Below are 455443 nucleotides of genomic sequence, written 5' to 3'. Positions count from 1 at the left end.
GGCGAACCACTATGGATCGATTGGCGGCAATGGAAACCTTTGTCAGCGTGCTCGAATCAGGGTCGTTTTCTGCGGCCGCGCGGCGGCTCAACCTCGGCCAGCCAGCCGTATCGAAAACCATCGCACAGCTGGAGGAGCACCTTGGCGTGCGGCTATTGCTGCGTTCTACTCGCGGGCTTACACCCACTGAAGCCGGTACCGCCTACTACGAACGTGCCAAGCGTGCCATCGAGGAGGCCCATGAAGCCGATCTCGCCGCACGCGGTGCGGGCAGTGGGCTGCATGGCACTCTGCGCGTCTGTGCGGCGGTGACCTTCGCGCGTCTGCATGTGGTGCCGCACCTGGGAGCGTTTCTCGATGCGCACCCTGACCTGAATATCGACATCGTCCTGGATGACCGCACCGTCAATCTCGTCGAAGAAGGCATCGATGTCGCCTTGCGCATGGGGACGTTGGTCGACTCAAACCTGGTCGCCCGCAAGATCGGTGAATGTCAGCGGTTGGTACTGGCCACTCCTGCCTACGTACAAGCCCATGGCGCGCCTGCCAATCCTACTGATCTGGCGCACCACCAGGCGGTGATTTTCGCCCAGGCCGGGGGCGGCGAACACTGGGCCTTCAAACAAGGCAGCACGGTGCAGTCGGTGACGGTCAACGGGCGGGTACGGGTCAGCGCGGCTGAGGGTGTGCGCGCGGCGGTGCTGGGGCATCTGGGCGTGGCCTTGACGTCGCAATGGATGTTTGCGGCAGAGTTGGCCAGTGGTGAAGTGGTGCCATTGCTGGAGGAGTGGCAATTGCCGCCACTGGATCTGTGGGCGGTATTCCCCACCGGACGCCTGGCCAGCGCCAAGGCGCGGGCCTTCGTTGACTTCGTCGAGGGGTTGATGAGTCGGCAATAAGCAAGGCCGTCCGAAAGCGGCCTTGCGTGGGCGTTATCAACCGCGTAATGCAGGCAGCAACTCCGTGGGCTCTGGACGCAACGTGTAGTCTGGATTGACCTCCGCATACAGAATGATGCCGTCCTGGCCGATGACGAAGCGGCCCGGCATCGGCAAGGTCCAACTCTGGTCACCATTGATGACCGGCAAGTTGTTGCCCAGGCTCAGATAGAGTTCAACCAGGTAATCCGGCAGCTTGAAACGCAGCCCGAAGGCGGCCGCTACTTCATTGCCGCTGTCGCTGAGGATGGGAAACCCAAGGCCGTTCTCGCGTTGCGATTTACGGCTGTTGGCCTGGGTCTGCGGCGAGATCGCGACCAGGCTGGCACTGCGTTCCTGAAAGGCTGGCAGTGCCTGCTCCAGTGCTCGCAGCTCCATGTTGCAATACGGGCACCACACGCCGCGATAGAAGCTGACCACCAGCGGGCCGCGTGCCAGCAGTTCAGTCGAAGACACCAGGTTGCCGTGAGCATCAGGCAGGCTGAACATCGGTGCCACATCGCCGGCCTTGAGTGCGCGTTCGGCGAGACCACTGGCGATCAGTTCGGCAGTGGCGCGGTGCATCACCGCGTGAACAGGTGCCGGGGCGTTGTAAGGAGGCTTGCCGGCAACGAAGTCGGCCTTGAAAGCGTCCAGTTCGGCTTGAAGGGTCATGAGTGTTTCCTCGATGGTTTGATGTGTCGGGACTCATGATCGCGACGTCGCTGCTCACCGAGTAGAGCGCTGGCCAGCATAGTAAATATGCCCATCAGGAATGCTCTTCAGAACGCCCTCCATCGTAGCTGTTTGGCACGAAGCCTTATTCAGTTGGATTCACGCTCAATCGAAGAGCTTCCCATGTGGATCCCCGTGACCTTTCAACAGGCGAAAACCACCCATAACCCAGCCGCAAAGGCCAGATAGGGGTGGTTTCGTTAATCACCATCAGAACGCGCCGTTAACTCAAACCTCACCCACCAGCTTCGCTCCATTCATCCGACGCTTATAGGCGCTATCCCGACTCGCCAACCAGAAATACAACGGCGACGTCACCACCAACCCCACCACCCAGGACAAGTCCGCTCCATTGATGTGCTCGGAAATCGGGCCCACATACAGCGGTGTATTCATGAACGGAATCTGCACTGCAATCCCCACCGCATACGCCAGCAGCGCCTGTGGGTTGTACTTGCCGTAGATGCCGCCGTCCACGCGGAAGATCGACGCGATGTCGTACTTGCCCTTATGGATCGCATAGAAGTCGATCAGGTTGATCGCCGTCCACGGCACCAGTACCACCAGCAGCACCAGTACCATGTCGACGAAGTGGCCGATGAAGTCTTTCGAGGCGAATACCGCGGCAATCGCACACGCGGCCAGCACCAACGTCGAGATCACGGCGCGGCTTTTCGCGGTGGGTATCCAGCGGTAAGCAAAGGTCTGGATCAGGGTGATGATCGACAGCACCGCGCCGTACAGGTTGAGGGCGTTGTGGCTGATGACGCTGAGCAGGAACAGCACCAGCATCAACGGGCCGATGGCGCCGGTGGCGAGTTTGACGGCGTCCATGGTGTCCATGCCTACCGGGGTGGCGAGCACGGCGACGGCGCCGAAGATGAAGGCCAGGCTGGAGCCCAGAGCGGAGCCCAGGTAGGTGGTCCAGAAGGTGGCGGCCACGGGCACGTCGGCCGGCAGGTAGCGGGAGTAGTCGGACACGTAGGGCGCAAAGGCGATCTGCCACAACGCCGCCAGCGACACGGTGGCGAGCCAGCCGGAGATGTTGAATTCGCCACGGGTCAGAAAGTCTGTGGTCTGTACGTGGGTGAAGATATAGCCAAAGCCCAGCACGATGCCGGCGCCGAGCACCCAGGTGCCGATGCGGTTGAGTACGTGGATGAAGCGATAGCCGATGATGCCGATAATGCCGGACCCCACGGCGCCGATCACGATACCCACCGGTACGGGCACGCTGTCGACCACGCCGTGCAGCGATTTACCCGCCAGCACGATGTTGGAGGCGAAGAAACCGACGTACATGACCCCGGCGATCACCACCACCAGCAGCGCGCCGAGCGAGCCGAACTGGGCGCGGCTCTGGATCATTTGCGGGATGCCCATTTGCGGGCCCTGGGCCGAGTGCAAGGCCATCAACACACCGCCGACCAGGTGACCGACGAGGATGGCGACGATGCCCCACAACAGGTTCAGGTGAAACAGCTGTACGCCGAGTGCACCCGTGACGATCGGCAACGGCGCAATGTTGCCGCCGAACCAGAGGGTGAACAGGTCTCTTACCTTTCCGTGGCGATCTTCCGGGGGCACGTATCCAATCGTGTGTTTTTCGATAAGCGGGGCGGAGGATGTTGCAGTGGTGACCATGATGAGCTCCAAGGCAAGGTGAGTACGTTGACGTACTTCGAAGTGCGCCGCAGGGAGGGCGCTTTCTTTGTTGTTGGAGTGATCATCTGTAATGGGCGCGGGGAGGTAAATTAGTAAGTTTGTTGCTATAGACCTTAAAAAATATAGCTCGCGGCCGATTCTGCTCCGGTATGTTGCATGCACGTGAATCCTTGTAAAAAAGCCGATTTTCACGCACTTGTTTGGGGCGAAATCCCACGTTTTTGGAGATCCTGATGGCTGCTTACAACCTGCGCCAGCTCAGATATTTTGTCACCACGGCCGAGTGCGGCAGCGTCGCCGAGGCATCGCGCAAGCTGTATATCGCGCAGCCGTCGGTTTCCACCGCTATCAAGCAGTTGGAAGACAGCTTTGGCGTGCAACTGTTTATCCGCCATCACGCCCAGGGTGTGTCGCTCACACCCAGCGGCGCGCGGTTTTATCGCAAGGCGCTGGAGCTGTTGAGGGTGGCCCATGAGTTCGAGCAGAACGCCCTGGCGGACAATGATGTGGTGGCGGGGCAGATCGATATCGGGTGTTTTGAGACCGTGGCTCCGTTGTATCTGCCGCGCTTGATCGCCGGCTTCAAGGCGCGCTGGCCGGGGGTGGAAATCCGCATACGCGACGGTGAACAGCAAGAGCTGGTGCAAGCGCTGACGGCGGGCAGTATCGATATGGCGATGCTGTTCGAGCATGACCTGGGCGGCACCATCGAGACGACGCCACTGATGCCGCCGCAACAGCCGTATGCGTTGCTGCCGGCCGATCATCGCTTTGCGCAGCAGGCCAGAGTGTCGTTGGCGGACCTGGTGCTGGAACCGATGATTTTGCTGGATGTGCTGCCCAGCCGGACCTACTTCGTGAGCATCTTTGAAGAACGTGGGCTGACGCCGAATATTGTGTTCAGCTCGCCGTCGATCGAGATGGTACGTGGCATGGTGGGGAGGGGGTTCGGCTTTTCGATCCTGGTGACCAAGCCCTTTACCGAGTACACCTATGACGGGCAGAAGGTGGTGTGCGTGCCGTTGGCGGAAACGGTCACGGGGTCCGGTCTGTCGGCCGTGTGGCTGCGGCGGGCACCGTTGACCAAGCCGGTGCAGTTGTTTGTCGACCACTGCCGCGAAGAACTCGCGCGACTCCTTGGCTGACACGATCGTTCTCGCGCCGGACGCGAGAACGAACAACAGCACAAGCCCTAATGCCAGTCAGTTAAGAAGGAGAAAGCTGGAAAGTAACCTGTGGCGAGGGAGCTTGCTCCCGTTGGGCCGCGAAGCGGCCCCGCTCTTTGTTTACAAAGAATGGGACTGCTGCGCAGTCCAACGGGAGCAAGCTCCCTCGCCACAAATACAGCGTTCATTAGCCTAAGCCCTGACTATCAGCTTTCCGGCGCGTAGTTCCTGATGCCCTCGACGCGCATCCAGTCTTCAAGCAGCTGGTTCGTCTTGTTCACGCTTTCCAGATACTTTGGACTGTAGGTGCCATCGGCTTTGTCGGGATGAAAGTTGAAGCTGAAGGTCTCTGATTTCATCGGTCCATCGCCATAATCCAGGTCGCTCGATTCCGGCTGCCCAATCGTTACTTGGGTGCCATTGCGCCTGGCGGCTTCAGACAGTAGATCGATGACCCTCGGGGAGTCTTTTTCTCCTACGGTGATACGGTTGGATTCCTTGTTCGGCGTATTGGGCCCGGGGGTCAGGCGCAATGCCTCTGGCGCTTGAAGTGTGTGGGGAAACGTAGAGGACTGGATACCGTTCATAATAATACTCATGGATGTTTTGGAATTAATAAGCCGCAAGTTTTATGCACGGTATATGTGCTCGACCGGCAGCCCGAAGTTTTGCGGATTCACGATGTTGAAAGTTGTAATGGGTCAGGACTTTCAGGTAACTGGAAGGTTACTCGGCAGGGGCATAGTTAGTGATGCCCGCACTTCTCATCCTGCCTTCAAACATGCGTATTGCCCTTTCGGTTTTATTGACGTACTCGGGGCTGAAGGTGCCGTCCGTCCGGTCCGGTACGAAACTGAATTTGACCGTATGGTAGGTTCCTTTGCCGCCGCCAAAGTCATCCACGCTGGGCTGATCGGATTCCAGTTTGACCTTGACCCGATTCCAGCTTGCGGCATCGTTAAAAAAATCCATGGCATCAGCATGGTCTTCTTCTTTAACGGTGAACTGAGCGTTAGTCGGTTTGGCATGTGCTTCACTTGAGCGTACAGCACGCACTTGGGTATCTGTATTCAGCCATGGAGCGGTCAGCGAAGATGAAATACTACTCATGATAAGCACCTGTAAGTTGGTCAGGGTATAACCCGTCAAGTTGACTGCCTTCATGGGTGGTTATTAAGTTCTTTCGGTTCCTGTCGAAGACTCAACAAGTGTGGCGGAACATTTCATATTTGAGAGTGGACAAGTTTGTATAGCGAAAGCGCCGTATGGCCCCAACTGAGTCGGCACTATACGGCGCATGGGCCTGTTCAAATGTCAGGCCGCGCAGGGAGGCGGGGCGGGTAGGGACGTGTTCAGTTCAAGCGCGGATCGACTCCAGCATGCGTTGCAGCATGGCGTCGCAGCCCGCCAGTTGCTCCAGGCTCACAAACTCATCCGGCTTATGCCCTTGGTCCATGCTGCCTGGCCCGCACACCACGGTAGGAATACCCACGGCATCAAACAACCCGCCCTCGGTGCCAAACGCCACGGTGCCGAAGTCCTGTGAACCGGAAAATGCGGCAATCAACTCCGCCGCATGGCTGCGCTCATCGGTGACCAACCCGGGATAGGCCGACAACTCGGTGAACCGAATACCACTCTGCGCGCTCACCGCCTGCATCCGCGGCAATACCTGTTGCATGGCATAGGCTTGCAGTTCTTCCGCGACATTGACCGGATCTTGAGAGGGCAGTGCGCGGATCTCAAAATCAAACCGGCAATCGGCCGGTACGATATTCAGTGCCTTGCCACCGCTGATCACACCGGTCTGCACGGTGCTGAAGGGCGGGTCAAACCTTGGGTCCTGGTGCGCCCGCAGGCGTTGCCCGATCCGTCCCAGTTCGCCAATCAAGTCGGCGGCATGCTCGATGGCATTCACGCCATAGGGCGCGTAGGCCGAATGGCACGCCTCGCCACGCACATCGCAACGCATCGCCAGCTTGCCCTTGTGGCCGAGTACCGGTTTGAGCTCAGTCGGTTCGCCGATGATGCACAGCATCGGCTTCACCGGCCGCTGTTCCAGCACCGCCAGCAGCGAACGTACGCCCAGGCAACCGACTTCTTCGTCATACGACAGGGCGATATGCACCGGCCTGCGTAATGGTGTCTCTACCAACGCCGGGACCAGCGCCAGTACGCAAGCGATATAGCCCTTCATGTCGGCGGTACCCCGGCCAAACAGCTTGCCGTCGCGCTCGGTCAGCTGAAAAGGCGGCAGGGTCCAGGGCTGGCCATCCACCGGCACCACGTCGGTGTGGCCCGAGAGCACAATGCCCGGCAGCTCCACCGGGCCGATGCTGGCGAACAGGTTGGCCTTGCTGCGTTCGTCGTTGTAGACCAGCTCACTGGCCACGCCAAAACCGGCCAGGTAATCGCGCACGAACTCGATCAGCTGCAGGTTGGATTCACGGCTGGTGGTGTCGAACCCCACCAGCGTTTGCAGCAGTGCGCGGCTGGTGCTCATCGGTCGTCTCCGGCTACACCGTAGCCGGGCGAGCGATCGGGGGCGAGGGCACGGTCGATGTAGTCCTGTACCTGCGGGCGGTAGGCGTCCCAGAGTTTTTGCAGCTCAACGATGGGCTTTTCATCGGCCCAATCCACCCGCAGATTGATGATGGGCCAGGTCAGTTCACCCACCACCACCAGCGCGGCGGAATGCACCGGGCCGGCTTCGCCACCGGCGGCGATGGCGGCATGCATCGCCGCCAGCAAGCGATCCGCCAACTGACCTTCGCCGTGTTCAAAGGCCCGGACCATTGCCTCGATCACGCTGCGCTCGGCGAGCATATTGCCCGCCGCCACGCATTGCTCGCCCGACACCGCGTTGTGGGTGCCGAGGGTTTCGCTGCCGCTGAAATGCACGCTGCGGCCCAGGTGATCAATCGCCGTCAGTTGCCGGTACTGGCTGTAGCCGTTGCGCGTCAGGGCCTTGTCGATGGCATCGGCAGGCGTGAGGCCCTGTTCCAGCAGGTCGAGCACGTCCGGGCCCAGCGCCGGCAGGGTGATGTTCTGGGTCGACACCGCGCCGACACCGGGCCGCAGCCACGGGCAACGGGCGCCCACTGCGATGCTTGAGGAACTGATGGCGATACCCAACTGGCCGGTGTCCGCACAACGGGCGACGATTGAAAAGGTCATGGCTGCCTCCTTACTCCGGGATAACCGCGATCACGTCAATTTCCATCAGCCACTGCGGCTGACCCAGGGCCGACACCACCAACCCGGTGGAAATCGGGAACACGCCTTTGAGCCACTTGCCGACTTCCTGATACACCGGCTCGCGGTAGCGCGGGTCGATCAGGTAGGTGGTGGTCTTGACGATATGCGACAGGTCGGAACCCGCTTCCTCGAGCAATTGCTTGACGTTGCGCATGGCTTGCTCAGCCTGGGCGCGCGGGTCACCGAGGCCGATCAGGTTGCCCTCGAAATCGGTGCCGACCTGGCCGCGCACGTACACGGTATTGCCGGCGCGTACGGCCTGGCACAGGTCGTTGTCCAGGCTCTGGTTGGGGTAGGTTTCCTTGGTGTTGAACATGCGGATGCGAGTGTGGGTGGGGGCGTGGATAGACATCAGAAAAACTCCGGCAAAAGTGATCAGGCGCTGACAGGGGACTGGCGAACCACCGGGGCGGCTTCGCGGTATTCAAGGTATTGGCGTTGAATGGCGATATGGTCGGCGACGTACTTGGCGTCGTGCCATACCCCCCAGATAAACGACGAGCCCCGGCGCGATTGCCACGGCAAACCGAGGAAGTAGATGCCTGGCTCGCTGGCCACACCGCGCTGGTGCTGCGGCTTGCCGGCGGCGTCGAACGCATCGACCTTCAACCAGCTGTAGTCCACGGCAAATCCGGTGGCCCAGATTATCGACGTGATGCCGGCTTTGGTCAGGTCCAGCTCCAGAATCGGGTGCTTGATGCACTCGGCGTCGGGGAACACGCGACGGGCTTCGGGCTCCTCGGGGAGGTCCAGGCCGTTGCGCTCGATGTAGGCGTCCGCCGCATCCAGCAGGGCCAGGTAGTTCTCATCGCCCCGCGCGAGGTTTTCCACCAGGTTGGGTTGAAAGCTTGCGGTGGTGCCATTGAAGGATTGGGTCAGGCCAACCAGGGTCATGCCTTGCTGGGCCAGCTCGCGGAAGTCGATGGTCTTGCCGCCGTGGGCGCCACTCACGGCAATGGTCACGTGCTCACGGCCCGGCTTCATGGCGGCTTGGTCCCATTCGCCCAACACCCCCAGCCACCAGCAGAAATCGCGGTTGCGATAGGCACGGGGCGGACGGTCGTGGGCGCCCACCGACAGGTACACCTGACGCCCGGAGCGTTGCAATTCATCGGCGATCTGCACCCCGGATGAACCGGCACCCACCACCAGCACGGCGCCTGTCGGCAGTTGTGCAGGGTTGCGGTAGTCGGCGGAATGGATCTGGTGCAGCCCGGTGTCTTTGGGCGCAATCGCCGGAATCACCGGTTTCTGGAATGGCCCGGTCGCCGCCACCACCCGGTTGGCTTCGATCACGCCTTCGCTGGTGTGCACGGTAAAGCCCGGGCGGCCGATATTGCGTACCACAGAGAGCACGTCGACGCCCGTGCGTATCGGTGCATTGAACTTGCGCGCATAGGCTTCGAAGTAGTCCGCAACGCGTTCTTTAGGCGCGAAGCCGTCGGCGGCAACGTCATCGAATTCCAACCCTGGAAAACGGTCATGCCAGGCGGGACCGTTGGCCACCAACGAGTCCCAACGCCCGGTGCGCCAGCGCTCGGCAATACGGCTGCGCTCCAGCACCAGATGCTGCACGCCTTGCTTGCTCAAGTGCTCGCTCATGGCCACGCCTGCCTGACCGGCTCCCACTACCAGCGTGTCTATTTTTGTCAGTGCTTCAGTCATGTGTCTGTCCTTGCGTAATGCAGTTGGATTCAGCTTGGGCATGACTTCAAGGCTAGGGGGAGGGCGGTTTTTAATAAAATATTATTAAGCTGGGAAGTGAGCATAAATATCGGATGCAGCCTGTGGGCGGAGCTCTACCTGGCAGAACGCCTGGAACTCCCGCGAATACTTCACCGCGGCCCGTGACGATACCTTCAGGCTGCGCGGTACTGACGACACGTGAATGCGCACGGTAAACGGCGGCGAGGTATCCGGAGCCCTGGTAATTTCCTTGTGTGCTGGGGAATATAGCGCTGCGAGCAGACAGGGTCGATTAGCACAAATGGGCTAATAGCCGTTTAGGGGCATGGAAGGAGTGTGTACGGTTGGAGATAAAACGAGCCACGCCAGACGACGCCGAGCGCGCGTTTGAGATTCGCCGCGAGGCCATTCGCGGTCAATGCATCGGGGCCTACAGTGCTGAGCAAATGGCCCTATGGACACGCGGCACGGCCGAAGACGGCTACAGCGCGTTGATGGACAAGCCATTTTACCTGGGTTGGGTAAACGGTGAGCCGGTCGCCACCGGCATGCTCGACCTCGATAGAAATGAGTTCGGCGCGCTGTTCGTGCTGCCGGCCTTCACCGGGCGCGGGTACGGCAAGGCGATGCTCGACCATCTGGAGAAAGTGGCACGGGAACTGGCGATTGAAGAAGTGGTGCTGGACTCCACGTTGAACGCGGCAAGCTTCTACCGTGCGTGCGGGTATGTGGGCGAGGAGCAGGCGGTGTATCACTCGCCGTCGGGGTTGACGCTGGCGTGTGTGCCGATGGTGAAGCGGCTGGCTGCGGTTTAAACCCTACGGAATCTCCGCACTTGATTGCCTGACAAGCGAAGGTACCTGTATCCCGCAAAACCGTCGGGTCTGTGTCTATCGCCAACGGCCTCGGCCCGGTAGTTTCATGCCACGCTAACTGACGACCGAGTGTCCCATGGATCTTACCGCTGTCCCGTTTGGCACCACGGATTGGGCTACCCTCGAACCCACAGCCCATCCTGGCGTTACCGGCAATGCCTTATGGCGTACTTGCCATTTCGGCACCACCCGCGTGCGCCTGGTGGAGTACACGCCCGGTTACCTGGCGGATCATTGGTGCTGGAGAGGGCATGTGCTGTTGTGCCTTGAAGGCGAGTTGCACACGGAGCTGGAAGATGGTCGCCGGTTCACTCTGACGGCCGGGATGAGTTATCAGGTGGGCAATGACATGGAGGGGCATCGCTCCTCGACGGCCATTGGCGCCAAACTCTTCATTGTCGACTGAACCTGTAGGAGCGAGCTTGCTCGCTCCTACAGACGGCACTTGCGGCTAACTGACTGGCTTAGGGCAAGCTCCCTCCCACATAGGCTGCATCAGGTCAGTGCATCTTGCTGTGGTCCATATGGCTATGGTCCATCCCATCCAGACCGCGTGTTGCAGCCTTCACTTCGACTTTTTGTTCAACACCCTTGGCGTCCTTGACGGTCAGGGTCAGCGGCACCTGGTCGCCTTCCTTGATCTGGCCGGTGAGGCCCATCAGCATTACGTGGTAGCCGTCCGGGTCGAGCTTGACGGCTTTGCCGGCGGGCAGGGCGACCGAATCCACCGGGCCCATTTTCATCACGTCGTCCTTCATGCTCATCTCATGGATCTGCACGTCCTTGGCCACCGGCGATGCCACGCTGAGCAACTGGCTGTCGCTGTCGGCGGTGATCGTCATGAACGCGCCGCTGGACGGCTGGCCCGGCACCGTGGCACGCACCCAGGCATCGGTCACTTGTACCTGGGCACTGGCGTGGGCGGCCAGGCCCAGCAGGGTGAGGCCGAAGGCAACGCGTTTGAGGTGTTGAACGGCAGTCATTAGCAGACCTCCATGACGGTGAGCAGGTCTTCTGCGCACTCTTTAGCGGTAAGGGATGCCGACAGGCCCAGGCGCAGGTTGCCACGGGTGTCGAAGACGAAACTGGTGGAAGTGTGGGACAGGGTGTAGGTGTCACCGGCGGGGATCTTTTCATAGAAAATCCCGAATTCCTTGGCGGCCACGGCGATTTCTTCCGGGGTGCCGTACAACGCTTCGAAGCTGGGGTCGAAGGCCTTCACGTAGCGATCGAGCAGTTCCGGTGTGTCGCGCTCGGGGTCGAGCGTGATGAACACCACCTGCATGATCTCGCCATCGCGGCCCATCAGCTTCTTGGCCTGGGCAGCGCGCGCCAGCGTGGTGGGGCACACGGCCGGGCATTGGGTGAAACCGAAGAACACCACCGGCATCAGGCCACGGAACGAGCTCAGGGTGACGGTTTCGCCGTCGGTATTCTTGAGCTTGAAAGTGCGGCCCATGATCTTGTCACTGAGGTCCTTGCCGTACTTGAAGTTCAGCTTGGGGCTGTAGTCACAGCCGCCCAGCAGGCTGCCCAGGCCCAAAAGGCCCATGCCGGTCAGCACTTTGCGGCGGGTGAATAACGTACTCATCAACTGTGCGTCCTGTGAAGCGCCTGCATGGCTCTGGATCTACACATCAGGCTTTGAAAGGCTTTGAAACGTAGAAACGAGGAGGGCGCACAGTCTACCAACCCGGGGCTGCCCGCGTAATCTGCGACGTTCTGCCACAGGGGCGCGCCGCGCTTCATCCTTTTGTGGCTTCGGTGGTAGAGTCGCCGCCATGAAATCGAGCCTCCCCGACCGTTCGCTGATCGCCTGGATCCTGTACTTCTGCGTGCTGATGAACGTGTTCGTGTGCGGTTTGGGCCATGGGCAAATGTTGGGCCAGCAGCTCAACGGCATCGGTGGCGCGTTCTGCTCGGTGGACGGTAGCCAGGCGCCACTTTCCGATAAAGGGTTGGGCGTTCCGTCGTCCAGCAACATCTCGAACTACTTTGCTTGCCCGGTGTGCAGCGCGATCACCGTGGCCATCGTGTTTCTTATCGGCCTGGCCTGGTTTCTGAGCCTTCAGCAAACCCCGCGCCCGGCCCACGAGCGACGCAGCAAGGCGCCGCCACGTTATTCCTGGCCCTCGGCCAACCCCCGCGCTTCTCCCGCAGCCTGACGTGTGCCTTGGGCTTCCTGTGATCAGGAGGCGTTCTATCGTCACGACTGTGAGTCCATCTGATGACTTCCCTATTGCCTGCAGGCGCCAGCCGCCTGGTCAGCAAGGCATCCCGTTGCCTGCGTGCGGAACCGGTGTTGCCGCAATACCCGAGTAATTCCCGTTGTTTCGTGCACCTGGATGCGCGCCTGCTGCCTCATTGGCACACCTTGTTCGACATCTGCCCGACGTTGCTCAAGCTCGACCCGCCCGAGGGCTTGAACCTGTTCCGCAGCTTCATGACCTGGGCGTATCACCACCAGCCGCCGTTGGATTGGACCTATCACCTGAATGTGTGCCGCTGGCTGCTGGGTTCCACGTACCGGGCGCAGATCGATGAAGAGCCGATCGAAGCGTTCATGGCGGCAGCGGCGGCCTGTTGGATCCATGTGGACAACAGCCAGGCGCGAGGCATTGTCCTGGGCTGGCAAGGGACGACGGTGTTCGATTGGAAGGGCGCTCCGATCAAAGGCGCGGAGCACCAGGCGTTGCCGGCGCTTGTCGGTGACTTTGCCTGGAGCCCGCTGAATGCGCGGGGTGAATTCAGCGCTTGGCGGCCGGTGCCCTGAGACGGCGACGCGCTGCGGCAGCCGCGCAATTTTTAATGAACCCTTGGAGCGTCTGCTTGACCTAACGCATACGACCTAGGAGGTGAACATGCAAATCGAATACATCTGGATCGGCCTGGCCGTGATTCTGTTGCTCGTGGAGTTGTGGGCGATCAATACCGTGTTGCGCAGTACCGGGGGGTGGGAGAGCAAGGGCTTCTGGCTGGTGATTTTGATATTTGTGCCGCTGTTTGGGCTGATTGCCTGGGCGATGTTCGGGCCAAAACGCGAAATGCCTGACCAACGCAGAAGCTGAAGCAGAACAGGCGCCCTTGAGGCGCCTGCAATCAGCTCATGAGAAGCACCGTTACTGTGGCGAGGGAGCTTGCTCCCGCCGGGTCGCGAAGCGGCCCCAGCTTTTGCTTTGCAAAGAATGGGACTGCTACGCGGTCCAGCGGGAGCAAGCTCCCTCGCCACAGGTCGCTCGCTGTCCGTAGATGAGCGTTATCCAGCAATCGCCTTGGCAATCGCGTCATTGAACGCCGGCAAATCATCGGGCGTGCGCGAGGTAATCAAGGTCCAGCCGTTGGCCTTGCATTCCTTGACCTCGGCGTCGACCCAACCGGCGGCTCCGGCATTTTCCAGGTCGATACGCACGCTTTTATACGAGGTCAGCGTCTTGCCCTTGATCACGCCTGCGTCGATCAATGTCCATGGTCCATGGCAGATCGCTGCCACGGTCTTGCCGGCCTTGACGAAATCGTTGATCAACTTCAACGCACTGGCGTCCTGGCGCAGAGTGTCGGCGTTGACGGTGCCACCCGGGATCACCAGGGCGTCGAAATCGCTGCTCAATACATCCGACAGCTTCACGTCGGACTCCACGGTTTTGTCTTTCTCAGTGTCGCCAACGAACGTCTGCGTGGTGCCGCCTTCGCTGGAACCGTGGGTCACGGTCGCGCCGTAGCCGCGCAAGGCCTCCAGTGGCTTGAGCAGTTCATCGCGCTCGATGCCGGTGTTGGAGGTGATGACCAGAATCTTCTTGCCGTTCAGTTGTGAACTCATGATCGAGAGTCTCCTGTTGGATGGGTTAAAACGTCGATATGGAGAGTTGATCAAAGCAGGGCGCTAAAGGTTTAAATTAATTTGCGCTTATTGGCTGGGTGGTTTGGCGTGGCAGTTTCCTTGAACTATCGAAATGTGTCGGGCTCTGCTGCATAAGTGCTCGCCTTTATTGGGGGCGTTCAAAAAGCCTGGAGACAGACCATGACTGCCGATAAAATCCCTGACCCGATCAGTTCCGAACAAGCCCAGAAGGGTGCGGAAAAACCGGCGAAAGGCCAGACGCTGGAACATCCGAATCCGAAGACCGAAACCATCGACAAAGTGCTCACGCCGACCTCGATCAAGGACAACGAACGTCAGGCCGAGGCTATCAACGAGCAAGCCGACAAGGCCGAGCGCAGGTTGGACAACTAAGCATGGCCAAGTCGATCACGGCTTCCGAACTGGGTATCGATCTTGCGCCCGAAGACGATGCCAGCCTGTTCAAGTGGTTCATTGCCAGCTTCTTGATGGGCAAACGCATCCAGGCACCGATTGCCGCGCAGGCTTACCGGGTGATCGTCGAGCAAGAGGGGCGAGATACCGCGCGCAAATTGCAGCATTGCACCTCCCGCGAATTGGTCACTATGTTGGGGCGTGCCCACTACGTGCGCTATGACGAAACCACCGCGCAGCGGCTATTGGACCTTAGCGCCAAGTTGAACGCCGAGTATGCAGGCAGGATCACGCAAATAAGGGACGCCAGTGGCAACCGTTCGGCTTTCGAAAAACGCTTGGGTGAGTTCGAAGGGGTAGGGCCCAAAACCATAGAGATTTTCATGCGCGATGCCGCCAAGGTGTTGTTTTGACGGCATCCTTGTACCTGGGGTGTGCGGGGTGGAGTCTGCCCCGTGAACACTGGCCGGCGTTTGCAGGCGAGGGCACCCATTTGCAGCGTTATGCATCGCGCTTCAATGCTGTGGAAATCAATAGTTCGTTTTATCGGCCGCATCAGCCAAAGACCTACGAACGCTGGGCACAATCAGTGCCTGCAAGCTTTCGTTTTTCGGTGAAGATGCCCAAACGCATCACCCATGAACTGCGCTTGCAGCGTTGCGAGACGGCCCTGGATGAATTTCTGGAGCAGTGCCTGCAACTGGGTGAAAAGCTCGGCTGCCTGCTGGTTCAGTTGCCTCCCTCACTGAGCTATGACCCGGTCGCGGCGTCGATTTTTTTCACTGCGCTGCGCCAGCGTTTTTCCGGCGCGGTGGTGTTGGAGCCGCGGCATGCCACCTGGCGCGATGCCGAGTCGCTGCTGCTGGATTTGCACATAGGCCGGGTCATTGCCGACCCACCTGTTATCGAGATGGGTGCAGGTTGGCCAGGCGTGCACTATCTGCGTCTGCATGGCTCTCCGCGCATCTACTACAGTGCCTATGGGCCGGAACGCGTGAAAGCGTTCGAGCAAGGGCTGAACCTGTCGGTTATGGCAGGCGTGCCCACGTGGTGCATTTTCGATAACACCGCCAGTGGGCATGCGACGGCCGATGCCTTGTGCCTACTCGACCTCCACTCGCATCACTTCCAAACCTAGCTGTTCATAAGCCTCGACACTCGGCACATGCCACTCGGTAATCAGCGTGTGAATACGGTTGCACGGCGCCACCACAAAGGGTTCCACCGCACCGAGCTTGTCGGCCATGGTCACCGCTACCACATGGGAAGCGCTGTCGAGCAGCGCCTGTTTGACCACCACTTCATCGAAGTGCAGCGAGGTGATGCCTATTTGCGGATGCAGGGCGCAAACGCCAGTGAACAACAGGTCGGCCTTGACGCTCTGGATCAGGCGCACGGCATCGTGGCCGCCAGTGGACAGGGTGGCCGGGTTGAGTTGGCCACCAGCCAGGATCACTTTCACATGGGGATGGTCGGCCAGGGCGATGGCGATCATCGGTGACGGCGTGACCACGGTCAGGCGAATCGAGCGCGGCAGTGCTTGGGCAATCTGCAAGGTGGTCGAGCCGGAATCGAATAGCACGATCTGACCGTCTTCCACACGTTGCGCCGCCAATTGTGCAAGCTGGCGCTTGGCCTCATTGCTCTCGCTGACACGCGTAAAAAAATCTTTGCCGGTGTCCTTGGGCCGGGGCAGGGCGCCACCGTGTACACGCTGCAACAAGCCGGCGGCGGCCAGTTCGCCGAGGTCACGGCGGATGGTGTCCTGGGACACGGCGAAATGCTCGACCAGTTCCGCTGCGGTGACTTTTCCGTCGCGCTCCAATAGCAGCAGGATCTTCTGTTTGCGTAAAGAAGGCAGGTCAATGGCTTGATGATTGTTATGCATGTTTGTGCGTCTTTTTGCTGGTTTGTGCGAGATTATTCCCAGGCCGATGTAAACGCAATGGCTGGTTGCGCGGCCGACGCACGGTTACTCTGCATGCTCAGTTCAGGGAGAGGTGACCTAGATGACGTTGATCACAACCATCGAAGACTTACGGAAGCTGGCGCAAAAACGTGTCCCACGCATGTTCTATGATTACGCCGACTCCGGCTCTTGGACTGAAAGCACCTATCGGGCCAACGAAAGCGATTTTGCCCAGATCAAATTCCGCCAGCGCGTGGCGCGCAATATCGACCAGCGCTCGATCCGCACGACGATGATCGGCCAGGACATGGCCATGCCGGTGGCTCTGGCCCCGACCGGACTGGCGGGCATGCAGCATGCCGACGGCGAGATTCTCACCGCCCGTGCCGCTGCCGCATTCGGCCTGCGCTACACCCTGTCGACCATGAGCATCTGTTCGCTGGAGGACATTGCCGAGCATGTCGGCCAGCCATTCTGGTTCCAGCTGTATGTCATGCGTGATCGCGGGTTTATCGAACAGTTGATCGAGCGTGCCAAGGCTGCCGGTGTGGATGCGCTGGTGCTCACGCTGGACTTGCAGATCCTTGGGCAACGCCACAAGGACTTGGTCAATGGCCTGTCGGCGCCGCCCAGATTGACCCTGCCCAATATCCTCAATATGGCAACCAAGCCGCGTTGGGTCATGGGAATGCTCGGCACTAAGCGTCGGGGTTTTGGCAACATTGTCGGGCACGTAAAAGGCGTGGCGGACATGAGTTCACTGTCGTCATGGACCGCCCAGCAATTCGATCCGCGCCTGAGCTGGGACGACGTGGAGTGGATCAAGCGGTGCTGGGGCGGCAAGTTGATCATCAAGGGCATCCTCGATGTGGACGATGCGCGCCTGGCGGCAGACGCCGGTGCCGATGCGCTGGTGGTGAGTAACCACGGTGGTCGTCAACTTGATGGTGCGCCGTCGAGCATCAGCCAATTGCCGGCGATTGTTGAAGCGGTGGGCAATCGGATTGAAGTGTGGCTCGACGGCGGTATTCGCTCCGGCCAGGATGTGCTCAAGGCGGTCGCGCTCGGTGCCAGGGGCACGATGATCGGCCGCCCGCATCTGTACGGTTTGGGTGCCATGGGGGAGGCGGGCGTGGCCAAGGCCCTCGACATCATCGCCCGCGAGCTGGACGTATCGATGGCACTCTGTGGCTATAACGATATACGCGATGTGAACCGCGAGATTTTGCTGCCTGGAACCTTTCCCGAAGGGAATTACCGAGCAAAAAAATCGTAAAAAAGTAAAAAGAGTTGTCCACGAAAACCGTGGGTATCTCTGTGGATAACTTTGCGAAGACCCGGCTGGGTTGGCGATTTAACCTGCGGTTAATATTTGATCAACTTTCGGCGCGGGCCAGTATGGGCAGGGTTTGCGCTTGACACGCAAGCGCGAATTCAGTGCCGAAATGTGCTTCAAGAGTCGCCATTGGCTGCTGTGGAGTGTGTGACCACCCGGGATGGCGCCTGCGCTTGCATCAGCTTGTCCAGCGCCTGGCCATAACTGCGACCGGCCAGGCTCATGCTGTTGTTGTGGGTGGCGCCGGGCACCAGCAGCAGTCGCTTGGGCTCCCGGGCGGCGTCGAATAATTGCTTGCTGAAACGCGGCGGCACGTACTGGTCGGCAAGGCCGTGAACCACCAGCAGCGGCATGTGGACGTCAGCGATCTTGTCGATGGAGTCGAACTTCTGCGAGAGCAACCAGCGCACCGGCAGTGAGGTGTTGGCCACGGCGGTCGCCGCATCCCCCAGGGACGTGAACGTAGATTCGATCACCAATCCACGCACGGGTATCGGCGTTTGCCGGCTCAGTTCGGCCGCCAGGTCGATCGCCACCGCACCGCCCAGGGAGTGGCCGTAGATCAGGCGTTTGCTTGGGTCGGGCTGCAGCACCTGGAAGCGCTCCCAGGCGATGCGGGCGTCGGCGTATACGCTGGTTTCCGACGGCAGGTCGCCGTGGCTCTGGCCGAAGCCACGATAGTCGATGGCCAGCACCGAATAGCCCAGGGCGTGCAATTGCTCGATGCGAAACAGCTGACCGGTGAGGTTCCAGCGCACGCCGTGCAGGTAGAGGATCGCCGGGGCGTCCTTCTTGTCCGCCGGGTACCACCAGCCGTGAATGTTCTGTCCCGACTTGAGGCTGGCCGGCTTGAGGTCGAACTCCTGCACCGCTTTGGGCAGCCCGGTATACCAGCCGGCGGTACCCGGTTCGATGCGAAACACCAACTCGCGCTCTTTGTGTTGCAGCACGGCACAACCCACCGGCAGGCCGACGATCAACAGCACCATGCACAACAGGGGAAACCAGCGCAGGCCGAGGCGAGACAGAAAACGAGAGGACATGAAGGTTCCAGGACAAAAACGAAGCTGGGGTTTTACCAGATGGCTAACCCGGCAAGGAATTAATTCGACAGCCGTGAGTGGGCATTGCTTGCAAAGTGTTACACCGCGACCACAACCTGAACCCGGTTACGCCCCTGCGCCTTGGCCAGGTACAGCGCCTGGTCAGCCTGTGACAGCAAGTGCGAGAGGTCATGGCCGGCCTCGTCAGTGGTGACAATGCCGATGCTGACACTCAGGAACCCGGGCGCCAACAGATCGAGCCGGGCAAACGCCTGGCGAATCCGCTCGGCGACTTGAAACGCCTGCGCTTCATCGCTGTCAGCCAGCAGGCAGGCAAATTCTTCGCCGCCGATGCGTGCGAACACATCGTCTTTGCGCAATGCGGCCAGGCTCACTTGGCTGAAGGCGATCAGCGCTTGGTCGCCCATGGGGTGGCCGAAGCTGTCGTTCAAACGCTTGAAGTGGTCCAGGTCGCACAGCAGCAGGGCTACGCCCTGGTGTCGACGGGCGCTGTTGGCCAGCAGTTTTTCACCCTTGAGCATAAAAGCGCGACGATTATCGATGCCGGTCAGAGCGTCACTGAGGGCGGCGGCCTTGAAGCGCAACTCGGCACGCTCCTTGACCATCGCCAGGGTGACGTAGGCAATGCCGATGGCATACAGCATCGATTCAAACAATATGAACGAGAAAAACGGCACGCCTTCACCGCCCGGAGCCTGGGCGCTTTTGAGGGGCAGGCCAGGGTCGATGAAGGCGCGGAAACAATAGAAAGTCGTGTGCAACAGGGTCAGCACCAACGCTGGTGTATAGGCGACCTCCAGGCTGTCGCGCCGACGCCACAATTCCATGGCCGACAGCACGCCGTAACTGGCGGCCAGCAGTGAATACAGGGTGACCCGTGCCGACAGCGACCCGTAGAACTGCGGCACCAGGCACATCATCAACCACGCGCCGGCCCCTGCAAAGATGCCGGGCATGCTGGGTTTGCGTTGCGCGAACGTGCGCATGGCGGTCCAGTTCATCGCCGCGCTGAGCAGTAACACCACATTGCCCAGGATCAGCGCGACAAAGTCCATGCCCACGCCACGTACCACGATCAGCCCGGTGCCGAGGGAGGCGAGCAGCAGCATGATGCCCAGGTAACCCAGGGTCGGTTCGCGGCCACGGTTCCAGGCATGCACCGTGAGCAGGCCCATCAGGCCGAACACGAACACGGCGACTATCAGTAGCGTCGGGATGTGCAGCATCATTTCCTTGACCTGGAGAGAGATCCTTCTTGGAGCGCGATTGTAGCGGTATCCGCAGCAAGCCGTGACGTCTGCGCCACCTTGACGTTGGCCGGCGCGCGGGAACATGCTCGCGCTCCCACGTACAGAGGCCCGATCATGGACAACAGCCCCGTTCGCATTACCGCCGAAGAAACCCTCTCGAAAAACTGGTACCTGCTGAAAAAATACAGTTTCGACTTGCGCCGCCAGGACGGCAGTTGGCAAGCCCAGACCCGTGAGGTATATGACCGCGGCAATGGCGCGACCATCCTGTTGTACAACCGTACGCAACGTACGGTGTTGCTGATCCGCCAATTCCGCATGCCCACCTTCGTCAACGACTACCACGGCTATCTGATCGAGGCGGCGGCCGGCTTGCTCGACAACGCCAGCCCCGAAGAACGCATTCGCCTGGAAGCCGAAGAAGAGACCGGCTATCGCGTCGGCCACGTGGAAAAAATCTACTCGGCGTTCATGAGCCCCGGCTCGGTGACTGAGCGCATTCACTTCTTTATCGGCGAATACCAACCGGCAGACCGGGTCGGTACGGGCGGTGGCCTGGAAGAAGAGGGCGAGGACATCGAAGTGCTGGAGCTGGGCTTTGAACAGGTGCTGGCGATGGTGCGCGACGGTGAGATCGTGGATGGCAAGACCATCATGCTGTTGCAGTATCTGGAGTTGCGGATGTTGAAAGAGGGCTGGTGAGCCCTCCCGACTGGTGGTTATTGTCAGAAATTCCCCGCAGGAGTACAAATGTACTCCATGACGACTCTCACTCCCCGCCGTACCGCCATCCTGACTTTCATCCGCGACCGCATCGCGCAGCAAGGTCAGCCCCCCAGCCTCGCCGAGATCGCCGAGGCGTTCGGCTTCGCCTCACGCAGTGTTGCGCGCAAACACGTGGTGGCCCTGACCGAAGCCGGTTTTATCGAGGTCAATGCCAACCAGGCCCGGGGCATTCGCCTGCTCAACCAGCCGGCGCGCGCCGAATGGCTGGATGTACCGGTGCTCGGCCGAGTGGCCGCAGGCATGCCCATCGGCGCCGATGCCGATGTGCACAGCCGCCTGCAACTGGACCCTGCCACCTTTACGAAAACCCCGGATTATTTGCTGCGTGTGCAAGGCGATTCGATGATCGAAGACGGCATTCTCGACGGCGACCTGGTGGGCGTGCGTCGCAGTGCCGAGGCGGTAAATGGGCAAATTGTAGTGGCGCGCCTGGACGGCGAAGTCACCATCAAGCGTTTCGAGCGCAGTGGCGACCGCGTGCGCCTGTTGCCGCGCAACCCCGCGTACCAACCCATCGTGGTCGGGGCCGATCAGGACCTGGCCATTGAAGGGGTGTTCTGCGGCCTGGTGAGGCAAGGCTGATGGGCGCCGTGGTTGCCCTGGATGCGCTGTTCAATGGCGGGCGCGTGTGGAAGGGCCGGCCCGTTGCGCCACCGGCCAGCGTGCACCCCACGGGGTTGGCGACGCTGGATGCGGTGCTGCCGACGGGCGGCTGGCCGGAATCGGCCCTGAGCGAAATCCTGATGGCCAAAGAAGGTATCGGCGAGTTGCAATTGGTGCTGCCGACCCTGGCGCGCTTGTCGGCGGCGGGGGAACGTATTGTGTTGGTCGCGCCGCCTTACACGCCATACCCCCACGCCTGGCAGAACGCCGGGGTGGATGTCCGCCAGCTTTCAGTGATCCGGGCCGAGGAGCGCGATGCGCTGTGGGCGGTGGAGCAATGCCTGCGTTCCGGCAGTTGCGGCGCGGTGTTGTGCTGGCCGCGCAAGGCCGATGATCGAGCATTGCGCCGCTTGCAGGTGGCGGCGGAGACCGGGCAGACCCTGGCCTTTGCCTGGCGCGCCCTGGGCGAGGCGGTCAATGCGTCGCCAGCGGCTTTGCGCCTGGCGGTTGAGGCAAGGCCTGCGCAAGTACGGGTGCTCAAGTGCCGGGGCGGGTTGGCCCATCCGGCGCCGATTGCGTTGGCGGGGCACTGAGGTTGCCATGCGTTGGGTGTCTATTGTCTTTCCGCAATTGGCGCTGGACGGGGTGCTGCGTGCGCACCCCGAGCCAGCCCAACCCCTCGCGCTGCTGGCCGGCACGCCGCAACGCCGTGTGCTGCAAACCGTCAACGCAGCGGCGCGTGCCTTGGGCCTGCGCCCTGGGCAATCCCTGACGGCGGCCCATGCCCTGACCAAGAGCTTTGCCTGCGCCGAGTATGACCCCGCCGAAATCGAGCGTTGGCAACAGTTTCTCGCGGCCTGGGCCTACCGTTTCAGTTCCCAGGTCAGCCTGTACTACCCACGTGCCTTGTTGTTCGAGATCGAGTCGAGCCTGGGGTTGTTTGGGCCGTGGCCGCAGTTCGAAGCGCGTTTGCGCAAGGAGCTGACCGAGTTGGGCTTTCGCCACCGTATCGTTGCCGCGCCCAACCCCGTGGCGGCGCGGGTGTTGGCGAACGTCCACGATGGCCTGGCGGTGGACGACGACGCCTTGAACCAGGCCCTGGCGCCGCTGCCCATCGACCGCGCCGGCCTCGACCCGCAGGCCGCCATCGCGTTGTCACGCATGGGCCTGCGCACACTGGCCCAGGTGCAGGCGTTGCCCCGGCACACCCTGGCGCGGCGTTTTGAGGCGGGCCTGCTCAAGCACCTGGACACACTGATCGGGCAACGGCCCTTGGCCTTGGCGTTCTATCAGCCGCCGGATCAGTTCGAGGCGCGCATCGAGTTGAATTTCGACGTGCAATCCCACCAGGCGCTGCTGTTCCCCTTGCGACGTTTGACCGGCGACCTATCCGCTTTCCTCTGCGGTCGCGACAGCGGGGTGCAGCGCTTTGACCTGCACCTGGAGCACGCCCAGCAGCCCGACAGCGTGATCAAGGTCGGCCTGCTCAGCGCCGAGCGCGAGCCTTCGATGTTGTTCGAATTGGCCCGTGGGCGTCTGGAACAGGTGCAAGTCACCGCGCCGGTACGCGGCGTGCGCCTTGTCGCCCAGGACTTGCCGGTGTTCGTACCGCAGCGCCAGGACCTGTTCGACGACCGTCCGCAACAGACCCTGCCCTGGGAGCAACTGCGCGAACGCCTGCGTGCGCGCCTTGGGGATGACGCGGTGCAGAGTCTGCGCTTTCATGCCGACCATCGTCCCGAATGCGCCTGGCAAGCGGCGGCCGATAAGCACCCATGCCAGCCCCTGGGCACCGTGCATCGCCCCGGTTGGCTGCTGAACGAGCCGACCTTGCTGGCCGAGCAGGGCGTGCAGATCCTCATGGGCCCGGAACGCATCGAGTCCGGCTGGTGGGATGGTGCCGATATCCGTCGCGACTATTACCTGATTCGCACCCGCGCCGGCCAGCAAGGCTGGGCCTATCGTACCGTCGGGGAACACGATGGGCTGTGGTTGCAGGGTTGGTTTGCATGAGTTACGCCGAGCTGCATTGCCTGTCCAACTTCAGTTTCCAGCGTGGCGCCTCCAGTGCGCTGGAGTTGTTCGAACGGGCCAAAGCTCAAGGCTACAGCGCCCTGGCGATCACCGACGAATGCTCGCTGGCAGGTATCGTACGTGCCTGGCAGGCGGCGAAGGCGGTGGAGTTGCCGTTGATTATCGGCAGTGAGGTGCGCATCGAAAACGGTCCGAAACTGGTGCTGCTGGTGGAAGACCTGAGCGGCTACCAGCACCTGTGCCGCTTGATTACCCTGGCTCGCCGTCGGGCCGAAAAGGGCCGTTATCGCCTGCTGCAAGAAGACTTCGAGCAACCGTTGCCGGGCCTTTTGGCCTTGTGGGTGGCCGAAGACAGCGACACCCAGGCTTCGATTCAATGGTTGCGCCACACCTTCGCCGAACGCCTCTGGCTGGCGGTGCACCTGCACTGCGGTCAGGGCGATGCGCGCCATCTGGAGCAACGCCTGCACCTGGCCGCCAGCCTGAATATCAAGGCGGTGGCCTGTGGCGATGTGCATATGCACGTTCGCGGCCGCCGTGCCCTGCAAGACACCATGACCGCTATCCGTCATCACGTGCCGGTGGCCGAGGCCGGCATGCGGCTGCACCCCAATGGCGAGCGGCACTTGCGTGACCTCGGCGCCCTGGCCGCGCTGTACCCCCAAGCGTTGCTCGACGAAACCCGGGCCATTGCACGCCGTTGCACTTTTGACCTGAGCCAGTTGCATTACCACTACCCGCGCGAGCTGGTACCTGAGGGGCATGATGCAACGTCCTGGCTGCATGCCGTGACGCAAGAAGGCATCGCCCGGCGCTGGCCAAAGGGGGTTGATAGCAAGACCTTGCAGCAGATCGACAAGGAATTGGAGGTGATCGGCACCCTCGGTTATGAAAGCTATTTCCTCACGGTCCACGACATCGTGCGCTTCGCCCGCAGCCGTTCGATCCTGTGCCAGGGCCGGGGTTCGGCGGCCAACTCAGCCGTCTGTTTTGCCTTGGGCATTACCGAGATCGACCCAAGCCTGACGGATATGCTGTTCGAGCGCTTCCTGTCCAAGGAGCGCAATGAACCGCCAGATATCGATGTGGACTTCGAGCACGACCGCCGCGAGGAGGTGTTGCAGTACGTGTTCCAACGCTACGGCCGCACGCGCGCGGCGCTGACGGCGGTGGTCAGTTGTTATCACGCGGCCGGCGCGGTGCGCGATGTGGCCAAGGCCTTGGGGCTGCCGCCGGACCAGATCAACGCCCTGGCCGAATGCTGCGGGCGCTGGAGTGACGATGCGCCACCCCTGGAGCGCCTGCGTGAAAGCGGCTTTGACCCGCAAAGCCCGACCCTGCGCCGGGTGCTGGCGTTGACTCAGCAACTGATCGGCTTTCCCCGCCATCTGTCCCAGCACCCCGGCGGCTTCGTGATTTCCGAATACCCGCTGGACACCCTGGTACCGGTGGAAAACGCCGCCATGGCCGAGCGCACCATCATCCAGTGGGACAAGGACGACCTCGATGCTGTCGGCCTGCTCAAGGTGGATATTCTGGCCCTGGGCATGCTCAGTGCAATCCGCCGCTGCTTCGACCTGTTGCATCGCCACCGCGGTATTGACCTGACCTTGGCGACGATCCCCAAGGACGATGCGGCGACCTACGCGATGATCAGCAAGGCCGACACCATCGGCGTGTTCCAGATCGAGTCGCGGGCGCAGATGTCGATGTTGCCGAGGCTCAAGCCAAAGAATTACTACGACTTGGTGATTGAGGTGGCGATTGTGCGGCCTGGGCCGATCCAGGGTGGCATGGTGCATCCTTATCTGCGACGTCGAAACAACGAAGAAGAAGCCACTTACCCTTCGCCGAAATTGAAAAAGGTGCTGGAGCGCACCTTGGGCATTCCACTGTTCCAGGAACAGGTGATGCAGATCGCCATGGTCGCTGCCGACTACAGCCCCGGCGAGGCCGACCAGTTGCGCCGCTCGATGGCTGCCTGGAAACGCCACGGCGGGCTGGAACCGCACCAGAATCGCCTGCGCGACGGCATGCTGAAAAACGGCTACAGCGAAGCCTTCGCCGCGCAGATTTTCGAGCAGATCAAGGGTTTTGGCAGCTATGGTTTCCCAGAGTCCCACGCGGCCAGTTTTGCCCTGCTGACCTATGCCAGTTGCTGGCTCAAATGTCATGAGCCGGCGGCCTTCGCTTGTGCGCTGATCAACAGTTGGCCCATGGGCTTCTACAGCCCGGACCAGATCCTGCAGGATGCCCGGCGCCATCGGTTGCAGATCCGCCCGGTGGATGTGCAGGCCAGCGATTGGGATTGCAGCCTGGAACCTATCGAGGGTGTGCAACCGGCGATTCGCATGGGCTTGCGCATGGTCGCGGGGTTTCGTGAGGAGGATGCGCGCCGTATCGAGGCCGCCCGCCAACGCCAGGCGTTCAGCGATATTGCCGACCTGGACGCACGCGCCGGGCTGGACGCGCGGGCCCAGGCGTTGTTGGCGGATGCCGGAGCCTTGCGCGCGTTGGCCGGTCACCGGCACAAAGCGCGCTGGGAGGTGGCTGGGGTGCATAAGCAACTGGGCCTGTTCGCCGGTTTGCCCAGCCCTGACGAAGCGGTGGTGGAGTTGCCCGCGCCCTCGATCGGCGAAGACCTGCACGCTGATTACGCCACCGTGGGCACCACCCTTGGCCCGCACCCTTTGGCCTTGTTGCGGGATGAGTTGCGCAAACGCCGCTGCCGCAGTTCCCATGAGCTTATGGTGGTCGAGCATGGTCGTAACGTGAGCGTTGCCGGGTTGGTCACGGGGCGGCAGCGACCCGGCACGGCCAGCGGCGTCACCTTCGTCACGCTGGAGGATGAGTTCGGCAACCTCAACGTGGTGGTCTGGCGTGACCTGGCTGAGCGCCAGCGCCAAGCGCTGGTGGGTTCGCGGCTGCTCAAGGTAGACGGGCGCTGGGAAGCGGTAGGTGACGTGCGGCACTTGATTGCCGGGCGTTTGACCGACTTGACGCCGTTGTTGGAGGGGATCAATGTGCGCAGCCGGGATTTTCACTGAAACCGTCGATGTGGGTTGCATTTAGCGCTTGGTGTAAAGGCAGTGAAACGATCTGCCGTTGGCGCGCTCCAAACCTGGTCGATGTTCTTTTTTCGTACTGAGTCAACCCATGCAATTTTTATCCAACCCTCATGGCTGCGACGGCTGGGCCGGTGAAATGGCACGGCGGATTCGCCTGTTTGACTGGTCAACCACCGACCTGGGCCCCATAGACTCTTGGTCCACCAGCCTGGCCTGCACCGTGCAAATGATGTTGGCCTCGCCGGTGCCGATGGTGATGCTGTGGGGGCGGGCGGGGTACATGATCTACAACGACAGCTATTCGGTATTTGCCGGTGGCCGCCATCCGTACCTGCTGGGCACACCCGTGGAGTTGGGTTGGCCGGAAGTCGCTGATTTCAACCGGCAGGTGGTGGCCACCTGCCTGGCGGGCGGGACCTTGTCATTCAACAACAAGGACCTGGTGTTGCTGCGCAATGGCAAACCGGAGACGGTCTGGCTGGACCTGTATTACAGCCCGGTTGCCGGCGATAACCAGCAACCGGCCGGCGTGCTGGCGATTGTGGTGGAGACCACCGAACTGGTGAAGTCCGAGCAGGTGCGCCAGGAACTCACCCACAACCTGGAACAGCGCGTAGCTGCTGAAGTGCAGGCACGCTCCGCCGCCGAGGAGCAACTGCGCCAGTCGCAGAAACTCGAAGCCATTGGTGGCCTGACCGGCGGCGTGGCCCACGACTTCAATAACTTGCTGCAGGTGATCGCCGGCAACCTGCACCTGCTGGCCCGGCATGAGCCGGATAATGCCCATGTGCAACGCCGCGTCAATGCAGCCATTGCCGCCGTAGAGCGCGGCGCCAAGCTGTCGGCGCAACTGCTGGCCTTCGCCCGTCGCCAGCCGTTGTCGCCGGCGGTGTACAACCCACAGCGTATCTACGCCGGCTTGGGCGAATTGCTGCAGCGCGCGCTCGGCGAAACCATCCATATTGATGTGCAGATGCCCCGGGATGCCTGGTTCATCAACGTCGACCGCAACCAGCTGGAAAATGCGCTGCTCAACCTGGCAATCAATGCCCGGGATGCCATGCAAGGCGAGGGCGTGATCCGCATCACCGGCGAGAACATCATCCTCAACCCCGCCGACTGCGCCGGCAAAAGCATCAAGCCCGGCGAGTATGTGCGCCTGGCGGTCAGCGACACCGGCGTGGGCATGCCCCCGGAAGTGCTCAAGCGCGTCTTCGAGCCGTTTTTCACCACCAAGCGCGAAGGCCAGGGCACTGGGCTGGGATTGAGCATGGTGTTCGGCTTCGTGCGCCAAAGCGGTGGCCATGTGGAGATGTGGAGCGAGGAGGGCAAGGGCTCGGTGGTGCAGATGTATTTTCCCCATAGCCTTGAGCCGGAAAGCCTGGATACACACGATGAGCTGGTGCTGCACGACGGCGGCCAGGAGACCATCCTGGTGGTGGAAGACAATGAAGGCGTGCGCCTGACGGTCGTCGAATTGCTCGAGCAATCGGGCTACACCGTGCTGACGGCCGAAGACGGTGACCGGGCGATGCAGGCATTGCAGAGCGGTGTGCAGCCGGACCTGATTTTCACTGACGTGGTGATGCCCGGTCGGGTCAAAAGTACCGACCTGGCCGACTGGGCCAAGGCGCAGCAGCCTCCAGTGCCGGTGCTGTTCACCTCCGGCCACACCCGCGACATTCTCTCCAGCAATCATTTGCTGAGCCCCGACATTCACCTGCTGAGCAAACCCTACAGCCCCGATGCCCTGACGCAACGGGTGCGCACGGTGCTCACCACCCGACAAGGTTGTCCATGACGTCACAGCACAAGACTCCCAGGCTTTTTGCCGAACAGGTTGGCTTCGTCCGGGTGCGTGGCGCTCGCGAACATAACCTGCGCAATGTCGATGTGGACATTCCCCGGGACGCCCTGGTGGTGTTCACGGGCGTATCCGGCTCCGGCAAGTCGTCCCTGGCATTTTCCACGGTGTATGCCGAAGCCCAGCGCCGCTACTTCGAGTCAGTGGCACCGTATGCACGGCGCCTGATTGATCAGGTCGGCGTACCGGATGTGGACAGCATCGAGGGCCTGCCCCCGGCCGTGGCCCTGCAACAGCAACGCGGCACGCCGAGTGCGCGTTCATCGGTGGGCAGCGTGACCACGCTGTCGAGCCTGATCCGCATGTTGTACTCCCGCGCCGGCAGTTACCCGCCCGGGCAGGCAATGCTGTACGCCGAAGATTTTTCGCCGAACCTGCCCCAGGGTGCCTGCCCGCAATGCCACGGCCTGGGCCGCGTGTATGAGGTGACCGAGGCGTTGATGGTGCCCGATCCCTCGCTGACCATCCGCCAGCGTGCGGTAGCGTCCTGGCCGCTGGCGTGGCAGGGCCAGAACCTGCGCGACATCCTGGTGACGCTGGGCTACGACGTCGATATTCCCTGGCGTGACCTGCCGAAAAAACAGCGCGACTGGATTTTGTTCACCGAAGAAACCCCGACCGTACCGGTGTACGCCGGCTTCACCCCCGAACAGACCCGCGATGCCCTCAAGCGCAAGCTGGAGCCGAGCTATCAGGGCACCTTCAGTGGTGCGCGGCGCTACATCCTGCATACCTTCACCCACACCCAAAGCGCGCTGATGAAAAAGCGCGTCTCGCAGTTCATGCAGGGCAGCGCCTGCCCATCGTGCGATGGCAAACGGCTGAACCAGGCGGCGCTGTCGGTGAAGTTTGCCGGGGTGGATATCGGTGAGTTGTCGCAGTTGTCGTTGTCCCGGTTGGCCGAGCTGTTGCGCCCGGTAGCGGCGGGGCAGGACAAGATGAAATTGTCGGTGGAAAAGCGCCTGGCTGCCCAGCGCATCGCCGAGGATCTGCTGGAGCGGGTCAGCACCCTGATCGAATTGGGCCTGGGCTATCTGTCCCTGGAGCGCAGCACGCCGACCCTGTCGTCCGGTGAGTTGCAGCGCCTGCGCCTGGCGACTCAATTGGGTTCGCAGTTGTTCGGTGTGATCTATGTGCTGGATGAGCCCTCGGCCGGCTTGCACCCGGCGGATGGCGAAGCGTTGTTCACCGCATTGGAGCGCTTGAAGGCCGCGGGCAATTCGTTGTTCGTGGTGGAGCACGACCTGGAAACCATGCGCCGCGCCGACTGGTTGATCGACGTAGGCCCGGCGGCCGGCGAACACGGTGGGCAGGTGCTGTACAGCGGGCCGCCTGCCGGTTTGGCCGATGTGCAGGCGTCGCAGACCCGTGAGTATCTGTTCGCCGAACGGCGCGCGCCGAGTCAGCCGCGCCGTGAGCCCAGCGGCTGGTTGAAACTCGAAGGTGTGACACGCAACAACCTCAACGAGCTGGACGTGGATTTCCCCCTGGGCTGCTTCACGGCGGTGACCGGTATTTCCGGCTCGGGTAAATCCAGCCTGGTCAGCCAGGCGCTGCTGGAACTGGTGGGCATGGGCCTGGGCCGCGTGGTGGAAAACGACGAAGAGCCGAGCCTGGAAGATGACACACCGCAAGCGAGCGGCGGCCGCATTGCCGGCGGGCTGGAACACATTCGCCGCCTGGTGCAGGTGGATCAGAAACCCATCGGTCGCACCCCGCGTTCCAACTTGGCGACCTACACCGGGCTGTTCGACAACGTGCGCAAACTCTTCGCTGCCACGCCGGCCGCGAAGAAGCGTCATTACGATGCCGGACAGTTTTCCTTCAACGTCGCCAAGGGCCGCTGCCCGAACTGCGAAGGCGAAGGCTTTGTCAGCGTCGAGTTGTTGTTCATGCCCAGCGTATACGCGCCGTGCCCGACGTGCCATGGCGCACGCTACAACCCGGAGACCCTGGCGATTCAGTGGCAGGGCTTGAACATCGCCCAGGTGCTGGGGCTGACGGTGGAGCAGGCGGTGGACGTGTTTGCCGAGCAGCCAGGGGTGTTGCGTTCCTTGCAGGTGCTGCGGGATATCGGCCTGGGCTATTTGCGCCTGGGCCAGCCGGCGACAGAGTTATCGGGCGGCGAAGCGCAACGCATCAAACTGGCGACCGAGTTGCAACGCAATGCCCGGGGCGCCACCTTGTATGTGCTGGATGAGCCGACCACCGGGCTGCATCCGCGGGATGTCGACCGGTTGCTCAGCCAACTAAATCAGTTGGTGGATGCCGGGCACACAGTGGTTGTGGTGGAACATGAAATGCGCGTGGTGGCCCAGAGTGATTGGGTGATCGATATCGGACCAGGGGCGGGGGATCAAGGCGGGCGCGTGGTGGCTTGCGGTACGCCGCAGAAAGTCGCCAGGAGCAAGACCAGCCGTACCGCACCTTTCCTGGCCTGGGAGCTCGCCTGACATCGCTGTCTATAGGAGCGGTGTTCCTAATGCCAGTCAGTTAAGGGTGAACGCTGTATGTGTGGCGAGGGAGCTTGCTCCCGTTGGGCCGCGAAGCGGCCCCGCTCTTTGTTTACAAAGCATGGGACTGCTGCGCAGTCCAACGGGAGCAAGCTCCCTCGCCACAGGTTACTTTTTAGCCTTTCTCCTTCTTAACTGACTGGCATCAGGCGGTGTCCCGCCCAATTTCAGCGTTGCGCCAGTTGGATCTGCTGCTTGGCCAGTTTCACCACATTCTCAACCGTAAACCCGAACTTCTCCTGCAACTTGGCCAACGGCGCCGAAGCCCCGAAGCTGTTCATCACCACTTTGGCCCCGGTCTGCCCGACATAGCGGTCCCAACCCAGGGGGCCTGCCTGTTCCATCGCTACCCGAGCCTTCACCGCGGGTGGCAACACAGAGTCGCGATAGCGTTGGTCGTGTTCTTCAAAGTTCCCAACTGGGCATTGACACCACCTTTGCGGTACGCCGCAGAAAGTCGCCAGGAACAAGACCAGCCGGACCGCCCCTTCCTGGCCTAGGAACTCGCCTGACGTCGCCGTCTGTAGGAGCGAGCTTGCTCGCGAAAAACCTCAACGATAACGCGGGCCGCCTGAATGAACGCGGCGCCTGTGAGTTTTTCGCGAGCAAGCTCGCGCCTACAAATGGGGCGGTGTCCCTAACGCCAGTCAGTTAGGAGTGAACGCTGTATGTGTGGCGAGGGAGCTTGCTCCCGTTGGGCCGCGAAGCGGCCCCGCTCTTTGTTTACAAAGCATGGGACTGCTGCGCAGTCCAACGGGAGCAAGCTCCCTCGCCACAGGTTACTTTTTAGCCTTTCTTCTTCTTAACTGACTGGCATCAGGCGGTGTCCCGCCCAATTTCAGCGTTGCGCCAGTTGGATCTGCTGCTTGGCCAGTTTCACCACATTCTCAACCGTAAACCCGAACTTCTCCTGCAACTTGGCCAACGGCGCCGAAGCCCCGAAGCTGTTCATCACCACTTTGGCCCCGGTCTGCCCGACATAGCGGTCCCAACCCAGGGGGCCGGCCTGTTCCATCGCTACCCGAGCCTTCACTGCGGGTGGCAGCACAGAGTCGCGATAGCGTTGGTCCTGTTCTTCAAACAGTTCCCAGCTGGGCATTGAAACCACCTGCGCGGCAATGCCTTCGCTTTTCAACTGCTCATAGGCCGCCACCGCAAGGCTGACTTCACTGCCGGTCGCCACTAGCAGGACTTCGGGATGGTCTGCGCCCGCCAGCACATAAGCGCCCTTGGCCGCGCCCGAGGCGCTTGCATACTGCGTACGGTCCAGGGTCGGCAGGGCCTGGCGCGACAGCACCACGCAGCTGGGCCGGTGGGTTTGCGCCAGGGCAACCTTCCACAGTTCCAGGGTTTCATTAGCGTCGCCGGGGCGCAGGGTCAGCAAGCCCGGCGTGGCCCGCAATTGCGTAAGGTGCTCGATGGGCTGGTGCGTCGGCCCGTCCTCGCCCACGCCGATCGAGTCGTGGGTAAACACGAACACCACCGGCAACTCCATGATCGCCGCCAGACGGATCGGCGGTTTCATGTAATCGCTGAACACCAGGAACGTCGAGGTGTAGGGCCGCAGGTACGAGAGCGCCATGCCGTTGGCGATGGCGCCCATGGCGTGTTCACGAATACCAAAATGCAGGTTGCGCCCGCTGTAGTCGTCGGCGCTGAAACGCCCGGCGCCGTCAAAGGTGAGGTTGGTCTTGGTCGAGGGCGACAAATCCGCCGAGCCGCCGAGCAGCCAAGGGATGTGCTGGGCAAAAGCGTTCAGCACCTCGCCGCCCGATGCCCGGCTGGCGACGCCCTTGGCATCCGCCGCGAAGTCCGGCAGGTCAGCCTGCCACTGTGCGGGCATTTCCCCGGCGCGCATGCGTTTGAGTTCGTCGGCCAACTGCGGGTCGAGCTGGGACAGGGTCTGGTTCCATTGGCTGAACAAAGGTTCGGCGCGTTCGAGCAGCGCATCGCGTAACGCCGTGCGCGCTTCATCGGGCACCAGGAAGCTGGAGTCCTGCGGCCAGCCATAGGCGGCCTTGGTCAGGCGGATTTCTTCTTCACCCAATGGTTCGCCATGGGCGGCGGCGGTGTTGTGTTTGTGGGGCGAGCCATAGCCGATCACGCTGTCGACCACGATCAGGGTCGGCGCGCCGGTGTTGGCCTGGAAGGTCGCCAGCGCCGTACTCAGTGCCTGCAGATCATTGGCATCGGTGACGTGCAGGGTGTGCCACCCATACGCCTGGAAGCGCTTGATCACATCCTCGCTGAACGCCAGCTCCGTGTGGCCCTCGATGCTGATGGTGTTGTTGTCGTAGATCCAGCACAGGTTATCCAGCTTCAAGTGCCCGGCCAGCGACGCCGCTTCGCCGCTGATGCCCTCCATCATGTCGCCGTCACCGCACAGGGTGTAGACGTTGTAATCGAACAGCATCTGGCCGTCACGATTGAAGCGCTTGGCCAGCCAGCGTTCGGCCATGGCCATGCCCACGCTGTTGGCGCAGCCCTGGCCGAGCGGGCCGGTGGTGGTTTCCACGCCGGTGGTCATGCGGTATTCGGGGTGCCCTGGGGTCTTGGAGCTCATCTGCCGGAACTGCTTGATATCGTCCAGGCTGATCGCCGGCGCCCCGGAGCGTTGGCCGTGGGCATCGATCTCGACCACACCGGCCAGGTGCAGCAGCGAATACAGCAACATCGACGCATGCCCCACCGACAACACAAACCGGTCACGGTTGGGCCAGTCGGGTTGCTCGGGGTGATAACGCAGGAAGCGACTCCACAAGGTATAGCCCACCGGGGCCAGGCCCATCGGCGTGCCGGGGTGGCCGGAGTTGGCCTTCTGTACAGCGTCCATGGCCAGGGTGCGAATCGTGTTGATGCACTGGGTGTCGACAGCGGTGGCAGCGTGATTCATGAACCGGTCTCCCTCGGGTAGCGATCTAAAGTGGAGGGCAGGGCTTGGCAAAGGTTTGATTGCATCGCCCGTCTTGCGACGAACGGGGCCATATTGATCTCGAGCATGACAAGACCCTGCGCAATGGGCTAGTTTCAAGAGCGTAGGCCATTGATCAACGTGCAGAGGTACGCCATGCCAGTGAAACACGACTTGATTCAGGACTTGGGTAAAAGCAAGGAAGAGGTTCACCAACGTAGGGCGAGCGATAAGCGCCTGGACGTGCTGTTCAGCCAATATGACGTTGCCGACGAGGCGGTGCTGAAAGCGGAATCGGCCAGTGCCAGCGATGAGCAGGTGGAGGTGCTGAAGAAGAAGCGGTTGTTGATCAAAGACGAAATTGCGCAACGGCTGGCGTAGGAACGACGGCAATATTTATTCAGAATTGTCTCAGGGACAGACGGCGTTTTACTGCCTATGATGCCCCCCGTCCTCCCGGCTCTGGGGATTCTTGCAGCGCATGGAATGCGCAGCTGAGCCGGGCGGGCACCCCCCTTTCAATCCAGTAGTGTTTTCAGGCAATCGTCGATGGAACGCTGCTGCGTCGCTTCATAGAGCTTCAATTCATCGATCGTTTCACGCCCCAGCGCCTGTTCGAACTGCGCCCGGTTGGAATTTGCAGCGTAGTGACTTTGCGCCGCGTCCCCCAGGTTCGACTGGAAAATCCCTGCCGCACTCACCGGTAGAAAATCCTCATATACCAACGGTTCCACGGCCACATGGCCGGCTGCGATCAATGCGTCCAGCGCCTGCGGTTGATCGGCGTGGCCGCGGGCCGCCAAGCCCTGTTCGGTGGCGAAGTAGCGAAAATACGCCAGGCCTTGTTCACGCATCTGTGCATGGTCGTCGGGGAACGCCTGGAAGTGCTGCTCCATCAACGCGACATAACGCGCGGCGTTGCCTTCATTGGGGAACGCGCCCAACGCGTCGCGGGCGGCATTCAGCAGCTGGTCGTACAGGGCGCGGCCTTTGGGCGTCAGGGCGACACCGCGTTGTTCGATTTCACCGAAGCGTGCGCTGTGGCTGCCCTGGGCATCGGTGAAGGCGATGGGTTCGTCGAGCGCCTTGAAGCTGGTCTGGCGCAGCAGTATCGGGCAGCGGCGGCGGGGCGGGCCTTCGATTACGGCCTTGGGGGTGATGCCTTTGCCAGGCATGGCGGCCTGCACCTGATCGATATCCAGCGTGCGCGGTGTCAGGTGATTGATGTGCGGGCCTTTGAACGCCACGACATCGGCGATCAGCCGGTGCTGGTCGCTCAATTGCTGGTATTGCGCAGCGGTGACCGTGGCGGTGTGGTGCCAGCGGAAGGTTTCCAGGGCCTGGCGAATAAATTCATCGGCGTCCTGAGCGTTGAGCCCACCGTCCCGTTCAGATTGTTCAATCAACGCCAGGGCGCCTGGGGTGAAGATCGAGCGTTTGGCCAGGGCGCTTTCAGCGAAGGTGCGCAGGTCGAGGTCTTCAATCAGTTCCAGGCGTAGCAGCGAGGTAAAGACGCGGAACGGGCTGGTTTGCAGCGAGCTTTCATGCACGGCGCGAAAGGCGGTGGAATGCACCGGTACACCGGCGGGCGTCAGGTCGTAATAGCCCACAGGTTGCATGCCCATCACTGCAAACAGGCGGCTGATGGTTGCCAATTCTTCGGCAGTGCCCAGGCGAATAGCACCGTGGCGTTCCATGTCCAGGCGGTCGATCTCTGCGGTGCGGCGCAACTGCCGGGCCAGGTCCGAGTCGTTGTTCAGCACCCGGCTGTTGGTCTCGGCCACCAGCGCCATCAACGCGCCGTACAACGGAACTTCATCTCGGTACATGTCCGACATGGCTTTGGAAAAACCTTTGCGGATCTCGTCGGGGCTGACATGCACGGCGCTGGGCATAAAAAAATTCCTGAACACGATGGAGAGGGGCGTGGCCTTTGCCTGGATTTTGTTGGGCTGGGTGCTGGCACGCAAACGAAGAATCTTCAGGACTTCATTCTGCGAATGAATGACGTGACGTAAATATTACAAAAAATGGCATCAGCGAAATTTCATTTTTCGCCGACTTTTCTAACAAATTCTTCACGAGGTGCGCTCGTGGCCTCATGAAACAATCGTCACGTTTGTAGGGATGAAAGCTGTTCTGCACGCCGGATAATTAAAAATAGATTTAGGGGCCATCATTCATGAAAATTTCTACACTGGCGTTATCCATCACCGCCGCGTTGCTGGCACAGCAAGCGAGCGCCGATGATTTTGGTCTTGGCTCTCTGGGTACAGGCAACGGGCACAGTGGCTTCCTTGAAGACAGCCATGCGTCCGTCAGCTCGCGGACCATGTACTACAGCGCCGATAACCGCTCGGGGACCAGCAACGATCTGCGCGAAGCCGCGACATTACTGCGTTTTGACTACAAATCCGGCTACACGCAAGGCACTCTCGGCGTCGGTTTCGACGTGATGGCCTTCGGCGCGTTGCGCCTGGACGGTGGCGATGGCCACGCCGCGGGCCCAGGCCTGGCGGGTAACGGCAACAGCTTTTTCCCAACCAAGAACAACGGTACCGAACCGGCCGACGCCTTCAGTCGTGCCGCGGGCAATGTGAAGTTCCGCATTTCCCAGACCGAGTTGCATGTGGGTGGCGGCTTGGCGCCGGTGTTGCCTATCCTGGTCTCCAACGACAGTCGCGTGGCGCCGCAGACCTTTGACGGCGGTATCCTCACCTCCAACGATATCCCGAACGTGAGCATCACCGCCGGTGAGTTGAACAAGGCCGAGGGGCGGGCGTCGAGCAACTCCACCGGCCTGAGCGTGGCCGGTGGCACGCGTGACAGTGACAGCTTCAAATTCGGCGGGTTTGACTACAAGCCGTTTGGCTCCTCCGATAACGCCATCGCTAAAAACCTGACGTTGCAGTACTACTACGCCAACCTGGAAAACTTCTACAAACAGAACTATTTCGGTCTGGTCCACGTGCTGCCCATTGGCAACGATCAATCGTTCAAGACTGACCTGCGCTATTTCGACAGCAGCAGCGACGGCAAGAACGGTGAGGCCGGCTACGCGTTCAACAACAATGGCGGCTACGCCAGGCACGCCGGCGAAGTGGACAACAAAACCTACAGCGCCGCGTTCACCTACCAGTTGGGCGGCAGCAGCCTGATGCTCGGCCACATTGGCGTGAGCGATGATGGTGGCTTTGTCTGGGTCAACCAGGGCAGCATCGCCGACCCGAACCCACAGGGCGCGGGCGGCAGCGACTTCTACCTGTTCACCGACGCCGTGGTCGGCCAGTTTTCCCGTGCCGGCGAGCAGGTCAACTTCGGTCAGTACTCCTATGACTTCAAGGCCCTCGTGCCTGGCCTGAAAGCGTCCGTGGCTTATCTGGACGGTACTGGCATCAAGTCCAAAGTCGCCGGCGGCGCCGACCAGAAGGAAAACGAAACGGACCTGCGCCTTGACTACGTGGTACAGGAAGGCCCGCTGAAAGGCTTTGGCACCACCTTGCGCACCGGTACTTACCACGGCCACAACACCGGTACCCCGGATCAGGACCAGACGCGGCTGATCTTCAACTATACGTACGCGATCTTCTAAGAACGCGCTGGGAAAACAGAGGCCGCTTGATAAGCGGCCTCTTTTTTTGGCGGTCATAAAACCAGACTTCATGTGCATCCGGGCGCGGCTGGGCTCTACACTGCCCCTCACTGTGTCAGTGATGGAGGATTCAATGACGGCCATGCCCGCACCCCACATCCTTGAAACCCTGGAAGGCCAGCGCCTGGCGACCCCGGATGCCGAGCGTTGGCGCGAATGGGGCCCTTATCTCAGTGAGCGCCAATGGGGCACTGTGCGTGAAGACTACAGCGCCGACGGTGATGCCTGGGCCTACTTTCCCCACGAGCATGCCCGCAGTCGTGCCTATCGCTGGGGCGAAGATGGCCTGGCCGGTTTCAGCGACAAGGCGCAACGCTGGTGCCTGGGCCTGGCCCTGTGGAACGAGCGGGACGCGATCATCAAGGAGCGCCTGTTCGGCCTGAACAATGCCGAGGGCAACCACGGTGAAGACGTCAAGGAACTGTACTTCTTCGTCGACGGCGTGCCGAGCCATGCCTATATGCGCATGCTCTACAAATACCCCCACGGGGCCTTTCCTTACGACGATCTGATCAGCGAAAACGCCCGGCGCGGTTTGGAAGATGCCGAGTACGAAGTGCTCGATACCGGCGTGTTCGAAGACAACCGCTACTGTGACGTCAGTGTCGAATACGCCAAGCACCAATCCGACGATATCTTCATGCGCGTCACGGTACACAACCGTTCGGACCAGCCGACGCACTTGCAGGTGTTGCCCCAGCTCTGGGCGCGCAATGACTGGAGCTGGACCGAGGATGCACCCAAGCCACGACTGACCCTGACCGGTGAGCAGGTGCTGGCTTGTCACCGCGAGCTGCCCGATCGCCACCTCAGCGCCTGGGGCCAGGAGGGCGTGGAATGGTTGTTCTGCGAAAACGAGACCAACTACCCCAAGCTGGATGGGCTGGCGGCCTCGGGGCCGTTCAAGGATGGCATCAACGATTACGTGGTGGGTGCGCTGCAATCGGCGATTCGCCGTGACAGCGGGACCAAAGTCGCGGCGCGATTTGTCCTCGAGTTAGCGGGTCTGGAAAGCAAGGTCCTGTACCTGCGTTTTGCCCCCACCGACGCGCCCGAGGTCAATGCGCGCAAGCTCTTCGAACAGCGTCGTCAGGAGGCTGATGACTTCTATAGGGCCTTGCAGCGCGGCATCGCCGATGAGGATGCGCGTAATGTGCAACGCCAGGCCCTGGCCGGTCTGCTGTGGTCCAAACAGCTCTACTATTTCGACGTGAACCAATGGCTCGACGGTGACCCGGCCCAACCCGCGCCGCCGCCCGAGCGCCTGCATATCCGCAATACTCATTGGCGGCACCTGTCCAACTTCGACATCCTGTCCATGCCCGACACCTGGGAATACCCGTGGTACGCCTCCTGGGACCAAGGCTTCCAGGCGGTGGCGATCGCGCTGATCGACCCTGGGTACGCCAAGCAACAGCTGCTGCTGTTGGTGAAAGACCGCTTCATGCACCCCAACGGCCAATTGCCTGCCTATGAGTGGCGCTTCGACGACGCCAACCCGCCGGTGCACGCATGGGCCAGTTGGCGGGTGTATCAGCAGGAAAAAGCGTTGACCGGCGTGGGCGACATGGACTTTCTCGAGCGGATTTTCCACAAGCTCCTGTTGAATTTTTCCTGGTGGGTCAACCGCAAGGACGCCGAGGGGCGCAACCTGTTCCAGGGTGGATTCCTCGGCCTGGACAACATCGCCTTGTTCGACCGCTCCGCTGCACTGCCGCCGGGTTACCAATTGGACCAGGCCGACGGTACGGCCTGGGTGGCCGCCTATGCCTTGGACCTGATGCGCATCGGTCTGGAGTTGGCCAAGCGCAATGTGGTGTACGTGGACATCGCCGTGAAGTTTTTCGAGCACTTCCTGTATATCGCCGGCGCGATCAACCGCGTCGACGACAGCGCCGAAGGCTTGTGGGATGAGCAGGACCAGTTTTTCTACGACGTGCTGCACCGCCCCGACGGCCAGAACGAACCGGTACGCCTGCGCTCCATCGTCGGCTTGATGCCGCTGTTTGCGGTGCTGGTACTGGAGCAGCGTGAGCATGAAGGCTTGCAAGGTTTGCGCGAGCGCTTGCTGGGGTTCATGAAGCACCGGCCGGACCTGGCCAGGCTGGTGTCACGCTGGAATGAACCGGGGCAGGGCAACCGCTTGTTGCTGGCGTTGTTGCGTGGGGAACGCACCAAGGATCTGTTGCGACGCATGCTCGATGACGCTGAGTTCCTCGCGGCGTTTGGTGTGCGCTCCCTGTCCAAGGCATTTGCCGAACAGCCGCTGGCGCTGAAGATGAATGGCGACACCCTTTGCGCGCGCTACCAGCCCGGCGAATCCGATTCACGCCTTTACGGCGGCAACTCCAATTGGCGCGGGCCGTTGTGGATGCCGGTGAACTACATGTTGATTGAGTCGCTGCGCGAGTTTCATCGCTACTACGCGGATAACTTCTCGGTGGAGTACCCGACGGGAAGTGGTTACCTGTCATCCCTGAATGAAGTAGCCGACAGCCTGAGTCAGCGCCTGACCCGTCTGTTCCTGAAGGATGAAAATGGCCTGCGGCCGTCGATGGCGGGGTATGCGCAGCTGGAGGCAGATCCGGCCAGCCGGGATCTGGTGTTGTTCCATGAGTATTTTCATGGAGAAACGGGGCGGGGGTTGGGCGCATCCCATCAGACGGGATGGAGTGCGTTGGTGGCGTTGCTGCTGCAGCCGAACACCGGCTGAATGTGGGAGGGGGGGCCTCCCACAATAGCGCTTCAGTGCACTCAGGAAGGGAACAGTTCGCTCAGCTTCATGGCCAGCATCATGTCGCCTTCAGTGCGCAGTTTGCCGCCCATGAATGCCTGCATGCCGTCGGTCTCGCCGCTGACGATGCCTTTCATGGTGTCGCCGTCCATGACCAGGGTCACTTGGGCGTCTGGGTTTTCGCCTTCCAGCAGTTCGCAGGTGTTGTTTTTAACCACCAGCGAGAAGTTCTGGGTGTCGTCGATACGGAAACCGAACACCAGGTCCAGGCCGTCGGCGGCAGCTGGGTTGAATTTGGCCTTCATTGCTTCTACGGCTTTAGCTACGTCAGTCATGGTTTCGATCCTTTAGGGTGAGTCCAGTGACCTTGGGGTCACGGTTGGCCGCAGTTCATCGGAAAGTGATGAGCTGCGGCGCCTTCAACAATTGCAAGTGGGTATGACTGTTGAAGGAAGCCAGTGCCACCTCGCGACCGCGGAATTTCAGCTGGTTGAGCGAGGTGTTAACAATTTGCCAGTTCAATTCGAAGGCCTGGGCGGCAGGCATTCGGGTAATCAGGTGGAGCAGGGCGGTGATGGTGCCGCCGGAGGTAAACACGGCGATCTTGTGAGTGTTGTCGGCTGCTTCAAGGATGCGCTGCAGCCCACCCTGGACGCGCTCGACAAATCCCAGCCAGCTTTCCAGCCCCGGTGGGTCGTAGGTGCCGGCCAGCCAACGTTCGATGATCAACGCGAAGATGCGCTGGAATTCACCGCGGTTCTGCGCGGCATTGCGCAGGATGTCGAGGGCGTGGGGTTCGGCGTCGAGAAGATCGGGAAGCAGGGCGCGGATGATTGCGTCGGCGTCGAATTCGTTGAAGGCGCTGTCGATTTCAAGCGCCGGCACCGGCAGGCCGAGGGCGTCGTACTGTTCGAAGGTGGCGCGGGCGGTGTGCTGCTGGCGACGCAGGTCGCCGGCGATGCAGCGGTCGAAGGCCAGGCCCAGGTCGGCCAGGTGACGACCGAGCACTTGAGCTTGTTCCACCCCGACGGGCGACAGGACGTCGTAGTCGTCTGCACCGAAGGAGGCTTGGCCATGTCGAATCAGGTAGATGCTGCCCACGTCCGTTTTCCCGGTACGTTGAAAGTCTGGCGAGGTTATGAGGATGCCTGCGAGCTGTCAATGAAAAAACATACGCTTGTTTTAAAAGTGCGTTAGAGGGCCATTGCTGGCGGTTTGAGCACTGGCCCGAAGGCGGTGCCGTCGGTATGCTGGGGGCATCTGCGCTTGGCGCACATTCAATTAATCGTCCTTGATAATTGTCCTTGAAGGAGCGACATGGATTTTCTGGCTGAATACGCGAGTTTCCTGGCAAAGACCGTCACCCTGGTGGTCGCTATTCTGGTGGTACTGATCAGTTTTGCGGCCCTGCGCAGCAAAGGCCGTCGCAAGTCTGCCGGCCAATTACAGGTCAGCAAACTCAACGATTTCTACAAGGGTTTGCGCGAGCGCCTGGAGTCGAGCGTGCTCGACAAAGACCAGCTCAAGGCCCTGCGCAAATCCGAAAGCAAAACCGAAAAGAAAAACAGCAAGAAAAAGCCCGAGGCCAAGCCGCGGGTGTTTGTGCTGGATTTCGACGGCGATATCAAAGCCTCGGCCACCGAGAGCCTGCGCAATGAAATCACTGCGCTGCTGAGCCTGGCCACGCCCAAGGACGAAGTGGTGCTGCGCCTGGAAAGCGGTGGCGGCATGGTGCACAGCTATGGTCTGGCATCGTCGCAATTGGCGCGTATTCGTCAGGCGGGCGTGCCGTTGACCGTGTGTATCGACAAGGTTGCGGCCAGCGGCGGCTACATGATGGCGTGCATCGGCGAGAAGATCATCAGTGCACCCTTCGCCATCCTGGGCTCCATCGGGGTGGTGGCGCAATTACCCAACGTCAACCGCCTGCTCAAGAAGCACGATATCGACTTTGAAGTGCTGACGGCCGGCGAGTACAAGCGCACCTTGACGGTGTTTGGCGAAAACACCGAAAAGGGTCGCGAGAAGTTCCAGGAAGACCTGGACATTACCCATCAGTTGTTCAAGAACTTCGTTTCGCGTTACCGCCCACAGCTGGCGATTGATGAAGTGGCGACCGGAGAAGTGTGGTTGGGTGTCGCCGCCCTCGACAAGCAACTGGTCGATGAGCTGCAGACCAGTGACGAATACCTGGCTACCAAGGCCAAGACCGCCGAGGTGTTCCATTTGCACTATGCCGAGCGTAAAAGCCTGCAGGAACGTGTGGGCCTGGCGGCCAGCGGCTCGGTAGACCGGGTGCTGCTGACCTGGTGGAACCGGTTGACCCAGCAGCGGTTCTGGTAACGTGTTCTGAGCCTGCAGGCGGTACATTGAGGGGGCAAGTCTGCTCCCTCATTGGGTGGGTGGTGATTGCGTTACAGGGCTGCGAAGCGTCGTCATGGTTGCCGCTGAGCCGCCATTACAGATCTTGTAATAGTTTTGCGTTGTAGGAATTTTGCGCTCCGAATGTACGATTCAAGTCCTTTTGTTATTTCAGGACTTGCATGAACACCCTCTCGGAGCCCCCCAGTCGTCTTTCCCCAAGACAACCGCTGCCGCTGTTCCCGCTGAAGCACCCCGTATTCCGCCTGCTGACCTTGCCCGGTCCATCGACCGCGTCCTGCCGTGCCCGGCTTTCTGAACATGCTCGAGAGACTCTGTAAATGGAATGGTTAGCTGACCCCACGGCCTGGCTCGGCCTGTTGACGTTGATTGTGCTGGAACTGGTGCTGGGTATCGACAACCTGGTGTTTATCGCGATCCTGGCCGACAAGCTGCCGCCGGAGCAACGCGACCGCGCACGGTTGATTGGCCTGTCCCTGGCGTTGCTGATGCGCTTGGGCTTGCTGGCGAGTATTTCCTGGTTGGTGACGCTCACCCAGCCGCTGTTCGAGGTGTTCGGCAAGAGCTTCTCGGGTCGTGACCTGATCATGCTGTTGGGAGGCGTGTTCCTGTTGTTCAAGGCCACCATGGAATTGCACGAACGCCTGGAAGGCCATGTGGCCCAGCGCACGGGCAATGCCGCCTATGCGATGTTCTGGCCGATCGTGGCGCAGATTGTGGTGCTCGACGCGGTGTTCTCCCTCGACGCGGTGATTACCGCCGTGGGCATGGTTGACGAATTGGCCGTGATGATGATCGCGGTGATCGTGTCCATCGGGCTGATGATTGTCGCGAGCAAACCGCTGACCCGCTTCGTCAACACGCACCCCACCGTGATCATGTTGTGCCTGGGCTTCTTGATGATGATTGGGTTTGCCCTGACGGCCGAGGGTTTGGGCTTCCATATTCCGAAAGGTTACCTGTATGCGGCGATCGGTTTCTCGATCCTGATCGAACTGTTCAACCAGATTGCCCGTGCCCGTCGCAAGAAGTCGGCGCAAGGTACGCTGCCGGTTCGTCAGCGTACCGCCCATGCGGTCATGCGCTTGTTGGGTGGCCGCAGCCTGGCCGTAGAAGGCATGGATGACGATGTGGCTGATTTGTTGGGGGAGCCGGACGCTACCCAAGGTCCGTTGTTTGACCGACGCGAGCGCGTGATGATCAGCGGTGTGCTGCAACTGGCCGAGCGGCCGATCCGCACGTTGATGACGCCTCGGGCCAAGGTCGACTGTATCGACCTGGCGGATGATCCCGACACAACGCGCCTGAAATTGATGCATTCGTCCTACTCGCGCTTGCCGTTGATCCGCCACGGTGCTGTGGATGAACCGCTGGGCTTTGTGCACAAGAAGGAGTTGCTCAAAGAATACCTGGCCGGCAACCAACCTGACCTTGAGCACCTGGCACGCCGTGCGATCAACTTGCTGGAGAGTTTTTCGATCCTCAACGCCCTGGAGCAGATGCGTCAGGAATCGACCCACATTGCCTTCGTGATCAACGAATTCGGCGATTTCATGGGGGTGTTGAGCATGACCGACATTCTGGAGTCCATTGCCGGCGAATTGCCCGATGCCAGCGAAATCGAAGGGCCGGACATCGTCGAGGAAGGTGATAGCTTTCGGGCCAATGGCGCGCTGACCCTCAGCCAGGTGCGTCAGCGCACCGGCTTCAATGCCGTGGCGACCGAGGATTATCAGACCCTGGCCGGGCTGATGATGAGCCTGCTCGACCGCTTGCCGGCGGTGGGGGACAGCCTGGAGCATGCAGGCTGGCGCTTGACGGTGGCGGCGGTGGAGGAGCGCCGGGTTACGCAGGTTCGCCTGATACCCCTGGTTGGGCATAGCGGCTGAATATCGCTTCGATGGTTTGCTCCTGGGTTTCCCAGGGGCCAAACCCCTTGACGACTTCCTTGATCTTGCCATCCACATGAGTGACCAGGGTCGGGGTACCCGTCACCTGCTCAAGCCGGGGGGTGGTTGCCGTATCAAGCACCAGGCTCTTCACCCTGCGCTCATACGCTTTGGCGATGGGCTCAAAAAGCTGCACGGCGCTCGAGCACGCCGGGCAAGTCTCTGAGACAAACAGCAGGAACACCGTGCGGTTCGCGGCCAGTACCGATTGATACTCCTCATTACTGCGAATGACGCCTTTAGCGATTCCCATGATGATGTCCCTGTCGGCGGATGGTTTTCGGACCAACGCTAAGCCGAGGGATTTGCCGCGTCTACTGTCAACCTTCACAGGTACCTGCGCCTCACACGTCGCGGTCGCGCTCCAGTCGCTCGCGTTCCTTGCGGGCCTGGCTCGCACATTTGCGGTATTCCTCATTGTCCCGAGAGGCCTTTGCCTTGCGATAGCCGTGGTGGTTCTGGCTGGTGTAGTTGGTGTCGAAGGCTTCCTTGAGTTTTTGCAGTTCTTGCGTGCATTCGTGGCGGTCGCTGGCGGCTGAAACGCTGCCAGCGGCCAGAAAGCTGAGCAGAACCAGAATAAGGCTGAGCTTCATCACTGCGGTCCTTGTGGGGCGGGAATCTGCCAAGGCTAGTCCAGCGCAGGTTTTTTTGCACCGGTGTGGGCGCACTCGAAGGGTGCGCGGTAACACGCTTGTGACGCACTCGGTTGGAGCAATCACTGCGTTGTGGGGCATTGGGTAGCAAGAAGATCCTGGGTGCTGGCGCAACGCCTTCTATCGCTATTCAACCAGCGCTCTGATTTATAAAGGATTTATCCCGATCATAGGTTTCTGTTATCGCGTATGGCACACTTTCTGCTGTCTATTCCGTTGTTACAAACCAAGTTCCGGTATAGCGGAATACACAACCCCTGGAGTGCTTGTCATGCATCACCGACCTTCCGTGTTCAAAGCGTGTGTTTTTCTCTTCGCCGCATCGGCTTCCCTCGCAAGCCAAGTGCAGGCGGCGGACAGCAAGCTCGATGGGGTGCTCAAGCGTGGGCATCTCATCGTGGGTACAGGCAGTACCAATGCGCCGTGGCACTTCCAGGGAGCGGATGGCAAGTTGCAAGGTTTTGATATCGACATCGGCCGCATTGTGGCCAAGGGATTGTTCAACGACCCGAGCAAGGTTGAGTTTGTGGTGCAGTCGTCCGACGCCCGCATTCCCAATCTGCTGACCGACAAGGTCGATATGAGTTGCCAGTTCATCACCGTCACCGCCAGCCGTGCACAACAGGTTGCCTTCACCTTGCCGTACTACCGCGAGGGCGTGGGCCTGCTGTTGCCCAACAACAGCAAGTACAAAGAGATCGAAGACCTACAGGCCGCCGGCGACGGCGTCACCGTCGCCGTGCTGCAAAACGTGTATGCCGAAGAGCTGGTGCACCAGGCACTGCCCAAGGCCAAGGTCGACCAGTACGACAGCGTCGACCTGATGTACCAGGCCGTGAACTCCGGTCGCGCCGATGCCGCCGCCACCGACCAGTCTTCGGTCAAGTACCTGATGGTGCAGAACCCGGGTCGTTATCGCAGCCCGGCCTACGCCTGGAGCCCGCAAACCTATGCGTGCGCCGTCAAGCGTGGCGACCAGGACTGGCTGAACTTCGTCAACACCGCGCTGCATGAGGCCATGACCGGCGTGGAGTTCCCGGCCTACAAAGCCTCGTTCAAGCAGTGGTTCGGCGTAGACCTGCCAGAGCCGGCGATTGGTTTCCCTGTTGAATTCAAGTGATGTGTAAACCGGGGGTGCCGTCCACGGTGCCCCGTTTCAGGTACTGCCGACCATGAACTATCAGTTGAACTTTGCCGCCGTGTGGCGCGACTTCCCCAGCTTGCTGGCGGGACTCGGCCTGGGCCTCGAGCTGGCGCTGCTGTCGATCGCCATCGGCTGCGTGATCGGCCTGATGATGGCGTTTGCCATGCTGTCCCGACACCGTGCGTTGCGTATCTTCGCCTCGGTGTACGTCACGGTGATTCGCAATACGCCGATCCTCGTGCTGATCCTGTTGATCTACTTTGCATTGCCCACGCTCGGGATACGCCTGGATAAAATCCCGTCCTTCATCATCACGCTGTCGTTGTACGCAGGTGCCTACCTCACCGAAGTTTTTCGCGCGGGGTTGTTGAATATTCCCAAAGGCTTGCGTGAAGCCGGGTTGGCTATTGGTCTGGGTGAGTGGCGCATCCGTGCGTACATCACTGTTCCGGTAATGCTGCGTAACGTGCTGCCGGCGCTGTCGAATAACTTCATTTCGCTGTTCAAGGACACCTCGCTCGCCGCCGCCATCGCGGTGCCCGAGCTGACTTACTACGCCCGCAAGATCAACGTCGAAAGCTACCGGGTGATCGAAACCTGGCTGGTCACGACCGCGCTCTACGTGGCGGCCTGTTACCTCATTGCCATGCTGCTCCGTTATCTGGAACAGCGTCTGGCGATCCGTCGTTAAGGAGGTTTCCATGTACGAGTCTCCCAGCTGGTTGCATGAGTTGTGGATCGCCCGGGACACCCTCTGGGCGGGGTTTGAAACCAGCGTGTATTGCTCGGCGCTGGCGATTATTTTCGGCACGCTGATCGGCATCGTCGCCGGGTTGGTCCTGACCTACGGCAAGTTCTGGATGCGTGCGCCGTTTCGTCTGTATGTCGACCTGATCCGCGGTACGCCGGTGTTCGTGCTGGTGCTGGCGTGTTTCTACATGCTGCCGGCCCTCGGCTGGCAAATCACCGCGTTCCAGGCCGGTGCGGTCGGGCTGACGCTGTTTTGCGGCTCTCACGTCTCGGAAATCGTGCGCGGCGCGCTGCAAGCCATTCCTCGTGGGCAACTGGAAGCGGGCAAGGCGATCGGCCTGACGTTCTACCAGTCCCTGGGCTACGTGCTGCTACCTCAGGCGCTGCGCCAGATCCTGCCGACCTGGGTCAATTCCTCCACGGAAATCGTCAAGGCCTCGACCTTGCTGTCGGTGATCGGCGTGGCCGAGTTGCTGCTCAGCACCCAGCAGGTCATCGCACGCACCTTCATGACCCTGGAGTTCTACCTGTTCGCGGGATTTCTGTTCTTTGTCATCAACTACGCCATCGAGTTATTCGGGCGCTACATTGAAAAGCGGGTGGCCTTGCCATGAACCAACCTCAAACCAACCAACCGCTGCTGGACATTCGTGGCCTGCGCAAACAATACGGCCAGGTGGAGGTGCTCAAGGGCGTCGACCTGTCCATGCAGCGCGGTAACGTGGTGACGTTGATCGGCTCCAGCGGTTCGGGCAAGACCACGCTGTTGCGCTGCGTCAACCTGCTGGAAGAGTTCCAGGGCGGGCAGATCACCCTGGACGGCGAGTCCATCGGCTACAGCGAAATCGCCGGCAAGCGTGTGCGCCACCCCGAGCGCGTCATCGCCCGGCACCGTGCGATGACCGGCATGGCGTTCCAGCAATTCAACCTTTTCCCGCACCTGACGGCGTTGCAGAACGTCACCCTTGGCCTGCTCAAGGTCAAGAAGATGGGCAAGGACGAAGCCGTGGCCCTGGCCGAAAAATGGCTGGACCGCGTCGGCCTGCTGGAACGGCGCAACCACTTCCCCGGACAATTGTCGGGCGGCCAGCAGCAGCGGGTGGCGATTGCCCGCGCGATTGCCATGAACCCCAGCCTGATGTTGTTCGATGAAGTCACCTCGGCCCTCGACCCGGAGCTGGTCGGTGAGGTGCTCAGCGTGATCAAGGGCTTGGCGGAAGAGGGCATGACCATGTTGCTGGTCACCCACGAAATGCGCTTCGCCTATGAAGTGTCCGACAAGATCGTATTCATGAACCAGGGCCGCATAGAGGAACAGGGGTCGTCGAAGGACATCTTTGAACGCCCGCAGTCGCCGCGTCTGGCCGAATTTTTGAAGAACATCCGTTTTTAATCAGGAGTTATTTTTATGAGCATTACTCGTTACGGCACCGGCAGCACCGCCGGCGGCGGCCAGCCACGTCCTTTTGCGCGTGCGGTGGAAGCGGACGGCTGGCTCTACGTCTCGGGCCAGGTGCCGGCGGTGGACGGTGAAATCATCACAGGCGGCATCGTCGAACAGACCCGCCAGACGATGCGCAACGTGGTGGCAATTCTTGAGGAGGCCGGTTACGAGCTCAAGGATGTGGTGCGGGTTGGCGTATGGCTGGAAGACCCGCGCGACTTCTGGAGTTTCAACAAGGTATTCGGCGAGTACTTCACCCCGGAACACGCTCCGGCGCGTGCCTGTGTGCAGGCCAACATGATGGTCGACTGCAAGGTCGAGATCGATTGCGTGGCGTACAAGAAAAAAGGCTAAATGCCCCGACTCTAAAGAACACCGTAAATCCAACGTGGGAGGGAGCAAGCCCCCTCCCACGGGGAACTGTGTTGATAGCAACATCTTTATCGGGACCGATTACCGCCATGACCGAAGACACCATCAAACGCCGCGCCAAAGGCCTGGACCGTGCATTCGATATCCTCGATTTTCTCAAGGAAGTCGGCCAGCCCCTGCGTCCGAATGATATTGCCAACGGCATCGGCAGCCCCAAGTCCACCGTCTACGAGTTGGTCGCGTCCTTGCTTGAGCGGCGCATCCTGGAGACCGTGGGCAAGGATGGGCACGTCTACCTGGGTCGCCAGCTGTATTTTCTCGGCCAGGCGCACCTGCGTCATTTTGACCTGACCCGCGAGGCTGACCATGCCTTGCAGGAGATCGTCAGGCAGACCCATGAAACTGCGCAGATGTGCCTGCTCAACGGGCGCAAATACACCGTGGCGCTGATGCGCGAAGGCGAGCGGCATTTTCGTATTTCATCGGATATCGGGGAAAACGCGCCGATTCCATGGACCGCGTCCGGGCGCCTGTTGCTCGGGCACCTGAGCGACCAGCAGATCATCGACTTGATCGACCACGACGACTTCATCCTGCCGGACGGCCAGCGCCTGCCGCTGGAGACGTTCCTGGCACAAATCCGTCAGGCCACCCTCGACGGTTTCTTTTCTTTCGATAGTGTCGCCGACACCTTTACGCACTGCTTTGCCGCCCCGGTCAGGGACGCGCAGGGCGTCAGTATCGCGACGTTGTGCATCGTCGCACCGCGTGCCGATGCCATCACCCATTACAACGACTATCGCCGGGTGCTGATCGAAAGCGCCAACAACCTGGCCCGTCGCATCAACGAATAGGAGCATTTCATGTCTGCCATCAACGCTGTTGAAAAGGGCGCCGCCGCGGTGGGTGCCCACCTGGTCCGTGACGTTAGCCTGCCGGCCCTGGTGCTGCATCGCGACGCCCTGGCGCACAACATCCGCTGGATGCAGGCGTTTGTCAGCAACAGCGGCGCCGAGCTCGCGCCCCATGGCAAAACCAGCATGATGCCCGCGCTGTTCCAGCGCCAGATCGAGGCAGGCGCCTGGGGCATCACCCTGGCCAGCGCCGTGCAAACCCGTGCCGCCTATGCCGGTGGCGTGCGTCGTGTGTTGATGGCCAACCAACTGGTGGGCGCGCCGAACATGGCGCTGATCGCCGACCTGTTGGCCGATAAGGATTTCGACTTCCACTGCATGGTCGATCATCCGGACAGTGTCGCCGACCTGGGCCTGTTCTTCGCCGCGCGCGGTCTGCGCCTGAACGTGATGATCGAGTACGGCGTGGTCGGCGGCCGTTGCGGTTGCCGCAGCGAGCAGCAAGTACGTGACCTGGCCAAGGCGATCAAGGCCCAACCGGCGCTGGCACTAACCGGTATCGAAGGTTACGAAGGCGTGATCCACGGCGAGCACGCTATCAGCGGCATCCGCGAGTTCGCCGGCAGCCTGGTGCGTTTGGCGGTGGACCTGCAGGACAACGGTTTTTTCGACCTGCCCAAGCCTATCGTGACGGCTTCCGGTTCGGCCTGGTACGACCTGATCGCCGAGTCTTTCGAAACCCAGAACGCCGCAGGTCGTTTCCTCAGCGTATTGCGTCCGGGCAGCTATGTGGCCCATGACCACGGCATCTACAAAGAGGCACAGTGCTGCGTGCTCGACCGTCGCAGCGACCTCAACGAAGGCTTGCGTCCGGCCCTGGAAGTCTGGGCTCACGTGCAGTCGTTGCCTGAGCCCGGCTTTGCGGTGATCGCGCTGGGCAAGCGCGACGTGGCCTATGACGCCGGCCTGCCGGTGCCGCTCAAGCGCTACCAGGCCGGTATTTTGCCGGCACAGGGCGATGATGTGAGCGCGTGCAAGGTAACGGCGGTAATGGACCAGCATGCGTTCATGAGCGTGGCACCGGGAGTCGAGTTGCGCATCGGTGACATTATTTCGTTCGGGACTTCGCACCCCTGCCTGACGTTCGACAAGTGGCAGGTCGGCTGCCTGGTGGATGAGCAGTTACAGGTCGTCGAGTCCCTGCAAACCCGTTTCTGAGTGTGAAGCCATGACCCGCCAGACCCCACGTATCGCCCTGATCGGCGAATGCATGATCGAACTGCAACACCGCGCCGACGGCAGCCTGCACCAGAGCTTCGGTGGCGATACCTTGAACACGGCGGTGTACCTGCGCCGCGAGCTGGGCGACACCGGCAGTGTCGACTACGTCACCGCCCTGGGCGATGACAGTTTCAGCGATGCCATGTGTGCCCAATGGGCGCAAGAGGGTGTGGGCCTGGGCATGGTCCAGCGCTTGCCCGGGCGTCTGCCCGGTTTGTACTGCATCCAGACCGACGCCAAGGGCGAGCGTAAATTCCTGTATTGGCGCAACGAAGCCGCCGTGCGTGATTGTTTCACCACGCCGGCGGCCGAGCCGATCCTGGCGGCATTGCCGGGCTACGATGTGGTGTATTTCAGCGGCATCACCCTGGCGGTACTCGGTGAGGTCGGGCGCCGGCACTTGCTGCGAGCCCTGGTCGACACCCGTCGACGCGGTGGCAAGGTGGTCTTCGACAACAACTACCGACCGCGTCTATGGGCCAGTGTCGAGGCGGCGCGCGCGGCGTATCACCAGGTCATGGCCGACGTGGATATCGCCTTGCTGACCGAGGATGACGAACGTGCGTTGTTCGGCTATGCCGACAGTGAGCAGGTGTTCGCCGCGTATCCGACGCTGGCCGAGGTGGTGCTCAAGCGCGGCGCAGATGCGTGTTTGATCCGTTGCGACGGTGAGCGCTTTGCCGTGCCGGCGTTGAAGGTGGAGACGGTGGTGGATACCACGGCCGCGGGGGATTCGTTCAGTGCGGCGTATCTGGCCAGCCGACTCAAGGGTGGTTCGCCTGAGGCGGCGGCCTTGGCTGGGCATCGGTTGGCCAGTCGCGTGATTCAAGTGCCAGGAGCACTGATCCCTGCGTGAGTGGTCAACGTCGGCGGATCAAGAGCCAAACACTCAGTCGCGGTAGAACACCTGTACCAGGTGATACCCGAACTTGCTCTTGATCGGCCCGTGAACCACCTTGACCGGCTTCTTGAAGATCACCGCATCAATCGCTCCGACCATCTGCCCTGGCCGTACTTCGCCCAAGTCACCGCCGCGCTTGCCCGACGGGCAGGTGGAGTACTTCTTGGCCAGCACATCAAACGCTTCGCCCTTGGCAATGCGCTGCTTGAGCTGTTCGGCTTCCTCACTGGTTTTCACCAGGATATGACGGGCTTGGGCTTTCATCTTGTTACCTTGCAACGGTCGAACGTAAGGGCGCGCGATTATGCCTGAACTCAGGCGTCAACGCTGATCATGCTGCGGATTTTCGTGGCCAGCAATTCGATGGAAAAGGGTTTGGCGATCATGTCCATGCCGTCTTCCAGAAAACCCTGGCGCTCGGCGGCTTTTTCGGCATAACCGGTCATGAACAATACGCGCACGCCCGGGCGGTGCTGGCGAGCGATTTCCGCCAGTTGCCGGCCGTTCATGCCCGGCAGGCCGACGTCGGTCACCAGCAGGTCCACGCGCAGGTCCGACTCCAGCAACGGCAGCGCCGTGCGTGCATCGGCTGCCTGATGCGCGGTGTAGCCCAGTTCACCCAGCACGTTGACCACCAGCATACGCACGGCGGGGTCGTCCTCGACCACCACGACGGACTCACCGGCCAATGCCAGCGGGGCTTCGCTCGAGTTGGTGGGCTGGCTGCTTTCCAGCGCGGTGCCATACAGGCGCGGCAGGTACAGGCGCACGCAGGTGCCCTGGCCCGGTTCGCTGTGAATGGTCACGTGGCCGCCGGACTGCTGGGCAAAGCCGTAGATCATCGACAGCCCCAGGCCCGTGCCCTGGCCGATGGGTTTGGTGGTGAAGAACGGGTCGAAGGCTTTGGCGAGGATTTTCGGCGCCATGCCGGTGCCGTTGTCGCACACGCCGAGCATCACGTAGTCACCGGCCTTGACCGGCTCAAGTGTGGTGATATCGGTGCCGTCCAGGTAGCTGTTGGCGGTTTCTATGAGCAATTCACCGCCGTCGGGCATGGCGTCGCGCGCGTTGATCACCAGGTTGAGCAGGGCGTTTTCCAGTTGGCTGGCATCGGTATTGACGGGCCAGATGTCCTTGCCCAATTGCACCTTGAGCGAGATGTGCGCACCTTTGGTACGGCGGAACAGATCTTCCAGGGACGCCACCAACTGGTTGGGATCGATCGGTCGACGGTCCAGCGACTGGCGCCGCGAGAACGCCAGCAAGCGGTGGGTGAGGGCGGCCGCGCGGTGGGCGGAGGACACCGCCGCGTCGGTGAACCGGCCGATTTCGTCGCTGCGCCCGGCGGCGATATAGCGCTGCATCAGGTCCAGGCTGCCGATGATGCCGGTGAGCATATTGTTGAAGTCGTGGGCGATGCCGCCGGTGAGCTGGCCTACCGCTTCCATCTTCTGCGCATGGCGCAGCGCGTCTTCGGCGCGCTCGCGCTCGAACATTTCGTTTTGCAGGCGCTGGTTGGCCTCGGCCAGCGCCTGGGTGCGTTGGGCCACGCGCTCTTCAAGGTTTTCGTTGAGGTGACGCAAAGCCTCTTCGGTGAGGATGCGTTCGGTCTCGTCGATCACAAAGATGTAGAAGCCGTTTACCGAACCGTCATTACTGAAGCGCGGCAGGTACTTCATCAAGGCATGGCGCGGCCGGCCGTCGCGATGGGGGGTGACGGTCAGGAAACTGCACGCCTTGCCCTTGAGCGCTGCGGCGATCTTGTCCGCGCGCCCGGCGTATACATCGTCGCCGAGCACTTCACGAATGCTTTTACCGTAGAGTTCCTGGGGTGTCAGGCCGTACCAGTCGAGGTAGGCACTGTTGTTCAGGCGAAAGCGCTCTTCGTGGTCCACATAGCCGATCAGCACCGGCATGGCGTTGATGATCAGTTGCAGCTCGGTCTGGCTTTGACGCAGTGCCTGTTCGGTGTGCTTGCGTTCGGTCAGGTCCAGTGCGGCACCGAGGAAACGTGCCGGACGGCCCTGATGGTCCTTGTAGCAACGACCCCGGGCAAACACCCAACGTACCTGGCCGTCGGCTTGCAACAAGCGATATTCCTCGGCGTATTCGGTGCCGAAGGTGATGCAGTGCTTGATGCTGCGCGCCACCGTGCCACGGTCTTCGGGGTGTACGCCTTGCAGGTAAGCGCTGATCGGCAACAGGTCGGCGTCTTCCGGGTCGACGCCGTGCAGGTAGGCGAAATGCGCGTCGGCGATAAAACGGTCTTCGCCGATATCCCAATCCCAGGTGCCCACGGCGTCGGTTGCGGCCAGCGCAAGCTGCAGGCGTTGCTCGGTGCTGTGTTGGGCCTTGAGGCTGTCTTCGGAGCGCCGCTGCAGTTCGAGGGCTTTGCTGCGGCGTTCGTTGGTTTCAATGGCGGTGACCAGGATGCCGGCCACCGTGCCGCGCTCGTCGCGTACCGGGCTGTAGGTCAGGTCGAGCCAGATTTCGGTGTCGCGATGGTTGCGCTGCAAGACGAAGCGCTGTTCGCTGAAGGTGCGTGCCTGCCCGCCGAGGACCGCCTCGTAGATCGGTGCGGTGAAGCTCTCGAGCTCCGGCCAGGTTTCATGTGCCGGTCGGCCCAATGCCTGGGGGTGCTTGTCGCCCGCGAGCGCGGCGAAGCCATCATTGTAGAGTTGAGTGAGCTGGCTGCCCCACAGCAGCAGCATCGGCATCGGTGAGTGGATGACGATATCGACGGCGGTGCGCAGACTTTGCGGCCAATTCCTGGCATCACCGAGTGGGCTTTGCGCCCAGTCCAGCCGCGCGATCAAGACTGCTGCTTCGCTGTCGGTGGATGTTCCATTCATGAAAAAGCCCTACGCATAACGCTTTGAAATACGACAAAGCCGATTATCCCGTGAGACAGGAGCGGCTGACTACCCCTCGAAAAATAGCATGCATTGGGCGTTTGTCTTCAAATGAGTGCGTCAGGGCTGAAACCTTTTTTCCTCAGGTCGCCAATTCAGGGCGATCACGAAACTCGTCCAGAGCCTGCGGGTTAGCCAGGGCATCCGTGTTTTTTACCGGCTCCCCGTGAACCACATTGCGCACCGCCAGTTCGACGATCTTGCCGCTGATGGTGCGCGGGATATCGGTGACCGCAAGGATCTTGGCCGGTACGTGGCGTGGCGTAGTGTTGGCGCGGATCACCTGGCGGATCTGCTGTTGCAGGGCATCGTCCAGCTCGACACCGTCATCGAGGCGCACGAACAGCACCACACGCACATCGTCCTGCCAGCGTTGGCCGATAGCCAGGCTTTCCACTACGTGCGGGACTTTTTCCACCTGGCGATAGATCTCGGCAGTGCCGATGCGTACGCCGCCGGGGTTGAGTACCGCGTCAGAGCGCCCATGGATCAGCAGGCTGCCATTGGGGCGTTGCTCGGCATAGTCACCCTGGGCCCACACTCCAGGAAACTGGCTGAAATACGAGGCGCGCAGTTTCTGCTGGTCCGGATCGTTCCACAGCCCGATCGGCATGGCCGGAAAATGCCGGGTGCACACCAGCTCGCCTTTTTCGCCGATCACTGGCCGGCCTTGGTCGTTCCACACTTCGATGGCCATCGCCAGGCTCTTGCACTGCATTTCGCCGCGCCGCACCGGCAGCACCGGGTTGCCGATCACAAAACAGGAGACGATGTCGGTGCCGCCCGACATCGACGCCAGGCACAGCTCGCTTTTGATGTCGCGGTACACGTAGTCGTAGCTGTGGGGTGACAGCGGCGAACCGGTGGAAATCAGCCCCTTGAGGCTGCTCAGGTCATGGCTCAGGCGCGGTTGCAGCCCGGCCTTCTCCAGGGTGGCGAGGAATTTCGGGCTGGTGCCGAACACGCTGATTTTTTCCGCGTCGATCAGGTCGATCAACCGCTCTGGGCCAGGGTGGAACGGCGAGCCGTCATACAGCACGGCGGTGGCGCCAAGGGCCAGTACCGACACCAGCCAGTTCCACATCATCCAGCCGCAGGTGGTGTAGTAGAACAGGCAATCATCCCTGGACAGGTCGGCATGCAGACCGTGCTCCTTGAGGTGGGTGAGCAACACGCCGCCGGTGCCGTGGATGATGCATTTGGGCACGCCTGTGGTGCCGCTGGAATAGAGGATGTACAGCGGGTGATCGAACGGCACGGCGACAAACTCGGGCTCGCCGCCGGGCTGATAGAAGTCGTTCCACAGCGTCACCCTCGCTTGGCTGCGGTAGTCGTCAACGCGCGCCTGAGGCCGTGCGTACGGCACGATGATCAGTTGCTCGAGGGACGGCAGGCGTTCGAGGATTTCATTGAGCTTGGCGCTCTGGTCGATGTCTTTGCCGGCATAGCGGTAACCGGCGCAGGTGATCAACACCTTGGGCTCGATCTGGCCGAACCGGTCGATCACGCCTTGGGTGCCGAAGTCGGGCGACGAACACGACCAGATCGCGCCAAGGCTGGTGGTGGCGAGCATGCCCACCAGGGTTTGCCAGGTGTTGGGCATGCACGCGGCGACGCGGTCGCCCTGGGTCACACCGGCGGCCCGCAGGCTGCGCTGCAAGCCGGCGACATGGCGGGCGAGTTCGGCGTAGGTCAATGCTTCGCGGCGGCCATCTTCGCTGATGGCAACCACGGCGGGGTGCTCGTCGCGGCGGCGCAGCAGGTGCTCGGCGAAGTTCAGGGTGGCGCCGGGGAACCACTGGGCGCTGGGCATCTCGGCGTCTTCGATCAGCGTTGCCACGGGCGGGCTGTGAAACTGTACGTCGAAGTAGCTGACGATGGCCCGCCAGAAATCCGCGCGCTGGTCGATGCTCCATTGGTGCAGGGCCGGGTAGTCGGGCAGCTGCACGCTATAGCGTTGGTTGATGAAGCGCCGGAACTGGTCCATCCGCGTGTTGGCGATGCGTTCGGGGGAGGGCTGCCAGAGAATTTCGGACATCGGCACAGTCTCTCATTCTTGTGTGAATTGGCCAGTCGACATCAATCAAAGGTGGGGGGCTTGCTCCACCCCCATTAGATTTGCATTACTGGGCCAGCCAGCCGCCGTCGATATTCCAGGCGGCGCCACGCACCTGGCTGCCGGCTTCGCTGCAGAGGAACAGCACCAGTTCGCCCAATTGCGGTGGCGTGACGAATTCCAGTGACGGTTGTTTCTCGGCCAGCAGATCATGCTGCGCCTGCTGCGGATCGACGCCCGTAGCCGCGCGGTCGTCAATCTGCTTCTGCACCAGCGGCGTCAGTACCCAGCCCGGGCAGATAGCATTGCAGGTGACATTGCTGGTCGCCGTCTCCAGGCCCACTACCTTGGTCAGGCCGATCACGCCGTGCTTGGCCGCCACATACGCCGCCTTGCCCACTGAGCCGACCTGGCCATGCACCGAGGCGATGTTGACGATGCGCCCCCAGCCCTTGGCCTTCATCCCCGGCAAACTCAGGCGCGTGCTGTGGAACACCGAGGACAGGTTGATCGCGATGATTGAGTCCCAGCGCTCCACCGGGAAGTCTTCCACCGCCGCCACATGCTGGATGCCGGCGTTGTTGACCAGGATATCGACGCCGCCGAACTCGCGCTCGGCATAGGCGAGCATATCGGCGATCTGCGCCGGGTCGCTGACATCGGCCGGGTGGTGGCCGACCTTGCCGCCGAACGCCTGCACCTGGGCGATCACCGCGCTGGCGTCGCCGAAGCCATTGAGGATCAGATTGGCGCCAGCCTCGGCCAGGCTCAGTGCGATGCCCAGGCCAATGCCGCTGGTGGAGCCGGTAACGAGGGCCGTCTTGCCATTCAAAGTCGTCATGAAAACCTCACACAATGCCGGTGGCATAGAAAGTACCGATCACCACGAACACCGCAAGGGTCTTGATGATCGTGATGCCGAAAATGTCCTTGTAGGCTTCGCGGTGGGTCAGCCCGGTGACCGCCAGCAGCGTGATCACCGCGCCGTTGTGGGGCAGGGTGTCCATGCCGCCGCTGGCCATGGCCGCGACCCGGTGCAGCACTTCAAGGGGAATATTGGCCGCGTGGGCCGCCGAAATAAAGCTCTCGGACATTGCCGCCAGGGCGATGCTCATGCCACCGGACGCGGAGCCGGTGATACCGGCCAGCAGCGTCACGGTAATGGCCTCGTTGACCAGCGGGTTGGGGATGCCCTTCAGCCAGTCCGCCAGCACCAGGAAGCCCGGCAGCGAGGCGATCACTGCGCCGAAGCCGTATTCCGATGCGGTGTTCATCGCCGCCAGCAATGCGCCGCTGACCGCGCTTTTGCTGCCCTCGGCGAGCTTGCTTTTGATCGCCGACCAGCCGAAGGCCAGCACCATCAGGATGCCCACCAGCAGCGCCGCCTGCACGGCCCAGATCGCTGTGAGCTTGGCGATTTCGGTGGTCACCGGCGCGCTCATGCCCGGCAGGCTGAGGCTGTGGGTCTTGCCGTACCACTGCGGAATCCAGTGAGTGAACAACAGGTTCATCACGCCCACCAGAATCAGCGGCGACAGTGCGACCCACGGGTTGGGCAGTGTGAGGTTTTCGGCCGTTTCCGGTTCGTTGCGCAACTCGGTGCCGTAACCTTCACCGGCACGCTGCGCCTTGTTGCGCTGGCGCGCCAGGTAGAGCATGCCGGCGCAGAATACGAAAATCGTGCCGATCAAACCCAACCACGGCGCCGCCCATGCGGTGGTGTTGAAAAAGGTGCTGGGGATGATGTTCTGGATCTGCGGCGTACCGGGCAGGGCGTCCATGGTGAACGAGAACGCACCGAGGGCAATGGTCGCCGGAATCAGGCGCTTGGGGATATTGCTCTGGCGAAACATCTCGGCGGCGAACGGGTACACCGCAAACACCACCACAAACAGCGACACGCCGCCGTAGGTGAGCAGGGCACAGACCAGCACGATCACCAGCATGGCCTGGCGCGTGCCGAGCAAGCGGATCGCGGCGGCCACGATGGAACGCGAGAACCCCGACAGTTCGATCAACTTGCCGAACACCGCGCCGAGCAGGAACACCGGAAAATACAGTTTGATGAAGCCGACCATTTTTTCCATGAACACCCCGGTAAAGGCAGGGGCGACGGCGGACGGGTCAGTGAGCAAGACCGCGCCGAGAGCGGCGATGGGGGCAAACAGGATCACGCTGTAGCCACGGTAGGCAGCCAGCATCAGCAGCGCCAAGGCTGCCAGGGCAATGATCACACTCATGGTGTGTCTCCAGATTGTTATTTTTGTGGGGTAATGCTTGGAGTAGGGCTATAGCGAGATATGTGCCAGAAATCTAACTTATTGATATATAAAAGGATTTTTTGATCTCTGAGCGATTGTGCGGGTTTTTGTCTCTGAATTGAGACAGGCTGGGATCCGCTGCGGAAAGAGCTTGCGCCGGTGGCAGTGTTTCAGTCAGCGCCTAAACCGCCTGGTACAGCACGGTCGGGAGAAAAACCGCACTCACAGTACCTTATCTCGTTATTGAGATTTCAGTCTCTATATCGAGACTAGGCGATCCCCAACGCTACTATCTTCTTGTACAACGTCGAGCGCCCAAGCCCCAACCGCCTGGCCGCGTCGACCACATTGCCCTCACACGCTTTCAAGGCGGCCGCGATGACCTGCCGATCGAATCGCTCCCGCGCAGCACTGAACGATTCACCCTCGATGGCTTGAACCGTACTGCGCTCCACCGGGCTGAACGTGCCGATTGCCGCGCGAATGTCCTCGGCATTCAATACCAGGTCATCACTCAACAATGCCGCCCGCTCCAGCACATTGCGCAGCTCGCGGATATTCCCCGGCCACGCGTGTTGCGCCAGCAACCCCAGTGCCTCGGGTTCGAGTTCGTGGCGGCTGAGCAACTCTTCAAGAATCGCCTCGCTCAGCGCCGGGATGTCCTCCAGGCGCTCGCGCAAGGGCGGCACCTGGATCGGCAGCACGTTGAGCCGGTAATACAAATCCGCACGAAATTCGCCGCGCTTGATCGCCGCTTCCAGGTCCAGCGAGGTGGCGGCGATTACCCGTACATCGCTGTGCAGCATCTCGTTGGAGCCGACTGGCTCGTATTCCTTTTCCTGCAGTACCCGCAACAGTTTGCTTTGCAGCGGCAGCGGCATATCGCCGATTTCATCGAGAAACAGCGTGCCGCCCTGAGCGATCTGTAGTTTGCCGGGGCGGCCCTTGCGGTCGGCACCGGTGAACGCGCCGGGCGCGGTACCGAAGAATTCGGCCTCCAGTAAATCCGTGGGAATGGCCGCGCTGTTGATACTGACAAAGGCCTTGTTCGCCCGATTCGAAGCCCCATGAATCGCCTGGGCGAGCAGCTCCTTGCCGGTACCGGTTTCGCCGAGCAGTAACACCGGCGACTCGGCACTTGCACTGCGGCGCGCGCGGCGTTTGACTTCCAGGCTGGCGGCGCTGGTGCCGATAAAGTGGGCGAAGTTGTACTTGCTCTGACGTTTGCGCAGCAGCGAACGGGTAGACGCCAGTTCCTGCTGCATGCTCAGGTAGCGTTCGATCAGTGGCGACAGGTTGCGCAGTTCATCGAACAATGCAAAGCCAATCGCCCCGATCACCGCGCCGGCATCGTCATGGATCGGCAGGCGCATCACCACCAGCGGGCCTTTGGGCGTGTCCTGGATATCCAGCAGAATCGGCAGATCGGTGCGTACCACCTGGCGCAGCAGGCTGTTGGATATGACCTTCTCACACGGCTGGCCGATGGCTTCGTCAGCGCTGTTGAGCCCGAAGCGCTTGGCGTAGCGCTCATTCATCCACACGATATTCGCGTCGCGGTCGACAATCACCGTGCCCTCGCTGGACTGTTCGATGATCTCGAACAGCGACTGGATAGCCAGGCCGCGAACCTGTTGGTAATCCTTGAGGCTGGTGTTCATGCGTGCAGAATCCTGTAGGAGCGAGCGTGCTCGCGAAAAACCGTCAACGATAACGCAACGCTACCAGATACCCCGTGTCGCCTATCTGTTCTTCGCAAGCAAGCTCGTTCCTACAAGGGGATGTGCGCCGCTGCCAGCAGCTCTTTGGTGTACGGATGTTGCGGTGCATCGAACACTTCGTGGCTCGCGCCGCGCTCCACCACTTTGCCGTCCTTGATCACAATCATGTCGTGGGCCATGGCGCGTACCACGGCCAAGTCATGGCTGATAAACAGGTAGGTCAGGCCGTATTTTTCCTGCAACTCGCGCAGCAATGCCACCACCTGCTTCTGCACCGTCCGATCCAGGGCCGAGGTGGGTTCGTCCAGCAGCATCAGCGCAGGCTTGAGCACCAGGGCGCGGGCGATGGCAATGCGTTGGCGCTGGCCACCGGAAAACTCATGGGGGTAACGATGTCGGCTCTCAGGGTCGAGGCCGACATCCTTGAGCACCTGGATCACCTGGGCGTCGCGATCTTCCAGGCTGCACGGTGCGTGTACTTCCAGGCCTTCGCTGATGATCTGCTGCACCGACATGCGCGGGCTGAGGCTGCCGTAGGGGTCCTGGAACACCACCTGCATCTGCTTGCGCCAGGGGCGCATCTGCTGAGGGGTCAACGGGTCGAGGGCTTCACCCTGGAAGCGAATGCTGCCGGTGGAGTCCAGCAGGCGCAGGATCGCCTGGCCCAGAGTGGACTTGCCCGAGCCTGACTCACCGACGATGCCCAGGGTCTTGCCGCGCTGCACGCTGAGGCTGATGCCATCCACTGCGCGCAGGTAGGTCTTGCGTCGGAACAGGCCGCCGCCGAGAGGGAACTGCACGCTCAGGTCGTCCACTTGCAGCACCGTTTCGCGCTCATCACTGCAAAGCGCATCGCCGGCCGGTTCGGCATCCAGCAGCAGACGGCTGTAAGGGTGCCGGGGAGCGTCAAACAAGGTCTGGCAGTCGGCTTGCTCGACAATTTCCCCGGCGCGCATTACACACACCCGTTTGGCAATGCTGCGTACCAGGTTGAGGTCGTGGCTGATCAATAGCAGCGACATGCCCAGGCGTTCCTGCAGGGACTTGAGCAACAGCAGGATCTTGCGTTGCACGGTGACGTCCAGCGCGGTGGTGGGTTCGTCGGCGATCAGCAGTTCCGGTTCACACGCCAGGGCCATGGCAATCATCACCCGCTGGCGCTGGCCGCCGGAGAGCTGGTGCGGGTAGGCCTTGAGCCGTTCCCGGGGCTTTTGGATGCCGACCAGTTCCAGCAATTCGAGGATGCGCGCCTGTGCCGCCTTGCCTCCCAGGCCTTTGTGCAACAGCAGGGTTTCGCCGATCTGCTTTTCGATACTGTGCAACGGGTTGAGGGAGGTCATCGGCTCCTGGAAGATCATTGCGATGCGGTTGCCTCGCAGCTTTTGCAGGGTGGCCGCCGACGCACCGATCAACTCCTGGCCGCGATACTTCACGGAACCTGTGGTATGCGTACCGGCTTCGGGCAGCAGTTGCAGGATCGAATGGGCCGTCACCGACTTGCCCGACCCCGATTCGCCCACCAGCGCCAGGCACTCGCCAGGGCGTACATCCAGGCTCAGGTTGCGCACCACGGTCTGGCCGCTGAAGGCGACGCTGAGGTCGCGGATTTCGATCAGGTTCATATGCAATCACTCATGAACGTGGGTCGAAGGCATCACGTAATGCCTCGCCGATAAATACCAGCAGCGACAAAATCAGCGCCAGGGTGAAAAACGCCGTCAGGCCCAGCCAGGGTGCCTGCAGGTTCTGCTTGCCCTGGGCGATCAGCTCGCCCAGCGACGCACTGCCCGCAGGCATGCCGAAACCGAGGAAGTCCAGGGCGCTCAAGGTGGAAATCGCGCCTGTCAGGATAAATGGCAGGTAGCTCAAGGTCGCGGTCATGGCGTTGGGCAGGATATGCCGGCGAATGATCTTGCCATCGCCCAGCCCCAATGCCCGTGCGGCCTTGACGTACTCCAGGTTGCGCCCGCGCAGGAACTCGGCGCGTACCACGTCCACCAAGGCCAGCCAGGAAAACAGCGCCATGATCCCCAACAGCCACCAGAAATTCGGCTCGACGAAACCCGACAGGATGATCAGCAGGTACAGCACCGGCAGCCCGGACCACACCTCCAGGATGCGCTGGCCGAGCAGGTCGACCCAGCCGCCGTAGAAGCCTTGCAGCGCACCGGCGGCAATGCCGATAGCGGCGCTGATGGCAGTAAGTGCCAGGGCGAACAGGATCGACACCCGTGCGCCGGAGATCACCCGGGCCAGCACATCCCGCGCCTGGTCATCGGTGCCCAGCCAGTTCACCGAAGACGGTGGGCTGGGGGCAGGGCGGGTCAGTTCGTAGTTGGGCGTGTCGTCGCTGAACGGGATCGGCGGGAACAGCATCCAGCCACCGTCCTGCTTGATCAGCTTTTGCACGTAGTCACTGCGGTAGTCGGCCTGGAACGGCAACTGGCCGCCGAACTGCTGTTCGGTGTAGCGCTTGAACACCGGGAAATACAGCGTGTTCTTGTAGCTGAGCACCAGGGGTTTGTCGTTGGCGATCAGCTCACCGCCCAACGTCAGTAAAAACAGTCCGATAAACAACCACAGTGACCACCAGCCGCGACGGTTCTTCTTGAACCGCTCGAAACGCCGACGGGCCACGGGAGATAGATTCAACATCAGGCGTTCCTCGCGGCGAAGTCGATACGCGGGTCCACCAGGGTGTAGCAGAGGTCACCGATGAGTTTTATCAAGAGCCCGAACAGGGTGAAGATAAACAGCGAGCCGAACACCACCGGGTAATCGCGGGACACGGCCGCCTCATAGCTCATGCGGCCGAGGCCGTCGAGGGAGAAAATCACCTCGATCAGCAAGGAGCCTGCGAAGAACACGCTGATGAATGCCTGGGGAATACCCGAGATCACCAGCAGCATGGCGTTGCGGAACACATGGCCGTACAACACGCGGCGTTCGCTCAAACCCTTGGCGCGCGCGGTGACCACGTATTGGCGGGTGATTTCATTGAGGAACGAGTTCTTGGTGAGAATGGTCAACGTGGCAAACCCGCCAATTACCAATGCGGTCACGGGCAGTACCAAGTGCCAGAAGTAATCGGCAATCTTGCCGATGGGGCTCAATTGCGCGAAGTTCTCCGACACCAGCCCGCGCACCGGGAACCAGTTCAACGAGGTGCCACCGGCGAACACCACGATCAGGAACATGGCGAACAGGAAGGCCGGCATCGCATAACCAATGACGATGGCGGTGCTGCTCCACACATCAAAGCTGCTGCCATGGCGCACCGCCTTGCGAATCCCCAGGGGAATCGACACCAGATAGGTGATCAAGGTGGCCCACAGACCGAGCGAAAGCGTGACGGGCATTTTCTCCAGGATCAGGTCGATCACCGTCGAGCCCCGAAAGAAGCTGTTACCGAAGTCCAGCCGTGCGTAGTTCTTGAGCATCAGCCACAGGCGTTCCGGTGCGGGTTTGTCGAAGCCGTACTGTTTTTCGATGTCCTTGATCAGCTTTGGGTCCAGGCCACGGCTGGCACGGGAGCCGCTGCTGATGCTGTCGCCGGACGAGCCGCCGACGGCGCCGCCGCCAATCCCTTGCAGGTGGGCGATGGCCTGTTCCACCGGGCCGCCGGGCGCGGCCTGTACGATCACGAAATTGACCAGCAGGATGATCACCAGCGTCGGGATGATCAGCAGCAGACGCCGCACGATGTAGGCAAACATCAGTGGGTACCTCCGCGTTTTTTCAATTCGGCGTTCATTTGCTCATTGGTCAACGGTGTCGGGCTGATTTCCCACCAGGTTTCCAGGGCTTCATCATTTTTGGCCTCGACGGCAGGTCGGCCGAAACGGTTCCACCAGGCCGCCGAGGTACCGGGCGGGTAGTAGTTGGGAATCCACAGGTAATTCCATTGCAGCACCCGGTCCAGGGCATGGGCGTAGGTGAGCATCCGGGATTGGGTGTCGGCTTTGACCAGGCCCTTGATCAGACTGTCCACGGCGGGGTCCTTAAGCACCATGTAGTTGTTGGCGCCCGGGTCCAGGGCGGCTGCCGAACCGAAGAAGTTGTACAGTTCCATGCCCGGGGACGTGGTGACCGGGAAGCCGGCGACGATCATGTCGTAGTCCCGCGCCATCACCCGGTTCACATACTGCGAGGCGTCGATCCGACGAATGTTCAGGGTGATGCCGATCTGCGCCAGGTTGCGTTTGTACGGCAGCAGCAGGCGCTCCAGTCCGGCCTGGGCGTTGAGGAAGGTAAACTCCAGCGGTTCGCCGTCGGCGTTGACGAGCTTGTCACCGTCTGGTTTCCAGCCGGCTTCCTCCAGCAAGGCCAGCGCTTGCAGCTGTTTGTCGCGGATCATGCCGCTGCCATCGGTGACCGGTGCCTTGAACACCTGGGTGAAGACCTCGTCGGGCACCTGCCCGCGCAACGGTTCGAGAATCGCCAGCTCTTCCTTCGTCGGCAATTGGCTGGCGGCCAATGGGCTGTTGGAGAAGAAACTCTGCTGGCGGATATACATATTGCGCATCATCTGCCGGTTGGCCCATTCGAAATCCCACAGCATCGCCAGGGCCTGGCGTACGCGGCGGTCCTTGAACATCGGCTTTTGCACATTGAACACATAGCCTTGGGCTGGTTGTGGCATCTCCCTGGCCAAATGGGCACGTTGCAGGCGGCCATCGTCCAGTGCCGGCCCGTTGTAGCCGATGGAATAGCCGGTGGCGGAAAACTCGCGGTTGAAGTCATACGCGCCACCGCGCAGCACCTGGCGCGCCACTTCGGTATCACCGAAGTACTCCAGGCTCAGGTGGTCGAAGTTGTACAGGCCGCGGCTGACCGGGAGGTCCTTGCCCCACCAGTCGGGGTCACGGGTAAAGGTGATGGTGCTGCCGGAGTCGATCTTGCTGATGGTGTACGGGCCGCTGCCCAGTGGGGCTTCGTAGCCGCCGCCGTTGGCGAAGTCGCGGCTCTTCCACCAATGTTCGGGGAACACCGGCAGGGTGGCGATATCCAGGGGCAGGGTGCGGTTCTCATTGCTGGAAAAATCGAAGCGCACCTGGCGTTCGCCTTCGACTTCAACGTGCTTGACGTCGGCGAACAGTGTGCGAAAGCGCAGGCTGCCCTGGGTCATCAGCAGGTCGAAGCTGTAGCGCACGTCTTCGGCGGTAATCGGCTTGCCATCGGCAAAGCGTGCCTTGGGGTTGAGGTAGAAACGCAGGGACAAACCGTCATCGGCGCGCTCCATCTTCTCTGCCACCAGGCCATACACCGTATAGGGCTCATCCAGGGAGCGCTGAGCCAGGGGCGCATAGAGCCAGCCGTCGACCTGGGAGACGCCGATGCCTTTGTCGATATACGGCAGCACATGGTCGAAGCGCCCGATCTCGATGGCGGAGCGCCGCAGGCTGCCGCCCTTGGGCGCGTCGGGGTTGGCATAGTCGAAATGGCTGAAGCCGGCGGCATACTTGGCCGGTTCGCCGTACACCGTCAGGTAGGTCTGCGGAGCCGCGATCACGGCGCTACTGGCCAACAGCAGGGCCAGGGAGGTACTGAGCAGTCTGGAAAAAGCCAATCGCATTATCAGCCTTGAACGCCGGGTGAAGAAGAATAGGGATTTGTACGCTAACGGCATCCGTGTCGCCAGTCATCACATGCACAACGGCCCACCAAAAGGCGGGCCGTTGTTCATAGCATCAGCGCGGACGGGATCAGTCCTGGCGGCTGGTGACTTCCAGCAGATGGTAACCGAACTGGGTCTTCACCGGGCCTTGCACGGTGTTGACCGGGGCGCTGAACACGACAGTGTCGAATTCCTTGACCATCTGGCCTGGACCGAACGAACCCAGGTCGCCCCCTTGGCGGCTGGAGGGGCAGCTGGAGTTGGCTTTGGCGATTTCTGCGAAATCAGCGCCGCCTTCGATTTGGGCCTTCAGTTCGTTGCACTTGTCTTCAGTGGACACGAGGATGTGACGGGCGGTGGCTTTGGCCATGGGAGTAACTCCTTGAATGAAAAGGGTGAGCCTACCGGATTCAGGCGGTTATTTCCCGGCAAAGTTCCTGCCGGATGACCCAGTGGTGCCAGGTAATTGTTCAGGCACCTGCCCGTGAACAGTCGTGACCCCCGCGTACAAGTCGCCGAAGGGCACGATAAAGCCGTTCGATCAGCGCTCAGCTCAGAACGATATAGTCGTTTTGCTGGATGATGGGGCGATGCGTACCTTGCACGAGGTGAATATACCGACCGTCCACCAGATCGATGGGCAGGCAGTCGTCGACATCCAGCACACAGTCGGTGTGGGCCTGAGACCAGTGGTTCAGCATCTTCCGTTTGCCTTTGGCCTTTGCCTCCTGCGGGGTGCGCGCCACCACCAGCACGTAGTGATGAGCCTCACCGAAGGTGTCGGCTTCATAGCCGCCGAGGTTGATGAAGTACAAACGGTGCGCATCGGCACGCGGCGCCAGAGGGCTCACTTCCACTTTCCAGCCATCGACACCGTCGACCCCCATCCACGCATCGATATGCACACCTGACGGGCTGCCGAACCAACTGTCGCGCAATTGCGGATAAGTGGCCTGCAGCGTATCCGCCACAGTAAACACCACATCGTGCACTTCGATCCTGGCCCTGGGGTGCTTGCCCCCGAGCATCACTACAAACAGCATTGGAGATCTTCCTGGCAAGTGGACAAAGAGTAACCATACTTCGATTGAACCCTTCTGTCCGCCCAGTGCCACACTGTAGACCCGCGAACTCATCAGGAGATTGTCATGCGTACCATTGATCTGGCTGGCGTTCCTGTGCCGGTCATCGGCCAGGGGACCTGGCGCATGGGCGAAAACCCCGACCAGCATCGTGCCGAAGTCGCGGCGCTGCAATTGGGTATCGACGAGGGCATGACCCTGATCGATACCGCTGAAATGTACGGCGAGGGTGGCGCCGAAATAGTGGTCGGCGAAGCCATCCGCGGCAGGCGTGACCAGGTATTCCTGGTCAGCAAGGTCTACCCCCACAATGCCAGCCACAAGGGCGTTCCGCGTGCCTGTGAAGCCAGCCTCCAACGCCTGGGCACCGACTATATCGATTTGTACCTGTTGCATTGGCGTGGTCAATATCCCCTTGAAGAAACCGTTGAAGCGTTCGAACGCCTGCGTGAGGCCGGCAAGATCGGGCGCTGGGGTGTCTCCAATTTTGATGTCGCCGACCTGCAGGACCTTGCATCTCCCGCCTGTGCGACCAACCAGGTGCTCTACAACATCGAGGAGCGCGGTATCGAGTTCGACTTGCTGCCGTGGTGGCAGCAACACCATTTGCCCTTGATGGCTTACTGTCCGATCGCCCAGGGCGGTGAGCTTTTATCCAGCCCCACGCTCAAGCAGATCGCTCGTCGTCATGAGGTAGCGCCGGCTCAGGTCGCCCTGGCTTGGGTGCTGCGCCAGGACGGCGTGATTGCGATCCCTAAAGCGGTCACGCCCGAACACGTGCGGCTCAATGCCGGTGCCGCGAAACTGGTATTGGATGAACACGACCTGGACGCGATCGATCGCGTATTTGGTGCGCCCAAGCGTAAGCATCCATTGGCCATGGTGTAGCCCTTCAGCGGCAGGAGCGGCGCCTTCCCTGGCAGCCGCTCAAGCCTCATCCGAACTTAGCTGGCCACTGGGCTACGCCAGTCGTCGGCGCCTGAAGTGCCGGCGACCTCATGGGTCCAGACAATCTTGCGATAGGTGAAATACACATCCTCCAGATGGGTGAAATGCGCGTTGTCAGGGTCCTGGCAATTGGGCATGCGCGATTGCACGTCCACGATGGTCGCGCCCTCCAGTTCAATGGTGAAGTAGTGTTCCTGGGTTCCGGCCGACGATGTGCGGAACCATTCAAGCCGGCACGACACTTCCTCGCCTGAGGTCAGTGCGCTGAATAGCAGCGGCGAGGATTTGTCGAAGATCTTGCTGATCATGAGTGGCTTGTGCACCCGTTGTCCTGTCGGCTGGCCCGATTGTGGATCGCGGGGAATGATCACCTGGTGTGCAAATGCCTGCACCAGGATCTGATCCTCATGACCTTCCTGGTAAATGTTGCCTACTGAGTCCTGGGTAAATGTACCTGCCGTAATCAAACCTTGTTTGACGCCGGTAATGGAGAGGTACGCGGGTGTTGGCATGACGGGTTTCCTTGCCTGATTTAAGTAGGTATTCCCGAACGGCACGGTCGCCGGACGGGCAAGTCCCTATAACAAGAAGCGTGCCTGAAGTTGGAAGAGTCAATGAAATAACGGCGCGCGAGACTCAAGTGGGAAGATGTTGGAAAGTTGTGATGAGGATTTGGTGGGTTTTTGCTGTTGGTGTTTGCGCAGATGCGTGCAGTTAGTTGCTCGTTCGGTTTGCGCTGTAAGTATTGAGTCAACCGGGCGGGATGAGGTTTTTTCTACGGTTTGACTGCGCAAATTATTGCACAAGCCTTGTTTTTATTGGGGTGTAGGAAATTCCTTAAGTGACTTTCTGTTGCTTGATGATTGCCTCTGGCATGGCTAGTGTTCGCACACTTCGTTGTTCGTTGAATGTAAGTTAAATGGCATTCTGATACGCACCTTAATGGCGATTAGTTTGTTTTTTCTGTGATGGATAGTTGTGTGCGCACCTAATGGATTATTCAAAGAAGCTTTGCGACTATTACCTTGAGTTGGCGCGGCTACCTTGTTCGCCAAGCGCGTTTGCCGGCAGTGATATGCGGTTTTCGAGCGAGTTCGAGGCGCTGGAAGCGGAGCTGGGCAAGGCGCATTCGATTCATGGTGCGAGCCTGCCGGATTGGCAAAAGGTCAGTGAGCTCAGCGAGCAGTTTTTGCGTGAGCATTCCAAGGACCTGCGAGTGGCCGTCTGGTTGACCTGGGCCCTTCATCAGCGTGATTCATTTGTCGGGTTGCTGGCGGGGCTCGGCTTGTTGCGTCATCTCTGTGAGCAGCACTGGGCAGCGGTTTACCCAGGCAAGCCGCGTACACGCATTGCCGCGTTGGCATGGCTGGTGTTGCGGCTTGAGCAGCTCTTTGCGCAGAACCTCTCGCTTGTGGATCAGCGGCCCTTGTTCCAGGCGTTGCTTGACCATCTCACTCGGCTCGATGAGCTATGGGACCAGCATCTTGGAGCGGATGCACCCTTGTTGTTGCCGGTCCGCAGGCAACTGTCGGAGCGTCTGGCGCATGCCCCCCAACGCGGCGCTGAAGCTGACGGTGCTGTGAGTGTGATTGCCCAGGTCAAGCAGGCGACCGCTCAATTGCTCAAGCCGGAACAAGCGGTGAATAACGAAAAAGACGCGCACAAATTACTACGCGCCCTGCAGGACCAGGCCCGTCCTCTGTGTGCCTGGTGGTTGCGCCAGAGTGCCACTGATGTGCGCGCCTTGCGCCTGAGTCGAACCTTGGCATGGCTGACGCTGATCAACTATCCCGACGCCAATAGTGAGCGCATCACGTCGCTGCGCCCGCTCTCTGCCGACAAGCTCAAGCGTTGTCGGGACCGCCTCGGCCAAGGTCATTACGCTGATCTGCTGCTGGAGCTTGAGGTCAGCCTGGCCGGTGCATTGTTCTGGTTCGACGGGCTGCGTATGGCCTGGGAGTGCCTTGAAGCGTTGCAGGCAGAACCCGCCAAGACCGAGCTGGAAATGAATTTCGCCTTGTTGCTGCAACGCCTGCCGAGCTTGCCCGAATACAGGTTCGACGACGGAACTTCGTTCGCCGACCCGGCCACCTGTGAGTGGATCACCCTGCACGTCATGCGCCACCTGCAAAGGGCCGAGCCACCCAGCGTCATGCCCGATGCGGCAGGCGAATCCTGGGATGCGGCCCTGCAGGCGGTGATGCCGGTGCTGCGCAAGGACGGCCTCAAGGCAGCGGTTGCCGTACTCAAGCAAGGCTTGCAAGCGGCGTACGGCGAACGGGCCCGTTTCCACTGGCAACTTGCACTCGCCAGGTTGTGTATGCGGGCGGGCAAGCACGACCTGGGCAGGATCCAGCTGGAGCAATTGGACCTCGAATTGCAACGCGCCGGGCTCGACCGCTGGGAGCCGCAGTTGGCTCTGCAGGTCGGTCGGCTCCTGTATCGCTGCTATGACCTGTTGCCACAAAGCCACGCCGTGCGCGAAAGCAAGGAACTCACCCATCGCCGGTTGTGCCACTTCGATCTTGACGCAGTACTTGAATGAAGCCCGATCAAAAAGGAGAAACAGCATGGCCAAAGACGGTTCGATAGCACCCAAGGAACGTATCAATATCACCTTCAAACCGGCGGTCGGCGGTGCCCAGGAGGAAGTCGAGCTACCGCTGAAACTACTGGTGCTGGGGGATTTTTCCCAGCGCGAAGACCCGCGCAAACTGGAGGATCGAAAGCCCATCGGCATCGACAAGCACACCCTTGATGAGGTGCTGGCGAAACAGGCGATCAGCTTGACGTTGAGTGTACCCAATCGCCTTCAGGAGGAGGCTGACGTCGAAGCGTTGGCCATCCAGGTCCGGATCAATTCGATGAAGGACTTCAATCCCGCAAACCTCGTCGAGCAAATACCAGCATTGCAAAAGCTCATGGTACTGCGTGAAGCGTTGATGGCACTCAAAGGGCCGTTAGGTAACACCCCTAGTTTTCGCAAAGCCATCGAACAGGCATTGGCCGACGACGACTCCCGTGCCCGCGTTCTGGCCGAGCTCGGGTTGAGCAACCCGGATGCCTGACATTTTCAGTAAAAGGACACTGACCGCATGACGACCACCCAAAGCAACCCGCAGCCGCTGCAAGCCACCGACGCGTGCAGCATCCTCGATAACATCATTGCCCAGACATTGCTGAGCGCCGACGACGAGGCTTACGGCATCGCCAAGCGCGGCGTGTCGGCGTTTATCGAGGAACTGGTCAAACCGCACAACCGTGCAGAGCCGGTCAAGAAGCGCCTGGTCGACCGGATGATTGCCGAGATCGATATCAAGCTCAGCCAACAGATCGATGAGATTCTGCATCACCCGGATTTCCAGGCGCTGGAAGCTTCCTGGAGAGGGCTGCAGTTGCTGGTCGACCGCACCGATTTCCGCGAGAACATCAAGATTGAACTGCTGAATGTCTCGCGTACGGACCTGCTGGATGATTTTGAAGACGCCTCGGAAATTACCCAGTCGGGGTTGTACAAGCATATCTACAGTGCCGAGTACGGCCAGTTCGGTGGTCAGCCGGTGGGTGCGATCATTGGCAACTATTTCCTGTCGCCCAGTGCGCCAGATGTGAAACTCATGCAATACGTTTCCAGTGTTGCGTGCATGGCCCATGCCCCCTTCATCGCGGCTGCCGGACCGGGTTTCTTTGGGCTGGAAAGTTTCACCGGACTGCCCGATCTGAAGGACCTCAGGGATCATTTCGAAGGTCCGCAGTTTGCCAAGTGGCAAAGTTTCCGGCAGAGCGAAGACGCCCGCTACATCGCCCTGACCGTACCGCGCTTTCTGCTGCGAACCCCGTACGATCCCCTGGAGTGCCCGGTCAAAACCTTCGCCTACCAGGAAAACGTGGTCAACAGCCACGAGCACTACCTATGGGGTAATACCGCCTACGCATTTGCTACACGGCTGACCGACAGCTTCGCGCGTTTTCGCTGGTGCCCGAATATCATCGGCCCGCAGAGTGGCGGGGCGGTGGAAGACCTGCCCTTGCATCACTTCCAGAGCATGGGCGGGATCGAAACCAAGATTCCTACCGAGGTCCTGGTTTCGGATCGGCGTGAGTACGAGCTCGCACAAGAAGGTTTCATTGCCCTGACCATGCGCAAGGGCAGTGACAACGCGGCGTTCTTCTCCGCCAGCTCCGTGCAGAAGGCCAAGACCTTCGGCATCAGTGAAGAGGGCAAGACCGCCGAGTTGAACTACCGGCTTGGCACCCAGCTGCCTTACATGATGGTCGTCAACCGCCTGGCCCATTACCTCAAGGTTCTGCAGCGCGAACAACTGGGCGCATGGAAGGAACGCACGGACCTGGAACTGGAGCTCAACAAGTGGATTCGCCAATACGTGGCGGACCAGGAAAACCCCAGTGCCGAGGTGCGTGGTCGTCGGCCATTGCGCGCAGCGCGCATTGTCGTCAGCGATGTCGAGGGCGAGCCGGGCTGGTACCGGGTTAACTTGAGTGTGCGCCCGCACTTCAAGTACATGGGGGCGGACTTCACCTTGTCCCTGGTCGGCAAGCTCGACAAAGAATGAGCAGAGGCCAGGGAATGTCCCACCCCAATAGCCTGTTCGAGCGTCTGGAATGCGCAGGATCGAGCCGATTGTGCCGCGTGGCGTCTGTTGCCGCACATCTGGGAAAAATGCTCAGCACTCGTGCGGGCAGTGTCCAGACACTGCCGGATTATGGTCTGCCTGACCTCAATGATATGCGGCTCAGCCTGCATGAGTCGCTGTCCCGGTCGCGCCTGCTGATCGAACGCTTTATCCGGGTGTACGAGCCGCGGCTGGCGAATGTACACGTCAGGGTGTCACCCCGTGCTCGGGAACCCTTGGCCTTGGCGTTTGCCATCGAGGCCGAGATGGCCATTGACGGTGTCACCCGGCCCGTCGTGTTCCATGCACGCCTGGATGATACCGGACGCGTAGAGGTCGGCGCCGATGGCTTTTAATCGTTATTTTCAGAGCGAACTGAGTGCACTTCGTCAGCTCGGACGGTGTTTTGCCGAGCGTAATCCTGCCTTGGCGCCATTTCTCGCAGAGCCGGGCCAGGACCCGGACGTCGAGCGATTGCTCGAGGGCTTTGCGTTCCTCACCGGCCGTTTGCGCCAGAAGCTGGAAGACGAACTGCCGGAGCTGACGCATTCGTTGATGCATCTGCTGTGGCCCAACTACATGAGGCCCTTGCCGTCGTTCAGTATTCTGCAATTTGACCCGTTGAAACGCGCAGGCCCCAATGTTCATGTAGCGCGGGATACGGCAGTGGAGAGTTCGGCTATCCAGGGCGAGCGCTGCCGATTTCGAACGTGCTACGCCACGGATGTCATGCCGCTGCAACTGAGAGGCCTGGAGTACCTGTGCCACGGCGAGGGCGCATGGTTGGACCTGCGCCTGGACATGAGTGCCGAAGGGCATTTCAGTGACGTGACGTTCGACTCGTTACGGCTGCATCTGGCCGGCGATCGCTATGTGAGCCAAGCGCTTTACCTCAACCTGTTGCGTCACCTAGGGGGCATCCAGCTATTGCTGTTGGATGAGGAGGGGGCGCCGGTCCGGGGCGCTGATGGTCACGCCATGGCTGTGAGGCTCGGCGCAGCGCAGGTGCAACCGGTGGGCTTTTCGCAGGAGCAGGCGCTGATTCCCTATCCGCAGGACACCTTTCGTGGTTACCGCCACTTACAGGAGTATTTTGCGTTTCCCGAGAAGTACCTGTTTGTCGATATCGCAGGGTTGGAGGTATTGAACAGGCTCCCACGAGCGACGCTGGAACAGGTGCACGGCATGGTCATGCGCTTTGAATTACGCACCCAGGCATCCGGGTCCCTGCGGCCCACCCTGGACAACGTAAAGCTGTACTGCACTCCCATCATCAATCTGTTCAAGCAGGATGCGGTCCCTATCCGGTTGGATTGCAAACAGGATGAGTACCTGTTGATGCCGGGGGACTACACACCGGGCAATGCTGCTGTGTTTGCGGTGGACCGGGTCGTTGGCTGGCGTCCTGGCGGGTTGGGGTATCAAACGTATGTACCGTTCGAGTCGTTCGAGCATGACAGCGAGGCCGAGACTCCCGCGACGTCTCCCAGCTACAGCATTCGTCAGCGCTTGTCGGTGCAACACGCCGGGCTCGACACCTGGATGGGATTCGGTCGCCGTCGCGAACAAGGCCATGAAACCGTATCGATCGAACTGACCTGCACTAACGGCAACTTGCCACGGCAGTTACGCGCAGGCGAAATCAATCAGCCCAGTGAGCAGACACCGGAGTCATTGACGTTCCGAAACATCACTGCGCCTACCGCGAGTTTTGCGCCGCCCCTGGACCAGGACTTCCTGTGGAAAGTCATCAGCAACATGTCGCTCAACTATTTGTCGTTGACCGATATCAACGCCTTGAAGGTGATTCTCGAAACCTACGATCTGCCGCGTTACCACGACCGGCAAGCGTTGAAAATCAGCCAGAAGCGACTGGGGGCACTGCGGTCTATCAGCCATGAGGCTGTTGACCGACTGCATCGAGGTTTACCCGTGCGGGGTTTGCGGGTGGACCTGGCCATCGACCCCCAGGGCTTTCTGGGGCAGGGCGACATGTTTGTGTTTGCGTCTGTCCTCAACGAGTTCTTTGCACTTTATGCCAGCCTCAACTCGTACCACGAGTTGCGAGTCATCAGCACACAAGGAGACGTGTATCTATGGCCATCACGGACGGGACAGCAACCCTTGATTTGACCCGGATCTGCCGGGGCATCCGCGAGTACACGCTGTTCCAGGCGGTGCTGCAGGTGATGGAGCGATTGCGCGATGCTCATCCGTTGCTCGATGACGACACGCTGTACGACCAACTGGAGTTCCAGGCCAACCCGGGCCTGGGGTTTGCGGGGCACGACATTGATCGGGTGGAGTTCTTCGTGGAGCACGGGCAACTGCGTGCTCGCCTGCGCCTCAACGTATTGGGGCTGTTCGGTGCAGGGTCGCCGTTACCTGCCTTTTATGCTGAGCAGGCGTTCGGCGAGCAGCCGAATGGTAACCCCACCCGCGACTTCCTTGATCTGTTTCATCACCGCCTGCAACGGCTGATGCTTCCGATCTGGCGTAAATACCGCTATCGGGCGTGTTTCCAGGCGGGTGCCGGTGACGCTTTTTCCGAACATATGTTTGCGCTGATCGGTTTGGGCAGCCGTGCTATCCGCGATGCCACGCAACTCGACTGCAAGCGTTTGCTGCCGTACCTGGGGCTTTTGAGCTTGCGAGCCCACTCGGCCGCATTGATTGAGTCGGTGCTGCGCTACTACTTCAAGCACGACCCCATCGTGGTCGAGCAATGGGTTGAGCGCACGGTAGACGTCGCCTACCCACAGCGCAACGACCTGGGGCGCAGCAACAGCACGCTCGGTTTTGACCTGGTGCTGGGGCACCGGATCGCCGACCGCAGCGGCAAATTCAGGGTGCACATCCTGGCGCTGTGTTGGCAGCGTTTTCACGAGTTCCTGCCCATGGGGCCTGCGTACCAGCCCTTATGTTCGCTGGTGCGCCTGGCCGCGCGCGACCCACTGGAATACGACCTGCGGCTGGTATTGGCGCAAGGGGAGATCCGGGCGTTGCACCTTGGTGAAAGCAATGTCTGCCGCCTGGGGTGGACCAGCTGGCTGGAACCCGAGCGCGCCGATGGTGTGGTCACCCTCACCGGCAATTTTCAGTAGGGACTGATGGTTATGATGAATGTGGACCTGCAACAACTGATCCGCACCCTGACACCCCAGGCACGCCAGGATCTGGAGCGCTCAGCCGAGCGGTGTGTGATGCGCGGCGGCCGTGAAGTGTTAGTGGAAGATTTGCTCCTGGCTTTGCTTGAGCATCCCGACGGGGTCATGGCCAAGGCACTGGCTGATGCCAACGTGCACACCGGTGAGCTGCATGCGGCATTGCAGCCCCGCGCTGAGCAGAGCGCAACCCGTAACCCGGTCTTCGCAGAATTACTGGTGCGCTGGCTGCAGCAGGCGCTGATGGTTGCTCACATTGAGCTGGGGCAGCGTTTCGTGGACCACGGTGCGTTGTTGCTGGCACTCCTGCGCCATCCACTGGACTACGCGGGCAGCGGCTATCACCACCTGTTGAGCCGCCTGGATGCCGATCGGGTACGTGATTTTCTGACGAGCCAGCCTGCTGGAGCCGAGCCAGTGGCAGCCGATTCGTTACTGCAGCGCTTTACCCATGATCTTACCCAACAGGCGCGTGAAGGCCTGATTGATCCGGTGCTGTGCCGCGAAGGGGAAATCCGCCAACTGATCGAAATCCTGGTACGACGGCGCAAGAACAACCCGATGCTGGTGGGAGAGGCCGGGGTGGGGAAAACTGCGATTGTCGAAGGGCTTGCACTGCAGATCGTTGCTTCGCAAGTGCCTGCGGCCCTCAAAGGGGTTCGCGTATTGACCCTGGATATGGGGCTGTTGCTGGCGGGTGCCGGCCTCAAGGGAGAGTTCGAACGGCGCCTCAAAGGCCTCATCGATGAAGTCAATGCGTCGCCTGAGCCGGTGATCCTGTTCATCGACGAAGCTCATACCCTGACCGGTGCCGGAGGCCCGGCGGGCGGTTCGGATGCGGCAAACCTGCTCAAGCCGGCACTGGCTCGGGGAGCGTTGCGTACCATCGCCGCCACCACCTGGTCGGAGTACAAGCAATACATTGAGAAGGATCCGGCGTTGGCGCGGCGCTTCCAGCCCGTGTCGGTCGGTGAGCCCAGTGTCGAGGCGGCGGTGTCGATCCTGCGAGGCCTGGTGCCCGTCTATGAGGAAAGCCATGGGGTTTATGTTCGCGATGATGCCGTCGTTGCCGCGGCGCACCTGAGCGCTCGTTATCTGGTGGGGCGGCAGTTGCCGGACAAGGCTGTGGATGTGCTGGACACGGCCTGTGCCGCGATTCGCACGCGCCAGGCAATGCCGCCTGAGGCGTTACAGGCGCTGTGCACGGAACTGGCCGAAGGCCGGCGCATGGAGCGGGCGTTAAGTCGCGACGCCGACCTCGGATTGCCCGTGGATACCCAGATGTTGCACACCTTGATCCGGCGCCTGGACACCGTTGAGCGACAGCGTCAGGCGTTGGAGCAGCAGTGCGGGCCACCCGCTCAGAACCTTGAGGTGTGCCCGCATCAGGTGGCCCGCGTGATCAGCGGCTGGACCGGTGTTCCCGTCGAGCAATTGGCCCTTGAACCCAATGAAAAAATCCTTGGCTTTGCCGGCGCTCTGCGCAAACGCATCCTGGGACAGGAGCACGCGGTGCAGGCCCTTGACCGCGCCTTACGTGCCGTTGCTGCCGGCCTCAACAAGGCGGAGGCACCCGCAGGCGTGTTTTTGCTGGTGGGACCGAGCGGTGTAGGCAAGACAGAAACGGCACTGGCCCTGGCGGATCTTCTGTATGGCGGCGAGCGTTTTGTCACCACGATCAATATGTCGGAATACCAGGAAAAGCACACGCTCTCGCGTTTGATCGGGGCGCCTGCCGGTTATGTCGGTTACGGCGAGGGCGGGGTGCTGACGGAGGCCGTGCGCCAGCGCCCTTATTCGGTGGTGCTGCTCGACGAGGTGGAGAAAGCCGACCCGGAGGTCTTGAACCTGTTTTACCAGGTCTTCGATAAAGGACGTGCCAACGATGGCGAAGGGAGGGAAATCGATTTTCGCAATACGGTGCTCCTGCTGACGTCCAACCTTGGCAGTGATCGCATCAGTGAGCTGTGTGCAGAGGGGCAACGACCTGAGCCTCAGGCGCTGCAAGACGCTATCTACCCTGTGTTGCGCAATCACTTCAAGCCCGCCTTGTTGGCACGGATGCGTGTCGTGCCGTATTACCCGATCGCAGGCGAAGTGCTGCGTGATGTGGTGAAGCTCAAGCTGGCGAATGTGGGTTCACGGTTGCACCAACGCAAGCTGGCATTCACTTACACACTCGAGTTGGTTGCGCACATGGCCGAGCATTGCGCTGATGGGGACAGCGGTGCGCGATACATCGATCAATGGATTGAGCGTCATTTGCTGCCGCGAATGGTAGACGGTCTTCTCGACGCTACGGCCACGGATGAGCCGTTGTCCCGGGTGCATGCAGGCCTGGATGAAAGTGGCCGGCCAACCTGCGAGCTCAGCCAATGACCGATAACCGCGTTGCACAACTGCCTGATCCGCCGGCCGCTACCGATGCCTTTCTGGATTGCTTCACACGCTTGGGGCTCGACTGTGATGAAACCTCACTGCCCGATGTGTGTGCCGCAGGCGCTGCGCGACTGAGCGGGTGCGAACTCAGCCAGTTGTACCTGCTCGATGAAGTGACGGATCGGCTTGAGCTCATTGCCCAGCATTTGCCCGGGGGCGCGTCGGAGGCCGATACGCTCGAGTGTGCTGATCTGAGAAACCAGCAGTTGCTGCACTACACCTTGAGCCAGAGGCGTGCTCTTGGCTTCGATACGGTGCAAAGCAACCTTTATGACATCGGTTTCTTGCCTGCCTTGGACACACCCTGGTGTTCCGTTTTGAGTGTGCCGCTGTTCAACCGACGTGGAGGCATCACGGGGCTGCTTCTTTGCGCCAGTCAGCGCTGCGCCCAACTGCAAGGCCATGCAACAGCGTTGGGACAACTGGGCAGCTTTGCCTTGAACCAACTGCTGATGCTGCGGCGTATACGACCTGGGCCTGGCGCTACCGTCTCGAGGCGTACTGTGCCGCTGGCTGGAGCGTACGGCTTGATCGGCACCAGCCCGGCAATGGCACAGACCTGCGAGTTGATCAGCAAGGTTCTGCATTCCCCCTACACCGTGCTGCTCTGTGGTGAGACCGGTACCGGCAAGGAAGTGGTCGCCCGTGCCATCCATACAGCCGGGCCGCGTGGCGGCAAAGCCTTCGTGGTGCAGAACTGCGCAGCGTTCCCCGAAGGGCTGTTGGAGAGTGAGTTGTTCGGTTACCGCAAAGGCGCATTCACCGGCGCCGAGCGCAACTATGCCGGGCTGTTCGACGCCGCACACGGCGGTACGTTGTTGCTCGATGAAATCGGCGATATGCCGCTCACATTGCAGGCCAAGCTGCTGCGGGTATTGCAGGAAGGCGAGGTGCGTCCACTGGGCGCCAGTGCGGCCCACAAGGTGGATGTACGCATCATTGCGGCCACCCATCGCGATCTGGCTGCGATGGTTGCCGAGGGTAGTTTTCGTGAAGACCTCTACTACCGGCTCGCTCAGTTCCCTATCCAACTGCCTGCCTTGCGTGAGCGAGACGGCGACGTGCCATTGCTGGCGCGGCATTTCGCGGATAACGCGTGCGCGACGCTGGGTAGGGTGCCGGTGGGTTGGTCGAATGCGGCCCTTGATCAACTGGTGAGTCACCGCTTTCCCGGCAACGTGCGCGAACTCAAGTGCCTGGTCGAGCGCGCCGTGCTGTTGTGTGACGACGATGTGATTCTGCCGACACACCTGTCGCTGCCACCGAGCCCGGCCGTATCGGCTGGCGATGACGTAACGCTGCGCCAGCGCATGGAGCGGGTGGAACGGGTGTTCCTGCTCGATTGCCTGCACAAGAACCGTGGCAATCGAACGCGTACCGCACGGGAGTTGGGCGTTGCCCGACGCACGCTGCTCTACCGACTCGCTCGTTTGAACATCCCCCACGGCGACGCGCGCGAGGAATGCTGAGTGATGTGCTTGAACCTGACCCGGATTAATGCCGCCTTTATCGAAATGAGCCGGCCTGCCTTTTCATTGTGGGAGAAACCGAATGCCTGACCGTCCATGGCAAGCCGTAGTGCTTGTGTTGTGTTTGCTGGGTGGCTGTAACGCCAACTACGTTTTCAATGACTCCGATTATCGACCGCTGGGTGACCCGCAGGCGGCCACCCGTGGCCAGTGAGTGGGAGCCCCTGACTATGCAGCTCGTGCTTGAAGTGTCGGGGGGCGAGGGCAGTACGCCCGTGCCTCTGGCCCGTAAAGTGTTTGACCGTATCGGCGGCGTGATTGGCCGCGGTTCCGGTTGTGACTGGGTGATTCCCGATCCCAGTCGACTGCTGTCCAGCCACCATGGGCTGGTCGGCTACCGTGAGGGCCGCTACTTCCTGACGGATATCAGTCGCAATGGGATTGGCGTAGTGGGCAGCCCTGAGCGCCTGCGCAAAGGGCAGGCGCGGCCAATCGATAACGGCGACGTATTTCAACTGGGGGCGCTGATGATGCGTGCCGGGTTGATGGAATCACAGCGCTGCCCGGACGGGGCGCCGGTCACTGCGGGAGTACCGATTCCCGATGACGCCTTCCTGGCGCTGGACCCCTTGCATACGCTTGACCTGGAGCACCAGCGACATGTCTCCCCGAATGAGCTGCAGGCGTTGAGCGAGCCTGCCGGGGAATCGGGCGCGTGGCAGGAGCGGCACGCGGCCGACAGGGAGTTTCTGGTCACACCCCGACGGGCGGAACCGGTGGTGGAGGCCCCACCGGATGCGCCCGTCGCATCGACGTCACCCATTGATGAGGCTTTTTGGACTCAATTTGCGGCTGCCCTTGGCATGGACTTGGACAACCTTGACGGGGCCGCCCGAGAGGCCCTGGCTATCAAAGTGGCGAATCTTTTTCGCGTGGGGATCGAAGGGCTGCAGAACAATCTGCGCACCCGTTCAGCGCTGAAAAACGAACTGATACCCGCGCTGACCGACACGCTGGCGGAGCGTCAAAACCCCTTGGTGGTGTGTGCTGATCCCCCGGCTGTATTGAACGCGCTGTTGGGCGCGGGAGCGCTGGATCAAAGGGCGGCCGAGGAGGCCATTGTTCAGGTCCATCGAGACTGGCAGATCCATCAGGTGGCTTTGCTGGCGGCGTGTCGCAGTGCATTGCGTCACGCGCATGCCGCTTTCGCCCCCGGCCGCCTGCTGTCGTGCTTCGAGTCCCAGGGCAAGCCGTCCAGGTTCTTCAGCGACGGTGGGTATTGGCGGGCCTACCAGCGCCACTACCAACGTCTTGCCGAGGACGGGCAATTCACCGAGCACCTGCTGGGCCGCGACTTCACCAGGGCTTATGAGGAGCAGGTACGTCTGGCTTCAGCCCTGCACCTCGATTATCCAGGATGATATTCATGCCTCGAACACCCCTCAAATTAATTTTGTGCCTGTTCAGCCTGCTGGCCGGCTGCACCGCGGTGTCACCTTTGTCGACGCTGACCAAATTGGATGTGGTGCTGACGGCCACCGAGCAGGTGAACCCCGACCTGCACGACCGACCCTCGCCGGTGGTGGTACACCTGGTTGAACTGCGTCATGCCGTGGCCTTTGAGAATGCTGACTTCTTCAGCCTGTATAACCACGCCGAGCAGGTGCTGCCCAAGGATTGGGTGAGCAGTGAGGAGGTCGAACTGCGCCCGGGGGACCGGTTGGCCCTTAAGCTGCGTGTTGGGTCGGAAAGTCGTTTCGTCGGTGTGCTGGCGGCGTATCGGGATTTGCCACAGGTGCAGTGGAGGCTGCTGGTCCCCGTTGCACCGCGGCAACTGACCCGTGCCGACCTGGTGCTGGATAAGGCGGGTATCCGTGTTGCAGGCCCGCTTTCCGGCAAGGAGACGCAGTGATATGCAGATTCACAAAGTCATCTGGCAAGAAGGCATGCTGTTACGGCCGCAGCACTTGCAGCACAACGACCGCTATTACCAGCAGCAACTCAACCGCACACGTTTGCTGGGCAGTGACACCTGGGGCTTCCTGACGCTGGAGCTCAATGTGCAATACCTCAACCTGGGCAAACTGGTGATCAATCAAGCCAGTGGCGTTTTACCGGATGGCAGTTTATTCGACCTGAGCACTGCCATGGAGCCTCTGGTGCTGGACGTGCCTGCCAACTCGGGCACGCACGCTGTTTACCTGGCGCTGCCGCTGGCTTCCGGCAATCAGGTTGAAACCCGTCAACCGTCCCAGGGCGACGTCCTGGCGCGCTATCTCAGCTGTGAAGTCGAAGTGGGAGATTCGAACGCCGGGATGGGTTCTGCCTGCCGGATCAACTGCGCACGCCCCGATCTGCGCCTGCTGCTGGGTGATGGTGAAAGTGACAGGGGCTTCGTGAAACTCAAAGTCGCCCAGGTGTTGGCTTCTACGGGCGAAGGCGGTTTGAGCCTGGATATGGATTTCATGCCGGCTTTCATTTTTGTACGGGACTGCGGGTATGTGTCGTCATGCCTCAAGGAGGTCATCAGCCTGCTGGCCAGCCGCGGGAATGCCATTGCTGCGCGGATTTGCGACGGGGGTACGGCTGCTGGAACCCACGTGGGCGACTTCCTGATGCTGCAAGTGATCAATCGCACCGAGCTGGAGTTGCGTCATTACCTGAGCCAGCCTCTGGTCCGCCCTGAAACGGTGTTCCGGGCACTGGTGTCGATGCTGGGTGAGTTATCAACGTTCACCCACGACAGCAAGCGTGCCCACCTGGAGGTGCATTACCAGCACGGTGACCAAGGCAGCAGTTTTCGGGGCTTGATGGTGGGCGTGCGTGCCGCGCTGTCGGTCGTACTCGAACAGCACGCCATCGAGCTGCCGTTGCAGCCACGTCAATATGGGGTACTGGTCTGCCCGGTGAGCGACTTGAAATTGCTGGGTACTGCGACGTTCATCCTGGCAGCGACGGCGCAATGTGATGCAGAAGAGCTACGCAGTCGCCTGCCGGCCCATCTGAAAGTCGGGCCAGTCGAACGCATACGTGAGCTGGTCAACCTGCATCTGGCAGGCATCAAGGTCAGGCCATTGCCTGTGGCACCGCGCCAGATTCCGTTTCATGCCGGCAAGACCTATTTCATGCTCGATATGAGCGTTCAAGATATTGCGCAGTTGGAGCAGTCGGGCGGTTTCGCTTTCCACGCGGGCGGGGAGTTTGCCGGGCTTGAACTCGACTTATGGGCCATCAGGAATTGAGCACTATGGACAGTGAATACCCGCAGGACGAAAAGACCGTCCTGCTTGACCGTGAAGGCCGCGGCCCGGCACAGGGGCCGATCACAGACTTTCCGTCACCGCCGCGTTATGAGCAGTTGGAAGATCGGATGATCTATGCGGGCCATCTGCTGGGTGCACAGCGTTTCAAGGTGGGTCTCAATCCCTTGGTAGCGGCAGCCTGGGAGCTGTTGTCGGAGTTGGTTCAACTCAAGGGCTACTCCGGTCGTGAGCAGTTGGACACGCTCAACGAGCGCTTGTTGGCGGCGGTGACTCAATTCGAAACCCGCGGCTTGCAGAGCGGTATCGAAAGCAGCCAGGTCATGTCGGCGCGCTACGTACTGTGCAGTGTTATTGATGAAGCCGTGGGCACCACCCCATGGGGTGCCAGAAGCGACTGGTCGAAGATGAGCCTGTTGAGCCGTTTTCACCATGAAACCTTTGGTGGCGAAAAGGTGTTTCAACTCCTGGAGCGCTTGTCTCGCGACCCGGTAAAACACCTGGCGATACTGGAGTTGATCTACCTGTGCCTGTGCCTGGGGTTTGAAGGGAAATATCGGGTCATGGAGCGGGGCGGGTTGCAACTCGAAGCCGTGCGCGACGGCCTGTATCGACAGATCCGCCATGTACGAGGTGACCCGCCGGTGGAACCAGGGCTTCCTGCCAGGGACCGGCGGCCACGCCGCAGGCAATTACGCCTGATCCCGGCCTCGTGGTTTGCGGCTTTCACCTTGGCCTGCTTGTTGGTGATGTACACAGGATTTGCCTGGGTCCTTGGCAAAGAGCGGGCGAGTGCGCTGCAACCCCTTCAATTGTCGGCGTCGGGTTTGAACCAGACGCCCCTGTAAACGCTGGGAGCAATGAATGAACGCATTCTTCAAGGGCGCGGGCACTGTGCTGGGCACGGTTTGGGTCTGGAGCCTGTTACTGGTGCTCTGCAGCGCTGCTGTCGTGTGGCGGATCGGACCGTTATTGGCCGTGGACGACCATCGGTTCTGGCAAGGTCCGACGGCCCGACTGGTCACCATCAGTGTCTTTTTTCTACTGTGGGGCGTTGTGATGGCCTTGATGGGCGGGCGCCGAGAAAAGCCTGGGCGCCGCGCACACCGGCAGCCGGTGAAATGGGTAGAGCAGGAGCACCGGCATGTACGAGGTCGGTTCAAGGAAGCCGTTCAGCTGTTGCGGACATCCCGGCGTTACGGCGAGCAGAGCCCGCGTTGGCGACGTGACTTGCCCTGGTATCTGTTGATCGGTGAGCAGGGCAGTGGCAAGACGCAGCTGTTGGCCGCCGCCGGTTTGCCCTTGCCGCTCGATCAGGCAGGCGCGGCGCCGATGAGCCGTGGCGTCCATTGTGACTGGTACTTCGCCGACGAAGGCGTACTTATCGATACGCCGGGGCGCTACCTGACCCAGCCTGACAGTTCTGTCGACGTGACAGGTTGGACGGCACTGTTGAGGATGCTCAAGTGGCGGCGTCGGGCGCGCCCGCTCAACGGCGTCGTGGTAACACTCTCGGTAGACAGGCTGATAAGCGGCAACGAGCATGATCTGGAGCAGCATGCCCGGGATGTGCATTCACGTTTGCAGGAAGTCCTGCAGACGTTGCATGTAGATGTGCCGATCTATCTGGTATTGACCCAGGCTGATCGGCTGCCGGGGTTCGGCGAGTTCTTCGACTCGCCTCTGGGGGAAGGTGCCGATAGCGTGCTTGGCCAGCCACTTGAGCCCGGTAAGGCGGGGGTTGAAGTCGCCCAGGTTCACCAGGCATTCGAGCAGTTGCTGCAACGTTTGAATGACCAGCTGATTGCGCGCCTGCATCAGGAGCGCAATGCCGACCGCCGTGGCCAGATGCTGGGTTTCCCCCAGCAGGTCGCGCGCATGGGCGAGCGCCTTTGTCTGTTCATCGAGCTGGCTTTTTCCGCCCATCGCTATCAGCGCGTCAATGGGTTGCGAGGGTTCTACTTGACCTGCGCCGACAGCAGGCGCAACCAGTTTGTCCAGGGGCTGTTCAACCGGGTGATATTCGCCGAAGCCGACCTCGCCGGTTTGCAGACCCAGGAGCAACAACGCATGCGTCGGCGCCAGGGTTTGCAGGCCCTGGCGGTAGCGCTGGTCATCAGTGGCGCTGGGGCGCTGTGGACGTATAGCTACTCGCTGAACCAGCAACGTCTGGCTCAGGTAGCGGCGCTGGCAACCGCACTTTCGCCCGCCCCGCAGGGTGGCGATGACGCCTTGCATCTGGTGACCTTATTGGATGCTCGCCTGTCGGCAACCCGGGTTTTCCCCGATGTGGCGGACGCCCGCCTGGTCGAGCGAGCAGGCTTGTATCAGGGAGAGTTGAGTCGCCCGTTGCTGGTTCGAGCCTATGAGCAGGCGTTGCAACAGCAACTTCTGGCTCAGGTCACGGCGCAGCTCGAAGAGCAGGTGCGCGCCAGCCTGGGTGACCGGGAACGGTTGCTGGAGAACCTGCGTGCCTACCTGATGCTCAGCCTTCGTGAACGGCGGGATTCCCGCTGGCTGGCGCAACATGTGGCGGGCTATTGGGCCGCACGTTTCGCCGGTAATACATCGCTGCAGGCGCGTTTGAATGAGCATTTGGCGCGTTTGCTTGAACAGCCGTTCACGGCACCGCTCAACGACGAGTTGGTGGCGCAGGCGCGTGAGGAACTGCGAGGTGAGTCGTTGGCGGATGGGGTTTATCGCGTGCTGCGCGAGCAGTCGCGCAACCTCGAACCCCTGCGTCTGGCCGAGGGCAAGGTATTCGCCGCCATCGACCCGCCGATCCCGGGTTTCTATACAAAAAGGTATGTGCAGTATTTCGAGACCCAAGGCCCGCGGTTGGTGAATGCTATCGCCCAGGACAACTGGGTGTTGGGGGAGGGCACTGATCTTGGCGCCATGGATTTAGGTCGATTGATGGTCCAATTGCAGCAACGCTACTTCAGTGAATATGCCGATGTCTGGGCTGCCGCCCTTGGCCGGCTTAGCCTGCGGCCTAGCGATAACCTGCGCCAGGGTGCCGAGCAACTGGCGAGTCTGACATCGGCGCAATCCCCGTTGATCCAACTGCTTCTGCAACTGCGTGAAAATACCCATTTGCTGTCGGGGCATGAGCTTCTGGGCAAAGTCGCCCTGCAAACCGGTGAGCTGGGCCCCTTGACCTCGGCGGCCGCCGCGCAGGCGGTCTTTCCCGACGCGGCGCGTCGTGCGTTGCAACGGCGTTTCGAGCCCTGGCATCAATTGCTCGATGAGCAGCTCAACCCGGGCGCACAGTTGACCCAGGCCTTGCGTTTGCTGGACGAATTGAATCTGCAATTGGCGGCGCTGAGTCGGGACAGTTCACCGGAGCAGGCGGCTTTTCTCAGGGTAAAACGCCGCATGGAAGGGCAACAGGATGTACTGGGCGCTCTGCGTGATGCGGCTGCCCGTTTGCCGCTACCGCTGGCGGGGTGGTTCGAGGGCATCGCCGATGAGCGTTGGCGTCAATTGCTGGAACAGGCCTATGTGCACGTCAACCAACGCTACCAGAGTGATGTGCATCACCTGTATGCCAAGGCGATTCGCCAGCGTTACCCGTTCAATGCCCACGCAACCAGCGATGTCGCCCTCAATGATTTTCATGAGTTCTTCAAGCCCCAGGGCGTTCTGGTGCGTTTTTATGAAAGTTACTTGCGACCTTTCGTCATTGCCGATGGCAACCGCTACAGGTTACGAGGCATGGATGGGCGCAATTTACCGGTCTCGCGCGCACTGCTGGATCAACTGACGAAAGCCCAGGTGATCCGTCGCGGGTTTTTTACTGAAGAACAGGGGGAGCTGGCAGTCCGGTTTACCCTGGCACCCTATAGCCTGAATCAGTCGGTCAGCCGGGCGATCCTGCGGGTGGGCGATAAGCAGTTGGAGTATCGCCACGGGCCGATTCTCCCCATGACATTCCAGTGGCCCACCGATGCGGATAATGGTCGCAGCAGCCTCGTGCTGGAGCGAGGGGTTGAGCAGCGCCCATTGGGTATCGAGAAAAATACCGGGGCCTGGTCGTTGTTCAGGTTGTTTGACTTGCTGCAGAAAGAGCCCGCCAATGGGCGCAACGTCCAGCTCTTCAAGGCGAACCTGGCCGGCTTGCGCGCCAATTACCTGCTGACCAGCCTGTGAGCCGGTGGCTGCGCCCATGGCGCAGTGCCGGGCACTCGCAGCAAGGGCGAGCACGAGCCCGCAATGAAGATGCCTTCCTGGACTGCCCGCAACGAGGCTGCTGGGCAGTGGCGGACGGCATGGGCGGCTATCGCCACGGGGATGTGGCCAGCCAATGGGTGGTCAGCAGCCTGGCTGGGTTATCGGCCCAGGGCGGCCTTGATCGGCGGGTCGGCGCGGTCCGCCAACGTCTGCAAGACGTCAATCAACGGTTGGGTGATGCGCGAGTGGAACCCGTTACGGGCAGCCACGTCACGATGGGCAGCACAGTGGTTGCGCTGTTGCTTGAGAACGGGCGTGCGGCTTGTCTCTGGGCGGGTGACAGTCGCTGTTATCTGTGGCGCCAGCAGAGCCTTTACCTGTTGTCGAGGGACCATTCCCTCCAACAGCGTCTGATGGATGAGCGCCAGTTGAGCCCGATGCAAGCCCGCGCCCACCCTGACGCCAGGGCCTTGACTCGCGCCGTTGGTGCGCGCTCGCCGTTGCATCTTGAAGTGCTGGAACTGAGCACCCGCCCGGGCGATGTATTTTTATTGTGCAGTGACGGCCTTTACCAGGCGCTCAGCCATGGCGACCTGGGGTGTGCGTTGAGCGTGGATGCGCCACAGCACGCGGTGGATCAGTTGTTTGCCAGGGCGTTGCGCCGGCCGACGCAGGATGACCTGACCGCTGTCGTGGTGCGATCTTGAACGCCGTGCCTGATCCTCCCGACCTGCTTTTGGGGCGTTATCACCTTGAGTGTGTGCTGGGCCGGGGAGGGATGGGTGTGGTGCATGGCGCGCGGGACCTGTTGCATGAACAGTTTGGCGAACCCTGTTCCAGGGTTGCGCTCAAGCGGTTGGACGAGTCTTTTTCTCAGTGTCCCGACGCACATCTGTTGTTGTACAGCGAGTTTGCATTGTCCCGCAGCCTGCGTCACGAGCGCGTGGTACGGATGTTTTCGTTCGAGGTCGACACCCACAGCCAAGTCGCGTTCTTCACGATGGAGTGGTTGCAGGGGATGACCCTGGACCGGCTGTTGCTGGAGTGCCCTGATGGTTTGCCCTGGCGGGAGCTGCAACCCTTGGCCATGCAGTTGCTGGATGCGCTGGCCTACACCCATCTGCAAAACATTCTGCATGGCGATGTGAAACCGGCCAATGTCATGGTCGGGGAAGAGGGGGTGTGTTTATTCGATTTTGGTCTGGGTTATGCGCCGGCGTGGGCGAAGGCGGGTTTGCCGACGGTGAATCGCGACCGTTTCAATGCCTGGACGCCCGCGTATGCGGCCCCTGAACTGTTGGCAGGCGGTGCGTTGACCGCCGCTGCCGACGTGTACGGTGTGGCGTGTGTGTTGTATGAATTGGCCCATGGCAAACGTCTTGGTGAGCGTCGTCCCATGGACAAACTGGCCCGCCCCAGGCAACTGCCTGGGTATTGCTGGCCCGCACTACGCTGCGCGTTGGCGGTAGACCCGGAACGCCGTACCGTAACGGCCGCCGAGTTGCGCGAGGTGATTGGCCGCAAGCGGCCTCGTTGGGGTCGGTAGCGTGGGTCAAACGGTCAAGCCATGCAGTTGGCAGTATTCAACCCAGCCCAGGCCGGCCATCTGCGCGACTTCCTTGTGCACTTCGAGGCGCTGGGCCTCGAAGGCTTCGGCGGATTCGGCCGTGAGCTTGAGGGTCAATTCCCAGGCGAACAGGTTCAGGCGCTCAGCCTCCGCTTCGAAGGCTTCATGCAGGCGTTCGGCACGATATTGCGCAAGGGTTTCTCCCCTGGCCTGGGCCGCCAGCGGGTTGAGGCTGTCCAACTGAGTGACCAGTTGTGGCTGTTCGCGCAGGAATCGATCCAGGGCGAGTTGATGCTTATCGCCGGGGGCTGACAAGATGTGCACCTTAATGAGAACGACGCGGCTCGGTATCGGAGGCGTTACGGTTCAGATGACGTCGAGCGCGTTTGTGGGCCTTGCGCTGAATCCAGCTCTGCAATGGCGCCAGCAGGAAAAACATCAGGTAAGCCGCCAGAACCAGGGTCAGGTCTATCCAGGTTTCAGCGACTGGCCCGGTATACAGTTCAATCACGTTCTTGATGATGAACAACAGCGCAACGCTGCACAGCCACAGCACAATGGTGACGAAGATGGGACGCATAGTGTTTGGTGAGCGTTTGTCTTGCATAGTTAAGCCTTCTCCTGAGTACCTGCTTCCGTTCTAGACCGCATCCCTGAGTGGGTAGCCCGGGTTTCACCCTGGCTGCAGCATCCATCAATGCGCAGAAAGCCGCGGATGATACCGACTCAGATCAGCTTAGGGGGCAGGTTACGTCGGAAAGTTCCTATTATTCATCTGCCGATTAGCGTAGCAAGGGGATATCTGCCGCCCAAACCCCCCTGGAAAGTGGCAAAAAGCTTTCGCTCCCGCTATCAGGACGTGTAGCGTTGCAGCGAGTGACAGGCAGAGGGACAGGTCATGGCGCAAACGCTGTTCAAGCTTTTCCTAACTCAGCGCCTGGCGGCCCTGGCCAGTACGGAGTCGTTGCGGGCGATCCGTGAGGGATTGTTGTGGATCCTGCCGTGCCTGTTGGTGTCTGCCGGCTTCCTGATCCTGTCCGAATGCGCCAGTGTGCTGGGGCTCGACCCACAGGTCGTGGGCTTTCTGGCGGGGTTGCATAACCAGATCAGCGCGGTCATCCCACTGCTGGTCGCCGCGTCCATCGGGTATATGCTGGCGATTCAGTATCGCCTACCCCAATTGCCGGTCGCTTTCCTGTGCCTTGCCCACGTGGTCGTGGCCACCTTCGTCCTGCGCGATTATCCCCGGGCTTCGGCCACCTTCGTGCTGTTCATTGCCATTGCGTCACCCTTGATCAACGTGCCCGCCATCGCCTGGTTGCACCGCTTTCGTTGGACGCGCCTGGTCAACGAGGACCTGGTCGGGCACAACCTCAAAGGGACTATCAACATGGTGGTGCCTGGCGCGATCACTGCGCTGTCACTGGTGTTGGTGTTGTCGTCGCTGCTGCAGATTCCCTATGTTATGCAGCTTCAGGGGCCTCAGGTGCTCGATGTGCTGCAGACCCCCTACGGCAGCGGATTGTTCGTGACCTTGATGAATTCGTTGTTGTGGTTTTTCGGCATACACGGTGTCTATGCCATGCAGCCGCTGTTCGATGTACTCGACCAGGCCGTGGTGCTCAACGGCGCATCGCTGGCGGCGGGTGAGCCGAGCCGATACCTGCTCAACAGTGGTTTGCTGGGGTGTTTCGCGTTTATCGGCGGCTCGGGCGCGGCGTTGTGCCTGTTGTTTGCGATCCTGCTGTTTTCCAAGAGCCACACCATGCGGTTGCTGGCGATTGCCAGCTTACCGCTGTCGTTATTCAACGTCAGCGAGGTGCTGTTGTTTGGGTTGCCGATCATCCTCAACCCACGTCTGTTCATCCCGTTCCTGCTGGTGCCGGCGCTCAATGCCATGGTGGCCTTGGCGGTGGTACAGGTGGGCTGGGTGGCGCCGGCGGTGGCCAGCGTGCCGCTTACCGCACCGGTATTGCTCAATGCCTACCTGAGTACCCATGGCGACATAGCCGCGGTGGTGTTGCAACTGGCACTTCTGGGGCTCGGGACCCTGGTGTACGCGCCCTATGTGCGCGCACTGCATCGCCAGTCCAGCGAGAGCGGTACGGTGTACCTCAAGTCCCTGGACATGACCTTTCGCGGTCTCGAAGAAAAAGGCCGCTTGCTGGAACTCGACCCGGTGCTGGCATCCCATCGCAGCGCGGCACGCCAGGCCGTCGAGTTCAGCCGGATTCAGCAGATCAGCGATTACGAGTTCTACCTGGAGTTCCAGCCCCAAATCTCCATCCGTACCGGCCTGTGCACCGGTTGCGAAGCCTTGATGCGCGCCCGGGACAGCCAAGGCACGGTGCATTCACCCTGGGAGTTCCTGCAATGGCTGGCGCAGGCACGGCTCATGCCGGATGTGGATGTATGGGTGGCATCCCTGGCCGTGCGCCAGTACCAGCAGTGGAAGAGGGTTGGCTTTGAATTGCCGATGACCATTAACGTTTCCAGCTCGACCCTGACACACGCCGCCTATGGTGATCGCCTGGTGCAAATCCTTGCACAGGCCCATGGGCGAGTGTCGGTGGAAATTACTGAGGACGCGTTGGTCGGTGATATCCAGGCTACGCGCCAGACCATCCAGAAGCTGCAATCGATCGGAGCCAAGGTCTATCTCGATGACTTTGGCACCGGGTTTTCGGCGTTGAGTTATCTGCACCAGTTTCCCGTGGATTTCATCAAGATCGATCGCAGTTTTGTGGTCGCCCAAAGCGACCCCAAGGGCGCTCAGGTGCTGACCGGTATGTTGCGCTTCTGCGAGGCGCTGAGCCTGGGCGTGGTGGTCGAGGGCGTGGAGACCGCCGAGCAGTTGGCTTTTTTGAATACCGGCACCGAGCTGTTTATCCAGGGCTGGTATTTCAGTAAAGCGCTGCCCGGCGACCGGGTGCCGTACTTCGTGCGCGAACGCGAAGCCTTGGCGCAGGCCTAGGCCGACTCGTAACCGCGCCGGGTGCGATCTATCTCATCGAGCAGGTTATCGATGCCCGCCAGGCGCGCACGATTGTCGTGGTCCCAGGGATGAAAGCCAGGTTTGAAATAATGCAGCCATGGTCGCACCATGCGCGGGAACACCCCTTTGGGGCCATACAGAAACTTGAGCATGCGCCAGAAACCCTTCAGATGCCCGCCCGATGTGCGATCGGCCAGTAGCAGGCGCAGGTGAAAATCAAACACCACCAGCCAGAACAGCGCGGTGGTGGTGAGCATGGTGCCGGTGCGTAGCAGGTAACGCAGCGGGCCGGGCTTGATCACCGTGTTCCACACGTCGAACGCCACCGCCTTGTGTTCGGTTTCCTCAAGGGCATGCCAGTACCACATCTGCTGGTAGCCCTGGAGCGAGTCGCCAAAACGCGACGGGTCGCTCAGCAGAATCTCGGCGAGCATCGCGGTGTAGTGCTCAAGGGCAATGGTCACCGCCAGGTTGAACGAGGGCGGCATGTGTTTTTTTTGCAGATCCAGGATGAACTTGAGACGGCGGTCGAGGGTGTGTGCCGGCAACCCGGCCGCTTGCAGCAGATCGTTGTAGGCCACGTGTTCGCGGCTGTGCATCGCCTCCTGGCCGATAAACCCTTGAATCTCGGCCTTCAGGGCAGGATCGTCAATCTGTGAGCGGTAGTGGCGCACACTGTCCATGAAAAACAGTTCACCCTGGGGAAACAGCAGTGACAAGGCGTTGAAGAAGTGGGTGATGAACGGGCCTTGTTCATGCCAGTTCTTGATGCGCTCGGCGGGCAAGGCAAAGCGGATGTCGCGACGGATCGGCAGCATGGTGCGTTCTCCTGTTCAGTGACGAGGCTCGTCGTTGGTTTCAAATACCGGCGCGCGTGGTTTGGGCGCCATGCGTTTACTGGCAAACACCACCAGCGCTTGATAGGCCGCCGGCAGGCAGCGGGCGAGCAGGTCGAGGAAATAGGCGTCGCGGCCGATCAGCACGCGGCGCTTGTTTTTGCGCACGCCTTGCAGAATCACTTTTGCCGCCTGGTCGGCGTCGGTGATGAACAACTTTTCGAAGTCGGCGCGGGCCTGCTGTTCGCTGTGGATGAGAAACCCGGTCATGTTGGCGTCGATGCGGCTGCTGCGGCAGATATCGGTACGAATGCCGCCGGGGTGTACGCAGGTGGCCGAGACGCCGCAACGCTGCAGGTCGAGTTCCTGGCGCAAGGCTTCGGTGAAGCCGCGCACGGCGAACTTGGAGGCGTTGTAGCCGCTCATGCCGGGCTGGGCGAACAAGCCGAACACGCTGGACGTGTTGATCACATGCCCGTCACCGCTGGCTTTGAGGTGTGGCAGGAACGCCTTGGTGCCGTACACCACGCCCCAGAAGTTGATGTTGAGGATCCATTCCAGGTCGGCGTAATCCACGCCTTCCACGGTGCTCGACAATGCCACTCCGGCATTATTGAAGATCAGGTTGACCTGGGCGTGGTCGGCGACGCAGCGTGCGGCCCATTCCTCCACCGCCTGACGGTCGGATACGTCCAGCACCTGGGTCGTGATCGTTACCGGCGACGAGATCGAGGTCTGGATCAGCGCCAGCGTCTGTTCCAGGCCCTGGCTGTTTTTATCCGCAAGCGCCAAGTGACAGCCTTCCCGCGCCAGGGCCAGGGCCAATGCGCGGCCCATGCCGGATGCCGCACCGGTAATTGCCGCCACGCGGCCGTTGAATGACTTCATGACAAGCTGCCTTCTGCGCTGGAATGGGGCGCCGGAACCGGGGTGGGTGACTGGCTGACCGGCATTGGATGGATGGCGTAATCCTTGAGGGCGAACTGCCGGGTCACCTGTCTGAAACGCCAGGTCGAACCGGGCCACAAGGTGGTGTTCTTGCCGGTGCGCGGGTCGAGGTACCAGCTCTGGCAGCCACCGGTGTTCCAGATGGTGCGCTTGAGCTTGTCCTGCAACTGACGGTTGTAGGCTTCTTCCACGGCGGGTTGGATGTCCACCGTGGCGATGCGATGACGCTGCATCTGTTTGAGCGCATCGAGGATGTAGGTGACCTGGGCCTCGATCATCAGAATCATCGAATTGTGGCCCAGCCCGGTATTGGGGCCGACGATCAGGAACAGGTTCGGGTAGCCCGGCACGGTGGTGCCCTTGTAGGCATGGGCACCGTCACGCCAGGTGTCCATCAGGTCGATCCCGTTGCGGCCGATGATGCAGTCCCGTGGCAACGGATCGGTGGCCTGGAAACCGGTGCCGAAGATCAGGCAATCGGCCGGGTGCTTGATGCCGTCGCTGGTGACGACGCCGTCGGCTTCGATCCGCAGCACGCTGTGGGTCACCACCTCGACATTGCTGCGCGAGAGCGCCGGGTAATAGTCATTGGAGATCAGTACGCGCTTGCAACCGATGGTGTAATCCGGCGTCAGGATTTTGCGCAGGGAAGGGCGGGTGACTTGTTTGTGCAGGTGGCGCAGGGCAATTTTCTGCACCATTTTCATCAGGCGCGGGTGCTGGGCGAAGCCGACCACGCGTCCTTCCAGCGCCCAGTAAAACGCGCCGCGCACCAGCCGCTGAGTGAACGGCAGATGCTTGAACGCCCAGCGCTCAACACGCGAAATGTCGCGGTCCGGTTTGGGCATGATCCACGGTGGCGTGCGTTGGAACAGATCCAGATGAGCCACCTGCGACGCGATCTGCGGAACGAACTGAATGGCACTGGCGCCGGTGCCGATCACCGCCACGCGTTTGCCCCGCAATGAATACTCGTGGTCCCACTGCTGCGAGTGGAAGCGCGTGCCCTTGAAGCTCTCCAGTCCTGGAATATCCGGCAGCGCCGGGCGCGACAAGCCGCCCATGCCCGATATCAGCACCCGTGCGCTGATGTGTCGGCCATTGCTGAAACTGAGCTGCCAGCGTTGCTGCTGTTCATCGAACTCCGCGCGTTGCAGGCCCATGCCAAAACGCAGGAATGGCGCCAGCTCGAAACGCCGGGCGCACTGTTCCAGGTAGGCACGGATCTCCGGCTGCGGGGCGAACTGCCGCGTCCAGTCCGGGTTGGGTGCAAAGGAAAATGAGTACACGTGGGACTGCACGTCGCAGGCGCAGCCGGGGTAATGGTTGTCACGCCAGGTACCGCCGAGGGTCTCGGCTTGCTCGGCAACCAGGAAGTCGGTGATCCCGGCCTCCTTGAGTTTGATCGCCATGCACAGCCCAGCGAAACCTGAGCCGATGATGGCGATGTCGATAGTGTCGCTGCAGGCATTCATAGCTTGTCCTTCGTGGGCATTGGTTGTGCTCCTGTTTTTGTTGTGTGTTTTGGATAGAACACCATTGCAAAGGAAAATTGAATTAATTATTTTAAAAAAGATTTTAAATAATCTACCTGAAAAAATCGCCTACGCTAGGCTCTTGTTGCGCATAGACGACTTGTCTGACGGACGAGTACGGTCTGCATGAAGTCTAGGTCCAGGGTGTGGACGATGGCTGAGGCCTTGACCAATTCCGGTCGGGTCGCCAGCAGCAGGGAAGCAGAGGACCGAGCTATGGCTGTCGAATGGGTTGTCGCTGCGGGTGTGTTTGTAGGTGCAAGTGCGGTGCTATGGGGCTTCAGCGCCTGGATGACGCGGCGTATTGAAGCGGCTGTTCCGATCAACGGGCGCTTCGTGGAGGTCGATGGCGAGCGCTTTCATTATGTAGAGGAAGGCAAAGGCCCACCGCTGGTGATGATCCACGGGCTGATGGGCAGCAGTCGTAACCTGACCTACGCCTTATCCGGCCAGTTGCGCGAGCGTTTTCGGGTGATCACGGTGGATCGTCCGGGATCGGGCTATTCCACCCGACACAGCGGCACTGCGTCGGACCTGCCGGCCCAGGCTCGACAAATCGCCGCGTTCATCAAGACGCTGGACCTGGATAAACCGCTGGTGCTCGGGCACTCCCTGGGCGGTGCGATCTCCCTGGCGCTGGCGCTCGATCATCCCCATGCGGTCTCCGGCCTGATCCTGGTGGCACCGCTGACCCATCCTCAACGTATGTTGCCTCCGGTGTTTCTGTCATTGGCGGTGCGCCCTGCCTGGTTGCGTCGTTGGATGGCGCACACCCTGACCCTGCCCATCGGGCTGCTGACCAAGGGCGCGGTGGTGAAGGGCGTGTTCGCCCCGGACGCCCCGCCGGCGGACTTCGCCACGCGCGGAGGTGGGTTGCTCGGTATGCGTCCCGACAACTTCTACGCCGCCTCCACCGAGATCGGCCGGGTCAACGATGACCTGCCGGAAATGGTCAAGCGCTACCCGCAATTGAGCCTGCCCATTGGGCTGATCTATGGCGCCCGGGACAAGGTGCTCGACTTCCAGAAGCATGGCCAGGCCCTGGCCAGCAAGGTGCCCGGGCTGAAACTGCAGGTGGTGGAAGGGCGTGGCCATATGTTGCCGATCACCGCTACCGAGCGTGTGGTGGCGGTGGTGGAGCAGGTTGCCAAGCGTGTCCGGCCACCGGAAAGCGCCACGGTGCTGCATCCGCCGTTTGCCCTGGCGAGTAAATAATTTTGCAATCGAACCCGCGGTACAGCGGCGTCAATGCCTGCCCTAGACACCTGACCATAGAGCCGAAAAACAGACTGTCCGGTCACGTCGGAAAGGCGCCTAGAAACTAGTTGACGACCTAACGATTCCGCGCTATTTATTTAAAAAAATTATTTCAATGTGTAATTTGAAACAATTTTTGAAATGCCTAAGAGCGAATAAAATAATGAAAAAAACGCCTTTTAACGCATGGTTGGTTTCCCGGAGCTGTCAGCGCCCGGTGAGCCTGTTGGCCGCTGAATTTATCTCCCGGACCTCCGGTCTTGTGCGGAGGTTGCCATGAATCAGTCCCTGGCTGCTCCGAGCGTCTGGACCGATGGCAAGCGCCACCTGTGGTGGCTCGGCATCATGCCGTTGGCAACCCCATTGCTGTCCGGCGCACTGGCCATTACCACTGGCGTACAGCAACTGTGGTGGGTTGGTGTGCTGGTGATCTTCGGCCTGATCCCGTTGATCGACGGTCTGCTCGGTGAAGATGTCAGCAACCCGCCCGAGTCCGCCGTCAGCCACCTTGAATCCCAAAGCTACTACCGCTGGATTGTCTACACCGGTGTGCTGTTCGTCATTGCTTCGGTGGTGATCACCGGTTGGTTGGCCGCGGGGGGCATTGACTGGATCATCCGGGGTGGCCTGTTGCAGGCCGTCGGTAACCTGGACCCGGCGAGTGGGTTGTCCCATGCGGCCAGCTACATCACTGCACGTACACAACTGCATGGCGAGGTCAGCTGGTTCACTTACCTGGGCATGGCCATGTCCACCGGCGCCGCGACCGGGATCGCGATCAACACCGCCCACGAACTGGGGCACAAACCCAACGCCCTGGAAGTCTTCCTCGCCAAAGTCACTCTGGCACCGACGTTCTACGGTCACTTCTACACCGAGCACAACCGTGGCCACCACGTGCGTGTCGCCACGCCTGAAGACCCGGCCAGCTCGCGCCTGGGTGAGAGTTTCTGGGCTTTCCTGCCGCGCTCGGTGTGGTTCAGTGCCCGTTCGGCCTGGAACCTGGAGCGTGAACGCCTGCGTAAACTCGGCCTGCCGGCCTTGCACTGGAAGAACGCGGTACTCAGCGCGTGGATGTACAGCGTGGTGTTGTGGGGGGCGATGATCGTGTGGCTGGGTGCGGCGGTCATTCCATTCCTGATCATCCAGGCCATCTACGGATTCTCGTTGCTCGAAGTGGTGAACTACGTCGAACACTATGGGCTTAAACGCCAGAAGTTGCCCAATGGCCGTTATGAGCGTTGCTCGCCTCGGCACTCGTGGAACAGTAATCGGATTGTCACCAATATCTTTCTGTTCCAATTGCAGCGGCACTCCGATCACCATGCCAACCCGACGCGTAGTTACCAATCGCTGCGTCACTTTGATGAGTCACCGCAACTTCCTTATGGATACGCGAGCATGATTGTCTGGGCCTATGTGCCGTACTTGTGGCGACGTCGCATGGACCATCGGGTATTAAAACATTATGCCGGGGACATCAGCCTGAGCAATCTTCAACCGTCGCAACGCCTGAAGTACCTGGAAAAGTACGGTAACGGTACAACGCCGTTTTGATGTGAATGAATCTGTTGTCGGGTGTACTCGGGATCTGTGTATCGCGCAGGTTCCGATTACCCAAGGTTTGCCGATTGAATGCAAGTGAGTGGTTTGACCCTACAAAAATAAATTCAAGGGAAGGACGTACACCATGCAAGCACCTGCCAAGTTTACCAGCCATATCATTCTGGCCGCCCTGGGCCTGATCGTTTATCACCAGGCCCAGGCTGCCCGTATCGAGCCTGCGGGCAGCGCCTTTACCGCCCAAGGCCCCATCAGTTTTTCCAAGGGCGCCTTGATCAGCGCCGACTGTACCATCAAGGTGGCCGGCAAGGTCGCGGCCGATGGCACTTCCGTGAATGTCGATAAAGTTGAATTCGATGGTGGCCTTAAATGCAGCCGTGTCGAAGCTATCAACTTGCCCTGGATCTTAGTCGCCAAAGACACCCAAAGCGGTTCCATGTCGAAGATTGCCGTGGATGTCCACGCCTTCGGCCTGGGCGGAAAGTGCGGTCCATCGACAGCCGACGGTACTTGGGACAACGCCACCGGTAAGTTGGAAGCGGCCAATGTGCCGATTGGCGAAGACTGCAAGATCAAGGCGGTGTCGATCAAGATGCCGCCCAACTTCAAAGTTGTCGAATAAACAAACCGAAAAAAGATGCAGCGGTAATCGAATTGAAATTTGGCTGGAAAGGGAAGTTCTGCAGTTTCACCGTGACCTCTCGTTCATGGCCATTACCCCTGGCGAACTGACTCGCCATAACATGTGAGGAAAAACAATGAAAAGCTTGAAAACCCTCGTTTGTGCAACTTCTTTTGCAATGTGCTTTGGCGCGGCTTCGATGGCGAGTGCGGCTTCGGTTGCTCCGGACGGTCCGTTCTCCACCAATGCCGGCACCATCGTAGTTAAATCGCCATCTTCCTTCGGGGCTGCGGTGACCTGTGGGATTACCTTTACCGGTAACGTCAGCGGCGGCGTGGCTTCGATCAATGGCGCCACCTTGACCGGCGGCGGCCTCTGCGCCTTGCCGACACTGACCAACCTGCCATGGGTGCTGACTGCTGCAACGGGTACCACCGGCACCGTGACCAACGTTGGCTACAAGATCTCCTCGATCCCTGCCACCAACTGCGGCCCGACCACCATTGCGGTGGCGTGGAACCCAAGCAGCAAGACCCTGTCGGCGGCCAACCAGTCGCTTTCCGGCAACTGCACCGTGGTTTCCCTGAGCGTGGTGGCACCTACGCTGACGGTTAACCCGTAAGTCGTAACTCCTGAGGGCTGATCACCCCGGTACACACGGGCGCCTCGTCAGAGGCGCCTGTTCGGGTATCGATTACCGGCAGGGGCCGGGCGTAGATAATAATAAGGAGTAATGCATGAATAATAAGAAACCACACGCTCAGACGTTACTGGGACTGGCCCTTCTAGGCGGCTTGATGACCACCGCGCCAGTCCAGGCCGGCGGGTTTTCCACGCCTACCTACGGGGCACCTGGTTGGGGGCGTGCATTCGGGGGCGGTTCACTGTTCAAGAACGATCCGAGTGCGGCGTACAACAACCCGGCTGCAATGGCGTTCATCGACTCCACCATTGCGCAGCAGACGGTCGATTACGCGCGGGTCAAGATCAAATACTCCGGCCAGGCTTTTGACCACAACGGCAACCCGGTGACCAATACCCCGGTTTTGGATGATCAAGGTACTTTGGGTGATCCTACCCTCAATACCAACAATGGCGGGCAAGGCGGCTTCACCGCCTGGCTGCCGACCGGTTTCCTGGTCGTTCCCATCGGCGACCGTTTCGCCTTTGGCTTGAGCCAGGTTGTACCCCAGGGGATGAAAACCACCTGGAATGAAAACTCAAAGTTCCGAGATTTCGCGGTCGACACCAAAATCGAAACGGTCGGCCTCACAGGCTCCCTCTCGTTCAAAGTCAATGACGAGTTTTCGGTCGGTGCCGGTGTCATCTATCAGCGCAGCCAAGGCTTCGTGAGCCAGAACGTTGACTTGCTGGCGGCAGCGGATGTCTCTCCCGGGTTGGGAGGCACTGGTTTTCCAACCGGTGTAGGGCATTCATTGATGCGCGTGAAAGTCGATAACAGTTCTGTAGGATGGTTCACCGGCATTGTCTGGAAGCCGACGCTGCAAGACACACTGGGCTTGAACTATCACGCCAAAATCAAAAACAAGATGACCGGTAAATACAACATTTACACGGATGCCATCGGGCGTAACGCGATGACCAACCCGATTGGCCCGAACGGCGAAACACTGGTTGAAATGGCTTATCCGGGCCTCAAGTTGTTCCCGGATGGCGCGAATGCCAGTACTCAACTGGACATTCCGGCGACCGCAGCGGTGGACTGGGTCCACCAATTCAACGACCGCTGGACCATGGGCGTGAGTGTTATGTGGACGGAATGGTCTTCGTTCCAGAACCTGACGCTCAAGTCTGAGGGCTCGACGATTGTCGCCATTCCCTACAACTACAAAAACGCCTGGATGACGTCGATTGGCGGCGACTTCAAAGCCACCGACGAACTCACCCTGCGCGCAGGCGTGGCTTACGACCAGACACCGACACGCAACTCCACGCGTGACCCGCGGATTCCCGACGGTGATCGCTACTTCCTGTCGTTCGGTGCAGGTTATGACATCAAGGCCGTCCCTGGCCTGTCGGTGGACGCCGCGTATTCGCACCAGTTTGTGGAAAAGGTCAACCTGAGAACCAAGAACGTGGATCGCCTCGGCGCGGCCCAGCTGGACGGCCAGGCCGAGTCTTCGGGAGATGTGGTCAGCTTGTCGGCGACTTACAAGTTCTAAGCCGCCCGCAAGACAGCGGTGGAGCAGGGTAGCCAGCGCATCTGGTTACCTGGCTCCACACGGCCATACGTTGCTGACGCGTGCGTTGTACCCCGTTTCACCTTCATATCCCTTTGATCGTTAAGGCTGACTCGCTCAGCCGTGGTTTTTTGCGGCAACGCATTAAATAAAAATTTCAAAACAAAATTTGAATTTATCTTTTCAAGTTTGTAGTGTGGCTTTACGCCGCAGCTCATTTCGATCTGCCAGCGCAACAGCCGTGCCCTGAATCAAGTAGAGGTATCCCCATGGTTATCTGGTTATTGGTGGGTGTCGCAGCAGCGATTGCCCTGGCATATCGACAAGCCGCCGCCGTTCTGTGGCTTGGCGCTGGCCTCGTCTGGCTGGCAATTGGTTACCTGTTCAACGTGGTGGCAGGGTTTGGGGCCACCGTTGCGGCGGTGCTGGTGGTGTTGCCCGCCTTGCTGATGGCCATCAAGCCGCTGCGCCGCAGCTTATTGTCGAGCAAGGCCCTGGAGCTGTTCCGTACGATCATGCCGGCGATGTCCGACACCGAGCGCGCAGCCATCGAGTCCGGCACCGTGTGGTGGGACGCCGAGTTGTTCAGCGGCAAGCCCAATTGGGCGCGCCTGCTCAAAGCCGCGCCGGCCCGGCTCAGTGCCGAAGAACAAGCTTTCCTCGACAACGAGGTCGAAACCCTGTGCGACATCGCCAACGACTGGGAAACCACCCAGATCTGGCAGGACATGTCCCCGGAAGGCTGGCAGTACACCAAGGATGCCGGGTTCCTCGGCATGATCATTCCCAAGCAGTACGGCGGCAAAGGCTTCTCCCACTACGCCCACTCCCAAGTGGTGATGAAGCTATCGACGCGTTGCTCGGCGGCGGCGATTTCGGTGATGGTGCCCAATTCCCTCGGCCCGGCGGAATTGCTGCTGCACTACGGCACCGACGCCCAGCGTAATTACTACTTGCCACGGCTGGCGCGGGGCGAAGACATCCCCTGCTTTGCGCTGACCAGCCCGTATGCGGGCTCCGACGCCGGGGCGATTCCGGATCTGGGGATCGTCTGCAAAGGCGTGCATGAAGGCGAGGAAGTGCTGGGTTTCAAGGTGACCTGGGACAAGCGCTACATCACCCTCGGCCCTATCGCTACAGTGCTCGGCCTGGCGTTTCGCGCCGAAGACCCGGACGGGCTGCTCGGCAAACCGGGTTCGCTGGGCATTACCTGCGCACTGATTCCTACCTCCCATCCGGGCGTGAACAGCGGTCGACGCCACTGGCCACTCAACGCCGTATTCCAGAACGGTCCTACCACCGGCAAGGATGTGTTCATTCCCCTGGAGTGGGTTATCGGCGGGCGCGAGCAGGTCGGCAACGGCTGGCGCATGCTGATGGAATGCCTGGCCGCCGGCCGCGCGATTTCCTTGCCATCGGCCAACGTGGGCTTGGGCAAGGTCGCGGTGCGCGGCACCACCGCCTATGCAGCGATGCGCAAGCAGTTCGGCCTGCCCATCGGCAAGTTCGAAGGCGTGCAGGCACCGTTGGCGCGGATGGCCGGGCATTTGTATGCCTGTGATGCCGTGCGCAAGGTCTCGGTCGCGTCCCTGGATGCCGGCGAGAAGCCGTCGGTCATTTCCGCCATCGCCAAATACCACGTCACCGAACGTGCGCGGATGATTGTCAACGATGGCATGGACATCGTCGCCGGCAAGGGCATCTGCATGGGGCCGAACAACTTCCTGGCCCGCGCCTACCAGCAAAGCCCGATTGCGATCACGGTGGAGGGCGCGAACATCATGACCCGCTGCCTGATCATCTTCGGCCAGGGCCTGATCCGCTGCCATCCCTACGTGTTCCGCGAGATGGAAGCGGCGCACAACCCGGACCGGCGCAAGGCGCTGGAAGACTTCGACAGCGCGATGTTCGGCCATGTGAGCTTTGTACTGGCCAACACCGTACGCGCCGCGGTGCATGCGCTGACGGGTGGGCGACTGATTTCGGCACCGGCCCGGACCGAGCCGGCGCTTGCGTCTTACTACCGTCAGGCCAATCGGCTGTCGGTGGTGCTGGCGTTGATTTCGGACATTTCCATGGGGGTGCTGGGCGGGGCACTCAAGCGCAAGGAAAGCATCACCGGGCGCCTGGGGGATATTCTGTCGCAGCTGTACATCCTGTCCTGCGTGCTCAAGCGCTTCGAGGATGATGACCGGCCCCAGGCCGACCTGCCATTGGTGCATTGGGCGGCCCAGGATGCGTTGCTGCGCGCTCACGAAGCCTTGGCCGAAGTGCTCGATAACTACCCGTCCAAAGTCGCCGCCAGCGTGGTGCGGGGTTTGAGTTTCCCGTTCGGTATCCCCCTGCGTAAACCGTCGGACCGTTTGCTCGCCCAGGTCGCTGACGTGGTGCAGACCCCCGGCGAAACCCGTGACCGCCTGCTGGCTAATTCCTACATTCCTCGGCCGGAAATCGACAAGCTGGCTTATGGCGAGTTGGGCTTCCGTTTGCTGCCGCAGGTCGAGCTGATCGACGCCCGGCTCAAGTCTGCCGTCAAGCAGGGCTTGATCGAGCCGATGCCGATTTCTACCACGGCGTTTACCGGCTGGCGCGTCAAGGCGCGGGCACTGGACCTGATCAGCGACGATGAAGACGCCTTGCTGGGGCGTTATGTGGAGTACGCCGACCACGGCATCCAGGTCGACGACTTCCCGCAGGACTTTGGTTTGCTGGAGGCATTGCAGCAGCGCCAGCAAGCGCTGGAACCCAAGACCAAGCGCCGCACCACCCAAAACGAAGACGCCTCGGTCAACTAGGCGAAGCACGGTCGATGTGGGAGGGGGCAAGCCCCTCCCACAAGGGGCCGGGTTTACAGGGCATGTGAGTGAGTACCTTTATGAGTGACAGCTACCTTTCGTTCGTCAATTCTTCCTGGGGACGGCGTCTGGCCCAGGCCGTCGGCCTGCCGCAACCGTTGCCGCTGCAACGCCATCGCAGCGGCCAGGCAGGCCTGGCCAACCCGGTGATCATCGCCGGGGCAGGGCGCCTGGCCTCACAGGTGCAACAGATCTTCAGCGCCACCGACACGGTCGCCGCCACCCCGGCGACCCTCAAGGCGCCGTCCACACTCAAGGTGCAAGGTGCGGTGTTCGACGCCAGTGGCGTGGTGGATGTTCAGCAACTCGATGAGCTTTACCTGTTCTTCCACGCTAACGCCAAGCGCCTCGGCCAGCACGGTCGCGTCGTGGTGCTCGGCACCGCGCCGGAATATTGCAGCGATTTGCCCCAAGCCATCGCCCAACGTGCCCTGGAAGGGTTGGTGCGTTCACTGGCCAAGGAACTGCGGCGGGCGATCACCGTGCAATTGATTTACGTGGCGCCGGGGGCCGAAGAGGCACTGGACAGCAGCCTGCGTTTCTTCCTCTCGCGCCGCTCGGCCTATGTGTCGGGGCAAGTGGTACGCCTTGAAAAGCCGGTGGAAGGGCACGTCAGCGTCAACTGGGAAACACCTTTCGCCGGTCGCCGTGCCTTGGTCACCGGCGCTTCCCGGGGTATCGGCCTGGCGATTGCCCAAGTGCTGGCCCGCGATGGCGCCCATGTGGTGTGTGTCGACGTGCCCCAGGCCCAGGAAGCACTGCAACAGGCGGCCGCCCGTGTCAACGGATCGGCCTTGCCGCTGGACATTACCGCCACCGATGCCGCCGCGTTACTGCAGGCCCATGCCAGCCAATACGGTGCCTTTGACGTGGTGGTGCACAACGCCGGGATCACCCGCGACAAGACCATCGCCAAGATGACCGAAGCCGCCTGGCGCGAGGTGCTGGCGGTCAATCTGCAAGCCCCGCTGCAACTCAGTGAAGCATTGCTGCAAAGCCAGGGCCTGAACCCGGGCGGGCGGATCGTGTGCGTTTCATCGATATCCGGGATTGCCGGCAACCTGGGGCAAAGCAATTACGCCACCTCCAAGGCAGGAGTCATCGGCCTGGTGCAAGGCCTGGCGGCACGGGCGGCCGCGCAGCAGATCACGGTCAACGCAGTCGCACCCGGGTTCATCGAAACCCAGATGACGGCGAAGATCCCACTGATGATTCGCGAAGCCGGGCGACGCATGAACTCGCTGTCCCAGGGCGGCCAGCCGATTGATGTCGCCGAGACCATCGCCTGGCTGGCACACCCGGCGTCCGGTGGAGTCAACGGCCAAGTCGTACGTGTGTGCGGGCAAAGCCTGCTGGGAGCTTGAGCCATGGACTACGTGACGCAGATCATCGACCCACCGCCGACGCGCACCCAATTGTTGCTGGACGGCGTGCGCGCCCTGCGCAAACCCAAGCTTGATGGCGCCCCGTTGCTGCCCAAGGCACGCTTGGTGCGCTCGGCCGTGGAGCTGTCGGCCAACGGCATTGCCGCCTACGGTCGCGCCTGTGGTTTTCGCCGCGAGCAGGGCGTGCCGCTGTCTTATCCCCACGTGCTGGCGTTTCCCTTGCATTTGATGCTGCTGACTCGGCCGAGCTTCCCGTACCCGGCCAGCGGCATGGTGCACCTGGCTAATCGCATTCGTCAGCATCAGCGGTTGGAGGAAGGCCAGGCCCTGCGCCTGGAAGTGTACTGCGAGCGCTGGGTCGCCCACGCCAAGGGCCAGGCGCTGAGCATCGCCACCCGCGCCTACAGTGCGGGCACCCTGGTGTGGGAGAGCGACAGCCTGTACCTGCGCCGCGACGTGAGCAACCCCGTTGGCGAGCCGTGGGACGACGTGTTGCCGTTGCAGGAAGACGGCCTGTTGCGTACTCAGCGCTGGGTGCTGCCCGCCGACCTGGGCCGACGCTTTGCCAAGGTATCGGGGGACTTCAACCCGATTCACACCTCGGTGATCGGTGCCAGGCTGTTCGGCTTCCGACGCGCCATCGCCCATGGCATGTGGACCCTGGGTCGAGCACTGGCCGCCCAGCAACCTCCCGGTGGCGTGGATCAGGCGCAAGCCCATTGCGATTTCAAGCTGCCGATCTTCCTGCCCGGCCAGGTCGCCCTGTGGAGCCGCCCCGTGACCGGCCCACGCCGTGAGTTCGAAGTGCGCAATTTCGCGGGTGATAAACCCCATATGCGTGGCTTGTTTATCTGGAATGAGACCTGTCGATGAGTGATTACAGCTTCAACCCGGCCCCGACCCGCCGCGTGGCGATTATCGGCGGCAACCGCATTCCGTTCGCCCGCTCCAACACGGTGTATGCCCACGACAGCAATCAGGATCTGCTGGTGGCGGCCCTGCAAGGCCTGGTCGACCGCTATAACCTGCATGGCCGGCGTCTGGGCGAATTCGCCGCGGGGGCGGTGATCAAGCATTCGCGGGACTTCAACCTGGCGCGTGAGTCGCTGCTCTCCACCACGCTTTCGCCTGAAACACCTGCGTACGATGTGCAGCAAGCGTGCGGCACCGGCCTGGAAGCCGCCTTGCTGGTGGCCAATAAAATCGCCCTGGGCCAGATCGAAGCAGGCATTGCCGGGGGCTCCGACACCACCTCCGACGCGCCCATCGGCATCAATGAGTCGTTGCGTCATACCCTGCTCGCGGCCAACCGTGCCAAAAGCATGGGCAACAAGGTCAAGGCGTTGCTGAAGGTACGCCCGTCGATGTTCTTCAAGCCGTTGCTGCCGCGCAATGGTGAGCCGCGCACCGGTTTGTCGATGGGCGAGCACTGCGAAGAAATGGCCAAGCGCTGGCAGATCAAGCGCCTGGCCCAGGATGAGCTGACCCTCACCAGCCATCAGCGGTTGGACGCGGCTTACAAACGTGGCTTTTTCGACGATTTGATCAGCCCCCACCGAGGCCTCACGCGGGACAACAACCTGCGCGCCGACACCAGCCTGGAAAAACTCGCCGGCCTGGCCCCGGCGTATGACCGCCAGAACGGCACCCTCACGGCAGGCAACTCCACGCCATTGACGGACGGTGCTTCGGTGGTGCTGCTGGCCAGTGAAGCCTGGGCGGCCGAGCATGGCCTGCCGGTGCTGGCTTACCTGCGCACCGGCGAGACCGCCGCGGTGGACTTCGTCGATGGCACCGAAGGCTTGTTGATGGCGCCGGCCTATGCCGTGCCACGCATGCTCCAGCGTGAGGGGCTGAGCTTTGCCGACTTTGACTTCTTTGAGATCCACGAAGCCTTTGCCGCCCAGGTGTTGTGCACCCTGAAAGCCTGGGAAGACGCCGATTACTGCCGTGAGCGTCTAGGCTTGGCGGCGCCCCTGGGGCCTATTGATCGCGCCAGGATGAACGTCAACGGCGGCTCGCTGGGCTGCGGCCACCCGTTTGCCGCCACGGGCGGCAGGCAGTTGGCGGCATTGGCCAAAATGATCGATCAGAACGGCGGCGGGCGCGGTTTGATTTCGATTTGCGCGGCGGGCGGGCTGGGCATTACTGCCATCGTCGAAAAGTAGTGCTGTCAAAAACAACAACAAGGAGACTGCCATGAACGCTGTAAGCCTGGAACAAACCGAACGGGTCTGGTTGAACGCTTACCTGCCCGGCGTGCCGGCAGACATCGACGCGGGTATTGAGGACTACCCGTCGCTGCGCGAGGTGTTCCTGGAGCACCTGGAAAAATTCCGCGAACGGGTCGCCTACGTCAGCATCGGCACCGAGATGACCTACGCCGACTGGCAGGTGCAAGGCATCGCGTTTGCCGCGTGGCTGCAGGGCCAGGGCGTGAAGAAGGGCGACCGCGTGGCGTTGATGATGCCCAACTGCCTGCAATATCCGATCTGTCTGTTGGGCACGATCCTGGCCGGTGCGGTGGTGGTCAACGTCAACCCGTTGTACACCTCCCATGAGCTCAAGCATCTGCTCAAGGACAGCGAGGCCGAAACCGTAGTGATCTTCGAAAATTTCGCCCACACCCTGGAAAAGGTCATCGACGGCAGTCGCGTCAAACGCGTGGTGGTGGCGGCCATCGGCGACTTGCTCGGTACTTTTAAGGGCGCGGCGATGAACTTCATCCTGCGCAGCGTGCAGAAGCAGGTGCCGGCCTTCAAGCTGCCGGGGGCGCTGCGTTTCAATCAGGTGCTGCGGCAGGGGCGGGCACAGCAGCATTTTCCGGTGGCGATGGCCCTCGACGACCTGGCCTTCCTGCAGTACACCGGCGGCACGACCGGCGACGCCAAGGGCGTGATGCTCAGCCATCGCAATATCATCGCCAACCTGTTGCAAGCCAAGGCCTGGGTCGGTGACCAGTTGGACCAGAGTCGGCAGGAAACCAACGTCACTTTGCTGCCGCTGTACCACATCTTTTCCCTGACGGTGAACTGCTTGATGTTCATGTGCCTGGGCGGGCGCAACATCCTGATCGCCAACCCGCGGGATGTGAAGCGGGTGCAGATGATTCTGCGCAAAGAGCGTTTCAACGGGATTGCCGGGGTCAACACGCTGTTCAATGGCTTGCTGGAGAACAAGGAGTTCTGCGCACGGGATTTCTCCGCGTTGCGCATGGTGATCGCCGGCGGCATGGCCACTCACACGGCCGTGGCCAAGCGCTGGAAGGAAGTCACCGGGTTGCCGATCATTGAAGGCTACGGCCTCACCGAATGTTCGCCGGTGGTCAGCATCAGCCCCATCGACATTGCGCACATGCGCGAAATGGAGTTCACCGGCAGCATCGGCGTGCCGCTGCCATCGACCTGGGTGCGCTTTATTCGCGAGGACGGCGAGCTCGCCGAGATCGGCGAACAAGGCGAACTGCAAGTGCGTGGCCCGCAGGTGATGCAGGGTTACTGGAAGCGGCCCAAGGAGACCGCCGAGGTGCTGGATGACGAAGGCTGGCTGTCCACCGGCGATATCGGTGTGATGGATGCGCGTGGCTATATCCGCTTGGTCGACCGCAAGAAAGACATGATTCTGGTATCGGGCTTCAACGTATATCCCAATGAAATCGAAGACGTGGTGGCGCTGCACCCGGGCGTAGCCGAGGTAGCGGCCATCGGCGTGGAAGACCCGGTGACAGGGGAAAAGGTGAAGATCATCGTGGTGCGCAAAGACCCGAACCTGACCCAGGAACAGATCCTTGCCCATTGCCGCGAATACCTGACGGGGTACAAGGTGCCAAGGTACGTGGAGTTCCGCAGCATCGAGTTGCCCAAGACCACGGTGGGTAAAGTGCTGCGCCGGGCCTTGCGCTGACTCGAGACCGGCGGTGAGCTGAAAGTGCGAGGGAGCCTGCTCCCTCTACCTTTCAGACCGCGTTCACGCTGACCCAGCGTTCTTCTTTCGCCGCGATACGGATTGCCGTCGCCAGCCGCTCCACCGCCCATGCCGCTTCAAAGTCAGTGCCATCTGCGCCTTGGCCGGCCACGGCCATGATCAACTCTTGCACTTCCAGTGTCTTCAACTCGTTGTAGCCCAACTGGTGACCAGGCGCCGGGCTGAACGCCGCGTAGCCGGGCAGGGCAGGGCCGGCCAGCAAGCGTTGGAAACCGTCCTGGCCGACGCGGAACAGGCGCAGCTCGTTCAAGCGCTCCTGGTCGAATGCCAGGGTACCGAGCGTGCCGCTGATCTCGACACTCAGGTGGTTCTTGTAGCCATGTTTGAGCCAACTGCTGCTGACTGTGCCGCGCGCGCCATTGGCAAACCGCAGCAGTGCATGCACCTGGTCATCCACCGCAATGCCCCTCTGCTCGCCGCTGCCGGAGGCGACAGGGCGCCGGGCGTGCACGGTATGGGTATCGGCACACACGCTGACCACATCGCCCACCAGGTAATGCGCCATTGACAGCAGATGGCTGCCCAGGTCCGCCAGCGCGCCGCCGGCATGGGCGACTTCGCAGCGCCATGACCAGGGGGATGCGGGGTCAGCCATGAAGTCTTCACTGAACTCGCCCTGGAAGCTGATGATGTCGCCGAGCTCGCCCCTGGCGATCATCTGCCGCGCCAGAACGATCATTGGGTTGTGCTGGTAGTTGTAGCCGACCCGTGTCACCACTCCGGCGGTGTTGGCGGCGAGGCGCATGGCGTCGGCTTGTTCCAGGCTGACCGCCAGGGGTTTTTCGCAATACACCGCTTTGCCCGCGGCAATTGCCGCCATGGCCATGGGGTAGTGCAGATGGTTGGGGGTGGTGATGGCCACCACGTCGACCTTGGGATCGTTGATCAACGCTTGCCAGTCACCATGGGCCTGGGCAAACCCCCAGGCGGTGGCGCAGGCCTGGGCGCGTTCGGTGTCGGCGTCGGCCAGGGCGGCCAGCTTGAGGGTGACGGGCAATTCGAAGACCGCCCGGGCATTATTGAATGCCAATGCATGGGCGCGGCCCATGAAACCTGTGCCAATCAAGCCGATTCCGAGTTCACGCATAGCCGTGGTCCTTTGAATTATTGTTTTCGGGAACGGTATTAATGGAATAAAAATTCCTAAAACTCAATATGTGGAATAAAAATTCATTCTCGGACTATTCCTGTGCAGGGTGTAGGACCAATCAACGGAAATGATGGGGCTATATTCAGCGCACGGCCAAATGCTGCCAGTTAACAAAAGATAACGTAGCGCCGATTGTCAGACGATTCGAAAGCCCGATAGGATGGCCCCTGCTTCCTCCAGGCGCTCTAGATTGCAGGTTTCAGCGCCTGGGAAAGCCCCTAACAATAATAAATGGGAGAAGGTCTATGAGTGAGCCTGTCAGGGGTTGGGTTGTTTGCCGCCCACGCGCCGCACGCAAGGTTGCGATGCTGGCCACAGCGCTCTCGTTGCTGGCCGGTGTTGCGTTGTCGGTACCGGTGCTGGCAGCCAGTGACGCCGCCGCACCGCCGGCGTTCGCGATTGAATCCCCCAAGGCCGCCAAGGGCCTGATGATCGATGTGGTCCATGCCGGTTCGCGCCTGGTGGCGGTCGGTGACCGTGGGCACATCCTCTATTCCGATGACCAGGGCAGCACCTGGACTCAAGCCAGAGTTCCCACCCGGCAGTTGCTCACGGCGGTGTTTTTCGTCGATGACAAACATGGCTGGGCGGTGGGCCATGATGCGCAGATTCTTGCCAGTACCGATGGCGGCGCCACCTGGACCCAGCAATACCAGGACCTCAAGCGCGAAGCGCCGCTGCTCGATGTCTGGTTCAAGGATGCCAACCACGGCCTGGCCGTCGGCGCCTACGGGGCGTTGATCGAAACCACCGACGGCGGCAAGACCTGGGAGGACGTCAGCGACCGCCTCGACAACGAAGACCAATATCACCTCAACGCCATCGCCCGGATCAAGGACGCCGGGCTGTTCATTGTTGGCGAGCAGGGCAGCATGTTCCGCTCCAGCGACGACGGCCAGACCTGGGAAAAACTCGAAGGCCCCTATGAGGGCTCGCTGTTTGGCGTGATCGGTACCGCCCAGCCGCAGACTCTGCTGGCCTACGGCCTGCGTGGCAACCTTTACCGTTCCACCGACTTCGGCAGCACCTGGGAGCAGGTGGAGTTGAACGCAACGCGTGGGGCGTTGGAGTTTGGCCTGTCGGGCGCCACGTTGCTCGAGGACGGCACCCTTGTCGTCGTCGGCAACGGCGGCAGCGTGGTGGTCAGCCATGACGACGGCGTGACGTTCAGTGTGTTCAATCGTCCGGACCGCATTTCGCTGTCGTCCGTCACGGCGGCGGGCAATGGCAACCTGATTCTAGCCGGGCAGGGTGGCGTTCGTGTTGCCACGCCGACTGGCGCAGAACTCGTAAAACAATAATAAGGGCGGGTAAAGAATGAGCAGTCATCACAACGATAAAGCGACCCTCCTTGAGCGCCTGATCTTCAACAACCGCCCGGCAGTGATTGTCATCTGCCTGCTGGTGAGTATTTTCCTGTTCTGGCAGGCGACCTTGATTCGCCCCTCCACCAGTTTTGAAAAGATGATTCCCCTCAAGCACCCCTTCATCGAAAAAATGATGGAGCACCGCAATGACCTGGCCAACCTGGGCAACACGGTGCGCATCTCGGTGGAGGCCAAGGACGGTGACATCTTCACCCAGGCCTACATGGAGACCCTGCGCCAGATCAACGACGAGGTGTTCTATATCTCCGGTGTCGACCGTTCGGGCCTCAAGTCGTTATGGAGCCCCAGCGTCCGCTGGACCGAAGTGACCGAAGAAGGCTTCGCCGGTGGTGAGGTGATCCCGCAGAGCTATAACGGCTCGCCGGAGAGCCTCGACCAGTTGCGCAACAACGTGCTCAAGTCCGGCCAGGTCGGACGCCTGGTGGCGAATGATTTCAAGTCGAGCATCGTCGATATTCCGCTGCTGGAGTCCTACCCGGATCCACAGGACCAGGGCAAGTTACTGGCCCTGGACTACCGCAAGTTCTCCCATGAACTCGAAGACAAGATCCGCGACAAGTTCGAAGCGCAGAACCCCAACGTCAAGATCCACATTGTCGGTTTTGCCAAGAAGGTCGGCGACCTGATCGACGGGCTGGTGATGGTCGTGATGTTCTTCGGGATCGCGTTCGTCATCACACTGATTCTGCTGCTGTGGTTCACCCATTGCCTGCGCAGCACCATCGCGGTGTTGAGCACGACACTGGTGGCGGTGGTCTGGCAACTGGGGCTGATGCACTTTTTCGGCTTTGGTCTCGATCCGTACTCGATGCTCGTGCCGTTCCTGATTTTCGCCATTGGTATTTCCCACGGTGTGCAAAAAATCAACGGTATCGCGCTGCAATCCAGTGAGGCCGATAACGCGCTGACGGCAGCACGCCGCACGTTCCGCCAACTGTTCCTGCCGGGGATGATCGCAATTCTCGCTGATGCGGTGGGTTTCATCACGCTGCTGATCATCGACATCGGCGTCATCCGCGAGTTGGCGATCGGCGCTTCGATCGGTGTGGCGGTGATCGTGTTTACCAACCTGATCCTGCTGCCGGTGGCGATCTCCTACGTCGGCATCAGCCAGCGGGCGATCGCCAAGAGCAAGAAAGATGCGCACCGCGAGCATCCGTTCTGGCGCCTGCTGTCCAGATTCGCCAGCGCCAAAGTGGCGCCGGTATCGATTCTGCTTGCATTGATCGCCTTCGGTGGCGGGCTCTGGTACAGCCAGAACCTCAAGATCGGCGACCTCGACCAAGGCGCGCCGGAACTGCGCCCGGATTCGCGCTACAACAAGGACAACAACTTCATCATCAGCAACTACTCCACCAGCTCCGATGTGTTGGTGGTGATGGTCAAGACCAAGGCAGAGGGTTGCTCGCGTTATGAAGCCATGGCGCCCATCGACCAGTTGATGTGGAAGATGCAGAACACCGAGGGTGTGCAGTCGGCGATCTCGCTGGTGACGGTATCCAAGCAGATGATCAAGGGCATGAACGAGGGCAACCTGAAATGGGAAACCCTGTCGCGTAATCCCGACGTGTTGAACAATTCCATCGCCCGGGCTGATGGCCTGTACAACAACAATTGCTCCCTGGCGCCGGTGCTGGTGTTCCTCAACGACCACAAGGCCGAAACCCTCGACCGCGCGGTACATGCGGTGCAGGACTTCGCCAAGGAAAACAACAAGGAGGGTCTGGAGTTCATCCTCGCCGCCGGTAACGCCGGGATCGAGGCGGCCACCAACGAGGTGATCAAGCAGTCGGAACTGACCATCCTGATCCTGGTGTACCTGTGCGTGGCCACCATGTGCATGATCACCTTCCGCTCCTGGGCAGCGACCTTGTGCATCGTGCTGCCGCTGGTGCTGACCTCGGTGCTGGGCAACGCGCTGATGGCGTTCATGGGCATTGGCGTCAAGGTCGCGACCTTGCCCGTGGTGGCGTTGGGCGTGGGGATCGGTGTCGACTACGGCATCTACATCTACAGCCGCCTGGAAAGCTTCCTGCGTGCTGGCTTGCCGCTGCAGGAAGCGTACTACCAGACCCTTAAATCTACCGGCAAAGCCGTCCTGTTCACCGGCCTGTGCCTGGCAATCGGCGTATGCACCTGGATTTTCTCGGCCATCAAGTTCCAGGCCGACATGGGCCTGATGCTCACCTTCATGCTGCTGTGGAACATGTTTGGTGCGCTGTGGCTGCTGCCGGCGCTGGCGCGGTTCCTGATCAAGCCCGAGAAACTGGCGGGCCAGAAGGGCAATTCGTTATTTGCCCACTGAGGTATGGGCGGGTGGGGGTTTGCCTGCCAACCAATCAGGATTGTTTACGCCTGTGGCGAGGGAGCTTGCTCCCGTGGCGGCCTATGAGCCGACCGGAATGTTGGAGTAGACCGAGTACATATCCATTGAAGTGGTAACGGCGGCTTAAGGTTCCGCTCTTACAGCGGCTCACTTTTGGAAAGGCCCAAAAGTAAGCAAAAGGCCTTTGCCCCACCACTCGGCACCTCGCTCAGGCTCGGTGTTCCCGCACACAGGCTTGAATCCGTGGGCCGCCGCCACGCGCCATCCATGGCGCGGGGCGGCTAACCCGGCGTCCTGCCGGGTTACCCACGGATTCAAGCCTGCGTTCGGCCAGCGTGGTTTAATGGGGCGCTTGAGATCAAGATCAAAAGCAGATCAAAAGCAGATCAAAAGCCCAGCAGGCGGTGAGCAGGGCTGCCATGTGTGCAGGCAACTCAGAGCGTGAGAAACAGCTTCTGGTCCAGCGGTGGTTCGATTTTGGCCCGCACGATGCTATTGAAAGGTTGGTTGTTGCGCCCGGCATTCTCCACCAGATCCTTTTGGGTCATGTAGCGCTGCTCGGGCAGTTTCAGGTGCGCGGCACTGTAGGCATTTTGCGCGGTGGTCGTGTTGGGGTAGTGGAAGTGTGCATACCAGAGCACATTGACACTGTTCTTCTCACGGATAGCGTACTCCGTGAGGAAGTCTGCGCCCTTGAGCTTTTTGCCGCGCTTGACGAGGCTGATGTCGACACGCCCATGGGTCCATAAGTAGTCGATGTTTTCCGCTCGGGGTAGCTGGCGCAGGTAGCCGTCACAACGGTGCGTGATCGCGCGCTCGCGCATGGCCTTGGCGGCACTTTTCCATGTTTCGACCAGTGCCTTGGTTTCACTGGCTGCTCCATGGTTGGCCTGAGCGTCCTGTGCGACTTGCTCAAGTTGGTCGGCCTGGGCTTCGAGCATGTCGCTCCAATCGCGAGGGTTGACGGTATCGCGGCGAGCCGGATCATCGAGCTTCTTTTTCTGGAACTGAATGGAGCGCTCGATGCCTGCCTGCTCTGCCATCAGCTTGCGGGCCGTGCCGATGGACGCCGACAGGGGCTTGGGGGACGGCACGGGGGCGGGGCTGACCGGCCTTGCATTGACGATCTGGACCCAGTCGCCCTCAGTCGAGTGCCAGCTGTAACTGGTCAGGGGTTGGCCAGTACGGGAGTCGAGCACATCGATAATCGGGATATCCTGGCCGGGTTGTGCCTCACGTAGCGTGCCCACCAGGGTCTGTTTGTCGCGGGTCTTGAAGACCTTCTTGTTGAGCGATTTGCGCGCCCTGTCGTCACGGCGGGGGGCCACTGGCGGCAAATGCTGTTCTTCGCGCATCAGGTCCGCCAGCTCGACCTGCGCCTGGGCGATCACTTCCTGCAGGCACTCAAGATAGCGCTTGCCGTAGAACGCGCGAACGCTGTCGGGGCCGGTCTCTTGCAAGGCATGCGCATTGTTGAATTCGGCCTGATATTTCTCGATCAGGTTGCTCAACACCGCAATACGCTCCTCGCCGGTGTAGCCCTCGTGTTGCTGCAGCTCGATGTGGGAGTTCGCGGCGGCGTTCAGGTCGGTCTGGTTGAAGCGTTCGCGGAAAAACGCTTCCTCGGGGGAGCGTGGTTCGGTGGTGCGGTCCAGGCTCAACTCCCGAAGGGCGCTGAGGCGTTCCATGGTGGCGGTGAACACCTGATTGGCCGACGGCTGCGGGAATTCCTTGATGAACGCCTCGGCGCGTTTTTTATTGGCCGGGCTGTCGTTCTTCCATTCGTTCAGCAGTTGGTTATACGCGTCGACAGCCTGAATCTGGCGCCCGAGGCGTTCGACGTGGTCAGCCATGTTTTCGATCAGATCGTTATAGGCGTCCGGCTCGTTACGGTGGGTGCGTTCAATCAGCTTTGCGAGCGGCTCACCGGCCTTTGAGTGGGTGAACTGGTCGTTGACGTACAGGTGATCGATTGCACGTGAAAGCAGGGTCGCTGCGATCGCTTTGTACTGGTCCCCACGCTTTTCCCTGAAAAGATTGAAATTCATCGCCGGGTTATCGCTGCTCAATGCCTGAATCGCACGGCGCCTGTGGGCGAGCATCGTGTTGGCGTTTTTCTGATCGTCCTCAAAGCGCATGCGCATCAAGGTCGCCAGGTCTCTGTTCTGCCTCAACTCGCGTTGGTACTGCTCCACGAAGCTGGCCCCGCGATCACCACTGTTTACCAACCCCCACAGGGTCCTCAGGGCTTTGTTCGACTTGCGCAGGGACTCATCGGTTTCGTTCAAGCGTTTGTCACTGGTTTCGATGGTTCCCACCAGCGGTTGCATGAGCGCGACTTGTTCGGCGTACTGTCTGAGCATCGCATCGCTGAGTTCGATATTGCGATCCAGGGTGGCTTTCACCCGTTCGCCAACCCTGGGCATGCCGCCACGGAGTTTGGGGCGCGTATCGAACCGCCATTGCCCCTTGGCGTCGCGAGTCAATGGCGGGCCTGTGAGGGTTTTGTTCTGCTCGTTGATCACAAACGGCCCGTCCAGATCCCTGGCTACGCGAAACCACTGGTTTTCGATGAACGCGTGAAGTTTGTCATCGACGAGGTAAAGGCCCGCCCAGGCGCCACTGCGGATGGCGGTGCTGGCCCCGGCCGGCTTGGGTACGCTGAAAGATTGGAGGTAGGCACGTTGTGAAGGGGTCAAGTCGCGCGGGCTGGAAAAGGAAAAGTCAAAGGTGTGATCGTTTGTGAGCATGCCTTTGACAACCGCTGCGGTGTCTTGCTCGACCAGTGCCTGAGGCACCTGGGATGTATCCCCGGCGGCTCGGCGCAACGGGGATGACACTTCCGGTCGTTGGTTGAAGGGTATATTGCCTACGGGGCGTTCTGGTGGTCGTACAGGCGTGGCATGGCTTAACAACGTGGCCACATTCACCAGCAGGCTCACCATCGCTTTTGCGGGGTCGGGGTTGTCCGGGGCGCTGGCTTGCTTGATGTCGTCCTCGACGCTGGCCATTTGCAGCAGCCAGCCCGCCATGGCGCCGGGGCCGCGCAACACCGGCAGCAGGGTGTTGAACAGCAGCCAGCCCAATTCCTTGTAGGACGCCCAACGACTCTGCGCGTCAGAGGTGGACTGGCTTTGAGCGAGCGTGATGAGGCTTTGGGCATTGGAGTTGAAGAGGTACTGCATCAACTTGCCGTCCCGAAAATCCTTGCGCAGTTTCTCGGCCGCGCCATACCCATCGATTGCCAGGGCCGTCGGAGCGGGTGTGGCAGGCGCATCGAATTCATTGAAGAGGCCGTAGCGCGCAATATGGGGCGTCTTGAATCCGCCGTTGCCATACACCGCCCGTACCTTGCCGCTGGGCAGCCAGGCCAGGATGCTCTGCTGCAGCGGGCCCGGTGCCTGGATCGCGGCGAGCAGCGCATCGCGGCTGGCAAACTCCTGCAAGACCGGCGACAACTGCGGACGGTAGAGCAGGTGGGGGCCGTGTGCGGGGTTTTGCGGTTCTATCAGGAACATATTGGCGACGACGTCCGGTGTTGCGCCGGGTTTGCGCACGAATGCCAAAGGGCGCAGGGTGATCGCTTGACCGTCGACCTCCCGTGGTCCGGTGCCGGGCCGGGTCACGGCCTCCACAAAACGATAACCCGTATGGGTGATGCCGGCTTCGCCCTTTAACTTGAGTTCAAGCGCCTGCATGGTCAGTTGCAGTGGCACTTGCTCAATGAACAGGTGCGCGCGTGCCCTGGCCTCGTCGGTGTCGCTGAGCAGATGTTGATCAAGCAGTGCGGGGTAGTGTTTGCCGATATCGATGGTGGTGATCAGGTCCTTGAGCATCTGCGGCAGTTGGGGGTCTTTGATCAGTTGCCCGCGTACACGGACGTCCATGGCGCCAGAGGGCAGGCCCGCAAGATTTTGCAGGGCCATGTCCACCAGGCTCATCTTCACCGGTTCGATGTAACCGCTGCCCATATTCCCGACCGGGACCTTGAAGGTGACTTCCAGGTCCTTGGCGACGTAGCCCTTGGCTGCCAGATGGGCATTGAGCTGTTGTTCGGCGTAAGTGCGGATATCGGGGATACCCGTGAGGAAGGTGCGACCCTGGTTACGTTGCACGCTGCCGGCCAGCGCCAGGGCCTGGCGTTGGTAGGCGAAGCGTTCGGCGTCGCTGGCCCGGGTGAGCCACGCCGGCAGGTTGCCGCGCTGGGATGACGCTGTGGTACTGAACCAGTAGGCCGTATCGCTGGCCTGGGAAAACAGCTGCTCCAGGTCGGGTGCATGGCTGTTGGCCGGCAGTTGTATCGCGTCCAGGTTTTGCAATTGCCGGTCGAGCATCACGGCTGCCTGGGTGTCGAAAATATTCCCGTCGGGTTCCCTGCGCTTCCAGGTGAGGTGGTCGAACTTGAAGGATTGGTTGAGCTGGCGTCCCCACGCCTGTGCGAAATCCGCCAGGGAGGCGTACGGCGTGACCTTGCCTGCTGCGGTGGTATGCAGCACCAGCGTCTGGCCGCCGACCTCGCGGGTGATCAGCAGGTCCGGGCTCGCCTGGGTGGCCGTTACCCCGGACTGCCGGAGGGTCGTGTCCACGATGAACACGCGTGCGGCCGACTCACCGTAGCGGCGGCTGCGTTCGTTGGCGTCGGGATAGCGGGTGACCTGATCCAGGGTTTCACGCTGGATCGCGCTGAGGCCGGGTTGCTGGAGGCCCGCGATGCGCAGCGTGTCGTTGAGCGTGTCACTGAGCCAGCGCCAGCGGCTGGTGCCCGTGAAGGCCTCTTGCCCCCAGTAATGGCTCAAGGCATCGGCGTAGGCGGCCTTCAGGTTGGGGCGCAGGCTGCGGATCGCCAGTTCCAGGGAATAGCTGTCCAGCGGCGCGGCGCGGTTGCCGGTGGCGTCGACGACTTTCAGGCTGGCCGCTGTGTCGGACTTCACCCATTTGGCGTTTTCGGGGAACAGCAGTTCGCTGCCGTTGGCCATATGTTCAAGCGCCAGGTCCAGCAACGGCGTCAATGTGTATTGCAAGGAATCCGTTGCGATAGGCACGGCCAGAGACGTGTTGGCACTGTCGAAGTTCAACGTGGGGTAGTGCCGGTTCAAGAGCGCGTCCAACTGCCCGGCAACCACCGCGCGTAGCGTAGGGCGCGTGGCAAATTGGTTGGCGACGGCACTTGCCGGCGTGTCGGCAGCCGGGGTGCTCTGTGCATGATTTAGCGACCGGCCTTGCAGGCCCGATGGCGGTCGGATTGAACGCATCGGCCTTGAAGGTGGGGAGGGCGGTGTTACTGTCACAGCCGCTGTCGGCTCATCGGCAGAGGGCAGCGGAGCCCTCGGCAGTGAAACGGAGAAATGATGAGGGCGGGTGTTGATCGACGGCATGCATGCTTCCTTGGCTGGGTGAAAAATAAACCAGAGCCGCGAAAGTACTGTTCTGTCGGCCAGTGAACGGCATAAATGCGTTATTAACTGTTTCCACTGCCCTGCGAGACCGTTGCCAACGCCCCGGTTGGCGTGGGGCGGGCGCGATTGTGTCGACGTATTTGTAGCCTTGCTGCCAGCAAAATCGGCACTGCCCCTGAAACCCTGGGCTATCATTGGCGCTTTCCCGTAAATGATTGACTGCCATGACTGCCGAAACCCTGACCACCGCCCTTGAACATGCCGACATGCTGGAAATTGACGGCTTGCACGCTTTTGATTTCGTGCTGGACGACAACCACCTGCTGATTACCGCGATGGACGGCCGTGCGCAAAAACGCTGGAGCTTCAGCCTGGAGCAGGTACAGGCCGCGACCTTCGATGGCACCTTGCAAAGCTGGACGCTCACGGGTGAGTCGGGCGAACACCGCCTGGTCTGCCTGAGCGCGTTTACCGGCAACAACAACGATGAGGATGAAGCGGATGATGATGCGTAAATTCTGGCCACTGCTGATGGCGGGCAGTGTGGGGGCGATGTCGGTGCAGGCCGCACCGGCCGATACCTATGAACTGTTGGTGGGCAGCTACACCGCCGGTACCAGCGAAGGTATCTATCGGCTGCAATTCGACAGCCGCACCGGCCGGTTCAGCGGCAAGCCGGAACTGGCGGCCAAGACGGCCAACCCGTCCTGGCTGACGATCTCCAAGGACCAGAAGTATCTGTTCGTGGTCAATGAGAACGGTCCTGGTCAGAAAGATCCGGTCGGTCGCGTGAGCAGCTACAGCATCGCCCCGCAGAATCATCAGCTCACCCTGATCAACCAGGTGCAGAGCCTGGGCAATGAGCCGACCCACTCCAGCGTGGCGGCCGATGGACGCTACCTGTTCATCGCCAACTATTCGGTGCTGGCAGACCCGGGCGGCAGCTTGGCGATCCTGCCGGTGGACGCCGCCGGCAAGTTGTCGGCACCGGTGCAATTGAGCGCGCACCCGGCCAGCCGCGTGAACCCCGAGCGCCAGGCGTCCAACCACGTGCATTCGGTGGTGTCGTCGCCGGATGGCAAGTACGTGTTTGTCCAGGACCTGGGGGCGGACCAGGTGTTTGCCTACCGTTACGACCCCAAGGCCAATCACGAACCGCCCCTGACCCCGGCGAACCCGGCATCGGTGCAACTGCCACCGGGCAGTGGTCCACGTCATTTGCTGTTCAGCCCCGATGGCAAGCATGCCTGGTTGACCACGGAAATGAGCGCACAGGTGGCTGTTTTCGATTACAACGATGGCAAGCTCAGCCAGACCCAACTGGTGGATTTCGCCGCCGGGCAACCGGTATCCGACAAGGCCGGTGCTGCGCTGCATGCGTCCAGTGATGGCAAGTTCCTGTACGTGAGCAACCGTGGTACCGCCAACCAGATGCTGGTGTTCAGCGTGGACCCGACTACTGCGCACCTCAAGGAGATCCAGCGCCGTTCGGTGGAAGGCGATCACCCGCGCGAGTTCAGCCTGGACCCGAGCGGCAAGTTCCTGCTGATCGCCAACCAGAAAAGCAACGAGATCGTGGTGGTCGAACGCGACCCCCACACCGGTTTATTGGGCAAAACCGTGCAGAAATTGCCGATCGATGCCCCCAGCGACCTCAAGTTCCTGGTGCGTCAATAAGCCACAGGCCCCGTACGACGGGGCCTGAGCCTTTCTATTAATTCTATTGATAGCGGCTACTGTTTCAAAGCATTTCTAAGGTTCAACCCTCGGGCGTAAGTTTGATTCCAAGGCCTTCCCAGGCCACTCAATCAAACGAACACGAGGGTTACCGCCATGAACTTCAATCTCTTCTCGATCATCGCCGCTTCCGCTGTTTCCGCCACCGTAGCCCTGCCGGCTGCTGCCAGTGTGGAATTGACCGGTAAAAAATCCAGCACCAGTGCCTACACCCAGAAATACCTGCAACAAAGCGCCAACTTCTACGCTGCCCTGGACCACAAGACCTAGCAATAAGCGCGAACTTGCTGTGGCGAGGCAGTTTGCTCCCGCACGACTGCATAGCCGGCACCGGCTTTCAGGGGCGCTTCGCACCCTGTGCAATCAAGCTTGCTCGCCACAGGAAGCCCGCTCCAGGTGATGCGTCAGTGTTTTGCCATCACCGCGATAAACAGCGGTGATTCCAGAAAACGTTGCAACCATTTCTGAAGTCGCTGATACGGCGACCCGGCAAACCACTCCGGGTCCACATGCGCAAACTGGCGCACAAACGGCGCCAGTGCCACGTCGGCCAGGCTCAAATGCTCGGCCAGCAAGTACTCATGCTCCGCCAGCAAGCCTTCCAGCTTGTGCAAAAACACTTCTCCCTCGGCCCGATAATATTCCATCGGGTGCTCCGGATAGCGGTCGGCGTACTTGTATCGATTCAGATGATGTTTGAACAATTGGTCATTCTCGGCAATCAATGCCAGCACCGCGCCGTCGCCTTGCAGCAGCCAGTCATCAGGGTCGCGTTGCGCCAGCGCCCATTGCATGATTTCCAGACTCTCGTCGATCACCTGGCCAGCCACACTCAATACCGGCACCGTGCCCTTGGGTGACAACGCCAGCATCTCGGCTGGTTTGGCCTTGAGGCTCACCTCGATAATCCGCACGTCTACACCGCAATAACGCAGGGCCAGACGCGCCCGCATCGCGTACGGGCAGCGCCGGAACGAATACAACAGCGCCTCGCTCACTTGACCTCCAGGGTGCTCAACCCGTTGCCCTGGCGCTTGACCTGGATCTGCACCGGGATGCGCTCATGCATTTCCTGTACGTGGGAGATCACCGCCACCTTGCGGCCCTGGGCCTGCAAACCGTCCAATGCGTCCATTGCCAATTGCAGCGACTCGGGGTCGAGGCTGCCGAAGCCTTCGTCGATGAACAGCGACTCAATCTTCAAGGTGCTGGATGCCATCGAGGCCAGGCCCAAAGCCAGCGCCAACGACACCAGGAATGTCTCGCCACCGGACAACGAGTGCACCGAGCGCAGTTCATCGCCCATTTCCGTATCCATCACCAACAGCCCCAGCATGCTGCCGCCGCGTTTGAGGCGGTAACGGCGCACCAGCTGGCGCAACTGCACGTTGGCGTGGTGCACCAGCAGGTCGAGGTTGTAGGCCTGGGCGATCTTGCGGAAAGTGTCACCGGTGGCCGAGCCGATCAGCGCATTCAGACGTGCCCAGCGCTGCCATTCGTCGTAGGCCTTGGTAATGTGTTCGGCCAGCGCCTGGTTGGCATCCTGACGTCGCTGGTCTTCGACTTGCCGTGCGCGCAGCGCGTCGCAGTGTTTCTCATCCTCGGCCAGTTGCTGATTGAGGGTCGCCAGGGCGTTGTCCAGTTGCTCGGCTTCCAGGTTACCGTTGTGCTGGGCCTGGTGTTCGGCGAGGCGTTGTTCGCGCTCCTGCAACAGCACCTTGGCCTGCTCGACGGCTTTTTCGCTGTCTTGCAATTGCTGGCGCAGCGCGCTGATTGCGTGGTCGTCAAATGCGAGCAGGCGGGCCAGGCCGTCATCATCCAGTTCGGGATGCCGGGCGCGCCATTCGTCCAGGCGTATGCCGAGGGTGTGTTGCTCGGCGGTCAGTGCCTGTTCGCGTTCCTGCTGGGCCTTGAGGTCGGCGTCCAGCTGGACCAGCGCGTTGCGGATGTCTTGCAACTGCTGGTTGGCATCGGTCTCGTGTTGGCGTGATTGCGCCACCGCCTGATCCAATTGTTGTTGCCATTGTTCGGCGCTTGGGTGCTCGCCCAACAACGCGCTGAGTTTTTCCTGGGCCGCTTGCTGCTGAGCGGCCAGCTCCGTGACCTGCTGATGCAGCATCTGCAGTTGTTGCTCGCGATGCTGCTGATAGGTCTGTTCTTTCTCGATGGCTTGCCGGCGTTCCTGCTGCTCGGCGTGTTCGTCACGCTGATGGCCCAGTTGCTCGAGGCGCTGGCTGACCTGCTGGTCCAACTGCATAAAGGTCGCGGCCGGCTCGCGGCGCAGGTCCTCCAGGGTGGCGGCGGGCAGCAGGTTGGCGAAGGCACTGAGTTCTTCTTCAAGGCGGTCGCGGTCATTGGACAGCTCGCGTTGCTGGTCCGCCAGCAACTGGCGGGCTTGCTGGCTGGCGTCCTGCGCGGCCTGCAGCTGTTGCTGCAGGCGCCCGGCATTCTGTTGCAGGTTGAGCAGGGCGCCCTGGCGTTGTTCATCCTGGCTGATGTTTTGCGTCAGCTGGTTGAGTTGCTGCGCCAGCCAGGTGCTGCGCTGGGCGGCGTCCTGATTGAACAGCGACGCGGACAATGGATGTGCTTCCAGGCTGGATTTCAGCGCGAGTTGTTGCGCCGCCAACTGTTCCTGCTGTTCCAGGAATGCCTTTTGCTGGGCAATCAAGCCGCCCACTTCGCCGCGTAGCTCGGTCAGGGTTTCCTTGAGGCTGTCGACCGCTTTCTGCGCCGTGGCCTCTTCATTTTCGTCATGGCGGCCCAGACTTTGCAGCAGCGCCTCGGGCTGGTGGTACGGATGCTCATGACTGCCGCACACCGGGCACGGCTGATCGTCCTGTAACTGCTCACGCAACTCTTCGACGCTGGCACTGCGGGCCAGGCGCTGGCGTTCCAGCAATTGCTTGGTCACCGTCAGGGTTTGCTCGGCCACCGCCAGTTCAGCCTTGGCTTGCAGGCCGGCCTGGTTCAGCTTTTCTCGCTGCTGTTGGGCCTGGGCAAGCTTCTGCGTCAGCGCATCGCTCTGTTGCTGCAACTGTTGTTGGTTGTCCCACAGGCGCGTGAGGTCTTCGAAGGCGCGCTGCTGCTTGCGATTGTCCTGCAGCAGGCTGGCGAGCAACTGGATCTGTTCGGCCACGGCGTGGGGTTCGGCACCGGCCTCCTGGTACAGCAACGCCAACGCCTCGCGCTGCCGGGTGAACTGCTCGTCGGCGGCGGTGGCGCGCTGCTCCAATTGCGGCAGCTCGGCCTGGCCCTTGTTCAGGCGGTTGCCGATCAGCACCAGTTGCTGCAGGCGGTCGCGGTAAGCGCCCCAGGCATCACTCAGCGGTGCGAGGGCTGTGCTGCTCTCTAGCTCGGTGGCCAGATGTTGCAGGCGCGCGCCCACTTGGGCTTGTTTCTCCAACAAGTCATTGAGTGTGGCCTGGCCCTCGGTGCAGGCGGTTTCCTGCAAGTGCCGGTCTTCGGTGCGCTTGGCCAGGTCTGTGTTCAGGCGGGCGAGGGTGCTCTGCTCTTCGAAGGCCTGGCGCAACAACGGTACAGCGTCGGCCTGGTGTTTCAGGGCGTCGGCCGATGCCGACTGAGCGGCGGCCTGCTGTGTGTGTGCCTGCTCCTGACGGTCACGCAACGCGCTTTGCTGCTCGATGTGCTGCAGAATCTGCGCGGCGAGGGGCGCCAGCAAGGTGCCGAGTTCGGCCTGTCGGGCAAAATGATGGCGCTGCGCTGCCAACTGATCCAGGCGGCTCAAATCCTGGCGTTGCTGGCCCTGCGCATGCCATTGCTGCTCGGCGTGCTGCAACTGTTCGACAGCGGCCTGCCGGCGCTCCTGCCATTCGCGCAGTTCCTTGAGCCAAGTGTGCTGCAACTCCAACTGCTTGAGCTGAGCCTGCCGGGTCTTGAATTGCTGCTGGGCCTCGGCCAGTTGTTCATCGAGTTCCGCCCGCGCTTCGGGGGCCAGCGGCACCACGCCGGTGGCTTGATCCTGCAACTGCTTGTGGGCTTCCCTGGCGTCCTTGGCCTTGTCGAACGCGCGGCGGCCCAGTTGGGTATAGAGCGCGGTGTCGGTGAGCTTTTCCAACAGCTCGCTGCGCTCGTTATCGTTGGCCTTGAGGAACGCACTGAATTCGCTTTGCGCCAGCAACACCGCGCGGGTGAACTGTTCAAAGTTCAGACCGAGGGCTTGTTCCAACTGGGTTTTGTATTCGGTTTTCTGGCTGGCCAGCAGTTGGTCGCTGTCCAGGTCGATCAGGCTCTGCCGACTGTTCTGCAATTTACCGTTGGCCTTGTCGCGGGCGCGATTGGCTTCCCAGCGCGCACGGTAGCGACGGCCGCTGACGCCGACAAAATCCACCTCGGCATAACCACCCCCAGTGCCGCGACGCAGCAGGGTGCGCGGGTCACCGATGGAGATGTCGCTGTCGGCGTCCGGCATCTTGGCCTGGCCGGTGTCACCCAGCCGCGGCACAGCGCCAAACAGCGCCAGGCACAACGCATCGAGCAGCGTGCTTTTACCTGCACCGGTCGGCCCGGTGATCGCGAATAGCCCGGCACTGGCCAGGGGCTCGGCGGTGAAGTCGATTTCAAACGGGCCGGCCAGGGAAGCGAGGTTTTTCAGGCGGATGGCGAGGATCTTCATGGCTGTTCATCCTCCTGTTGCACTTCCTGGAGCAGCACGGCGAAATCCTTCAAGGTCTGTTCATCCACTTCGCTGCCGTAACTGTCCTGCCAGGCGCGGCTGAACAGTTCCTGGGGCGTGAGCTGGTCGAGTTCGACCAGGCGATCCGTATCGCTGTCTTCGCGATTGCCCAGGCCTGCGTATTCGGCGGCGATGCGTACCAGGCGCACGGCTTTGCCCTGCAGGGCGGTTTCGATTTGCTGGCGCAGGTCCGGCTGTGGCTCGTCGAGGCGCACACGTACTTCCAGCCAGGGTTGGCGCTGGGTTTCGGCGAGCAGGTCAATGTCGGGCAAGTCGCTCAGTTGCTTGAGGATATCGGCCAGCGGCGCGGCCTCCAGGCGGTGCAGATCGACCGCGCGGGGGATCAGGCGCGGTTCGACGTTCACCAGTCTTTCACCCTGGAACGTCACGTCGAGAATCTGATGTTTGTAGCCGATTTCGGAAAACGACAGCGGAATCGGCGAGCCGCAATAACGAATGCGCTCCTCGCCATTCACCTGCTGTGGCTTGTGCAGATGACCGAGGGCAACATAACCCACACTGGTATCGAACAGGCTGGCAGGCAGCGCCTCGGCATTGCCGATGATCAGGCTGCGCTCGGAGTCTTCCGACACCGACCCGCCGGCCATATGCGCGTGGCTGATGGCGATCAGCGCCTGGCCCTTTTTGCGTTTGGCCTTGGCCGCAGCGATCAGCCAGTCATGCACTTGGCCGATGCCGCGCAGGTAATCATCACCCAGGTGGGCACCGGTGACTTCCGCGGGACGCAAAAACGGCAGCGCCAGGCACCACGCGGCGATCTTGCCCTTGGCATCCGGCAGGGGAATCAGCAGGCGTTCGGCGTCGAGTTGCCCATCGTCCAGCCACAGCACCCGGCCCAACGCATGGGTGCGCAAGCGGCGCATCAACGGTGCAGGTAATTCGATGCGCGAACCGGAATCGTGGTTGCCGGCAATCATCACTATGGTGAGCCTGGGGTTTTGCTCGTGGGCACTGATGATGAAGTCATACAAGCGCTCCTGGGCTTTGAGCGGCGGGTTGACCGTGTCGAAGATATCGCCGGCGATCAGCAATGCATCCGGCTCATGGGCTTTCAGTTGGCCCAGCAGCCATTCGAGGAAACAGGCGTGTTCGAAGTCGCGTTCCTGGCCGTGGAGGTTCTGGCCCAGGTGCCAGTCGGAGGTATGAAACAGACGCAAGGCGAACTCCGTTGAAAAGATGAAGAGATGAAAAGATGAAAAGGAGGGGGAGTTTACCTGTAAAGCTGTGGGAGGGGGCTGGCTCAAATGCACAGTCAGTAAGGCGCAACGCTGTCACTGTGGCGAGGGAGCTTGCTCCCGTCGGGCAGCGAAGCGGCCCCAGCTTCTGGTTTGAAAAGACTGGGCCTGCTACGCAGTCCAACGGGAGCAAGCTCCCTCGCCACAGGTTACCCGTTACCTGCTCTATCGCTTAACTGACTGACATTAGGGTTTGCTCCCGATCAGTGTGTTTGTGACTGAGACACCGCCATCGGGAGCAAGCTCCCTCGCCACAGGTTACCCGTTGCCTGCTCTATCACTTAACTGACTGATATTAGGGTTTGCTCCCGATCAGCGTGTTTGTGACTGATACACCGTCATCGGGAGCAAGCCTCCCCCACAGGATTACGCGGCGTGCAGGCACTCCAGCGCTCTGTCGGCCAGGGTTTTGGCGTTATCGATCAGGTGCTCGGTGGCGCCCGCCATGTGAGGCTGATCGCTGCTCAGTGCCTGGCGGGTAGCGGCTGCAGTGGCGGCGGCGCAGCGCAACAGGTCGCAGATCTGGACGAGGGCGTCTTCGAAGCTGAGGTCGTGATGGACGGTGAAGGCTGGCGGCAAAGCAGGTTGGAGATAGTGGCTAAGCGCACGTTCAAAGGTTTTGCGGTTGGGGTGGAAGCGGGGTGGGTCGGGGACGATTTTGCTCATGGGTGTAGCTCCTACTAATAAGTGGGGGAGCCATTCTGTTGTCGTTTCCACACGACAGATTGGGTGGCAGCCATACGCGGGGTGGAAATCCGAGTAGTAGGACTCGGCCAGACCGAAGCCTGCCCGCGTACAGCCGCCATTGAGCGTGTTCATACGATCATGACGCCTACTAGTTTCCAGGTTTCCACACCCGATCGCTGATATGCAGCGACGGAGCGAAGGCTAGCCAGTGGAGTGAGCAGGCGCAAGGCCGTGGGATTGTCTAGGAAACGTCCTGCAAATTAAAGGGATATGACTTGCTGGCCTTTGACAACGCGTGTCACTCAGGCGGCGCAGATCGAGTTGCAATAGTCATGTCTATCGACACGTGTGAGAGGGGGCTTGCTCCCGATAGCGCCCTGTCAGTCGGCGTGTTTGTGACTGATACACCGCCATCGGGAGCAAGCCCCCGCCCTAAGCTATTTGGGGTACAGCGGCGGCAAGCTGGTGGTGTCGGTGGCCGGGTCTTGCGTGCGCTCGGTCATCGGGATGGCTTTTACGGCACGCCACAGGTCCTCGCCCAGCCAATACTGGCCGCTTTCGCTGTACAGCGCGCCGTTGAGGCCGTCGAGGGCATCGGACAGCGGAACGAACCGCGCCGCCATGTCGGCCAGGGTTTCCGGCTGTTGCCGCGCCCAGGCATCCAGCGCCTGGCGCGTGGCTTGAGGGTCGTTGGCCTGGGTGGCGCGTTTGAGGTCGTCGAGCAGGGTGCGGGGGCTCGGGCCGGCCTGTGCGGTGCGCTGTACGGCGGGTTGCCGGCGCGCGCGCCACCACAGGCCGAAGCCCAGCAGGGTGGTGCAGGCGAAGAGGAGTGTGCTCAGTTGCCACAGCCACAGGCGGTCATCGTCCGGGGCGGTGATGACGGTTGGCGTGGCGGGTGCGTCCACCACCAGGCTTGGGTTGATCGCCACTTGGAGCGTGCGGGGGGGCAGGCTGGTACGTTCGAGGTGGTCTTCGTGGGTGTTCCACCACACCACTTCCACTGCCGGCAGCTCCAGGGCGCCGGCGCGGGTCGGCACCAGTGCTTCGCGGTCTTCCCGGCTGCCGATCAGGCCGCGGTCGTTGCTCTGGTTGCCGAGTATCGGTTGATCCGGGTAGCGGCGCAGGGCATTGACGTCGGTGCTCGGCAGGGCCGGCAGTTGCGCGCTGGAGAGGCCTTCGGCCTTGATCGTGAGGCTGCGGGTCAGGGAGTCGCCGACTTGCACGTGATCCGGCTCGGGGTTCCAGGCTTCGGTCAGGGTGAGGCTGCGGGCAGGTATCCATGGCGCATCGGCCGGGTACAGCGCCGGCTTGGGCTTGACGGTAAGGGGCAGTTCGGCCGAGCTGACGTGGATCAACTTGCCCGGCTTGGTGCCCTGCAGCGTGTTTTCCTGGGGTGGGCGCGATTCCACCAACGTAGCGCTGAAGGTTTGCGTCGGAATCAGCATGGCACCGCTGTGCTGCGGATAGATCGCGTAACGGGTTTCGATCACGCCATGGCGGATGCTGTTGATGACTTTTTCGTAGGTTCGCGATTCGCCCAGTTGCTCGATACGGGCATCGGGAATCTGCAACGGCGTCAGGCTGCTGTCGTCATACAGCGACACCGAGTGGTACACGCGCACCGTCAACAATACCTGGGCCTGCACGTATACGCTGTTCTGGTCGAGGTTGGCTTCGATGAACACGGGCGCCAGTTCGGCGCTGGTGTTCTGGCTGGCGGTTTCCACCACCTGCAGGCTGATCGGTTGGGTCTTGAGCTCGCCCACTTGCAGGGGGGGAATCACCACCGTGCCGTTTTCCCTGGGCAGCAGGGTAATGATCCAGCGCGTGGTGGCGTGGTTGTCGCCGCCCAGGGTGGTGAGCTGGTTGATCTGGCGCGTGCCGCTGACTTCGAACTGTGCGTCGAGGGACGAAAGGTCGGGTTTGCCGAATTGGGTGACGTCGCTGGACTCCACCGTCAGCTCCACCGTTTCACCGGAATTGACACGGCTGCGATCAACGCTGGCGACCAGGTTCGCCGCCTGGGCGTGGCCTGCCGATAACGCGAGCAGGAGCAGAAGGGTGGTGCGGCGGCTCATCGAGTCTTGTCCTGATGTTGTTGCTGTTCGTACCAGAATTTGCGGCGCAGCAGCTCACCGGGGTTGTCCGGGATCTCGCGCAACCATTGTTCCAAGGCCTGGCGATGTTCGCCGTCAAGGCTGGCATCGGTGGGGCGCAAAGGCGGCGTGGTGGTTTGCTCATCGCCCAGTTCGCTGCCCGGCACCTCGTTGCCGCCGGCTTTCGGTGAAGCGTTCGCCTGGCTATCCGTATTGCCGGCTTCGCCCAGACCCTGGGCGGACTGTTCGCCACCGGTGTTGCTCTGCCCGCTGGCGCCCGGTTGCGCAGTTTGGCCGGGTTGGGTGGTTTCGTCATCCTCGTTTTTGACAGGCTGCGCCGGTTCGGGTTGCGCCTGTTCCTGGATCAGCCGTTCCACCAGTGCCTTGTTTTGCAAGGCCGGTTGCAGGTCGGGCTGCGCCTCAAGGGCCTGTTCGTAGGCGTCGATTGCGGCTTCCAGGGCGCCGGACTTGGCCAGCGCATTACCGCGATTGTAATGAGAGTAGGCGTCATTGCCCTCGGCAAAGCGCTTGATCGCTTCGGCATAGTTGCCGGCTTCGTAAAGCGCCACACCTTGCCACTGCGGGTCTTCAAAGCGCTCGGCGGCTTCGGCCGGGCGTTTTTGCTTGAGCAGGTATTGGCCCTGCTGGTCGGGGCGCAGCCACAGGTCCTGGAGTTCAAAGGCATAGCTTGGTTGCGGGACACCCAGCCACAACAGGGGTAAGCAGAACAACCAGCCGCGACGTCCGGCGCAGGCGGCCAGCAGCAGTAACGGCAGGAGCAGCCAGTAACCCTGGTCGGCCCAGGTGTCGAGGTGCAGCAGTTGGCCGTCGTTGCGCAGGGCCTGTGGGCCATCGAGCAGGCCGAGTTGACGCAGGTCTTTGTCATCCAGGCGCGCGGCGCGGTAGTGGCCACCCATTTCACTGGCGAAGGCCTTGAGGGTCGGGCTGTCGAGGCGCGGCACCAGGATTGCGCCCTGATCGTCCTTGAGGAATTCGCCGCTCTCCTGGGTGACCGGCGTACCTTCGCGGCTGCCGACGCCGAGGATCGACAAGGTCGGCGCCTGTGCACCTTGCAGCAAGAGGCGGATGCCCTGGCGTTCCTGTTTTGAAAGGGATGAGCCCACCAGCAGCAGGCGGCCCTGGCCGAGGCCGGCTTGCTTGAGCAGGACCAGGGCTTTTTCCACCGCCAGATCGGCGCGATGGCCGGGCTCGGGCATGATCGAAGGGCGCAAGGCTTCCAGCAGGTTGCGGCTGGTGCCCAGGTCATCCGACAGCGGCACCAGGGTGTGCGCGCTGCCGGCGTACACCACGATGGCAGTCGGTGCGTTGTCACGCGCCTGCAGTAAGTCATACAGCTTGCGGCGTGCTTGTTCCAGGCGGTTGGGCGGGCTGTCGGTGGCGAGCATCTCCGGGGTCAATTCCAGCAGCACCACCAGCGGGTCGGCCGGTTTCTGGCTGGATTGCTCGACTCTTTGCCAGCTTGGGCCGAGCAAGGCCACTACCGCCAACAGCCAGGCGATGCCCAATACGACCCAGGGCGATTTGCTCTCGCGCCCGCTGCCGCCACTGAGCAACACCGCGTGGAAGGCCGGCGGCAGGATCATCTGCCAGCGCCCGGCGCGCTTTTGCCGGTGCCACAGCTGCCACAGCAACCAGCCGAGCAGCGGCAGCAGCAACAGCCACCAGGGGCGGAACCAGTGCGGCCACAGATCGATCATCGACGCCTCCGCAAACGCAGGCGTTTGAGGCGTTGGCGCCATTCAGGGTGCTGTTGCAGGAAAATGCCTCGGGTCGAGAGTTTATTGAAGGCCCGTTGCAAGGCGTTGTTGGGCCAACGTTCCTGGATCACCAGCAACATGCTCAGGACCAATGCCAGCGCTAATGGCGCGCTGTACAGCGCCTGGGCCGGGCGGGCCTGAGTGGGTTGTTGCGCCACGGGCTCGAGCTGGTCCAGGGTTTGCTTGATCTTCTGCAGCTCCTCGCCGTCGCGGGCGCGGAAGTAGCGACCACCGGTGGCACTGGCGATGGCCTTCAACGCGGGCTCATCCAGGTCCAGGCTCGGGTTGACGCCGAGGACGCCCAGGGAGCCGGTTTGCTCGGGGTCGGCGCCAATGCCGATCGGGTAGATTTTCACGCCTTCTTCGGCCGCCAGGCGTGCGGCGGTCAACGGGTCAATCTGCCCGGCGTTGTTGGCACCGTCGGTGACCAGGATCAGCACACGGCTTTGCGCCGGGCGTTGGCGCAGGCGTTTGAGGGCCAGGCCGATGGCATCACCGATGGCGGTGTTCTTGCCGGCGATGCCGATACGCGCTTCATCCAGCCAGACGCGCACGGTGCGCCGGTCAAAGGTCAGCGGCGCTTGCAGGTAGGCTTGGCTGCCGAACAGGATCAGGCCCACGCGGTCGCCTTCGCGGCTTTCGAGAAAGTCCCCGAGCAAGTGTTGCACCAGGCTCAGGCGGCTGACGTCGTCGTCCTGCCAGTGCATGTCGGGGAAATCCATGGAGCCGGAAACGTCCACCGCCACCAGCAGGTCGCGGCCGCTGGCGGCAATCGGCAATGGTTCACCGAGCCATTCCGGGCGGGCGGCGGCGGTCAACAGCAGTAGCCATAGCACCACGAATGGCGCTTGCTGGCGCCAGCCCGGCAGGTTGACGCGGGCGCGACGTCGGGCCAGGCCTTCAAGATCGGCGAGATAACTGACCTTCAAGGCGGGCTCGCCGCTGTCGGCCACGGGCAGGATAAAGCGCATCACCCACGGCAATGGCAACAGGGCGAAGATCCACGGCCAGGCGAACTCAAACATGTTTGCGAATCCAGGTGTCGACGGCTTGGGTCAGGCCGGCGATGGCCTTGTCGTCGAGTTTGCATTCGGGCTTGTAGGCGCCTTCCACTAATACCATCCAGCGGGTCAGGCCGGCAGCGGGGCAGCGGTTGTCAAGAAATGCCAGCCATTTGCGGCCGTTGAGCGTGTGGCTTTGGCTGTAGGGGTAATCGTTGCGGCACAGGCGTTTGAGCAGCCCGTTGAGCTGCTGCAGCCAGGCCCCGGCCGGGGCGCCATCATAGGGTTTGGGCATCAGGGCCAGTTCTGCGAGCGCGGCAATGCGCAACGGGTCCAGTGGTTGCTCGGCACGGGCCACGGGGCGCTTTGCAGGCAAGAAGCGGCGCAGCCACCACACGCCCCAACCGAGCAGTGGGATCAGCACCAGCAACAGCCACCAACCTGGCGCGGGCGGCCAGAAACCGATGGCTGGCGGTGCGATCAGCGGTTGCAGTTGGTCGAGGCTGCTCATTGCTTTTTAACCGGGCGTTGCGGGTTGAGGTATTCGCGCAGCTGCTCGACCATTTCGCTTTGGGTGCTCAAGGGCATCAGCAACACCCGCAGCTTTTGCGCGAGCAGTTCCCAGCGTGCGATGCGGCTTTCGGCCTGGGCCTTGTAGGCTTGGCGCAGGTCGAAGTTCAGCGTGTCCAGTTCCAGCTGGGCGCCGCGTTCGGCGAAACGCAGCAGCCCGGCGGCGGGCAGGGCATGGTCCAGTGGGTCGGAGATGGGCAGCAGCAGCAGGTCGCAATGGCGTGACAGCAGGCTCAACTGTTGTTCGGCGCCTTCGGTGAGCGCGCGTTCATCGCAGACCACGATCACCAGGCTGCCGGGGCGCAGCACTTCGCGGCCACGGCGTAGCGCCATGCCGAGGGCGTCGGCTTCCGGGCGGCTTTCGGTATTCAGGCTCTGGTTGACCCGTACCAGGCGGTTGAGCAGTTGCAGCAAGCTTTGTTTGCTGCGTCGCGGTTTGATTTCGTAGTGCTCGCTGTCGCCGAAGACCAGCCCGCCCACCCGGTCGTTATGCCCCAGCGCGGCCCAGCCGATCAGACTGGCCGCCTGCGCCGCCAGCACCGACTTGAACATCTGCCCCGAGCCGAAAAACAGCCGGCAGCTTTGCTCCACCATGATAAAGATCGGCCGTTCACGTTCTTCATGGAACAGCTTGGTGTGCGGCTCCTGGGTGCGTGCCGTCACGCGCCAGTCGATGGTGCGCACATCGTCCCCGGCCTGGTACACGCGCACTTGGTCGAAATCGACCCCACGCCCACGCAGCTTGGAGTGGTGCAGGCCGATCAACGGGCTGCGCTGGCTCGGGGTGGAAAACAACTGCACTTCCCGCACGCGATGGCGCATTTCGATCAATTCGCTGAGGGTGACGCGGATGCCATCGCCTGCGTTCATGGGGTTCAAGCGACGGCAACGACGTCGAGAATGCGTTGCACCACACGGTCTTGGTCGACGCCGGCCGCTTCGGCCTCGAACGACAGAATGATGCGATGGCGCAGCACGTCGAACAGCACCGCCTGGATATCTTCCGGGCTCACGAAATCACGGCCGGCCAGCCAAGCGTGGGCACGGGCGCAGCGGTCGAGGGCGATGGAGCCGCGCGGGCTGGCGCCGTAGGCGATCCACTCGGCCATTTCCGGGTCGAACTTGGCCGGCGTGCGTGTGGCCATGACCAGTTGCACCAGGTATTCCTCTACCGCGTCGGCCATGTACAGGCCGAGGATTTCCTTGCGCGCGGCGAAGATCGCTTGCTGGCTGACCCGGCGTTCAGGCTTGGTTTCGCCGTTCAGCGCTTCGCCACGCGCCTGTTGCAGGATACGGCGTTCCACGGCGGCATCCGGGAAGCCGATCTTCACATGCATCAGGAAGCGGTCGAGCTGGGCTTCGGGCAGCGGGTAGGTGCCTTCCTGCTCGATGGGGTTTTGCGTGGCCATCACCAGGAACAGCGGTGACAGGTCGTAGGTGCTGCGCCCGACGCTGACCTGGCGCTCGGCCATGGCCTCGAGCAAGGCGGATTGCACCTTGGCCGGGGCACGGTTGATTTCGTCCGCCAGCACCAGGTTGTGGAAAATCGGCCCTTGCTGGAACACAAAGCTGCCGGTTTCCGGGCGATAGATTTCGGTGCCGGTGATGTCGGCGGGCAACAGGTCGGGCGTGAACTGGATGCGATGGAACTGCGCTTCGATGCCTTCGGCCAGCTCTTTGATCGCTTTGGTCTTGGCCAGGCCCGGCGCACCTTCCACCAGCATATGGCCGTCGGCGAGCAGGGCTATCAGCAAGCGATCAATGAGTTTTTCCTGGCCGAGAATCTGCGTAGAAAGAAAGGTTCGCAGCGCGAGCAGCGCTTCACGATGTTCCATCGATGACGGTTCCTGGAAAGATGAGCCCGGGCGTCGCACAACCACACCGGGGCTTGGGACGCTTACTTTAATGCATCGCGGGGTGCGGCGACTAACGGCGTGACGGGTATTTTTGGCAAAACTTGTAGGATTTTTGTGTTGGTACGCCGTCAATGTGGAGGGAGCTTGCTGGCGATAGCGGTGTGTCAGTCCGTGGGTCATTAACTGACTTGTCATCCTCGCGGGCAAGCACCCCTTCACATTTGAGCGCTGGTGTTCTCAAGCCCGAATGAACGTGCCGGTGCCCTTGAGGATGTTCTGCAGGGTTTCCTCCACCTCGGCCAAGTCCGCTGCGGCGGTGCTGTGGCTGATCTCCAGCTGATCCTTGCCGCCCAGCGCGTCGGCGTCTCCGGCAGCCAGTTCGATCAGCAGCCGGGTGTCGCTCAGCGTGACCTTCAACCCGTCCAGGCTCGAGGGTTCGTAGTCCCAGGTCAGTTCAACTTCTTCCTCGTCCGGGTAGCGCGCGAGCATGAACATTTCGCCATTCTTGCCGTGGCAGCAGAGCATGGCCATGTTGTCTTCTTCTTCGTCGCACGGGGTGGCCATCAAGGCGTCGGTTTTCAGTTGCAGCATGAGGAATCCTGTCTGGGGGAGGACGTAATGCGGGCAATTGTGCCATTGCCGCGAATTTTGTGCTGCATCCTGCGTCAGAGTTAGTGCATGACCTGATGGGCAATATCAGTCACTTTCGGCACTTGCTGTCGGTGAGGCAGCCGGTTTTTTCACGGGATTTTACCGGTTGCCCAAGTTGCAACCGCGAGCCTGCTTACCGATGACCGAATATGTCGCAGCGCTGCAAGCACCGGTCTTCCTACACTCGTTAAGCTGCGCAACGGATGTGCATGAGCCAGGCGCCTGACCTGCCCGTCGTACCGTCACCCGGCAAGGTGCGCATCTTATGGAAGTTGTATGTGACCTGATTGTCTTGTCCAGCTTCACCCACCTGTCACTCTGATTCGTTTATGGTGCTTATATGTAGACCTGCGAACAGAGTCGACGGTCTCCCCGCAAGGGGATAACACGCGACGCTTCCATCAATAACAAGCCCAAGCGGAGTACCACAGATGGCGTTCTTCACCGCAGCCAGCAAGGCCGACTTCCAGCATCAACTGCAAGCGGCACTGGCGCAGCACATCAGTGAACAGGCACTGCCACAAGTGGCGCTGTTCGCTGAACAATTTTTCGGCATCATTTCTCTCGACGAACTGACCCAACGTCGTCTTTCCGACCTGGCCGGTTGCACCCTGTCTGCCTGGCGCCTGCTTGAGCGCTTTGACCATACCCAACCGCAAGTGCGGGTCTACAACCCCGATTACGAGCGTCATGGCTGGCAGTCGACCCACACCGCGGTCGAAGTGCTGCACCATGACCTGCCATTCCTGGTGGACTCGGTCCGTACCGAACTGAACCGCCGTGGCTACAGCATCCACACCCTGCAGACCACCGTGCTCAGTGTGCGCCGTGGTGGCAAGGGCGAGTTGCTGGAAATCCTGCCAAAAGGCACCCAGGGCGAAGGCATCCAGCAAGAATCGCTGATGTACCTAGAAATCGACCGTTGCGCCAATGCTGCCGAACTGAACGTGCTGAGCAAAGAGCTTGAGCAAGTGCTGGGTGAAGTACGCGTGGCCGTGGCCGATTTCGAACCGATGAAAGCCAAGGTCCAGGACCTGCTGGCCGGTATCGACGCCAGCCAATTCAGCATCGACGGCGAAGAGAAAGCCGAGATCAAGAACTTCCTGGAGTGGCTGGTGGGCAACCACTTCACCTTCCTGGGCTATGAAGAATTCGTGGTACGTGACGACAAGGATGGCGGTCATATCGAATATGACGCCAACTCCTTCCTCGGCTTGACCAAGTTGCTGCGCGCCGGCCTGACCGCCGACGACCTGCGCATCGAAGACTATGCCGTGTCTTACCTGCGTGAACCGACCGTGCTGTCGTTCGCCAAGGCCGCACACCCGAGCCGCGTGCACCGCCCGGCCTACCCGGACTACGTGTCGATCCGCGAGATCGACGCGAGCGGCAAGGTCATCAAGGAACACCGCTTCATGGGCCTGTACACCTCTTCGGTGTATGGCGAAAGCGTACGCGTCATCCCTTACATCCGCCGCAAGGTCGCGGAAATCGAACGTCGTTCGGGCTTCCAGGCCAAGGCGCACTTGGGCAAGGAGCTTGCCCAGGTCGTTGAAGTGCTGCCCCGTGATGACCTGTTCCAGACCCCGGTCGACGAACTGTTCAACACCGTGATGTCCATCGTGCAGATCCAGGAACGCAACAAGATCCGCGTGTTCCTGCGCAAAGACCCGTACGGTCGTTTCTGCTACTGCCTGGCTTATGTGCCGCGCGATATCTATTCCACCGAAGTGCGCCAGAAGATCCAGCAAGTGCTGATGGATCGCCTGAAGGCTTCGGACTGCGAGTTCTGGACCTTCTTCTCCGAGTCCGTGCTGGCCCGCGTGCAGTTGATCCTGCGCGTAGACCCGAAAAACCGCATCGACATCGACCCGCTGCAGTTGGAAAAAGAAGTGGTGCAGGCCTGCCGCAGCTGGCAGGACGACTACGCAAGCCTCGTCGTCGAAAGCTTCGGCGAAGCCCACGGCACCAATGTGCTGGCCGACTTCCCGAAAGGCTTCCCGGCCGGTTACCGCGAGCGTTTTGCCGCGCATTCGGCGGTGGTCGACATGCAGCACCTGCTCAGTCTCACCGAAGCCAACCCGCTGGTGATGAGCTTCTACCAGCCGCTGGGCCAGGTCTCCGGCCAGCGCGAGTTGCACTGCAAGCTCTACCACGCCGACACGCCGCTGGCACTGTCCGACGTGCTGCCGATCCTGGAAAACCTCGGCCTGCGCGTGCTGGGTGAATTCCCGTACCGTCTGCGTCACGCCAATGGCCGTGAGTTCTGGATCCATGACTTCGCGTTCATCGCCGCCGAAGGCGTGAACCTGGATATCCAGCAGCTCAACGACACCCTGCAGGACGCGTTCGTGCACATCGTGCATGGCGACGCCGAGAACGATGCGTTCAACCGCCTGGTACTCACCGCCGGCCTGCCATGGCGCGATGTGGCGTTGCTGCGTGCCTACGCCCGTTACCTGAAGCAGATCCGCCTGGGCTTTGACCTGGGTTACATCGCCAGCACCCTGAACAACCACACCGACATCGCCCGCGAGTTGACCCGGTTGTTCAAGACGCGCTTCTACCTGGCGCGCAAGCTCACCGCCGACGACCTGGAAGACAAGCAGCAACGCCTGGAACAAGCGATCCTCACGGCCCTGGACGACGTTCAGGTGCTCAACGAAGACCGTATCCTGCGTCGCTACCTGGACCTGATCAAGGCGACCCTGCGTACCAACTTCTACCAGACCGACGCCAACGGCCAGAACAAGTCGTACTTCAGCTTCAAGTTCGACCCGCGCGCCATTCCCGAGCTGCCAAAGCCGGTGCCGAAGTTTGAAATCTTCGTGTACTCGCCGCGTGTCGAAGGCGTGCACCTGCGCTTCGGCAACGTCGCGCGCGGTGGCCTGCGCTGGTCGGACCGTGAAGAAGACTACCGGACCGAAGTGCTCGGCCTGGTAAAAGCCCAGCAAGTGAAGAACTCGGTGATCGTGCCGGTGGGCGCCAAGGGCGGCTTCCTGCCGCGCCGCCTGCCGTTGGGCGGCACCCGGGACGAGATCGCGGCCGAAGGCATCGCCTGCTACCGCATCTTCATTTCCGGCCTGCTGGACATCACCGACAACCTGAAGGACGGTGCCCTGGTGCCGCCGGTCAACGTCGTGCGTCATGACGACGATGACCCGTACCTGGTAGTTGCTGCGGACAAGGGCACTGCGACCTTCTCCGACATCGCCAACGGTATCGCCATCGACTACGGCTTCTGGCTGGGTGACGCATTCGCCTCCGGTGGTTCGGCCGGTTATGACCACAAGAAAATGGGCATCACCGCCAAGGGCGCGTGGGTCGGCGTACAGCGCCACTTCCGCGAGCGCGGCATCAATGTGCAGGAAGACAGCATCACTGTAGTCGGCGTGGGTGACATGGCCGGTGACGTGTTCGGTAACGGCCTGTTGATGTCCGACAAGCTGCAACTGGTCGCGGCCTTCAACCACCTGCATATCTTCATCGACCCGAACCCGAACCCGGCGACCAGCTTTGTCGAGCGCAAGCGCATGTTCGAGCTGCCGCGTTCGGCCTGGACTGACTACGACACCAGCATCATGTCCGAAGGCGGCGGTATCTTCTCGCGCAGCGCGAAGAGCATCACCATCTCGCCACAGATGAAAGAACGCTTCGATATCTCGGCCGACAAGCTGACCCCGACCGAACTGCTGAACGCCTTGCTCAAGGCACCGGTGGACCTGTTGTGGAACGGCGGTATCGGTACCTACGTCAAGGCCAGCACCGAAAGCCATGCCGATGTAGGCGACAAGGCCAACGACGCGCTGCGTGTGAACGGCAACGAGCTGCGCTGCAAGGTAGTGGGCGAGGGCGGTAACCTCGGCATGACCCAGCTGGGTCGTGTGGAATTCGGCCTCAATGGCGGCGGTTCCAACACTGACTTCATCGACAACGCCGGTGGTGTGGACTGCTCCGACCACGAAGTGAACATCAAGATCCTGCTCAACGAAGTGGTGCAGGCCGGTGACATGACCGACAAGCAACGCAACCAGTTGCTGGCGAGCATGACCGACGAAGTCGGCAACCTGGTGTTGGGCAACAACTACAAGCAGACCCAGGCCCTGTCCCTGGCTGCGCGCCGTGCCTACGAGCGTGCCGCCGAGTACAAGCGCCTGATGAGCGACCTGGAAGGCCGTGGCAAGCTGGACCGCGCCATCGAGTACCTGCCGACCGAGGAGCAGCTCACCGAGCGCGCCGCGAATGGCAAGGGCCTGACCCGTCCGGAACTGTCGGTGCTGATCTCGTACAGCAAGATCGACCTCAAGGAAGCGCTGCTCAAGTCGCTGGTACCGGATGACGAGTACCTGACCCGTGACATGGAGACCGCGTTCCCGCCGAGCCTGGTGGCCAAGTTCTCCGAGGCCATGCGTCGTCACCGTCTGAAGCGCGAGATCGTCAGCACCCAGATCGCCAACGATCTGGTCAACCACATGGGCATCACCTTCGTCCAGCGGCTCAAAGAGTCGACCGGCATGAGCCCGGCGAACGTGGCGGGCGCTTATGTGATCGTGCGTGACATCTTCCACCTCCCGCACTGGTTCCGTCAGATCGAAGCCCTGGACCACCAGGTTTCCGCTGATGTGCAACTGGAGCTGATGGACGAGCTGATGCGCCTGGGCCGTCGCGCTACGCGCTGGTTCCTGCGCAGCCGTCGCAACGAGCAGGACGCCGGCCGCGATACCGCACACTTCGGTCCGCACCTGGCCGCGCTCGGTCTCAAGCTCGACGAACTGCTCGAAGGTCCGACCCGCGAAGGCTGGCAGTCCCGCTACCAGGCTTACACCGACGCCGGCGTACCGGAGCTGTTGGCACGCATGGTTGCAGGCACGACTCACCTGTACACCTTGCTGCCGATCATCGAAGCCGCCGACGTCACTGGGCACGACGCCGCCGAAGTGGCCAAGGCTTACTTTGCCGTCGGCAGCGCCCTGGACTTGCCGTGGTACCTGCAGCAGATCAGCGATCTGCCGGTGGCCAACAACTGGCAGGCCCAGGCTCGCGAAGCCTTCCGCGATGATGTGGACTGGCAGCAACGGGCGATCACCATCTCCGTCCTGCAAATGGCGGATGCGCCTCAAGACATGGAAGCCCGCGTGGCCCTGTGGCTTGAACAGCACAAGGACATGGCTGATCGTTGGGTCGCGATGATGCTGGAAATCCGTGCTGCGGTCGGCACGGACTACGCGATGTACGCCGTGGCCAACCGTGAGTTGCTGGATTTGGCGCTGAGTGGTCAATCGCCGCTTTAAACCTTGATCCGTAACTGAAAACCAAAAATCCCCGCATGGAAACATGCGGGGATTTTTTTGTGGAGCCAACAAACGCTGTGCCCATCGACGACAACCCGACCGAGAACGTATTCCGGTCGTGCGCCTCACTGGGCAGGCTCCGTATGCATACCCAAAGGATGTGCTGACGCGTCGGTCGACCCTAGCTAAGGCGCAGGTTTGCTTGCGCCCATTGTTCTGCGCTGGTCACCGGTAATCCATGTATCGCGTTGTATGTCCTCGCTACCTCCCACGCCACACCTCGGCCCATAGCGAAAACTGCCCGGTATTTTCGTAGGTTGTCGTCAGGTTTTTCTGCAAGGTCTGCCAGCAACTGCTGCACGCTAAGCGCTCGGCGCTCGACTTTCCGTCCGATGACTCGGTCAACCAGGTCCGCCAGGGCACCGTAGGTGAGGGTATCTCCAGCGGTGTAGACGACCTGATTGATAAGGCGCGGACTGTGCAGGACGATGTCGGCGGTGAGCGTGCCGATGTCTTGCGGTGTTGTCACCGTAACCGTATTTCCAAAGCTGCCCAATGCGTTGACTTGTCCGTGGGTCAGGTCAACGACCCCGAAAGTTGGATCGAACAGGAAGCTGGTGAACATGCCGGTGGAAATAATCACCCATTCAGTTCGAGATTGGGCACGTAACAGGTCGCGAACATCCAGTTGCTCGTCGAACAGGTCTTGAGGGCTGCCACGGCCAATCAAGTCGTAGTCAACGCCGAACTGCCATGGAATGTAGCGTTTTACACCCGCCGTGAGCGCGGCTTCAGTCAGCTTGCGCTGAGTGCCACGGCCCGCCGCAAACCCGACGCAACTGATCACCGTATCAAAGCGTCCCAGCACCGCAGCAAGCTCTTCCACGGAGGCATCGGCGATGTCGGCTGTCTCAATGGATACACCCAGTTTCCTGATGGTGTCGATTTCCTGTTGTTTTTCGATGGACGAGCTCTGCACAGTGGCTCGACGCAGCAGTACGCAAATGCTCGCCGATTCGGTTGATCGGGCGGCCAGCCCTTGCAGTACGGCAAGCCCCAGTTCGCCGGCGCCTAATACCAGAATACGTTGTTTGACGTTTGAAATAGCAGCCTGCATGGTAAGCCTCTGTATGACGTACTCAACTTGAAGCCAGGAATCTTGTCATGGACATCGATGCGCAAAAAGTAGGTACATCGGTGATCCCGAGCGGTCTGGATGCTCAGGAGATCGTGCGGCTTTCGCAGGACGCCTGCCGCGCGCTTACCGATGACGAGGATGGTCTCAAGCGCGATATCCTCAGCCATTCCGGTAACCGATGGTCACTGGGTGTGGTGCATGCGCTGGGCGTGACCAGCCCGCTGCGCCACGCACAGATACGTCGCCGATTGCACGGCGTCACTCAGCGCATGCTTACTCGCACGCTGCGTCAGCTGGAGCGCGACGGACTGATCTCGCGCCACGATTTCGGTGAGAAACCCTTGCGTGTCGAATATGCGCTGACCGAACTTGGAATGGGGTTATTGGTGCAGATGATCCCGCTGTGGACGTGGGTGATCGCACAGTCGGAGGGGTTCAATGAGGCGCGCAAGCGTTATGACAACCCGTAGAGGTCGGTTAATGCACCGCATCGCTACGGCGCCCGTCAGTGCGCCAGACGATGAGCCAGATGGTTCAGGTGCTGGGTCAGCAGGTTCACGGCGTGGTCTGCATCGCGTCTTTCAATCGCGTCGGTGATTGCCATGTGTTCCTGCCAGGTGCAGCAGCTGTACGCTTGGCTTTCGTACTGAGCAATGATCAACGAAGTCAACGGCACCAGGCTGTTGAGGAATTGTGCCAACGGAGCATTGCCCGCGATTGCCGCCAATTGCAGGTGAAATTCCCCGGAGAGCCGAATGGCCGGTGCGCGTTGATCACGCTCGATGCATTCGCGCTCCCTGGCAATCAGCTCACGTAATTGGCGCACCTGAGTGGGTGTGGCTTCGGCGCAGGCCAGTTGCACCACCATGCTCTCCGTCATGCGCCGCGCTTCAAGGATTTGCCGGGTTTGTCGGGCATCTGGCGTTGCCACTTGGGCGCGCTGGTTGGGGCGCAGAATGATCACCTGTTGGTGGGACAGTTTTGCCAGGACTCTGCGAATCACACTACGACTCACACCGAAGATCTCGCCCAAACCCTCTTCGGTAAAACGGCTGGCCGGCGCGATGCGTTGTTCCAGGATCGCGTCGAACAGCCGTGGGTAGATATCGTCCGCCGAAGGTTTCTTGCCCGCCACCAGGCGCATGGCGGGCAGGGCGGTGCTGACTGCGTGACGTTGTAATGCGTGAGCGCTCATGGCCTGTCTCCAATAATCAGCTGCCCAGATGGTCGTCCGGGATATTCAGGCGTATGCCCATACGCAGGCCTTCCTGCAGGATGTGCCGGCGCATCTCGGCACTGGCCAGGGCGCTGTTCTTGTTGCGGATGGCGCGCACCACGGCTTCATTTTCCTGCAGGCGCTCGGCCAGATGCTCGGGGGAGTTGCGCAGTACCTGGGCACTCTGCTTGAGGGCATTGCTGGTTTGTTGCACCACGTTCTGGAAGATCGGGTTGGAGGTCAGGGCGAAGAGTTCCTCGTGGAAGTTGAGGTAGGCGTTCATCCCCGCTTCTGCGTCACCGGCGTCGAGGGCTTCGCGCATATCCATCAGGGTCAGTCGCAATTGGCCGACTTCCTTGCTGCTGATGGACTGAGCCACCAGGCCGACAATGAAGGGTTCGAGGGTGTAGCGCAGTTGCAGGATGTCTTCGAGGCTGGCATCGGCCACGGCGTCACTGGCTTGGGGCTCGTTCACGCTGGTTTCGAGCACCACCACGCCCTTGCCCGGCATGGAGCGCACCAGGCCGAGGGTTTCGAGCACAATCACCGCTTCGCGCAGGCTGGGGCGGCTGATGCCCATCTGTTCGGCCAGTTCGCGTTGGCCGGGGAGCATTTCGCCCTGACGCCACTGGCCGCGCTTGAGGGCGGCGCGCAATTTTTCTACCACTGAATTGACGACGGTTGAGGTGCTGATCACGTCGTACGCTCCTTTAAAGGTTGGTGGGGCCGGTCATCCGGCCGGCCCAAAAAATCAGAACTCCTGGTGCGTCGGCAGCACCGGTTTCTTGGTCTGGAAGGCATAACCTTGCTGGCCGTCGAGCACCTTGTTGGCACGCTGGATATCGATGTCTTTTTCCCAGCGGGCGATGGCCACGGTCGCCACGCAGTTGCCGATCAGGTTGGTCAGCGCACGGCCGATGCCCATGAACCAGTCCACCGCCAGTACCAGCACCAGGCCGACCACCGGAATCGCCGGGATGGCGGTAAGCGTCGCGGCCAGAATCACCAGTGCAGACCCCGGAATGCCGTGGGCGCCTTTGGAGGTGATCAACGACACCAGCAGGATGGTCAGCAAGTCGGTCATCGACAGCGGTGTGCCGGTGGCATTGGCGATGAACACAATGGCCAGGGTCAGGTAGATCGAGAAGCCATCAAGGTTGAACGAGTACCCGGTCGGAATCACCAGGCCGACGGTGGAGCTGCCGATGCCCAGGTGTTCGAGTTTACGCATGACCTGTGGCAACACGGCGTCGGAGGAGGCGGTGCCCATCACGATCAGCAGTTCTTCACGCAGGTACTTGAGCAACGGCAGCATGCGCAGGCCGGACAGGCGCATTACCAGGCCAAGCACCACTGCGACAAAGGCGAAGCAGGTCAGGTAGAACAAACCCACCAGGCTGCCCAGGTGTTGCAGCGAATCCAGGCCGTAGGTGCTGGTGGTGAAGGCGATCGCGCCGAACACGCCGATCGGTGCCAGGCGCACGATCATGCCCATGATGCGGAAAATCACATGGCTCAGTTCATTGATCAGCCGTGTGATGCCCGAGGCCGCTTCGCCCACCAGGTTCAGCGCACTGCCGAAGAGCACCGAGAACAGCAGCACTTGCAGCACGTTATTGTCGGCGAAGGCACCGATCACCGAATTGGGGATCAGCTCCATCAAGAACTGGCTGGTACCACGGATGTGCTGGCCTTTGTCGGCCAGTTCATTCAGGCCGGCAGAGGACAGTTGCTCCAAGTGGATATTGGCGCCTTGGCCGATTCCGGTACTGAACGCCATGACCAAGCCGATGACCAAGGCCACGGTGGTGAGCACTTCAAAGTAGATCACCGACTTGAGACCGATTCGCCCGACCTTCTTCAAGTCGCCGGCGCCGGAAATACCGCTGACCACCACGCAGAACACGATCAGGCCGATCAGCATCTTGATCAGCTTGATAAAGCCGTCACCCAAGGGTTTGAGTTGCGAGGAGAATTCGGGAAGGGCCAGGCCACAGATGATGCCGAGCATCAGACCGATCACGACTTGCAGGAAAATCGAACGCGAGCACCATCTGAGCATGGGAGGGATCTCTATTCGGTGCCCTGGTGATTCCAGGGCTTAATTGTTGTGGTATTACCGGTAAGTCCAGTGCGGGGCCAGTCTACGCCGGGTTTTTTTGAAATCACAAGTAAAAATTCGAGGGTTGTCTGGTCCCGGTCTGACCAGTTGGTCGGTGAGGGTGATGCTTGAGCGGTTGGCGGGCTGGAAAATTTTTCGCTTATCATCCGTGCCTCGATTGGAGAGGTGATGGATGGACGAGCCAGGGCTGACCACGGACGCAACAGGGCTGAGCTACTGCACTTGGCGCACCTCGGCGCCGGAGTATCGCCGTTATCATGACCACGAGTGGGGCGTGCCGGTGGCGGATGATATCCAGCTGTACGAGAAAATCTGCCTGGAAGGTTTTCAGGCGGGCATGGCCTGGATCACCATTTTGCGCAAGCGCGAGCAGTTCCGCGCGGCATTCGACGGGTTTGATTTCCGTCGCGTGGCCCAGTATGGCGAAGCCGATATAGAGCGGCTGATGAATGATCCGGGCATCGTGCGTAATCGGGCGAAGATCGTCTCCACGATCAACAATGCACGCCGGGCGTGTGAGCTGGTGGATGAGACCGGCTCGCTGGCGCAATGGTTGTGGGCGTTCGAGCCTTGCCCTGAAGAGCGCCCGGCAGTGGTGGACCTGGCCTACTGGACGGGCAACCCGACCTCGCCGGCTTCGGTGCGATTGTCCAAAGCCCTGAAGAAGCGCGGCTGGACCTTCGTTGGCCCGACCACGATGTATGCGTTGATGCAGGCCATGGGGATGGTCAATGATCACTTGGAAGGCTGTGCCTGCCGACCACAGGTTGAAGACCTGCGCCGTCACTTCAAACGCCCGTGAGTCGCTGATCTGCACCTGTAGGAGCGAGCTTGCTCACGAAAAACCTCAACGATAACGCGTGTTGCCTGAATCAACGCGGCGTGTGTGAGCGCTTCGCGAGCAAGCTCGCTCGTACAGTGAAGGTACGGCGGGGACCTCTAGCTCATTTGGCGCAGAATATCGCGCACGCGGTCCAGCGCAGGGTCGATGTCCAGCAGTTCGATCGCGCCGAACCCGATGGTCAGGCCCTGGCGCATCGGTGCGGTGTGGAAGAACACATCCAAGGGGTATAAACCGACTTCCGCCTCCCGTGCCAGGCGCCTCAGCAACGCGATATCCAGCGGAACCTTGCACAACGCCGCCATATGAAACCCGATCACGCTGGGCACCGCTTCGAACCACGGCGACAGATCCCCCGCCAGGCGCTGCAGGATGCGCTCGCGGCGCCCGGCGTACACCGCGTGGCAGCGACGAATATGCTTGAGCAAATAACCTTCGTTGATGAACTTGGCCAATGCCCATTGCGGCAAGGTTGAGCTGTGCTGGTCGGTCAGTTGCTTGGCCTTGAGCACTGCGCTATGAATCGCCGGCGGCAGCACGGCATAGCCCAGGCGCAGCTCCGGCAGCAGGGATTTCGAGAAGGTCCCGACGTAGGCCACCAATCCTCGCGTGTCCATGCTTTGCAGGGAGTTGGCGGGGCGACCTTCGTAGCGAAAATCGCTGTCGTAGTCGTCTTCGATGATGATCGCGCCCAGCGCGAAGGCGCGAGCCAGCAACGCTTCGCGGCGCGCCAGGCTCATGGGCATGCCCAGGGGAAACTGGTGGGAGGGTGTCACATAGATCAGTCGCGTGCCGTCGGGGATCTTGTCGACCTCGATGCCCTGTGAGTCCACCGGCACGTCGGCAACGCGCGCGCCCATGGCCATGAACAGCTGGCGGGCGGGGCTGTAGCCGGGGTCTTCCATGGCCACGAGTGTGCCGGGTTCCACTACCACGCGGGTGATCAAGTCCAGCGCCTGTTGCGCGCCGTTGGTGACCACGATGTCATCGGCGTGGCATTTCACCCCGCGGGAAAAGGCGATATGCCCTGCGATGGCCTCGCGCAAGGCCGGCAAACCTTCCGGCTGGCTGTAAAAACCGTTGTGTTGTGCGATACGGCGCAATGCATCCTGGGTGCAACGCCGCCATTCATCCTGGGGGAATTGATTGCGTGTGGTCGCACCGCCGATAAATTCATAGCGCAGGGTTCTGTCCGGGGTGGGGTGGTGCATGGGCGAGGGCAACGCAGCCCATTTGCCCAGGTTGGCGGCGCAGGCCAGGTCGGCGGCGGTCTGCACGCGGTCGGGCTGATGCGCCCAGGCGTTGACGAAGGTGCCCCGGCCAATCCTGCCGACCAGCAAACCCTCGTACGTCAACGTGGCGTAGGTGTCGGATACGGTCTTGCGCGATACGCCTAATTGCTCGGCGAGCAGGCGGCTGGGGGGCAGTTGCGCGCCCGCCGAAAGCCGCCCGGCGGCGATGGCTTCGCGCAACTGTTGGTAAAGCTGGGCAGCCAAGTCCTTGCGGCCATTGATGACGAGGTGTAATTCCATGTTTCATCCTGGGACAGATCGATCTGCGCCAAGGTTACTCGCAAATCGATCTGAGCAAACCCAGGCGATGTCAGGACAGAAAGCCACCGTCAACATTCAGCGACACACCCGTGGTGTAGCTCGATGCATCACTGGCCAGGAACAGTACCGCGCCGGCCATCTCGCTGGGATCGGCCACGCGCTTGAGCGGGATCTGCGCCAGGGCCATCTTCAGGATCGAGTCGTTCTTCACCAGCGCCGAGGCGAACTTGGTGTCGGTCAGGCCGGGTAGCAGCGCGTTGCAACGAATGCCGAACGCCGCACATTCCTTGGCGAACACCTTGGTCATGTTGATCACGGCCGCCTTGGTCACCGAGTAGATGCCCTGGAACACGCCGGGGGAAATGCCGTTGATCGAGGCCACGTTGATGATGCTGCCGCCGCCGTTCTCGCGCATCAGCTTGCCGGCTTCCACCGACATGAAGAAATAGCCGCGGATGTTCACGTCGACGGTCTTCTGGAACGCGCCGAGGTCGGTGTCCAGCACGTTGCAGAACTGCGGATTGGTGGCGGCGTTGTTGACCAGGATGTCCAGGCGGCCGAACTGCTCGCGGATGCCGGCGAACACCTGGGTGATCTGCTCCATTTCACCGATATGGCAGGCCACGGCGGTGGCCTTGCCGCCGTCGGCGATGATCGCATCGGCAACGTGCTGGCAGCCTTCCAGCTTACGGCTGGACACGATCACATGGGCACCTTGCTGGGCCAGCAACTTGGCAATGGCCTCGCCGATACCGCGGCTGGCACCGGAAACAAATGCGATTTTGCCATCGAGGTCGAACAGGTTGGTCTTGGACATGGGGTTTCCTTGTTCTAGTAATCAGAGTGCGGATCTGGCGATGACATTCAGGCTCATCTGCTCCAGCAGCGTGTTCATCTGGATGAACTGCGCAAAGCGTTTGTCCTGGGTCTGGCCATGGAAGAAGCGGTAGTAGATCTGCTGCACGATCCCGGCCAGACGGAACAGGCCGTAGGTGTAGTAAAAGTCGAAGTTGTCGATCCGGATGCCGGAACGTTCAGCGTAGTAATCGACAAACTGACGGCGGGTGAGCATGCCGGGGGCGTTGCTCGGCTGGCGGCGCATCAGTTGCACCGGTGCAGGGTCGGCGGCTTCGATCCAGTAGGCGAGGGTGTTGCCCAAGTCCATCAACGGGTCGCCGAGGGTGGTCAGTTCCCAGTCCAGCACGCCGATTATCTGCATGGGGTTGCGCGGGTCCAGGATCACGTTGTCGAAGCGGTAGTCATTGTGGACGATGCTGGACGTCGGGTGGTCGGCCGGCATCTTGTCGTTGAGCCACTGGCGCACCTTCTCCCAGCGGGGGGCGTCCGGGGTCAGGGCTTTTTCGTAGCGCTCGCTCCAGCCGCGAATCTGCCGCGCTACATAGCCCTCGGGCTTGCCCAGGTCGGCCAGGCCACAAGCGGCGTAATCCACTTGATGCAGCTCGACGAACTTGTCGATGAAGCTCTTGCACAAGGCTTCGGTCGTGGTTGCATCCAGGTCCAGTTCGGCCGGCAGGTCGGAGCGCAGGATGATGCCTTTGACCCGCTCCATCACGTAGAACTCGGCGCCTATCACCGATTCATCCGTGCAGTGCACGTAGGCTTTCGGGCAATACGGGAAACCATCTTTCAACTGGTTGAGAATGCGGTACTCGCGGCCCATGTCGTGGGCGGACTTGGCCTTGTGGCCAAACGGCGGGCGGCGCAGTACGAACTCCTGGCCCGGGTATTCCAGCAGGTAAGTCAGGTTGGACGCACCACCGGGGAACTGGCTGATCTTGACCGTGCCGCTCAGCCCCGGAATGTGGGCCTTGAGGTAAGGGTCGATCAGGTTGGCATCCAGTTCTTCGCCTGGGCGGATCTGAGTCGATTGGTCGTTAAGCGCCATGCTTATCCCTTCTGCTTATTTTAAAGGCCGTGGACTATTGGCTAATCTAATGCGCACCGCCGCCCAGCGACAAGGTCGGGGCGGCTTAATAGGTTAGCGTGTTGGATGATGATCAGCGGGCCTGATGTGCTCAAATCACCAGCACTGCACGGCCGCCGGGAGTACAGGACAGGTTGGCACCGATTTCGACTTTTGCCAGGTCGATGCCCAGGCCGGCGAGCAGGTTGTTGACCAGTGGGTCGAGCAATGGGCTGAGCAGGCCGGAAATGACCCCGCTGAGCAGGTTCAGCACGCCGGTCAGCACATCGACTACCAGGCCCAGCACCAGGCCCAGAAGCCCGGTGAGCGTCGGTGTATGGCTGGTCAACCGGATACCCTTGAGGGTGTCGCTCAGGCTGCCGACGACGTTGTTGGCGCTGAAGCTGAAATAGCTCGGCGGTAGCTTGACCTCAGGCGGCGACACATAAACATGCGCGCGGGTGGTCTTGGCGACACTGCTGTCGACCCGCAGGCTCAGGCCGCCGACTGCGTAGGGTTGCCGTGGGTCGCACACGCCTTTGCTGCAGGTCCTGACGCCAAGGTCGAGCAGCGGGAAGTCGTCGACTTTCAGGGTCTCAGTGGACGAGAACAGGTTCTTCGGATCGATCCGGCCCACCATCAGCCTGACTGCCGAAGTGGTGCCTGACACGGAGAGAGACGTGTCGGCAGGCCCGTTGCAGCGATAGTCGGTGACATAACTGCTGCCGCTGGCGGCTTCCAGGGCGATATCGATTTGCGTGCCGGGCACGACGTCCAGTGAGCTGCCCAACAGCAAGCCCACCAGGTCGGTGACGACACCGATCACCTTGGTGAGGCCGTCGATCACCGGCAGCTTCAAGGAAATCCAGGTTCTGACTTGCGCCGTCCGCACGGAAATCGGCTGGGTTGCGATCAGTTGAGGGTTACCGATAGCGGAGATCTGTGCCGGCTCGATGACCCGGGTCTTGACCGTGACATTCAGCAAGCCCAGCACATCCACCGGCAGCTCGACGGCCACTGCGCTGGCCTTGTTCGACAGCTGCACAAACCCCTGGATCAGATTGAACAGTTGCAGGTCCACATTCAGCGCGCTTTTGTCGGTGCCGTTCTGGATCTTGACCAGGTCACCCAGGTGCAGGATTTCCGTACCGGGAGCGATCAGCTTGATGGTTTCCAGGTTATTGATCACCACCTTGACCGCATCGCCGCCCAGCTTGAGCACATCGATGGCCGCCTGGATCAACTGACCGACGGTGGCGTCGGTGTTGAGCAGTTGGTCGTAGTTGCCGGCGCTGACATTCAGGCGTATGGCCAGGGCGTCCAGGTAGCTGAGCAAGCTGATATCGGTGTTTATCAAGCCGTTCCAACCCACCGCGTCGAGCTGCAGCTTGCCGCCCAGCAGGCCGCCGATCAGGCCGTTGAGGGCGGCGGACTGGGTGCTGTCTATCGTCAGCAAGGTGCTGCGCACGGTGAGTGTCGCGACCGGTGGTGAAGGGGCGGCGGCCACGGCGGTAGCGCTCAGCAGTGTGGTCAGGCTAATGGGTTGTGTCGAAAACAGCGTGTGCAGGGCGTGGGCGATGCTGGTGGCGACGCGATGGGTGGCGATCACCTGGATGGCGTCGGCCTTGGTCGGGTCGGCGCTGAAGGTGCGCATAAAGTCCGCGCCGGTGGCCAGGGTACCGCAGGCGGTGGCCAGCGTACGGTCGGCATCGACCGGGAAGTTATTGCGCAGGGCGCTTTGGGTTGCGAATTGCGCGGCGTTGTCATTGGGGGCCAGGCATTTGCCGCCGCGGCTGACGGCTTCCAGCGCCGCGGTGTCGACCACGCGTTGCAGCTTGCGTTTTTCCAGGTACAGGCGGCCGCTGTCGACCACCAATAGCAGAAACAACAGCGCGATCCCCAGCGTGACCGCGCCGATCAAACCGATGGCACCGCGTTGACGGGCCGGGCCGGGTCCGTGGCCAAACATTGTGCGTTCCTTCGCCGGCCATGCACCGACGCCTTGAGCATCCCCGTCAGCAGTGTAGACGGGTTTTACGGCGTGGCTGGCTAATCGCTATTAGTTGCGTGGCGGCAGTGTCACCGGGGTCAGCACGGGGCGACCGGCGAAATATTCCACCAGGTTGTCGGCCACGCGTTGCACGGTGTCATGGGCGGCTTCCGGCGACAGGCCGGCGACATGCGAGGTCAGTACGGTATTGCTCAGGCGCTTGAGGGCGTCGGGCACTTTGGGCTCATCGTCGAACACATCCAGTGCCGCGCCGCCGATACGCCGTTGTTCAAGGGCCGCGACGAGGTCGGCGGTGACTACCACGCTGCCGCGCCCGATGTTCACCAGGTAGCCATTCGGCCCCAGGGCGTCCAGTGCATGGCGATCGATCAGGTGGCGGGTGCTCGCGCCGCCCGGTGTGGCCAGGATCAGGAAGTCCGAGGTGCGCGCCAGTTCCACGGCGGTTGCGCAGTAGGTGTAGTCCACATCATCGCGGGGCTGGCGGTTGTGATAACTCACCTCCATGCCGAAGCCGAGTGAGGCGCGCTTGGCGATCTCCATGCCAACTGCACCCAGCCCGAGAATGCCCAATTGCTTCCCACCCAGGGAAGGGCGCATGACCTTCGGCCATTCGCTGCGCCTTACCGCCGCATCGGTCTGGGGAATGCCGCGCACCAGCGACAGCAGCAACGCCATCGCATGGTCGGCCACCGACGGCGCGTTCACCCCGGCGCCGTTGGTCACCACGATCCCGCGATTGCTCGCCGCCTGCAGGTCCACATGCTCGTAGCCGGCACCGATCACGCAGATGATCTCCAGCAGTGGCAACGCAGCGATTTCCTCGGCGTACAGGCCCAGTGGGCCACGGGTCAGCACTGCCTTGATCTGCCCACCGTGGGTCTTGATCGCCTGGGCGCGTTCGGTGGGCGTCGGCGCCAGGATCACATGGAACTCGCTGTCCTCGATGATGGATAGGTAGTCGTTGATGGTTTCAACCAGGACCAGAACAGTGGTGGACATCGCAAGGCTCTTCCTGAAGGGTTTGAGGGGGCAGTATGCGGGATTTGCACGACAGAACAATTTGTCCGATCAGAAAATCCCGCAGGTGAGGCTTCTAGAACACCACATCCTGTGCCTTGACGCGCTTCACAAACGCGCCCGCCAACGTCGCATTGTGATGCTCAATGATCGCCTCGGCCTTCAATGCCGGGGTGTCCATGCAAGTATGCGCATCCTCCGGCAGCACCACCGAGAAGCCCAGCTCCCCAGCCACCCGGCACGTGGTATCGACACAGAACTGGGTTTTCATGCCCACGATCACCAATTCATTGATCTGCGCCGCTGCAAGGCGCTGCGCCAGGTCGGTGCCGAGAAAGCAGCTCGGGCGGGTTTTATCGAACAGGCAGTCGCGGGCCTGGTCGACATCCAGGCCCGGCCAGAGCTGCCAGAGCGGGCTGCCGGCTGCGATCGGTGAGCCCGCAGGGCCGGTGTGGCGGGCAACGAAGATCGCTGCATTGGCGTTGCGAGCGCGCTGAATCAAGCGGTTGATGGTATCCAGCACACGTTCGCGCTCGAAAGGGCGTTCCGGCCCGTCGTATAAACCGGTTTGCATATCGATGATCAACAGGGCGTTTGCCATGGTCTTGCTCCTTGCAGTTGCCAGATGCCGGGGCAATAAAAAGGCCCCGTCCATTGCTGGCGGGGCCTTGGGTTGTGTTCGGGGGGCTCTACTCGCTCACGCACCCACGGCAACCGCACGCCCCGCCAAAGGCGGTCGTGGTGGTGGTGCGGGTGAGGTGCAACTGGATAACGTTCATTGCTCGATCATGCTGGGAAGGCTGGTTGGCTGTCAATGGAACAATCGAACGCTCTTGCGACTGCCCGCATCGTGCTGCAACCCGCTGAAACCGCCGCTTATGGCTGCATTTGAGCCTCTGCACCGCAACACCGTTCCTCAGCTAAGTCTTTGCTTATTCGAAAGAATCCCGGAGAATCGCGCGCTTGTTATGGCTGGGGCGCTGCCTGTCAGGTATTTCTGACTCGTCTTGGCCGTGTAAATGCGGAGATCCGACCGGATGAATGATCAGGCCAATAGCGTCGATGAACGCTATGCAACGACACCTGCAACCCTCACAAGCTGGAGCCGCCAGGACACCACCTGGATGCTCGGCCTGTTCGGTACCGCCATTGGCGCCGGTACTTTGTTTTTGCCGATCAACGCGGGTCTGGGGGGCTTCTGGCCGCTGGTGATCCTCGCGCTGCTGGCATTCCCGATGACATTCTTTGCCCATCGTGGCCTGACCCGTTTCGTCCTGTCCGGCCGCGACGGCTCCGACATTACCGACGTCGTCGAAGAGCATTTCGGTCTCAAGGCCGGCGCATTGATCACCCTGTTGTACTTCTTCGCAATCTTCCCGATCCTGCTGATCTACAGCGTGGCGCTGACCAATACCGTCAGCAGCTTCATGGAGCATCAGTTGCACATTATGCCGCCGCCTCGGGCGATCCTGGCCTTCGTGCTGATCCTTGGCCTGCTCGCTGTGGTGCGTTGCGGCGAACAAGTGATCGTCAAGGCCATGAGCCTGATGGTTTATCCGTTCATCGTGGCCTTGCTGTTCCTGGCGGTGTACCTGGTCCCGCACTGGACCGGCGGCATCCTGAGTACCGCCAGTGAAGTGCCGGCACCGTCGGCGCTGCTCAACACGCTGTGGTTGGCAATTCCGGTGATGGTGTTCTCGTTCAACCATTCGCCGATCATCTCGGCGTTCGCGGTCGATCAGAAGCGCCAGTACGGCGCCCACGCCGATGAGCGCAGTTCGCAGATCCTGTCCCGCGCGCACCTGTTGATGGTGGCGATGGTGCTGTTCTTCGTGTTCAGCTGCGTGCTGACCTTGTCGCCGGCGCAACTGGCGGAAGCGAAAGCACAGAACCTGTCGATCCTGTCGTACCTGGCCAACCACTTCGATAACCCGACCATCGCCTTCGCTGCGCCGTTGATTGCATTCGTGGCGATTGCCAAGTCGTTCCTGGGCCACTACATCGGTGCCAGCGAAGGTCTCAAGGGCCTGGTGCTCAAGACCGGTCGTCGCCCTGCAGCCAAGTCCCTGGACCGCATGACCGCAGCTTTCATGCTGGTGGTGTGCTGGATCGTCGCCACGCTGAACCCGAGCATTCTCGGCATGATCGAAACGTTGGGTGGGCCGGTGATTGCGTCGATCCTGTTCCTGATGCCGATGTACGCCATTCGCAAGGTGCCGGCCATGGCCAAGTACCGCGGCCAGGCGTCCAATGTATTTGTCACGGCCGTTGGCCTGGTGGCGATTACTGCGTTGATTTACTCGCTGCTGTCCTGACGCCAGGCAGCACCGAACCGAAGCCGATTCGCACAGCGCGAATCGGCTTTTTTTTGCGCTGAATAAACTGGGCAACCAATGAGGGCTAAGCTGTCGGCTTATCGCTTCCTTTTTGGAGTTCTCCATGGCTCGACCGCGTCCGCAACTGGTTACAGGCAAGCTGGAAAAGCTGCACCCCACTCAATTGACGGTCGGCATGGCTGAAGTGGCCACCAAGCGCGAGGCCTGGACCAAGCTCAAGCGTAAAGAGCGCGCTGCCGCTCTCGACAAGCACTGGTTTCCTTGCGTATTGGGGCCGGATGAGCGCTATTACATTACCGACCATCACCACTTCGGGCTGGCCCTGTTGCTGGAAGAGGTCAAGAGCGTGTCGCTGTTGTTGCTCAAGGACTTGTCCTTCGTGGAGCGCAGCACCTTCTGGAATGTCATGGCGTTCAATCAATGGGTACATCCCTACGATGCGCGCGGCCTGCGCCGAAGTTACGAAGCGATTCCCCGCAAGATCACCGACCTTCAGGATGATCCTTACCGCAGCCTGGCGGGCATGTTGCGCACGGCCGGTGGTTACGCCAAAGACGCGACGCCGTTCAGTGAGTTCCTGTGGGCGGACTTCTTTCGCAGCCGCATCGGCAGCGACGTGGTGGCCCAACCGAGCGCCAAGCTGTTGAATAAGGCGATGACCCTGGCACGCACCCAGGAAGCACGTTACCTGCCAGGATGGGTTGGGCCGATTGAAAACTGAAACCGATAGCCTTATTGCTGCCCAGCCCAACCGTACCCAAGACATACTCGCCGGGTTATCCATTGCCGGCCTGCTGCTGCCGGAGGCCGTGGCCTATTCGAGTATCGCCGCGCTGCCACCCCAGACGGGTGTCATTGCCTTGTTTGCCGGGCTGGTGTGCTACGGCTTGTTCGGCACCAACCGTTTCGCGATTGTGTCGGCCACGTCGTCTTCGGCGGCAGTATTAGCCGCAGCCACTGCCAGCCTGGCGGGCGGCGATCCGGCATTGCGGCTGTCCCTGGCGTTCGGTTTGGTGTTGATCGTCGGCGTACTGTTCCTGCTGGCCGGGTTATTCAAGCTGGGCGGCGTGACCTCGTTTATTGCCAAGCCGGTGCTGCGCGGCTTTGCCTTCGGCCTGGCGCTGACCATCATCCTCAAGCAATTGGCCAGTGTGGTGGGCGTGCACCTGAGCGATAACAACCTGATCCGCTTCCTGCCGCAGTTGCTGGAGCAGTTGCCGAGTTGGAACTGGCCGGCTGCGATAGTCGCGGCGCTGGCATTGGCCGTGTTGTGGCTGTGTGCACGAATCCCGCGCCTGCCCGGCGGCTTGTTGGTGGTGGTTCTGGGCATTTTTGCCGGGCAGTTTCTGGACATGCAAGCGCATGGCGTGGCGCTGATCGGTTTGATCGATTTGCGCCTGGAGCTGGGGCATTTCCCGGTCTTGCCGTTCGCCGACTGGCTGCGCCTGGGGGAACTGGCGTTTGCCTTGGTCATGATCCTGTACGCGGAATCCTATGGCTCCATCAGCTCATTCGCCCTTAAGCACGGTGACCGTGTGTACTCCAACCGCGACCTGCTGGCACTGGGGGCGGCCAACCTGGTGTCCGGGTTGTTCCACGGTATGCCGGCCGGTGCCGGGTATTCGGCGACGTCGGCCAATGAGGCGGCGGGTGCCGGCTCACGGCTGGCAGGGATCGTTGCGGCGCTGGTGGTGTTGGTCATCGTGTTGACGGTGCTGCCCTATGTCGCGCTGACGCCCGAGCCGGTGTTGGCCGCTATCGTCATCTACGCGCTGGGGCGTGGCTTGAGCTTGCAGCCCTTGGGGCGTTACTTCCTATGGCGGCGCGACCGTTTGCTGGTGATCTGTGCCGTGGCAGCGGTGCTGGTGCTGGGCGTGCTGGATGGGTTGCTGGTGGCGGTGGCGATCAGCGTGGTGTTGATGCTGCGTCAGATGTCGGCGGCAGATATCCAGGTGCTTGGGCGGTTGGGCGACAGTCATGACTTTGTCGATCGTCAACATCATGCCGATGCCGTAGCCGTGCCGGGCTTGTTGATCGTGCGGCCCGGCGAGGCGCTGTTTTTCGCCAATGCCGAGCGCATCCTGGGGGCGGCTTTGCGCTTGACGCGCCAGTCGCCTGTCGACGCGGTGGTGCTGAGCCTGGAAGAGTCTCCCGACCTTGATGGCACCAGTATCGAAGCGCTGGCAGCGTTTTTCGCGCAGATGCAGGGGGAGGGCAAGCGCCTGGTGCTAGCCCGGGTACGTCATGGGGCCCTGGAAGTATTGCAAGCCTTGCCCGAAGCGTCCCCACCTGGCGTGTTGCTCACGGCCTTGAGCGTGGACGAAGCTGTACGACTGGCACTACAAGCCAAATCCCAGGCATAAAAAAACGCCGCGTACCTTGCGATACGCGGCGTTTTTTATGTCAACACACCTTAGGCTTGAATCACCGGGATGTTGGCGCTTGCTGCGATTTTACGGAACTCGGCGATCTGGTCGAAGTTCAGGTAGCGGTAGACATCACTGGCCATGGTGTCCAGTTTTGCTGCGTAGCCCATGTACTCTTCGACGGTCGGCAGGCGACCCAGGGTAGAGGCCACTGCCGCCAGCTCGGCCGAAGCCAGGTAGACGTTGGCGCCGTCACCCAGACGGTTCGGGAAGTTACGGGTCGACGTCGACACCACGGTCGAATTCGGCTCTACGCGTGCCTGGTTACCCATGCACAGCGAGCAGCCTGGCATTTCCATGCGTGCGCCAGCCTTGCCGTAGATGCCGTAGTAGCCTTCTTCGGTCAGTTGGTGAGCGTCCATCTTGGTCGGCGGCGACAGCCACAGACGGGTTGGCAGCTGACCCTTGACCTGTTCCAGCAGCTTGCCGGCAGCGCGGAAGTGACCGATGTTGGTCATGCACGAACCGATGAACACTTCGTCGATCTTCTCACCGGCAACGCTCGACAGCAGACGGGCATCGTCCGGGTCGTTCGGAGCGCAGAGGATAGGCTCGTTGATGTCGTTCAGGTCGATTTCGATGATCTCGGCGTATTCCGCGTCGGCATCGGCTTCCATCAGCTCAGGGTTGGCAACCCAGGCTTCCATCGCTTGGGCGCGACGTTCCAGGGTGCGAGCATCGCCGTAGCCTTCACCGATCATCCAGCGCAGCAGGGTGATGTTGGAGTTCAGGTACTCGGTGATGGACTCTTTCGACAGCTTGATGGTGCAACCGGCAGCCGAACGTTCGGCCGAGGCGTCGGACAGCTCGAACGCCTGTTCCAGCGTCAGGTCGTTCAGGCCTTCGATCTCCAGGATGCGGCCGGAGAAGGCGTTCTTCTTGCCTTTCTTCTCGACCGTCAGCAAGCCGGACTGGATCGCGTAGTAAGGAATGGCATGAACCAGGTCACGCAGGGTGATGCCAGGTTTCATTTTGCCTTTGAAACGCACCAGGATCGATTCCGGCATGTCCAGCGGCATGACGCCGGTGGCCGCGGCGAACGCAACCAGGCCGGAACCGGCCGGGAACGAGATGCCCATCGGGAAGCGGGTGTGGGAGTCACCACCGGTACCGACGGTGTCCGGCAGCAGCATACGGTTCAGCCAGCTGTGGATGATGCCGTCGCCAGGACGCAGCGACACACCGCCACGGGTCATGATGAAGTCAGGCAGGGTGTGGTGGGTGGTCACGTCGATCGGCTTTGGATAGGCCGCGGTGTGGCAGAAGGACTGCATCACCAGATCGGTCGAGAAGCCCAGGCACGCCAGGTCTTTCAGTTCGTCACGGGTCATAGGACCGGTGGTGTCCTGAGAGCCCACGGTGGTCATCTTCGGCTCGCAGTAGGTGCCGGGACGAACGCCTTTGCCTTCCGGCAGGCCGCAGGCCTTGCCGACCATCTTCTGTGCCAGGGTGAAACCTTTGCCGGTGTCGACAGGTGCTTCAGGCAGCTTGAACAGGTCGGTAGGGCCAAGACCCAGCTCAGCGCGAGCCTTGTCGGTCAGGCCACGGCCGATGATCAGCGGGATACGGCCGCCGGCGCGGACTTCGTCCAACAGCACCGGGGTCTTCATTTCGAAGGTGGCCAGGACTTCGTCGGTACCGTGCTTGCAGACTTTGCCGGCATGCGGGTACAGGTCGATCACGTCGCCCATGTTCATGTTGGACACGTCGAACTCGATCGGCAATGCGCCAGCATCTTCCATGGTGTTGTAGAAGATCGGGGCGATCTTGCTGCCGAAGCAGAAGCCGCCGGCACGCTTGTTCGGTACGTAAGGCACGTCGTCGCCGAAGAACCACAGTACGGAGTTGGTTGCCGACTTACGCGACGAACCGGTGCCGACCACGTCGCCCACATAGGCAATCGGGAAGCCTTGGCCGCGCATTTCTTCGATCTGCTTCATCGGGCCGGTCTTGCCTTGCTCGTCCGGTACGATGCCTTCGCGAGCCATTTTCAGCATGGCCAGGGCGTGCAGCGGGATATCAGGACGGGACCAGGCGTCAGGCGCAGGCGACAGGTCGTCGGTGTTGGTTTCGCCGGTCACCTTGAATACGCGCAGGCTGATCTTGTCGGCCAGGGTAGGGCGGTTGCGGAACCACTCGCCGTCGGCCCAGGACTGGATCACGGCTTTGGCATGTTCGTTGCCGTTCCGGGCTTTCTCGGCCACGTCGTGGAACGCATCGAACATCAGCAGGGTGTGCTTGAGTTGGGCGGCGGCGACAGGAGCCAGTTCGGCGTCGTCCAGCAGCTCAACCAGGGTCACGATGTTGTAGCCGCCTTGCATGGTGCCAAGCAGTTCAACGGCGCGTTTCTTGTCGATCAGGGGAGAAGTGGCTTCGCCCTTGGCCAGGGCGGACAGGAAGCCGGCCTTGACGTAGGCAGCTTCGTCAACACCTGGTGGAATGCGGTTGGTGATCAGGTCAACGAGGAAGGCTTCTTCGCCAGCCGGGGGATTTTTCAGCAGCTCGACCAGGCCTGCGGTTTGTTCGGCGTTAAGCGGCTGGGGAACGATACCCAGTGCTGCACGCTCTTCGATATGTTTGCGGTAGGCTTCAAGCACAGTTATTACCCTCATCAGTGGTCCCACGGGACGCTCATCCAGAAATGGACGGCACGCATGCGCTCGGGGGCTTTTTGAGCCGCAAAGCCAGCGCTGCCGGCATTCCTCACAGAAGCTGCTTTCAAAGTTTTACGCCTGCAGAACGGAGCTGATGAGGGTTGGCGAGGGTTTTGACCTACCGAGTCATTGACCATCGCCAACACCGTTCTGAAGGAACGACTGTGCTCGTGACGCTTTGAAAACAGCTTCCAGCGGATTATTGGCGCCTTACAAGGCCGGATGATTCTACGGTAAAAAAAATCTAAAGGTAAGTTGCCTGGCCAAGTTTGCGGGGTGATCAACCTTAGACAAAGGGCTAACATGGCCCATTGTTTCGCTGAGCTGTGTGCATTGCCCATGTCCAACCCAACCATCAAGACCCCTTGCGTCGGCCTGTGCTCCACGGTCTACGGCGACCTTGTGTGCCGTGGCTGCAAGCGCTTCCACCATGAAGTGATCCAGTGGAATGGCTATGACGAAGAAGAAAAACGTGCGGTCTGGCTCCGGCTTGAACAACTGTTGGTGCAGGTGATGGCCGGTAAAGTGGAGGTCTTCGACCCCAAGACGCTGCGTTGGCAGTTGGAGCAGCGCAAGATTCGCTTCGTGCCGCACCAGTCCGCGTACTGCTGGGCCTACCAGTTGATCGCCCGGGGCGCACGGGTGATTTCCAACCTGGAAGCTTACGGCATGGTGCTGCTGCCGGAATTTCGCGATTGGGCGTTACCGGCGCTGCGTGATGCCATCGATCGTGAGTTCTTTATCCTGTCCGAGGCCCATTACCAGCGCTACATCGCCCCCGGTTTCCTCAGGGATGGCTTTTCTGACTGACAACGGATAACCAAGCCGCTCCCTGTATTGATCTGCATCGTTCAGAAGCTCGGATCAGGGTTTGCTGGCCAGTTCCTGCAACTGATCCATCAGGGTGTCGGGCTTGAGCACCAGCACATCGCTCTCCACCGCATCCAGTATCACCTCGGCCGTATTGCCGATCAGCGCCCCGGAAATCCCGGTGCGCGCCACCGTGCCGATGATCGTCACCGCCGCTTGCCATTTATGGGCCGCAAAGGGGATCAGCACATCCGCCGGGCCTTCTTCGATATGCAGGTGAGAGTCGTCCACATCGAACTCGGCCTGAAACGCCTTGCATTGCTCGCGATAACGCGCCTCGATGGTTTCCTTGAGCTGGAAAGTCGGGTCTGCCGCCGACAACATCGGTGACGGATGGGCGCTGATCACGTGCAATTGCGCCTTGGCCAGGCTGGCGATATCAAAACCATGGTCGATGATCGAATTGTGCAATGAGCGGTGCTCGCCGTCGGTATTGCCGACATCGATTGCCGCCAGGATCACGCCGCCCGTCCACGGCGTAGCCGTCTTGACCAGCAGGACTGCCGTCGGGCAGTAACGCAGCAGCTTCCAGTCGGCGGGCGTCAGCAGGGCTTTTTTCAGCGGGCTGTCGGGGAAATGTTGCTTGATCACCAGCCCACAGCCCTCGGCCTGCTGCACGTCGATGATGGTTTCATGCAGGCTGTCATTCCATGCCTGCTCGGTGGTCACGTTGTAGCCATCCTCCTGTAAACCGGATTTGAGCAGGCTCAGCAGCGCCGAGTGCTCGTGTTTCTTGTCGCACACGAGCAGGTGCAGGTGTGCGCCGGTGACCCCGGCAATCAGCTTGGCACGCTTGAGGGCCAGGCTTTCCGAATGCTCGGGCTCGATGACCACCAGAATGCTGCGGATGGCTTGCATAATCGGGATCTCCAGTAAGAGGGGGCATGAGACAACTATAGTTGCTGCCCGCCAGGCGTCATGTTGATGCACATCAAGCCCCGCGACTGGTGGTCTGCGGCGCGGTCGGTATAATCGGCGGCCTTTTGTGATCCTTTTGCCCGTGAGCCCGATGAACCTGCCCGAAATCCACGAATTCCTCGGCTGCCGCACCCCCGACGCCTGGGTCCAGGCTGCATTGGCCGATCAGGAAACCCTGCTGATCGACCACAAGAACTGCGAATTCAAAGCCGCCAGTACCGCCCTGAGCCTGATCGCCAAGTACCACGGCCACGTTGACTTGATCAATATGATGTCGCGCCTGGCCCGCGAAGAACTGGTGCACCACGAACAAGTCATGCGCCTGATGAAAAAGCGCAAGGTCGAGTTGCGCCAGCTGCACGCCGGCCGTTATGCCTCGGGATTGCGAAAGGTGGTGCGCAGCCATGAGCCGGTCAAACTGGTGGACACCCTGGTGGTCGGTGCCTTTATCGAAGCGCGCAGTTGCGAGCGTTTCGAAGCACTGGTGCCGCATTTGGACGAAGAACTCGGAAAGTTCTACTTCGGCTTGCTGAAAAGCGAAGCGCGGCACTTCCAGGGTTACTTGAAGCTGGCGTATCAGTACGGCGACGCCAAGGATATCGCCCAAGTGATCGAGCGGGTGAGGGCGGCCGAGCAGGAACTGATCGAATCACCCGACGTCGAGTTCCGCTTTCACAGTGGCGTGCCAGCCTGAGGCGATCGCCACGCCGATCAGCGCGGTGATGCCTGCCAATAGCAGGATCACCGTTTGCGTGCCCAAAGGTGCGGCCAGCAGCGCAATCGCCAGCCCTGCCAAGGGTTGCGCCAGGTTGTTGAGCAGCGTGATCACGCCCACCGTCTTGCCGAAGTCCTGTACCGGAATGACCCGCTGGCGGGTGCTGCGCAGGTACACGTTGAACATCTTGTCGAAACCGCTGACCAGCAGGAAACCCACGGCGTACAGCCACACGCTTGGGCTGACGGCCATGATCAGCGCACCGACGCCGATCATCGAATAGGACAGCCCGCCCAGTACCTTCAGCGGCAGCCCGGCCCGTGCCAGGTAAAACAGAATGCCGATCGTCACCAGTGCCCCCAGCGCTTGCAGCAATGCATAAGCATCCTTGCCGGCGGCAAACTGGCCGGTGACCAGTGCCGCGGACGTGGCGAGTGTCACGCCGACGATCAGGTTCACGCCCACCGCCAGGGTGATGATCCGCCTCAATTCCACCCGACTGCGGATATGCCCGAAAGCGATGCGCAACGGTTGCAGCCAGATATCCGCATGTTGTTCGAAGGTTTGCAGGCTTACGGTGCTGGTGCGTTGCCAGACCCGCATGGCCAGGTCCGCCAGCAAAAACAGCCCCGCAACGCCCAGCACCACCCAATGCCAGGTCAGGACCTCTAGAAGCAGCGCCGCCGCCAGTGGGCCCAGCACCAAACCACTCTGGTCGGCGATCTGTGAATAGGAGAGGGTCTTGGTGTAGGTGTAGTGTTTGAAGATATGCGGCATCAGCACTTCCCGCGCCATGATGCCCTGGGTGGTCAACACCCCGCACACCGCCGACAGCAGTACGATCCAGTAGATGCCGTCAAATATGCCATACAGTGTCACTGCCGCCCCGCAGGCCAGTGCCCGGTAAACCTGGCTGATATGCAGGACGCGCACCGCAGGAAACTTGTCGCATACCGCCCCGCACACCGGAAAGGCCAGGTAACGCGGCAATGACTCGACAAAAAATGCGAAACCCGCCCAGGCCACGCTCTGGGTGGTCTGAAACACGATCAAGGGCACGATAAACAACAGGATCTGGTCTGCCAGCCGCGACAGGAACAGTGAAACGAAGAACGCCAGGTAATCCCTGCGCATACAACTCCCTGTGAATGGCGTTAAAGATTGCAGGCTATTTGTTAAAAACTCTTAAAAGCATGAAGCTTCGTTGGGCGGTAATGGCCAGATGCTTCAGTCCAACAGCTTGCCACCTATAATGGCGGCACTTCAATCGGCGTTTGCGCACTGAGAATTTATGGAAAACCTGGGGCTGGGCAAAGTTCTGCTCGTTGAGGACGACGAAAAGCTGGCGGGGCTGATCGCGCATTTTCTGGCGCAGCACGGCTTCGAGGTGCGGGTGGTGCATCGGGGCGATAAGGCCTTGGCGGCATTCCTGGACTTCAAGCCGAAGATCGTCGTGCTCGACCTGATGCTGCCGGGCCAGAGCGGCCTGCATGTGTGTCGCGAGATTCGCAACGTGTCTGACACGCCCATCGTGATCCTCACCGCCAAGGAAGATGACCTGGACCATATTCTGGGCCTGGAGTCCGGTGCGGATGACTATGTGATCAAGCCCATCAAGCCGCCGGTGTTGCTCGCACGTTTGCGTGCCCTGCAGCGCCGACAAGTGCCTGAACCCACCGTACGTGGTTCTCTGGAGTTTGGTCGGCTGTCGATTGACCGCAGTTGCCGGGTGGTCAGCCTGGGGGGTGAGGCCATCGACCTGACGACCATGGAGTTCGAATTGCTGTGGTTGCTGGCCAGCAGTTCGGGAAAGATTCTCTCCCGCGACGACATCCTCAACCGCATGCGTGGCATTGCCTTCGATGGCCTCAACCGCAGCGTCGATGTCTACATCAGCAAACTACGCAGCAAACTCAATGACAACCCCCGGGAACCGGTGTGTATCAAGACCATCTGGGGCAAAGGGTACCTGTTCAACCCTTTCGCGTGGGAGGTTTAGATGCTGCGGTTGTTTCTGCGCCTGTATGTGATCCTGGCGCTCGGTCTGGCGGGGGCGATCTGGCTGGTCAACTACACCCTTGACGAGCTGATGCCTGAAACTAACGAGGTCTATAACCGCGAAGCATTGCGCGGCCCGGCTTATGCTTTGGTGGAACAGCTGCGGACGTTGCAAGGGCCTGCGCGTGAAGCCCGGTTGGCCGAGTTGCAACCGCATTACGGATTGCGCCTGAAGCTGGTCCAGAACGATGCACTGGCATTGAGCGAGCGCGAACAACACCTGCTCGACGCAGGCCAGCTTGTGGTGCGCGGGGACTTTATGGAGTTCATCGCCAGCATCGACGGCGGTCCGCAACTGCTGGAAATCAAGCTGCCGGAAGAACCCAAGTGGCTGTACCTGTGGGCCTATGGTTTTCTGGGCGTCTGCCTGGCCGTGGTCCTGTATTTCTGGGTACGCCCGCACTGGCGTGACCTGGAACATATCCGCTTGGCCGCGCAACGTTTTGGCGATAACCAGCTCGGCTCGCGCATCCTGCTGCCGCGCCGTTCCACCGTGCGCGAATTGGCCGGGCACTTCAACCAGATGGCTGAGCGCATCGAAAGCCTGATCGCCAACCAGCGCGAACTGACCAACGCGGTGTCCCACGAATTGCGTACACCGATTGCACGGTTATCGTTCGAGCTCGATCAACTCAAACAGCAGGCCGACCCGCGCCAGAGCCGTGAGTTGATCAATGACATGTATGCCGACCTGGGCGAGCTGGAGGAAATGGTCTCCGAATTGCTCACCTACGCCAGCCTGGAACGCGGCGCCACACAGGTCACCCGCGAAAGTATCGAGGCCCACAGCTGGCTCGACAGTGTTATTGGCAGCGTAGCCCTCGAAGCTGAAGCGGCAGGCGTGCAGCTGTCGTTGCGTACCTGTGAAGTGGATGTTATCCAGATCGAGCCGCGCTTTATGGCGCGGGCGGTGATCAACCTGCTGCGCAACGCCATTCGTTATGCCGAGCGCCGCGTGGAGGTGTCGCTGGTCAAGTTCGGCACGGGTTACGAAGTGCGGGTCAGTGATGATGGCCCCGGCGTACCGTTGGAGGGCCGGGCGAAGATCTTCGAACCTTTCATGCGCCTGGACTCCAGCCGTGACCGCCGCACCGGTGGCTTCGGCCTGGGCCTGGCGTTGGTGCAGCGGGTCAGCCAATGGCATGGCGGGCAGGTGGAAGTCCTGGATTCGGAATGGGGCGGGGCTTTGTTTCGGATGACGTGGGCGTATGCCGAGTAGCCGCCTTGTGTAGGAGCGAGCAAGCTCGCTCCTACATTTTAATTGGGGGGTCAGAAGGTGTATTCCACCCCAGCCATCACCGATGTCTGCAACCGCCGCTCCACAATCGGGCTCTTGCCTGCCTCATCCGTCAGGTACTGCACATCCAGCAAGGTCGAGAACCGGGTGTGCTCATTGATTGGCAGGCTCCACACCAGGTTCATGCCATTGCTGATATTGCCCGCTCCGGCGTTGTATTCCTTGAAGCGGCTTTGCGCTGCCTGGCCGGTGGTCACGCCGTACCAGGTCTGCAGGTAATGACGGTCGCCGAAGTGGCTGCTGAGGGTGGCGTCGACGGCGCCATAGTGGCCTTTGTAGAGGTTGGTGCCCAGGCTCAGCTCCAGGTGGGTAAAGGCTTTGCCGGTGTCTTTGTGGTCATTTTCCTTGAGGGCATGTTCCAGGGTCGCGCCCACAATCACGCCGCCAAGGTTATAGCTGGCACTCACCCCCAGTTGTGGGCGTGCCTTGATCTCGCCCATGCCTTCCAGGCGTTTGGAACCGGCATGCAAGGTCTGGTTTTTATCTTTACGTGAACCACTGGCACCGACATACGCGCTGAATTTCGCGGCGCTGCCTTCGTAAGGCCAGCCCAGGCCCTTGCCGGTGTCGAGGAAAATGCCCCATGGGCTGATGATCCTGCCGCCCAGGTCCGGTCCGGTCATGCGTTCTTCGCTGCCGCTGTAGCGGGGCTGTATTGCCAGTCTTCGGCAATCGCGCTGTTGGCGGCAGCGAGCAGGCACACCGAGGTAAGGGGCAGGTAGAGTTTGTTTGAGCGCATTGGAGCGTTCTTCCTTGGTTAGAAGCTGAGAGGGGGGCGAGCGGATTGGGTGCGTTTGAAGGAGTAACCCGAAGCGCTGAGTCCATTGACCTGGCGGCTGACCGTGTCGCCCAGGCCGTAGCCATTGCCGGCGAGTACCGCGTGGGCGTTATCGACGGGCAACAGGATGTAGTCGGTCAGCGGCTCGTCGTGCAGTTGGCCGCGAATCACCAGGAAGCCTTCTTCCAGGCGCACACTGATGCCGCTCAGCGGCGCGTTGGGCTCATGGGTGTTGAGCACATGATAGGTGCCAATGGTGTCGGCCCAGGCCAGGGGCAGTGGCGGCGGATCAACGCGTTCACCGATGGCAATGCGTTGCCCATGGCTGCGGGCGGTGAGCATCTGGCGGCCCTGTACTGTCACGACATCAAGCTGTACGCGGCCCAGTTCGCCGAGATCCTTGAGCCAGAAACCCAGCACTTTTTTCTGCGCGCGTAGCCAGCCGTGGTCGTCACGGACCAATTCAAAATCAAAGCCGGCCAGTTCGCCGGACAGGCGATTTTTGTCGTCCTTGATGCGCAGCACACCCCAGGCCGTCGCATAAAACCCGGCCAGACGTTTACGGTCTACGGCCGCCGGCACCTGGCGCAGCTTCAAGCCGTGATTGGGTGACCGGCAGTTGTCGGCGCACACCGGCACGCCGGATTGTGCCTGGAGCATCAGGCGCAGGGCGTCGGTGGACAGCGACACCACCATCTCTTCGGCATTGCTGTCGTTGGCCATGATGATCACCGCCAGTTGCTGGTCGGGCAGCACGGTCAACTGGGCGGCAAAATCGTCGCCGCCGCCGCTATGTTGGTAGGTGCGAATGCCGGGGCCGATCGGCTCGTCACCACACGGCGCCAGAAACCAGCCAAGGCCCATCTGGCAGTCGAAGTCCAGGGCGTTACCGGTGTTCTGCTGGGTGAACATCGTTTCGATGGACGCGCTCCCCAGCACCTGATTGTCTTTGTAGGTGCCTTTGGCGAATAACATCTGCACGTAGTGGCTGAGATCTTTCGGGCTGGTCCACAGCCCTGCGGCCGCCAGGTCACGCACCTGTGCGTCGGTGCTGGCCTGGCCGTCTTCGTAGCCCCTGGCGCGGTAACCCAACTGTGCGCCGGTGCCGACGAAACTGGACTGGTCCATCGCCAAGGGCTTGAGCACGCTGCTCTGGAGCCGTGCCTCGAAACTTTTGCCGGTGCTGCGCTCGATGGCCGCACCGACCAAGGCGTAGCCGAGATTGGAATAGGCCACCTGGGAGCCCGGCGGGTTGCTCAGCCAGACTCCCGACACGCGCATTGGCATCTGGCCCATGGCATAGGTACTGCGTAGGTCGCGCAGGTGTTCGCTGGGCAGGCCTGACTGGTGGCTGAGCAAGCGGCGCAGGGTGATAGCGCGGTCAGCCGCGGCCTGGTCATTGTGAAACCGCGAACGCACGTAAAACTCGCGCAGGGTGTGCTGGATCGGCGCATCCAGCGCCAGGCGCTGCTGCTCGACCAATTGCAAGGCCGCCGTGGCGGTCAGCAGTTTGGAAATGCCCCCGGCGCGAAACGCCGTGTTGGGCGTGACCGGTACACCCTGCGCCTTGTCCGCCATGCCAAAGCCACGGGTCCAGATCAGTTCCTGGCCATTGACCAGGGCAATCGACAATCCGGCCACGTTATCCCGAGCCATGTCCTGCGGAATGCGGGTTTGCAGGTATCGGATGATTGCACCGTAATCACCCTTTTGAATCGGCGGCGGCGCAGACGGCTGCCCATGGCAACCGATACTGCTCAGCAGGCAACCCAGCAAAGGAAGATTGCGCAACGTGCGAAACATGAAGAGCACCCGGATGATAGTTGGATGCTCGAATGGTAGGGCGGTGGTGGGCAACAATCTTTGACAGCTTTGTCGAGAAACTGTCAAAGAGTGTTAACGATCAGCGGCCAGGAAAACTCAAGGCAGAATCAGGGAAGTCCCTTGCTGAAAAAGGGAAGTTTTCCGGCATTTCCAGAGGATATTCAGACTTTAATCTCTGCGCTCTTGTGAAGTCAGGAGCGACACCCGTCATGGATGTTACAAACTGGAGCCATCCGTTCAAGGATCAAAGCCACCCATTGTCGCAGTTGACCCAACTGGCCCATGCCAGCGCCGGTTATTACCCCTTGGGGCGTAATGCCCTGTGGCATGGCGGCGTGCATTTTGACAGCGGCACCGCAGCCCTGCTTGATCAGTCGGCGGTCTATTGCGTGGCGGACGGTGAGGTAGTGGCTTACCGCATCGATGAGCATTTACCCACCACCCCTTACGTGGACGACGACCACTGCGTGGCGAAACCGTTTTCGCGCAACTTTGTGTTGGTTCGCCATCGTCTTCGGCCGCCAGATATCGAAGGCCGTTCACAGACGCCTCCCAGCCTGACCCTCTACAGCCTGTATATGCACCTGCAGGATTGGATGTTTTATCGCGACGACTCAACGCACGTTCGACCCGCCTTCTGGCCTGAAAAGGCAACGGATGGCGTTGTCGTGCTGCAAGCGCCTGTGGCAATCAAGGCTGCCGAGCTGATCGGGCATATCGGGCTGTATCAGTGCGGTGATGCAAAAGTCCCGGAGAAGAAACTGCACCTGGAAATCTTCAGCGGTGATGACGTCGAAGGTTTCATCGATGCCAGCCGGATTTGGGCAGAGCAGTTGCCGGCCAGCGAAAGGACGTGGCTCAAGCTGGTGGCGGGTACTGCCGTCATCCCGCATCAAGAGGGCTTTGGTGTCGCGCAAAGTCCTGTATCTGATGCTCCCGGCCCGGTCAGTGGCGCAGATTTACTCGTTCCCCAAGTGTTGCTCGACAGCTTGCCTGCCGAAAGAAAGATCACGAATGCCTCGGGCAAGGCCTGCAGGTGGTATCGCCTGGATGGGTTGCTCATGGACACCGACAACCATCCGCTCGACGGCTGGGTATGTGAACACGTGGGTGTTACACCCTGGGTCAGCGCCTGGTCGTGGGAGGGCTACGCGATTGTCTACAGTGTCGATTCTTCTCTTGGCGCGCTTGCCGCGTTTTGGCGTGACCTTGGGCGGTTCAGTGAGGCTCAACTTGTACGTTTTGGTCGCGTGGCGGACGAGGGTAACAAGGGCCGTATAAAGAGCCGTCTCTACGACATCATCGACCGCAACCGCGATGGAAAAATCACCGCCACCGAGTTGCAAGCGGCGATTCGCCGGCCGGCTCACGCACAGACGATTTCGCGGTTGATCATTCATACCGAAAGCGAATGGTCCCGGCCGATCAAGTGGGATGGGCTGGATGAGATGCTTGGCCACAGTGGCGCAACGCCGCATTTGAACTGGTTGGCGGAGAAGCAACGGATCAATGCGCTGTGTTGGTGGGAAGAGGTGGCACCGAAGGTTGGGCTGCCTGTGAATGGGGCGGTGTATCACTTTCATCCGGTGGGATTGGTGGGGCAGTTTTGCGCCGCTAATCCCTTGGCAATTACCCCAGCGCAGCTAAAGCAGATATTTCCTTTGGCGGACGACGCCGATATCGATGTTGTGCTCAATGAAATAAACGGTCGATTAGCGGAGTTCAAGTTAGATACCCGGCTTAGGCAGCGGCACTTTTTCGCCCAGATCAAGGGAGAGGTGGGAGCGTCTATGAAAGGGGTGACCGAAAGCTGGGAGTATTCTCCAGGCGTACTGAAGTCATTTAGTGCTTACTATCGCGCACGACCTTTGGAGGCGGAGCAGGATGGGCATTTGAAGGACGCCAGTGGGCGAATTGTTCGTAGGGCAAACCAGAAAGAAATAGGTCGGAAGCACTTTCAGCGATTGAACGGGAACCGAATAGGGCATCCAAGTGATGGGTATAACTTTCGTGGCAGGGGATTGATACAGATTACAGGCCATGAAAAGTATCAAGGGTATATGCGTGATTACAATAAATATTGGGGTGGCGACGCGCCTGATACCGTTAAATATCCGGAGCTCGTTAATTCATCCCTGAATTCAATCAGGAGTGCGATTTGGTTCTGGTTGTACAAAGCTCCCTACTCTGAAGATTATGGGCGTGGAATTCTCGACGTGAATGGTGTCACTCGCATTGTAAATGGGGGCTTAACGGGGCTGGTTGAAAGACAGACTGCGTATGCTCTTGTCGAGAGGGTGCTGAAGTGAATATCAGAAACGGCCTGAATGTTTTTTTGTTGGTTCTTTTGCATTGCTCATCTGTGGCTCAAGGCGAGGAGAGAGGCTTGTGTGCATTGACCGAAACGAAGGTTGCATCATGCGAGACGACAAAAGGAAAGTTGGTATCGATCTGCTCCAGTAAAAATAGGGGTGAGGCCTATTATCGATTTGGTACTCCGTCCGATGTGCAGCTTGAAGTGAAGTTTCATCTTGGGAGGGAGCTGTATCGGTGGTTTGACTTAAGTACATTTATTATGTTTTTTGGTTTTGAAGATAGTGGTTATTCATATGTTTTTGGCGTGCCGCAAGAAACCTTGGGGGCGAGGGCTTATTTGCATGTGAGGAAGGCTGCAAGTGTTTTTTCGTATGAAGATACCTTTATGTGCCACTCCAATTCTTTTGGTGATAAATCGCTTGCGAGTACGGCGATCACTGATGTTGCGGATGAGGTCGTCAGGACAAAAGACGGTCTCGTTTTTCCGCCTCATAGAGGTCACGGCGCAAGGACGTCAGCAACCAACACGCGTCACTCCTCCGTAGTCGCTACAACCCCAACCGCTCATGCCACTGCGCGATAGACTCCTCAGGATATTCATCAAACTGCAAATCCCCTTTGCGCACAGTCACTTCCACCCATGGTGCCTTGGACCCCAGCATCAAGTGCGTGTGTTCCGGTGGTACCGGCAGTGGCGTGTCGATGGCTGAGGCGAATGGGTGGATCAGCTCAGGCCATTCCGGGCTGAACAGCCACAGGGCGCTGCCGCATTGCGAACAGAAATGTCGCTCGGCGGTGCTGGCATGGGCGCGGCTGGCGCCCTCGGGCTTGAGCTTGGCGTGATAGATCGAAATCTGCTTGCGCCCATGTACCTTCAGGCTCCTGGCGTCGGCGCCGAGGTTGATCGCATAGCCACCGCCGCCCTGGGTCTTGCGGCAGATCGAGCAGTAGCAACGCTGGTAGGGATAGGGATGGGCGCTGTTCAAACTGAACGTGACAGCGCCGCAATGGCAGGATCCTTCTAACAGCATGGGAGTCTCCCTTGGCAAGGTGACTCTTGAGCTTAGGCGGTTTTCGGCATCAAGGTAGTGATCAGCGTCCGAATGGTGCCGGGCAGGGCGCCTAGCTCCCGTACCAGAAGGCTGCGTTCGCGAATCGCCCCACGGTTCGTCCGCCACCATTTGCAGGGTGCGGCTGTGCCGAACGGCAGCGGATTAGGGAGTGGCGCCTATACCTGCCTCCACCATCCGGCAGGTCGCTTCGAAGCTCGATACTTGAATGCGCAGCGAAAGTTGTTTACCCAGCCGCACTGGCTGGGAATGTAGCGCGGTCAAAATCGTGGAAGGGCGCACGCCCCTCCCACAGTGGGTTTTCGCCCGGCGTTATTGGTCCAGTGCGGTCAAGATTGCGTGGGCTACTTTTACCCGCTCGGCGTTCGGGTAGTTCTTGTTCGCCAGGATCACCACGCCCATGTCCTTGCTCGGTACATACGCCACGTAGGCACCGAAACCACTGGTGGAGCCGGTTTTATTGAACAGCACGTTGGCCGGCTGGGTCTGCGGCGAACTCAACCATTCAGCCTTGTGGGGCTCCATCGCCATCGGCGTGGAGTTGCCGTCAACCAGTGCCTGCAGTGTGATGGGGTAGGGGTAGTATTCCCAGCCCAGGGCCTGGGTCATGCCGTTCACTGTGTAGTAACCGGTATGAGTCGTGGCGATGGCCTGTTGCAGAGGCTCGCTCAAGGTTTCAGGGTGCATGTTCACCATCACGTAGTGCGCCAGGTCCTGGGTGCTGGTCTTGATGCCGTAGGCTTCGCTGTCCAGGGCGCCGGGACCGACGCGTACAGGTTTTTGCAGCTTGTCATAACCTTGCGCGTATTGGCCCGATTTGTCGGCGCGGACGTTGACGTGGGTGTTCTTCAAGCCCAGTTTGGGCAGCAGGGTTTTTTCCATGGCGACGTTGAAAGGCTGCCCCAGGCTTTGCGCCGTGAGGTAGCCGAACAGGCCGATGCTCGGATTGGAATACAGCCGCTGCGCACCGGGGGCGTAGGTGGGTTTCCAGTGTTGAAAGTAGTTGAGCATGGTTGCGCTGCTGTCGGCTGCATCAGGGAACTGCAGGGGCAAGCCGCCTGGCGTATACGTTGCCAGTTGCAGCAGGCTGATGCGCTCGAAGGCGGTGCCGGCCAGGGCGCTCAGGTGTTCACTGGCCTTGTCCGACAACTTGAGCTTGCCGGTGGCCTGGGCATATCCACCCAGGGTGGCGGTGAAGGTTTTACTCACCGAACCGATTTCAAACAGGGTGTCTTCGGTTACCGGTTTTTGGGTTTCCCTGGAGGCGACGCCGTAGTTGAAGTATTGCACCTGGCCCTTGCTGACGACCGCAACGGACAGCCCGGCGATGCCTTGCTGTTGCATCAGCGGCCCCACGCTGTTGTCGACTACCTTGCGCATGTCCGGCGCCGCCATGCAGGTACCAGCCCCCATCAATAAAGCTGAAATCAGGATTTTTTGTACATTACGATTCATGTTGTTTCGCTTCCTTGTAGATGATCGATACCTGCGCAGGCGTCGCAAATCTAGGTGGATTTTACCGGCCGGGCAAACGATCATATTTCGCACCAGCCATTAGAAAAATTCAGGGCTCAGCATGCTCCGTTCCCATTTGCCCCTTAACGCCCTGCGTGCCTTTGAGGCCTCCGCCCGCCATCTGAGCTTTACGCGCGCGGCCATCGAGCTGTGCGTGACCCAGGCAGCGGTCAGCCACCAGGTGAAAAGCCTGGAGGCGCAACTCAGTGTCACGTTGTTCAAACGCCTGCCACGGGGCCTGATGCTCACCAGCGAAGGCGAAACCCTGTTGCCGGTGCTGCGCGAGTCGTTTGATCGCATCGCTCACACCCTGGGCCAGTTCGAAGGCGGGCATTACCGCGAGGTGCTCACGGTCGGCGCCGTGGGCACCTTTGCGGTGGGGTGGTTGCTGCCGCGGTTGGCGGATTTTCAAAGCCGTTTTCCGTTCATTGATCTGCGCCTGTCCACCAACAACAATCGCGTCGACGTCGCCGCAGAAGGGTTGGACTATGCGATCCGTTTCGGTGCGGGCGCCTGGCATGGCACCGACGCCTGCGAACTGCTGGCGGCGCCGCTGAACGTGCTGTGTGTGCCGCACATTGCCGAGCAGTTGCACGTGCCCGCAGACTTGTTGAAGCACACCTTGTTGCGCTCCTACCGGGCCGATGAATGGACCCAATGGTTCCAGGCGGCCGGGTTGCCCGCCGATACCGTGGTGCCGCGCAGCATCATGTTCGATTCATCATTGGCCATGATGGAAGCGGCGCTGCAGGGCATTGGCGTAGCGCTTGCACCGGCGATGATGTTTTCGCGGCAGTTGGAAAGTGACGTGATCCGCAAGCCGTTCGAAACCGGTATCACCACCGGTAGCTATTGGCTGACGCGCCTGCAATCTCGGGCTGAAACCTCGGCGATGCTCGCGTTCAAGGGCTGGTTGAAAGAGGCGGCGCGGCTGGGCTGATATTTTTATTCTTGAAACAAAATGAAACATTTGTGACGGGCTACCCTCTACCGTATCCCGTACCGAGTGCCTCTATGAAAAGTCCGCGCCCCTCCGACCGTATTCCTCATCTCACGCAATTGCGCAACCTGAAGATGGCCCGTTCCGCCCACGCCTACGTACGTGGCAGTACGGTGCAGTTCTATGAGTGGCTGCACAGCCAGCCTGGTCGGCGCCTGCCTCACGGTCCGGCCATCTGGATCTGCGGCGATTGCCACGCGGGCAACCTGGGGCCCACCGCTGACAGCAAAGGGCGCATCGACATGCATATTCGCGACCTCGACCAGACCGTGGTGGGTAATCCAGCCCACGATATCGTTCGCCTGGCCTTGTCCCTGGCAACCGCCGCCCGTGGTTCGGACCTGCCGGGGGTGACCACCGCTCGCATGCTCGAAGAAATGATGGTGGGCTACGAACAAGCCTTCAAGGATAAACCCGACGAAGCCCCGCCGCGCCCGACCCAGGTCAAGGCAAGCATGCGCAGCGCGGTTGAGCGCACGTGGAAGCACCTGGCCCGTGAGCGTATCGAAAATGCGCGGCCGACTATTCCGTTGGGCAAACACTTCTGGTCGTTGTCGCGCGCGGAAAAGAATGCCCTGCAAACCGTCTGCGCCTCCGATGAAATCCAGCAATTGGTGACCTCACTCAAAGGTCGGCCCAAAGACGCCAAGGTGCAGCTGCTGGATTCGGCCTATTGGGTCAAGGGCTGCAGTTCCCTGGGCTTGTTGCGTTATGCGGCGTTGTTGGGTGTCGGTGACAAGGACGATCAGGAATATTGCCTGATCGATATCAAGGAAGCCGTCGGCGCCGCCGCCCCCCGTGCGTCGCGGGCAAAGATGCCAAGGGATAACGGGCGTCGCGTGGTGGAGGGGGCACGTCAGCTGTCACCCGGCCTGGGTGAGCGCATGGTGGCGACGCGGTTCCTGGATCACGGCTTCTTCATTCGCGAACTGCTGCCCCAGGACATGAAGCTGGAGCTCGACGAATTGAGCGAGACCGACGCCATGCACGCTGCCGGTTACCTGGCCCGCGTCGTCGGGATCGCCCATGCCCGGCAGATGGACCGCGACACACGCAAGGCGTGGATGTCGGTATTGCAGGAGAACCGCTCCAAACAGTTGGATGCACCGTCCTGGTTATGGACCAGCGTGGTGCAACTGGTGGGCAGCCATGAGCAGGGCTATCTCAACCATTGCCGCCGGTATGCGCTGGAGCACTGACCACGACAACGGTGACATTCAAATGCGACGCAGGGTCAGGTGTGGCGAGCAAGCTTGCTTGCGCTGGGGGGCGAAGCGCCCCCATAAAGCCGGAGACTGCTGCGCAGTCGACGGGAGCAAGCTCCCTCGCCACACAAGCCCGCCCACAGGACTCATCACATTCAGGCCAGATACTTGCGGAACCAGCCGAGGGTGCGTTCCCACGCCAGATTCGCCGCCGCGTCGTCGTACCGTGGCGTTGAATCATTGTGAAAGCCATGGTTGGCGCCTTTGTAGATATACGCCTCATAGGTCGTGCCCGCCGCCTTCAATGCCGTTTCATACGCCGGCCACCCTTCATTGATCCGCGTATCCAGCTCGGCGTAATGCAGCATGATCGGTGCCTTGATGCGCGGTACGTCCTTGGCTTCCGGTTGGCGCCCATAGAACGACACCGCCGCGCCCAACTCCGGATAGGCCACCGCTGCCGCATTGGTGACGCCACCGCCGTAACAGAAGCCGGTGATGCCTACCTTGCCGGTACTGGCGTCGTGGTGCATCAACCACTCGATCGCCGCGAAGAAGTCGTTCATCAGCTTTTCGGGGTCGACCTTCTGCTGCAGTTCCACGCCTTTTTCATCGTTGCCCGGGTAGCCGCCCACCGATGTCAGGCCATCCGGAGCCAGGGCGATAAAGCCGGCTTTGGCCAGGCGCCGTGCGACATCTTCGATATACGGGTTGAGGCCACGGTTTTCATGCACCACCACCACGGCCGGCACTTTGCCGCTGGCTTTGGCCGGGCGCACCAGGTAGCCACGCACCGTGCCGTTGCCTTTGGGCGAAGGGTAGGTGATGTAGTCGGCGACGATGTCCGGGTCGGTGAATTTCACCTGCTCGGCCAGCGCGTAGTTGGGACTCAAGGCCGCCAGCAGCGCGGACGCGGTGAGGCCGCCGAAGGTGAACAGCGCGGCGCGGTCGAGAAACTCACGACGGTTGAGCTTGCCATGGGCATAGCCGTCATAGAGTTCCAGCAGTTCAGGGGCGAAGTCTTTCGCGGTGAGACGCGTCATCGGAGCAGTCCTCGGGGAGCGGTGAGGTTCAATGTAGACCAGGATCAGCCTTCGCGGCCATGGGCGGCGGCGGCCAATTGCCCGGTGTCGACGCGCACGAACACCGAGTCGCCGATGGCCGTGAGTACCTCGCCTGCGTACACGTTGCAGACCACGCGGCTTTTACGCCCGACTTCGCCCTCGACCCGCGCGCGCAGAGTCAGTGTCACGCCCATGGGCGTCGGTTTGATGAATTTGATCCCCAGGTTGCCGGTCACGCAGTCGATGCGAGGCAAGGTGCCGGGCTCACGCTGCTCAGCGCGGTAGTGATAGGCCATGGCGGTCCAGTTCGAGTGGCAATCGACCAACATGGCGATCAGGCCGCCGTAGACCAGGTCCGGCCAGCCGGTGTATTGGGCCTGGGGTTGATGTTCGGCGATCAGGTGGATGCCATCGGCATCCCAGCGGCTCTTGATGTGCAGTCCATGCGGGTTGCTGCCACCGCAGCCATAGCAGATGCCTTCCGGCGCGGTGGTGTCCTGAAGAGAAGGGGTGAGCATGCAAAGTCCTTATTGTTCTGAAGGCGGCTACTCTGTTTAGCAGCACAGGGGCAGAATGGGAACCATGCGTCCTTACTTCTTGCGGAGCGTTGCATGAACTGTCGAACTTTCCCCGCCATCCTGCTCGCGCTTGCGCTCAGTGGGTTCTCCAGTGCCCAGGCCGTGGAGTACAGGGACGTCAACCGCACGGCGAGCCAGATCAGCTTCACCTTCCAGCAGTTCGGGCAGCGGGTGTATGGCACCTTCAGTGATTTCGAAGGGACGCTGACATTCGACACGCAAAGGCCCGAGGCGGCCCATGCGTTGCTCAAAATCCAGTTGGCCAGCATCGACGCCGGCAGCCAGGATGCCAACACCCAACTGCAGCAACCCGCCTGGTTCGATACCGCGACCTACCCGGTGGGCGTGTACGAATCCAGCGGTGCCGTTGCCTTGGGCGACAACCGCTACAAGATCAGCAGCCATCTGACGATCAAAGGCATCACGCAACCGGTGGTGATCGATGTATTACTCAAGGAGCAGGGCGGTATCGGCGTGTTCGACGGTGAGTTCGTGCTCAACCGCGCGGATTACAAGATCGGCGAGGGGGAGTGGGCGGGCAACAGCGTGGTGTCCAACGACATCCACATCAAATTCAAGATGGTCGCGCCGCAACGTTAACGCGCGAACCTCTTCGCCCCGGCCACACAGCCGATCACGGCCACCGTCACCAGCACCATGCCCAGGCTGACCTGCTCATGCAGCAAGCCCGCCGCCAGCGCCAGGCCGAAAAACGGTTGCAGCAATTGCAACTGGCCGACAGCGGCGATACCGCCCTGGGCCAGGCCGCGATACCAGAACACAAAACCGATCAACATGCTGAACAACGACACGTAACCCAGGCTCAGCCAGGCGGGCAGGCTGATCCCGTTGAAGCCACGCGGTGCGAGGATCATGCTCAACGGTGCCACCAGCGGCAACGACACCGCCAGCGCCCAGCAGATCACCTGCCAGCCGCCCAGGCTGCGCGACAACTTGGCGCCTTCGGCGTAACCCAGCCCGCACACCAGCACCGCCAGCAACATCAGCAAATCGCCCGCGGGTGCAGCGCTCAGGCCCTGGGCCAAGGCGTAGCCCATCACCAGCACACTGCCCAGAATTGAAAACAGCCAGAACACCGGGCGGGGCCGTTCACCGCCACGCAAGACCCCGAATACGGCGGTGGCCAATGGCAGCAGCCCGATAAACACAATGGAATGCGCGGAGGTGACGTATTGCAGCGCGAGGGCGGTCAGCAGGGGGAAACCGATGACCACGCCAAGCGCGACGATCACCAGCGGCATCCATTGATCGCGTGCAGGGCGTTTCGCCTTGAATAGCCGCAGTAAAAGCAGGCCGAGCAAGCCTGCCAGGGTGGCGCGGATCATGGTTAGAAACACTGGATCAAACGCCATCACCGCCAGGCGTGTAGCGGGCAATGAGCCGCTGAAAATCACCACGCCAATAAAGCCGTTGATCCAACCCTGGGTGCCGGTGTCGAGGGTGCTGAGCCGTGAAGTACGTTCCATGGGGAAATGCCTGAGAAAGAAAAGTTGCGTGCCCGGCATCCTAGAGTTGAAGATTAAGACAATCAAAGAATTGTCATGGATACATCGCCTATGCCGCGCGCCCGCTACAAATCGCTGGTCGACACCTTTGCCGCGCAAATCCGCAGCGGGAAAATGCCGCCTGGCAGCCGACTGCCGACCCACCGACAATTGGCTGCCGAGCATGGCCTGGCCTTGGTCACGGCCAGCCGCGTGTACGCTGAGCTGGAAGCCATGGGCCTGGTCAGCGGTGAAACCGGGCGTGGCACTTTCGTAAGGGAGATCGCGTTACCGCCAGGGCAGGGCAGTGGCCAGATGATCGTCGCCACGGGCATGCTCGACCTCAACTTCAATTACCCCTCGTTGCCTGGCCAGGCTGACCTGTTGCGCACGGCGTTGCGCCAACTGGCCCTGTCGGGCGACCTCGACGCCCTGTTGCGTTATCAGCCCCATGCCGGTCGCCTGCACGAGCGTGCAGCAGTGGCGCGGCATCTGTTGAGCCGAGGGCTGACCGTGGACGCTGAACAGGTGCTGGTGGTCAGCGGTGCCCAGCACGGCCTGGCGGTGAGCATGATGGCATTGCTCAAGCCCGGGGATGTGATCGCCGTGGACGCGCTCACGTATTCGGGATTCAAAGTGCTGGCCGAAACCCTGCACCTGGAAATCGTCGCGATTCCAGTTGGCACCGACGGGCCGGACCTGGCGTTTTTGCAGCGTCTGTGTCGCCAGCGACCGGTGCGCGCGGTGTACAGCATTCCGACGTTGCACAACCCATTGGGCTGGGTGCTGAGCCTGGCGCAGCGCGAGCAACTGATCGAGATCGCCCGTCAGCACAATCTGATGATTATCGAGGACGCGGCCTACGCCTTTCTCGCCGACGACGCGCCATTGCCTCTGGCCGCCCTGGCGCCGGAGCGCACGGTGTACGTCGGTGGTTTTTCCAAGAGTGTTGCCACGGGGCTACGAGTCGGCTTCATCGCTGCGCCGCCCGCCTGGGTAAAAGGACTGGAGCGCAGGATCATGGCCACGACCTGGAACGTACCGGGGGTGATGAGCGCGATTGCCGTGGCCTGGATCGAAGACGGCACCGTGGCGCAGTTGGAGGCGCAAAAACGCCGGGATGCCCGGGCGCGTCAGGCTTTGGCGGCTCAGGTGTTGAGTGGTGTGGACTACATCAGTCACCCATCGTCGTACTTTTTATGGCTACCGCTGGGGGAGGATGCACGCGCTGACCAGATCGCCATGACCTTGCAGCGCGAGCATATCTCAGTGTCCACCGCCGAGCCGTTTGCGGTCTCGGCCTATGTGCCCCACGCGTTGCGTCTGGCACTCGGCTCGGTGGCAATGCCGGCATTGCGCGAAGCCTTGATCAAGGTGCGCAAGGTGGTGGAGTGGTGACCTAGTACTTGTAGGCTTGGCGCCCGATCAGCAGCCACTTGCCGTGCTGTTTCTGCCAGACCTGGAAGTTGTCGATATCGGTTGGCACTTCGACGCCGCTGTTTACCGCCAGGGCATGGAAGTGGTTGCGCACCAGGGCGGTGTCGCCGTCGAGGATGATGGTCTGGTTCTGCATCTCCAGGGTCTTGAATGCGCTGGTGTGGGTTTCCAGGTCGGCGATGAATTGCGCCTTGTTTTGCACTTTGCCGCTGGAGTGGCCATAGGTGAGCTTGTCGGACGTCAGCGCGTGCAACTGCTTGAGGTCCAGGTGGAGCATGGCTTGGGTCAGTTGGTCGACGGCTTGAGCCACCTCTTTTTCAGCGGGGGCAGGCGCAGCTGAGACCGCACCGGAAAACAGGCACAGAAAACCGATCAGTACTTTGATGTTACGCATTGGTGTTTCCTTATTGTTGTGGGGGAGATGATGACTGATGTCGTCGTACAACCATGCCGTAATCAGGTGCTGTAAATAAAGTTAATTTTGTCTTGCTCCGTAAAATAAGCGCTTTATCAGCTTATACGACGTCTCATCATGTCGGCGTATCTTCCCGAAGAACGGGCAGATGGCTATGCTTGCGCGCCTTTTATCTCCCCAAGGAACCCACCCCTCCATGATCGCCGAAGGAATGGTGATGTTGACCCACTACGTAACCCGCCTGACACCCGGCGTGCTGTTATTTGGACTGTGGTTTGCGCTGACGCCCAGGGCGTTGCCCGCGATGCGCATCCTGATTCTGTTGGCGGCGTTCGTGTTGATGCGCGATGTGATGACGCCGTTGCATATGTGGTCGCTCGGCAGCGCAGCGCAGATCGCATTCACCGACAACGCCTTTGTATTGGCAGCGTTGGGTGGGCTTTCAGTGTTGCTGATCATGTGGCTGGCGCGGCTAGCCCCAGAGCTGTGGCGGCTGGTGCGCTGGTTCATCGGCCATCCTGCCATTGGCCTGGCCATTGGCTTGGCGGTGGGGTGTCTGATGGGGGTGCCGCTGCGGGTTTACCAAGGCATCGACGTGTCCGAGATCTACGGCTACTGGGTGTGGCTGCCGGGCATAGTGGTGCTGGCCTTTGGCGGCAATGCGCTGGAAGAGGTGTTGTTTCGTGGTTTCCTGCAGGGCTATCTGGAACAGCAGGTCACGCCGATGCGTGCGGCCTTGATCAGTGGCGTGGCCTTTGCCTTCTGTCATTCCTTTCTGGCCTTGAGCGTCACTGCGCTGGGCTGGCCGGTGTTGCTGTTCACCTTGATCGAAGGGCTGGCCTGCGCGTGGGTGCGTATGCGTTATGGCGTGTTGCCCGCCACGCTCACCCACGGCACGACCATTCTGCTGATAGCCGTGCCCTTGGTTTGAAACACAGTCGAACCTGGAGCGCACCTATGTGGCGAGCAAGCTTGCTCGCCACAACAAACCCTAAATTTTTGACTGTGTTCAGTCTGCCGGCAACGGCGGCGTGCGCGGGGGAATGACGCGGCGGTTGCCGGTGGCTTCAAACGCGCAGGCAAAGCGCAGCAGTTGCGAATCGTCATAAGCGCGCCCGGCAAAGGTCAACCCCACCGGCATGCCGATGTCCGCCATCACGCCCATCGGCACGGTTACGGTGGGCACGCCCAGGTGGCGAATGGCGAGGTTGCCGTTGGCTACCCAGACACCGTTGCTCCAGGCGATATCGGCGCTGGCCTCGTTCACGTCGGCATCTGCCGGGCCTACGTCAGCCACGGTGGGGAACAGCACGGCGTCGAGCCCCAGCTTGTCCATCCAGTCTTCCAGGTCAACCCGTCGGGTCTGCTCCAGGCCGCGCAGCCCGTCGGGCAAGGTGCTGATCTCATTCCACGGTTTGATGCCACGCTCGGCCATGCGCACGTATTCATCCATGCCGGCGGCCAGGTCGTCTTCACGGTTGGGCAGGGTGCCAGGGTCATGGGGGAAGATCTTCGGCCCGTCGACATCCGCCAGGCGATTGAGAGTCGGGTCACCGTTGGCGCGCAGGAAGTCATCGAAGGCCCAGGCCGACAGTTCCCACAATTCATCGTGCAGGAATTCCTTGGACACCAGGCCGCGGGTAAACACGGTCGGCGCACCGGGGCGGTCGCCTTCGCAGTTGGAGACCAGCGGGAAATCCACCTCGATCACCTCGGCACCAGCAGCTTCCAGCGCCTGGCGGGCCGCCTTCCACAGGTCGATCACGCTGGCACGGGTGTTGATCTTTTGCCCGGTCGGCCCGCCGATGCCAGGTTTTTCGCTGGTGCCGGCCTCGGGGTCGGCGTTGATGTACATGTGCGGTACGCCAAAGCGTTTGCCCGTGAGGGACTCGGAAGTCGCTGCCAATTCAGCGTAAGAAACCGGGCGCACCGAGGCCACGCTCGGGATCGGTACCCAGGGTTGCAGGCGCCACAGGTCGCCACGGGTATCGGGGTCTTCGGCGACTACCACATCGAGTACTTCCAACAGGTCGGCCATGATGCGTGCGTACGGCACCACCACGTCCATGGTCGGCGTCAACGGCCAGTTGCCGCGTACTGAAATCACCCCACGGGACGGCGTGTAGGCGCACAGGCCATTGTTGGATGCCGGGCCGCGCCCGCTCGACCAGGTTTCTTCGGCCAGGCCGAATGCGCTGAAGCTGGCAGCTGTCGCGGTGCCGGCGCCGTTGGACGAGCCGGAGGCAAAGGGCGCAGTGAGGTAATCGGCGTTGTAGGGGCTTTCTGCACGGCCATATACGCCGCGTTGCATCCCGCCATTGGCCATCGGCGGCATGTTGGTCTTGCCCAGGCAGATAGCGCCACCGGCCCGCAGGCGTTCGATGGTGAAGGCGTCGCGATGGGCCGTCAGTTCAGCGAAGGCCGGGCTGCCCGAGGCTGCCGTCAGGCCCTTGACCAGGTAGCTGTCCTTGGCGGTGTAGGGGATGCCATCCAATGGCCCCAAGGTTTCGCCTCTCGCCCGGCGCGCATCGGACGCCTGGGCTTCTTCAAGGGCTGCGGGGTTGCGCACCACCACGGCATTCAAGGCCGTAGCGGTCTGCGGGCCGTCATAGGCGTCGATCCGCGCCAGATAAGCCTTGACCAGTTCAACGGCCGTGGTCTGGCCGCTTTCAAGCGCCGCGCGCAATTGGGCAATGGAGACTTCGGTAACTTGCATCACGTTTTTTCGCCGCCTTCAGATGGGAGGTATGGCGGCAGTCTACGGACAGATATTTCACAAGACCAGCGCCACATAATCCGCGTAGGCGCCACGCATCACTTGCCATGTAGCCTCGTCGGCGGGAATCAGATGCTCGATACGCAGCGAGGTCAGGGTGATGTCCTGAGGCATGCCGAAGGTGGTAAAGGTCGACAGGAAGTTCAGCGCGCCACGGGTCGAGCGGATGCGCGTCAGCACCAACGGCGGCATTGACGCGGGAAGTTCTGTGCCGGCCGGCGTTGGTAAGTCTGCCAATAATGTCGCCAAGGCAGGATTGCCCAGTGCTTCGCGGGTTGCCCGCTGCCAGGCCAGGCTGCGGATCTCTTCGGCGTTGATCAGGTGATCGCCCAGGCCGCCCGCTTGCAACAGCGTGGTTAGCAAGTTGATGCCATCGGCCGCATCCGGCTGGATGCCCACCAGTTCAAACAACACGGCGGTACTCGCGTTCGCCGCCAGCACTTCCCACTGGCTGCCCAGCAGAATCGCAGGTGCAGGGTTGTTGGCGTGCAGTACGTGGCTGACCGCTTCGCGAACCGCCGCCATGGCGGGCGATGCAAGTGGGGTGGCGATGTAGCGGGGGGCGTAGCCGGCGGCGAGGAACACGCGGTTGCACTGCTCGAGCGGGGCCTCCAATGCCGTCAGCACAGTATGCAACGTGCCCGGGCTCGGCTTGGCGCGGCCGGTTTCGATGCAACTGAGGTGACGCTGGGAGACGCCCGTGATCAAGGCCAGGTCCAGTTGGCTCAGGCGGGCGTGGCGGCGCAGTTGGCGTAGCAGTTCGCCGGCGGTAACAGTGATGTCCATGGCGTGGTCATGACCTCCGAGGTCATTGCGAGGGCAGTCACCTTATCACTAGGGTAGGCCTCGTTCATTGCAAGGAAGAAACCATGCCCACAAGACCCTATATCGCCCTGGCCACGTTGCTCGGGTTTTCGCTGTACAGCCTGGCGGTGATGTTCACGGCCGAGCAGTCGTTGCTTGCGTTCGGCTGGGAACTGATGACGCGGCCGGACACGGCGCAGGTCGTGATCGACCTGTATCTGATGGCCGTGCTGGCGTGTGTGTGGATGTATCGGGATGCGCGCAAGCGCGGGCGGTCAGTGCTCGGCGTACTGCCCTATTTCGTGCTGACGGCGGTGTTCGTTTCGGTGGGGCCGTTGTTGTATATCGTCGTGAAGGGCTACCAGGATGAGTGAGGTGCTCGCCTCCCGCACGCTAGCAAGCCCCGGTGCGATCCACCAATCGAATGCTGTCACGCCCACCTCGCTTGGTTTCGTAGAGTGCGGTATCACCCAGTTCTATCAATGCCGCGAGGCTGTCCGGCGGCTGGTCGAACAGGTTGGCGCCGATACTCAACGTGATCGGCGCGGGTGTTGTGAAGGACTGCGAGGCGAACTGGTGGAATTGGGCGCGCAGGTTGCTGCCGAGTTCCACGATACGGTCGGTCGAGGTGTCATTGAGCAGGATCACGAACTCATCGCCGCCCAGGCGGGCGGCCAGTGAGCCTTCGGGGCCCACCGTGCGAATCATCTCGCTCAAGGCGATCAGCAGTCGGTCTCCGGCGGTATGGCCGTAGAGGTCGTTGACCAGTTTGAAATTGTCGATATCAATCAGCAACAGAGCGCCCGGTTGCGCAGGTGAGGCCTGGGCAAGCAGGCGCGGCGCGCGCAGGTCGAGGGCGCGGCGGTTGTAGAGAGCGGTCAGTGGGTCGCGGGCGGCGAGGCTGGCGATCTGTTGTTCGCGGCGGTAGCGTTCGGAGCCGGTCATCGACAGCGCAATCAGCATGATCGCCATGGCGCCTTCCACCAGCGAGACCTGGATGATTTCGCCCTTGAAGGCCGTTAGGTCAATGATGGTACCGGGGATCAATACAGACAGCGCCTTGGCTACATAGAACGCGCCGTGGATCAGCAGCACATAACGCAGTTGCACGGCACCGATGCTCAGCGACTTGCCATGGGGGCGCAGCAACGCGCTGGCACACAGGGTGGGCAGCGCCACCAGCAGCGATTGCACGGCCAGCATGGCCTTGGACCAGGGCAGGTCGGCGGGGAGCGTCAGCATGCCGAACCAGACAATGGGCATCAGCAGCCATAACGCTGACAACTGTCGCTGGGTAAAGCGTGCGACGCCGAGCAAAAACAGAAAGTGTGCGGTGACCAGCAGGCCGTTGGCGAACCAGATACCAATCGTCAAGAAGCCGCTGACACGCAGCAGGGCCAGCGTGGAGCCGAGGCTGATGGTGGCGAAACCGGCGCTCCAGAACAACAACGAAGGTTCGCGCACGCTGCGCCATTCAACGGCCAGGTACAGGGCGGCAGCGGCTGCCAGGGCAACGGAGAGTGCCAGAATCGTAGGAGGGTCGAGCGTCATTTCGTGCCGGGTCTGCCTGGGTGTGCGCTAAAGACCGGGATTGTAAGCGCACACGCAGGTTTTTCAGAGCGTTCATCGTGCTGGCGTACTGCCAGCCGATGATCGGCGGGTCAGGCGCCTTTGGTCGACGGCAGCAGTACTGTCAGGATGCCCACCAGCGGCAGGAACGAACACAGTTTGTAGACGTACTCGATGCCGTGGCTGTCGGCGAGCAAGCCGAGCAATGCCGCGCCGATACCGCTGAAGCCGAACATCAGGCCGAAGAAAATCCCGGCGATCATGCCCACATTGCCGGGCACCAGTTCCTGGGCATACACCACGATGGCCGAGAAGGCCGAGGCAATGATAAACCCGATCACGACGCTCAAGACCGCCGTCCAGAACAGGTCGACATAGGGCAGGGCCAGGGTGAAGGGCGCCGCGCCGAGAATGGAGAACCAGATGACTTTCTTGCGCCCGATCTTGTCGCCGATCGGGCCGCCCGCGAAGGTGCCGACGGCCACCGCGCCGAGGAACAGGAACAGGTACATCTGGGAACTGGCGACCGACAGCTGGAATTTTTCGATCAGGTAGAACGTGAAGTAGCTGGTCAGGCTGGTCATGTACCAGTATTTGGAGAACACCAGTATGGCCAGCACCACCAGGGCAAAGGTCACGCGGCCTTTGGACAAACCGTGGGTCGCCTGGGTGCCTTGCTTGAGTTTGAACAGGTTGAGGTGGTGGCGGTACCAGCGGCTCAAGCCGTACAGCACGAGGATCGCGAAGACGGCGAACAGCCCGAACCAGGCGATGTGGGTTTGGCCGTAGGGGATGATGATTGCCGCCGCGAGCAACGGGCCGAAGGCGCTGCCGGTGTTGCCGCCGACCTGGAAGGTCGATTGCGCCAGGCCATAACGGCCGCCCGAGGCCAGGCGAGCGACGCGCGAGGTCTCCGGGTGGAAGGTCGACGAACCGACGCCGACCAGCGCCGCCGCCAGCAGGATCGCCGGGAAGGAGCCGACGAATGCCAGCATCAGAATACCGATCAAGGTGCACACCATGCCCGCCGGCAAGAGCCACGGCTTGGGATGACGGTCGGTGTGATAACCGATCCAGGGTTGCAGCAAGGACGCGGTCAATTGAAAGGTCAGGGTGATCAGGCCCACCTGGGTGAAGCTCAGCCCATAGTTGGCCTTGAGCATCGGGTAGATCGACGGCAGCACGGCCTGGATCAGGTCATTGATCAGGTGCGCGAGGGCGCAGGCACCGAGGACGCGCATGACCAAGGGGCTTATCTGTGGCGCAGTGGTTGCAGCGGCGGGTGACGCGGTCAGTGTCGACATGCAGGCATTCCATACAAGGCAGCGATCCAGGGCTGCCAGTACTTGAGCTGGCTGCCCATTTCAAATTGTTTCGGCGTTTATGCTAGATTCGGCGCAAATGCCTGTCTCGCGAAAATCGGGAGGCAACTATCGCAAAAAGGGCGAAATGATCAAACCATTGGATGAATTTTTGCAGGAGATCGATGAGGGCGACTGGGCTGTCATCAGTTCCGCCACGGATTACCCCGAAAACTGGGTGATCCCCGACCACAGTCACGAAAAGCACCAACTACTCTACGCCATTGAAGGGGTGATGGTGGTGCACTCGGCGCAGAACCAATGGACGGTGCCGTCCAATCGCGGTTTCTGGATGCCCAGCGGGCAAGTGCATTCGCTGCGTTGCGTGGGGACGTTGAAGATGCGCAGCGTATTCGTGCGCCCGGACGCCTTCCCGAATCTGCCCACCGAAACCAAGGCCGTGAGCATTTCACCGCTGCTCAGTGAGCTGATCAAGGCGTCGGTGAGTTTGAAGCCACCTTATGCCGAGGACTCCCGCGATGCGCGGATCATGCACCTGATCCTCGACGAGCTGGCGATTCTGCCGGCGCTGCCGCTGTCGTTGCCGCAGCCCGCCGATGCGCGCATCAATCGCATCTGCCAGGCGTTGCAACAGGACGCGGGCGATGCCTCGACGGTGGCGGATTGGAGTGACCGACTGGACCTCGACCAGAAGACCATCCAGCGCCTGTTCCGCAAGGAAACCGGCCTGACCTTCGGCCAGTGGCGCCAGCAGGCGCGGTTGTTATTGGCGTTGGAGCGCATTGCGGTGGGGGAGAAGATCATTGATGTGGCGATCGAGCTGGGCTACGAAAGCCCGAGCGCCTTTACCAATATGTTCAAGAAACAGTTCGGCAAGACGCCGAGTCAGTTTTTCCGCTAGGGCAGTCGTCCACGGCTGTCAACGAGGCGCGCCGTGCGGCCAGGCAAGCGAGCAGTGCGGCGATACCCAAAGATGCCGCGCTCAGCGCAAAGGTCGCCTGATAGCCCCAGTGATCGAACGCCAGGCCACCGACCGTGGCACCGGCAGTAATCGCCAATTGAATGATTGCGACCATCAAGCCGCCGCCGGCCTCAGCGTCATCGGGCAGCTCGCGCGACAGCCAGGTCCACCAACCCACCGGCGCGGCAGTGGCCACCAGGCCCCAGAAACCCAGCAATACCGTGGTGCCGATGGGGGAACTGCCAAATGCCACCAGCGCCACGGCGATCACGGCCATCAACAGTGGGATGGCGATAAGCGCAGGGTAAAGAGCGTTTTTCAAGAACCGTTCGATCAGGAACGTCCCCGCAAGACCGGCCAGGCCGAGCACCAGCAGCATCAATGACAGGGTGGACACACTCACTTGAGTCACGCTTTCCAAAAACGGACGCAGGTAAGTGAACAGCATGAACTGGCCCATGAAAAATACACTGACAGCGAGCATGCCCAGAGCCACCGAAGCATTTTTGAGTAAGCGCAGCACATTGCCGGAGTGGGTTGCGGCGGGCGTCTTTATCGACGGCAGGCTCACCAGCAGCCATACGCAAGCCACCACGGCAACCGGAACGACACAAAAGAATGCGCCACGCCAACCCATCAGTCCGCCGAGAAAACTGCCCAGTGGTGCCGCGATCACTGTTGCCAATGCGTTACCGCCATTGACGATAGCCAAGGCGCGCGGCACCTGGGCCGATGGCACCAGGCGCATCGCAGTGGCGGCCGACAGCGACCAGAAACCGCCTATGGCCACGCCAATCAGCGCGCGGCCGAACATGAACGCCAGGTAATTTGGCGCCAGCGCAACCACGGTTCCCGACAGGGCCATCAGCAAGGTCAACCCCAGCAACAGGCGTTTGCGATCAACCCGTGCCGCGACAGCCGCGATGACCAGGCTGGTGAGCAAGGCAAACAGCCCGGATACCGAGATGCCCTGGCCGGCCTGACCCTCGGAGATCTGCAGGTCAGCCGCCAACGGGGTCAGCAAGCTCACGGGCATGAATTCAGAGGCCACCAGGGCGAACGCCGCCAGGGACATCGCGAACACCGCAGCCCAACCGTGCGTATGAGTATTATCGGCGGTCACTTCAAGTTGCCTTTGAAGAATGCGGTGAGCTTGGTGAACGGGATCAGATTGACTCGGTCGTACAGATCCACATGGCCGGCACCAGGGATGATCACCAGCTCCTTGGGTTCGGCGGCACGCTGATAGGCATCCTCGCTGAATTCGCGGGAGTGGGCATCAGCGCCGGCGATCAATAACAGTGGGCGCGGAGAGATCGTCTCAATGTCGTTGAACGGGTAGAAGTTCATGAACTTCACGTTGCTGGTCAGCGTCGGCTGCGTCGTGGTTTGCGCCGACGCGCCGGCCGGGGTGAATGCGCCGCGCGGGGTGCGGTAGAAATCGTAGAACTCATCGCCCACCGCATCGCCGCTGAGGGCGTGCGGGGTGCCACCGGTGTAGAGGCTGTCGCCACCCTGGAATTCCACGTAGCGCTGGTTGGCCGCCTGGCGCAGCTGTTGCCGGCGTTGCTCCAGCGTTACGCCGTGTTTGAGGCCATTACGGTTGGCCGCCCCCATGTCGTACATGCTCACGGTGGCGATGGCCTTGAAGCGTGGGTCGATTTTCGCCGCGGCAATGGCGAAGCTGCCACTGCCGCAGATGCCGATCACACCGATGCGTTCACGATCAACCATTGGGCGTGTGCCGAGGAAATCCACCGCGGCGCTGAAGTCTTCAACGTAGAGGTCAGGCAGCACCGCGTTACGTGGCGAGCCTGCGCTTTCACCCCAGAACGACAGGTCCAGAGACAGGGTGACGAAGCCTTGTTCGGCCATTTTGGTCGCGTAGAGATTCGCGCTCTGTTCTTTGACGGCGCCCATTGGGTGACCGACGACAATTGCCGCATTTTTGGAGGCCGGCGCAAGGTTTTTCGGCACGAACAGATTAGCCACGACCGGCATGCCATATTGGTTGTTGAAGGTGACTTTTTCGACGGTCACCTTGTCGCTTTTGTAGAAGTTGTCAGCACCGTTGGACATATCGGCTCCCAGTGAAGAAAAAGACGTCAGCAGCACACTCAGGGCGAGCAAGAGGCTTTTCATGGCGTGTTCCGTGAGAAGGTTTGTCCGGGCATTTTCCCGGTGTCGCCTGTGGTTCTGTAGTGCGTTCCACTGGATTACTTGCCTGATCCTCTGAGTCTTGACGTTTGCCGGGGACGTTCATGAACTGTCCGGGGTAAAGTTCCATGACGAGAGAAAAGAGCCCTTTATGAAGATCAATCAAACGTCTCTGGATAGCTTGATCCACACCATCGCTTCGCAGGTTTCAGCACCGGGTGACTGCCCAACGCCTATCCCGGGCCTGGGCTTTTATCGGCGTGAGCAGCCGGCGCCGCCGGTGGTATGCATGGTCGAGCCAAGCATTGTGCTGGTCGCCCAAGGCGCAAAGCAGTTGTGGGTCGGCGGCGTGGGTTACCCCTACGACACCTCGCGATTTCTGCTGACCTCGCTGGACATTCCGGCCAACTCCGAGGTGCTGGCCGCCAGTGCAGCCCTGCCTTGCCTGGGCCTGACCTTCAAGCTGGACGTGCGGATCCTGGCCGAATTGATCGCTCAGGGTGAGTTGCCGTCGCCCCGAGAAAGGGCAGTGATGAAGGGGGTAGGAATCGGCACTGTCACCGAGGGCCTGCTGATGGCGTTTGCGCGGTTGGTTGCGTTGCTGGATGAGCCCGAGGCGATACCGGTGCTCGCCCCGTTGATTCAACGCGAAATCCACTACCGATTGCTCAAGAGCGATCAGGCCGGGCGTCTGCGCCAGATTTGTTCCGTGGACGGTCAGGGCTATCGCATCGCCAAGGCGATCGACTGGTTGAAGCTCAATTACGACGAACCCTTACGGGTGGATGAATTGGCGGCTCGCGTGCAAATGAGCGCGGCCACGTTTCATCATCATTTCCGCCAGCTCACCGCAATGAGCCCGTTGCAGTATCAGAAGTGGCTGCGCTTGAACGAAGCGCGGCGCTTGATGTTGAACGAGCACCAGGACGTGTCCAGTGCCGCCTTCAAAGTGGGGTATGAAAGCCCTTCACAATTCAGTCGTGAGTACAGCCGACTGTTCGGCGTGCCCCCAAAGCGCGATATGGCCGCGCTACGGGGCAAGCAGGGTGTTACTGTTCGGCCGCCGTTAAGTTAGCGAAGAAAATGCACCCGATCAGCCGCGCAAACAGGCTCAGGGTTTCCGGCAGGTTGGGGTCGTCAAACAGCATCGCCCGCGAGTCCAGGGCACACAGCGCGCCGAACAGGCGGCCGTCCGGCAGGAAAATAGGCGCGCCGGCGTAGCTTTCAATCGCGAATTGCTTGACCACCGGGCGTGCGGCAAAGCGGCCATTCTGGCTGATCTGCGGGATGAACAGCGCCTGGGGGTCGACGCAGAACTCACTGCACAGGGTGGTTTCCAGGTCGAGCACATCATTGACGTGGATACCCATGTCGGCGGTGTCATACGCGGAACAGACCACCCATTCCAGGTCGGCGAATTTAGCGATGCCGGCAAAGCGCATGCCGGTCAGGCGGGTCACCAATTGCAGGATGCTGGTGGTGGCTTCGATCTCGGCAATGGCGGCACGCTCATCGGCGCTGAGTAAGGCGTGTGGTGAGGTGATGCTTGGAATCATGGTTCGGCACTCTGGTTGCGTGGCGGCCAGCGCCGCCACGCCTGTAGCTTAGTTGATACGTGGATGTTGCTCTACCAGGCTCTTGCGCTTGGCTTCCAGTTCGGCGATTTCGGCATCGATGTCTTCGATTTTCTGCTCGATGTTATCGTGATGTTCGCGCAGCAACTCCTTGGCTTCCTCCATGTCCGAGGCTGCCGGCGCGGCGCCGCGCAGTGGACGATTGGCGGTTTCCTTCATGGTCAGGCCGGTGATCAGGCCGACCACGGCAAACAGCATCAGGTAGTAGGCGGGCATGTACAGGTTATCGGTGCTTTCTACCAGCCAGGCCGTGGCGGTAGGGGTGAGGCCGGCGATCAGCACCGAGACGTTGAAGGCACTGGCCAACGCGCTGTAGCGGATATGAGTAGGGAACATGGCGGGCAGGGTCGACGCCATCACGCCGATGTAAAAGTTCAGCACAATGGCCAGGATCAACAGGCCGCCGAAGATCAGGCCGATCTTGCCGCTGGTGATCAGCATGAATGCGGGGATCGCCAGCAACAGCAGGCCGACGCTACCGGCAATGATGAAAGGCTTGCGGCCGATCTTGTCGCTGATAAACCCAATGAACGGCTGTACGAACAGCATGCCGACCATGATCGCGATGATGATCAGCACGCCGCTGTTTTCTTTGTAGTGCAGGTTGTGCGACAGGTAGCTGGGCATGTAGGTGAGCAGCATGTAGTAGGTCACGTTGGTGGCCGCGACGATACCGATGCAGGTCAGCAGGCTGCGCCAGTGTTTGGTCGCGACTTCCTTGAACGACACTTTGGGACCGTGAGTCAGGCCCTGGCGATCGCCTTGCTCGAGTTTGTCCATGTGCTGCTGGAAAGCCGGGGTTTCTTCCAGCGCGTGACGCAGGTACAGGCCGATGATGCCCAGGGGCAGGGCGAGGAAGAACGGCAGGCGCCATCCCCAGGCTTCAAATTGTTCTTCGCCCAACACGCTGGAAATCAACACCACCACACCTGCGCCCAGCACGAAGCCGGCAATCGAACCGAAGTCCAGCCAACTGCCGAGGAACCCGCGTTTGCGGTCGGGGGCGTATTCGGCGACGAAGATCGAGGCACCGGTGTATTCGCCGCCGACCGAGAAGCCCTGGGCCATCTTGCACAGCAGCAACAGGATCGGTGCCCAGATGCCGATGGAGGCGTAACCGGGGATCAGGCCGATGGCAAAAGTACTCAAGGACATGATCACGATGGTTGCGGCGAGCACTTTCTGCCGCCCATATTTGTCGCCCAGCGCACCGAAGAACAGGCCGCCCAGGGGCCGAATCAGGAAGGGCACGGAGAAAGTGGCCAGTGCGGCGATCATTTGTACGCTGGGCGAAGCGTCGGGGAAGAACACTTTACCCAGCACATAGGCGACGAAACCGTAGACGCCGAAGTCGAACCATTCCATGGCGTTGCCCAGGGCAGCGGCGGTGATTGCCTTGCGGACCTTGGTGTCGTCGACGATGGTGATGTCTTTCAATCCGATGGGTTTGACGCTTTTCTTACGTAATTTCATGCGGGCCACTCTAAATCTGAACAGGGGAGGTGCCATCGTTGCGATGGCACCGCTCTGTCAGTTCAGATACAAGCGCATGCGAAATAATTCACCACTGTTTGCGTTTTTTTGCAGATGGATTGAACTTCGTCAGCCTTCAAAGGAGTTATTCAAATGCCTGCCACGCCGTCGCGCCTTATCTACCGTCAGCCACAGCCTGCCGACCTGCAGCGATTATTCGCGATCTTCGGCGACCCGCAGACCAACCTGTTCAATCCGGCGGGCCCGCTGGCCAGCCCGGATGCTGCGCGACGGCTTCTGGATCAATGGCTGGAACAGTGGGCGACGCAAGGCTATGGCTGGTGGGCGATCGCAGAGCGTGCGGCGCCGGACCACATCATCGGCTTTGGCGGAATAGCGCCGCTCAATTACCTGCACGAGCGGCGTATCAACCTGGGTTATCGATTTGCCGTGGAGGCCTGGGGGCAGGGCTATGCCACCGAGGTAGGGCGTGACGCGTTGGCGCTGGCATTTGACAGCCTTGGCCTGAGCGAGGTGTTCGGCCTGGTACGGCCGGATCACGCGGCATCGATTCGAGTGCTGGAAAAGCTCGGGATGCAGCCTTTCGGCCTGCTTGATGATGTGCCGGGTAAGGCCCCGAGCCTGGTGCTACGGGTTTGTCATCCTACAACTGCTGTTGCCTCATAGTTCGGACACCGTCAAACACCCTCGATAAATAGCTGTTCTGACGATTGACAGCGATCAGGCAGCTCGATATAAAAGTCGAGGTTGTACGACGACATATGACGTTACGTGTGTCTTACCTAAAAACAATAAAAAGTGATGCCATGAACTTGAACGAGCCCCTCAACGCCCAGCGCGTTGGCCAGGCGGTAGGCAACTATCGCTGGACCATCTGCGCGATGTTGTTCTTCGCGACTACCGTCAACTACCTCGACCGCCAGGTGCTCAGCTTGCTGGCGCCACAACTGTCGACGCAATTTGGCTGGAGCAACACCGACTACGCCAACATCGCCGCGGTGTTCCAGTTCGTTTATGCGATTTCCATGTTGTTCGCCGGGCGGTTTGTCGACAGGATCGGCACCAAGGCCGCGTATGTCGTGGCGATCGGTATCTGGTCCACCGGCGCGATCATGCACGCGTTCTCATTGCCGATTGGCGCGGGTATCGCAGCGGTCAGCGGTGCTGTAGGCCTGGCGGTGATCCCGGTGTCAATTGCCGGCTTCATGCTGTCACGTGCCGTGTTGGCGATTGGCGAGGCGGGTAATTTCCCGATTGCGATCAAGGCCACCGCCGAGTACTTCCCGAAGAAAGAACGCTCTCTGGCCACCGGTATTTTCAACTCGGGTGCCAATGTGGGGGCGATCCTGGCGCCCATCTGTGTGCCATTGATCGCGGGCTTATGGGGCTGGGAAGCTGCGTTCATCGTGATTGGTGCATTGGGGTTCGTGTGGGTCGCGGCATGGATCGCGCTTTACCAGAAACCCGAGGATCAGAAGCGCCTTTCAGCCGAAGAGTTGGCCTACATCCGCAGTGATCAGACCCTACAGCCCTTCACACCTGTGCCTGCCGGTACAGCGGAGAAAAAAGTCTCCTGGTTCAAGTTGCTGACCTATCGCCAGACCTGGGCGTTCGCCTTCGGTAAATTCATGACCGATGGCGTGTGGTGGTTCTTTCTGTTCTGGCTGCCCACCTACCTGTCGGCGCAGTACGGCATGAAAGGCGCGGACATCGTGATGCCGCTGGCCGTGCTGTACAGCATGACCATGGTCGGCAGTATCGGCGGTGGCTGGTTCCCCAGTTACTTCATGGCGCGTGGCGATGCACCCTACGACGGCCGCATGAAAGCCATGCTGGTGATCGCGCTGTTCCCACTGGTGGTTTTGCTGGCGCAGCCTTTGGGTTACCTGAGTTTCTGGGTGCCGGTGCTGCTGATCGGCGTGGGCGCGTCGGCGCACCAGGCCTGGTCGTGCAATATCTTCACCACCGTGTCCGACATGTTCCCGCAAAAAACCGTGGCGTCCGTGGTGGGTATCGGCGGCATGGCGGGCGGCTTGGGCGGCGTGGTCATGACCAAGATCGGCGGCTGGGTGTTCGACTACTACAAGTCCGTCAATGACATTCACACCGGTTACATGATCATGTTTGCGATCTGTGCGCTGGCGTACCTGGTGGCGTGGAGCGTGATGAAAGCGCTGGTGCCGCGCCACAAGGAAATCACCGACCTGTAAGCGGTGCGGGGCTTGGGTGACCAGGCCCCGGCCTACAGCTCACGCGCCCAGGTCTGGCTGACCAGGGATTTGCCGAAGCTGTGGGTAGGTTCTTCTTCAATCAACGTGAAACCGGCTTTGCGATAGAGCTTGCATGCATCGGTCAGCGCACTCATGGTCCAGAGCACCATGCGCTGGTAGCCGACGTGCCGGGCAAAGCGCAGGCATTCGTCCACCAGGCGCTGGCCGATGCCCATGCCCCGCGCACTGGCGTCCACGTAGAGCATGCGCAGTTTGGCCGTGGTCGCGTCATGGCGTATTACGAACACCGAGCCCACGACCTCACCGTCCTTTTCGGCGATCCAGCAGCGTTCGCACGTCGGATCAAATTCGCGCAAGTACTTTGCGACAATCTCCGCCACCAATGCTTCGAACTCCCAGTTCCAGTTGTATTCGCGGGCATACAGCGCCGCTTGCTGTTGTACCAACCGCCCCATGTCGCCGGGTTGCGGGTCGCGCAGCAGATAGCTTGGCGCACGGCCTTGCAGCAGGGTCTGGATGCGCAGCATGGAGGCGGTCAGTTGCTGTTGTTGCGGTTCGGGCAGGGCTTGCAGCAAGGCGATGACTTCTTGCTGGGTTTTCTGTTCCAGGGGAGCGAGTACGCGACGGCCGAGGTCGCTGAGATGCAGCTGCACTGCGCGCGCATCGGTGGCTGAGCGGACCTTCTGGACCAGCCCTTTTTTTTCCAACCCGGTGATCAGGCGGCTGAGGTAACCGGCGTCCAGGCCAAGCATCTGGCACAGGTCGGCACTGGTCAGGTCGCCTCGGGAGGACAACTCGTACATCACGCGTATTTCAGTAAGGGAGAAGTCGCTTTGCAGCAGGTGTTCCTGCAGCACACCGATCTGGTGCGTATAGAAGCGGTTGAAAGCACGGATGATGCCGGCGCGTTCGCTCAGGATGGTAGACATGATGGCGCTCGAATGGTTGCCTGAGGCAATTATATTGTTGCCTCAGGCAAACATGTCAAAGCCTTTGTCTAGCGGTTGCGGGTCACCCGCCAAACGGTGTTGGCGAGGTCATCGGCGATAATCAGCGCGCCTTTCGGGTCCACGGTCACGCCCACCGGGCGCCCGCGGGTCTTGCCATCGGCGTCGCGAAAGCCTGTCGCGAAGTCGACGGGCTCACCGGAGGGCTTGCCGTTGCTGAACGGAACGAAGATCACCTTGTAGCCCACCGGGTTGTCACGGTTCCAACTGCCATGCTCACCGACAAACACGCCGTCGGCGAATTTCGCACCCATTTCGGGTATCGAGAAATCCACGCCGAGTGCCGCCACGTGCGAACCCAAGCTGTAATCGGGCTTGATCGCCGCGGCGACTTTCGCCGGGTTCTGCGGTTGTGCGCGGTTGTCGACGTTCTGGCCCCAATAACTGTAGGGCCAACCGTAGAAGGCACCTTCGCGCACAGCGGTCAGATAATCCGGCACCAAGTCAGGGCCGAGTTCATCGCGTTCGTTGACCACCGTCCACAATTGCCCCGAGCCCGGCTGGATCGTCAGGGCTGTCGGGTTGCGCAGGCCGGTGGCATACGGCCTGTGCGCGCCGGTGGCGGCATCGATCTGCCAGACCATCGCCCGGTCAATTTCCACTTCCATGCCGCGTTCGGTGATGTTGCTGTTGGAGCCAATGCCGACATAGAGCTGACGGCCGTCGGCACTCACCGCCAGGGATTTGGTCCAGTGGTGGTTGATCTGCGCCGGCAGGTTGATGACGGTGGCGGGCGGGCCACTGGCTTTAGTCTGGCCGTCGACATAGTCGAAGCGCACCAGCGCGTCCTGGTTGGCCACGTAGAGTTTGCCGTCGGCGAAGGCCAGGCCGTAGGGCGCGTTGAGATTGTCGGCGAACACGGTTTTCAGCTCATACGTACCATCACCGTCGGCATCGCGCAGTAGGGTGAGGCGGTTACCCCCCTTGACCTGGGTGTTGCCCTGGGCCTTGATCACGCCGGCGATGACGTCCTTGGGCTTGAGCTTGGCCGCACTGCCGCCACGGCCTTCGGCTACCAGGATGTCGCCGTTGGGCAGCACTAGGGTTTGACGCGGGATGGCGAGATCGGTGGCGATGGCGGTGACGCTGTAGCCTTCGGGCACCTTGGGTTTTTCTGCGCCCCAAGGCGCGGGTTCGGCGATTTTCATGCTGGGCAGCAGGCTGCTTTGCTGTTCCGGCAATTTGGGGTCGGGGCCGTGGGCCTGGGTCTTTTCACCTTCGCCACCGCAGGCGGTCAGCAATAGGGCAGCGCTCAATAGCGTCAGGGTGCTGGAGGTCTTCATTTGGCATCTCCCGAACGCAGATCGGTGAGGCCGACCCAGGTTGCAACCACCGCCAGAAGCGTCACGATGCTCGACAGCACCAGACCGGCGGGCATCATGGCATATGCGTCCTTGGCATGCTGGAAGGCGTTGATCAGGCCCAGTACCCAGGCGGCCAGCAACAACAGGAAGTAAACAGTCGGTCGCCCGGATTTACGCTCCGCCCGAAGCAGGTTGACCAGCGCGAACAACAGCGCAAACCCACTGAATACCAACGCACCGGCAATCAGCCATGAGGCGAAGTTGGCCCACTGAATCTGGTAGGTCTGCCCGTAGGCTATATCGCTGAGCAAAGCGCCCAGAAATAACGGAACGCTGCCGGCAAGCAAGATCGCATGCAGCGGCCCTGGCCTTGTCGCGTAGTGGGCGGGGAGGGTAGTCATGGGGCAGTTGCTCCTTATCGTTCAGCGTTCCTGGATTCAGGGCGCGGTGGCTTTGCCTGAAGGGTTTGCATAGGAAAGGAGCGCAGCGTTTGTAAGAAAGTTCATTGGGGTTTCATGTCGAGATGTTTTCGTACCACTCGGCATACGGCGTATTGGCCACCTGATAACGATTGAAGTCGGGGCTGCCGTCATCCCACCAGACGGGGCCGCGCTCGCCGAGCGCGACTTTGGCGCATTGCACCTGCTGCCGCGCCGCACTCAACTGTTGCGGATCACTCGAGGCCTTGGCCGCTTTGACTGCACGGCGCGCTTCCATCAGCGCGTGGACCAGACGCTGGCGGGTGGCTTCATCCAGCGCCGGGTTGGTGCAGCGCCACAGTTGACCCTTGACCACAAAATAACGTCCGTCCGGCGTGCTAATCATGATGCCAGCGCAACACCCGCAGAACGCCCCACATCATCGACATCACAATCGCCATCCAACCGGCGAACAGACTGAAGAGTGTCATTGCAAGGTTCATAATCACCTCCATTTTGTGTCGTTCCGGTATAGATGACCCCCGACAAAATCGAGGATTCAACTTAATTTGTCGGATGAACCCTTGGCAGGGTTGACCACCTGAGCCCCTATAACCTCTCAGATCATTTACCATCAGGCCGTTCGATGCCCCTCGCATCGGCCATGTCAGTATCCGCTATGAGCATTCAATCGACGTTCAACCTGGAAGAAGGATCTCTACCCATGCCAACCTTGCATTTGCTGTGCGGCAAGATCGCCTCGGGCAAATCAACACTCGCCAAGACCCTGGCCACCCAGCACGCTGCCATTGTGCTCAGCGAAGACCATTGGCTGGCCACGCTCTACCCGGGTGAAATCAGCTCCATTGCCGATTACCTCCGCTGCGCCCAGCGTATTCGCGGCGTGCTGGGGCCATTGGTGATCAATGTGCTGCAGTCAGGCGTCAACGTGGTACTGGACTTCCCTGCCAACACATTGGCCAACCGCGAATGGTTGCTGGGGCTGGCACGCGCAGCCCAGGTCCCGCACTGCCTGCATTACCTGGAACTGGACGATGCCACCTGCCGCGCCCGGCTGCATGCGCGCAACGCCCAGGGTGAACATGACTTCGCCGCCACGGATGCCGAGTTTGACCTGATTACCCGCCACTTCTGTGTGCCGAGTGAGGCTGAAGGGCTGGTGATCGAGAAGCATCACGCATGAGCGAATCTCGGTCCACGGGCGTGGACGCCGAAGGCTTTATCTTTACCGTTTCCCGAGCCCCCGTGCAGCTTGAGTTTCAGCCACTGCTTGAGGATGTCTGCAATGTGCTCTCGCAGCCAGACTTGGGGGTTGATGGGATTTACCTCTATGGGAGTGTCGCGCGCGGCGAGGCGCTCCCAGGTATTTCCGATCTTGATCTCACATTAGTGCTGCGTGAGTCGCCGACTATAGCGATCTTGGAAAGGTTGGAAAGGGTCCGGTGTGACCTGGAACTGCGGCACCCGCAAGTGACCAAGGTAGATTTCGATATCGGCAGTCGCGCAGAGGTACTGGCCGCCGAAAACAGGAATAGCTGGGGCTTCTGGCTCAAGCATCATTGTCGGTGCGTCTGGGGTAATGATCTGGGCGTGCGGTTTGAGCGATTTCGGCCGTCAATGGACGTCGCCCTGGCCATGAATGGAGACTTTGAAGCGGTGCTGACAGCCTACCTTCGACGCATCGCGCGTGCCGACACCGAGCAAGAACGACTTCGCCTGCAACGTGCAGCGTCACGCAAGCTGATCAGAGCCACCCAGATACTGTGTGCAGAAGAGGCATCGGCATGGCCACAAACACTTGAAGAACATGTTGCGCTGTTCGCACGTCAGTATCCGACGATGGTTGTCCAGGTGGCATTCTTCTTGTTTGAAGCCCGGAACCCGAGTGCCGACAGCGAAAAGTTCTCGGCTCGACTTCAAGCTTTTGTAGCCTGGATGGCTTCACAGCAATAGGAAGCAGCAGCTCCCACAGTCAATCTTCGTCGCGGCTAAAAAAGCATCACGCCAGATAGTGCCCTCCGCCGGCTGATCGTCGACCACCCGGCAGAGGAACCCGATAGACGAATGTTCAGGACTTGAATCGCCCCACCAAGCTATTGAGCTCATCCGACAAATTCGACAGGCGCCCGGAATCGTCCTGTGCCGAGTTGGCCAGGCTTTCCACCAGTCGCGCCTCGTCGTAGATCTGCTGGATATGCCGGTTGATCTCCTCGGCCACGCTGTGTTGCTCCTCGGCGGCGGCGGAAATCTGCAGGTTCTGGTCGCGGATCTCGTTCACCGATGTCTGGATACCCTCGAAACTGTCCCGCGCGCTTTCGATGGACGACACGCTGGCCCGTGACAGGTCCAGGCAACTGCTCATTTTCTGTGTGACTTCTTCGGTCTTGCTGCCGAGGGCGCCGAGCAAGTGTTCGATCTCGCCGGTGGAGTCGGACGTGCGCTTGGCCAAGGCACGCACTTCATCCGCCACCACCGCGAATCCTCGGCCTTGATCGCCGGCGCGGGCGGCTTCGATGGCCGCGTTGAGGGCGAGCAGGTTGGTCTGTTCGGCGATGGCGCGAATGGTGCCGAGGATCTGGTTGATGCTGCGGCTGCCGGCTTCCAGTTCGACCATCGCCTGGGAGGACTCGGTCAAGCGGCGACCCAGGCGGTTGACGTTATCAGTGGTCACTTCGATCTGCTGCTTGCCCTCGGCCACCCGCCGATGACCGTTCTCGGCAGATTCCGCCGCGCCGCTGCATGAGCGCGCAACCTCGTTGGCGGTGGCGACCATTTCGTTGAACGCGGTGGACACCAATTCCACCGCTTCACGCTGGCGCCCGGCCGCTTCGTTCATGTTATGCGCCACTTCGCTGTTGACCTTGGAGGCGTCGTGCAAGTTGGTCGAGGCCGCGCCGATATGCTGGATCAACTGACGGATCGCGGCGAGAAACTTGTTGAACCAGCCGGCCAGTTCGGCGGTTTCATCCTTGCCCTGCACCTGCAACTCGTGGCGCAGGTCGCCTTCGCCTTGGGCGATCGACTGCAAGCCGCTGCTGACCTGGCCAATCGGCTTGACGATCACCTTGGAAAACGCCGCGGCGATCAGCCCGAAGATCAGCACCAGCACCGCTACGATCACGGCGGTCAGGTAGGTCATGCGTGTGGCGGCCGCCATCACTTCGTTGTATTCGATCAGCCCTACATAGCGCCAGCCGAGGCCGGGGGAGGTCCAGACGTTGGCCATATAACGCACGCCGTCGATCACCACTTCGGTCGAACCCTGGGGAGTGTCGGCCAGTTGCGCATAGGGTGCGCCGAGGTCCTTGAGCGGCTTGAAGTTGTGCGCTGCATTGCGCGGGTCGACCAGTACCACGCCGTCCTCGATCAGCATCACATAGCCGCTTTCACCCAGCTTGATGCTCTTGAGCAATTCGGTGAGGTTCTTCAGCGACACGCTGACCACGAACACCCCCTTGGCCTTGCCGGCGTTATCCAGCAACGCCCGTGCGGTGCCGACCAGGGCCACGTCATCTTTGTCGTAATAGTAAGCCGGGGTGCGCACGGTCTTGCCGGGGCTGGCCATGGCCGCCTTGTACCAGGGGCGAGTGCGCGGATCGTACTTGGCCAATTGCGGATCATCGGGCCATTTGGCGTAGGTGCCGTCTTCCAGGCCGATGGACAGGATCGCCGCCGCCGGGTGCGTGGCACCAAAGCGCGCGAAGCGGTCGATCACCGCTTGCGCTTCCGCCGGCAGCGGCTGGCTGGGCGCATCGGCGGGCTGGTAATTCTTCAGCGTGTTGACCGATGTGTATACAGGGTCGGCGGCCATTTGATCGACGTTTTGCAGCGTGCCATCGAAGAACTGGCGGATGTTGCCATCGATCTGGCGGATTTCCCGGGTGCTGCCATCGATGAACTGATCCACCGCCTGGGTGCGTGTGTTCATGACTGAAATCACGGCCACCAGACTCACCGGGATGAACGCAACGGAGACGAATGCCAGTACCAGCTTATTTTTTATTTTCATCGAGACGACCATCAGCGGAGAGGGCGGCGCAAATCATCGCGCACCTGACAGGCTTGCGGCGAATTGCTATCACTGTTGTCTCGGCTTGGCGTCGGGAAATCTTTAGGGTTTTTTGTACACAATACAAATGGCTGATTGTTCTGTATCCAATCGGTGCTCATCACACAGCGACGCTCCTGCTCGCTGAACTCCTGCCCGTACTCCATGGCGCGAAGCAGCGCCAACCCCGCCGAGGGTCGGCGTGGCCGGTGCGGCTCTGCAGTGGGGGAGTGAAACTTCATTCAATCAAGGTGCGCGGACTTCAAGCCAAGCCGGTTGAATATGAGCCCTGCCGAGCTTCAGCCAGGCTGCGATGCTCGCATTGACTCAATGCCATCGACTCCGGCTGCGAATCTGTCGGCGCTTACTCCTCCTTGCTGCAATCACGCGGCGTGATGCCTTTCTCTTTCGCGTACTGGGCCGCGGAGACTTCGATGATCGGGCGCAGCAGCGCGCGGTCAGCCTGCACCCAGTCACTGATCAGGTTCCAGCGTTGGCCGTCCCACTGCTGAAAGCGCACGGCGCCGCCGCCTTCGTGGTCGGCGCAGGACAGTTTCAGCGGTTGCACCAAGCCCTCGGCACCCAGCGCCTGCAAACGTGCATCGTCGAGGTTCAGGTGTTCGAAGCCCCAACGCACTTGCTCACCGGTCAGCGGTTTCTGGCCGTATTTTTCCTGGGCCAGGCGCAACGCTTCGACGTTCAGAATGCCGTTGACCACACCCAGGTTGTAATACACGGTGCCAAAGCGTTTGGGGTCGGCCAGGTTGCCCTTGCCGGCGTCGACCACGCTTGCCTTGATGCCTTGCAGCACCGGGAAATCGGTGCCCGAAGGGTGGGTGGTGATCGAGATAAAGCCCTTGGCCGCAGCGCCGGCCGGCACCACGTCTTCTTCTGAGTTGCTCCAGATATTGCCGATAATGTGATCCGCCGGGTAACCGACTTTTTGCGCGGATTTGAGCGCCACCGGGTTCATCACGCCCCAGCCCCGCAGGATCACCCAATCCGGCTTGAGCCGACGAATGTTCAGCCACTGCGATTGTTGTTCGTTGCCGGGATGCGGCACTTCAAGCAAGGTCAGTTCGAAGCCGGCGTTTTTCGCCAGGGTTTCGAGTACGCCGTTGGTTTCCTTACCGTAGGGCGAGCCGTGGTAGAGCACGGCGATTTTCTTGCCCTTGAGCTTGTCGGCGCCGCCTTCGCGTTGGCCGATGTAGTTGATGATCGCCGACACTTCCGAGTAAGGGTTGAGCTGCAGCGGGAACACGTAGGGGAACACACTGCCGTCGGTGGAGTCGGTGCGCCCGTGGTTGATGGTGATCAGTGGCAGCTTATCGGCGGTAGAGCGTTCCAGCGTGGCGTAGGCGATGCCCACCGACAGCGGGTTGGTAGCAGCGGCCGGCGCGCCGTTGAGGCCGCCTTTGAGACGCTCATAGCATTCGACGCCTTTTTCTACCACGTACTCGGTCTCGCATTCGCTCCAGGTCAGCTTGACGCCGTTCACGCCACCCTTTGAGTTGATGTATTGCAGGTAGTCGATGAAACCCCCGAAGAAGCCTGTGCCGCCGGCGGCATAAGGTCCGACCCGATAGCTCTGCAAGGGGAAGTATTGTTCGTTGGCAGCCTGGGCGCCGGCGGCGAACCCGACGGTCATCAAGGCCAGGCCCAATGCCAGGCGGCGCAGCGATAAGCGGTGTGTCATGAAGGCAATTCCTCGGGGGGTTATTGAGTTCAGTAACGCAATGGCCAAACCCTGGCCCGTTGACGAAAGCGCTGCCATAAGCGGGCGAGCCCCTCCGGTTCCTTGATCAGAAAGGCGACGATCAGCGCGCCGAACAGCATTTTCTGGATGTTTTCCAACTGGCCGGCATCCATCAGTCCTGAGGGCAGCAGCCCGAAAAGATTGCCCAGCAGGATGGGGAACAGCACGATGAACGCAGCGCCCAGGAAGTTGCCGAGCACACTGCCGAGGCCGCCGATAATGATGATGAACAGCACCTGGAACGAACGGCTCAGGTCAAAGCCGTGGGGCTCCACGGTGCCAAGGTAGGCGAACGCCCACAGCGAGCCGGCGACACCGAGGTAGAAGCCGCTGATGGCAAACGCCAAGAGCTTGGCCTTCAACAGGCGAATGCCGATGACGGCGGCGGCAGTGTCCATGTCGCGTACCGCCATCCAGTTGCGACCCAGTTCGCTGCGCACCAGGTTTTTGCCGAGCCAGAACAGCGCCACCACTACCGTCAGGGTCAACAGGTAGCGACCCCGGGGGGAGCTGAAGTCCAGTCCGGCAATCAGTAGCGGTGGTGAGGTAATGACCCCGGAGGCGTTGCCGTTGGTAAACCAACTGAAGCGCGTGAGCACCCACTCCACCACGAATTGCGCCGCCAGCGTCGCCACCAGCAGGTAAAAACCCTTGATGCGCAGGCTGGGCAAACCGAACAGCACCGCCACGAGCGCGGCGATCACACCGCCCAGGGCAAAACTCACCAGCAGCGGCAGGCCGGGTACGCGCAGTTGCAGGTTGTAGGCGGCAAACGCTCCCACCGCCATGAACGCCGCCGAGCCCAGTGAGAGTTGCCCGGCATAACCGGTCAGCAGGTTAAGCCCCAGGCCCGCCAGGGATAACACCAGCAGCGGCACCAGGATCGCGCTGAACCAATAGTCGTTGCCCAGCCAGGGCACGGCTAAAAAGGCGAAGCCCAGCAGCAGCCGCAGCGCGACGCGATCCTGGCGCAAGCGAAAGGTGCGGCGCTCCGTCGCGTAGGAGGTACTGAATTGACCGGTTTCTTGATACAGCATGCAGGTTTCCTTAAAAGGCGATCAGACCCGTTCGATGGCGCCCTCGCCGAACAACCCGGCCGGGCGCACCAGCAAAAACAGCAAGGCAAGGACGTAGGGCACCCAGTTTTCAATGCCGCTGCCGATGACGGGGCCGAGGTAAATCTCGGCGATCTTCTCCACCGCGCCGATGATCAAACCGCCGACAATCGCACCGCCAATTGACGAGAACCCGCCGATGATCAGCACCGGCAACGCCTTGAGCACGATCAGCGACAGCGAGAACTGCACCCCCAATCGCGCGCCCCAGAGCAACCCCGCCACCAGCCCGACAAAGCCTGCCACCGCCCACACCAACGCCCAGATGCGCGGCAGGCGAGTACCTATCGCCATGGACGCCAGCGGGTCGTCGGCGACCGCGCGCAACGAAAGGCCCACCCGCGTCTTGTTGAACAGCAGCGACAGCACGATCACCAGCACGGCGGCGGTGCCGGCGGCAAACAGGTCGAATTGCGACAGCAGCATGCCGCGAATTTCCAGCGGCTCATCGGCGATGCCCAGATCCAGGCCATGCACCTGCGCGCCCCATAGGAACTGGGCGAAACCTTCGATCATGTAGGACAGCCCGAGGGTCGCCATGAACAGGATGATCGGCGGACGATTGACCAGCGGCCGCAACACCACTTTTTCGATCAACAACGCCAGCACCACCATGCTCGCCAGCGTTACCAAGAAGGCCACTGCGAAAGGGAAGCCGCGCTCCAGCAGGCTGACGAAGGTCAGCGCGGCGAACAGCACCATGGCGCCCTGGGCAAAATTGAACACGCCCGACGCCTTGTAGATCAGCACAAAACCAATCGCCACCAGGGAATACATCACGCCGGCCAGCAAGCCGCCGATCAGCACCTCAAAGAAAAATTCCATGTTCAGGTTCCCAGGTAGGCTGCGATGACATCGGGGTTGGCGCGTACTTGCGCCGGGGTGCCGTCGCCGATCTTGCGGCCGTAGTCGAGCACCACTACGTGGTCACACAAGCCCATGACCACGCCGATATCGTGCTCGATCAACACCACGGTGGTACCGAACTCACGGTTGATGTCGCGGATGAACTGGCTCATCTGCGCCTTCTCCTGGGCGTTCATGCCGGCCATGGGTTCGTCGAGCAGCAACAGGGTGGGTTCGGATGCCAGGGCGCGGGCCAGTTCGACACGCTTTTGCAAGCCATAGGGCAGGGTGCCTGCCGGCACATGGCGCCAGGGATGTATCTGTAAAAAGGCGATCACCTTTTCCGCATGCAGGCGGTGCGCGTCATCCTCGCTCGGTGCGCGACCCAGGCGTAGCATGTGCTCGAACCAACTGCCGCGGCGCTTGAGGTTGCGCCCGGTGAGTACGTTGTCGAGCACGCTCATGCCCTTGAACAGCGCGATGTTCTGGAAGGTGCGCGCGATACCGCCCTCGGCCGCCTGGTGCGCACGCATGCGCCGACGGGTCTGGCCGGCATAGTGGATGCTGCCGCTCTGGGGGTGATAGACCCCGTTGATTACGTTGAGCAATGAGCTTTTACCCGCGCCGTTGGGGCCGATCAGCCCACAGATGTCGCCAGCTCTTACGTCGAAGCTGATGGAGGTGATGGCCTTGATGCCCTTGAACGACAGGGAGATGTCATCGAGCCGCAGTAATACCGGTTCAGTGGGTGTGTGCATGGAGGGCTCGTCAGACCGATTGGGGCAGCAAGTGGTCGGTGGATGCCTGGCGGGAGGAAGGTTCCTGCCAGTTGCCGGGGTGAATGCCGAGCGCGCCAAAGAAGGCTGCGCTTTGCGGGCTCAGCGCCGGCCCGATCAGCAAGGGCACACGCAGGCGGCTCATGCCCAGCACATCAAGCAAGGGCCGACGTATCAGCCAGTGCCCCAGCCAGCGGCGCACGCGCGACGGCGTGGGCTGCATGCCCCAGTGGTACAAGCGGTGCGCGAATGTGCCTGGCAGCGGCAGGCGCTCGCGTATTGATTGCTCCAGGCGCGCATACGATTCACGAGTGCCCAGCACCAGGGTCGGGCCGAGTTCTCGGCGGTCGGTGTCGCGGGTGGCCAGCGTCTCTGGGAAGTTCAGGCGAAAGCCTGCATGCAGCCAGGGTGCAAGCAGGTAACGCGCTTGACCGCTCGCGGCGAACACCCGTGCCGCGAGGGCTTCTTCGTCGCCGCTCAATTGTTCTCGAGTCACCAGCGTGCGTGCGCCGGTCAGCAATTGAGCATGGCTCAACTGCACGGTGGTTTCGGCGTGGAACACGAAGGCGGGGGCGGTGGTTTCAAGGGCGCAAGCCGGCGCAGGGGTGTCGGTGCCCAAGTCAGCATAGGCGATCACGTCGGCAAATTGAGGGTGATTCAGGCCGCGTCCGTCCAGGTACAGCGCCACACCGCGTTCATGGAGTTGTTGCAGTGCTTCCAGGTTTTCCGCCAGCACGAAGCCTGGCTTGAGGTCCGCCAGCAGCGCGCGGTTGTCGCAGTGCGGATCCAGCAAGGTGACGCTGCCGCCCAACCACTGCGCGGCCAATGTCAGCGAGAGTGCTTCGGGACGCGCCTGGCTGATGGTCAGCAGGTTGTCGTGGCGGCCAAAGCCAAGCGAGTACAGGGCAGCGGCGAGGCCGCTGACGTCGTGCGCCAGTTCGCTCCAACTGCGCTCGTGCCAGATACCCAGGCGTTTGTAACGCAATGCGATCGCCGACCCACGGGTGTGGGCTTGGTGTAACAGCGCCTGGGGCAATGTCTGGGGCATGGGTGCATCCTTCGGAGGTATACGAAGGCGTTTGCACGCGCCATGCCATAAGAATAAAAGCTTCTATTTCAATGGGATACGGTTGCTCTGGCGGGAGAGGGCGAGTATTGATTCAGCACAAGCTGTCCAAGCACTGTTGTTGCGCGAACACCCCGGTCAGTCGTTATCTTGTATGGCACGTACCGAATCGTCCTTGATGTCCTCGGCAAACTTGCGCATCAGCCGCACCAGATTGTCGAAATCGCCTTCGTCCCACGTGGAAAAGATCGACATGCCAATCCTCTCCCGCGCCTCGTCCACGCGGTCGGTCATGACCTTGCCTTTCGCGGTGATGACCGACTCTCGCACCCGGCGATCAAGCTTGCTCTCCTGGCGCAAGATCAGGCCGAGGCTTTCCAGCTTCGCCACTTGACGACTGACCGTGGTGTAGTCGCGGCCTACACGGTCGGCCAGTTCGACCACGCCAATCGGACCCAGCCGCTCCACCAGCACCAGCAGCGGAAACAGGGCGCGATCCAGGGCAATACCGGCTTCACGGACCATCGCTTCATCGCGTTGCGGGCGATTCATCACCCCCACGATCTCAACCAGCGAGCCATGCAGATCGCGCAGTTGGGCGGATATATGTGCTTTTTGCACATTTTTAATTGACACGGTGTTGGCCTCTCTTAATATGTGCGTATTGCACATATAGGTGATCCAGTATGAAAACGCAATTCGCTGTCGATGTACTGATTTGTGGTGCCGGCGCCGCCGGCCTGACCTTGGCGATCGACCTGGCGAGAAGGGGTATCGACTTCCGCCTGATCGAAAAAAACCATCAGCCTTTCCACGGTTCGCGTGGCAAGGGTATCCAGCCCAGGTCCCAGGAAGTCTTCGAAGACCTGGGGATTCTCGACCGTTTGGTGGCTGTGGGTGGAGTCTATCCGACTGACCGACGCTATCGCGACGACGGCAGCTACAGCGATGCCGAATTCACCCCACCACAGACCCCGACGCCGGCCGAGCCCTATCAGCACCCGTTGATGGTGCCGCAGTTTTTGACGGAACAGGTGATGCGCGAGCGCCTGCTGGAACTGGGCCATCAGCCTGAGTTTGGCTGTGAGCTGATCGGGTTTGAACAGGACGCCGAGGGCGTCTGTGCGCGCTTGGTCGGCAAGGGTGGCGAAGAAAGTATCCGTGCACGTTGGCTGGTGGGGGCTGATGGCGGTCGCAGCTTTGTCCGGCATGCCCTGGATATCGGCTTCCCCGGCAAGACCCTCGGTGTACGCGCGCTGGTAGCGGATGTGATGCTTAGTGGCCTCACGCGTGATGCCTGGCACCGCTTTGGCGAAGGCGATATGCAACGCCAGATTGCGATATGCCCGCTGGCCGGTACCGACCTATTCCAGCTGCAGGGGCCGATCCCGCCTGATGTCGACATCGACTTCAGCGCCGAAGGGCTCACGGCCATCGTTGCCGAGCGCACCGGTCGTGCGGATATCCAGGTGAGTTCCGTGTCCTGGGCGTCGGCCTATACCATGAATGCCCGCTTGGCCGATCGATATCGCGCAGGGCGGGTGCTGCTGATGGGCGACGCCGCCCACATCCATCCGCCCACTGGTGGCCAGGGCCTGAACACCAGCGTGCAGGACGCCTATAACCTCGGCTGGAAGCTGGCGGCGGTGGTGCGGGGCGCGCCTGAGGGCTTGCTCGACACCTATGAGGAGGAGCGCCGGCCTGTCGCCGCCTCCGTGCTTGGCCTGTCGACGAAATTGCTCGGAGCGATGAAAAACGGCGACCTGCGCCGGGGCAGGGAAGTGCATCAACTGGATATCGGCTACCCGCAGTCCTCGCTGGCGTTGGAACACCCCGTGCGCAGCGGCGTTACGGCGGGCGACCGAGCGCCGGATGCGCCGATACGGGATGCGGATGGCCAGCGCCTGCGCCTGTTCAAGCTGTTTCAGGGGACGCACTGGACGTTGCTCGGCTATGGCGTGACGCGCGGGAGGGTAAAGCCAGGGCCCGGTATGCATGTGCATGTGTTTGGACCGGAGGGCGAGGTCAACGACGACCAGGACCATGTTCAACGTGCCTATGAACTGGCTAACGGCGATTGGGTGCTGGTGCGTCCTGACGGGTACATCGGGGCGATGGTTGCGTCAGAGCATCTGGAGAAGCTGGAGGCTTACCTGTTGCAGGTGGGCCTCCAGTCCGTCATGTCGGAATAAGCCCTGCGTCCTGATAGCTCTGAATGAGTTCATCGTACAAGCCAATATCAACGCGCGTGCGAGCAATCAATTGCGCGCCGGCGATGGCGGTGTAGATGGCACGGGCGCGTCGCTCGTTGTCCGCTGCGTCGCCGTTGCCGATTTCCGTGAGCACCTCGGTGAGCCAAGCCACGTTGACATCGGCAAACGCGAGTACCTCTTTCTTCACCTCTTCGGGCAGGTCCTGGTACTCGGCCGCCATGAAACTGGACAAGCACAAGCGATTGCCGCTTTCGAGCGATTGGCGAAAGATGCTCGGGTAGATCCGCATGCATTGCAGCGGGTCGGGGTTTTGCGCGCGTATGGCCTCGAGGGCGCCGGCAGTGTCTTGCCAATAACGCTTGGCCACGGCTGCGCCGAGGTCTGCCTTACTGGGGAAGTGGTAATAGATACTCGCGTTCTTGATGCCCACCGCTTCGCCGATGCTGCGGAAATTGATGCCGCTGTAACCGTAATGCTGGGCGGCGACTTTGGCCGCTTCCAGAATGGCTTCCCGCGCATTTTCGCTCACGTATAGGTTCCTCGGTTCGTAGGAAGAGGGGAGGATTCTACGCTGAAATTTTTTTACCTGCCAACTGGCAGGTAGAGGTTGACAGTTCGAAACAGAGCTTCTAATTTCTACCTACCACTTGACAGGTAGGCGAGCGAATCATGACCACTCAGCAGCACCATTCCGACGCATCCCACACGCCGATGATGAAAATTTATGATTGGTACAGCGGCCCCTATCCGGCGCGGGTGCGAATTGCACTGGCCGAGAAGGGCCTGCTGCCCAACGTAGAGTTCGTATCGGTCAACCTTTGGAACGGCGAGCACAAGCAGCCCGCGTTTCTCGCCCTCAACTACTCCGGGACCTTGCCCGTGCTGCAACTGGGCGACGGCACGCTCATCGCCGAATGCACGGCAATCACCCAATACCTGGATACCCTCGACGGCAACCCGGTGTTGACCGGCAGAACACCGACCGAGCAAGGTCTGATTCACATGATGACCAAGCGCGCGGAAATCGAGTTTATGGATGCCGTGAGTGTGTACTTCCACCACGCAACCCCAGGGCTCGGGCCGGACGTCGAGCTCTACCAGAATGCTGAATGGGGCCTGCGCATGCGCGACAAGGCTGTACGAGGCATGCGCTACTTCGACGGTGTGCTGAAAAATCGGCCCTATGTCGCGGGTAAGGAATTTTCCATGGCCGACATCGCTTTGCTCGGCGCAATGATCTTCGCCGCGCTGGTGGAACTGCCGGTACCGGCTGAATGTGAGGCACTCCACAGGTGGCACGCCAAGGTGAACGAGCGGGCCAGTGTCCAGGCATGGCGAGCGATGGTGGCGCAGGCGCGTTAGAGGCAATGGCTTGCAGAGCTGCGAGTGAAGGCGTCTCTGCAAGCGCAGGCTTTATCCGCGCCTGACGCATAACGACGCATAACGGTTCAGCTCAGCAACGAGCCAGGATTTCGTCGGTCTCCGTGACCCTTGCATAGTCCATCGCAAGGTTGCTCAGCGACAACGCGTGCACATCTTCGGCCGGCCACAGGCGCCCGGACAAATCGGTTTGGTCGAAGGTGTAGCAAGCGTCGGAAACCACCGTCACCTCAAAACCCAGGTTGCCGCCTGAGCGTGCCGTGGCCTCGACCGAGTTATTGGTGATCACGCCGACGATCACCAGTTGCCGGATCGAGCGCGCATGCAGCCAGCGCTCCAGGCCCGTGGCGGTGAAGGCATCCGGGACGTTCTTCTCCACCACATGTTCGTGCGCAAGGGGTTGCAGCGCGGGCTGGAACTCGCACCCCGGCTGGCCCGGCCAGAATACCGAGTCGGGCGCGCGGGAAATATGCCGGATGTGTACGACCGGGCGACTCGATTGCCGCCACGCCTTGAGCAATTGCTGCATCTGCACTTCAGCGCTTGGGTTATTGCGTCGCCCCAGCTTCGACTGGTTCATGCCTTGCTGCATATCGATGATCAGCAGTGCGGCGTTGGTGGCGATGGGGGGCATGGCACATTCCTTTGCTGGTGTGGGTTGAGACCTGTCAGCACAACCTGTGCGTCCAGACGGCGATTTATTTCTGGTACTTCTCAAAGCGGATATCACCTTCTGGTAAATCCTCCACGGGCAGCCAACCGAGGCTTCGATAGAAGCCACTCGCACGGCTGGCCCCCGCTGTTTCCAGCCAGATCGTCTGATGGTGTTGAAATAAGAAAGCCTCTGCTTTATCCATCAGCTTGCGCCCCAGTCCGTGCCCCTCGAATTCGGGTAGAACGAAAGCGGCAAACACACATCCGTCCTCGCTATCAGCCATCGAAAAACCTGCAGGGGTGCCATCGACCTCGGCGACCCAAGCGCATGGAGCTTCTAGAATTGCCTGCCGTACAGTTTCGGGAGTAATCCCCCTATCCGCCAGCTGATCACGGGATAAGTGATTTTCGTGAACGCTGGTTCGAATATCAAAAATGCTCTCGATGTCGGCCACATTGGCGAGCCTGATTGTTTTTTCCATGGCGTACTCCTTTATATGCCTAGCTCTCGATTGCCCCAGCGTCGATTCCCACAGACGCGCGTCCTTTCGCCCAGCGTTTATAATCGGCGGGCGTCATTCCCGTCAGCTGTATGAAGGCTCGGCGGAATGAGGTGTCCTCGTTGTAGCCACAGTTGAGCGCTACTTGTTTAACGCTGGCGCCGGGTACCTGTAGAAGAACACAGGCGGTTTCTATTCTCACGCGTGTGATCAGTTCCTTGGGCGACTCATTTGTCAGGTTCTTGAACCTTCGATGTAGCGTGCGCTCGCTCACGTTCAAGGCCTTGGCGAGGTCTACGGCGGTCAATCCAGGCTTGCCGTGTCGGATGATTTGCTCCGTTTCCAGCAGCAGTGGATCGGCATTGTTGATGAAGCCTCGAGGTGCGTACACCGACTGGGGCAATGGCAAGCTATCCGTCACTGACATATCAGCGGTTAATTTCGCGACGTCCCTCCCGGCGAGAGTGCCGATCACATACAGCGCCAGATCAACCCAGGATAAAGGTCCTCCGGTAGTCACGACGCGATCTTGAGCCTCCACCGCGGAACCCCATGTCGGCAGGGCCTTGGGGAATGCTGTTTGAACACATGGTGAAGCCACCACGTTGTCGTACAGCGCCGGCTGTTCAATAGGCCAGCCTCTCCCAGTACAAACGTACCTGCGCAAGCTGCTCCGACAAGTACACCCTGTTGATGATGGGCGTTGATCCACCGCGCGGCTGGCGCGAGGGATGCAGAGCTGGGCGGCAGTCGATCCGGCCCCAGTGCCATCCCCGTTACGAGCACCGCATCGCACGGATCTGCGTCGTCAAATGCGGCATCCACTGGGATCAGCCGGCCTTGAGCATCCCGCTGCGCCTTGCCATCCGCACTGACTATGACGGTTTCGAACTCAGTGAAGCCGCTGTGCTTCAAGACGGATGACAAGCCTGCCGGGGGCGATCTCAATGCCTGATTGGTCATCCAGAACAGATCAGCCAAGCCGGTGATGGCTGACATCAGGCTGCCTTCTACGGCAATGATCGCAATGCGCATGGTAAATCCTGCCTGATGATCGAGATGGCGAATTTTGCATGAAGTATGGCCGGTTTGGTACCTCACGGTTTTGGCAGGTCACGCCTAGACTGGCGGCACAAATTGCAGAGACGCTCAGCATGACGATGCCATCCCCCATCAATGTTCCCCGCGAAAATGCACGTCGGCGCAGCCCCCTCAGGTGGTTAGCTCGACTCACCGTCTTATTGGGGTTATCCGTGTTGGTCTCTGGAGGCAGCGCAATGGCGGCGGCACCCTTACATTCCGTACGCAACATTGTGCTGGTACATGGTGCGTTCGCCGATGGCTCGAGTTGGTCGCCGGTGATCGAGCGACTGACTGCGATGGGCTATCACGTGACTGCCGTGCAGAACCCGATGACCTCATTGAGCGATGATGTGCTCGCCACCGAACGGGTCCTTCGCCGGCAACACGGTGACGTGCTGTTGGTGGGGCATTCGTGGGCCGGCGCGGTGATCACACAGGCAGGCAACGCCAGTCATGTCAAAGGTCTGGTTTATCTGTCCGCGCTTGTGCCGGACAGCGGCGAGTCTGCGGCTGATCTGCTGGAACGGTTGAGGGCGCCGATGACGGGCCTCGCCCCTGACGCCGATGGGCTGGTCTGGTTGGACGATCCTGCGCAGTTTCATCACGTCATGGCGGCGGACCTGTCGGCGAAGAAGGCCCGCTTGCTGACCGCTGTGCAGCAACCGATTGCCGCCGCCTGTTTTGCCGGAAAGATCGAGCATGCGGCGTGGCACGACAAGCCAAGCTGGTACTTGCTGACCACTGACGACCATGCTTTGGCCCTGCCGGTACAACAGGCCATCGCGCATCAAATTGGCGCCACGACCGTCTCCATCCGCTCCAGCCACTTGTCGCTGGTTTCTCATCCCGATGTTGTCGCCAGACTTATCGATCGCGCGGCCCGCGAATCGGGACGATGACGCCCGCTTTATAGCGCTTTTGAACGCCATGATTTCTTATACCGAGGGCAGCAAGCATGAACGTACTGCATATAGATTCCAGCATCATGGGCAGCGACTCCATCACCCGTGACCTCAGCGCAGCCATCGTTGCGCGCATTCAGGCCATTCACCCCGATACCCAGGTGCAGTATCGCGACCTTGCCAATGATGAGGTGCGGCATCTGAGCGGTTCGATTGCCGCCGGATTCCGGCAAACCGGGATCAGTGATTTTCCGGCAGCCACTTTGCTCGAGCATCAACTGTCGGAGACCCTGGTCACCGAGTTCCTGGCGAGCGATGTGCTGATCATCGGTGCCCCCATGTACAACTTCAGTGTTTCAAGCCAATTAAAAGCCTGGCTGGACCGAATTGCGCAGGTGGGACGCACATTCAAATACACCGAACACGGGCCTGTCGGCTTGGCCGGCGGCAAGCGCGTGATCGTTGTTTCGGCGCGTGGAGGTTTCTACGCCGATGGTCCCTTTCAAAAAATGGATTTCCAGGAAAGCTATCTAAAGGCGTTCTTTGGCTTCCTGGGCATTACCGATATCGAGTTCGTTCGTGCCGAAGGTGCCTCCAAAGGCGAGCAGAGCCGCGATAAAGGCGTAGCGCTCGCCAGAAGTGCGATTCCGGATGCCGTGGCACGCCTGTCGGCAGCCGCTTTATAACCTTTGCCCCGAGGAAATGAACGTATGCTTTATGCAATCACGCTGACTTATAGCCGTCCCGCCGAACAGATTCGAGAGCATCTGGACGCGCACAAAGATTGGCTGGTGAAACACATCAAGTCCGCCAATGTACTCTGTGCCGGCCCGCTGACAGATGAGAGTGGTGGATTCATTCTTGCCCATGCCCAGCAGCTGGCGGACATCCAGGAAATGATGGCGCAAGACCCATTTGTTGCGCATCGACTGGTCACGCTCGACATCGTGGAATCAGATCCGGCGATTCGTTCGGCCGATTTCCCGGCCCATTGGGCTGTCGGTGCGAAGTCTGTATGAAACAGCCATGACGGTGTCGGGCCAAGGGTAGGGGGGGACAGTGCCGAGTGCGCCTCGGGCGATTCCACCTCAACAGGAATCAGCGGGGCGCATTGGCAGGGTCGAGCGCAATCACGTAGGCACGGAACATATCCGCCATGCCGTCAGCGTAAACCGCGATTTCTTCGTCAGTCCGGGGGCTGCCGGAAAAGTCCTTGCCCACCGACTTGAGCGTGGCCAGGATCAACTCGCACGCCAGCGTGCGTGTTTGCGTGCTTACCCGAGGCAATAATTCCAGCATGAACGCCTCGAAAGTCTGCTGGCCCGCTGCTCGCACCTCCTGGGCTTCCGGCGCATCGCGATAGAGCGGTGCCGCATCATTCAGCGCGATCCGCATCTGTGCTTCTTCGCACTCCGACTGGATGAAGGCATGCACTAGGGTGCGCAAGCGATCCAGCGGTGCCTCATCGTACCTTTGCAGAATGCCGCATAGCATCTGGGTGGTCTGCCGCCACTCATCACTTTGCAACCTGAACAGAATCGCCGCCTTGTTCGGGAAGTACTGGTACACCGAGCCCACACTTACGCCGGCCTTTTCCGCCACCCGCGCGGTGGTGAAACGGGTGACGCCTTCCTTGGCCAAAACCTGAATAGCAGCCTGCAGGATCGCCGCCACCAGTTCGGTGGAGCGCGCCTGTTGCGGTTGTTTGCGCGAGGAAATACGCGGGGTCTGGCGGGTGGTCATGGGGGGCTCCGGGCGCAGGGCCAATGCGAATAGCGAAGGCGATGAATCACTCGCATACTTTTAATGCGACGAATTAGTCGCATCCTAGTCCCAACCTGACGGAAAGCAACCATGACGATCCTGACCACCGCGCCCTTGGCGCCATTGATCGAACGCCTCTACACACAAGCCAATGCCGCTACCAGCCCTGTGGTCGACAGCGTCTCGCGCGAAGAGCGTGACCGACTGATGCACAGTAAAACCGAATACCTGGCGCTCTACACGATGCTCAAGGACCTGTGGCTGCCGGTCTCCCGCGACACCGGCAACCTGCTCTACATGCTCGCCCGAAGCAGCCGGGCGCGCGCCATTGTCGAGTTCGGGACCTCGTTCGGCCTGTCCACCCTGTTCCTGGCTGCCGCCTTACGTGACAACGGCGGCGGCGTGCTGATCGGCAGCGAGTTCGAACCGTCGAAGATCGCCCTGGCGCGGGAGCATTTCATTGAAGGCGGGGTGAGTGACCTGATCGAGATTCGCGAAGGCGATGCGCTGGTGACCCTGGCCACAGGCTTGCCGGAAAGCGTCGACCTGTTGCTGCTCGATGGCGCCAAGTCGTTGTATGGCGATGTGCTGGGCCTGGTGGAAAAACACTTGCGGCCAGGTGCCTTGGTGGTGGCCGACAACACCGACTATTGCCCGCAATACCTGGCGCACGTGCGCTCGCCGGATAACGGTTATCTGTCGGTGCCGTTTGCCGATGACATCGAACTGTCGATCCGCCTGCGCTGACCCTCAGCGCTTGCTGAATGCCAGGCGCGCGGCAAACAGCACAAAGATCAGTCCGGTGGTGCGGTCCATCCACCGGATCACCTTTTCCCGGCGCAGGAAACCGGACAATGGCTGAGTCGCGCCAATCAGCACCAGCGACCACACCAGGCCCAGTGCCACATGGATACTCACCAGGCCGAAGGTCCAGGCAACCAGTGAATGGCCCTGGGGGATGAACTGCGGCAGGAACGACACGTAGAAAATTCCTACTTTGGGGTTCAGGGCATTCCCCAGCATGCCCTTGAGAAACCAATTGCCACTGGCCTTGCGGTCGGCCTGTTCCGGCGCCAGGGAACGGCGCGGGCGCAGCAGCATGTTCATGCCCAGCCAGGCCAGATACGCGGCGCCGCAGTACTTGAGCAGGGTATAAGCCACTTCCGATACCGCAATCAACGCGCCCAGCCCAAACGCCACGGCCGCGCCCCACAGCAGGCAACCGGCATTGATGCCCAGGGTGGCCTGCAGCGCCTGGCGCTTACCTTCCACCGTGGCCGTGCGCAACACCAGTGCGGTATCAAGCCCGGGCGTGAGCGTGAGCAGGGTGGCGGCGAAGGTGAACGCAAGCAGGTTATCGGCGATGGACATGGGCGGATGCCTCGGCAGGAATTGGGTAGGACGTTAACCGATCGGCAGGCCATTGGGAAAACCCGGAGACTTCCCGGCGAAAATCCTCATAATAGCGGCCATTTTGTTTAGCTCGTTATTCTGGTGTGCCCCCATGGAAATTAAGGTCAACTTTCTCGACAACCTCCGGCTTGAAGCCAAGTTCGATGACTTCACGGTGATTGCCGACCAGCCGATTCGCTACAAAGGCGACGGTTCGGCACCGGGGCCATTCGATTATTTCCTGGCATCGTCGGCGTTGTGTGCGGCCTACTTCGTCAAGCTGTACTGCCAGACGCGCAACATTCCCACCGACAATATCCGCTTGTCGCAGAACAACATCGTCGACCCGGAAAACCGTTACAACCAGATCTTCAAGATCCAGGTCGAGTTGCCGGCGGATATTTCCGACAAGGACCGCCAGGGCATCCTGCGCTCCATCGACCGCTGCACCGTAAAAAAAGTGGTGCAGGCCGGCCCTGAGTTCGTTATCGAAGAAGTGGAAAACCTCGATGCCGACGCCCAGGCGCTGTTGATGCCCGGTTCCACTGGCGAGACCGGTACCTACATTGCCGGCAAAGACCTGCCGCTGGAACAGACCATCGCCAACATGTCCGGCATTCTGGCCGGCCTGGGCATGAAGATTGAAATCGCATCGTGGCGCAATATCGTGCCCAACGTGTGGTCGCTGCACATCCGCGATGCGCATTCGCCGATGTGCTTCACCAACGGCAAGGGCGCGACCAAAGAGGGCGCCTTGGCGTCGGCGTTGGGCGAGTTCATCGAGCGGCTCAACTGCAACTTCTTCTACAACGATCAGTTCTGGGGTGAGGAACTGGCCAACGCGCCATTCGTGCATTACCCGGATGAGCGCTGGTTCCAACCGGGCAGCAAGGATGAGCTGCCGCCGGAAATCCTCGACGCCTACTGCCTGAAGATCTACAACCGCGAGGGCGAGCTGCGTGGTTCGCATCTGTTCGACACCAACTCGGGCAATGAAGAACGCGGCATTGTTTCGCTGCCATTCGTGCGCCAGTCCGACGGTGAAGTGGTGTACTTCCCGTCCAACCTGATCGAAAACCTCTACCTCAGCAACGGCATGAGCGCGGGCAACACCTTGGCTGAAGCCCAGGTCCAGTGCCTGTCGGAAATCTTCGAACGCGCGGTGAAGCGCGAAATCATCGAAGGCGAGTTTGCCTTGCCGGACGTGCCTGCCGAGGTGCTGGCCAAATACCCAAGCATCCTGGCGGGTATTCAGGGGCTGGAAGCCCAGGGGTTCCCGGTGCTGGTCAAGGACGCTTCCCTGGGCGGTGAATTCCCGGTGATGTGCGTGACCCTGATGAACCCACGCACCGGCGGCGTATTCGCCTCCTTCGGCGCGCACCCAAGCCTGGAAGTGGCGCTGGAGCGCAGCCTGACCGAGCTGCTGCAAGGTCGCAGCTTCGAAGGCTTGAACGATCTGCCGCAGCCGACGTTCGAAGGCCAGGCGGTGACCGAGCCGAACAACTTCGTCGAGCACTTCATCGACTCCAGCGGCGTGGTGTCGTGGCGCTTCTTCAGCGCGCAGTCGGATTATGAATTCGTCGAATGGGACTTCTCGGGCCAAGGCGAAGACTCCAACGTCCAGGAAGCCGCGACCTTGTTCGGTATCCTCGAAGGTATGGGCAAAGAGTCGTATATGGCGGTGTACGAACATATCGGCGCCACCGCGTGCCGTATCCTCGTGCCGGACTACTCGGAAATCTACCCGGTGGACGATCTGATCTGGGACAACACCAACAAGGCGCTGTTCTTCCGCGCCGACATCCTCAACCTGCACAGCCTCAGCGAAGAAGAGTTGCGGGCGTTGCTCGAGCGCCTGATAGACAGCGAGCTGGACGACTACACTGACATCACCACCCTGATCGGCATCGAGTTCGATGACAACACCGTCTGGGGCCAACTGACCATCCTGGAGTTGAAGCTACTGATCTTCCTGGCCCTGCAGCAATATGAAGAGGCCAAGGAGTGCGTGGAAATGTTCCTCCAGTACAACGACAACACCGTCGAACGTGGCCTGTTTTACCAGGCGATGAATGCGGTGCTGGAGATGGAACTGGATGACGACCTGGACCTGGCCGATTACGAAGCCAACTTCCGCCGGATGTTCGGTAACGAGCGTATGGACGCGGTGATTGGCTCGGTCAACGGCACCGTACGGTTCCATGGCTTGACGCCGACCAGCATGAAGCTGGAAGGGTTGGACCGGCATCTGCGCTTGATCGACAGCTACAAGAAGTTGCATGCGGCACGGGCCAGCATCACGGCGGCGCGTTGATAGGCACCTGATGCACAAGGGGCAATGTGGGAGCGGGCTTGCCGCTCCCACATCAGCTCCCCCTCTGCGTCAGATACGGGCCAGGGCCTGAGCCAGATCCGCGCGTAAATCCTCTACATCTTCAACCCCCACCGATAGCCGCACCAACCCATCCCCAATCCCCAACTGCGCCCGCGTGGCGGCCGGAATACTCGCGTGGGTCATGATCGCCGGGTGTTCGATCAGGCTTTCCACACCCCCCAGGCTTTCCGCCAGGGCGAAGATACTGACGTTTTCCAGGAAGCGTGTGGCACCGGCCAGGTCGCTGTTAAGGTCCACTGAAATCATCCCGCCAAACCCGCGCATCTGCCGGCGGGCCAACTCGTGTTGTGGGTGAGACGCCAACCCCGGGTAATACACGCGTGACACTTGCGGCTGTTGCTCCAGCCAGGTGGCCAGTTCCAACGCATTGCTGCAATGGCGCTCCATGCGCAGCGCCAGGGTTTTCACGCCGCGCAGCGTCAGGAAGGCATCGAAGGGGCCGGCGATGGCGCCGACCGAGTTCTGCAGAAAGCCCAGGCGCTCCGCCAATTCGAGGTTATGGCCGACAACGGCGATGCCGCCGATAACGTCGGAGTGGCCATTGAGGTACTTGGTGGTGGAGTGCACCACGATGTCGAAACCCAGCTCCAGTGGGCGCTGGATCCATGGGCTGGCGAAGGTGTTATCGGCTACGCAGATGATCCCGCGGTCCCGGCAGATACGGGCGATCGCACTGAGATCGGTGAGGCTCAGCAACGGGTTGCTCGGCGTCTCGACCCACACCATGCGCGTGTTCGCCTGCAACGCTGCCTCAAAGGCCGACACATTGCTCAGGTCGACGTAGCTGAATGTGTGCCCGGCACTGCGCTGGCGCACTTTATCGAACAGGCGAAAGGTGCCGCCGTACAAGTCGTTCCCGGAGACGATATGCGCGCCGGCATCCAGCAATTCCAACACGGTCGAGATAGCCGCCAGCCCGGATGCAAAGGCAAATGCCTGACTGCCGCCTTCCAGGTCCGCGACGCAGCGCTCCAGGGCAAACCGCGTGGGGTTGTGGGAGCGCCCGTAATCGAAGCCTTTGTGCACGCCGGGGCTGCTTTGCAGGTACGTGGAGTTGGCGTAGATCGGCGGCATCAACGCGCCGGTAGTCGGGTCGGGGGATTGCCCGGCATGGATCACGCGGGTAGCGAAAGCGCTTCTATCGGACTGACTCATGCAAGGGATCTCCGTAGGTGGTTAAGCAGGTCGACGCGAGTGATCAGGCCGTGAAAGCCCGAATCGTCGGCAATAATGGCAACCAGGCCACGATCCAGCTCCGCCTGCAGTTCCGCCAGGCTGGCACTGGGGGCCAGGGTGTGCAACGTGGTGGTCATGGCGCTGGCGACGATCATTTTGAAATCCGCGGCGTCGTGGTGCAGCCCCAGCAGGATGTCGGACTCGTCGATCACCCCGACCAGTTCCTTGCCGTCCACCAGTACCGGCAGTTGCGATACATCGGCCAGGCGCATGCGCTGGAACGCGGTGAGCAAGGTGTCATCGGGGCTGACGCTGATCACCCGGCCGTCTTCGAAGCGGCGGGCGATCAGGTCGCGCAGGTCGCCGTAGTGCTTGTATTGCAACAAGCCTGCGTCCTTCATCCATTGGTCGTTGTAGATCTTCGACAGGTAGCGCGTGCCGGTGTCGCACACGAACGTGACCACACGCTTGGGCTGGGTCTGCTCGCGGCAATAGCGCAGGGCGGCGGCGAGCAGGGTGCCGGTCGAAGACCCACCGAGAATACCTTCAGCCTTGAGCAGTTGGCGGGCGTGGTCGAAGCTTTCTTCATCGCTGATGGAGTAGGCGTGGCGCACGCTGGAGAGGTCGGCGATCGACGGCACGAAGTCTTCGCCGATGCCTTCCACGGCCCAGGAACCGGGGGTTTCCAACTGGCCGCTGCGGCTGTACTCGGCCATCACCGAGCCCACGGGGTCGGCAAGCACCATCTCCAGTTCAGGCTGCACGCGCTGGAAGAAGCGGGTCAGGCCGGTGAGGGTACCGGCCGAGCCGACACCTACCACAATGGCGTCGACATCGTGTTGGGTCTGTGCCCAGATTTCCGGCGCGGTACTGGTTTCGTGGGCCAAGGGGTTGGCCGGGTTGTTGAACTGGTCGGCGAAAAACGAACCGGGAATGTCCTTGGCCAGGCGTGCGGCCACGTCCTGGTAATACTCGGGGTGGCCCTTGCCCACATCGGAGCGGGTGATGTGCACTTCGGCCCCCATGGCCTTCAGGTGCAAGACCTTTTCGGTGGACATCTTGTCGGGTACCACCAGCACCACGCGGTAACCCTTGGCCCGGCCCACCAGCGCGAGGCCCAGGCCGGTGTTGCCGGCCGTGGCTTCGACAATCGTGCCACCGGGGCGCAGGCGACCGTCGCGCTCGGCGGCGTCGATCATGGCCAGGCCGATACGGTCCTTGATCGAACCACCGGGGTTCTGCGATTCCAGTTTGAGAAACAGCGTGCACGGGCCAGTATCGAAGCGGCTGACCCGCACCAACGGCGTGTTGCCGATCAGTTCAAGTACGGCGGGGCGGGGTTGTATGGGCATGTGGTCACCTGGGTACTGAAGGAGCCTGGGGCGGAGCACAGCAAAATGCACAACATGGCATGGAACATAGGCCGGTATCGAGCGGGTCGCAACCGGCCGGTCGGATGGATGTCTTTTTTTGGCGCATGGGCAAATACTCGACCGTTCGATCAGCGCTGTAGCAGCGCCTGCCAGCGCGCCACCACCGCTTGGCTGGCCTGCTGCATCGGCGCGCGCAATTGGCTGCCGATCACGCCGTCCAACGCCAGCGCCGCCTTTACCGGCGCCGGGTTGGGTTCCATGAACATCGTCTCGATCAATGGTCGCAAGCGAAAAAACGTCGCCCGCGCTTCGGCCAGCCGGTTATCCCGTACCTGTTGCCACAGCGCGACAAACTGCTCTGTCTGCACATGCGCCGAGGCGGCAATCGCACCGCTGGCGCCCAGGCACAGCGCGTTGAATATCTGGATGTCCTCGCCGCACAACACGTCCACCTCGCCGCTGGCCAGCAGCGCCAGGGTGTTGCTCAGGTTGCCGCCACAGTCCTTGACTGCCTGGATACGCGCATGGGCGACGATATTCAGCAACGTGGCCTGCTCAAAGGTCGCCCCGGTGCGATAAGGAATGTCGTAGAGAATGACCGGCACGCTGGAGGCATCCGCCACCGTACGGAAAAAATCTTCAAGGCCCGCCTGGGAGGGGCGGATGTAGCTCGGCGCGGGCACCAGCAGGCCGGCCACCGGGCGCTTGAGGATTTCGCTCTGGAACTGCAGTAATTCGACCTGGTTATTCCCCGCCAGGCCCATCACCACGCGGTGCGGCGGGACCCACTGCAGCACGGCATCCAGCACGGCCAGTTGCTCGTGGCGGGACAGCGCTGCGGCTTCGCCGGTGGTGGTGCACACCATGATCCCGGCCACGTGTTTTTCCAGCAGGTGGCCGAGCAGTCGATGCAGGCCGATAAAGTCGATTGCGCCGTCCTGGAACGGCGTGACCACGGGAACCCAGATACCCTGAAACGCTGACATGCACTTTCTCCTGATGATTGACCGCTTGAGTCACCGTCAGAAGGGCATGGGGAATTGTGCAAAGGGGGAGTGGGTCCGCGCTCAAGTCCTGTCAGCTCATCTGACGGGACAGCGCGCCCCGGTCACATGAGCGACTGTTTCTTCGATTTGAGGGCGTGCGCTACGCAACCTTGCGCCTTGGCAATCAAGCCAATGACGGTGAGGTCAGCGGAAAACGTAGCAGACATGAGCAGGCACACCCTGGATAAGGCCTTCATCTTCAGGGGATGTGACGGAATGTGTCAACCCCGGCGCAAACGTCCCCTCTCACTCAGAGCGATCAACCCCGGCCACGGCGGCTTCGATGGTGGCCACGTCGATCTTGGTCATGGTCATCATGGCGTCAAAGGCGCGCTTGGCTGTAGCCGGGTCGGGATGGCTGATCGCCGCGCTCAACACACGAGGGGTGATCTGCCACGACACGCCCCACTTGTCCTTGCACCAGCCACAGGCACTGGCCTGACCGCCGTTATCGATAATGGCGTGCCAATAGCGGTCGGTTTCAGCCTGGTCGTCCGTCGCTACCTGAAAGGAAAACGCGTTCGTATGCGGGAATGCCGGGCCGCCATTGAGACCCAGGCAGGGGATGCCCATCACCGTGAATTCGACGGTCAACACATCGCCTTGTTTGCCCGAAGGGTAGTCGCCCGGCGCCAGGTGCACGGCATCGACGCGGCTGTCGGGAAAGGTCGCGGCGTAGAAGGTCGCCGCCTCCAAGGCGACGCCGTCGTACCAGAGGCATAGCGTGTTTTTGTTGTGCATGTCAGCTCTCCACCGGGTTGATAGGTGCGTGGAGTCTAGACGACGCGGGCCATCACACCTGCCGTTCGATCGCCGCCTTGTCGATCACTGACCAGACGTGCGCAAATTTCCCGTCGATGGCTTCGTAAAATACGTTTTCATCAAAGACAACCCGCTTGCCATTGATCGGTAACCCTAAAAACTCCCCACGGGGGCTGACGTCGAAATTCAGTCGGCTGGCAATCGTGGGCGGGTCGACCACCAGCAGTTGGATGCGAAACACCAGGTCGGGAATTTCGCGAAAGTCTCGCTCCAGCATCGCGCGATAACCTGCGAGCCCCACGAGGGTCGCGTTGTAGGTGACATCGGCGTGAACGAAATCACCAAGGTGTGCCCAATCCTGACGATTGAGGCAGTCGATATAGCCGTGGTAAAGATCGGCGAGTTCTGTTTGGGTCATCGAGTGTTTCCTCTTGAAGGTGTAGGCCCATCTCGATTGCACACGTCCTGAAGCCTGGCATCGGGTTCATTTTGTGGAGGTCTCGAGTTTTTACGAGACGTTGACTTTGCTCTTCCGAGCTACGACGGTAATTGGGACAACGCATGAATCACATCCTGCGCCATTTTTTCCGCACTGCTCAACCCATCCACTCTGACAACCGGGACGGTTCGCTTCGACAGCCACACCTCATGCAACGCCCTGTTGCGGCCCGAAAAGGTCGGGTCGTCATACCGCGAAGCCCATTCCTTGAAGGCCACATGGATCTCATGCATGTCGCCGCCTGGCGCGATCCGATCTCCATAGCGCTGTGTTTCACGTGCGACCAATCGTTCAAGGCGAACGGGGGTTGGCGTTGCAATAAATACAATCAGCTCGGCGTGGTTGATCAGTGAATCTCCCCACTCCATGCAAGAGCCGGTCAGTACCCAATTATCCTCACCGAAGCGTTGCTGGATCAGAACCACGCGCTCGTTGGGCGGGCGTTTGGTGGTAAACGGAGGGTCGGTGGGCAGCCAATAGAAGTCATCGACATCAAGATGGCGAAGGCTGAGCAAAGAGGCGAGGGTACGACCCAGTGTTGTCACGCCTGCACATGACGCGCCTGTGATATAGATCCGCAACTTTTTCCTCCATGAATAAAACGGGTTGCGCGCGATACGTCAGAGGGCCGGTATAGCGCTCGGGTGAGGTACAGGTTGTTGTCCTTTACCTCGCCCCGATTGTGAACTCCCGCACGTTGTCATGCCCTGCGTGCTGTCAACAACACCGTCGCCGCTGCCGACAACAACCCGGCGCAGCAACGATTGAAGATCCGCTTGCCCCGTGGCTCGGCGAACCAGCGGCGCATATGCAGGCCCATATAGGCGTATGTGCTGATGGCGATCCACTCCAACCCCAGGAACATGACACCCAGCAGCGCGAACTGTGGCGTGACAGGTTGGCCGGGCACCACGAACTGCGGTAGGAAGGCAGTGAAAATCAGGATGGCTTTCGGGTTCGCTGAGCGCTTCCTGATGCCTCGCTATGCGTCGTCTGCTGGCCTGTGCTAGGGCTGGGGAGGCCGCTTTCACCGAAAGCGGTCCTTCTTGAGTGAGTACTTCGCTACTCAGCTATCGAATGGGGTTGGTGGCACTTTATCAAAAACCGTTGATAAACGGCTTATACGAATCATCAGCGATTGGAGAGTTCAAGACCTTCGCCCAACTGTATAATTTCGTTCGTCCATGCAATAACAAGGCACAAGCCAAGATTTTCAATGCCCCATTTACGGCGTTCGTCCCCGGCATAGCCACCATAAATTTGGTTGATTCGCTCTTCATAGAAACTTTCAAAGTCTCCATAAGCTGTACTTTCTAGATGAATGCTTAGATCTATATCTGATCCGCACCTTTTTTTTATAAAGCGCAGAAGCCCTTTGTTTTCAATTGCTGTATGTACTTCGGAAATAGTGATGTCGTTATATTTTCCAGAATCAATCAGGCTGTTGATATGCAAGATTAGTAACGTCAGTGCTGTAACTTTCATATGATCTCCGTGATAAGTATGAGTTGTATAACTAGAGCGCGACCAACTCGGCGATTTTTTTCGCAACCACTGCCATTGAGTCTTCTAAAGTGTCCAGACCGCTTCGGGAGGCGAGTAAGGGGCTGACGTTGCGGAGAGCTTCATACGTTGTGTTGTGTACGATGGGAACGAGCTGATTACCCGCCAGGAGTGCCGAAAGCTCTTTGTCGGCCACGCTCTCTTTTGGGAGGCGGGCCAAAAGCGCGGGGGTCACCAATACAAGCCCAATTCGCGAATTCGCTAAGCCCTTGTCGATAGCACGCATCATTGGAACGCCAAGGCCTAGGTCTTTTTCGCTGAACCAAACTTTGACACCGGCTGCCACTAGCAGCTCGTGCAGCTCCTTGGCTGGACCCAGCCGATCGTCCCATGCATGGCACAGGAATACATCACGTAGATCGGGCTGAGCGGCTGCTCGTGTCTCAATGGTTTGGCGGATTGGCGTGAGGGACTGCACTTGGGCAGACGTGTAAAAAACGGACGAACCGGCTTTCGACCAGCGAGGCTTTGAACCGCCGTTAGATGTACTACCACTACTACCACCACTGTTGGCATGGCTACTTCCGCTTGTGCTCGGTGAGGAGTACGAGCGGAAGCTGCTGCGATAGCGGCATGCAGGGCATGCAGCGGCTGCTGCTGATGAGCTATGTCCGCGTACTGGTGCTGTGCATCTAGACATGTCGTGATCCTTCCATTGGTCATTCCCATTGCGACATACGGATGTAAGTCCGACCGAACGATAGCCTAGTGCCACGACTAAAGCGAAGAGCAAATCCAGGGCAAATTAATATGCCTTCAGAAGTGGAGCCAAAGCTCTGCCTGTGTAACGGACTAACTGAAAGCAGCCAATCAGAATATTTTACATTGCCCATCATGGGGGTTGCCGCTAGCCAGCTTGAGTCTCAGTCGCGAAGTGGCCGCTTTCGACCCGCCCTTCGCTACTGGCAGTCATCGGCTAGAAGCAGTCGTTCATAGGAGGAACACACAGCTTTCGCGAAATCAATCCAGCTTTAATCAGCCCAGCCCATTTGCAGATATGTACCGCATAGATCAGACTTGCTCGCCCATCCACTTTCCGCATTCCGAAATGTCTGACATATGGCCAAACCCCACCTTGCCCGGCGTCATGCTAAGACGGTGGCGTCAGTTACACCGGGTCAAACAGTCTGATGCGGCGGAGTTATTCAGCGTCACCCAATCGACCATCTCACGTTGGGAGAGTGGCGCACTGGCGTTGGATCCCCTCGCACACATAAAGCTTGAGAAATTATTGGCCGCTCGCCTTTCTACAGCCGCAGATCAAGCGCTGGGCCGAATGGTGCGTGAAAGCTCGCGTCCCGTTCATCTCATTTGCGATTTGACGCACCGTTTGCTTGCCTGCTCACCTTCGCGAGCAGCCCAGTTCGCGACTCCTGTCAGCGAGCTGTTGGGACGCTCACTATGGCGCTTCGCGACACCAAATATCCTTAGCAAGGAAGTTGCCCTAGATAAATTGGGTTGGCGGGAAGCTTTCGCACCACCTGCACTGGAATTTCTAACAGGTAACAATGATTCGCCCATCGTTCCGATTAGCCAAAGCCTATGTCGTTGGACACGTATCGCTCTTTCGGACGGAACAACGGCACGCCTGGTTGAGTCGCTCTGACTGCGTAGTCATGCATATTTTATGCGTGGACGCTGAGCGCCTTGAGATTTAGTCTGGTCTGAACAAGGTGAGCAATACTTTGCTCGCCGAATGAATCAGGGGTGTTCATGGACATCGGAAAAATCAAAGGGCGCCTTGAGTTTCTACGCGAGACGGAAAAGCTCAAGGATGTACTCAGAAGCGCACACACTTCTTCAGGGCGTACGGAAAGCACGGCAGAGCATAGCTGGCGTCTTTGCCTGATGGCCGTTGTCTTCAGCGATTATCTGACGGGACTCGATAAGCTGAAAATGCTCAAGATGTGTCTTATCCACGACTTGGGAGAGGCCATCAGCGGAGACATTCCCGCCGTCAATAAAAATTCGTTTCCCAATAAGAGCGAGCAAGAGAGACGCGATCTCGTGCTCTTGACCAGAGCCCTGGATGAATCTTTAAGAACCGAGATATTGGCACTTTGGGATGACTACGAAAGTGCTTTGTCGCCCGAGGCAGTAGCCGTCAAGGCGCTAGACAAGCTGGAAACAATGCTCCAGCACAATCAGGGCAAGAACCCACCTGACTTCGATTACGAATTCAATCTTGCCTATGGCAAAAAATACACAGATGCCGCCCCTCTCTTCGAGACGCTTCGTAATATCATTGACCAGGAAACCAAAGAGAACATGCGTGCAAAACCGAAGTGAATCAGCAGCAACCTTGCTGGGCATGCGTTTCAACTGACTTTGCACACCGAACACCGGGGACTCTTGCTAGGGTGTTCGTGGAGCGTCCGATTCTGGCCGAACGCTGCCAGTCAGGAATGGCAGCTAATCGCCGGAAGCAGCGCGTCAGAATAATTCATATTCCCCATCGTTCGGCTTGCCCGCGGCCACCAGAAACTCCTGCCGTGCCAACGCCCACAAACCCACCTTGGCCGTATTCGCCTGCGCGTGCACCTGTGGATTTGCCCGCCACAGTTGGAACGCCAGATAAAACAGATACGCCGCCCCTAGAATCTTGATGGCGTAGAACAACACCTCCGAGGTTTGCAGCACCACCGCCAGGCCGGCAGAGGCGAGGGCGATCATGCCGGCGAAGGCCAGCAGGCGGCCGATGCCGGCGAGGCAGGAGGTGCGGTAGCCGTAGCGCGTGGCGTTGCTGACGGAGAGCAGGTTGTTGGGGCCTGGGGCCATGTTCAAGGCAAAGCAGGCCGGGAGGAAGAGAGTGAGGGTGGCGAGGTCCATGTGAACTCCGGTGACTACTCGGGCAGGGGGGCTCACAAAGGTAAGAGATAGGCAGGCGCTACAGCAACTGGTGAGTTCAATCCTGCAGGACCGGCCTTGGTGAGGAGCCGCTGACCGATCCTCTTCGGACATTCGAATCAAGGGCTGGCTCTGGTAGGTCAATTTGCGCTTTCGTTCTGTTCGGCCTGCTGGGCGAACCATTGCATGATCAGCGAGCACGCTGGATGAGAGGCGGCGGAAGGTTGTGGGCAGAGCGAATAGACCCCTCGGGTCTTCAAGGGGTGGCCGAACGGGATGAGTAGCACGCCGCGTTCTATCGATTCTTCTGCCAGGGTTATGTCGGTCATGGCTACCCCCAGACCTCGCGCGGCGGCATCGAGCGCCAACTCATCGAGGTTGAAGGGGATATGTCTGTAGTCTTCCAGCGATTTACCATTATTGGCTGCCAGCCAGTCAATCCAGGCCTGCTTGTCGGCGGAACGATGGAGCAGAGGGTAGCGCACAAGATCGTCTACTGATTCCAGCGGATGGGTTGAGTTAGCCAGACCGGGGGCGCACACCGGAACCAGCGCTTCCTCGAACAAGGTCAAGCAGGATGGATCACCCGACGGCTCGGGCAGATAGAGGATGTAGGCGTCGCTGTCGCTGGCCGGCTCGACGACCTCGGTCGCGACGGTTTCGATCGATAGGGAAATGTCCGGGTGACGCCGGTAGAAGTCGCTCAACTTCGGCAGCAACCAGCGGACCGCCAGCGACACATGCATACGGATGCGGAACGGGCGCTTTTGTGGTGCGAGGCGGTCTTCGAGGGTTTTCAGCTGTACGAGGATATGCCGCGCACTGGCGAGCACCAGCTCGCCCTCCGGGGTCAGTCGTAGGCTGCGACTGTTGCGGACGAACATCGACGCGCCGAAGTGACTCTCCAATTGCTGAATCTTCCGGCTCACGGCGCTTTGGGTCAGGCAGAGCGTGTGCGCCGCTTGCGTGAAGCTGCCGCAGTCCGCAACTTCGACCAGCGCCTGCAAGCCTTGCAGCGAAGGCACGTGACGTATTTTATCCATGCGTTTTAAGAATACCTGGATGATTTAATAACGTTGGTTGTCACCATAAAGACCCATTAGATTCTAGCCATAGCTGCTGCCATCTGAAACTAATCATGCGAATTTTACATGCGCGTAGTGAGCAGGCGGGCTGGCGGAATGACAGTCGATGAGGTGATGCATGGAAAACGTATGTGGCTGGATTGCGCAGGCCGGGGAGTCACCGGTTCGCGATCCTCTGAGCGGGAAGCAGCAGGCCGATTGGCTGGTCATCGGCGCCGGCATAACCGGGCTGAGTGCCGCTCACTCAATCGCCGAACTGCATCCCCAGGCGCGCATCGTGGTGGTCGATCGGCAGCGGGCCGCGCAAGGGGCCTCGGCGCGCAATTCCGGGTTCGTCGTGGGCCATGAACATCCGACCACACCTGAATTGCAAGGCAACGATGGGTTTGCCGGTTTTCAGGTGGACACCACGATCTCCCGTGCCGCCAGCGACGAAGTCCGCAAGCGCATTGCCCGTCATGGCATCGAATGCGATTTGCGCGAGTCAGGCTATTTCTTTGCCGTCAGCGATCCGCGCAAGTTGACCGATGTCGAGGCCAAATTGCAGACGCTGCACGCTGTGGGGGCCTCCGCGCAATTTCTGCAAGGTAAGCAACTGATCGAGAAACTGGGAACCCCGCATTACCAGGCCGCGATCTGGTGCGGCAATGGCAACGCGCTGCTGCAACCGGCGAAATACGTGAAGGGTTTGCTCGATGCGCTGCCGGATACGGTGACGCTTTTCGAAAACACCGAGATCACTGGCCTGGAGCGTCTGGGCAACGGCCGCATTCGCGCCAACGGACGCGATGGCAACATTGAAGCCAAGCAGGTTCTGATCTGCCTGAACGCCTTCATCTCCCGCGCCGGTGTCAGCGACAGCGGCACTTTCGCGATGGAACTCAGCGCCAGTCTGACGCGACCACTCAGCGACGAGGAGTTTCAAGCCATCGGCGCGGTAGAGCCCTGGGGCGTGCTGTCCACCCGGCCACTGGGGGCCACGGTGCGATTGACCCCGGATCGTCGGGTGATGATCCGCAACACCGCGGAATATCGCTCGAACGACTTGTCCCGCGCTGAGTTGGCCGTGCGCCGTCAACACCATGTACTGGGTTTGCAACGACGTTTTCCGATGTTGGGCGAACAGGACATCCAATACACCTGGACCGGGCATCTCAGCGCTTCACGTTCCGGGCAACCGTATTTTGCCAAGGTCGAGGAGGGCGTGTTTGCCGTCGCCGGCTGCAATGGCTCCGGTGTGGCGCGCGGCACGTTGTGGGGCCGCCTGCTGGTGGAACTCGCATCCGGCGCCGATTCGCCAATTTTGCAATCAGTCATCGAACGGGCCCAGCCCGGCTGGCTCCCGCCCAAGCCGTTCCTCGACATCGGTGCCATGCTGCGCATGCGCGTGGAGGCGGCCCGAGCCCGATCAGAAGTCTGAAAACCAGCTAACAACCACAATAAAAGCACTTCATAACGAAGGTGATTGAACATGCGCGTCAATACAGTTTCCCTGGTAGCACTTCTCTCGACGTTTTGCGCGGGCGCTTACGCTGAAGAAACCGTCAATATTTCCAACTGGAACGGCTACATCGCCGACGACACCCTGGCCAACTTCACCCAGGAAACGGGGATCAAGGCGACTTACGACATCCACGACAGCAACGAAGTGCTGGAGTCGAAATTGATGACGGGCAACACTGGTTATGACGTGGTCAGCCCGTCGAACCATTTCCTGTCGCGCCTGATCAAGGCCGGGGCGATCCAGAAACTCGACAAGAGCCGATTGCCTAACTGGAAAAACCTCGACCCGGCGTTGATGAAAAAACTTGAAGTCAATGACCCCGGCAACCAGTACGGCTATCCGTATATGTGGGGCACCGCAGGCATCGGCTACAACGTCGAGAAAATCAAGGCGATCTTCGGCAGCACCGACGTCACCCATTCCTGGAGCCTGTTTTTCGACGAGAAAAACATCAAGAAACTCAGTGAATGCGGCGTGGCGATTATCGACAACCCGACGCAGGTCTTGCCGATTACCCTTAACTACCTCGGGCTGCCTCATCACAGCCATGAGCCGGAGGATTACAAGAAAGCCGAGCAGGCGCTGCTGAAGATCCGGCCGTACGTCCAGTACTTCCACGCCTCCAAGTACATCAGCGATTTGGCTAACGGCAACGTCTGCGCGGTGATCGGTTTCAACGGTGACATCGTGCAGGCCGCTTCCAGCGCCAAGGAAGCCAAGAACGGGATCGACATTGCCTATTCGATCCCGGACGAAGGCTCCACCCTGTGGTTTGACATGGTGGTGATGCCCAAGAGCGCACCCCACGAGAAGAACGGCTACACCTACATGAACTACCTGCTGACGCCGCAAGTGATTGCCAACATCAGCAACAGCATCCACTACGCCAACCCCAACGCCGCAGCGGATGCCTATGTGGTGCCGGCGGTGAAGCAGGACCTGGCGATTTACCCACCGAAGACGGTCATGGACAAGTTGTTCACCGTAGAGGATCTACCCGCGTCCATCGCGCGGTTGACCACTCGCCTGTGGACCAAGCTGAAAACCAATACATAACCACCTTTACTCCCTCTCTGGGTTGCGTCGCCTTGGCGCGACTCAAAGTCAGAGGGGGCGCTCTAAATACCTGCATTGGCCAGCAGGAAAGCACACACTTCGCTTAGAGCGACGGTTGTGCGAAGAGGCCCATCCGAACCTGGCGTATTAGTGTTTCTGCCGGTTAAGCCTTGAAGATGAAGTCCCGATCACTTCAGGCAATGCAGGCTAAGGTTTATACCGATGGTGCTTCTATCGTCGAGCGCTTTTGGCCGATGCTGTCATCTCTCCTTCCTGATGGGCGGGCATACTGAGGCTAATCACCACCTCAAGCACCCAGTGTCCGAACAAGGAGTTCATCAATGATTCGCAAGGCGTTACCGGCCGACGCAAAGGCCATTGCCCAGGTGCATATCAGCAGTTGGCAAGAGGCGTACCTCGACCTGATGCCTGCCGAATACTTGATCTCGTTGCAAGCCACGCTGGCTCAGCGTGAGGCGTCTTGGACCCGCTCGATTGAATCGGGCGAGTCGAACGTATGGGTTGCTGAGCAGGACAGGCAAATCGTCGGTTGGATATCGGTCGGTGCCAGCCGTGACGAAGATGCCGATCAGGAACATGTGGGTGAGGTCATGGCCATCTACGTGTTAGCGGAGTGTTGGCACACGGGCGTCGGGCTTGCCTTGTGGAAAGCCGGCCAGCAGTACTTGGTGGAGCAGGGTTATCAGCGTTTAACCCTTTGGGTCTTGGCCGGTAACGAAAGAGCCATCCGATTTTATCGACGGGCAGGATGTGTTGAGGAAACGGGGAGTGAGCGCAGTCTTCAGAGGGGCGGTACCGCGCTGGTAGAAGTGAGGTACAGGTTGTCCTTGCGCCCGTTGTGAGCGTTGGCTGCATCGTGCAGTGTCATCAGGGAGTGAATATGTTCGAAGGTTTCCAGCTCGAAATGATTGAGTTGCCGGAGACTACGTTACGCGTACGTTTCGGTGGCTCGGGCCCGCCATTATTATTGCTTCATGGCCACCCCCCGTACGCATACGACGTGGCATAAGGTTGCACCGCTGCTCGCAAGCTCCTTTACGGTGGTCTGCCCTGATTTAAGGGGGTTCGGCAAGTCCGCTAAGCCAGCGGATCCGCATGACTACGAGGCGTTTTCAAAGAGAGCAAAAGGGCGCGACTGCGTGGCTCTCATGGACACCCTTGGGTTTGATAAATTTTACTTGGCAGGACATGACCGCGGCAGTTATTCAGCCTTTCGCACAGCGCTCGATCATCCGTCACGTATCCTAAAGCTTGCGATCCTGGATGGCGTACCCATTCTCGATGCGCTTGAACGATGTGATGCGCGGTTCGCGTCGAAATGGTGGCACTGGTTTTTCTATGCCCAGCGCGACATGCCAGAAAGGGCAATCCTTTCAGACCCAAAAGCTTGGTATGGCGGCAGCGCAGAGGCTATGGGCCAGGAAAACTATGATGATTTTCAGGCCGCGATTCACGATCCCGACACAGTAGTTGGGATGCTCGGTGACTATCGGGCCGGCATTGCACTGGATCACTTACATGATAGAGAGGACCGCCAGTCTGGTCTCAAGCTTCAATGCCCACTCCACGTTCTCTGGTCGCTAAAGGATGATCTCGAGGCCCTTTACGGTGACGTACTTTCCGTTTGGGAGCCATGGGCCGAACAGAAGGTTACTGGCGAAGGAATTGACAGCGGCCATCACATGGCTGAAGAAGCCCCAATCGAGTTGGCTCGTGCACTTAAGGCTTTCTTCACCGAGGAAACATGATGCTTGTTTCTGGCCGAGGGTGTGTAAAAACGTTTTCAGCGCAGCATGCATCCGAAGCCAGACTGAGGTTGGCGTTTCTACGCACAATCTGTATCTGCTCACTTGCCCATAAATTTCAGATTTAACGTAGATGCGCCACTTCAATTTTAGCGAAGCGTTTTACACACTCTGGGCCAAAAGCAGTCATTAGATTGGGGCCTAATTGTTCTCACCCAATCGCATTTTGGCCTGTTTTAGCTTGACCTGTTCAGGCTCAAGTTCGTTGATGACCCACATTTCCAATGCCTCTCGAATCGATCCCCCCAGAACTCTGTTGCACTACCCCCATCAACTGCGGCGGAATGCATAGCATGGCGAACGGGTCTTCACGGCGACACTCAGGCCAGGCACCTGGCCCCTTCCTTGCCTGGGCCTATTCGTGGCTCTTCTGCAGTTGCGTCAAGGGGGAGACCGTACGGAAGGTACCATCGAGATCTTTGACACAGAAATCGCGGGGAAGGGGGCGCTCATTGGTAATACCGTCTTCGGCCTTTAGCTCTCGTGCGCCGATGATGCAGCCCCCACTGAAAGTGCTGGCTTGCACGTATTCAAGCTCTAGCTCGTAATTATGGCCTGCCTCAGGAATGAAGCGAATCGGCTTCGGCCAGCAGGAATACTGGCTTCCGCCTGCAGCAAAGAATGCCAAGAGGGGCGTGCCGGCGGGCACTACGACTTCGTCGTACTGTTTCAGCGTGCTGTTGATGGCGATCGACTTCTTGCTGCTGGGCATGCCAATAAGCATGTTGCGCTTGTCGGAATCCCGCCACGGATACAGCCCCGGCGTATCGACGTGGGGATTCTTCTGACCCAGTTGGTCTGCCGATTGGGTCTTAAGGGCTCCGTAGAAGCTTTCGCATGAATGGCCACTGATGTATGCGGCATGGGTTGTGTCGCCGGTGATGAAACGGATCCGTGCGGTTGTTGCCGGATCGTAGTTCGCGGCCTGGATGTGATCTTGGACGTTGGATTTGGAACTCGCGCAGCCTACGATGAGGAGCGCGAAGCAGAGTGGGGAGGTTACTTTCAAAACAGAAAAGCGGTGTTCAATTTTAATAAATCTCAAAAAATCCATATAAAAACTTCCTTAATACTTGCTACGCGAAGATTCTTTCTTACGCCGGCTGTTAGCTTGAATCCGCCCTTCACGCCAGTCTACTCCGTCCAGTTCCATTGTAGGTTGATGCCTTCCAAATGGCTTAGTCAACGGCGCCGTCAGCCATTGACCCGCGTCCGAATCAACCTCCTCAAGCATTACTTGAGCCCCATTCAAATCAAGGTATGCAAATCCATCTTCTGGGCGTTGATAAGCTACGTTGAAGCCCAAGCAAGAAACCCAAAAAGCTAAGCTGCTCTCCAGGTTGGTTACCATTAACTCCGGAACCAGTTGGTTACGTTGGATCATGAGATGACTTCCATTTCACACGGCACACTTTGCAGGTTGGCGGGCTCTGAACTTATGACTTCGAAGCCGAGACAGGGTCGTGGCGAACAGGATGATGCACGGTCGGGCGGGAATTATCGAGTCTGCCCCGCATCAGTCCATGACTGAACACGGGGCTCGATCTCGCAATCCGGCAGCTCAGTAGAGCCGATCTACTCCCTGACGATACGGCTACGCACTCAGGCGTGCCGTCACTTCATTCAACTGCCCTGACAGCCCGTGAAGGTTGAGGCTTGCCGCTTCGGTGCGCTGCATGTTGTCCAGGTTGGTGCTGGCAATTGAGGTGATTTCGGTGAGGTTGCGCGAGATGTCTTCGGCCACCGAGGTTTGCTCTTCGGCGGCGGTGGCAATCTGGCGGTTCATGTCGCGAATGGCTTCCACGGCATGGGTGATGCGCTCGAGCATGGCGCCGGCCTCATTCACTTGCGCGACACTTTCTTCACTGCGCGACTGGCCGCTTTCAATCGCCTGAGCTGCGTCCACCGCGCCGGTTTGCACGGTCTGGATGATCTGGTTGATCTCGATGATCGACGCCGCGGTACGCTGGGCCAGGCTGCGCACTTCGTCGGCCACGACCGCAAAGCCGCGTCCGGCTTCACCGGCACGGGCCGCTTCGATCGCCGCGTTCAGCGCCAGCAAATTGGTCTGCTCGGCGATGCCGCGAATCACCTCCAGCACCTTGCCGATGCGGCCACTGTCGGTTTCCAGGCGACGGATGACTGTAGCGGTGTTGGCGATCTCGCCACGCATTTGGGTGATGGTGTGAATAGTGCCCCGCATGACTTTTTCGCCCTGTTGCGCGGACTGGTCGGCATCATCGGCGGCGCGTGCGGCATCGGCTGCGTGACGAGCTACTTCCTGGGCAGTGGCGGACATTTCGTTCATCGCCGTAGCCACCTGATCGGTACGGTTGAACTGCTCGTTGGTACCGCTGGCCATGAGGCCGGCGATGGCGTTTAACTCACTACTGGCGCTGTCCAGATCCTTGGCGCTGCGCTGCAGGCGGTTGAAGGTTTCGGCGAGAAAGTCGCGCAAGGTGTTGGCGGCCATGGCCAGTTTGCCCAACTCATCTTCACGGCTGTTGGCCACGCGTTCGGCGAATTTGCCTTGGCTCAGTTGCGCCACGTAGTCGATCAGCTTGCGGATGGGGTCAACCAGGTTGCGGTTGATCAACCAAAGGCTGAACAGACCGATCAACAGACCCGAGGCGAGCATCACGATGATCCCCAGCATCACCGTGCGTTGGGCAGCAGCGCTGATCAGCGTCGACTGCTCGGTGCCCTGCTTGCGCAGTTCGCCGACCAGTTCGCTCATCTGATCGCTGGTGGCGCGATCCACTCCTTTGACGGCAGCGTCGCCGGCGGTAGGGTCTGCACCGGCGGCGATATAGGCATCGCGACCTTTCTGGTAAGCGCTGCCCAACTGACGGTGTTCTTCACGCAGGCGTTCAATACGGGTCTTGAGTTGACCGTCCAGGCCTTTCTGGCTGGCCAATTCGCCGAGGATCCCCTGTACGTCGCGCTGACGGTCTTCGAACTGCTTCCAATATTTATCCAGATCTGCCGGCTGCTTGCCCCGCAGCAATACGTTTTTCCATTCCTGAACCTGCACCTTGAATTGCAGGTTGGCCTCATCGATCAACTGCGACGTATGCAGCGGACCTTCGATCAGGTTGGCGTAGTTTTGTACGCCGCTGGACAGGAAATGAAAGCATGCCAAAGCAATCAGCAACATTGCCAACAGGCTGCCGCTCAGCAACGTGAGGATTTGGGTTCTCAGGGATTTTTGCAGCATCGGATGATACTCATGACAGGAATGAAATACGCCTGGTTTGGCGTGAAAGACGTCCAAACTTCCTTGTCTGCGGTTCTGGCTCGTGGCCGGAGCCGCGCAAGCTAACACCTGCGTCATCGGCGCGCCAGAGCGGTTCTTTAGGAGAGCCCGACCGTCGGTGTCTTATCAGCTCTCGGTTATCTTTCGTCCTATAGATATCCTGTGGTTTGAGTTGCAGTGAGCGCAGGTTCTGGCCGATTGCAGACCTTCGTGAGAGGCAGCAATCGGCCAAATGAGAACAGTCACTGGAGGCTGCACCCCACCGAGAGTGAGAGGCGCGTTTTCTTTTAAAACAAGAGGGTTCCGGTCGAGGTTCGGAGTGGTGCTGATTCGGTCTTACTCCGGTAGCCTGGCGATTACCTTGATCTCGAAGTCGAAGCCGGACAGCCAGGTCACGCCGATGGCCGTTGCTGTCGAGTAGGGCGCTTCGCCCCAGTATTCAGCCGCTACCGCCCAGATAGTTTCGAATTTCAAGTCGGGGTCGACCATGAAGATGGTCGTGTCGACCACATCGTCGAAACTGCTACCGGCCTCTGCCAGTATCGCGTTGAGGTTGGCGAAGGCCAGGCGAACCTGTGCCGCGAGGTCCGGCTCGGCCGAGCCATCCTTGCGGCTGCCGACCTGGCCGGACACGAACAGAAAGCCATTGGAGCGAATCGCCGGCGAGTAGCGGTGCAGTTCGTACAGTGCATGGCGGTCAGGCGGGGAAACGACATCACGTTTACGGGTCATGGCAGAGCTCCTTCAGGGCCATCGCGGCCCGCTATTTAAGATGGAGCCACTGTAAAAAGGCCGCCGGCCTGGATAAACGAGCAACTCTGGTCATGATTGTTTGTAGAATCCAAACTATCCCGACCTACTGAGGCGTGAAATGGACCGTTTCGATGCGATGCAGGCCTTCGTCCGAGTGGTGGAAACCGGCAGCTTCACCAAGGCGGCAGCCACCCTGCACATGAGCAAGACCAGCGTGACGCAACTGGTCCAGCAACTGGAGGCGAGGCTGCGCGTGCGCCTGCTCAACCGCACCACACGCAAGGTCAACATCACTGCCGATGGCGCGGCCTACTACGAGCGCGTCATCCGGCTGCTGGCCGATATGGACGATGCCGAGACCAGCTTGTCCAGCGCCTCGATTGCACCACGCGGCCGATTGCGGGTGGACGTGCCCAGCCCGCTGGCGCGCATGGTATTGATACCCGCTTTGCCAGGGTTCTACGCACGCTACCCGGAAATCCAGCTGACCATGGGCGTGAGCGATCGCATCATCGACATCATTGGCGAAAACATCGACTGCGTAGTACGTGGCGGCGAGATCACCGATCAGTCCCTGGTGGCAAGGCATGTGGGCGACCTCAAGGTCGGCATCTATGCCGCGCCGGACTACCTGCAGCGCTTCGGTAAGCCGGCGCATCCACGTGAGCTGGATGATGGCAGGCACAGTACTGTCGGCTTTCTCTGGTCGCGCACAGGCAAAGCCTTGCCCTACACGATGCAGCGGGGTGATGAGATCATCGAGGTCCAAGGCCGCCCGCTGTTGATTATCGACGATGGCAATGCATACCTTGCCGCAGGACTGGCCGGCCTGGGCGTGCTTTGGCTACCGCAGTACATGGCCAAACCGCACTTGGCCAGCGGCGAGCTGCTGCCGCTGTTTGAGGAATGGCACATGGAACCGATGCCGATGTATCTGGCATTCCCACCCAACCGTCATGTCAGCACCAAGGTGCGGGTATTTATCGACTGGGTAATAGAATTGATGGCTGAACATGCACCTGTGGTTGGGATAGGGTGATGCTGGAGGGGCTTTCGGCCAAGAGTTGCACCGATGCGTGCTTACACGAACGTTGGAATGTAAACCTTCGCCAATGACGGCCCAACGCATTTTGGATTCATTACAAAGCGCTCGGTTATTTGGCAGCGCTGAACTCGATTACGGATCTCTGCGTTGCGAGCCTATCCATGTGCGTGCCTCGACAGTCTGCTGCTGGCCGTAAGTGGCCCGTCACAAATGGCGGCTAATGGGTGTGAGTTTGATCTTTAAACGCAATAGAAGGTCTAGATCGGCCCGCCGGCTATCCGCGACCATTCCTGCGACAGTCGTTTCCGCATGAAGCCTATGTGGTGAGGCAGGACGTCACAATGTCTTCAAGCATGCCCACCAGTTCAGGATCCATGTAGCGGTAATCATCTGGAATATCGAGAGAGTGGAACCGTTTGTGTTCAAGAAGGCGGGCGTATTCAGCCTGAAGACGATTAAGGTGTTTGCGTTCCATGACAAAGATCACATCAGCCCAGCGAATATCCGCTGGGCTGATAGGTTTACGTGCATTTGGACTGGTTCCTGCTGAACGGGCATTAAAGCCGGGACGACGGCGCCAGATCGCTTCCGCAGTAGGACTACGCCATTGGTTACGGCTACAGACGAACAGGAGGTTAGTCACTCTTGATCCAGTAGTTGACGGGTTGTGCGAATGGGATAGCTCATCCCGAGTTGATGTGCTCTGTACAGTTTGGCTGCGCGGGTGTACATCAGTTTCCAATGCTTTTCTGGCTTGCACTCCAGCGGACGAACCGTATTGTCGCCTCTGCATTTAAGGGCCTGCATACGTCTCCAGGCGCGAGTTCTTTTCATCGTTATATCCTCGTGAGTACCGGGTTCAGCAGCCGCAGTAATACGAGTTGGAAATATAGTAAACGTGAATCGATGCAGGGGCTAGATAGGTTGAGCGCTTGATACTAGCAGCAGCTAATGACTGTAGGCAGTCTCAGCGCCAAACGGCCGACTTCTGCCGGTGCCGAAAGGCTGCTCTGGGTCGATAGCAGCGCTTCATTACAGGCTACTACCGGCCAAAAGCGGTCATTGCGGATGCGTATATGATACAGGGGCGATTCTAATAGCATTTATTGTATACGTCGAAAAAAGTGCTACTATTCAGCCATTATGGCAATGTCAGAAAATCAAGCTGTTAAGCAGATTGTTTTCAGGGTAAAAATGGATTCATCTAGCAAGATCCAGAAAAGTTTGATTTGTATGAGCAGAATTGTCGAATGGCAGCGCGAACACCTGAAGAGAATCTCTATTGGATCAGTTCTGTTAAATTCGTGAAATCAAATAATTTTCCACATTGATGGATGCGCACTCGTGAATGAAATAGTAGATTCTCTTGCTATAAATATAGAAGTTCAGACAGAAAGCTATCTTTTTAATGGTCATAAGCCTTCGGTTACTATTGCTTCCGGTTTAACGGTCTTAGTTGGGCCGAACGGTGCAGGTAAAACCCAAGTGCTTCGCGGGTTAAGATCTGAGCTTTCAAATCATCTTTCTAACTGTACTGCATCTAAGGTCCGTTATCTATCAGCTGGGCGGGCTAGCCCCCTAGAGCGATTCCGAGCCAAATCTGATAACCCTCATAACACCGATAATAGTCCAACCTATGTTGGGAATGCAGCTTACGGATCAATTTGGTACGACTTCGAAAGCCTTACAGGCGACTATTTAGTGCTCGAACAAAGAGCCGACCTCCGTCTTAAAGTTCAAGCTCGCCTACAAGCATTTCTGTCAAGGTCCATTCAGCTAACTTGGGGGCAAAGTGGATTAGAAATTCGTATTGTGCCAAATAGTGGAGCTACGTACCTGGCAAATAATGAAGCGAGTGGTATTCTTCAGCTTGCCCCCCTCTTGGCAGCCATCTATAACGAAGAAGTTGGCGCACTATTAATCGATGAGCCAGAAATCTCCTTGCATCCACAGTATCAGGCCTTTGTTATGCAGGAGCTACAATCCGTAGCAGGTAACCCGTTAACTGAGCCAGGTAAAAAACTCGTTATAATTGCCACGCACTCACCTAATATGCTGGCACTGCGCTCTGCCTCTGACCTTCCAAGCATGGTGTTCTTTAACGACCAAAATACGCCTCCAATACAAATCGCGATTGGCTCTGGCGTGCTAAATAATGTGAAGTTAAAAGCACTAATTTCACGACTGACCGCAACTCATCGCTTAGCTTTTTTTGCTAGAAATGTTCTGTTGGTCGAAGGACCTAGTGATGAAATAATTACCAGTCAATTAGCTAGAGCATTACAGCACCCTCTATTAGCGGCAAATACTCAGATAGTGCCTGTTATCGGGAAGCCTGAATTCGTCGATGCAATAAAATTGTTCGAGTTGATGGGGAAGCGTGTCTTTGTTTTAGCAGATTTGGACGCGCTAACGGATTCAAATGTTCTAGTAAACAAGTTTAGCACAAGGCCTGAGGCCAAAGATGCTGCACTAGCCGTAGGTCATAACACCCTCGTTGAGCTTGATTACGCAATCCGGTCGAAGTTTTCCGGTATAGTACAAAGTCATTGGAACGCTATACAAACACGAGTGAGCTCACATCCTTATTGGGTGCAGTTTGGAGAGGGTGAACGAACTGATCAAGTTCGCCGGCGGGTGACATTGGCATTTTTAATGAGTAATGGAGGTGAAGAGTTAGATGCCCTCATAGGCTCATCTGACTTTGTTGCTATAAAAAAACGCTTTGCAGTATTATTTGAAGCCTTGGAAGACGCAGGATGCTTCATTTTGCAAAAAGGTACAGTAGAAGATTATTACAGAAGCACAAACAAGAATATATCAAAAATTGATGCAGCAGCTTTGGAGGCCGAATCATTCGAGGAGGCATCATTCTGCAAGCTTAAAACAAATTATTCCGATATCGTAAGAGCGATAAAAGCCGCAGCACCAATCCAACCAGTTGATGAAAACCTATTTTTACGGGAGCGACTGGGTGGAGTACTAGGGGCGATTTTTCAATTCATGGAGACTGGTACACCTTCATCAGAATTGAACTCTCGGGCTAGAAGCTCCCACGCAGAAGTCAGCATCTTTAACTTGGAGAATTGTTCAAGCTTGGACGAGCTGAGGGTCCGTGTTTCTATAAATTCACCTTTATTTCAACGAGATACATTTCCATTTGAGGTCTCTATCAATGAAAACCTCACCAAGGTAATCAGAGCTAAACTACCAGCCTTATCGTAATCTGCAGTGATCTGCGCTTTTGTATTTTCATAAAAGAAGACTATCGAGGTAACCTCGGCGATAGTATTTGAAAAATAGACGTAGCACAGATCACTGGATTAATCATGACAAAGACAAAGTCCTACTATTTCCCTGTACTATTCTTGATGCCTGGTTTCGAAGAGTCTGAAATTAATATTGGTCATTTCACTTTGTCGACACGAAAGTGGAGAACATCGACCTTCGATCTAGCCACGCTGGCTACGAAACATAAACTGCACCTGCCTTACCAGGCAATGGATATATTTCTCGGACATTGTAATCTTGAAATTTGCATCTCAAATGTAGAAACAATTGAGGAGGCACAACAGAAATTTCGAGCAATACAGATTGCCTTATATAAGACTGGCATATCACCTTTTCTTTCACCCCTCATATCTACGCATTCGATAAACTCGTATTCCGGAATCAATACTCGTGATAGCGGGTTGAGCCTAGATATGCTCCCTGGTGCGTTGCGGACCGGACTTAAATCCAATCAAGATATTGTAGAAGTGTGGCCTTTAGAGCTTTCTTTCGACTGTCAGACGATCAACGAAAAGCGCAGTGTGTCGATTGAATCATTCTATGTGGCAGGAAAATTCGTTGCGGAATGGTTACGTATTACGGCGAGCACTCCCTCTTTACTCGCACTAGAGTCCGCAATGATTGAGGCGCCTAAGCTGTCATCAAGAGCGCAATCTATCTTGCACATTTGGACTGCTCTTGAATCTATTTTTCCATTAGTTACTACCGAAGTTTCGTTCCGGATGGCGCTTTACATGGCGCAATTGAATTCCATCGGGACAGACCGACGTGGATATCACAGTCGAGTGAAAAGGGCTTACAACATGCGTAGCAAGATAGCCCATGGGGCAAAATTCAATCCGGAATTTTCAGATTGGATGGAAGCTTGGCGCCTTGTCACAGATACGGTTACTGCCATCGTCAGACGTGGTCGATTGCCCAATGAGGAGCAGTTGCTTGACGAGTTGCTTGCTTGAGCCCTAAATAGTCTTTTTGCTGAATATTCGAGGCGCTAATGTCAAGCTGGTCAGGTATCTCACTCGATGGGATGGCGATTCTTGAGACTCAAAATTACTTCCACGAATGGTATTTTCGCAAATCCGAACGCGTAATTGAAAGTTTCGGAGCGCATGAGCTTGAGCATGAGTCTCACTTGCCTCCTGACGCAATACTAAGCACCTACAAGTACGAAATGCCAATAGAGACCCTTCGCAGAAGGCTGGATCTAGCAGGCTACAACTATGCAGCATTAGAGCAAGAGTTCAAAGAACAGCATATTCAGCTTATGTCAGACCTAGATGATATGTTAGAGCTTGCTCCGAGCCGAGTAGAGCCTTTTTATGATGCAGTCAAAAATTCTAACTTGAAAAAATGGCTCAGCTGCTTAAAAATAATAAAAGAAAATGGGCGAAGCTTAAAAAATATTGAGCTGATAAAGATTGACAAAGAATTACAAAAGCTTTTGCAATTCATGCTGGGGGCCGACTTGTACTTCACAAACTATCCAACATGTGGAGATTTTGATTTTCCTTGTAGGACAGAGGAAGGTTATGCAGTTGCGCTCTTAGAAATAACGCCGGAAAATACATATTGCGTCTTGGATGTAACAGAACTCGTTGAAGGAGGGTGGACTGAAGCATTTGATGACCTGATTGAATACCATCGAGATTTTACCCGATTCTATGATGTATTTTCTGGTTCATTAAACGACATCCAAAGCTTAAAAGCTCTTGCACCTCACAATGAAACATTGGCGAGACTTCTATATGCTGCAACCATAACAGCTATGGAAACCTATCTCTCTGACACGTTAAAAAAGCAAGTATTAAATAGAGAGGCCATTAAAAGGCGTTTCATAAAGAATCATGATTTCTTCAAAAAAGAAAAATTTACACTTTCTGAAATATATGAAAAATCGGCTTTGATAAATGAGATGATTGTTTCTGAGATAGACAAGATGAGCTTTCATAACTTGTCTCGTATCCCAGCGCTATACAGCTCTGTGCTTGCAACAAATTTCCCTAGCAGCCGTCTGTCAGAACTTAAAATGGCGATAGATAATCGTCACGATATTGTTCACAGAAATGGCAAGGATACAACGAACAAACCTCTAAAAATTCTTATGGACGATGTGAGTGCTTTGATTGTTCTGATTGATGAAACAGTAAGATACATTGATAAGCAAATTAAGGATGGATTACTTGATTATGACTAAATGAGCTTAACGGTTGATTGGCCGCTTCTGGCCGATTTCAGCCTCTGGCCAACGGCGGCATTGGGTGAGCCAGACCCAATTCACTACTGCACGCCAATATCCTGATTGTGGGTGGACGAGCTTCAGCGATGGCTTTGGCCGCCACTCCCTACACCAATTGACTATTGAGACGAGGCGTGATGGCATCTGGCCGCCCCCCCCCTGAGCCTGAACCATGCCTGAAGCCTTCTATAAGTACATGACCTACAGCACTGCTAACATTGTGCTAGAAAACCAGACTGTTCGTTGGAGTACTCCGGCGACCTTGAACGATCCCTACGATATTCAGTTTGACCTGCGTATCAATTTTGACCGAAACAAAGTACTTCGAGATACTTTAGAAAAACTTTGGAAGGTACATATCGGCGAACTTCGGGGAGATCCTGAAAATAAAATGTCAGCTGCATTTGACCTCATGCGACCATATCTTAAAGACATACCCAAGAAAGTATTTATGCACAACATGGAGCGTGGAGTGCGGGAGTCATTTGCAGTCATGGACAAAAATATTCATCAAACGTATCGCGCCACAAGAGACCAACTCTCCACGACTAAAATTTTATACTTAACTGATTCGCCTATTAACCAGCTAATGTGCGCATATTATGCCGACAGCAACAGAGGTGCGGTACTCCGCTTTCAAGATGAGCCTGGAGCAGACAGTCCATATAAAACAGCCAAGGAGATGTCTTACATGAAAGACATACCCATGCTCTTTGAAGAGGATGAGCTTTCTGACTTTTTATCAGGACTAATCACCTTCGACCAAGCTAAACGAATCAATACTTTAATCTATACAAAATCTGATGCATGGAAACATGAAAGCGAGTGGAGGATATTTTCAGGTGACGGACGAAATAAAAATGCTCCCCATGAAGATATAAAATTTGGAGCTAAAGAGCTTACAGGCGTTGTCCTGGGCTGCCGCATGCCGCTTGACCAACGAGCAGCTTTATCACTGTCAGTCAAGCGCCTCTACCCCCATGCAGAGATTCTTCAGGCGACTCCAGCTGACCACTCCTTTCAGCTTGAGATTTCTCCTTACATTGACGCGTAAGATGGCGCCATAGATAGGTATTCGAACCCATTCTAGGATCATTAGGGACCGCTTAAGGCCATAAAATACGGGCTACTTAGCTCAGTCATCTGATTCTTTGTGGCCAACAGAGGCCTTTGATCTGGCCTACATTTGCCCTGAACCGCGTCCAATACTCACTCGCACCCTTCCACTACCAATAAGATCCGCTTTCGGCCAAAAGCGAGCCTGATTTTAGCCATGGCTAAGGCACCATCTATTAGGGATAAAATACGTTATCGTTAATTTAGTAAGGAGCTGTCATGGGCACGACCAAACCGTTTGGAGTCCGCGATAACTGGGTCTTGGTCGATTCCATGGTGGACACCTATTGTGAAATCGCGGAGGAGGCATTCGGATCTTTTTTGTTCGATAAGGGCAATCCGGTCCCTAGGCAAGAATGGCCCAGCGATTCGACAGCCTACGACGACCAGATAATGTGGCAGCCATAAAAACTATCGTCTTCTCCGCGATGGCCTTGGAAGCTGCGGCGTTTGAATTTGCCACCCTCCAACTGGGAGAGCGCCTAGCAAAAGATTATCTGGATAAGCTGGATGTGGTGGGTAAATGGCTTGTCGTCCCACGCCTGGTCTGTGGTCGATCGCTGAATGAGGACGGCCCCGCCATCAACGGGCTGAAAGGCCTGGTTAAGGCACGTAACGCTTTGGTGCATCACAAATCCAAAGAATGGAACGGCAAGCATGCGCATATGGATGCGATGGATGCCCAGAGAAAACAGTTCGAACAAGTCCAGGTCCCTAACGCATTCAAAACGCTGATCCTGCTCTCGTTGGAGTTGAATGCGGTGCTTGAGACCGATGGGCCGCTCCCACCTTTTGAGGATGGTTGGGTCCACGCCACCCCACGCAATTCGCTGGTAGAGCAAGTGGTGCATCGGTGCCGCGAGGTTCATCGGAATAACTGGCGAGGGGGTTGAGGTGACGCGACTTATCACCCAGCAGGAGCGCCGCCTAACTGCGGCAGAGTTCCAGCAACTGGCCGAAGTACTGGTGGATATCGAGTGGTTCGTCAATTTCGAAATTAGGACCGACGGCTTTCGGCCAAGAGCAGACAACCAACTACACTTTATTGAAGATCTCGCTGCAGGCAATGTTTGACCCTAGCTCCGTATCTTGTTAAGCAGAATAAGTAGTTTCCTTTTTTGAATCAACGGACGGAATATTCATGACGCAAGAGAAGCACGGAATCCAAATCTTTGATCAGAAGGGAGGCCCTGTCCTAGAAATTGGACCGCATCTCGTTCGAGAGAGTTCTGAGTTTGCTGCGAAAATAGGCATAATCGCCGCATCATGGGCACAGGCAGAGGTTAATTTGAATTGCCTATTCGCAGTCCTACTAGATACAACTCCGGACGAGGCCGCGAATCAGCTCAAAAAATACAGAACCGCAGCGAGAGCGGCAGATGGAGCAAGGAAGCTCGCTGCGGAATACCTGACAGGAGCAGAGCTTGAGTCCATCACAAAAGCTCTGAACCAACTCGATTTGGTACGGTTACGACGTAATCGAGTGCAGCATGACGTATGGGCTAAGAAAGGTGACGACAATCAAACAATGTTTGCCATTCACTCGGATCAATACCTCGCTTTCACTACCAACGTAGTAGCGGCAACAGAGTTAGCGATCCCTGAAGGCGAAAAAAGTGAGAGGATCATAAATCTAGCGAACGAGTTCGCGGCAACAATAAAAAAAGGCCACACCATTAGAGACCTTCAAGAAATTGACCAAGAGTTGAACCTTGCAAGCAAGTCTCTCATGGAGGCGATGTTCTTTCGTATATCCCAGCGTTTGAAGGAAAAAGGTGCTGCGCTGAGTCAGCGTTAAATGCTCGACGACAGTCCGCTTCTGGCCGGTTGCGGCCTGTCATTAAGGGCAGCCACCGACCCATTGCAACCGTTCAGCATGTGGCTAAAATCGACCAAGAATAGACTGCCACCCATAAGTGAAAACTGATGTTTACCTGCCCATGCTGCGGATATGCAGTCTTCGAGGAACACCCAGGGTCATACGACATTTGCCCAATTTGCTTCTGGGAGGATGACGTGTTCCAACTCTATTACCCTCACCAGGTGGATGGACCGAATAGATGTAGTTTGATCGAGGCGCAGGTCAATTTCGTCCAATTCGGTGCCTGCGAGCGAACCATGTTGAAGAATGTGCGGATGGTTAGCGATAGCGATATGCGGGATGGTGAGTGGTTCCCACTCTGGACTCGCCGAGTCGCCATTCCAGATCCCGACTCCGACAACCAGCATCCTCAACACATGAAGTCGAAGTACGACCTCTACTATTGGCTGCGGACCTAGCAGCGCAAATTGGCGTACTAAGTCCAAATTGGTCAGAAGCAGTCTATTCCAAACGGCTGCTTTTGGCCGGTTAGCGACGGCCTGACTTCGACCGTCGCTATGCATGATCAAACCTCAGTCTGTTCCGCCATCTCCAGTGCGTCATCAACTTCAATCCCCAGATATCGAACAGTGCTCTCCAGCTTTGTATGGCCGAGCAGCAACTGAACAGCCCGTAGGTTATTCGTTCTGCGATAGATTAGTGATGCCTTCGTACGTCTCATTGTGTGAGTGCCATACATGGCTGGATCAAGGCCTACGGCTTTCACCCAGCCTTTGACGATACGAGCGTATTGACGAGTGGATAGATGGTCTGAGGTATGCAGCCGGCCAGGAAAAAGGCAGTCCTCGCTGCGTAGTTGTGCCTGATGTATCCAGGCCACGAGAGCTGACCGTGTTTGCTCAGTGATCTCAAACTGCACTGGCCGCTGCGTTTTCTGCTGCATAACCATGGCCCGTGATGATACGTGCTCGCCATGGGCGACATCGCGCACGCGGAGCTTGGTTAAGTCGCAGGCTCGAAGCTTACTGTCGATGGCCAGATCGAAGAGGGCCAGATCTCGGGTTCTTTCCGCAATTTGAAGTCTTACTCGGATGGCCCAGATATCTCTCAGTCGGAGTGGGGCTTTCTGCCCGACTAGTTTTCCTTTGTTCCAGGGCTGACAGCTGCGGGTAGCGATGATGTTCATGACAAGTCCTCCACGTGTGAAAAGACAAGGATGGCTAGTCAGAGCGACGGTCGCTCACCGGCCAAGAGTAGTCTCTTAGAGGGGGCTAAGAAGCCAGGGGGAAATTAAGTGTAGGAAATTTCTCACGCGCCCTTGAACTTTAATGAGCAACAGTTGTTCATAGGGGAGTTGCCTGTCAGAGGCAATTCTCGCAGATCACGTGCCGTTCTGGTGCATGCTGCACCCGCAGGAAGATTTCACAGGGATGCGAAATGAAAGTATGTCTTCGGCCTACGGAGTACTTGGCCCGTTTCGGTACGTTGTATTTGCCTGTTAGAAAACTGTCACCGTCTCCTCATTTGGTGGCCGTATTGTTGTTCGGTTTGATCAGCAGTTTCGGCGTGCAGGCCGCTGACCCTCCCGCACCTGCCCAACAGTTGCTATTGCAGCAGGACCGCGAGCGAGCTTTGCGCGAGCAACTTGAGCCGTCGCCGGATGCGCGCCTTGAGGCGCCGCCCTCATCCTCCGCCGGGGTTTTGCTCGAGAAGCGCGAATCCCCCTGTTTCCTGATTCGTCAGGTCGTCTTGAACGGCGAGTTGGCTGAAGATTTTCAATGGGCACTGCGCAGCGCCGATCCCAAAAATGATCCGGCCACCGGTCAATGTCTGGGTGCCCGAGGCATCAACCTGACGATGAAGCGAATCCAGAATGCAATCATCGAGCGCGGGTTTGTCACGACACGCGTGCTTGCACCGCCTCAGGATTTAAACAGCGGTGTGCTGCAACTGACCCTGATTCCGGGGCGCATTCATTCCATCCGCTTCGCCGAAGGCACCTCTCCCCGAGCCAATGCCTGGAACGCGGTGCCTGCCAAAACAGGTGACCTGCTGAACCTGCGTGATCTTGAGCAAGCGTTGGAAAACTTCAAACGCGTGCCCACGGCTGAGGCGGATATCCAAATCGCCGCGGCCCAGGGGATGGACGCAAAGCCGGGCGACAGTGACTTGGTTATCGCGTGGAAACAGGCACTTCCCGTGCGTTTGAGCGTGTCGGTAGATGATTCGGGAACCGACGCCACAGGTAAATACCTGGGTTCGGCTTCGGTGTCGTTGGACAACCTGCTGAGCCTGAACGATTTGTTCTACGCCAGCTTCAACCACGACTTGGGCGGGGGGGACGCGGGTAATCGTGGTTCCAAGGGCCATACCTTGCACTACTCTGTCCCCTACGGTTATTGGCTGTTTGGCGTCACGTCCAACGAGTATGACTATCACCAGACGGTCGCTGGGGCCAACCAGACTTACAAGTACACCGGAGAAAGCAAAAACAATGAGATCAGCGCGTCTCGCTTGCTGTATCGCGATGCCGTGCGCAAAACCACGCTCAAGCTCAGTGGCTGGACGCGCACTTCGCAAAACTATATCGACGATACCGAGATCGAAATTCAGCGCCGACGCATGGCAGGCTGGGCGCTGGGGCTGAGTCATCGGGAGTTCATCGGTACCGCCACGCTCGATCTGGGCACCAGCTATCGCCGGGGCACAGGTGCGCGCAACGCAATCGCTGCGCCTGAGGAGGCGTTTGACGAAGGGACCTCGCGTTCGCAGATCATCAACGCCGACGCGCAATTTTCCGTACCGTTTGGCCTTGCCACGCAGCGCTTGCGTTACACCGCGGCCTGGCGTGCGCAGTGGAACCGCACGGCGTTGGTGCCGCAGGATCGTTTCTCGATCGGCGGGCGCTACAGCGTGCGCGGGTTTGACGGTGAAAACATTTTGTCGGCCGACCGTGGTTGGCTGGTGCGTAACGACCTCGGCCTGGCGCTGGGCAACTCCGGGCAGGAAACCTACCTGGGTGTTGACTACGGCAAGGTGGGCGGGCCTTCAAGCCAATACCTCATTGGTGATCATCTGGCCGGGTACGTGGTGGGGTTGCGCGGTGGCTACCGGCAAGTGTCTTACGACGTGTTTGTCGGTCAACCGATCAGCAAACCCAAAGGCTTCGAGACTGCCAGTACCACGGCAGGTTTCAGCCTGACGTGGTCGATGTGAGGATTTGCCATGCAACTCGATAATCTTGAGCTGATCGCGCCGGCGTTCAGCGAAAAGCCATGGAACGAGGCCCAGGCACTGGGTGCCGCCGTATGGCTGTGGATGCACTCGGCGAGCCATCGCGATGTGCCGCTGCACGCCCTGAACGCGCTGCTGTTGCCAGCTATTGCCAACCGCCAGTTCATCATCGGCTACGAATCGGGGCGCCCGGTGTTTTACGCCGCCTGGTGTTGGTTCAGCGTCGAGGCCGAGCAGCGCTACCTGCAAAACCCGGCCATCAGCCTGCCCGCACCCGACTGGAACAGCGGCGAACGCTTGTGGTTCCTGGACTGGGTCGCGCCGTTTGGCCACAGCGCACGCCTCGCACGCTTGGTACAGCGCCATTTATTTGCCGACAGCCGCTTCAGCGCGCTTTACCACCGGGGCGATGAGCGCGGGTTGCGAATCAAGCGCTTTCAAGGTGCCGGCCTGGCGCGCACGTCGCCGCCTATTCCAGCGATTGCTCGCCATCCGTAGTGCTCGTCACGTTTTTACGCTTTTCAAGACACAGGGATCGTCATGAACAAAAACCTCTACAGGATCGTTTTCAATAAAGCCCGTGGCCTGCTGATGGTAGTGGCCGAAAACGTGTTGGGGAGCAAAAAAGCCTCAGGTCGTGGCGCAGCCGTTGCCCCAGTGGTCTTGAGCGCTGAATTGACCTTGCGCCCCCTGCGGTTTGCATTGATGGCGGCACTGGGCTTGATCACGCTGGCTTCACCCCTGGCCTGGGGCGACATCGTCGCCGACCGTGGCGCCCCCGTCGGCCAGCAGCCGGTGATCATCAATGCTGCCAATGGTGTGCCCCAAGTCAACATTCAGGCCCCGAGTGCGGCAGGGGTGTCACGTAACACCTACAGCCAGTTCGACGTTAATGCCCAAGGCGCGATCCTCAACAATGCGCGCACCAATACCCAAACTCAGCTGGGTGGCTGGATCGAGGGCAATGCGCATTTGGCCGGCGGTACGGCGCGGGTGATCCTTAATGAGGTCAACAGCAGCAACCCCAGCCAATTGCGTGGTTACATCGAAGTCGCCGGTGACCGAGCCCAGGTGGTGATCGCCAACCCGTCGGGCATCGCCTGTGATGGCTGTGGTTTTATCAACGCCAACCGTGCCACCTTGACCAGCGGCAGTGCGCAGATGCAGGACGGCCAATTGCAAGGCTACCGCGTTGAAAGCGGCAAGGTGGTTATCTCCGGCAAGGGCCTGGACGCATCGCAGACCGACTTTACCGATGTCATCGCACGCTCGGTCGAGGTCAATGCCGGTATCTGGGCCAAGGACCTGCGGGTGACCAGTGGCGCCAACCAGGTCAATGCCGACAATACCCAGGCGACGGCCATCAACGGTACCGGCGACAAGCCCCAGGTCGCGATCGATGTGGCGCAATTGGGCGGCATGTACGCCGGTAAAATCAAGCTGGTGGGCACCGAAGCCGGGCTGGGCGTGCGTAATGCCGGGCAAATCGGTTCAAGTGCCGGCGACGTGGTCATCAGCGCCGACGGCCGCCTGGGCAACAGCGGGCAAATCAGCAGCAGCCAGAACCTGCAGGTGCACAGCCAGTTGGGCATCGACAACAGCGGCTCGCTGTACAGCAAGGGCGCTGCGACGTTGACCAGTGGTGGCGATATCAACAACCAGGGTGTAGTCGCGGCGCAGCAGGACTTGGCGCTGACGGCACGTACCATTAACAACGCCAGCAAATCTGTGCTGGGGGCCGGCGTGGCGGCCGACGGCAAGGTCAGCGGCAATGGTGCGCTGCACGTCAGTGCCAGCCAGACCCTCAAGCATCAAGGTTCGGCCATTGCCGCTGGCGATCTGCGCCTGGACGCGGCGAGCCTCGACCTCAAGGCGAGTGAGACGGCCGGGCGCAATGTCACGCTCACTGCCCGCGCGGGTGGCGCTGACTTGAGCGGTGCGGCATTGGATGCCACGGCAACGTTGAACACGTCGGTACAGCAGGCGCTGACCACCGACAACGCCAAGGTCAATGCTGAAGGCATTCAACTGGCGGCCGGCAGCCTGTCCAACCATCAAGGTGAAATCGTACAGGTGGGCAAGGGCACCACCGTGATCGACGTAACCGGCAGCCTCGATAATGCCGGCGGGCGCATTGCCAGTAACGCGACCGACGTGAGCCTGTCGGGTGCGGCCCTGTCCAATGCCAAGGGCCGGATCGAACACGCCGGAGCGGGCACCTTGACCCTTCAGGGCCAGTCGCTCACGGGGGCCCAAGGCAGCCTGCAGAGCAATGGTCTACTGCAAGTCACCGTCGCCGACGCGGTACTGGACGGCGCCACCACTGTGGCCCGGCAGATTCAAATCGACGCCAACCAACTGTCCAACCGCCAGGGCAACATCCTGCAGACCGGCGCGGGCACGTTGCGCATCAACACCCAGGGCCTGCTGGACAACACCGGCGCCACAGTGGCCAGTGACAGTGATATCAGCCTGACGGCTGATCGCTTGCTCAATCAAGGCGGCACGGTTCAGGCGGCGGTGGCCGGTAACCTCAAGGTCGCCGCGCATACTCTGTTGGACAACAGTGCAGGCACCCTGGCCGCCGCCAAGGGCGCACAGTTGAGTACCGGGCAGTTGCTCAACGCGCAAGGCAAAATCACAGCAGGCGACAGCCTCACGCTGTCCGGCGCGCAGGTGAACAATGACCACGGCACGCTGGCGGCCATTGGTTCACTCAGTGTCAGCGCCAACGCACTGAGTAACCGGCAGGGCACCGTGGGTTCGGTCGGCGGGCCGCTGGTGCTGACGGTGAGCCAGGGCGCGTTTGATAACATCGGCGGTGTGGTGCAGGCCCAGCAAGGCGTGACGATTAGCAGCCTGGGCCTGAATAACGACGATGGGTTGATCAGTGGCGCGGCCCTGTTGCTCGACAGTGCCGGGCAAGGCCTGTCAAACCAGCGCGGCGCCATCATCGGCAGCGGCACCGTGGACCTGCGCAGTGGTGAGCTGAAGAACCAGGCCGGGCTTATCCAGGGTAACGGTGCGATCACACTCGACACCCATGGGCAAACGTTGACCAACACCGATTCGGGCAGTGCCAATGGCATCCTCGGGCAGGCCGATATCACGCTGCGCACCGGCAACCTGAATAACAGCGCCGGCTTTATCGGCAGCAAAGGCGACGTGGCGATCCATGCCGCGCAGGTCGATAACCTCGACGCCGGTGTACTCAGCAGTGAAAAGAGCCTGCTGTTGACGGCGGGCGGCCTGAGCAATCGCGGTGGACAGTTGCAGAGCCTGGGTAACGCGCGGCTGGACATCGGCAGCGGTCACCTCGATAACGTCGGCGGTCTGCTGCGTGCCGGGGGCACCTTGACGGTCGATGCAGGGCAGTTGGATAACCAGCAGACCCAAGGGAGCAACCAGGGCGTGGAGGGGCAGTCGCTGGCCCTGAACCTGGCGCAGTTGCTTAATCGCTCGGGCGCCCTGCGTGCCGACCAGTTGCTGAGCGTCAACACTACTGGGCAGTTGGATAACAGCGCGGGCCTGATCTCGTCGAGCAAGCAAGTGTCGATCCGCGCCGACCAGGCGCTGCTCAACAGTGCCGGCACAGTGATCGCCGGAGAGCGGCTCGGCCTGAACAGCGCCAGCCTCAGTGGCGATGGCCGCGTGTTGAGCCTGGGCGATATCAGCCTCAACCTGGCTTCGGGGTTGGTCAATACCGGCAAAGTGCAAGCCAACGGTAATCTTGAGCTGAGCCTGCAAGGCACGCTCGACAACCAGGGTGGCGTTCAGGCCGGCAAGCAGTTGCGGGTATCGAGCGATGGGGTTGAAAACCGCGCCAATGGCGAGATCAGTGCCGCGCAAGTGACCCTCGATGTGGGGGATACCCTGAACAACCGTGGCGTGATCGATGCCCAGATCAACCGGATCAATACCCAGGTGCTCAACAACCTTGGCAGCGGCCGTATTTATGGTGATCACGTATCCATTGCGGCGGTGCAATTGACCAATGATGTGGAAGATGCCCGCGCGGCCGTGATCGCCGCGCGCGAACGCCTGGACATTGGCGTCGGGACGCTGGTCAACCGGGAGCACGCCATGCTTTTCAGCGCCGGTGACCTGTTGATCGGCGGCGCGCTGGATGCCCAGGGCCAGGCCACCGGCCAGGCCGGGCTGGTGCGTAACGCCAGCGCAAGCATCGAAGCACTTGGTGGGCTGAGCCTCAACAGTGCCGAGTTGCGCAATACCAACGAGCACTTCAGCACGCAAGTGGTGGAGGTCAGCCGCGAAGGCGTTCAGGAGTTCCAGCACACCGGCTCTGCCAATCGCTATCGCCCGGATCAGATCTCACTCTACAACGACGAAGTCAGCCACTTGGTCAGCCCCGAGGGCGTGTCCGATAACTACAACCGCTACGACTACACCCGCACCACCACTCAAACCCAGATCCTCACCTCGGATCCGGGTGAAATCCTTTCCGGCGGCTCAATGCTGTTGACTGCCAATTCGGTGTTGAACGACAAGAGCCAAATCATCGCCGGCGGCACGTTGGTGGGCACTATCGGACAGCTCAACAACACCGAAGTCACCGGGCAGCAGACGGTGACGGACAGTGGCACGTTCAGCCATTTGTATCGTATCCATCGCAAGGGCCGTGACCGTCAGGGCCGTTCGACAGCCGCCTACAACCCGGCCGCCAGCGTCACGGATATTTTCCTGCGGCCAACCCAGTACCTGCAAAACACCACCCATACCGGCAGCGGTTTGCAACTTGGCACGCGCCTGACCAGCAGCGTCGATCAGGCTGCCGGCGGTGCCAGTGCGGCCAAGGTCAATGTGGGCGATGGCCGAGCGCCTGGCCCGGTGCTGGAAGTGGCGGCGTTGCAAGCGACGGCGGCGGGAGGCGTGGGTGAGTCAATCCGTACCGGCGGGCTTAATGTGCAGGTGCCGGACAACAGCCTGTTCCACCTCAACCCCCAGGCCAACCCCAACTATCTGGTGGAGAGCGACCCACGGTTCACCAGTTATCGTTCCTGGCTGTCTTCCAGCTACATGCTGGACCGGCTGCAACTGGATCCGGGCCTGACCCTTACGCGGCTGGGTGATGGTTTCTATGAGCAAAAACTGATCCGCGAACAGATTGCCCAACTCACCGGCAGACGCTTCCTCGACGGCTACGCCAATGATGAAACCCAGTACCGCGCGTTGCTCGACAGTGCGCTGACCTACGCCGGCAAGTGGAACCTGGTGCCGGGTGTGGCGCTCAGCCCTGAGCAAATGGCCCAGTTGACCAGCGATGTCGTCTGGCTGGTCAAGAAGGACGTGACCCTTGCCGACGGCAGCGTGACCCAGGCGTTGGTGCCGCAGGTGTATGTGCGGGTGCGCGACGGCGACCTGGACGGCTCCGGTGCACTGATGGCGGGCAACGTCGTCGACCTCAAGCTACAAGGCGACCTGGTTAACCGCGGCACGATCGCCGGGCGCAGTGTGCTGGCGATTTCCGCCGACAACCTGCAGAACTTGGGCGGGCGCCTGTCCGGTGGCGAGGTGGAGGTAAAAGCCCGCACTGACTTGAACAACCTCGGCGGGTTGATCGATGCCACCACGCGCTTGAGTACGGTTGCCGGTCGCGATATCAACCTGGTGTCCACCACGCGCAACACCGAAAGTGCCCAGGGCACCGCCACGGGTGTTTCGCGGGTTGCCGGGTTGTTTGTCTCCGATGCCAAGGGCGAACTGGTGGTGAACGCGGCGCGCGATATCAACCTGAGTGCGGCGCAGATCGTCAGTTCCGGCAAGGACGGCAAGACCACGGTGGTTGCTGGCCACGATATCAACCTGGGCACGGTGACCCAGAGCCGTGAACAAAGCGTGCAATGGAACGCCAGTAACTGGCGCAAGGACGCGAGCCGCACCGATGTCGGCAGCGTTATCCAGGGTGAGGGCGAGGTACGCCTGATCGCGGACAATGACCTCAATGCCCGAGGCGCCAAGGTCGTCAGCGAGCAGGGCGGGGTCACCGTTTCGACAGGCCGCGACGTCAATTTAAGCACCAGCCAGAGCTACAACTTTGTCGACGAGGCCCATAAGGTCACCGGCAGTAACAGCCTGTTCTCTAGCAAGACCACCACAACCCGCGACACCGTGAGTGAAACCCGCGCCCAGGCCACCACCCTCAGTGGCGAGACCGCGTGGGTCAAGGCCGACAATGACTTGAATGTGCGCGGCAGTAACGTGGTCTCCACCAGTGGCACCACCCTGGTGGCCGGGCACGATGTGAATGTGGTGGCCGCCACCGACCAGCTCAGCGAACAGCACTTCAAGCAGGTCAAGCAGAGCGGGCTGTTCAGCGGTGGCGCCATCGCGGTGACCATCGGCAGCCAGCAGCGCAGCGACCAAAACCGTACCGACAGTGAAACGGCGGCGGCCAGCACCATCGGCGCCACCGATGGCAACGTGAGTATCCTGGCCGGCAATGCCTACCGTCAGGTCGGCAGCCAAGTGACGGCGCCCAAGGGCGATGTGAACATTGCCGCGCGCTTGGTCGATATCCTTGAGGCTCGTGACCAGCAGCACATCACCCAGGAGACCAAGTTCAAGCAAGGCGGCCTCACGATTACCGTGACCAACCCGGTGATCGAAGCCGTGCAGACCGCCCAGCGCATGAAAACCGCGTCCGACCGCACCGATGATGGCCGCCTCAAAACCCTGGCGCTGGTCAATACCCTGATGGGGGCGGGCAACGGCTATATCCAGTATGACAAGGACCCGTCCATGGCCGGCGGCATCAATATCAGCATTTCGGCCGGCACCAGCAAGAAGGAAAGTAAAACCGAGCAGACCTCCAATTCGGCCGCCAGCTCGTCGGTGTTGGCCGGTGGTGATGTCAACATTACCGCGGCCGGCGCCGGCAAGAACAGCAATCTGACCGTACAGGGCAGCCAGATCACCGCCGGCCATGACGTTAACCTCAAGGCCGACGGCGCTATTGCCTTGCTGGCCGCGCAAAACACGGTGCAACAGCGCACGACCGAAAAGGGCAGCAACGCCAGCCTCGGGATCGGTATTGCCATCGGCAGCGAGACCACCGGCATCAGCTTTAACGCCGGGGCGTCCCAGAGCCGTGGCAAGGCCGATGGCGATGATGTGGTCTGGAGCAATACCCATGTGGACGCCGGTAATAAGGTCTCGCTCGATTCCGGTGGCGATACCCGACTCAAGGGCGCAGTGGTGAGCGGCAAGCAAGTCACGGCCGATGTGGGCGGTGATTTCAGCGTCGAAAGCCTGCAGGACACCAGTACCTACAAGGCCAAACAGACTAGCCTGGGCGTGGGCGTGAGTATTTGCGTGCCGCCATTCTGCATCGGCTCATCGAGCTTCACGTTGAGTCAGAACAAAGGCATTCAGAAATCCAACTTTGAAAGCGTCACTGAGCAGAGCGGCATTCGGGCCGGTGACGGTGGTTTTGATATCCGCGTCAAGGGCAACACCCACTTGGTGGGCGGCGTGATCGCCAGCAACGACAAGGCGATTGCCGATGGCAAGAACAGCTTGAGTACCGGCTCATTGACCACCGCTGACCTGCACAACAGCGCCAAAGCCAGCGCCGACAGCAGCGGGCTCACCCTCAGCAGCGACTTTGTCGGCCAGGGCATGTACGGCGCCAGCAAGGCCTTGTTCAGCAACTACCTGGATGCAGGCAAGGCTTCGGACTCGTCCGAGGGCAACACGCGGAGCGCGGTGAGTGCCGGCAATATTCTCATTACCGATGCTTACCGCCAGCAGCAATTGACCGGCCGTGATGCCAGCCAGACCGTGGCCAGCCTTAACCGTGACACCGCCCATTCCCATGTCGGCGCCGGGCGTCAGGACCTGGACAAACTGCAGCGTACCGCCGAGGCGGAGCAGTCGATCAAGAATGAGGCCTATCGCCAAGGGGTGCAGTTTACCGATGATGCGTACCAGACCATGTTTAGAAAACCCGACCAGATGTTTGTGCTGGACATGGATGAGCAAGGCAATGTCAAAGACGGCCCGGACGATAAACCCTTATTCCGAGAGGTGGTGGGCGCCGAGCGGGATAACCTGCAAGCCGACGCTAACAACGTCGTTAACGTGGCCCTCAATGGTATTTTCAACGACGCAAAAGCCGCGGCGAAATACGCCGCTCAACACCGAGACCCCGATGCTACCGGGCCCCAATATTTCCTATGGTTTCCGACGGCGGGTAATGCCATGTCGGAACTGCTGGTGGCCGGCTATCAGAAGGCAATGGACAACGACTTCTGGGGCTTGACCAATTACACCGCCGCCACCCGGGAGCTACAGATAAAGTACGGTGCCACCGGTTTGCACCTGACCGAGCACAGTCGCGGCACCATGACCGGCGGCAACTCGCGAGATTCCATTGCCAATCTACCGGATGCCCAAGGCATGCTTAGAAAAACCACGGTGTATGACTTTGGCGGTGCATTCAATGTCTATCGCGCCGATGAACAGCTGGCCTATTTGCAAAATCGCGCAGCCGTCACCGACCCCGTCGAACGGGCGAACCTGGTCCTCAAGTACGAGGTCCATAACTACGACCCGGTAGGTACGTGGTTCATCATGGGCAATAACCCAGGCACCGGCGGGGTGATACCCCAGGGCAGTAGCCTGTTCAAAGAGCTTATCAACGTATTGAAGGGCGAGACGACAATGCACAGCTGTTACGCCTATGGCCCAAATGCCTGCACACGATACTGGCCCGAGGGTCGGCCCGTGCTGGTGCCGGTGAGCCCGCGCAAATAAGGAAATTCAGGATGCAGCTTAAACGTCTGGCGTTAATTGTTTTGATTGCACCTTTTGTCAGCGCTTGCTTTAGCAAGCCCTTCCAGCCCCCCACGGCCGATGCCGACTTGTGGGAGAAGCCCGGCGCCAGCCACCAGGATGTGGTTGCGTCCATGTTGGCGTGTGGTGAAAAGAATGGTTCCGGCATTGATCCCAAGGCCAGCTTCCAGGAGATGGCCCAGCGATTTGTGTGCATGAAGCGCGCGGGCTACACCCGGCGTGACGGTTTCGATATCTGTGCATTGCACCCCAAGGAGCCGTTGAAGGCCTGCGAGTCGGCGCAATGAAACCACAAAAAAACCGCCTTCTTTTTGAGGGCTCGTCACTCAACACGATAGGGACATCACCTGTGAAATATGCAATCTGCGCCACCTTGGCGCTGTTACTGAGCGGCTGTCTGACCATGTCGGGTGAATACACCGTGACGGCTCAGGACGCCTCCGGCGCCCCGTTAACCAAGCTTGGCACCTTCACCGCCGAGGGCCATAACATCTACCCCATACGCAATGCGTTCTGCCTCAATGCGCCGGGGGCGACGGTAATCATTCGCGATGCCCGCACCGGCGAGGAACTGCGCAGCGAAAGCCCTTATCACTGCCGTTAAGCCTCAAAAAAAGGATTTCCATGAGAGCGTTTCTGATCGCAGGCCTGGCCCTGGCCGTGAGTGGCTGCGGCAATATTTCCAATATCCGTGCTTACAATACGGCCTATGTTGAACCCACATCCGGGGATACCGCACGCTTGCGTGTGATCACCAATGGCATGGCGCGCGGCGTGCCGGGCCGTGACTGCATCGACTGGCGTGTGCCTGGCGCCGGGGTGATGGCCGTGTCCGAGTCCGGCTTTGCGGGGCAGAATAATGGTCGCAGCCTGGGCATGCCCGAGAGCAACCGCCGGGTGGAGGCGCAAGGCTCCGCGCGTAGCGAACTGAAGGTGCCGGCGAACAAGCCTTTTGCCATGAACTTCCAGAGTGAGGGTTATGTTTCTGGCGGCAATTCCTATAGCTGCAGGCAAAGCTTTCACTTCACCCCCAAGGCCGGGCAAGATTACGAACTGATCCTGCTGGACGGTGGCCAGTGCCTGGTCGCGTTGCAGCGCTTAAACCCAGCTGGAAAACCTGAAAACGAGCCTGTTGAGAAGGCAGGGCTGTGTAGAGCATTGGATGCCTTTTAGCTTAGCGTATTCAGAATTCCAGCGATAGGTGGCTATCCGGACATTGCGGATAGTTCAAACCTAAACGTGAGCCGAATCAATGCGCATCGGGGGCGTGGCCTTTAGCCGACTTGACATACCAGGCGTATCCAAGAGGCAGAGAAGTGAGCCAGCTTGCACTTGCGTAGGAGGCAAGCTGGGCGAAACCAGAACCGAGTTGGTCGTCCGCTTTTGGCCGACTGCCGCCCTTCGCCAAGGGCAGCAATTCTATCAATTGCCTCGACGCATCAATGGTAACGCCCCCTCATATTCGTCATACCACTGCTGCTTCAATCGTTCTGGAACGCCAGGCAGAGGCCAACACCATCAGCAACCCGAGAGCAGCCATCGCCGCTCCGGCCAGAGAAATCGCCGGATAACCCAGGCCAGCTTTGATCACCGCTCCGCCCAGCGCTGCGCCAATCGCGTTGCCAAAATTGAAGGCGCCAATGTTCACCGCAGAGGCAAGATTGGGCGCGTCCTTCGCTGCTTCCATGACGCGCATCTGCAGCGGCGGCACCAGTGCGAAACTGGCTATACCCCATACCAGGATGGTCAGAGCAGCCGGCACCGGCCAACGCATCAGCAGGGCGAACGCCAGCAAGACGAGAATCAGAACACTTAGCGAGACGATCAAGGTGCGATCTATCGAGCGGTCGGCGGCCTTGCCGCCCCACACATTGCCCAGCGTCAACCCCACACCAAAAAGTACCAGCATCGCGGTGATGTAGGCGGTGGAACTATGGGTCTCGCTGCTGAGGATCGGCGCGATGTAAGTGAACACTGTAAACATTGCGCTAGATCCGACTACGGTCAGGGCCAACGCACTCAGCACTGGACCACGCCCCAGTACCCGAATTTCAGCCATTACACCGGCGCTTTGCGGCGTCTTCAGGTTAGGCAAGGCGAACCACAACGCGGCCATGGTCACCACGCCGAGGCCGGTAATTCCCCAGAAAGCTGTGCGCCAACCTAACAGTTCACCAAACCAGGCGGCCAGCGGTACACCGCCAATGGTCGCCAGGGTCAGGCCCATGAACATCGCCGCAACCGCTCCGGCACGTTTCTCCGGGGCAACCACGCTAGCGGCGACGATGGAGCCAACGCCAAAAAATGCACCATGGTTCAGTGAGGTCACCACCCTGGCGACCATGAGGCTGTAGTAATCGGTGGCCAGGGCTGACATCAGATTTCCCAGGGTGAAAATTGCCATGAGCCCGATCAGCAGATAGCGCCGTGGAATCCTGCCAGTGGTCAGGGTCATCAGAGGTGCGCCGAGCAATACGCCCAGCGCGTAAGCACTGACCAGCAGACCGGCTGCGGGAATGGAAACGCCCAGATCCGCAGCTATACCCGGCAACATGCCCATGGGGGCGAATTCTGTAACGCCGATACCGAAGGCACCGATGGCGAGCGCGACAAGTGGTGGATTGATACGCATGAGAGGCTCCTTATCTGTGCCGCTAATGCTACGATCCAGTCGTATCAGGCAGTAGATAGCGTTTTTGGCAATCACCTTTGCGTAAGGGGCACAAGTGGATTTCAACGGAAGGTCAGGTGAAATGAGCGTGTTCACCACCGTGGCGCAGGAAGGCAGCCTGTCGGCCGCCGCGCGTGCACTGGGGCTGACACCCTCGGCGGTCAGCCGGATCATCGCGCGTACGGAGCAACGTCTTGGCACCCGCCTGCTGTTGCGCACCACTCGGGCGATCACCTTCACTGCCGAGGGAGAAGCGTTCCTCCGAGGCGCTCGGCGTATCCTGGCCGACATGGACGAGGTCGAAGAAGCCATCGCTGACCAAGGTGTACCCAGGGGGCGATTGCGGGTCAGTGCCGCCCTTGGCCATGGACGGCTGGCCATCGTTCCGTTGGTCGCAGCATTCAGCGCCCGTTACCCGAACATTGTCATCGACCTCACCCTCAGCGATGAAGTGGTCGACATTCTCGGCGGGCAGGCCGACGTTGCGGTCCGCTTTGGCCATCTGCCCGACAGCCCGCTGACCGCACGCAGGATCGGCGACACCGGCCAGGTAGTACTGGCATCGCCCGAGTATCTGCAGCGGCACGGCACCCCCCAGGAACCGGAAGACCTGTTACAGCACAACTGCCTGCGCTTCAACTTCCGGCGCGCCGAACCCAACTGGCCGTTCATCCGGGATGGAAAAAAGTTTTCCCTAAAGGTTAGCGGCAACATCGAATGCAGCAGTGGCGAAGCGCTGGCACAACTCGCGCGAGAAGGTGCCGGCATTGCACGTATCGGTGAGTTCAGCGTGAGCGCGGATCTGCAGCGCGGCTTGCTGATTCCGCTATTGGAAGCCTGCAACCCCGGGGATCGGGAACCGATTCATGCGGTGTTCGTCGGTGGCGCAACAATGCCGGTGCGGGTGCGATTGTTCGTGGATTTCTTGCTGGAACACCACCAGATGTTAGGAGGCGTAAGCTAATATTTCCGGATATTCGTGATGTTGAAATGACCAAAACATTTTCGGGTGCACTATCAATAGGTGGTTTGTCTGCTGGAACAATCTTGAGCTCTGGCATTGATCGGGCATCCGCACGTTTTAAATGGGCATCGTGAAAGACCGGTAGCGACCTGTCAGAACGTCATATATTCCCCCTCATCAGAGACAAACAGCCGCGCGTGGGCTTCATGGACTACACAGGGTTGCCTCGGTCGCCAGCCCACACTAGCTTTAAAGCCAACTTCAAGGTCAACCGTGCTGTGGGAGTGGGACATGAGAATAGGTGAACTGGCGAAACTCACCGGCTTGGCGCCTTCACGCATCCGCTTTTATGAAGCGAGCGGCCTGATCACGTCGGTCGGGCGCAAAGCCAACGGTTACCGGGATTATGCCCCTGATACCGAGTGGGTATTGCAACTCATCACCGGCGCACAGGGCGCCGGATTTTCACTGGAGGAAATCCGCAAATTGCTGCCGTCGAATGCCGGCGGTTGGCAGCATGACGAGTTGTTGACCGGGCTCAAGCGCAAGGTTGAAGAAATCGAAGTGCTGCAGCAGCGGTTGGCCCAGAACAAAGCACAACTGTTGCTGGTGATCGCGGGCGTCGAGGGCAAGCCAGAGGGCGTGGCCTGTGCCGAGAACACCCAGTTGCTCCTGCATCGTCTGCGCGAAGAGGGTGGGGCGGCGGTTTCAGCTCGCACGGAGAAATAACACCTCAAAAAACGGTTGACCTTAAAGTTGACTTCAATCTTATGGTGGTTCCACCCCAACTGAGGACCATCCCCATGAACTTGTTCCACCCCCTGATACTGCCCAACGGTTCGACCCTCAAGAACCGCATTGCCAAAGCGGCCATGGAAGAAAACATGGCGGACGCCCACCAGGCGCCTTCCGCAGACCTGATGCGTCTCTACCAGGCATGGGCTGATGGCGGTGCGGGGCTGATCATTACCGGCAATGTGATGGTCGACGGTCGCGCCATGACCGGCCCAGGTGGTGTGGTGCTGCAGGATGACCTGCAATTGGCCAAGTTCAAGCGCTGGGCACAGGTGAGCCGTTCCGGCGGCGCTCAGGTCTGGTTGCAGATCAACCATCCCGGCCGGCAGATGCAGGCCAACCTTGGGCAAAAGACCTGGGCGCCCTCGGCCGTTGCGTTGAGCCTGGGCAACCTGTCCAAGCGTTTCGCCACGCCTTACGCCATGACGCCCAGCGTGATCCAGGACGTGATTCAACGCTTCGCGCGCTCCGCTCGCCTGGGCGAGCAGGCCGGTTTCACGGGCGTGGAAATCCATGCCGCCCATGGTTATCTGCTGAGCCAGTTTTTGTCGCCGCTGACTAACCAGCGCACGGACGAGTGGGGCGGTTCCCTGGAAAATCGCGCGCGTCTGCTTGTGGAAGTCGTCAAGGCAGTCAGGGCCGTGGTGTCGAAGGACTTCGCGGTCGCCGTCAAACTGAACTCGGCTGACTTCCAGCGCGGCGGCTTTACCGCCGATGACGCCAAACGTGTGGTGACACTGCTCAACGACCTGGGCGTGGACATGGTGGAATTGTCCGGCGGCAGTTACGAAGCCCCCGCCATGCAAGGCCAGGCGCGTGATGGCCGGACCCTGGCGCGTGAGGCCTATTTCCTCGAATTTGCCCGTGATATCCAAACGGTTGCCAAGATGCCCGTGATGGTCACCGGTGGCGTGCGTCGGCGCCCTGTCGCTGAAAGCGTGGTGCAAAGCGGAGTGGACATGGTGGGCATGGGCACCGCGTTGGCCATCGATCCGCATCTGCCCCGTGACTGGCTGCAAGGCAAAGACAATGCCCCGCAATTACCGCCGATTACATGGAAAAACAAAACCATCGCGTCCCTGGCTAACATGGCGGTGGTCAAGTTCCAACTGCGCAAACTCAGCCTCGATAAGCGGCCCGACCCGAGCGTGTCACCGCTGCGTGCGTTGCTCCAGCAACAACTCGGGGAAGCCTGTCGTACCCGCCAGTATCGGCGCTGGATCAGTAAGCAAACGGCCTGAGTCGATCCAGGGGAGGGTGATTGAGGCGTGTGCCGACCACCTCAACCTGCGGCCATTGCATCACAGATGATCAGCGTCGATCACTGCCTTGGCGAAAGCCTGCGGCGCTTCCTGAGGTAAGTTGTGACCGATGCCACCATTGACCTGGCGGAACTGGTATTTGCCGGTGAAGCGCTTGGCGTAGTCCTCCGGTTGCGGATGCGGTGCGCCGTTGGCGTCGCCTTCCAAGGTGATGGTCGGTACGCCAATGGACGGTGACTGGGCGAGTTGCTGCTCCAGCGCGCTGTATTGCGCCTCTCCCTGCACCAACCCCAGGCGCCAGCGGTAGTTGAACACGGTGATGGCGACGTGGTCGGGGTTGTCCAGGCCCTTGGCACTGCGGTTGAAGGTGGCGTCGTCGAACTGCCATTGGGGTGAGGCGGTTTGCCAGATCAGCTTGGCGAAGTCGTGGGTGTTTTTCTGATAGCCCGCGCTGCCGCGTTCGGTGGCGAAGTAGAACTGGTACCACCATTGCAACTCGGCCTTGGGCGGCAGTGGGTTCTTGCCGCTGGCCTGGTTGCCGATCAGGTAACCACTGACCGACACCAGTGCCTTGACCCGCTCCGGCCACAGCGCCGAGACGATATCCGCCGAACGTGCGCCCCAGTCATAACCCCCAAGCACCGCTTGCTGGATTTTCAACGCATCCATGAAGTCGATCACATCCTGGGCCAGCGCGGCAGGTTCGCCGTTGCGCAAGGTTTTATCCGACAGAAAACGCGTGTCGCCATAACCACGGGCGTAGGGGATCAACACGCGATAACCCTTGGCTGCAAGCAGCGGGGCGACATTGGCGTAGCTGTCGATATCGTAGGGCCAGCCATGCAGCAGAATCACCACCTTGCCGTTGGCCGGGCCGACTTCGGCGTAAGCCACATCCAGCAGGCCGGCCTTGATGTGTTTGAGCGCGCCAAAGCTGCTGTGGCTGATGGCGGGCGGGGTGTTTATTTCCGGCATTTCGGCGTTGGCCACGCCAATGGCTCCGAGTGGCGACAGCGCTAAGGCCAGGAACAGTGAGCGGCGGTTCAACTGAGTGTGCATGGCGAGCCTCCTACGGCTTGATGGTTGCCTGGCTCTCAGTTGAACGCGTGGCTGTATCGGGCCTGTGTCCTGAATGCGCCGCAAGTCGAGGGTTATGTATCGCAGTGGCTGGCGTACACACTGCGATACAAAGCCGCAGCTAACGATCAACCGGGCTCGGGGGCATTCCCGAATGGCGGCTGCGGTATAGCCGAGTGGCTCACTAGACAAACACAATCTCGTACGGCTCGCGCATCCGCTCCAGCAGCTCTTGGGCCAGCATTGGTGCCAGGCCAATTTGCGGGTCGCCGGCCAACTGGCTGGCGTAGGCGTGGGCGGCGTGCAGTTTGCGCGCCACGCTCCAGCTGTCCAGGCGCACCTTGCGCGCGCGCTGCCAGGGAATCACCGCGCCCTCACGCGCCGGGCAATGCCAGGCCCAGATGGGCAGTTCATACAACTGCGCGCCCACCAGGCTGCACGCTTTGGCGCTGGCACGGCCGACGGCGTCGTGGTCCGCGTTGCCGTCGTTGCACCAAGTGGTCAATACCACGTCGCCGGGTTGCAGGTAGCGGGCGATGAATTGGCTCATCGGCTGTTCGCGTGCAGGCAGCGCATTATCGAGGAAGCCGCCGCGAATCCATTTCAGGCTGTGCAACGGCATGCCCAGGCGGCGCAGGGCTTCGACGCTTTCCTGGGGCCGCACCACACTCAGGCGCTTGGCCGGCCATACGTTGGAGCCGGGATGGCTGGCGCTGCCATCGGTGATGGAGATCAATTGCAGAGGGTGTTCGCGGGTGCTGAGCAGTTGCAGCAAACCACCACAGGCCAGGACTTCATCGCCGGGGTGAGGCGCAATCACCACCACGCGTGCGCCGGGCGGCACCAGTGAGGTCAGAGCGATGATGGGGATTTGCGCCAGCTGCGGCGCGCTGTTCCAGATTTGTGCGGGGCCGCGGCGGCCTTCGCTTAGGGAGGCAGGCTTCATTGGGGAAGTACGTCCTTGTCGGTTGATGCGGGGTCGTGCCCTGTCGATGGGACGACTCTCTTTTATTCATCTCAGGCTCCTGCGCTGAGTGCGCAGCGTTCCAACCCTGGAACGCTGTGCAAGGCGTTATGAGCATAGACAAGGATTTATCGCTTTCACATTTTGAAATGTCGTTTTTTTACGAAAACTGCAGCAGGCTTTTCAAATAGTCACCGAACCCGCCCTGGGCACGACAATCCAGGCGTGCGCTGGTGATCACCTGCGGCGAATGGCTCCAGGCGATGGAGGCGCCGCAGCGTTCGAGGTTGCGCACCAGTTGTACATCCTCATGGCACGCCAGCGGTTCGAAGCCGCCGGCTCGTACATAGGCATCGGCACTCACGCCCAGGTTGGCACCGTGGATATGCCGATGGCCGTCCCGGGCTTCGTACGCCTGGTGATAGCGAATCTGCGCCGCCGGGTCGAACCCTTCACTCCAGGCGTCCACGGTGACCGTACCGCACACCGCATCGACCCCCAGCGCCAACTGCGCCACCAACCAATCGGGGGCGACGCGGCTGTCGGCGTCCGTGCAGGATATCCACCGTGCACCTTGATTGAGCAAGTGCCGTGCACCTACGCGGCGTACCTGCCCGACATTGCGCGCCTGCACTTCCAGGCTCTGCACCTGATACGCCTGGGCAATCGCCGCGCTGGCGTCGGTGCAACTGTCGAGCACCACCAGGATCTGTACCGCTTCGCCGAGCAAGCCCGGGTGACTGGCCGCAATCATCGCCGCCTTCAAGCATTCGCCCAACAGCGCTTCTTCGTTATGTACCGGGATCAAAATGCCAATCATCGCAGGCCCTCTTGGCTTGCTACCGAGGTGCCATCGCGGCTCCACAGGTCGAGTAGAAAATCATCTTCGTGATGCTGTACCACGTGGTGCATGCCCAGTCGCTGCTGGAGCAGGGCGTGCACTTGTTCGGCGGTCTGCGGGCATTCGTCGATACGGGGTCGCCAGTGGCAGGCAAGCAGTTGGCCGTTGGGTGCCAGTGAAGCGAGGGCGCAGTCGATCAGGCGGCCGAGATCATCCGCGTCCAGGTAGTAGCCCAACTCGCTCAGCACGACCAATTCGAACTGGCCGGTCGGCCATTGTTCGGGCAGGCGACTTTGCTGCACCTGGGCATGGGCAAACGCCGACAGGCGCGTTTTGGCCAGGGCCACGGCCATCGCTGAGGTGTCGCAACACAACAGCTGATCGCAGCGTGTTGCCAGCTCGGCGCTCAATTCGCCGTTGGCGCAGCCGGGCTCGAAGATTGAGGTGTAGTGTGCCCGTGTGAGCACGGCCAGGGTCAGGGCCCGCTTGCGCTGCTCATACCAGCGTTGGCGAAAAGCCCACGGATCGTCGTTATCGGCAAACAACTGGTCGAAATACGGGGTTGCCACGCTCATACAAACACCACCTCAAAAGGCTGCAGCAGGCGCTCCACCACATACGGCGCCAGCACCGGGCCGAGGCCGATCTGCGGGTCGCCCTCCAATTGGCTGGCGAAGGCGTGGATAGCGTGCCGCTTGCGCGCCACGGTTTCGGGGCTCAAGAGCACTTTGCGGGCACGCTCCCAGGGTACTTGACTGTCTTCAGGCGTTGCCCAGTGCCAGGTCCACACCGGCAACTCGAACAGGCTTGCACCGACGGCCTGGGCCGCTTGCGCGCTGGCACGGCCGACCGCTTCATGATCGCAATGGCCGTCTTCGCGCCAGGTGGTAAACACCACATCGGTGGGCTTGAGGTAGCGCTGGATGAACGTCGCCAATTGCGCTTCACGCGCCGCGACCTGGCTGTCGGCAAACCCTGCGCGCAGCCATTTCAAACTGTGCAATGGCAGGCCAAGGCGGTGCAGGGCCTGGGCCGATTCCTGCGGGCGCACCACGCTCAGGCGTTCCACCGGCCAGCGGCGCGAGCCAGGATGACTGGCGCTGCCGTCGGTGACGGAGATCAGTTGAATGGGCCGGCCCAATTTGGCCAGTCCCTGCATCAGGCCGCCACACCCCAGCACTTCATCGTCAGGGTGAGGCGCGATAATCACGGCGCGATGGCCTTCAGGCACCAACTGCTCGACGCTGATAACCGGCAACTCAGCCAGCCGCGTCGATGCCTGCCAGTGATGCAATGGCGTGCCTTGGCCGACAATTGGATTGGGCTTCATAACCGCCACCTCCCTGAGGGTTCGCCTGCGACTTGCGCACCCAGGGCGGCCAGGTCGCGTTCGGCATGACTTTGACGCACGTACACCGGCAGATCTGCGATCAGCTGGGCGAAGTGCGGGTCCTTGCAATAAGGCCCGGCACCCACGGCCCGGCCCACATGGTGGATCACCTGTTCAACAGTGTCCTCGATGCAGGCTCGCGTCTGCTGAGCCAGCAGTCGCGCATCGGCGGTCGGCTGGCGGTCGATCTGTTCGGCACTGGCGCGCAGTACACAAGCGGCGCTGTTCAAGGCGCTGTCGACTGCACCGAGATGGGCGAGGGCATGGGGCTCCGGATGTTTTGCGCACTGCTCACGCAGCACCTCGCCCAGGCGCTGTGCGGCGCCATACCAACAGGCGGCGATGCCGATCCCGCCTTGCCAGAAGCCCGGGCGCGAGAGGTAATCGCCGGGGCCACCGACCGGGAGGCCCCGGGCTTCGCTGAAAACGATTTCGACACTGCCGGTGGCGGCCATACCCACCGCGTTCCAACCTTCATCAGTCACCGTGATGCCGGGCTGATCCATTGCCACGGCGACCAATTGCTGACGATCCTCCTCATCCCAGGCGGTGAGTAACCCGTGGCTGACCACGGCCGCACCGGAGCACCAGGCCTTGCGTCCGTCGATCAGCAAACGGTGGCCATCGCGCCGCACCCGCACTTTCGCGTTGGGTGGCTCGGCGGCCCACATACCCCAGGTGCTACCCAAGGGCGGCGCGGGGCTGTGCAGTTCGGCAATGATCGCCAAGGCATCGGTATGCCCTTCGAACAACTTGCACAGGCGCAAGTCGTGTCCCGCCACCTGTGCCAGGCAGCTGAAACGCGTCAACGTCTCGCCGCCGCCGGGCAACGGCAACTGGTCCAGACCTTCCTCCTGAAGCGCCCTCAGCGCCTGGCCGAGGGCCTGCGCATCCGCATAGCCCCGGTAGCCCTGAAGGAAGTGATGCAACGCCATGTCACACCTCGCTTTCGCGCTGCAGTTCGAACAGCAGCAGTGAACGCCCCGTCACGGCGTACTCGTGATCGAAATCAAAGCGCTCCTGGCCACGCACAGCGATTTGGTTGGTATCGAGCAGGCACGTCCAGCATTCACCTTCAGGCACCGGCGGCAGGCGGAAATTGACCATGTCGTGGTGCGCGTTGACGACCAGCAGCAAGGTTGCGTCGGCACCTGGGCGGCGAATCCCGGTTTCCTGGGCGCGGCCATCCATCAGCATGCCCAGGCAGCGACCATGGCTGTCTTGCCATTGTTCAGTGCTCATTTCATTGCCATCAGGCGCCAGCCAGGTGACGTCTTTCACGCCGATGTCTTCGTTGTAATCGCCCACCAGGAAGCGGCCCCGGCGCAGGATAGGGTAGGCCAGGCGCAACTTGATCAGGCGCTTGACGAATTTGAGCAGGGATTTACCGTCCTCATCCAGGTCCCAGTTGACCCAGCCGATTTCACTGTCCTGGCAATAGGCGTTGTTGTTGCCGTGCTGGGTGCGCGCAAACTCGTCGCCGGCGACGATCATCGGCGTGCCTTGGGCGAGGAGCAGGGTGGCGAAGAAGTTACGCATCTGGCGCAGGCGCAGTGCGTTGATTTCCGGGTCTTCGGTGGGGCCTTCGACGCCGTGGTTCCACGACAGGTTGTTGTTGCTGCCGTCCTGGTTGTTTTCGTCGTTGGCTTCGTTGTGCTTGTCGTTGTAGGACACCAGGTCATGCAGGGTGAAACCGTCGTGGGCGGTAATGAAGTTCACCGAGCTGTACGGCCGGCGACCCCGGTGGTTGAACATCTCACCAGAGGCGGTCATGCGTCCGGCGAAATCCGCCAGCTGGCCGTCATCGCCTTTCCAGAACGCGCGCACGGTATCGCGGAAGCGGTCGTTCCACTCTACCCAGCCCGGTGGGAAGTTGCCCACTTGATAACCGCCAGGGCCGCAGTCCCATGGTTCGGCGATCAGTTTCAACTGGCGCAGCACCGGGTCCTGACGGCAGGCGACCAGGAAGCTGTGGCGTTCGTCGAAGCCGTCGCGGTAGCGCCCGAGGATCGTCGCCAAATCGAAGCGGAAACCGTCGACGTGCATCTCGTTGGCCCAGTAACGCAGGGAGTCAGTGACCATTTGCAGCACGCACGGGTGGCTCAGGTCGAGGGTGTTGCCGGTGCCGGAGTCGTTGATGTAGAAACGCTTGTCATCGGGCATCAGCCGGTAGTAGGAGGCGTTGTCGATACCGCGCATAGACAGGGTCGGGCCGCGCTCGTTGCCTTCGGCGGTGTGGTTGTAGACCACGTCGAGGATCACTTCGAGCTTCTGCTCGTGCAGGTGCGCGACCATCTCCTTGAATTCCGCGATCTTGCCGCTGGCCAAGTAGCGCGGGTCGGGGGCAAAGAACGCGATGCTGTTATAGCCCCAATAGTTGGTCATGCCTTTTTGCAGCAAATGCTGGTCGTTGACGAAGGCATGCACGGGTAGCAACTCGACCGACGACACGCCCAATTGGCGGATGTGCTTGAGCACATCATCTTCCATCAGGCCGGCGCAGGTGCCGCGAAGCGATTCGCTCACCGAAGGGTGGCGCATGCTGATACCGCGCAGGTGGGTCTCGTAGATGATCGTGCGGTCCCAAGGCACGCGCACCGGTTGGTCGTTGCCCCAGGTGTGCGCCGGGTCGATGACCTTGCACTTGGGCACGAAGGGTGCACTGTCGCGTTCGTCGAAGCTGAGGTCGTCGTCGGGGTGGCCGATGGTGTAGCCGAACAGGGCTTCGGACCATTTGAGCTCGCCGACCAATTGTTTGGCATAGGGGTCGATCAGCAGCTTGTTGTGGTTGAAACGATGACCGTTGGCAGGGTCATAAGGGCCGTACACACGGTAGCCGTAGACCAGCCCGGGATGGGCGTCGGGCAGGTAGCCGTGGAAGATCTCGTCGGTGTATTCGGGCAGCTCGATACGCTCAAGCTCTACCTCGCCCGAGTCGTCGAACAGGCACAATTCCACCTTGGTGGCGTTGGCCGAGAACAGCGCGAAGTTGACGCCCAGACCGTCCCAGGTGGCACCCAGGGGGAAGGGCAAGCCTTCACGAACTCGCGACGGCTCATTGCCCGGCGTCGATGGGGTCTTTTGGGATTTGCTCATTCAATGTTGCTCCTGCAAGGGTCTTTTTTCGGGCCGAACGAAACCGTGCCGACGAAGGTTCAGCTGAGAAATTTGAAAGTGAGGTCACCTCCTGCCGTTGCGCCGGCAGAAGGCTTATGGCGTTACAGCGGTTACGGCTTGGGCTTTTTCGGCGCTGCTGGTTTTTTTGCCGGCGGCGGGGTCGGCTTGCTCGCAGCCGCGGGTTTGGCTTTTGCCGCCGGCGGCTTGGGCGCAGCCTTTGGCTTGGCGGCCGGTTTAGGCTTGCTTGGGGTCAGCGCTTCGGCTTCCGCCAACTTGCGAGCCATCTCCCAGTGACGCGCGTCTTCGCCGTGAGGCTTGCCTTCAGATTCCCAGATCTGATGCGCCAGTTCGCGTATGCGTTTGTCTTCAGTACTCATCACAATGCTCCTCGCAGAAATTTTTCAGCTTTCTTGATCATCAGGATTGATAAAGACATTGACCGGGAATCCCCCCAGGGCAGTGCTGATCAACAGCTCCTTGTTTGGTGTGACTACGCCCGTTTGAAAAAGTCCCTTCCAGTTTTGCGTTGTGCCGGTAAACGGTAATTTCACTCGCGTATCGCCCCAAACCTGCGCAGGGATGTGAGGCAGATCACTGTTTTCAAGCAGCCGATGGGACCAGCGTGGCACCACCACCAGCACGGTTTTGCCTTGGTGTTCGCGGTAGAACGCCACTACATGCTCGGCGTAGGTACCGCACACTTCCAACGGCGTGTAGTCGCCCTGGCTGAACACTTCGGGTTGGGCCTTGCGCAAGGCCAGTACCTGGGCAATCAACGCTTGTTTGATACGCCCATCGCGCCAGTTGGACAAGCTTTCGATGATGTCCGGTGGTGCTTGCAGCGCCCGTTGCCGTGCGCTGAAATCCACCGGGCGACGGTTGTCCGGGTCCACCAGGCTGAAGTCCCAGAACTCATCGCCCTGATACAGATCCGGTACCCCCGGCACGGTAAGCCGAAGCAAGGTTTGCGCCAGGCCATTCAAAGCACCGGCCGGCGCTATTCTCTGCGCGGCCGCAGCCAGCGCCGTGCGCAACGGTTGACCTTCAGGGGTGAGCAGCAGGCGCGACAGGAAGGCTTCAACACCTTTCTCGTAGGCATCGTTCGGCGCGCTCCAACTGCTCTGCAACTTGGCCTCGCGCAGGGCTTTCTGTTGCCACTGCCAGAGCCGTTGCCGGTAGCCCTCAAGGTCAGGGTTGGCGTCCAGCGGCCAACTGCCCAGCAGCACCTGATAGAGGATCAGTTCATCGCCGGCCGAGGGGCAGTTGCCATCCTCCCGCAATGGCGCGGCCAGGCTGCGCCACTGCTCCACCTGCTCGGCGTACCACGGCGCGCACTCACTGATCACCGCCAGGCGCGCTCGGCTGTCTTCACCGCGTTTATGGTCATGGGTGGCGGTGGCCAGCAGGTTATCGGGAAAGGCCTGCAAACGTTGCTGGTTGACGGCATGGAAGTCGGCCAGTGAGGCGCTGAACTGCTCGGTGCTGAAGCCAACGTCGTTACGCGAGAGCAACACTGCCGAACGATAAAACGCGGTGTCTTCCACAGCCTTGGCCGCTGCCGGCGAGGTCAGTTGCTGGAAGCGCACGCACGCATGTTTGAGCATCTTGCGCTCGCGGCCGCGCGGGCGATTGCGCCATGGCTGGCCGCCCAACCAGGCTTCCAGGTGATCAAGTACGGGCCAATCGCCTTCACTCAGGATGCCGCGCGCGCCGGACAAGGCTTGCTGGAATACACGGTCATCTTCCGGGCTGCGGCCCTGGGCGCTGATGTAAGTGCGGTACACCGGGAAATGCACGATCAGCGCCTGCAGCGCACGGCGGATCGCGCCCAGCGTCAGGTCTCGCGTCATCACATCGTCCCGGGCTACCTGCAGCAACGCCTGGGCGACGCTTTCAAAGTCTCCGGCCAAGGAGCCGTTGAGAATCTGCTGGCGTGCCAGCCACGCCTCTTCGATGAAGGCTGAAGGGCGCTCGCTGTGGCGCGTCCACAACTGTGCCAGCGCTTCGAAACCCTGCGGGTCGTGTTGCAGCAGCGACAGCTGGTTCATGAATTCGTAGCCGGTGGTACCGTCTACCTGCCAGTCCTGGCGCAGGGTTTCCCCTTCGCCAAGGATTTTTTCCACGAAGATCGGCACATGCCGCCCGGGCGCCAGCGCGTCTACGCGACGGCGCAATTTGCGGCAGTAGCCACGTGGGTCGGCCAGACCGTCGACATGGTCGATGCGCAAGCCATCCACCAGACCCGCGCTGATCAGTTCGAAGATCTTCGCATGGGTGGCTTCGAACACGGCGCTGCGCTCGACACGCAGGCCGCCCAGTTCGTTGACGTCGAAGAAGCGCCGCCAGTTGATGTCGTCGGCGGCTGTACGCCAGCTGGCCAGGCGGTAAGTCTGCTGTTCAAGCAACGAGTGAAGTTGCTTGAAGCCCTCGGGTGTGCGGCCGTCGAAGGCTCCGAGCCGCTGTTCGATGGCCGGCAAGACTTCGGTTGCCCGCTCGGCAAGCACTTGCTTGAGCCCGGCCGCTTCGCCGTAGGCATCGTCCTGATAGGCGAGGGCACTGAAACGGTCGGCCAGCGGCTTGAGTGATTCATCGGTGCCGAGAATCACGCCATAGTCCCGCGGGCAGATCGGGAAGCGATGCTCGTAATGCTCGACATAGAACGCGCCGCGTTCCGCGTCGAAGTGCAGCGTCAGCGTGCCGCTTTGCAAGGCTTCGCCGTAGTCGCTGCCGAGAAAGGGCATCAGCAGTTGGCCCTTGAGCAGCGGATCGGGGGAGTGCCACTGGATATCGAAGAATTCGCTATAGGGGCTCAAGCGGCCCCATTCCAGCAGGTCCAGCCACCAAGGGTTGTCGGCGCCGCCTACGGCCATGTGGTTGGAGACGATATCCAGGATCAGCCCCATCCCATGCTCACGCAGGGCGGCAACGAGGCGGTGCAGGGCCGGCTCGCCGCCCAGTTCGGGGTTGATGCGGGTGGGGTCGACCACGTCGTAGCCGTGCATCGAGCCGGCGCGGGCGCAGAGCAATGGCGAGGCGTACAGGTGACTGATGCCCAGGCGGGCGAAGTAAGGCACCAGCGGCACCGCATCATCCAGGGTGAAACCTTTATGAAATTGCAGGCGTTGGGTGGCGCGTAGAGACAGTTCTTTCATCGGTCACGCTCGTAGGCCTGATTACGCGCCACGGCCAGCAGCTCGAGGCGGCGGGCGGCGCCCGCGTTGTCGAGCAGGCTGGACGCTTCACCCGGAAGGCGGCGGCGCCAATTGGGGTGGGTGTCGGTGGTGCCGGGCAGGTTGGCTTGTTCTTCCACGCCCAGCGCGTCTTCCAGGGGCAGCAGCACCAACGGCGCACGGGTGTGGCCCAGGTAGCGCACGCTGGCGTCGATCATATGGTCGGTGTCATTGCGGATCTCATCGACGAAGTTCTGCGGGTCCTGGCTCAGGGCCTGACGCAATGCCTGGCGTTCGCGCAGGCGGTGTTCGCTCCACTGCTCGACAGTGGGGGCGTCGATCAGGCCCAGTTGGATATTCCATTCGATGTCGCGGCTGTGCCACCAACCATTGAGGGTGGGCAAATCGTGGGTGCTGGTGGTCGCGAGGGCGTTATCCGGCCAGTCCAGAATCGGTTTGAATTGGCCCTCGTGATTTTGTTCGAACAAGAGCACGCGCATGCCGAGAATCGAGCGGCCGATGAGTTTTTCGCGCAGGCCGTCGGGCACGGTGCCCAGATCCTCGCCAAGGACGATGGCCTGGTGGCGGTGGGACTCCAGGGCCAACAGGCGCAGCATGTCATCCACCGGGTAATACAGATAAGCGCCTTCACGCGGTGACGCGCCGTTGGGGATCACCCACAGGCGCTGCAGGCCCATCACATGGTCGATGCGCAAGCCGCCGGCATGCGCGAAATTGGCGCGCAGCATCTCGATAAAGGCCCGGAAGCCGTTGCGTTTGAGGCCCTCCGGTGAGAACGCCGAGATGCCCCACGCCTGGCCCGAGCGATTGAGAATGTCCGGTGGTGCCCCCACGGTGAGGTCGGCCAGCAGTTCATCCTGACGGCTCCACGCCTGGCTGCCGCCGCCATCGGCGCCCACCGCCAGGTCAGCGATCAGGCCGACACCCATGCCGCTGCCCCGGGCGGCTTGCTGCGCACGCTCCAGGCTGCGGGCGATCAGCCATTGGCAGAAGGCGAAATAGCCGATCTCATCGTGGTGTTCCTCGGCGAACTGCGCCAGGGCAGGGCTTTGCGGCGTGCGCCAGTCCTGCGGCCAGTGGCGCCAGTCGAGGTCTTCGCCGACGGCGGCGCGCACCGCTTGTACGGCTTCGAAGCGGCAGTGATTTTCCAGTGCCTCGCCGCCGGACTGGCGGAAACTGAGGAAGTCGGCATGCTGCGGATGCTCGCCCTGGCGAAAGTCTTCATACAGCGTGCGCAGTAAACGTTGCTTGGCCCTGGCGGCGGCGGGCCAGTCGATCAAGGGCAGTTGTTCAAGGGCGTGCAGCTCGTCCGCCAGCCCGGCGGCCTCGATGGCGTTGCGCACTTCACGTTCGCCCAGGATGCACGCCGGCGAGGCATACAGGCTGTTGAGAAACAGGCGGCTGGACGGTGAGTAAGGGCTGTAGCGTTCGGGGTCGGCGCTGAACATGGCGTGCATCGGGCTGATCGCCAGGGCATCGGCACCGCGCTCGGCGGCGGAACGCGCCAGGTGCTCCAGGGCCAGGGTGTCACCGAAGCCGCCATCGCCGAGGCGCCGCAGGCCATACAGTTGGGCGCTCAGGCCCCAGGCGCGGGCAGGGCGGCTGTCGACCGCCTCGGCCACGCTGTAGCAGTGGGTGGGCGCCACCGCCAGGGTGAAGGTCTGGTCGTCGATGTGTACAGAGTGGTAGCCCAACGCGATGATGCCTGGCAGCACGGCGTTACCGTCGAGGCGCAATTCCAGGGTTTCACCCTGTTCCAGGCTGACGCGGCAGGCAGTGTCCGGGGCAAAGTAGCGCGCCAGGTCCAGGCCCTCACCGGAGTCGATGGTCATGAGTGGAGGCAGGTGCTTGTCTTGTTGCACTTGCTCAAGCGCCAGCAGGCTGGCGTCGATCTCGGCATCGGTGTCGGCCGGGTGGCCAAGGCCTTTGAGCACGGCGCGCAAGGCGTCGGGTTTGACATTTTGCTGGCGGCCGTTGGCGTCGATCCAATCGACGGCCAGGCCTGTGCGGCTGGCGAGGATTTCCAGGTTCGCTTCGCTCAAGGGTGCTCTCCAACAGGGGTAAGGAAGACGCGTGCGCTGAAGGGCGCCAGTTGCGCGCCCTGATCGGCCGGCGTTTGGAAAAGACAGGCATGCGGCGCCGCGTGCGCAAGGGGCTCGGCGCTCAGGTTGAGGTCGATTTGCAGCAGGCTGCCGTCGCCCAGTCGCCAACGGGCGCTGACGGCACCCTCTGCCAGCACCCGCGCGCCCAGGGCCACGCAGCCGGGCAAGCGGGGCACGATATGTTGGTGACGGAGGCTCAGCAGTTGGCGGTAGAGCTGAGTGTGTTCGTTCTCGGTAAACGAAGGTATCGAGCGCTGGAAGGTTGCCAGGGCGTTGGGGTCGGGGATCTGCTCACGCTGTTCGGGATCATTGAAGGCGGCGAAGTCGGCAAACTCATTGCGCCGGCCCTCGCGCACCGCCTCGGCCAGCTCACCGTGATGATCGGTGAAAAACAGGAAGGGTTCTTCGGCAGCCACCTCATCGCCCATGAACACCAGGGGAATCATCGGTGACAGCAGCAACAGCGTGGTGGCGGCTTTCAGGGCCTGGGGCGTGCACAGTTGATGCAGGCGCTCACCCAGAGCGCGATTACCGATCTGGTCATGATTCTGCAGAAACAGCACGAAAGCGCTTGGCGGCAAATGGCCGCTGGGCTCGCCGCGGGACTTGTCATGCCGCGTGGGCTGCCCCTGGTAGATAAAACCTTCGCTCAGGCAGCGCGCCAACTTGGCGGTGGTGTCTGCGGCGAAGTCGCTGTAATAGGCGTCGGTTTCGCCGGTGAGCAGCACATGCAGGGCGTTGTGGCCGTCGTCGTTCCATTGGGCATCGAAATCTTGCTCAAGCAGGTTGGCCTGATTGTGCTCGTTTTCAAGTACCAGCCACACCTGTCGGCCAAGGTCGACCTGCTCGCGTACACGCTGTGCCAAGGCTCGCAGGAACCCGGGGTTGTCGATGGCGTGCACGGCATCCAGGCGCAAGCCGTCGAAGCGATATTCCAGCAGCCACATCAGCGCGTTATCGAGGAAGAAGTCCTGTACTTCCCGACGATCGAAGTCAATGCCCGCGCCCCATGGCGTGTGCACATCCTCTTGAAAGAATGCCTTGGCGTATTGGCCCAGGTAATTGCCGTCGGGGCCGAAGTGGTTGTAGACCACGTCGAGGATCACCGCCAGGCCGTGTTCATGGGCGCTGTCGATCAGGTGCTTGAGTTGTTCGGGGGTGCCATAGGAGGACTGCGGTGCATAGGGCAGTACCCCGTCGTAGCCCCAATTGCGCTCACCCGGGAATTGCGCCACGGGCATCAGCTCAATCGCAGTGAAGCCCAGTTCAGCCAGGCGTGGCAGGTGTTTTTCAATGGCGGCGTAGCCACCCAGCGCACCGACGTGCAGCTCGTAGATCACGGCCTCATGCCATGGTCGACCTTGCCATTGGCTGTTCTGCCAGGGATAGGCGAGCGGGTCGACGACCACGCTCCAACCGTGGACATCCGAGGCTTGAGCCCTGGACGCCGGGTCGGGGACATCGGCTTCACCGTCGACGTTGTAGCGGTAGCAAGTGCCCGCCGGGCACTTGGCTTCTACTTCGAACCAGCCGTCTGCCTGGGGCAGCATGGGGATGGATTTTCCGTCTTTGAATTCAACACTGACATAAAATGCGTCTGGCGCCCACAAGGCAAACTGCGTGTGTTGCGCGTCCAGCATGATTGCGCCGTGGGGCCAGGTTTCCAGAGTCCATGACGGCATCTGTGGATACCTCCCTTGATTATTTAGCCGATTTCCCCAAGGACTTGGCCACGAGTTGTTCGTACAGTTCGGCGTAGGGTTCTACCGCCTGGCACCAGTTGAACGGTTGGGTCATGGCACGGCTGCGCATGGCGTTGAGCAAACCGGGGAAGGCAAAGACCTTGAAGGCGCGGGTAAGGGCGGCCTTGTAGCTGTCCACCGTGGATTCATTGAACAGGAAGCCGGTTACGCCATCTTCGATGGTGTCGGCCAGGCCGCCGGTATTACGCGCCACCGGCAGTGAGCCGAAGCGCTGGGCGTACATCTGGCTCAGGCCGCAGGGTTCATAACGGGACGGCATCAGCAGGAAATCGCTGCCGGCGAACATGCGGCGGGCGTCGGTTTCGTTAAAGCCGATACGCACGCCTACCTGGCCGGGAAACCGCAGGGCCAGTTCGCGCATGGCCTGTTCTTCCTCCGGCTCACCCCGCCCGATAATCGCTATCTGGCCGCCATTTTCAACGATAAAGCTGGCAACGGCCTCGGTCAGGTCCAGGCCTTTTTGATAGACCAGGCGTGAGACCACGGCGAACAACGGGCCGGTGGAGTCGTGCAGGCCGAACAGTTCGCGCACGTGCGCGGCGTTGATGGCCTTGCCTTCCCAGTCGCCAATATTGAAGTTGTGGGTCAGGTGGGGATCGGTGGAGGTTTCCCAGCTTTCATCGATGCCGTTGGGAATGCCACTGAGCAAGCCTTGTTGGGTCTTGCTGGCTAAAAAGCCATCCAGGCCGCAACCGAATTCGGGGGTGGTGATTTCCTGGGCGTAGGTGGCACTCACCGTGGTGATATGGCTGGAGTAGGCCATGCCCGCCTTGAGGAACGACATCTTGCCGTAGAACTCCATGCCTTCCTGTTGCAAGGCATGGGGCGGAATGCCCAACTCCGGAGTGGAGGCCAAGCTGACGACGCCCTGATAAGCGAGGTTATGAATGGTGAACAGGGTAGGCGTGCGTGAACCGCGCCAGTGCATATAGGCCGGCGCCAGGCCCGCCGGCCAGTCGTGGGCGTGCACCAGGTCAGGGCACCAGTGGATTTGCGCGAGGTTGGCGGCGATGTCGGCGGCAGCCAGGCCCAGGCGGGCGAAGCGGATATGGTTGTCCGGCCAGTCACGGCCATTATTGGCGCCGTATGGCGTGCCTTCACGCTCGTAGAGCTCGGGGCAGATCAGCACGTAGATGACCAGCCCGTCCTTGAGGTCCATGCGCCCGATCTTGCATGGCGGCAGTGCGGCGTGGCCACCCAGCTCGCCGATGATATGGATCGGGTTGTCGCTCTCCATCACCTGCGGATAACCCGGGATCAACACCCGCACGTCGTGCAAATGCGCCATGGCGCGGGGCAGGGCAGCGGACACGTCACCCAGGCCACCGGTTTTCACCAGGTCGGCGAATTCTGAGGTAACAAACAATACTTTTTTTCGATTGGGATTCTGACTCACCACCGGCCGCACGGTGTTGATGTCAACCAAGGAGCTCGCCCCGCCGACTGGCTGACTAACACGTTCTCCCTGAATACTTGAAACGGCACTGATCATAGTTCTCTCCACGTGTTGGGTCGCCTGGTGGCCCGCTGCCACTAGCTTCGATGACCGCATCCTGCGGCCACGCGCACAAGCGCTGTACAAATCTGGCAAGGCTTATGCCAGTTGCGCGGTTGGCAGAAATAGATTGGATGGGCGGGCATCGGGGTGTTATCCACTTTGCTCGCCGTACCTTAAAACTTGACCAGTGGCCGAGTTGGAAAGTTTAGATTTTTTGCGGGGTTTTTGTTTTGGAACGGACCCATCGGTTCTGAGTCTAGGACAGATCCCAGAGCCTGTAGGGTTTCCAGGAAGATTTTGTAGGACAAAAAACTTGTAACCACAAATGCGCAGGTTATGAGCAAGGAGGGGAGCAGGCTTGCGTTGCGCTGGAGTACGCCCCTATACGGTCGCCTGCTTCAAGGTGATGCGGGATTTGGGGGCGCTACACGCCCCAGTACTGGGCAAACCCGCTCACCGGTTTGGTGCGCACAGCGTCAGCCCAGCGCGCGGATGGGGGTTCCGGCAGCCCATGCCTGCACATCTTCGATCATCTGTTGATAGAACTGCCGGTAATTCTGCTCGCTCACATAGCCGATATGGGGCGTGGCCAATACGTTCGGCAGGTGGCGGAACGGATGGTCCACCGGTAGTGGCTCTTCGCCGTACACATCCAGTGCCGCCCCGGCCAGTCGGCCACTTTCCAGCGCGGCTACCAGCGCCTGCTCATCCACAATCGGCCCGCGTGCGGTGTTCACCAGGCGTGCGCTCGGCTTCATCCAACTCAGAGCCTCGGCGTCGACCAGGCCGCGGCTGCGGTCACTGAGTACCAAGTGAACGGTGAGGATATCCGCTTGTTCAAACAGCGCCTGCTTGCTGACCCAGGTCACGCCGCACTGCGCGACCCTTTCCTGGGTAAGGTTTTCACTCCAGGCGATGACGCGCATACCGAACACCTGGGCAAACTGCGCGACTTTCTGACCAATGCTGCCCAGGCCGAGAATACCCAGGGTCTTGCCATGCAAGTCACCGCCCAGGCCGACTTGCCAGCCGCCGGCGCGCAGCGAGTTGGCTTCGGCCAGCAGGTTGCGCGTGCTGGCCATGATCAACGCCCAGGTCAATTCCGGCGCCGCCTGTTTATAGCTGTCGGTGCCGCACACCTGAATGCCCAGGGCCTTGGCGGCGGGAATGTCGATAGCGGCATTGCGCATGCCGCCGGTCACCAGCAGCTTGAGATTGGGCAGGCCCTGCAGCAGCGCCTTATCGAAGAGGGAGCGCTCACGCATCACGCAGATCACTTCAAAGCCCTTCAAACGCTCGACCATGGTGGCAGTGTCCGCCGGGTAATCGTGGAGGAAGTGCACCTGCCCAACCGACGACAGCACCGACCAATCCACCACGTCACTGGCCACATTCTGCCAATCATCAATGACTGCTATCTGTAACGACATTCACCGTGCCTCGATCAAGTGGGATTAAAGGGCGCTCAAACCCTGTAACAGCGCTACGTGAAATTGGGCCGGCTCCTCCATTTGCGGTGCATGCCCCAGCCCGGGGAATTCCACCAGGGTCGCGTGGGGAATCAACTTGGCCACCTGCTTGCCCAACACGGCGTAATTGCCGATCTTCGCCTTGACCGGCGGGGGCGCAAGGTCCTTGCCGATCGCGGTGGTATCGGCGGTGCCGATCAGCAGCAGGGTAGGCATCTGCAAGTCTTTGAACTCGTAGTACACCGGCTGGGTGAAGATCATGTCGTAAATCAACGCCGAGTTCCATGCGACCTGGGTATGCCCCGGGCCTTTATTGAGGCCGGCGAGCATATCCACCCAGCGGTCGTATTCAGGTTTCCAGCGGCCGACGTAATAGGTGTCCAGCTCGTACTTGCGAATACCCTCCGCGCTGAGTTTCAACTCGCGCTCATACCATTGGTCGACACTGCGATAGGGCACGCCCAGTGCCTTCCAATCTTCCAGGCCGATGGGGTTGACCAAGGCCAGTTGTTCGGTTTGCGCCGGGTAGAGCAATGCGTAGCGGGTTGCCAGCATGCCCCCGGTGGAGTGGCCGAGGATAGTGGCTTTTTGAATGCCCAGCTTTTCCAGCAACTGGTGGGTGTTGATTGCCAATTGCTGGAAACTGTACTGGTAGTGATCGGGCTTGCTGGAGGTGCAGAAGCCGATCTGGTCCGGCGCGATCACCCGGTAGCCGGCGTCGCTCAGGGCCTTGATCGAACCTTCCCACGTGGCGCCGCAGAAGTTCTTGCCGTGCATCAATACCACGCTGCGCCCGTTGGCGCGGCCTTTGGCCGGTATGTCCATGTAGCCCATTTGCAGGTTTTTGCCTTGGGACTGGAAGTTGAAATGTTCTACCGGGTATGGGTAGTCGAAGCCTTGCAACTCAGGCCCGTAGGTGGCGGCAAACACCGGGGTGGCAGCAAGCGTGAGCAGGCCGGTAATGCAAACAGCGCGGACGAGAGGCATGAGACGGGCTCCGGATACGATGCCCGGATGCTGTTTGGAGGGGATTAAGTGGGGATTAACACCCACTGCAAGGTCAGCGCTGCGAGCACGCCGTAGCGTATGCCTTTGGCCAGTGTCACCAGGAGCAGGAAGCGCCACAGCGACTCGCGCATGACGCCCGCGACCAAGGTCAGCGGGTCACCGATAATCGGCACCCAACTGAGCAGCAGCGTCCAATGCCCCCAACGCTCGTAGTGGCTGCGCGCTTTGTCCAGTTGTTGGGTGCTGACGGGAAACCAGCGCCGCGCCTTGAAGTGTTCAACCCAGCGGCCCAACCACCAGTTCACCACCGAGCCCAGTACGTTGCCCAAGGTGGCAATGCCCAGCACCAGCCACAGGCTGTAGTGCCCGCTGAGCAGCAGCCCGACCAATACCGCTTCGGACTGCAAAGGCAATAGGGTCGCAGCGCCAAAGGCCGCCAGGAACAACCCCAGGTAACCCGCGATCATCGTGCTGGGTAATCAGCCACTACCACATCGTTGCCGTCCCGGGTCAGGCCGATTACTTGATAGGCTTCGCTGTGACCGTCGACTTCCATGCCCGGTGAGCCCAGGGGCATGCCGGGTGCGGCGATGCCAAGCAGGTCGTCACGTTTGCGCAGGGCCAGCACCTGTTCGGCGGGCACATGGCCTTCGACGAACTTGCCGTCGATCACGGCGGTGTGGCACGAGCCCAGGCGCGGTGCCACGCCCAGGCGTTGTTTGACGGCACTCATGTCCGCTTCGACGTGGTCGTTGACCTTGAAGCCGTTGCTTTGCAGATGGCTGATCCACTGTTTGCAGCACCCGCACTGAGCGTCACGGTGCACGTCAATCGAGATCAGATCGGCCGCCTGGGCCAGGGTGGGGGTGAACAGGGCTGCAAGCAGGGCCAAGCGCAACGGGGTTTTCATTGAGGTGCCGTCCAATACCGGGTGATGAGCCGCGCATTCTCCCTGCTTTTTCTGTTGGGACGTCGTTGTAATGTTTCTAAATTATACGAAGGACGGATCTTCCAGTCGGTGCTTGAGCCGGTCGAGCGCAGTGGCCGACAACTGGATCATGCGCTCACGCAAGCTGGTCAACTGCAATTCGGTTTCATAGGTCAACACGCGCTTGAACAGCGTGCCGCCTTGGTGGGGCATCAGGAAATAGTGAATGGAGCCGTCAACCGCCAGAGACGTGAACACGGTCTTGAACTCACTGGGCGCACGCGCGACCTGTACGCGATAACTCAAGGGGACGCGCACGCCCAACAGGTCGATGATTTCAGTGAAACGGGCGCCCGCAGGCAGTGAACCGGTGATGCCGGTGTCGGCGCTGAGTGAGGTGGGGTGCCATTCGTGCCAGCGATCCGGCTGGGTGACGTAGTCGTAAACAAGGTCGATGGGGGCGTGAATGAAACGTTCCTGACTGATCAACTCCAAGCGGACCGAATGCTCAGCAGCGTGCATGACACACCTCCTGTGTGGCGGGAATTTGCACTAGGAGTTGTCAGAATAGTCCCACTCCCGCGCATTGCACGGGAGTGTTCCAGTGATTTTTCAACGCACCTTGAAGCGACTCATCAAGGCAATCACCTGGCCATTAGCGTCCAGCAGGCTCTGGGTATTGCTTTGGGTGGCATGCCCGCTCTGCACCAGCTCTTCGACCATTTGTCGGATCTGCACCATGCTGCGGTTGATCTCCTCGGTCACCGCGCTCTGCTGTTCGGCGGCGGTGGCAATCTGGGTGCTGAGGTTGTTGATGTGGCTGACCGAACCGGCCATCTCATCCAGGCCCGTGTTGACTCGCGCCGTAGCGTCCGCTGCCGATTGGCAACTGGCCTGGGTGTTTTCCATGGCGGCCACCGACGAACTCACACCACTGGTCAGGCGCGCCAGCATTTCGTTGATCTGCGAGGTGCTGGCCTGGGTACGGGCCGCCAGTGCGCGAACCTCATCGGCGACGACCGCAAACCCACGGCCTTGCTCTCCGGCACGTGCTGCTTCAATGGCGGCGTTGAGGGCCAGCAGGTTGGTCTGGCCGGCAATCGCGCCGATCACGCCGAGGGTTTCGGTGATGCGCGCAGCGTCCTGGCGCATGTTCTCCACCGTATGGGTGGCGCTGGCGACTTCGTCGATCAAGGCGCTGACGCTACTGGACGCTTCGCCCACTACCACACGGGAGTGGTCGGCGTGCTCGTTGGCGCGCCGGGTGAACGACGCGGTTTCAGCGGCGCTTTGCGCGACGGTGTCGGCGGTGGAACTCATTTCGGTGATGGCCGTGACGGTCTGGTCGGTCTCGCTGGCATGCCGCATCAGGATCTGATTGGTGTGGGCCGAGGTTTGCTGCAACCGCTCGAGGCTCGACGACATGGCGCCGGTGGCCTGGGTCACTTCGCCGATCATGTTCTGCAGGTAGACGATAAAGCGGTTCACCGAATGGCCGATGGCGCCCAGTTCGTCTTCGGCGCGGATGGTGATACGCCGCGTCAGGTCGGCATCCCCGGCGGACAAGGCGTCGATGTTGGTTTTCAGCGTCTTCATGCGTTGCACCAGTTGACGAATGGCGTACACGGCCATCAGCACCAGCAGCAACACCATTGGAATCTGCAGCAGGGCGAGGCTGCTGAGGACGTCATCGCGCTGTGCGGTAATCAACGAAGTCGGCAGGGCGGTGGCGAGGAACCACGGCGTGCCCTCGATGGGGCGCAGGTAGAACGTGCTGGCCACGCCCTGGTTGTCGAACTCACTGCGTTGCAGCGCCTGGTCGCGGTGGGCGAGGGCCTTGCTGACCTGGGCGGCGAACGCCGACGTACCGGCCAGTTCACTGATGTTTTTCAACACCACCGGGCTGCTGATGCGCGAACTGTTGCTGATGATCTTGCCGTCGCCTTCGACAATCAGCATCTGCCCGCCGATGTCTTTTTCCTTGTTGGCCACCAGGTCATTGAAGAAACCCAGCGTCACATCAATCGTGGAGACGCCATAGGCGGCACCGTCACGCTGGATCGCCATGGCGCAGTTGGTGCGCGGTTCCTGGCTGGCGTCGTCCTTGTAGGCCGCTGCCCAGGCGCACAGGCCACGGGGCGCGGCGAGGCCGCCTTTGTACCAGCTCTGGTCGTAATAGTTGGGCGCCGCATCACTGTTCCAGAAGGTGTTGACCGCCAGCTTGCCCGAGGCGTCGCGGTGCCAGAACGTGCTGTGTTTATTGCGCCCGGGGGTGCGCTGGTTGGGCAACGGCCAGATACCGCCACCGAATACCTTCAACTCGCCGTATTGGTCCACCAGGCCAGGCAGCACCTTATCAATGGCGTCGCTGTCGAGCAGGGGAATGGTTTGGGTGATGCTGCGTTGCTGGGCTTGAACTTTGTTCAGCTCGCCCTGAATCTGTACGGCCACTTCATTGATGCGGTTGAGTACCACCTGTTCTTCGGTTTGACGCAGCTTGGGCGCGACCAACTGGCCGATACCCACGACCGTCAACACAAATAACACCAGGACGAACAGCACCAGGAACAGGGTATAGCGGGCTTGGATGGAGCGCAGTGGAGGCATGGGGTCGTCCTTACGAAGCGTTATTGTCGACGCGGCTTTATTGGAGCTTCGTAGGGCTATCGGCTTGGAATCACGGAGCTTTAGGTACGCCCGTGCAAGAAAGTGGGAGCGCCGGCTTGCGGCGCTCCCGAGTGAGGCGGGTCAGATATCGAGCATGGCCATGACGTCTTCGGGGTAACGCAGACCCGCGGTGGCATCGGCCGGGAAAATGGCATTCAACGCGTCACGCTCAGCCTGGCTCAGCACGACGGAAACCGCCGCCACATTCTCTTCCAAGTATTTGCGCTGCTTGGTACCGGGAATCGGAATGATGAAATCACCCTGCGCCAACACCCATGCCAGCGCCAATTGCCCGGCCGTCACACCTTTGTCCGCCGCCAGCCTCTGTACCTGCTCGACCAGCAGCAGGTTTTTCGCAAAGTTCTTGTTCTGGAAGCGGGGATTGGAACGACGGTAATCATCGGCGGCGAAGTCGTCCGGGCTTTTCAGGGCGCCGGTGAGGAACCCCCGACCGAGTGGGCTGTACGGCACAAAGGCAATGCCCAGTCGGCGGCAGGTGTCGAGGCAGCCGTTGTCTTCCTGGTCTCGGCTCCACAGTGAGTATTCGCTTTGCAGGGCGCTGATGGGGTGCACCTTATGGGCACGCTCCAGGGTGGCGGCGCTGGCTTCGCTCAGGCCCAGGTAACGGACTTTGCCCTGTTTTACCAACTCGGCCATGGCGCCGACGGTTTCTTCGATGGCCACGTCCGGGTCGATGCGGTGCTGGTAGTACAGGTCCAGGGTTTCAATGCCCAGCCGCTTCAATGTGCCGTTGATGGCGTTACGGATGTATTCGGGACGGCCATTCACACCGCGCAGCGCAGGGTTGGCCGGGTCACGTACGATGCCGAATTTGCTGGCCAGGAACACCTGGTCGCGTTTGCCGGCGATGGCGTTGCCGATCAATTGCTCGTTGGTGTGCGGGCCGTACATGTCGGCGGTATCGAGGAAGTTGACGCCCAGCTCCAGGGCGCGATGCAGGGTGGCGATTGCTTCCCGGGTGTCGGTGCCGGTCGTGTAGAAATCGGTCATGCCCATGCAGCCGAGGCCGATGGCGCTGACAGTGGGACCGTTTTTGCCGAGTTGACGAGTGTGCATGGGTTCAGCTCCTGGTTGGGGAAGGTCTCCATTGTTATCCTCGACAAAACCAAGATAAACCCGCTAAAAGCACTATCACTATTCGTTAAATCTAAATAATCAAAGAGGGGCGGGCATTGGATCGTTTCAATGCGATGCGCGTGTTTACACGGATTGTGGAACTGGGCGGGTTCGCCAAGGCGGCCGACAGCCTGCAACTGCCACGGGCCTCAGTGACCATCCTGATCAAACAGTTGGAAGCCCACTTGGGCGTGCAGCTGTTGCAACGCACCACGCGCCAGGTCAGTCCGACCTTGGACGGTGCAGCGTATTACCAGCGCTGTGTGCAGTTGCTGGCAGACCTGGAAGAAACCGAGGCGGTGTTTTCCACCCGGCGCCAGAACCCTCGCGGCACCTTGAGCATCGATATGCCGTCGGGTATTGGGCGTTGCATCGTGATTCCTGCGTTGCCGGGCTTTACCTCACGTTACCCGCAGATCGAACTGGAGATCGGCCTCAACGACCGCCCGGTGGACCTGATCCGCGAAGGCGTGGATTGCGTGCTGCGCGGCGGCGCGGCTCTGGATGAGTCGCTGGTGGCGCGGCCGTTGGCGATGCTCGATCAGTTGACCTTGGCCAGCCCGGATTACCTTGAACGCAGGGGCGTCCCGCAGTGCATTGATGACTTGGCCGACCATCAGATGGTCGAGTATGTCTCGAGCAGCAGCGGTAAACGCTTTGGCCTGGAATTCCAGATCGGCGACGAACTGCGCCCGATCAACCTGGCCAAGACCGTTGCAGTCAACAGCGCCGACGGTTATTTCGCCGCCTGCGAGGCAGGTTACGGACTGATCCAGGCGCCGTATTATCATGCGATACGTTCACTGGCGCAGGGCTCGCTGGTAGAAGTGCTACCGCAGTTGGCCGTGCCGCCGATGGCCTTGACGGCGTTGTACCCGCCGCACCGCCAGTTGTCGCTGCGGGTGCGGGTGTTTGTCGACTGGCTGGTTGAACTGTGCGCTCGCCCGGGTAATGGGTTGCGGCGCTAGGCTTGAGCCCGTCGATAGGCGCCGGGCTGCTGGCCGGTGACTTTATGAAAGGCCCGGGTAAACGCGGCGACCGACTGATACCCCACCGCCAGCGATACGTCGGCCACCGTCTGGTCCTGCTTGAACAACTGGCAGGCATGGCGCATGCGCATCATCAGCAGCACGTGCCCCGGCGACTGCCCGCATAACTCGTTGAAACGCTTGAAGAACGCCGAGCGCGACAGCCCGGTGCAGGCGGCCATGCTTTCCAGGGTCCAGGGATCTGCCGGGCGGGCGATCAACTGTTCCAGCAAATCGGCAAACGCCGGCTGCCGGCCCAGCGCGGCCAGGCCGCCGAGATCGGTGTTGTCGATGACTTGCTGACGCAGCACGTACAGGAACAACAGGTGGCACAAACGTTCGAGCAAGGCGCCAGAGGGGGCCGGGGTGCGCTGGCATTCTTGCAGGATCAGCTCGAACAGATTGCGCGCGGCGGTCAGCGACGGGTCACCGGCGCGCAGGATGATCCAGGCGGGCAGGGAGTCGACAATCATGGCCGACAAGCCGGATTGGAAATGGAAGAAACCGCATACCAACCCCACACCGTCGTTGGCCGTGCTGTCCAGCGGCAGCATCGGCCGACGTGGGCAGTCCTGCGCGCCGGCGGCCGTGGCTTCACCCGAGAGCCGATAGGCCAGGTCACGCAGGAGAAACACCGCGTCGCCATTATTCAGGTGTTGGGGCGTGGGGTCGTCTTCGATGTGCAGCCAGCACTCACCTTGCACAATCAAATGGAAACTTGCGCTGGCCAGCCCGTGTGTACTCGCATGCCAGTCACCGCAATAGCGACCGACATGGAACAGGCTGGTATCGAGTTCGAGGCTGTCTAATAACCAATCGACAAGTGCACTGGACGAATTCATCTAAGGTAAAGACTCTAGAGCAAGTAATCGCTACTTTAGCCTATTGAGCCGATTTTTTATAACCAACAGACTGGTCACATGAACCCATCAGGAGACCACTCCATGTCCCGTGTACCCTTGTTGACCCCCGACACCGCGCCGGAAGCCGCCAGGCCTTTCCTCGAAAACGCACAGAAAGCCTCGGGTTTCATCCCTAATCTGCTCGCGGTATTGGCCAATGCGCCTGCTGCTCTGGAAACCTACATCACGGTGTCCGGCCTCAACGCCAAGGCTGAACTGAGTCTGGCCGACCGTGAAGTGGTGCAACTGATTGCGGCCACCACCCACGGGTGCGATTTTTGCGTCGCAGGCCATACCGCCGTGGCGCGCAACAAGGCCAAGTTACCTGAAGAGGTGATCGACGCATTGCGCCAGCGCGGTGAGCTGCCCAACGCCCGCTATGAGACACTCGCCGCGTTTACCCGCGAAGTGATCGCCAACCGTGGGGATGTCAGCGATGCCGGTTTTGAGGCGTTCCTCGCTGCGGGTTATACGCAAGGCCAGGCGCTGGAGGTTATTTTGGGGGTCAGCCTGGCCACCCTGTGCAATTTCGCCAACGTGTTTGCCCGGACGCCACTGAACCCCGAGCTGGCGCAATACCGCTGGGAACAACCGGCAAGCTGAATTTGGCGATGGCCCACCTGCTGTAAAAGGAGAGACATACATGCTTGACCCAATCTTGAGCCGTTGGCTCGATGTTCAAGCGCAGGCCCTGGATGTGGGCAGTTGCGATCCACAGGAAGTGCTGCCGCGGCTGGCACAGGCCGATGTGTTACGTATCGGTGTGCCGAAGCACCTCGGCGGCCTGGGCGGAGATGTGGCCGGCGCGGTGGAAATGATCGCCAATATCGCCAGCCATTCCCTGGCGGCGGCGTTTGTCTGCTGGGGCCAGCGCTCCTTTATCGAATACTTGCTGCAAAGCCCGAATGAACGGCTGCGTGAGCAACTGATGCCGGACCTGCTCAGCGGCAAGCTGGCCGGGGCCACCGGGTTGTCGAATGCGATGAAGTTTCTGTCGGGCATCGAGGCGCTGCAGATCAGCGCCGAACCGACCGATGACGGCTGGACCCTCAACGGCCGCCTGCATTGGGTGACCAACCTGCGCAAGAACGGCTTTGTCGCGGCGGCGGCCATCGAGCACGCCCAGGGTGGTACGCCGTTTATCCTGGCGATCCCCGATTCCGTGCACGGTTTGCAGCGGTCCCGGGACCTGGATCTGTTGGGCCTGCAATCGAGCAACACGGCTGCCCTGGGCCTGGAAGGCGTAGTGCTGAGTCGTGATTGGTTGCTGCATGAGGACGCGCGCAAGTTCCTGCCGGCGGTACGCCCGGCGTTCCTGGGGCTGCAATGCGGCATGTCCATCGGCCTGGCCCGTCGCTCGCTGGCAGAGGTGGCCCACCACCTGGGCGCCAGCCGCACCGTATTGCGCGACGAGTTGGAAGCACTGCGGGTGACCCTGGATCATCTGGTCACCGAGCTCAAGAATGGCTTGCTCGCCGGGCGTTTTGCCGCAGAGCCGGTGCCGCTGTTCAAGCTGCGCATCGCCCTCGCCGAAACCGCCGCCAGTGCCGTGCAGCTTGAGTTGCAGGCAAGCGGCGGCAAAGCTTATCTCACCGCTCACGGCAGTGGGTTCGCCCGGCGCTGGCGAGAGTCGGCCTTTGTGCCGATCGTGACCCCAAGCCTGGTGCAACTGCGCACCGAGCTGCACCGTCAGGCCAACCTGTGAGCCAGGCGGTACTCAGTGCCCGAGGCATCTGCCTGGGGTACGCCGGTGGCCCGGTGCTGCAAGGTTTTGACCTGCAATTGCAACCCGGCGAAGTGGTCTCGATCCTTGGCCCCAGCGGTGTCGGCAAGTCCAGCCTGCTGCGGGTGCTCGCCGGTTTGCAGACGCCCCAGGGCGGCAGTGTCAACGTGCTGGGCGAGCCGTTGAACGGTCCGCACCCGCGGGTGGCGGTGGCTTTTCAAGACCCCAGCTTGTTGCCATGGCTGAACCTGGAGAAGAACGTCGCCTTTGGGCTGGATTTTGACCGTCAGCCACGGTTGAGCCAGGAACAGCGGCGCCAGCGGGTGGACCATGCCGTTGCCGCCGTCGGCCTGCAGCACGCGCGCCAGCAGTTTCCGGCACAGCTGTCCGGCGGCATGGCGCAGCGGACGGCACTGGCCCGCTGCCTGGCGCGCCAACCGCAAGTCTTGCTGCTGGATGAGCCGTTCGGTGCCCTGGACGAAGTAACCCGCGCCGATATGCAGCACCTGTTGCTCAAGGTCAACCGCGAGCAAGGGTCGGCGGCAGTATTGATCACTCACGATATCGACGAAGCGCTGCTGCTGTCCGACCGCATCCTGCTACTGGGTAACCGCCCGGCGCGGACGTTGGGTGAATGGCACATCGACCTGCCGCAACCTCGGGAAGAGCAGGTGGAGGCCATCGGTGCGTTGCGTATCGACATTCTGAAAACCCTACGGCAGGCGAGCCGCCCTCAACCCAACCCCCTTGAACCTCTGGAGCTGAACCATGTGTCTGGATGACCTGACCCACTCGCGCCGTGACTTTCTCAAACTGTCGGCGGTGCTCAGCGCCGCCGGCGCCTTGCCACTGCTGAGCAGCCTGCAAGCCCGCGCCGCCAGCGAGCCGGACGCACCGGTGCGCATCGGCTACCTGCCGATCACCGACGCGACGCCGCTGTTGGTCGCGCATAACAATGGCCTGTTCGAAGCCGAGGGCATCAAGGCCGAGCGCCCGGTACTGCTGCGCAGTTGGGCGCAGGTGATCGAGGCGTTCATTTCCGGGCAGGTCAACGTGATTCACCTGTTGTCGCCGATGACCGTATGGGCGCGCTACGGCAGTAAAGTGCCGGCCAAGGTGGTGGCCTGGAACCACGTGGGTGGCTCCGGGCTGACCGTGGCCCCCGGTATTACCGACGTGAAGCAATTGGGCGGCAAGTCGGTGGCGATTCCATTCTGGTACTCGATCCACAACGTGGTAGTGCAGCAGTTGTTCCGCGACAACGGCCTGACCCCCGTGGCTCGCGCGGCGGGCAGTGCAATCGCCGCCAACGAGGTCAACCTGATCGTCCTGCCGCCTTCCGACATGCCTCCGGCCCTGGCCAGCAAGCGTATCGACGGTTACATCGTGGCCGAACCGTTCAATGCCCTGGCGGAAACCCTCAAGGTAGGCCGCGTGCAGCGCTTTACCGGTGATGTGTGGCGCAACCACGCGTGCTGCGTGGTGTTCATGCACGAGCATGATCTGGCCAACCGTCCGGAGTGGTCGCAGAAGGTGGTGAACGCCATCGTCAAGGCCCAGGTGTGGACCCGCGACAATCGCGAAGAGGCAGTGAAGTTGCTGTCCAAGGACGGCCCGAACCGTTACACGCCCCACGCTGAACCGGTCCTGAGCAAAGTCCTGGCACCGCAGGCCGCCGACCGAGCCGCCTACGTGGCCGACGGTGCGATCCGGCACGCCAATTGGGACGAGCACCGTATCGACTTTCAGCCTTACCCGTTCCCCAGCTACACCGAGGAGCTGGTGCGCCGCCTTAAGGACACCCTGATCGAAGGCGACAAGACATTCCTCGCCAACCTCGACCCGGCGTTCGTCGCCAAGGACCTGGTGGATGACCGCTTCGTGCGCAACGCCATCGAGGCTGTCGGCGGCATGAAGACGTTCGGTTTGCCGGATGGTTTTGAACGGCACGAGGAGATCGGCGTTTGAACAACCGCAGAATCCCGGGCTGGTTGCTCGGGTTGAGTGGCTTGGCAGGTTTGCTGGTGCTGTGGTGGCTGGGCGTCAAGGTGTTTGGCGAGGCCGACGGGTTGTCGGCGCGCTTCTCCCTGGCGGCTACCTTCAGCAGCCTGTGGGAGCTGCTGGGGCGTGGTGATCTGTACCTGCACATTGCGGTGAGCCTCAAGCGTATCTTCGTGGGTTTGTTCCTGGCGCTGTTGGTGGGGGTACCGCTGGGCTTGCTGGTGGGCAGTTCGCGTAACCTGGAGGCCGCGACGACGCCGACGTTTCAGTTTCTGCGGATGATCTCACCGCTGTCATGGATGCCCATCGTGGTGATGCTGATGGGCGTCGGGGATCAACCGATCTACTTCTTGCTGGCCTTCGCCGCCGTGTGGCCGATCATGCTCAATACCGCTGCCGGCGTACGGCAGTTGGACCCGCGCTGGTTGCAGTTGAGCAAAAGTTTGAGCGCCACGCGCTGGGAGACGTTGCGCCGGGTGATCATTCCCGGGGTGGTGGGGCATGTGTTGACTGGCGTGCGCCTGGCCATCGGGATCTTGTGGATCGTGCTGGTGCCGTGCGAAATGCTCGGGGTCAGTGCCGGGTTGGGGTACTACATCCTCGACACCCGCGATCGGTTGGCGTATTCGGAGTTGATGGCGATGGTGGTGCTGATCGGGCTATTGGGCTTTGCGCTGGATGCGTTTGCACGGTGGCTGCATCAGCGCTGGGTGCATGCGCGCTGATGCCGTAGGAACCGAAGGCCCGGGAGGCTCCCGGGCCTGGGGTTGAACTAGGGTTTTATGTAGATCTGGAAGTCGCCTGGAATGTCCCCGGCTTTCAAGGGCTTCATGGGATCGGGCAACTGCCGGGTGTCTTTGCGGCCGATGGATTTTGCGACGCCCGGGTTGTCAAACACCCCGATGCCGATGGCGCCCGTCAACTCGGCCAGGCCCGGAACGCCCTCGGCGGTGTTCATATGCGAGGCACCCACCAGCGCGATCCATTTTTCCGTGCCCGAGTTTGCCTGGATCACCTCCGAGGCGTGGTAGTTGAATTCCTGGAGGCGTTGCACCGAGCCAAAACCCGCCGTCGTCGGGCCATACAACGCCTTTACGTCCTTGTGTCGGGTCAGGTAATAGTGGTCGAGAGGCAGCACCTCAATGCCTCTGCTTTCGAACAGCTTTTTCAGCGCCTCGAATGTCGGGCCTGTGCGGGGCCGGTTTTTCCCGAGCATCCCGATACCGTCGTCCACCAGGCCATAGGGCGGCAAATCGATCAGGCCTTCGAAATACACCTTTTTGACGTTTTGGCTGACGAGCGTATCAACCTGCTGCGCGAGCAATCTGAAACTGGCCATCTGATCGTGCTTCTCTCCAAACACGATCCCATCTGCGGCTTGCAGAGACCGGGAAATCAGCTCGGGTATTTCGACATCTCCCGTGAGGGGCGGCATCGTCGGGCGTGGTACCGGATTACGCGCTATCTCGTCATAAAATTCGAACATGTCATCCACGAATTTTTTAATGGTTTCATCCTTTCCATCACCGCGAATGAAATGCCCGGCCTCAAGTTTTCCTTTCGTGGCTTCCGGGTAGCTGCCTTCGGGCAACTCCTTGCGGGTGATCCTTGGGCGTTGGCGCAGACCATTCTGATGGTAGGGATGCACCCGATGAGTGCCTGGCGTGTGGGTGTTGGGGCTCGGCGCCAGCGTCTGCAAGGCGGAGAAGTCCTCGAGGGGAGAGCCGTAGGGCTGCATCCTGTGCGCATCGAAGGCATACCATTTACCGTTGAACAACACGGCGCTGCCTTCGACGGTGTGCCCGCCCGCTTTAAACGTGCCGTTTGCCGCTGCATCAAAGTAATTGCCGGCTTCCATCAAATCCAACGGCGTAGCAGTGCCGCGCAGTTTCTTAATGCCCTGCACCGCACTGCTCATCCCGCAGGTGAGCAGCTTTCCAGCACCCACCCAGAGGTCGCCGGTACCGCTCAACGGGTTGAGTTCACCCAAGGTCGCAGCGCCGAAGATTTTTCCGAGCTTGAGCAGTTGGTTGGCGGCCGAGCCGGTATTCTTCAACGCCTTGATCGTTTTGGCGCCGGCCCCGAGCCCCGCCGTGATGAGCGCAAAAATATCCAGCGTGAGGTCGAGGGCACCTGCACCGTAGTTGCCGTCACGGAAGTTGACGATGGCTGACCTGAGCGGGATAAGGTCAAGCAGAAAATCGGCGAGCGCTGCTTGCTGCCCTCGCTCTTTGTCATAAGAAGTGATGCCCCGAGCCTGCTGCTCAAGGCCGAGCGCTTCGACGTAGACGTTGGCGATGTGTCGGGTGCGTTCGCTTGCGAAGCTTTTGGGGACATTGGCGCTTATCCGTGCCTCCTGAAGCGCCAGCGTATGCTTGTCCTGCGGCTGGACCCGTTCGGTCTTATAGAGGGTGTTGCTGATTCTGGTGCTGTCGAGGTCTTTGAGATTGGGCCGCTTTGACAGCAAGCCCTTTTCCGGATCCAGCGCATAAAGATGGTTTTGTTTGTTGCGCGTGACTTTTATCAGCAGGCGGTTTTTTTGAGCCGTCAGTTCGGGCGCATCGAGAAGCCCCAGGCCGATTTTGTAAGTACCTTCCTTGTAAAACTCGATCTCTCCCTGCTCAAGGTTTTCCCGGTCCTCCAGCGGCAGGTTGGCGATCAGGTAGCTGACCAGCGTCTGGTGCATTTGCTTATGCGAGTCCAGGGCTGATTTGAAGTCATTCACTGTGTTTGCGTCTGCGCTCTGGCTGAACGTATTGAGGCGCTTGAGTGGAACGTCTTTATCAAAGGTTTGCCAGGCTTCGCCATGGGGCAGTGTGTGGCCCTCCATGATGATATCGAGCATTGAACGTGCGCCTGGGTTGAACTCGCGGTCCTTGATCGACAGCACCCGTTTCTCAAAGACGTCGTCCGCCACCTGCGGAAATTGCGCCTTGAGCGTGGCCAGGGCCATGGCCTTGCGGCTGGGCAGCGCGTCTCCCAGGCGGCTGGAGGCAATCCTCAGCACGCTCTGCTGATCGTTGAAGGCCGTTTGCGCACGGGCTATGTCTTCGCTGTCGTAGCGGTCGTCGTGTCGCTTTGGCAGGTGACCATTGCACACCGCCCAGTCGATCAGCACGGTCAGTAGCGTCGCTTCGTCGGGCGCGGTCTCCGACGATTCGGCATCAATCATGACCTGTGCGTAGGTTTTGTTGCGGACCGTGCCGGGGGCTTGAGCTTCCTGTGTGGCCACGTTGATGCAAAAGTTTGCCCAGGCCTGGCTGCCGTAGACCACCTGAGGGGGGATGTCCTTGACCAGGAACTGCGGCGCCTTGGTTGCCAGTAACACGCGGGCCGCCAACGCGCCCCGGCCTTTTGCCGTCCTGGCTTGCTGCTCCAGATAGCTGGACAGTTGGTCGACCACTTCCGCTGCGGATTTGCCCCAGTGACGCTCGCTCGCAAGGTCGAAATTGGCCACTTTGTTTCGATGGGGCGCGCTGATCGATTCGGGATCAAGGCCAATATGGATGGCCGCCAGCACGTAGTCGGCCACACTGGTATCGGTCGCTATGCCCTCAACCCGTGCCTGTATGGCAGTGCCTAAGGCCTCTGCCTGGGGAGCCTTGAGCAGTGTTTCCAGCGCCTTGTCCGGATCGGCTGATTCGGCGGCGGATAACGGCTGTACGTTCATCAGGTAATCCAGCGCCCCGGCACGCCCAAGCCGCGTGAAGCCGGGCAGGTTAGGGATATTGTCGGCCACCAGGGTTTCAATGGCGCGTTGCTGTTCGATACTCGGCGGAACCGGCCAGGACAAGGCGCCGCCGAGATTGCCCAGTGGCTGCATGTCGCGCCGACCCGCGAGGGAGGTCAGGCGGCTATCGATCGTTGGGCGTTCAAGTGGTTCTGGACTGGAAATAATCGTTAGCGCAGGGGGAGGGGATGTCTGGCCTGTGACGGATTGCTGGGGCGGCAATGCAGGCGGGGAAATCGACGAAGGGCGTGTGAGCATCAGCGTTAGCACCTGTTTTCGTACCGGAAAGATGCGCCTTGCACAGCTCTGTTCCTGTGAGCGGGCACTCTTTTGAGGTGTTGAAAACAGGTGCTCGGGTTCCAGCTTGCGGCGGGTGAGAGTGTAAGAACCGATCTCACGGCGGGTCAGCGATGGACAGACTCCGCGCCGCCGCCATCCAAGGGCTTACAGGTTCAATCCGGGCTGATGGGAGCCAAACGTTTACATCGCCTGTAACATAGGACCTTGCCGACCCTCCCATTCACTCCCGTCAGCGGGGTGTGCCTGGCATGCTCGGCGCTACAACGTGGATACATTCTCAAGGTTCAGGAACCCGTCATGACCCAGAAGCAACGTTTGAAATATTCCATTCTGATTTCCCTGATCGTACTGGCGACGATGTTTGGCTTGTCTCACCTGCAGAACACCGGGGTTATCAGCGAGAAAACCTTCCAGTACATCGCCATTGCCGTGGCAGTGATCGTGGTGATCATCAACGGCATCATGCGCCGCAAGGTCAAGCCTAATTTCTGATCTGGCCTGATCCGGGACGCGCGACTCAAGCGCGGCCGTCGAGCACTTTGGCAGCCTCTTCATGGAGGCTGTAGCTTTTATCGGCATTGAGGGTGATCACGCCCTCGCTGCACAGGCGCTTGAGCACCTCACGCACGCTGAGAAACGACAACGGAATGCCCAGCTCGAGTAAATGGCTGTGCACGCCACGTACCCCCAGGGTGCGCTGGTTGTCTGCAGCCGTGAGCAGGGCGTCGATGACTTTCAATCGGATCAGGCTGGTGCGCAGGCCGAAGCACTTGAGCAAATGGCGAATACGCTGGTTGCCTTGCTGTTCGGGTGATTTGCCAAGCGCTTGGGTGCCTGCGCCGAAATTGGCGTCGGCAGCCAGTGAGTGTCCGTCCGTGGGCCGTAGCGAGTTGTACATGCAAAAACTCCTTATCAGCGCCTGATCAGGAAAAATGATGGCGCTCTTAGTCAATAAGACGAACGAGCGAGGTAAATCATGAAGCGGCAGATGTAGAAAATTTGTCGGTATCACGTTTGTCACAGGTCAAGCGCCGCGGATAACCCGCGCCCTGGCTAAATTGTCCGCGGTGGTATGCGTCTTACGGTGGGGCCTTCGGCCTTGCGATCGGGAATGAGCCCGCGTGTGAAGTTGTTCAATTTGACTGTGGAGCTTGCGTGATTATTTCCAACGGGTGGGCCAGGGTGTGCCTGGCAGGGGCATTGCTGGGGTTGAGTCTGGCCGCATCGGCGCGGGAGCCGGTGGCGCAGGCCTCGGCGGAAATCCGCCGTACCACATACGGCGTGCCGCACATTCGCGCCAATGACGAGCGTGGCTTGGGCTATGGCATCGGGTATGCCTACGCCCAGGACAACCTGTGTTTATTGGCCAATGAAGTGGTCACCGTAAACGGCGAGCGCGCCAGGTTCTTCGGCCCGGAGCAGGTGACGCTGGAAGAGCGCAACAACCTTGCCAGCGATATGTTTTTCACCTGGCTCAACACCCCTGAGGCGGTTGGCGCTTTCTGGAAGGCGCAAAGCCCGCAGATGCAGCAACGCATGCAAGGTTATGTGGCGGGCTACAACCGCTATCTGAAAGAGCAGGGCGCGCCGGCCCAGTGTCAGGCCGCCTGGGTTCGACCACTGGTGGTGGATGACCTGGTCAAGCTGACACGCCGGCTGCTGGTGGAAGGTGGTGTCGGCCAATTCGCCGAAGCCCTGGTTGGCGCCGCGCCACCTCAAGCCACGGCTCGCGTGCAACCGGACACAAACGCCTTTGAACTGGCCGCTACCCATCAACAGCGCTTCAACCTGGAGCGGGGCAGCAATGCGGTGGCTGTTGGTCGTGACCGTTCGTTCAATGGCCGTGGAATGCTGCTGGCCAACCCTCATTTCCCTTGGGTGGGTGGCATGCGCTTTTATGAGATGCACCTGACCATTCCAGGCCAGCTGGACGTGATGGGCGCGGCACTGCCAGGCTTGCCGGTGATCAATATCGGCTTCAACCAGCACGTGGCCTGGACGCATACGGTCGACACCTCCAAGCACTTCACCCTGTATCGCCTGACGCTCGACCCGAAGGATTCCACGCGGTACCTGCTCGACGGTAAATCCATCCCCTTGGATAAAACGACGCTGACGGTGCAGGTCAAACAGCCCGACGGCGCGCTCAAGGCGCAGACGCATACGGTCTACAGTTCGCAGTTCGGCCCCGTGGTGCAATGGCCCGGCAAGCTGGACTGGGACAACCGCTACGCCTTCAGTCTGCGCGATGCCAACCTGGGCAATGACCGCGTGTTGCAGCAGTGGTACGCGATGAACCGTGCCGCCAGCCTCAAGGAACTGCAGACCTCCGTGCAGACCCTGCAAGGTATTCCGTGGGTCAACACCCTGGCCACAGACGACCAGGGCCAGAGCCTGTACATGAACCTGTCGGTGGTGCCCAACGTCAGCGCCGCCAAACTCAAACAGTGCAGCGACCCGCGGGCCGGCCTGCAAATGATCATGCTCGACGGCGCACACAGCGCCTGCGCCTGGGACGTCGACCCGCGCGCGGCGCAGCCCGGCATCTTCCCGGCCGAGCAGCTGCCGCAACTGCAACGCAGCGACTACGTGCAGCATTCCAATGACTCGGCGTGGCTGGCCAACCCCAAGGCGCCGTTGACGGGGTTCTCGCCGGTGATCAGCCAGGACAACATCGGCCTCGGTCCACGTGCCCGTTTCGCCGTGCAGCGCCTGCAGGCCCTGGAGAAACAACCAATCAGCGTGACCGACCTGCAAAACATGGTCATGGACAACGAGGTGTACCTCGCCAGCCAAGTGATGCCCGACCTGCTCGAATTCTGTGCCAAGCACCTCGGCGCCGACGCGGCCGCCTTGCAGCCACTGTGCACCAGCCTGCAAAGCTGGGACCAGCGCGCCAACCTCGACAGCGGCCTGGGCCTGGTGCACTTCATCAACCTGGTGGAGCACTTGCAGCAAATCCCGGATGCCTGGCGCGTCGCCTTCGACCCGGCCCAGCCGCTGACCACGCCACGCGGCCTGGCCATCGACCGCGCGCCGGTGGCCAAGGCGTTGCGCGAAGCCATGCTTGCATCGACACAAGACGTGAGCAAACTCGGGTTAAGCCGCTGGGGCGACATCCAGGTGTCCGGCCAGATCCCGATGCACGGCGGCCCACAACAACTGGGCATCTACAACGCCATGCAAAGCGTGCCGCGTGCCGACGGCAAACGCGAAGTCATCAGCGGCACCAGCTACCTGCAAATAGTCACCTTCGACGATAAAGGCCCCCAGGCCCTGGGCATGCTGGCGTTCTCCGAATCCAGCGACCCTGCGTCACCACACGCCAAGGACCAGACCCAAGCTTTCTCCGATAAAAAACTGCGCCCACTGCCGTTTACCGATGCCCAGATCAAGGCCGACCCGCAGTACCGCGAGCAACGCATCAAGGAGTAAGCCAGACCCGCAACCCCTTGATGCCAATGCGAAATATTTTTGAAATCAAGGGGTTGCAGGCAAAAGCAAATGAGTACATAATGGCGCCCATCGAACGCAACGAAGTATTAAAAACTTCAATGTATTCAATGAGTTAGAGTAGAGGCAGGCTGTTATAGCCCACTCAAGTTTTTATGCGATGAATGTCAGTAGTTAGGGCATTGATTGTTTGAGGCCGAGTAGCAAAATGGTTATGCAGCGGATTGCAAATCCGCCTACGCCGGTTCGATTCCGACCTCGGCCTCCACTCTTGAAAACCCCGTAGATTAGCGTCTACGGGGTTTTTTATTGCCTGCGTGAAAAGGGGCGCGTACCAAAACTTTCAGGTAGGCGTACCAAAACTTTTCTATTTTGTTGGGTTAGCGATAGCACCGACGCGGACGTAAATCTTCTTCGTGGTCTCCTGCTTTAAGTGTCCATGGGGACGGCTGGCTTCGCCCACGACGCCGATTCCGCCAGTCGCCTTGGTGGAGGCCACGAGATTATTCATGGTCAGATGATTGGCTTCATGGCCATGGCGATCGCAGCATTGATAACCGACGCACTCACAACCGCGATCCGTGCCTTTGCCATGGGTCAGATTCAATATCTGATCCACCGCTTCTTTTTCGAGCGCGTTGACGGGCGTTGCGCCCATCTGGGCAGCCAGCTTCAAGCGATCAGGGTGATTGTCGAGTCACCATGTCGCCGGTAGAGCAGGGGCCGGGAATCACAGACGCAGCGACATACGTGGTTCCGGTTTCTTTCGAGTTTCGAGCAGATACCGGCTCATAGCTGGTTTGTTAGTACCCACCGACCCTAAATCCGCGATATTGCCTATGCGGCTATAATCTGTTCTTTTTTCCAGGGACCGGCGGATGAAAAGTCTGGAAGACCTGATAGACAGTCGAGACCCCGCGCTACCCCTCATTGAAAAAATGTTGGGAGCTGCCAGCTTGGGTTATCAGTTGCTCCCTCCGTCCACTGATAGAGCTCGTGTTCTTTCCGGCCTGCAGATTACAACTAGATCTGCGCTGGGGGCGATAGCCTACGAGACTGGTGGTCTACTCATTGATCACGGCTGGCTACGCCTGATCGGCTCCGGCCATCCGCAATTGTCACGAAATCTTGTTGATTGGAACACGGGCCGCGGCGATGGTTATTTACTGGTCGCCGACGATGCTGCTGGAGGGTTCTTCTCCATCAACGGCGGCGGTCTGGGCGTTGATGTAGGAGCGATGTATTACTGGGCACCCGATACATTACGGTGGGAGCAACTGGATATTGGTTATACCGACTTTATTGGGTGGGCCTTGAGCGATCGGCTCGCTACTTTTTACGATGGCCTGCGCTGGGATGGTTGGCGTCATGACCTGCAGGGAATGAGAGCAGATCAGTGTTTTTCATTCTTTCCTTTTCTCTGGACTAGTGAAGGCTCAATCGACAAAAGCAGCCGCACGCTGATCGATGTTAGTGAGCAGTTTGAGATAAACGTCGAGTTAGCTTCCAAACTCGACAGGCCAGATTGATGGACAAATTGAAACACCTGCGTCCTTCGCTCAGCGAGTGCTACTCATACGTAGAACATTCAGTTTCCGGGATGTTGCCTTACGAAGAATAGCCAGTCCGCTGTATCGGCATCCACCGGTCCTACGGTTTACCAATGAACCCGCCTCTGTGCGGGTTTTGTTATTTCTGAGAAGAGGAAACACCCATGCAAATGCCCAACGGCGCCACTCTCGAGGTCGCGTCCATCTACGGCACGGCGATCCCATTCACCGGGCATGACTCGTGCGCCTATCTAAAGGATATTCTCACGCGCTTGCCGACGCAGCAGGCCAGTGATATTTCCGAGTTGCTACCGCACAAATGGACGTTAGCGTAATCAAAAAGCTTAACCGCTAGGCGGCAAGCTCAACGTAGCTAGATTCCCCACCTCCAGTCGCGCCCGACAACCAACCCCATACGAACATCAGAGTGGTACGTCCTGCGTGATCAACGCCTACCGTGCCACGAGACCAGCCAGCAAGAATCTCACCATCCGTAGTTAAGCAATGATAAAGAAGCTCAATGGTATCGGGGCCAGTCACGCGTCCGACTTGATGACCCATGCGGATCCGGCCGCCTTGATAAGTACCCCAAATGGAATCTTCTTCGACATAGTAGTGAAATACTGTGCCGGCACCGGATAGCCCGTGGGCGTTACCCGCTACCGTAAATCGGCGATTGTTCAAACGCTCCTTGATTTGAGCAAGGGGGATTTCCATAAGATGTCGGGTCCTTTTAGTCGAAGTGTTCCATTACAGCCTTCGTTGATCTTAAGCCATTTTTCGTGCTTGATGAGAGGTCTACTTGCCTATCCCTAGAGTTGCAATTCACGACGATAAAATGCGAGATGTGTTCACTTTCCGCTTACTTTTATTGCCCAACGGCAAGTGCGGGAGTTCCGAAACTACTTCATTTTTGCGACTGGGCGACTGCTCCGATAAGGCGATAATCCCGCTTGCAGGTTCTATGTAAGATTTCGCAACACTCCAGCGCTCCTGCTCGGAAAACCGAACGAGGCAGGTGATGTCCGACTGCTATCGGTAAAAATACGAGGCCGCCCGAGCGGGCATTGGGTCTACACTCAGCCAACTCCTCGCACGACCTCAAAATGCCGGTTTAGGCGTGCGTTTATCTTGCCAGCGCAGGATAACGCCCGTACTCATCAAAGCTGACAGAGTGAACCATGAAACAAAATATTCTTCTTGTGGCCGTCTGTGCTGCACTGATCCAAGGCTGTGCCGCCACTTCCAAAAGCCATGAAGAATCGCCTTCCATGCCTACTACTACCTCAGCTGCTTTAGCCCAGCCAGCATTAGCCGCTTACTACTGGAACCTGGTCTCGGCTACTGACGCTTCGGGCAAACCGCTCGCTGCTATGAACAAAGGTATCGAGCGCAAGTTGCGCGTTTCCTTCAGCGACAAGAACCTGAATATCAGTGGTGGTTGCAATGGCCAGTTCGGCGCCTATCACTACCAGGACGGGATTTTAAAGGTGCAGCCACTGGCCTCTACGCTAATGGCCTGCGACAAGAGTCTGATGGACCTTGACGCCCAGGTAGGTCGATTCTTCAAGGATGATCTGCGCGTCGTCATCACCGGGGATAAAACAGAGCCTATGCTGCAACTGACTGCAGCGGACGGTTCGGTGCTCAAGCTGCAGGGCGAGGCTACTCCGGAGACGCGCTACGGTAGCAAGGGTGAGGTCAAGTTCCTGGAGGTAGCGCCCAAGACCGTCAAGTGCAGCCATCCGATGATCCCTGACTATCAATGTTTACAAGTGCGCGAGCGTCGCTATGACGACGCCGGCCTGCAGCGTCCGACCCAGGACACATGGCATCCGCTGTATCAGCCTATCGAAGGCTTCGAGCATCATGATGGAGTGCGTACCGTGTTGCGGGTAAAGGAATACGAATGGAAGAATCCGCCAGCCGACGCCCCGTCGAAGGTTTATGTGTTAGATCTGGTGGTTGAGCAGGACGCGTCTGGCACCCTTAAGTAAACGAAACACGACGCTGGCCGGTATACACCAGCAAATGGTGTGTACCGCTGTTTCAGCGTGACACCACAGAGAAAGCCGAATACGGCCTTTGATGATTGTCTGCGTCTGCGCCGGTTCGATTCCGACCTCTGCCTCCCCTGTCTAAAGCCCCACAACCATCAGGTTGCGGGTTTTTTTGTGCCTGCGGATTTTATCCGGTGCGGCAATCGGAACGGTCCCCAGACACCGAAATCTTTGGCCCTCCAACCAACGCTGACTCGGTGTGTAAAAATTTTTTTCTGCGATCTTGAAATTTTTTTTGGCGTACATAAATTTTTATCACGCGACGCCGAATGCGGGTCGCGCACTTAATCACTTGGATTTAATCAGGAGATTTCGAGATGGCTACTACCCTTTCGCTGGCCCCATTGTTCCGTCAATCCGTGGGCTTCGATCGCTTCAATGACCTGTTTGAGTCGGCGCTGCGCAGCGAGGCTCCAAACACCTATCCGCCTCATAACGTGGAAAAGCACGGTGATGATGAATATCGCATTGTCATTGCTGTAGCCGGACTCACTGAAGCGGATCTGGATATTCAGGTCGAGAAGGGCGTCTTGACAGTCGTGGGTGACAAGCGCGAAACCGAGAAAGAAGTCACCTATCTGCACCAGGGCATTGCGCAACGGGCATTCCGGTTGTCGTTCCGCCTGGCGGATCATATCGAGGTGCGCGCCGCCTCGATGAACAACGGGCTATTAAGCATTGACTTGTTGCGTGTGGTGCCTGAAGAGGCCAAGCCTAAACGCATCACGATTGGTGGCGGTAAAGATACCGACCTGCGTGAGGTAAGTGTGCAGTAAGTAAGCGGTAATGAAAAAGGCGCTCTCAGGAGCGCCTTTTTTTTGTGTTTGTGGCTTCGCAACGATGAAGCGTCACGGGTTCCTGAGACCCTCTGTTTCCAAAGCTATGTACCGGTCAACCGCGCATCACGCCAGGCTTTGTATCCTGGCCGCCCGATTGATGCGTTCGTTGATAAACAGCGCGCTACCGCTCAGGACAATGAAGCTGATGGCCAGCGTCATTTGAAGGTCATAACGACTGAGATTGACCAGGCACTGATCAACCCGCCGCCGATGAAAATAATCGTATTACCTGCCGAAGCCGAAGCCCCGGCGTTGTCCGGGAACAGCTCCATCGCTCTGGATGTCGCGGCGGGCCGCGTGATGGTCGTGCCCGCCGTGCAGATCATCATGGGCACCAGCACGGTCAGTGGCGTCAGGCCGTAGAGGTTTGCCAACAGCATCATCGTCAGCCCCGCGAGGAAAATAAGGCACAAGCCGGTGTTTATTTGCGTTGCCGATTCCAGGCGTTTGTTGAGTACACCAGCGAGCACGCCGCCCATGACGTAAGCCGCACCATAGAGCAGCAACATCAGCGAGAACTCGTAGCTGCTCATGTGCAACTGTTCAATGAATACCAGGGGCGAGACCACGATAAACGAGAAATGGCAGGCAAACACAATGGCGCAGATCAGCCAATACGCGATGAAATTGAAGTGGCGACACAACTGCCCGTAGGTCTTGAAGATATTGAGGTTCGCCCCCGCATTCAGGGCTGGCGGGTTGCGCAGCGACACACTGGCCTTGATAAACACCACGATGGCAATCGCGGCGAACACATAAAAGCTGCCCTGCCAGTCCAGCCAATGCTGCAGCACGGTGCCCACCAGCGGCGAGATCGAAATGAAGATCCCGCTGGCCGTCACCATCAGGATGCGCAACCGGTCACGCTCCTTGCCCACGAACAGGTCCTGCACCAGCGCCTGGGACAATACAAAACAGCCGCAACCTATCGCCTGGGTGACGCGAAATATCAGAAAGGCAGCATAGTCCTTGGCCCAGACGCAGCCCAAGGCGCCCACCACCGAAACGGCCATGCCGCCCAGCAGCAGATTCTTGCGACCAAGTGCGTCAGACAAGGGGCCGATCAGCAATTGCGAGAGCGAGATGCCGATAGCGAACACGCTGACGGACAATGCAATGTCCGATGGTGTGGTGCTGAAGTGCGCTGACAGCGCTGGGAACGAGGGCAGGAGCACGTCGATCGGGAATACGCCCAGCATGACCATGGTCATGAGCAGTGCGACGGCGGCGACTTTGGTTGCCCGGCTAGTGCGATCGGTTATCTCAGGCATCAATCAGTCCCTCCATGCTGAACAATTCCCTGTACGCTCGCTGCTCAAAAAAACCGGCGCGTTTCATAGCCTGCAGCGTCGCCGTGGCACCGGAGCGAGCACGTCAGGCGCGGGCCTCGGGTGCCAAGACGCGCTAGATTGTTCTGCCTCGGCTGCACAAATGCCAGTGCTGGCCAGGCGATAAAACGGGTCAGGCGGGAGGAATACAGCGCATCCAGTTCAAGCTGAGTGTGATCTTTGTAGTTCCAGATAACGGTAAACGGCCCCAATCGGCATAACTTAACCCATGCGTGATTTTTTTTGCGCCCCTTCCAAGCGTTACAGTCGCGCCAAAAAGGAGGAACGGCATACGGTTCCGCCCGCTGCCGCAGTTCCTCAACACCGCCAAAGTGTATTCCTGGATCCATCCTTAGCTGTACGGGGCGCCAGGGGCGCAAACCCACTACTGTCGCAGGCATACACATCGCCAGGATGCCGCGCCATGTTCATTTCCACCAGCCTGCTGTCAGCCTTTGTGCTGTTCGCTTTCGTGTCTTCGATTACCCCTGGCCCCAACAACACCATGTTGCTGGCGTCGGGGGTGAACTTCGGGTTTCGCCGGTCGATGCCCCACGCCCTGGGGATCAGCGTCGGCTTCATGGTGTTGGTGATTTCGGTCGGGCTGGGCCTGGGCGAAGTGTTCAAGTTGTTCCCATGGGCCTACACGCTGTTGCGCTATGCGGGCGCGACCTACTTGCTGTACCTGGCCTGGAAGATTGCGACCTCCGCCGGCATGTCCGACAGCAGCGACGAGCAGGGCAAACCCATGACGTTCCTGGCGGCAGCGGTGTTTCAATGGGTCAACCCCAAGGCGTGGATCATGGCGTTGGGCGCAATCACTACCTATACGCCAGCTGAGGGCTATGTCACCAATGTGCTGGTGATCGCCCTGGTGTTTGCCGTGGTCAACTTGCCCAGCGTGTGCCTCTGGGTGGGCTGTGGCAGCGGCTTGCGCAATGTGTTGCGCGAGCCGCGCTGGTTGCGGTTGTTCAACGGGGTGATGGCTGCGTTGTTGGTGGTGTCGTTGTATCCGATGCTCGCGGGCAGCTGAACGGCATTAAACCGGCGATATGGTCGCCAGCATGCCGATGCCGATGGTCAGCACCAGAAAACCGAACAGGAAAAGTGCCATCTTGGTCATAACGCCTCCGAAGGGAAGGGAACGGCAGGCACCTGCCTGCCAGGCTCGACAAGGGTGTCGGGAGTGAGGCAATTGTCCGCCCGAGGCAGATTTCGATACAGACGCAGATGGTAAAGAAAAAACCGTATCAGATGAGGCCGCGTCTGCACGGGCGCGGGCTTGGGAGCGGGTGGTGTTTATCAAGCTCAGCACCGCATGCCACGTTTTCGCCGCTTTGCTGCACCAATCCTCTAAGATGTCGCCCACAGCATTCGACAATAAAAAGTGGGCCGAGCCTCGATGGAAAGACGTCAGTTCAGCGGTGGCATGAAAGGCAAGAACCTGCGCTACCTCAATGATTCCTCCCAACAGCCGTCGCCGCGCACCCGCGTCGGCTTTTTGTTGCTTGAGCACTTCTCCCTGCCTGCATTCACCCAGGCGCTCGATACCCTGATCACCGCCAACCTGTTGCGGCCCGAGCTGTTTTCCACGCGTACTTTCGGCTTCAGCGACGCCGAGGTTATCAGCGACCTGGGCCTGGTGATCCGCCCCGATGCGCCCCTGCAATCTTCGGCATTGCAGGATCTGGATCTATTGGTGATCTGTGGCGGTTTCCGTACCGAGCTCAAAGCGGGCGATGAGTTGATACAGCTGCTGCATGCCGCCGACGAACAAGGCATTGGGCTCGCCGGCCTGTGGAACGGCGCCTGGTTCCTGGGGCGTGCGGGGCTGCTGGACGGTTATCGCTGCGCCATTCACCCGGAACATCGCCCGGCGCTGGCGGAGGTCTCCAAGGCGGCCCAGGTCACGAGCGAGCCCTACGTGATCGACCGCGACCGTCTGACCGCCTCCAGCCCATCGGGCGCCTTCCATATGGCGCTCGACTGGATCAAGAGCCTGCACGGCAAGGCCTTGGTCGAAGGGATCGAAGACATCCTGGCGTTCGAAGAGTCGCGCTATCGCCGGATCAAACCCACGGAGAACGTCTGCGTCAGCGCGCCGTTGCGCGAAGTGGTGAAACTGATGGACGCCAACCTGGAGGAACCTCTCGAACTGGACCAACTGGCGGTGTATGCCGGGCGTTCCCGACGCCAGCTTGAGCGCTTGTTCAAGGAGCAGTTGGGCACCACACCGCAACGCTATTACATGGAGTTGCGGGTGACGGAGGCGCGGCGTCTGTTGCAGCACACCGAGTTGTCACAAGTGGATGTGCTGGTGGCGTGCGGGTTTGTGTCGCCGAGTCATTTCAGCAAGTGCTACAGCGCCTACTTTGGGTACAGGCCGTCGAAAGAGAAGCGGCTGGTCAAGTAGCCAGCCGCTGCGAGTGACGCTTCAAAAACGTTCCAGCCGGTACGGGGCGAGTTCCGGCAAAGGGGGCTGCGCGGTACCGGTTACGAGCAACTGAGCAACCATTTGCGCTGTGACGGCCGCCTGCGTCAGCCCCAGATGCTGATGGCCGAACGCGAGCAGTACCTTGCCGTTGCAGACACGATCAATGATCGGCAAGGAATCGGGCAGGGACGGCCGAAAGCCCATCCAGGGCGTGGCGTCCTGCGTACTCAGGTCCTGCCGAAACAAGCCCTGGCTCAAGCGATGCAATTGCCAGGCGCGCTGCATATTCGCCGGTCGATCCAGCCCGGCGAACTCCACGGTACCGGCCAGGCGCAAGCCACCGGCCATGGGCGTCATGATGAACTTGCGTTCAAAGGACGTCACTGCGAAGGGCAGGCGGTCCCGCTCGTGGGGCAGCATCAGGTGATAGCCACGTTCGGTGTCCAGCGGGACTTTTTTACCGGTCAGTGCAGCGGTGAGCCGGGCCGAATGTGCACCGCAGGCGATCAGTGCCTGGTGTGCCGTAACTACGCCCTGGTCGGTCATCAGTGAAACACCATCGCCCTCGATACGCCCATCCATGACGCGCTGCTTGAGGAACTGCACACCTTGAGCCTTGGCGGCCTTGACCAGCTCGCCGACCACCTGAAAGGGGTCGAGAAAATGGCCTGTGCCGGGGAAAAACAGCGCACCGCGGATGTCGTCGCTCAATTGCGGCGCCGCCTGGCGTACCGCGTCGCCTGACCAGAACTGCACCGCCACGTTCTGCTGCTGCATGCGCTCGCGCAACGCCTCAATCGCCGCATGGGACTCGGCGCGCTCATACACCAGCAGCGAGCCGTCTTCACGCAGCAGGTGTGGTTGCCCGATCGAATGCAACAAGCGCTGCCATGCCCCCAGGCTGGCCTCATTGAGCGCACGAATGCCCGCCACCGTACGCCGGTAGCGGGCCGGGCGCAGGTTCAACAGCAGGCGCACAAACCAGGGCAGGGCGCGGGGCAGGTATTTCCAGTCCAGGCGCAATGGGCCCATGGGGTCCACCAGCATCGCCGGCAGACGCTTGAGGATCGACACATCGGCAATCGGAAACACCTGCTCGGTCGCCAGGTGCCCGGCATTGCCATAGGAGGCACCCATGCCCGGCTCCTGTGGGTCGAGGACCACTACGCGGCGGCCCTGACGCGCCAGTTGCAGGGCGCAGGCGACGCCGATAATGCCGGCGCCGACGACGGCGATATCGGCCGTGTTGGAAGCGGACATGGCCTACACCTCTCTCTGGCCGTCGAGCAGGCGCCGCAGCTGCAGCGGATTGGCCCGCTCAAGCGCGCGGGGCAGCAGGCTGTCCGGAAAGTCCTGATAGCACACCGGGCGCAGGAAACGCAGGATCGCCGCCGTGCCCACCGAAGTGCTGCGCGCGTCGGAGGTCGCCGGGAATGGGCCGCCGTGGACCATGGCGTCGCAGACCTCCACGCCGGTTGGCCAGCCGTTGACCAATAGGCGCCCGGCTTTGCGTTCAAGCACCGGCAGCAAGGCTTTGGCGCTTGTCAGGTCGGCTTCATCCAGGTGCAGGGTGGCGGTGAGCTGGCCTTCCAGATGCTCGCACACCTGGCGCACTTGCTCGTCGTCGGCGCACACCACCAGCAGCGAGGCGGCCCCGAATACTTCCACTTGCAGCTGCTCGTTGGCTAGAAAGGCGTCGGCCTGGGTGATGAACAGATGCGCCTGGCCTTGGTTCGGGCCTGTGGGCGCCAAACCTTGTGCGGCGATCTGTGCGTGTTCCGCCAGTGCAGTCACGCCGGTTGCATAGGCGTTGAAAATACCGGATGTGAGCATGGTCTGGGCTGCGCATTCCTGAAGCTGCGCGCTTGCCGCACCGACGAAGCGATCCAGCGCGTCGCCGGCAGTGGCAATCACCAAGCCTGGGTTGGTACAAAACTGCCCGGCACCCTGGGTCAACGAGGTCACAAACCCTTGAGCCAATGCGGACGCGCGGGCTTGCAGTGCCGCAGGAAACAGCAGCACCGGGTTGATCGAACTCATCTCGGCGTATACCGGGATCGGCTCCGGCCGCGCCTGCGTCGCCTGGGTCAAGGCGAGACCGCCGCTGCGCGAACCGGTAAAGCCGACGGCCTTGATTCGCGCATCGGTGACCAGGGCGATACCCACTTCACGCCCCGAACCGTACAGCAGTGAAAACACGCCCGGGGGCAAACCACAGGCGTTTACCGCCTGGGCCACCGCACGTCCGACCAGCTCGCTGGTGCCGGGATGGGCGCCGTGTGCCTTGACGATCACCGGGCATCCCGCCGCCAGGGCCGAGGCGGTGTCGCCGCCGGCCACGGAAAATGCCAGCGGGAAATTACTCGCGCCGAAGACCGCCACCGGTCCGAGCGGCACATGGCGTTGACGCAGGTCCGCCCGGGGCAGCGGTTGTCGTGCAGGCTGGGCAGTGTCCACCCGCACGTCGAGCCATTCACCGGCACGCACGGTGCGTGCGAAGGTGCGCAATTGCCCGCAGGTACGGCCGCGCTCGCCTTGGATGCGCAGAGGCGGCAGGCCGGTTTCGGCCACGGCGCGTTCGATCAATGCATCGCCGAGCGCCTCGATGTGGTCGGCAATGCTTTCGAGAAACGTGGCGCGAGCCTCCAGGGAGGTTTCGCGATACGTGTCGAACGCTGCCCATGCCAGGGCGCAGGCCTGTTCGACGTGTTCGCCACTGCCGCCGTGGTAGGCGGGTTCCAGTGGCGTATGGGTGGCGGGATTGATGGCCCGGATCGCTTCGCGATTGCCGGAAACGGCGTGCTGACCGATCAGCATACTGCCCGTCAGAGTCATGGAGTCGTCCTGCGAATAGAGGGGTTGGCCGCCGTGGCCGTCACGGCGGCGCGTAAAGGTCAGGCGACGTTCTGTTCGGCCGACCAGTTGGCGTACCACTGGCGGAACAGTGCGTACTGGTTTTCGGCATAACGACGCTGGGCGTCGCTGAGCACGTCGGTTTCATTGAAGTGCAGGGCGTATTGCCGGTCGCCGTTGAGCACCATCAAGTGCTTGTAATACAGCACCAGGTCGCAGCCTTCGTCGAAGGAGGACAACACGGCCAGCGCCGCTTCCAGTTCACGGGCCTGGCGTCGGGCCTTGGCATCGCCCTTGGCGGCCTGCTTGCTCAAGGCGACCAGTTGCAGCACTTCCCGGGGCAGGGCGTTGCCGATACCCGTGATGGCGCCGGTGGCGTTGCAGTTGACGAAACCGTGGACCACCTGGGTATCGACGCCCACCATCAGGGTGACGTCATCGTCCTTGGAGGTGATGTTTTCCGCCGCATAACGCAGGTCGGCGCCACCGCCGAACTCCTTGAAGCCGATCAGGTTCGGGTGTTCGCGGCGCAGTTCGAAGAACAGGTCGGCACGCGTGGCGAAACCGTAGTAAGGGCTGTTGTAGATCACGGCCGGCAGGTTGGGCGCCGCCTTGAGAATCGCCGCGAAGTGGGCCTTTTGCGCGGTGGCGCTGGCGCCACGCGACAGCACGCGGGGAATCACCATCAAGCCATGGGCGCCGACCTTGGCCGCATGGGCCGCGTGGGCCACCGCTTCACGGCTGTTCACCGCACCGGTGCCGACAATGGTCGGTACGCCGGCAGCCACCAGGCGTGCCACGCCTTCCTGGCGTTCGGCTTCGGTGAGCAACGGCCAGTCGCCCATGGAGCCGCAATACACCACGGCGCTCATGCCGATATCGATCAGTTCGCGGCCTTTGGCAACCAGCGCATCGAAGTCCGGCTTGCGGTCCGGGGTGCACGGGGTCATCAGTGCGGGGATACAACCGGTGAAGATGTTGTCGCTCATTGTTTTAGCTCCGTTCAGTTGAAGAGGTGAGGGCTCAGATGCCCCAGGCGAAAGGGTCCTGCGCGTCGATCAGCAAGGTGCTGTCGGCGGTCATATAGGCGCGGCCGGTAATGAAGGGGCGTACGTGTTCGCCGTCCCATTCATAACGGCCTTCGAATTGGCTGCCGGTGATGCTGGCTTGCACCCAGGTTTCACCCACGGCGAGTTTTCCATCGGTGGCCAGGCAGGCGAGCTTGGCGCTGGTGCCTGTGCCGCAAGGCGAACGGTCGTAAGCGCCGCCGGGGCACATGACGAAGTTGCGGCTGTGCGCCTGGGCGTCGTCGGCGAACAGTTCGATATGGTCGATCACTGCACCGTCTGCGCCGCAAATGCCGTGGGTCTGCAGGGCTTTGAGCATCGCCCGGGTGTAGTCGCCCAGGGCGTCGACGTTATCCATCCGCAGCGTATGGCCGTGGTCCGACACCAGGAAAAACCAGTTACCGCCCCAGGCAATGTCGCCGTGCACGACGCCATAGCCTGGCACCTCCACGGGCACGCCCTGGCGATAGCGATAGGCGGGCACATTGCGCAGGGTCACGGCGCCGTCTGCATGCAGTGTGGCGGCGACCGGGCCGACCGGCGTATCGATGTTGTGCACTCCGGGCGCGATATGGCCCAGGTAGTGCAGCGAGGCCACCAGGCCGATGGTGCCGTGGCCGCACATGCCGAGGTAGCCGGCGTTATTGAAGAAGATCACCCCGCACGTCGCGCCGGGAGTGATCGGCTCGCAATACAACGCACCGACCAGCACGTCGTTGCCACGGGGCTCCAGCAGGCAGGCGCGACGCCATTGATCGTGATGGGTACGCAGGTATTCAAGTTTTTCGGCAAGGGTATTGCCGACCAGCTCAGGAAAACCGTCCATGACCAGGCGCGTAGGTTCGCCGCCGGTATGGGAGTCGATAACGTGCAGCTGTTTCATGGCAAGCTCCATCAATGGGTAGCCGGGGACAGTGGGGCGCTGTAGTGCGTATCGCTGACGGCTTCGCTTTCGTCGTCGTCGTTTTCCAGGCGTACAAGATGCGCAGGCACACCGGTAGCGGCACCCCAGTAATAAATACCCAAGGCGCAGGCCGCGACGACCACCGTGTCGAATGGATGGCTGATCGCACCGATGCCACCGAAGCTGCCGAGCTTGGAGAGCAGGATGGTCAGCGCATAGAAACCGATCAGCCACGCCGACGAACGCACTTGCTGCCGGATGTTCAGGTGCGCGGTCGGCACCCAGCGTGCGCACAGCAGGTACACCACGAACATCAGGATTTGCAGGCCAAGCAGCCAGGACACCGTGCTCCAGCCGGACCAGTACACGATCAGCGCGGCAATGATGAATGACAGCGGGCCGAGTACCGCCATGCCCTTGACGCGGAACGGGCGCACCAGGCGCGGGGCGTTGCGGCGCAGGGCGGCAACGGTTACCGGGGCCACCGCGTAACTGAGGATCAGGGCGGCGGAGACTACGTTGATCAGTGCTTCCCAGGACGGAAATGGCAGGGTCCAGAACACCGACAGGCCGAAGGTCAGCCACAGCGCCGGGCGCGGGATGCCGGACTTTTCATCGATGCGCGTGAACACCTTGAAGAAGGTCCCGGTCTGTGCCCAGCCATACACCACGCGCGGGGTGGCGTTCATGTAGATATTGCCGCAGCCGCTGGGGGAGATCACCGCGTCGGCCACCACCAGGTACGCCAGCCAACCCACGCCCAGTGCCAGGGCGATGTCGCGATAAGGCAGCGCCAGCTGTTTGCTGATCCCGGCCCAGCCGTCGGCGAGCATGTGCGTCGGTACACCACCGAGGAACGCGGTTTGCAGCAATACGTAGATCGCGGTGGAGAGCAATACGGAAAGGATCAGCGCAATCGGAATCGTGCGTTGCGGGTTTTTTACTTCACTGGCCACCGAGATGATCGGCGTGAGCCCCAGGTACGCAAAAATCACACCGCCGGCCGACACGGCCATTTCAATCCCCGAAAGGCCAAAGGGCGCGAAGCCATGTACCTGGAAATTTTCCGGTTTGAAGAAGGTAAACAGCACGCCGATCACCAGCAACGGCACGATGAACTTGAACACGCTCACCAGGTTATTGGCGATGGCGAAGGTCTTCACGCTGCGGTAGTTGAGGAGGAAGAACAGGCACAGCAGAGCAAACTGCACCAGCCAGCCGAGGGCGGTCGGGTCGCTGGAATTGGCCTTGGTCAGCTCGGGAAACCATGCCGCCGCATATTGGCGCGAGGCGACCACTTCAATCGCCACCAGGCTGGAAAACGCAATCAGCGTGATAAAACCCATCAAGTAGCCGAGCAACGGGCCGTGGGAGTACACGGGGTAACGCACCACACCACCGGCACGGGGCAACGCGGCGCCCAGTTCGCAGTACACAATACCCAGCAGCAGCACCGCGAAACCACCCAGCAACCAGGAGAAAATCCCTGCGGGACCGGCGATTGCAGACACATGGCTGGCCGCAAACAACCAGCCCGAACCGAAGATGGCACCCAGCCCGATAAAGGTGAGGTCCATCAGTGAAAGTTGTTTCTTGAACTTGCCTTGAGCAGACATGGCGGCGCCTTCTTGTGAGTTATTGGATAGGCATGCAGTGGCGCTATCCTGAACGCATCACGCGGGCGACGATTGATGTTTTGCGCAGATGTGGATGACGAATTCGGCACAATTTGTCGCGCTCGACAGGACCCCGGGCATGGGGCACTCTGCTCGAAAAACTGGAGTTTCGCCTATGTTGCACTCCGCGTTTGCGAGCCTGTGCCTGGGGCACGAGGCCAATGGGCCGGAAAGCATCGAGCAGTTGTTGAGCGGCGTGGCGCAGCTGTTGCCAATGCTGGATGTGATCCCCAATGCCGCGATTTTCATCAAGGATGTCGACGCCCGTTACGTACTCGCCAACCACACGCTGGTGCAGCGCTGCGGCCTCAAGCAGCTGCAACCGCTGCTGGGCAAGACCAGCGCCGAAGTCTTCCCTGCGCAACTCGGGCCGGGCTATACCGAACAGGACCGGCGTGTGCTGGAGGAGGGCTTGGTGCTGGAGGACCAGCTGGAATTGCACCTCTACGGCACCCGCGAACCGGGTTGGTGCCTGACCCATAAATGGCCGTTGTACGACCAGGAAGGGCGAGTCATCGGTTTGGCCGGGATTTCCGTCGACCTGCAATCGGCCAGCGAAACCCACCCTGCCTATCAACGCCTGGCGGCCGTGGACGAGTACATCCGCCAGCATTTCAACCGCCGCGTCACCTTGGGCGAGCTGACGCGTATCGCCGGGATTTCCGTGGCGCAACTGGAACGCTACTGCAAGCGTGTATTCCATCTGACGCCACGGCAGATGATCCAGAAAGTACGCCTGGAGCATGCCCATCGGTTATTGCACAGCGAATTACCGATCACTGAAGTTGCGCTGCAATGCGGCTATACCGACCACAGCGCATTCACTCGCCAATTCAAGGCGTCGACCGGGTTCACCCCACGCCAATATCGGCAGCTGCAATAGTTGCCGCCATCGCAATGCAACGAATGGCCGCCATTGACCCTCCTATGCTTACCAATACCCTTTCCACCACACAGGTATCAGGCTTATGACGGCGGCAGACAACGATCATGTGAACTGGCTGGTTGAGCAATCGATGCTGCATGCGGCGCGGCAGCGGGCCAGGCTCTATTCGGGGCAGGGACGCTTGTGGCAGCAGCCCTACGCGCAGACCCGGCCCCGTGATGCGTCCGCGTTGTCGTCTGTATGGTTTACCGCGTACCCGGCTTCGATTGTGACCCGCGAAGGCGGCACGGTGCTGGAGGCGTTGGGGGACGAAAGCCTGTGGCACGCGCTGTCGAAGATCGGCATTCAGGGCGTTCACAACGGGCCGTTGAAAAAGTCCGGCGGGCTTTCGGGTACCCGGCACACGCCGACCATCGATGGCAATTTCGACCGCATCAGCTTCGAAATCGATCCGCAACTGGGCACCGATGCACAGTTGCAGGCATTGACGCGCATGGCGGCGGCGCACAACGCGGTGGTGATTGACGACGTCATCCCATCGCACACCGGCAAGGGCGCGGATTTTCGCCTGGCCGAAATGGCCTATGAAGACTATCCCGGTCTTTACCACATGGTGGAAATACGCGAAGAAGACTGGCCCTTGCTGCCTGAAGTCGCCGAAGGGCGCGATGCGCAGAACCTCAGCCCGGCGCAGGTCGACGCATTGCGCGACAAGCACTACATCGTCGGCCAACTGCAACGCGTGATCTTCTTCGAACCGGGGGTTAAGGAAACCGACTGGAGCGCAACGCCCGTGGTGCAGGGCGTGGACGGCAAGCCGCGGCGCTGGGTGTACCTGCATTACTTCAAGGAGGGGCAGCCGTCCCTCAACTGGCTGGACCCTTCGTTCGCCGCGCAACAAATGATCATTGGTGACGCCTTGCACGCCATCGATGTGATGGGCTCCAAGATCCTGCGCCTGGACGCCAACGGCTTCCTGGGGGTGGAGCGCAGGCTCGATGGCACGGCCTGGTCGGAAAGCCATCCGCTGGCCGTCACCGGCAACCAGTTGCTGGGCGGTGCGATTCGCAAGGCGGGCGGGTTCAGCTTCCAGGAACTGAACCTGACCGTGGACGATATTGCCGCCATGTCCCACGGCGGTGCGGACCTGTCCTATGACTTCATCACCCGGCCGGCCTACCAGCATGCTTTGCTGATGGGGGACACGGAGTTTTTGCGCCTGATGCTGCGCGAGATGCACAGCCAGGGCATTGACCCCGGCTCGCTGATCCACGCGTTACAGAACCACGATGAACTGACCCTGGAACTGGTGCATTTCTGGACCCTGCATGCCCATGACACTTACCTCTATCAAGGCCAGACCTTTCCCGGCAACATCCTGCGCGAACACATCCGCGAGCAGATGTACGAGCGCCTGGCCGGTGAGCAGGCGCCGTATAACCTCAAGTTCGTGACGAATGGGGTGTCCTGTACCACGGCAAGCATCATCACTGCCGCCCTGGGTATTCGTGATCTGGAGGCGATCACAGCTGCCGATATCAGGCAGATCCGCCAGCTACACCTGTTGTTGGTGATGTATAACGCGATGCAACCTGGGGTGTTCGCCTTGTCAGGCTGGGACCTGGTGGGTGCGTTGCCATTGGCGGCGCAGCAGGTGGCGCATCTGATGACGGATGGCGACACCCGCTGGATCCATCGCGGTGCCTACGACCTGGTGGACCTGAACCCGGACGCTGAGTTGTCGGCCGGGCACATGCCGCGCGCGCGAACCTTGTACGGCAACCTGAACGAGCAGTTGCAGGATCCGGAATCGTTTGCGTCGCAACTGCAAAAGATCCTTGCGGTGCGCCGTGCCTATGACATCGCGGCCAGCCGGCAGATCCTGGTGCCGGATGTCGAGCACCCAGGCTTGCTGGTGATGGTCCACGAACTGCCGGCGGGGAAGGGCACGCAAATTACGGCACTCAACTTCGGTGCCACGCCGATTACCGAAACCCTGCACCTGCCCAATATCGCGCCGGGCCCGGTGGTAGACATCATCAACGAGCGGGTCGAGGGCGACCTCACCGCCGAGGGTGAATTCACCCTCACGCTGGATGCCTACGAGGGCCTGGCGCTGCGGGTGGTCAGCCATACACCGATGCTTTGAGTGCCGAAGCGCTGAGCGATTGGTTTATTGAACAGGGGGCGACTCGTTGATGAGTCGCCCCTTGTTTATTGTGCTTTCAGCCCCGCCAGAAACGCTGTGTGTTGCAGTGGCTGGGAAAACATCGGCAGCGTGTAGCTTTCGGCTGCGTGCTGTTGTTCTGCGCTGAATGTCGCGGTGCAATCGGTCAGGGTGACCACGTCGTAGCCTTTTTCATAACCCGAGCGCACCGTGCCTTCGACGCAGCAATTGGTCAGGAATCCCGCGACCACCAGGTTCTGGATGCCGTTGTTGCGCAGCACCAGGTCCAGGCCGGTGCTGGCGAACGCGTCCAACCCACGCTTGCCCTCAACCAGGATATCACCGGGTTCGCGGCTCAAGGCATCAGTGATCTGCGCGCCCCAGGCACCGGCACGGAAGGCGCCTGCGTCTACGACGCCTTTGAGAATCCCGTAGGAGCGCAAGGTCAGCTCAGGGTAGCTGTCGGCAAACTGGATCGGCATGTGGATGATGGTCACGCCGAGCTTGCGCGCCTGTTCAATGGTTGCGGCGGTGTTGGCCAGCATGTTGGATGCGTGCATCACGTCTTTCACGGCGTCGTGGAAGACGCCACCGGGCGTAGTGAAATCGTTCTGGTATTCGATCAGGACAATTGCCGTGCTGTGGGCGTGCATGGTGCGTCTCCTGGCGTTGGAGGGGAGGGTGCGGTTAATCGTAGGCGATAGGTAGCGTTGCCGCTGCCTTTGGCAACGTTATTGGCGGACAGTTGTTCCCGACGTATCGGCACCCATTCATCTGGCATCGTGGAAAATGATACCGAGGGTTCGGCGTTCGCCACGATGAAGCCGGCTTACCCCGTGGCGAACCGTCACCCGGCAAAACCCCCGGGCCGAACGCGCCGGACGGCTGTTCACCGCGAAAATGACTGCCTGGCCTTGCTCTAGCGGGATGACCTCAACCTCGCCTGGCCGGTTGGCGCGGGTCTGGGTGAGGACGAACTCGCCCCCTTCGAAATCCAGCCCCGGCTGATCCAGCAGGAACACCACCTGAAAAGGAAACACCTGCTCGCCATACAGGTCTTGGTGAAGGCAGGTGTAGTCATTTTCCCGGTAGCGCAGCATCAACGGTGTGGGCCTGCATTGGCCGGCCTGATGACAAACGGCTTTGAACGCGCGGTGAGTCTCGGGGAACCGTTGACCCGTCTTCAATGCCGAGTGCCAGCGGTTGGCGATGGGCGCAAGGTGGCTGTACAACCGGGTTCGCAGGTCTTCGACGAGGGCTGGCAGGGAATAACGGAAATACTGGTATTCACCTCGGCCGAAGGCGTGGCGCTCCATGATGATGCGGCTGCGAAAGCAGTCGGTATCGGCGTACAGCGCCGCCAAGTCCTGGCATGTCTGGCGGGTGAGCAAGGTCGGCAGTCGCGCAAACCCGCTGGTCATCAGTGACGCTTCAATCACCTGCCAATCCAGGTCTGCCAGGTCGGCCCCACAGACGAGAGGGCTTTCGAGCATCAGGTCATTTTGGGTTTTCATGATGTTTCCATTGTTGATATTCGGCAGGCATACAGATGGCGCAAGGGCGATAGCCCGCGGCGATCGCGCTGGGTTCGTCGAGGAAGAACACGCGATTTTTCACATAGCCGCCACGCGCGATTGCTAGCAGCGCCGCTCGGCAATCGAGCTTGCCGTAACGTTTGCCCTGCCGATGGCCGCCCAGCGTTCCCGGTTGGCTACTGGGGCAGGGATGGCCTACTGGGCTCAATAGCATCCAGACACGCCGGTCATCCATGGACCCGCTCCGCTGCACAGTGAAAGTTCAGGAAAAACCCAAGCCGCTCGCCGCTTCTTACCCGGCTGATAGCGCGTTTCATCGTGACGCGGTAGTAGCCCTTGCTGCCTTTGAAAGGCCGTTGCGCCGTGGTGGTGATGGCGATATCCCCCAGGCGCAGGGGCACCACCATCGGGCGTGACTGCATCCTCGGCCGCTGCTCGACCAGCACAAGCTCGCCGCCGGTGAAGTCCTGCCCTGGAGCGGACAGCAACGCGACCAGCTGAAACGGAAAGCCCTGTTCGTCAGCTATATCCTGCCCAAGCTCCAGGTACTCGCCTTCACCCAGGCACAACAGTTGCGAGGGTTCCTCCCGTCGGCCGGCGCAGAGTTGCAACGGGAACGTGTATGGCCGTTCGCCGATCAGGTTCCAGTGGTTTGCGATCTGCGCCAGGGGCGCATAAAACCCGTGCCTGAGGCGGTTCAGCAGCGCAGGGTGGTGTTCGCGCTTCCAGTCGGGCGGGCTGAGGAATCCAGGCAGCACGACAAAGCCTTCCTGGTCGAGTGCCACGCGGATACTGTGCCAATCAAGGGTGTCGATTCGGTGCATGCCGGCTCCAGTCATTCGACGGCAGTTACACGTGTCGCTGCCGAGAAAACAGAGTAGGGCGCCCCTTGATAGCAAAAACTCCGGTTCTTGCGATGGAAGTTCAAGCGCTGTTTAATCAGCCACATCTCGTGCCCCGCCTGGGCACGGTCAGATCCTGGAGAGCATGGATGCAATCGCTGCCTGTCGCTTCGCCAATCGTTGGCGCGTCACTTGAGCTGCGCCCACTGGCGCCAGGGGATTTTGAGGCGCTGTATCACGTCGCGTCCGACCCTTTGATCTGGGCTCAGCACCCCAGCCCTACGCGTTACCAGGAAGCGGTCTTTCGCGAATGGTTCAAAGACGCACTGATGTCGGACAGTGTGCTGGTGGTGATCGACCGTTCCAGCAACCAGGTAGTCGGCAGCTCGCGTTATTACGAATTCAACGAGAAGGCACGCGAGGTCGCGATCGGCTACACCTTTCTGGCCCGCGAAAAATGGGGCGGTGGGGCGAACGGGGAACTCAAGCGCCTGATGCTCAGGCATGCCTTCCAGTGGGTCGACACGGTCTGGTTTCATATCGCGGCGCAGAATATTCGTTCGCAACGCGCCATGGAGAAAATCGGCGGGAAGTTCTCCCACTCGTCAATCATACAACTGGCCAACGGCACGCAGGAAAATTTCTTTTATAAAGTCGAGCGCGCCACGTTTGAGCATCGGGAGTCGGTGACCGATACCTGAGCTCAGGTTGGGCTTGGCTGCTCCGCCAGTGCCAGTACCTGCTCGCGGAAAACACTCACGATCGGGCGCAGGTCCACCCGGTGCCACGCGGCCCACAACCGTACGCAGGGCCTGAACCAGTCCAGCTCACGCAACACCACCGTCGGGCCTGCGCTGCTGGCCAGGCTGCTTTGCACCATGGCCAGGCCGAGTCCGGCGGACACCAGCCCGAGTACGCTCAATGGGTCGGTCGCCTCCAGCGACAAGCGCGGGACGAAACCGGCGTCTGCGCATCGGGCGATGAAGTCGTCGCGTTTATTGATCTGGTCGGGCTGGCTCCCGGTGATGATCCATTCCTGTTCATGCAGGTCGGCGGGGGTGAGTTCGGCCTTGGCCGCCAGCGGGTGTTCGGCTGGAATCGCCAGCAGCATGGGGTCGTTCAGCACGGGGAGAGCGAGCAGGTCAGGGTCGTTTTCGGGCGCAGGCTCGCAGACCAGGGCGATGTCCAGGCTGCGTTGGCGCAGGCCCTCGAACTGCTCGCGTGGGGTCATGTTGTAGAGCGCAATGTGGATCTGTGAGCGCTCGGCGCGGATTGCCCGCACGGCGCCTGGCAACACGCCGGCATGGATGGCGTGATTGACGTAGCCGATGCACAGGCCGCCTTCCTCGCCACGCCCCAGGCGCTTGCCCAGGGACTCCAGGCGTTCGGCGTGCTTGAGCAGCCCGCGGGCTTCGGACAGGAAGGTGCGCCCATCGGCGGTGAGGAATAGCCGCTGGTTGCGTCGTTCGAACAAGGCCAGGCCAAGGTGATCTTCGAGCTGGGCGATTTGCCGGCTCAGGGGCGATTGGGATATGTGCAGTTGTTCCGCTGCGCGGCCGACATTTTCGCATTCGGCGACGGCGACAAAATAGCGCAGCTGACGTAGATCTTGCATGGTACCTCCTGGGAATTGCCTTACCTTTTACTCGGGTGTTCCAGGCTTGACCAGCCGTCGCGTGCAAAGGGGCCGCCTTCGCTCAAGGCGTCGGCGACCCTGTCAATGGCGTGACTTCAAGCAGCTGGCACAGGCGCCAGAGCGCTGATCAGTCCTTGTTGGCGCAAAGCGTTCCAGAACGCGGCGGGAATCCGCGCACTCAGTGCTGCGTGGTCCTCGTTGGCGTGCAGCGGTCGCGTGGCCCCGGGGATCGCCGCGACCACGGCCGGGTGGGCCAGGGCAAACTGCAGGGCTGCGGCCTTGACGTCGACGCCGTGGGCGCGAGCGACTTCACGTATGCGCTCAAGCTTGTCCAGCACCGGCTGGGTCGCCTTCTGGTATTCGAAGTGTTCGCCACCGGCAGTCACACCCGAGCTGTACGGGCCGCCCACGACGATGCCGACACCTTGCTCCAGCGCTTGCGGCATCACGCGTTGCAGGGCGCGGTCGTGGTCCAGCAGCGAGTAACGGCCCGCCAGCAAGAACCCATCGGGTTGCGGTTCGTTCAGGTCCAGGGTCAACTCGATCGGCTCGACACGGTTTACACCCAGGCCCCAGGCCTTGATCACGCCTTCTTCACGCAGGCGAGTCAGCACGCGGAACGCGCCTTTGCGTGCGGTCTCGAAGCGCTCCAGCCACTCGTCACCATAGAAGTCCTGGGCGATGTCATGAATCCAGACAATATCCAGGTGATCGGTTTTCAGGCGGCGCAAGCTGTCCTCAATCGAGCGCAAGGTAGCGTCGGCGCTGTAGTCATCGACGATACGGTTGCGGTTGCCGTATTCGAACAGGCCGCTCTTTTCGCCCAGTTCACGGCTACCCGGGTCTTCCAGTTCATCGAGGAGGATCCGGCCGACTTTGCTGCTCAGCACATATTCGTCGCGAGGGCGGCCCATCAAGGCCTCACCCAACCGCGATTCGGAAAGGCCGGCACCGTAGAACGGTGCAGTGTCGAAATAACGGACGCCGTTGTTCCAGGCCGCATCGACCGTGGCTTGCACCTCGGCCTGTGGCACGTTGCGGAACATATTGCCCAGTGGCGCGGTGCCGAAACCCAGCGGGTTGGCGATAAGGGATTTGAGGCTCATCGGTATTTATCCTGGCAGGGGGAGCGTGTAATCACTCCGATGGCGGCCATGCTAAGGCGCGCCTCCCAAGACCGTCCAAGTCATAATTAGACAGACTTGAGACCTTTCGTGCACAAGCCTCTTCCGGCAACCGGCTCAAGCTTGATCTCGATCAGGTGATCGCACCGGTTCTGGCTCTACCCTGGCGTCTCCATCAAAGGCCAGGGAAGGCTGAATGAATGCCACTGGCCGCGCATTCTCAAGGAAGAGTCCGTCATGCGGTCAATGAAGATCATCTTGTTGTCATCGGCGTTCAACGGTTTGACCCAGCGTGCCTGGCTGGACCTGCGTCAATCGGGTTATGACCCCAGCGTGGTGGTGTTCACGGATGAAGCCACGGTGTGCCGGCAAATTGAGGAGTCGGCGGCGGATCTCGTGATCTGTCCCTTCCTCAAGGACCGGGTACCGCGCCAGCTATGGAGCAACCCGGATCGACCGATTGTGATCATTCATCCGGGTATCGTCGGTGATCGCGGCGCCAGTGCGTTGGACTGGGCTATCACGCAGCAGGTCAGCCGCTGGGGCGTCACGGCGCTGCAGGCGGTGGAAGAAATGGACGCGGGGCCGATCTGGTCGACGTTTGAATTCGATATGCCCAGCGATGTGCGCAAATCCGAGTTGTACAACGGTGCGGTAAGTGACGCGGCGATCTATTGCATTCGCGACGTGGTGGAAAAATTCGCCGGCGGTTTCGTGCCCACGCCGCTCGATTACACGCAACCCAATGTCGTCGGGCGTTTGCAGCCGAATATGAAACAGATCGACCGCTCTTTCAGCTGGCACGATTGCGCGCGGTTCATCAAGCGCAGCATCGATGCCGCCGACGGGCAGCCTGGCGTGCTGGCGAGTCTCGCAGGTGGGCAATATTACCTGTACGACGCACATCTGGATTCGCGCTGCGGCCTGCCGGGGGAGATTCTTGCGGTTCAGGACGACGCGGTGCTGGTTGCCGCCGGCGACCGAAGCGTGTGGATCGGTTCACTCAAGCGCAAGGCCCAGCCAGGGGAGGAAACCTTCAAGTTACCGGCACGCCACGTGTTGGCCGGGCAGTTGATGGATGTTCCGGTGCTGGACAGTTCAATCGCCGGCCAGGATTGCAATGAGTTGGCCTATCAACCGATTCGCTACCGTGAGTTCGATCATGTTGGCGAACTGACCTTCGAGTTCTACAACGGTGCCATGAGCACCGAACAGTGCGGGCGGCTGGTCGCTGCGCTGCGTTGGGCCAAGGCGCGCGATACACGGGTGCTGTTGATCAAGGGCGGGCGCGGGAGTTTTTCCAACGGCGTGCACCTTAATGTCATCCAGGCCGCGCCTGTGCCGGGGCTGGAGGCCTGGGCCAATATCCAGGCGATCGACGATGTTTGCCGGGAGTTGCTGACGTCCCGGCAACTGGTGGTCAGTGGCCTGACCGGCAGTGCCGGTGCGGGCGGTGTGATGCTGGCGCTGGCGGCCGACATCGTGTTCGCTCGTGCGGGTGTTGTGTTGAACCCTCATTACAAAACCATGGGCCTGTACGGTTCCGAGTACTGGACGTACAGCCTGCCTCGCGCGGTCGGCAGTGAACAGGCGCACACACTTACCGAAGAATGCCTGCCGATCAACGCCGTTCAGGCGCGGCAATGCGGGATGGTGCAGGAGATCGGCCCACGCTGCCCGAGGGAGTTCGGCGCCTGGTTGCTGCAAGAGGCCAAGCGTGCGTTGACTGATGGAAAATACGCTGCTTATCGCGCGCGCAAGGCCGCTATGGATTTCGAACAGATTGAGCTTTGCCGTCACCACGAGTTGGCCCAGATGGAGTTGGACATGGTGCACAACCGCCAGCAGTTTGCGCAGAAGTGCAGCAACTTTGTGTTCAAGCGCAAGAGCTGCCAGACACCGCAGCGTTTGATTGCGCCCTGGGCAGTGACGCGTGAGAGCGTCCTGGTTGCCTGATGGGGTGTAAGACCCGGCCTCGTGTAGTGAGGCCGGGTTGAATAGCGTTGTAAAAGGGAATTTGGGTCGGACGGCGGGGTCATACGATCTCCAATGTTGCTTGGAGGCACGCGATGCCACACAAGACCCTTCGGGTAGACGACAACGTTTCCGCAGATATTTCCAATCATCCAAAAGATATATTTTTTGCTGCCGTCGAAACGACTCGTATGCCGATGATCGTCACCGATCCGAATGCACCGGACAACCCGATCATTTTCGCCAACCAGGCGTTTCTGCAAATGACCGGTTACGCGCATGAGGAGATTGTCGGGAAAAACTGCCGCTTTCTTCAAGGCGCCGAGACTGATCCAGAGGTTGTGAACTCCCTCAGGGACGCTATAAAAAACAAGCAGGAATTCTCGACGGAAATTCTCAACTATAAGAAAGACGGAAGCAGTTTCTGGAATGCGCTTTTCATCTCTCCTATTCAAAATGAAAAAGGCGAGTTGATCTATTTTTTTGCATCGCAGTTAGACATCAGCCGTCGTCGTGACGCTGAGGAAGGCCTGAGGCAGGCTCAGAAGATGGAAGCGCTGGGCCAACTGACAGGTGGCATTGCGCATGACTTCAACAATCTGCTGCAAGTGATCGGCGGCTACGTAGACTTGATTGGCAACGCCGTCGAAAAGCCTGAGCCGAGCTTGGAGCGAATCAAGAGAAGCGCGTTCCATGCCAAGTCTGCAGTGGAAAAAGCCAGCACGCTTACAAAGCAACTGTTGGCGTTTTCCCGCAAGCAGAAGCTACAGGGACGGGTTTTGAATTTAAATGCGCTCGTGCATTCGGTAGAGCCTTTAATGGAACGCACATTCGGCAGTGCAGTTAAAGTCGAGTCTGATCTGGACGAGTCGCTGAAAAACTGCCGGATTGATCCCTCTCAGGCAGAAATGGCGCTGCTCAACATTTTCATTAATGCCCGGGATGCGTTGATCGGCCGCAATGATCCAAAGGTTTTCGTTGAGACGCGGAATGTCGTGATCAAAGACCTGGCGACTTCCTATGATGGTTTGCTGCCTGGCTCCTACGTGAGCTTATCTGTCACCGACAATGGTATCGGCATGCCCCCGGCTATCCGTGATCGAGTGATGGACCCTTTCTTTACCACCAAAGATGAGGGCAAGGGATCGGGCTTGGGTCTATCGATGGTGTATGGATTTGCCAAACAGTCTGGTGGGGCCGCGCGGATCTACTCGGAGGAGGGGATTGGCACAACACTTCGTTTGTACTTTCCAGTGGACAGCGCCTCTGTCTCTCCCGATGAACTCAGGCTGAAATCCGACAACCAGGATGGCTCCGAGAGGGTACTCATTGTTGAGGATCGGCCGGACGTGGCAGAGCTCGCGAAGATGGTGCTTGAGGATTATGGGTACACCACTGAAATATCGCTCAATGCACGCGAAGCGCTGAAGCGATATGAAGCGGGTGAAAAGTACGACCTCCTGTTCACCGACCTGATCATGCCCGGAGGGATGAATGGGGTAATGTTGGCAAGAGAGGTCAGGCGGCGAATGCCCAGTACCAAGGTGTTGCTGACCACTGGGTACGCAGAGAACTCCATCGAGCGTACAGACGTCGGCGGATCGGAGTTCGAGGTGATCTCCAAGCCGTATCTGCCACATGACCTCGCCCGTAAAGTCAGGCAGATCCTCGATTCTCCCGGGGGCGTTTGATGTGCCGTCTGGAATGGCTGCAGTCGCGTAGATCTAACCGAAACGGGCAGGTGCTTGTGCTTTCGACCCCGCCAGCGCCTACTTTGTATGAGTGGCCTGTGGTCGCATTGCTTCTATCGGTTGACGTCGTTTGAGGAGGTCCTGTGTCCACTTCCACGCTGACTTCGCGCATCTTCAGCAAGCCCCGTCATACGACGCATTATGTGGAGTCGGGACCTGCCGATGGGCCTCTGATGATGTTTCTGCATGGGTGGCCGGAGCTCTGTCTGGTCTGGCGTGCGCAGATGGAAGCGTTTGCCGCCCGGGGCTGGCACTGTGTTGCTCCTGACATGCGTGGCTATGGTCGCTCTTCCGCGCCGGCAGACGTCAATGCCTACACCATTGAAAACATCGTCGCAGACATGGTTGAACTTCATGACCATCTCGGCGGGATGCCTGCAATCTGGGTCGGGCACGATTGGGGCAGCGTTGTGGCGGGTGAACTGGTCGCTCATGCACCTCAGCGAAGCCGTGGTGTTGTGCTGGTTTCGGTCCCGTACTTCCCCTCCATGAACGCATTGCCCACGCTCGTCCCGCTCGTTGATCGAGCAATCTACCCGGCGGATCAGTATCCAGACGGGCAATGGGACTATTACCGCTACTACAACACGCACTTTGCGTCTGCCGTCGCTGATCTTGATGCGGGCAAGGCGGATTCGCTGGCATCGATTTATCGACGAGGCGATCCTGCGAGTGTCACCAGGGTTGCTGCAAATGCCGAAGTGACCCGCAGAGGAGGGCGATTTGGCGAAGCGCATCGGGCTCCACCCACCCGGCCAGACCTCGCGCTGTGGCCCGAGGCAGACTTCGCCGCACTGGTGCGGGCGTTTGAGGAACACGGCTTCCGCGCGCCTTGCGCATGGTACTTGAACGACGCTGCCAATATCGATTACGCCCACCGTGCGCCCAATGGCGGCCGCCTGTCCGTGCCCGTGCTGTTTGTGAACGGCGATTACGACCCGATGAACACGATCAAGGGCAATCAGTTGGGCGACCCGATGCGTGCGGCCTGCGCAGATCTGACCGTGAAGAGCTTGCCTGGCGGCCATTGGCTACCGGTGGAATGCAAGGAAGAGCTGGTTGAAGCCATCAGTGCCTGGCTACCGAGAGTGGTGCAGACAGCGATTCAGGGGGAGGGGGCGTAGCGGTGTTGGATGGTGTTCGTCGGAGGAAGCCGTGGGCGGGAATTGCGGAACAGGTATCAGAATTGCGGAACAAAAAAGATAAGGGCCTGCATGAAGTTTATCATGCAAGCCCTTGATATCTATGGTGCCCGAACCCGGAATCGAACCGGGACGCCCTTACGAGCGGGGGATTTTAAGTCCCATGCGTCTACCAGTTTCGCCATTCGGGCGGTAGCGCGGTGTAGCAGGGTTGGGAATATATAGAGCCTGGCGCATTGGTGCAAGGTTCTTACTTAAAAGCCGGGTTAAAAAAGCTTGTGAGATCAGTAGTCTACAAAGATCGATGCGGCACTTTCCGAGGGTTTTGGAGTGGCGGGAACAAGATTCTGAAAGCGCAGTCATAGCGATATGCCATCCCGGCATTCTGGAAAGGAATCAGTTAATGTTCAATGCGCGTAAGCCTTCTTGGATCAGTGTGGCAAGTGTCATGGGGTTGCTAGCGGTGGGTGGCATAGGTGCAGCGCAGGCGGGGGATGGCTTTGAATGGAGTGGATTTGGCTCCTCGCCGAGTGACAGGCTTGCCACCAGTTCTGCAGGGGCCGGTCAGGAGCAGGTATTGGCGGCGAGCAATTTTACGGTGAGCGATATCGAGCGCCTGCAGAGTGATCAGAAAAACCAGGAGGAAGAGCTTCAGCGTTTGAAAAGCAAGCTGGACGAACAGGCGCGCTATTTTGAAGATTTCAAGCGTAAGGATGGTTCCAGCTCCAGTGACAGCCAGTTGTCTGATTTGAAGCGAACTGTCGCGGATCAGAAGAGCACCATCGACAAGCTCAGGAGCGAAGTGGAGGAATTGAAGCGCAACTCCAGCTCCAATTCAAGCTCCAGCGAGCTGTCGCGGCTCAAGAGCGACGCCAGCGATCAGAAGCGTAGCCTTGAAGATCAGAAGCGCACTCTCGACGACCTGAAACGCACAGTCGACAACCTGGCCAGTAAAGTGAAGTGATACTTGCCGGACCCTGCGGCAGTCGCCGGCGATGTGCGGCTTGGCATTGCCGGCGAGGCAGGGCTCGGTTTTCTCATCGCCCGCTTCACGCTACCCTGTGGCGTCAACAATCATAAAAAGGAATGCATGATGAGCGTCGAAAACCAGCCACTGGAGGGCAGTTGCCGCTGTAACCGGGTGCGCTTCAGTGTCAGCTTGCCCGAGGTGATCACCATGGCCTGCCATTGCAGCGGTTGCCAGAAAATGACCGCCAGCGCGTTTTCCCTAAGCGCCTTGATTCCCGCCAGCGGATTCACCGTGACCCAAGGCTGCCCGGTTGTCGGTGGGCTGCATGGTGTGGACCGCCACTATTACTGCCCCCATTGCATGAGCTGGCTCTTTACACGCCCCCACGGCATCGACGAGTTCGTCAACGTGCGCGCCACGTTGCTGGATAACGCGGCGGGTTACGTACCTTTTATGGAAACCTGGACCAGCGAAAAACTTCCCTGGGCCTCCACGCCCGCGGTCGAGAGCTTTGCACAATTGCCGCAGCCCCAGGACTTCCCCCGCTTGTTGCAGGCTTACGCCGAGTTCGTTTCAGTCAATCAGCGCCAATAGATCCGTATCGCCGACGTCCACGCCGGCCTGGGTCAGCAGCGTGGTTGCCTGGCCCCGATGATGGGTCTGGTGATTGAAAAAGTGCAGCAGCAAGCTGAAGAACGGCTTGTCGGCAGGCATGCCGCGCATGTTGTGGTACTGCAGGCGATGGTCCAGGTCAGGCTCACACAACGTGTTGGCCCAATCGATGATCAGTTGATCCAGCCAGGCGCGTCGGGCCGAAAGCTCACGGATATCGGCGAACGCCAGTTGCTTGAGGTTGGTGGGTGTTGCGATCGCACTCAAGGGCGCCAACGCGGCAAAGCCTGCCGGGTGCAGGGCAAAGCGCTTGAGCCAGACCGTATCGCCCAGTGCAAGGTGATTCAGGGTGCCGAGGATCGAGCCGAAAAACGCTTGCCGATCCGCGCTTAACGCGGCGTCTGTCAATTGGCCGGCAGCGGCATAGACCTTCTGGTTCATCCACTGGTTGTAGCTCGCCATCAGTGCAATGTGCTCGATACGGTTCACCGGTTTTCTCCTTCAACGGCGCGATGGCGCCATCATAAGGCGTACCTGCTCGGCGGTCTTGGTATTCCGGCACGGGAGGGCTATGGTTGTTGGACCCCAATATCGCGCCCTGGGAGGGCGACATCATGAACACCAGCGATCTACTGGAACAACTGCTGCGCGCGGGACAGCAAAACGGCAGCGCTTCAAGCGGTGGCCTGGGCGGGTTGCTCGGTGGGTTACTCAACGGCACGGGTAATGCTGCTTCGGCGGGTGGCGGGTTGGGCGGATTGCTTGGCGGTCTCGGTGGTTTGTTGGGCGGTGCTCCTGCGGGCAACGCAACGCAGCAGCGTTCCGGTGGGGTGAACTACGCGGCCCTGGCGTCGTTGGGGATGGCGGCGTTCCAGGCGTATCAGGCTTGGCAGCGCCAACAGGCCACTGCGCCGCAACAGGCGATCCAGACCGTCGACCAACTCGACGGGGCGGATGCCGAAGCCCATAGCCACGCCGTGTTGCGCGCGCTGATCGCGGCAGCCAAGGCCGACGGCAAGATCGATGAGCAGGAGCGGCAGATGATCTCCGCCGAGATAGGCCGTCATACGGATGACCCTCAACTGCAACAATGGCTCGACGCCGAAGTCGCCAAGCCATTGAATGCCGTAGATTTTGCCGAATATGCCGGTGACCCGGCACTGGCGTCGGAGATCTATCTGGCCAGCGTGATGCTGGTCAACGATCAACAAGACGCCGAGCGCAATTACCTGGATGAGCTGGCAGCGCAGTTGCAAATCGACCCGCAGTTGCAACTGCACTTGGAACAGCAGGCCAAGGCTTAAAAACGCACGGTGGCGCCGGTGGTCAACCATGAGTTGTGATCACCGGTGAGGTTTTGCCCAACCACCAGGTCTATCTCGACCAGCTCACCCACGTGAAAGCGTGGCCCGGCCTGCCAGGCCTGGTCGCCACCCTCCTGGCCGTAGCGTTCAGCGATCAGCGTGAGCGCATTGGCTACCTGGTATTCGAAGCCTGTGCCCCATGTCAGCCGGTGACGCTGTTCGCCGCCGTTATAGGCATGGGTCCAGCCGCCATTGACGTTCAAGCGCAGCGCTTCAACGGGTTGCCAGGTCAGTGGCACGTTGAAGTCGGCGCCGTCGAAGGCGTGGCTGCGGTCGAGTGCAAAGTGGCTGGTGGCGGAAACGGCCAGTTGCAATCCCAGATCTTGCCGTGACCACACTTGCGCTTTGACCTGCGGGCTGACCTGCGTTTCGGCATCTCCCGCATCGCTGGCGCGGGAAAGCGCCGCACTCCATTGCACCGCAGGCAGTGCGCTGAATGTGCAGGCCGGATTCAGGGTTTCGTTATGAATGTTGCCTTGGTGCCGATTGGCGGTGTACCAGGCATCGACATTGCACGTTCCCGGATCGTTCACCGCGCCGTCGTCGACCACGTAGGCACCACCGGCTGCCTGGGCTTTGGAAAACAGCGCGATGAGCAAAACAAGGCCCAGGGTTGCGCCAATGAAGATCAGGTTGCGTTGCAATGCGCGGCGCTTGGCCGGCGGTAACAGCAATAGCGTATGACGAGCCCCCCGATAGTGGCGTGCGCGATATTTGGCAAACCCATCAGGACGATGAGGGGTGTGTTTTTTGTGCATGATGCACCTCGCTTGAATTCAGCTTTCTACGGTCAGCACCGAAATGCCGCTGGCTTTGGCCTGGCAGACCAGTTCCGAGGTGTCGTCACCGCCCGGCAGGGCGATGACCACGTCGGGCCGGCTGTCGGTCAGCATGAAATGATTGCGTTGGCGTTCCGCCTGTTTGCCATGGCGTTGCCAGTTGGGCGGGTAACGCACCACGTCGATGCCGATTTCCCGCGCCCACTCCTCGATGTCACTGCCGAGGAACTGGTTGCCGCCGTGAATCAATACCTGCATCGGGCGCAGGCGGTGGTAAGCGTCCAGCACTTGGCGGGACTTTTTGGTGTCGGCGTAATGACGACCTGCACAGATCAAGACGCGCATGTTCGAATCCTTGTGAGGCGCGGTGGCGACCGGGCGGTCGCCACCGTTTAAATGGCGGGAGCGATCAGTACCACTGCTTGAAGCGGCGGATGTAGATCGTTTTCATCAGTTGGGCCACGCAGCAGTAGGCGAGCAGGGTGCCGACCAGCCATGGGAAGTACGCCAGCGGCAGCGGTTCCAGGCCCACCAGGGTGCCCAGCGGCGAGAACGGCACGTAGATCCCCAGGGCGATCACCACGCAGGTCATCATCAGCACCGGCCAGGCCGCCGTGCTCTGGAAGAACGGAATCTTGCGAGTGCGCAACATATGCACCACCAGGGTTTGCGAGAGCAGCCCCTCGATGAACCAGCCGGACTGGAACAGGGTCTGCATTTCCACACTGTTGGCGCTGAACACGTACCACATCAGGGCAAAGGTGGTGATGTCGAAGATCGACGAGGTCGGCCCGATCCAGATCATGAAGCGGCCGATGTTTTTCGCATCCCACTTGCGAGGTTTGGCCAGGTATTCCTTGTCCATCTTGTCCCACGGCAGGGCCAACTGAGAGATGTCGTACATCAGGTTTTGCAACAGCAGGTGGATCGCCAGCATCGGCATGAACGGAATGAACGCACTGGCCACCAGCACCGAGAACACGTTGCCGAAGTTGGAGCTGGCGGTCATGTTCAGGTACTTCATGATATTGCCGAAGGTTTCGCGGCCCTTGAGCACACCTTCTTCCAGCACCATCAGGCTCTTTTCCAAGAGGATGATGTCGGCCGATTCCTTGGCGATATCGGTGGCGGTGTCGACCGAAATACCCACGTCGGCATCGCGCAGCGCCGGCGCATCGTTGATACCGTCACCCAGGAAGCCCACGGTGTGGCCGTTGGCTTGCAGGGCCTTGAGAACCCGGGATTTCTGCAGCGGCGTCAGCTTGGCAAACACCGTGCGTTCTTCCACGCGGCGCAGCAGGGTGGCGTCGTCCATCGCTTCGATTTCCACGCCCAGCAGCGGCTGGCCGGGTTCGAGGCCGACCTGGCGGCAGATCTTGGCGGTCACCACGGCGTTGTCGCCAGTCAGCACTTTTACGGCCACGCCAATTTCTTGCAGTGCGGCAATTGCCGGGCCTGCGGTTTCCTTCGGTGGATCAAGGAAGGTCAGGAAACCCTGGATCACCAGGTTGCGTTCGTCGGTGGTGGTGTACTGCTGGCGCGCCAGGGATTTGGGGATGTTGCGAGTCGCCAGCACCAGTACGCGGAAGCCGTCCTCGTTGTAATCGTTGGCCAGCGCCAGCAGCTCTTCGCGGCGACGGTCATCGAGTGGCACGGCATCGCTGCCTTCCATCACATGGGTGGAAATGCTCAGCATCTCTTCCACGGCGCCCTTGCACACCAGCAACTGGTCGCCGGCGGCATCCTTGACCACGATCGACAGACGACGGCGTACAAAGTCGAAGGGCAATTCATCCACTTTGCTGTAGGCAAACGGCACCTGGAACTTGGGGTTCTGCTCGGCGAACTGCACCACGGCCTGGTCCATCAGGTTCTTCATGCCGCTCTGGTGAAAACTGTTGAGCCAGGCCAGGGACAGCACCGCGTCGTCACGTTGGCCAAAGGCGTTGACGTGGTGTTCGAGGATGATTTTGTCCTGGGTCAGGGTGCCGGTCTTGTCGGTGCACAGCACGTCCATCGAACCGAAGTTCTGGATTGCATTCAGGCGCTTGACCACCACTTTGCGCTTGGCCATGGCCGTGGCGCCTTTGGCCAGGTTGGCGCTGACGATCATCGGCAGCATTTCCGGGGTGAGGCCGACGGCAACCGCCAAGGCAAACAGGAACGCGTCGCCCCAATCGCCTTTGGAGAAACCGTTGAGCAGGAACACGATCGGCACCATCACCAGCATGAAGCGGATCAGCAGCCAGCTGACGCTGTTCACCCCACGGTCGAAGGCCGTTTGCACGCGGGAGCCGACAATCGCTTTGGCCAGGGAACCGAAGTACGTTCGCGGCCCGGTTGCGACCACCACGGCCTTGGCGCGGCCGCTGACGACGTTGGTGCCCATGAAGCAGATGTTTGGCAGGTCCAGCAGGTTCCCCTGATCGGCCGCCAACGAGGACGCTGACTTCTGCGCCACATCCCCCAGGGTGTCGTATTTCTCCACCGGCAACGCTTCACCGGTCAACACCGCCTGGCTGATAAACAGGTCGCGGGATTCGATCAGGCGAATATCTGCCGGGATCATGTCGCCGGCCGACAACTGCACGATATCGCCGGCCACCAGCTCGCGCATCGGCACTTCGCGCAGGGTGGGCTGGGCGCCCACTTGCTCGCGGCGCAGCACGGTGGCGGTGGTGCGTACCATCGCCTTGAGCGCTTCGGCGGACTTGGCCGAGCGGTGCTCCTGCCAGAAGCGCAGCAGGCTGCTGAGCAATACCATGGTCATAATAATGATGACCTTGGTCGGGTCGGCTTCTTCGCCGGCCTGCATCGGTAACCAGCAGTCGGTGACAAAGCTGATGCCGCCCAGGGTCAGCAGTACATAGATGAAAGGGTTGTTCAGTGCCTGCAGGAACTGGACGATGGCGTGAGGCGGCTTGTCATGGGCCACCTCGTTGTAGCCTTCGCGCTGTAGACGTGCCGAGGCATCCAGTTCGGTCAGGCCATCCTGGGTTGCCCGTACATTGGCGAGGGTGGCCGACAGGCCGTTCTGGGCTTCGCGGGCGGCACGCATCGACAGTTTGGTGTCGGTTGCGGTGCCATTTTTCTTGTGCAGAGGCGTGTTTTTTACGGCGCTCATTGTCTGTACTCCTGTCGCCAATTCTCGACAAAACATACCCGGTACTTACCTGATTGCAGGCGAGCGAAAGCATGCCGAGCCGCGGACTTCGCGATCGGTTTAAATAAAGTGCTTGATAACTTTTAGAGGGCCCGCTTAGTGCGCGTTAATTAACTAACGCGCAGCGGGCTACTACTGGACTTGTTCATAAAGAACTCCAGACGGTTAATCGGGAAAGTTGTGGTTTCCAGCAGGCTCAGGCTGCGCGAGCACTCACATAGAGGCTAAGCATCAGGCTCGCTTGAACGAGGCTGGAAACGCTCCGTCTCTGCGGGTCTTGAGGGTCGGCGTGATCCCAGTGCTGGACCAATTGGCCAGTGGTTGGGCAGACACGCCAATGCGCCAGCATCGGAGCCGGGCGTACAGGGGAGGAGGAGGGAGCAGCAAAGGCCGAACGAGCAGCCGGGAAACCTGCGGGCACGCGGCATAGCTTGGCGCGCAGGGCCGAGGCCAGCGAGCGGATATCAGGCAAAACAAAGGGTTGAAGGGTCATAACACACCTCGGGACCGGACGGGCGACCGGCGAGGCAGTTACGGTGGAGCATCAAGCTCTAGCGCAGCTTACCGGACCGGGGAGGCGAGTCCTGTCATATTCTGGGTTTGGCGTCCGATGCCCGCAGAGGCGGTGCTCGGACAGCGACTAGATACTGTGTCCATTGGCTTCTTTTGTGAGGTTTAAAAAAGGCCCCAGTTGCGGGCAGGGGCAATCTACTCAGCCAGTTACAAAATGTCAACGCATGATTAATTAAATGACCCGGCGTTCAGAGTTTATTCAGATAAGAGGCATGGGGAAGTTGCGACATATATAACTTCATACGCCAAGTGCGGCGAGGTAGGCGAGATACAACAGTACCAACCCGCAGGCGCCATAACTGAAGCGTTGCAGGCGCGTCGATGCGTTCTTGCGCAACAGGCTGACCAGCGTAGCCACCACAAAGCACGACAGCACCGAGGCCAGCATGAAACCGGCAAAAAACATCAGGGTCTGCCCAAAAGTGGGTGTGGCGCCGACGATCCCGGACAGTGCACTGCCAAGGGCGCCCCAATACACAATGTTCTTCGGGTTGGCCAGGGAGATGGCGGCGCCTACCGCCAGCGCATTCTGCCCGGAGCGAGCTGGCGCAGCTTGCGCTTGCGGCAGGTGCCAGGCGTCCATCAGGCCGCGCACACCCAGCCAGGCCAGGTACAGCGCGCAGAGCACGGTCAGCGGTACGCGCACAGCATCATGCTGGATCAGCACGGCGATATCGGTCAGGCCGATCACAGCCCACACGGCATCGCCTACCAAAGAGCCGAACTGAACGAGCAGGGCCGGAGTGAAACCCTGGAGCAAACCCCGGCGCAACGTCTCTGCGAGCACTGCGCCGGGTGAGAGGCAAAACACAAAACCGAATACCAGTGCGTAAAAAAAGATCGTCAACATGCCTGATGCCAGTCAGCTAAGAAGGAGAAAGGCTAAAAAGTAACCTGTGGCGAGGGAGCTAGCTCCCGTTGGACTGCGCAGCAGTCCCATGCTTTGTAAGCAAAGAGCGGGGCCGCTTCGCGGCCCAACGGGAGCAAGCTCCCTCGCCACACATACAGCGTTTACCCTTAACTGACTGGCGTTAGTCAACATGCCTGCTTTCCATTGAGCGATGGCAGGCAGTATGCAAGCGGATGGAAACTATCGTCTTGGACCAGATTGCGATTTCAGCGCTGCAACAGGTTTTGATAGCGGCCGGGGGTGATACCGTAGGCGGCGCGGAAATGCCGATTGAGGTGGCTCTGGTCGGCAAAACCCAGGTCCTGGGCCACTTCACAGGGTTGCAGCCCCATGCGCAGCAGACCTTTGGCGCGCCGGGTGCGAAGTTGCATGGCCCATTGTCGCGGACTAAGGCCTGTCTCTTTCTGGAACACGCGCAAGAGATGAAATCTGGACAGTCCCAACTCATCGCCAAGGTGTTCCAGAGGCAGCGTCTGATGAAGTTGCGCAGCGAGCAACTCCTGTGCGCGGCTGATCATGCGTTTCCCTGCCGGTGCACTTCCTGGGAGGCGCACACCGCTGCAACCCACCACCTCGCCAAGCAGTAGTACCAGCGCTTCTTCATTGAGTTCACGGACCAAGGCATCGCGACTCAATGCGCCTTTCACCGTCGTCGCGAGGCGTTGCGCCAGCTCCGGTTGAAAACACAGTGCACGATCAAACTCCAGCTGTGCCAGGCCCAGGTCGGTGGCCAATTGATCGGCCATGGCGTACACACTGACAAACTGCCAGGGAGCGCCCTCAGCAGCGCCACCGCCCTGAATCTGGCCCGGGTTGTACAGGGTGATGCTGCCCGGGCCTGCCTGGAACTCGCGGCGGTCGAGCCACACGTTCTCTTCGCCGATCAGGTTCACGCCGATCACGCATTCATCGTGACTGTGACGGGCGAAGGACAGGCCGGTGCAGCTGGTACTGGTGAGTTCGTAGTTGCCCAGCCAGGCGTGTTGCATCGCGTTCATCGGGTCAGCTCTGCAGTTGGGTGGCCTTAGCATACGTAGCTGACCCAGGCTGCGAAAGTATTCAGACACTCAGGCGCAGGGCGAGGGCGGCCAGGGTGATCAGCAGCACCGGCAGGGTCAGCACGATCCCGACCTTGAAGTAATAACCCCAGGTAATGGTGATGCCTTTGCGTGCCAGGATATGCAGCCATAACAACGTGGCCAGGCTGCCGATAGGCGTGATTTTCGGGCCCAGGTCGCTGCCGATCACGTTGGCGTAGATCATCGCGTCCTTGATCACTCCCACCGCGTGGCTGGATTCGATGGACAGCGCACCGATCAACACCGTCGGCAAGTTGTTCATGACCGACGACAGCAGCGCGGTGAGCACGCCGGTGCCCATCGCCGCGCCCCACACACCGTAGGTGGCGAAGCTGTCCAGCCAGGTCGCCAGGTAGGTGGTAAGGCCGGCATTGCGCAGCCCGTAGACCACCAGGTACATGCCCAGGGAAAAAATCACGATCTGCCAGGGGGCTTCTTTGAGCACCTTGCGCGTGGAGATCTTGTGGCCTTTGGCAGCGATGACCAGCAGAAGCACGGCGCATGCGGCGGAAATCGCACTAATGGGAATGCCCAGTGGCTCCAGGGCAAAGCAACCGATCAGCAAAATACCGAGTACCCACCACCCGGCGCGAAAGGTCGCACGATCGTGGACGGCTTTTGCCGGGTCTTCCAGGTCGGCCGGGTCGTAGGCCTGTGGAATATCGCGCCGGAAGAACCACAGCAGCACCGCCAGCGTCGCCGCGACGCTGACCAGGTTCACTGGCACCATGACGGCGGCGTATGCGTTGAAGCCGATCTTGAAGTAATCCGCCGAGACGATGTTCACCAGGTTCGACACCACCAGCGGCAGGCTGGCCGTGTCCGCGATAAACCCGGCGCCGATGACGAAGGCAAGGGTCGCCGCCGGAGAAAAACGCAACGCCAGCAGCATCGACATCACGATAGGCGTGAGGATCAGTGCCGCGCCGTCGTTGGCAAACAGCGCCGATACGAGCGCACCGAGCAGCACCATATAGGCAAACAACCGCCGCCCGCGCCCACGGCCCCAGCGCGCCACGTGCAGTGCTGTCCAGGCAAAGAAACCGGCCTCGTCGAGCAACAGGCTGATGATGATCAGTGCCACAAACGTACCGGTGGCGTTCCAGATGATGTGCCACACCACCGGGATGTCCGCCAGGCTGATCACCCCGCAGGCCAGGGCCAGGATCGCGCCCATTGTAGCGCTCCAGCCGACGCCCAGACCTTTGGGCTGCCAGATGACCAGAACGATGGTGAAGAGAAAGATCGCAACGGCGACAAGCATGAATAAAAGCTCCGATGGCTCAGCAGCAGGTGCCGGCCTGTTGTGGTATTTGGCCTATTGTATCCAGGCGCCGTGCGTTGCTGTGCAACCATGGCGGTTTGTAATCCAAGGCATGGATCAGTTCGCGTGGGGAAAAGTTCGCCGTCGCGCAGGAACAATTACGCCAACAGCGCCTGGGGCGTGTCAGGCAAGTGCTTGAACAGGGCGGCAGATGCGGTCTGGCGTGACCAGGGGCTTAAAAAACAGGCGCGTTCAGACCGACAGCTATTCCCTGTGCAAGGTCAAACCCTGAAACCATTGACGTGGATCAAATCCACCGCAATCGACCACAAGTGTTTGAAATTAAAATGAAACATGAATGTCCTAAAGTGCCTGCCCATTGCTGATGAAGGAAGATCCCGCGTGACCCGTGCCACTCGTAACCTGCGCAAGACCCTCGATTCCGTCGCGGACAATAACGAAACCGCGGCGTTTGACCTGATGCGTGCCGTCGAAAAACTCGGCGATGAGGTGCTGCGCCAACGCCTGCTCAATACGATTCACCGGCTCAACCAGGACGCCTATGAACTGCGCGAAGCGCGGGACTCGGTAGAGCAGGTGTCGGTGAAGCTCGCCTGAGCAAGATCGTTCAAGACAACCCCTGTGTGACGCTGGCATGCTTGTCGGATGTTTGTCGATGAGCCCTTTCCATGCCTGCCGCCTTACCTCATTACGCCTTCGCCCGCGGTGCAATCGCCGTTATTCCTTTATCCCTGGCCTGTGCGCCGTGGGGGCTGCTCGCCGGCTCCATGGCAATCGACGCGCAGTTCACGCCGCTGCAAGCGCAGGGTTTGTCCGCTATTGTCTTCGCCGGTGCCGCACAACTGGTGGCGATCGGTATGGTCAAGAGCGGCGCGAGCCTGATTTCTATCGTCCTGACCACGCTGCTGCTGACGTCCCAGCACTTGCTGTATGGCATGCACATGCGCCCGACACTGTCCTCGCTCAACACCCGCTGGCGCATCAGCCTGGGGTTCCTGCTGACCGATGAATTCTTCGCCCTGGTCAACCACTATGACCGTGAGACGTTCAACCGCTGGTACGCCCTGGGCGTCGGCCTGACGTTTTATATCGCCTGGAACCTCTTTACCCTGGCCGGCATCGTGCTGGGCAAAAGTATTCCCGGGCTTGATCAACTGGGCTTGGAGTTTTCCATTGCGGCCACCTTCATTGCCTTGATCACGCCGGTGGTGCGCGATGTGCCGACGGTGGTGTGTGTGGCGATTTCCCTGTTGTGCTCGGTATGGCTGAGCTTTTTGCATTGGGAGTCGGCCGTGGTGGTGTCCGGCTTGTTGGGGATGAGTGCAGGCTATGCGTGCAAGCGGCTGGGAGTGGGACAAGCATGATCTACATCATGATAGTGACCATGGGCCTGGTGGTATTTCTCAACCGCTACCTGTTTATCGAGCCGCGCCTGCCGGTGCGCCTTAACCGCGGCGCCCGGGAGTTCCTGGGGTTTGCGGTGCCGGGCATGCTAACGGCCATTTGTGGGCCGATCATTTTTCTGGCGGATCATCGGCTCAACCTGAGCCCGACCAACCCTTACCTGCTCGCGGGTGTCTGCGCGGTGGCGCTGATGTTCTGGACGCGCAGCGTGCTGATTACGGTGCTGCTGAGCATGGCGCTGTTCTATCTGTTCCGCTGGTTCTTCTGACGCACAAGTAAAAAAAGCCCGCGGGAGGGCGGGCCGAAGGGAGACTTCTTAAAAATGAGCCTGGTCACTATAAACGGCGCATTTTGCTTTTACCGTGAAACAAAGTTCATGCGCGCGTCAGTTAAGCCTGCGGCGATGGTACAGTCGCGGTTTTTCCAAGGAGGCGATGGCATGCGTAACGTAGTAATGGGCGTCATGATGGTGGCGGCGCTGTCCGGTTGCGCGGGCGCGAAGATGAAAGAAGCGCGTGCAGGTCAGCCCTATAAGACCCTGGCGTCGGACAAGGCCCCACTGGTGGTTGCCCAATGCGTGCAGTTCGGCTGGCAGGACGAGGCGGTGTTCGGCGTTGACGCCGGTGGCTTCAAGGAACCGCTGGAGTCGGGTGGTTTCACGGTGTACACCACCGATGGCGCCTATTTCGTAGATGTGCGCGCTGCGGGTGCCGGCTCCACCGTCAACTACTATGCCGCCCAGGATTCGATGCCTGCCAAGCGTCGCCAGGCCGCGCTCGCGACCTGTCTGTAATCCCCTGCCTTAGCATTATTCGGAAATGCCCGGCGCGACAGCCGCCGAGCATTGGCTTATGATTCATCCGCTCGCTCGACGTGATGGCTCTTTACCGGTACACGGATGTCGAGGCCGAAACGTCGAGCGAGCTCCTCTTCCCGCTATCGCGGCATATAGCCCAGGTGCCAGCGCCGCGGAATCTTCAGCGATACCAGACCCAGCAATGCCGCCAATGCGCCACTGACCAGCAGCGCCTTCAGCCCCCACTGATGTTCCAATACGGCGCCAATCACCGCTCCCACAAACATCCCGGCCCACGGGATCAACTGTACCCGCCACCCGTTGCGTCGTTCGCCCAGCAGCCAGCGCCCCAGCCCACGGCCAAAGCGTGACAGCGCTCCCGTTACATACGTCAGCCCGACGGGCAGGCCATTGACCTCTTCTACCGCCGCGTTGAGCATGCCCATGGCGATGATCGCCGCCAGTAACGCCGGTAGCGTCTCGGCGAAAGGCCACAAGCCGGCACTGCTCAACAGAGCGGCGATGCACAACAACAAGGGCATGGCGTGCCGGCGGCTGAGGCGGCTGACCACGACACCCAAAGCGTTGCCGATGACGAACGTCACGACCAACAACAACAGGCGTCCGGTCAAGCCAAGGTCACCGGCGCCCATTGCCACGGCCAGACGCGTGGTGTTGCCGCTCATGAACGACACAAAATCCCCGCTGGCCATGAAACCGACAGCATCGGTCATGCCTGCCAGCACCGAAAGACTGGCCACCAGCATCAAGCCGATCCGACCACGCCAACGTTGGCGATGGGCGTGTGCGGCATTGGCGTACGTGCCGCGGGACGAAGGCAGCATGGGGCAGGCTCCTCGGTGAGATTATTCGGCCATTACCGTAAGAGGCTTTGCGGGTTGGTGCAATGCTCTCAGGTACATTCCAGTCGCCAGCCCGCCGAATGCCAATCCAACCGATGCGTTGGCCGGAGCGCCTGCACAAAGGCCTCGTCATGGGACACCACGACCATGGCTCCGGTAAATCCCTGCAGCGCGTGTTCAAAGGCGAGTACGGACTCCAGGTCCAGATGGTTGGTGGGCTCGTCGAGCAATAACAGTTGCGCCGGGATTTTGCGCCACAAGGCAATCGCCATGGCGGCTTTCAATCGCTCGCCGCCACTTAACTGGCCGGTGGGCTGGGTGACGCGCAGCGCATCCAGTTGCAGCAGGGCCAGGCGCGTGCGCAGTTCGGCTTCGGCCAGGGGCGTGTCGAGCAGGTTGAGTTGTTCGACGATGGAGCGTCGGTCGTCCAGCAGCGCCAGATGCTGGTCGATATACGCGCTGGTGACGTGCACCGCACATTCGCCGGCGCTCGCCCGCCAGTGCCCCGCAAGCACCTTGAGCAACGTGGATTTGCCGCAGCCGTTCGGCCCCCGCACCGCCACGCGTACAGGCCCCATCAGGTTCAGCGTGATGCAAGTGGAGGGTTGGCGCGGATCGAGCCACGGCAATTGGGCCTGTTCCATCGTAATGACCTGGCGGCCATTGGGTAGCTTTGAACCGGGCAGGGCGAGCAGGGTGGGCGTGTCGCCCACCACGCGTGCGTAGGCCTGGCACACCTGCTGGTCAAGTTGGTTCTTTTCGGCGCGGTGGGCGCTGCGCACGGTGCTGACGATTTCCGTGGCGGCACCTTTCCAGCGTGCCTTGGTGAACCGGTCGACGTTGGCGGTTTCTGCCTGTTTGCGTGAGCGGGCGGCATTGCGTTGCAGGCTGTCATGAGCCTTTTGCAGGCGTTTGCGTTCGCGGCTGCGTTCAAGCCTGGCGTGCTCCAGCGCTGCAACCGCCGCGTGTTGTTCGGTGTCGCGTTGCAGGCGGTAGGCATCGTAGTTACCGCCATACACGCGCATGCCCAGCGGCGAAAGCTCGACGATGCGCGCCAAGGTGTTGAGCAACTGTCGATCATGGCTGACAACTACCAGGCCGCCGCGCCACTCGTCGAGGGTTCGCAGCAGCCATTCACGGCCCAGGCTATCGAGGTGGTTGGTGGGTTCATCCAATACCAGCAGATCCGGCGCCGCCAACATGGCGCCGATCACAGCAACCCGGGCCAGTTGCCCGCCACTCAGTTGATCGGCCGGCGTATCGAAGCTGAGCGCCTGCAGGCCCGCCGCATCCAGTGCCGCGCGCAGGCGTTCGGCGAGGTCCCAGCGCTCGTCGATCACGTCGAAGTCATCGGCACGGGCCTCGCCCGAGGCCATACGTTCAAGCGCCGCCAGGGCTTGGGCAGTGCGGGTGAGTTGGGCAATGCTCTCGCCCGGTTGCACGCTCAGGGTCTGCGCGACATACGCCACACGTGCGTTACCGTCGAGTGTGCCGCCGGAAGGTTTGAGCACACCGGCGATCAACTTGGCCAGGATGCTTTTGCCACGGCCGTTACGCCCGACAATCCCGGTCGGCGTGTGATCGATGGAGAGATTGATGTCCTCCAGCAAGGTATCGCCATTGGCGAACTGGAAAGACAGGTGTTGCAAGGAAACGAGTACGGGCAGCCGGTTGACGTCAGTCATCAGCACCTCCAAAAAAATGTCGAACAGGCCAACAAGCGCGCCAGGCGGCTCGTTGCAGGTACATTTTGGAAGGCTTAGTTGTTCACGTCGGCGGTCATCCGTCAGTCAGAAAGAGGCGCAAAGGCTAACCCGGCTTGGTGTTCGTGGGCAAGTCGGCGGCCAACTGCTCAAGGAACATGGCCAGGGCGACCTCTTCGGCCTTGAGGCCTTTGCGCACCCGTGGCTTGGGCAGTTTGGACAACTCGCCCAGGCTGAAATGCTCCAGTACCGCCGGGTGGATGTAACACTTGCGGCACACCGCCGGCGTGTTGCCCAGTTGCTTGGCCACACTCTTGACCATGCTCACTACATGCCGCTTGGCATCGGATTCGGGCTGCCATTCAAGATCGCGCAGCACGGCGAGTGCGAGCGCGGTGCCGGCCCAGGTGCGATAGTCCTTGGCGGTAAAGTCGGCACCGGTGAGGCTGTGCAGGTACGCGTTGACGTCGTGGGAACTGACGGTATGGCGCTCACCGTCGGCATCCAGATACTGAAACAGGTTTTGCCCCGGCAGCTCCATACAACGCTTGACCACCGTGGCCAGGCGCTTGTCCTTGACGCTGATTTGATGCTCGACACCGCTTTTGCCACGAAACTGGAACTGGATTTCGCTGCCCTTGATGTCCACATGACGGTTACGCAAGGTGGTCAGCCCATAGGACTTGTTGTCCCGTGCGTACTGCGTGTTGCCCACCCGGATCAGTGTGGCGTCCAGCAACATGACCACCGTGGCCAGGACTTTCTCGCGGGTAAAACCGGGTTCGGCGATTTGTGCTTCCAATTGCTTGCGCAGTTTGGGCAGGGCTTTACCGAATTCTTGCAGTCGAGAATATTTGTCGCTGTCACGCACTTCGCGCCAGCGTGGATGGTAACGGTATTGCTTGCGGCCACGCGCATCACGCCCTGTAGCCTGCAGGTGACCTTGCGGGTCGGCGCAGATCCACACGTCGGTGTAGGCCGGCGGTACGGCGAGCGCGTTCAGGCGTTTGATCTCGTCGGGGTCCTTGATGCGTTCGCCTTTCGCATCGAAATACTGGAATTTGCCGCGCAGTGTCTTCCGGCGGATGCCGGGTTGGCTGTCGTCAACGTAATGCAGGTCGCGGGGGAGATCGGCGGGCAGCGCAGAGTCGGGCATGGTGCAGGTTCCTTGGCAACAGATCAGGCCGGTATGTCTGATTGACCGCGGCCCTCTGCGGTGGTGCCAAAAAGTTGCTCAGGCCAACACCGCCACCGCCTTGATCTGTGCCCACAGTGTCTGGCCGGGGTGCAGTTGCAACTGGTCGCGGGAGAATCGCGTGATGCGCGCCAGCAACGGCGTACCACCGGCATCCAGGCGCACCAGCATATGGGCGCTGTTATCCGCCGAAATATCCTGGGTGACCGTCACCGGCAAGCGGTTGAGGATACTGCTGTGCTCTTCGACCTGCAGGCTGAGGCTCACGTCCCGCGCCTGCACCTTGATACGCAGCTGTTTGCCCAGTGCCAGCGGTGCATGGGCCACGCGCATGGACAGGGTGCTGTCGGGCAGTTGCAGGGTGAGCAACTGGTAGTGCGCGTCATAGGCGCTGACGGCGCCATTGATGACCACGCCGGCGTCATCGCCCAAGGCCATGGGCAAATCGAGTCGTGCCAGGGTTTCACCGATGGGGCCGCTGGCCAGGGCCTTGCCGTCGCTGAGCAGCACGAGGTGGTCAGCCAACCGCGCGACTTCATCCTGGGCATGGCTGACGTACAGCAGCGGGATGTCCAGTTCATCGTGCAGGCGTTCGAGGTACGGCAGGATTTCACTTTTGCGCTGGCTGTCCAGGGCGGCCAGCGGCTCATCCATCAACAACAACCCGGGGCTGGTCAGCAACGCGCGGGCGATACCGATGCGCTGGCGTTCGCCCCCGGACAAGTGTAGCGGGTGACGATCAAGCAGATGACCGATACCCAGCAGTTCGGTGGCATGGGCCATATCCACCCGACGCTGTGCACGTGGAATGCGCTTGAGGCCGAACTCCAGGTTGGCGCGCACTGATAAATGCGGGAACAGGCTGGCCTCTTGGAACACATAACCCACGGCGCGTTTATGCGGTGGCACAAACACTCCATTGCGGCTGTCTTGCCAGACTTCGTCGTTGATGCGGATAAACCCGTCGCCGGCCCGCTCCAGTCCGGCGATGCAGCGCAGGCAGGTGGTCTTGCCGGAACCGGAATGCCCGTACAACGCGGTCACACCACGGCCAGGCAGGTGCAGGTCCACATCCAGGGCAAAACCCGAATAGTTCAGTTGCAGGCGTACATCCATCATCGCGGTCAGCTCCAACCTATCTTGGTTTTACGGCTGGAGTAGAGCGCCAGCAATACCAGGAATGCGAACACCACCATGGAGCCCGCCAGCCAATGGGCCTGGGCGTATTCCATGGCTTCGACATGGTCGTAGATTTGTACCGAAACCACACGGGTTTTGTCGGGGATATTGCCGCCGATCATCAACACCACGCCAAATTCACCGACTGTGTGGGCAAAGCCGAGAATCGACGCGGTGATAAAGCCCGGGCGCGCCAGCGGCAGGATGACCGTGAAGAAGGTGTCCCACGGATTGGCCCGCAAGGTCGCGGCCACTTCCAATGGCCGCGTGCCGATCGCCGAGAAAGCGTTTTGCAATGGCTGCACCACGAACGGCATGGAATAGATCACCGAACCGATCACCAGGCCGGCGAAGCTGAAGGTCAGGGTGCCAAGCCCCAGCCATTGGGTGAACTGGCCGAAATAGCCGTTCGGTCCCATGGTCAACAGCAGGTAAAAGCCGATCACCGTCGGCGGCAGCACCAACGGCAGTGCCACAACGGCCCCAATGGGACCGCGCCACCAGGATCGGGTACGCGACAGCCACAGCGCAATCGGCGTGCCGATGACCAGCAGGATCACGGTGGTCAGGGACGCCAGTTCGATGGTCAACCAGATCGCGGAAAAATCGGCGCTCGACAGCGGCATTCAGTTCGCCAGCTCGTAACCGTAGGACTTGATCACCGCAGCCGCTTTCGGGCTTTTGAGGTATTCGACCAAGGCTTTGGCAGCGGCGCTGTCTTTGCCTTTGTTCAGAATCACGGCGTCTTGTTTGATCGGGTCATGCAGGGATGCCGGGACGATCCACGCCGAACCGCTGGTGACTTTGCCGTCTTTGTAGATCTGCGACAGCGCCACGAAGCCCAGCTCGGCGTTGCCGGTAGACACGAACTGGTAGGCTTGGGTGATGTTCTGGCCTTCGACGATCTTGTCCTTGACCTTGTCGGTCAAGCCTTCCCTGGCCAGTACTTGCGTGGCGGCCAGGCCGTAGGGGGCGGCTTTCGGGTTGGCGATGGACAGGTGCTTGAATTCATTCTTCTTCAGCACATCGCCTTTGGCGTCCACGTAGCCTTCTTTGGCCGACCACAGGGCCAGGGTGCCGACAGCGTAGGTGAAGCGCGAACCCTTGACGGTTTCGCCTTCGGTTTCAAGTTTTTGCGGGGTGGTGTCGTCGGCGCTCAGGAACACTTCGAACGGCGCGCCGTTCTTGATCTGCGTGTAGAACTGGCCGGTGGCGCCGTAGGCTGCGACCAGTTTATGGCCGGTGTCTTTCTCGAAGTCGGCGGCGATCGCCTGGATCGGTGCGGTGAAGTTGGCGGCAACCGCCACTTGCACGTCGTCGGCGTGAGCCGTGCTGAAAACCACGGCGGCGATAAGGGGGGCCAGGCGAGAGGCGCGGATCATCATGAAGCAGCTCCTTGGTTGTACGGCTTACTAGAGATAGAAGGCTTTAGCGCTATGTACGGGAATATATAGCGGTTGGCCATTGCCGGTACAGCGCAAAGTTGCCTCAGGTGTCAGTGCCTCTGGAGTTTGGCCAGCGCCTTCTCGGCCAATTCGCGCGTCAGCTCATAGGTGGACATATCTTTGCCCAAGCGCAACGCCTGGCCAGACCACAAGTTGCTGAAACCCGCTTCATCCTTCGCCTTGAGCGGCATCAAGGCGCCGCCGGCCCGGGGGAACGCCGGAGCCGCCGGGTTGATCGCCCCAAGCTCGCGCATCACCCGGTTGACAATGCCGCGCGCCGGGCGGCCGGTGAACAGGTTGGTCAGCGCCGTTTCGCTGGCCTGGGCATTACGCAGCGCATGGTGATGGGAGGCGGTGACGTTGGCTTCGGGGGTGAACAGATACGCAGTGCCAATCTGCACCGCCGAAGCGCCAAGCGCGAACGCCGCTGCAATACCACGCGCATCAGCGATGCCTCCGGCGGCAATCACCGGCACGTTGACGGCGTCGACCACCTGCGGCACCAGGGCCATCAGGCCGATCTGGGTATTGAGGTCGCTGCTGAGAAACAGCCCTCGGTGCCCACCGGCTTCAATGCCCATGGCAATGATCGCGTCGCAGCCGTGCTGTTCCAGCCATATCGCTTCCTCAACGGTAGTGGCCGAAGACAGCACCTTGGCACCCGTGGCTTTTACGCGATCAAGCAAAGACTTTTCCGGCAGTCCGAAGTGGAAGCTGACCACTTCCGGGCGGAACTCTTCGACCACTTTGCATGCCGCCTCATTGAAAGGCGCACGATTGGATTCAGGGGTGGGCGCCTCAAAATCGGCGCCCAATTCACGGTAGTAAGGCTCCAGCAACTCCTTCCAGTGGCGATCACGCGCTTCATCGGCCGCAGGCGGCTGATGGCAGAAGAAATTGACGTTGATGGGGCGCGAGCCGGCCTGGCGAAGGGTGGTCAAGGCTTCGCGCAATTGTTCGATAGTCAGTGCGGCAGCGGGCATCGAGCCCAGCGCGCCTGCCTGGCTGGCGGCGATGACCATTGCGGTGGTGGTACCCACGGCCATCGGGGCTTGAATGATGGGCACGTCGATGCCCAGCAGGTCGAGAATGCGGGTATCTGGCCAGGTGCTCATGGGTAGGTCTCCAGCGTTGATGAGGCTTTACGCTGTTTTAGCAGGGCGCCTGGCACCCGGCCAGTCTGTTTTATTCACTGGACGTCAGCGAAATTTCATGAAGGGTGAGCATCCGTCATACAACCTGTGGTTTTATGCGCAAACCGCAAGCTTGAAAAGGAGAGGGCTGTGCAAACGATCAAGGAACAACGGGTGGGGGCAATCAGGGTGTCCGGGTTGAGCGTTCGGACACGCAATGCCGATGAGATGCAGCCCACCAGCGCGAAAATCGGGCCGATGTGGCAACGGTTTTTTGAGGAGGGGCTTTACCAGGCCATTCCGGGTAAGCAAGCGGAGTCGCCGGTTTACGGGGTGTACAGCGGTTATGAGTCCGATGCGCAGGGGCTGTTCAATGTCACCGCCGGGGTCGCGACCCATGCACCTGCCCAAGGGTTCGAAAGCATGGTGATCGAGCCGGGGCGTTACCTGGTGTTCGAGGCCAATGGGCCGATGCCGGATGCAATCATCCAGGCCTGGCAACGGGTCTGGGCCTACTTCGAGCAGCCGGGCGTGGAGTCTCGTGCGTTTGTGACTGACTTCGAGGTCTACCAGGCGGACGAGCAGGCGCTGATTTACATCGGTATCCATTAAGGCGTGGTTTCCCGTTCCAGCAGCTGCCGCTTGCGCTCTACGCCCCAGCGGTAGCCCGACAGCTCGCCATTGCTGCGCACCACGCGGTGGCAAGGAATGGCCACCGCGAGGTGGTTGGCGCCACAGGCCTGGGCCACCGCACGAAAAGACTGGGGGGCGCCGATCCGCTCGGCAATTTGCGCATAGCTGGCGGTGGTGCCCACCGGGATTTCGCGCAGTGCTTGCCACACCCGCTCCTGGAAGGCGGTGCCGCGCAAGTCCAGAGGCAGATCCAAGCCCAATGCCGGCGCTTCGATGAAGCCCACGACTTGGGCGATCAATTGTTCAAAATCACGATCCGCCCCGACGAGTTCGGCCTTGGGGAATTGGTCCTGCAGATCGCGAACCAGTTTGTCCGGGTCGTCACCCAATAAAATGGCGCACACCCCTCGCTGGCTCTGCGCCACCAGCACCGCGCCCAGTGAGCATTGGCCGACGGCAAAGCGAATGGTGCTATTGGTGCCACCGGCTTTGAAATCGCGCGGCTTCATGCCGAGCAGTTGATCGGCTGACTCGTAAAACCGGCTGCTGGAATTAAAGCCTGCGTCATACAGCGCATCGGTTACCGAGTGAGGCCCTTGCAGGCCGTTGCGGACTTTGCGTGAGCGCAACGCACTGGCATAACCCTTGGGTGTCAGGCCGGTGACCGCCTTGAATACGCGATGAAAATGGAAGGCGCTCAACCCGGCCTGGCGGGCAAGCACTTCAAGGCTGGGTGGCGTTTCGGCCTGTTCGATCTGCCGGCATGCGGCGGCGACAAGTTGCCCATGGTGGGCCGCCAATTGGGTCTGGTCAGCGGATGCGCGTTTGCTGGGGCGGTAACCGGCGGCTTCGGCGAGGGCGGGGCTGTCGAAGAATTCGATATTTTCCGGGCGCGGGAGACGCGAGGCGCTGCTGGGGCGGCAGTACACCCCCGTCGTTTTCACGCCGTAGACAAACAGCGTGTCAGCCTTGGCATCGCGGGCAACAATGGCCGCCCAGCGAGGGTCTTGTTCGTTGTTCATGACCTGCACTCTTGACGATTCACCGGCAGCTTAGCGGCGTAGCCCCACCTCGACACTCTCAAACTTGCGGTCAAATCAGCCGGCGGTGCGAAAGGTCAGGTTGATACGTTGCGGGCCCATGACAGGGTGCACACCGTCTTTGATCGGCATCACCCCGTGAAAGCGCAAACGATCGACGCCGCCCCATACCACCACGTCGCCGTGGAATAGCGAGACTTTTTGCGTCTTGTCGCTGCGTTCATGGCCGCCGAACAGAAAAATCGCCGGCAGCCCGAGGGACACCGAGACGACAGGGGCGCTGTAGTGGCGCTCGTTCTTGTCCTGATGCAGGGACATCTTAGCCCCTGGCACATACCGATTGATCAGGCAGGCATCCGGTGCGAAGTCGTGGAAGCCGGCCTCGAGCGCCGCCATTGCGGCCAGTTCGCGCAAGAGCTCGGGCATTGCCGGCCAGGGGGTTTGAGTGCGTGGGTCAACGGGACTGTAGCGGTAGCCGGCCCTGTCGGTGGTCCAGCCCAGCTCGCCGCAACTGCTCAATGCCGCCGACATGGTAAAGCCGCCGGGCGTGACCATTTTTCGAAACGGCGACTGCGCCAGTATCCGACGCAGTTCAGGCAGCAGACGATCAATCCAGGGCAGGGCATAGCCCTTGAGCACATAAGACTCTGCGCCAATTTGTTCGCGTCCCTTGGGCTGTTGCAGGGCGTCATCGGCGAACAGGTCGGCAGTCATGGCTTACAACGCCTTGCTCACGTTGATGTCGGTGATGACATCGCTGGCATCATGGATTTTCGCCAGGGCTTGCTTGGCTTCTTCCACGCTGTTGCTGTGCAGTTGCGCGAACTCGAAGCGACGTTCGCCGTTGAGCTTGTACTTGATGACGTATTTGGTCGTGGTGGTCACAGCTTTTTCCTGTCGGGTATCCGGATCAGCTCAGTTTGGAGCTGGTGCGACGAACGATGCGAATCTTGTGGGACAGCGCCGGTTTACGGGTAACGCTGATTGCGCGGCGTGTGACCACATCCAGGGTGATGTTCCAGAACCCGGTGCTGGGCGCCGTGATTTTCGCCGGGAATGTGTCGAAAGCACCGCCATGGTAGGTGTGGCGGCCGCCATTTTTGAAGCTGCGGAAATTGGCGTCGCTCATGAGGCGGATGTTGCAGGTCTGCGAGCATTCGATGACGACAATGTCTCCCTCGTTGAGGTGCTCGCGCTGGTGAATGAATTTCATGGGTGTCTCCAGAAGGGCTTTTTCTGAAAAATCAGAATGATACGTAGGTTAAGATAGAGTTTATCAGCCCCAGCGCGTTTATTATCGGGCCGTCGTCGACGACTTCGACAATTTAAAACAGTTATTTACCGAATTTTTAGGGATAAATCCTACTCTGGCGGGAGAAAATTCCTATATCCGCTGTCGTAGGGTCTTTATCGGAGGTTTAAGTATGAAGTGGAGTGTGTGGGTTCTGGCCTTGGCGTTAGGTGGGTGTGCTTCGGTTGCAGATATCAAGCAGACCCCGCCCACCCTGGTTGTCATTTCAGGCAAAAAACCGCCGGAATATGCCGCCTGCGTAGTGCGCAAACTGGCTGCCACTCGCCGGCCGCCGCAGATTGAACCGCATAAGGACGGCGTGCAGGTGATAGTGCCGCAGAAATTCTCGTCCGATCCTTCGGCGATCTTCGAGATTGAAGAGCGCTCCAGCGGTAGCAGTATCAAGCTCTATGAGAGCATGTCCAATGTGCCGATCCGCCCGGGCGATATCAAGAAAGCCGGGGAGGATTGCATCTCCGGCTGAGCCGCCGCTTATCCAGACACTTGAACCCGATAGAGAAGCCTGACGTTGCCGTTGCAGCGTCAGGCTTTTTTTTGCGTCGCAGTCGGGTGTTGTCGCAGGAGGATCATTACCCTACTATTTGTAGGCTTATGCGTTTAAACGCTAAGCATATAACTATATGGATGGATCCGTGATGATGTCTCTGGAACGAGTGTTGATGGGCGGCGCGTTGTTACTGCTGCTGGGCAATGCCCACGCGCTGGATGGGAAAAAGATATTCGCAGAAGGCGGTTCACCGCCGGGTGCGATGCCCTGTGCGGCGTGCCATGGCGCCGACGGGCTGGGTATTGCGGCCGCAGGTTTCCCCCGGTTGGCGGGTTTGCCGGCGGAGTATGTGCGTAAACAGCTGGCCGATTTCAGCAGCGGCGCGCGCAGCAATCCGGTGATGCAGCCGTTGGCAAAAGCCCTGGACGAGGCACAGATCGCAGCCGTGAGCCAAGCCGTCGCCGCGATGCCTTTTACTGCGCCCGCAACGGTGCATCGCAGCGCAATGCCCGTTGATGCGGTGCAGAAACTTGCTCTGCAAGGCGCCTGGGAGCGGCAGGTTCCCGCTTGCGTCAGTTGTCATGGGCCAGCCGGTGTAGGGGTAGGCGATGCTTTCCCGCCTTTGGCCGGTCAACCTGCTGCGTACCTGGCGGCACAATTGATGGCATGGCAGTCCGGTAGCCGTCGTAATGATTCCAATGATCTGATGGGGCATGTCGCGAAGGCCCTCACCCCCGAGGAAGTGCAGGGCGTTGCCCGGTATTTCGCCTCGTTGAGCCCGGAGGCCAAGCCATGAAACCCATCCTTTTTGCAGGTTTGCTGCTGGCAGTGCCTGCGTATGGCGCTCCGATCGCCATGGAAGACCAATCCCAATTGCAGTCACCGGCTGCGCACCCAGCCGTTGCCCGGTTTCAACCGCCCCAGGAAAGCGAGTTGCCGGACAATGCCTACGGCAAGATGGTCAGGCAGGGCTACGCACTGTTTGTCGATACCAAACGCCTGGCACCGCAATACGTCGGCAATGGGCTCAATTGCAGCAACTGCCATCTGGATCAGGGCCGTCTGGCGAATTCGGCACCGCTGTGGGCCGCTTACCCGATGTACCCGGCCTATCGAAAAAAGAACGACAAGGTCAATACGTTCGCTGAGCGCCTGCAGGGCTGCTTTCAGTTCAGCATGAACGGTGGCCTGCCGCCTGCGGCCGATAGCCCGGAAATCACGGCGCTCTCTGTGTACGCCTATTGGCTGGCCAGCAAAGCGCCCTTGGGCGTTGAACTGCCGGGGCGCGGCTACCCGGACGTGGCGCAACCGGCCAACGGTTACAACGTGGCCCATGGCGCAGAGGTTTACAACGCGCAATGTGCGACATGCCACGGCGCCGAAGGACAGGGACAGAAGGTCGGAGACAGTTTTGTCATGCCGCCGCTATGGGGTAAGGACTCCTACAACTGGGGGGCCGGGATGCATCGAATCAATACGGCTGCGTCCTTCATCAAGCACAATATGCCGCTGGGCCAGGCCGGCAGCCTGAGTGACCAACAGGCCTGGGATGTGGCGGCGTACGTAAACAGCCACGAGCGCCCGCAGGATCCGCGACTGGTGGAGGGCTCGATAGAGAAAACCCGGCAGAAGTTTCACGCCAATGACGGCGTCAATCTTTACGGTCAAACGGTAAACGGCGTGCTGATCGGGCAGGGCATCCGTTAAACTGACGGGTAATCAATGCAAGAATGCCGCGCATACCGTTGGGTCTGCGCGGCACCTGTCTTTTCTGGAAAGCCCGTTATGAAGCGTGAACACGTCAAGGCCCGCCATGCCGAGGGTCAGATTTCGGCCACCCATGTTATCCAGAACCCAGCCGACCTGGGGGAGTGGATCGTTTTCTTCAAGAAAAGCGGCGGTCGCAGTTACTTCCTGGTCGATGAACAGGATGAAGTCGAGTCATTCCCGCGGCTGGATGACCTGATCGAGCTATTGCGCGGTTTGGGGATCAAGTTCGCCGAAGTCCATTTGTAGTCGTGCCGCTTACTTGCACACTACGACCACGCTGCGGTTTTTGAAGTTGCCCACGTCTTTGCCCAGTGTCTTGTCGCTTTCCTTCAAGGAAGGCGTGCCTTCAGTGCCGACGATGCGGTAACCGGTGCCTGCGCAGGAGGCGTCGGCTTTTTCATAGCAACTGGCCCATGAGTTGGCCTCGCCCGAACAATCGATGGTCAAGCCTTGTTCGCCGTTTTTCAGGTAGGTGTCGGAGGTGGTCGTGCAGCCGGCCAGCGCCAGTACCGCAATCAGTGCCAGGAGTTTGTTCATAGTGGGGTCGTCGTCGAGGGGGTTGGAGGCGCGCTGACACTGTCGTGGGGCGTCGGCAGCAGATTATAGCTAACTGCCACCTAGGTACAGACAAACAAAAAAAGCCCCGTTCAACGGGGCTCTCTATGGGCTTTCCATGCAGGCTATGCAGGAAGCGGCTTACTTGCCCTTCGGCTTTTTACTCGACGCGTGACCTGCCTCATCCACAAACACTTCGGCGACCATGATCGCTTCACGCTCGGTCGCAAAGGTACCGGCGACGCTGTCTCCGTGGAAGTTGATCAAGTGCCAGCCGTCTGCTCGCTGGGTGATCAGGTAGCCGTTAACGCCTTTTGGTTCTGACATCTATCCATCTCGTGTTCTGGTTCAAGTGGGCCATCATAGCGCCAAATGCCGCCGTCCAGCGCAAGTTGTTGCAGGTCAGTGCCCGGCGTCGAAAAGCGTGCTAAAAAGATTGCAGCGCCTTGAAGAATGGGCGCATCGACTTTTTTAGCGCATGTTGGCGAAGCTCTTCGTAGGATCAGTGGAACTTACGCCGACATTTTTTCTCTTAGTTGACATCGCAACGCCAGCAGGACCCATTGTAAGGTGGCTGCGGCCTGATTAGACTGCGCCGAATTCCGTACGCACAGCCCTTTGTAAGGACTCATATGATCAAGAAATGCTTGTTCCCAGCAGCCGGTTACGGCACTCGCTTCTTGCCAGCGACCAAAGCCATGCCCAAAGAGATGCTGCCGGTGGTGAACAAGCCACTGATTCAGTACGGCGTCGAAGAAGCACTGGATGCTGGCCTGAACGAAATCTCCATCGTGACCGGCCGTGGTAAGCGCGCGCTGGAAGACCACTTCGACATCAGCTACGAGCTGGAAAACCAGATCAAGGGCACCGACAAGGAAAAATACCTGGTTGGTATCCGCAAGCTGCTCGACGAGTGCTCGTTCTCCTACACCCGTCAAACCCAGATGAAAGGCTTGGGTCACGCAATCCTGACCGGTCGCCCGCTGATCGGTGACGAGCCGTTCGCCGTGGTATTGGCGGATGACCTGTGTGTGAACCTGGAAGGCGACGGCGTACTGACCCAGATGGTCAAGCTGTACCAGAAATACCGTTGCACCATCGTTGCGGTCATGGAAGTGAACCCGACCGAAACCAACAAGTACGGCGTAATCGCCGGCGACGATATCGGTGATGGCCTGATCCGCGTACGTGACATGGTTGAAAAGCCGGCGCCGGAAGATGCCCCATCGAACCTGGCAATTATCGGTCGCTATATCCTGACTCCGGATATTTTCAAGCTGATCGAAGAAACCGAGCCGGGCAAGGGTGGCGAGATCCAGATCACCGACGCCCTGTTGAAGCAAGCCAAAGACGGTTGCGTCATCGCCTACAAATTCAAAGGCCAGCGTTTCGACTGCGGTGGTGCAGAGGGCTACATCGAAGCCACCAACTTCTGCTATGAGCACTTCTACAAAACTGGCAAGGCTTACTGATCAGTACGAGCCGGTCCGTTTCAAGAGAAAGCCACCTCCGGGTGGCTTTTTCGTTTTTCAGCCCCATCTAAATCGGTATGCTGATGTCCTGCCGAGGAGAGTGAAATGGCCTACGATTTTGACCTGTATGTAATTGGCGCCGGTTCCGGCGGCGTTCGCGCAGCACGTTTTGCTGCGGGCTTTGGCGCCAAAGTGGCCGTAGCGGAGAGTCGCTACCTGGGCGGTACGTGCGTGAATGTCGGCTGTGTGCCGAAAAAGCTGTTGGTATACGGCGCACATTTCGCCGAAGACTTTGAACAGGCCAGTGGTTTCGGCTGGTCGTTGGGTGAAGCGAACTTTGATTGGGCGACCTTGATCGCCAACAAGGATCGCGAGATCAACCGCCTCAATGGCATCTACCGCAACCTGCTGGTCAACAGTGGCGTGACGCTGCATGAAGGGCATGCGCGTTTGGTTGATCCGCATCAGGTGGAGATCAATGGCGAGCGCTTCACCGCCAGGCACATCCTGATTGCCACGGGCGGCTGGCCGCAGATTCCGGACATTCCCGGGCGTGAACACGCCATCGGCTCCAATGAAGCATTTTTCCTCAAGGCGTTACCCAAGCGCGTGCTGGTGGTGGGCGGGGGTTATATCGCCGTTGAGTTCGCGGGCATCTTCCATGGCTTGGGCGCCCAAACTACGCTGCTGTACCGTGGCGACCTGTTCTTGCGGGGGTTTGATGGTGCGGTGCGCAAGCATCTGCAGGAAGAGCTGACCAAGCGTGGCCTGGATCTGCAATTCAATGCCGATATCGAGCGTATCGACAAGCAAGCCGATGGCAGCCTGAAGGCCACCCTGAAAGACGGTCGCGTATTGGAAGCCGATTGCGTGTTCTACGCCACCGGCCGGCGCCCGATGCTGGACAACCTGGGGTTGGAAAATACCGGCGTTCAGTTGGACGAGCGTGGTTTCGTTGCGGTTGACGACCTGTACCAGACCGCTGAGCCGTCGATTCTGGCCATTGGCGATGTGATTGGTCGCGTGCAGTTGACGCCGGTTGCTTTGGCCGAAGGTATGGCGGTGGCGCGTCGTCTGTTCAAGCCTGAGCAGTACCGTCCGGTGGATTACGCGATGATCCCGACAGCGGTATTCAGCCTGCCGAATATCGGCACCGTCGGCCTGACCGAAGAAGACGCGAAGAAGAGCGGCCACAAGGTGCAGATCTTCGAAAGCCGCTTCCGGCCGATGAAGTTGACGCTCACCGATTGTCAGGAGAAAACCTTGATGAAGCTGGTAGTCGACGCCGACACCGACAAAGTCCTGGGTTGCCACATGGTGGGGCCGGACGCCGGCGAAATCGTCCAGGGCCTGGCGGTTGCGCTCAAGGCGGGCGCGACCAAGCAACATTTTGACGAAACCATCGGCGTGCATCCCACGGCGGCGGAAGAGTTCGTCACCATGCGCACGCCTGTGGCGGACTGATCAGGCGTCGGGCGTTGCCTGGGGTGCCGCTGCAATGGCGGCTGCCGACTGCAACGCCTCAATGCTGGCCTGGGCCTTGATAAGGTCCAGTTCCAGGGTTTTGATGGCGTGCTGACATTCGCCGAGCGCTTGCTGGCTTGACTGGCTTTCAAGCAGCGCAACCCGCAGGCGCTCTTGAAGCAGGGTGCGTTCGCTTTCGATCAGGCTGAGCTGTTCGCTCAGTTTGAGCTGCCGGGCCTGCTCCTTACGGGTTTGCTCCTGCTGCGCGGCCAGCTCCTTCGTCGTGACCCGGTGCTCGATCAGCAGGCGTTCATTGTCGCGATGCAGTTGAGTGATTTCATCCTGGCGCACCAAGGCGCTTTGCTGGGCCTGGCGCAGTTCTGCCTGGAGCTGCTGCAACTGGCCTTCATGGCGTCGCTGTTCCTGCTCGCGTTGTTCCTTGACCGCATTACGGTAGTGCTCCAGGGCGTCCCGTGCGTGCAGGTGCTTGTCCTCCAATGAACGGATCTGTTCGTCCTTATCGTTGATCCTCAACTCATAGTCGTTGCACGCCTGGCTGAGGCCCGCATTGCGGGTTTGCTCGGTCTGCAGGCTGGTGCGCGCGGTTTGCAGGGCTGCGCTTTCTTCGGCCAGGGCAGCGCCCTGGATATCGAATTGCTGCTTGAGCTGGCTGTGCGCTTCTTCAAGCGTTTGCAGCTGAGTGAGCAGGGCGGCTTTGTGCTGTTCGAATTGTGCCAAGGCCAGGTCGATAGGCTCTTGGGCTTTCTCTTTAAGGCGTTGTGCCAGGCGAGCGACCAGTTCGCTAAGTTCGTCATCAAGCGGCGCCTCAGTAATGGTCAGGCGACTTTCGCTCTCATCGAGTTCTTTCAAATAGCGATGAATAGTGGTTTTCGAGCCGGTGTTGCCCATTTCGATGCGCACGGCATCGATGCTGGGGTTTTCGCCACGGGCCAGGATGGCCAGGCGTGCCGTTTGAACAACTGCTTTGTTTATGCCGCCACGAGCCATGGGGTCTCCGTCGATTTGATAATGTGGTACATAGTATGTATATACATACTATATCACGGAAGAATTTCTGTTTAAATTCATGATTTAACAGATGGGATATTGGCGTATTATCCCGTGTGAAAGCCGTTTTGATCCCTGAAACGCGCCACCGCTGTACGAATGGACCCTTCATGAGCGATCTGGATCGTTACCTCAGTGCTGCGACCCGCGATAACACGCGGCGCAGTTATCGCGCCGCCATCGAGCACTTCGAAGTCAGTTGGGGCGGGTTCCTGCCTGCCACCAGTGACAGCGTCGCCCGCTACCTGGTGGCCCATGCCGGCGTGCTGGCGATCAATACCTTGAAGCTGCGCCTCTCGGCACTGGCGCAGTGGCATACCAGCCAGGGTTTTGCGGACCCTACAAAAGCGCCTGTGGTGCGCAAGGTGCTCAAAGGCATCCGCGCGGTGCACCCCGCGCGGGAAAAGCAGGCCGAGCCGTTGCAACTCAAACATCTCGAACAGGTGATCGCCGCTCTTGAGGCCGAGGCGAAGTGTGCAAGCGACGCCCAGGACATGCCGCGTTTACTGCGCGCCAAACGCGACACGGCGCTGATCCTGTTGGGGTTCTGGCGGGGATTTCGCAGCGATGAATTGTGCCGCCTGGAAATCCAGCACGTGCACGCTGTGCCGGGGGCGGGCATCAGCCTGTATCTGCCGCGTAGCAAGAGTGACCGGGATAACCTTGGCAAGACCTATCAGACACCGGCGCTGCTGCGCCTGTGCCCAGTGCAGGCCTACAGTGAATGGCTAAGCGCCTCGGCCCTGGTGGCCGGCCCGGTGTTTCGCGGCATCGACCGCTGGGGCAACCTGGCAGAGGAGGGGCTGCACCCTAACAGTGTGATTCCTTTGCTGCGCCAGGCCCTGGAGCGTGCGGGTATTGCCGCTGACGCCTATACCAGCCACTCCTTGCGCCGGGGCTTTGCGACATGGGCCCATCGCAGTGGTTGGGATTTGAAGTCACTGATGAGCTACGTCGGCTGGAGCGACATGAAATCGGCCATGCGCTATGTTGAGGCGACGCCCTTTCTCGTCATGACCTTGGCAACGTCACCGCTGCTTTGAGATTTCTTCTATTAATACAGTCAGCTGATAGGGAAAACCAATCGTCAGCATCAGGTTTGCCAATGAGCCATCGAACGAGAGAGTGGGTAGGATTCACTTCATCAACTTCTTAACCCCTGACGGAGAGTCAACGATGCCTATCATCAACAGCCAAGTAAAACCGTTCAAAGCCACCGCATTCAAAAACGGCAGCTTCGTAGATGTGACCGACGCTGACCTGAAAGGCAAATGGTCGGTAGTCTTCTTCTACCCAGCCGACTTCACCTTCGTTTGCCCGACCGAACTGGAAGACCTGGCCGACAACTACGCCGAATTCCAGAAGCTGGGCGTTGAAATCTACAGCGTGTCCACCGACACCCACTTTGCCCACGCTGCCTGGCACAACACTTCGCCAGCCATCGGCAAAATCCAGTACACCATGATCGGCGACCCAACCCTGACCATCTCCCGTAACTTCGACGTACTGATCGAAGAAGCCGGCCTGGCGGACCGCGGGACTTTCGTGATCAACCCGGAAGGCCAGATCAAGATCGTCGAACTGAACGACGGTGGTGTTGGCCGTGACGCTTCCGAGCTGCTGCGCAAAATCAAGGCTGCCCAATACGTAGCAGCCCACCCAGGTGAAGTGTGCCCAGCCAAGTGGAAAGAAGGCGAGGCCACCCTGGCTCCGTCCCTGGACCTGGTCGGCAAGATCTAAGTCTGTGAAGTATCAAGGGCGGGTATCCGCACCTACTCAGTAAGCTGCAACCGCCCCTCAAAACGCCCGGGCGAGATTCGCTCGGGCGTTTTTTTGTCTGCAATAAACCGAATTAATAGGAAATCGCCCGTATGTTGGACGCCAATCTTAAAGCTCAGTTGAAGTCATACCTAGAACGGGTCACCCAGCCGATCGAGATCGTCGCCTCCCTCGACGACGGCGCGAAATCCCAGGAAATGCTTGCTCTTTTGCAGGACGTAACCAGCCTCACTACGCTGATTACCCTGAACACCGATGGCAATGATGCGCGCAAGCCGTCGTTCTCCATCAACCGCCCGGGTGCCGAGATCAGCCTGCGTTTTGCCGGCATCCCCATGGGCCATGAATTTACTTCGCTGGTGCTGGCCCTGCTGCAAGTCGGTGGCCACCCGTCGAAGGCCAGTGTCGAAGTGATCGAACAGATTCGTGCACTGAAAGGCGAATTCAGCTTCGAGACTTACTTTTCGTTGTCGTGCCAGAACTGCCCGGACGTGGTCCAGGCGCTGAACTTGATGGCCGTGCTCAACCCGAACATCCGCCATGTCGCCATCGACGGTGCGCTGTTCCAGGCCGAAGTCGATGAGCGCCAGATCATGGCGGTGCCGAGTGTCTACCTCAATGGCGTGAACTTCGGCCAGGGCCGCATGGGCCTGGAAGAGATCCTGGCCAAGCTCGACACCAGCGGCGCCGAAAAAGCCGCCGAGAAAATCAGTGCCAAAGACGCGTTTGATGTATTGGTGGTCGGCGGTGGCCCAGCCGGTTCATCGGCCGCCATCTACGCTGCACGTAAGGGCATCCGTACGGGTGTGGCCGCCGAACGCTTCGGCGGGCAGGTGCTGGACACCATGTCCATCGAGAACTTCATCTCGGTGCAGGAAACCGAAGGGCCGAAACTGGCCAGCGCTCTGGAAGCTCACGTGCGTCAGTACGACGTGGATATCATGAACCTGCAACGTGCCAGCGGCTTGATCCCGGCGAAAAATGCCGGTGAGCTGCACGAAATCCGTTTCGAGAGCGGTGCGACCCTCAAGTCCAAAACCGTGATTCTGGCCACCGGTGCGCGCTGGCGCGAAATGGGTGTGCCGGGCGAGCAGGAATACAAGGCCAAGGGCGTATGTTTTTGCCCGCACTGCGATGGCCCGCTGTTCAAAGGCAAGCGCGTGGCAGTGATCGGCGGCGGTAACTCCGGCGTTGAAGCCGCCATCGATCTGGCCGGCATCGTCAGCCATGTCACCCTGCTTGAGTTCGACAGCAAGCTGCGCGCCGACGCCGTGTTGCAGCGCAAGCTCTACAGCCTGCCGAACGTCGACGTGATCACCAGTGCACTGACCAGCGAAGTCAAAGGTGATGGCCAGAAAGTCACCGGCCTTGCGTACAAGGATCGCGACAGCGGTGAGTTCAAGACCATCGACCTGGAAGGTATCTTTGTACAGATCGGTCTGTTGCCCAATACCGACTGGCTCAAAGGCACTGTGGAGCTGACACCGCGTGGCGAGATCATCGTCGATGCGCGTGGTGAGACGTCACTGCCGGGCGTGTTCGCTGCCGGTGACGTGACCACCGTGCCGTACAAGCAGATCGTGATTGCGGTGGGCGAGGGCGCCAAGGCTTCGCTGAGTGCGTTCGATCATCTGATCCGTACCTCCGCTCCGGCCTGAGCCCGGGCGCGCCAATGAAAAAACCCATGATCACTCATGGGTTTTTTTATGCATGAAACCTTACAGCGGCGCGGGTTGGATAATCTCGACCCAGTAGGCATCCGGGTCTTTGATGAAGGCCAGGCTCTTCATGCGACCGTCGCTCAGGCGCTTTTGGAAATCGCAACCCAAGGCTTCAAAACGCTCGCAGGCCGCGACGATATCCGGCACCGAGATGCAGATATGGCCAAAGCCGCGTGGGTCGGTGTTGCCGTTGTGGTACGCAAAATCCGCGTCGTTTTCGGTGCCGTGGTTATGGGTCAGTTCCAGGATGCCGGGAATCGACTTCATCCACTGGGTGCGCTCAGCCGCGTCAGCGGGGATCTGAGCCTTGTCCACCAGGGCCAGGAAGTACAGGCTGAATTCGGCTTCAGGAAAATCGCGTTTTTCAACCAGGGAGAAGCCCAGGATGCGGGTGTAGAAATCCAGCGACTTGGTGATGTCTTTGACCCGCAGCATCGTGTGGTTGAACACGAAGTTGGAAGTGGCGGTGTCAGGTTGGGCGGTGACGCCTGGGAAAGTGTTCAGTTCGTGCAGGCTCATGGGCCCTCCAGAAAAAAATGGGGCAAACTCGACTAATGCCAGTCAGTTAAGGAGGAGCATAGTCACTGTGACGAGGGCGCTTGCTCCCGTTGGACTGCGTAGCAGGCCCAGTCTTTTCAAGCCCAAAGCTGGGGCCGCTTCGCGACCCAGCGGGAGCAAGCTCCCTCGCCACGGGTTACTGGTTGTCCGCTCTATCGCTTAACTGACTCGCAGTAGGCAAACTCGACTCCCGTTTGAGGTCAGAGGAGCCGAGCGGTTCCTTGGCTTGCGGCAAGCATCCATGCAGCCGGCCCATGATACGCAAGCGGTGCCTGCTGCGCCAAATGAAAAAGCCCGTGCGGGCCTTGCGACACGCAGGGCTGAGGCTCAGACTTCAACGCTTGAATCCTGGGTACTTCCTGCAATGATCGAGTTTCGTAAAACGCTGTTGGGCTCTGTGTGTTTTGTGTTGTGCAGCCCGTGGGCCTTGGCGGCTGATCCCGAGATACATTGGCCCAGTGGCTGGCAGGTCGAGGAGGTGGTGCCTGACGGCACAGCACCGACAAGCACCTCGGCTGTAACGCGGCAGCGAGCGATCAAGAATGATGAAAATGGCTCAACCTTGATGGTGATGGAGTTGACCGCTACGCCGATAGAAGCGGGCCATAAAGTTAATCTTCAAGGCGTGCTGCTGGAAATGCGCAAGTCCATCCAAAAAGACTTTGCTCAAGGCGGATATCAAAGCGTGTGCAGCAAGATGCACCCGGCAACACTGAGCCGCCTGGAGGCACTGGAGACTACTTGCGTGATTACCGAGAACGGGCGCCACGTACTCTCACAAACTTTGGTCGGTGCTGTAGATGTTGATAAGGCGTATGTTTTTTCATTCGCCGGTCAAGCGCAGGTGTACGAAGCGAGCAAGGAGGAGGTCAATTCGGTGCGTGCCAGCCTGAAACTTTAAGCATGCCGCACGCTCGACTGTGAACAAAATGAAATGTTAGTTAAGTTCGTTTTCGAACGGTTAAGCAAAAAAAAGCCCCGCATAAGCGGGGCTCTTTGTTAGAACAGTTCAATCAGCCGCGAAGCCAGGAGTCTACAGTGGCGGCGCCGTACTGTTCCTTCCAGGCTTTAAGGCCGCGGTGGTTGCCGCCTTTGGTTTCGATCAGCTCACCGGTGTGCGGGTTGTGGTAAACCTTGACCACACGTGCGCGGCGCTGTTTAGGGGCAGCGGCAGCAGTGGAAGCGCCTTTGCCGAATTTCGGATCGAGGATGGCGATGATATCGCGCAGGCCTTTGCCGTAAGTTTTCATCAGCCCTTGAAGCTTTTCTTCGAATTCGATTTCTTTCTTCAGGCCAGCATCGTTCTTCAGGGATTCCAGCTGGGCGAGCTGCTCTTGAAGGGCTTTTTCTGCTGCGCGAAATTCGGCGAGTCTGGACAAAATATGTACTCCACTAGTGTATTTGGCTGATATCAACTGAAGATAACGCTATAAGCCAAGAGCGTTGAGCGACTCAAGAAACAAGCCTTCCTGCGAGTTCGGCACAGGCAGGAAAAATTGTAGTAGTTAATTCATCACGAGTAAATCATGTCTTTGGGTTAAATAACATTGTTTCACTCTGGTGCTAGATGGCTAATCAATGGCTGCCCATGGATTTAATGAATTCTTCGCCGGGTAATGGTCTTCCGAACAGGTAGCCTTGCAGGAAGTCCACACCTTGCGCGGCCAGGTATTCACATTGCTCGGTCGTTTCCACGCCTTCGGCAACGATACCCAAGTCGAGCTTGGCGGAAAGTTCGATGATGCTGTCGAGAATGTGTCGGGAGAGTGCATCCTGGCCAATCATTGCAACGAAGCTCTGGTCAATCTTCAAGTAGTCGACATTGAAGTTGCGCAAATAGCCCAGGCTGGAATGGCCGGTGCCGAAGTCGTCAATGGCGATCATCACCCCCATGTCATGCAGGGCTTCAAACAAGCGGCGAGTGATGTCGCTGGGCTGGATCAACTCACGCTCGGTCAATTCCAGCACAAGCGTGACCTGACCGGGCGCAAACGCAGCGAGGAACGTGCGGCAGTCCTCCACCAGCGCCAGGTCCTCACAATGACGGGCTGTGATATTCACCCCGATATGAAAGCCCGGGGCGAAGCGGCCGGCATGGGGCGCCAGTTGTTCGGCGGTCTGGCGCATCAACGTGCGGGTCATCGGCACAATCAGGCCGGAATGCTCGGCCAGGGGAATAAACAAGTCGGGCCGCACCAGGCCCTCTTTCGGGTGCTGCCAGCGCATCAGTACTTCGCAACCTGCCCATTCAAGGCTGTCGCCGCGTACGACGGGTTGGAAATACGGAACGAACTCGTCGGCATCCAGTGCGCGCTGAAGTTCCTGGGTCGGGGCCGAGGAGCGTTTTTGCAACCAGTGCGCGAGGAGGCCGGCCAGTACGCCGAAAAACACCACCAGGCTGAACACCGCCGGGTAACGGTCTTGCATATAGCGCAGGACTTCGCCGGCGGGCATGCCGACTTCCACACTGTAGAGATACCGCTGGGAAGCCAGGTGCTGATGGGCCACCGCAAAGGTGGGTGGCGGCGTGTCGTGGACACTGCCGTCGGCGGCCAGCCAGTTAGGCCCGACCTGCAGAATCAGCCCTGCGTAGCGGCTGATCAGGCGCAAGGCGTTGGTCAGGTGATAGCCGTCGATGGAGGCAAAGGCCCCTTTGTCGCCGTCTGTAAGGCGGTACACCAGCAGGGCGGTGTCCGGGGTGACCGGGTTGCCATTCATCAACCAAAGCCGCCCTGCGACGTAGTCCTCGGGGTTGACCGGCGACTGGTAATCGCCCCCAAACAGCGAGCTGCAATAAATGCTGCGCTGGAAGGACAAGGTGGTCGCCCGCACAAAGGGTCGACGCGTGACTTGTTCACGTAATGCCAATTTAACGCCGTTATCACACGGCTGGCCGGCCAATGGCAGCAGGGCCCGCGCGGCCAGGTCGGTATTGTCGAGCATCAGGTCGAACTGGCGCACCGCTTCCTGGGCGGTCTGTTCGGTGCTTTTCTGCAGGGTGCGTTCGGCCTGCCAATAAAGAATCGGCACCCCCAGCAAGATGGGGAGCAGTGCGCTGAGGCCGCTGATCAAATATCGGGTGGTTCTATTTCGTGGACCTTTGGCGGTCAGGGGCATAGGGATGGCCGGTAACAGAGTGATAAGGCATTCACTGCCGAGGATAGATGGCAACTCAGGTGGACGCTTGCAGGACCTGAATAAAAACTGCAGCGCTATAACGTATTCCTGGCCCATTCGATAAAAGCCAGCGTCGCCGGTGACGACTGGCGTTGGTCCAGCACGGCCAGGCCGATTTCCCGCGGGACGCGGGGAGTGAGTGGGCGGGCCACATAGCGACTGTCGGTGGCCAGGGGCAGGGACGCCTCTGCAACAACGCTCACGCCGTCCCCACGGCCTACGGCATCCAACGTGCTGATCAGTTGCGAGCAACGAAAACGCACGTTCGGGCTCAGCTTCGCGCTGCTGAACAGGTGTGAGACCAGTTCGGTCGAGCCGGCCTCGGTCAGGACAAAAGGGTCACTGCACAATTGCTCCAGGCTGACGGCCTGGCACTTGGCAAGATGATGCTCGGCTGGCAGCAACGCCACCATCTGATCCTGCATCAATGCGAAAGTATCGAAGCGTTCCAGGGGCAATACCACGAATCCGACGTCGATCCGCCGTTCATCCAGCCATTGGATCACTTGCCGGTCCGGGCCTTCGTGGATATGCACCTCGATGCCCGGATGAGCCGCGCGATAACCTTGCAGGATTTTCGGTAGCAATTGCATCGATGACGTCGGCCCGAATGAGCCGATACGCAGGGTGCCGGTGCGCATGCCCCGCGCGTCGGCGGCTTCCTGGCGCAGCGTGTTGGCCAGCCCGAGCATCGCGCGAGCCCGTCCAAGCAGTTGCTGGCCAATGTCGCTTAATACCACCTCGGCCTGATGCCGGTGTAACAACTCGACGCCCAATTCCTGCTCCAGTGACCGAATCGCATGGGACACAGCCGACTGGCTGATCCCCAGGCGATGGGCTGCGCTGGTGAACCCTTGAAGTTCGGCGACCAGGGAAAATATCTCAAGCTGGGTGAGGGTCATGAGCGTTTACTCATTTTACGATGACTGATCATTAGCCGAAGAATACGCCTATCCATGCACTTGATGAGCTTGAACGCGTATGAATGATCGCCTGACCTACCTGAAACTGGTTGCCGTGACTGTCATTTGGGGCGGCACCTTTGTCGCGGGGCGATACCTGGCAGCCGGCGTTGATCCGCTGTTGGCTGCGAGCCTGCGCTTTATGCTGGCGAGCGTGGCGTTGCTGGGTTTTCTCGCCATAGCGCGCATTCCGCTGGCACGCCCCAGCCTCAGGCAGCTGATGCGCCTGACTGCGTTGGGCTTTTTCGGTATCTATTTCTATAACCTCTGCTTCTTCTATGGTTTGCATTACATCAACGCTTCCCGTGCCTCATTGATCGTCGCCCTGAATCCGGCGGTGATCGGCCTGGCGGCCTGGCTGTTGTTCAAGGAGCGTGTGAATGCCCCGGGAATTCTGCTGTGCCTGGGCGGCGCGGGGCTGGTAATTGTCAGCCGCAACCCGAACTTGCTGCAGGGCGCGACCCATGCCTGGCTGGGTGATGTTCTGGTCTTTGGCTGTGTGGTGGGGTGGGGCGTGTACTCATTATGTTCACGCAGCCTCAGTCAGAGCCTGGGGCCATTGCAGACCGTTACGTGGTCGATCCTGCTGGGCACTGTGATGCTGATCGCGACGAGTGTGCTGACAGGCGCCTTCACGACGGGAGGGCTCGCAGCGATCCAGCCTCTGCAATGGCTCAGCTTGGTCTACCTCGGTGTATTGGGTTCGGCCCTGGCCTACGTTGGCTATTACGATGGCATTCGTCGGATTGGCGCCACGCGGTCCGGCGCCTTTATCGCGCTTAACCCGCTGACTGCCGTGGTCAGCGGCGCACTGCTGCTCGACGAGCGCCTGACGCCGGCGATGTATGCAGGGGCCGGGTTGATTCTGCTGGGTATCTACCTGTGCAATAAACCCCTTGCAACCACCAAGGCATAGGGATTTGATAAGGAATAGGACAAAACTGGTTACGCTGTGTAGAATCGATTTACGCATACAAGAATATGGACTTGCGCTCACGCAAGCCTCAGCCGTCAGAGACTGATGTACCCATGAAGCTACTCGGCTCCCCCCTCATCTTCGGTGACTTCCTCGCCCGCAGCGTGCGAGGCCTCTCTTGTGCGCCGCCCTCGCACCTCATCCTTGCCGGCAATTGAAATCCGCTCGACCACAAGAATGATGATGAGGCGCCAAATCATGGCAGATCTATACGAAAACCCAATGGGCCTGATGGGCTTTGAATTTATCGAATTCGCATCGCCGACCCCAGGCACCCTGGAGCCGATCTTCGAGATCATGGGCTTCAGCAAAGTCGCGACCCACCGCTCCAAGAACGTGCACCTGTACCGTCAGGGCGAGATCAACCTGATCCTCAACAACGAACCCGACAGCCTTGCATCCTATTTCGCGGCCGAACACGGCCCGTCGGTCTGCGGCATGGCGTTCCGCGTCAAGGACTCGCAAAAAGCCTACAACCGTGCACTGGAGCTGGGTGCCCAGCCGATCCACATCGAAACCGGCCCGATGGAACTGAACCTGCCTGCCATCAAGGGCATCGGCGGCGCACCGCTGTACCTGATCGACCGTTTCGGTGAAGGCAGCTCGATCTATGACATCGACTTCGTGTACCTCGAAGGCGTGGACCGCAACCCGCAAGGCGCGGGCTTGAAGGTCATCGACCACCTGACCCATAACGTCTATCGCGGGCGCATGGTCTACTGGGCCAACTTCTACGAGAAGCTGTTCAACTTCCGTGAAGCCCGCTACTTCGATATCAAGGGCGAATACACCGGGCTGACGTCCAAGGCCATGAGCGCTCCGGACGGCATGATCCGCATCCCGCTGAACGAAGAGTCCTCCAAGGGCGCCGGCCAGATCGAAGAGTTCCTGATGCAGTTCAACGGCGAGGGCATCCAGCACGTGGCGTTCCTCACCGACGACCTGGTCAAGACCTGGGACGCGTTGAAAAAGATCGGCATGCGTTTCATGACCGCACCGCCGGACACCTACTACGAAATGCTCGAAGGTCGCCTGCCGAATCATGGCGAGCCGGTCGACCAGTTGCAGGCGCGCGGCATCCTGCTGGACGGTTCGTCGATCGAAGGCGACAAGCGCCTGCTGCTGCAGATCTTCTCGGAAACCCTGATGGGCCCGGTGTTCTTCGAATTCATCCAGCGCAAGGGTGATGACGGATTCGGTGAGGGCAACTTCAAGGCACTGTTCGAGTCGATCGAGCGCGACCAAGTGCGTCGGGGCGTGTTGACGGCGGACTGATTACTCACTCGTAACCCTTGAAAGCCCGGCAGGGAGCGTTCTCTGCCGGGCTTTTTCGTGCGCGTGTACTCGGCAATGGCCGGCTGCGGCAACGGAACTGGCTGCATTTCAAAGTCCACAAAGATGGCCGTGACGCTGGCAAAAGTTCGCGTCCCATGTACAGAAATCTTTATCCGGTGAAGAGGTTTTCTGATGAATATTGCAGCGTTGTCTGGTTACCTTTCGATGCCCCCAGCCACTTCCACACCGCCTGGCCCGCCCCCTGGCACCACCGGTAAAACGCACCCCAGTGATCAGGCCCGTCGTCGGTTCATTGATGAGGCCGATGAAGCATTCCGCGATGACGTCCTGAGTGTCGAAGGGAAGAGACTCGTGGATGCGCTTGTGCATCCAGGCAAGCGCGGGGCACCCGGTGTGCAGGTTTCCACGTTTGCAATCGACGGCATTCAAGCCAATGACATTGTGATGATCAAGCGCGTGCCCGCCACGGCTGAAGGTCCCAATTTCATGCTGTATGTGCCGCAGGAAGGCCAGTATGCATTCCACGAATTCAAAGACCGCGAGGGCCTGACGGGCTGGATTAAAACCGTGGCCAGCGATCCCCAGTTGCTGGAGAGCTTTGTGCGGCATTTCTCCAACGAAAGGGCTCCCCGGCAGATGGAACGGGTCAGGCAGAAGCTGATTGCATTCGCCGATAACGATACCAATGCAGTGGTGGGCAGTTTCGTTCAGGTAAAGGGCGATATCTTCACGTATTTAAGTGAAGCCGGTGCAGTGCCACCTGCGCCTGTCAATGGTTTGACCGGTACTCACGTTCATAAGCTGGAGCCGGACGGCGACGCGACTTACATAGGGACGCGAGCCGATGGCCAGAAGGTCATCTACACGTACGATGCCTATGGAAACCTGCATGGCGCGGCCCGGGACGGTTTCTACTTCACGAAAAACGGTTTGAACAATAACGAGCCGCTTCAATTGATATCGTTCGATCAATACCGCCAGACGGTGACGAGTGTTGCGCTCGACAACGTGGGTGCCAATGACCTGAATGGGCTCTACGAAGAGTTTCTCCGACAACTCAGAAACCCAGGCAATGGCCTTGGAAAGGCGCTGGTAGCCCTGGGTGTTTCCGAGGATGTGGCGCATGCCCTTGAAACCCACCTGACCAATCCTGGAAGTGGGCCCACCGTTGCGCTGAACAAAGGTAACCGGCTCGGCAAGTTATTCGGCGTTGCCCAGGAAACGATGGATGCGGCGCTGAAAACCATCGGTGATCAAGCACAGAGCCGGCTCCCGTACTACGGCAGTGCTCGAACACTACTGACAGGGTTGGCTGATGTGATTGAGTCGATAGCCCCCGTGCGCCCGGCCGGCACCGCCGTCAAAATCGCTTGAGCCCGCAGCGATAGACATCGCAAGAGGGGCGGGATGCCCCGATAACCTGCGGCCACCACGGCCACCATTCAGGCTCTGCGCTGACGCACAAGATGCTTGAACCCTTCGTACACCAGGACCATCACCGCCAACCAGATCGGGATATAGGTCAACCATTGCCCGCCCTTGATCCCTTCACCCAGCAGTAACGCCACCCCCAGCAGCAATACCGGCTCCACGTAGCTGAGCAGCCCGAACAGACTGAATGCCAACAAGCGACTGGCAATGATATAGCTCACCAGTGCCGAGGCACTGATCAAACCCAGGATGGGAATCAACGCATACAGCTTCGGTTGGCTGTCCAGCACGCCAAAACCCTGGTCGCCACTTTGCACGAACCACCAGGCCACCGGCAGCATCAGTGCCATATCCAACCACAGGCCGCCCAGATGATCCGTGGTCAGGTACTTGCGCACCACGAAATACACCGGATAGCCGATGATCACCACCAGCGTCGCCCAGGAAAACCCGCCCGCCTGATACAACTCGTTCAGCACGCCAAGGGCCGCGAACACCACAGCGATCTGCTGCAGGCGCGACAGGTGTTCGCCATACACCAGGCGCCCGGTCAGTACCATGGTCAGCGGCAGCAGGAAGTACCCCACCGAAACGTCCAGGCTGCGCCCATTCAGCGGCGCCCACATGAACAGCCACAACTGCACACCCAGCAACGCCGACGACAACAGTACGCCGCCTATCAGGCGCGGTTTGGCCGCCAACATGCGAACCACGTCCCAGACGCGGCGCCATTCGCCACTGACGATCATGAACACCGTCATACAGGGCGCGGTCAGCAACATGCGCCAGCCGAAAATCTCCAGGCCACTCAAGGGCGTCAGCAGCGATGTGAAGTAATACATCACGGCAAACAGCGCCGAAGCCAAGACCGATAACGCAACACCTTTAGACACGCCGTCCTCGCGAAAACAGATTGATACAAAGAGGCGGAGATTATGGTGCTTTTGGGCCAGGGCGTGCGCTGTTTTGGCGCGTTTTATGGATTTTTTCTCGTGCTACCTGTGGGCGCGGGCTTGTTGTGGCGAACAAGCCCGCTCCTGAACGACGTGATGATCAAGAACGTGCCCTGCGACCTGCCACAAAATGGCTCACGTCGTTGAATCCCGGCGTGGATGAATGCCCGGGCGTCACCAGCGAATCGATAAACGCCTCATCTTGCGCTGTGATCTCCACGCCCAGCGCTCCGGTGTAGGCATCCCACTGGGCCTCGGTGCGCGGCCCGACAATTGCCGAGCTCACCACCGAACTGTTCAGCACCCAGGCGATCGCGAACTCGACCATCCCCACGCCACGGCCCTGGGTGTATTGCTGAATCTGTTGGGCAATGCGCAACGACTCTACGCGCCATTCGGTTTCCAGAATGCGCTTGTCCTGGCGTGCCGCACGGCTGCCGGCTTCGGGGGTTACATCCGGTGCGTACTTGCCACTGAGCACACCACGGGCCAGCGGGCTGTAGGGCACCACACCCAAGCCATAGGCAGCGGCTGCGGTGAGCTGCTCGACCTCGGCCTGGCGGTTGACGATGTTGTACAGCGGCTGGCTGATGATCGGTTTGTCCACGCCCAGGCGTTCGGCCACGCGAATCACCTCGGCAATGCGCCAGCCACGGTAGTTGGACAGGCCCCAGTAGCGGATCTTGCCCTGGCGGATCAGGTCGCCCATGGCCGACACCGTGGCGTCCAATGGCGTGTCGTGGTCTTCACGGTGCAAGTAGTAGATATCCAGATAGTCGGTGTCCAGACGTGACAGGCTGGCTTCCACCGCATTGAAAATACGTTTGCGGCTCAAGCCACTGCGGTTGGGCAAACCCTCTGCCGGGCCGATGCCGACTTTCGACGCCACCACCCAATCCTGGCGGTTGCGCGCAATGGCCTCACCCACGATCTCTTCGGAGCGCCCGCCGGTATAGACGTCAGCCGTGTCGATAAAGTTGATGCCCTGGTCCCAGGCTTTGTCGATGATGCGCAGCGAGTCTTCAGTGCTGGTCTGCTCACCAAACATCATAGTGCCGAGCGTCAGCGCGCTGACCTTCAAGCCGGACTGGCCCAATGTGCGGTAAATCATGGAAAGCTCCTCGTGGCGTTCAAACGTAGTCCCTGCAATACCAGACTGAGCCGCTCTGGAACAAGCCCTGCACCGTTTTCTTCACGCACCCAGCAACGTCTGGCAGCGTTGCTGCAAAAAACGATGCAGCACTTTCACCCGTTCCGACACTTGCAGGCGATGGGGGCACATCAGGTTGAACGGGGTGGGCTCGCCTTGCCAATCGGTGAGCAGCGGTACCAGCCGGCCCGCTTTGATATCGCGAGCGATGTCCAGGCTGGCCTTATACGCAATACCGTGGCCGGCCAACGCCCAGCGCCTTACGATTTCACCGTCGTCACTGAGGTAGTCACCCGTGACCTCGACTTCCTGAAGGTGTGTGCCCTGGCGAAAATACCACGTGCTGTTGGCCTGCCCACGGCGCATGTACCGCAGCGTACTGTGCTGCGCCAAATCCGTCGGCCTGTTCGGTGTGCCATGACGTGCGAGGTAGTCGGGGCTGGCGCAGGCGATGCGCCGATGGCCCGGGACTACCGGCAGCGCCACCAGGCTTGAGTCCCTGGGGACGCCAAAGCGCAGGGCAATGTCGACGGTGTCGCGGAACAGGTCGGCGTTGCTGTCGTTGAGCAGCAGTTGCAGACGGATGTTGGGGTGCTCCACCTTGAATTCATCCAACCAGCCCAGCAGCACGTTACGCCCGAAATCCGAGGGCGCCGCCAGCTGCAGCAAGCCGCTGAGGCTTTGGCCCTGCTGCTTGATGGCGTGTTCGCCTTCCGACAGTGCTTCAAGCGCGACCCTTACGCTGTCCAGATAGCGTCGACCTTCCTCGGTCAAGCGCATGCTGCGGGTGGAGCGTGCGAGCAACCTGACGCCGAGTCGGGTTTCCAGGCGCTTGAGGGCGATACTCGCAGCGGCCGGCGTGAGGCCCAGGCCACGGGCGGCGGCCGATAAGCTGCCGCTATCGGCGGTGCGCACAAAAACTTCAAGGTCCAGCGTCGAGCTCATCTGTAAAAATCCTTTAAAGATCTTGTCGTTTTACCGGGATTTTTCGCTGATTGCCAAGCTGGGAAGATGAACGCTCACTTTCTGACCTGGATGTTTCTCAATGAACGCTTCCCTCAACGGTAAAACAGTCATCGTGATCGGTGGCAGCAGCGGTATCGGTGCAGCAGTGGCCAAGGCCGCCGCCGCCCGTGGTGCACAGGTGGTGTTGGCCGGGCGTCGGCTGACATCCGGTGTAGAAGACGGCCTGCGCAGCGAACCCGTCGACGTCACCGACACCGCTTCCTTGCAGCGTCTGTTCGAAACCGTAGGCCGCTTTGATCACCTGGTGTATACGTCCGGCCCGTCGGTGCGTGCCAAGCCACTCATCGAGACGGATTTGATCGAGGCCCAGGAAAATTTCAACGTGAAACTCTGGGGCGCTTTGCGTGCGATCCAACAGGCGCTGCCGTATCTGGATCAGCACGGCACCATCAGCCTGACTTCGGGCCAACTGGGCCGCAAATTGGCGCCCGGCCAGTTCATCAAGACCGGCATCAATGCCGCGACCGAGGCGCTGGGCAAGCAGTTGGCCAAAGAGCTGGCGCCGCGCCGGGTCAATGTGGTCAGCCCGGGGGTGATCGATACACCGGCTTATGCCGGGTTGGCAGAAGAACAGCGCCTGGCGATGTTCGCCAAGGCGGGCGCGGGCTTACCGGTTGGGCGGGTAGGGCAGGCTGAAGAAGTGGCGGCGGGGTATGTGCTGGCCATGGAGAATGGCTTTATGACCGGAGCTATCATCGACATTGACGGCGGTGGCTTGTTATAGGCCTGGGCAGGCTTGGGTGTAGAACGCATTTGTGATTCAGCCAGGCCGCCCTCGGGCAACCTGCTGATGAGTGGCCTCCACGCGCGGGTGCGCGTGGAAGCAACAACGCGGTCAGGTCCGCAGGCTTCGCGTCATGCGCAGCGCCAGCAGGCTGCCGGCGACGATCACCGCTGCCAGCAGGTACAACGCGATATCCGTGGACCCGGTTGCATCCTTCACAAAACCGACGATGTACGGGCTCAGGAAGCCGGCCATCTGGCCCATGGAGTTGATCAGCGCCAGGCCGCCCGCGGCCGCACCGACACTGAGCATTGCCGTGGGCACCGGCCAGAACATCGGCAGGCCGGTGAGGGCGCCCATGGTGGCGATCGTCAGGCCAAGAATCGCCATGGCAGGCGTGGTGGCGAAATTCACCGCAATCAGCAGGCCTGCCGCGCCCATCAACATCGGCACCACCAAGTGCCAGCGCCGCTCTTTACGCAAATCGGCGGAACGACCCACCACCAGCATAAACACCGCCGCCAGCAGATACGGGATAGCGCTGAGCCAGCCGATCACCAGGTTATCGCTGAAACCCAGGTTCTTGATGATCGACGGCAGCCAGAAGTTGATCGCGTAGACGCCGCTCTGGATGCAGAAGTAGATCAGGCCGAACGCCCAGATCGCCGGGTTCCTGAACACTTCGGCCAATGAGTCGCTGGTGGTTTTCGGTTTGTTCGCCAAATCGGTCGCCTGGTCGGCTTCCAGTACGGCGCGCTCGTGGGGCTTGAGCCACTTGGCGTTGGCGAAGTTGTCGCTGAGCAGGAAGTAGGCGAGGGCGCCCAGTATCACGGTGGGGATGCCCTGCAACAGGAACATCCACTGCCAGCCTGCCAGGCCGCCCTGGCCGGCCGCGAAGTGGTTGAGAATCCAGCCGGAGAACGGGCTGCCGAGCAAACCGGACACCGGGATCGCCGACATGAACAACGCCATGATGCGCCCGCGGCGGAAGGTCGGGAACCACTGCGAAAGGTACAGCACCACGCCCGGGAAGAAACCGGCCTCAGCGGCACCGGTAAACAGGCGCAGCGTGTAGAAATGCGTCGGCGTCGTGACGAACAGCAGGCAGGTGGACAACGTGCCCCACACGATCATCATCAGCGCAATCCAGCGCCGTGGGCCGAACCGGGTCAGTGCCAGGTTGCTCGGTACGCCGCACAACACGTAGCCGATAAAGAAGATCCCGGCACCAAGGCCGTACACGGTTTCGCTGAACTTCAACGCATCGAGCATCTGCAGTTTGGCAAAGCCAACGTTTACCCGGTCGAGGTAATTGAACAAATAACAGATAAAGATGAAGGGGATCAGGCGCAGGGTAATGCGCTGATAGATGGCGTTTTTATCGTCATCGGTGGCCAGTGTGGCAGCGGCGCTCTGTGACATGAGGGTTCTCTCTTTATTATGATTTTTCGCGATGCGAGGGTAACGTTGATCGCCCAACCAGTCTCGGTGACAGGATGGGCTACTGTCTTTGTGCCTGCGCACAGTCAAGCGTCCTTTGCGCTGTGCCGCTGAACAACCCGCTTTTCAGGAAAATAGCCCCATGTTCGAGCTGGATCATGACTTGGCGCAGGATATTGTCGATCGCACCATGGCCATCCTGCCCTATAACGTCAACGTTATGGACAGCCAGGGCCTGATCCTTGGCAGCGGCGAGCCGGAGCGCATCAATACCCGCCATGAAGGCGCACAGCTGGTGCTGGCCAATGGTCGGGTGGTGGAAATCGACGGCCAGACCGCCAAGCACCTCAAAGGCGTGCAACCGGGCATCAACCTGCCGTTGCTGCATGATCAACGCCTGATCGGTGTGCTGGGGATCACCGGCGAACCCGAAGGGCTGCGCACCTACGCCGAACTGGTGCGCATGACCGCTGAAATGCTGGTGAGCCATCGACACCAGCAGGCCGAACAGCAATGGCGCCGCCAGCGATGTGACGATCTGCTCGCCTTGCTGCTGGCCGACAGCGGCGACTCACCGCGACTGGTGGACGAAGCCCTGCAGTTGGGCCTCAAGCCGCAGATGGCACGTACGCCGTACCTGTTCGAGCTGGGTCCGGGGCAATCGGCCGAAGCGTTGAGTGCCTGGCTGAGCAGCCGCTACCCGGACAGTTGGTGTGTCAGCTCGGCGCAGTTCTCCCTGTTGTGGTGTCGCCCGGCGTCGGTGCCGGTGGATAATCCACGCCTGCTGGAAAAACTCGATGGCTTGGGTTGGAACATCCTTCGTGTGGCCGTAGGCGGGCAGGCCGATGGCTTGGCCGGGCTGCGTCGTTGCTACCGTCGTGTCAGCGATTTGCTGGCCTACGGTCGGGATGTATTGCCCCAGTCGCGCCTGCTGACCCTCAACCGTTATCGCCTGCCGGTGATGCTCTGGCGGCATCGCAACGACGATGCGCTGGACGAATTGCTCAACCCGTTGCGCAAAGTACTGGCCAAGGACAGCAATGGCCAGTTGCTCGCGACCTTGCGCAGTTGGTGCGAACACGACGGCCAAAGCCAGGCGTGCGCTGATGCCCTGGGCATCCATCGCAACAGCTTGCGTTATCGCATGGAGCGTATCGCCGAACTCAGCGGCGTCGACCCACTGACCCTGGACGGCATGCTCGCTCTCTACCTGGGCGTACAGCTGTTGCCACAGGCTTTGTCGGAATGAACAACAAACCTCACTCACACTTGTGCATCGGACCGGCGTCATCCCCGCAGGCAACTGGCAGCATGGGCGTTATAAAAACCGGAGAAAGCCCATGAAAATCATCATCGCCCCCGACTCGTTCAAGGACAGCCTGAGCGCTGAAGGCGTTGCCCGGGCGATTGCCGAAGGGCTCGCCCACGTCTGGCCGGATGCGCAACTGGTCCAATGCCCGATGGCGGATGGGGGTGAAGGTACGGTGGACGCGGTACTCGCCGCGTGCAACGGCGAACTGCGTCGCCAACCGGTGCATGGCCCACTGGGCGGCACCGTAGAGGCGCGCTGGGGCTGGTTGGCCGACAGCCGCACCGCGATTATCGAAATGGCTGAAGCGAGCGGCCTGCAGTTGGTCCCCCCGGGACAGCGTGATGCATGCTCCAGCAGCACCTACGGCACTGGAGAGTTGATCCGTGCCGCCCTGGACCTCGACGCCCAGCGCATCATCCTGGCCATTGGCGGCAGCGCCACCAACGATGGCGGCGCCGGCGCCATGCAAGCCCTTGGCGTGCAACTGTTCGATAGCAACGGCCAGCCATTGCCTGCCGGTGGCCTGGCGCTGGCGGGGCTGGCGCGTATCGACCTGGAACAGTTGGACCCTCGCCTGGCGCGCGTGCGTTTTGACATCGCTGCAGACGTGAATAACCCCCTGTGCGGTCCCCAGGGGGCGTCCGCCATTTTCGGCCCGCAAAAAGGTGCCACCCCCGAACAGGTCCAACAGCTTGATGCAGCCCTCGGCCACTTCGCCGACCACTGCGCCAAGGTCCTGCCCAAGGATGTGCGCGACGAACCCGGCAGCGGCGCAGCCGGCGGGTTGGGTTTTGCCGCCAAGGCGTTTCTCGGCGCGCAATTTCGTGCCGGTGTGGACGTAGTGGCTGAGCTGGTTGGCCTGGACGATGCCGTCCGCGGTGCCGACCTGGTCATGACCGGCGAGGGCCGTTTCGACGCCCAGACCCTGCGCGGTAAGACCCCCTTCGGCGTGGCACGCATCGCCCAACGGCATCAGGTGCCGGTAATCGTGATCGCAGGCACCCTGGGCGACGGCTATGAACAGATGTACGCCCATGGCGTGGCGGCGGCGTTCGCCTTGCCGAACGGGCCGATGAGCCTGGAACGTGCCTGCAGCGAAGCGCCGCGCTTGTTACGCGAGCGCGCGGCAGATATCGCACGGGTGTGGCGAACCGCTTCCGGCCGCTGACGCCATGCAGTGAACATGGGACAATCCGCGCCTTTCAGACACGGAGAGTCCCCCATGCTGCGCCCCGCAATCCTGGCCCTGTCGTTGGCCGGCGCCACGTCCCAAGCCTTTGCCCAGCCCCCCGCCGAAACCGTGCCCTTGCTACGGGAAATCAAGAACTGGGTCATCGGTTGCGACAACCTGCGCAATTGTCATGCCCTCAGCGCGCCCAGCGGAGTCGATGAGGAGGACTACAGCGCTCTGACCCTGCATATCTGGCACCAGGCTGGCCCGCAGGCGTCGCTGCGTTTGCGTTTTGATTATCGTGGCGAGGCCGTGGACCTTTCTACGTTGCTGTTGGATGGTCAACCGTTGGGCCTGGAGCTGACGCAGGCGTTGCATGTGGAGCTGGACGATCAGGGCGGTGATGACCAGGTACAGTCCTACGGTGTGCTCGAAGAAGCACCGGCTCGCCTGTGGTTGCAGCGTTTGCGCAATGGTCAGCGTTTGCAGGTGCCGGGCGATAAAAGCGCACAGGTGTCACTCCAAGGCCTGAGTGCTTCGCTGCTGTTGATGGATGCGGTGCAAGGACGCCTGGATAACGTCACGGCACTGGCGCGGCCAGGCAAAGGGGCCGCCAGCCAGGTGCCGGCGCGCATGCCCGTGCCGGTCTTGCTCAAGTTCCCGGCTGCGCCGCCGCTGACCGCCGAAGAACAGAACGCCCTGGCGGCCGCTGCCTTGAAAGCCATCACGGACACGGACACCGAAATGGCGCCGCAGGCCGAAGTCGGCGCGCTGAGTGCAACTCAAGCCATGAGCGTGGTGCGTTACGACTGCGCCGCCTACAACTGCGAATACGAGGTCACCCGTCGTGAGCGTCAGGCCCCTTATGGCGAAACCCCACTGACCATCCAACCGTTGCCGTTGGACGGCGCTGCGCTGCAAGGCTCGGTTGGGTATGACGAAGCCACTGGTACCTTGAGTTATTTCTACAAACAGCGGGGGATCGGCGATTGCGGCGCCGCAGGCGTCTGGGTGTATGACGGCAAGGCCTTCCAACTGCGTGAATTCCAGATGATGCCGCGCTGCACCGGGGTGGGTCCGGGCGATTGGCCGGCGCTGTGGTCGACAGTTCCAGCGCCCTAGCCAGTGGGCGCGGTTGGCCTCTACACTGGCCTGCCACTTGTCTTTCAAAGGATGAAACACAATGCACGCACCTGAACCTCATATCGTCATCCAGCGCTTTACCGAAGCCCATCTTGAGGGCGTCACGGCGCTCTATAACGACCCGGCCGTTTGCCGTCAGGTGCTGCAAATGCCTTTCCAATCGGTGGAGGCTTGGCGCAAGCGTCTGGTGATGGACAACGAACGGCGGCTGCAATTGGTGGCGATGCATGGCGGTGAAGTCATCGGCAATCTGGGGATGGAGCAGAATGCCCGCGTTCGCCAGAGCCACATCGCGGGGTTGGGCATGGGGGTCGCTACCGCGTGGCAGGGCAAGGGCGTGGGTTCCAGGCTATTGAGCGCTGCGTTGGAAGTGGCTGACAACTGGATGAACCTGCGCCGCGTCGAATTGACGGTCTATGCCGACAACGAAGCCGCGCACGCGCTGTATCGTAAGTTCGGCTTCGAGGTTGAAGGCCGTCTGCGCGATTACGGCGTGCGCGATGGTGGTTTTGTCGACGCGCTGAGCATGGCGCGCATACGCACGCCGGCTTAGTCGTGCAAAGCAAACGCCACCGCAGCCCGCGCATGCAGCTCGGTGGTGTCCAGCAGCGGCAGGTCGCTGTGTTCGGGCTGGATCAGCAGGCAGATCTCGGTACAGCCCAGGATGACTGCCTGGGCACCCCGCACGGCGAGGTTGTCGATCACCCGCTGGTAGACCTGGCGCGACGCTTCGCTGATCACACCCACGCACAACTCTTCGTAAATGATCCGGTGCACGGCCTTGCGTTCGTCCGCATCCGGCACCAGCACAGTCAAGCCTTGGGCAGCCAGGCGTGACTTGAGAAAATCCTGCTCCATGGTGAATGCCGTGCCCAGCAGACCTACCGTCAGGGTGCCTGCTTCACGTGCTGCGGCTGCGGTGGCGTCGGCGATATGCAGGAATGGAATCGACACCGCCGCCTCGATACGTGGCGCTACCAAATGCATGGTATTGGTACACAGCACCACGCAATCGGCACCCCCGGCCTGCAGGCGGCGCGCCGCGTCTTCCAGGATCAGCGCGGTGTCATCCCAACGCCCGGCATGCTGGGCGCGTTCCACCGGGCCGAAGTCCACGCTGTACATCAACAGCTGCGCCGAGCGCAGTGGGCCGAGCTGGTCGCGCACGCGCTGGTTGATGATGCGGTAATACTCGGCGCTGGACTCCCAGCTCATGCCGCCGATAAGGCCGATGGTACGCATGCGATGCTCCTGACAAGGACTGTCGCTTCACCTTACCCACCGGCCGTGGATTAGTCATACCCAGTTGCCCGCGAAATGACCGGTGCAGTTTCACCGCTCACCCAGGTGATACGCAAAGGCACCGGCAAGCCCCTGTCCAATGAATCACAGGTAATGAAGGCTGATGATGTGAAAAGCGTCGTCGATGGTTGGGCCTCGGATCTGCGTCAATCCTACGCCAGGCCCAGACACTGATAGTTCTGTGCAGGTAGGAGCGAGCAAGCCCGCTCCTATGCAAAAGCTACTTGAGCGGCGTCAACGGTGGGAGCTGCCATTGGCCGTTAGCCACCTCGGGCTTGGGCAGGTAAATCCGCAGCACGGCATAAAACGGGCCGGGCGGCGCCGGCAGCCAGTTGCTTTGTTCGGCTTTCGGCGGCTCGTGGTGTTGCAGCGCCAGGGTCAGGCCACCATCGGCGTCGAGCTTGAAGTTGGGCAGCATCCGCGAATTGAGCAGGTAGCGTTTCTTGTGGTTGGGCACCAGCAGTTTGGTTTTGGCCTCGTACATCGTCAGCGACCAGAACGCGTCGGCCGGCGGCAACTGGTCCTTGGCGAAATGCACGGTGTAGCTGTGGCGCGCACCGTTGGCGGGCTTGCCCTCGCTGTCAACGGAGTAGGTCAGGTAAGCGGCTTCGTCGGGCGAGTTGCCGAACATGTGCAGGTTGGCACCGGCATAGCGATAAAGGTAGTTGTTCTTCAGGCGATCACGGCTGCCGAACAGGTCGCCGTGGGAGACCTGGTGGGTGTCGATCTTGTCTTTCTTGAAGGCAGCGAACTCCGCCTTGCCATCGGCGATCCCGTCTTCCAGGGCTTTACGCTGCTCGGCGGTCAGTTGATTGACCTTGAACGGTGCGCCCGGCGCGATGCCGATCTTGGCAAAACGGGCCAGCAGGTCTTTTTCGCTGTCCTGAGGGGAGGCGAAGCTGAGCATGAAGTTCAGGTAACGGAACAACTGCGGGCCTTCGGTCATGGTCGCCATTGGCTTGGGCCATTCGATCTTCGCGACTTTGGCCGGCGCGGGTTGCTTCACGTAGCCGCTCAGCGGTTGCACTTTATAGCCGCTCTGGATCTGCTTGACCTTGCCCAGGTCTTTTTCATCGAACAACTGCGTGCGGTAGAGGGCGTAGGCGATGTTGCTTTCGCTGTAGATCACGCGATCAATGTCGACCGGTTGCTGACCTTTCCAGTCCGGCCCGGCGATCATGAAGTGACCACCATTGTTGCCGGTGCTGCGGGTGCCCAGGTAGGCGATGTTCTGCGTGTAGAGGTCGATCAACTGCACCGAGTAGTAACGGTTGTCTTCGATCTTGGGCAGGGTCAGTACCTGGGGTTCTTTGCGCAAGTCCATCCATACGAAGGAGTAGGGCGTATCCGGGTTCGGAGTGGGTATCGCAGTGTCCTTGGGGGTGACGACCTGGGCGGTGTTGCCGATATGGTTGAACGGGGCCTTGAAATTGGCGCCACCTTTATCAACGGCCTGGGTGTAGAGCGTTTTGTACATTTCTACCACCGGGTAGCCGTACAAGTAGGCTTCCTTGGCGATGGCACGGGCTTCAGTCGGAGTTGCCGTGAAGTCGGCCCAGGCACCGGTGCTCATCAATATCGAGAGGCTCGCCAACAGCAGGCGCGTCGGTTTTCCAATCATGTTGTTGCGTCCTTCCTGAGTGCTTTTTAAAGGGCGTGAGATTAAAACGCTGAGTTTCCAGTTTTATTCGCCGAACGTCACGTTAATCCCAGCAAACAGGTGAACTATTGGGGTGGTAACGGTACGGCGCAGTTGTGCAGGGTAGCAGACGGCGCCAGGCCCGCAGGCTTGCCGTGCCTGTTTGCCCTGATGCAGGGCAAACCACTGTCTTGGTGTACTGCGTCGCGAAGAAAGGGTTACGCGTCGGGCAACATCGATTTGACTTTGTCGCGCAATTGATCGATCGAGAACGGTTTGCCGATCACTTGCATCCCAGCGGGTACATCAATGTTTTCGGCATAACCACTGGCAAAGAGGATGGGCAGGGTGGGGCGCAATTGACGCACCTGGGTCGCCAGTTCCTTGCCGTCCATGTCGGGCAGGCCGACATCGGTCATCATCAGGTGGATGGTTTGGTCGGTGTTGACCACTGCCAACGCTTCGGCGGCGTCAGCGGCCTCCAGTACATGGAACTCCAACTCTTCAAGCACATCGACGATCAGCATGCGCACGATGGCGTCATCTTCGACTACAAGGATGGTGGAGGCAGGGGACGGCATAGTGAACATTCCTGAAAGTAAAGGTACAGAGGTCAGGCAGGGCTGAGTCAACTCAACTAATGAGTAGTCACGCGGCCAGCAAGTTCCGAAAAACTTACTGGCCGCATGATGTCAGGCGCGCAGAATGCCCCGGTACGTCATGGTTTACAACGCAACACTGGAGAGATCTCTCACCACATCCGGGTTAATGCCGGGTCGATTATTCACATGGCCGGGCTCAAATATGCTGATGCTGTAGGCTCGCTTGCCCAGAAGCGTCCGGCGCGTGTTGCGCAGCGCCGCAGATTGGCCACTGTTGAGCAATTCCTCCATGCCTCTTTCCATCGACGTCAAGTTGGTGAATTTGACCAGGCCGGCGTTGGGGTCGAAAAAAAACCACTCCGGCTTACCGTTTTTGATTCGGACCCCAGCCAGCATCGCATGGTCCACGGTACCGATCCTGATCGTCGTCGAGGTTCCAGACGCGAGCATTTTATCGATGATTTCGTCGTATCCGACTTCCACCTGCCCGCCGAAATGGAATGAACTCGGCTTTTTTACAGTGTCCTGGAGGTTGCGCAAATGCATTCTGAATGGTGCATTGGCGGCACTCGCAGGGTCTTCGGTGACCTTGAGCAAATTCTTCACAAGCTGCTCCTCGGTACCCTGATGAAGCGCCAGCGCCATGGCATAGGAAATGCCGGCGCACTCCCCGACAGAGGGCAAGTCAACGTATGCGTTGTAATGCGCCTGTGAAAAGGGCAGCACCGACACACCAGGCCCCATCACATCATGAAGGAGTAACGCGCTGGTGTATTCACCGTCCCTGACATAGGCACGCTTCAATTCCCGGCTCAGAATACCGATCTCGTGCGGCATGCGTCCGGGCGCCTCAGCCAGTTTCCTGAGTTGTGAGCTGCCCATTCCATCCCGATACCCAGGCAACTCCTCCAGGCGTCCGGTCAAATACCCTAGTTTGTAGGCAGGGTAATTCTCCGTTTTCGTCGCGTTAACGATGTTGTTGTACAGCTTTAAATAAGCAGGTTCGCTGGTCACCCCGGTCAAGCCACGAAGCTCAGGCGCTCCGCGTGGGGAAAAGCCATCGATGGGCATGCCATAGGGTTTATTGGCAACAGGATCATATTTATACCAACGATCATTTTTCAGGACTGCGACCCCTTCGGTCTCTATCCCGCTCACCTTGTAAGTGCCGATCAATGTCGGCCCATGCTCCTTGCTGGCAGCCTTTAACAAGTCATAGCCACCGGCTGCGCCCCTCACGTGGTTGAGCCACTCGACGCCCTTCGAGAACCCACTGCCGACTAAGCGGGTAGCACCCAGCGCCGCATCACCCAGCCCCCCTAAAGGATTGAGTGAGCTGAAGGTCGCCATTCCGATCACCTTGACCGCGCGTGCCAGCTTGGTGGCGGTTGAAGTGGCGGTGCCGGCGATCTTGATCACCTTGCCGGCGGTGCCCACGCCGGCGGTCACGATGCCGAACAAGTCCAGGCCCAGGTCGAGCAAACCCTCGCCGATATTACCTTTGCGAAAGTTATTGAACGCCGCACGAAAGGGGATCAGGTCCAGGATGGCCTCGCTGACCGCCTCGCCGCGCCTGCGGTTGTTGTCGGCGGTTGTAAGGCCGCGGGCCTGTTGTTTGATCGCATCGTCATCCAGGTCGACATGCTGCACGAAGGCGTCGGCGATAAGGCCGGTGCGCCCTGAGTTGAAGCTGTCAGGGGGAGATTGGTCCGGGCGCTTTTGTTCGTCACGACGGACGGCGTCGTCGCCTTTGGGGGTAAAGGCTTTTGTTTCGTGCACAACATTGGCGGCGCGGCGACTCTGAGCGCTTGCCCGCGACGGCCCGACCGGTTCTATCGTGCCTTTGTTGAAGCTGATCGCATAGGCTTTGGTCACCCCGTCACGCTCGACTTTGACCAGCAGTTGCTCATTTTTGGGGTGTGGCGTGGACCCGGTGAACCCTGGCCCCAAGGTGCGTGAATGCTCCTGGAAGAAGCTGATCTTGCCGTATTCGAGATCTTCGCGGACAGCCAGGGGCGCCTGGCTGATCAGGTGTTTGACGTAGGTGTTGATGGCGGCCTTTTTATCTTTGACGGTGCTGGCGAACTGCGACTCGAAGGCCTTGGCCACCCCAAACCGAGGGTTGGCGTTCAAGGCCGCCAACGGCACGCGCGCGTCGTCGCAGGTGAATGCCAGATCAGCGTCCGGCAAATCCATCATGGCGACGTCCAGCATCGAGTGCGGCCCGACCTCCACGGTTCGATAGCCAACGCCGCCGTCGGGTGTGGTTTCCTTGCGGCTGATGTGAATCAGCTTCTCTTCAAACAGGGCCTGTTGCTCGGGAAAGCGTTTTTTCAGCTCGGCCAACGCCATCGCTTTACGCGACGGAATGTCTGCATCCAAGGCGTGTGTGGCGGTGCCAATCAGCGTTCTACGGGCATTGAACTCACGGAGCAGGGCAGTGAGTTCATCGAGGCTATAGCGTTGATCGTCCTTCCTGGCCAGCACCCCGTTGGCCACGCCCCAATCCACTAGGACTTCGCGTTGCACGCGTTCGGTCACGGCGGGGTCCGCCAGACTGGCGTTGCGAGCCGCCAGCATGACTTCGGCGAACGTCATGTTCGCGACCTTGCCGGGCGTTTGCGCTTCGATGGTGGCCGCCGCCACCGACAGGTTGACCCACGCCAGGCTGCCATAGGTGACGCTGGCCGGGATGTCCTTGATCAGCAAGGCCGGTGCGCGGCCCGCCAGTAAGACATGCGCAGCGACGCCGGCCATGGCGGCGCTGGTCTTTCCCTGGGCGATCAGATGCTGTTTAAGACCATCAACCACCGTGGACAGCGGCTTGCCCCAGTGCTTGTCACTGGCCAGATCGAAGCCGGCGAGCGTGTTGCGACGCGGCGCGATGATGGACTCCGGGTCCAGTTGCAAGGTCAAGGCGGCGAGCAGGTAGTCCATCGTGCTGCTGTCGGTGGCGACACCCTGCATGGTTTTCTGCAGTGTTTCGCCGAGCAATTGCCCTTCGGGCGAACTGATCAGCGCTTCCAGCGCTTTGACCGGATCGTTGAGTACACCTGCGGGGAGCGGCGTGCGCAGACGCAAAAACCCCAGCAACAGGCCCTTGGTCTGCATCACTTGCGGTTGTTGGCCGTGGGGGTCGACATGGCTCATGGTGATGAGCCGAACGCGGCGTTGCTCATCCGCGCTCAGCGGCACCGGCCAGGACAGCGCGCCGCCCAGATTGCCCAAGGGGTGCACTTGGCCACGGTCGATGACTGCATCCGAGAGACCGTTGAGCGCGAAATGGCTGTCAGGCAAGGGTAAGCCGAGGCTGCCGATAAAATCCTCGAGGGTGGCCTGGCGACCGCCGTCGTGGGGGTAGCGCGAGTCAGGATCAATCGCCATCGAGGTGGTTTTCAGCGCCGCCACTATCATCGGCGCCGTGGCGTCTGCGCCCAGTCGCCTGGCCAACTGGCTCAGCGCATCGCCCAGGGTGAGAAGGTTTTGTTTATCGGCGAGGTCTGTCTTGAGGTTGGGCTTTATCCCGACTGCCGCGTTGCCGGGTATGGGCGCCGGCGTATTGTCAGGTACAGGTGTGGGAAGCGTCGGGGTTGCGCGTGACAGACGTTGAACGGAGGTTGTCATCTAGGAGCACCTTTATGGGAATGAAGTTGCGCCTTTGCGGTGGAGCCTCCCTGTTCTCAAGGCGCTTACCTGGGTGGAATGGCGGAGCGTCGACGTTCCCGTACCGAGTGCGAAGAAGTGTGAAGAGAAGTAAGACGAACGCCGCATGCACAGGGCGACGGCCTGACTTTTCCAAAAGCTGCGTCGTCCTTTTCGTCGTTGTGCGGTAGAAAAATGGCGTTCATGGGCAAGTTTGGGGCAAACTCCCGTTTTTTCCGCACTTGGCCAAGGCATGCCCATGACACCTGCGTCGTCCATCGATGAAAAGAGCTTTCGTAACCTCCTGAGCCGAAACGTTGCGCTGCCTTTAGCTGTGGGCGTGCTCAGTGCGGTGTTCTTCGTGTGTCTGATCACTTATTTGTTATCAGTCATTCGATGGGTGGAACACACCGACCGGGTCATCAATAACCTTAACGAGGCCTCCAAACTCACCGTTGATCTGGAAACCGGCATGCGTGGCTTTCTGATCACCGGCGACGAGCATTTCCTCGACCCTTATGAAGTGGCCAAGCCACGCATCGTTGCCGACCTGCGCAACCTCCAGGACCTGGTGTCGGACAACCCGCAACAGGTGGACCGTCTCAAGCGTCTTGAGGCGTTGCAGATCGAGTGGAACCAATACGCTCAGTCGATGATTGAAATGCAGCGCACCAGCGGTGACTTTCGCGGTGCGGTGAAGGCGGGTCGGGGAAAACGCCTGACCGATGAGATTCGCAAGGAGTACGACGACGCGGTGGCTATGGAGCAGCAGTTCCGTATCACCCGTAATGAAGACGTCACCCGTACTACGGTGATCAGTGTCTCTCTGTATCTGCTCTTTGTTCTCGGCCTGAGCGCGTTCCTGGCGTATATCGGCCGTAAAAATCTTGTTGCTCTATCAAAGAGTTACAACGCAACCCTCGAGTCGCAGCATAAGATCGCGCGCCGCCTCGAACAGCAAGCCTGGCTGCGCAATGGCCAGACCGAACTGGCTGAACAAGTACTCGGCCAACTGACCCTGAATATGCTGGGACGCAACATCCTGCAGTTCTTTGCCCAGTACACCGGGGTTGCGGTCGCCGCACTGTACGTGCGCGAAGAGCACGGCGGCCTCAAGCGTGTGGCCACCTATGGCTTTTCTCGTGAACAGGAAGAGCAGGAGCAATCGATCTACAGCGACGAAGGCATCGTTGGGCAGGCCGCCCAGCTGGATCGCCTGATTCGCCTGGACGATGTGCCGGTGGACTACTTCAAGGTCAACTCCGGTCTTGGCCAGGGGCCCGCCCGTAGCGTGCTGGTGGTGCCGACCAGTAATGACGACCGCGTCAACGGCGTGATCGAACTGGGCTTCCTGCGCTCGCTGGAAGAACGTGACATCGAGTTGCTGGAACTGATCGCCGACAATATCGGCACGTCCATCGAAGCCGCCCGCTACCGCCAGCGCTTGCAGGAGGTGCTGGCGGAGACTCAGCAGCTCAATGAAGAACTGCAAGTGCAGCAGGAAGAGCTCAAGACCGCCAACGAAGAGTTGGAGGAGCAGTCACGTATCCTCAAGGAATCCCAAGCCCACCTGGAAACCCAGCAGGCCGAGCTTGAGCAGACCAACGAACAGTTGGCCGAACAGACCCAGACGCTCGCCGAGCAGCGCGACGCCATGGACCGCAAGAACATCGAGCTCAACCAGGCGCAGGTGGAACTCGAAGACCGCGCCCAGGAGCTGCAGCGCTCCAGCCGCTACAAGTCCGAATTCCTCGCCAACATGTCTCACGAACTGCGCACGCCGCTGAACAGCTCGTTGATCCTGGCCAAGTTGCTGGCCGAGAACCCCCAGGAAAACCTCAGCGCCGAACAGGTCAAATTTGCCGAATCGATCTATTCGGCGGGCAATGACCTGCTCAACTTGATCAACGACATCCTGGACATTTCCAAGGTGGAAGCCGGCAAGCTTGAAGTGCGCCCCGAGAGCTCCAGCGTTGCTCGCTTGGTGGATGGCCTGCGTGGGATGTTTGAACCACTGGCGGCTGATCGAAAGTTGGGCTTTCAGGCGCAGATACTTGAAGGCGCGCCGGCCCTGCTGTTCACCGACCGCCAGCGTTTGGAGCAAATCCTCAAAAACCTGCTGTCCAACGCGATCAAGTTCACCGAACAGGGTGATGTGAGCCTGTCGGTTTCCCAGGCGCCGGGGGAGGGCATTGCCTTCACCGTGCGCGACTCCGGCATCGGTATCGCCCCTGACCAGCAGGAAAGTATCTTCGAAGCCTTCCGCCAGGCAGACGGCACCACCAACCGTCGTTACGGCGGTACCGGCCTGGGCCTTTCGATTTCCCGCGACCTGGCTACCTTGCTTGGCGGTTATATCAGTGTGACCAGTGAGCCCGGCAAGGGCAGCGTGTTCACCCTGGTCCTGCCGGAACAGTACGTGGAACGCACGCCAGACAGTCCGCCGATCGAGCCCCTGCGCCAAGCCGTGCCGGCGCCTGCACCTGTGCCGGTACCGGTCAGGGTGTCCCCTCTGCCGGTGGTCGATGCCGAACAGATTCCGCGCTTCGCCGATGATCGCGACAAAGCCCCGTTTGCCACGCGGTGCATTCTGGTGGTGGAAGATGAGCCGAATTTTGCGCGTATCCTGTTCGACCTGGCCCATGAGCTGGGCTACCACTGCCTGGTGGCCCACGGTGCGGACGAAGGCTACAGCCTGGCCGAGGAATTCACGCCGGACGCGATCCTGCTGGATATGCGCCTGCCGGACCATTCCGGGCTGACGGTGCTGCAGCGCCTAAAGGAACATGCCAACACCCGCCACATCCCGGTGCATGTGATTTCCGTGGAAGACCGTGTTGAGGCTGCCATGCACATGGGGGCCATCGGTTATGCAGTCAAACCCACGACGCGCGAAGAGCTCAAGGATGTCTTCGCACGCCTGGAAGCCAAGCTGACCCAGAAGGTCAAGCGTGTGTTGCTGGTGGAAGACGACGATCTGCAGCGCGACAGCATTGCCCGCCTGATTGGCGACGATGACATCGAGATCACCGATGTCGGCTACGCCCAGGCGGCACTGGACCTGCTGCGCACCAACATCTACGACTGCATGATCATCGACCTTAAACTCCCTGACATGCACGGCAACGAGTTGCTCAAACGCATGGCCACCGAAGACATCTGCTCGTTCCCGCCGGTGATCGTCTACACCGGGCGTAACCTGACGCGCGATGAAGAAGCCGAACTGCGCAAATACTCGCGTTCGATCATCATCAAGGGCGCGCGCTCCCCTGAGCGTCTGCTGGATGAAGTCACACTCTTTCTGCACAAAGTCGAATCCCAGCTGTCCCATGATCGCCAGAAGATGCTCAAGACCGCCCGCAGCCGCGACAAGGTCTTCGAGGGGCGCAAAATCCTGCTGGTGGACGATGATGTGCGCAACATCTTCGCTCTGACCAGCGCCCTGGAACACAAGGGCGCAGTGGTGGTGATCGGGCGTAACGGCCGTGAGGCCATCGACAAGCTCAATGAAGTCGAGGATATCGACCTGGTGCTGATGGACGTGATGATGCCGGAGATGGATGGTTACGAGGCCACCGCGCTGATCCGCCAGGACCCGCGCTGGAAGAAGCTGCCAATCATTGCGGTAACGGCCAAGGCGATGAAGGACGACCAGGAGCGCTGCCTTGCAGCCGGTTCCAACGATTACCTGGCCAAGCCGATCGACCTGGATCGCCTGTTCTCACTGATTCGCGTGTGGCTACCCAAGATGGAACGCATTTAAGTGGAGCACAGTTTTTTGGACAAAAGCAGCGAGATTGAGCTGCGCCTGCTGATCGAGGCGATTTACCTCAAATACAGCTACGACTTTCGCGATTACTCCGGCGCGTCGGTCAAACGCCGCGTGGCCCATGCTATGCGCCAGTTCGACTGCGCAACTATTTCGGCGTTGCAGGAGCGGGTGTTGCACGACCCTGCGGCGTTCATGCAGTTGTTGCAGTTCCTGACGATCCCGGTGAGCGAGATGTTTCGCGACCCGTCACACTTTCTGGCGATCCGCCAGGAAGTGGTGCCGCTGCTCAAAACCTACCCGTCGATCAAGATCTGGATCGCCGGGTGCAGCACGGGGGAGGAGGTGTACTCCATGGCGATCCTGCTGCGTGAGGAGGGTTTGCTGGAGCGCACCATCATCTATGCAACCGATATCAACCCAGCCTCCCTGGATAAAGCCAAGCAGGGCATTTTCTCCCTGGAGAATGTACGCGCTTATACGGCGAACTATCAGCAGGCCGGTGGGCAACGTTCATTTGCCGACTACTACACTGCGGCTTACGATTACGCGATTTTCGATAAAACCCTGCGCGAGAACGTGACCTTTGCCGATCACAGTTTGGCGACCGATAGTGTATTCTCAGAAACACAATTAATTTCATGTCGCAACGTGCTGATTTACTTCAATAAAAAATTGCAGGATCGAGCGTTTGGATTGTTTCATGAGTCGCTGTGTCATCGCGGCTTCCTGGTGCTGGGCAGCAAGGAAACCCTGGACTTTTCCGCCTACAGCAAGCAATTCGAGCCGTTGGTCAAGCAAGAGCGGATCTACCGGAAATCATGAACGACGCTGCCGCCAACCCGATTCACGGGATTGAAGCCATCGTCGTCGGCGCCTCCGCCGGCGGTGTGGAGGCGTTGTTGCATATTTTTGGCGAATTACCCGCGGGTTTCGGCCTGCCGATCATCGCCGTGCTGCACCTGCCGGATGAGCGTCGCAGCCAATTGGCCGAGGTGTTTGCGCGACGCCTGCGCATCCCCGTACGTGAAGGGCGGGACAAGGAAATGATCCAGCCTGGCACGTTGTATTTCGCCGGGCCCGGCTACCACCTGTCCGTGGAACAGGACCGGAGCCTGTCACTGAGCCAGGAAGACCGTGTGTTCCACTCCCGGCCGGCCATCGATTACTTGTTTTCCTCGGCCGCCGACGCCTATGGCAAGGGCCTGCTGGCGATTCTCCTGACCGGCGCCAATCAGGATGGCGCGCTGGGGCTGGCCCACGTCAAGCGGTCGGGCGGCACCACCGTGGTACAGGACCCCACGGAAGCCCGGATTGCCGTGATGCCCCTGGCGGCCCTGTCACTGCATACACCTGACCATATTCTTACTTTGAGCCACATAAGCTCATTGCTGGCTACCCTGGAAAAATCCTCATGTTAAGTACTGTCCAGGCCAAACTGCTGATCGTTGATGATCTGCCGGAAAACCTGCTGGCCCTCGAAGCGCTGATCAAGCGTGAGGACCGTCAGGTCTTCAAGGCCTTGAACGCCGACCAGGCGTTGTCCCTGCTGCTGGAACACGAGTTCGCCCTGGCGATTCTCGACGTACAGATGCCCGGCATGAATGGCTTCGAGCTGGCTGAAATGATGCGCGGCACCGAGAAGACCAAGAACATCCCAATTGTGTTCGTCAGCGCCGCCGGCCGTGAACTCAACTATGCCTTCACGGGCTATGAAAGCGGCGCGGTGGACTTCTTGCACAAGCCGCTGGATATCCATGCGGTGAAGAGCAAGGTCAACGTATTCGTCGACCTGTATCGCCAGAGCAAGGCCATGAAGCTGCAAGTCGAAGCCCTGGAACAGAGCCGACGGGAACAGGAGCTGCTGCTGGCGCGCCTGCAGGCCACTCAGGCGGAGTTGGAGCAGGCGGTGCGCATGCGTGATGACTTCATGTCGATCGTCGCTCACGAAGTGCGTACGCCCCTCAATGGGCTGATCCTGGAAACCCAGCTGCGCAAGATGCACCTGGCTCGGGAGAATGCCGATGCGTTCACCCTGGACAAGATGCACGCCATGGTCGACCGCGACGAGCGGCAAATCAAAAGCCTGATTCGCCTGATCGAAGACATGCTCGACGTGTCGCGTATCCGTACCGGCAAACTCTCGATTCGACCGGCACGCTTCGACCTGGCCCGGCTGGTGGGCGACCTGGTGGAAAACTTCGCACCGCAGGTCGCGGCAGCCGGCTCGACATTGCAATGGGTGAGTGAAGGGCCCGTCGAGGGCAACTGGGATGAGTTCCGCATTGAACAGGTGGTCACCAATCTGTTGACCAACGCCCTGCGCTACGGGGCCAAGAGCCCGGTAGAGGTGCGGGTGTACACCGAGCATGGCGAGGCGCGGGTAGAAGTGCGCGACCATGGCATCGGTATCAGCGAAGAGAATCAGAAACGTATTTTCCAGCAGTTCGAGCGCGTCTCGGCCAGCCAGGTGGCCGCCGGCCTCGGCCTGGGATTATTCATTTCCGAGCAGATCGTTGCGGCGCACGGCGGTGCCATCGAAGTGGAAAGCCGGATAGGCGAGGGCGCCTTGTTTCGCGTCTGCCTGCCATTGGCAGCGCCGGCATGAAATCAATCGTCACCTCGACGCAACCTCTGCGTGACCCCATGGTCGTAACTGCAGCAATTGACCGGACAAAGGCTTCCCATGAGTGAAGATGCGCAAGATGTCGTTCTGATCGTCGAGGACGACGAATCCATTATGTTCGTACTGGGTGAATACCTGGGCGGGCTGGGCTATCGGGTCTTGAAAGCGACCGATGGCGAGCAGGCTTTCGAGATCCTCGCGACCAAGCCGCACCTGGACCTGATGGTGACCGATTACCGACTGCCGGGCGGGATTTCCGGGGTGCAGATCGCCGAGCCCGCCATCAAGCTGCGCCCTGAGCTGAAAGTGATCTTTATCAGCGGCTACCCGCAGGAAATACGCGACTGCAACAGCCCGATCACGCGTAACGCACCGATCCTGGCCAAGCCGTTCGACCTCGATACCCTGCAGGAACACATCCAGCAGTTGCTGGCTTGATAAAAGGGTACGTCGCGTAGACCCCATCCTGTTTCCAGGCAGGAGCCGCCTCACAACCAGCCCCAATAAGCGCTGCCCGTGATGACCGTCCTGTCGTCGCGGGCTCAGCCGCGACTTACTCCTGGGGCCGAATGTTGATCATCTCGCGCACCTTCGCCGTCAGCATGTCGAACGTGAACGGCTTGGTGATCAATTGCATCCCGGGATCGAGAAACCCGCCACGCACCGCCGCATGCTCGGCATACCCGGTAATGAACAGCACCTTGAGCCCCGGCCTGATCTGTCGACCGATCTCGGCCAACTGCCGGCCGTTCATGCCCGGTAAACCGACGTCGCTGATCATCAAGTCGATGCGTTGGTCCGACTCAATGATCGGCAGGACACTGGGGGCATCCCCCGCTTCAACAAAGGCGTAGCCCAGTTCTTTGAGCACCGTGCTGACCAGCACACGTACGGCCGGGTCGTCCTCGACAATCAATACGGTTTCTTCCGCGCCGGCAACCGGCAGCAGAGCAGGGTCGGATGCCTCGGCCTGAGTGATTTCACCGAGGAATCGGGGCAGGAACAAACTCACGGTCGTGCCTTTATCCACCTCGCTGTGAATCGTCACATGGCCGTGGGATTGGCGGGCAAAACCGTAAATCATCGACAAACCCAGGCCGGTGCCCTGGCCGATGGGTTTGGTCGTGAAAAACGGGTCAAACACCCGGTTAATCAGGCCCTCCGGGATACCACAGCCCGTGTCGCTGACGCTCAACTCCACATAGTCACCGGGTTCCAAGGTGCCGTATGCGGCGGTAAACACGCTGTCGAGGTGGCGATTGGTGGTTTCCACCACTAGCCTGCCGCCCGCTGGCATGGCATCCCGCGCATTGATCACCAGGTTGAGCAGGGCACTTTCCAATTGGTTGGGGTCGGCTTCCGCGGTCCACAAGTCGGCGGACAGGCGCATGTCCAGGACGATGCTTTCGTTAATGCTGCGTTTAAGTAACTCCCCCATCGAACTCACCAACTGGTTGATGTCGACGGGTTTGGCGTCCAGCGATTGGCGGCGGGAAAAGGCCAGCAGGCGGTGAGTCAGGCTGGCCGCGCGGTTGGCTGAGGTGACACCCAGATCGATCAGGCTGTCGAGGTCATCCAGCTTGCCCCGGGAAACGCGCCTGCGCAGCATCTCGAGGCTGCCGATGATGCCGGTGAGCATGTTGTTGAAGTCGTGGGCGATACCGCCCGTCAATTGGCCCACCGCTTCCATTTTTTGCGACTGCCGCAGGGCGTCTTCGTTATGGCGCAACTGAGCCGTGCGCTCTTCCACTTGCTGTTCGAGGGACTCCAGGGTGATTTGCAGGCGCCGCTCGCTCGCACTCAACTCGATCAGCCGGTCGCGCGCCTCATATTACCGTCGCCGGCCGCGCAAGGCTGCGCTGACCAGGCTGATCAAGGTCACCGGATGGAAAGGCCGTTCCAGGAACGTCACGTTGCCCAACAGCGCACTCAAGTGCGCTGAGCCATTGCGCTCGGTGCCGCCGTGGCGGGTCATCAGCACAATGGGTAAATCGGACCAGGACGGTTGCTGGGCGAGATAGTCGACCAATGGGTCCAGCTCGACCCCGCGCAGCGCTTCGGCGGCGATAATCAACAGCCCGGCGCCTTGCTCCAATTCCTCGCACAGGGCGCCCAGGCTGCCGGCAATAATGCCGCCGTAGTTGGCCTCGTTGAGCATCTGCAAGGCCAATGCACTATCCCGACCCAGTGGCGCCAGAATGATCGCGCGCTCTGAGACCGGTGAAGAATCTGTCACTGGCCCTTATCCTCAAGCAGCGGACCGGCTGTGCCGACATAAGTGGGGATACCACGCAGCACGCCCTGGAAATTGTCCAAGGGGGCGCCAATAGTCATGCCCTCTTTGCTGATGCGGTACTCGCGGATGGTCGACTCATGGGCGCCGGTCCTTTTCTTGATGACCGAGATAGCACGACGAACCCTGCCGATGGCTTCGAAGTAACGCAGCAAAATAACGGTATCGGCCAGGTAGGTAATATCCACCGGCGCCTGCATGTCCCCGACCAGGCCGTGTTGTGCGACGGTCATGAACGTTGCCGCGCCTCGACGATTGAGGTACAGCAACAACTCGTGCATGTGCAGGATCAGCGCGTTCTCTTCCGGCATTGCTGCTTCGTAGCCGTTCAGACTGTCGATCACCACCGTTTTGATGCCACGTTCGTCCACGCAACGCCGTACGCGATGGGAGAACTCGCCAGGCGTGAGTTCAGCGGCGTCCACCTGCTCAATCAACAGATTGCCGGTGGCTTGCAGCGCTTCAAGGTCAATGTCCAACTGCCGCATGCGTTCGAACAGCAGCCCCAGCTCCTCATCGAAGATAAACAGCGCCGCCTTCTCGCCCCGGGCCACCGCCGCCGTGGCGAAAACAAATGAGATCAGCGATTTGCCCGTGCCGGAGGGGCCGAGAATCAGGGTGCTTGAGCCGGTTTCAATACCACCGCCCAGCAATGCATCGAGTTCTTTGATGTTGCTGGTCAAGGTTTGACGTACATAACCGGCGCGGTGCTCGGCAGCGATCAGCCTGGGGAATACATGCACACCGTCCTGCAGGATGGTGAAATCATGAAAACCGCCGCGATACTTCTGCCCACGGTATTTAATCACCCGGACGCGTCGGCGTTCGGCACCATAGTTCGGGTTGAGTTCTTCCAGGCGGATAACCCCGTGGGCCACGCTGTGCACGGTTTTGTCCAATGCCTCGGTGGTCAGGTCGTCGAGCAGCAAGACCGTAGTGTCAAAGTGCACGAAGTAATGTTTGATCGCCAGAATCTGTCGGCGATAGCGCAGCGAGCTTTGAGCCAGCAGGCGGATCTCCGACAGGCTGTCGATCACCACCCGCGAGGGTTTGACGCGCTCGACCACCTCGAAGATCTGCCGCGTAGCCTCGCCCAGTTCAAGGTCCGAGGAGTACAGCAGGCTCTGCTGTTGTTCGGCATTGAGCAGGCTTTCCGGCGGCGTCAGTTCGAAGATATGGATATTGTCATCCAGCTGCCAACCATGGGATTCGGCACCCTGGCGCAATTCACGCTCGGTTTCGGAAAGGGTGATATACAGCGAACGCTCGCCTTGTTTTGCACCGGCCTGCAGGAACTGCAGTGCAACGGTGGTTTTTCCTGTGCCCGGTTCACCTTCCAGCAGGAACAGGTGGCTGCGCGAAAGACCGCCGGCGAGAATGTCATCAAGACCTTCGATGCCAGTGGCCGCCTTTTCACTGAACAGCGCGTTGGATGTAGACAAGGATTGCCCTCAGGTCACGTACAAGTAAGTGCGCGCTGCTTTGAGCGTGCGATATTTACTTGACCGTCGCGGGCCTGTGGCGGTTCAACGGTTTGAAGTATTTGTGGACGTAGTCGCTGTTTTTACACATTTTTGTTGCCAGGTCAGAGGCCTTGCTGTAGCGCCGGATCGTCCGGGTTCTGCTGTTCGAGCTGTGCCAGCAGCACCTGGACGTTTTGCAACTGGCCACTTTCCTTCCAGTAGTTGACCAGCAACACCCGCGCCTTACGGTTGGCGGGGTGACGCTGAACGATCTCCTCCAACTGTCGCTGGGCCGCCTCGAGTTCCTCCTGGGCGTGCAGGGTGGTGGCCAGGTCGTAGCGGTAATCCTGATTGTCCGGTTCTAGCTCCACCGCCTTGGATAAGCCGAGCAGGGCATAAGGGCGCTCACCATGGTGCAACAGCCACATGCCCAGGGCGTGTTGCAAGTAGGCTGACTCCGGGTGCTCGGCCAATTGTCGCGCCAGCAACTGGCGGGACTCATCGGTTTTGCCTTGCTTGTCCAGCAACTCGATCTGCGCCACCACGGCTTGCAGATTGTCCGGCTGCAGGCGCATGGCCTGTTCCAGGGCATTCTGCGCTTCCGGCAGCAGGGCGCTGTGGATGTACAGACGCGCCAGTTGAATCCAGGCTTCGGCCGTTTCGGGCTGAGTCTTGAGGTGTTTCACGAATTCGTCGAGCACTTGCTGCAGTGGGCCGAAGTACAGGCCCAGGGTGTCCGGCGACAGGCCGAGCAAGGCGTTCGCGGCGGCAAAACGTACGCTCTGTTCCGGGTCTTCGAGTACCGGGCCCAGCAGCAATGTGCGCTGGCCGGTGGGCACCAGACCGACGATGCTGTGAATCGCCGCTTCGCGTACCAGCGGCGATTCATTGGCCAGGTCCTTGTCGGCGAGCTTCAGCGCCTGGGGGCTGGGGTAGTTGGGCAGTTCGACGTGCAGGGCGGCACGGCGTTCGGGTGAGAGGTCGGGGCGCCCCAATTGTTGGTACAACACGCGCGCGGCCCCGGGTTCACCGTTGTGCGCCTGTTTCAGCGCTTTGCCATAGCCATGGGCAATCGCAGGCGGCACGGCGACCTGAGTGGTGCGGGAGAAATACCAGGTGATCGACACAATCAACAACAGGGCGCACAGGCCGACGATGGAGTAACGGCGTGACTTTGACATGCAGGCGTCCGGGCAGCTATTGCAAAGCCATCAGCTTCGGTCAGACCAAGGCGGGTGTCAAACCCGCATCAGGTCAACACATAGTCAACCGGCTCCAGGGCCGGCGGTAAGTCGGTTTCGCCCAGCGCGGCAAGGATCTCGCGCTCCAGGGTGCGTACGAGCGCATTGCACGGCAGGTCGTTTTCGTCGAAGCCAAAAGGATCTTCGAGGTCGTCACCGATTTCATCGAGGCCGAAGAAGGTGTAGCTGACGATGGCAGTGAACACCGGTGTGAGCCATCCCAGCGGTTCGGCCATGGCGAACGGCAGCAGAATGCAGAAGAGGTAGATGGTGCGGTGCAACAACAGCGTGTAAGGGAAGGGCAGCGGTGTGTGTTTGATCCGCTCGCAGGATGCCTGGACCTGGCTCAACCCGACCAGGCGTGTCTCCAACTGGGTGTAGCGCCAGTCGCTGATCACGCCACGCCGGGCCAGCTCGGAAAAACCTGAGCCGAGGCTTTGCAGCACGCTGTCGGGAGCGTTGGGGTGGTTGGCGTCCACACGCATCCAGGGCTGTATCGCCTGGGCTTCATCTTCACGACGCAAACGCGCCACAAGCCCATGGGCAAAACCACACGCGCCACGCAAGAGGTCGGCCCGCTCCGGCCTGTCACCCAGCACCTGGGTTTCGCGGATCAGCGAGCGCACCTCAATGATCATTTGCCCAAGCTGCTTGCGGCCTTCCCACCAACGGTCATAGCAGGCGTTGTTGCGAAAGCTCATGAAGATCGACAGCGATAGCCCCAGCAGCGTGAAGGGCGTGGCATTGACCTTGGAGAAGTACGCGGGGTGCAGGGTTTCCACCAGCACGATCACGGAGGCCAGCAGGGTCACCAACAGGCTGCGCAGAGCAATGCGCTTGGCAATCGAGCCTTTGAGGGAAAACAGGATACCCAGCAGATTGGGTTTGGAACGCACGATCATCGCGGCAAGACTTCTTCGGCGGCGCAGGCGCTCAGGTTAGAAGCCGCGCGCAAAGACGTCCAATCACTTGGGCCGACCGGCTGATCAGCGGGATCAATCATTGGCCAAACCAGTCAGCTAGGTTGATGGCTTTGACCATTGCTGCTGCGCGGCTCTGGAGTGACTATTCCGGGGTCGCTTGATCCACTTTAAGGAAGCAATAATGCAGATTGAAAACAAGGTATTCCTGGTCAGTGGCGGCGCCTCGGGACTCGGTGCGGCCACCGCTGAGATGCTGGTCGCGGCCGGCGCCAAGGTGATGCTGGTCGACCTGAACGCCGATGCAGTCGCCGCCAAGGCCCGACAACTGGGGGATAACGCCCGTTGCGCCGTGGCGGATATCAGCCAGGAAGACGCTGCTCAATCCGCCGTGCAGGCTGCCGTCGCAGCGTTTGGCCAGTTGCATGGGCTGGTGAACTGCGCCGGCGTGGTTCGCGGCGAGAAAATCCTCGGCAAGAACGGCCCCCACGGGTTGGCCAGTTTTGCCCAGGTGATCAACGTCAACCTGATCGGCAGCTTCAACCTGCTGCGCCTGGCTGCTGCGGCCATGGCTGAAACCGAGGCGAATGCCGAGGGTGAGCGCGGGGTGATCATCAACACGGCCTCGGTGGCCGCCTTTGACGGGCAGATCGGCCAGGCGGCGTATTCTGCCTCCAAAGGCGCCATCGCCAGCCTGACCTTGCCCGCCGCCCGCGAGTTGGCACGCTTCGGCATTCGGGTCATGACCATTGCCCCGGGTATTTTCGAAACCCCCATGATGGCCGGCATGACCCCGGAAGTCCGCGACTCCCTGGCCGCCGGCGTGCCATTCCCGCCGCGCCTGGGCAAACCGGCCGAATACGCGGCCCTGGTACGTCACATCATTGAAAACAGCATGCTCAACGGCGAGGTGATCCGTCTCGACGGTGCCTTGCGCATGGCTGCCAAGTAAGGAGTATTCCCATGACTGATCCGATTGTCATTGTCAGTGCCGTGCGTACGCCCATGGGCGGTTTCCAGGGCGACCTCAAAGGCCTGACCGCGCCACAACTGGGCAGCGCCGCAATTCGAGCCGCCGTCGAGCGTGCCGGGATTGCCAGCGATGCAGTGGATGAAGTGCTGTTCGGCTGCGTGCTGCCGGCCGGTCTCGGCCAGGCACCCGCGCGCCAGGCCGCGCTGGGGGCCGGGTTGGACAAGGCCACCCGCTGCACCACCCTCAACAAAATGTGCGGCTCGGGCATGGAAGCAACCATTCTCGCCCACGATTCGCTGGTGGCCGGCAGCGTCGATGTAGTAATCGCTGGCGGCATGGAAAGCATGTCCAACGCGCCCTACCTGCTGGACCGTGCACGCAGTGGCTACCGCATGGGGCACGGCAAGGTGCTCGACCACATGTTCCTCGATGGCCTGGAAGACGCGTATGACAAAGGCCGTCTGATGGGCACCTTTGCCGAGGACTGCGCCGAGCACAACGGTTTTACCCGGGAAACCCAGGATGCCTTTGCCATCGCCTCGCTGACCCGTGCCCAGGAAGCGATCACCCGTGGCAACTTCGTCGCCGAGATCGTCCCGGTGCAGGTCACCGTGGGCAAAGAACAGAAAACCATCCTGCATGACGAACAACCGCCCAAAGCCAAACTGGACAAGATTTCCAGCCTGAAACCGGCGTTCCGCGAGGGCGGCACGGTCACGGCAGCCAACTCCAGTTCGATTTCCGATGGCGCGGCGGCCTTGCTGCTGATGCGTCAGTCCGAAGCCCACAAGCGTGGCCTCAAGCCGCTGGCCGTGATTCATGGGCATGCGGCGTTTGCCGATGAGCCGGGATTGTTTCCAGTGGCGCCGGTGGGGGCTATTCGCAAGCTGATGAGCAAGACCGGTTGGAACCTGGCGGATGTCGACCTGTTCGAGATCAACGAAGCCTTTGCGGTGGTCAGCCTGGTCACCATGAGTCAGCTGGAAATCCCCCACAGCAAGGTCAACATCCACGGCGGCGCCTGCGCCCTGGGGCACCCGATCGGCGCGTCCGGCGCGCGGATCCTGGTGACCCTGCTCTCGGCGCTGCGCCAGAACGGGCTCAAGCGCGGTGTTGCCGCCATCTGTATCGGCGGTGGTGAAGCCACGGCCATGGCCGTCGAATGCCTGATGTGAGGACGCTATATGCTGCCCAATGAAGAACACGTACAAATCAGCGACGCGGCCCGGCAATTTGCCCAGGAACGCTTGAAACCCTTCGCCGCCGAGTGGGACCGCGAACACCGTTTTCCCAAGCAGGCCATCGGCGAAATGGCCGAGCTGGGGTTTTTCGGCATGCTGGTGCCGGAGCAGTGGGGCGGTTGCGACACGGGCTACCTCGCTTATGCGATGGCCCTGGAAGAAATTGCCGCCGGTGACGGTGCCTGCTCGACCATCATGAGCGTGCACAACTCGGTGGGCTGCGTGCCGATTCTCACGTTCGGCAACGACCAGCAGAAAGAGCAATTCCTCAAACCGCTGGCCAGCGGCGCCATGCTCGGCGCCTTCGCATTGACCGAACCCCAGGCCGGCTCCGACGCCAGCAGCCTGAAAACCCGCGCGCGCCTTGAAGGCGATCATTACGTGCTCAACGGCTGCAAACAGTTCATTACCTCCGGGCAGAACGCCGGCATCGTGATCGTGTTTGCGGTCACCGACCCGGCCGCCGGTAAGCGCGGGATCAGCGCATTCATCGTGCCGACCGATTCACCGGGCTACACGGTCGCGCGGGTCGAAGACAAACTCGGCCAGCACGCCTCCGACACCTGCCAGATCCTGTTCGAAGACGTGAAGGTTCCGGTGGGCAACCGTCTGGGCGAGGAGGGCGAAGGCTACAAGATCGCCCTGGCCAACCTCGAAGGTGGCCGGGTGGGCATCGCCTCGCAATCGGTGGGCATGGCCCGTGCTGCGTTTGAAGCGGCACGCGACTATGCGCGTGAACGCGAAAGCTTTGGCAAAGCGCTGATTGAGCATCAGGCCGTGGCGTTCCGTCTGGCCGACATGGCCACGCAAATCGCTGTGGCCCGGCAGATGGTGCATTACGCCGCCGCCCTGCGCGACAGTGGCAAGCCGGCGTTGGTGGAAGCTTCCATGGCCAAGCTGTTTGCCTCGGAAATGGCCGAAAAAGTCTGCTCGGCCGCCTTGCAAACCTTGGGCGGTTACGGTTACCTGAGCGACTTCCCCCTGGAGCGGATCTACCGCGATGTGCGGGTCTGCCAGATCTACGAAGGCACCAGCGATATTCAACGCATGGTCATCTCACGCAATCTTTAAGGAGCCGATACATGAGTTACGAAACCCTCTTGCTCGAAACCCAGGGCCGCGTCGGGCTGATTACCCTCAATCGCCCGCAAGCCCTGAACGCCTTGAACGCGCAGCTGGTCCGCGAATTGAACCAGGCGCTGGATGGCCTGGAAGCCGACCCGAACATTGGTTGCATCGTGTTGACCGGTTCGAAAAAAGCCTTCGCCGCCGGTGCCGATATCAAGGAAATGGCCGAGCTGACCTACCCGCAGATCTACCTGGACGACCTGTTCAGCGACAGCGACCGCGTGGCCAACCGCCGCAAGCCGATCATCGCCGCGGTTAACGGCTTCGCCCTCGGCGGCGGCTGCGAGCTGGCGTTGATGTGCGACTTTATCCTCGCCGGTGACGGCGCCAAGTTCGGCCAACCGGAAATCAACCTCGGCGTGCTGCCCGGCATGGGCGGCACTCAGCGCCTGACCCGTGCGGTGGGTAAGGCCAAGGCAATGGAAATGTGCCTGACCGGACGTTTCATCGATGCCGTCGAAGCGGAGCGTTGCGGGATCGTGGCACGTGTGGTGCCGGCCGATGAGCTGTTGGAAGAAGCACTGAAAGTAGCGGCGCTGATTGCCGGCAAATCGGTGCCGATCAGCATGATGGTCAAGGAAAGTGTGAACCGTGCGTTTGAAGTGAGCCTGTCCGAAGGCGTGCGCTTCGAGCGCCGCGTCTTCCATGCGGCGTTCGCGACGCAGGATCAGAAGGAAGGCATGGCCGCGTTTGTGGGCAAGCGTGCGCCGGAGTTCAAGGACAAGTAATACGGTTTTCCCTGAGGAAACCCTAGCGAAGTGTGGGAGCGGGCAAGCCCGTTCCCACTGTTTTGTGTGTGTCGGTTAGAGCAGGTAGTTCTTCAGTTCCCGTGCAATCACCATCCGCTGAATCTCGCTGGTGCCTTCATAAATCTGCGTGATCCGCGCATCCCGGTAGTAACGCTCCACCGGGTAATCTTCTAGATAGCCATACCCGCCGTGTATCTGCATCGCCGAGGAGCAGACCTTTTCCGCCATTTCCGAGGCAAACAGCTTGGCTTGCGAGGCTTCCGACAGACAGGGCCTGCCGGCACTGCGCAGGCGTGCGGCATGCAGGATCAGCAAGCGAGCGGCATTGAGTTGGGTCTGCATATCGGCCAGCAGGTTGGCCACGCTCTGGTGCTCGATGATCGCTTTGTTGAATTGCACACGATCGCGGGCATAGGCCAGCGCCGCCTCAAATGCGGCACGGGCGATACCTAGGGCTTGGGCGGCAATACCGATACGGCCGCCTTCGAGATTGGACAGCGCAATGGCCAGGCCCTTACCGCGCTCACCCAGCAGGTTGGCCTCGGGCACGGTGCACTGGTTGAGCGTCACGGCACAGGTGTCCGAGGCGCGAATGCCCATCTTGTGCTCGGTGCGGTCGACGACAAAGCCGGGCGTATCGGTGGGCACCAGGAACGCCGAAATACCTTTCTTGCCCAGGTCCGGGTCGGTCACTGCAAAGACAATGGCCAACTGGGCACGCTTGCCATTGCTGACAAACTGCTTGGCGCCGGTGATCACCCACTGACCGTCGCGCAATTCAGCACGGGTGCGCAGGTTATGGGCTTCGGAACCGGCCTGCGGCTCGGTCAGGCAGAAGCAGCCAATCGCCTGGCCGCTGGCAAGGGCAGGCAGCCACGTCTGTTTCTGTGCTTGTGTGCCGAAGTTGAGGATTGGCCCGCAACCCACTGAATTATGGATACTCATCAGTGCGCCCGTGGCGCCATCGCCGGCGGAGATTTCCTCCACCGCCAGGGCATAGGCGACGTAGTCGACATAGGTGCCGCCCCATTCTTCCGGGACCACCATGCCCAGCAGGCCCAATTCGCCCATCTTCGCCACCAGCGTGTCGTCGATCCAGCCGGCTTTCTCCCATGCCTGCGCATGCGGGGCGATTTCACCACGGGCGAAGTCGCGGGCCATGTCGCGGATCATCACTTGTTCTTCAGTGTATTCAAGATCTTGCATGGCTTATCTCGCAACTTGCATGAAGTGGTGGAAAAAGCTCTCGACGTGGCGGCTGTCCAGGTCGTGGAGTGTCGCAGGGTTCCAGCGAGGGGCCTTGTCTTTGTCGATGATCAGGGCGCGCACGCCTTCGATCAGGTCGCCTCGTTCGAACCACTGTCGATCCAGGTGCAACTCCAGTGCAAAGCACTGTTCCAGCGGCAGATGACGACCACGGCGCAGCATTTGCAGGGTGACGGCCATCGCCAGCGGCGAACGGGTTTGCATCAGGTTGGCGGTGGTCAGCGCCCACTCGTGGCTATCGGCGACGGTCACGGCTTGCAGTTGCTCGACAATGCTGGGTATGTCCGGCAATGCGAAAAAATGGTCGATGGCGGGGCGCAAGGCCGCCAGTGGCGGATCGGGCAATTGCTGTACCGCGAGCTTGGCAAGTACGCCTTGCAGATCCTTGAGCGGGGAGTCGTGCCATTTCAGGTTATCGAGCTGCTGGTCCAGTTCGGCCAGCCTGGCGCTGTCGAGGTGCCAGTCGGCCAAGCCGCAATACAGGGCGTCGGCTGCGCGGATCTGGATCCCGGTGACGCCGAGGTAAACCCCCAGTTCACCGGGAATACGCGACAGGAAATAGCTGCCACCCACGTCCGGGAAGTAACCGATGGCCACCTCGGGCATCGCCAGGCGGCTGCGTTCGGTGACTACGCGCAGGTCCGCGCCTTGCACCAGGCCCATGCCGCCGCCCAGGACGTAGCCGTCCATAAGCGCGAGCACGGGTTTGCGGTAGCGGTGGATAGCCAGGTCGAGGGCGTATTCCTCGACGAAGAAGTCTTCGTGCAGGGTGTCGCCGCTCTTGAAGCTGTCATACAGGGAGCGGATGTCGCCCCCGGCGCAGAAAGCTTTTTCGCCCGCACCGCGCAGTACCACGGCGAATACCTGCGGGTCATCGGCCCATGCCTGCAATTGCGACGTCAGGCGCCGCACCATGTTCAGGGTAATGGCATTCAAGCCTTCGGGGCGATTGAGGGTGAGGTGACCAATGTGGTTGCGGACCTCGATCACTACCTCCTCCTGAAGACCATCAGCGCTGCATGCTTCGGATGAAACCTGAGCAGTCATCTCTAACTCCCTGCTTTTATTGTTCTTTATCAAGATATTCGCGGGCGAATCATCTCGTGATCGTACCAGTGCAAATTTGCCCAGTACAACCCGGAATCCTGCAGGTCGTTTTTGCATTTATGCAGCAGCGATCACCCCGGGCGATTGGCGAGGACTTCGCCGATACTGCGCCGTCGTGCATGGCTCTGGGCCGCGTGAATCAGTTGTTCGAGCTCAGTGGGTTCAACGTCGTAAAACTGCTCCATTTCGGCCAGGGCGAGCTTCAGGTCTGCCGCGCTGATCATGGGGTCGATCACTTGGGCAGCGCTGCTCGCCACCGCTATGGGCGACTCGGCCAACCCTTTGGGATAACGCGTACGGGTGGCATTGTTGTAGGCCAGTGCGCACGCCAGCAGCGCGCCCGCGCCGAGCAAGACGGCCCCCAGTTCCTGCCAGCCGAGGGCGATGGAGGCCGGGTCAGCCAGTACCAGCGTCATCGCCAGGCCACCGGCGGGTGGGTGCAGGCAACGCAGCCAGCAGATCAGCACAACGGTCATGCCCGCCGCGAGGCAGGCACTGCCCAACGTACGCCCCAATACGCGGGCCACCAGTAGCGCTACGACAGCGGCACACAGGTAACTGCCGATGATTGACCATGGCTGGGCCAGCGCCCCCGACGATACGGCAAACAACAGCACGGCGGAGGCGCCCAGCGGCCCCAGCAGATGCAAGGCGACTTCCATGCCAAACACCTGGGCGCACATCCACACGCTGAGCAGCGTGCCCAAGGCCATGCCGATAGCGGCGCGACTCCATTCAGCGGGTCGGGTATTGATTGCAGCGGGTAACCAGCGAGCGAGCATTTAAAATGGGTCCGTAAACAGCGGGCGAAAAAAAAGGCCTGCCTGGTTTTCAGGAAAAGCCTTCGGAACGTTCCAGAACGTGGGGGGAGGAACCTGCGCAGTTTGCCTGCCTTGATACAATGACGCCAATGCATATTGATGAAGGTTGAGTGCAGAATTAATGCAGTCAAAGCACCTCGTCGTAACGGATCGAGGGCGCTTTGTACCCGGCCGGGGTACCGGTGCCGCCCAACACGCGGCGGTAAGCTTCTTCGTTGAACAAGCGCTTTTGCAGGTCCTCCCGCAACACCGGGTCGTCGGCCAACGGCCCTTTCAACGCCACCAGCGCATCACGCAGCCCCATCAGCCGGTCCAGCCTCGGTACCGGTATATGCAATAGATCCTCTCGCACGGCATTGCCCTCTCATTGAGTACGCCACTGTGTGTCGAGTGGCCTACAGCGTCCTTGTTGTTATACCGGGCGTTAAGACCCGTCTGCCGGGATGGCGGGGTAGTAGATAGTTATGCACTTGGCAAGCGAGTCTACATTTGGGACCCAGCCGCCGGAAGGGACAGTGCCCCGGCCGTTACGCAAAGCACCGTAGGTGTTTTCTTGGTGGGCATAATGAAAAACGCCCACTCCTCAGGGAGTGGGCGTTGTTTCTTACGGGACCTTTGGAAACGTCATCAAGGCGGCGACGTTTTTGCCAGATGCAGCAGCACATAGGGGTTCTTGTCGAATGCCCCAATGAAGGTCGGTGTGATCGAGCGCAGGCGTGGTTCCGTCAAGCTTTCGAAGTCCGCCTGGCTCATCACTAACCAGGCGGGTGCCTGGATCAATGCCAGTTCCGCAGGCAGCTGGGTAAACAACGGCACCTTGTCACAATCAAAGTTGACCATGAACTTGATGGCCTTGGCGTCTTTACCCAAGCCATGCAATACCAGCGGAGCCGGCTGCTCCAGGATCCGGGCTTTGGCCGCAAGGGTGAAGCTGCGCGTGTCATAGAGCGAACGCTCCAATGGCTCGACCACCACAATGTAGGTCGTCCAAATGGCCAGCACCGCAGCCAGCGCCGGACCGAACGGACGCAGGCGAGCCTTGGCCAACGTCACCAGTGCCAACACCTGGAGCACACCCAGTACCGTGAAGATCGGGCCCAGGCTGTCCAGCTCCGCCGGGTAACGCTTGCGTGCAACCACCAGGCCGATGGCCAACAGCGCCGGCAACAGCGTCCAGATGCCCAGCATCAAACCGCGCAACCCGGCGAAGAGTCGTCCTTGAGTCACCTGGAAAGGGTACGCGGCGATGATGGCCGCCATCGGCAACATCGGCAGGATATAACGTGCTTTTTTGGCTTGCGGTACCGACAGCCCGAGCATTACCAGCAAACCTGCCGCCGCGCAGTAGAGCACCAGCTTCAACGCCGGGTCAGGAGCTCGACGACCTCCGGCCACGATGGCCAACAGCACCAGCAGCGCTACCGGGTAAGCCAGCGCGTAGTTGCCCATGGAACTGGTGAAGTAATACAGCACGCCGCTGGAACCTTCGGTGCCATCCATGCGGCCGAGGAACTGCATGCGAATGACGTCCTGCATGAACACTTCGCCGCCGCTGAGCTTGGCCAGCAGCAACAACAGCCCCACACAGGCGCCTAGCAGTGCCAGTGCGAACAGGCCAAAGCTGAACAGTTGCCGCCATTGGCGGTTGATCAGGTAATAGCTGCACAGCACGCCGGTAGGGATCACCAGGCCGATCGGCCCGCGAATGGCAAAACCGAGGATCAGCAGCGGAAACACCCAATACAGGCGTTTCGCGGCGCCGAAATGGTCATGGGCGTACCCCAGGTAGAACACCGCCAGTGCGACAGCGGCGAGCATCTGGTCCAGGGAGACCGCACGGGTTTCGCTGATAAACGTGCTGCTGAGCAGCAACATTGCAATGCTCAGCACACCCCATCGCGTGGAGTAGGGGGCTGTCAGACGAAACACCAGGATGACAATCAATGCCGAGGCGACGGCCGTCGGCAGCCATGCGCTGAGGCTGGTGACCTGGCCCAGCGGCAAGGACAACAGCCAGGTCAGCAGGGTCGAGGTCGCCAGGTAATCGGCATACGGCTGGCCGTAGGTCGTGGGGAAAAAGCTCGGCCCATGGCGCAGCATTTCCTGGGCAAACACTACAAAGCGCGAGTCGAAACCGATGATCGCCTGGTGCCAATTGCCGGCGAGGAACAGCACCAGTGCCAAGAGCCCAAGCCCCAGCGACTGGTAACGGATCGTTGCATTCAGCAGGGGCGGTTGAGCTTTGTTCACGTATCAGCCTTCCTTGGCCTGTGGGACCCAGTTTTGCTGGGGAATCGGCAACTCGCAGGAGTCACCCCGGCCCATTGGGAAATATTTGAAGCCTTTGCGGGCCAGGCGCTCACCGTCGTACAGGTTGCGACCGTCGAAAATCACCGGGTTTTTCAGGCGCTGCTGGATCAGATCGAAGTCCGGCGCCTTGAACTGCTGCCATTCGGTGCAGACGATCAGGGCCTCGGCGCCGCTCAAGGCGGATTCCGGGGTACCCAGGAGGGTCAGGCGTGATTCATCGCCATAAATGCGCTGGGTTTCCTGCATGGCTTCCGGGTCGAATGCTCGCACATTGGCGCCGGCGGCCCAGAGGGCTTCCATCAGTACGCGGCTTGGAGCATCGCGCATGTCATCGGTGTTGGGCTTGAACGCCAGGCCCCACAACGCGAAGGTCTTGCCCTTCAGTTCGCCCTTGAAGTAAGCGTTGATACGCTCGAACAGCTTGCTCTTCTGGCGCTGGTTGATGGCTTCCACCGCTTCAAGCAGGTCGCTGGAGCAGTTGGCTTCCTTGGCGCTGTGGATCAGGGCGCGCATATCCTTGGGGAAGCACGAACCGCCGTAGCCGCAGCCCGGGTAGATGAAGTGGTAACCAATGCGCGAGTCGGCACCAATCCCCAAACGCACCGCTTCGATGTCGGCGCCCAGGTGTTCGGCCAGTTCGGCGATCTGGTTGATGAAGCTGATCTTGGTGGCCAGCATGCAGTTGGCGGCGTACTTGGTCAGTTCGGCGCTGCGCAGGTCCATGAAGATGATGCGGTCGTGGTTGCGGTTGAACGGCGCGTACAGGTCGCGCATCACTTCACGCACTTCTTCGCGTTCGCAGCCAATGATGATGCGGTCCGGGCGGCGGCAGTCGGCAACGGCCGAGCCTTCCTTGAGGAATTCCGGGTTGGAGACGATATCGAACTCCAGGTGGCGGCCGGCAATGCGCAGGTTCTTCTCGATATGCGCGCGCAGCGTGTCGCCGGTGCCGACCGGCACAGTGGACTTCTCCACCAGGATCACCGGCTCCACACGATGGCGGGAAACCGCGTCGCCTACCGACAGTACATATTTCAGGTCAGCCGAACCGTCTTCGTCCGAAGGCGTGCCTACGGCGATGAACAGCACTTCACCGTGTTCAACGGCCAGTTTTTCATCATAGGTAAAGTGCAGGCGGCCGCTTTCCAGGTTTTCCTTGACCATGGCTGCCAGGCCCGGTTCAAAGATCGTCACGTGGCCTTTCTGGAGCGATTCGACCTTGCTCTTGTCAACGTCCATGCAGATGACATCGTGACCGACTTCGGCCAAAACGGTGGCTTGCACCAGACCGACGTAACCACTACCAAATACACTGATTTTCATGAGGCATTCCTGGGACTTATGCTGCTAGCACGACGAGAGTTGATGACCAGTACACCGAGGATGACCAACGCCACCCCCAGGGTTTTTGAAAGCGAAAAATGTTCGTTGAACACCGGCAGGCTGGCGGCCAATAAGTACACCAGTGCATAACTGATACTGAGCAACGAATAGGCGCGGCCCAAGGGCAGGTCTTTGAGTGCCCCGAGCCAGCAGAGCATCGATAGCGCGTAGGCGATGATCGCCAGGATCACCACACCCAGGGCGCCAAGGTCGATAGCGTTGTGGTTGAAGGCAGCCAGCCATTCAGTGGGCAGCGGCAGGCGTGTCATGCTCCAGCGCATGCCCAACTGGGCAGCGCTGACCAGGCCGACGCTCCCCAGGGCCAGGGCAAAACCACGCGCCTGGCTCATACCTGGCGCCCCAGCAATACAACGCCGGCGATGACCAGCGCGACCCCCAGCCAGTGACGGCCATCGATATGTTCGTGAAACACAAAGTGAGCCATCAGCGTGACCAGAACGAAGTTCAGGCTGAGCATGGGGTAGGCGATACCGACTTCCAGGCGTTGCAGAACCAGCAGCCACACCAGCAAACCCAGGCCCAGGCAAAACAGCGCCGACCACAACCACGGTGAGCGCAGTTTCAGTGCCCAACCCTCTGGCTGATCGCGCCAGCTTTCGACGGCAAACTTTTGCGAGACCTGGCCCATGCAGGTGAGCAGACAGGCGCTCAGCAATAGAAGCAGTGTGATCATTGCGGGACCTGAGGGAAGATCATGATCATGATATTGCCTTGTTCGTAGCGCTTGCCGTCTTTGGGCAGCAGCTCGACTTCGGCGACTTCGTCTTCACCCTTGACCCGCATTACCACGCCCACGGCGCCTTGCTTGCGCGCATCACTCATCCATTGCTGGACTTGGGTGGGGTCGATCTTGCGATAGGCGGTGTCCGGGTAGGCAAGGCCGTATTTCACTTCACCCACCGTGTTGTAGAGGGTGACTTGCGGGCGGGCCAGGCGCCAGGACAAGGCCGAGGCCGCGCCCAGGTCATTGCTCAGCAATGCGGTGGTCGGTTGCAGTTCCTGCAGGTGATCGATGATGAACTGGTCCGGCGTCTTGTTGTAAACCACCGAATGCGGCAACGCAGCCGGGACCAGCGCCACCAGCAGCCAGCTGCCGACGACGGGGGCAGCCCACAGCGTCAAAGGCCGTACGGCTTGCAACAGGTTCACGACGATCCAACCGAACAGGAAGGTAAACACCAGCACCAGGCTGAGGGTTTCCTGCCCGGGTTCATACACCGGTTTTTTCAATTGGAACCAGCTGATCGCCAGCAAGGCCACAAAACCGATGACCAGGTTCAACCCACCGTTGATGCGCAATGCACGCGCCTTGCCTGCGGCAAGTTTGTCGCTCAGGGTCGACCCCATCAACAGCGCCAGCGGTAACAGGCACGGCATGATGTAGGACGGCAGCTTGCCCTTGGCCAGGCTGAAGAATGCCAGGGGCATCAACAGCCACAACAGCAGGAATGCAGTCTTTGGCAGGCGCTTTTCCACCCAGGCCTGTTTGACCGTGGACGGCAGCAGGGCGATCCAGGGCAGCGAGAACGCGACCATCAAGGGCAGGTAATACCAGAACGGTTCTGCATGTTGCGCATCTTCACCGGCAAAACGCTGGATATGTTCATGCCAGAAGAAGAAGCTCCAGTAGTCGGGCTCCTGCAGATGCACGGCCAATGCCCACGGCACGCTGACGGCAATGGCCACGACCACGGCCACGACGCCGTAACCCAGCAATTGGCCCATGCGTTTCTGCCAAATGGCGTAGGGCAGGGCGATCAGCACCGGCAGTAACCACGCCAGGAAGCCCTTGGTCATGAAGCCCATGCCGCAGGCGACACCGAGCAAGGCCCAGGCCCCCATGCGGCCAGCGCGAGTGGTGCTGTCGAAGCAGAACCAGAGCGCAGCGCCTGTCAGGTTGACCCAGAAGGTGAACTGCGGGTCCAGGTTGGCATAACCGCCGAGCAGAGCCACGCTGACGAAGCTCATGTACAGCACGGTGCTGACCAGGCTTTTCTGCGGGTCGTTCCACAGCCGACGCGAGACCAGATACACCAGCAGGATGCTCAGCCCGGTACTCAAGGCTGAAGCAAAACGCACGCCGAACAGGTTCTGACCGAAAATCGCCTGGCCCAGCGCGATCATCCAGTAACCGGCGGCAGGTTTTTCGAAGTAGCGAATGCCCATGAAGTGCGGCGAAGCCCATTTGCCGGTCAGCAGCATTTCCTGGCTGATCTGTGCATAGCGGGTTTCATCGGGAATCCACAGGCCGTGGGTGGCCAGCGGTAACAGGTAAAACACGCCAAACGCCAACAGGAGCAGGGGCAATGCCCAGCGCCGGATCATGCCTGCTGCACTCCGAGCCAGCCTTCTCGGCCGCTCAACGCACCGCGCACCAGGTGTTGCTGGGGCAGGGTGGTCACATCCGCAGGCAACAGGTCGCCCAGAGGTTTGAAGTCGATGCCGCGCTGCTCGGCTTGGGCGAGCAACTGGCGGAAATCATCAGCCATCAGAATCCCTTCTACCTCTGCATGGATCGTGTAGACATTCAGTTTCGACGGGGAAAACCGGTCAAGAATGAAACTGTTGAAATCTTTGGCAGCCACTACCGGCCCGACGACTTCGTCGAAGGTCGGCAGGTCTACCGGAATTTGTGGGGTGCCCGCGCTGCCATCGGCCAAGGTCGGTCGAAACAGGCTGGTGCCCCGGCAATCGCTGTTGTAGCGGAAGTTGAAGCTTTGTTTGGCTTGCACCACGCGTTCATCGGCACGCCAGCCGGCAGCCGCTGAACAATCGACGCGCTCGCCCAGGATGTCGCTCAGGGTATCGACGCCACGGCGGATCTGTTCGACCAGCTGTGCATCGCTCCAACGCCCGGTATTGGCCTGCCAGCCGTGGTGATCCCACGCATGCAGGCCGACTTCATGGCCGGCGGCCTTGGCCTGGCGCATCAGATGCCCCAGGTCACGCCCGATCGGCTTGCCCGGCCAGGCGGTGCCGGCGAGCAGGATATCCCAGCCATACAACCCGGCAGCATTGGAGCGCAGCATCTTCCACAGGAATTGCGGACGGATGAGGCGCCACAAGTGGCGCCCCATGTTGTCCGGTCCAACGCTGAAGAAGAACGTCGCTTTTACCCCGGCTTCATCCAGGGATTCGAGCAACCGCGGCACACCTTCACGGGTGCCACGGTAGGTGTCGACGTCAATGCGAAGACCTGCCTGCATTACTTTTTGTCCGCGATTTCGAGCATGGCTTCACGCAGGAAGAAGTCCAGGGTGTTGCCGATGGTTTCGCTCATTTCCACGGTCGGCTCCCAGTTCAGCAGGCGCTTGGCGTTTTCGATGCTTGGCTTGCGGTGTGCCACGTCCTGGTAACCGGTACCGTAGAACGCCTTGCTCTCTACGTCGCGGAAACCGGCGAACGGGGGGAAGTTGCCACGCAGCGGGTGAGCTTCGAACTGACGCAGCAGCTCTTCGCCCAACTGACGGATGCTGGCTTCGTTTTCCGGGTTGCCGATGTTGACGATCTGGCCGTCGCAGACACCATTTTCGTTATCAATGATGCGTGCCAGGGCTTCGATGCCGTCAGCGATGTCAGTGAAGCAACGCTTCTGCTCGCCACCGTCGAACAGACGGATCGGGGTGCCTTCCACCAGGTTCAGGATCAGCTGGGTGATGGCACGGGAGCTGCCGATACGGGCCGAGTCCAGGCGGTCCAGGCGCGGGCCCATCCAGTTGAACGGACGGAACAGGGTGAACTTCAGGCCTTTGTCGCCGTAGGCCCAGATCACGCGGTCCAGCAGTTGCTTGGAGACCGAGTAGATCCAGCGCTGCTTGTTGACCGGACCTACCACAAGGTTCGAGGTGTCTTCGTCGAAGTACTGGTCCTGGCACATGCCATAGACTTCGGAGGTCGACGGGAAGATCACGCGCTTGTTGTACTTGACGCAGTAGCGAACCAGTTTCAGGTTCTCTTCGAAGTCCAGTTCGAATACGCGCAGCGGGTTGCGGGTGTATTCGATCGGCGTGGCGATGGCCACCAGCGGCAGTACCACGTCGCACTTCTTGATGTGGTATTCGATCCACTCGGAGTGAATGCTGATGTCACCTTCCACATAGTGGAAGTTCGGGTGGCTGCGCAGGCGCTCGATGGCGTCGGAACCGATGTCCAGGCCGTAGATTTCGTAACGGTCGTCACGCAGCAGGCGCTCGGACAGGTGGTTACCGATGAAACCGTTCACACCCAGGATCAGAACGCGGGTACGGCGTGGCTTGCGGCCGGACTCGGCGCCGCGCAGCACGGAACCGTCCACCAGGCCCAATTCGTCAGCCAGGGAAGGGCCGGCCAGGTACAGGCCGTTTTCGTTGCGCTGGCCGAACTTGACCACCAGGGAGTCTTCACCACAGGCGATGCGCAGCGGGTTGACGCTGATCACACGGCCTGGCGCCAGGCCTTCATTGCCCTTGACCACGTCGGCTTGCCAAACGATCAGTTTGTGCTCGCCCACGGCACAGAAGGCGCCCGGATAAGGTTGAGTGACGGCGCGAACCAGGTTGAACAGTTCTTCAGCCGGCTTTTTCCAGTCCAGCTTGCCATCGGCAGCGGTGCGGCGGCCGAAGTAGGTGGCCTGGCTTTCGTCCTGGGCGGTTTCGGTCAATTTGCCCTGGGCCAGTTGTGGCAGGGCGTCGCGCAGCAGGTTGGTGGCCGCTTCACGCAGTTTGGCGTGCAGGGTCAGGCCTGTATCGGTGCGGTCGATGACGACTTTCTGCTGAGCCAGGATCGCGCCGGCATCGGCGCGCTTGACCATGCGGTGCAGGGTCACGCCGGTTTCGGTTTCGCCGTTTACCAGCACCCAGTTGGCCGGGGCGCGGCCACGGTATTTAGGCAGCAGCGAACCGTGCAGGTTGAACGCGCCTTTGCTGGCGGTGGCCAGCAGCGGCTCGCTCAGCAGGTTGCGGTAGTAGAAGGAAAAGATGAAGTCCGGGTTCAGCTTGGCGATGCGCTCGATCCACAGAGGGTGGTTGGCGTCTTCCGGAGCGTGTACCGGAATGCCATTGCGTGCGCAGAGCTGGGCGACGGAACCGTAGAAATTGTTTTCCTTGGGGTCGTCGGCATGGGTGAACACGGCAGCAATGTCATAGCCGGCGGTCAGCAGGGCTTCAATGCCTGCACAGCCAATATCGTGGTAAGCGAAGACAACAGCTTTTGAATTCATGACGAAACCTGATCGGAAGGAGAAGTGGAAGTGTGAGAAGTTGCCAGGCCGTCGACCACGACGACCGGAGCAGGTGCTGCGGGTTGGTTGCGCAACACTTTTTCGATAAAGAACCGTGGGCGGGCACGGACGTCACTGTACATGCGTCCCAGGTATTCGCCCAAGAGGCCCATGCCGATGAATTGACCACCGGTGAACACGAACAGCACGGCGAACAGCACGAACATGCCTGAACCGGCCCATTCGGCACCGAACACCAGGCGCAGGAAGATCAACGCGAAGGCAAACAGCATACCCAGTGCCGCCAGGCTGAAGCCGACGATGGACAGCAGGCGCAACGGCGTGGTGGTCATGCAGGTCAGCAGGTCGAACATCAGGCTGATCAAGCGCATGGCGCTGTATTTTGACTCGCCATGCTCACGCTCGGCGTGGTGCACCAGGATTTCCGTGGTGTGGCGGGCAAAGCCGTTGGCCAGGATCGGGATGAAGGTGCTGCGCTCGCGGCAGGCCAGCATCGCGTCGACGATGGTGCGGCGATAGGCGCGCAGCATGCAGCCGTAGTCGGTCATGGCCACGCCGGTGGAGCGTTGCACGGCCAGATTGATCAGGCGCGAAGGCCAGCGGCGGAAGGCCGAGTCCTGGCGGTTGTTGCGCACGGTCGCGACCACGTCGTAGCCGAGGGCGGCCTGCTCTACCAGGCGCGGGATTTCTTCCGGCGGGTTCTGCAGGTCGGCGTCGAGGGTAATCACCACATCGCCACGGCACTGCTCGAAGCCGGCCATGATTGCCGCGTGCTGGCCGTAGTTACGGTTGAGGATTACCGCAACCACGTTGCTGCCGTCTTCAGCGGCGGCGTCTTCCAGCAATTGGGCCGAACTGTCACGACTACCGTCATCCACCAGGATGATTTCGTATTTATAGGCCAGTTGCTTGCAAGCTGCCGTCGTGCGACGCAGCAATTCAGGCAAGCTGTCTTCTTCGTTGTAGACCGGGATAACGATCGACACGAGATCAATAGGGTAGGGTTTCAAAGATTCAAGACCTCGGGGCTAGAGCAATTGGAGCGTGAAAACAGCAGTAATCCGGACTGATGCACAGCGGGCAGATTAGACGTAGCGTGGGGTTGCGGCATTCATTTGACTTTCCTGAAGACGGGCGCGAGTTTCTTCCATGAGCTAGCAGAGTAAAGACGAAATATATGAAAGGTAAAGCCGAATCAACAGGTTAGTCGGGAAAAACGCGGTTTTTTCTCAAGTCCTGCGCCAAGGTTAAGCGGAAAAATGTTCAACGAATATGAAAGGCATATGAAAAACTCGTTTTTTTCACAAATAGACAGCCATGGTTCAGCTAAGTAGCTGACAGGCCAAGGGATAGGTTCCCAAGGCAATCGCTTGGCGATTTTAACCGACATTCAAGAATCTTCTCTGCATTGGCCCTCAAGTGCCGGTAAAGTAAGCCATCTCTTGCCAGGGTACTCGGATGAATAGCGTGCAGCTCTTTAGCGGCCGGTTGCGGCCCGCCTTGATGGGATCATTGATGGGGTTATTGATGAGCGTGGCCGGTGTCACAACCGTGCGCGCCGACGACGGCGTCACGCTTACCACGATCGACCAGGCGCCGGAAGGCGTCGAGGTCCGTGGCAAACAGGTCGCCGCTTATACCTGGGACGACCGTCAGGGTAAAAACCTGCTGGTACTCGCCGAACAGGTCAGCGAGCGGGACGATGACGGTACTCAGTCGGCCTTTGTCTACGCCGCCCAGTATTTGCTGGACGGCAGCCACCCCAAACGGGTCTGGATGCTCTACGACGATGTACAGCATTGCGAGTTCGATGCCGGACTGCGGTTTGACATGGCTGCGACCAAAGTCACCGACCTGGCGGGTGACGGCGTCACCCAGGCCACGGTGGGCTATTCGCGTACCTGCACCAGCGATGTCAGCCCCCGTGAATTCAAGCTGATCATGCATGCGGGTAAATCCCGCAAATACCGTTTGCGCGGCGTCGATCGCGTGGGCGCGAGCTGGTGGGACGAGGAGGCCGGTGCGCTGCGCGGCATGCCGCTGCCCAAGGATTGCAGCGTCGCCGCACAACAGGCGCTGGTGAGCCAATACAAGGAGCAGGGCACCGAACTGCCGCTGCCGGGCTGTTACAGCGACGAGAAGGACTTCGACAAGGCGCCGGACAGTTACCTGGCATTCATGCGCCAGCATTGGTTTGCCCTGATGCAGGCCCAAGATGCCGATTGGAGCCAGTCACAGACCCAACCCCAGGACCCGGTCGAGGACGAACAATAGCCGTGCTTTTGTGCCAGGGCTGATCCTGCGTTAGACTCAGCCCTTGCCAATTCACTAAATACCTTTATCAATCAATTGGTTGCTAGAGGTATTTAATTCAAAGGCTAAACTGTTTTGACTGAGTCTATCCGCAACCCGTTGACCCTCTACCTCACCCGCCTGGCCCCCTCCAGCCAATTGACCATGCGTTACGTGCTGCAGGATGCCGCCGACCGTCTCGGTTTCGAAGATATCAACCTCGAAGAGATTGACTGGCACCTGCTGCAACCGGAACACGTGATCGCCCTGGTCGCGGCATTGCGCGAGGACGGCTATGCGCCGAACACCTCATCGCTGTATGTGAATGCAGTGCGGGGGGTGATGAACGAAGCCTGGCGCATGAGCTTGATCAGCCAGGACCACCTACTCAAGATGCGCTCGGTCAAGGCCGCATCCGGCACGCGCCTGGGCCAGGGCCGCAACCTGCGCCGTACGCTGATCCGCGAACTGATGGAAGTCTGCGCCGCCGACCCTCGCCCCCAGGGCCTGCGTGACGCCGCGGTCATCGGCATTCTGTATGGCTCAGGCATGCGTAAGTCGGAATCGGTCAACCTTGATCTGGCCCAGGTTGATTTCGGCGAACGTAGCTTGCGCGTGACCGGCAAAGGCAATAAGGAACTCATCAAGTACGCGCCGGACTGGGCCTTCGCCAAGTTGCAAGCGTGGCTGGCGTTTCGGCGCGAGCAACTCAAGGAAGGGGAAGAGGACGATGCATTTCTGTTCAACCGCATTCGCCGGGGCAGCCATATCACCCGGGAGCGCATTACCAAACATGCGATTTATTACATCGCCCGCCAGCGGGGCGAGCAGGTGGGTGTGAAGATCATGCCCCATGATTTCAGGCGATCCTTCATTACCCGTGTGATTGAAGAACATGACCTGTCGATCGCACAGAAACTGGCGCACCACACCAATATCCAGACCACGGCCAGTTATGACATGCGCGACGACAACGAACGGCGCCGGGCAGTGGATCGCTTCGATCTGTAGTTCGGGTCAACTGTGGGGGCAGGCGTCACCGACGCGAATGTAGTCCAGTTCATGGCGCACACCCTGGTTATCGACGTAGACCACATGCCCCTTGATCGGGCCGCAAGGGGTTGTCGCCGCGCGCGTGCTGCGCACGGCCTTGGCGATATCCAGATCCTGCCAATAATCGTCGGCCTGGTTGACCGGCGTGTTGACGCTCGGGCCGGGTTCACCCTGGGCAGCGGCGAAGGTGCTGAACAGGCTCAGCACGGCAATCAGCAAGTAACGCATGGCGACCTCCAACCCCATCGGGAGTGGTTTGACTAGGTCGCCATTCTATAAACCCTGGTCCCACGGGCTGAACGGATTCCGGCCGATAGCGGATATCAGTGAAAACGATGTCAAGACCGTGCGCTTGCCAGGTGCGACGGCAGGCGGCGCAAGGTCCACAAGGTGACAAGCAGCGCAGCTGCCGCACAGAGTGCGATGCCGACCAACATGGGCGCTGGTGTGTGATCGGCAAACACGCCGACCAGCGCCATACACACCGCGCCGGTGATCATCTGGATGGCCCCCAGCAGCGCCGATGCGGAGCCTGCTACCGCGCCATGATCCTCGAGCGACAATACCCCGGCAGCCGGCAACAGCAGCCCGAGGAAACCGAAGCCGATAAACAACAGGCTCATCATCAAGACCAGGTTACTGCTCCAGGCCGTGGTCACCGCCAGCAAACCCAACACGCCGGCCACTGCGATCACTGACCAGCGAATCAGCGGCGCCAGCCCAAAACGTGCGCTCAGACGTGCCGTGAGTTGGCTCATCGTAAAGAACGAAGCGGCATTGAGGGCAAAGCACAGGCTGAATTGCGTCGGTGTCAGGCCGAAATACTCGATGTACACGAACGGTGCGCTGCCGATGAACACGAAGAAGGTGGCCAGGCCAAAACCACTGACCAGCGACAAACCGATGAATACCGGATCGCGCAATAACGCCCCATAGCTACCGATGGCATTGCCCAGGGTTCTGCCCAGGCGGCGTTCGGCCGGATGGGTTTCGGGCAACTGCACGATGGTCATCACCAGGCACAACAGCGAGACGACGGCCAGCACGGCAAATACTTCGCGCCAACTCCAGAGCGAGATCACCACGCTACCGGCCAAGGGCGCCAGGATCGGCGAAACACTCATGACCAGCATCAGCAACGCCATCAAGCGTGCGGCCTCATGGCCGGTATACAGGTCACGGACAATCGCCCGGGGAATCACCATCCCGGCGCACGCGCCAAAGGCCTGCAAGGCACGAAAGCCAATCAGCACTTCGATAGTGGGGGCCAGCGCACAGCCGACACTGGCCACGGCAAAGATCGCCAAGCCTGCATAAATGGGCGGTTTGCGCCCGAATACATCACTGATCGGCCCATAGAACAACTGGCACACGCCGATGATGACGAAGAACACAGTCAGGCTCATCTGCACCGCCGCAGGCGAAGCATGCAGGCTGGCACCCAATGTGGGCAGGGCGGGCAAGTAGCTGTCGATGGCGAACGGGCCGATGGCGGTGATCAACCCCAGCAACAAAGCGAGGTGGGCAAGACTACGGGGCATGTGCAGTTCCAGGCGAAGCGGAGGCCGGTCAGCTTAAAGGAACCGTGCAGATCCGCAAACTTAGTCTTCACTGACGACAAACGCTGCCGATAACGTGGTCAGTGACGTTAGTGCAGTTGCCTGAGGGGATATCAGCATGACGATCAAATTACGCTTGGTGCTATTGATTGCGACCGGATTGCTCACTGCGTTGATCATGAGCCTGGCCGGTTACCTGGGGAATACGCGCATGGCCGGGGCCGTGCAGGACAGCGAAATGAGCATGACGGTGCTGCGTAACCACATGGAAGCCGACATGATGCATGACGCACTGCGCGCCGACGTTTTGGCGGCCATGCTGGTGGGCCTGGGGAAAAGCGCCAGCACCCCGGCCGAAGTCAATACCTCGCTCAAGGAGCATGCCGAACACTTTCGGCAAGTGTTGAGCGACAACCTCAAGTTGCCGTTGGACGACGGGCTCAGGACGAACCTGGAAAAAATCAAACCCACCCTGGATACCTATATCAGCGCCGGCGAGCGCATCGTCGCGCTGGCGTTGGAAAACCCAGAGGCCGCACGCGCAGAACTGGCGACATTCAATGGCATCTTCAGCCAGCTCGAAGAACAGATGGCGACGCTGAGCGAGCAGATCGAACACAATACCCAACAAGCCAGCGTCGGTACGCGTCAGACCATCCGTAACGCCAACTTCACCCTGGCGGTGGTGTTGATCGCCAGCCTGTTGCTGCTATTGGCCCAGGGCCGTTGGGTTGCCTTGAGCATCATGGCGCCCTTGCGCACGGCCAGTCGCATTGCCGCAAGCATCGCTCAAGGCAACCTGAGCGAGCCGATCGTCGAACCCAACCGCAAGGACGAAGCCAGCTCATTGATTCGCAGCCTGGCGACCATGCAGCAGGACTTGCGCCGCATGATCGAAGTGGTGCGCAGCAACGCCCATGGCGTCAACGGCATGAGTGAGCAGCTGAGCCAGGGCTGCCATGAAGTAGCCGGCAGCAGCCAGCAACAAAGCTCCGCCGCCAGCGCCATGGCCGCCGCAGCCAGTGAAATGACCGCCAGCATCGAGGAGATCACCCGGCATGCCGAACGCGCCTTGGACATGGCCAATCAGGCGCAGGCCTTGGCCAAAGACGGCGGCCAGGTGATTCATCAGGTGGTGACTGATATGGACAGCATTGCGCGTTCCGCGCAGCAGTCGGCCCAGGTCATTCGTACGCTGGACAAGGAGTCCGAAGCGATCTACAGCATCATCCAGGTGATCAAGGGGATTGCCGATCAAACCAACCTGTTGGCCCTGAACGCTGCCATCGAAGCCGCTCGCGCGGGAGAGCAGGGGCGCGGTTTTGCTGTGGTCGCCGATGAAGTGCGCAGCCTCGCCGGGCGTACCAGTGCGTCAACCCAGGAAATTGCCAGCATGGTCGGGCGAATCCAGCAAAGCACCCGGGAAGCGGTGACGAGTATGGAGGAGGGTGTCGCTCAGGTGGATAAAGGCATGGCCGTCACCGCCGATGTCGAACGGGCCATCCGCGAGATTCTCCAGGCAACGCTGAACACCACTGAATTGGTGACGGATATCTCCCGCACCATCGGTGAACAGAGCCTGGCCAGCAATGAAATTGCGCATCAGGTGGAGATGATCGCCGGCATGTCGCAAACCAACAGCCGGGTGATCGGTGAAACCGCTTCGACGACGGACGAGTTGTCCAGCCTGGCGGGCAAGCTGTCGCAGTCGGTGGACCGGTTCCGGCTGTAATCACCTGCCCCGGCAAAACCGAGCCAGAGGCGGCGCTACTTGAGACCGATGCGTTTGCGCATCTGAGCGGTGATGGTCTGCTTTGTTCCAGGCATATCCGCCCACGGGTCAACGTCGAGGTTTTCCAGGCGTTGATGAACGTTGTGGATGTTCCAGGCGTTAGCGCCTTTGATCTCTTTGAGTTCATCTCTGAAGATCGGCACGGAAACCGGCAAACCCTCGCGGGTACGTGGCGAATAGGCGCAAATGGTGGTTGCGCCCAGGCCATTGCGCAGGTAGTCGATGAAAATCCGTCCCACCCGGTTCTTGGGACCGGAAACCGCCGAGAACCGATCGGGAAGCAGGTTGGCTATATGCCTGACAATCGCGTGGCTAAAGCTCTTTACCGCCTCCCAGTCGGCTTTCGGCGTCAATGGCACAACAATGTGGATGCCCTTGCCGCCGCTGGTTTTCAGGAAAGATTTAAGCCCCAGTTCGTCCAGTACCGTTAATGTCAGTTGGGTTGCCTCCACCATGCTTTTCCATGGCAGTGCAGGATCGGGGTCGAGGTCGAGAATAAATCGATCAGGGCGATGCAGGTCCTTGGCAACGGCATTCCAGGTATGCAGTTCAATGGTGCTCATCTGGATGGCGCCTATCAGCGCCTCTATGTTGTTGATCAACATCACAGGATGGCCGGTCTCTGCTTTACCGATGATTTCGATGCCGGGGATGGCCAGACGCTGCGCGTTCTTTTGAAAGAACAGCTCTGCGCCGATTCCGTCGGGAGCGCGCACCAGCGCGACCGGACGATTGAGTAACTGCGGTAGCAACCAGTCAGAGACGCCGATGCAGTAATCCGCCAGGTCACGTTTGGTCGCGCCGCTGCTCGGGTCAATCACCCGTTGCGGATGGGTGAGTCGGATCGTGGTGGAGCCGTCGTCGCTGCCTTTACCTTTGGCCTTCGCCGCAGATGGCGGTTTTTTTTCGGGCTTTTTCGCGATGTCGGGGCTATGGGCGGGGCGTTCTTCAATGATCGACTTTGCGGGTTTATCGTTGCGTAGCCCCTGGAATACGGCTTGTCTCACGGAGCCTTCTTTTGTGATTTCGGCAAAGGCAACCTCTGCCAGAAGCGAAGGCTTCAACCAGTGCACGTCCTTGGCCTCGAAACCCGTGGGCGGGTTTACCACGGCAGGCTTCCTGGTTTCGAGGGGGGTTAACTGTTCGTAGATCGTCTTGAGGGTTACCTGGTTGAAGCCGGTGCCGACTTTCCCGGCGTATTTGAGCTGGCCGCTGTCCACGTCGTGCAGGCCCAGGAGCAGCGCGCCGAACTTACTGCGCGAACCTTTCGGCTCTGTATAGCCGACGACGACGAATTCCTGGCGACGTTTACATTTGAGCTTGATCCAGTCGCCGCTGCGACGGGACACGTAGGCACTGCCAACGCGTTTACCAATGAGTCCCTCCATTTGCATCTGGCATGCGCTGTCCAGCAGTGCCTGCGGCGTTTCGGCGAAGTCCTGCGAATACCTCAGTGCCTCATCTTCATTGCTCTCCAGCACTCTGGACAAGGCTTCCCGGCGTTGTCCGACCGGCACCTCGCGTAAATCCATGCCGTCGAGAAAGGGCATGTCGAAGAGGTGGTAAACAATGTTGCCGTCGCGGCCCAGCTCAAAAGCATTCTGGAGTGCCTGAAAATCAGGAATGCCTTGCTCATTGGCAACCACGATTTCGCCGTCCAGCCATGCGGACGTCAAGGCGAGGCCGGCAATGGCCTGCGCCTGGCGAGGAAGCTTGTGCGTCCAATCATGGCCATTGCGGGTAAACAAGCGCACCTTGCCCTTATCCACCCGGGCCATGATGCGGTAGCCGTCGAACTTGACTTCATATCGCCAATCACCCTCAGGGGCCGAATCCACCAGCGTGGCCAGTTCCGGCTTCAGGCTTTCCGGCAGCGCGGAGGGTTGGGCATTGGTCAGCTGAGGCTTTCCCGACCTGGCAGGGGATGCGGGGGGCTTCTCGGCAGGGTTGGGCACTGCCGATTTTCCCGAGCGTTTCTTCTGCACGGCTGTGCGCTTGCGCGACAGGCTGGATGAGACCTCGATCCATGTCGGAGCGTGGTCGCTGGGGTGCTCTTCGCCCCGGACCCATGCATCCACGCCGGCATTCTTCAGGTGAGGAGCCAGCACCGGGTTCAGCAGAAGGTGGTCAATGCGCAACCCTGAATTCTTCTGCCAGTGCTGACGGAAATAATCCCAGTAGGTGTACACGCGCTCTTCCGGATACAGATGCCTCACCGAGTCGATCCAACCTTGGTCCAGCAGCCTGTGAAAGCACTCGCGGCTTTCCGGCTGCAGGAGCGCATCCTTGAGCCATGAGCGCGTGTTATAGATATCCAGGTCGGTGGGCACCACGTTGTAGTCACCCGCGAGGACGACCGGGTGTTCGCTGGCCTGTAGTGTTTCGGCATGCGCGATCAATTGCTCGAACCACTTGAGCTTGTAATCGAATTTGGGGCCGGGCTGCGGGTTTCCATTGGGCAGATACAGGCAGCCGACAATCACGCCATGCACCGCCGCTTCGAGGTACCGCGACTGCGGATCGTCCTGCGCGCCGGGCAAGCCTTTATGAATCAGAAGAGGCTCGGAATCGCGCGCGAGAATGGCCACGCCGTTCCATGCAGACTGGCCGTGATGCAACGAGCCATAGCCGGCCGCCTCAAGCTCGCCGGCGGGGAACGCCTTGTCCTGCGCCTTCAGTTCCTGCAGGCAAACGATGTCCGGCCGCTCTTTTTCGAGCCATTGCAGAAGGTTTGGAAGTCGCGCGCCAATGCCGTTGATGTTGAACGTGGCGATTTTGAGGTTCTGCATGGCGTCCTTCTTCCTTTGTTCACATGGCTTCTAATCCGAGTGCGCGCAAGTGCCGTGAGTTCACAATCACTCCAGGTCAGGTGGAAGCGGTGACGTCGTCGAAAACAGCGGAGAAATTTTGAACAACGCCCAGATGCCCCTGTCATTTTTCATGTACAACTCACCTGGCTTCGTTGAATACAGTGACGTTGCAGGTGCATTCAGGCGGCGCTGCAACCGCGCCGTTTGCGTTGATATGTGCATATGCCGAGGGGGGCGGAATGACCATAGCTGCTTCAACTGTCCAGTTCCTGAAATCCAACCGTTTGGTGATTACCACCGCTGAATCCTGTACGGCCGGAAAAATTATCACGCTGCTTTCAGAGGTCGAGGGCAGTGGCTCGTTTATAGACAGCGGCTACATTGTCTACTCGCCTGAAGCGAAGCAGCGGCTGTTGAAGGTGCGTGCATACACGATCGAAACGTTCAACTTGACCAGCTGCGAGGTCGCCAGGGAAATGGCCCAGGGTGCGTTGTGCGATAGCGCGGCCGATGTCGCCGTTGCCACCACCGGCATTCTGGGGCCAGATGACGTAGAGGGTATTCCCGCCGGGACTGTCTGTTTTGCCTGGGGTTATCGTACCTCTCGGGGCCTTCGCCTATTCAGCAGAAAAGAGCGTTTTACTGGCTCGCGTGAGCAGGTGCAGATGTACGCTGCAGAACACGCTTTGAAATGTCTTCCCCATTTCTACGAGCGTGCATTGGCAGGGGAGAGCGGTTGAGGAAGGCGATTATCAGCGTATTCATAGTCTTAGTTTCACAGTGCAAGGACCGGCTGGACATTTTTTCTATTTGCGCTCCAGCTACTTGGCCAAGGCGTGCTCTATTTGCACCTGTGCGCGAATAAATCTGCGTTTTTTATGAGTCGTGCCGTTCGTCGGTCATAAGTAAAAGAAAACAAACCATTACCGTGCTTTTAACTTCTTAATACTGAGTCTGTTAACTCCTGCAGTCTCAAGGTAACTCCTGATTTGCCCGTACTGAGTACGGGCTTTTTTTTTGGTTTTATATAAACACCGAATCGCTGTGTTTATTCAGGCGGGGGTGGCATATAGGGTTGTGCGATAAATGGAATACTTCCAGACGGGCGCCACTTTACATTTTCAAGGCCGAAGCGTTCAGCGAGCGGTTTGCTTATTCGTTTGATCTTGTCGTTGCGGGAACGGGGGATGATGCCAATGCCTGCATCGCAGCAGGCCCAGTGCCATGCTTCTTCATTGGACATGGCTTCGCTTCTTATTATGAAAGACCTGGGAACTTGATGAAGTTCATACTCGATAATGTATAAAGAGTTTTTCATGTGAGCTCCTTCTGAATGTTGTCATCACCTCAGAAAGTGTCCGGGTTTGAAGCCGCTCTCCTTCACACCTCTTGAGAGTGATGGGGTTTCCTCGTCCAATTTTTATTTTTCGCAGGCATCTGATGTTCCCTGGCTAGGAGTGAATGAAACTGCATGCACACTCCGCCTGGATGACGGGTGATTCGATCGCATGGATCAGGCCGCTGGCCATCGCCTGGTGTGGATCAAGAATGCGCGGCGCGGCGATCAAGTATTTTTCGGTGTCCAGTTTCTCGACGGCCTGTGTGGTTCGTTGCGCAACGATGCGCGCGTACAACTGCAAGTCATAGTCGAGGCTCATGGCGTATTCCGACATGCGCGAATGATCGACGGCACCCTGTACATGCCAATGAAACGGATGAAACAGGAACTTGCTGTGCTCGCACGCCGTCCTGCGTTCGCCCGCCAGGAAAATAATGTTGCCCATGGACTCCACGGTGCCCAGGTTGTGCGTATGCACCGGAATCGGAAGTGCGAGTAAAAAGTTGTACATCGTGAAGCCATAACTGCATTCACCGCCCATGGTCGCGATGTTCACGATCAGGCCGGTGGCGTTCTGCTGGACAGCCAATGAGGACTTTTCGATAAGCTGGCTGCAGGTCGAGGCGTTGACCGGGCCGGTGAAGTGGATGACATGTAAAGGCATAAGGCACCTCTGACACGGGTGATCGGATGTTCAGGACATATGGCTGCCGGTCAATGAACAGCGGTGCTAGCTCGTTCGTTCGCAAACGGGAGGCGTCTGCTCGGGCCGGATGGTCGCTTCGGCGTTCTCGACCGTTTCCATTCGTTCATAACAGGAGCGGGCTTTTGGCAATGTCTTAGCAGCGCCTGCCGGTGGGGTGTCACTGGCGGTCGTAGAGCTGGGAGCGTGTCGCTGAGGTTCGAGTGCAGCGCGCATGGTGGGTTCTCCGGCTGAAAGGAAGGGGCAGCAGAAGCTGCCCCCTGTTGGATCACTTACGACTTGCGCCCTCCGCCATGGCTGTTCTGGCCACCTTTACGGCCGGCCTCGGAAGCCTTTTCGCGATCATTGGCAAAATTGCCGCCAGACGACTGACCGCCTTTCTTGCCGGCTTCAGAAGCTTTTTGTTGATCGTTGGCGAAATTTCCAGGGTTCTTATTGCTGGTAGTCATGATAGATCTCCACAATGAGTTGTCGTTTCGCTAGTTGCACATTCGTGCAGCGAACACCTATTCGGATAAGCCCAATTTGCTAATCGTTTTGAGAAGTTTCTGAAATGCCGATAAACGGTAAAACCCATGGTTAAACTTGTACAAAACCATTTGAAAAACGCCGCTTCGTATAACTTTGCCCCGCCGGTGATGCTGAAGTAGTGGCATGGCGCCGCTTCGCTTAGTGCGTGAGGCAGCGCTTAAAAATAATGAACCCTGCGAGTCTATGCATGACCTAACAGTGCATAACCCGGAGGTGCACCCATGCAAACTACTTACTTTTGGATAGGTTTGGCCGTTGTCCTCATATTGCTCGATCTGTGGATCATCAACAGCGTCTGGCGAAGCGATAACAGGTCGGGGCAAAAGGCAGGCTGGACTGCAATAGTTGTGCTGTTGCCGTTTTTAGGCGCAGCCATATGGGCTATTGCCGGCCCGCGCGGTGTCACCAAGGGGCCATCTTCGCCCGAACACAGCAAGGGTTAGCAGGGTCACGTGCTTCACAAGCGTCTGAAGCAGGCGCGATTGATTGGACGAAGACGACATTCTTGCAGCATCCCGATCCGCCCAGGGCATTGTTGAAATCTGCCGGATCAAATTCGCGACTCTTGAGCGCAATGGAAAAATTTCAATCATTCCCTATGAGTCAGCCGAGGAGGCCATGCCTATGAAAACGCAATCCACCAGCCAACCTGCAACAACGGAGACCCCTGCGCAGTTGCCGGAAAAAGACATTGGCCAGGGACTCACCGACGACGAGCGAGTGTCCAGAGAAGATGAAGGCGATATGAATGCGGACGGGGAAGGCGCGCGGGTGACACCGGGCCCGGAAGACGAGAAACGTTTGAAGCCCTGACCGTACGCCCTTGGTCAGACCTTGGCGCACGCCGATGGAATTATTTGAGCCAGGATCGGCTCTCTCGTTATAGAGGCGCTAAAAAGCGTTGCGTAACGGGTGTTGGCAGTCGCCGAGGCCTGAAAAAACTTGTAGATGGAGCCTGCCATGACTGTCTTTCAAACCCTGCAAAGTGCTTCTCAGTGGCAGCATGAAGGGCCGTTGCGTAGCCAGTACCAGCGCCTGCTCGCCGATTGGGACGCCGGGTCCGCGCAAGCGGCAGCGGAGTTTCTGCAGGCGCAGCTGGATCACGTCGGCGCCGCGGACGACAGCGCATTGCCCATGTCGCCCGACCAACTGATGAACTGGGTAGAACTCAACTGCACCGCCGTTGCCCAGGAATATGCGCAGTACTTGCAAGACCGGCAGCAAGGCGGCGGCCGCCGGTATTTCCAGAACAAAGCTCACGCCCTGTACTTCCTGCAGTGCGTGGCGCCGACCAAACAGGTGGATGGTGCCTGGCTCTACGGTGTGCTCGCGCACTGGCGGGACTACCGCTACGACGGACTTTTGACCACTTACCTGGAAGAGCTCGGCGATGGCGAGCCGACGCAGAACCACGTCGCGATATACCAACGTCTGTTGGCCGAACAAGGCTGCGACGGTGATTTCGGCTGGCAGGATCAGCATTTTCACCAGGGTGCCATCCAGTTGGCACTCGGCCAGAGCGGCGCGTCGCACATGCCGGAGATCCTTGGCTACAACCTCGGTTATGAGCAGTTGCCATTGCACTTGCTGATCTGCGCCTACGAGCTCAAGGAACTGGGGATCGACCCCTATTATTTCAGCCTCCATGTGACCATCGACAACGCCAGCAGCGGCCATGCCCGCCGGGCCGTGCAAGCGGTCCTGGCCTTGATGCCGAACGGAATGGACGCAACCGAGTATTGGCAACGGGTACGCCGCGGTTATCAGTTGAACGACCTTGGACAGGGCACCACGGCGGCGATCCAGGCGTTCGACCTGGAAGAAGAAGTGGTGGCCATGCTTGAACGCAAGCGGCCGTTCGCCCAGCACATGCATTCGGACTACTGCCGCTTCGACGGCAAGAGTGTCAACCAATGGCTGGCGCAGCCGGGGCAGATCCGCAGTTTTTTGCAGGCCCTTGAGGACAAGGGTTGGATCAAGCGACACCAGGCGCCCGAGGACAGTCGTTTCTGGCAACTGATCGAAGGCCCGGGCGCCGCCATGTTCGGCGTGTTCAGCGGCTATGAAAAACAACTGCTGCGGGACTGGATAGCAGGCGATTGGCGCGATGTAAAAAGTAGTGCACGGGCACGTCCAGTGCGGCCGGTGTCGTCAGGCGCGAACGAGCATACGCCGGATGACCCTGAAACCTGCGCGTTGCGCGACGCACTGGCACAACACGATGGTGAGCAGCAGTTGGCCCTGTTGCTGCCGTGGCTTGGCCCTCACCGCCATCATCGTCCCGCCGGCTTGTTTGCGACCCGTCGTTTTATCGAATTGCGCGCAGGTCTGCGCTGACCGACAAGGAACCCCGACCATGCTCGAATCGCTGCTGTGTTCAACGCCCCCCGTGATATCGGCCCAATCGCAAGCCGACCGCGCGCTGCTGCACCTGGGCCGGCGCCTGCAGGCGCAAGGCTATCGCTTCATCACGCCCACGCCACTGACCCACCAGCGGGTCATTGCCCGCTGGGATAACGCAGCGGCCAGCGACATGCGTGGGATTTTCGGTTGGTCGCGGCCCTTCGACACGCAGGTGTTCGAAGCTGCCGAACGGGAGGAACTGCAGCAGGCCGGAATCATCGTCAAGGCCCACGACCGCTGGCACAGCACGGTGCGCTGGTCGACCCTGGGGCCCTTGCTGCTGGCGCATTCGGCGTTTCCTACCGAGGAGGCTGATTCGGTGTTTTTCGGCCCCGACACCTACCGTTTTGCCAGTGTGATAGAAGGCTGCCTGCGCCAACGCTTCGCGCCGATACGCCGCGCCGTGGACATCGGCTGCGGGTCGGGCGCCGCTGCCTTGCTGGTGGCGCGTGCGCGTCCCGACGCCGAGGTGCTCGCGGTGGACATCAACCCCAAGGCGCTGCGCCTGAGTGCGGTCAATGCCGAACTGGCCGGGGCACCGAACGTCAGCGTTTACCACAGCGATGTGCTCGACAGCGTCGACGGTTGCTTTGACCTGATCCTCGCCAATCCGCCCTATATGAAAGACAGCCAGCAGCGTTCCTATCGCCACGGCGGCGGTGAGCTGGGCGAAGCGCTGTCGCTGCGTATCCTGCGTGAAGCGCTGCCGCGCCTGGAGCGCGACGGCACCTTACTGCTTTACACCGGGGTCGCCATGGTTGAGGGGCGCGACGTGTTTCTTGAGGCAGCCCGCGCCTTGCTGACCAGCGACGCTTTTGGCTGGACCTACCAGGAGCTGGACCCCGATGTCTTTGGCGAAGAACTGGAACAGCCGGGCTATGAGCACGTCGAACGCATCGCCGCGGTGGCGCTTACTGTTACCCGCCTGAGTTGATCGCTCATGGATCGCGCACAGCGCTTCGGCATCGAAGAAGAATATTTCATCACCGATCTGCGCACGCGGCGCATGCTCGCCGAGCCGTCGGCGCATGTGCTTGCGGCATGCCGCGAGGCCATTGGCGAGGGCTTCTCCTATGAGATGTTCCAGGGCCAGATCGAAGTGGCGTCGCCGGTGTTTGACAGCTCCGATGAAGCCGCCACTTACCTTGGCCGGGTCCGTCGCGAATTGAGCCAGGCGTTGGCCGGGCACGGGCTGGGTTTTATATGCAGCGGCGCGCACCCGTTGGCCGATTGGCAAGCGCAACGCGCGACGCCCCAGGCGCATTTCCAGCGCTTGTTCGATGAGTTCCAGATCGTTGCGCAGCGCAGCGTACTCAGTGGGCTGCATGTTCACGCAGAAATCCCGGTGGGGGTCGATCGGATCGCCGTGCTGAACGAGGTGTTGCCCTGGTTGCCCATGCTGCTGGCCCTCAGCGTTTCATCGCCGTTGTGGCAGGGCCAATCCAGTGGCTATTGCAGTTATCGGCAGGTGCTGTGTGACGAGTGGCCACGCATGGGTATTCCTGAATATCTAGCGGACGAACCGGGCTTTGAGCGATACCTGAGTCTGTTGAGACATAGCGGGGCATTGGCCAGTGACGCGAATATCTGGTGGGGTTGCCGACCCTCGTTGAGCTACCCGACGCTGGAGTTGCGCATGACCGATGCATGCCCGCGATTGAGCGACGCGCTGGCCCTGGCCGGGCTGTTCCGCGTGATGATCAAACACGCCTGCCAGATGCCGGCACCCGGCAGCCAATACAGTGTTGAACGGCACTGGCTGCTTAAGGAAAACCGCATTCAAGCGAGGCGCTGGGGCCGTGCCGGGCGCTTTGTGCTGGCACCGGACACAGAGCCCGTAACGCTTGAACAATGGTTGGTGCTGGCGCAGCAGCAATTGGGTGAAACCGCCCGTGCGCTGGGCGAGGAGGGCGTGTTCGCCCAGGCACGGCAAATGCTGCGCGACGGCAGCAGCGCTGAGCGTCAGCTACGCGCCTTTGGTGCACAGGCGTCGTCTGCCCTGGTAGGTCGGCAAGCGGTGGCTGACCTGTTGCTGGAAGAAAGCCGTAACGCCTGATGAGAGTACGGCCTGATCGGCGATCAAGGCTTTTCGCCATGCCTGTTTTTGCCCGCCCTGCACCCGCGTTGTTATCCGATTTATGCAAATCCGTCTGAACTTCCCCGTCCCGCGGACCCTCGCAAAGATAATCACATCCGGAGGAAATACGATGAACAGCTATCCAAAACCACCCTTCAAACCTCAACAGCAGCCCGTGCCCGGCGACCAGGGCAAGATGGACCCGATGCCCGATTGTGGTGAACAGACCTACAAAGGCTCGGGCCGCATGGCCAATAAAATTGCGTTGATCACGGGGGCCGACAGCGGCATCGGCCGCGCAGTGGCCATAGCCTTTGCGCGCGAAGGCGCGGATGTGGCGGTCTCGTATCTGGATGAACATGAAGACGCCAAGGAAACCGCACGCTGGGTCGAGGCAGCGGGGCGTCAATGCCTGCTGTTGCCCGGCGACCTGGGCAACGCGGATCAGTGCACCGCGATCGTCAACGACACGGTGGAGAAGTTCGGGCGCATCGATGTACTGGTCAACAACGCAGCTTTCCAGATGACCTATAAAACCCTGGAAGACATCCCTGACGAAGACTGGGTGAAGACGTTCAACGTCAACGTCACCGCGATGTTCCGCATCTGCAAGGCCGCGCTGCCGCACATGGCCGAGGGCAGTTCGATCATCAATACCAGTTCGGTCAATTCCGACGCGCCCAACCCCAGTTTGTTGCCCTATGCGGCGACCAAAGGCGCGATTGCCAACTTCACCGCGGGCCTGGCGCAGATGCTCGGCGAGCGCGGTATCCGCGTTAACAGCGTCGCCCCGGGGCCTATCTGGACGCCGTTGATCGTATCGACGATGACGGAGGACTCTGTAAAAAATTTCGGTGGCAGCACGCCGCTGGGACGCCCCGGCCAGCCGGTCGAAGTGGCGCCCATCTACGTGCTGCTGGCTTCGGATGAGGGCAGCTATATCTCCGGCGAACGCTACGGCGTGACGGGTGGCAAACCGATTCTTTGAGTCAAGCGAGGCAACCGATGACGACGACAGTAGGTGACTTCCTGGTTGAACGGCTCAGCCAATGGGGCGTAACCCGAATTTTTGGTTACCCGGGCGACGGTATCAATGGCGTATTCGGCGCGTTGAGCCGGGCGCAGGGCAAGATCGAATTCATCCAGGCACGTCATGAAGAAATGGCCGCGTTCATGGCGTCGGCCCACGCCAAATTCACCGGCGAGCTGGGCGTGTGCATCGCGACCTCCGGGCCAGGTGCTTCACACCTGATCACCGGGCTGTATGACGCGCGCTTGGACCACATGCCGGTGCTGGCGATTGTCGGGCAGCAGGCACGGGCGGCACTCGGCGGCCATTACCAGCAGGAGCTGGATCTGGTCTCGATGTTCAAGGATGTGGCGGGAGCATTCGTGCAGCAGGCTTCGGTGCCCTCCCAGGTGCGTCACTTGGTGGACCGAGCCGTTCGTACGGCGGTGGGCGAGCGCCGAGTGACGGCGATTATCCTGCCCAACGATTTGCAGGAGGCGGCCTACGAGCCGCCTGCCAGGGCGCATGGCACGCTGCATTCAGGGGTCGGTTATACCAAGCCTCGGGTGGTTCCTTATGCGGCTGACCTGCAGCGCGCAGCCGATGTGCTGAATGCCGGGGAGAAGGTCGCGATTCTCGTCGGCGCGGGGGCGTTGGCGGCCACCGACGAGGTCATCGCCATTGCCGAAGCGCTGGGCGCCGGTGTTGCCAAGGCGTTGCTCGGCAAAGCGGTATTGCCCGACGATCTGCCCTGGGTCACGGGGAGTATCGGCCTGTTGGGCACCGAGCCCAGCTATAAGTTGATGACTGAGTGCGACACCTTGCTGATGATCGGCTCGGGCTTTCCCTATGCCGAGTTCCTGCCCAAGGAAGGCCAGGCCCGTGGCGTGCAGATCGACCTGCAACCCGACATGTTGAGCCTGCGCTATCCCATGGAGGTGAACCTGGTCGGTGACGCCGCGGAGACGCTGTCGGCGCTGTTACCGCTGCTTACCTACAAGACCCGGCGCAAATGGCGCGGGAAGGTCGAGGGTTGGCGCGCGAGCTGGGAGAAAACCCTGGAAAAACGCGCCCTGGTCAAGGCCAAGCCGATCAACCCGCAACGGGTGGTGTATGAACTGTCGCCACGCTTGCCCGATGGCGCCATCATCACCAGCGATTCCGGTTCCTGTGCCAACTGGTTCGCGCGTGATTTGAAGATCCGCCGTGGTATGCAGTGCTCGTTGTCCGGCGGCCTGGCCTCCATGGGCGCGGCCGTGCCCTATGCCATTGCCGCCAAGTTCGCGCATCCGCAGAACACCGTGATCGCATTGGTGGGTGATGGCGCGATGCAGATGAACAACATGGCCGAGCTGATCACCGTCGCCAAATACTGGCGTCAGTGGCAAAGCCCGAAATGGATCTGCGCGGTGTTCAACAATGAAGACCTGAACCAGGTCACCTGGGAGCAGCGCGTCATGGAAGGCGACCCCAAGTTCGAGGCTTCGCAGAATATCCCCGATGTGCCGTATCACCTGTTTGCGATTTCACTGGGTTTGAAGGGGATTTTCGTCGACCACGAGGACGACGTGGCGGCTGCCTGGGAGCAGGCGCTGGCATCCGAGGTGCCGGTGCTGATCGAATTCAAGACCGATCCGAACGTGCCGCCACTGCCACCGCATATCAAGTTGGAGCAAGCGAAGAAATTCGCCACCACCTTACTCAAGGGCGACCCGGATGAGGCCGGTGTCATCGTCCAGGCCGCCAAGCAAGTGTTGGCCGGCGTACTGGCGGGGAGCGCAAAAAAATAAGACACGGCTGCGGCGCTCCGCAACCTGGCGGGCGCCGTCGGCACAGTTGTTCATGGACCTGTATCTCATCGCCACGGCGCTGCAGGGTGATGCTGGCGTTTATCCTGGGTGAGTCGGCGACGCGCTGAGCCGCACCGGTACCGATTTGGCGGCAGGCACCTTGCTGCGTTCGGCATGGTGCCAGAGCGGCACCAGTGGATTACATTCAGGGTAGTACGCGGCGGCGCAGCCTTCGGGAATGTCGTAGGCGATGATTTCGAAGGGGCCGACCTGGCGCTTGACGTCCGGCTCGATGGCCGTGGTCAACATCACGTGCTCACCGACCGCAAAACCCAGGCGCACGATGTCGTTGCAGTGCATGAAGATTACTTCGCGGGTGCCGCTGACCCCGCGAAAACGGTCGTCATAGCCATAGATGGTGGTGTTGAACTGATCGTTGCTGCGCAGCGTCATCAGTTGCAGGACATCCCGTGCCGGTTGCGCAAGGTTCACGTCGTCATCTTCGGCCAGGGTTGTGGGCTTGACGAAAAGGGCTTTGCCGCTCGGCGTCAGCCACTTGCGCTGCGCGGCGGCAATCGGACGATGGAAGCCGCCAGGCTCGGCCATGCGGGTCTCCATATCGTGGAATATCTGCGGATAGATCTGCCCGATGGCTGCCCGAACCTTGGCATAGTCGGTGCTCCAGGCATGCCAGTCGATCGTGCAGGCAGGGGAGAGGGTGGCCATTGCCAGCCCGGCGACGATGCTGGCTTCGGCGCGCACCTGTGGGCCGACGGGTTCACTGCTGCCACGCCAACTGTGGATGCAACCGGTGCTGTCTTCGGTGGTATAGGCTTGCGCCACTCCGTCCTGTCGGTCGATTTCGATACGCCCCAGGCTCGGCAGCAGCCACAGGTGACGCGCAGGCAGCAGATGGGTGCGGTTGAGCTTGGTAGCGATCTGTACGTTCAAGTGCAACCCTTGCCACGCGGGCTCCATGCGCGAGGTGTCGGGAATCGCGCGCAGGAAGTTGCCACCCAGGCCGATAAAACCGCGTACCTGACCGCTGAGAATGCCCTCGCATGCATCCACCGTGCACAAGCCCTTTTGCTCGGGCACCTTGAACCCGAAGTGCTGTTCGATCAGGTCCACCGGAACTTTTTTCGGGTCTTCGGTGATACCCACGGTGCGTTGCCCCTGCACATTGGAGTGGCCGCGCACCGGGCAGATCCCGGCGCCCGGCTTGCCGATATTGCCGCGCAGCAACATCAGGTTCACCAGCATCTGCACGTTGGCCACGCCGTGTCGATGCTGGGTGAGCCCCATCCCGTACACGAACATCACGCGTCGGCTGTGGGCATACACGGTCGCGGCCGCTTCCAGTGCGCCGCGCGTCAGCCCGCTCTGGTGCTCCAGTTGCGTCCAGTCACAGCTGCGCACATACGTGGTGAAGGCTTCGAAGCCCTCGGTGTGATTGGCGATGAAGTCGTAGTCGAGGACCGCCGGGGTGCCTTGTTCAGTGGCGCGGTCATCCATTTCCAGCAGCGCCTTGGCAATACCGGCGATGGCCGCCGTGTCACCGCCAATGGACACCTGATGGTACTGGGTGCTGATCAACGTTGAGCCGGGCGTGAGCATTTCACTGGGTGACTGCGGATTGACGAAACGCTCCAGGCCGCGCTCACGCAGGGGGTTGAAGGTGATAATGGGCACATCGCGCCGACGCGCGTCCTGCAGCTGATGCAGCATGCGCGGGCTGTTGCTGCCGACGTTCTGGCCAAAGAAAAACAGGCAGTCGGTGTGCTCGAAGTCTTCCAGGGTCACAGTGCCCACCGGCACGCCAATGCTTTCCTGCAACCCCACCGAGGTGCTCTCGTGGCACATGTTGGAACTGTCGGGCAGGTTGTTGGTGCCGTAGGCGCGCGCGAACAACTGATACATGAAGGAGGTCTCCAGTGAGGCCCGCCCGGAGGCATAGAACACTACGCTGTCGGGGTCCATGGCCTTGAGCTGCGCGCCGATTTCCCGGTAGGCGTCCTCCCACGAGGTTTCCCGATAATGGTCGGTGGCGGGGTCGTAGCGCAGCGGGTGGGTCAGGCGGCCATGTTGTTCCAGCGCATAATCGGACCAGGTACGCAACGCGCCGAGGCTGTGCTCGGCGAAGAACGACGGGTCTGTTTTCAACGAGGTCAGTTCCCAGGCGGTGGCCTTGGCGCCGTTCTCGCAAAACTCCAGTGCATGGGGTTTTCCGGGCTTGGCCCAGGCGCAACTTACACAGGCAAACCCGTCCGGCTTGTTTTGCTTGAACAGCGCAGCGGGCGCCTTGGCCAGTGCCTGTTCCCGCCATAGGATCTGCATCACCGACTTGGCCGATCCCCAACCGCCGGACGCATTGGTGTAGGGCTGGTAATGGCTCTTGGGATAGATAAGCATCGGGCGCTCCCGGGCATTGGCTGGATACAGTTGGGACGGGCGGGGCGATGCAAAGGTTCGAGTAGATTGCTGGATGGGCGATGCCGTCTGTCTGCGTGGCTCGACATCAACTGGGACGACTGAGCGCAGCGACACATCAGCACATCAGCGGACCCGACAGTCGAGCGTGTTTGGGAGACGGATGTCGATCAAGGAGGCGTCGCTCCCCGGCGGGCCTTCAAACGACCCTGAGTCAGGGGCGTGACAGTCAGCTGACCGCCAGCCCCGTTCCCGGCAGGACGACGGTTATTTTCGCATCGTACGATGGATGCGCATCCACTCTCGATACGCCGCAGTGCGTTGCGCATCCGCGAGCTTCTTGGCTTCGGTGAAGCGCGCCCATGTCTGCGCATCACCGCTGTAGGACTCAATGATTTTGTACGCTAGCGCATCCAGTCGATCGGCTTCGAAAAACATCTGGTTGTTGCGCGCGACTTGGTCATCTCGCTCTTGTGTTGTTGTGTAACCAAGTGTCTGGCTGTGGATCATGTCAAGCCCTCCGCCCACTGAATCTGCGCCGCACTGCTCCAGCGTACCTGGGTTATGCCGTATTTTTCCGCCATGGGTTTGGAGACACGCTTGAGGGCTTGTCGACCAAATTTGGGGATAATGGCTACCCCTGCATCGCAACTGGCCCAATGCCAAGCCTCGGCATTGTTCATCTGCGACGCTCGCACGATGAATGATTTCGGCTCGCCGTGAAGCTGATACTCGATAGTGAATAGATCGTTGTGTTTCATGAGGACTCCCTATGCTCATGAAGTACAGATATTTGACGTCAAAAAAAATTCAAAGTAATTGTTCGACAATTCGATAGGTGAGCGCGGGCGCTCACGCCACCTCAATCATCCACCGTGAACGCTACCCAACCGGGCGCATCCACAGGTCGCTCGATCTCGACGATGACACCGCTGACAGACGAGCCGTCGGGCAGGTTGACGGTGACAAAGTTGGGATGGCCCGGCCAATCCAATGGGGTATCGAAGTTCAAACGTGCAATGGTCGGCTTGCCACTGCTGGTCATCCGGATCTCGACTGACTCATTCAGGCGCTCATCAGAGGGCGTACCCAAATGGCGCGAAGCCGTAATCACGCTGGCAGTACCTTGGAAGTCGTAAGACATGCTGGGTTACCTCATGTAAGGGGGCCGTTGCTCCCGAGTTCGTATGTTGCGATAGAGAAGGGCGGGCCCGTGATCGTTCAATCCAAATGAGCGAGTGGTGCGGTCGATTGGCGTTTGGTTGCAGGCGTTATCGGTTTGCGGGGCGCCCCGACATCCGCTTGAACACTGATGGGTTTGAACGGTCGTCTTTAGCGTGGCGTTGACAGCGCACTCACTTATCCGCGAAGGAGGGGAGTCATCCCATGCAAAACACCGAAAATCCATCTTCGGCATTACTCACCCAGCTACTGCGTGCACGCGGGCCGGGTGGCCAGGAAGACGAAGTCCGTGCCATTTGCCTGGAGAGCCTGCAACCTCTGTGTGACGAGGTCTGGGTTGATCCAGCGGGGAATGTCGTCGGTTTGATCAAGGGCAAACAGAGCGATGGCAACCGTGGCCGTGCAGTTAAAGTCATGGCGCATATGGATGAGATCGCCATGGTGGTCAAGCGTGTCGAAACCGATGGCACGCTGCGGGTGACGGCGCTCGGTGGGGCGAACCCCGTCAACTTTGGTATGTGCCCCGTGGATATCCTGGGCGATGCGCACATCATCCCGGGTGTGCTGTCATTCGGCTCAATGCACGTCACTAAAAATACGGCGCAAGGGGCTGACGTGCTGGCGGGCAACGTGCACTGGAACGACGTGCATGTAATCACCCGTTGTACGGTCGAGGCATTGCGCAAGCAGGGCGTTCGACCTGGAAGCCGTGTGGTGTTGAGCCGTCATTGGCGCGAGCCATTCCGGGTCGGGGACGCGATTGCCGCGCACTTCCTGGATGACCGCGCACCTATCGCCGCCGTATTGCACGCCGCCCAGCTCCTTCAACCGCGCCGGCATGCGCTTGCCGGCGATATCTACCTGGTATTTACCACGCTTGAAGAGGAATGCAATGCGGGCGCCATGTACGCCGCAGCGACACTGCCTGGCGATACCACCATCGCTGTAGAAGTGGGGCCCATCATGGAGGAATACGGCACACGCCTGGGCGTTGATCCGATCATTAACACGGGGGACCAAAAGGGCTATTACACCCGATCCGTCGTGACGGACCTGGCAGCTGCCGCCGAGCGGTGCGGCTACAGCCCTCAATATGCATTGTTGGTGGATTTTGCTTCGGACGCGAGTGCCGTGATGAGTAACGGGACTTCCGCCCAAGCCGGCTGTGTGGCCATCCCGACGGAAAATACCCACGGTTATGAACTGATCGTGGAGGGCGCGATTGAGGCATGCGCGGCGACACTGGTGGAGTTTCTGGCAAACGCGTGAAAGGGGTCACTGGCCTGCGGTGTCGATGTCCAACAGCAGGTCGCCGTCGGGCATCAGCTCAGCGTGTTGCACAACGCCACGGTAGGCGCTGCCGTCCCATTCGAAAGCAATCCTGTGGGCATGTTTCAGCTGCTCCGGCCATGGCGGCGTGAGACGTAGTTGGACGCTGGGGGCTTTGCTGACCATCTGCGCCATGCATTCGCTGGTGAGTGCATTGACCCCGAACAGCGTGTCCAGCAGGTATTCAATTTTGATTGGTTGTGGAGTTGCGTTAATAACGTTCGGCATAGAGGTTCCTCGTTTATCAACTGTACAGATGAAAGCAGGGAAGGCTGCCCAGATACTGAACAGAGATATCCAGGGACGGATAATTCAGTTTTTTGCAATTATGAAGTCATTGTAAAAGGTACCGCTCGTCAGTCATGACGCGATTTTCTTGAACATACGATTTGCTCTTTCAGACAGATTAAACATGTGCTGGCGAAACTTCTTTCGTCTTGCCACTGGGAGAACATAATGAAAGCCATCGTTTACAAAGGCACCGATCTTGGTTATGAGTGCGTCGGTTACCAATGCTGCGACCGCCATGGCCATGAAGCCAACCACCTCACCATGAATAATCTCGTGGCCTCCACCAAGGCGACTGGCGGAATCGGCGTCGTCGGCGTGTTCGTGCCGCAGGACCCAGGTGCAAAAAACGAGCTGGCGAAGGAGGGCAAGATGGCCTTCGATTTCGGCGCATTCTGGTTCAAGGGGCAGCAGATCCGAACCGGGCAGGCCAATGTCAAAGCCTACAATCGTCGCTTGGCCGAGCTCATCCATCACGGACGCGCCAAGCCCTCCCAGATTATCTCTCACCGCCTCAAACTCGCTGAAGGCCCAGACGCCTACAAGCATTTCGACGCGCGGGACGAAGGCTGGACGAAGGTTGTACTCAAGCCTGCAGCTTGAAAACGAACGGTTAACTACTGCGGGCCTGCTACCTCAAGGTGTTGTTTTTACAAGGAGGAGGGTGGGGGCTGCGGGCCGCACGGTGTGAGGTGTGAATGCTTCATCACCGTGACGGTGGCAATTTATATAGCTTACCGACAATCAGGAGAACGATTATGAAAAGGTTCTATATGTGCTTGGGCTTGTGCAGTGTATTCATGCTTCATGGATGCTTTGATAATGCCGATAATGCTACGAAGAACAATTCCAGTGGAACCAAGTCTTCTGTGCAGATGCAGGAGGGTAAGGCCGACGAGAGTAAGTAATAGTGGTGTGGGGTTGTATTATTGATTAACTCAACTAAATGGTTGTTTAGTTGAGTTATTACTGCAGTTTATTTCTTTTGAGAAGTAGCGATGTTCAAGCCTCAGCTGAAGCGTGTTCATTCCGTGCAGCTTTCCAAACGGATTTTGCAGCATCTGCGTTCATGATCGCGATTCCTATACCTACTATCAAATCCGGCCAGCCAGAGAACCATTGAAAGGTCACAAGGCCTGCAATGATGATTGCGACATTGGCAAATGCATCGTTTCGAGCAGACAGAAAAGCGGCTCTGCTTAGGCTGCCACTGTGATGACGAAATTTGACCAGTAAAAAAGCGCAGCTCACGTTTATGGTCAACGCGCCAAGGCCTGTAATAGACAGAAGCCACGGATCGGGAGGTGTTGGAGCATTAAATTTCTGCCACGCAGTCCAGAACAGAGCAAGAGCAGGAATCAGGAGAACGCCAGCTAAGACCATGCCTATTCGGGCTCTATTACGTAGTGACCAGCCAAGCGCGCCGAAGATTAAAAAGTTTATTGCGGCATCTTCCAAAAAGTCGACACTATCAGCAAATAATGAAACTGAGCCTATACGTTGGGCAACGCCAAACTCCACAAAAAAATAGGCCAGATTTGCTAGCCCGACTATGGCTACGGCACGGCGTAGACCTGTGATGCTGGTATGAGATGGTGAAGCATTCATTTTTGCCTGGTTCTCGGATGAGCTGAGACGTTGTTCCGCACAAATAGCCGCCAAGCAGTTTGACAGTCAGTCTGTGAAAAATCTGCGGATGCCCGGCGAGCACTCCGTTCAAATTTGAGGCGCTATCGGTCAGAGGTGGAGTTTCTCGCAGGCGTTTTTTTCACGAATGGATTTTCCCTGGAGCATGTTATGACAGAGCCGATTTATGATTATGACCCAGCTGACTCGCTGGTTGATTCAGAAGGCATGGCAGTCTTTTTGGCTGACGCTTACGACACAGGTGACGCGGCTTACATTGACGAAGCGATGGTCGTTGTCTAACGCGCCAAAATCCGTATCAATGCAGATGAAGAAGCGCAGCGGCCATCATCCTATTCGCGAGAAATTCGGCCTGGCCAGCCTGATCATCTGGTGAAAAGCATCAAGCAAGAGCCCCACAAGGAGATTGTCTAGGTTCGCATAATGTATATTATGTTAAAAGAGGTGCTCAGCCGTCTACGTGCTTCTCTGAATTGACTCTGCGTTCACTGAGGTTGCGGCAGCTGTCGGGCGTCGTTTTAACAGCTATCTTGTGTTCGTGTGCGCCCCAATGAGCACCGCTATCGTCGCCTACAGAAGAACAAGTTGAATTTTCCCGTTTGAAAAAGGTGGCTTTTTAAAAACCTGCTACATTCGAGTGTGAGACGGATGCTCACATACATTAGGAAGGTACAGGGATGACCAATTTCGACGCGGCCGCAGGCATTAGCGTGACGGAGCTCAACACCTTGTTGGGCGAGTATTACAAGAACGCTCCTAGCACCAACGACCCATTCAAGGGTAGCCTGCCCAAGACCCTGCCGAACCTCGGAGCTGTGACGCTGACTTGGGATGTCGGTGCTGCGCCTAGCCTTATTTTTGGTCCTCCCACCCTGGATATCTGGAATGCCGCGCTTGCGCCGAACGGCAAAGCCAATGGCGCCCAGAGCATCCCTTTGCCCAGTTTGCCGATGGTCCAGCTCACCTTGCCGACGCTGACGGCCAGCTACACGCTGGGTAGTGCGCCCTCCGTAGGCGGTACTGCCCCGAGCGTGGTGGTCTATGCAACGCTCACCTTTAATCCGGGAACACTGGCACTCGACCTGGTAGCGGTGTCATTGGACGAGAGTCGTTTCTCCACGTGGGACAAAGCCATATTCAACCTGATGCTGTTGCCACAAATTTTCGCCTCTGCGAATCAGGCGCTGGCAATCGTGCACCTGCCCAGTCTCGATTGGAAAGGTGTGACGCTCAATCCTATACAGCTGCAGTTGACTACAAGTTATTTGCTCGGCGCGACGACGCTTACCAGCAACACCAGTGCGCTTGATATTGAAGGAGTTACCTGGCCCACCGATGACGTGTTCGTGATCGCCAGCAATACGTTACTCAACACGGCAATGGCTACCTTCTTGCAGCCTTACCAGGGGCATCCATTCTCCGATAGCGGCGACTTCAAAAAATTGGCCGATTGGAGCTACAGCGGTTCGATTTCCTCGCTATCGGCCACAGTCAAGCAGGTGGCCCCATTGACCATCAATGCGCAACTGAGCGCTTCGCTCAATGCGAAGGCCACCCTCACCGCGGCAGGCATGGCCCTGGCAGCGGCAGGTTGTGCCATCGGTGCGGCCCTGCTGTAACCCTCAAAATCCTTGCCGGAGCAACGCGCATGTCGAGCATGTTTGATTACGATGTCTCTATCAGCCCATCGCCTGCCGAAATCGACCTGACCGTGGCAGTCGATGGCGTCGCCATCAGCGCGACTATAACGTCGGTGCCTTCACTGACCTTTAAATTGACGCCGACTGGAAACCTGGTCCAGAAGATCCTGTCCGCAGTCGCATATCCCATTGCGACTCTCATTGCGTCAGAGGTCAAGGACAAACCCAAGGACGCGTTGCAAGGGAAAGTCGAGCCCATCGGCTCTGTGCCCAACTACGATACCAATGGTATCCGCATCGCCCCCAGCGCCCTGACCTTTGGTAGCGTCAGCATTGGCAACACCCCGATGCTGAAAATCGTCGCAAAGCTGGCGATCACCACTCCAACCCCCTCTTCCAGCATCTGATCTGCCTACGAGAGCACTCATCGCATGCCTACTATCGACGACTTCCTGCCGAAATTGACGGCGGCCTCCGGCCCGGCCTCCTTGACCGCTACCCTGCCCCGGCAATTTTCGGTATCGGCTTGCGGCCCCTATCCGCTGGCCACTCACGTGGACATTCCCGGCAATGCCAACGGCGGCGAATTATTACTGGCATTCAGCGACATATCCGTGTCGCCAGTGAAGTTGGTATCCATCGTTCCCGACCGTGACGCCAGTCGTATCGTGGTGACCCTGGCGCCGATGCAACTAAGCGGAACCTATGACCTGTTCGGCCTGGAAAGTGCGAGGGTGCAATTGGATACCGGCGGGTTGATGGCGCCGCTGACCAGTTTTGCCATTGGTGCGGGTACTGCTGATGATACCGATCCACCGACTATCACCGAGAAACAGTATGACCAGCTGCAGCAAGCCAACGATCAGCGCACCCAATTGAATCAGACTGCAAACGGTCGCTCGCTGCTGGATACATTCAACCAGCACAACGACGTCTATACCGAGATTTTCAATACCAATTCGCAATTGCGCACGGCCTGGATAAGGGGTGGTGCCACCGCAGAGATGTCCGACTACACGTCGCTAGCGCTGGATACACCGGGTATGCCGGTAAATCCGCAGGACAAGCTATTCGGTACTCAGCAGTGGTCCTACAACAGAAATGCTTTCACGCAGAAGCTTCATGTCTATTACGCTTGTCAAACGCCCTACCCCGATGCCGCGCTGGCCGCGTTGAGCTTTCAGGCACAAGTTTCGACCAACACTCAAAACACGCAGCAGACGGTGGTGCCGATGACCGCAGCTTCTGTTTACGACACCGTCAATACAGCCCCACCCGTGAGTCAGGCAAATCTCCTGTCGCAGACCCAGAGCCTGAGGGAGGCGCTGTCGCGGATTGCCGACAATAGCCATGACGATACCGATCTGGATCTATGTGTCCAGCACGGTTTTATCATGGACGCCGACACAATAGTGCGTGTGCAAGCCATCTATGCCGAATCATTGCGTCTGCATGATCCCAAGCGCCGCTTGCCTCTGCATAGCGGACCATTCTCCAGTTCGCTCGCCGAAAGCCGCTTCGTCTTCACCCTCAGCGAGCAGCCTGATGGCGCGCTGACGCTCAAGTTACAACGCAGCAGTTTGAGCGTACCGACACTGGACCTTGACAGGGCGCAGTGGCAGGGCCAGGCCGGTGAGGTCGCGCGTTCGCGCCTGGGCAACGCCAACTTCATCCGAGGCATCCTCGAAGACCGCATTGCCAGCCAACTGACTCGCGTACTGCGAACGCTGGCCAGCCAGGAGGCATGATGTCGGCAAGCAATTCCATTGCCGCTGTCATCCCGCAGCGGCCGATAGCATCGTCGGCATCAGTGTACGCGCGCATCAGCGAAGAACTACTGGCCGAAGACCTCGTGCGCTTCCGGCAAGAAGTTGAGCTGGCGTTGCAACCACAGGCGCCCTATCTCACCGACGTTGAACGGCAAATGTTTGCCGGCGGGAAAAAGATACGTCCGTTGGTCATGCTGCTGTCGGCACGGCTAATCGCGCAGGACGGGGCTCTGCCCGACAAGGTCTACAAAGGCGCGGCATCGCTGGAGATGCTGCATGTGGCCACCTTGATCCATGACGACATCGTCGACGAAGCGCAATTGCGACGCGGGCTGCCATCGGTGTCGGCGGCTCGCGGTAGCAAGACCGCACTACTGATCGGCGATCTGCAATTCGTACAGGCACTGCGCGGGTTTGCCACGGCGGTGGATACCGAGCGCGACATGACCTTGGTGCGGTTGGTGCTGGATACCGCGTTCGATATCTGCCGGGGCGAGTTGGACGAATTGGATCGGACCCTGCCCGATGATCACGATGCACGCCTGGCACGCTATTACCAAACCATCGACCGCAAGACCGCGGTCTTGTTTCGTCTGGCCTGCCAGGGGGGTATCGATCTGGCAGGCGGGCGCAGCCGTGACGCGCGCCGCGGCGGCTTCTTCGGCCGCGCCCTGGGTCGCGCGTTCCAGATCATGGACGATGTGCTCGATGTGGTGGAGTACGAAAGTTCGGCGGGCAAGCAGTCAGGTATCGACCTGTCACTGGGGCGACTGTCGCTGCCGCTGGTCTATGCGATGGAGACGCTGGGCCCGACACATGCGATCAGCAAATCACTGCGCGAAGGCACGCCATTGAGTGGTCATCTGTTGGGCGATGCATTGGACGACTTGCGTGATTGCGGCTGTATCGACAAGGCCTACGCGGCCGCCCGGCGCGAAGCCTTGCAGGCGTTGTTCTATCTCGAGCCATTTCCTCCAGGCCGATATCGCGATGCTCTGGAGGAATTGACGCTACACGTCGTTGATCGGCCATTGAACGGCTGAAACCGCACCTAACGGAGCACCTATGAGCACTTTGATGAGCTTTTTTCTCGACACCCTGCAACCGTGCCTCAACGACCCGGCCAATGCCAAGTTGTGGCTGCCCAGGCAACTGGCGCAGATGAAGGGGAGCGATGGCCATCTGGTGCTGCCGCTGCATGCCGACCAGCAGGATCTGGGCTATCTGACCGGCGACAACGGCAGCTATATCGCCGAGCAGTTTGCCGAGAATTGGTCCATCGTGAACCAGCAAGATTGCGTGCCCGATCCTAACAAGCAGTATCCGCACCTGAGCCTGTCAGCAATACAGGTGGACGGCTTGCAAAACATCTTCGTCAATCCGTCGGCCTCCACACTCACGGGCCAAGGCTACTCCATCAGCCTGCCATTGCTGTTCAATTACTATAACGCCTCCTCAGGGCAGAAAGACTTGCCGCAGCTTACGATGTCCGGCAACTATCACATCGACCAGTCCCTCCTGATCGGGGACGCTCCCAACACCTCGACCACTGACATCATCGGCACCGGTGCATTCAGTGTCGTGTTCAGCGAAAGCATGTTGAACGCGCAGGCCAGCTTGACCATCGAAGGCAGCGCCGCAATGCGTTCGCTGGCCATCGCGGTGAGCGAACTGCAAGTTACCGGCGTGCAGGGCGGTCCGGTGAAACTGAACTTCACACAGCTCACTCTGGATGGCGACTTTACGGGCAAAGATCAGTTAATTGAAACGATCAAGGACGCGCTCAACGATCCCGAAGGCCAGGCAGCAATGGTCGGCACGTTAAGCAACATGTTGAATTCGCCCTCCAACCTGCAAAGCGTCAACAACATGCTCGGCACACAGACCGAGAGCCTCATGTCCAGTGTGTTCGGACCACTCCCTGCCCAGGGCATGCCCGGTGACGACAGTGGCCAGGACGCGGCCTCACCCGTGGACCTGTTCCTGTTCGATCGCATGCGCGTGGCGTTGAACGAAGCGGACAGTAACTGGTATCTCCCGTGGCAGCTTGCGTCCTCGTCGGATCCGGTGCTGGAGCCTTATTCCAACCCTCAGGTCAATGTACCCGATCAGACGCTCGGGGGCCTGAAGTACACCAACATTCAGTTGACTAACCTGACGCTCACGGGCGGTTCAAACGCTCAAGCCCCGCTGGCGGCGGTCACGCTCAGCACACCGCGGATCGCCGCCACGCTCAATTTCGGCGGGCTGGCGCAAGGGCCGGTGCGTCAGCTCGATCGGCCAGGTCCGCCGGTAAGGCAGCCTGTTCCGCCGGCGCCGCCGCTTAAAGTGAACGCCGGGTTCTCGCTGACCCAGCAAGGCATCAAGCCCGTCCCACTGGTGGGCACCCTGACCGCGACCCTGGTCAACTTGCAGAGCGCCCTGACGATCACCCCATCAGGCGCCGACGTGAATGACTTGACGCTCACGATCAGCGATATCAGCGCACGTCTGGACAGCGCCCAGATAGGTGTGTCGGTGACTCTGACGCCTCACGACGCCGCACTTGAACAGATCATCGGCAGATTGTTCCAGAAACCCGAAGTCCAGTCGCAGATTGCCAACGCGTTGAACAACGCGCTCAGCGCTCAGGCGCCGCAACTGTCCGAAGAGTTCAGCCAAATCGCGCGTAAAGCCATCCTCAACCAACTCAACAGCTAGGGGAACACCATGTCTGACAGTCAACTCGTCCAACTGCTGGAAAACATGCTATTGACGCCCTCTTCCGACTTCTACCTGTCCAAGATTCTCTACAACGCGGACGGTAGTGCCCTGGACCCACGTACCATCGCCGCAGTGGATCTGGGCTCGTTCTCGCTCGAAGGGGTTCCAATCGACATCGTTATCAAGAAACTGAATATTCGCGGGTTGAGCAACAGCCAGGTGAAGTTCGATAGTGGAACCAACCCCGAGATCGTCGTCGACGGCAGCACGGTGACCTTCCATGCCAAACAGCCCAACACGCAGGACGGGTATCAACGGCCCGCCACCGTACCCAACCAGATTCTGGCCAATGGCGAGCTGCATGTCACGCTGGACCACAGCGACATGCCGCCTGGCACCATCAGCCTGACCATCAACCATGTCGATGATTTGACCGGTGTCTTCAGTGCTACCGAGGCGGTGGATGGACAGCTCGATACAACAGTCGTCAACTTCAGCTCGTTATCAATCAATCCGGTCATCGGTAACGGCAACCTGACGATCGTCGTCGACCTGGACACGGTCTTCAAGGCCACCATCAACCAGTTGCTCAATGAGGACGCCAACCAGAAGAAGATCATCGACGCGCTCAACAGCGAGATCTCCAATCCCGATCTGCTCGCCAGCCTGTCGCAGATCGCCACCCAAGAGGCCCGCAAGGCCTTGGCCAATATCTGATCGACAAGGAGTCTCGACCATGTCCACCGACTTCATCGCGGGTCTTTCGCAATCGCTGTTGAACAATGCCAGCGAATCCATTTTTCCCACTGTAGGGCCAAAGCTGGGCGACACCACAAGCATCCCCGAAATAAACGCCAGCTTGACCTGGAGCGTGTCAGCACCACCGAAATTCGCTTTAGCCGCCAGCGGTAGCGGCCAGACCTTCCTGGTCAGCATGCCAGTGGACCTGACGGTGACAGTGACCGGCCAGGATCCCACCAGTAGCACGGTTGGCGCCAATGCCAGCGCACGGGCAACGATAAATGGCAACGGTGTGGTGCGTTTGTCGGTTACCGATATCAGCTTTGTCACAAACGATCCATTCGTGCTCGGGGTCCTGAACGCCAAGAAGAGTGATATCGCCAGCAAGGTGGACAGCCTGATATCCGCTATCTCCATACCGTTGGGGCCCATCAACGGTATCACTTTTGCCGGATACGCCCTGCTGATCGAAGGCGGGAATGCCTATGCGGCAGGCGGACTGAGCTCGCCGGTCGCGATCAGCCAGAAGCAGCCCCCGGCGGATGGCGGCTTCAACCTGGTACTCACCGAACCGCTGATCCAGCAGGTTGTCGCCAATCTGTGGTGGAGCACAGTACAAAAGACCTACTCGGCCAGCGGTGCTGTCGTACACCTGAACAGTTACAGCGCTTCGGTCAATAACGGCAATCTGACGCTGACGCTCAATCTGAGCGGTGAGTACAGCTTGGGCCCGGCAGACTGGGATATCTCCATCAGTCCGGTCACCGCGACGCTGCAAGTGGTGGTGGATGCACAACGCAACATCCGTATAAGCGGAGGCAATGTTTCCCGCCCCTCGGTCAGCATCACCCCATCCAATTTCTGGGCGTGGATGGCGACGTTGGGCGGCGGTGTAATTTCCGCCATCACCCTGGCCATCCTCAATGATGTAGTCGAAGGTCAGATTCAGGAAACGATCCAGGGACAGTTGACTCAGAGCCTGCTGCAAATCCCTGATCTAAGCGGCAACTTCGAAGGCATTACCCTTAAGGTGTCGCCGCAGAATCTGAACATCACGGGCGTAGGCAATCAGATCCTGCTGACAGGCACCGCCAGCGTCACCGCCTACTGAGCGATGTTCCGGCGGTGCCTGCGCAGGCACCGCCGGGATACCGTAATCGCCATCACATGGAGTGGACGCCCATGCCCGAAATCGCCGATTACATGTCATGGAATATCGAAAGCCTGTCATCGAAGAAGTGCGCCAAGGACGTCTTTCGCAACGTCAACGTTGCGGCCTGGATAGCCGTGCTGATTGACGAGATGCAGGCCAGTGTCATCGGTGTCATGGAAGTAACGCTGGGCACAGGCGAACAGGCCGTGCAAGTACTGGCCCAGGCCATCAACGATCGCAAGAAGCTTGTAGGCTCAGGCAGTAAGTGGAAGTACGACGTGTCGCAGCGAAATATTGAAGTGGCCCATACTTTCGCCCGGCGCGCCGACAAGTATGCGTTGCTTTGGGACGACGCAAACATCAGCGTCAGCAATATGGCCGTCGCCGCCAGCACCAAGGTGATCTTCGCTGACCGAAATCCACTGTTCTGGAACATGCAGGCCAGAACCGCTGGCAAACCCAAGGAGCTCAACTGCCTGCTCTGGCACGCCCCACAACCCAAGTATCACAAGAAAGATGCGACCATCAAGCTGCTAGCAGATCTGACCACCGAGATCGAGATCAACAACGGCAACGCGACCTTTTTGATCTCTGGCGACTTCAACTACGACACTGCCAAAGCGGCTACCTATGCGCCTCTGACCAACCTGAAGTTCTCCGGCGTATTCGATGGTGAAAAAACCACCCTTACCTCCTTGAAGTCGTTCGTCAATGACATCGCCAATCGCGAAAAAATGATACAGCAAGGCGATGTTGACGACGCCTTCCTGGCAAGCGCCTACGACAACATATTCATCCGTGGCATCACCTCCAATTGGGAGCTCAAGGTCTGTGTTCCCAACGTCATCCTCCAGGAAATCATGTACAGCTTCACCTTCATGACTGTCACCCGCATGCAACTGCAACTGGCAATGAAGAATGCCAAGATCATCAGCGACCACATGCCTATCGTAATGACTCTCGAAGAATAACCGCAGCGAACTTCGCTCTCTGATGAAGAAATGGCCATGGATATCCAAACGCTTCGCGAGAACCTCAAGATAGGACATGACGGGAAGACAACCATCGTGGCCGACACGGTGAGCACGGCGAAATTCGCCAGCTTTTACGGGAGCATTTTCGACAATCAACCACTGACAATTTCCAATGCGAGCCCTGGTCCCGACGACGGCGGCAATACGGTGCAGCGGGTCGGCACCGCCTCGCTTTTTCGCCGAGTGGATAACGCCCCGGTGACGGCCACCTTTGTGCTCGATCCGCAAAGCGGCGACGTCAGCGTCCGGCTGATGTTCACCTTGATTGGCGCGGGACAAAACTGGAAATTCTCCGACAGCTTCCCGGATTTGCCGGTCAGCTTCGACTTCAGTTCCAGCGTGACCGATCCGCAGACTTCGGCGTTGGATGACCTCGCACTGACCTCGGCGTGGTTCTATGCACTGACCGATGCCATTGCTGTTGATATCGATTTGGGCACCAGCACAGTGCCGGTGTCGTTGGACGCGGGGTTAGGCTTTGCCGGCATCGTTGAACTCAAAGGCATACTGCTGGCGTTGGAGAGTCTGCTGGACGTCCACGATAGCTTCGCGATCGGTGGCAACATTATCGAACCCACCGTGCAGGTGCCTCCGCTGCGCGACAGCGTCAACAATTTCCCATGGATAGAACACAAATCGCCACCGGGCATCAGCCTGTTCACCGATCTTGGACTGGAACTATCCATTTCCGACAAGCTTGCGCTTACCCAGACGATCTTCTCTATCTACAGCCCATTGAGCGCGCAATGGTGGACGGCCAACCCCAGCTACGAGCCATTCATGGCGATCAGTGGCGCGTTGACCATACCCAGTGCCGGTCTGACCATCGAGCTGTCATCGAAGATTCCCAAGGGCACTCGCAAGCTGGTCATCACCGGAGAATTCAGCGGTTTCAGCTTGAACAATCTGGCAGACCTGCTGGACTTGGCGGGCATCGCGACGTTGATCGACTACCTGCCCAAGTCGCTGCAAGACGCCCTGCATGACGCCGGCAAAATGCAGTTGCTGGATGCTGCGATCGCACTGACGGGGTCGGCCACCGGCCTTAGCACCGACTACGTCTACTTGACCGTTGGTATCCCGGACGCCCAGTGGAAACTGTTGGACGATGAGTTTTTGCTCGAATCCATATCCGTCGAGTTCTATGTCACCACGCCCTTTGCCACTCCAGCACCTGGCGCTTCGATAGATGCATCGTTCCTGATCGGCAAAGCCGCCCAGGTTCACGTTAGTGCCGGTTATCCGGACTTCTTTATTGCCGGCGAACTGGAAGATTCGGTGACACTGCCGCTGCAGGCGCTGGTCACGCAGTACCTGCCGGCGATCCAGCCTCCGACGGACCTGACCATCGACAAGTTGTCAGTCAACATCGATGCCCAGGCCGGCTACAACTTCTATACCGAGATGGCCAAATCCCCTGGGTGGGTGATTCCACTGGGGCCGCACAGTTTGACCATCGAGGACATTCAATTCGGCTTGTCGAAGGGGACCGGATCAAGCGGCAAGACCTCGGCTCAGTTTGCCGGCGGGCTGGTCTTCGATGAAAGCCTGACGCTGGCCATGTCCTATGACCCCACTCAGGGGCTGGCGTTGCGTGGTGCCCTCCCCCAAGTCACGTTGAACGGACTGATCGGCTGGTTATGCAACGCCGAAGACATACTGCCCAGCGGGCTCGGCGACTTGCCGTTCACCGACTCGACCCTGTTGATCACCAAGACCGAAGACCAATTCAAGCTCTCGTTCGGGACCCAGGTCGCAAACGCCGGCTCACTGGCCTTCGAGCTCTTGGACCAACAGGGTACCTGGGGCTTCGCCCTGGGCCTGGACCTGTCCCTGTGCAAACTGTCGGCGCTACCCGGACTTTCGTCTATCCAGGCATTCCTGGATATCTTTCCTATCTCCGGCGAGCAGGTGGTGATCATTTCCACGCTGAAGAAGTCCGATTTCACCTTCCCTGCGCTGGACCTGTTCCAAAATCCGCAGATCAAATCGAAGCAAATCACTATTCCAGCCTGGTCGGGCGGACTGCAAAAAGGTTTCTACTTTTACGCACAAACTCAATTGAATCAAAACAAGATCCTGCAGAATCTGGCCAAAATGCTGTCCATTTCGCAAGACACAAGCCTGGATGCCGGAGTCTTTATCGGTACCGATGCCGGCACCAACGCACGGCTCTTCGCTAATATCAGCACGGTAATCAATCAGTCGGTGATGCTGAGCGGCGCCTTGGGCGTGCAGATGCAGGCTGAAGAGGTTGAGTTCTATTTGACCGCCACCGCTCGCACCACCATCGAGTCGCAATCGGTGCGCTTTGATGTCAGCTTGGCAGTGGTGGAAAACGGAGCATTCGTATCGGGCGACATGGTGGTGGAAGGCGGTAAAAGCACCATCGACTTTTCGGTATTCAAGCTGAAGGCATTGGCATTCGAGCTTGGCATTTCCTTCGAAGGTGAACCCTCGATCGGATTTGCCGCCGAACTGGATATCGCCGACATCGACAGCTCCTTGGCGGTGTTCATCGATACCGTGCAACCTAGTCAATCCATGGTCGCCGGCGCCATCAGCAACC

Annotated in this window: 401 protein-coding genes, 2 tRNA genes and 15 pseudogenes (1 of these 418 running past the window's edge); 199 read left to right on the top strand and 219 right to left on the bottom strand. The window is 60.1% G+C overall.

Annotated elements, in window-relative coordinates; all coding sequences use genetic code 11:
• The first annotated feature begins 11 nt into the window (after positions 1-11).
• Complete coding sequence (locus M5B97_RS02310; RefSeq protein WP_123718699.1) at positions 12-899, top strand: LysR family transcriptional regulator; 888 nt, start codon at positions 12-14, stop codon at positions 897-899.
• Between the two features lie 36 nt (positions 900-935).
• Here M5B97_RS02310 and M5B97_RS02305 read toward each other — a convergent pair whose 3' ends face one another.
• Together M5B97_RS02305 and M5B97_RS02300 are read right to left on the bottom strand one after the other, a co-directional pair.
• Entirely contained in the window at positions 936-1592 is a 657-nt protein-coding gene (locus M5B97_RS02305; protein ID WP_248730618.1) for a peroxiredoxin-like family protein, read from the bottom strand.
• Positions 1593-1880: 288 nt separating this feature from the next.
• Entirely contained in the window at positions 1881-3296 is a 1416-nt protein-coding gene (locus M5B97_RS02300; RefSeq protein ID WP_123718697.1) for a cytosine permease, read from the bottom strand.
• A gap of 254 nt (positions 3297-3550) precedes the next feature.
• On the opposite strand from M5B97_RS02300, the gene M5B97_RS02295 reads away from it, so the two are divergent.
• Positions 3551-4462, top strand: a complete 912-nt coding sequence (locus M5B97_RS02295) for a LysR family transcriptional regulator (RefSeq protein WP_123718696.1) — start codon at positions 3551-3553, stop codon at positions 4460-4462.
• Positions 4463-4689: 227 nt separating this feature from the next.
• Here M5B97_RS02295 and M5B97_RS02290 read toward each other — a convergent pair whose 3' ends face one another.
• From M5B97_RS02290 to M5B97_RS02260, 7 genes and pseudogenes are all read right to left on the bottom strand, one after another.
• Positions 4690-5070, bottom strand: coding sequence for a hypothetical protein (locus M5B97_RS02290; RefSeq protein ID WP_248730617.1), 381 nt, complete (start codon positions 5068-5070; stop codon positions 4690-4692).
• Positions 5071-5209: 139 nt separating this feature from the next.
• Complete coding sequence (locus M5B97_RS02285) at positions 5210-5593, bottom strand: hypothetical protein (RefSeq protein WP_248730616.1); 384 nt, start codon at positions 5591-5593, stop codon at positions 5210-5212.
• Between the two features lie 247 nt (positions 5594-5840).
• Positions 5841-6986 (bottom strand): acetylornithine deacetylase, encoded by a 1146-nt coding sequence (gene argE, locus M5B97_RS02280; RefSeq protein WP_248730615.1) that lies wholly within the window; start codon positions 6984-6986, stop codon positions 5841-5843.
• Entirely contained in the window at positions 6983-7660 is a 678-nt protein-coding gene (locus tag M5B97_RS02275) for a DUF1028 domain-containing protein (RefSeq protein ID WP_123718692.1), read from the bottom strand. Before M5B97_RS02275 ends, argE begins: the two co-directional genes overlap by 4 nt.
• Before the next feature lie 10 nt (positions 7661-7670).
• A complete protein-coding gene (locus M5B97_RS02270; RefSeq protein WP_134657563.1) occupies positions 7671-8093 on the bottom strand; it encodes a RidA family protein in 423 nt (140 codons plus the stop codon).
• Between the two features lie 23 nt (positions 8094-8116).
• Positions 8117-9406, bottom strand: coding sequence for an NAD(P)/FAD-dependent oxidoreductase (locus tag M5B97_RS02265; protein ID WP_248730614.1), 1290 nt, complete (start codon positions 9404-9406; stop codon positions 8117-8119).
• A gap of 162 nt (positions 9407-9568) precedes the next feature.
• Positions 9569-9682 (bottom strand): annotated as a pseudogene (locus tag M5B97_RS02260) (DNA-binding response regulator); the annotation flags it as partial.
• An 89-nt stretch (positions 9683-9771) separates the two neighbouring features.
• Between M5B97_RS02260 and M5B97_RS02255 the strand changes: the two are divergent.
• Positions 9772-10242 (top strand): GNAT family N-acetyltransferase, encoded by a 471-nt coding sequence (locus M5B97_RS02255; RefSeq protein ID WP_248730613.1) that lies wholly within the window; start codon positions 9772-9774, stop codon positions 10240-10242.
• A 136-nt stretch (positions 10243-10378) separates the two neighbouring features.
• Positions 10379-10708, top strand: a complete 330-nt coding sequence (locus tag M5B97_RS02250; protein WP_123718685.1) for a DHCW motif cupin fold protein — start codon at positions 10379-10381, stop codon at positions 10706-10708.
• A gap of 94 nt (positions 10709-10802) precedes the next feature.
• Here the strand turns inward: M5B97_RS02250 and M5B97_RS02245 are convergent, their stop codons facing one another.
• Together M5B97_RS02245 and M5B97_RS02240 are read right to left on the bottom strand one after the other, a co-directional pair.
• Entirely contained in the window at positions 10803-11285 is a 483-nt protein-coding gene (locus M5B97_RS02245) for a copper chaperone PCu(A)C (RefSeq protein WP_123718684.1), read from the bottom strand.
• A complete protein-coding gene (locus tag M5B97_RS02240) occupies positions 11285-11893 on the bottom strand; it encodes an SCO family protein (RefSeq protein WP_053255622.1) in 609 nt (202 codons plus the stop codon). Before M5B97_RS02240 ends, M5B97_RS02245 begins: the two co-directional genes overlap by 1 nt.
• 190 nt (positions 11894-12083) lie before the next feature.
• Here M5B97_RS02240 and M5B97_RS02235 point away from each other — a divergent pair, with 190 nt between their 5' ends.
• The 3 genes from M5B97_RS02235 (at position 12084) to M5B97_RS02225 (ending at position 13370) form a co-directional block, all read left to right on the top strand.
• Positions 12084-12467 (top strand): DUF2946 domain-containing protein, encoded by a 384-nt coding sequence (locus tag M5B97_RS02235; protein ID WP_248730612.1) that lies wholly within the window; start codon positions 12084-12086, stop codon positions 12465-12467.
• 62 nt (positions 12468-12529) lie between these two features.
• Entirely contained in the window at positions 12530-13075 is a 546-nt protein-coding gene (locus tag M5B97_RS02230) for a putative natural product biosynthesis protein (RefSeq protein ID WP_248730611.1), read from the top strand.
• Between the two features lie 88 nt (positions 13076-13163).
• Positions 13164-13370 carry a PLDc N-terminal domain-containing protein gene (locus M5B97_RS02225; protein ID WP_134657553.1) on the top strand — a complete coding sequence of 69 codons (207 nt, stop codon included), beginning with the start codon at positions 13164-13166 and terminating at the stop codon, positions 13368-13370.
• A gap of 188 nt (positions 13371-13558) precedes the next feature.
• Here M5B97_RS02225 and M5B97_RS02220 read toward each other — a convergent pair whose 3' ends face one another.
• Complete coding sequence (locus tag M5B97_RS02220) at positions 13559-14119, bottom strand: type 1 glutamine amidotransferase domain-containing protein (RefSeq protein WP_123718680.1); 561 nt, start codon at positions 14117-14119, stop codon at positions 13559-13561.
• A gap of 201 nt (positions 14120-14320) precedes the next feature.
• Here M5B97_RS02220 and M5B97_RS02215 point away from each other — a divergent pair, with 201 nt between their 5' ends.
• The 3 genes from M5B97_RS02215 to M5B97_RS02205 are packed head-to-tail and all read left to right on the top strand — an operon-like array spanning position 14321 to position 15692.
• A complete protein-coding gene (locus M5B97_RS02215) occupies positions 14321-14533 on the top strand; it encodes a hypothetical protein (RefSeq protein WP_123718679.1) in 213 nt (70 codons plus the stop codon).
• 2 nt (positions 14534-14535) lie between these two features.
• Positions 14536-14967: a DNA methylase gene (locus M5B97_RS02210; RefSeq protein WP_134657551.1), complete on the top strand. Its 432-nt coding sequence runs from the start codon at positions 14536-14538 to the stop codon at positions 14965-14967.
• Complete coding sequence (locus tag M5B97_RS02205) at positions 14964-15692, top strand: DUF72 domain-containing protein (protein WP_248730610.1); 729 nt, start codon at positions 14964-14966, stop codon at positions 15690-15692. The genes M5B97_RS02210 and M5B97_RS02205 overlap by 4 nt, the downstream gene beginning before the upstream one ends.
• Here the strand turns inward: M5B97_RS02205 and M5B97_RS02200 are convergent.
• On the bottom strand, positions 15657-16442 hold the full coding sequence (locus M5B97_RS02200; protein ID WP_123718676.1) for a DeoR/GlpR family DNA-binding transcription regulator: 786 nt from the start codon (positions 16440-16442) through the stop codon (positions 15657-15659). The two genes, M5B97_RS02205 and M5B97_RS02200, sit on opposite strands and share 36 nt — an antisense overlap.
• A 121-nt stretch (positions 16443-16563) precedes the next feature.
• Here M5B97_RS02200 and M5B97_RS02195 point away from each other — a divergent pair, with 121 nt between their 5' ends.
• Positions 16564-17739: an alpha-hydroxy acid oxidase gene (locus M5B97_RS02195; RefSeq protein WP_248730609.1), complete on the top strand. Its 1176-nt coding sequence runs from the start codon at positions 16564-16566 to the stop codon at positions 17737-17739.
• Positions 17740-17915: 176 nt separating this feature from the next.
• On the opposite strand, the gene M5B97_RS02190 is transcribed toward M5B97_RS02195, so the two are convergent.
• Together M5B97_RS02190 and M5B97_RS02185 are read right to left on the bottom strand one after the other, a co-directional pair.
• Positions 17916-18842: an alpha/beta hydrolase gene (locus M5B97_RS02190; RefSeq protein ID WP_248730608.1), complete on the bottom strand. Its 927-nt coding sequence runs from the start codon at positions 18840-18842 to the stop codon at positions 17916-17918.
• A 98-nt stretch (positions 18843-18940) separates the two neighbouring features.
• Entirely contained in the window at positions 18941-20092 is a 1152-nt protein-coding gene (locus M5B97_RS02185) for a GGDEF domain-containing protein (protein ID WP_248730607.1), read from the bottom strand.
• 135 nt (positions 20093-20227) lie between these two features.
• Between M5B97_RS02185 and M5B97_RS02180 the strand changes: the two genes are divergently transcribed.
• The 7 genes from M5B97_RS02180 to uvrA all read left to right on the top strand — a co-directional run bounded on the left by M5B97_RS02180 (position 20228) and on the right by uvrA (position 30921).
• On the top strand, positions 20228-20815 hold the full coding sequence (locus M5B97_RS02180) for an NUDIX domain-containing protein (RefSeq protein ID WP_248730606.1): 588 nt from the start codon (positions 20228-20230) through the stop codon (positions 20813-20815).
• Positions 20816-20863: 48 nt separating this feature from the next.
• Positions 20864-21481 (top strand): transcriptional repressor LexA, encoded by a 618-nt coding sequence (lexA, locus tag M5B97_RS02175; RefSeq protein WP_123718671.1) that lies wholly within the window; start codon positions 20864-20866, stop codon positions 21479-21481.
• Positions 21481-22095 (top strand): translesion DNA synthesis-associated protein ImuA, encoded by a 615-nt coding sequence (imuA, locus tag M5B97_RS02170; protein ID WP_123718670.1) that lies wholly within the window; start codon positions 21481-21483, stop codon positions 22093-22095. The genes lexA and imuA overlap by 1 nt, the downstream gene beginning before the upstream one ends.
• A 7-nt stretch (positions 22096-22102) precedes the next feature.
• On the top strand, positions 22103-23515 hold the full coding sequence (locus M5B97_RS02165; protein WP_248730605.1) for a DNA polymerase Y family protein: 1413 nt from the start codon (positions 22103-22105) through the stop codon (positions 23513-23515).
• A complete protein-coding gene (locus M5B97_RS02160; protein WP_248730604.1) occupies positions 23512-26583 on the top strand; it encodes an error-prone DNA polymerase in 3072 nt (1023 codons plus the stop codon). Before M5B97_RS02165 ends, M5B97_RS02160 begins: the two co-directional genes overlap by 4 nt.
• Before the next feature lie 109 nt (positions 26584-26692).
• Positions 26693-28405 (top strand): ATP-binding protein, encoded by a 1713-nt coding sequence (locus tag M5B97_RS02155; protein WP_248730603.1) that lies wholly within the window; start codon positions 26693-26695, stop codon positions 28403-28405.
• Positions 28402-30921 (top strand): excinuclease ABC subunit UvrA, encoded by a 2520-nt coding sequence (gene uvrA, locus M5B97_RS02150; RefSeq protein ID WP_248730602.1) that lies wholly within the window; start codon positions 28402-28404, stop codon positions 30919-30921. The genes M5B97_RS02155 and uvrA overlap by 4 nt, the downstream gene beginning before the upstream one ends.
• Positions 30922-31148: 227 nt before the next feature.
• On the opposite strand, the pseudogene M5B97_RS02145 reads toward uvrA, so the two are convergent.
• Together M5B97_RS02145 and tkt are read right to left on the bottom strand one after the other, a co-directional pair.
• Positions 31149-31422 (bottom strand): annotated as a pseudogene (locus M5B97_RS02145) (transketolase); the annotation flags it as partial.
• Between the two features lie 397 nt (positions 31423-31819).
• Positions 31820-33874: a transketolase gene (tkt, locus tag M5B97_RS02140; RefSeq protein WP_248730601.1), complete on the bottom strand. Its 2055-nt coding sequence runs from the start codon at positions 33872-33874 to the stop codon at positions 31820-31822.
• A 174-nt stretch (positions 33875-34048) separates the two neighbouring features.
• Here tkt and M5B97_RS02135 point away from each other — a divergent pair, with 174 nt between their 5' ends.
• Positions 34049-34273: a YdcH family protein gene (locus tag M5B97_RS02135; RefSeq protein WP_123718771.1), complete on the top strand. Its 225-nt coding sequence runs from the start codon at positions 34049-34051 to the stop codon at positions 34271-34273.
• Between the two features lie 137 nt (positions 34274-34410).
• Here M5B97_RS02135 and M5B97_RS02130 read toward each other — a convergent pair whose 3' ends face one another.
• Positions 34411-35787: a VOC family protein gene (locus tag M5B97_RS02130; RefSeq protein ID WP_248730600.1), complete on the bottom strand. Its 1377-nt coding sequence runs from the start codon at positions 35785-35787 to the stop codon at positions 34411-34413.
• Positions 35788-36074: 287 nt separating this feature from the next.
• Between M5B97_RS02130 and M5B97_RS02125 the strand changes: the two genes are divergently transcribed.
• Both M5B97_RS02125 and M5B97_RS02120 read left to right on the top strand, forming a co-directional pair.
• Positions 36075-37484 carry an OprD family outer membrane porin gene (locus M5B97_RS02125; RefSeq protein WP_123718663.1) on the top strand — a complete coding sequence of 470 codons (1410 nt, stop codon included), beginning with the start codon at positions 36075-36077 and terminating at the stop codon, positions 37482-37484.
• Between the two features lie 133 nt (positions 37485-37617).
• Positions 37618-40257, top strand: coding sequence for a glucosidase (locus M5B97_RS02120; RefSeq protein ID WP_248730599.1), 2640 nt, complete (start codon positions 37618-37620; stop codon positions 40255-40257).
• 41 nt (positions 40258-40298) lie between these two features.
• Here M5B97_RS02120 and M5B97_RS02115 read toward each other — a convergent pair whose 3' ends face one another.
• A complete protein-coding gene (locus tag M5B97_RS02115; RefSeq protein ID WP_027608648.1) occupies positions 40299-40613 on the bottom strand; it encodes an SCP2 sterol-binding domain-containing protein in 315 nt (104 codons plus the stop codon).
• A gap of 55 nt (positions 40614-40668) precedes the next feature.
• Entirely contained in the window at positions 40669-41379 is a 711-nt protein-coding gene (locus tag M5B97_RS02110) for a histidine phosphatase family protein (RefSeq protein ID WP_248730598.1), read from the bottom strand.
• 216 nt (positions 41380-41595) lie between these two features.
• On the opposite strand from M5B97_RS02110, the gene sohB reads away from it, so the two are divergent.
• Together sohB and M5B97_RS02100 are read left to right on the top strand one after the other, a co-directional pair.
• Positions 41596-42621, top strand: coding sequence for a protease SohB (gene sohB, locus M5B97_RS02105; protein WP_123718660.1), 1026 nt, complete (start codon positions 41596-41598; stop codon positions 42619-42621).
• A 359-nt stretch (positions 42622-42980) separates the two neighbouring features.
• Complete coding sequence (locus tag M5B97_RS02100) at positions 42981-44549, top strand: TerC family protein (protein ID WP_248730597.1); 1569 nt, start codon at positions 42981-42983, stop codon at positions 44547-44549.
• On the opposite strand, the gene M5B97_RS02095 is transcribed toward M5B97_RS02100, so the two are convergent.
• A complete protein-coding gene (locus M5B97_RS02095) occupies positions 44506-44862 on the bottom strand; it encodes a thioredoxin family protein (protein WP_248730596.1) in 357 nt (118 codons plus the stop codon). The two genes, M5B97_RS02100 and M5B97_RS02095, sit on opposite strands and share 44 nt — an antisense overlap.
• A 91-nt stretch (positions 44863-44953) precedes the next feature.
• Positions 44954-45202: a hypothetical protein gene (locus M5B97_RS02090; RefSeq protein ID WP_123718658.1), complete on the bottom strand. Its 249-nt coding sequence runs from the start codon at positions 45200-45202 to the stop codon at positions 44954-44956.
• Between the two features lie 331 nt (positions 45203-45533).
• Here M5B97_RS02090 and M5B97_RS02085 point away from each other — a divergent pair, with 331 nt between their 5' ends.
• From M5B97_RS02085 to M5B97_RS02050, 8 genes are all read left to right on the top strand, one after another.
• A complete protein-coding gene (locus M5B97_RS02085; RefSeq protein ID WP_248730595.1) occupies positions 45534-46382 on the top strand; it encodes a transporter substrate-binding domain-containing protein in 849 nt (282 codons plus the stop codon).
• A 52-nt stretch (positions 46383-46434) separates the two neighbouring features.
• Positions 46435-47097 carry an amino acid ABC transporter permease gene (locus M5B97_RS02080; RefSeq protein WP_123718656.1) on the top strand — a complete coding sequence of 221 codons (663 nt, stop codon included), beginning with the start codon at positions 46435-46437 and terminating at the stop codon, positions 47095-47097.
• 10 nt (positions 47098-47107) lie between these two features.
• The gene (locus tag M5B97_RS02075; protein ID WP_248730594.1) at positions 47108-47770 is read left to right on the top strand and encodes an amino acid ABC transporter permease; all 663 of its coding nucleotides are present in this window, start codon (positions 47108-47110) and stop codon (positions 47768-47770) included.
• Positions 47767-48549 (top strand): amino acid ABC transporter ATP-binding protein, encoded by a 783-nt coding sequence (locus M5B97_RS02070; protein ID WP_248730593.1) that lies wholly within the window; start codon positions 47767-47769, stop codon positions 48547-48549. Before M5B97_RS02075 ends, M5B97_RS02070 begins: the two co-directional genes overlap by 4 nt.
• A gap of 15 nt (positions 48550-48564) precedes the next feature.
• On the top strand, positions 48565-48954 hold the full coding sequence (locus M5B97_RS02065) for a RidA family protein (protein ID WP_123718653.1): 390 nt from the start codon (positions 48565-48567) through the stop codon (positions 48952-48954).
• A 107-nt stretch (positions 48955-49061) separates the two neighbouring features.
• The gene (locus M5B97_RS02060) at positions 49062-49826 is read left to right on the top strand and encodes an IclR family transcriptional regulator (protein ID WP_134657533.1); all 765 of its coding nucleotides are present in this window, start codon (positions 49062-49064) and stop codon (positions 49824-49826) included.
• Positions 49827-49835: 9 nt separating this feature from the next.
• Complete coding sequence (locus M5B97_RS02055) at positions 49836-51044, top strand: amino acid deaminase (protein WP_248730592.1); 1209 nt, start codon at positions 49836-49838, stop codon at positions 51042-51044.
• Between the two features lie 10 nt (positions 51045-51054).
• Positions 51055-51963 carry a sugar kinase gene (locus M5B97_RS02050; RefSeq protein WP_248730591.1) on the top strand — a complete coding sequence of 303 codons (909 nt, stop codon included), beginning with the start codon at positions 51055-51057 and terminating at the stop codon, positions 51961-51963.
• A gap of 33 nt (positions 51964-51996) precedes the next feature.
• Here M5B97_RS02050 and M5B97_RS02045 read toward each other — a convergent pair whose 3' ends face one another.
• The 12 genes from M5B97_RS02045 to M5B97_RS01990 all read right to left on the bottom strand — a co-directional run bounded on the left by M5B97_RS02045 (position 51997) and on the right by M5B97_RS01990 (position 67618).
• A complete protein-coding gene (locus M5B97_RS02045) occupies positions 51997-52272 on the bottom strand; it encodes a peptidylprolyl isomerase (RefSeq protein ID WP_003174397.1) in 276 nt (91 codons plus the stop codon).
• A 50-nt stretch (positions 52273-52322) separates the two neighbouring features.
• A complete protein-coding gene (locus M5B97_RS02040; RefSeq protein ID WP_248730590.1) occupies positions 52323-54860 on the bottom strand; it encodes a PAS domain-containing sensor histidine kinase in 2538 nt (845 codons plus the stop codon).
• Positions 54861-55002: 142 nt separating this feature from the next.
• Positions 55003-56958, bottom strand: a complete 1956-nt coding sequence (locus M5B97_RS02035) for an acetoacetate--CoA ligase (protein ID WP_248730589.1) — start codon at positions 56956-56958, stop codon at positions 55003-55005.
• Positions 56959-57043: 85 nt separating this feature from the next.
• Entirely contained in the window at positions 57044-57817 is a 774-nt protein-coding gene (locus tag M5B97_RS02030) for a 3-hydroxybutyrate dehydrogenase (RefSeq protein ID WP_248730588.1), read from the bottom strand.
• 7 nt (positions 57818-57824) lie between these two features.
• On the bottom strand, positions 57825-59216 hold the full coding sequence (locus M5B97_RS02025; protein WP_123718646.1) for a GntP family permease: 1392 nt from the start codon (positions 59214-59216) through the stop codon (positions 57825-57827).
• 290 nt (positions 59217-59506) lie between these two features.
• On the bottom strand, positions 59507-60898 hold the full coding sequence (locus M5B97_RS02020; RefSeq protein WP_248730587.1) for a sigma 54-interacting transcriptional regulator: 1392 nt from the start codon (positions 60896-60898) through the stop codon (positions 59507-59509).
• Positions 60899-61008: 110 nt separating this feature from the next.
• Positions 61009-62580: an ABC transporter ATP-binding protein gene (locus M5B97_RS02015; protein ID WP_248730586.1), complete on the bottom strand. Its 1572-nt coding sequence runs from the start codon at positions 62578-62580 to the stop codon at positions 61009-61011.
• Positions 62581-62590: 10 nt separating this feature from the next.
• On the bottom strand, positions 62591-63613 hold the full coding sequence (locus M5B97_RS02010; protein ID WP_248730585.1) for an ABC transporter permease: 1023 nt from the start codon (positions 63611-63613) through the stop codon (positions 62591-62593).
• Complete coding sequence (locus tag M5B97_RS02005) at positions 63613-64674, bottom strand: microcin C ABC transporter permease YejB (protein ID WP_248730584.1); 1062 nt, start codon at positions 64672-64674, stop codon at positions 63613-63615. Before M5B97_RS02005 ends, M5B97_RS02010 begins: the two co-directional genes overlap by 1 nt.
• The gene (locus M5B97_RS02000) at positions 64674-66533 is read right to left on the bottom strand and encodes an extracellular solute-binding protein (protein ID WP_248730583.1); all 1860 of its coding nucleotides are present in this window, start codon (positions 66531-66533) and stop codon (positions 64674-64676) included. The genes M5B97_RS02005 and M5B97_RS02000 overlap by 1 nt, the downstream gene beginning before the upstream one ends.
• Positions 66534-66663: 130 nt before the next feature.
• A complete protein-coding gene (locus tag M5B97_RS01995) occupies positions 66664-66945 on the bottom strand; it encodes a peptidylprolyl isomerase (RefSeq protein WP_005788801.1) in 282 nt (93 codons plus the stop codon).
• Between the two features lie 178 nt (positions 66946-67123).
• Positions 67124-67618, bottom strand: a complete 495-nt coding sequence (locus M5B97_RS01990) for a DUF1543 domain-containing protein (protein WP_123718642.1) — start codon at positions 67616-67618, stop codon at positions 67124-67126.
• A gap of 105 nt (positions 67619-67723) precedes the next feature.
• Between M5B97_RS01990 and M5B97_RS01985 the strand changes: the two genes are divergently transcribed.
• Positions 67724-68545 carry an aldo/keto reductase gene (locus M5B97_RS01985; RefSeq protein WP_248730582.1) on the top strand — a complete coding sequence of 274 codons (822 nt, stop codon included), beginning with the start codon at positions 67724-67726 and terminating at the stop codon, positions 68543-68545.
• 56 nt (positions 68546-68601) lie between these two features.
• On the opposite strand, the gene M5B97_RS01980 is transcribed toward M5B97_RS01985, so the two are convergent.
• Positions 68602-69117, bottom strand: coding sequence for an Hcp family type VI secretion system effector (locus M5B97_RS01980; RefSeq protein WP_123718641.1), 516 nt, complete (start codon positions 69115-69117; stop codon positions 68602-68604).
• A 479-nt stretch (positions 69118-69596) separates the two neighbouring features.
• On the opposite strand from M5B97_RS01980, the gene tssA reads away from it, so the two are divergent.
• The 16 genes from tssA to M5B97_RS01900 all read left to right on the top strand — a co-directional run bounded on the left by tssA (position 69597) and on the right by M5B97_RS01900 (position 89290).
• Positions 69597-71150, top strand: coding sequence for a type VI secretion system protein TssA (tssA, locus tag M5B97_RS01975; RefSeq protein WP_248730581.1), 1554 nt, complete (start codon positions 69597-69599; stop codon positions 71148-71150).
• Between the two features lie 25 nt (positions 71151-71175).
• Positions 71176-71673: a type VI secretion system contractile sheath small subunit gene (gene tssB / locus M5B97_RS01970; RefSeq protein WP_123718639.1), complete on the top strand. Its 498-nt coding sequence runs from the start codon at positions 71176-71178 to the stop codon at positions 71671-71673.
• 27 nt (positions 71674-71700) lie between these two features.
• Positions 71701-73179, top strand: a complete 1479-nt coding sequence (gene tssC, locus M5B97_RS01965; RefSeq protein WP_248730580.1) for a type VI secretion system contractile sheath large subunit — start codon at positions 71701-71703, stop codon at positions 73177-73179.
• A gap of 14 nt (positions 73180-73193) precedes the next feature.
• Positions 73194-73595 carry a type VI secretion system baseplate subunit TssE gene (tssE, locus tag M5B97_RS01960; RefSeq protein WP_248730579.1) on the top strand — a complete coding sequence of 134 codons (402 nt, stop codon included), beginning with the start codon at positions 73194-73196 and terminating at the stop codon, positions 73593-73595.
• Positions 73585-75372, top strand: a complete 1788-nt coding sequence (gene tssF / locus M5B97_RS01955; protein ID WP_248730578.1) for a type VI secretion system baseplate subunit TssF — start codon at positions 73585-73587, stop codon at positions 75370-75372. The genes tssE and tssF overlap by 11 nt, the downstream gene beginning before the upstream one ends.
• On the top strand, positions 75336-76343 hold the full coding sequence (gene tssG, locus M5B97_RS01950) for a type VI secretion system baseplate subunit TssG (RefSeq protein WP_248730577.1): 1008 nt from the start codon (positions 75336-75338) through the stop codon (positions 76341-76343). The genes tssF and tssG overlap by 37 nt, the downstream gene beginning before the upstream one ends.
• Positions 76344-76355: 12 nt before the next feature.
• The gene (locus M5B97_RS01945) at positions 76356-78782 is read left to right on the top strand and encodes an AAA family ATPase (RefSeq protein WP_248730656.1); all 2427 of its coding nucleotides are present in this window, start codon (positions 76356-76358) and stop codon (positions 78780-78782) included.
• A complete protein-coding gene (locus M5B97_RS01940) occupies positions 78779-80311 on the top strand; it encodes a sigma 54-interacting transcriptional regulator (RefSeq protein ID WP_248730576.1) in 1533 nt (510 codons plus the stop codon). Before M5B97_RS01945 ends, M5B97_RS01940 begins: the two co-directional genes overlap by 4 nt.
• Positions 80312-80393: 82 nt before the next feature.
• Complete coding sequence (locus tag M5B97_RS01935) at positions 80394-80525, top strand: type VI secretion protein (protein ID WP_248730575.1); 132 nt, start codon at positions 80394-80396, stop codon at positions 80523-80525.
• A 16-nt stretch (positions 80526-80541) separates the two neighbouring features.
• Entirely contained in the window at positions 80542-81732 is a 1191-nt protein-coding gene (tagH, locus tag M5B97_RS01930) for a type VI secretion system-associated FHA domain protein TagH (protein WP_248730574.1), read from the top strand.
• A 5-nt stretch (positions 81733-81737) separates the two neighbouring features.
• On the top strand, positions 81738-82223 hold the full coding sequence (tssJ, locus tag M5B97_RS01925) for a type VI secretion system lipoprotein TssJ (RefSeq protein WP_248730573.1): 486 nt from the start codon (positions 81738-81740) through the stop codon (positions 82221-82223).
• Between the two features lies 1 nt (position 82224).
• On the top strand, positions 82225-83553 hold the full coding sequence (gene tssK / locus M5B97_RS01920; protein WP_248730572.1) for a type VI secretion system baseplate subunit TssK: 1329 nt from the start codon (positions 82225-82227) through the stop codon (positions 83551-83553).
• A 5-nt stretch (positions 83554-83558) separates the two neighbouring features.
• Positions 83559-84419, top strand: coding sequence for a type IVB secretion system protein IcmH/DotU (gene icmH / locus M5B97_RS01915; protein WP_248730571.1), 861 nt, complete (start codon positions 83559-83561; stop codon positions 84417-84419).
• A 16-nt stretch (positions 84420-84435) separates the two neighbouring features.
• Positions 84436-87723: a type VI secretion system membrane subunit TssM gene (tssM, locus tag M5B97_RS01910; protein WP_248730570.1), complete on the top strand. Its 3288-nt coding sequence runs from the start codon at positions 84436-84438 to the stop codon at positions 87721-87723.
• Complete coding sequence (locus M5B97_RS01905) at positions 87720-88451, top strand: PP2C family serine/threonine-protein phosphatase (protein ID WP_248730569.1); 732 nt, start codon at positions 87720-87722, stop codon at positions 88449-88451. The genes tssM and M5B97_RS01905 overlap by 4 nt, the downstream gene beginning before the upstream one ends.
• Entirely contained in the window at positions 88448-89290 is an 843-nt protein-coding gene (locus M5B97_RS01900; RefSeq protein WP_248730568.1) for a serine/threonine-protein kinase, read from the top strand. The genes M5B97_RS01905 and M5B97_RS01900 overlap by 4 nt, the downstream gene beginning before the upstream one ends.
• A gap of 6 nt (positions 89291-89296) precedes the next feature.
• On the opposite strand, the gene M5B97_RS01895 is transcribed toward M5B97_RS01900, so the two are convergent.
• Positions 89297-89626 carry a DUF6388 family protein gene (locus M5B97_RS01895; protein WP_248730567.1) on the bottom strand — a complete coding sequence of 110 codons (330 nt, stop codon included), beginning with the start codon at positions 89624-89626 and terminating at the stop codon, positions 89297-89299.
• A gap of 10 nt (positions 89627-89636) precedes the next feature.
• Positions 89637-89918, bottom strand: coding sequence for a hypothetical protein (locus M5B97_RS01890; RefSeq protein WP_123718624.1), 282 nt, complete (start codon positions 89916-89918; stop codon positions 89637-89639).
• Between the two features lie 291 nt (positions 89919-90209).
• Between M5B97_RS01890 and M5B97_RS01885 the strand changes: the two genes are divergently transcribed.
• Positions 90210-92285 carry an EAL domain-containing protein gene (locus M5B97_RS01885; RefSeq protein WP_248730566.1) on the top strand — a complete coding sequence of 692 codons (2076 nt, stop codon included), beginning with the start codon at positions 90210-90212 and terminating at the stop codon, positions 92283-92285.
• Here M5B97_RS01885 and M5B97_RS01880 read toward each other — a convergent pair.
• Genes M5B97_RS01880 through M5B97_RS01870 form a run of 3 tightly spaced genes read right to left on the bottom strand, consistent with a single transcriptional unit; the run spans position 92282 to position 95565 of the window.
• A complete protein-coding gene (locus M5B97_RS01880) occupies positions 92282-93124 on the bottom strand; it encodes a metal-dependent hydrolase (protein ID WP_248730565.1) in 843 nt (280 codons plus the stop codon). The two genes, M5B97_RS01885 and M5B97_RS01880, sit on opposite strands and share 4 nt — an antisense overlap.
• 15 nt (positions 93125-93139) lie before the next feature.
• Entirely contained in the window at positions 93140-94030 is an 891-nt protein-coding gene (locus tag M5B97_RS01875) for an SDR family NAD(P)-dependent oxidoreductase (protein ID WP_123718621.1), read from the bottom strand.
• Entirely contained in the window at positions 94027-95565 is a 1539-nt protein-coding gene (locus M5B97_RS01870) for an NAD(P)/FAD-dependent oxidoreductase (protein WP_248730564.1), read from the bottom strand. Before M5B97_RS01870 ends, M5B97_RS01875 begins: the two co-directional genes overlap by 4 nt.
• Before the next feature lie 276 nt (positions 95566-95841).
• Between M5B97_RS01870 and M5B97_RS01865 the strand changes: the two genes are divergently transcribed.
• The 10 genes from M5B97_RS01865 to M5B97_RS01820 all read left to right on the top strand — a co-directional run bounded on the left by M5B97_RS01865 (position 95842) and on the right by M5B97_RS01820 (position 109411).
• Entirely contained in the window at positions 95842-96840 is a 999-nt protein-coding gene (locus M5B97_RS01865; protein ID WP_177421570.1) for an alpha/beta hydrolase, read from the top strand.
• Between the two features lie 318 nt (positions 96841-97158).
• Positions 97159-98439 (top strand): alkane 1-monooxygenase, encoded by a 1281-nt coding sequence (locus tag M5B97_RS01860; protein ID WP_123718618.1) that lies wholly within the window; start codon positions 97159-97161, stop codon positions 98437-98439.
• A 133-nt stretch (positions 98440-98572) separates the two neighbouring features.
• Positions 98573-99067: an alkane oxidation protein activator PraA gene (praA, locus tag M5B97_RS01855; RefSeq protein WP_248730563.1), complete on the top strand. Its 495-nt coding sequence runs from the start codon at positions 98573-98575 to the stop codon at positions 99065-99067.
• 136 nt (positions 99068-99203) lie between these two features.
• Positions 99204-99689, top strand: a complete 486-nt coding sequence (gene praB / locus M5B97_RS01850) for an alkane oxidation protein activator PraB (protein ID WP_248730562.1) — start codon at positions 99204-99206, stop codon at positions 99687-99689.
• A 115-nt stretch (positions 99690-99804) separates the two neighbouring features.
• Positions 99805-101250: an outer membrane protein transport protein gene (locus tag M5B97_RS01845; protein WP_248730561.1), complete on the top strand. Its 1446-nt coding sequence runs from the start codon at positions 99805-99807 to the stop codon at positions 101248-101250.
• Between the two features lie 287 nt (positions 101251-101537).
• Positions 101538-104063 carry an acyl-CoA dehydrogenase gene (locus tag M5B97_RS01840; RefSeq protein ID WP_248730560.1) on the top strand — a complete coding sequence of 842 codons (2526 nt, stop codon included), beginning with the start codon at positions 101538-101540 and terminating at the stop codon, positions 104061-104063.
• A gap of 80 nt (positions 104064-104143) precedes the next feature.
• Positions 104144-105487, top strand: a complete 1344-nt coding sequence (locus tag M5B97_RS01835; protein WP_248730559.1) for a 3-oxoacyl-ACP reductase — start codon at positions 104144-104146, stop codon at positions 105485-105487.
• A gap of 3 nt (positions 105488-105490) precedes the next feature.
• Positions 105491-106381, top strand: a complete 891-nt coding sequence (locus M5B97_RS01830) for a MaoC/PaaZ C-terminal domain-containing protein (protein ID WP_248730558.1) — start codon at positions 105491-105493, stop codon at positions 106379-106381.
• Positions 106378-107676: an acetyl-CoA C-acetyltransferase gene (locus M5B97_RS01825; RefSeq protein WP_248730557.1), complete on the top strand. Its 1299-nt coding sequence runs from the start codon at positions 106378-106380 to the stop codon at positions 107674-107676. Before M5B97_RS01830 ends, M5B97_RS01825 begins: the two co-directional genes overlap by 4 nt.
• Positions 107677-107707: 31 nt before the next feature.
• Positions 107708-109411, top strand: a complete 1704-nt coding sequence (locus M5B97_RS01820; RefSeq protein WP_134657500.1) for an AMP-binding protein — start codon at positions 107708-107710, stop codon at positions 109409-109411.
• A 52-nt stretch (positions 109412-109463) separates the two neighbouring features.
• Here the strand turns inward: M5B97_RS01820 and M5B97_RS01815 are convergent, their stop codons facing one another.
• Positions 109464-110579, bottom strand: coding sequence for a Gfo/Idh/MocA family oxidoreductase (locus M5B97_RS01815; RefSeq protein WP_248730556.1), 1116 nt, complete (start codon positions 110577-110579; stop codon positions 109464-109466).
• Positions 110580-110887: 308 nt separating this feature from the next.
• Here M5B97_RS01815 and M5B97_RS01810 point away from each other — a divergent pair, with 308 nt between their 5' ends.
• Entirely contained in the window at positions 110888-111943 is a 1056-nt protein-coding gene (locus M5B97_RS01810; protein WP_123718610.1) for a YCF48-related protein, read from the top strand.
• 16 nt (positions 111944-111959) lie between these two features.
• Entirely contained in the window at positions 111960-114335 is a 2376-nt protein-coding gene (locus tag M5B97_RS01805) for an RND family transporter (RefSeq protein ID WP_248730555.1), read from the top strand.
• A gap of 455 nt (positions 114336-114790) precedes the next feature.
• Here M5B97_RS01805 and M5B97_RS01800 read toward each other — a convergent pair whose 3' ends face one another.
• Positions 114791-119608 (bottom strand): DUF6543 domain-containing protein, encoded by a 4818-nt coding sequence (locus M5B97_RS01800; RefSeq protein ID WP_248730554.1) that lies wholly within the window; start codon positions 119606-119608, stop codon positions 114791-114793.
• A gap of 368 nt (positions 119609-119976) precedes the next feature.
• Here M5B97_RS01800 and M5B97_RS01795 point away from each other — a divergent pair, with 368 nt between their 5' ends.
• From M5B97_RS01795 to M5B97_RS01785, 3 genes are all read left to right on the top strand, one after another.
• The gene (locus tag M5B97_RS01795) at positions 119977-120267 is read left to right on the top strand and encodes a DUF5629 family protein (RefSeq protein WP_123718608.1); all 291 of its coding nucleotides are present in this window, start codon (positions 119977-119979) and stop codon (positions 120265-120267) included.
• Positions 120254-121429: a lactonase family protein gene (locus M5B97_RS01790; RefSeq protein WP_248730553.1), complete on the top strand. Its 1176-nt coding sequence runs from the start codon at positions 120254-120256 to the stop codon at positions 121427-121429. The genes M5B97_RS01795 and M5B97_RS01790 overlap by 14 nt, the downstream gene beginning before the upstream one ends.
• A gap of 156 nt (positions 121430-121585) precedes the next feature.
• Positions 121586-121759: a hypothetical protein gene (locus tag M5B97_RS01785; RefSeq protein ID WP_248730552.1), complete on the top strand. Its 174-nt coding sequence runs from the start codon at positions 121586-121588 to the stop codon at positions 121757-121759.
• A gap of 134 nt (positions 121760-121893) precedes the next feature.
• Here M5B97_RS01785 and M5B97_RS01780 read toward each other — a convergent pair whose 3' ends face one another.
• The 11 genes from M5B97_RS01780 to M5B97_RS01730 form a co-directional block, all read right to left on the bottom strand.
• Positions 121894-122487 (bottom strand): glutathione S-transferase, encoded by a 594-nt coding sequence (locus tag M5B97_RS01780; protein ID WP_248730551.1) that lies wholly within the window; start codon positions 122485-122487, stop codon positions 121894-121896.
• Entirely contained in the window at positions 122484-126122 is a 3639-nt protein-coding gene (locus M5B97_RS01775) for an AAA family ATPase (RefSeq protein WP_248730550.1), read from the bottom strand. Before M5B97_RS01775 ends, M5B97_RS01780 begins: the two co-directional genes overlap by 4 nt.
• Positions 126119-127360 carry an exonuclease SbcCD subunit D C-terminal domain-containing protein gene (locus tag M5B97_RS01770; protein WP_248730549.1) on the bottom strand — a complete coding sequence of 414 codons (1242 nt, stop codon included), beginning with the start codon at positions 127358-127360 and terminating at the stop codon, positions 126119-126121. Before M5B97_RS01770 ends, M5B97_RS01775 begins: the two co-directional genes overlap by 4 nt.
• Positions 127361-127804: 444 nt before the next feature.
• Entirely contained in the window at positions 127805-128104 is a 300-nt protein-coding gene (locus M5B97_RS01765) for a hypothetical protein (RefSeq protein WP_248730548.1), read from the bottom strand.
• Positions 128105-128562: 458 nt separating this feature from the next.
• Complete coding sequence (locus M5B97_RS01760) at positions 128563-130203, bottom strand: BatD family protein (protein ID WP_248730547.1); 1641 nt, start codon at positions 130201-130203, stop codon at positions 128563-128565.
• Positions 130200-131939, bottom strand: coding sequence for a tetratricopeptide repeat protein (locus M5B97_RS01755; RefSeq protein WP_248730546.1), 1740 nt, complete (start codon positions 131937-131939; stop codon positions 130200-130202). The genes M5B97_RS01760 and M5B97_RS01755 overlap by 4 nt, the downstream gene beginning before the upstream one ends.
• A complete protein-coding gene (locus M5B97_RS01750) occupies positions 131936-133024 on the bottom strand; it encodes a VWA domain-containing protein (RefSeq protein WP_123718601.1) in 1089 nt (362 codons plus the stop codon). Before M5B97_RS01750 ends, M5B97_RS01755 begins: the two co-directional genes overlap by 4 nt.
• Positions 133017-133511 carry a DUF4381 domain-containing protein gene (locus M5B97_RS01745; RefSeq protein ID WP_248730545.1) on the bottom strand — a complete coding sequence of 165 codons (495 nt, stop codon included), beginning with the start codon at positions 133509-133511 and terminating at the stop codon, positions 133017-133019. The genes M5B97_RS01750 and M5B97_RS01745 overlap by 8 nt, the downstream gene beginning before the upstream one ends.
• A complete protein-coding gene (locus tag M5B97_RS01740; RefSeq protein WP_123718599.1) occupies positions 133508-134440 on the bottom strand; it encodes a DUF58 domain-containing protein in 933 nt (310 codons plus the stop codon). Before M5B97_RS01740 ends, M5B97_RS01745 begins: the two co-directional genes overlap by 4 nt.
• 5 nt (positions 134441-134445) lie before the next feature.
• The gene (locus tag M5B97_RS01735) at positions 134446-135405 is read right to left on the bottom strand and encodes a MoxR family ATPase (RefSeq protein WP_123718598.1); all 960 of its coding nucleotides are present in this window, start codon (positions 135403-135405) and stop codon (positions 134446-134448) included.
• Between the two features lie 258 nt (positions 135406-135663).
• Entirely contained in the window at positions 135664-136017 is a 354-nt protein-coding gene (locus M5B97_RS01730) for a hypothetical protein (protein ID WP_248730544.1), read from the bottom strand.
• Positions 136018-136508: 491 nt separating this feature from the next.
• Here M5B97_RS01730 and M5B97_RS01725 point away from each other — a divergent pair, with 491 nt between their 5' ends.
• Entirely contained in the window at positions 136509-141368 is a 4860-nt protein-coding gene (locus M5B97_RS01725; RefSeq protein ID WP_134657487.1) for an NAD-glutamate dehydrogenase, read from the top strand.
• A gap of 181 nt (positions 141369-141549) precedes the next feature.
• Here M5B97_RS01725 and M5B97_RS01720 read toward each other — a convergent pair whose 3' ends face one another.
• A complete protein-coding gene (locus tag M5B97_RS01720) occupies positions 141550-142485 on the bottom strand; it encodes an aromatic alcohol reductase (RefSeq protein WP_123718596.1) in 936 nt (311 codons plus the stop codon).
• 47 nt (positions 142486-142532) lie between these two features.
• Between M5B97_RS01720 and M5B97_RS01715 the strand changes: the two genes are divergently transcribed.
• Positions 142533-142976, top strand: a complete 444-nt coding sequence (locus M5B97_RS01715; protein WP_123718595.1) for a helix-turn-helix domain-containing protein — start codon at positions 142533-142535, stop codon at positions 142974-142976.
• Positions 142977-143011: 35 nt separating this feature from the next.
• On the opposite strand, the gene M5B97_RS01710 is transcribed toward M5B97_RS01715, so the two are convergent.
• From M5B97_RS01710 to M5B97_RS01700, 3 genes are read right to left on the bottom strand one after another with little or no spacing between them, the layout of a single operon-like run.
• Entirely contained in the window at positions 143012-143701 is a 690-nt protein-coding gene (locus tag M5B97_RS01710) for a GntR family transcriptional regulator (protein WP_248730543.1), read from the bottom strand.
• Between the two features lie 16 nt (positions 143702-143717).
• Positions 143718-144419 (bottom strand): FadR/GntR family transcriptional regulator, encoded by a 702-nt coding sequence (locus M5B97_RS01705; protein WP_248730542.1) that lies wholly within the window; start codon positions 144417-144419, stop codon positions 143718-143720.
• A 54-nt stretch (positions 144420-144473) separates the two neighbouring features.
• Entirely contained in the window at positions 144474-145799 is a 1326-nt protein-coding gene (locus M5B97_RS01700; RefSeq protein ID WP_248730655.1) for a C4-dicarboxylate transporter DctA, read from the bottom strand.
• A 217-nt stretch (positions 145800-146016) separates the two neighbouring features.
• On the opposite strand from M5B97_RS01700, the gene M5B97_RS01695 reads away from it, so the two are divergent.
• Positions 146017-146646 carry a DNA-3-methyladenine glycosylase I gene (locus M5B97_RS01695; protein WP_248730541.1) on the top strand — a complete coding sequence of 210 codons (630 nt, stop codon included), beginning with the start codon at positions 146017-146019 and terminating at the stop codon, positions 146644-146646.
• A 137-nt stretch (positions 146647-146783) separates the two neighbouring features.
• Here M5B97_RS01695 and M5B97_RS01690 read toward each other — a convergent pair whose 3' ends face one another.
• The 6 genes from M5B97_RS01690 to M5B97_RS01665 all read right to left on the bottom strand — a co-directional run bounded on the left by M5B97_RS01690 (position 146784) and on the right by M5B97_RS01665 (position 153791).
• Positions 146784-148217, bottom strand: a complete 1434-nt coding sequence (locus M5B97_RS01690; RefSeq protein ID WP_248730540.1) for a PLP-dependent aminotransferase family protein — start codon at positions 148215-148217, stop codon at positions 146784-146786.
• Positions 148218-148287: 70 nt separating this feature from the next.
• Complete coding sequence (locus M5B97_RS01685) at positions 148288-149055, bottom strand: SDR family oxidoreductase (RefSeq protein ID WP_016971825.1); 768 nt, start codon at positions 149053-149055, stop codon at positions 148288-148290.
• Positions 149056-149076: 21 nt separating this feature from the next.
• Complete coding sequence (locus tag M5B97_RS01680; RefSeq protein ID WP_248730539.1) at positions 149077-150144, bottom strand: phosphotransferase family protein; 1068 nt, start codon at positions 150142-150144, stop codon at positions 149077-149079.
• A gap of 130 nt (positions 150145-150274) precedes the next feature.
• Positions 150275-152131, bottom strand: coding sequence for a pilus assembly protein TadG-related protein (locus M5B97_RS01675; protein WP_248730538.1), 1857 nt, complete (start codon positions 152129-152131; stop codon positions 150275-150277).
• A gap of 90 nt (positions 152132-152221) precedes the next feature.
• Positions 152222-153172, bottom strand: a complete 951-nt coding sequence (locus tag M5B97_RS01670) for a 2-hydroxyacid dehydrogenase (protein ID WP_248730537.1) — start codon at positions 153170-153172, stop codon at positions 152222-152224.
• A 94-nt stretch (positions 153173-153266) separates the two neighbouring features.
• Positions 153267-153791: a cysteine hydrolase family protein gene (locus M5B97_RS01665; RefSeq protein WP_248730536.1), complete on the bottom strand. Its 525-nt coding sequence runs from the start codon at positions 153789-153791 to the stop codon at positions 153267-153269.
• A gap of 436 nt (positions 153792-154227) precedes the next feature.
• On the opposite strand from M5B97_RS01665, the gene M5B97_RS01660 reads away from it, so the two are divergent.
• The 3 genes from M5B97_RS01660 to M5B97_RS01650 all read left to right on the top strand — a co-directional run bounded on the left by M5B97_RS01660 (position 154228) and on the right by M5B97_RS01650 (position 157889).
• On the top strand, positions 154228-155505 hold the full coding sequence (locus tag M5B97_RS01660; protein WP_248730535.1) for a serine/threonine transporter: 1278 nt from the start codon (positions 154228-154230) through the stop codon (positions 155503-155505).
• A gap of 124 nt (positions 155506-155629) precedes the next feature.
• A complete protein-coding gene (locus M5B97_RS01655; protein ID WP_134657477.1) occupies positions 155630-156247 on the top strand; it encodes a ParB-like protein in 618 nt (205 codons plus the stop codon).
• Entirely contained in the window at positions 156237-157889 is a 1653-nt protein-coding gene (locus tag M5B97_RS01650; protein WP_248730534.1) for a SulP family inorganic anion transporter, read from the top strand. Before M5B97_RS01655 ends, M5B97_RS01650 begins: the two co-directional genes overlap by 11 nt.
• A 50-nt stretch (positions 157890-157939) precedes the next feature.
• On the opposite strand, the gene acnB is transcribed toward M5B97_RS01650, so the two are convergent.
• Complete coding sequence (gene acnB / locus M5B97_RS01645; RefSeq protein WP_123718584.1) at positions 157940-160549, bottom strand: bifunctional aconitate hydratase 2/2-methylisocitrate dehydratase; 2610 nt, start codon at positions 160547-160549, stop codon at positions 157940-157942.
• 396 nt (positions 160550-160945) lie between these two features.
• Here acnB and M5B97_RS01640 point away from each other — a divergent pair, with 396 nt between their 5' ends.
• Positions 160946-161416 (top strand): DUF1289 domain-containing protein, encoded by a 471-nt coding sequence (locus tag M5B97_RS01640; RefSeq protein WP_248730533.1) that lies wholly within the window; start codon positions 160946-160948, stop codon positions 161414-161416.
• 54 nt (positions 161417-161470) lie between these two features.
• On the opposite strand, the gene M5B97_RS01635 is transcribed toward M5B97_RS01640, so the two are convergent.
• Positions 161471-162334 (bottom strand): universal stress protein, encoded by an 864-nt coding sequence (locus tag M5B97_RS01635; protein ID WP_123718583.1) that lies wholly within the window; start codon positions 162332-162334, stop codon positions 161471-161473.
• Positions 162335-162485: 151 nt separating this feature from the next.
• Between M5B97_RS01635 and miaE the strand changes: the two genes are divergently transcribed.
• Positions 162486-163088, top strand: a complete 603-nt coding sequence (gene miaE, locus M5B97_RS01630) for a tRNA isopentenyl-2-thiomethyl-A-37 hydroxylase MiaE (RefSeq protein WP_123718581.1) — start codon at positions 162486-162488, stop codon at positions 163086-163088.
• Here miaE and M5B97_RS01625 read toward each other — a convergent pair.
• Complete coding sequence (locus tag M5B97_RS01625) at positions 163044-164243, bottom strand: MFS transporter (RefSeq protein WP_248730532.1); 1200 nt, start codon at positions 164241-164243, stop codon at positions 163044-163046. The genes miaE and M5B97_RS01625 overlap by 45 nt on opposite strands.
• Before the next feature lie 157 nt (positions 164244-164400).
• Here M5B97_RS01625 and M5B97_RS01620 point away from each other — a divergent pair, with 157 nt between their 5' ends.
• Both M5B97_RS01620 and M5B97_RS01615 read left to right on the top strand, forming a co-directional pair.
• Positions 164401-165108, top strand: a complete 708-nt coding sequence (locus tag M5B97_RS01620) for a winged helix-turn-helix domain-containing protein (RefSeq protein WP_123718579.1) — start codon at positions 164401-164403, stop codon at positions 165106-165108.
• Complete coding sequence (locus tag M5B97_RS01615; RefSeq protein ID WP_123718578.1) at positions 165109-166386, top strand: ATP-binding protein; 1278 nt, start codon at positions 165109-165111, stop codon at positions 166384-166386.
• 50 nt (positions 166387-166436) lie between these two features.
• Here M5B97_RS01615 and M5B97_RS01610 read toward each other — a convergent pair.
• Both M5B97_RS01610 and M5B97_RS01605 read right to left on the bottom strand, forming a co-directional pair.
• Positions 166437-167203: pseudogene (locus M5B97_RS01610) on the bottom strand (MipA/OmpV family protein).
• An 18-nt stretch (positions 167204-167221) separates the two neighbouring features.
• Positions 167222-169045, bottom strand: coding sequence for a serine hydrolase domain-containing protein (locus M5B97_RS01605; RefSeq protein WP_248730531.1), 1824 nt, complete (start codon positions 169043-169045; stop codon positions 167222-167224).
• 230 nt (positions 169046-169275) lie between these two features.
• Between M5B97_RS01605 and M5B97_RS01600 the strand changes: the two genes are divergently transcribed.
• Together M5B97_RS01600 and M5B97_RS01595 are read left to right on the top strand one after the other, a co-directional pair.
• Positions 169276-171375, top strand: coding sequence for a hypothetical protein (locus M5B97_RS01600; protein ID WP_248730530.1), 2100 nt, complete (start codon positions 169276-169278; stop codon positions 171373-171375).
• A complete protein-coding gene (locus M5B97_RS01595; RefSeq protein ID WP_248730529.1) occupies positions 171372-171965 on the top strand; it encodes a hypothetical protein in 594 nt (197 codons plus the stop codon). Before M5B97_RS01600 ends, M5B97_RS01595 begins: the two co-directional genes overlap by 4 nt.
• Here M5B97_RS01595 and M5B97_RS01590 read toward each other — a convergent pair.
• The 3 genes and pseudogenes from M5B97_RS01590 to ampC all read right to left on the bottom strand — a co-directional run bounded on the left by M5B97_RS01590 (position 171931) and on the right by ampC (position 173907).
• Positions 171931-172413, bottom strand: coding sequence for a GFA family protein (locus M5B97_RS01590; RefSeq protein WP_248730528.1), 483 nt, complete (start codon positions 172411-172413; stop codon positions 171931-171933). The two genes, M5B97_RS01595 and M5B97_RS01590, sit on opposite strands and share 35 nt — an antisense overlap.
• Positions 172414-172445: 32 nt before the next feature.
• Positions 172446-172725 (bottom strand): annotated as a pseudogene (locus tag M5B97_RS01585) (LysR family transcriptional regulator); the annotation flags it as partial.
• A gap of 39 nt (positions 172726-172764) precedes the next feature.
• Entirely contained in the window at positions 172765-173907 is a 1143-nt protein-coding gene (gene ampC / locus M5B97_RS01580; RefSeq protein WP_248730527.1) for a class C beta-lactamase, read from the bottom strand.
• A 121-nt stretch (positions 173908-174028) separates the two neighbouring features.
• Here ampC and M5B97_RS01575 point away from each other — a divergent pair, with 121 nt between their 5' ends.
• Positions 174029-174907 carry a LysR family transcriptional regulator gene (locus M5B97_RS01575; protein ID WP_248730526.1) on the top strand — a complete coding sequence of 293 codons (879 nt, stop codon included), beginning with the start codon at positions 174029-174031 and terminating at the stop codon, positions 174905-174907.
• Positions 174908-174981: 74 nt separating this feature from the next.
• Positions 174982-176166, top strand: coding sequence for a DUF2252 domain-containing protein (locus M5B97_RS01570; RefSeq protein ID WP_248730525.1), 1185 nt, complete (start codon positions 174982-174984; stop codon positions 176164-176166).
• Positions 176167-176327: 161 nt separating this feature from the next.
• Here M5B97_RS01570 and yghX read toward each other — a convergent pair whose 3' ends face one another.
• Together yghX and M5B97_RS01560 are read right to left on the bottom strand one after the other, a co-directional pair.
• Positions 176328-177215 (bottom strand): YghX family hydrolase, encoded by an 888-nt coding sequence (gene yghX, locus M5B97_RS01565; protein WP_123718571.1) that lies wholly within the window; start codon positions 177213-177215, stop codon positions 176328-176330.
• 44 nt (positions 177216-177259) lie between these two features.
• Positions 177260-177754, bottom strand: a complete 495-nt coding sequence (locus M5B97_RS01560; protein ID WP_123718570.1) for a PaaI family thioesterase — start codon at positions 177752-177754, stop codon at positions 177260-177262.
• A gap of 93 nt (positions 177755-177847) precedes the next feature.
• On the opposite strand from M5B97_RS01560, the gene M5B97_RS01555 reads away from it, so the two are divergent.
• Positions 177848-178414, top strand: a complete 567-nt coding sequence (locus M5B97_RS01555) for a YceI family protein (protein ID WP_248730524.1) — start codon at positions 177848-177850, stop codon at positions 178412-178414.
• On the opposite strand, the gene M5B97_RS01550 is transcribed toward M5B97_RS01555, so the two are convergent.
• Positions 178411-179301: a DMT family transporter gene (locus M5B97_RS01550; protein ID WP_248730523.1), complete on the bottom strand. Its 891-nt coding sequence runs from the start codon at positions 179299-179301 to the stop codon at positions 178411-178413. The two genes, M5B97_RS01555 and M5B97_RS01550, sit on opposite strands and share 4 nt — an antisense overlap.
• 90 nt (positions 179302-179391) lie before the next feature.
• Here M5B97_RS01550 and M5B97_RS01545 point away from each other — a divergent pair, with 90 nt between their 5' ends.
• The gene (locus M5B97_RS01545) at positions 179392-180717 is read left to right on the top strand and encodes a PLP-dependent aminotransferase family protein (protein ID WP_248730654.1); all 1326 of its coding nucleotides are present in this window, start codon (positions 179392-179394) and stop codon (positions 180715-180717) included.
• A gap of 1 nt (position 180718) precedes the next feature.
• On the opposite strand, the gene M5B97_RS01540 is transcribed toward M5B97_RS01545, so the two are convergent.
• Positions 180719-181150 (bottom strand): nuclear transport factor 2 family protein, encoded by a 432-nt coding sequence (locus tag M5B97_RS01540; RefSeq protein WP_248730522.1) that lies wholly within the window; start codon positions 181148-181150, stop codon positions 180719-180721.
• A 217-nt stretch (positions 181151-181367) separates the two neighbouring features.
• Here M5B97_RS01540 and M5B97_RS01535 point away from each other — a divergent pair, with 217 nt between their 5' ends.
• Positions 181368-182102 (top strand): CPBP family intramembrane glutamic endopeptidase, encoded by a 735-nt coding sequence (locus tag M5B97_RS01535; RefSeq protein ID WP_248730521.1) that lies wholly within the window; start codon positions 181368-181370, stop codon positions 182100-182102.
• Positions 182103-182180: 78 nt separating this feature from the next.
• Here M5B97_RS01535 and M5B97_RS01530 read toward each other — a convergent pair whose 3' ends face one another.
• Positions 182181-183890, bottom strand: a complete 1710-nt coding sequence (locus tag M5B97_RS01530) for an amidase (RefSeq protein WP_248730520.1) — start codon at positions 183888-183890, stop codon at positions 182181-182183.
• A 54-nt stretch (positions 183891-183944) separates the two neighbouring features.
• Positions 183945-184733, bottom strand: coding sequence for a helix-turn-helix domain-containing protein (locus M5B97_RS01525; RefSeq protein ID WP_248730519.1), 789 nt, complete (start codon positions 184731-184733; stop codon positions 183945-183947).
• A gap of 83 nt (positions 184734-184816) precedes the next feature.
• Here M5B97_RS01525 and M5B97_RS01520 point away from each other — a divergent pair, with 83 nt between their 5' ends.
• A complete protein-coding gene (locus M5B97_RS01520) occupies positions 184817-185125 on the top strand; it encodes a DUF2834 domain-containing protein (RefSeq protein WP_123718563.1) in 309 nt (102 codons plus the stop codon).
• Between the two features lie 19 nt (positions 185126-185144).
• On the opposite strand, the gene M5B97_RS01515 is transcribed toward M5B97_RS01520, so the two are convergent.
• Positions 185145-186302, bottom strand: coding sequence for a GGDEF domain-containing protein (locus M5B97_RS01515; protein ID WP_248730518.1), 1158 nt, complete (start codon positions 186300-186302; stop codon positions 185145-185147).
• A gap of 110 nt (positions 186303-186412) precedes the next feature.
• Entirely contained in the window at positions 186413-187624 is a 1212-nt protein-coding gene (locus tag M5B97_RS01510; protein WP_123718561.1) for an MFS transporter, read from the bottom strand.
• Between the two features lie 97 nt (positions 187625-187721).
• On the opposite strand from M5B97_RS01510, the gene M5B97_RS01505 reads away from it, so the two are divergent.
• The gene (locus M5B97_RS01505; RefSeq protein ID WP_123718560.1) at positions 187722-188543 is read left to right on the top strand and encodes a helix-turn-helix transcriptional regulator; all 822 of its coding nucleotides are present in this window, start codon (positions 187722-187724) and stop codon (positions 188541-188543) included.
• Here M5B97_RS01505 and M5B97_RS01500 read toward each other — a convergent pair.
• Positions 188500-189678 carry an MFS transporter gene (locus tag M5B97_RS01500; protein ID WP_248730653.1) on the bottom strand — a complete coding sequence of 393 codons (1179 nt, stop codon included), beginning with the start codon at positions 189676-189678 and terminating at the stop codon, positions 188500-188502. The genes M5B97_RS01505 and M5B97_RS01500 overlap by 44 nt on opposite strands.
• 44 nt (positions 189679-189722) lie before the next feature.
• The gene (locus tag M5B97_RS01495; protein ID WP_248730517.1) at positions 189723-190745 is read right to left on the bottom strand and encodes an alpha/beta hydrolase; all 1023 of its coding nucleotides are present in this window, start codon (positions 190743-190745) and stop codon (positions 189723-189725) included.
• A gap of 166 nt (positions 190746-190911) precedes the next feature.
• Between M5B97_RS01495 and M5B97_RS01490 the strand changes: the two genes are divergently transcribed.
• Positions 190912-191835: an AraC family transcriptional regulator gene (locus tag M5B97_RS01490; RefSeq protein WP_248730516.1), complete on the top strand. Its 924-nt coding sequence runs from the start codon at positions 190912-190914 to the stop codon at positions 191833-191835.
• Here the strand turns inward: M5B97_RS01490 and M5B97_RS01485 are convergent.
• Entirely contained in the window at positions 191810-192316 is a 507-nt protein-coding gene (locus tag M5B97_RS01485; protein ID WP_248730515.1) for a GAF domain-containing protein, read from the bottom strand. The genes M5B97_RS01490 and M5B97_RS01485 overlap by 26 nt on opposite strands.
• A gap of 48 nt (positions 192317-192364) precedes the next feature.
• Positions 192365-193867 carry a glycine betaine/L-proline transporter ProP gene (proP, locus tag M5B97_RS01480; protein WP_123718556.1) on the bottom strand — a complete coding sequence of 501 codons (1503 nt, stop codon included), beginning with the start codon at positions 193865-193867 and terminating at the stop codon, positions 192365-192367.
• 153 nt (positions 193868-194020) lie between these two features.
• On the opposite strand from proP, the gene M5B97_RS01475 reads away from it, so the two are divergent.
• Together M5B97_RS01475 and M5B97_RS01470 are read left to right on the top strand one after the other, a co-directional pair.
• On the top strand, positions 194021-194554 hold the full coding sequence (locus M5B97_RS01475; protein WP_248730514.1) for a GNAT family N-acetyltransferase: 534 nt from the start codon (positions 194021-194023) through the stop codon (positions 194552-194554).
• Positions 194555-194694: 140 nt separating this feature from the next.
• Complete coding sequence (locus M5B97_RS01470) at positions 194695-196098, top strand: MFS transporter (RefSeq protein ID WP_248730513.1); 1404 nt, start codon at positions 194695-194697, stop codon at positions 196096-196098.
• A 32-nt stretch (positions 196099-196130) separates the two neighbouring features.
• Here the strand turns inward: M5B97_RS01470 and M5B97_RS01465 are convergent, their stop codons facing one another.
• From M5B97_RS01465 to M5B97_RS01450, 4 genes are all read right to left on the bottom strand, one after another.
• Complete coding sequence (locus M5B97_RS01465) at positions 196131-197048, bottom strand: bifunctional helix-turn-helix transcriptional regulator/GNAT family N-acetyltransferase (protein ID WP_248730512.1); 918 nt, start codon at positions 197046-197048, stop codon at positions 196131-196133.
• Between the two features lie 68 nt (positions 197049-197116).
• Positions 197117-198409 carry a sorbosone dehydrogenase family protein gene (locus tag M5B97_RS01460; RefSeq protein WP_248730511.1) on the bottom strand — a complete coding sequence of 431 codons (1293 nt, stop codon included), beginning with the start codon at positions 198407-198409 and terminating at the stop codon, positions 197117-197119.
• On the bottom strand, positions 198406-198831 hold the full coding sequence (locus tag M5B97_RS01455; protein ID WP_123718551.1) for a DUF2231 domain-containing protein: 426 nt from the start codon (positions 198829-198831) through the stop codon (positions 198406-198408). The genes M5B97_RS01460 and M5B97_RS01455 overlap by 4 nt, the downstream gene beginning before the upstream one ends.
• 112 nt (positions 198832-198943) lie before the next feature.
• The gene (locus M5B97_RS01450; RefSeq protein WP_248730652.1) at positions 198944-199258 is read right to left on the bottom strand and encodes a hypothetical protein; all 315 of its coding nucleotides are present in this window, start codon (positions 199256-199258) and stop codon (positions 198944-198946) included.
• A 315-nt stretch (positions 199259-199573) separates the two neighbouring features.
• On the opposite strand from M5B97_RS01450, the gene M5B97_RS01445 reads away from it, so the two are divergent.
• Together M5B97_RS01445 and M5B97_RS01440 are read left to right on the top strand one after the other, a co-directional pair.
• Positions 199574-200053, top strand: coding sequence for an ATP-binding protein (locus M5B97_RS01445; protein ID WP_248730510.1), 480 nt, complete (start codon positions 199574-199576; stop codon positions 200051-200053).
• On the top strand, positions 200050-200823 hold the full coding sequence (locus M5B97_RS01440) for a nucleotidyltransferase domain-containing protein (protein ID WP_248730509.1): 774 nt from the start codon (positions 200050-200052) through the stop codon (positions 200821-200823). Before M5B97_RS01445 ends, M5B97_RS01440 begins: the two co-directional genes overlap by 4 nt.
• 115 nt (positions 200824-200938) lie before the next feature.
• Here M5B97_RS01440 and M5B97_RS01435 read toward each other — a convergent pair whose 3' ends face one another.
• From M5B97_RS01435 to M5B97_RS01405, 7 genes are all read right to left on the bottom strand, one after another.
• The gene (locus tag M5B97_RS01435) at positions 200939-202879 is read right to left on the bottom strand and encodes a methyl-accepting chemotaxis protein (protein ID WP_248730508.1); all 1941 of its coding nucleotides are present in this window, start codon (positions 202877-202879) and stop codon (positions 200939-200941) included.
• A gap of 403 nt (positions 202880-203282) precedes the next feature.
• The gene (locus M5B97_RS01430) at positions 203283-204614 is read right to left on the bottom strand and encodes an ABC transporter substrate-binding protein (RefSeq protein WP_248730507.1); all 1332 of its coding nucleotides are present in this window, start codon (positions 204612-204614) and stop codon (positions 203283-203285) included.
• Positions 204615-204643: 29 nt separating this feature from the next.
• On the bottom strand, positions 204644-205711 hold the full coding sequence (locus M5B97_RS01425) for a branched-chain amino acid ABC transporter permease (RefSeq protein ID WP_248730506.1): 1068 nt from the start codon (positions 205709-205711) through the stop codon (positions 204644-204646).
• Between the two features lie 21 nt (positions 205712-205732).
• Positions 205733-206614, bottom strand: a complete 882-nt coding sequence (locus M5B97_RS01420; protein WP_248730505.1) for a branched-chain amino acid ABC transporter permease — start codon at positions 206612-206614, stop codon at positions 205733-205735.
• Positions 206615-206616: 2 nt separating this feature from the next.
• Positions 206617-207393: an ABC transporter ATP-binding protein gene (locus M5B97_RS01415; RefSeq protein WP_248730504.1), complete on the bottom strand. Its 777-nt coding sequence runs from the start codon at positions 207391-207393 to the stop codon at positions 206617-206619.
• Positions 207394-207403: 10 nt separating this feature from the next.
• Positions 207404-208459 carry an AMP-binding protein gene (locus M5B97_RS01410; protein ID WP_248730503.1) on the bottom strand — a complete coding sequence of 352 codons (1056 nt, stop codon included), beginning with the start codon at positions 208457-208459 and terminating at the stop codon, positions 207404-207406.
• 156 nt (positions 208460-208615) lie between these two features.
• On the bottom strand, positions 208616-209113 hold the full coding sequence (locus M5B97_RS01405; RefSeq protein ID WP_248730502.1) for a MarR family winged helix-turn-helix transcriptional regulator: 498 nt from the start codon (positions 209111-209113) through the stop codon (positions 208616-208618).
• A 50-nt stretch (positions 209114-209163) separates the two neighbouring features.
• On the opposite strand from M5B97_RS01405, the gene M5B97_RS01400 reads away from it, so the two are divergent.
• Complete coding sequence (locus tag M5B97_RS01400) at positions 209164-210669, top strand: FAD-dependent oxidoreductase (protein ID WP_248730501.1); 1506 nt, start codon at positions 209164-209166, stop codon at positions 210667-210669.
• Here the strand turns inward: M5B97_RS01400 and M5B97_RS01395 are convergent.
• The gene (locus M5B97_RS01395; protein WP_248730500.1) at positions 210656-211219 is read right to left on the bottom strand and encodes a TetR/AcrR family transcriptional regulator; all 564 of its coding nucleotides are present in this window, start codon (positions 211217-211219) and stop codon (positions 210656-210658) included. The two genes, M5B97_RS01400 and M5B97_RS01395, sit on opposite strands and share 14 nt — an antisense overlap.
• Positions 211220-211359: 140 nt before the next feature.
• Between M5B97_RS01395 and M5B97_RS01390 the strand changes: the two genes are divergently transcribed.
• Positions 211360-212052 carry a glutathione S-transferase gene (locus M5B97_RS01390; RefSeq protein ID WP_248730499.1) on the top strand — a complete coding sequence of 231 codons (693 nt, stop codon included), beginning with the start codon at positions 211360-211362 and terminating at the stop codon, positions 212050-212052.
• A 91-nt stretch (positions 212053-212143) separates the two neighbouring features.
• Here M5B97_RS01390 and M5B97_RS01385 read toward each other — a convergent pair whose 3' ends face one another.
• The 4 genes from M5B97_RS01385 to M5B97_RS01370 form a co-directional block, all read right to left on the bottom strand.
• Positions 212144-212704, bottom strand: coding sequence for a cysteine hydrolase family protein (locus M5B97_RS01385; protein ID WP_248730498.1), 561 nt, complete (start codon positions 212702-212704; stop codon positions 212144-212146).
• 64 nt (positions 212705-212768) lie between these two features.
• Entirely contained in the window at positions 212769-213206 is a 438-nt protein-coding gene (locus tag M5B97_RS01380; RefSeq protein WP_248730497.1) for a GNAT family N-acetyltransferase, read from the bottom strand.
• Between the two features lie 19 nt (positions 213207-213225).
• Entirely contained in the window at positions 213226-213744 is a 519-nt protein-coding gene (locus M5B97_RS01375; protein ID WP_248730496.1) for a helix-turn-helix transcriptional regulator, read from the bottom strand.
• On the bottom strand, positions 213741-214259 hold the full coding sequence (locus tag M5B97_RS01370) for a DJ-1/PfpI family protein (protein ID WP_248730495.1): 519 nt from the start codon (positions 214257-214259) through the stop codon (positions 213741-213743). The genes M5B97_RS01375 and M5B97_RS01370 overlap by 4 nt, the downstream gene beginning before the upstream one ends.
• Before the next feature lie 242 nt (positions 214260-214501).
• Here M5B97_RS01370 and M5B97_RS01365 point away from each other — a divergent pair, with 242 nt between their 5' ends.
• The 3 genes from M5B97_RS01365 to M5B97_RS01355 are packed head-to-tail and all read left to right on the top strand — an operon-like array spanning position 214502 to position 216228.
• The gene (locus tag M5B97_RS01365) at positions 214502-215206 is read left to right on the top strand and encodes an alpha/beta hydrolase (RefSeq protein ID WP_248730494.1); all 705 of its coding nucleotides are present in this window, start codon (positions 214502-214504) and stop codon (positions 215204-215206) included.
• A gap of 56 nt (positions 215207-215262) precedes the next feature.
• Positions 215263-215895 carry an NAD(P)H-dependent oxidoreductase gene (locus tag M5B97_RS01360; RefSeq protein WP_248730493.1) on the top strand — a complete coding sequence of 211 codons (633 nt, stop codon included), beginning with the start codon at positions 215263-215265 and terminating at the stop codon, positions 215893-215895.
• Between the two features lie 24 nt (positions 215896-215919).
• Positions 215920-216228, top strand: a complete 309-nt coding sequence (locus tag M5B97_RS01355; protein ID WP_248730492.1) for a YciI family protein — start codon at positions 215920-215922, stop codon at positions 216226-216228.
• Between the two features lie 79 nt (positions 216229-216307).
• Here the strand turns inward: M5B97_RS01355 and M5B97_RS01350 are convergent, their stop codons facing one another.
• Complete coding sequence (locus M5B97_RS01350; protein WP_248730491.1) at positions 216308-216952, bottom strand: TetR family transcriptional regulator; 645 nt, start codon at positions 216950-216952, stop codon at positions 216308-216310.
• A gap of 111 nt (positions 216953-217063) precedes the next feature.
• On the opposite strand from M5B97_RS01350, the gene M5B97_RS01345 reads away from it, so the two are divergent.
• Positions 217064-217720: a class I SAM-dependent methyltransferase gene (locus tag M5B97_RS01345; protein WP_123718535.1), complete on the top strand. Its 657-nt coding sequence runs from the start codon at positions 217064-217066 to the stop codon at positions 217718-217720.
• A 3-nt stretch (positions 217721-217723) separates the two neighbouring features.
• On the opposite strand, the gene M5B97_RS01340 is transcribed toward M5B97_RS01345, so the two are convergent.
• Positions 217724-218344, bottom strand: coding sequence for a LysE family translocator (locus tag M5B97_RS01340; RefSeq protein WP_248730490.1), 621 nt, complete (start codon positions 218342-218344; stop codon positions 217724-217726).
• Between the two features lie 133 nt (positions 218345-218477).
• On the opposite strand from M5B97_RS01340, the gene M5B97_RS01335 reads away from it, so the two are divergent.
• A complete protein-coding gene (locus M5B97_RS01335) occupies positions 218478-220679 on the top strand; it encodes an OsmC domain/YcaO domain-containing protein (protein ID WP_248730489.1) in 2202 nt (733 codons plus the stop codon).
• Positions 220680-220748: 69 nt separating this feature from the next.
• Here M5B97_RS01335 and M5B97_RS01330 read toward each other — a convergent pair whose 3' ends face one another.
• From M5B97_RS01330 to M5B97_RS01290, 9 genes and pseudogenes are all read right to left on the bottom strand, one after another.
• The gene (locus M5B97_RS01330) at positions 220749-221915 is read right to left on the bottom strand and encodes a cystathionine gamma-synthase (protein ID WP_248730488.1); all 1167 of its coding nucleotides are present in this window, start codon (positions 221913-221915) and stop codon (positions 220749-220751) included.
• Positions 221912-223288: a cystathionine beta-synthase gene (locus tag M5B97_RS01325; protein ID WP_134657426.1), complete on the bottom strand. Its 1377-nt coding sequence runs from the start codon at positions 223286-223288 to the stop codon at positions 221912-221914. The genes M5B97_RS01330 and M5B97_RS01325 overlap by 4 nt, the downstream gene beginning before the upstream one ends.
• Before the next feature lie 149 nt (positions 223289-223437).
• On the bottom strand, positions 223438-224295 hold the full coding sequence (dapA, locus tag M5B97_RS01320) for a 4-hydroxy-tetrahydrodipicolinate synthase (protein ID WP_248730487.1): 858 nt from the start codon (positions 224293-224295) through the stop codon (positions 223438-223440).
• A 306-nt stretch (positions 224296-224601) separates the two neighbouring features.
• Positions 224602-225096 carry a VOC family protein gene (locus M5B97_RS01315; RefSeq protein WP_248730486.1) on the bottom strand — a complete coding sequence of 165 codons (495 nt, stop codon included), beginning with the start codon at positions 225094-225096 and terminating at the stop codon, positions 224602-224604.
• Positions 225097-225148: 52 nt separating this feature from the next.
• The gene (locus M5B97_RS01310) at positions 225149-225535 is read right to left on the bottom strand and encodes an ester cyclase (RefSeq protein ID WP_248730485.1); all 387 of its coding nucleotides are present in this window, start codon (positions 225533-225535) and stop codon (positions 225149-225151) included.
• A gap of 119 nt (positions 225536-225654) precedes the next feature.
• On the bottom strand, positions 225655-226197 hold the full coding sequence (locus M5B97_RS01305; RefSeq protein WP_248730484.1) for an adenylate kinase: 543 nt from the start codon (positions 226195-226197) through the stop codon (positions 225655-225657).
• Between the two features lie 119 nt (positions 226198-226316).
• Positions 226317-226574: pseudogene (locus M5B97_RS01300) on the bottom strand (LysE family translocator); the annotation flags it as partial.
• Between the two features lie 173 nt (positions 226575-226747).
• Positions 226748-227101 (bottom strand): hypothetical protein, encoded by a 354-nt coding sequence (locus M5B97_RS01295; RefSeq protein ID WP_123718526.1) that lies wholly within the window; start codon positions 227099-227101, stop codon positions 226748-226750.
• 31 nt (positions 227102-227132) lie between these two features.
• Positions 227133-227819, bottom strand: coding sequence for a toll/interleukin-1 receptor domain-containing protein (locus M5B97_RS01290; protein ID WP_248730483.1), 687 nt, complete (start codon positions 227817-227819; stop codon positions 227133-227135).
• Positions 227820-228227: 408 nt separating this feature from the next.
• Between M5B97_RS01290 and M5B97_RS01285 the strand changes: the two genes are divergently transcribed.
• Positions 228228-228785 carry a helix-turn-helix transcriptional regulator gene (locus M5B97_RS01285; protein ID WP_248730482.1) on the top strand — a complete coding sequence of 186 codons (558 nt, stop codon included), beginning with the start codon at positions 228228-228230 and terminating at the stop codon, positions 228783-228785.
• A 107-nt stretch (positions 228786-228892) separates the two neighbouring features.
• A complete protein-coding gene (locus tag M5B97_RS01280; protein ID WP_248730481.1) occupies positions 228893-229468 on the top strand; it encodes an HD domain-containing protein in 576 nt (191 codons plus the stop codon).
• A 171-nt stretch (positions 229469-229639) separates the two neighbouring features.
• Here the strand turns inward: M5B97_RS01280 and M5B97_RS01275 are convergent.
• Positions 229640-230008, bottom strand: a pseudogene (locus M5B97_RS01275) (LysE family translocator); the annotation flags it as partial.
• Between the two features lie 158 nt (positions 230009-230166).
• Positions 230167-231069 (bottom strand): LysR substrate-binding domain-containing protein, encoded by a 903-nt coding sequence (locus tag M5B97_RS01270; RefSeq protein WP_248730480.1) that lies wholly within the window; start codon positions 231067-231069, stop codon positions 230167-230169.
• A gap of 160 nt (positions 231070-231229) precedes the next feature.
• Between M5B97_RS01270 and M5B97_RS01265 the strand changes: the two genes are divergently transcribed.
• The 4 genes from M5B97_RS01265 to M5B97_RS01250 all read left to right on the top strand — a co-directional run bounded on the left by M5B97_RS01265 (position 231230) and on the right by M5B97_RS01250 (position 235440).
• Positions 231230-232531, top strand: coding sequence for an FAD-dependent oxidoreductase (locus M5B97_RS01265; RefSeq protein ID WP_248730479.1), 1302 nt, complete (start codon positions 231230-231232; stop codon positions 232529-232531).
• Positions 232532-232582: 51 nt separating this feature from the next.
• A complete protein-coding gene (locus M5B97_RS01260) occupies positions 232583-233671 on the top strand; it encodes a polyamine ABC transporter substrate-binding protein (RefSeq protein ID WP_248730478.1) in 1089 nt (362 codons plus the stop codon).
• A gap of 341 nt (positions 233672-234012) precedes the next feature.
• Positions 234013-234534 (top strand): GNAT family N-acetyltransferase, encoded by a 522-nt coding sequence (locus M5B97_RS01255; RefSeq protein WP_248730477.1) that lies wholly within the window; start codon positions 234013-234015, stop codon positions 234532-234534.
• A gap of 132 nt (positions 234535-234666) precedes the next feature.
• Positions 234667-235440, top strand: a complete 774-nt coding sequence (locus tag M5B97_RS01250; protein WP_248730476.1) for an alpha/beta hydrolase — start codon at positions 234667-234669, stop codon at positions 235438-235440.
• Positions 235441-235852: 412 nt separating this feature from the next.
• Here the strand turns inward: M5B97_RS01250 and M5B97_RS01240 are convergent, their stop codons facing one another.
• The 4 genes and pseudogenes from M5B97_RS01240 to M5B97_RS01225 form a co-directional block, all read right to left on the bottom strand.
• Positions 235853-236551, bottom strand: coding sequence for a hypothetical protein (locus tag M5B97_RS01240; RefSeq protein WP_248730475.1), 699 nt, complete (start codon positions 236549-236551; stop codon positions 235853-235855).
• A 111-nt stretch (positions 236552-236662) separates the two neighbouring features.
• A pseudogene (locus M5B97_RS01235) lies at positions 236663-236881 on the bottom strand (VOC family protein); the annotation flags it as partial.
• A gap of 210 nt (positions 236882-237091) precedes the next feature.
• A complete protein-coding gene (locus tag M5B97_RS01230) occupies positions 237092-238714 on the bottom strand; it encodes a methyl-accepting chemotaxis protein (RefSeq protein WP_248730474.1) in 1623 nt (540 codons plus the stop codon).
• Between the two features lie 375 nt (positions 238715-239089).
• Positions 239090-239485, bottom strand: a complete 396-nt coding sequence (locus tag M5B97_RS01225; protein WP_248730473.1) for a RidA family protein — start codon at positions 239483-239485, stop codon at positions 239090-239092.
• A gap of 139 nt (positions 239486-239624) precedes the next feature.
• On the opposite strand from M5B97_RS01225, the gene M5B97_RS01220 reads away from it, so the two are divergent.
• Positions 239625-240545 carry a LysR family transcriptional regulator gene (locus M5B97_RS01220; protein ID WP_248730472.1) on the top strand — a complete coding sequence of 307 codons (921 nt, stop codon included), beginning with the start codon at positions 239625-239627 and terminating at the stop codon, positions 240543-240545.
• A gap of 322 nt (positions 240546-240867) precedes the next feature.
• Here the strand turns inward: M5B97_RS01220 and M5B97_RS01215 are convergent, their stop codons facing one another.
• Complete coding sequence (locus M5B97_RS01215; RefSeq protein WP_248730471.1) at positions 240868-241194, bottom strand: phosphotyrosine protein phosphatase; 327 nt, start codon at positions 241192-241194, stop codon at positions 240868-240870.
• Positions 241195-241895: 701 nt separating this feature from the next.
• On the opposite strand from M5B97_RS01215, the gene M5B97_RS01205 reads away from it, so the two are divergent.
• The 8 genes from M5B97_RS01205 (at position 241896) to M5B97_RS01170 (ending at position 249474) form a co-directional block, all read left to right on the top strand.
• The gene (locus M5B97_RS01205; RefSeq protein WP_248730470.1) at positions 241896-243776 is read left to right on the top strand and encodes an AAA family ATPase; all 1881 of its coding nucleotides are present in this window, start codon (positions 241896-241898) and stop codon (positions 243774-243776) included.
• Between the two features lie 104 nt (positions 243777-243880).
• Positions 243881-244798 carry a HEPN domain-containing protein gene (locus M5B97_RS01200; RefSeq protein ID WP_248730469.1) on the top strand — a complete coding sequence of 306 codons (918 nt, stop codon included), beginning with the start codon at positions 243881-243883 and terminating at the stop codon, positions 244796-244798.
• 38 nt (positions 244799-244836) lie between these two features.
• Entirely contained in the window at positions 244837-246036 is a 1200-nt protein-coding gene (locus M5B97_RS01195; protein ID WP_248730468.1) for a HEPN/Toprim-associated domain-containing protein, read from the top strand.
• A gap of 214 nt (positions 246037-246250) precedes the next feature.
• Complete coding sequence (locus tag M5B97_RS01190; RefSeq protein WP_248730467.1) at positions 246251-247132, top strand: DUF2971 domain-containing protein; 882 nt, start codon at positions 246251-246253, stop codon at positions 247130-247132.
• A gap of 418 nt (positions 247133-247550) precedes the next feature.
• Complete coding sequence (locus M5B97_RS01185; RefSeq protein WP_248730466.1) at positions 247551-248087, top strand: hypothetical protein; 537 nt, start codon at positions 247551-247553, stop codon at positions 248085-248087.
• A 1-nt stretch (position 248088) separates the two neighbouring features.
• Positions 248089-248268 (top strand): hypothetical protein, encoded by a 180-nt coding sequence (locus M5B97_RS01180; protein WP_248730465.1) that lies wholly within the window; start codon positions 248089-248091, stop codon positions 248266-248268.
• Positions 248269-248335: 67 nt separating this feature from the next.
• Complete coding sequence (locus tag M5B97_RS01175) at positions 248336-248992, top strand: hypothetical protein (protein ID WP_248730464.1); 657 nt, start codon at positions 248336-248338, stop codon at positions 248990-248992.
• A 128-nt stretch (positions 248993-249120) separates the two neighbouring features.
• The gene (locus M5B97_RS01170) at positions 249121-249474 is read left to right on the top strand and encodes a CPCC family cysteine-rich protein (protein ID WP_124386820.1); all 354 of its coding nucleotides are present in this window, start codon (positions 249121-249123) and stop codon (positions 249472-249474) included.
• Between the two features lie 107 nt (positions 249475-249581).
• Here the strand turns inward: M5B97_RS01170 and M5B97_RS01165 are convergent, their stop codons facing one another.
• Positions 249582-250202 carry a tyrosine-type recombinase/integrase gene (locus M5B97_RS01165; protein ID WP_248730463.1) on the bottom strand — a complete coding sequence of 207 codons (621 nt, stop codon included), beginning with the start codon at positions 250200-250202 and terminating at the stop codon, positions 249582-249584.
• A gap of 251 nt (positions 250203-250453) precedes the next feature.
• Between M5B97_RS01165 and M5B97_RS01160 the strand changes: the two genes are divergently transcribed.
• The 6 genes from M5B97_RS01160 to M5B97_RS01135 all read left to right on the top strand — a co-directional run bounded on the left by M5B97_RS01160 (position 250454) and on the right by M5B97_RS01135 (position 262237).
• Positions 250454-252232: a ShlB/FhaC/HecB family hemolysin secretion/activation protein gene (locus tag M5B97_RS01160; protein WP_248730462.1), complete on the top strand. Its 1779-nt coding sequence runs from the start codon at positions 250454-250456 to the stop codon at positions 252230-252232.
• 9 nt (positions 252233-252241) lie between these two features.
• A complete protein-coding gene (locus tag M5B97_RS01155) occupies positions 252242-252748 on the top strand; it encodes a toxin-activating lysine-acyltransferase (RefSeq protein WP_134657404.1) in 507 nt (168 codons plus the stop codon).
• A gap of 42 nt (positions 252749-252790) precedes the next feature.
• Entirely contained in the window at positions 252791-261025 is an 8235-nt protein-coding gene (locus M5B97_RS01150; RefSeq protein ID WP_248730461.1) for a hemagglutinin repeat-containing protein, read from the top strand.
• 11 nt (positions 261026-261036) lie between these two features.
• On the top strand, positions 261037-261351 hold the full coding sequence (locus M5B97_RS01145) for a hypothetical protein (protein ID WP_123718010.1): 315 nt from the start codon (positions 261037-261039) through the stop codon (positions 261349-261351).
• A 62-nt stretch (positions 261352-261413) separates the two neighbouring features.
• The gene (locus M5B97_RS01140) at positions 261414-261668 is read left to right on the top strand and encodes a hypothetical protein (RefSeq protein WP_123718011.1); all 255 of its coding nucleotides are present in this window, start codon (positions 261414-261416) and stop codon (positions 261666-261668) included.
• A 20-nt stretch (positions 261669-261688) separates the two neighbouring features.
• On the top strand, positions 261689-262237 hold the full coding sequence (locus tag M5B97_RS01135; RefSeq protein WP_123718012.1) for a hypothetical protein: 549 nt from the start codon (positions 261689-261691) through the stop codon (positions 262235-262237).
• 292 nt (positions 262238-262529) lie between these two features.
• On the opposite strand, the gene M5B97_RS01130 is transcribed toward M5B97_RS01135, so the two are convergent.
• Complete coding sequence (locus M5B97_RS01130) at positions 262530-263696, bottom strand: MFS transporter (protein WP_248730460.1); 1167 nt, start codon at positions 263694-263696, stop codon at positions 262530-262532.
• 94 nt (positions 263697-263790) lie between these two features.
• Between M5B97_RS01130 and M5B97_RS01125 the strand changes: the two genes are divergently transcribed.
• From M5B97_RS01125 to M5B97_RS01115, 3 genes are all read left to right on the top strand, one after another.
• Positions 263791-264699 (top strand): LysR substrate-binding domain-containing protein, encoded by a 909-nt coding sequence (locus tag M5B97_RS01125; RefSeq protein ID WP_248730459.1) that lies wholly within the window; start codon positions 263791-263793, stop codon positions 264697-264699.
• Positions 264700-264990: 291 nt separating this feature from the next.
• On the top strand, positions 264991-265428 hold the full coding sequence (locus M5B97_RS01120) for a MerR family transcriptional regulator (RefSeq protein WP_248730458.1): 438 nt from the start codon (positions 264991-264993) through the stop codon (positions 265426-265428).
• 74 nt (positions 265429-265502) lie between these two features.
• Positions 265503-266735, top strand: a complete 1233-nt coding sequence (locus tag M5B97_RS01115) for an NADH:flavin oxidoreductase/NADH oxidase family protein (protein ID WP_248730457.1) — start codon at positions 265503-265505, stop codon at positions 266733-266735.
• A 60-nt stretch (positions 266736-266795) separates the two neighbouring features.
• Here the strand turns inward: M5B97_RS01115 and M5B97_RS01110 are convergent, their stop codons facing one another.
• From M5B97_RS01110 to M5B97_RS01020, 19 genes are all read right to left on the bottom strand, one after another.
• Positions 266796-267815: an alpha/beta hydrolase gene (locus M5B97_RS01110; protein WP_134657398.1), complete on the bottom strand. Its 1020-nt coding sequence runs from the start codon at positions 267813-267815 to the stop codon at positions 266796-266798.
• Between the two features lie 202 nt (positions 267816-268017).
• Complete coding sequence (locus M5B97_RS01105; protein ID WP_248730456.1) at positions 268018-268779, bottom strand: PIG-L family deacetylase; 762 nt, start codon at positions 268777-268779, stop codon at positions 268018-268020.
• A gap of 178 nt (positions 268780-268957) precedes the next feature.
• Positions 268958-269617 (bottom strand): glycosyltransferase, encoded by a 660-nt coding sequence (locus tag M5B97_RS01100; RefSeq protein WP_248730455.1) that lies wholly within the window; start codon positions 269615-269617, stop codon positions 268958-268960.
• Positions 269614-270213, bottom strand: a complete 600-nt coding sequence (locus tag M5B97_RS01095; protein WP_248730454.1) for an SAM-dependent methyltransferase — start codon at positions 270211-270213, stop codon at positions 269614-269616. The genes M5B97_RS01100 and M5B97_RS01095 overlap by 4 nt, the downstream gene beginning before the upstream one ends.
• On the bottom strand, positions 270210-270968 hold the full coding sequence (locus tag M5B97_RS01090; RefSeq protein WP_134657394.1) for a PIG-L family deacetylase: 759 nt from the start codon (positions 270966-270968) through the stop codon (positions 270210-270212). The genes M5B97_RS01095 and M5B97_RS01090 overlap by 4 nt, the downstream gene beginning before the upstream one ends.
• Positions 270965-271963, bottom strand: a complete 999-nt coding sequence (locus M5B97_RS01085) for an acyl-CoA/acyl-ACP dehydrogenase (protein ID WP_248730453.1) — start codon at positions 271961-271963, stop codon at positions 270965-270967. Before M5B97_RS01085 ends, M5B97_RS01090 begins: the two co-directional genes overlap by 4 nt.
• Position 271964: 1 nt before the next feature.
• Entirely contained in the window at positions 271965-274124 is a 2160-nt protein-coding gene (glgX, locus tag M5B97_RS01080) for a glycogen debranching protein GlgX (RefSeq protein WP_248730452.1), read from the bottom strand.
• Between the two features lie 131 nt (positions 274125-274255).
• Complete coding sequence (locus M5B97_RS01075) at positions 274256-274522, bottom strand: DUF2934 domain-containing protein (RefSeq protein WP_123718510.1); 267 nt, start codon at positions 274520-274522, stop codon at positions 274256-274258.
• Positions 274523-274546: 24 nt separating this feature from the next.
• Entirely contained in the window at positions 274547-277297 is a 2751-nt protein-coding gene (locus tag M5B97_RS01070; protein WP_248730451.1) for a malto-oligosyltrehalose synthase, read from the bottom strand.
• Positions 277294-279378 carry a 4-alpha-glucanotransferase gene (gene malQ, locus M5B97_RS01065; protein WP_248730450.1) on the bottom strand — a complete coding sequence of 695 codons (2085 nt, stop codon included), beginning with the start codon at positions 279376-279378 and terminating at the stop codon, positions 277294-277296. Before malQ ends, M5B97_RS01070 begins: the two co-directional genes overlap by 4 nt.
• The gene (gene treZ, locus M5B97_RS01060; protein ID WP_248730449.1) at positions 279375-281120 is read right to left on the bottom strand and encodes a malto-oligosyltrehalose trehalohydrolase; all 1746 of its coding nucleotides are present in this window, start codon (positions 281118-281120) and stop codon (positions 279375-279377) included. The genes malQ and treZ overlap by 4 nt, the downstream gene beginning before the upstream one ends.
• A 19-nt stretch (positions 281121-281139) precedes the next feature.
• On the bottom strand, positions 281140-282693 hold the full coding sequence (glgA, locus tag M5B97_RS01055) for a glycogen synthase GlgA (RefSeq protein ID WP_248730448.1): 1554 nt from the start codon (positions 282691-282693) through the stop codon (positions 281140-281142).
• 482 nt (positions 282694-283175) lie between these two features.
• Positions 283176-284129 (bottom strand): D-2-hydroxyacid dehydrogenase family protein, encoded by a 954-nt coding sequence (locus tag M5B97_RS01050; protein WP_248730447.1) that lies wholly within the window; start codon positions 284127-284129, stop codon positions 283176-283178.
• A 24-nt stretch (positions 284130-284153) separates the two neighbouring features.
• Positions 284154-285155: an alpha/beta hydrolase gene (locus M5B97_RS01045; RefSeq protein WP_248730446.1), complete on the bottom strand. Its 1002-nt coding sequence runs from the start codon at positions 285153-285155 to the stop codon at positions 284154-284156.
• A gap of 44 nt (positions 285156-285199) precedes the next feature.
• Positions 285200-285643: a YqaA family protein gene (locus tag M5B97_RS01040; RefSeq protein ID WP_248730445.1), complete on the bottom strand. Its 444-nt coding sequence runs from the start codon at positions 285641-285643 to the stop codon at positions 285200-285202.
• Positions 285640-286086: a DUF411 domain-containing protein gene (locus tag M5B97_RS01035; RefSeq protein WP_248730444.1), complete on the bottom strand. Its 447-nt coding sequence runs from the start codon at positions 286084-286086 to the stop codon at positions 285640-285642. The genes M5B97_RS01040 and M5B97_RS01035 overlap by 4 nt, the downstream gene beginning before the upstream one ends.
• A gap of 81 nt (positions 286087-286167) precedes the next feature.
• Entirely contained in the window at positions 286168-286626 is a 459-nt protein-coding gene (locus tag M5B97_RS01030; RefSeq protein WP_248730443.1) for an SRPBCC family protein, read from the bottom strand.
• A gap of 90 nt (positions 286627-286716) precedes the next feature.
• Entirely contained in the window at positions 286717-288711 is a 1995-nt protein-coding gene (locus M5B97_RS01025; RefSeq protein ID WP_248730442.1) for a methyl-accepting chemotaxis protein, read from the bottom strand.
• A 141-nt stretch (positions 288712-288852) separates the two neighbouring features.
• Positions 288853-289848, bottom strand: a complete 996-nt coding sequence (locus tag M5B97_RS01020) for an aldo/keto reductase (protein ID WP_248730441.1) — start codon at positions 289846-289848, stop codon at positions 288853-288855.
• A 116-nt stretch (positions 289849-289964) separates the two neighbouring features.
• Between M5B97_RS01020 and M5B97_RS01015 the strand changes: the two genes are divergently transcribed.
• A complete protein-coding gene (locus tag M5B97_RS01015) occupies positions 289965-290876 on the top strand; it encodes a LysR family transcriptional regulator (RefSeq protein WP_123718499.1) in 912 nt (303 codons plus the stop codon).
• Here the strand turns inward: M5B97_RS01015 and M5B97_RS01010 are convergent.
• Positions 290873-291778, bottom strand: a complete 906-nt coding sequence (locus M5B97_RS01010; protein WP_248730440.1) for an AraC family transcriptional regulator — start codon at positions 291776-291778, stop codon at positions 290873-290875. The genes M5B97_RS01015 and M5B97_RS01010 overlap by 4 nt on opposite strands.
• Before the next feature lie 102 nt (positions 291779-291880).
• Here M5B97_RS01010 and M5B97_RS01005 point away from each other — a divergent pair, with 102 nt between their 5' ends.
• From M5B97_RS01005 to M5B97_RS00985, 5 genes are read left to right on the top strand one after another with little or no spacing between them, the layout of a single operon-like run.
• Positions 291881-292441: a carboxymuconolactone decarboxylase family protein gene (locus M5B97_RS01005; RefSeq protein ID WP_248730439.1), complete on the top strand. Its 561-nt coding sequence runs from the start codon at positions 291881-291883 to the stop codon at positions 292439-292441.
• 40 nt (positions 292442-292481) lie between these two features.
• Positions 292482-293543: an acyl-CoA dehydrogenase family protein gene (locus M5B97_RS01000; protein ID WP_134657378.1), complete on the top strand. Its 1062-nt coding sequence runs from the start codon at positions 292482-292484 to the stop codon at positions 293541-293543.
• Positions 293540-294343 carry an ABC transporter ATP-binding protein gene (locus M5B97_RS00995; RefSeq protein ID WP_134657377.1) on the top strand — a complete coding sequence of 268 codons (804 nt, stop codon included), beginning with the start codon at positions 293540-293542 and terminating at the stop codon, positions 294341-294343. Before M5B97_RS01000 ends, M5B97_RS00995 begins: the two co-directional genes overlap by 4 nt.
• Positions 294330-295529, top strand: coding sequence for an ABC transporter substrate-binding protein (locus M5B97_RS00990; RefSeq protein WP_123718494.1), 1200 nt, complete (start codon positions 294330-294332; stop codon positions 295527-295529). Before M5B97_RS00995 ends, M5B97_RS00990 begins: the two co-directional genes overlap by 14 nt.
• A complete protein-coding gene (locus M5B97_RS00985) occupies positions 295526-296287 on the top strand; it encodes an ABC transporter permease (RefSeq protein ID WP_248730438.1) in 762 nt (253 codons plus the stop codon). Before M5B97_RS00990 ends, M5B97_RS00985 begins: the two co-directional genes overlap by 4 nt.
• Positions 296288-296334: 47 nt before the next feature.
• Here M5B97_RS00985 and M5B97_RS00980 read toward each other — a convergent pair whose 3' ends face one another.
• Positions 296335-299385: a membrane-targeted effector domain-containing toxin gene (locus M5B97_RS00980; RefSeq protein ID WP_248730437.1), complete on the bottom strand. Its 3051-nt coding sequence runs from the start codon at positions 299383-299385 to the stop codon at positions 296335-296337.
• A 504-nt stretch (positions 299386-299889) separates the two neighbouring features.
• Here M5B97_RS00980 and M5B97_RS00975 point away from each other — a divergent pair.
• A complete protein-coding gene (locus M5B97_RS00975; protein WP_123718492.1) occupies positions 299890-300084 on the top strand; it encodes a hypothetical protein in 195 nt (64 codons plus the stop codon).
• Between the two features lie 25 nt (positions 300085-300109).
• Here M5B97_RS00975 and M5B97_RS00970 read toward each other — a convergent pair whose 3' ends face one another.
• Positions 300110-300490, bottom strand: coding sequence for a fe2+ zn2+ uptake regulation protein (locus tag M5B97_RS00970; protein WP_248730436.1), 381 nt, complete (start codon positions 300488-300490; stop codon positions 300110-300112).
• A gap of 257 nt (positions 300491-300747) precedes the next feature.
• On the opposite strand from M5B97_RS00970, the gene M5B97_RS00965 reads away from it, so the two are divergent.
• Positions 300748-303027 carry an acylase gene (locus M5B97_RS00965; protein WP_248730435.1) on the top strand — a complete coding sequence of 760 codons (2280 nt, stop codon included), beginning with the start codon at positions 300748-300750 and terminating at the stop codon, positions 303025-303027.
• A 212-nt stretch (positions 303028-303239) separates the two neighbouring features.
• Positions 303240-303313, top strand: a tRNA-Cys gene (locus M5B97_RS00960).
• A 189-nt stretch (positions 303314-303502) separates the two neighbouring features.
• Here the strand turns inward: M5B97_RS00960 and M5B97_RS00955 are convergent.
• A pseudogene (locus M5B97_RS00955) lies at positions 303503-303742 on the bottom strand (aldehyde dehydrogenase); the annotation flags it as partial.
• A 181-nt stretch (positions 303743-303923) separates the two neighbouring features.
• Here M5B97_RS00955 and M5B97_RS00950 point away from each other — a divergent pair.
• Both M5B97_RS00950 and M5B97_RS00945 read left to right on the top strand, forming a co-directional pair.
• Positions 303924-304574 carry a DUF2625 domain-containing protein gene (locus M5B97_RS00950; RefSeq protein WP_248730434.1) on the top strand — a complete coding sequence of 217 codons (651 nt, stop codon included), beginning with the start codon at positions 303924-303926 and terminating at the stop codon, positions 304572-304574.
• A gap of 251 nt (positions 304575-304825) precedes the next feature.
• Positions 304826-304930 (top strand): annotated as a pseudogene (locus M5B97_RS00945) (transposase domain-containing protein); the annotation flags it as partial.
• 16 nt (positions 304931-304946) lie between these two features.
• Here M5B97_RS00945 and M5B97_RS00940 read toward each other — a convergent pair.
• Positions 304947-305312 (bottom strand): hypothetical protein, encoded by a 366-nt coding sequence (locus tag M5B97_RS00940; RefSeq protein WP_248730433.1) that lies wholly within the window; start codon positions 305310-305312, stop codon positions 304947-304949.
• A 464-nt stretch (positions 305313-305776) separates the two neighbouring features.
• Here M5B97_RS00940 and M5B97_RS00935 point away from each other — a divergent pair, with 464 nt between their 5' ends.
• Positions 305777-306592 (top strand): META and DUF4377 domain-containing protein, encoded by an 816-nt coding sequence (locus tag M5B97_RS00935; RefSeq protein WP_248730432.1) that lies wholly within the window; start codon positions 305777-305779, stop codon positions 306590-306592.
• Positions 306593-306972: 380 nt separating this feature from the next.
• Positions 306973-307431, top strand: coding sequence for an Hsp20 family protein (locus M5B97_RS00930; RefSeq protein WP_123718483.1), 459 nt, complete (start codon positions 306973-306975; stop codon positions 307429-307431).
• A 126-nt stretch (positions 307432-307557) separates the two neighbouring features.
• Here M5B97_RS00930 and M5B97_RS00925 read toward each other — a convergent pair.
• Positions 307558-308765 (bottom strand): annotated as a pseudogene (locus M5B97_RS00925) (MFS transporter).
• Positions 308758-308868, bottom strand: a pseudogene (locus tag M5B97_RS00920) (diiron oxygenase); the annotation flags it as partial. The pseudogenes M5B97_RS00925 and M5B97_RS00920, both read right to left, overlap by 8 nt.
• 378 nt (positions 308869-309246) lie before the next feature.
• Between M5B97_RS00920 and M5B97_RS00915 the strand changes: the two are divergent.
• On the top strand, positions 309247-309855 hold the full coding sequence (locus M5B97_RS00915; RefSeq protein ID WP_248730431.1) for a LysE family translocator: 609 nt from the start codon (positions 309247-309249) through the stop codon (positions 309853-309855).
• A 369-nt stretch (positions 309856-310224) separates the two neighbouring features.
• A complete protein-coding gene (locus tag M5B97_RS00910; RefSeq protein ID WP_248730430.1) occupies positions 310225-311235 on the top strand; it encodes a GlxA family transcriptional regulator in 1011 nt (336 codons plus the stop codon).
• A gap of 21 nt (positions 311236-311256) precedes the next feature.
• Here M5B97_RS00910 and M5B97_RS00905 read toward each other — a convergent pair whose 3' ends face one another.
• From M5B97_RS00905 to M5B97_RS00885, 5 genes are read right to left on the bottom strand one after another with little or no spacing between them, the layout of a single operon-like run.
• Complete coding sequence (locus M5B97_RS00905; RefSeq protein WP_248730429.1) at positions 311257-312516, bottom strand: FAD-dependent oxidoreductase; 1260 nt, start codon at positions 312514-312516, stop codon at positions 311257-311259.
• A gap of 3 nt (positions 312517-312519) precedes the next feature.
• Entirely contained in the window at positions 312520-314091 is a 1572-nt protein-coding gene (locus tag M5B97_RS00900; protein WP_248730428.1) for an aldehyde dehydrogenase (NADP(+)), read from the bottom strand.
• A gap of 59 nt (positions 314092-314150) precedes the next feature.
• Complete coding sequence (locus M5B97_RS00895; RefSeq protein WP_123718477.1) at positions 314151-315098, bottom strand: dihydrodipicolinate synthase family protein; 948 nt, start codon at positions 315096-315098, stop codon at positions 314151-314153.
• A gap of 34 nt (positions 315099-315132) precedes the next feature.
• Positions 315133-316059 (bottom strand): 4-hydroxyproline epimerase, encoded by a 927-nt coding sequence (locus tag M5B97_RS00890; protein ID WP_248730427.1) that lies wholly within the window; start codon positions 316057-316059, stop codon positions 315133-315135.
• Between the two features lie 11 nt (positions 316060-316070).
• Entirely contained in the window at positions 316071-317696 is a 1626-nt protein-coding gene (locus M5B97_RS00885; RefSeq protein WP_248730426.1) for an APC family permease, read from the bottom strand.
• A gap of 175 nt (positions 317697-317871) precedes the next feature.
• On the opposite strand from M5B97_RS00885, the gene M5B97_RS00880 reads away from it, so the two are divergent.
• Both M5B97_RS00880 and treS read left to right on the top strand, forming a co-directional pair.
• Positions 317872-318639: an AraC family transcriptional regulator gene (locus M5B97_RS00880; RefSeq protein WP_248730425.1), complete on the top strand. Its 768-nt coding sequence runs from the start codon at positions 317872-317874 to the stop codon at positions 318637-318639.
• A gap of 85 nt (positions 318640-318724) precedes the next feature.
• Positions 318725-320791 carry a maltose alpha-D-glucosyltransferase gene (gene treS, locus M5B97_RS00875; RefSeq protein ID WP_248730424.1) on the top strand — a complete coding sequence of 689 codons (2067 nt, stop codon included), beginning with the start codon at positions 318725-318727 and terminating at the stop codon, positions 320789-320791.
• Positions 320792-320856: 65 nt separating this feature from the next.
• Here the strand turns inward: treS and M5B97_RS00870 are convergent, their stop codons facing one another.
• The 4 genes from M5B97_RS00870 to M5B97_RS00855 all read right to left on the bottom strand — a co-directional run bounded on the left by M5B97_RS00870 (position 320857) and on the right by M5B97_RS00855 (position 323168).
• A complete protein-coding gene (locus M5B97_RS00870; RefSeq protein WP_248730423.1) occupies positions 320857-321462 on the bottom strand; it encodes a cysteine hydrolase in 606 nt (201 codons plus the stop codon).
• 117 nt (positions 321463-321579) lie between these two features.
• A complete protein-coding gene (locus M5B97_RS00865; RefSeq protein WP_248730422.1) occupies positions 321580-322323 on the bottom strand; it encodes a 2OG-Fe(II) oxygenase in 744 nt (247 codons plus the stop codon).
• Entirely contained in the window at positions 322307-322579 is a 273-nt protein-coding gene (locus tag M5B97_RS00860; protein ID WP_248730421.1) for an Ada metal-binding domain-containing protein, read from the bottom strand. Before M5B97_RS00860 ends, M5B97_RS00865 begins: the two co-directional genes overlap by 17 nt.
• A complete protein-coding gene (locus M5B97_RS00855) occupies positions 322572-323168 on the bottom strand; it encodes a 2OG-Fe(II) oxygenase (RefSeq protein WP_248730420.1) in 597 nt (198 codons plus the stop codon). Before M5B97_RS00855 ends, M5B97_RS00860 begins: the two co-directional genes overlap by 8 nt.
• A gap of 167 nt (positions 323169-323335) precedes the next feature.
• Between M5B97_RS00855 and M5B97_RS00850 the strand changes: the two genes are divergently transcribed.
• Positions 323336-323887: a GNAT family N-acetyltransferase gene (locus tag M5B97_RS00850; protein WP_248730419.1), complete on the top strand. Its 552-nt coding sequence runs from the start codon at positions 323336-323338 to the stop codon at positions 323885-323887.
• Positions 323888-323889: 2 nt separating this feature from the next.
• Here M5B97_RS00850 and M5B97_RS00845 read toward each other — a convergent pair whose 3' ends face one another.
• Complete coding sequence (locus M5B97_RS00845) at positions 323890-324801, bottom strand: LysR substrate-binding domain-containing protein (protein ID WP_248730418.1); 912 nt, start codon at positions 324799-324801, stop codon at positions 323890-323892.
• Between the two features lie 116 nt (positions 324802-324917).
• Complete coding sequence (locus tag M5B97_RS00840) at positions 324918-325928, bottom strand: aldo/keto reductase (protein WP_248730417.1); 1011 nt, start codon at positions 325926-325928, stop codon at positions 324918-324920.
• Positions 325929-326183: 255 nt separating this feature from the next.
• Here M5B97_RS00840 and M5B97_RS00835 point away from each other — a divergent pair, with 255 nt between their 5' ends.
• The 3 genes from M5B97_RS00835 (at position 326184) to M5B97_RS00825 (ending at position 330795) form a co-directional block, all read left to right on the top strand.
• Positions 326184-327902, top strand: a complete 1719-nt coding sequence (locus M5B97_RS00835) for a hydrogenase maturation protein (protein WP_248730416.1) — start codon at positions 326184-326186, stop codon at positions 327900-327902.
• A gap of 113 nt (positions 327903-328015) precedes the next feature.
• Positions 328016-329611: a histidine kinase famiy protein gene (locus tag M5B97_RS00830; RefSeq protein ID WP_248730415.1), complete on the top strand. Its 1596-nt coding sequence runs from the start codon at positions 328016-328018 to the stop codon at positions 329609-329611.
• Positions 329612-329754: 143 nt separating this feature from the next.
• Positions 329755-330795 (top strand): alpha/beta hydrolase, encoded by a 1041-nt coding sequence (locus tag M5B97_RS00825; protein WP_248730414.1) that lies wholly within the window; start codon positions 329755-329757, stop codon positions 330793-330795.
• A 122-nt stretch (positions 330796-330917) separates the two neighbouring features.
• Here M5B97_RS00825 and M5B97_RS00820 read toward each other — a convergent pair.
• Positions 330918-331004, bottom strand: a tRNA-Leu gene (locus M5B97_RS00820).
• A 212-nt stretch (positions 331005-331216) separates the two neighbouring features.
• On the opposite strand from M5B97_RS00820, the gene M5B97_RS00815 reads away from it, so the two are divergent.
• Positions 331217-331777 (top strand): hypothetical protein, encoded by a 561-nt coding sequence (locus M5B97_RS00815; RefSeq protein WP_248730413.1) that lies wholly within the window; start codon positions 331217-331219, stop codon positions 331775-331777.
• A 129-nt stretch (positions 331778-331906) separates the two neighbouring features.
• Positions 331907-332377, top strand: a complete 471-nt coding sequence (locus M5B97_RS00810) for a GFA family protein (RefSeq protein ID WP_248730412.1) — start codon at positions 331907-331909, stop codon at positions 332375-332377.
• Here M5B97_RS00810 and M5B97_RS00805 read toward each other — a convergent pair.
• Positions 332357-332884, bottom strand: coding sequence for a DinB family protein (locus M5B97_RS00805; RefSeq protein ID WP_248730411.1), 528 nt, complete (start codon positions 332882-332884; stop codon positions 332357-332359). The two genes, M5B97_RS00810 and M5B97_RS00805, sit on opposite strands and share 21 nt — an antisense overlap.
• Positions 332885-333009: 125 nt before the next feature.
• Between M5B97_RS00805 and M5B97_RS00800 the strand changes: the two genes are divergently transcribed.
• On the top strand, positions 333010-333699 hold the full coding sequence (locus tag M5B97_RS00800; RefSeq protein ID WP_248730410.1) for a tellurite resistance TerB family protein: 690 nt from the start codon (positions 333010-333012) through the stop codon (positions 333697-333699).
• On the opposite strand, the gene M5B97_RS00795 is transcribed toward M5B97_RS00800, so the two are convergent.
• The 7 genes from M5B97_RS00795 to M5B97_RS00765 form a co-directional block, all read right to left on the bottom strand.
• Entirely contained in the window at positions 333696-334517 is an 822-nt protein-coding gene (locus M5B97_RS00795; protein ID WP_248730409.1) for a hypothetical protein, read from the bottom strand. The genes M5B97_RS00800 and M5B97_RS00795 overlap by 4 nt on opposite strands.
• An 18-nt stretch (positions 334518-334535) precedes the next feature.
• Complete coding sequence (locus M5B97_RS00790; protein WP_123718460.1) at positions 334536-334883, bottom strand: DUF2493 domain-containing protein; 348 nt, start codon at positions 334881-334883, stop codon at positions 334536-334538.
• 64 nt (positions 334884-334947) lie between these two features.
• Positions 334948-337662 carry a magnesium-translocating P-type ATPase gene (gene mgtA / locus M5B97_RS00785; protein ID WP_248730408.1) on the bottom strand — a complete coding sequence of 905 codons (2715 nt, stop codon included), beginning with the start codon at positions 337660-337662 and terminating at the stop codon, positions 334948-334950.
• A 235-nt stretch (positions 337663-337897) separates the two neighbouring features.
• Positions 337898-338194, bottom strand: a complete 297-nt coding sequence (locus M5B97_RS00780; protein ID WP_123718458.1) for a hypothetical protein — start codon at positions 338192-338194, stop codon at positions 337898-337900.
• A 318-nt stretch (positions 338195-338512) separates the two neighbouring features.
• Positions 338513-339124, bottom strand: a complete 612-nt coding sequence (locus M5B97_RS00775; RefSeq protein WP_248730407.1) for a LysE family transporter — start codon at positions 339122-339124, stop codon at positions 338513-338515.
• Positions 339125-339390: 266 nt separating this feature from the next.
• Positions 339391-340182 (bottom strand): AraC family transcriptional regulator, encoded by a 792-nt coding sequence (locus M5B97_RS00770; protein ID WP_248730406.1) that lies wholly within the window; start codon positions 340180-340182, stop codon positions 339391-339393.
• Positions 340183-340243: 61 nt separating this feature from the next.
• Positions 340244-341527 carry an arsenic transporter gene (locus M5B97_RS00765; protein ID WP_248730405.1) on the bottom strand — a complete coding sequence of 428 codons (1284 nt, stop codon included), beginning with the start codon at positions 341525-341527 and terminating at the stop codon, positions 340244-340246.
• Positions 341528-341929: 402 nt separating this feature from the next.
• Here M5B97_RS00765 and M5B97_RS00760 point away from each other — a divergent pair, with 402 nt between their 5' ends.
• The 4 genes from M5B97_RS00760 to M5B97_RS00745 all read left to right on the top strand — a co-directional run bounded on the left by M5B97_RS00760 (position 341930) and on the right by M5B97_RS00745 (position 343745).
• The gene (locus M5B97_RS00760) at positions 341930-342145 is read left to right on the top strand and encodes a hypothetical protein (protein WP_078742613.1); all 216 of its coding nucleotides are present in this window, start codon (positions 341930-341932) and stop codon (positions 342143-342145) included.
• A 71-nt stretch (positions 342146-342216) separates the two neighbouring features.
• Positions 342217-342912 (top strand): AzlC family ABC transporter permease, encoded by a 696-nt coding sequence (locus M5B97_RS00755; protein WP_123718454.1) that lies wholly within the window; start codon positions 342217-342219, stop codon positions 342910-342912.
• A complete protein-coding gene (locus M5B97_RS00750; RefSeq protein ID WP_248730404.1) occupies positions 342909-343220 on the top strand; it encodes an AzlD domain-containing protein in 312 nt (103 codons plus the stop codon). Before M5B97_RS00755 ends, M5B97_RS00750 begins: the two co-directional genes overlap by 4 nt.
• A gap of 171 nt (positions 343221-343391) precedes the next feature.
• A complete protein-coding gene (locus M5B97_RS00745; RefSeq protein WP_123718452.1) occupies positions 343392-343745 on the top strand; it encodes a hypothetical protein in 354 nt (117 codons plus the stop codon).
• A 143-nt stretch (positions 343746-343888) separates the two neighbouring features.
• Here the strand turns inward: M5B97_RS00745 and M5B97_RS00740 are convergent, their stop codons facing one another.
• From M5B97_RS00740 to M5B97_RS00710, 7 genes are all read right to left on the bottom strand, one after another.
• Positions 343889-344593 (bottom strand): YoaK family protein, encoded by a 705-nt coding sequence (locus M5B97_RS00740; protein ID WP_248730403.1) that lies wholly within the window; start codon positions 344591-344593, stop codon positions 343889-343891.
• Between the two features lie 68 nt (positions 344594-344661).
• Positions 344662-346296: an ABC-F family ATP-binding cassette domain-containing protein gene (locus M5B97_RS00735; RefSeq protein ID WP_248730402.1), complete on the bottom strand. Its 1635-nt coding sequence runs from the start codon at positions 346294-346296 to the stop codon at positions 344662-344664.
• A gap of 124 nt (positions 346297-346420) precedes the next feature.
• Positions 346421-347470, bottom strand: a complete 1050-nt coding sequence (locus M5B97_RS00730; RefSeq protein ID WP_123718449.1) for a DNA topoisomerase IB — start codon at positions 347468-347470, stop codon at positions 346421-346423.
• Positions 347471-347548: 78 nt separating this feature from the next.
• Positions 347549-348628 (bottom strand): molybdenum ABC transporter ATP-binding protein, encoded by a 1080-nt coding sequence (gene modC / locus M5B97_RS00725; protein WP_248730401.1) that lies wholly within the window; start codon positions 348626-348628, stop codon positions 347549-347551.
• A gap of 5 nt (positions 348629-348633) precedes the next feature.
• Positions 348634-349314: a molybdate ABC transporter permease subunit gene (gene modB / locus M5B97_RS00720; RefSeq protein ID WP_248730400.1), complete on the bottom strand. Its 681-nt coding sequence runs from the start codon at positions 349312-349314 to the stop codon at positions 348634-348636.
• Positions 349315-350070, bottom strand: a complete 756-nt coding sequence (gene modA, locus M5B97_RS00715) for a molybdate ABC transporter substrate-binding protein (RefSeq protein ID WP_248730651.1) — start codon at positions 350068-350070, stop codon at positions 349315-349317.
• Between the two features lie 113 nt (positions 350071-350183).
• The gene (locus tag M5B97_RS00710; RefSeq protein WP_248730399.1) at positions 350184-351248 is read right to left on the bottom strand and encodes a nitronate monooxygenase; all 1065 of its coding nucleotides are present in this window, start codon (positions 351246-351248) and stop codon (positions 350184-350186) included.
• A 168-nt stretch (positions 351249-351416) separates the two neighbouring features.
• Here M5B97_RS00710 and M5B97_RS00705 point away from each other — a divergent pair, with 168 nt between their 5' ends.
• Positions 351417-351878, top strand: a complete 462-nt coding sequence (locus M5B97_RS00705) for a GyrI-like domain-containing protein (RefSeq protein WP_248730398.1) — start codon at positions 351417-351419, stop codon at positions 351876-351878.
• Here the strand turns inward: M5B97_RS00705 and ada are convergent.
• From ada to M5B97_RS00685, 4 genes are all read right to left on the bottom strand, one after another.
• A complete protein-coding gene (gene ada, locus M5B97_RS00700) occupies positions 351875-352921 on the bottom strand; it encodes a bifunctional DNA-binding transcriptional regulator/O6-methylguanine-DNA methyltransferase Ada (protein WP_248730397.1) in 1047 nt (348 codons plus the stop codon). The genes M5B97_RS00705 and ada overlap by 4 nt on opposite strands.
• Before the next feature lie 75 nt (positions 352922-352996).
• Complete coding sequence (alkB, locus tag M5B97_RS00695) at positions 352997-353653, bottom strand: DNA oxidative demethylase AlkB (protein ID WP_248730396.1); 657 nt, start codon at positions 353651-353653, stop codon at positions 352997-352999.
• 3 nt (positions 353654-353656) lie between these two features.
• Entirely contained in the window at positions 353657-353824 is a 168-nt protein-coding gene (locus tag M5B97_RS00690) for a hypothetical protein (protein WP_167659622.1), read from the bottom strand.
• Positions 353825-353849: 25 nt separating this feature from the next.
• A complete protein-coding gene (locus M5B97_RS00685) occupies positions 353850-354152 on the bottom strand; it encodes a DUF1883 domain-containing protein (protein ID WP_034105160.1) in 303 nt (100 codons plus the stop codon).
• Between the two features lie 211 nt (positions 354153-354363).
• Between M5B97_RS00685 and M5B97_RS00680 the strand changes: the two genes are divergently transcribed.
• From M5B97_RS00680 to M5B97_RS00665, 4 genes are all read left to right on the top strand, one after another.
• A complete protein-coding gene (locus M5B97_RS00680; RefSeq protein ID WP_134657289.1) occupies positions 354364-354714 on the top strand; it encodes a hypothetical protein in 351 nt (116 codons plus the stop codon).
• Positions 354715-354886: 172 nt separating this feature from the next.
• Complete coding sequence (locus M5B97_RS00675) at positions 354887-355534, top strand: c-type cytochrome (protein WP_248730395.1); 648 nt, start codon at positions 354887-354889, stop codon at positions 355532-355534.
• Positions 355535-355593: 59 nt separating this feature from the next.
• On the top strand, positions 355594-356445 hold the full coding sequence (locus tag M5B97_RS00670; RefSeq protein ID WP_248730650.1) for a c-type cytochrome: 852 nt from the start codon (positions 355594-355596) through the stop codon (positions 356443-356445).
• A 78-nt stretch (positions 356446-356523) separates the two neighbouring features.
• Positions 356524-356754 carry a hypothetical protein gene (locus tag M5B97_RS00665; RefSeq protein WP_134657286.1) on the top strand — a complete coding sequence of 77 codons (231 nt, stop codon included), beginning with the start codon at positions 356524-356526 and terminating at the stop codon, positions 356752-356754.
• A gap of 9 nt (positions 356755-356763) precedes the next feature.
• Here M5B97_RS00665 and M5B97_RS00660 read toward each other — a convergent pair whose 3' ends face one another.
• Positions 356764-357045: a hypothetical protein gene (locus tag M5B97_RS00660; protein ID WP_123718437.1), complete on the bottom strand. Its 282-nt coding sequence runs from the start codon at positions 357043-357045 to the stop codon at positions 356764-356766.
• Between the two features lie 159 nt (positions 357046-357204).
• Entirely contained in the window at positions 357205-357390 is a 186-nt protein-coding gene (locus M5B97_RS00655) for a hypothetical protein (RefSeq protein WP_123718436.1), read from the bottom strand.
• Positions 357391-357695: 305 nt separating this feature from the next.
• Here M5B97_RS00655 and galU point away from each other — a divergent pair, with 305 nt between their 5' ends.
• Both galU and gorA read left to right on the top strand, forming a co-directional pair.
• Positions 357696-358535, top strand: coding sequence for a UTP--glucose-1-phosphate uridylyltransferase GalU (gene galU, locus M5B97_RS00650; protein WP_003173830.1), 840 nt, complete (start codon positions 357696-357698; stop codon positions 358533-358535).
• A gap of 105 nt (positions 358536-358640) precedes the next feature.
• Positions 358641-359999: a glutathione-disulfide reductase gene (gorA, locus tag M5B97_RS00645; RefSeq protein WP_248730394.1), complete on the top strand. Its 1359-nt coding sequence runs from the start codon at positions 358641-358643 to the stop codon at positions 359997-359999.
• On the opposite strand, the gene M5B97_RS00640 is transcribed toward gorA, so the two are convergent.
• Entirely contained in the window at positions 360000-361007 is a 1008-nt protein-coding gene (locus tag M5B97_RS00640) for a DNA-binding protein (RefSeq protein ID WP_248730393.1), read from the bottom strand.
• A 170-nt stretch (positions 361008-361177) separates the two neighbouring features.
• Here M5B97_RS00640 and M5B97_RS00635 point away from each other — a divergent pair, with 170 nt between their 5' ends.
• The 3 genes from M5B97_RS00635 (at position 361178) to ahpF (ending at position 364504) form a co-directional block, all read left to right on the top strand.
• Positions 361178-362110: a site-specific integrase gene (locus tag M5B97_RS00635; RefSeq protein WP_248730392.1), complete on the top strand. Its 933-nt coding sequence runs from the start codon at positions 361178-361180 to the stop codon at positions 362108-362110.
• A 133-nt stretch (positions 362111-362243) separates the two neighbouring features.
• Complete coding sequence (gene ahpC / locus M5B97_RS00630) at positions 362244-362807, top strand: alkyl hydroperoxide reductase subunit C (protein WP_003191303.1); 564 nt, start codon at positions 362244-362246, stop codon at positions 362805-362807.
• Positions 362808-362938: 131 nt separating this feature from the next.
• The gene (gene ahpF, locus M5B97_RS00625) at positions 362939-364504 is read left to right on the top strand and encodes an alkyl hydroperoxide reductase subunit F (RefSeq protein ID WP_248730391.1); all 1566 of its coding nucleotides are present in this window, start codon (positions 362939-362941) and stop codon (positions 364502-364504) included.
• Between the two features lie 60 nt (positions 364505-364564).
• On the opposite strand, the gene gloA is transcribed toward ahpF, so the two are convergent.
• On the bottom strand, positions 364565-365086 hold the full coding sequence (gene gloA, locus M5B97_RS00620; RefSeq protein WP_123718432.1) for a lactoylglutathione lyase: 522 nt from the start codon (positions 365084-365086) through the stop codon (positions 364565-364567).
• 403 nt (positions 365087-365489) lie between these two features.
• On the opposite strand from gloA, the gene M5B97_RS00615 reads away from it, so the two are divergent.
• Complete coding sequence (locus tag M5B97_RS00615; protein ID WP_248730649.1) at positions 365490-366026, top strand: DUF4946 domain-containing protein; 537 nt, start codon at positions 365490-365492, stop codon at positions 366024-366026.
• A gap of 112 nt (positions 366027-366138) precedes the next feature.
• On the opposite strand, the gene M5B97_RS00610 is transcribed toward M5B97_RS00615, so the two are convergent.
• The 3 genes from M5B97_RS00610 to M5B97_RS00600 form a co-directional block, all read right to left on the bottom strand.
• Positions 366139-366504 carry a histone-like nucleoid-structuring protein, MvaT/MvaU family gene (locus tag M5B97_RS00610; RefSeq protein WP_248730390.1) on the bottom strand — a complete coding sequence of 122 codons (366 nt, stop codon included), beginning with the start codon at positions 366502-366504 and terminating at the stop codon, positions 366139-366141.
• 196 nt (positions 366505-366700) lie between these two features.
• Positions 366701-368242 (bottom strand): EAL domain-containing protein, encoded by a 1542-nt coding sequence (locus tag M5B97_RS00605; RefSeq protein ID WP_248730389.1) that lies wholly within the window; start codon positions 368240-368242, stop codon positions 366701-366703.
• A gap of 95 nt (positions 368243-368337) precedes the next feature.
• Positions 368338-369204: a LysR family transcriptional regulator gene (locus tag M5B97_RS00600; protein ID WP_248730388.1), complete on the bottom strand. Its 867-nt coding sequence runs from the start codon at positions 369202-369204 to the stop codon at positions 368338-368340.
• A gap of 79 nt (positions 369205-369283) precedes the next feature.
• On the opposite strand from M5B97_RS00600, the gene M5B97_RS00595 reads away from it, so the two are divergent.
• The 3 genes from M5B97_RS00595 (at position 369284) to M5B97_RS00585 (ending at position 372910) form a co-directional block, all read left to right on the top strand.
• Positions 369284-370180 carry a DMT family transporter gene (locus tag M5B97_RS00595; protein ID WP_248730387.1) on the top strand — a complete coding sequence of 299 codons (897 nt, stop codon included), beginning with the start codon at positions 369284-369286 and terminating at the stop codon, positions 370178-370180.
• Between the two features lie 258 nt (positions 370181-370438).
• Positions 370439-371515: a 4-hydroxyphenylpyruvate dioxygenase gene (gene hppD, locus M5B97_RS00590; protein ID WP_123718760.1), complete on the top strand. Its 1077-nt coding sequence runs from the start codon at positions 370439-370441 to the stop codon at positions 371513-371515.
• Between the two features lie 192 nt (positions 371516-371707).
• On the top strand, positions 371708-372910 hold the full coding sequence (locus M5B97_RS00585; protein WP_248730386.1) for a DUF6543 domain-containing protein: 1203 nt from the start codon (positions 371708-371710) through the stop codon (positions 372908-372910).
• A gap of 68 nt (positions 372911-372978) precedes the next feature.
• Here M5B97_RS00585 and rarD read toward each other — a convergent pair whose 3' ends face one another.
• The 3 genes from rarD to M5B97_RS00570 all read right to left on the bottom strand — a co-directional run bounded on the left by rarD (position 372979) and on the right by M5B97_RS00570 (position 376015).
• Positions 372979-373860: an EamA family transporter RarD gene (rarD, locus tag M5B97_RS00580; protein ID WP_134657278.1), complete on the bottom strand. Its 882-nt coding sequence runs from the start codon at positions 373858-373860 to the stop codon at positions 372979-372981.
• 160 nt (positions 373861-374020) lie between these two features.
• Positions 374021-375031, bottom strand: coding sequence for an aldo/keto reductase (locus M5B97_RS00575; protein WP_123718425.1), 1011 nt, complete (start codon positions 375029-375031; stop codon positions 374021-374023).
• Between the two features lie 81 nt (positions 375032-375112).
• Positions 375113-376015, bottom strand: a complete 903-nt coding sequence (locus M5B97_RS00570; protein WP_123718424.1) for a LysR family transcriptional regulator — start codon at positions 376013-376015, stop codon at positions 375113-375115.
• 100 nt (positions 376016-376115) lie between these two features.
• Between M5B97_RS00570 and M5B97_RS00565 the strand changes: the two genes are divergently transcribed.
• Positions 376116-376820: an SDR family oxidoreductase gene (locus tag M5B97_RS00565; RefSeq protein ID WP_248730385.1), complete on the top strand. Its 705-nt coding sequence runs from the start codon at positions 376116-376118 to the stop codon at positions 376818-376820.
• Between the two features lie 111 nt (positions 376821-376931).
• On the opposite strand, the gene M5B97_RS00560 is transcribed toward M5B97_RS00565, so the two are convergent.
• Entirely contained in the window at positions 376932-378242 is a 1311-nt protein-coding gene (locus M5B97_RS00560) for an MFS transporter (RefSeq protein ID WP_248730384.1), read from the bottom strand.
• A 160-nt stretch (positions 378243-378402) separates the two neighbouring features.
• Between M5B97_RS00560 and M5B97_RS00555 the strand changes: the two genes are divergently transcribed.
• The 4 genes from M5B97_RS00555 to M5B97_RS00540 all read left to right on the top strand — a co-directional run bounded on the left by M5B97_RS00555 (position 378403) and on the right by M5B97_RS00540 (position 382439).
• Positions 378403-379509, top strand: a complete 1107-nt coding sequence (locus tag M5B97_RS00555) for a sugar diacid recognition domain-containing protein (protein WP_248730383.1) — start codon at positions 378403-378405, stop codon at positions 379507-379509.
• Positions 379510-379600: 91 nt separating this feature from the next.
• Positions 379601-380740, top strand: a complete 1140-nt coding sequence (locus M5B97_RS00550; protein WP_134657273.1) for a glycerate kinase — start codon at positions 379601-379603, stop codon at positions 380738-380740.
• A gap of 54 nt (positions 380741-380794) precedes the next feature.
• Positions 380795-381865, top strand: a complete 1071-nt coding sequence (locus M5B97_RS00545) for a DUF1176 domain-containing protein (protein WP_248730382.1) — start codon at positions 380795-380797, stop codon at positions 381863-381865.
• Positions 381866-381926: 61 nt separating this feature from the next.
• Positions 381927-382439, top strand: a complete 513-nt coding sequence (locus M5B97_RS00540) for a GNAT family N-acetyltransferase (RefSeq protein ID WP_123718418.1) — start codon at positions 381927-381929, stop codon at positions 382437-382439.
• Here M5B97_RS00540 and M5B97_RS00535 read toward each other — a convergent pair.
• The gene (locus M5B97_RS00535; RefSeq protein WP_248730381.1) at positions 382436-383128 is read right to left on the bottom strand and encodes an aspartate/glutamate racemase family protein; all 693 of its coding nucleotides are present in this window, start codon (positions 383126-383128) and stop codon (positions 382436-382438) included. The two genes, M5B97_RS00540 and M5B97_RS00535, sit on opposite strands and share 4 nt — an antisense overlap.
• A gap of 96 nt (positions 383129-383224) precedes the next feature.
• On the opposite strand from M5B97_RS00535, the pseudogene M5B97_RS00530 reads away from it, so the two are divergent.
• Positions 383225-383362: pseudogene (locus M5B97_RS00530) on the top strand (DUF3313 domain-containing protein); the annotation flags it as partial.
• 46 nt (positions 383363-383408) lie between these two features.
• Here the strand turns inward: M5B97_RS00530 and M5B97_RS00525 are convergent.
• The 3 genes from M5B97_RS00525 to M5B97_RS00515 all read right to left on the bottom strand — a co-directional run bounded on the left by M5B97_RS00525 (position 383409) and on the right by M5B97_RS00515 (position 388837).
• A complete protein-coding gene (locus M5B97_RS00525; protein ID WP_248730380.1) occupies positions 383409-384809 on the bottom strand; it encodes a DUF1254 domain-containing protein in 1401 nt (466 codons plus the stop codon).
• A 236-nt stretch (positions 384810-385045) separates the two neighbouring features.
• Positions 385046-385408, bottom strand: coding sequence for a response regulator (locus M5B97_RS00520; RefSeq protein ID WP_123718416.1), 363 nt, complete (start codon positions 385406-385408; stop codon positions 385046-385048).
• Between the two features lie 144 nt (positions 385409-385552).
• Positions 385553-388837: a hypothetical protein gene (locus M5B97_RS00515; protein WP_248730379.1), complete on the bottom strand. Its 3285-nt coding sequence runs from the start codon at positions 388835-388837 to the stop codon at positions 385553-385555.
• Between the two features lie 493 nt (positions 388838-389330).
• Between M5B97_RS00515 and M5B97_RS00510 the strand changes: the two genes are divergently transcribed.
• The 5 genes from M5B97_RS00510 (at position 389331) to M5B97_RS00490 (ending at position 395904) form a co-directional block, all read left to right on the top strand.
• On the top strand, positions 389331-392834 hold the full coding sequence (locus M5B97_RS00510; protein ID WP_248730378.1) for a response regulator: 3504 nt from the start codon (positions 389331-389333) through the stop codon (positions 392832-392834).
• Positions 392835-393665: a protein-glutamate O-methyltransferase CheR gene (locus tag M5B97_RS00505; RefSeq protein WP_177421572.1), complete on the top strand. Its 831-nt coding sequence runs from the start codon at positions 392835-392837 to the stop codon at positions 393663-393665.
• Positions 393662-394261, top strand: a complete 600-nt coding sequence (locus tag M5B97_RS00500) for a chemotaxis protein CheB (protein ID WP_248730377.1) — start codon at positions 393662-393664, stop codon at positions 394259-394261. The genes M5B97_RS00505 and M5B97_RS00500 overlap by 4 nt, the downstream gene beginning before the upstream one ends.
• On the top strand, positions 394255-395448 hold the full coding sequence (locus M5B97_RS00495; RefSeq protein WP_248730376.1) for a hybrid sensor histidine kinase/response regulator: 1194 nt from the start codon (positions 394255-394257) through the stop codon (positions 395446-395448). Before M5B97_RS00500 ends, M5B97_RS00495 begins: the two co-directional genes overlap by 7 nt.
• A gap of 78 nt (positions 395449-395526) precedes the next feature.
• Positions 395527-395904, top strand: a complete 378-nt coding sequence (locus tag M5B97_RS00490) for a response regulator (RefSeq protein WP_123718411.1) — start codon at positions 395527-395529, stop codon at positions 395902-395904.
• Positions 395905-396019: 115 nt separating this feature from the next.
• Here the strand turns inward: M5B97_RS00490 and M5B97_RS00485 are convergent.
• The 4 genes and pseudogenes from M5B97_RS00485 to M5B97_RS00470 all read right to left on the bottom strand — a co-directional run bounded on the left by M5B97_RS00485 (position 396020) and on the right by M5B97_RS00470 (position 401365).
• Positions 396020-397702 (bottom strand): annotated as a pseudogene (locus M5B97_RS00485) (ATP-binding protein).
• Positions 397699-399201 carry an ATPase domain-containing protein gene (locus M5B97_RS00480; protein WP_248730375.1) on the bottom strand — a complete coding sequence of 501 codons (1503 nt, stop codon included), beginning with the start codon at positions 399199-399201 and terminating at the stop codon, positions 397699-397701. Before M5B97_RS00480 ends, M5B97_RS00485 begins: the two are co-directional and overlap by 4 nt.
• Positions 399202-399344: 143 nt before the next feature.
• Entirely contained in the window at positions 399345-400403 is a 1059-nt protein-coding gene (locus M5B97_RS00475) for a tetratricopeptide repeat protein (protein WP_248730374.1), read from the bottom strand.
• Between the two features lie 68 nt (positions 400404-400471).
• Complete coding sequence (locus M5B97_RS00470) at positions 400472-401365, bottom strand: bestrophin family protein (protein ID WP_248730373.1); 894 nt, start codon at positions 401363-401365, stop codon at positions 400472-400474.
• Positions 401366-401567: 202 nt separating this feature from the next.
• On the opposite strand from M5B97_RS00470, the gene M5B97_RS00465 reads away from it, so the two are divergent.
• Genes M5B97_RS00465 through M5B97_RS00450 form a run of 4 tightly spaced genes read left to right on the top strand, consistent with a single transcriptional unit; the run spans position 401568 to position 405453 of the window.
• Positions 401568-402335 (top strand): SDR family NAD(P)-dependent oxidoreductase, encoded by a 768-nt coding sequence (locus tag M5B97_RS00465; RefSeq protein WP_123718406.1) that lies wholly within the window; start codon positions 401568-401570, stop codon positions 402333-402335.
• Positions 402336-402346: 11 nt separating this feature from the next.
• Positions 402347-403531 (top strand): acetyl-CoA C-acyltransferase, encoded by a 1185-nt coding sequence (locus M5B97_RS00460; protein WP_248730372.1) that lies wholly within the window; start codon positions 402347-402349, stop codon positions 403529-403531.
• A gap of 9 nt (positions 403532-403540) precedes the next feature.
• A complete protein-coding gene (locus tag M5B97_RS00455; RefSeq protein ID WP_134657260.1) occupies positions 403541-404668 on the top strand; it encodes an acyl-CoA dehydrogenase in 1128 nt (375 codons plus the stop codon).
• 11 nt (positions 404669-404679) lie between these two features.
• Positions 404680-405453, top strand: coding sequence for an enoyl-CoA hydratase (locus M5B97_RS00450; protein WP_134657259.1), 774 nt, complete (start codon positions 404680-404682; stop codon positions 405451-405453).
• A gap of 75 nt (positions 405454-405528) precedes the next feature.
• On the opposite strand, the gene M5B97_RS00445 is transcribed toward M5B97_RS00450, so the two are convergent.
• From M5B97_RS00445 to arnC, 12 genes are all read right to left on the bottom strand, one after another.
• Positions 405529-406680, bottom strand: a complete 1152-nt coding sequence (locus tag M5B97_RS00445; RefSeq protein WP_134657258.1) for an acyl-CoA dehydrogenase family protein — start codon at positions 406678-406680, stop codon at positions 405529-405531.
• A gap of 3 nt (positions 406681-406683) precedes the next feature.
• Positions 406684-407787 carry an enoyl-CoA hydratase/isomerase family protein gene (locus tag M5B97_RS00440; protein ID WP_248730371.1) on the bottom strand — a complete coding sequence of 368 codons (1104 nt, stop codon included), beginning with the start codon at positions 407785-407787 and terminating at the stop codon, positions 406684-406686.
• A 131-nt stretch (positions 407788-407918) separates the two neighbouring features.
• Positions 407919-408629, bottom strand: a complete 711-nt coding sequence (locus M5B97_RS00435) for an HPP family protein (protein WP_248730370.1) — start codon at positions 408627-408629, stop codon at positions 407919-407921.
• A gap of 166 nt (positions 408630-408795) precedes the next feature.
• The gene (locus M5B97_RS00430) at positions 408796-408984 is read right to left on the bottom strand and encodes a hypothetical protein (RefSeq protein WP_256657084.1); all 189 of its coding nucleotides are present in this window, start codon (positions 408982-408984) and stop codon (positions 408796-408798) included.
• Between the two features lie 311 nt (positions 408985-409295).
• Positions 409296-410918, bottom strand: a complete 1623-nt coding sequence (locus M5B97_RS00425; RefSeq protein WP_248730369.1) for a glycosyltransferase family 39 protein — start codon at positions 410916-410918, stop codon at positions 409296-409298.
• A 3-nt stretch (positions 410919-410921) separates the two neighbouring features.
• The gene (locus tag M5B97_RS00420; RefSeq protein ID WP_123718397.1) at positions 410922-412301 is read right to left on the bottom strand and encodes a UDP-glucose/GDP-mannose dehydrogenase family protein; all 1380 of its coding nucleotides are present in this window, start codon (positions 412299-412301) and stop codon (positions 410922-410924) included.
• Complete coding sequence (gene arnF / locus M5B97_RS00415; protein ID WP_248730368.1) at positions 412298-412711, bottom strand: 4-amino-4-deoxy-L-arabinose-phosphoundecaprenol flippase subunit ArnF; 414 nt, start codon at positions 412709-412711, stop codon at positions 412298-412300. The genes M5B97_RS00420 and arnF overlap by 4 nt, the downstream gene beginning before the upstream one ends.
• Positions 412708-413055 carry a 4-amino-4-deoxy-L-arabinose-phosphoundecaprenol flippase subunit ArnE gene (arnE, locus tag M5B97_RS00410; RefSeq protein ID WP_248730367.1) on the bottom strand — a complete coding sequence of 116 codons (348 nt, stop codon included), beginning with the start codon at positions 413053-413055 and terminating at the stop codon, positions 412708-412710. The genes arnF and arnE overlap by 4 nt, the downstream gene beginning before the upstream one ends.
• Positions 413052-414707: a lipid IV(A) 4-amino-4-deoxy-L-arabinosyltransferase gene (gene arnT / locus M5B97_RS00405; protein WP_248730366.1), complete on the bottom strand. Its 1656-nt coding sequence runs from the start codon at positions 414705-414707 to the stop codon at positions 413052-413054. Before arnT ends, arnE begins: the two co-directional genes overlap by 4 nt.
• On the bottom strand, positions 414704-415588 hold the full coding sequence (arnD, locus tag M5B97_RS00400) for a 4-deoxy-4-formamido-L-arabinose-phosphoundecaprenol deformylase (protein ID WP_123718393.1): 885 nt from the start codon (positions 415586-415588) through the stop codon (positions 414704-414706). The genes arnT and arnD overlap by 4 nt, the downstream gene beginning before the upstream one ends.
• Complete coding sequence (gene arnA, locus M5B97_RS00395; RefSeq protein WP_123718392.1) at positions 415588-417579, bottom strand: bifunctional UDP-4-amino-4-deoxy-L-arabinose formyltransferase/UDP-glucuronic acid oxidase ArnA; 1992 nt, start codon at positions 417577-417579, stop codon at positions 415588-415590. The genes arnD and arnA overlap by 1 nt, the downstream gene beginning before the upstream one ends.
• Positions 417576-418610: an undecaprenyl-phosphate 4-deoxy-4-formamido-L-arabinose transferase gene (arnC, locus tag M5B97_RS00390; RefSeq protein WP_161548040.1), complete on the bottom strand. Its 1035-nt coding sequence runs from the start codon at positions 418608-418610 to the stop codon at positions 417576-417578. Before arnC ends, arnA begins: the two co-directional genes overlap by 4 nt.
• Positions 418611-419058: 448 nt before the next feature.
• Here arnC and M5B97_RS00385 point away from each other — a divergent pair, with 448 nt between their 5' ends.
• Positions 419059-419874, top strand: a complete 816-nt coding sequence (locus tag M5B97_RS00385) for a M949_RS01915 family surface polysaccharide biosynthesis protein (protein ID WP_248730365.1) — start codon at positions 419059-419061, stop codon at positions 419872-419874.
• Between the two features lie 114 nt (positions 419875-419988).
• The gene (locus M5B97_RS00380; RefSeq protein WP_123718389.1) at positions 419989-420903 is read left to right on the top strand and encodes a tyrosine-type recombinase/integrase; all 915 of its coding nucleotides are present in this window, start codon (positions 419989-419991) and stop codon (positions 420901-420903) included.
• Between the two features lie 6 nt (positions 420904-420909).
• Here M5B97_RS00380 and M5B97_RS00375 read toward each other — a convergent pair whose 3' ends face one another.
• A complete protein-coding gene (locus M5B97_RS00375) occupies positions 420910-421173 on the bottom strand; it encodes a DUF2790 domain-containing protein (RefSeq protein WP_248730364.1) in 264 nt (87 codons plus the stop codon).
• Between the two features lie 110 nt (positions 421174-421283).
• The gene (locus tag M5B97_RS00370) at positions 421284-422486 is read right to left on the bottom strand and encodes a multidrug effflux MFS transporter (RefSeq protein ID WP_248730363.1); all 1203 of its coding nucleotides are present in this window, start codon (positions 422484-422486) and stop codon (positions 421284-421286) included.
• Positions 422487-422622: 136 nt separating this feature from the next.
• Here M5B97_RS00370 and M5B97_RS00365 point away from each other — a divergent pair, with 136 nt between their 5' ends.
• On the top strand, positions 422623-424236 hold the full coding sequence (locus M5B97_RS00365; RefSeq protein WP_248730362.1) for a methyl-accepting chemotaxis protein: 1614 nt from the start codon (positions 422623-422625) through the stop codon (positions 424234-424236).
• Between the two features lie 35 nt (positions 424237-424271).
• On the opposite strand, the gene ligD is transcribed toward M5B97_RS00365, so the two are convergent.
• On the bottom strand, positions 424272-427085 hold the full coding sequence (gene ligD, locus M5B97_RS00360; RefSeq protein ID WP_248730361.1) for a DNA ligase D: 2814 nt from the start codon (positions 427083-427085) through the stop codon (positions 424272-424274).
• Positions 427086-427345: 260 nt separating this feature from the next.
• Between ligD and M5B97_RS00355 the strand changes: the two genes are divergently transcribed.
• Positions 427346-427846, top strand: a complete 501-nt coding sequence (locus M5B97_RS00355; RefSeq protein WP_248730360.1) for a CinA family protein — start codon at positions 427346-427348, stop codon at positions 427844-427846.
• A gap of 308 nt (positions 427847-428154) precedes the next feature.
• On the opposite strand, the gene M5B97_RS00350 is transcribed toward M5B97_RS00355, so the two are convergent.
• From M5B97_RS00350 to M5B97_RS00340, 3 genes are all read right to left on the bottom strand, one after another.
• Positions 428155-428424, bottom strand: a complete 270-nt coding sequence (locus M5B97_RS00350) for a DUF6555 family protein (protein ID WP_134657246.1) — start codon at positions 428422-428424, stop codon at positions 428155-428157.
• 133 nt (positions 428425-428557) lie between these two features.
• Positions 428558-429109 carry an ATP-dependent Clp protease proteolytic subunit gene (locus M5B97_RS00345; RefSeq protein ID WP_248730359.1) on the bottom strand — a complete coding sequence of 184 codons (552 nt, stop codon included), beginning with the start codon at positions 429107-429109 and terminating at the stop codon, positions 428558-428560.
• Positions 429110-429420: 311 nt separating this feature from the next.
• Positions 429421-429597, bottom strand: coding sequence for a general stress protein (locus tag M5B97_RS00340; RefSeq protein WP_123718382.1), 177 nt, complete (start codon positions 429595-429597; stop codon positions 429421-429423).
• Positions 429598-429900: 303 nt separating this feature from the next.
• Between M5B97_RS00340 and M5B97_RS00335 the strand changes: the two genes are divergently transcribed.
• The 7 genes and pseudogenes from M5B97_RS00335 (at position 429901) to M5B97_RS00305 (ending at position 436958) form a co-directional block, all read left to right on the top strand.
• On the top strand, positions 429901-430122 hold the full coding sequence (locus M5B97_RS00335; RefSeq protein WP_123718381.1) for a PLD nuclease N-terminal domain-containing protein: 222 nt from the start codon (positions 429901-429903) through the stop codon (positions 430120-430122).
• 3 nt (positions 430123-430125) lie between these two features.
• Positions 430126-430282 (top strand): annotated as a pseudogene (locus M5B97_RS27700) (YetF domain-containing protein); the annotation flags it as partial.
• Between the two features lie 357 nt (positions 430283-430639).
• On the top strand, positions 430640-432016 hold the full coding sequence (locus M5B97_RS00325; protein WP_248730357.1) for an iron-containing redox enzyme family protein: 1377 nt from the start codon (positions 430640-430642) through the stop codon (positions 432014-432016).
• A gap of 55 nt (positions 432017-432071) precedes the next feature.
• On the top strand, positions 432072-433016 hold the full coding sequence (locus M5B97_RS00320) for a class I SAM-dependent methyltransferase (RefSeq protein WP_177421580.1): 945 nt from the start codon (positions 432072-432074) through the stop codon (positions 433014-433016).
• A 6-nt stretch (positions 433017-433022) separates the two neighbouring features.
• A complete protein-coding gene (locus M5B97_RS00315; RefSeq protein WP_248730356.1) occupies positions 433023-434138 on the top strand; it encodes a carboxylate-amine ligase in 1116 nt (371 codons plus the stop codon).
• Positions 434139-434289: 151 nt separating this feature from the next.
• Positions 434290-435147 (top strand): SDR family oxidoreductase, encoded by an 858-nt coding sequence (locus M5B97_RS00310; RefSeq protein ID WP_134657239.1) that lies wholly within the window; start codon positions 434290-434292, stop codon positions 435145-435147.
• Positions 435148-435164: 17 nt separating this feature from the next.
• On the top strand, positions 435165-436958 hold the full coding sequence (locus M5B97_RS00305) for a thiamine pyrophosphate-requiring protein (protein WP_123718375.1): 1794 nt from the start codon (positions 435165-435167) through the stop codon (positions 436956-436958).
• 99 nt (positions 436959-437057) lie between these two features.
• On the opposite strand, the gene M5B97_RS00300 is transcribed toward M5B97_RS00305, so the two are convergent.
• The 4 genes from M5B97_RS00300 to M5B97_RS00285 all read right to left on the bottom strand — a co-directional run bounded on the left by M5B97_RS00300 (position 437058) and on the right by M5B97_RS00285 (position 440532).
• Positions 437058-439370, bottom strand: coding sequence for an FdhF/YdeP family oxidoreductase (locus M5B97_RS00300; RefSeq protein ID WP_248730355.1), 2313 nt, complete (start codon positions 439368-439370; stop codon positions 437058-437060).
• Between the two features lie 285 nt (positions 439371-439655).
• The gene (locus tag M5B97_RS00295) at positions 439656-439895 is read right to left on the bottom strand and encodes a hypothetical protein (RefSeq protein WP_123718756.1); all 240 of its coding nucleotides are present in this window, start codon (positions 439893-439895) and stop codon (positions 439656-439658) included.
• On the bottom strand, positions 439895-440149 hold the full coding sequence (locus M5B97_RS00290) for a DUF6555 family protein (RefSeq protein WP_248730354.1): 255 nt from the start codon (positions 440147-440149) through the stop codon (positions 439895-439897). Before M5B97_RS00290 ends, M5B97_RS00295 begins: the two co-directional genes overlap by 1 nt.
• Positions 440150-440250: 101 nt before the next feature.
• The gene (locus M5B97_RS00285; protein ID WP_123718372.1) at positions 440251-440532 is read right to left on the bottom strand and encodes a hypothetical protein; all 282 of its coding nucleotides are present in this window, start codon (positions 440530-440532) and stop codon (positions 440251-440253) included.
• Between the two features lie 242 nt (positions 440533-440774).
• On the opposite strand from M5B97_RS00285, the gene M5B97_RS00280 reads away from it, so the two are divergent.
• Complete coding sequence (locus M5B97_RS00280) at positions 440775-441839, top strand: M42 family peptidase (protein ID WP_248730353.1); 1065 nt, start codon at positions 440775-440777, stop codon at positions 441837-441839.
• A gap of 6 nt (positions 441840-441845) precedes the next feature.
• Here M5B97_RS00280 and M5B97_RS00275 read toward each other — a convergent pair whose 3' ends face one another.
• Positions 441846-442127: a hypothetical protein gene (locus tag M5B97_RS00275; RefSeq protein WP_248730352.1), complete on the bottom strand. Its 282-nt coding sequence runs from the start codon at positions 442125-442127 to the stop codon at positions 441846-441848.
• A gap of 246 nt (positions 442128-442373) precedes the next feature.
• Here M5B97_RS00275 and M5B97_RS00270 point away from each other — a divergent pair.
• A pseudogene (locus tag M5B97_RS00270) lies at positions 442374-442790 on the top strand (aldehyde dehydrogenase); the annotation flags it as partial.
• Between the two features lie 399 nt (positions 442791-443189).
• Here M5B97_RS00270 and M5B97_RS00265 read toward each other — a convergent pair.
• A complete protein-coding gene (locus tag M5B97_RS00265) occupies positions 443190-443795 on the bottom strand; it encodes a cation diffusion facilitator family transporter (protein ID WP_248730351.1) in 606 nt (201 codons plus the stop codon).
• A 205-nt stretch (positions 443796-444000) separates the two neighbouring features.
• Here M5B97_RS00265 and M5B97_RS00260 point away from each other — a divergent pair, with 205 nt between their 5' ends.
• From M5B97_RS00260 to M5B97_RS00215, 10 genes are all read left to right on the top strand, one after another.
• Positions 444001-444210, top strand: a complete 210-nt coding sequence (locus tag M5B97_RS00260; RefSeq protein ID WP_248730350.1) for a hypothetical protein — start codon at positions 444001-444003, stop codon at positions 444208-444210.
• A 301-nt stretch (positions 444211-444511) separates the two neighbouring features.
• Entirely contained in the window at positions 444512-445453 is a 942-nt protein-coding gene (locus tag M5B97_RS00255; RefSeq protein WP_248730349.1) for a hypothetical protein, read from the top strand.
• A 29-nt stretch (positions 445454-445482) separates the two neighbouring features.
• A complete protein-coding gene (locus tag M5B97_RS00250; RefSeq protein WP_103494130.1) occupies positions 445483-445881 on the top strand; it encodes a hypothetical protein in 399 nt (132 codons plus the stop codon).
• Positions 445882-445905: 24 nt separating this feature from the next.
• Complete coding sequence (locus M5B97_RS00245; protein ID WP_134657232.1) at positions 445906-447222, top strand: hypothetical protein; 1317 nt, start codon at positions 445906-445908, stop codon at positions 447220-447222.
• On the top strand, positions 447222-448286 hold the full coding sequence (locus M5B97_RS00240; RefSeq protein WP_103494128.1) for a polyprenyl synthetase family protein: 1065 nt from the start codon (positions 447222-447224) through the stop codon (positions 448284-448286). The genes M5B97_RS00245 and M5B97_RS00240 overlap by 1 nt, the downstream gene beginning before the upstream one ends.
• 22 nt (positions 448287-448308) lie before the next feature.
• Complete coding sequence (locus M5B97_RS00235) at positions 448309-449943, top strand: hypothetical protein (protein ID WP_248730348.1); 1635 nt, start codon at positions 448309-448311, stop codon at positions 449941-449943.
• Positions 449944-449952: 9 nt separating this feature from the next.
• On the top strand, positions 449953-450663 hold the full coding sequence (locus M5B97_RS00230; protein WP_103494126.1) for a hypothetical protein: 711 nt from the start codon (positions 449953-449955) through the stop codon (positions 450661-450663).
• Between the two features lie 19 nt (positions 450664-450682).
• Positions 450683-451798 carry a hypothetical protein gene (locus tag M5B97_RS00225; RefSeq protein WP_103494125.1) on the top strand — a complete coding sequence of 372 codons (1116 nt, stop codon included), beginning with the start codon at positions 450683-450685 and terminating at the stop codon, positions 451796-451798.
• 71 nt (positions 451799-451869) lie between these two features.
• On the top strand, positions 451870-452811 hold the full coding sequence (locus M5B97_RS00220; RefSeq protein WP_134657230.1) for a hypothetical protein: 942 nt from the start codon (positions 451870-451872) through the stop codon (positions 452809-452811).
• 36 nt (positions 452812-452847) lie between these two features.
• Positions 452848-455443 carry the 5' portion of a hypothetical protein gene (locus M5B97_RS00215; RefSeq protein WP_248730347.1) on the top strand. 1313 nt of this gene lie beyond the right edge of the window, so only the first 2596 of its 3909 coding nucleotides appear in the window; the start codon lies at positions 452848-452850; the stop codon falls past the right edge of the window.

This window comes from Pseudomonas sp. MWU13-2517 (genome assembly GCF_023242545.1).
Lineage (GTDB): Bacteria > Pseudomonadota > Gammaproteobacteria > Pseudomonadales > Pseudomonadaceae > Aquipseudomonas.
This window is presented reverse-complemented; position numbering and strand designations above follow the sequence as displayed.

What these genes read in the sequence shown, in the direction of transcription:
- M5B97_RS02310 (WP_123718699.1), top strand. Translation starts at nt 12, where the DNA reads ATGGATCGATTGGCGGCAATGGAAACCTTTGTCAGCGTGCTCGAATCA.
- M5B97_RS02305 (WP_248730618.1), bottom strand. Translation starts at nt 1,592, where the DNA reads ATGACCCTTCAAGCCGAACTGGACGCTTTCAAGGCCGACTTCGTTGCC.
- M5B97_RS02300 (WP_123718697.1), bottom strand. Translation starts at nt 3,296, where the DNA reads ATGGTCACCACTGCAACATCCTCCGCCCCGCTTATCGAAAAACACACG.
- M5B97_RS02295 (WP_123718696.1), top strand. Translation starts at nt 3,551, where the DNA reads ATGGCTGCTTACAACCTGCGCCAGCTCAGATATTTTGTCACCACGGCC.
- M5B97_RS02290 (WP_248730617.1), bottom strand. Translation starts at nt 5,070, where the DNA reads ATGAACGGTATCCAGTCCTCTACGTTTCCCCACACACTTCAAGCGCCA.
- M5B97_RS02285 (WP_248730616.1), bottom strand. Translation starts at nt 5,593, where the DNA reads ATGAGTAGTATTTCATCTTCGCTGACCGCTCCATGGCTGAATACAGAT.
- argE (WP_248730615.1), bottom strand. Translation starts at nt 6,986, where the DNA reads ATGAGCACCAGCCGCGCACTGCTGCAAACGCTGGTGGGGTTCGACACC.
- M5B97_RS02275 (WP_123718692.1), bottom strand. Translation starts at nt 7,660, where the DNA reads ATGACCTTTTCAATCGTCGCCCGTTGTGCGGACACCGGCCAGTTGGGT.
- M5B97_RS02270 (WP_134657563.1), bottom strand. Translation starts at nt 8,093, where the DNA reads ATGTCTATCCACGCCCCCACCCACACTCGCATCCGCATGTTCAACACC.
- M5B97_RS02265 (WP_248730614.1), bottom strand. Translation starts at nt 9,406, where the DNA reads ATGACTGAAGCACTGACAAAAATAGACACGCTGGTAGTGGGAGCCGGT.
- M5B97_RS02250 (WP_123718685.1), top strand. Translation starts at nt 10,379, where the DNA reads ATGGATCTTACCGCTGTCCCGTTTGGCACCACGGATTGGGCTACCCTC.
- M5B97_RS02245 (WP_123718684.1), bottom strand. Translation starts at nt 11,285, where the DNA reads ATGACTGCCGTTCAACACCTCAAACGCGTTGCCTTCGGCCTCACCCTG.
- M5B97_RS02240 (WP_053255622.1), bottom strand. Translation starts at nt 11,893, where the DNA reads ATGAGTACGTTATTCACCCGCCGCAAAGTGCTGACCGGCATGGGCCTT.
- M5B97_RS02235 (WP_248730612.1), top strand. Translation starts at nt 12,084, where the DNA reads ATGAAATCGAGCCTCCCCGACCGTTCGCTGATCGCCTGGATCCTGTAC.
- M5B97_RS02230 (WP_248730611.1), top strand. Translation starts at nt 12,530, where the DNA reads ATGACTTCCCTATTGCCTGCAGGCGCCAGCCGCCTGGTCAGCAAGGCA.
- M5B97_RS02225 (WP_134657553.1), top strand. Translation starts at nt 13,164, where the DNA reads ATGCAAATCGAATACATCTGGATCGGCCTGGCCGTGATTCTGTTGCTC.
- M5B97_RS02220 (WP_123718680.1), bottom strand. Translation starts at nt 14,119, where the DNA reads ATGAGTTCACAACTGAACGGCAAGAAGATTCTGGTCATCACCTCCAAC.
- M5B97_RS02215 (WP_123718679.1), top strand. Translation starts at nt 14,321, where the DNA reads ATGACTGCCGATAAAATCCCTGACCCGATCAGTTCCGAACAAGCCCAG.
- M5B97_RS02210 (WP_134657551.1), top strand. Translation starts at nt 14,536, where the DNA reads ATGGCCAAGTCGATCACGGCTTCCGAACTGGGTATCGATCTTGCGCCC.
- M5B97_RS02200 (WP_123718676.1), bottom strand. Translation starts at nt 16,442, where the DNA reads ATGCATAACAATCATCAAGCCATTGACCTGCCTTCTTTACGCAAACAG.
- M5B97_RS02195 (WP_248730609.1), top strand. Translation starts at nt 16,564, where the DNA reads ATGACGTTGATCACAACCATCGAAGACTTACGGAAGCTGGCGCAAAAA.
- M5B97_RS02190 (WP_248730608.1), bottom strand. Translation starts at nt 18,842, where the DNA reads ATGTCCTCTCGTTTTCTGTCTCGCCTCGGCCTGCGCTGGTTTCCCCTG.
- M5B97_RS02185 (WP_248730607.1), bottom strand. Translation starts at nt 20,092, where the DNA reads ATGATGCTGCACATCCCGACGCTACTGATAGTCGCCGTGTTCGTGTTC.
- M5B97_RS02180 (WP_248730606.1), top strand. Translation starts at nt 20,228, where the DNA reads ATGGACAACAGCCCCGTTCGCATTACCGCCGAAGAAACCCTCTCGAAA.
- lexA (WP_123718671.1), top strand. Translation starts at nt 20,864, where the DNA reads ATGTACTCCATGACGACTCTCACTCCCCGCCGTACCGCCATCCTGACT.
- imuA (WP_123718670.1), top strand. Translation starts at nt 21,481, where the DNA reads ATGGGCGCCGTGGTTGCCCTGGATGCGCTGTTCAATGGCGGGCGCGTG.
- M5B97_RS02165 (WP_248730605.1), top strand. Translation starts at nt 22,103, where the DNA reads ATGCGTTGGGTGTCTATTGTCTTTCCGCAATTGGCGCTGGACGGGGTG.
- M5B97_RS02160 (WP_248730604.1), top strand. Translation starts at nt 23,512, where the DNA reads ATGAGTTACGCCGAGCTGCATTGCCTGTCCAACTTCAGTTTCCAGCGT.
- M5B97_RS02155 (WP_248730603.1), top strand. Translation starts at nt 26,693, where the DNA reads ATGCAATTTTTATCCAACCCTCATGGCTGCGACGGCTGGGCCGGTGAA.
- uvrA (WP_248730602.1), top strand. Translation starts at nt 28,402, where the DNA reads ATGACGTCACAGCACAAGACTCCCAGGCTTTTTGCCGAACAGGTTGGC.
- tkt (WP_248730601.1), bottom strand. Translation starts at nt 33,874, where the DNA reads ATGAATCACGCTGCCACCGCTGTCGACACCCAGTGCATCAACACGATT.
- M5B97_RS02135 (WP_123718771.1), top strand. Translation starts at nt 34,049, where the DNA reads ATGCCAGTGAAACACGACTTGATTCAGGACTTGGGTAAAAGCAAGGAA.
- M5B97_RS02130 (WP_248730600.1), bottom strand. Translation starts at nt 35,787, where the DNA reads ATGCCCAGCGCCGTGCATGTCAGCCCCGACGAGATCCGCAAAGGTTTT.
- M5B97_RS02125 (WP_123718663.1), top strand. Translation starts at nt 36,075, where the DNA reads ATGAAAATTTCTACACTGGCGTTATCCATCACCGCCGCGTTGCTGGCA.
- M5B97_RS02120 (WP_248730599.1), top strand. Translation starts at nt 37,618, where the DNA reads ATGACGGCCATGCCCGCACCCCACATCCTTGAAACCCTGGAAGGCCAG.
- M5B97_RS02115 (WP_027608648.1), bottom strand. Translation starts at nt 40,613, where the DNA reads ATGACTGACGTAGCTAAAGCCGTAGAAGCAATGAAGGCCAAATTCAAC.
- sohB (WP_123718660.1), top strand. Translation starts at nt 41,596, where the DNA reads ATGGATTTTCTGGCTGAATACGCGAGTTTCCTGGCAAAGACCGTCACC.
- M5B97_RS02100 (WP_248730597.1), top strand. Translation starts at nt 42,981, where the DNA reads ATGGAATGGTTAGCTGACCCCACGGCCTGGCTCGGCCTGTTGACGTTG.
- M5B97_RS02095 (WP_248730596.1), bottom strand. Translation starts at nt 44,862, where the DNA reads ATGGGAATCGCTAAAGGCGTCATTCGCAGTAATGAGGAGTATCAATCG.
- M5B97_RS02090 (WP_123718658.1), bottom strand. Translation starts at nt 45,202, where the DNA reads ATGAAGCTCAGCCTTATTCTGGTTCTGCTCAGCTTTCTGGCCGCTGGC.
- M5B97_RS02085 (WP_248730595.1), top strand. Translation starts at nt 45,534, where the DNA reads ATGCATCACCGACCTTCCGTGTTCAAAGCGTGTGTTTTTCTCTTCGCC.
- M5B97_RS02080 (WP_123718656.1), top strand. Translation starts at nt 46,435, where the DNA reads ATGAACTATCAGTTGAACTTTGCCGCCGTGTGGCGCGACTTCCCCAGC.
- M5B97_RS02075 (WP_248730594.1), top strand. Translation starts at nt 47,108, where the DNA reads ATGTACGAGTCTCCCAGCTGGTTGCATGAGTTGTGGATCGCCCGGGAC.
- M5B97_RS02070 (WP_248730593.1), top strand. Translation starts at nt 47,767, where the DNA reads ATGAACCAACCTCAAACCAACCAACCGCTGCTGGACATTCGTGGCCTG.
- M5B97_RS02065 (WP_123718653.1), top strand. Translation starts at nt 48,565, where the DNA reads ATGAGCATTACTCGTTACGGCACCGGCAGCACCGCCGGCGGCGGCCAG.
- M5B97_RS02060 (WP_134657533.1), top strand. Translation starts at nt 49,062, where the DNA reads ATGACCGAAGACACCATCAAACGCCGCGCCAAAGGCCTGGACCGTGCA.
- M5B97_RS02055 (WP_248730592.1), top strand. Translation starts at nt 49,836, where the DNA reads ATGTCTGCCATCAACGCTGTTGAAAAGGGCGCCGCCGCGGTGGGTGCC.
- M5B97_RS02050 (WP_248730591.1), top strand. Translation starts at nt 51,055, where the DNA reads ATGACCCGCCAGACCCCACGTATCGCCCTGATCGGCGAATGCATGATC.
- M5B97_RS02045 (WP_003174397.1), bottom strand. Translation starts at nt 52,272, where the DNA reads ATGAAAGCCCAAGCCCGTCATATCCTGGTGAAAACCAGTGAGGAAGCC.
- M5B97_RS02040 (WP_248730590.1), bottom strand. Translation starts at nt 54,860, where the DNA reads ATGAATGGAACATCCACCGACAGCGAAGCAGCAGTCTTGATCGCGCGG.
- M5B97_RS02035 (WP_248730589.1), bottom strand. Translation starts at nt 56,958, where the DNA reads ATGTCCGAAATTCTCTGGCAGCCCTCCCCCGAACGCATCGCCAACACG.
- M5B97_RS02030 (WP_248730588.1), bottom strand. Translation starts at nt 57,817, where the DNA reads ATGACGACTTTGAATGGCAAGACGGCCCTCGTTACCGGCTCCACCAGC.
- M5B97_RS02025 (WP_123718646.1), bottom strand. Translation starts at nt 59,216, where the DNA reads ATGAGTGTGATCATTGCCCTGGCAGCCTTGGCGCTGCTGATGCTGGCT.
- M5B97_RS02020 (WP_248730587.1), bottom strand. Translation starts at nt 60,898, where the DNA reads ATGAACACCAGCCTCAAGGATTACCAACAGGTTCGCGGCCTGGCTATC.
- M5B97_RS02015 (WP_248730586.1), bottom strand. Translation starts at nt 62,580, where the DNA reads ATGAACCTGATCGAAATCCGCGACCTCAGCGTCGCCTTCAGCGGCCAG.
- M5B97_RS02010 (WP_248730585.1), bottom strand. Translation starts at nt 63,613, where the DNA reads ATGTTGAATCTATCTCCCGTGGCCCGTCGGCGTTTCGAGCGGTTCAAG.
- M5B97_RS02005 (WP_248730584.1), bottom strand. Translation starts at nt 64,674, where the DNA reads ATGTTTGCCTACATCGTGCGGCGTCTGCTGCTGATCATCCCGACGCTG.
- M5B97_RS02000 (WP_248730583.1), bottom strand. Translation starts at nt 66,533, where the DNA reads ATGCGATTGGCTTTTTCCAGACTGCTCAGTACCTCCCTGGCCCTGCTG.
- M5B97_RS01995 (WP_005788801.1), bottom strand. Translation starts at nt 66,945, where the DNA reads ATGGCCAAAGCCACCGCCCGTCACATCCTCGTGTCCACTGAAGACAAG.
- M5B97_RS01990 (WP_123718642.1), bottom strand. Translation starts at nt 67,618, where the DNA reads ATGCTGTTTGTAGTGATGCTCGGGGGCAAGCACCCCAGGGCCAGGATC.
- M5B97_RS01985 (WP_248730582.1), top strand. Translation starts at nt 67,724, where the DNA reads ATGCGTACCATTGATCTGGCTGGCGTTCCTGTGCCGGTCATCGGCCAG.
- M5B97_RS01980 (WP_123718641.1), bottom strand. Translation starts at nt 69,117, where the DNA reads ATGCCAACACCCGCGTACCTCTCCATTACCGGCGTCAAACAAGGTTTG.
- tssA (WP_248730581.1), top strand. Translation starts at nt 69,597, where the DNA reads ATGGATTATTCAAAGAAGCTTTGCGACTATTACCTTGAGTTGGCGCGG.
- tssB (WP_123718639.1), top strand. Translation starts at nt 71,176, where the DNA reads ATGGCCAAAGACGGTTCGATAGCACCCAAGGAACGTATCAATATCACC.
- tssC (WP_248730580.1), top strand. Translation starts at nt 71,701, where the DNA reads ATGACGACCACCCAAAGCAACCCGCAGCCGCTGCAAGCCACCGACGCG.
- tssE (WP_248730579.1), top strand. Translation starts at nt 73,194, where the DNA reads ATGTCCCACCCCAATAGCCTGTTCGAGCGTCTGGAATGCGCAGGATCG.
- tssF (WP_248730578.1), top strand. Translation starts at nt 73,585, where the DNA reads ATGGCTTTTAATCGTTATTTTCAGAGCGAACTGAGTGCACTTCGTCAG.
- tssG (WP_248730577.1), top strand. Translation starts at nt 75,336, where the DNA reads ATGGCCATCACGGACGGGACAGCAACCCTTGATTTGACCCGGATCTGC.
- M5B97_RS01945 (WP_248730656.1), top strand. Translation starts at nt 76,356, where the DNA reads ATGATGAATGTGGACCTGCAACAACTGATCCGCACCCTGACACCCCAG.
- M5B97_RS01940 (WP_248730576.1), top strand. Translation starts at nt 78,779, where the DNA reads ATGACCGATAACCGCGTTGCACAACTGCCTGATCCGCCGGCCGCTACC.
- M5B97_RS01935 (WP_248730575.1), top strand. Translation starts at nt 80,394, where the DNA reads ATGCCTGACCGTCCATGGCAAGCCGTAGTGCTTGTGTTGTGTTTGCTG.
- tagH (WP_248730574.1), top strand. Translation starts at nt 80,542, where the DNA reads ATGCAGCTCGTGCTTGAAGTGTCGGGGGGCGAGGGCAGTACGCCCGTG.
- tssJ (WP_248730573.1), top strand. Translation starts at nt 81,738, where the DNA reads ATGCCTCGAACACCCCTCAAATTAATTTTGTGCCTGTTCAGCCTGCTG.
- tssK (WP_248730572.1), top strand. Translation starts at nt 82,225, where the DNA reads ATGCAGATTCACAAAGTCATCTGGCAAGAAGGCATGCTGTTACGGCCG.
- icmH (WP_248730571.1), top strand. Translation starts at nt 83,559, where the DNA reads ATGGACAGTGAATACCCGCAGGACGAAAAGACCGTCCTGCTTGACCGT.
- tssM (WP_248730570.1), top strand. Translation starts at nt 84,436, where the DNA reads ATGAACGCATTCTTCAAGGGCGCGGGCACTGTGCTGGGCACGGTTTGG.
- M5B97_RS01890 (WP_123718624.1), bottom strand. Translation starts at nt 89,918, where the DNA reads ATGCAAGACAAACGCTCACCAAACACTATGCGTCCCATCTTCGTCACC.
- M5B97_RS01885 (WP_248730566.1), top strand. Translation starts at nt 90,210, where the DNA reads ATGGCGCAAACGCTGTTCAAGCTTTTCCTAACTCAGCGCCTGGCGGCC.
- M5B97_RS01880 (WP_248730565.1), bottom strand. Translation starts at nt 93,124, where the DNA reads ATGCTGCCGATCCGTCGCGACATCCGCTTTGCCTTGCCCGCCGAGCGC.
- M5B97_RS01875 (WP_123718621.1), bottom strand. Translation starts at nt 94,030, where the DNA reads ATGAAGTCATTCAACGGCCGCGTGGCGGCAATTACCGGTGCGGCATCC.
- M5B97_RS01870 (WP_248730564.1), bottom strand. Translation starts at nt 95,565, where the DNA reads ATGAATGCCTGCAGCGACACTATCGACATCGCCATCATCGGCTCAGGT.
- M5B97_RS01865 (WP_177421570.1), top strand. Translation starts at nt 95,842, where the DNA reads ATGGCTGTCGAATGGGTTGTCGCTGCGGGTGTGTTTGTAGGTGCAAGT.
- M5B97_RS01860 (WP_123718618.1), top strand. Translation starts at nt 97,159, where the DNA reads ATGAATCAGTCCCTGGCTGCTCCGAGCGTCTGGACCGATGGCAAGCGC.
- praA (WP_248730563.1), top strand. Translation starts at nt 98,573, where the DNA reads ATGCAAGCACCTGCCAAGTTTACCAGCCATATCATTCTGGCCGCCCTG.
- praB (WP_248730562.1), top strand. Translation starts at nt 99,204, where the DNA reads ATGAAAAGCTTGAAAACCCTCGTTTGTGCAACTTCTTTTGCAATGTGC.
- M5B97_RS01845 (WP_248730561.1), top strand. Translation starts at nt 99,805, where the DNA reads ATGAATAATAAGAAACCACACGCTCAGACGTTACTGGGACTGGCCCTT.
- M5B97_RS01840 (WP_248730560.1), top strand. Translation starts at nt 101,538, where the DNA reads ATGGTTATCTGGTTATTGGTGGGTGTCGCAGCAGCGATTGCCCTGGCA.
- M5B97_RS01835 (WP_248730559.1), top strand. Translation starts at nt 104,144, where the DNA reads ATGAGTGACAGCTACCTTTCGTTCGTCAATTCTTCCTGGGGACGGCGT.
- M5B97_RS01830 (WP_248730558.1), top strand. Translation starts at nt 105,491, where the DNA reads ATGGACTACGTGACGCAGATCATCGACCCACCGCCGACGCGCACCCAA.
- M5B97_RS01825 (WP_248730557.1), top strand. Translation starts at nt 106,378, where the DNA reads ATGAGTGATTACAGCTTCAACCCGGCCCCGACCCGCCGCGTGGCGATT.
- M5B97_RS01820 (WP_134657500.1), top strand. Translation starts at nt 107,708, where the DNA reads ATGAACGCTGTAAGCCTGGAACAAACCGAACGGGTCTGGTTGAACGCT.
- M5B97_RS01815 (WP_248730556.1), bottom strand. Translation starts at nt 110,579, where the DNA reads ATGCGTGAACTCGGAATCGGCTTGATTGGCACAGGTTTCATGGGCCGC.
- M5B97_RS01810 (WP_123718610.1), top strand. Translation starts at nt 110,888, where the DNA reads ATGAGTGAGCCTGTCAGGGGTTGGGTTGTTTGCCGCCCACGCGCCGCA.
- M5B97_RS01805 (WP_248730555.1), top strand. Translation starts at nt 111,960, where the DNA reads ATGAGCAGTCATCACAACGATAAAGCGACCCTCCTTGAGCGCCTGATC.
- M5B97_RS01800 (WP_248730554.1), bottom strand. Translation starts at nt 119,608, where the DNA reads ATGCGTTCAATCCGACCGCCATCGGGCCTGCAAGGCCGGTCGCTAAAT.
- M5B97_RS01795 (WP_123718608.1), top strand. Translation starts at nt 119,977, where the DNA reads ATGACTGCCGAAACCCTGACCACCGCCCTTGAACATGCCGACATGCTG.
- M5B97_RS01790 (WP_248730553.1), top strand. Translation starts at nt 120,254, where the DNA reads ATGATGATGCGTAAATTCTGGCCACTGCTGATGGCGGGCAGTGTGGGG.
- M5B97_RS01785 (WP_248730552.1), top strand. Translation starts at nt 121,586, where the DNA reads ATGAACTTCAATCTCTTCTCGATCATCGCCGCTTCCGCTGTTTCCGCC.
- M5B97_RS01775 (WP_248730550.1), bottom strand. Translation starts at nt 126,122, where the DNA reads ATGAAGATCCTCGCCATCCGCCTGAAAAACCTCGCTTCCCTGGCCGGC.
- M5B97_RS01765 (WP_248730548.1), bottom strand. Translation starts at nt 128,104, where the DNA reads ATGAGCAAAATCGTCCCCGACCCACCCCGCTTCCACCCCAACCGCAAA.
- M5B97_RS01760 (WP_248730547.1), bottom strand. Translation starts at nt 130,203, where the DNA reads ATGAGCCGCCGCACCACCCTTCTGCTCCTGCTCGCGTTATCGGCAGGC.
- M5B97_RS01755 (WP_248730546.1), bottom strand. Translation starts at nt 131,939, where the DNA reads ATGATCGATCTGTGGCCGCACTGGTTCCGCCCCTGGTGGCTGTTGCTG.
- M5B97_RS01750 (WP_123718601.1), bottom strand. Translation starts at nt 133,024, where the DNA reads ATGTTTGAGTTCGCCTGGCCGTGGATCTTCGCCCTGTTGCCATTGCCG.
- M5B97_RS01745 (WP_248730545.1), bottom strand. Translation starts at nt 133,511, where the DNA reads ATGAGCAGCCTCGACCAACTGCAACCGCTGATCGCACCGCCAGCCATC.
- M5B97_RS01740 (WP_123718599.1), bottom strand. Translation starts at nt 134,440, where the DNA reads ATGAACGCAGGCGATGGCATCCGCGTCACCCTCAGCGAATTGATCGAA.
- M5B97_RS01735 (WP_123718598.1), bottom strand. Translation starts at nt 135,405, where the DNA reads ATGGAACATCGTGAAGCGCTGCTCGCGCTGCGAACCTTTCTTTCTACG.
- M5B97_RS01730 (WP_248730544.1), bottom strand. Translation starts at nt 136,017, where the DNA reads ATGCTGCAACTGAAAACCGACGCCTTGATGGCCACCCCGTGCGACGAA.
- M5B97_RS01725 (WP_134657487.1), top strand. Translation starts at nt 136,509, where the DNA reads ATGGCGTTCTTCACCGCAGCCAGCAAGGCCGACTTCCAGCATCAACTG.
- M5B97_RS01720 (WP_123718596.1), bottom strand. Translation starts at nt 142,485, where the DNA reads ATGCAGGCTGCTATTTCAAACGTCAAACAACGTATTCTGGTATTAGGC.
- M5B97_RS01715 (WP_123718595.1), top strand. Translation starts at nt 142,533, where the DNA reads ATGGACATCGATGCGCAAAAAGTAGGTACATCGGTGATCCCGAGCGGT.
- M5B97_RS01710 (WP_248730543.1), bottom strand. Translation starts at nt 143,701, where the DNA reads ATGAGCGCTCACGCATTACAACGTCACGCAGTCAGCACCGCCCTGCCC.
- M5B97_RS01695 (WP_248730541.1), top strand. Translation starts at nt 146,017, where the DNA reads ATGGACGAGCCAGGGCTGACCACGGACGCAACAGGGCTGAGCTACTGC.
- M5B97_RS01690 (WP_248730540.1), bottom strand. Translation starts at nt 148,217, where the DNA reads ATGGAATTACACCTCGTCATCAATGGCCGCAAGGACTTGGCTGCCCAG.
- M5B97_RS01685 (WP_016971825.1), bottom strand. Translation starts at nt 149,055, where the DNA reads ATGTCCAAGACCAACCTGTTCGACCTCGATGGCAAAATCGCATTTGTT.
- M5B97_RS01680 (WP_248730539.1), bottom strand. Translation starts at nt 150,144, where the DNA reads ATGGCGCTTAACGACCAATCGACTCAGATCCGCCCAGGCGAAGAACTG.
- M5B97_RS01675 (WP_248730538.1), bottom strand. Translation starts at nt 152,131, where the DNA reads ATGTTTGGCCACGGACCCGGCCCGGCCCGTCAACGCGGTGCCATCGGT.
- M5B97_RS01670 (WP_248730537.1), bottom strand. Translation starts at nt 153,172, where the DNA reads ATGTCCACCACTGTTCTGGTCCTGGTTGAAACCATCAACGACTACCTA.
- M5B97_RS01665 (WP_248730536.1), bottom strand. Translation starts at nt 153,791, where the DNA reads ATGGCAAACGCCCTGTTGATCATCGATATGCAAACCGGTTTATACGAC.
- M5B97_RS01660 (WP_248730535.1), top strand. Translation starts at nt 154,228, where the DNA reads ATGAATGATCAGGCCAATAGCGTCGATGAACGCTATGCAACGACACCT.
- M5B97_RS01655 (WP_134657477.1), top strand. Translation starts at nt 155,630, where the DNA reads ATGGCTCGACCGCGTCCGCAACTGGTTACAGGCAAGCTGGAAAAGCTG.
- M5B97_RS01640 (WP_248730533.1), top strand. Translation starts at nt 160,946, where the DNA reads ATGTCCAACCCAACCATCAAGACCCCTTGCGTCGGCCTGTGCTCCACG.
- M5B97_RS01635 (WP_123718583.1), bottom strand. Translation starts at nt 162,334, where the DNA reads ATGCAAGCCATCCGCAGCATTCTGGTGGTCATCGAGCCCGAGCATTCG.
- miaE (WP_123718581.1), top strand. Translation starts at nt 162,486, where the DNA reads ATGAACCTGCCCGAAATCCACGAATTCCTCGGCTGCCGCACCCCCGAC.
- M5B97_RS01625 (WP_248730532.1), bottom strand. Translation starts at nt 164,243, where the DNA reads ATGCGCAGGGATTACCTGGCGTTCTTCGTTTCACTGTTCCTGTCGCGG.
- M5B97_RS01620 (WP_123718579.1), top strand. Translation starts at nt 164,401, where the DNA reads ATGGAAAACCTGGGGCTGGGCAAAGTTCTGCTCGTTGAGGACGACGAA.
- M5B97_RS01615 (WP_123718578.1), top strand. Translation starts at nt 165,109, where the DNA reads ATGCTGCGGTTGTTTCTGCGCCTGTATGTGATCCTGGCGCTCGGTCTG.
- M5B97_RS01605 (WP_248730531.1), bottom strand. Translation starts at nt 169,045, where the DNA reads ATGTTTCGCACGTTGCGCAATCTTCCTTTGCTGGGTTGCCTGCTGAGC.
- M5B97_RS01600 (WP_248730530.1), top strand. Translation starts at nt 169,276, where the DNA reads ATGGATGTTACAAACTGGAGCCATCCGTTCAAGGATCAAAGCCACCCA.
- M5B97_RS01590 (WP_248730528.1), bottom strand. Translation starts at nt 172,413, where the DNA reads ATGCTGTTAGAAGGATCCTGCCATTGCGGCGCTGTCACGTTCAGTTTG.
- ampC (WP_248730527.1), bottom strand. Translation starts at nt 173,907, where the DNA reads ATGAATCGTAATGTACAAAAAATCCTGATTTCAGCTTTATTGATGGGG.
- M5B97_RS01575 (WP_248730526.1), top strand. Translation starts at nt 174,029, where the DNA reads ATGCTCCGTTCCCATTTGCCCCTTAACGCCCTGCGTGCCTTTGAGGCC.
- M5B97_RS01570 (WP_248730525.1), top strand. Translation starts at nt 174,982, where the DNA reads ATGAAAAGTCCGCGCCCCTCCGACCGTATTCCTCATCTCACGCAATTG.
- yghX (WP_123718571.1), bottom strand. Translation starts at nt 177,215, where the DNA reads ATGACGCGTCTCACCGCGAAAGACTTCGCCCCTGAACTGCTGGAACTC.
- M5B97_RS01560 (WP_123718570.1), bottom strand. Translation starts at nt 177,754, where the DNA reads ATGCTCACCCCTTCTCTTCAGGACACCACCGCGCCGGAAGGCATCTGC.
- M5B97_RS01555 (WP_248730524.1), top strand. Translation starts at nt 177,848, where the DNA reads ATGAACTGTCGAACTTTCCCCGCCATCCTGCTCGCGCTTGCGCTCAGT.
- M5B97_RS01550 (WP_248730523.1), bottom strand. Translation starts at nt 179,301, where the DNA reads ATGGAACGTACTTCACGGCTCAGCACCCTCGACACCGGCACCCAGGGT.
- M5B97_RS01545 (WP_248730654.1), top strand. Translation starts at nt 179,392, where the DNA reads ATGCCGCGCGCCCGCTACAAATCGCTGGTCGACACCTTTGCCGCGCAA.
- M5B97_RS01540 (WP_248730522.1), bottom strand. Translation starts at nt 181,150, where the DNA reads ATGCGTAACATCAAAGTACTGATCGGTTTTCTGTGCCTGTTTTCCGGT.
- M5B97_RS01535 (WP_248730521.1), top strand. Translation starts at nt 181,368, where the DNA reads ATGATCGCCGAAGGAATGGTGATGTTGACCCACTACGTAACCCGCCTG.
- M5B97_RS01525 (WP_248730519.1), bottom strand. Translation starts at nt 184,733, where the DNA reads ATGGACATCACTGTTACCGCCGGCGAACTGCTACGCCAACTGCGCCGC.
- M5B97_RS01520 (WP_123718563.1), top strand. Translation starts at nt 184,817, where the DNA reads ATGCCCACAAGACCCTATATCGCCCTGGCCACGTTGCTCGGGTTTTCG.
- M5B97_RS01515 (WP_248730518.1), bottom strand. Translation starts at nt 186,302, where the DNA reads ATGACGCTCGACCCTCCTACGATTCTGGCACTCTCCGTTGCCCTGGCA.
- M5B97_RS01510 (WP_123718561.1), bottom strand. Translation starts at nt 187,624, where the DNA reads ATGTCGACACTGACCGCGTCACCCGCCGCTGCAACCACTGCGCCACAG.
- M5B97_RS01505 (WP_123718560.1), top strand. Translation starts at nt 187,722, where the DNA reads ATGCCTGTCTCGCGAAAATCGGGAGGCAACTATCGCAAAAAGGGCGAA.
- M5B97_RS01500 (WP_248730653.1), bottom strand. Translation starts at nt 189,678, where the DNA reads ATGTCCCTGGCGGCGTTCGCCCTGGTGGCCTCTGAATTCATGCCCGTG.
- M5B97_RS01495 (WP_248730517.1), bottom strand. Translation starts at nt 190,745, where the DNA reads ATGAAAAGCCTCTTGCTCGCCCTGAGTGTGCTGCTGACGTCTTTTTCT.
- M5B97_RS01490 (WP_248730516.1), top strand. Translation starts at nt 190,912, where the DNA reads ATGAAGATCAATCAAACGTCTCTGGATAGCTTGATCCACACCATCGCT.
- M5B97_RS01485 (WP_248730515.1), bottom strand. Translation starts at nt 192,316, where the DNA reads ATGATTCCAAGCATCACCTCACCACACGCCTTACTCAGCGCCGATGAG.
- proP (WP_123718556.1), bottom strand. Translation starts at nt 193,867, where the DNA reads ATGAAATTACGTAAGAAAAGCGTCAAACCCATCGGATTGAAAGACATC.
- M5B97_RS01475 (WP_248730514.1), top strand. Translation starts at nt 194,021, where the DNA reads ATGCCTGCCACGCCGTCGCGCCTTATCTACCGTCAGCCACAGCCTGCC.
- M5B97_RS01470 (WP_248730513.1), top strand. Translation starts at nt 194,695, where the DNA reads ATGAACTTGAACGAGCCCCTCAACGCCCAGCGCGTTGGCCAGGCGGTA.
- M5B97_RS01465 (WP_248730512.1), bottom strand. Translation starts at nt 197,048, where the DNA reads ATGTCTACCATCCTGAGCGAACGCGCCGGCATCATCCGTGCTTTCAAC.
- M5B97_RS01460 (WP_248730511.1), bottom strand. Translation starts at nt 198,409, where the DNA reads ATGAAGACCTCCAGCACCCTGACGCTATTGAGCGCTGCCCTATTGCTG.
- M5B97_RS01455 (WP_123718551.1), bottom strand. Translation starts at nt 198,831, where the DNA reads ATGACTACCCTCCCCGCCCACTACGCGACAAGGCCAGGGCCGCTGCAT.
- M5B97_RS01445 (WP_248730510.1), top strand. Translation starts at nt 199,574, where the DNA reads ATGCCAACCTTGCATTTGCTGTGCGGCAAGATCGCCTCGGGCAAATCA.
- M5B97_RS01440 (WP_248730509.1), top strand. Translation starts at nt 200,050, where the DNA reads ATGAGCGAATCTCGGTCCACGGGCGTGGACGCCGAAGGCTTTATCTTT.
- M5B97_RS01435 (WP_248730508.1), bottom strand. Translation starts at nt 202,879, where the DNA reads ATGAAAATAAAAAATAAGCTGGTACTGGCATTCGTCTCCGTTGCGTTC.
- M5B97_RS01430 (WP_248730507.1), bottom strand. Translation starts at nt 204,614, where the DNA reads ATGACACACCGCTTATCGCTGCGCCGCCTGGCATTGGGCCTGGCCTTG.
- M5B97_RS01425 (WP_248730506.1), bottom strand. Translation starts at nt 205,711, where the DNA reads ATGCTGTATCAAGAAACCGGTCAATTCAGTACCTCCTACGCGACGGAG.
- M5B97_RS01420 (WP_248730505.1), bottom strand. Translation starts at nt 206,614, where the DNA reads ATGGAATTTTTCTTTGAGGTGCTGATCGGCGGCTTGCTGGCCGGCGTG.
- M5B97_RS01415 (WP_248730504.1), bottom strand. Translation starts at nt 207,393, where the DNA reads ATGCACACACCCACTGAACCGGTATTACTGCGGCTCGATGACATCTCC.
- M5B97_RS01410 (WP_248730503.1), bottom strand. Translation starts at nt 208,459, where the DNA reads ATGCCCCAGACATTGCCCCAGGCGCTGTTACACCAAGCCCACACCCGT.
- M5B97_RS01400 (WP_248730501.1), top strand. Translation starts at nt 209,164, where the DNA reads ATGAAAACGCAATTCGCTGTCGATGTACTGATTTGTGGTGCCGGCGCC.
- M5B97_RS01390 (WP_248730499.1), top strand. Translation starts at nt 211,360, where the DNA reads ATGACCACTCAGCAGCACCATTCCGACGCATCCCACACGCCGATGATG.
- M5B97_RS01385 (WP_248730498.1), bottom strand. Translation starts at nt 212,704, where the DNA reads ATGCCCCCCATCGCCACCAACGCCGCACTGCTGATCATCGATATGCAG.
- M5B97_RS01380 (WP_248730497.1), bottom strand. Translation starts at nt 213,206, where the DNA reads ATGGAAAAAACAATCAGGCTCGCCAATGTGGCCGACATCGAGAGCATT.
- M5B97_RS01370 (WP_248730495.1), bottom strand. Translation starts at nt 214,259, where the DNA reads ATGCGCATTGCGATCATTGCCGTAGAAGGCAGCCTGATGTCAGCCATC.
- M5B97_RS01365 (WP_248730494.1), top strand. Translation starts at nt 214,502, where the DNA reads ATGGCGGCGGCACCCTTACATTCCGTACGCAACATTGTGCTGGTACAT.
- M5B97_RS01360 (WP_248730493.1), top strand. Translation starts at nt 215,263, where the DNA reads ATGAACGTACTGCATATAGATTCCAGCATCATGGGCAGCGACTCCATC.
- M5B97_RS01355 (WP_248730492.1), top strand. Translation starts at nt 215,920, where the DNA reads ATGCTTTATGCAATCACGCTGACTTATAGCCGTCCCGCCGAACAGATT.
- M5B97_RS01350 (WP_248730491.1), bottom strand. Translation starts at nt 216,952, where the DNA reads ATGACCACCCGCCAGACCCCGCGTATTTCCTCGCGCAAACAACCGCAA.
- M5B97_RS01345 (WP_123718535.1), top strand. Translation starts at nt 217,064, where the DNA reads ATGACGATCCTGACCACCGCGCCCTTGGCGCCATTGATCGAACGCCTC.
- M5B97_RS01340 (WP_248730490.1), bottom strand. Translation starts at nt 218,344, where the DNA reads ATGTCCATCGCCGATAACCTGCTTGCGTTCACCTTCGCCGCCACCCTG.
- M5B97_RS01335 (WP_248730489.1), top strand. Translation starts at nt 218,478, where the DNA reads ATGGAAATTAAGGTCAACTTTCTCGACAACCTCCGGCTTGAAGCCAAG.
- M5B97_RS01330 (WP_248730488.1), bottom strand. Translation starts at nt 221,915, where the DNA reads ATGAGTCAGTCCGATAGAAGCGCTTTCGCTACCCGCGTGATCCATGCC.
- M5B97_RS01325 (WP_134657426.1), bottom strand. Translation starts at nt 223,288, where the DNA reads ATGCCCATACAACCCCGCCCCGCCGTACTTGAACTGATCGGCAACACG.
- dapA (WP_248730487.1), bottom strand. Translation starts at nt 224,295, where the DNA reads ATGTCAGCGTTTCAGGGTATCTGGGTTCCCGTGGTCACGCCGTTCCAG.
- M5B97_RS01315 (WP_248730486.1), bottom strand. Translation starts at nt 225,096, where the DNA reads ATGCACAACAAAAACACGCTATGCCTCTGGTACGACGGCGTCGCCTTG.
- M5B97_RS01310 (WP_248730485.1), bottom strand. Translation starts at nt 225,535, where the DNA reads ATGACCCAAACAGAACTCGCCGATCTTTACCACGGCTATATCGACTGC.
- M5B97_RS01295 (WP_123718526.1), bottom strand. Translation starts at nt 227,101, where the DNA reads ATGAAAGTTACAGCACTGACGTTACTAATCTTGCATATCAACAGCCTG.
- M5B97_RS01290 (WP_248730483.1), bottom strand. Translation starts at nt 227,819, where the DNA reads ATGTCTAGATGCACAGCACCAGTACGCGGACATAGCTCATCAGCAGCA.
- M5B97_RS01285 (WP_248730482.1), top strand. Translation starts at nt 228,228, where the DNA reads ATGTCTGACATATGGCCAAACCCCACCTTGCCCGGCGTCATGCTAAGA.
- M5B97_RS01280 (WP_248730481.1), top strand. Translation starts at nt 228,893, where the DNA reads ATGGACATCGGAAAAATCAAAGGGCGCCTTGAGTTTCTACGCGAGACG.
- M5B97_RS01270 (WP_248730480.1), bottom strand. Translation starts at nt 231,069, where the DNA reads ATGGATAAAATACGTCACGTGCCTTCGCTGCAAGGCTTGCAGGCGCTG.
- M5B97_RS01265 (WP_248730479.1), top strand. Translation starts at nt 231,230, where the DNA reads ATGGAAAACGTATGTGGCTGGATTGCGCAGGCCGGGGAGTCACCGGTT.
- M5B97_RS01260 (WP_248730478.1), top strand. Translation starts at nt 232,583, where the DNA reads ATGCGCGTCAATACAGTTTCCCTGGTAGCACTTCTCTCGACGTTTTGC.
- M5B97_RS01255 (WP_248730477.1), top strand. Translation starts at nt 234,013, where the DNA reads ATGATTCGCAAGGCGTTACCGGCCGACGCAAAGGCCATTGCCCAGGTG.
- M5B97_RS01250 (WP_248730476.1), top strand. Translation starts at nt 234,667, where the DNA reads ATGGCCACCCCCCGTACGCATACGACGTGGCATAAGGTTGCACCGCTG.
- M5B97_RS01240 (WP_248730475.1), bottom strand. Translation starts at nt 236,551, where the DNA reads ATGGATTTTTTGAGATTTATTAAAATTGAACACCGCTTTTCTGTTTTG.
- M5B97_RS01230 (WP_248730474.1), bottom strand. Translation starts at nt 238,714, where the DNA reads ATGCTGCAAAAATCCCTGAGAACCCAAATCCTCACGTTGCTGAGCGGC.
- M5B97_RS01225 (WP_248730473.1), bottom strand. Translation starts at nt 239,485, where the DNA reads ATGACCCGTAAACGTGATGTCGTTTCCCCGCCTGACCGCCATGCACTG.
- M5B97_RS01220 (WP_248730472.1), top strand. Translation starts at nt 239,625, where the DNA reads ATGGACCGTTTCGATGCGATGCAGGCCTTCGTCCGAGTGGTGGAAACC.
- M5B97_RS01200 (WP_248730469.1), top strand. Translation starts at nt 243,881, where the DNA reads ATGACAAAGACAAAGTCCTACTATTTCCCTGTACTATTCTTGATGCCT.
- M5B97_RS01195 (WP_248730468.1), top strand. Translation starts at nt 244,837, where the DNA reads ATGTCAAGCTGGTCAGGTATCTCACTCGATGGGATGGCGATTCTTGAG.
- M5B97_RS01190 (WP_248730467.1), top strand. Translation starts at nt 246,251, where the DNA reads ATGCCTGAAGCCTTCTATAAGTACATGACCTACAGCACTGCTAACATT.
- M5B97_RS01185 (WP_248730466.1), top strand. Translation starts at nt 247,551, where the DNA reads ATGGCCCAGCGATTCGACAGCCTACGACGACCAGATAATGTGGCAGCC.
- M5B97_RS01175 (WP_248730464.1), top strand. Translation starts at nt 248,336, where the DNA reads ATGACGCAAGAGAAGCACGGAATCCAAATCTTTGATCAGAAGGGAGGC.
- M5B97_RS01170 (WP_124386820.1), top strand. Translation starts at nt 249,121, where the DNA reads ATGTTTACCTGCCCATGCTGCGGATATGCAGTCTTCGAGGAACACCCA.
- M5B97_RS01165 (WP_248730463.1), bottom strand. Translation starts at nt 250,202, where the DNA reads ATGAACATCATCGCTACCCGCAGCTGTCAGCCCTGGAACAAAGGAAAA.
- M5B97_RS01160 (WP_248730462.1), top strand. Translation starts at nt 250,454, where the DNA reads ATGAAAGTATGTCTTCGGCCTACGGAGTACTTGGCCCGTTTCGGTACG.
- M5B97_RS01155 (WP_134657404.1), top strand. Translation starts at nt 252,242, where the DNA reads ATGCAACTCGATAATCTTGAGCTGATCGCGCCGGCGTTCAGCGAAAAG.
- M5B97_RS01150 (WP_248730461.1), top strand. Translation starts at nt 252,791, where the DNA reads ATGAACAAAAACCTCTACAGGATCGTTTTCAATAAAGCCCGTGGCCTG.
- M5B97_RS01145 (WP_123718010.1), top strand. Translation starts at nt 261,037, where the DNA reads ATGCAGCTTAAACGTCTGGCGTTAATTGTTTTGATTGCACCTTTTGTC.
- M5B97_RS01135 (WP_123718012.1), top strand. Translation starts at nt 261,689, where the DNA reads ATGAGAGCGTTTCTGATCGCAGGCCTGGCCCTGGCCGTGAGTGGCTGC.
- M5B97_RS01130 (WP_248730460.1), bottom strand. Translation starts at nt 263,696, where the DNA reads ATGCGTATCAATCCACCACTTGTCGCGCTCGCCATCGGTGCCTTCGGT.
- M5B97_RS01120 (WP_248730458.1), top strand. Translation starts at nt 264,991, where the DNA reads ATGAGAATAGGTGAACTGGCGAAACTCACCGGCTTGGCGCCTTCACGC.
- M5B97_RS01115 (WP_248730457.1), top strand. Translation starts at nt 265,503, where the DNA reads ATGAACTTGTTCCACCCCCTGATACTGCCCAACGGTTCGACCCTCAAG.
- M5B97_RS01110 (WP_134657398.1), bottom strand. Translation starts at nt 267,815, where the DNA reads ATGCACACTCAGTTGAACCGCCGCTCACTGTTCCTGGCCTTAGCGCTG.
- M5B97_RS01105 (WP_248730456.1), bottom strand. Translation starts at nt 268,779, where the DNA reads ATGAAGCCTGCCTCCCTAAGCGAAGGCCGCCGCGGCCCCGCACAAATC.
- M5B97_RS01100 (WP_248730455.1), bottom strand. Translation starts at nt 269,617, where the DNA reads ATGATTGGCATTTTGATCCCGGTACATAACGAAGAAGCGCTGTTGGGC.
- M5B97_RS01095 (WP_248730454.1), bottom strand. Translation starts at nt 270,213, where the DNA reads ATGAGCGTGGCAACCCCGTATTTCGACCAGTTGTTTGCCGATAACGAC.
- M5B97_RS01090 (WP_134657394.1), bottom strand. Translation starts at nt 270,968, where the DNA reads ATGAAGCCCAATCCAATTGTCGGCCAAGGCACGCCATTGCATCACTGG.
- M5B97_RS01085 (WP_248730453.1), bottom strand. Translation starts at nt 271,963, where the DNA reads ATGGCGTTGCATCACTTCCTTCAGGGCTACCGGGGCTATGCGGATGCG.
- glgX (WP_248730452.1), bottom strand. Translation starts at nt 274,124, where the DNA reads ATGAGCAAATCCCAAAAGACCCCATCGACGCCGGGCAATGAGCCGTCG.
- M5B97_RS01075 (WP_123718510.1), bottom strand. Translation starts at nt 274,522, where the DNA reads ATGAGTACTGAAGACAAACGCATACGCGAACTGGCGCATCAGATCTGG.
- M5B97_RS01070 (WP_248730451.1), bottom strand. Translation starts at nt 277,297, where the DNA reads ATGAAAGAACTGTCTCTACGCGCCACCCAACGCCTGCAATTTCATAAA.
- treZ (WP_248730449.1), bottom strand. Translation starts at nt 281,120, where the DNA reads ATGCCGTCATGGACTCTGGAAACCTGGCCCCACGGCGCAATCATGCTG.
- glgA (WP_248730448.1), bottom strand. Translation starts at nt 282,693, where the DNA reads ATGATCAGTGCCGTTTCAAGTATTCAGGGAGAACGTGTTAGTCAGCCA.
- M5B97_RS01050 (WP_248730447.1), bottom strand. Translation starts at nt 284,129, where the DNA reads ATGTCGTTACAGATAGCAGTCATTGATGATTGGCAGAATGTGGCCAGT.
- M5B97_RS01045 (WP_248730446.1), bottom strand. Translation starts at nt 285,155, where the DNA reads ATGCCTCTCGTCCGCGCTGTTTGCATTACCGGCCTGCTCACGCTTGCT.
- M5B97_RS01040 (WP_248730445.1), bottom strand. Translation starts at nt 285,643, where the DNA reads ATGATCGCGGGTTACCTGGGGTTGTTCCTGGCGGCCTTTGGCGCTGCG.
- M5B97_RS01035 (WP_248730444.1), bottom strand. Translation starts at nt 286,086, where the DNA reads ATGAAAACCCCGTTGCGCTTGGCCCTGCTTGCAGCCCTGTTCACCCCC.
- M5B97_RS01030 (WP_248730443.1), bottom strand. Translation starts at nt 286,626, where the DNA reads ATGCACGCTGCTGAGCATTCGGTCCGCTTGGAGTTGATCAGTCAGGAA.
- M5B97_RS01025 (WP_248730442.1), bottom strand. Translation starts at nt 288,711, where the DNA reads ATGCCTCCACTGCGCTCCATCCAAGCCCGCTATACCCTGTTCCTGGTG.
- M5B97_RS01020 (WP_248730441.1), bottom strand. Translation starts at nt 289,848, where the DNA reads ATGCACACTCGTCAACTCGGCAAAAACGGTCCCACTGTCAGCGCCATC.
- M5B97_RS01010 (WP_248730440.1), bottom strand. Translation starts at nt 291,778, where the DNA reads ATGAATTCGTCCAGTGCACTTGTCGATTGGTTATTAGACAGCCTCGAA.
- M5B97_RS01005 (WP_248730439.1), top strand. Translation starts at nt 291,881, where the DNA reads ATGTCCCGTGTACCCTTGTTGACCCCCGACACCGCGCCGGAAGCCGCC.
- M5B97_RS01000 (WP_134657378.1), top strand. Translation starts at nt 292,482, where the DNA reads ATGCTTGACCCAATCTTGAGCCGTTGGCTCGATGTTCAAGCGCAGGCC.
- M5B97_RS00990 (WP_123718494.1), top strand. Translation starts at nt 294,330, where the DNA reads ATGTGTCTGGATGACCTGACCCACTCGCGCCGTGACTTTCTCAAACTG.
- M5B97_RS00980 (WP_248730437.1), bottom strand. Translation starts at nt 299,385, where the DNA reads ATGCAGCCACTGGGCAATCTCGGCGGCGCCTTGTCCTGGCCGGTTCCG.
- M5B97_RS00975 (WP_123718492.1), top strand. Translation starts at nt 299,890, where the DNA reads ATGACCCAGAAGCAACGTTTGAAATATTCCATTCTGATTTCCCTGATC.
- M5B97_RS00970 (WP_248730436.1), bottom strand. Translation starts at nt 300,490, where the DNA reads ATGTACAACTCGCTACGGCCCACGGACGGACACTCACTGGCTGCCGAC.
- M5B97_RS00950 (WP_248730434.1), top strand. Translation starts at nt 303,924, where the DNA reads ATGAAAAGTCTGGAAGACCTGATAGACAGTCGAGACCCCGCGCTACCC.
- M5B97_RS00940 (WP_248730433.1), bottom strand. Translation starts at nt 305,312, where the DNA reads ATGGAAATCCCCCTTGCTCAAATCAAGGAGCGTTTGAACAATCGCCGA.
- M5B97_RS00935 (WP_248730432.1), top strand. Translation starts at nt 305,777, where the DNA reads ATGAAACAAAATATTCTTCTTGTGGCCGTCTGTGCTGCACTGATCCAA.
- M5B97_RS00930 (WP_123718483.1), top strand. Translation starts at nt 306,973, where the DNA reads ATGGCTACTACCCTTTCGCTGGCCCCATTGTTCCGTCAATCCGTGGGC.
- M5B97_RS00915 (WP_248730431.1), top strand. Translation starts at nt 309,247, where the DNA reads ATGTTCATTTCCACCAGCCTGCTGTCAGCCTTTGTGCTGTTCGCTTTC.
- M5B97_RS00910 (WP_248730430.1), top strand. Translation starts at nt 310,225, where the DNA reads ATGGAAAGACGTCAGTTCAGCGGTGGCATGAAAGGCAAGAACCTGCGC.
- M5B97_RS00905 (WP_248730429.1), bottom strand. Translation starts at nt 312,516, where the DNA reads ATGTCCGCTTCCAACACGGCCGATATCGCCGTCGTCGGCGCCGGCATT.
- M5B97_RS00900 (WP_248730428.1), bottom strand. Translation starts at nt 314,091, where the DNA reads ATGACTCTGACGGGCAGTATGCTGATCGGTCAGCACGCCGTTTCCGGC.
- M5B97_RS00895 (WP_123718477.1), bottom strand. Translation starts at nt 315,098, where the DNA reads ATGAGCGACAACATCTTCACCGGTTGTATCCCCGCACTGATGACCCCG.
- M5B97_RS00890 (WP_248730427.1), bottom strand. Translation starts at nt 316,059, where the DNA reads ATGAAACAGCTGCACGTTATCGACTCCCATACCGGCGGCGAACCTACG.
- M5B97_RS00885 (WP_248730426.1), bottom strand. Translation starts at nt 317,696, where the DNA reads ATGTCTGCTCAAGGCAAGTTCAAGAAACAACTTTCACTGATGGACCTC.
- M5B97_RS00880 (WP_248730425.1), top strand. Translation starts at nt 317,872, where the DNA reads ATGTTGCACTCCGCGTTTGCGAGCCTGTGCCTGGGGCACGAGGCCAAT.
- treS (WP_248730424.1), top strand. Translation starts at nt 318,725, where the DNA reads ATGACGGCGGCAGACAACGATCATGTGAACTGGCTGGTTGAGCAATCG.
- M5B97_RS00870 (WP_248730423.1), bottom strand. Translation starts at nt 321,462, where the DNA reads ATGCACGCCCACAGCACGGCAATTGTCCTGATCGAATACCAGAACGAT.
- M5B97_RS00865 (WP_248730422.1), bottom strand. Translation starts at nt 322,323, where the DNA reads ATGAAAACCCAAAATGACCTGATGCTCGAAAGCCCTCTCGTCTGTGGG.
- M5B97_RS00860 (WP_248730421.1), bottom strand. Translation starts at nt 322,579, where the DNA reads ATGGATGACCGGCGTGTCTGGATGCTATTGAGCCCAGTAGGCCATCCC.
- M5B97_RS00855 (WP_248730420.1), bottom strand. Translation starts at nt 323,168, where the DNA reads ATGCACCGAATCGACACCCTTGATTGGCACAGTATCCGCGTGGCACTC.
- M5B97_RS00850 (WP_248730419.1), top strand. Translation starts at nt 323,336, where the DNA reads ATGCAATCGCTGCCTGTCGCTTCGCCAATCGTTGGCGCGTCACTTGAG.
- M5B97_RS00845 (WP_248730418.1), bottom strand. Translation starts at nt 324,801, where the DNA reads ATGCAAGATCTACGTCAGCTGCGCTATTTTGTCGCCGTCGCCGAATGC.
- M5B97_RS00840 (WP_248730417.1), bottom strand. Translation starts at nt 325,928, where the DNA reads ATGAGCCTCAAATCCCTTATCGCCAACCCGCTGGGTTTCGGCACCGCG.
- M5B97_RS00835 (WP_248730416.1), top strand. Translation starts at nt 326,184, where the DNA reads ATGCGGTCAATGAAGATCATCTTGTTGTCATCGGCGTTCAACGGTTTG.
- M5B97_RS00830 (WP_248730415.1), top strand. Translation starts at nt 328,016, where the DNA reads ATGCCACACAAGACCCTTCGGGTAGACGACAACGTTTCCGCAGATATT.
- M5B97_RS00815 (WP_248730413.1), top strand. Translation starts at nt 331,217, where the DNA reads ATGTTCAATGCGCGTAAGCCTTCTTGGATCAGTGTGGCAAGTGTCATG.
- M5B97_RS00810 (WP_248730412.1), top strand. Translation starts at nt 331,907, where the DNA reads ATGAGCGTCGAAAACCAGCCACTGGAGGGCAGTTGCCGCTGTAACCGG.
- M5B97_RS00800 (WP_248730410.1), top strand. Translation starts at nt 333,010, where the DNA reads ATGAACACCAGCGATCTACTGGAACAACTGCTGCGCGCGGGACAGCAA.
- M5B97_RS00795 (WP_248730409.1), bottom strand. Translation starts at nt 334,517, where the DNA reads ATGCACAAAAAACACACCCCTCATCGTCCTGATGGGTTTGCCAAATAT.
- M5B97_RS00790 (WP_123718460.1), bottom strand. Translation starts at nt 334,883, where the DNA reads ATGCGCGTCTTGATCTGTGCAGGTCGTCATTACGCCGACACCAAAAAG.
- mgtA (WP_248730408.1), bottom strand. Translation starts at nt 337,662, where the DNA reads ATGAGCGCCGTAAAAAACACGCCTCTGCACAAGAAAAATGGCACCGCA.
- M5B97_RS00780 (WP_123718458.1), bottom strand. Translation starts at nt 338,194, where the DNA reads ATGACCCTTCAACCCTTTGTTTTGCCTGATATCCGCTCGCTGGCCTCG.
- M5B97_RS00775 (WP_248730407.1), bottom strand. Translation starts at nt 339,124, where the DNA reads ATGTTGACGATCTTTTTTTACGCACTGGTATTCGGTTTTGTGTTTTGC.
- M5B97_RS00770 (WP_248730406.1), bottom strand. Translation starts at nt 340,182, where the DNA reads ATGAACGCGATGCAACACGCCTGGCTGGGCAACTACGAACTCACCAGT.
- M5B97_RS00765 (WP_248730405.1), bottom strand. Translation starts at nt 341,527, where the DNA reads ATGCTTGTCGCCGTTGCGATCTTTCTCTTCACCATCGTTCTGGTCATC.
- M5B97_RS00755 (WP_123718454.1), top strand. Translation starts at nt 342,217, where the DNA reads ATGCCTGCCGCCTTACCTCATTACGCCTTCGCCCGCGGTGCAATCGCC.
- M5B97_RS00750 (WP_248730404.1), top strand. Translation starts at nt 342,909, where the DNA reads ATGATCTACATCATGATAGTGACCATGGGCCTGGTGGTATTTCTCAAC.
- M5B97_RS00745 (WP_123718452.1), top strand. Translation starts at nt 343,392, where the DNA reads ATGCGTAACGTAGTAATGGGCGTCATGATGGTGGCGGCGCTGTCCGGT.
- M5B97_RS00740 (WP_248730403.1), bottom strand. Translation starts at nt 344,593, where the DNA reads ATGCTGCCTTCGTCCCGCGGCACGTACGCCAATGCCGCACACGCCCAT.
- M5B97_RS00735 (WP_248730402.1), bottom strand. Translation starts at nt 346,296, where the DNA reads ATGACTGACGTCAACCGGCTGCCCGTACTCGTTTCCTTGCAACACCTG.
- M5B97_RS00730 (WP_123718449.1), bottom strand. Translation starts at nt 347,470, where the DNA reads ATGCCCGACTCTGCGCTGCCCGCCGATCTCCCCCGCGACCTGCATTAC.
- modC (WP_248730401.1), bottom strand. Translation starts at nt 348,628, where the DNA reads ATGATGGATGTACGCCTGCAACTGAACTATTCGGGTTTTGCCCTGGAT.
- modB (WP_248730400.1), bottom strand. Translation starts at nt 349,314, where the DNA reads ATGCCGCTGTCGAGCGCCGATTTTTCCGCGATCTGGTTGACCATCGAA.
- modA (WP_248730651.1), bottom strand. Translation starts at nt 350,070, where the DNA reads ATGATCCGCGCCTCTCGCCTGGCCCCCCTTATCGCCGCCGTGGTTTTC.
- M5B97_RS00710 (WP_248730399.1), bottom strand. Translation starts at nt 351,248, where the DNA reads ATGAGCACCTGGCCAGATACCCGCATTCTCGACCTGCTGGGCATCGAC.
- ada (WP_248730397.1), bottom strand. Translation starts at nt 352,921, where the DNA reads ATGAACAACGAACAAGACCCTCGCTGGGCGGCCATTGTTGCCCGCGAT.
- alkB (WP_248730396.1), bottom strand. Translation starts at nt 353,653, where the DNA reads ATGACTGCCGACCTGTTCGCCGATGACGCCCTGCAACAGCCCAAGGGA.
- M5B97_RS00685 (WP_034105160.1), bottom strand. Translation starts at nt 354,152, where the DNA reads ATGAAATTCATTCACCAGCGCGAGCACCTCAACGAGGGAGACATTGTC.
- M5B97_RS00680 (WP_134657289.1), top strand. Translation starts at nt 354,364, where the DNA reads ATGAAGTGGAGTGTGTGGGTTCTGGCCTTGGCGTTAGGTGGGTGTGCT.
- M5B97_RS00675 (WP_248730395.1), top strand. Translation starts at nt 354,887, where the DNA reads ATGATGTCTCTGGAACGAGTGTTGATGGGCGGCGCGTTGTTACTGCTG.
- M5B97_RS00670 (WP_248730650.1), top strand. Translation starts at nt 355,594, where the DNA reads ATGGAAGACCAATCCCAATTGCAGTCACCGGCTGCGCACCCAGCCGTT.
- M5B97_RS00665 (WP_134657286.1), top strand. Translation starts at nt 356,524, where the DNA reads ATGAAGCGTGAACACGTCAAGGCCCGCCATGCCGAGGGTCAGATTTCG.
- M5B97_RS00660 (WP_123718437.1), bottom strand. Translation starts at nt 357,045, where the DNA reads ATGAACAAACTCCTGGCACTGATTGCGGTACTGGCGCTGGCCGGCTGC.
- M5B97_RS00655 (WP_123718436.1), bottom strand. Translation starts at nt 357,390, where the DNA reads ATGTCAGAACCAAAAGGCGTTAACGGCTACCTGATCACCCAGCGAGCA.
- galU (WP_003173830.1), top strand. Translation starts at nt 357,696, where the DNA reads ATGATCAAGAAATGCTTGTTCCCAGCAGCCGGTTACGGCACTCGCTTC.
- gorA (WP_248730394.1), top strand. Translation starts at nt 358,641, where the DNA reads ATGGCCTACGATTTTGACCTGTATGTAATTGGCGCCGGTTCCGGCGGC.
- M5B97_RS00640 (WP_248730393.1), bottom strand. Translation starts at nt 361,007, where the DNA reads ATGGCTCGTGGCGGCATAAACAAAGCAGTTGTTCAAACGGCACGCCTG.
- M5B97_RS00635 (WP_248730392.1), top strand. Translation starts at nt 361,178, where the DNA reads ATGAGCGATCTGGATCGTTACCTCAGTGCTGCGACCCGCGATAACACG.
- ahpC (WP_003191303.1), top strand. Translation starts at nt 362,244, where the DNA reads ATGCCTATCATCAACAGCCAAGTAAAACCGTTCAAAGCCACCGCATTC.
- ahpF (WP_248730391.1), top strand. Translation starts at nt 362,939, where the DNA reads ATGTTGGACGCCAATCTTAAAGCTCAGTTGAAGTCATACCTAGAACGG.
- gloA (WP_123718432.1), bottom strand. Translation starts at nt 365,086, where the DNA reads ATGAGCCTGCACGAACTGAACACTTTCCCAGGCGTCACCGCCCAACCT.
- M5B97_RS00615 (WP_248730649.1), top strand. Translation starts at nt 365,490, where the DNA reads ATGATCGAGTTTCGTAAAACGCTGTTGGGCTCTGTGTGTTTTGTGTTG.
- M5B97_RS00605 (WP_248730389.1), bottom strand. Translation starts at nt 368,242, where the DNA reads ATGCCCCTGACCGCCAAAGGTCCACGAAATAGAACCACCCGATATTTG.
- M5B97_RS00600 (WP_248730388.1), bottom strand. Translation starts at nt 369,204, where the DNA reads ATGACCCTCACCCAGCTTGAGATATTTTCCCTGGTCGCCGAACTTCAA.
- M5B97_RS00595 (WP_248730387.1), top strand. Translation starts at nt 369,284, where the DNA reads ATGAATGATCGCCTGACCTACCTGAAACTGGTTGCCGTGACTGTCATT.
- hppD (WP_123718760.1), top strand. Translation starts at nt 370,439, where the DNA reads ATGGCAGATCTATACGAAAACCCAATGGGCCTGATGGGCTTTGAATTT.
- M5B97_RS00585 (WP_248730386.1), top strand. Translation starts at nt 371,708, where the DNA reads ATGAATATTGCAGCGTTGTCTGGTTACCTTTCGATGCCCCCAGCCACT.
- M5B97_RS00575 (WP_123718425.1), bottom strand. Translation starts at nt 375,031, where the DNA reads ATGATTTACCGCACATTGGGCCAGTCCGGCTTGAAGGTCAGCGCGCTG.
- M5B97_RS00570 (WP_123718424.1), bottom strand. Translation starts at nt 376,015, where the DNA reads ATGAGCTCGACGCTGGACCTTGAAGTTTTTGTGCGCACCGCCGATAGC.
- M5B97_RS00565 (WP_248730385.1), top strand. Translation starts at nt 376,116, where the DNA reads ATGAACGCTTCCCTCAACGGTAAAACAGTCATCGTGATCGGTGGCAGC.
- M5B97_RS00560 (WP_248730384.1), bottom strand. Translation starts at nt 378,242, where the DNA reads ATGTCACAGAGCGCCGCTGCCACACTGGCCACCGATGACGATAAAAAC.
- M5B97_RS00555 (WP_248730383.1), top strand. Translation starts at nt 378,403, where the DNA reads ATGTTCGAGCTGGATCATGACTTGGCGCAGGATATTGTCGATCGCACC.
- M5B97_RS00550 (WP_134657273.1), top strand. Translation starts at nt 379,601, where the DNA reads ATGAAAATCATCATCGCCCCCGACTCGTTCAAGGACAGCCTGAGCGCT.
- M5B97_RS00545 (WP_248730382.1), top strand. Translation starts at nt 380,795, where the DNA reads ATGCTGCGCCCCGCAATCCTGGCCCTGTCGTTGGCCGGCGCCACGTCC.
- M5B97_RS00540 (WP_123718418.1), top strand. Translation starts at nt 381,927, where the DNA reads ATGCACGCACCTGAACCTCATATCGTCATCCAGCGCTTTACCGAAGCC.
- M5B97_RS00535 (WP_248730381.1), bottom strand. Translation starts at nt 383,128, where the DNA reads ATGCGTACCATCGGCCTTATCGGCGGCATGAGCTGGGAGTCCAGCGCC.
- M5B97_RS00525 (WP_248730380.1), bottom strand. Translation starts at nt 384,809, where the DNA reads ATGATTGGAAAACCGACGCGCCTGCTGTTGGCGAGCCTCTCGATATTG.
- M5B97_RS00520 (WP_123718416.1), bottom strand. Translation starts at nt 385,408, where the DNA reads ATGCCGTCCCCTGCCTCCACCATCCTTGTAGTCGAAGATGACGCCATC.
- M5B97_RS00510 (WP_248730378.1), top strand. Translation starts at nt 389,331, where the DNA reads ATGACACCTGCGTCGTCCATCGATGAAAAGAGCTTTCGTAACCTCCTG.
- M5B97_RS00500 (WP_248730377.1), top strand. Translation starts at nt 393,662, where the DNA reads ATGAACGACGCTGCCGCCAACCCGATTCACGGGATTGAAGCCATCGTC.
- M5B97_RS00495 (WP_248730376.1), top strand. Translation starts at nt 394,255, where the DNA reads ATGTTAAGTACTGTCCAGGCCAAACTGCTGATCGTTGATGATCTGCCG.
- M5B97_RS00490 (WP_123718411.1), top strand. Translation starts at nt 395,527, where the DNA reads ATGAGTGAAGATGCGCAAGATGTCGTTCTGATCGTCGAGGACGACGAA.
- M5B97_RS00475 (WP_248730374.1), bottom strand. Translation starts at nt 400,403, where the DNA reads ATGTCAAAGTCACGCCGTTACTCCATCGTCGGCCTGTGCGCCCTGTTG.
- M5B97_RS00470 (WP_248730373.1), bottom strand. Translation starts at nt 401,365, where the DNA reads ATGATCGTGCGTTCCAAACCCAATCTGCTGGGTATCCTGTTTTCCCTC.
- M5B97_RS00465 (WP_123718406.1), top strand. Translation starts at nt 401,568, where the DNA reads ATGCAGATTGAAAACAAGGTATTCCTGGTCAGTGGCGGCGCCTCGGGA.
- M5B97_RS00460 (WP_248730372.1), top strand. Translation starts at nt 402,347, where the DNA reads ATGACTGATCCGATTGTCATTGTCAGTGCCGTGCGTACGCCCATGGGC.
- M5B97_RS00455 (WP_134657260.1), top strand. Translation starts at nt 403,541, where the DNA reads ATGCTGCCCAATGAAGAACACGTACAAATCAGCGACGCGGCCCGGCAA.
- M5B97_RS00450 (WP_134657259.1), top strand. Translation starts at nt 404,680, where the DNA reads ATGAGTTACGAAACCCTCTTGCTCGAAACCCAGGGCCGCGTCGGGCTG.
- M5B97_RS00445 (WP_134657258.1), bottom strand. Translation starts at nt 406,680, where the DNA reads ATGCAAGATCTTGAATACACTGAAGAACAAGTGATGATCCGCGACATG.
- M5B97_RS00440 (WP_248730371.1), bottom strand. Translation starts at nt 407,787, where the DNA reads ATGACTGCTCAGGTTTCATCCGAAGCATGCAGCGCTGATGGTCTTCAG.
- M5B97_RS00435 (WP_248730370.1), bottom strand. Translation starts at nt 408,629, where the DNA reads ATGCTCGCTCGCTGGTTACCCGCTGCAATCAATACCCGACCCGCTGAA.
- M5B97_RS00420 (WP_123718397.1), bottom strand. Translation starts at nt 412,301, where the DNA reads ATGAAAATCAGTGTATTTGGTAGTGGTTACGTCGGTCTGGTGCAAGCC.
- arnF (WP_248730368.1), bottom strand. Translation starts at nt 412,711, where the DNA reads ATGAGCCAGGCGCGTGGTTTTGCCCTGGCCCTGGGGAGCGTCGGCCTG.
- arnE (WP_248730367.1), bottom strand. Translation starts at nt 413,055, where the DNA reads ATGATCACACTGCTTCTATTGCTGAGCGCCTGTCTGCTCACCTGCATG.
- arnT (WP_248730366.1), bottom strand. Translation starts at nt 414,707, where the DNA reads ATGATCCGGCGCTGGGCATTGCCCCTGCTCCTGTTGGCGTTTGGCGTG.
- arnD (WP_123718393.1), bottom strand. Translation starts at nt 415,588, where the DNA reads ATGCAGGCAGGTCTTCGCATTGACGTCGACACCTACCGTGGCACCCGT.
- arnA (WP_123718392.1), bottom strand. Translation starts at nt 417,579, where the DNA reads ATGAATTCAAAAGCTGTTGTCTTCGCTTACCACGATATTGGCTGTGCA.
- M5B97_RS00385 (WP_248730365.1), top strand. Translation starts at nt 419,059, where the DNA reads ATGAATAGCGTGCAGCTCTTTAGCGGCCGGTTGCGGCCCGCCTTGATG.
- M5B97_RS00375 (WP_248730364.1), bottom strand. Translation starts at nt 421,173, where the DNA reads ATGCGTTACTTGCTGATTGCCGTGCTGAGCCTGTTCAGCACCTTCGCC.
- M5B97_RS00370 (WP_248730363.1), bottom strand. Translation starts at nt 422,486, where the DNA reads ATGCCCCGTAGTCTTGCCCACCTCGCTTTGTTGCTGGGGTTGATCACC.
- M5B97_RS00365 (WP_248730362.1), top strand. Translation starts at nt 422,623, where the DNA reads ATGACGATCAAATTACGCTTGGTGCTATTGATTGCGACCGGATTGCTC.
- ligD (WP_248730361.1), bottom strand. Translation starts at nt 427,085, where the DNA reads ATGCAGAACCTCAAAATCGCCACGTTCAACATCAACGGCATTGGCGCG.
- M5B97_RS00355 (WP_248730360.1), top strand. Translation starts at nt 427,346, where the DNA reads ATGACCATAGCTGCTTCAACTGTCCAGTTCCTGAAATCCAACCGTTTG.
- M5B97_RS00350 (WP_134657246.1), bottom strand. Translation starts at nt 428,424, where the DNA reads ATGAAAAACTCTTTATACATTATCGAGTATGAACTTCATCAAGTTCCC.
- M5B97_RS00345 (WP_248730359.1), bottom strand. Translation starts at nt 429,109, where the DNA reads ATGCCTTTACATGTCATCCACTTCACCGGCCCGGTCAACGCCTCGACC.
- M5B97_RS00340 (WP_123718382.1), bottom strand. Translation starts at nt 429,597, where the DNA reads ATGACTACCAGCAATAAGAACCCTGGAAATTTCGCCAACGATCAACAA.
- M5B97_RS00335 (WP_123718381.1), top strand. Translation starts at nt 429,901, where the DNA reads ATGCAAACTACTTACTTTTGGATAGGTTTGGCCGTTGTCCTCATATTG.
- M5B97_RS00325 (WP_248730357.1), top strand. Translation starts at nt 430,640, where the DNA reads ATGACTGTCTTTCAAACCCTGCAAAGTGCTTCTCAGTGGCAGCATGAA.
- M5B97_RS00315 (WP_248730356.1), top strand. Translation starts at nt 433,023, where the DNA reads ATGGATCGCGCACAGCGCTTCGGCATCGAAGAAGAATATTTCATCACC.
- M5B97_RS00310 (WP_134657239.1), top strand. Translation starts at nt 434,290, where the DNA reads ATGAACAGCTATCCAAAACCACCCTTCAAACCTCAACAGCAGCCCGTG.
- M5B97_RS00305 (WP_123718375.1), top strand. Translation starts at nt 435,165, where the DNA reads ATGACGACGACAGTAGGTGACTTCCTGGTTGAACGGCTCAGCCAATGG.
- M5B97_RS00300 (WP_248730355.1), bottom strand. Translation starts at nt 439,370, where the DNA reads ATGCTTATCTATCCCAAGAGCCATTACCAGCCCTACACCAATGCGTCC.
- M5B97_RS00290 (WP_248730354.1), bottom strand. Translation starts at nt 440,149, where the DNA reads ATGAAACACAACGATCTATTCACTATCGAGTATCAGCTTCACGGCGAG.
- M5B97_RS00285 (WP_123718372.1), bottom strand. Translation starts at nt 440,532, where the DNA reads ATGTCTTACGACTTCCAAGGTACTGCCAGCGTGATTACGGCTTCGCGC.
- M5B97_RS00280 (WP_248730353.1), top strand. Translation starts at nt 440,775, where the DNA reads ATGCAAAACACCGAAAATCCATCTTCGGCATTACTCACCCAGCTACTG.
- M5B97_RS00275 (WP_248730352.1), bottom strand. Translation starts at nt 442,127, where the DNA reads ATGCCGAACGTTATTAACGCAACTCCACAACCAATCAAAATTGAATAC.
- M5B97_RS00265 (WP_248730351.1), bottom strand. Translation starts at nt 443,795, where the DNA reads ATGAATGCTTCACCATCTCATACCAGCATCACAGGTCTACGCCGTGCC.
- M5B97_RS00260 (WP_248730350.1), top strand. Translation starts at nt 444,001, where the DNA reads ATGATTATGACCCAGCTGACTCGCTGGTTGATTCAGAAGGCATGGCAG.
- M5B97_RS00255 (WP_248730349.1), top strand. Translation starts at nt 444,512, where the DNA reads ATGACCAATTTCGACGCGGCCGCAGGCATTAGCGTGACGGAGCTCAAC.
- M5B97_RS00250 (WP_103494130.1), top strand. Translation starts at nt 445,483, where the DNA reads ATGTCGAGCATGTTTGATTACGATGTCTCTATCAGCCCATCGCCTGCC.
- M5B97_RS00245 (WP_134657232.1), top strand. Translation starts at nt 445,906, where the DNA reads ATGCCTACTATCGACGACTTCCTGCCGAAATTGACGGCGGCCTCCGGC.
- M5B97_RS00240 (WP_103494128.1), top strand. Translation starts at nt 447,222, where the DNA reads ATGTCGGCAAGCAATTCCATTGCCGCTGTCATCCCGCAGCGGCCGATA.
- M5B97_RS00235 (WP_248730348.1), top strand. Translation starts at nt 448,309, where the DNA reads ATGAGCACTTTGATGAGCTTTTTTCTCGACACCCTGCAACCGTGCCTC.
- M5B97_RS00230 (WP_103494126.1), top strand. Translation starts at nt 449,953, where the DNA reads ATGTCTGACAGTCAACTCGTCCAACTGCTGGAAAACATGCTATTGACG.
- M5B97_RS00225 (WP_103494125.1), top strand. Translation starts at nt 450,683, where the DNA reads ATGTCCACCGACTTCATCGCGGGTCTTTCGCAATCGCTGTTGAACAAT.
- M5B97_RS00220 (WP_134657230.1), top strand. Translation starts at nt 451,870, where the DNA reads ATGCCCGAAATCGCCGATTACATGTCATGGAATATCGAAAGCCTGTCA.